Annotated in this window: 397 protein-coding genes, 6 tRNA genes, 1 other RNA gene and 3 pseudogenes (1 of these 407 cut by a window edge); 191 read left to right on the top strand and 216 right to left on the bottom strand. The window is 39.3% G+C overall.

Annotated features, from left to right (window positions below):
• Window positions 1–633 precede the first annotated feature (633 nt).
• Window positions 634–1,107: a DinB family protein gene (locus OLM45_RS11850; protein ID WP_264510414.1), complete on the top strand. Its 474-nt coding sequence runs from the start codon at window positions 634–636 to the stop codon at window positions 1,105–1,107.
• Window positions 1,108–1,192: 85 nt separating this feature from the next.
• Here the strand turns inward: OLM45_RS11850 and OLM45_RS11845 are convergent, their stop codons facing one another.
• Entirely contained in the window at window positions 1,193–1,990 is a 798-nt protein-coding gene (locus OLM45_RS11845; RefSeq protein ID WP_264512979.1) for a helix-turn-helix domain-containing protein, read from the bottom strand.
• Between the two features lie 202 nt (window positions 1,991–2,192).
• On the opposite strand from OLM45_RS11845, the gene OLM45_RS11840 reads away from it, so the two are divergent.
• From OLM45_RS11840 to OLM45_RS11825, 4 genes are all read left to right on the top strand, one after another.
• Window positions 2,193–2,744 (top strand): hypothetical protein, encoded by a 552-nt coding sequence (locus OLM45_RS11840; protein ID WP_264510412.1) that lies wholly within the window; start codon window positions 2,193–2,195, stop codon window positions 2,742–2,744.
• A 111-nt stretch (window positions 2,745–2,855) separates the two neighbouring features.
• On the top strand, window positions 2,856–3,272 hold the full coding sequence (locus OLM45_RS11835; RefSeq protein WP_264510410.1) for a VOC family protein: 417 nt from the start codon (window positions 2,856–2,858) through the stop codon (window positions 3,270–3,272).
• 74 nt (window positions 3,273–3,346) lie between these two features.
• The gene (locus OLM45_RS11830; protein ID WP_264510407.1) at window positions 3,347–3,844 is read left to right on the top strand and encodes a hypothetical protein; all 498 of its coding nucleotides are present in this window, start codon (window positions 3,347–3,349) and stop codon (window positions 3,842–3,844) included.
• Between the two features lie 40 nt (window positions 3,845–3,884).
• The gene (locus OLM45_RS11825; RefSeq protein WP_264510405.1) at window positions 3,885–4,451 is read left to right on the top strand and encodes a tetratricopeptide repeat protein; all 567 of its coding nucleotides are present in this window, start codon (window positions 3,885–3,887) and stop codon (window positions 4,449–4,451) included.
• 61 nt (window positions 4,452–4,512) lie between these two features.
• On the opposite strand, the gene OLM45_RS11820 is transcribed toward OLM45_RS11825, so the two are convergent.
• Window positions 4,513–6,267 (bottom strand): ABC transporter ATP-binding protein, encoded by a 1,755-nt coding sequence (locus tag OLM45_RS11820; RefSeq protein WP_264510403.1) that lies wholly within the window; start codon window positions 6,265–6,267, stop codon window positions 4,513–4,515.
• Entirely contained in the window at window positions 6,264–7,022 is a 759-nt protein-coding gene (gene truA / locus OLM45_RS11815) for a tRNA pseudouridine(38-40) synthase TruA (protein ID WP_264510401.1), read from the bottom strand. Before truA ends, OLM45_RS11820 begins: the two co-directional genes overlap by 4 nt.
• A 108-nt stretch (window positions 7,023–7,130) precedes the next feature.
• On the opposite strand from truA, the gene OLM45_RS11810 reads away from it, so the two are divergent.
• Window positions 7,131–7,640: a metallophosphoesterase family protein gene (locus OLM45_RS11810; RefSeq protein WP_264510399.1), complete on the top strand. Its 510-nt coding sequence runs from the start codon at window positions 7,131–7,133 to the stop codon at window positions 7,638–7,640.
• 126 nt (window positions 7,641–7,766) lie between these two features.
• On the opposite strand, the gene OLM45_RS11805 is transcribed toward OLM45_RS11810, so the two are convergent.
• Together OLM45_RS11805 and OLM45_RS11800 are read right to left on the bottom strand one after the other, a co-directional pair.
• Entirely contained in the window at window positions 7,767–8,318 is a 552-nt protein-coding gene (locus tag OLM45_RS11805; protein WP_129462323.1) for a porin family protein, read from the bottom strand.
• Window positions 8,319–8,451: 133 nt separating this feature from the next.
• Entirely contained in the window at window positions 8,452–8,865 is a 414-nt protein-coding gene (locus OLM45_RS11800; protein ID WP_129462324.1) for a DUF4293 domain-containing protein, read from the bottom strand.
• 191 nt (window positions 8,866–9,056) lie between these two features.
• Here OLM45_RS11800 and rho point away from each other — a divergent pair, with 191 nt between their 5' ends.
• The gene (gene rho / locus OLM45_RS11795; RefSeq protein ID WP_264510397.1) at window positions 9,057–10,922 is read left to right on the top strand and encodes a transcription termination factor Rho; all 1,866 of its coding nucleotides are present in this window, start codon (window positions 9,057–9,059) and stop codon (window positions 10,920–10,922) included.
• 273 nt (window positions 10,923–11,195) lie between these two features.
• Here rho and trxB read toward each other — a convergent pair whose 3' ends face one another.
• The 4 genes from trxB to OLM45_RS11775 form a co-directional block, all read right to left on the bottom strand.
• A complete protein-coding gene (gene trxB / locus OLM45_RS11790; protein ID WP_264510395.1) occupies window positions 11,196–12,143 on the bottom strand; it encodes a thioredoxin-disulfide reductase in 948 nt (315 codons plus the stop codon).
• A 652-nt stretch (window positions 12,144–12,795) separates the two neighbouring features.
• Window positions 12,796–12,870, bottom strand: a tRNA-Pro gene (locus OLM45_RS11785).
• A gap of 62 nt (window positions 12,871–12,932) precedes the next feature.
• Entirely contained in the window at window positions 12,933–13,766 is an 834-nt protein-coding gene (locus tag OLM45_RS11780; RefSeq protein WP_264510393.1) for a DUF2807 domain-containing protein, read from the bottom strand.
• A 33-nt stretch (window positions 13,767–13,799) separates the two neighbouring features.
• Window positions 13,800–14,264: a DUF4442 domain-containing protein gene (locus OLM45_RS11775; RefSeq protein ID WP_264510391.1), complete on the bottom strand. Its 465-nt coding sequence runs from the start codon at window positions 14,262–14,264 to the stop codon at window positions 13,800–13,802.
• 190 nt (window positions 14,265–14,454) lie between these two features.
• Here OLM45_RS11775 and OLM45_RS11770 point away from each other — a divergent pair, with 190 nt between their 5' ends.
• From OLM45_RS11770 to OLM45_RS11710, 13 genes are all read left to right on the top strand, one after another.
• Entirely contained in the window at window positions 14,455–14,976 is a 522-nt protein-coding gene (locus OLM45_RS11770) for a DUF4870 domain-containing protein (protein ID WP_264510390.1), read from the top strand.
• Window positions 14,977–15,033: 57 nt separating this feature from the next.
• Window positions 15,034–15,366: a PadR family transcriptional regulator gene (locus OLM45_RS11765; protein WP_129462331.1), complete on the top strand. Its 333-nt coding sequence runs from the start codon at window positions 15,034–15,036 to the stop codon at window positions 15,364–15,366.
• Window positions 15,367–15,368: 2 nt separating this feature from the next.
• A complete protein-coding gene (locus OLM45_RS11760) occupies window positions 15,369–17,117 on the top strand; it encodes a PspC domain-containing protein (protein ID WP_264510388.1) in 1,749 nt (582 codons plus the stop codon).
• A gap of 1 nt (window position 17,118) precedes the next feature.
• Complete coding sequence (locus OLM45_RS11755; protein ID WP_264510386.1) at window positions 17,119–17,856, top strand: head GIN domain-containing protein; 738 nt, start codon at window positions 17,119–17,121, stop codon at window positions 17,854–17,856.
• A 223-nt stretch (window positions 17,857–18,079) separates the two neighbouring features.
• Window positions 18,080–18,988, top strand: coding sequence for a TIGR01777 family oxidoreductase (locus OLM45_RS11750; RefSeq protein WP_264510384.1), 909 nt, complete (start codon window positions 18,080–18,082; stop codon window positions 18,986–18,988).
• Between the two features lie 245 nt (window positions 18,989–19,233).
• Window positions 19,234–19,824: a nucleotide exchange factor GrpE gene (locus OLM45_RS11745; RefSeq protein ID WP_264510382.1), complete on the top strand. Its 591-nt coding sequence runs from the start codon at window positions 19,234–19,236 to the stop codon at window positions 19,822–19,824.
• A gap of 9 nt (window positions 19,825–19,833) precedes the next feature.
• Window positions 19,834–20,952 (top strand): molecular chaperone DnaJ, encoded by a 1,119-nt coding sequence (gene dnaJ, locus OLM45_RS11740; protein ID WP_264510380.1) that lies wholly within the window; start codon window positions 19,834–19,836, stop codon window positions 20,950–20,952.
• 164 nt (window positions 20,953–21,116) lie between these two features.
• On the top strand, window positions 21,117–22,037 hold the full coding sequence (locus tag OLM45_RS11735) for an ABC transporter ATP-binding protein (RefSeq protein WP_264510378.1): 921 nt from the start codon (window positions 21,117–21,119) through the stop codon (window positions 22,035–22,037).
• Window positions 22,038–22,047: 10 nt separating this feature from the next.
• Complete coding sequence (locus OLM45_RS11730; protein WP_264510376.1) at window positions 22,048–23,349, top strand: ABC transporter permease; 1,302 nt, start codon at window positions 22,048–22,050, stop codon at window positions 23,347–23,349.
• Window positions 23,350–23,402: 53 nt separating this feature from the next.
• A complete protein-coding gene (locus OLM45_RS11725) occupies window positions 23,403–24,566 on the top strand; it encodes a sigma-54-dependent transcriptional regulator (RefSeq protein ID WP_264510374.1) in 1,164 nt (387 codons plus the stop codon).
• A 24-nt stretch (window positions 24,567–24,590) separates the two neighbouring features.
• Window positions 24,591–25,232, top strand: coding sequence for a DEAD/DEAH box helicase (locus OLM45_RS11720; protein ID WP_264510372.1), 642 nt, complete (start codon window positions 24,591–24,593; stop codon window positions 25,230–25,232).
• A 90-nt stretch (window positions 25,233–25,322) separates the two neighbouring features.
• Window positions 25,323–26,279 (top strand): Fic family protein, encoded by a 957-nt coding sequence (locus OLM45_RS11715; protein ID WP_264510369.1) that lies wholly within the window; start codon window positions 25,323–25,325, stop codon window positions 26,277–26,279.
• A gap of 119 nt (window positions 26,280–26,398) precedes the next feature.
• Window positions 26,399–27,115: an alpha/beta hydrolase gene (locus tag OLM45_RS11710; RefSeq protein ID WP_264510367.1), complete on the top strand. Its 717-nt coding sequence runs from the start codon at window positions 26,399–26,401 to the stop codon at window positions 27,113–27,115.
• Here OLM45_RS11710 and OLM45_RS11705 read toward each other — a convergent pair.
• On the bottom strand, window positions 27,105–28,295 hold the full coding sequence (locus OLM45_RS11705) for an MFS transporter (RefSeq protein ID WP_264510365.1): 1,191 nt from the start codon (window positions 28,293–28,295) through the stop codon (window positions 27,105–27,107). The two genes, OLM45_RS11710 and OLM45_RS11705, sit on opposite strands and share 11 nt — an antisense overlap.
• Window positions 28,296–28,414: 119 nt before the next feature.
• Between OLM45_RS11705 and OLM45_RS11700 the strand changes: the two genes are divergently transcribed.
• Window positions 28,415–30,046 carry an ABC-F family ATP-binding cassette domain-containing protein gene (locus tag OLM45_RS11700; RefSeq protein ID WP_264510362.1) on the top strand — a complete coding sequence of 544 codons (1,632 nt, stop codon included), beginning with the start codon at window positions 28,415–28,417 and terminating at the stop codon, window positions 30,044–30,046.
• Window positions 30,047–30,101: 55 nt separating this feature from the next.
• Here OLM45_RS11700 and OLM45_RS11695 read toward each other — a convergent pair whose 3' ends face one another.
• From OLM45_RS11695 to OLM45_RS11680, 4 genes are all read right to left on the bottom strand, one after another.
• Complete coding sequence (locus OLM45_RS11695) at window positions 30,102–32,015, bottom strand: vWA domain-containing protein (protein WP_264510360.1); 1,914 nt, start codon at window positions 32,013–32,015, stop codon at window positions 30,102–30,104.
• 38 nt (window positions 32,016–32,053) lie between these two features.
• The gene (locus tag OLM45_RS11690) at window positions 32,054–32,968 is read right to left on the bottom strand and encodes a hypothetical protein (protein WP_264510358.1); all 915 of its coding nucleotides are present in this window, start codon (window positions 32,966–32,968) and stop codon (window positions 32,054–32,056) included.
• 2 nt (window positions 32,969–32,970) lie between these two features.
• Window positions 32,971–33,471, bottom strand: a complete 501-nt coding sequence (locus OLM45_RS11685) for an RNA polymerase sigma factor (RefSeq protein ID WP_264510356.1) — start codon at window positions 33,469–33,471, stop codon at window positions 32,971–32,973.
• Between the two features lie 161 nt (window positions 33,472–33,632).
• A complete protein-coding gene (locus OLM45_RS11680) occupies window positions 33,633–34,649 on the bottom strand; it encodes a T9SS type A sorting domain-containing protein (RefSeq protein ID WP_264510354.1) in 1,017 nt (338 codons plus the stop codon).
• A 258-nt stretch (window positions 34,650–34,907) separates the two neighbouring features.
• Here OLM45_RS11680 and OLM45_RS11675 point away from each other — a divergent pair, with 258 nt between their 5' ends.
• Both OLM45_RS11675 and OLM45_RS11670 read left to right on the top strand, forming a co-directional pair.
• The gene (locus OLM45_RS11675; RefSeq protein ID WP_264510352.1) at window positions 34,908–36,284 is read left to right on the top strand and encodes an MATE family efflux transporter; all 1,377 of its coding nucleotides are present in this window, start codon (window positions 34,908–34,910) and stop codon (window positions 36,282–36,284) included.
• Window positions 36,285–36,335: 51 nt separating this feature from the next.
• Window positions 36,336–36,560: a hypothetical protein gene (locus OLM45_RS11670; RefSeq protein ID WP_129462349.1), complete on the top strand. Its 225-nt coding sequence runs from the start codon at window positions 36,336–36,338 to the stop codon at window positions 36,558–36,560.
• A gap of 2 nt (window positions 36,561–36,562) precedes the next feature.
• On the opposite strand, the gene meaB is transcribed toward OLM45_RS11670, so the two are convergent.
• A complete protein-coding gene (gene meaB, locus OLM45_RS11665; protein WP_264510350.1) occupies window positions 36,563–37,654 on the bottom strand; it encodes a methylmalonyl Co-A mutase-associated GTPase MeaB in 1,092 nt (363 codons plus the stop codon).
• Between the two features lie 121 nt (window positions 37,655–37,775).
• On the opposite strand from meaB, the gene OLM45_RS11660 reads away from it, so the two are divergent.
• The 5 genes from OLM45_RS11660 to priA all read left to right on the top strand — a co-directional run bounded on the left by OLM45_RS11660 (window position 37,776) and on the right by priA (window position 44,444).
• A complete protein-coding gene (locus OLM45_RS11660; RefSeq protein ID WP_264510348.1) occupies window positions 37,776–38,681 on the top strand; it encodes an AEC family transporter in 906 nt (301 codons plus the stop codon).
• A gap of 63 nt (window positions 38,682–38,744) precedes the next feature.
• Window positions 38,745–40,148: an FAD-binding oxidoreductase gene (locus tag OLM45_RS11655; protein WP_129462352.1), complete on the top strand. Its 1,404-nt coding sequence runs from the start codon at window positions 38,745–38,747 to the stop codon at window positions 40,146–40,148.
• 24 nt (window positions 40,149–40,172) lie between these two features.
• Window positions 40,173–41,030 (top strand): carboxylating nicotinate-nucleotide diphosphorylase, encoded by an 858-nt coding sequence (gene nadC, locus OLM45_RS11650; protein ID WP_264510346.1) that lies wholly within the window; start codon window positions 40,173–40,175, stop codon window positions 41,028–41,030.
• Window positions 41,031–41,990: a YihY/virulence factor BrkB family protein gene (locus tag OLM45_RS11645; RefSeq protein WP_264510344.1), complete on the top strand. Its 960-nt coding sequence runs from the start codon at window positions 41,031–41,033 to the stop codon at window positions 41,988–41,990. It abuts the gene before it with no gap.
• Between the two features lie 6 nt (window positions 41,991–41,996).
• Window positions 41,997–44,444 carry a primosomal protein N' gene (gene priA / locus OLM45_RS11640; RefSeq protein WP_264510342.1) on the top strand — a complete coding sequence of 816 codons (2,448 nt, stop codon included), beginning with the start codon at window positions 41,997–41,999 and terminating at the stop codon, window positions 44,442–44,444.
• Here priA and OLM45_RS11635 read toward each other — a convergent pair.
• Entirely contained in the window at window positions 44,441–45,136 is a 696-nt protein-coding gene (locus OLM45_RS11635) for a LytR/AlgR family response regulator transcription factor (protein ID WP_129462356.1), read from the bottom strand. The genes priA and OLM45_RS11635 overlap by 4 nt on opposite strands.
• Before the next feature lie 170 nt (window positions 45,137–45,306).
• Between OLM45_RS11635 and rpsF the strand changes: the two genes are divergently transcribed.
• From rpsF to OLM45_RS11595, 8 genes are all read left to right on the top strand, one after another.
• A complete protein-coding gene (gene rpsF / locus OLM45_RS11630; protein WP_129462357.1) occupies window positions 45,307–45,645 on the top strand; it encodes a 30S ribosomal protein S6 in 339 nt (112 codons plus the stop codon).
• A 6-nt stretch (window positions 45,646–45,651) separates the two neighbouring features.
• Complete coding sequence (gene rpsR, locus OLM45_RS11625; RefSeq protein ID WP_129462358.1) at window positions 45,652–45,948, top strand: 30S ribosomal protein S18; 297 nt, start codon at window positions 45,652–45,654, stop codon at window positions 45,946–45,948.
• A gap of 15 nt (window positions 45,949–45,963) precedes the next feature.
• Window positions 45,964–46,404, top strand: coding sequence for a 50S ribosomal protein L9 (gene rplI / locus OLM45_RS11620; protein ID WP_264510340.1), 441 nt, complete (start codon window positions 45,964–45,966; stop codon window positions 46,402–46,404).
• Window positions 46,405–46,467: 63 nt separating this feature from the next.
• Complete coding sequence (locus tag OLM45_RS11615) at window positions 46,468–46,947, top strand: DUF6495 family protein (RefSeq protein ID WP_264510338.1); 480 nt, start codon at window positions 46,468–46,470, stop codon at window positions 46,945–46,947.
• A 45-nt stretch (window positions 46,948–46,992) separates the two neighbouring features.
• Window positions 46,993–48,993, top strand: a complete 2,001-nt coding sequence (ligA, locus tag OLM45_RS11610) for an NAD-dependent DNA ligase LigA (protein ID WP_264510336.1) — start codon at window positions 46,993–46,995, stop codon at window positions 48,991–48,993.
• Window positions 48,980–49,669 (top strand): hypothetical protein, encoded by a 690-nt coding sequence (locus OLM45_RS11605; protein WP_264510335.1) that lies wholly within the window; start codon window positions 48,980–48,982, stop codon window positions 49,667–49,669. The genes ligA and OLM45_RS11605 overlap by 14 nt, the downstream gene beginning before the upstream one ends.
• Window positions 49,666–50,352, top strand: a complete 687-nt coding sequence (locus OLM45_RS11600; RefSeq protein ID WP_264510333.1) for a hypothetical protein — start codon at window positions 49,666–49,668, stop codon at window positions 50,350–50,352. Before OLM45_RS11605 ends, OLM45_RS11600 begins: the two co-directional genes overlap by 4 nt.
• A 44-nt stretch (window positions 50,353–50,396) precedes the next feature.
• Complete coding sequence (locus OLM45_RS11595) at window positions 50,397–51,107, top strand: lysoplasmalogenase family protein (protein WP_264510331.1); 711 nt, start codon at window positions 50,397–50,399, stop codon at window positions 51,105–51,107.
• On the opposite strand, the gene OLM45_RS11590 is transcribed toward OLM45_RS11595, so the two are convergent.
• Together OLM45_RS11590 and OLM45_RS11585 are read right to left on the bottom strand one after the other, a co-directional pair.
• Complete coding sequence (locus OLM45_RS11590; RefSeq protein WP_264510329.1) at window positions 51,066–51,980, bottom strand: bifunctional metallophosphatase/5'-nucleotidase; 915 nt, start codon at window positions 51,978–51,980, stop codon at window positions 51,066–51,068. The genes OLM45_RS11595 and OLM45_RS11590 overlap by 42 nt on opposite strands.
• Before the next feature lie 5 nt (window positions 51,981–51,985).
• Complete coding sequence (locus tag OLM45_RS11585) at window positions 51,986–52,618, bottom strand: 5'-nucleotidase (RefSeq protein ID WP_319799977.1); 633 nt, start codon at window positions 52,616–52,618, stop codon at window positions 51,986–51,988.
• Between the two features lie 189 nt (window positions 52,619–52,807).
• On the opposite strand from OLM45_RS11585, the gene OLM45_RS11580 reads away from it, so the two are divergent.
• The 13 genes and pseudogenes from OLM45_RS11580 to OLM45_RS11520 all read left to right on the top strand — a co-directional run bounded on the left by OLM45_RS11580 (window position 52,808) and on the right by OLM45_RS11520 (window position 68,716).
• On the top strand, window positions 52,808–53,326 hold the full coding sequence (locus tag OLM45_RS11580; RefSeq protein WP_413614182.1) for a DUF6913 domain-containing protein: 519 nt from the start codon (window positions 52,808–52,810) through the stop codon (window positions 53,324–53,326).
• A 2-nt stretch (window positions 53,327–53,328) separates the two neighbouring features.
• Window positions 53,329–54,216, top strand: a complete 888-nt coding sequence (dapA, locus tag OLM45_RS11575) for a 4-hydroxy-tetrahydrodipicolinate synthase (RefSeq protein WP_264510323.1) — start codon at window positions 53,329–53,331, stop codon at window positions 54,214–54,216.
• Between the two features lie 79 nt (window positions 54,217–54,295).
• Window positions 54,296–55,090, top strand: a complete 795-nt coding sequence (locus OLM45_RS11570) for an outer membrane protein assembly factor BamD (RefSeq protein WP_264510321.1) — start codon at window positions 54,296–54,298, stop codon at window positions 55,088–55,090.
• Window positions 55,091–55,098: 8 nt separating this feature from the next.
• Window positions 55,099–55,416, top strand: coding sequence for a DNA-directed RNA polymerase subunit omega (locus OLM45_RS11565; RefSeq protein ID WP_129462402.1), 318 nt, complete (start codon window positions 55,099–55,101; stop codon window positions 55,414–55,416).
• Window positions 55,417–55,423: 7 nt separating this feature from the next.
• Entirely contained in the window at window positions 55,424–56,632 is a 1,209-nt protein-coding gene (coaBC, locus tag OLM45_RS11560) for a bifunctional phosphopantothenoylcysteine decarboxylase/phosphopantothenate--cysteine ligase CoaBC (RefSeq protein ID WP_264510319.1), read from the top strand.
• On the top strand, window positions 56,622–57,515 hold the full coding sequence (locus OLM45_RS11555) for a DUF4835 family protein (RefSeq protein ID WP_264510317.1): 894 nt from the start codon (window positions 56,622–56,624) through the stop codon (window positions 57,513–57,515). The genes coaBC and OLM45_RS11555 overlap by 11 nt, the downstream gene beginning before the upstream one ends.
• 23 nt (window positions 57,516–57,538) lie before the next feature.
• Entirely contained in the window at window positions 57,539–59,191 is a 1,653-nt protein-coding gene (recN, locus tag OLM45_RS11550; RefSeq protein WP_264510315.1) for a DNA repair protein RecN, read from the top strand.
• 44 nt (window positions 59,192–59,235) lie between these two features.
• On the top strand, window positions 59,236–60,426 hold the full coding sequence (gene fabV / locus OLM45_RS11545) for an enoyl-ACP reductase FabV (protein ID WP_264510313.1): 1,191 nt from the start codon (window positions 59,236–59,238) through the stop codon (window positions 60,424–60,426).
• Between the two features lie 102 nt (window positions 60,427–60,528).
• On the top strand, window positions 60,529–64,548 hold the full coding sequence (locus OLM45_RS11540; RefSeq protein ID WP_264510311.1) for a GEVED domain-containing protein: 4,020 nt from the start codon (window positions 60,529–60,531) through the stop codon (window positions 64,546–64,548).
• An 88-nt stretch (window positions 64,549–64,636) separates the two neighbouring features.
• Window positions 64,637–65,626 (top strand): annotated as a pseudogene (locus tag OLM45_RS11535) (glycosyltransferase); the annotation flags it as partial.
• Between the two features lie 117 nt (window positions 65,627–65,743).
• Window positions 65,744–66,352, top strand: a complete 609-nt coding sequence (coaE, locus tag OLM45_RS11530) for a dephospho-CoA kinase (protein ID WP_264512977.1) — start codon at window positions 65,744–65,746, stop codon at window positions 66,350–66,352.
• Between the two features lie 69 nt (window positions 66,353–66,421).
• Window positions 66,422–68,005, top strand: a complete 1,584-nt coding sequence (locus tag OLM45_RS11525) for a sensor histidine kinase (protein WP_264510309.1) — start codon at window positions 66,422–66,424, stop codon at window positions 68,003–68,005.
• 6 nt (window positions 68,006–68,011) lie between these two features.
• Window positions 68,012–68,716 (top strand): response regulator transcription factor, encoded by a 705-nt coding sequence (locus OLM45_RS11520; RefSeq protein WP_264510307.1) that lies wholly within the window; start codon window positions 68,012–68,014, stop codon window positions 68,714–68,716.
• Window positions 68,717–68,905: 189 nt separating this feature from the next.
• Here OLM45_RS11520 and OLM45_RS11515 read toward each other — a convergent pair whose 3' ends face one another.
• The 10 genes from OLM45_RS11515 to OLM45_RS11470 all read right to left on the bottom strand — a co-directional run bounded on the left by OLM45_RS11515 (window position 68,906) and on the right by OLM45_RS11470 (window position 77,789).
• Complete coding sequence (locus OLM45_RS11515; RefSeq protein ID WP_264510306.1) at window positions 68,906–69,640, bottom strand: acyl-[acyl-carrier-protein] thioesterase; 735 nt, start codon at window positions 69,638–69,640, stop codon at window positions 68,906–68,908.
• Window position 69,641: 1 nt separating this feature from the next.
• Entirely contained in the window at window positions 69,642–70,232 is a 591-nt protein-coding gene (locus OLM45_RS11510) for a hypothetical protein (protein ID WP_264510303.1), read from the bottom strand.
• Between the two features lie 2 nt (window positions 70,233–70,234).
• A complete protein-coding gene (locus OLM45_RS11505; protein ID WP_264510301.1) occupies window positions 70,235–70,852 on the bottom strand; it encodes a hypothetical protein in 618 nt (205 codons plus the stop codon).
• A 4-nt stretch (window positions 70,853–70,856) separates the two neighbouring features.
• On the bottom strand, window positions 70,857–71,786 hold the full coding sequence (gene miaA, locus OLM45_RS11500) for a tRNA (adenosine(37)-N6)-dimethylallyltransferase MiaA (RefSeq protein ID WP_264510299.1): 930 nt from the start codon (window positions 71,784–71,786) through the stop codon (window positions 70,857–70,859).
• A 114-nt stretch (window positions 71,787–71,900) separates the two neighbouring features.
• Window positions 71,901–73,262 carry an exonuclease domain-containing protein gene (locus OLM45_RS11495; protein ID WP_264510297.1) on the bottom strand — a complete coding sequence of 454 codons (1,362 nt, stop codon included), beginning with the start codon at window positions 73,260–73,262 and terminating at the stop codon, window positions 71,901–71,903.
• Window positions 73,263–73,361: 99 nt separating this feature from the next.
• On the bottom strand, window positions 73,362–74,030 hold the full coding sequence (locus OLM45_RS11490) for a YggS family pyridoxal phosphate-dependent enzyme (protein WP_264510295.1): 669 nt from the start codon (window positions 74,028–74,030) through the stop codon (window positions 73,362–73,364).
• Between the two features lie 2 nt (window positions 74,031–74,032).
• The gene (locus OLM45_RS11485) at window positions 74,033–74,608 is read right to left on the bottom strand and encodes a hypothetical protein (RefSeq protein ID WP_264510293.1); all 576 of its coding nucleotides are present in this window, start codon (window positions 74,606–74,608) and stop codon (window positions 74,033–74,035) included.
• An 11-nt stretch (window positions 74,609–74,619) separates the two neighbouring features.
• The gene (locus tag OLM45_RS11480) at window positions 74,620–75,837 is read right to left on the bottom strand and encodes a DUF1015 domain-containing protein (RefSeq protein ID WP_264510291.1); all 1,218 of its coding nucleotides are present in this window, start codon (window positions 75,835–75,837) and stop codon (window positions 74,620–74,622) included.
• A gap of 50 nt (window positions 75,838–75,887) precedes the next feature.
• Window positions 75,888–76,778 (bottom strand): 3-hydroxyacyl-CoA dehydrogenase NAD-binding domain-containing protein, encoded by an 891-nt coding sequence (locus OLM45_RS11475; RefSeq protein WP_264510289.1) that lies wholly within the window; start codon window positions 76,776–76,778, stop codon window positions 75,888–75,890.
• A 45-nt stretch (window positions 76,779–76,823) separates the two neighbouring features.
• Complete coding sequence (locus OLM45_RS11470; protein ID WP_264510287.1) at window positions 76,824–77,789, bottom strand: Gfo/Idh/MocA family protein; 966 nt, start codon at window positions 77,787–77,789, stop codon at window positions 76,824–76,826.
• 158 nt (window positions 77,790–77,947) lie between these two features.
• Here OLM45_RS11470 and OLM45_RS11465 point away from each other — a divergent pair, with 158 nt between their 5' ends.
• Window positions 77,948–78,589 carry a protein-L-isoaspartate(D-aspartate) O-methyltransferase gene (locus tag OLM45_RS11465; protein WP_129462387.1) on the top strand — a complete coding sequence of 214 codons (642 nt, stop codon included), beginning with the start codon at window positions 77,948–77,950 and terminating at the stop codon, window positions 78,587–78,589.
• 55 nt (window positions 78,590–78,644) lie between these two features.
• Entirely contained in the window at window positions 78,645–82,391 is a 3,747-nt protein-coding gene (locus OLM45_RS11460) for a transglutaminase domain-containing protein (protein WP_264510285.1), read from the top strand.
• A 37-nt stretch (window positions 82,392–82,428) separates the two neighbouring features.
• On the opposite strand, the gene OLM45_RS11455 is transcribed toward OLM45_RS11460, so the two are convergent.
• Together OLM45_RS11455 and smpB are read right to left on the bottom strand one after the other, a co-directional pair.
• Window positions 82,429–82,794 (bottom strand): helix-turn-helix domain-containing protein, encoded by a 366-nt coding sequence (locus OLM45_RS11455; protein WP_129462388.1) that lies wholly within the window; start codon window positions 82,792–82,794, stop codon window positions 82,429–82,431.
• Window positions 82,794–83,246 (bottom strand): SsrA-binding protein SmpB, encoded by a 453-nt coding sequence (smpB, locus tag OLM45_RS11450; protein ID WP_129462389.1) that lies wholly within the window; start codon window positions 83,244–83,246, stop codon window positions 82,794–82,796. The genes OLM45_RS11455 and smpB overlap by 1 nt, the downstream gene beginning before the upstream one ends.
• Before the next feature lie 139 nt (window positions 83,247–83,385).
• Between smpB and OLM45_RS11445 the strand changes: the two genes are divergently transcribed.
• Both OLM45_RS11445 and OLM45_RS11440 read left to right on the top strand, forming a co-directional pair.
• Complete coding sequence (locus OLM45_RS11445) at window positions 83,386–84,003, top strand: outer membrane beta-barrel protein (RefSeq protein WP_264510283.1); 618 nt, start codon at window positions 83,386–83,388, stop codon at window positions 84,001–84,003.
• Window positions 84,004–84,132: 129 nt separating this feature from the next.
• Window positions 84,133–85,653 carry a S8 family peptidase gene (locus OLM45_RS11440; RefSeq protein WP_264510281.1) on the top strand — a complete coding sequence of 507 codons (1,521 nt, stop codon included), beginning with the start codon at window positions 84,133–84,135 and terminating at the stop codon, window positions 85,651–85,653.
• Between the two features lie 50 nt (window positions 85,654–85,703).
• On the opposite strand, the gene OLM45_RS11435 is transcribed toward OLM45_RS11440, so the two are convergent.
• From OLM45_RS11435 to OLM45_RS11425, 3 genes are read right to left on the bottom strand one after another with little or no spacing between them, the layout of a single operon-like run.
• The gene (locus OLM45_RS11435) at window positions 85,704–87,245 is read right to left on the bottom strand and encodes a hypothetical protein (RefSeq protein WP_264510279.1); all 1,542 of its coding nucleotides are present in this window, start codon (window positions 87,243–87,245) and stop codon (window positions 85,704–85,706) included.
• A gap of 11 nt (window positions 87,246–87,256) precedes the next feature.
• The gene (locus OLM45_RS11430) at window positions 87,257–88,417 is read right to left on the bottom strand and encodes an ATP-binding cassette domain-containing protein (RefSeq protein ID WP_264510277.1); all 1,161 of its coding nucleotides are present in this window, start codon (window positions 88,415–88,417) and stop codon (window positions 87,257–87,259) included.
• Window positions 88,410–88,976, bottom strand: coding sequence for a GNAT family N-acetyltransferase (locus OLM45_RS11425; protein WP_264510275.1), 567 nt, complete (start codon window positions 88,974–88,976; stop codon window positions 88,410–88,412). Before OLM45_RS11425 ends, OLM45_RS11430 begins: the two co-directional genes overlap by 8 nt.
• 90 nt (window positions 88,977–89,066) lie before the next feature.
• On the opposite strand from OLM45_RS11425, the gene OLM45_RS11420 reads away from it, so the two are divergent.
• Entirely contained in the window at window positions 89,067–91,310 is a 2,244-nt protein-coding gene (locus OLM45_RS11420; protein ID WP_264510273.1) for a M1 family metallopeptidase, read from the top strand.
• Between the two features lie 44 nt (window positions 91,311–91,354).
• Here the strand turns inward: OLM45_RS11420 and OLM45_RS11415 are convergent, their stop codons facing one another.
• The 3 genes from OLM45_RS11415 to OLM45_RS11405 are packed head-to-tail and all read right to left on the bottom strand — an operon-like array spanning window position 91,355 to window position 92,764.
• Window positions 91,355–91,870 carry a DUF4199 domain-containing protein gene (locus OLM45_RS11415; protein WP_264510271.1) on the bottom strand — a complete coding sequence of 172 codons (516 nt, stop codon included), beginning with the start codon at window positions 91,868–91,870 and terminating at the stop codon, window positions 91,355–91,357.
• 50 nt (window positions 91,871–91,920) lie between these two features.
• The gene (locus tag OLM45_RS11410; protein ID WP_264510269.1) at window positions 91,921–92,379 is read right to left on the bottom strand and encodes an RDD family protein; all 459 of its coding nucleotides are present in this window, start codon (window positions 92,377–92,379) and stop codon (window positions 91,921–91,923) included.
• Window positions 92,380–92,395: 16 nt separating this feature from the next.
• A complete protein-coding gene (locus OLM45_RS11405) occupies window positions 92,396–92,764 on the bottom strand; it encodes a winged helix-turn-helix transcriptional regulator (protein WP_264510267.1) in 369 nt (122 codons plus the stop codon).
• 107 nt (window positions 92,765–92,871) lie between these two features.
• Between OLM45_RS11405 and OLM45_RS11400 the strand changes: the two genes are divergently transcribed.
• Window positions 92,872–93,729, top strand: a complete 858-nt coding sequence (locus OLM45_RS11400) for an SDR family oxidoreductase (protein ID WP_264510265.1) — start codon at window positions 92,872–92,874, stop codon at window positions 93,727–93,729.
• A 22-nt stretch (window positions 93,730–93,751) separates the two neighbouring features.
• Here the strand turns inward: OLM45_RS11400 and OLM45_RS11395 are convergent, their stop codons facing one another.
• Window positions 93,752–94,300: a GNAT family N-acetyltransferase gene (locus tag OLM45_RS11395; RefSeq protein WP_264510262.1), complete on the bottom strand. Its 549-nt coding sequence runs from the start codon at window positions 94,298–94,300 to the stop codon at window positions 93,752–93,754.
• Between the two features lie 502 nt (window positions 94,301–94,802).
• Here OLM45_RS11395 and OLM45_RS11390 point away from each other — a divergent pair.
• Window positions 94,803–98,015 (top strand): T9SS type A sorting domain-containing protein, encoded by a 3,213-nt coding sequence (locus OLM45_RS11390; RefSeq protein WP_264510260.1) that lies wholly within the window; start codon window positions 94,803–94,805, stop codon window positions 98,013–98,015.
• A gap of 383 nt (window positions 98,016–98,398) precedes the next feature.
• Here OLM45_RS11390 and clpB read toward each other — a convergent pair whose 3' ends face one another.
• Window positions 98,399–100,987 carry an ATP-dependent chaperone ClpB gene (gene clpB / locus OLM45_RS11385; RefSeq protein WP_264510258.1) on the bottom strand — a complete coding sequence of 863 codons (2,589 nt, stop codon included), beginning with the start codon at window positions 100,985–100,987 and terminating at the stop codon, window positions 98,399–98,401.
• Between the two features lie 206 nt (window positions 100,988–101,193).
• On the opposite strand from clpB, the gene ytxJ reads away from it, so the two are divergent.
• Window positions 101,194–101,580 carry a bacillithiol system redox-active protein YtxJ gene (gene ytxJ / locus OLM45_RS11380; protein ID WP_264510256.1) on the top strand — a complete coding sequence of 129 codons (387 nt, stop codon included), beginning with the start codon at window positions 101,194–101,196 and terminating at the stop codon, window positions 101,578–101,580.
• 151 nt (window positions 101,581–101,731) lie between these two features.
• Here ytxJ and OLM45_RS11375 read toward each other — a convergent pair whose 3' ends face one another.
• From OLM45_RS11375 to fahA, 5 genes are all read right to left on the bottom strand, one after another.
• Entirely contained in the window at window positions 101,732–102,817 is a 1,086-nt protein-coding gene (locus OLM45_RS11375; RefSeq protein WP_264510254.1) for an agmatine/peptidylarginine deiminase, read from the bottom strand.
• Complete coding sequence (locus tag OLM45_RS11370; protein WP_264510252.1) at window positions 102,807–103,682, bottom strand: carbon-nitrogen hydrolase; 876 nt, start codon at window positions 103,680–103,682, stop codon at window positions 102,807–102,809. Before OLM45_RS11370 ends, OLM45_RS11375 begins: the two co-directional genes overlap by 11 nt.
• Window positions 103,683–103,762: 80 nt before the next feature.
• Window positions 103,763–104,029: a hypothetical protein gene (locus tag OLM45_RS11365; protein WP_264510250.1), complete on the bottom strand. Its 267-nt coding sequence runs from the start codon at window positions 104,027–104,029 to the stop codon at window positions 103,763–103,765.
• A gap of 98 nt (window positions 104,030–104,127) precedes the next feature.
• The gene (locus OLM45_RS11360; RefSeq protein ID WP_264510248.1) at window positions 104,128–105,312 is read right to left on the bottom strand and encodes a hypothetical protein; all 1,185 of its coding nucleotides are present in this window, start codon (window positions 105,310–105,312) and stop codon (window positions 104,128–104,130) included.
• A 6-nt stretch (window positions 105,313–105,318) separates the two neighbouring features.
• Window positions 105,319–106,605 carry a fumarylacetoacetase gene (fahA, locus tag OLM45_RS11355; RefSeq protein WP_264510246.1) on the bottom strand — a complete coding sequence of 429 codons (1,287 nt, stop codon included), beginning with the start codon at window positions 106,603–106,605 and terminating at the stop codon, window positions 105,319–105,321.
• Between the two features lie 112 nt (window positions 106,606–106,717).
• Between fahA and glyA the strand changes: the two genes are divergently transcribed.
• The 5 genes from glyA (at window position 106,718) to OLM45_RS11330 (ending at window position 122,003) form a co-directional block, all read left to right on the top strand.
• Window positions 106,718–107,992: a serine hydroxymethyltransferase gene (gene glyA, locus OLM45_RS11350; RefSeq protein ID WP_264510244.1), complete on the top strand. Its 1,275-nt coding sequence runs from the start codon at window positions 106,718–106,720 to the stop codon at window positions 107,990–107,992.
• A 150-nt stretch (window positions 107,993–108,142) separates the two neighbouring features.
• Window positions 108,143–110,746, top strand: a complete 2,604-nt coding sequence (locus OLM45_RS11345) for a muramidase family protein (protein WP_264510242.1) — start codon at window positions 108,143–108,145, stop codon at window positions 110,744–110,746.
• A gap of 98 nt (window positions 110,747–110,844) precedes the next feature.
• A complete protein-coding gene (locus tag OLM45_RS11340) occupies window positions 110,845–119,154 on the top strand; it encodes a gliding motility-associated C-terminal domain-containing protein (protein WP_264510240.1) in 8,310 nt (2,769 codons plus the stop codon).
• A 10-nt stretch (window positions 119,155–119,164) separates the two neighbouring features.
• The gene (locus tag OLM45_RS11335) at window positions 119,165–120,118 is read left to right on the top strand and encodes a type IX secretion system membrane protein PorP/SprF (RefSeq protein WP_264510238.1); all 954 of its coding nucleotides are present in this window, start codon (window positions 119,165–119,167) and stop codon (window positions 120,116–120,118) included.
• 10 nt (window positions 120,119–120,128) lie between these two features.
• Window positions 120,129–122,003 (top strand): OmpA family protein, encoded by a 1,875-nt coding sequence (locus OLM45_RS11330; RefSeq protein ID WP_264510236.1) that lies wholly within the window; start codon window positions 120,129–120,131, stop codon window positions 122,001–122,003.
• Between the two features lie 173 nt (window positions 122,004–122,176).
• On the opposite strand, the gene OLM45_RS11325 is transcribed toward OLM45_RS11330, so the two are convergent.
• The 7 genes from OLM45_RS11325 to OLM45_RS11295 form a co-directional block, all read right to left on the bottom strand.
• Complete coding sequence (locus OLM45_RS11325; protein WP_264510234.1) at window positions 122,177–122,908, bottom strand: helix-turn-helix transcriptional regulator; 732 nt, start codon at window positions 122,906–122,908, stop codon at window positions 122,177–122,179.
• Window positions 122,909–123,113: 205 nt separating this feature from the next.
• Window positions 123,114–125,516 (bottom strand): thiamine pyrophosphate-dependent enzyme, encoded by a 2,403-nt coding sequence (locus tag OLM45_RS11320; protein WP_264510233.1) that lies wholly within the window; start codon window positions 125,514–125,516, stop codon window positions 123,114–123,116.
• A 178-nt stretch (window positions 125,517–125,694) separates the two neighbouring features.
• On the bottom strand, window positions 125,695–128,502 hold the full coding sequence (locus tag OLM45_RS11315; protein WP_264510231.1) for an aminopeptidase: 2,808 nt from the start codon (window positions 128,500–128,502) through the stop codon (window positions 125,695–125,697).
• Window positions 128,492–129,391, bottom strand: coding sequence for a hypothetical protein (locus OLM45_RS11310; RefSeq protein ID WP_264510229.1), 900 nt, complete (start codon window positions 129,389–129,391; stop codon window positions 128,492–128,494). The genes OLM45_RS11315 and OLM45_RS11310 overlap by 11 nt, the downstream gene beginning before the upstream one ends.
• A complete protein-coding gene (locus OLM45_RS11305) occupies window positions 129,391–130,824 on the bottom strand; it encodes an MBOAT family O-acyltransferase (RefSeq protein ID WP_264510227.1) in 1,434 nt (477 codons plus the stop codon). Before OLM45_RS11305 ends, OLM45_RS11310 begins: the two co-directional genes overlap by 1 nt.
• A 256-nt stretch (window positions 130,825–131,080) precedes the next feature.
• Window positions 131,081–131,806: a TIGR00730 family Rossman fold protein gene (locus tag OLM45_RS11300; RefSeq protein WP_264510225.1), complete on the bottom strand. Its 726-nt coding sequence runs from the start codon at window positions 131,804–131,806 to the stop codon at window positions 131,081–131,083.
• A gap of 195 nt (window positions 131,807–132,001) precedes the next feature.
• Entirely contained in the window at window positions 132,002–132,502 is a 501-nt protein-coding gene (locus OLM45_RS11295; RefSeq protein ID WP_264510223.1) for a hypothetical protein, read from the bottom strand.
• A gap of 271 nt (window positions 132,503–132,773) precedes the next feature.
• Here OLM45_RS11295 and OLM45_RS11290 point away from each other — a divergent pair, with 271 nt between their 5' ends.
• Entirely contained in the window at window positions 132,774–133,154 is a 381-nt protein-coding gene (locus OLM45_RS11290; RefSeq protein ID WP_264510222.1) for a YegP family protein, read from the top strand.
• 22 nt (window positions 133,155–133,176) lie between these two features.
• On the opposite strand, the gene OLM45_RS11285 is transcribed toward OLM45_RS11290, so the two are convergent.
• From OLM45_RS11285 to OLM45_RS11245, 9 genes are all read right to left on the bottom strand, one after another.
• Window positions 133,177–133,533 carry a bleomycin resistance protein gene (locus OLM45_RS11285; protein ID WP_264510220.1) on the bottom strand — a complete coding sequence of 119 codons (357 nt, stop codon included), beginning with the start codon at window positions 133,531–133,533 and terminating at the stop codon, window positions 133,177–133,179.
• 3 nt (window positions 133,534–133,536) lie between these two features.
• The gene (locus tag OLM45_RS11280) at window positions 133,537–134,094 is read right to left on the bottom strand and encodes a hypothetical protein (protein WP_264510218.1); all 558 of its coding nucleotides are present in this window, start codon (window positions 134,092–134,094) and stop codon (window positions 133,537–133,539) included.
• Window positions 134,095–134,114: 20 nt separating this feature from the next.
• Window positions 134,115–134,627 carry a DUF2004 domain-containing protein gene (locus OLM45_RS11275; protein WP_264510216.1) on the bottom strand — a complete coding sequence of 171 codons (513 nt, stop codon included), beginning with the start codon at window positions 134,625–134,627 and terminating at the stop codon, window positions 134,115–134,117.
• A gap of 69 nt (window positions 134,628–134,696) precedes the next feature.
• Complete coding sequence (locus OLM45_RS11270) at window positions 134,697–135,092, bottom strand: hypothetical protein (RefSeq protein WP_264510214.1); 396 nt, start codon at window positions 135,090–135,092, stop codon at window positions 134,697–134,699.
• Between the two features lie 47 nt (window positions 135,093–135,139).
• A complete protein-coding gene (locus OLM45_RS11265) occupies window positions 135,140–135,640 on the bottom strand; it encodes a hypothetical protein (protein ID WP_264510212.1) in 501 nt (166 codons plus the stop codon).
• Window positions 135,641–135,656: 16 nt separating this feature from the next.
• A complete protein-coding gene (locus tag OLM45_RS11260; protein WP_264510210.1) occupies window positions 135,657–136,028 on the bottom strand; it encodes a hypothetical protein in 372 nt (123 codons plus the stop codon).
• A 152-nt stretch (window positions 136,029–136,180) separates the two neighbouring features.
• Window positions 136,181–137,101 carry an alpha/beta fold hydrolase gene (locus OLM45_RS11255; protein WP_264510208.1) on the bottom strand — a complete coding sequence of 307 codons (921 nt, stop codon included), beginning with the start codon at window positions 137,099–137,101 and terminating at the stop codon, window positions 136,181–136,183.
• 28 nt (window positions 137,102–137,129) lie between these two features.
• Window positions 137,130–137,864 (bottom strand): alpha/beta fold hydrolase, encoded by a 735-nt coding sequence (locus OLM45_RS11250; protein ID WP_264510206.1) that lies wholly within the window; start codon window positions 137,862–137,864, stop codon window positions 137,130–137,132.
• A 35-nt stretch (window positions 137,865–137,899) separates the two neighbouring features.
• Entirely contained in the window at window positions 137,900–138,574 is a 675-nt protein-coding gene (locus tag OLM45_RS11245) for a MarR family winged helix-turn-helix transcriptional regulator (RefSeq protein WP_264510204.1), read from the bottom strand.
• A 111-nt stretch (window positions 138,575–138,685) separates the two neighbouring features.
• On the opposite strand from OLM45_RS11245, the gene OLM45_RS11240 reads away from it, so the two are divergent.
• The gene (locus OLM45_RS11240; protein ID WP_264510202.1) at window positions 138,686–141,025 is read left to right on the top strand and encodes a TonB-dependent receptor; all 2,340 of its coding nucleotides are present in this window, start codon (window positions 138,686–138,688) and stop codon (window positions 141,023–141,025) included.
• 53 nt (window positions 141,026–141,078) lie between these two features.
• Here OLM45_RS11240 and OLM45_RS11235 read toward each other — a convergent pair whose 3' ends face one another.
• The gene (locus OLM45_RS11235; protein ID WP_264510200.1) at window positions 141,079–141,456 is read right to left on the bottom strand and encodes a nuclear transport factor 2 family protein; all 378 of its coding nucleotides are present in this window, start codon (window positions 141,454–141,456) and stop codon (window positions 141,079–141,081) included.
• Between the two features lie 7 nt (window positions 141,457–141,463).
• Window positions 141,464–144,295, bottom strand: a complete 2,832-nt coding sequence (uvrA, locus tag OLM45_RS11230) for an excinuclease ABC subunit UvrA (protein ID WP_264510198.1) — start codon at window positions 144,293–144,295, stop codon at window positions 141,464–141,466.
• 480 nt (window positions 144,296–144,775) lie between these two features.
• Between uvrA and OLM45_RS11225 the strand changes: the two genes are divergently transcribed.
• Window positions 144,776–145,297, top strand: coding sequence for a hypothetical protein (locus OLM45_RS11225; protein ID WP_264510196.1), 522 nt, complete (start codon window positions 144,776–144,778; stop codon window positions 145,295–145,297).
• 247 nt (window positions 145,298–145,544) lie between these two features.
• On the opposite strand, the gene OLM45_RS11220 is transcribed toward OLM45_RS11225, so the two are convergent.
• The 6 genes from OLM45_RS11220 to OLM45_RS11195 all read right to left on the bottom strand — a co-directional run bounded on the left by OLM45_RS11220 (window position 145,545) and on the right by OLM45_RS11195 (window position 153,696).
• On the bottom strand, window positions 145,545–146,132 hold the full coding sequence (locus OLM45_RS11220) for a hypothetical protein (RefSeq protein WP_264510194.1): 588 nt from the start codon (window positions 146,130–146,132) through the stop codon (window positions 145,545–145,547).
• A 548-nt stretch (window positions 146,133–146,680) separates the two neighbouring features.
• Window positions 146,681–148,981: a T9SS type A sorting domain-containing protein gene (locus OLM45_RS11215; RefSeq protein WP_264510192.1), complete on the bottom strand. Its 2,301-nt coding sequence runs from the start codon at window positions 148,979–148,981 to the stop codon at window positions 146,681–146,683.
• A 118-nt stretch (window positions 148,982–149,099) separates the two neighbouring features.
• Window positions 149,100–150,083 carry a tetratricopeptide repeat protein gene (locus tag OLM45_RS11210; protein ID WP_264510190.1) on the bottom strand — a complete coding sequence of 328 codons (984 nt, stop codon included), beginning with the start codon at window positions 150,081–150,083 and terminating at the stop codon, window positions 149,100–149,102.
• Window positions 150,084–150,260: 177 nt separating this feature from the next.
• Window positions 150,261–152,081, bottom strand: coding sequence for a chloride channel protein (locus OLM45_RS11205; RefSeq protein WP_264510188.1), 1,821 nt, complete (start codon window positions 152,079–152,081; stop codon window positions 150,261–150,263).
• Window positions 152,082–152,158: 77 nt separating this feature from the next.
• Window positions 152,159–152,668 carry a hypothetical protein gene (locus OLM45_RS11200; RefSeq protein WP_264510186.1) on the bottom strand — a complete coding sequence of 170 codons (510 nt, stop codon included), beginning with the start codon at window positions 152,666–152,668 and terminating at the stop codon, window positions 152,159–152,161.
• An 8-nt stretch (window positions 152,669–152,676) separates the two neighbouring features.
• The gene (locus OLM45_RS11195) at window positions 152,677–153,696 is read right to left on the bottom strand and encodes an SIMPL domain-containing protein (RefSeq protein WP_264510184.1); all 1,020 of its coding nucleotides are present in this window, start codon (window positions 153,694–153,696) and stop codon (window positions 152,677–152,679) included.
• 169 nt (window positions 153,697–153,865) lie between these two features.
• Here OLM45_RS11195 and OLM45_RS11190 point away from each other — a divergent pair, with 169 nt between their 5' ends.
• Together OLM45_RS11190 and OLM45_RS11185 are read left to right on the top strand one after the other, a co-directional pair.
• Window positions 153,866–154,795, top strand: coding sequence for a hypothetical protein (locus tag OLM45_RS11190; RefSeq protein ID WP_264510181.1), 930 nt, complete (start codon window positions 153,866–153,868; stop codon window positions 154,793–154,795).
• A 2-nt stretch (window positions 154,796–154,797) separates the two neighbouring features.
• A complete protein-coding gene (locus tag OLM45_RS11185; RefSeq protein ID WP_264510180.1) occupies window positions 154,798–155,355 on the top strand; it encodes a hypothetical protein in 558 nt (185 codons plus the stop codon).
• Here OLM45_RS11185 and OLM45_RS11180 read toward each other — a convergent pair.
• From OLM45_RS11180 to OLM45_RS11160, 5 genes are all read right to left on the bottom strand, one after another.
• Window positions 155,347–156,015, bottom strand: coding sequence for a DNA alkylation repair protein (locus OLM45_RS11180; protein ID WP_264510178.1), 669 nt, complete (start codon window positions 156,013–156,015; stop codon window positions 155,347–155,349). The genes OLM45_RS11185 and OLM45_RS11180 overlap by 9 nt on opposite strands.
• Window positions 156,016–156,612 (bottom strand): ACP phosphodiesterase, encoded by a 597-nt coding sequence (locus OLM45_RS11175; RefSeq protein WP_264510176.1) that lies wholly within the window; start codon window positions 156,610–156,612, stop codon window positions 156,016–156,018.
• Window positions 156,613–156,698: 86 nt separating this feature from the next.
• Window positions 156,699–157,634 (bottom strand): hypothetical protein, encoded by a 936-nt coding sequence (locus OLM45_RS11170; RefSeq protein WP_264510174.1) that lies wholly within the window; start codon window positions 157,632–157,634, stop codon window positions 156,699–156,701.
• A 184-nt stretch (window positions 157,635–157,818) separates the two neighbouring features.
• A complete protein-coding gene (locus tag OLM45_RS11165) occupies window positions 157,819–158,208 on the bottom strand; it encodes a hypothetical protein (protein WP_264510172.1) in 390 nt (129 codons plus the stop codon).
• Between the two features lies 1 nt (window position 158,209).
• Window positions 158,210–158,581 (bottom strand): response regulator transcription factor, encoded by a 372-nt coding sequence (locus OLM45_RS11160; protein WP_264510170.1) that lies wholly within the window; start codon window positions 158,579–158,581, stop codon window positions 158,210–158,212.
• Window positions 158,582–159,322: 741 nt separating this feature from the next.
• On the opposite strand from OLM45_RS11160, the gene glmM reads away from it, so the two are divergent.
• The gene (glmM, locus tag OLM45_RS11155; protein WP_264510168.1) at window positions 159,323–160,711 is read left to right on the top strand and encodes a phosphoglucosamine mutase; all 1,389 of its coding nucleotides are present in this window, start codon (window positions 159,323–159,325) and stop codon (window positions 160,709–160,711) included.
• 30 nt (window positions 160,712–160,741) lie between these two features.
• Here glmM and OLM45_RS11150 read toward each other — a convergent pair whose 3' ends face one another.
• Window positions 160,742–161,155 carry a DUF2809 domain-containing protein gene (locus tag OLM45_RS11150; protein ID WP_264510166.1) on the bottom strand — a complete coding sequence of 138 codons (414 nt, stop codon included), beginning with the start codon at window positions 161,153–161,155 and terminating at the stop codon, window positions 160,742–160,744.
• A gap of 66 nt (window positions 161,156–161,221) precedes the next feature.
• Between OLM45_RS11150 and OLM45_RS11145 the strand changes: the two genes are divergently transcribed.
• Window positions 161,222–162,814 carry a S41 family peptidase gene (locus OLM45_RS11145; RefSeq protein WP_264510164.1) on the top strand — a complete coding sequence of 531 codons (1,593 nt, stop codon included), beginning with the start codon at window positions 161,222–161,224 and terminating at the stop codon, window positions 162,812–162,814.
• Window positions 162,815–162,962: 148 nt separating this feature from the next.
• Here OLM45_RS11145 and OLM45_RS11140 read toward each other — a convergent pair whose 3' ends face one another.
• From OLM45_RS11140 to OLM45_RS11120, 5 genes are all read right to left on the bottom strand, one after another.
• Window positions 162,963–163,388 carry a VOC family protein gene (locus OLM45_RS11140; protein WP_129462077.1) on the bottom strand — a complete coding sequence of 142 codons (426 nt, stop codon included), beginning with the start codon at window positions 163,386–163,388 and terminating at the stop codon, window positions 162,963–162,965.
• 151 nt (window positions 163,389–163,539) lie between these two features.
• The gene (locus OLM45_RS11135) at window positions 163,540–164,376 is read right to left on the bottom strand and encodes an SRPBCC family protein (RefSeq protein ID WP_264510162.1); all 837 of its coding nucleotides are present in this window, start codon (window positions 164,374–164,376) and stop codon (window positions 163,540–163,542) included.
• A 1,327-nt stretch (window positions 164,377–165,703) separates the two neighbouring features.
• Complete coding sequence (locus tag OLM45_RS11130; RefSeq protein ID WP_264510160.1) at window positions 165,704–165,934, bottom strand: hypothetical protein; 231 nt, start codon at window positions 165,932–165,934, stop codon at window positions 165,704–165,706.
• A gap of 15 nt (window positions 165,935–165,949) precedes the next feature.
• Entirely contained in the window at window positions 165,950–167,071 is a 1,122-nt protein-coding gene (locus OLM45_RS11125; RefSeq protein ID WP_264510158.1) for a DEAD/DEAH box helicase, read from the bottom strand.
• Between the two features lie 172 nt (window positions 167,072–167,243).
• Complete coding sequence (locus OLM45_RS11120) at window positions 167,244–167,537, bottom strand: RNA recognition motif domain-containing protein (RefSeq protein WP_129462100.1); 294 nt, start codon at window positions 167,535–167,537, stop codon at window positions 167,244–167,246.
• 395 nt (window positions 167,538–167,932) lie between these two features.
• Between OLM45_RS11120 and OLM45_RS11115 the strand changes: the two genes are divergently transcribed.
• From OLM45_RS11115 to OLM45_RS11100, 4 genes are all read left to right on the top strand, one after another.
• Window positions 167,933–168,775 (top strand): helix-turn-helix domain-containing protein, encoded by an 843-nt coding sequence (locus OLM45_RS11115; protein ID WP_264510156.1) that lies wholly within the window; start codon window positions 167,933–167,935, stop codon window positions 168,773–168,775.
• 152 nt (window positions 168,776–168,927) lie between these two features.
• Window positions 168,928–169,785: a M50 family metallopeptidase gene (locus OLM45_RS11110; protein WP_264510155.1), complete on the top strand. Its 858-nt coding sequence runs from the start codon at window positions 168,928–168,930 to the stop codon at window positions 169,783–169,785.
• A gap of 146 nt (window positions 169,786–169,931) precedes the next feature.
• Window positions 169,932–170,993, top strand: coding sequence for a WD40/YVTN/BNR-like repeat-containing protein (locus tag OLM45_RS11105; protein ID WP_264510153.1), 1,062 nt, complete (start codon window positions 169,932–169,934; stop codon window positions 170,991–170,993).
• A 62-nt stretch (window positions 170,994–171,055) separates the two neighbouring features.
• Window positions 171,056–171,550: a hypothetical protein gene (locus tag OLM45_RS11100; RefSeq protein ID WP_264510151.1), complete on the top strand. Its 495-nt coding sequence runs from the start codon at window positions 171,056–171,058 to the stop codon at window positions 171,548–171,550.
• Here the strand turns inward: OLM45_RS11100 and OLM45_RS11095 are convergent.
• Window positions 171,547–172,386 (bottom strand): AraC family transcriptional regulator, encoded by an 840-nt coding sequence (locus OLM45_RS11095; RefSeq protein WP_264510149.1) that lies wholly within the window; start codon window positions 172,384–172,386, stop codon window positions 171,547–171,549. The genes OLM45_RS11100 and OLM45_RS11095 overlap by 4 nt on opposite strands.
• A 145-nt stretch (window positions 172,387–172,531) precedes the next feature.
• Between OLM45_RS11095 and OLM45_RS11090 the strand changes: the two genes are divergently transcribed.
• From OLM45_RS11090 to OLM45_RS11070, 5 genes are read left to right on the top strand one after another with little or no spacing between them, the layout of a single operon-like run.
• On the top strand, window positions 172,532–173,368 hold the full coding sequence (locus OLM45_RS11090) for a phytanoyl-CoA dioxygenase family protein (RefSeq protein ID WP_264510147.1): 837 nt from the start codon (window positions 172,532–172,534) through the stop codon (window positions 173,366–173,368).
• 1 nt (window position 173,369) lies between these two features.
• Window positions 173,370–174,200, top strand: a complete 831-nt coding sequence (locus OLM45_RS11085; protein ID WP_264510145.1) for a sugar phosphate isomerase/epimerase — start codon at window positions 173,370–173,372, stop codon at window positions 174,198–174,200.
• 2 nt (window positions 174,201–174,202) lie between these two features.
• The gene (locus OLM45_RS11080; protein WP_264510143.1) at window positions 174,203–175,567 is read left to right on the top strand and encodes a sugar porter family MFS transporter; all 1,365 of its coding nucleotides are present in this window, start codon (window positions 174,203–174,205) and stop codon (window positions 175,565–175,567) included.
• Window positions 175,558–177,726, top strand: a complete 2,169-nt coding sequence (locus OLM45_RS11075) for a GH92 family glycosyl hydrolase (RefSeq protein WP_264510141.1) — start codon at window positions 175,558–175,560, stop codon at window positions 177,724–177,726. The genes OLM45_RS11080 and OLM45_RS11075 overlap by 10 nt, the downstream gene beginning before the upstream one ends.
• Window positions 177,723–179,633, top strand: coding sequence for a glycoside hydrolase family 127 protein (locus OLM45_RS11070; RefSeq protein ID WP_264510139.1), 1,911 nt, complete (start codon window positions 177,723–177,725; stop codon window positions 179,631–179,633). The genes OLM45_RS11075 and OLM45_RS11070 overlap by 4 nt, the downstream gene beginning before the upstream one ends.
• Window positions 179,634–179,640: 7 nt before the next feature.
• Here the strand turns inward: OLM45_RS11070 and OLM45_RS11065 are convergent, their stop codons facing one another.
• On the bottom strand, window positions 179,641–181,209 hold the full coding sequence (locus OLM45_RS11065) for a protein adenylyltransferase SelO (protein WP_264510137.1): 1,569 nt from the start codon (window positions 181,207–181,209) through the stop codon (window positions 179,641–179,643).
• A gap of 145 nt (window positions 181,210–181,354) precedes the next feature.
• On the opposite strand from OLM45_RS11065, the gene OLM45_RS11060 reads away from it, so the two are divergent.
• Window positions 181,355–182,839 carry an aminotransferase class V-fold PLP-dependent enzyme gene (locus tag OLM45_RS11060; RefSeq protein WP_264510135.1) on the top strand — a complete coding sequence of 495 codons (1,485 nt, stop codon included), beginning with the start codon at window positions 181,355–181,357 and terminating at the stop codon, window positions 182,837–182,839.
• A gap of 71 nt (window positions 182,840–182,910) precedes the next feature.
• Here the strand turns inward: OLM45_RS11060 and OLM45_RS11055 are convergent, their stop codons facing one another.
• From OLM45_RS11055 to OLM45_RS11030, 6 genes are all read right to left on the bottom strand, one after another.
• Window positions 182,911–183,441 (bottom strand): hypothetical protein, encoded by a 531-nt coding sequence (locus OLM45_RS11055; RefSeq protein ID WP_264510133.1) that lies wholly within the window; start codon window positions 183,439–183,441, stop codon window positions 182,911–182,913.
• Window positions 183,442–183,477: 36 nt separating this feature from the next.
• Window positions 183,478–185,103 carry a DKNYY domain-containing protein gene (locus OLM45_RS11050; RefSeq protein WP_264510130.1) on the bottom strand — a complete coding sequence of 542 codons (1,626 nt, stop codon included), beginning with the start codon at window positions 185,101–185,103 and terminating at the stop codon, window positions 183,478–183,480.
• Between the two features lie 139 nt (window positions 185,104–185,242).
• Window positions 185,243–185,830 carry a hypothetical protein gene (locus tag OLM45_RS11045; protein WP_264510128.1) on the bottom strand — a complete coding sequence of 196 codons (588 nt, stop codon included), beginning with the start codon at window positions 185,828–185,830 and terminating at the stop codon, window positions 185,243–185,245.
• Window positions 185,831–185,839: 9 nt separating this feature from the next.
• Entirely contained in the window at window positions 185,840–186,466 is a 627-nt protein-coding gene (locus OLM45_RS11040; protein ID WP_264510126.1) for a hypothetical protein, read from the bottom strand.
• 40 nt (window positions 186,467–186,506) lie between these two features.
• On the bottom strand, window positions 186,507–186,968 hold the full coding sequence (locus tag OLM45_RS11035) for a hypothetical protein (protein ID WP_264510124.1): 462 nt from the start codon (window positions 186,966–186,968) through the stop codon (window positions 186,507–186,509).
• 231 nt (window positions 186,969–187,199) lie between these two features.
• Window positions 187,200–188,267, bottom strand: coding sequence for a branched-chain amino acid aminotransferase (locus OLM45_RS11030; RefSeq protein WP_264512975.1), 1,068 nt, complete (start codon window positions 188,265–188,267; stop codon window positions 187,200–187,202).
• A gap of 226 nt (window positions 188,268–188,493) precedes the next feature.
• Here OLM45_RS11030 and OLM45_RS11025 point away from each other — a divergent pair, with 226 nt between their 5' ends.
• From OLM45_RS11025 to OLM45_RS11010, 4 genes are all read left to right on the top strand, one after another.
• Window positions 188,494–189,009 carry a DUF4920 domain-containing protein gene (locus OLM45_RS11025; protein WP_264510122.1) on the top strand — a complete coding sequence of 172 codons (516 nt, stop codon included), beginning with the start codon at window positions 188,494–188,496 and terminating at the stop codon, window positions 189,007–189,009.
• A gap of 2 nt (window positions 189,010–189,011) precedes the next feature.
• Complete coding sequence (locus tag OLM45_RS11020; RefSeq protein WP_264510120.1) at window positions 189,012–189,482, top strand: hypothetical protein; 471 nt, start codon at window positions 189,012–189,014, stop codon at window positions 189,480–189,482.
• Window positions 189,482–190,144: a tRNA (5-methylaminomethyl-2-thiouridine)(34)-methyltransferase MnmD gene (gene mnmD / locus OLM45_RS11015; protein ID WP_264510118.1), complete on the top strand. Its 663-nt coding sequence runs from the start codon at window positions 189,482–189,484 to the stop codon at window positions 190,142–190,144. The genes OLM45_RS11020 and mnmD overlap by 1 nt, the downstream gene beginning before the upstream one ends.
• A 114-nt stretch (window positions 190,145–190,258) precedes the next feature.
• Window positions 190,259–190,456 (top strand): hypothetical protein, encoded by a 198-nt coding sequence (locus OLM45_RS11010; RefSeq protein ID WP_129462111.1) that lies wholly within the window; start codon window positions 190,259–190,261, stop codon window positions 190,454–190,456.
• 436 nt (window positions 190,457–190,892) lie between these two features.
• Here OLM45_RS11010 and OLM45_RS11000 read toward each other — a convergent pair whose 3' ends face one another.
• A complete protein-coding gene (locus OLM45_RS11000; protein WP_264510116.1) occupies window positions 190,893–191,834 on the bottom strand; it encodes a LysR substrate-binding domain-containing protein in 942 nt (313 codons plus the stop codon).
• Window positions 191,835–191,981: 147 nt separating this feature from the next.
• Here OLM45_RS11000 and OLM45_RS10995 point away from each other — a divergent pair, with 147 nt between their 5' ends.
• The 4 genes from OLM45_RS10995 to can all read left to right on the top strand — a co-directional run bounded on the left by OLM45_RS10995 (window position 191,982) and on the right by can (window position 195,254).
• Complete coding sequence (locus OLM45_RS10995) at window positions 191,982–192,461, top strand: Dps family protein (protein ID WP_264510115.1); 480 nt, start codon at window positions 191,982–191,984, stop codon at window positions 192,459–192,461.
• A 58-nt stretch (window positions 192,462–192,519) separates the two neighbouring features.
• Window positions 192,520–192,810 (top strand): hypothetical protein, encoded by a 291-nt coding sequence (locus tag OLM45_RS10990; RefSeq protein WP_264510113.1) that lies wholly within the window; start codon window positions 192,520–192,522, stop codon window positions 192,808–192,810.
• A gap of 56 nt (window positions 192,811–192,866) precedes the next feature.
• On the top strand, window positions 192,867–194,504 hold the full coding sequence (locus OLM45_RS10985) for a SulP family inorganic anion transporter (RefSeq protein WP_264510111.1): 1,638 nt from the start codon (window positions 192,867–192,869) through the stop codon (window positions 194,502–194,504).
• A 111-nt stretch (window positions 194,505–194,615) separates the two neighbouring features.
• On the top strand, window positions 194,616–195,254 hold the full coding sequence (gene can / locus OLM45_RS10980) for a carbonate dehydratase (protein WP_264510109.1): 639 nt from the start codon (window positions 194,616–194,618) through the stop codon (window positions 195,252–195,254).
• Here the strand turns inward: can and OLM45_RS10975 are convergent.
• The 8 genes from OLM45_RS10975 to OLM45_RS10940 all read right to left on the bottom strand — a co-directional run bounded on the left by OLM45_RS10975 (window position 195,251) and on the right by OLM45_RS10940 (window position 204,092).
• A complete protein-coding gene (locus OLM45_RS10975; RefSeq protein WP_264510107.1) occupies window positions 195,251–196,447 on the bottom strand; it encodes an LETM1-related biofilm-associated protein in 1,197 nt (398 codons plus the stop codon). The genes can and OLM45_RS10975 overlap by 4 nt on opposite strands.
• 47 nt (window positions 196,448–196,494) lie before the next feature.
• Entirely contained in the window at window positions 196,495–197,073 is a 579-nt protein-coding gene (locus tag OLM45_RS10970) for a YdeI/OmpD-associated family protein (protein WP_264510105.1), read from the bottom strand.
• Window positions 197,074–197,075: 2 nt separating this feature from the next.
• On the bottom strand, window positions 197,076–197,597 hold the full coding sequence (locus OLM45_RS10965; protein WP_264510103.1) for a superoxide dismutase family protein: 522 nt from the start codon (window positions 197,595–197,597) through the stop codon (window positions 197,076–197,078).
• A 117-nt stretch (window positions 197,598–197,714) separates the two neighbouring features.
• Window positions 197,715–199,505: an acyl-CoA dehydrogenase family protein gene (locus OLM45_RS10960; RefSeq protein WP_264510101.1), complete on the bottom strand. Its 1,791-nt coding sequence runs from the start codon at window positions 199,503–199,505 to the stop codon at window positions 197,715–197,717.
• 63 nt (window positions 199,506–199,568) lie between these two features.
• Window positions 199,569–199,922: a four helix bundle protein gene (locus tag OLM45_RS10955; protein WP_264510099.1), complete on the bottom strand. Its 354-nt coding sequence runs from the start codon at window positions 199,920–199,922 to the stop codon at window positions 199,569–199,571.
• 42 nt (window positions 199,923–199,964) lie between these two features.
• The gene (locus tag OLM45_RS10950) at window positions 199,965–201,146 is read right to left on the bottom strand and encodes an acetyl-CoA C-acyltransferase (protein WP_264510096.1); all 1,182 of its coding nucleotides are present in this window, start codon (window positions 201,144–201,146) and stop codon (window positions 199,965–199,967) included.
• 103 nt (window positions 201,147–201,249) lie between these two features.
• Window positions 201,250–203,640, bottom strand: a complete 2,391-nt coding sequence (locus tag OLM45_RS10945) for a 3-hydroxyacyl-CoA dehydrogenase/enoyl-CoA hydratase family protein (protein WP_264510094.1) — start codon at window positions 203,638–203,640, stop codon at window positions 201,250–201,252.
• Between the two features lie 20 nt (window positions 203,641–203,660).
• Entirely contained in the window at window positions 203,661–204,092 is a 432-nt protein-coding gene (locus tag OLM45_RS10940; RefSeq protein WP_129462127.1) for a MarR family winged helix-turn-helix transcriptional regulator, read from the bottom strand.
• Between the two features lie 331 nt (window positions 204,093–204,423).
• Between OLM45_RS10940 and OLM45_RS10935 the strand changes: the two genes are divergently transcribed.
• Complete coding sequence (locus OLM45_RS10935) at window positions 204,424–205,812, top strand: hypothetical protein (RefSeq protein WP_264510092.1); 1,389 nt, start codon at window positions 204,424–204,426, stop codon at window positions 205,810–205,812.
• Window positions 205,813–205,842: 30 nt separating this feature from the next.
• Window positions 205,843–206,379 (top strand): acyl-CoA thioesterase, encoded by a 537-nt coding sequence (locus tag OLM45_RS10930; RefSeq protein ID WP_319799987.1) that lies wholly within the window; start codon window positions 205,843–205,845, stop codon window positions 206,377–206,379.
• Window positions 206,380–206,412: 33 nt separating this feature from the next.
• On the opposite strand, the gene OLM45_RS10925 is transcribed toward OLM45_RS10930, so the two are convergent.
• From OLM45_RS10925 to OLM45_RS10910, 4 genes are all read right to left on the bottom strand, one after another.
• On the bottom strand, window positions 206,413–206,799 hold the full coding sequence (locus OLM45_RS10925) for a DoxX family protein (RefSeq protein WP_129462137.1): 387 nt from the start codon (window positions 206,797–206,799) through the stop codon (window positions 206,413–206,415).
• A gap of 75 nt (window positions 206,800–206,874) precedes the next feature.
• Entirely contained in the window at window positions 206,875–207,495 is a 621-nt protein-coding gene (locus OLM45_RS10920) for an SOS response-associated peptidase (RefSeq protein WP_264510090.1), read from the bottom strand.
• Between the two features lie 81 nt (window positions 207,496–207,576).
• Window positions 207,577–207,966 carry a hypothetical protein gene (locus OLM45_RS10915; RefSeq protein WP_264510088.1) on the bottom strand — a complete coding sequence of 130 codons (390 nt, stop codon included), beginning with the start codon at window positions 207,964–207,966 and terminating at the stop codon, window positions 207,577–207,579.
• Window positions 207,967–208,148: 182 nt separating this feature from the next.
• Window positions 208,149–209,930 (bottom strand): AMP-dependent synthetase/ligase, encoded by a 1,782-nt coding sequence (locus OLM45_RS10910; RefSeq protein ID WP_264510086.1) that lies wholly within the window; start codon window positions 209,928–209,930, stop codon window positions 208,149–208,151.
• A 117-nt stretch (window positions 209,931–210,047) separates the two neighbouring features.
• Between OLM45_RS10910 and OLM45_RS10905 the strand changes: the two genes are divergently transcribed.
• Both OLM45_RS10905 and OLM45_RS10900 read left to right on the top strand, forming a co-directional pair.
• Complete coding sequence (locus OLM45_RS10905; RefSeq protein WP_264510084.1) at window positions 210,048–211,973, top strand: LTA synthase family protein; 1,926 nt, start codon at window positions 210,048–210,050, stop codon at window positions 211,971–211,973.
• A gap of 3 nt (window positions 211,974–211,976) precedes the next feature.
• Window positions 211,977–212,558 carry a dual specificity protein phosphatase family protein gene (locus OLM45_RS10900; protein ID WP_264510082.1) on the top strand — a complete coding sequence of 194 codons (582 nt, stop codon included), beginning with the start codon at window positions 211,977–211,979 and terminating at the stop codon, window positions 212,556–212,558.
• A 162-nt stretch (window positions 212,559–212,720) separates the two neighbouring features.
• Here the strand turns inward: OLM45_RS10900 and OLM45_RS10895 are convergent, their stop codons facing one another.
• The 3 genes from OLM45_RS10895 to OLM45_RS10885 all read right to left on the bottom strand — a co-directional run bounded on the left by OLM45_RS10895 (window position 212,721) and on the right by OLM45_RS10885 (window position 218,645).
• A complete protein-coding gene (locus tag OLM45_RS10895) occupies window positions 212,721–213,170 on the bottom strand; it encodes a hypothetical protein (RefSeq protein ID WP_264510080.1) in 450 nt (149 codons plus the stop codon).
• An 82-nt stretch (window positions 213,171–213,252) separates the two neighbouring features.
• Complete coding sequence (gene purL, locus OLM45_RS10890) at window positions 213,253–216,906, bottom strand: phosphoribosylformylglycinamidine synthase (RefSeq protein ID WP_264510078.1); 3,654 nt, start codon at window positions 216,904–216,906, stop codon at window positions 213,253–213,255.
• A 119-nt stretch (window positions 216,907–217,025) separates the two neighbouring features.
• Window positions 217,026–218,645, bottom strand: a complete 1,620-nt coding sequence (locus OLM45_RS10885) for a hypothetical protein (protein ID WP_264510075.1) — start codon at window positions 218,643–218,645, stop codon at window positions 217,026–217,028.
• A gap of 152 nt (window positions 218,646–218,797) precedes the next feature.
• Between OLM45_RS10885 and OLM45_RS10880 the strand changes: the two genes are divergently transcribed.
• The 5 genes from OLM45_RS10880 (at window position 218,798) to OLM45_RS10860 (ending at window position 221,798) form a co-directional block, all read left to right on the top strand.
• Window positions 218,798–219,220, top strand: coding sequence for a PaaI family thioesterase (locus OLM45_RS10880; RefSeq protein ID WP_264510073.1), 423 nt, complete (start codon window positions 218,798–218,800; stop codon window positions 219,218–219,220).
• A 5-nt stretch (window positions 219,221–219,225) separates the two neighbouring features.
• Window positions 219,226–220,269 (top strand): chorismate-binding protein, encoded by a 1,044-nt coding sequence (locus OLM45_RS10875; protein WP_264510071.1) that lies wholly within the window; start codon window positions 219,226–219,228, stop codon window positions 220,267–220,269.
• A gap of 29 nt (window positions 220,270–220,298) precedes the next feature.
• Window positions 220,299–221,015: a bacillithiol biosynthesis deacetylase BshB1 gene (gene bshB1, locus OLM45_RS10870; protein WP_264510069.1), complete on the top strand. Its 717-nt coding sequence runs from the start codon at window positions 220,299–220,301 to the stop codon at window positions 221,013–221,015.
• Window positions 221,016–221,100: 85 nt separating this feature from the next.
• Window positions 221,101–221,176, top strand: a tRNA-His gene (locus OLM45_RS10865).
• 73 nt (window positions 221,177–221,249) lie between these two features.
• On the top strand, window positions 221,250–221,798 hold the full coding sequence (locus tag OLM45_RS10860; protein WP_264510067.1) for a hypothetical protein: 549 nt from the start codon (window positions 221,250–221,252) through the stop codon (window positions 221,796–221,798).
• A 29-nt stretch (window positions 221,799–221,827) separates the two neighbouring features.
• On the opposite strand, the gene OLM45_RS10855 is transcribed toward OLM45_RS10860, so the two are convergent.
• Together OLM45_RS10855 and OLM45_RS10850 are read right to left on the bottom strand one after the other, a co-directional pair.
• A complete protein-coding gene (locus OLM45_RS10855) occupies window positions 221,828–222,874 on the bottom strand; it encodes a M28 family metallopeptidase (RefSeq protein WP_264510065.1) in 1,047 nt (348 codons plus the stop codon).
• Window position 222,875: 1 nt separating this feature from the next.
• Window positions 222,876–223,961 (bottom strand): DUF3667 domain-containing protein, encoded by a 1,086-nt coding sequence (locus OLM45_RS10850; RefSeq protein WP_264510063.1) that lies wholly within the window; start codon window positions 223,959–223,961, stop codon window positions 222,876–222,878.
• A 78-nt stretch (window positions 223,962–224,039) separates the two neighbouring features.
• On the opposite strand from OLM45_RS10850, the gene OLM45_RS10845 reads away from it, so the two are divergent.
• From OLM45_RS10845 to OLM45_RS10770, 16 genes are all read left to right on the top strand, one after another.
• Entirely contained in the window at window positions 224,040–224,495 is a 456-nt protein-coding gene (locus tag OLM45_RS10845; RefSeq protein WP_264510061.1) for a DUF1801 domain-containing protein, read from the top strand.
• Entirely contained in the window at window positions 224,492–225,118 is a 627-nt protein-coding gene (locus OLM45_RS10840) for a Crp/Fnr family transcriptional regulator (RefSeq protein ID WP_264510059.1), read from the top strand. Before OLM45_RS10845 ends, OLM45_RS10840 begins: the two co-directional genes overlap by 4 nt.
• A 55-nt stretch (window positions 225,119–225,173) precedes the next feature.
• Window positions 225,174–225,965, top strand: coding sequence for a sulfite exporter TauE/SafE family protein (locus OLM45_RS10835; protein ID WP_319799976.1), 792 nt, complete (start codon window positions 225,174–225,176; stop codon window positions 225,963–225,965).
• A 65-nt stretch (window positions 225,966–226,030) separates the two neighbouring features.
• Entirely contained in the window at window positions 226,031–227,449 is a 1,419-nt protein-coding gene (locus OLM45_RS10830) for an MBL fold metallo-hydrolase (RefSeq protein ID WP_264510055.1), read from the top strand.
• Between the two features lie 136 nt (window positions 227,450–227,585).
• On the top strand, window positions 227,586–228,992 hold the full coding sequence (locus OLM45_RS10825) for an MBL fold metallo-hydrolase (RefSeq protein ID WP_264510053.1): 1,407 nt from the start codon (window positions 227,586–227,588) through the stop codon (window positions 228,990–228,992).
• Window positions 228,992–229,198, top strand: a complete 207-nt coding sequence (locus OLM45_RS10820) for a hypothetical protein (protein WP_129462158.1) — start codon at window positions 228,992–228,994, stop codon at window positions 229,196–229,198. The genes OLM45_RS10825 and OLM45_RS10820 overlap by 1 nt, the downstream gene beginning before the upstream one ends.
• Window positions 229,191–229,493: a thioredoxin gene (gene trxA, locus OLM45_RS10815; protein WP_264510051.1), complete on the top strand. Its 303-nt coding sequence runs from the start codon at window positions 229,191–229,193 to the stop codon at window positions 229,491–229,493. Before OLM45_RS10820 ends, trxA begins: the two co-directional genes overlap by 8 nt.
• On the top strand, window positions 229,493–229,684 hold the full coding sequence (locus OLM45_RS10810) for a DUF6132 family protein (RefSeq protein WP_264510049.1): 192 nt from the start codon (window positions 229,493–229,495) through the stop codon (window positions 229,682–229,684). The genes trxA and OLM45_RS10810 overlap by 1 nt, the downstream gene beginning before the upstream one ends.
• A 2-nt stretch (window positions 229,685–229,686) precedes the next feature.
• Window positions 229,687–230,298, top strand: a complete 612-nt coding sequence (locus tag OLM45_RS10805) for a class I SAM-dependent methyltransferase (RefSeq protein WP_264510047.1) — start codon at window positions 229,687–229,689, stop codon at window positions 230,296–230,298.
• 70 nt (window positions 230,299–230,368) lie between these two features.
• Window positions 230,369–230,563 (top strand): hypothetical protein, encoded by a 195-nt coding sequence (locus OLM45_RS10800; protein ID WP_129462162.1) that lies wholly within the window; start codon window positions 230,369–230,371, stop codon window positions 230,561–230,563.
• A 125-nt stretch (window positions 230,564–230,688) separates the two neighbouring features.
• Window positions 230,689–232,290 (top strand): hypothetical protein, encoded by a 1,602-nt coding sequence (locus OLM45_RS10795; RefSeq protein WP_264510045.1) that lies wholly within the window; start codon window positions 230,689–230,691, stop codon window positions 232,288–232,290.
• 225 nt (window positions 232,291–232,515) lie between these two features.
• On the top strand, window positions 232,516–233,817 hold the full coding sequence (locus tag OLM45_RS10790; protein ID WP_264510042.1) for a TolC family protein: 1,302 nt from the start codon (window positions 232,516–232,518) through the stop codon (window positions 233,815–233,817).
• Window positions 233,818–233,875: 58 nt separating this feature from the next.
• Window positions 233,876–234,958, top strand: a complete 1,083-nt coding sequence (locus tag OLM45_RS10785) for an efflux RND transporter periplasmic adaptor subunit (protein ID WP_264510040.1) — start codon at window positions 233,876–233,878, stop codon at window positions 234,956–234,958.
• An 11-nt stretch (window positions 234,959–234,969) separates the two neighbouring features.
• On the top strand, window positions 234,970–238,164 hold the full coding sequence (locus OLM45_RS10780) for an efflux RND transporter permease subunit (protein ID WP_264510038.1): 3,195 nt from the start codon (window positions 234,970–234,972) through the stop codon (window positions 238,162–238,164).
• 89 nt (window positions 238,165–238,253) lie between these two features.
• Complete coding sequence (locus tag OLM45_RS10775; RefSeq protein WP_264510036.1) at window positions 238,254–238,559, top strand: hypothetical protein; 306 nt, start codon at window positions 238,254–238,256, stop codon at window positions 238,557–238,559.
• A 9-nt stretch (window positions 238,560–238,568) separates the two neighbouring features.
• Window positions 238,569–238,754 carry a DUF2892 domain-containing protein gene (locus tag OLM45_RS10770; RefSeq protein ID WP_264510034.1) on the top strand — a complete coding sequence of 62 codons (186 nt, stop codon included), beginning with the start codon at window positions 238,569–238,571 and terminating at the stop codon, window positions 238,752–238,754.
• 528 nt (window positions 238,755–239,282) lie between these two features.
• On the opposite strand, the gene OLM45_RS10765 is transcribed toward OLM45_RS10770, so the two are convergent.
• Window positions 239,283–252,608 (bottom strand): T9SS type B sorting domain-containing protein, encoded by a 13,326-nt coding sequence (locus OLM45_RS10765; RefSeq protein WP_319799975.1) that lies wholly within the window; start codon window positions 252,606–252,608, stop codon window positions 239,283–239,285.
• An 11-nt stretch (window positions 252,609–252,619) separates the two neighbouring features.
• Window positions 252,620–253,054, bottom strand: a complete 435-nt coding sequence (locus tag OLM45_RS10755; protein ID WP_264510031.1) for a hypothetical protein — start codon at window positions 253,052–253,054, stop codon at window positions 252,620–252,622.
• A 327-nt stretch (window positions 253,055–253,381) separates the two neighbouring features.
• On the opposite strand from OLM45_RS10755, the gene OLM45_RS10750 reads away from it, so the two are divergent.
• Together OLM45_RS10750 and OLM45_RS10745 are read left to right on the top strand one after the other, a co-directional pair.
• Window positions 253,382–254,014, top strand: coding sequence for a response regulator transcription factor (locus OLM45_RS10750; protein WP_264510029.1), 633 nt, complete (start codon window positions 253,382–253,384; stop codon window positions 254,012–254,014).
• Between the two features lie 825 nt (window positions 254,015–254,839).
• A tRNA-Ser gene (locus OLM45_RS10745) sits at window positions 254,840–254,924 on the top strand.
• A 56-nt stretch (window positions 254,925–254,980) separates the two neighbouring features.
• Here the strand turns inward: OLM45_RS10745 and ribB are convergent.
• The 9 genes from ribB to OLM45_RS10700 form a co-directional block, all read right to left on the bottom strand.
• Window positions 254,981–256,111 carry a 3,4-dihydroxy-2-butanone-4-phosphate synthase gene (gene ribB, locus OLM45_RS10740; RefSeq protein ID WP_264510027.1) on the bottom strand — a complete coding sequence of 377 codons (1,131 nt, stop codon included), beginning with the start codon at window positions 256,109–256,111 and terminating at the stop codon, window positions 254,981–254,983.
• Window positions 256,112–256,113: 2 nt separating this feature from the next.
• Entirely contained in the window at window positions 256,114–258,018 is a 1,905-nt protein-coding gene (locus OLM45_RS10735; RefSeq protein WP_319799974.1) for an LptF/LptG family permease, read from the bottom strand.
• 5 nt (window positions 258,019–258,023) lie between these two features.
• Window positions 258,024–258,665 carry a LolA family protein gene (locus tag OLM45_RS10730; protein ID WP_129461037.1) on the bottom strand — a complete coding sequence of 214 codons (642 nt, stop codon included), beginning with the start codon at window positions 258,663–258,665 and terminating at the stop codon, window positions 258,024–258,026.
• 1 nt (window position 258,666) lies between these two features.
• Window positions 258,667–261,204: a DNA translocase FtsK gene (locus tag OLM45_RS10725; RefSeq protein WP_264510025.1), complete on the bottom strand. Its 2,538-nt coding sequence runs from the start codon at window positions 261,202–261,204 to the stop codon at window positions 258,667–258,669.
• Between the two features lie 36 nt (window positions 261,205–261,240).
• Window positions 261,241–261,615, bottom strand: a complete 375-nt coding sequence (locus tag OLM45_RS10720; protein ID WP_264510023.1) for a diacylglycerol kinase family protein — start codon at window positions 261,613–261,615, stop codon at window positions 261,241–261,243.
• Window positions 261,616–261,621: 6 nt separating this feature from the next.
• Window positions 261,622–262,122 (bottom strand): thiol peroxidase, encoded by a 501-nt coding sequence (gene tpx / locus OLM45_RS10715; protein ID WP_264510021.1) that lies wholly within the window; start codon window positions 262,120–262,122, stop codon window positions 261,622–261,624.
• Window positions 262,123–262,249: 127 nt separating this feature from the next.
• Window positions 262,250–262,507 carry a DUF6952 family protein gene (locus OLM45_RS10710; RefSeq protein WP_129461041.1) on the bottom strand — a complete coding sequence of 86 codons (258 nt, stop codon included), beginning with the start codon at window positions 262,505–262,507 and terminating at the stop codon, window positions 262,250–262,252.
• Between the two features lie 2 nt (window positions 262,508–262,509).
• Entirely contained in the window at window positions 262,510–262,818 is a 309-nt protein-coding gene (locus tag OLM45_RS10705; protein ID WP_264510019.1) for a thioredoxin family protein, read from the bottom strand.
• 56 nt (window positions 262,819–262,874) lie between these two features.
• Complete coding sequence (locus OLM45_RS10700; protein WP_129461043.1) at window positions 262,875–263,513, bottom strand: peroxiredoxin; 639 nt, start codon at window positions 263,511–263,513, stop codon at window positions 262,875–262,877.
• 200 nt (window positions 263,514–263,713) lie between these two features.
• On the opposite strand from OLM45_RS10700, the gene OLM45_RS10695 reads away from it, so the two are divergent.
• Entirely contained in the window at window positions 263,714–265,645 is a 1,932-nt protein-coding gene (locus tag OLM45_RS10695; RefSeq protein WP_264510017.1) for an amino acid permease, read from the top strand.
• A gap of 12 nt (window positions 265,646–265,657) precedes the next feature.
• Here the strand turns inward: OLM45_RS10695 and OLM45_RS10690 are convergent, their stop codons facing one another.
• On the bottom strand, window positions 265,658–266,713 hold the full coding sequence (locus OLM45_RS10690) for a T9SS type A sorting domain-containing protein (protein ID WP_264510015.1): 1,056 nt from the start codon (window positions 266,711–266,713) through the stop codon (window positions 265,658–265,660).
• Between the two features lie 101 nt (window positions 266,714–266,814).
• A complete protein-coding gene (locus tag OLM45_RS10685; protein WP_264510013.1) occupies window positions 266,815–268,026 on the bottom strand; it encodes an aminotransferase class I/II-fold pyridoxal phosphate-dependent enzyme in 1,212 nt (403 codons plus the stop codon).
• Between the two features lie 165 nt (window positions 268,027–268,191).
• On the opposite strand from OLM45_RS10685, the gene OLM45_RS10680 reads away from it, so the two are divergent.
• Window positions 268,192–268,644, top strand: coding sequence for an Lrp/AsnC family transcriptional regulator (locus OLM45_RS10680; protein WP_264510011.1), 453 nt, complete (start codon window positions 268,192–268,194; stop codon window positions 268,642–268,644).
• A gap of 69 nt (window positions 268,645–268,713) precedes the next feature.
• Here the strand turns inward: OLM45_RS10680 and OLM45_RS10675 are convergent, their stop codons facing one another.
• Both OLM45_RS10675 and pckA read right to left on the bottom strand, forming a co-directional pair.
• Complete coding sequence (locus OLM45_RS10675) at window positions 268,714–270,381, bottom strand: putative transporter (RefSeq protein ID WP_264510009.1); 1,668 nt, start codon at window positions 270,379–270,381, stop codon at window positions 268,714–268,716.
• Between the two features lie 29 nt (window positions 270,382–270,410).
• Window positions 270,411–272,030, bottom strand: coding sequence for a phosphoenolpyruvate carboxykinase (ATP) (gene pckA / locus OLM45_RS10670; RefSeq protein WP_264510007.1), 1,620 nt, complete (start codon window positions 272,028–272,030; stop codon window positions 270,411–270,413).
• 393 nt (window positions 272,031–272,423) lie between these two features.
• Between pckA and lpdA the strand changes: the two genes are divergently transcribed.
• On the top strand, window positions 272,424–273,827 hold the full coding sequence (lpdA, locus tag OLM45_RS10665; protein WP_264510005.1) for a dihydrolipoyl dehydrogenase: 1,404 nt from the start codon (window positions 272,424–272,426) through the stop codon (window positions 273,825–273,827).
• 163 nt (window positions 273,828–273,990) lie between these two features.
• Here the strand turns inward: lpdA and OLM45_RS10660 are convergent, their stop codons facing one another.
• The 6 genes from OLM45_RS10660 to OLM45_RS10635 all read right to left on the bottom strand — a co-directional run bounded on the left by OLM45_RS10660 (window position 273,991) and on the right by OLM45_RS10635 (window position 278,509).
• A complete protein-coding gene (locus OLM45_RS10660) occupies window positions 273,991–274,386 on the bottom strand; it encodes a response regulator (protein WP_264510003.1) in 396 nt (131 codons plus the stop codon).
• A gap of 1 nt (window position 274,387) precedes the next feature.
• Window positions 274,388–275,509 (bottom strand): ATP-binding protein, encoded by a 1,122-nt coding sequence (locus OLM45_RS10655; protein WP_264510001.1) that lies wholly within the window; start codon window positions 275,507–275,509, stop codon window positions 274,388–274,390.
• A 19-nt stretch (window positions 275,510–275,528) separates the two neighbouring features.
• Window positions 275,529–276,074 (bottom strand): heme NO-binding domain-containing protein, encoded by a 546-nt coding sequence (locus OLM45_RS10650; protein WP_264510000.1) that lies wholly within the window; start codon window positions 276,072–276,074, stop codon window positions 275,529–275,531.
• Between the two features lie 206 nt (window positions 276,075–276,280).
• The gene (locus OLM45_RS10645) at window positions 276,281–277,159 is read right to left on the bottom strand and encodes a tetratricopeptide repeat protein (RefSeq protein WP_264509998.1); all 879 of its coding nucleotides are present in this window, start codon (window positions 277,157–277,159) and stop codon (window positions 276,281–276,283) included.
• 2 nt (window positions 277,160–277,161) lie between these two features.
• On the bottom strand, window positions 277,162–277,536 hold the full coding sequence (locus OLM45_RS10640; RefSeq protein WP_264509996.1) for a DoxX family protein: 375 nt from the start codon (window positions 277,534–277,536) through the stop codon (window positions 277,162–277,164).
• Window positions 277,537–277,603: 67 nt separating this feature from the next.
• Window positions 277,604–278,509: a DUF4349 domain-containing protein gene (locus OLM45_RS10635; protein ID WP_264509994.1), complete on the bottom strand. Its 906-nt coding sequence runs from the start codon at window positions 278,507–278,509 to the stop codon at window positions 277,604–277,606.
• A gap of 186 nt (window positions 278,510–278,695) precedes the next feature.
• Here OLM45_RS10635 and pabB point away from each other — a divergent pair, with 186 nt between their 5' ends.
• The 3 genes from pabB to OLM45_RS10620 are packed head-to-tail and all read left to right on the top strand — an operon-like array spanning window position 278,696 to window position 283,309.
• Window positions 278,696–279,988 carry an aminodeoxychorismate synthase component I gene (gene pabB / locus OLM45_RS10630; protein WP_264509992.1) on the top strand — a complete coding sequence of 431 codons (1,293 nt, stop codon included), beginning with the start codon at window positions 278,696–278,698 and terminating at the stop codon, window positions 279,986–279,988.
• A 16-nt stretch (window positions 279,989–280,004) separates the two neighbouring features.
• Window positions 280,005–281,312: a tRNA lysidine(34) synthetase TilS gene (gene tilS, locus OLM45_RS10625; RefSeq protein ID WP_264512969.1), complete on the top strand. Its 1,308-nt coding sequence runs from the start codon at window positions 280,005–280,007 to the stop codon at window positions 281,310–281,312.
• Window positions 281,309–283,309: a protein-disulfide reductase DsbD family protein gene (locus tag OLM45_RS10620; protein WP_264509990.1), complete on the top strand. Its 2,001-nt coding sequence runs from the start codon at window positions 281,309–281,311 to the stop codon at window positions 283,307–283,309. The genes tilS and OLM45_RS10620 overlap by 4 nt, the downstream gene beginning before the upstream one ends.
• A gap of 40 nt (window positions 283,310–283,349) precedes the next feature.
• Here OLM45_RS10620 and OLM45_RS10615 read toward each other — a convergent pair whose 3' ends face one another.
• Together OLM45_RS10615 and OLM45_RS10610 are read right to left on the bottom strand one after the other, a co-directional pair.
• Window positions 283,350–283,550, bottom strand: a complete 201-nt coding sequence (locus OLM45_RS10615) for a helix-turn-helix transcriptional regulator (protein ID WP_129461063.1) — start codon at window positions 283,548–283,550, stop codon at window positions 283,350–283,352.
• Window positions 283,540–284,019: a hypothetical protein gene (locus OLM45_RS10610; protein WP_264509988.1), complete on the bottom strand. Its 480-nt coding sequence runs from the start codon at window positions 284,017–284,019 to the stop codon at window positions 283,540–283,542. Before OLM45_RS10610 ends, OLM45_RS10615 begins: the two co-directional genes overlap by 11 nt.
• 195 nt (window positions 284,020–284,214) lie before the next feature.
• Between OLM45_RS10610 and OLM45_RS10605 the strand changes: the two are divergent.
• Window positions 284,215–284,877 (top strand): annotated as a pseudogene (locus OLM45_RS10605) (magnesium chelatase domain-containing protein); the annotation flags it as partial.
• Window positions 284,878–285,553: 676 nt separating this feature from the next.
• Window positions 285,554–286,222, top strand: coding sequence for a hypothetical protein (locus tag OLM45_RS10600; protein WP_264509986.1), 669 nt, complete (start codon window positions 285,554–285,556; stop codon window positions 286,220–286,222).
• A 225-nt stretch (window positions 286,223–286,447) separates the two neighbouring features.
• Here the strand turns inward: OLM45_RS10600 and OLM45_RS10595 are convergent, their stop codons facing one another.
• Complete coding sequence (locus OLM45_RS10595; protein ID WP_264509984.1) at window positions 286,448–286,753, bottom strand: hypothetical protein; 306 nt, start codon at window positions 286,751–286,753, stop codon at window positions 286,448–286,450.
• A 455-nt stretch (window positions 286,754–287,208) separates the two neighbouring features.
• On the opposite strand from OLM45_RS10595, the gene OLM45_RS10590 reads away from it, so the two are divergent.
• Window positions 287,209–287,970 (top strand): hypothetical protein, encoded by a 762-nt coding sequence (locus OLM45_RS10590; protein WP_264509982.1) that lies wholly within the window; start codon window positions 287,209–287,211, stop codon window positions 287,968–287,970.
• A gap of 11 nt (window positions 287,971–287,981) precedes the next feature.
• A complete protein-coding gene (locus tag OLM45_RS10585; RefSeq protein WP_264509980.1) occupies window positions 287,982–289,250 on the top strand; it encodes a WG repeat-containing protein in 1,269 nt (422 codons plus the stop codon).
• 250 nt (window positions 289,251–289,500) lie between these two features.
• Here the strand turns inward: OLM45_RS10585 and OLM45_RS10580 are convergent, their stop codons facing one another.
• The 11 genes from OLM45_RS10580 to OLM45_RS10530 form a co-directional block, all read right to left on the bottom strand.
• Window positions 289,501–289,809: a hypothetical protein gene (locus tag OLM45_RS10580; RefSeq protein ID WP_264509978.1), complete on the bottom strand. Its 309-nt coding sequence runs from the start codon at window positions 289,807–289,809 to the stop codon at window positions 289,501–289,503.
• Window positions 289,806–290,453 (bottom strand): recombinase family protein, encoded by a 648-nt coding sequence (locus tag OLM45_RS10575; protein WP_264509976.1) that lies wholly within the window; start codon window positions 290,451–290,453, stop codon window positions 289,806–289,808. The genes OLM45_RS10580 and OLM45_RS10575 overlap by 4 nt, the downstream gene beginning before the upstream one ends.
• Before the next feature lie 244 nt (window positions 290,454–290,697).
• Window positions 290,698–291,258, bottom strand: coding sequence for a hypothetical protein (locus tag OLM45_RS10570; RefSeq protein ID WP_264509974.1), 561 nt, complete (start codon window positions 291,256–291,258; stop codon window positions 290,698–290,700).
• Between the two features lie 10 nt (window positions 291,259–291,268).
• A complete protein-coding gene (locus tag OLM45_RS10565; RefSeq protein WP_264509972.1) occupies window positions 291,269–291,679 on the bottom strand; it encodes a protein-export chaperone SecB in 411 nt (136 codons plus the stop codon).
• A 4-nt stretch (window positions 291,680–291,683) separates the two neighbouring features.
• Window positions 291,684–291,926: a hypothetical protein gene (locus OLM45_RS10560; protein WP_264509970.1), complete on the bottom strand. Its 243-nt coding sequence runs from the start codon at window positions 291,924–291,926 to the stop codon at window positions 291,684–291,686.
• 261 nt (window positions 291,927–292,187) lie between these two features.
• A complete protein-coding gene (locus OLM45_RS10555) occupies window positions 292,188–295,193 on the bottom strand; it encodes a type I restriction endonuclease subunit R (protein WP_264509968.1) in 3,006 nt (1,001 codons plus the stop codon).
• Between the two features lie 3 nt (window positions 295,194–295,196).
• The gene (locus OLM45_RS10550) at window positions 295,197–295,616 is read right to left on the bottom strand and encodes a hypothetical protein (protein ID WP_264509966.1); all 420 of its coding nucleotides are present in this window, start codon (window positions 295,614–295,616) and stop codon (window positions 295,197–295,199) included.
• The gene (locus OLM45_RS10545; protein WP_264509964.1) at window positions 295,609–296,589 is read right to left on the bottom strand and encodes a hypothetical protein; all 981 of its coding nucleotides are present in this window, start codon (window positions 296,587–296,589) and stop codon (window positions 295,609–295,611) included. Before OLM45_RS10545 ends, OLM45_RS10550 begins: the two co-directional genes overlap by 8 nt.
• Before the next feature lie 23 nt (window positions 296,590–296,612).
• Window positions 296,613–297,902 carry a restriction endonuclease subunit S gene (locus tag OLM45_RS10540; RefSeq protein ID WP_264509962.1) on the bottom strand — a complete coding sequence of 430 codons (1,290 nt, stop codon included), beginning with the start codon at window positions 297,900–297,902 and terminating at the stop codon, window positions 296,613–296,615.
• Complete coding sequence (locus tag OLM45_RS10535) at window positions 297,902–299,629, bottom strand: type I restriction-modification system subunit M (RefSeq protein WP_264509960.1); 1,728 nt, start codon at window positions 299,627–299,629, stop codon at window positions 297,902–297,904. The genes OLM45_RS10540 and OLM45_RS10535 overlap by 1 nt, the downstream gene beginning before the upstream one ends.
• A gap of 22 nt (window positions 299,630–299,651) precedes the next feature.
• Complete coding sequence (locus OLM45_RS10530; RefSeq protein ID WP_264509958.1) at window positions 299,652–299,834, bottom strand: helix-turn-helix domain-containing protein; 183 nt, start codon at window positions 299,832–299,834, stop codon at window positions 299,652–299,654.
• Between the two features lie 1,003 nt (window positions 299,835–300,837).
• On the opposite strand from OLM45_RS10530, the gene OLM45_RS10525 reads away from it, so the two are divergent.
• Entirely contained in the window at window positions 300,838–301,647 is an 810-nt protein-coding gene (locus OLM45_RS10525) for a helix-turn-helix domain-containing protein (RefSeq protein ID WP_264509956.1), read from the top strand.
• Window positions 301,648–301,815: 168 nt separating this feature from the next.
• Here the strand turns inward: OLM45_RS10525 and OLM45_RS10520 are convergent, their stop codons facing one another.
• The 3 genes from OLM45_RS10520 to OLM45_RS10510 all read right to left on the bottom strand — a co-directional run bounded on the left by OLM45_RS10520 (window position 301,816) and on the right by OLM45_RS10510 (window position 305,534).
• On the bottom strand, window positions 301,816–302,244 hold the full coding sequence (locus OLM45_RS10520; RefSeq protein ID WP_264509954.1) for a hypothetical protein: 429 nt from the start codon (window positions 302,242–302,244) through the stop codon (window positions 301,816–301,818).
• 197 nt (window positions 302,245–302,441) lie between these two features.
• Window positions 302,442–303,707, bottom strand: coding sequence for a Y-family DNA polymerase (locus OLM45_RS10515; RefSeq protein ID WP_264509952.1), 1,266 nt, complete (start codon window positions 303,705–303,707; stop codon window positions 302,442–302,444).
• Between the two features lie 15 nt (window positions 303,708–303,722).
• A complete protein-coding gene (locus tag OLM45_RS10510; protein ID WP_264509950.1) occupies window positions 303,723–305,534 on the bottom strand; it encodes a recombinase family protein in 1,812 nt (603 codons plus the stop codon).
• Between the two features lie 104 nt (window positions 305,535–305,638).
• Here OLM45_RS10510 and OLM45_RS10505 point away from each other — a divergent pair.
• Together OLM45_RS10505 and OLM45_RS10500 are read left to right on the top strand one after the other, a co-directional pair.
• Window positions 305,639–306,526 (top strand): annotated as a pseudogene (locus tag OLM45_RS10505) (YifB family Mg chelatase-like AAA ATPase); the annotation flags it as partial.
• 12 nt (window positions 306,527–306,538) lie between these two features.
• On the top strand, window positions 306,539–307,456 hold the full coding sequence (locus OLM45_RS10500) for an alpha/beta hydrolase (RefSeq protein WP_264509948.1): 918 nt from the start codon (window positions 306,539–306,541) through the stop codon (window positions 307,454–307,456).
• A 1-nt stretch (window position 307,457) separates the two neighbouring features.
• On the opposite strand, the gene OLM45_RS10495 is transcribed toward OLM45_RS10500, so the two are convergent.
• From OLM45_RS10495 to panB, 6 genes are all read right to left on the bottom strand, one after another.
• Window positions 307,458–308,789 (bottom strand): hydroxymethylglutaryl-CoA synthase family protein, encoded by a 1,332-nt coding sequence (locus OLM45_RS10495; protein WP_264509946.1) that lies wholly within the window; start codon window positions 308,787–308,789, stop codon window positions 307,458–307,460.
• A 148-nt stretch (window positions 308,790–308,937) separates the two neighbouring features.
• Window positions 308,938–312,948, bottom strand: a complete 4,011-nt coding sequence (locus tag OLM45_RS10490) for a PAS domain S-box protein (RefSeq protein WP_264509944.1) — start codon at window positions 312,946–312,948, stop codon at window positions 308,938–308,940.
• A gap of 46 nt (window positions 312,949–312,994) precedes the next feature.
• Window positions 312,995–314,323, bottom strand: a complete 1,329-nt coding sequence (locus OLM45_RS10485) for an aldehyde dehydrogenase (protein WP_264509942.1) — start codon at window positions 314,321–314,323, stop codon at window positions 312,995–312,997.
• 1 nt (window position 314,324) lies between these two features.
• Entirely contained in the window at window positions 314,325–315,689 is a 1,365-nt protein-coding gene (locus OLM45_RS10480) for a DUF5723 family protein (protein ID WP_264509940.1), read from the bottom strand.
• Between the two features lie 60 nt (window positions 315,690–315,749).
• Window positions 315,750–316,445, bottom strand: coding sequence for an RluA family pseudouridine synthase (locus tag OLM45_RS10475; RefSeq protein WP_264509938.1), 696 nt, complete (start codon window positions 316,443–316,445; stop codon window positions 315,750–315,752).
• 121 nt (window positions 316,446–316,566) lie between these two features.
• Window positions 316,567–317,385, bottom strand: coding sequence for a 3-methyl-2-oxobutanoate hydroxymethyltransferase (panB, locus tag OLM45_RS10470; protein ID WP_129461071.1), 819 nt, complete (start codon window positions 317,383–317,385; stop codon window positions 316,567–316,569).
• A 107-nt stretch (window positions 317,386–317,492) separates the two neighbouring features.
• On the opposite strand from panB, the gene OLM45_RS10465 reads away from it, so the two are divergent.
• Together OLM45_RS10465 and OLM45_RS10460 are read left to right on the top strand one after the other, a co-directional pair.
• Window positions 317,493–317,930 (top strand): nuclear transport factor 2 family protein, encoded by a 438-nt coding sequence (locus tag OLM45_RS10465; RefSeq protein ID WP_264509936.1) that lies wholly within the window; start codon window positions 317,493–317,495, stop codon window positions 317,928–317,930.
• Entirely contained in the window at window positions 317,927–318,955 is a 1,029-nt protein-coding gene (locus tag OLM45_RS10460; RefSeq protein WP_264509934.1) for a porin, read from the top strand. Before OLM45_RS10465 ends, OLM45_RS10460 begins: the two co-directional genes overlap by 4 nt.
• Here the strand turns inward: OLM45_RS10460 and OLM45_RS10455 are convergent.
• A complete protein-coding gene (locus OLM45_RS10455) occupies window positions 318,952–320,376 on the bottom strand; it encodes an L-serine ammonia-lyase (protein ID WP_264509932.1) in 1,425 nt (474 codons plus the stop codon). The two genes, OLM45_RS10460 and OLM45_RS10455, sit on opposite strands and share 4 nt — an antisense overlap.
• 209 nt (window positions 320,377–320,585) lie before the next feature.
• Between OLM45_RS10455 and OLM45_RS10450 the strand changes: the two genes are divergently transcribed.
• The 3 genes from OLM45_RS10450 to OLM45_RS10440 all read left to right on the top strand — a co-directional run bounded on the left by OLM45_RS10450 (window position 320,586) and on the right by OLM45_RS10440 (window position 327,932).
• A complete protein-coding gene (locus tag OLM45_RS10450; RefSeq protein WP_264509930.1) occupies window positions 320,586–321,479 on the top strand; it encodes an EamA family transporter in 894 nt (297 codons plus the stop codon).
• Window positions 321,480–322,680: 1,201 nt separating this feature from the next.
• Window positions 322,681–324,567: a molecular chaperone DnaK gene (dnaK, locus tag OLM45_RS10445; RefSeq protein WP_264509928.1), complete on the top strand. Its 1,887-nt coding sequence runs from the start codon at window positions 322,681–322,683 to the stop codon at window positions 324,565–324,567.
• A gap of 533 nt (window positions 324,568–325,100) precedes the next feature.
• Window positions 325,101–327,932: a T9SS type A sorting domain-containing protein gene (locus OLM45_RS10440; protein WP_264509926.1), complete on the top strand. Its 2,832-nt coding sequence runs from the start codon at window positions 325,101–325,103 to the stop codon at window positions 327,930–327,932.
• A 337-nt stretch (window positions 327,933–328,269) separates the two neighbouring features.
• Here OLM45_RS10440 and OLM45_RS10435 read toward each other — a convergent pair whose 3' ends face one another.
• On the bottom strand, window positions 328,270–329,175 hold the full coding sequence (locus OLM45_RS10435) for a Brp/Blh family beta-carotene 15,15'-dioxygenase (RefSeq protein ID WP_264509924.1): 906 nt from the start codon (window positions 329,173–329,175) through the stop codon (window positions 328,270–328,272).
• A gap of 124 nt (window positions 329,176–329,299) precedes the next feature.
• Here OLM45_RS10435 and OLM45_RS10430 point away from each other — a divergent pair, with 124 nt between their 5' ends.
• Window positions 329,300–330,025 (top strand): bacteriorhodopsin-like, encoded by a 726-nt coding sequence (locus tag OLM45_RS10430; protein ID WP_264509922.1) that lies wholly within the window; start codon window positions 329,300–329,302, stop codon window positions 330,023–330,025.
• A 333-nt stretch (window positions 330,026–330,358) separates the two neighbouring features.
• On the opposite strand, the gene OLM45_RS10425 is transcribed toward OLM45_RS10430, so the two are convergent.
• Window positions 330,359–330,592: a hypothetical protein gene (locus tag OLM45_RS10425; protein WP_264509920.1), complete on the bottom strand. Its 234-nt coding sequence runs from the start codon at window positions 330,590–330,592 to the stop codon at window positions 330,359–330,361.
• A complete protein-coding gene (locus OLM45_RS10420; protein ID WP_264509918.1) occupies window positions 330,593–331,636 on the bottom strand; it encodes a glutaminyl-peptide cyclotransferase in 1,044 nt (347 codons plus the stop codon).
• 87 nt (window positions 331,637–331,723) lie between these two features.
• Here OLM45_RS10420 and ffs point away from each other — a divergent pair.
• The 5 genes from ffs (at window position 331,724) to fsa (ending at window position 335,150) form a co-directional block, all read left to right on the top strand.
• Window positions 331,724–331,822, top strand: an RNA gene (gene ffs / locus OLM45_RS10415) — signal recognition particle sRNA small type.
• Between the two features lie 39 nt (window positions 331,823–331,861).
• Complete coding sequence (locus OLM45_RS10410) at window positions 331,862–332,860, top strand: enolase C-terminal domain-like protein (protein WP_264509916.1); 999 nt, start codon at window positions 331,862–331,864, stop codon at window positions 332,858–332,860.
• 26 nt (window positions 332,861–332,886) lie between these two features.
• A complete protein-coding gene (locus OLM45_RS10405; protein WP_235829036.1) occupies window positions 332,887–333,258 on the top strand; it encodes a VOC family protein in 372 nt (123 codons plus the stop codon).
• Between the two features lie 81 nt (window positions 333,259–333,339).
• Window positions 333,340–334,143: an SDR family oxidoreductase gene (locus tag OLM45_RS10400; protein WP_264509914.1), complete on the top strand. Its 804-nt coding sequence runs from the start codon at window positions 333,340–333,342 to the stop codon at window positions 334,141–334,143.
• 350 nt (window positions 334,144–334,493) lie between these two features.
• On the top strand, window positions 334,494–335,150 hold the full coding sequence (gene fsa, locus OLM45_RS10395; protein ID WP_129461084.1) for a fructose-6-phosphate aldolase: 657 nt from the start codon (window positions 334,494–334,496) through the stop codon (window positions 335,148–335,150).
• A gap of 38 nt (window positions 335,151–335,188) precedes the next feature.
• Here fsa and OLM45_RS10390 read toward each other — a convergent pair whose 3' ends face one another.
• On the bottom strand, window positions 335,189–336,601 hold the full coding sequence (locus tag OLM45_RS10390) for a TlpA family protein disulfide reductase (RefSeq protein ID WP_264509912.1): 1,413 nt from the start codon (window positions 336,599–336,601) through the stop codon (window positions 335,189–335,191).
• 144 nt (window positions 336,602–336,745) lie between these two features.
• Between OLM45_RS10390 and OLM45_RS10385 the strand changes: the two genes are divergently transcribed.
• Window positions 336,746–337,513, top strand: coding sequence for a TlpA family protein disulfide reductase (locus OLM45_RS10385; RefSeq protein ID WP_264509910.1), 768 nt, complete (start codon window positions 336,746–336,748; stop codon window positions 337,511–337,513).
• 75 nt (window positions 337,514–337,588) lie between these two features.
• Window positions 337,589–339,202, top strand: a complete 1,614-nt coding sequence (locus tag OLM45_RS10380) for an ABC-F family ATP-binding cassette domain-containing protein (RefSeq protein ID WP_129461087.1) — start codon at window positions 337,589–337,591, stop codon at window positions 339,200–339,202.
• A gap of 44 nt (window positions 339,203–339,246) precedes the next feature.
• Here the strand turns inward: OLM45_RS10380 and OLM45_RS10375 are convergent, their stop codons facing one another.
• Window positions 339,247–340,128, bottom strand: coding sequence for a lysophospholipid acyltransferase family protein (locus OLM45_RS10375; RefSeq protein ID WP_129461088.1), 882 nt, complete (start codon window positions 340,126–340,128; stop codon window positions 339,247–339,249).
• A 95-nt stretch (window positions 340,129–340,223) separates the two neighbouring features.
• Between OLM45_RS10375 and OLM45_RS10370 the strand changes: the two genes are divergently transcribed.
• Window positions 340,224–340,862, top strand: coding sequence for a rhomboid family intramembrane serine protease (locus tag OLM45_RS10370; RefSeq protein WP_264509908.1), 639 nt, complete (start codon window positions 340,224–340,226; stop codon window positions 340,860–340,862).
• A gap of 48 nt (window positions 340,863–340,910) precedes the next feature.
• Window positions 340,911–341,594 carry an SIMPL domain-containing protein gene (locus tag OLM45_RS10365; RefSeq protein WP_264509906.1) on the top strand — a complete coding sequence of 228 codons (684 nt, stop codon included), beginning with the start codon at window positions 340,911–340,913 and terminating at the stop codon, window positions 341,592–341,594.
• Window positions 341,595–341,617: 23 nt separating this feature from the next.
• Here OLM45_RS10365 and OLM45_RS10360 read toward each other — a convergent pair whose 3' ends face one another.
• From OLM45_RS10360 to thrA, 15 genes are all read right to left on the bottom strand, one after another.
• Window positions 341,618–342,178 (bottom strand): hypothetical protein, encoded by a 561-nt coding sequence (locus tag OLM45_RS10360; protein ID WP_264509904.1) that lies wholly within the window; start codon window positions 342,176–342,178, stop codon window positions 341,618–341,620.
• Window positions 342,171–342,677 (bottom strand): hypothetical protein, encoded by a 507-nt coding sequence (locus OLM45_RS10355; protein ID WP_264509902.1) that lies wholly within the window; start codon window positions 342,675–342,677, stop codon window positions 342,171–342,173. The genes OLM45_RS10360 and OLM45_RS10355 overlap by 8 nt, the downstream gene beginning before the upstream one ends.
• Before the next feature lie 14 nt (window positions 342,678–342,691).
• Window positions 342,692–343,063 carry a DUF2200 domain-containing protein gene (locus OLM45_RS10350; RefSeq protein ID WP_264509900.1) on the bottom strand — a complete coding sequence of 124 codons (372 nt, stop codon included), beginning with the start codon at window positions 343,061–343,063 and terminating at the stop codon, window positions 342,692–342,694.
• A gap of 51 nt (window positions 343,064–343,114) precedes the next feature.
• Complete coding sequence (locus OLM45_RS10345) at window positions 343,115–343,690, bottom strand: N-acetylmuramoyl-L-alanine amidase family protein (RefSeq protein WP_264509898.1); 576 nt, start codon at window positions 343,688–343,690, stop codon at window positions 343,115–343,117.
• A gap of 9 nt (window positions 343,691–343,699) precedes the next feature.
• Window positions 343,700–344,023 (bottom strand): hypothetical protein, encoded by a 324-nt coding sequence (locus OLM45_RS10340; RefSeq protein WP_264509896.1) that lies wholly within the window; start codon window positions 344,021–344,023, stop codon window positions 343,700–343,702.
• 419 nt (window positions 344,024–344,442) lie between these two features.
• Entirely contained in the window at window positions 344,443–344,826 is a 384-nt protein-coding gene (locus tag OLM45_RS10335; RefSeq protein ID WP_264509894.1) for a VOC family protein, read from the bottom strand.
• 62 nt (window positions 344,827–344,888) lie between these two features.
• On the bottom strand, window positions 344,889–345,596 hold the full coding sequence (locus OLM45_RS10330; protein ID WP_264509891.1) for a hypothetical protein: 708 nt from the start codon (window positions 345,594–345,596) through the stop codon (window positions 344,889–344,891).
• Window positions 345,597–345,633: 37 nt separating this feature from the next.
• Window positions 345,634–346,965, bottom strand: coding sequence for a porin (locus OLM45_RS10325; RefSeq protein WP_264509889.1), 1,332 nt, complete (start codon window positions 346,963–346,965; stop codon window positions 345,634–345,636).
• A 158-nt stretch (window positions 346,966–347,123) separates the two neighbouring features.
• Window positions 347,124–347,261: a hypothetical protein gene (locus tag OLM45_RS10320; protein WP_264509887.1), complete on the bottom strand. Its 138-nt coding sequence runs from the start codon at window positions 347,259–347,261 to the stop codon at window positions 347,124–347,126.
• On the bottom strand, window positions 347,248–349,224 hold the full coding sequence (locus tag OLM45_RS10315; protein ID WP_264509886.1) for a KUP/HAK/KT family potassium transporter: 1,977 nt from the start codon (window positions 349,222–349,224) through the stop codon (window positions 347,248–347,250). Before OLM45_RS10315 ends, OLM45_RS10320 begins: the two co-directional genes overlap by 14 nt.
• Window positions 349,225–349,384: 160 nt before the next feature.
• The gene (locus OLM45_RS10310) at window positions 349,385–350,062 is read right to left on the bottom strand and encodes a response regulator (RefSeq protein ID WP_264509884.1); all 678 of its coding nucleotides are present in this window, start codon (window positions 350,060–350,062) and stop codon (window positions 349,385–349,387) included.
• Window positions 350,055–351,113 carry a DUF4118 domain-containing protein gene (locus tag OLM45_RS10305; protein ID WP_264509881.1) on the bottom strand — a complete coding sequence of 353 codons (1,059 nt, stop codon included), beginning with the start codon at window positions 351,111–351,113 and terminating at the stop codon, window positions 350,055–350,057. Before OLM45_RS10305 ends, OLM45_RS10310 begins: the two co-directional genes overlap by 8 nt.
• Before the next feature lie 188 nt (window positions 351,114–351,301).
• Window positions 351,302–352,594, bottom strand: coding sequence for a threonine synthase (gene thrC, locus OLM45_RS10300; protein WP_264509879.1), 1,293 nt, complete (start codon window positions 352,592–352,594; stop codon window positions 351,302–351,304).
• Window positions 352,595–352,665: 71 nt separating this feature from the next.
• Complete coding sequence (locus OLM45_RS10295) at window positions 352,666–353,601, bottom strand: homoserine kinase (protein WP_264509877.1); 936 nt, start codon at window positions 353,599–353,601, stop codon at window positions 352,666–352,668.
• Between the two features lie 10 nt (window positions 353,602–353,611).
• Window positions 353,612–356,059, bottom strand: coding sequence for a bifunctional aspartate kinase/homoserine dehydrogenase I (thrA, locus tag OLM45_RS10290; protein WP_264509875.1), 2,448 nt, complete (start codon window positions 356,057–356,059; stop codon window positions 353,612–353,614).
• A 423-nt stretch (window positions 356,060–356,482) separates the two neighbouring features.
• Between thrA and hutH the strand changes: the two genes are divergently transcribed.
• Window positions 356,483–357,982: a histidine ammonia-lyase gene (gene hutH, locus OLM45_RS10285; RefSeq protein WP_264509873.1), complete on the top strand. Its 1,500-nt coding sequence runs from the start codon at window positions 356,483–356,485 to the stop codon at window positions 357,980–357,982.
• Window positions 357,983–358,034: 52 nt separating this feature from the next.
• On the opposite strand, the gene OLM45_RS10280 is transcribed toward hutH, so the two are convergent.
• From OLM45_RS10280 to OLM45_RS10240, 9 genes are all read right to left on the bottom strand, one after another.
• The gene (locus OLM45_RS10280) at window positions 358,035–359,240 is read right to left on the bottom strand and encodes an OmpA family protein (RefSeq protein ID WP_264509871.1); all 1,206 of its coding nucleotides are present in this window, start codon (window positions 359,238–359,240) and stop codon (window positions 358,035–358,037) included.
• Complete coding sequence (locus OLM45_RS10275; protein ID WP_264509869.1) at window positions 359,215–361,362, bottom strand: carboxypeptidase-like regulatory domain-containing protein; 2,148 nt, start codon at window positions 361,360–361,362, stop codon at window positions 359,215–359,217. The genes OLM45_RS10280 and OLM45_RS10275 overlap by 26 nt, the downstream gene beginning before the upstream one ends.
• Before the next feature lie 69 nt (window positions 361,363–361,431).
• Window positions 361,432–361,794 (bottom strand): DUF1304 domain-containing protein, encoded by a 363-nt coding sequence (locus tag OLM45_RS10270; RefSeq protein WP_264509868.1) that lies wholly within the window; start codon window positions 361,792–361,794, stop codon window positions 361,432–361,434.
• A gap of 6 nt (window positions 361,795–361,800) precedes the next feature.
• Entirely contained in the window at window positions 361,801–362,379 is a 579-nt protein-coding gene (locus tag OLM45_RS10265) for a TMEM175 family protein (protein ID WP_264509866.1), read from the bottom strand.
• Window positions 362,380–362,435: 56 nt separating this feature from the next.
• Window positions 362,436–362,945, bottom strand: a complete 510-nt coding sequence (locus tag OLM45_RS10260) for a DUF421 domain-containing protein (RefSeq protein ID WP_264509864.1) — start codon at window positions 362,943–362,945, stop codon at window positions 362,436–362,438.
• A gap of 10 nt (window positions 362,946–362,955) precedes the next feature.
• Entirely contained in the window at window positions 362,956–363,159 is a 204-nt protein-coding gene (locus tag OLM45_RS10255) for a hypothetical protein (protein ID WP_129461112.1), read from the bottom strand.
• A gap of 5 nt (window positions 363,160–363,164) precedes the next feature.
• On the bottom strand, window positions 363,165–363,545 hold the full coding sequence (locus OLM45_RS10250) for a hypothetical protein (RefSeq protein ID WP_264509862.1): 381 nt from the start codon (window positions 363,543–363,545) through the stop codon (window positions 363,165–363,167).
• Between the two features lie 63 nt (window positions 363,546–363,608).
• The gene (gene rimK, locus OLM45_RS10245) at window positions 363,609–364,973 is read right to left on the bottom strand and encodes a 30S ribosomal protein S6--L-glutamate ligase (RefSeq protein WP_264509860.1); all 1,365 of its coding nucleotides are present in this window, start codon (window positions 364,971–364,973) and stop codon (window positions 363,609–363,611) included.
• Between the two features lie 76 nt (window positions 364,974–365,049).
• Window positions 365,050–367,593: an ATP-dependent Clp protease ATP-binding subunit gene (locus OLM45_RS10240; RefSeq protein ID WP_264509858.1), complete on the bottom strand. Its 2,544-nt coding sequence runs from the start codon at window positions 367,591–367,593 to the stop codon at window positions 365,050–365,052.
• 262 nt (window positions 367,594–367,855) lie between these two features.
• On the opposite strand from OLM45_RS10240, the gene gyrA reads away from it, so the two are divergent.
• Both gyrA and OLM45_RS10230 read left to right on the top strand, forming a co-directional pair.
• Window positions 367,856–370,411, top strand: a complete 2,556-nt coding sequence (gene gyrA / locus OLM45_RS10235) for a DNA gyrase subunit A (protein ID WP_264509856.1) — start codon at window positions 367,856–367,858, stop codon at window positions 370,409–370,411.
• Between the two features lie 70 nt (window positions 370,412–370,481).
• Window positions 370,482–371,804: a tetratricopeptide repeat protein gene (locus tag OLM45_RS10230; RefSeq protein WP_264509854.1), complete on the top strand. Its 1,323-nt coding sequence runs from the start codon at window positions 370,482–370,484 to the stop codon at window positions 371,802–371,804.
• A gap of 36 nt (window positions 371,805–371,840) precedes the next feature.
• Here OLM45_RS10230 and OLM45_RS10225 read toward each other — a convergent pair whose 3' ends face one another.
• On the bottom strand, window positions 371,841–372,608 hold the full coding sequence (locus OLM45_RS10225) for a C40 family peptidase (RefSeq protein ID WP_264509853.1): 768 nt from the start codon (window positions 372,606–372,608) through the stop codon (window positions 371,841–371,843).
• A gap of 10 nt (window positions 372,609–372,618) precedes the next feature.
• The gene (locus tag OLM45_RS10220; protein ID WP_264509852.1) at window positions 372,619–373,797 is read right to left on the bottom strand and encodes an acetyl-CoA C-acyltransferase; all 1,179 of its coding nucleotides are present in this window, start codon (window positions 373,795–373,797) and stop codon (window positions 372,619–372,621) included.
• 247 nt (window positions 373,798–374,044) lie between these two features.
• Here OLM45_RS10220 and OLM45_RS10215 point away from each other — a divergent pair.
• The 3 genes from OLM45_RS10215 to OLM45_RS10205 all read left to right on the top strand — a co-directional run bounded on the left by OLM45_RS10215 (window position 374,045) and on the right by OLM45_RS10205 (window position 374,289).
• Window positions 374,045–374,128: transfer RNA gene (locus OLM45_RS10215), tRNA-Ser, on the top strand.
• Window positions 374,129–374,136: 8 nt separating this feature from the next.
• Window positions 374,137–374,211: transfer RNA gene (locus tag OLM45_RS10210), tRNA-Pro, on the top strand.
• A 4-nt stretch (window positions 374,212–374,215) separates the two neighbouring features.
• Window positions 374,216–374,289, top strand: a tRNA-Arg gene (locus tag OLM45_RS10205).
• 163 nt (window positions 374,290–374,452) lie between these two features.
• On the opposite strand, the gene OLM45_RS10200 is transcribed toward OLM45_RS10205, so the two are convergent.
• Window positions 374,453–374,896 (bottom strand): response regulator, encoded by a 444-nt coding sequence (locus OLM45_RS10200; protein WP_264509851.1) that lies wholly within the window; start codon window positions 374,894–374,896, stop codon window positions 374,453–374,455.
• Window positions 374,897–374,898: 2 nt separating this feature from the next.
• Entirely contained in the window at window positions 374,899–377,088 is a 2,190-nt protein-coding gene (locus OLM45_RS10195) for an ATP-binding protein (RefSeq protein ID WP_264509850.1), read from the bottom strand.
• A 369-nt stretch (window positions 377,089–377,457) separates the two neighbouring features.
• Here OLM45_RS10195 and OLM45_RS10190 point away from each other — a divergent pair, with 369 nt between their 5' ends.
• A complete protein-coding gene (locus OLM45_RS10190; protein ID WP_264509849.1) occupies window positions 377,458–378,027 on the top strand; it encodes a M15 family metallopeptidase in 570 nt (189 codons plus the stop codon).
• Here OLM45_RS10190 and OLM45_RS10185 read toward each other — a convergent pair.
• The 7 genes from OLM45_RS10185 to tsaD all read right to left on the bottom strand — a co-directional run bounded on the left by OLM45_RS10185 (window position 378,024) and on the right by tsaD (window position 384,972).
• Window positions 378,024–379,202: a THUMP-like domain-containing protein gene (locus OLM45_RS10185; protein WP_264509848.1), complete on the bottom strand. Its 1,179-nt coding sequence runs from the start codon at window positions 379,200–379,202 to the stop codon at window positions 378,024–378,026. The genes OLM45_RS10190 and OLM45_RS10185 overlap by 4 nt on opposite strands.
• Window positions 379,203–380,294 carry an AI-2E family transporter gene (locus OLM45_RS10180; protein WP_264509847.1) on the bottom strand — a complete coding sequence of 364 codons (1,092 nt, stop codon included), beginning with the start codon at window positions 380,292–380,294 and terminating at the stop codon, window positions 379,203–379,205. It lies immediately after the preceding gene.
• A gap of 79 nt (window positions 380,295–380,373) precedes the next feature.
• Window positions 380,374–381,336, bottom strand: coding sequence for a zinc metalloprotease (locus OLM45_RS10175; RefSeq protein WP_264509846.1), 963 nt, complete (start codon window positions 381,334–381,336; stop codon window positions 380,374–380,376).
• Between the two features lie 83 nt (window positions 381,337–381,419).
• Window positions 381,420–382,061, bottom strand: coding sequence for a DUF4159 domain-containing protein (locus OLM45_RS10170; protein ID WP_264509845.1), 642 nt, complete (start codon window positions 382,059–382,061; stop codon window positions 381,420–381,422).
• On the bottom strand, window positions 382,058–383,251 hold the full coding sequence (locus OLM45_RS10165) for a thioredoxin family protein (RefSeq protein ID WP_264509844.1): 1,194 nt from the start codon (window positions 383,249–383,251) through the stop codon (window positions 382,058–382,060). The genes OLM45_RS10170 and OLM45_RS10165 overlap by 4 nt, the downstream gene beginning before the upstream one ends.
• Window positions 383,244–383,948 (bottom strand): 16S rRNA (uracil(1498)-N(3))-methyltransferase, encoded by a 705-nt coding sequence (locus OLM45_RS10160; protein ID WP_264509843.1) that lies wholly within the window; start codon window positions 383,946–383,948, stop codon window positions 383,244–383,246. The genes OLM45_RS10165 and OLM45_RS10160 overlap by 8 nt, the downstream gene beginning before the upstream one ends.
• Before the next feature lies 1 nt (window position 383,949).
• Window positions 383,950–384,972 carry a tRNA (adenosine(37)-N6)-threonylcarbamoyltransferase complex transferase subunit TsaD gene (gene tsaD / locus OLM45_RS10155; RefSeq protein ID WP_264509842.1) on the bottom strand — a complete coding sequence of 341 codons (1,023 nt, stop codon included), beginning with the start codon at window positions 384,970–384,972 and terminating at the stop codon, window positions 383,950–383,952.
• Between the two features lie 199 nt (window positions 384,973–385,171).
• On the opposite strand from tsaD, the gene OLM45_RS10150 reads away from it, so the two are divergent.
• From OLM45_RS10150 to OLM45_RS10130, 5 genes are all read left to right on the top strand, one after another.
• Window positions 385,172–389,611, top strand: coding sequence for a translocation/assembly module TamB domain-containing protein (locus OLM45_RS10150; protein ID WP_264509841.1), 4,440 nt, complete (start codon window positions 385,172–385,174; stop codon window positions 389,609–389,611).
• Window positions 389,612–389,763: 152 nt separating this feature from the next.
• Window positions 389,764–390,750 carry a 6-phosphofructokinase gene (pfkA, locus tag OLM45_RS10145; protein WP_129461129.1) on the top strand — a complete coding sequence of 329 codons (987 nt, stop codon included), beginning with the start codon at window positions 389,764–389,766 and terminating at the stop codon, window positions 390,748–390,750.
• Window positions 390,751–390,780: 30 nt separating this feature from the next.
• On the top strand, window positions 390,781–391,782 hold the full coding sequence (gap, locus tag OLM45_RS10140; RefSeq protein WP_129461130.1) for a type I glyceraldehyde-3-phosphate dehydrogenase: 1,002 nt from the start codon (window positions 390,781–390,783) through the stop codon (window positions 391,780–391,782).
• 71 nt (window positions 391,783–391,853) lie between these two features.
• A complete protein-coding gene (locus OLM45_RS10135) occupies window positions 391,854–392,705 on the top strand; it encodes an N-acetylglucosamine kinase (RefSeq protein ID WP_264509840.1) in 852 nt (283 codons plus the stop codon).
• Window positions 392,706–392,784: 79 nt separating this feature from the next.
• Window positions 392,785–393,156 (top strand): methylglyoxal synthase, encoded by a 372-nt coding sequence (locus OLM45_RS10130; RefSeq protein ID WP_264509839.1) that lies wholly within the window; start codon window positions 392,785–392,787, stop codon window positions 393,154–393,156.
• Window position 393,157: 1 nt separating this feature from the next.
• Here the strand turns inward: OLM45_RS10130 and OLM45_RS10125 are convergent, their stop codons facing one another.
• Window positions 393,158–393,538: a RidA family protein gene (locus OLM45_RS10125; RefSeq protein ID WP_264509838.1), complete on the bottom strand. Its 381-nt coding sequence runs from the start codon at window positions 393,536–393,538 to the stop codon at window positions 393,158–393,160.
• Window position 393,539: 1 nt separating this feature from the next.
• Window positions 393,540–396,137 (bottom strand): putative LPS assembly protein LptD, encoded by a 2,598-nt coding sequence (locus OLM45_RS10120; protein WP_264509837.1) that lies wholly within the window; start codon window positions 396,135–396,137, stop codon window positions 393,540–393,542.
• Between the two features lie 132 nt (window positions 396,138–396,269).
• Here OLM45_RS10120 and OLM45_RS10115 point away from each other — a divergent pair, with 132 nt between their 5' ends.
• The 10 genes from OLM45_RS10115 to OLM45_RS10070 all read left to right on the top strand — a co-directional run bounded on the left by OLM45_RS10115 (window position 396,270) and on the right by OLM45_RS10070 (window position 406,950).
• Window positions 396,270–397,439: an N-acetylmuramoyl-L-alanine amidase family protein gene (locus tag OLM45_RS10115; protein ID WP_264509836.1), complete on the top strand. Its 1,170-nt coding sequence runs from the start codon at window positions 396,270–396,272 to the stop codon at window positions 397,437–397,439.
• 33 nt (window positions 397,440–397,472) lie between these two features.
• Entirely contained in the window at window positions 397,473–398,429 is a 957-nt protein-coding gene (locus OLM45_RS10110; protein WP_264509835.1) for an MlaD family protein, read from the top strand.
• Between the two features lie 5 nt (window positions 398,430–398,434).
• Window positions 398,435–399,760: a (Fe-S)-binding protein gene (locus tag OLM45_RS10105; RefSeq protein WP_264509834.1), complete on the top strand. Its 1,326-nt coding sequence runs from the start codon at window positions 398,435–398,437 to the stop codon at window positions 399,758–399,760.
• 98 nt (window positions 399,761–399,858) lie between these two features.
• A complete protein-coding gene (locus OLM45_RS10100; RefSeq protein ID WP_129461138.1) occupies window positions 399,859–400,305 on the top strand; it encodes a phosphoheptose isomerase in 447 nt (148 codons plus the stop codon).
• A gap of 22 nt (window positions 400,306–400,327) precedes the next feature.
• The gene (locus OLM45_RS10095; RefSeq protein WP_264509833.1) at window positions 400,328–401,119 is read left to right on the top strand and encodes a (Fe-S)-binding protein; all 792 of its coding nucleotides are present in this window, start codon (window positions 400,328–400,330) and stop codon (window positions 401,117–401,119) included.
• 1 nt (window position 401,120) lies between these two features.
• Window positions 401,121–401,732: a hypothetical protein gene (locus OLM45_RS10090; RefSeq protein WP_264509832.1), complete on the top strand. Its 612-nt coding sequence runs from the start codon at window positions 401,121–401,123 to the stop codon at window positions 401,730–401,732.
• A gap of 4 nt (window positions 401,733–401,736) precedes the next feature.
• Window positions 401,737–402,219 (top strand): ABC transporter ATPase, encoded by a 483-nt coding sequence (locus tag OLM45_RS10085; protein ID WP_129461141.1) that lies wholly within the window; start codon window positions 401,737–401,739, stop codon window positions 402,217–402,219.
• A gap of 9 nt (window positions 402,220–402,228) precedes the next feature.
• Window positions 402,229–405,240, top strand: coding sequence for a glycoside hydrolase family 3 N-terminal domain-containing protein (locus OLM45_RS10080; RefSeq protein ID WP_264509831.1), 3,012 nt, complete (start codon window positions 402,229–402,231; stop codon window positions 405,238–405,240).
• A 148-nt stretch (window positions 405,241–405,388) separates the two neighbouring features.
• Window positions 405,389–406,516 (top strand): N-acetyl-alpha-D-glucosaminyl L-malate synthase BshA, encoded by a 1,128-nt coding sequence (gene bshA / locus OLM45_RS10075; protein ID WP_264509830.1) that lies wholly within the window; start codon window positions 405,389–405,391, stop codon window positions 406,514–406,516.
• Between the two features lie 2 nt (window positions 406,517–406,518).
• Window positions 406,519–406,950, top strand: a complete 432-nt coding sequence (locus tag OLM45_RS10070; protein WP_264509829.1) for a protease complex subunit PrcB family protein — start codon at window positions 406,519–406,521, stop codon at window positions 406,948–406,950.
• A gap of 30 nt (window positions 406,951–406,980) precedes the next feature.
• Here OLM45_RS10070 and OLM45_RS10065 read toward each other — a convergent pair whose 3' ends face one another.
• Window positions 406,981–407,466, bottom strand: coding sequence for a porin family protein (locus tag OLM45_RS10065; protein WP_264509828.1), 486 nt, complete (start codon window positions 407,464–407,466; stop codon window positions 406,981–406,983).
• 166 nt (window positions 407,467–407,632) lie between these two features.
• Here OLM45_RS10065 and aroC point away from each other — a divergent pair, with 166 nt between their 5' ends.
• From aroC to OLM45_RS10050, 3 genes are all read left to right on the top strand, one after another.
• On the top strand, window positions 407,633–408,697 hold the full coding sequence (aroC, locus tag OLM45_RS10060) for a chorismate synthase (RefSeq protein ID WP_264509827.1): 1,065 nt from the start codon (window positions 407,633–407,635) through the stop codon (window positions 408,695–408,697).
• Between the two features lie 4 nt (window positions 408,698–408,701).
• Window positions 408,702–409,946, top strand: coding sequence for a dicarboxylate/amino acid:cation symporter (locus OLM45_RS10055; RefSeq protein WP_264509826.1), 1,245 nt, complete (start codon window positions 408,702–408,704; stop codon window positions 409,944–409,946).
• A 73-nt stretch (window positions 409,947–410,019) separates the two neighbouring features.
• Window positions 410,020–411,480 carry a T9SS-dependent choice-of-anchor J family protein gene (locus OLM45_RS10050; RefSeq protein WP_264509825.1) on the top strand — a complete coding sequence of 487 codons (1,461 nt, stop codon included), beginning with the start codon at window positions 410,020–410,022 and terminating at the stop codon, window positions 411,478–411,480.
• 46 nt (window positions 411,481–411,526) lie between these two features.
• Here OLM45_RS10050 and OLM45_RS10045 read toward each other — a convergent pair whose 3' ends face one another.
• The 3 genes from OLM45_RS10045 to OLM45_RS10035 all read right to left on the bottom strand — a co-directional run bounded on the left by OLM45_RS10045 (window position 411,527) and on the right by OLM45_RS10035 (window position 414,313).
• Window positions 411,527–411,667: a hypothetical protein gene (locus OLM45_RS10045; protein WP_264509824.1), complete on the bottom strand. Its 141-nt coding sequence runs from the start codon at window positions 411,665–411,667 to the stop codon at window positions 411,527–411,529.
• A gap of 64 nt (window positions 411,668–411,731) precedes the next feature.
• Window positions 411,732–412,142 carry a thiol-disulfide oxidoreductase DCC family protein gene (locus OLM45_RS10040; RefSeq protein WP_264509823.1) on the bottom strand — a complete coding sequence of 137 codons (411 nt, stop codon included), beginning with the start codon at window positions 412,140–412,142 and terminating at the stop codon, window positions 411,732–411,734.
• On the bottom strand, window positions 412,139–414,313 hold the full coding sequence (locus tag OLM45_RS10035) for an endonuclease MutS2 (protein WP_264509822.1): 2,175 nt from the start codon (window positions 414,311–414,313) through the stop codon (window positions 412,139–412,141). The genes OLM45_RS10040 and OLM45_RS10035 overlap by 4 nt, the downstream gene beginning before the upstream one ends.
• Window positions 414,314–414,394: 81 nt before the next feature.
• On the opposite strand from OLM45_RS10035, the gene ung reads away from it, so the two are divergent.
• Window positions 414,395–415,060 (top strand): uracil-DNA glycosylase, encoded by a 666-nt coding sequence (ung, locus tag OLM45_RS10030; RefSeq protein WP_264509821.1) that lies wholly within the window; start codon window positions 414,395–414,397, stop codon window positions 415,058–415,060.
• Here ung and OLM45_RS10025 read toward each other — a convergent pair whose 3' ends face one another.
• The 8 genes from OLM45_RS10025 to OLM45_RS09990 all read right to left on the bottom strand — a co-directional run bounded on the left by OLM45_RS10025 (window position 415,061) and on the right by OLM45_RS09990 (window position 421,092).
• Window positions 415,061–415,648, bottom strand: a complete 588-nt coding sequence (locus tag OLM45_RS10025; protein WP_264509820.1) for a hypothetical protein — start codon at window positions 415,646–415,648, stop codon at window positions 415,061–415,063.
• A gap of 13 nt (window positions 415,649–415,661) precedes the next feature.
• Window positions 415,662–416,240 (bottom strand): DUF3575 domain-containing protein, encoded by a 579-nt coding sequence (locus OLM45_RS10020; RefSeq protein WP_264509819.1) that lies wholly within the window; start codon window positions 416,238–416,240, stop codon window positions 415,662–415,664.
• 48 nt (window positions 416,241–416,288) lie between these two features.
• The gene (locus OLM45_RS10015; RefSeq protein WP_264509818.1) at window positions 416,289–417,221 is read right to left on the bottom strand and encodes a transglutaminase; all 933 of its coding nucleotides are present in this window, start codon (window positions 417,219–417,221) and stop codon (window positions 416,289–416,291) included.
• A 17-nt stretch (window positions 417,222–417,238) separates the two neighbouring features.
• Window positions 417,239–418,090, bottom strand: coding sequence for a substrate-binding domain-containing protein (locus tag OLM45_RS10010; protein ID WP_264509817.1), 852 nt, complete (start codon window positions 418,088–418,090; stop codon window positions 417,239–417,241).
• Window positions 418,087–418,626, bottom strand: a complete 540-nt coding sequence (locus OLM45_RS10005; RefSeq protein ID WP_264509816.1) for a GNAT family N-acetyltransferase — start codon at window positions 418,624–418,626, stop codon at window positions 418,087–418,089. The genes OLM45_RS10010 and OLM45_RS10005 overlap by 4 nt, the downstream gene beginning before the upstream one ends.
• 84 nt (window positions 418,627–418,710) lie before the next feature.
• Window positions 418,711–419,580: a nucleoside phosphorylase gene (locus tag OLM45_RS10000; RefSeq protein WP_264509815.1), complete on the bottom strand. Its 870-nt coding sequence runs from the start codon at window positions 419,578–419,580 to the stop codon at window positions 418,711–418,713.
• A 110-nt stretch (window positions 419,581–419,690) separates the two neighbouring features.
• Window positions 419,691–420,023, bottom strand: a complete 333-nt coding sequence (locus OLM45_RS09995; RefSeq protein WP_264509814.1) for a translation initiation factor — start codon at window positions 420,021–420,023, stop codon at window positions 419,691–419,693.
• A gap of 115 nt (window positions 420,024–420,138) precedes the next feature.
• Window positions 420,139–421,092, bottom strand: coding sequence for an isopenicillin N synthase family dioxygenase (locus OLM45_RS09990; protein ID WP_264509813.1), 954 nt, complete (start codon window positions 421,090–421,092; stop codon window positions 420,139–420,141).
• A gap of 183 nt (window positions 421,093–421,275) precedes the next feature.
• Here OLM45_RS09990 and OLM45_RS09985 point away from each other — a divergent pair, with 183 nt between their 5' ends.
• On the top strand, window positions 421,276–423,252 hold the full coding sequence (locus OLM45_RS09985) for a dehydrogenase E1 component subunit alpha/beta (protein ID WP_264509812.1): 1,977 nt from the start codon (window positions 421,276–421,278) through the stop codon (window positions 423,250–423,252).
• 134 nt (window positions 423,253–423,386) lie between these two features.
• Here the strand turns inward: OLM45_RS09985 and OLM45_RS09980 are convergent, their stop codons facing one another.
• Complete coding sequence (locus OLM45_RS09980) at window positions 423,387–423,812, bottom strand: SRPBCC family protein (protein WP_264509811.1); 426 nt, start codon at window positions 423,810–423,812, stop codon at window positions 423,387–423,389.
• Window positions 423,813–423,918: 106 nt separating this feature from the next.
• On the opposite strand from OLM45_RS09980, the gene OLM45_RS09975 reads away from it, so the two are divergent.
• From OLM45_RS09975 to sucD, 8 genes are all read left to right on the top strand, one after another.
• Window positions 423,919–425,151, top strand: a complete 1,233-nt coding sequence (locus OLM45_RS09975) for an HD domain-containing protein (RefSeq protein WP_264509810.1) — start codon at window positions 423,919–423,921, stop codon at window positions 425,149–425,151.
• Between the two features lie 35 nt (window positions 425,152–425,186).
• Window positions 425,187–426,203: a UDP-3-O-(3-hydroxymyristoyl)glucosamine N-acyltransferase gene (lpxD, locus tag OLM45_RS09970; RefSeq protein WP_129461163.1), complete on the top strand. Its 1,017-nt coding sequence runs from the start codon at window positions 425,187–425,189 to the stop codon at window positions 426,201–426,203.
• 23 nt (window positions 426,204–426,226) lie between these two features.
• Complete coding sequence (locus OLM45_RS09965) at window positions 426,227–427,615, top strand: bifunctional UDP-3-O-[3-hydroxymyristoyl] N-acetylglucosamine deacetylase/3-hydroxyacyl-ACP dehydratase (protein ID WP_264509809.1); 1,389 nt, start codon at window positions 426,227–426,229, stop codon at window positions 427,613–427,615.
• Window positions 427,616–427,617: 2 nt separating this feature from the next.
• Window positions 427,618–428,403 carry an acyl-ACP--UDP-N-acetylglucosamine O-acyltransferase gene (lpxA, locus tag OLM45_RS09960; protein WP_129461165.1) on the top strand — a complete coding sequence of 262 codons (786 nt, stop codon included), beginning with the start codon at window positions 427,618–427,620 and terminating at the stop codon, window positions 428,401–428,403.
• A gap of 19 nt (window positions 428,404–428,422) precedes the next feature.
• Entirely contained in the window at window positions 428,423–428,989 is a 567-nt protein-coding gene (efp, locus tag OLM45_RS09955; protein WP_129461166.1) for an elongation factor P, read from the top strand.
• A gap of 3 nt (window positions 428,990–428,992) precedes the next feature.
• Window positions 428,993–429,925, top strand: coding sequence for a UDP-3-O-(3-hydroxymyristoyl)glucosamine N-acyltransferase (locus OLM45_RS09950; protein ID WP_264509808.1), 933 nt, complete (start codon window positions 428,993–428,995; stop codon window positions 429,923–429,925).
• Window positions 429,925–430,284 carry a nuclear transport factor 2 family protein gene (locus OLM45_RS09945; protein ID WP_264509807.1) on the top strand — a complete coding sequence of 120 codons (360 nt, stop codon included), beginning with the start codon at window positions 429,925–429,927 and terminating at the stop codon, window positions 430,282–430,284. The genes OLM45_RS09950 and OLM45_RS09945 overlap by 1 nt, the downstream gene beginning before the upstream one ends.
• A 111-nt stretch (window positions 430,285–430,395) precedes the next feature.
• Complete coding sequence (sucD, locus tag OLM45_RS09940; protein WP_264509806.1) at window positions 430,396–431,268, top strand: succinate--CoA ligase subunit alpha; 873 nt, start codon at window positions 430,396–430,398, stop codon at window positions 431,266–431,268.
• A gap of 74 nt (window positions 431,269–431,342) precedes the next feature.
• Here the strand turns inward: sucD and OLM45_RS09935 are convergent, their stop codons facing one another.
• From OLM45_RS09935 to OLM45_RS09905, 7 genes are all read right to left on the bottom strand, one after another.
• The gene (locus OLM45_RS09935) at window positions 431,343–432,521 is read right to left on the bottom strand and encodes a cytochrome-c peroxidase (protein WP_264509805.1); all 1,179 of its coding nucleotides are present in this window, start codon (window positions 432,519–432,521) and stop codon (window positions 431,343–431,345) included.
• Window positions 432,522–432,542: 21 nt separating this feature from the next.
• A complete protein-coding gene (locus OLM45_RS09930) occupies window positions 432,543–433,877 on the bottom strand; it encodes a YHYH protein (protein ID WP_264509804.1) in 1,335 nt (444 codons plus the stop codon).
• A gap of 62 nt (window positions 433,878–433,939) precedes the next feature.
• Window positions 433,940–434,953: a cytochrome-c peroxidase gene (locus OLM45_RS09925; protein ID WP_264509803.1), complete on the bottom strand. Its 1,014-nt coding sequence runs from the start codon at window positions 434,951–434,953 to the stop codon at window positions 433,940–433,942.
• Window positions 434,950–435,552, bottom strand: coding sequence for an MbnP family protein (locus tag OLM45_RS09920; protein WP_264509802.1), 603 nt, complete (start codon window positions 435,550–435,552; stop codon window positions 434,950–434,952). Before OLM45_RS09920 ends, OLM45_RS09925 begins: the two co-directional genes overlap by 4 nt.
• 61 nt (window positions 435,553–435,613) lie before the next feature.
• The gene (locus tag OLM45_RS09915) at window positions 435,614–436,096 is read right to left on the bottom strand and encodes a Spy/CpxP family protein refolding chaperone (protein ID WP_264509801.1); all 483 of its coding nucleotides are present in this window, start codon (window positions 436,094–436,096) and stop codon (window positions 435,614–435,616) included.
• Entirely contained in the window at window positions 436,096–436,368 is a 273-nt protein-coding gene (locus OLM45_RS09910; RefSeq protein WP_264509800.1) for a hypothetical protein, read from the bottom strand. The genes OLM45_RS09915 and OLM45_RS09910 overlap by 1 nt, the downstream gene beginning before the upstream one ends.
• A 39-nt stretch (window positions 436,369–436,407) precedes the next feature.
• A complete protein-coding gene (locus OLM45_RS09905) occupies window positions 436,408–436,935 on the bottom strand; it encodes an RNA polymerase sigma factor (RefSeq protein ID WP_264509799.1) in 528 nt (175 codons plus the stop codon).
• A 127-nt stretch (window positions 436,936–437,062) separates the two neighbouring features.
• On the opposite strand from OLM45_RS09905, the gene fabG reads away from it, so the two are divergent.
• Complete coding sequence (fabG, locus tag OLM45_RS09900) at window positions 437,063–437,809, top strand: 3-oxoacyl-[acyl-carrier-protein] reductase (protein WP_129461177.1); 747 nt, start codon at window positions 437,063–437,065, stop codon at window positions 437,807–437,809.
• Window positions 437,810–437,822: 13 nt separating this feature from the next.
• On the top strand, window positions 437,823–439,859 hold the full coding sequence (locus OLM45_RS09895) for a hypothetical protein (RefSeq protein WP_264509798.1): 2,037 nt from the start codon (window positions 437,823–437,825) through the stop codon (window positions 439,857–439,859).
• A 2-nt stretch (window positions 439,860–439,861) separates the two neighbouring features.
• Here OLM45_RS09895 and OLM45_RS09890 read toward each other — a convergent pair whose 3' ends face one another.
• Window positions 439,862–441,955: an LTA synthase family protein gene (locus OLM45_RS09890; RefSeq protein WP_264509797.1), complete on the bottom strand. Its 2,094-nt coding sequence runs from the start codon at window positions 441,953–441,955 to the stop codon at window positions 439,862–439,864.
• A gap of 135 nt (window positions 441,956–442,090) precedes the next feature.
• Here OLM45_RS09890 and OLM45_RS09885 point away from each other — a divergent pair, with 135 nt between their 5' ends.
• The 7 genes from OLM45_RS09885 (at window position 442,091) to OLM45_RS09855 (ending at window position 452,173) form a co-directional block, all read left to right on the top strand.
• On the top strand, window positions 442,091–442,750 hold the full coding sequence (locus OLM45_RS09885; RefSeq protein WP_264509796.1) for a response regulator transcription factor: 660 nt from the start codon (window positions 442,091–442,093) through the stop codon (window positions 442,748–442,750).
• 1 nt (window position 442,751) lies between these two features.
• The gene (locus OLM45_RS09880; RefSeq protein ID WP_264509795.1) at window positions 442,752–443,639 is read left to right on the top strand and encodes a cation diffusion facilitator family transporter; all 888 of its coding nucleotides are present in this window, start codon (window positions 442,752–442,754) and stop codon (window positions 443,637–443,639) included.
• 85 nt (window positions 443,640–443,724) lie between these two features.
• Entirely contained in the window at window positions 443,725–445,023 is a 1,299-nt protein-coding gene (locus OLM45_RS09875; RefSeq protein WP_264509794.1) for a sensor histidine kinase, read from the top strand.
• A 59-nt stretch (window positions 445,024–445,082) separates the two neighbouring features.
• Complete coding sequence (locus OLM45_RS09870; RefSeq protein WP_264509793.1) at window positions 445,083–449,417, top strand: CusA/CzcA family heavy metal efflux RND transporter; 4,335 nt, start codon at window positions 445,083–445,085, stop codon at window positions 449,415–449,417.
• 1 nt (window position 449,418) lies between these two features.
• Window positions 449,419–450,537: an efflux RND transporter periplasmic adaptor subunit gene (locus OLM45_RS09865; protein WP_264509792.1), complete on the top strand. Its 1,119-nt coding sequence runs from the start codon at window positions 449,419–449,421 to the stop codon at window positions 450,535–450,537.
• 2 nt (window positions 450,538–450,539) lie between these two features.
• Window positions 450,540–451,658, top strand: a complete 1,119-nt coding sequence (locus tag OLM45_RS09860) for a VIT1/CCC1 transporter family protein (protein WP_264509791.1) — start codon at window positions 450,540–450,542, stop codon at window positions 451,656–451,658.
• Between the two features lie 23 nt (window positions 451,659–451,681).
• On the top strand, window positions 451,682–452,173 hold the full coding sequence (locus tag OLM45_RS09855; RefSeq protein ID WP_264509790.1) for a DUF2231 domain-containing protein: 492 nt from the start codon (window positions 451,682–451,684) through the stop codon (window positions 452,171–452,173).
• A 43-nt stretch (window positions 452,174–452,216) separates the two neighbouring features.
• Here OLM45_RS09855 and OLM45_RS09850 read toward each other — a convergent pair whose 3' ends face one another.
• Window positions 452,217–452,612: a glyoxalase gene (locus OLM45_RS09850; protein WP_264509789.1), complete on the bottom strand. Its 396-nt coding sequence runs from the start codon at window positions 452,610–452,612 to the stop codon at window positions 452,217–452,219.
• A 76-nt stretch (window positions 452,613–452,688) separates the two neighbouring features.
• On the bottom strand, window positions 452,689–454,005 hold the full coding sequence (locus tag OLM45_RS09845) for an OmpA family protein (RefSeq protein ID WP_264509788.1): 1,317 nt from the start codon (window positions 454,003–454,005) through the stop codon (window positions 452,689–452,691).
• A gap of 169 nt (window positions 454,006–454,174) precedes the next feature.
• On the opposite strand from OLM45_RS09845, the gene OLM45_RS09840 reads away from it, so the two are divergent.
• Window positions 454,175–454,570, top strand: a complete 396-nt coding sequence (locus OLM45_RS09840) for an acyl-CoA thioesterase (protein WP_264509787.1) — start codon at window positions 454,175–454,177, stop codon at window positions 454,568–454,570.
• Here the strand turns inward: OLM45_RS09840 and OLM45_RS09835 are convergent.
• On the bottom strand, window positions 454,567–455,823 hold the full coding sequence (locus OLM45_RS09835; protein ID WP_264509786.1) for a mechanosensitive ion channel family protein: 1,257 nt from the start codon (window positions 455,821–455,823) through the stop codon (window positions 454,567–454,569). The two genes, OLM45_RS09840 and OLM45_RS09835, sit on opposite strands and share 4 nt — an antisense overlap.
• Before the next feature lies 1 nt (window position 455,824).
• Window positions 455,825–456,100: a DUF3817 domain-containing protein gene (locus tag OLM45_RS09830; protein WP_264509785.1), complete on the bottom strand. Its 276-nt coding sequence runs from the start codon at window positions 456,098–456,100 to the stop codon at window positions 455,825–455,827.
• A gap of 149 nt (window positions 456,101–456,249) precedes the next feature.
• Between OLM45_RS09830 and OLM45_RS09825 the strand changes: the two genes are divergently transcribed.
• The 4 genes from OLM45_RS09825 to OLM45_RS09810 form a co-directional block, all read left to right on the top strand.
• Window positions 456,250–457,785: a DEAD/DEAH box helicase gene (locus tag OLM45_RS09825; protein ID WP_264509784.1), complete on the top strand. Its 1,536-nt coding sequence runs from the start codon at window positions 456,250–456,252 to the stop codon at window positions 457,783–457,785.
• A gap of 189 nt (window positions 457,786–457,974) precedes the next feature.
• The gene (locus OLM45_RS09820; RefSeq protein ID WP_264509783.1) at window positions 457,975–459,888 is read left to right on the top strand and encodes a DUF294 nucleotidyltransferase-like domain-containing protein; all 1,914 of its coding nucleotides are present in this window, start codon (window positions 457,975–457,977) and stop codon (window positions 459,886–459,888) included.
• Between the two features lies 1 nt (window position 459,889).
• Window positions 459,890–460,486: a PolC-type DNA polymerase III gene (locus tag OLM45_RS09815; protein WP_129461200.1), complete on the top strand. Its 597-nt coding sequence runs from the start codon at window positions 459,890–459,892 to the stop codon at window positions 460,484–460,486.
• A 45-nt stretch (window positions 460,487–460,531) separates the two neighbouring features.
• Window positions 460,532–461,373: the 5' portion of a glycoside hydrolase family 32 protein gene (locus OLM45_RS09810; RefSeq protein WP_264509782.1), read on the top strand. It continues 631 nt past the right edge of the window; only the first 842 of its 1,473 coding nucleotides appear in the window; its start codon is at window positions 460,532–460,534; its stop codon lies off the right edge, out of view.

Here is a 461,373-nt window from a genome sequence, read left to right as displayed (position 1 = left end):
CGAAGCAAAAAACATTTATCTTAGTAAGAAAAAATCGTTTCGCATTCACTGAAACAACAAGCCTGCAGAAACCTAAATTACTATGAAGACACAAATAAAAGTAGCTTATTTTTATTTTATTACGGGGCTATTACTTTGCTTTTATTCAATGATAAGTCCAATCAAACACAGTTGGAATATTCAGGACAGCTATTATGTAGTCGAAAATAAAGATTTTGCAATTGTAGTGCTTGTCATTTATTTCTTTTTGGGTAGCGTTTTTCACAGTATAGATAAGTATTTTGGTTTCCGTGTAAAGTTTGTGCAATTCTTACTGTTTACGCTTCCATTTGGATATGATATGTATGTCGATTCTACTAACCTTCACAATTCAGTAAATGATCTATCAAACCCTCAGTCCATTAAGTTGTTTGAATCGTACCTACCGGCAATTGCGTTTTTTACTTTTTTGCTGAGTATTTTATATCTACTAATTTTAATTGGAATTGTAGTTTGGAAAAAAATTAACCGACCTACCCAAAACAACCCATTTAACTCGTAAGTATCAGTTTTTTTAAAATACTTTTGAAAAGTGGGCCAAGCACTACTTTTACTTTAACTTAAGAATTGGATGAAAAATTTATCGAATCAATTATGAACCCTCAAAAAGAATTAGCCAACCGTTTTCGCGAAGTGATTCTTAACGGAACTTGGATCGCCAATACCAATTATAAAAATGAACTTACTACGGTAGATTGGGTCACTGCTACTACAACAATTCAAGGTTTGAATACGATTGCACTTTTGACCCAACATATTCATTATTACATCAAAGGAGTGAAGCAGGTGTTTTTGGGTGGAAAATTAGAGATTAGCGACCGATTCAGTTTTGATTTCCCAGCGGTTCAATCACAAGCGGAATGGGAACAGATTTTACAGCATTTTTTGGAAGATGCCGAAGCCTTTGCACAATGTATTGAGGAAATGGATGATGCCCAACTGCATGCGCCGTTTGTGGATGAAAAATACGGAACTTACCAACGCAATATCGACGGGATGATCGAACATGCCTATTACCATTTGGGACAAATTGTGTTGCTTAAAAAAATAGTACAATCCCCATTGTGATTCTGAAAGAGTCCTGTAAAATACAAATCAGTTGGAGAAGGTACCGATTTTCTCCTTTGGGTTAGAAAAAGCAAGTGCGCCTTTCTTATTGCGGGATTTCGAGACGGTATCCTTTGCTTCGAACAACTACAATGTTTGTTGCAGGATCGTTTTCGAGTTTTTTCCTCAATTTTGAAATAAACATATCCAAACTCCGACTCACAATTACACCTTCGTCTTCCCAAATTTCCTTTTGTAATACGCTTCGCGCTATGGTTTTATTGGGTGCAGCCGCAAACAGGCGAAGTAATCGTGTTTCGGTCCCCGTCAATTCAATGATGGATTCCTGAAAAAGCAATTGTTGTTCTGGTACTTTAAATTCGAATAAACCTAGTGTATAGGAATTACTATTTGAATTAGGGACTACTTGCTTTTGACGGTGTCGTTTTCGAATCATAACAAATAGTACGAGGCTTACGAAGAAACCGATACTTCCCCAAATGATGAATGAAGAATACGCTTTGTTTTCAGGTTTGAATTGCACATTTATCGTGTAACAGGCTTTGGGTTGTTTTCTGCCAAGGCAGGTGATGAGGTCGTTTTTATTTTTTTTCGAAATGGCAAAACTATACACAATGGAATTGGAGTCACAGCGGTACACTTTAATGATGCTTTCGGAGAAATTAGGATCTTTATTCAATAATCGTTGGGCAAGAGCTACCAAGGAATCCGAAGTGAAAGTCAGTTGATTTTCAAACTGAATTTGGTATTCATTTTCATGAATTGTTTGAATCGGCGCCACTCTTGAAATTGAATCACCTGAAAGTAATAACAATTCGTGGCCCATTCGACGCAATAGTACTTCTCGTTTGGCCTTTTCAAACGAAGAATCCTCTTGAGGCACAAATGCCAAGCAAATACATAGACAACTGACGAACAAGAGAAAGAGTACAGTTCTTTTAGTAATAGTAAAAAGCGCAAGGATTGAGTTATGATTCACTACGTAAATACAATTTTTACAAAGTTTACAATTTTATTTACAATTTCGTTGCGGTTCCTCTTAAATTAGCCGTGTAATTTCGCCCTGAACTTTAAAAATAAAAATGATGAAAAGAAGAACAAACAATGGAATAGTAGTGATGCTTGCCATCTTGAGTTTAGGGATTGTAGCTTGTAAAGAAAATCAATCCGAACGAAAATCGCCTACTAAAGTTGAGGGAATACAGCAAAAAGAAAGCGCGATGGCCCAACGCAAAAAATGGGAAGCGTCTCCAGAGGGTATCCAATACAAAAAATGGGAAGCCTCGCCAGAAGGAAAGAAAGTTCGCGCCTGTTTAACAAAAATTCAACCGCGTCTTAAAACTTTTGCTCCCTTAAAAGCCGTGGTTACTTCTCTAACATTTGAACGTGTAAAAGGACAAAAATCGGGTCCAAAATGGCTATTGGTTGCCATAGACGGTGAAACGTATATGTTGCAATTCAGTTTGAAAGATTTTCAGCGATTAAAAAGTTTGAACGTTCAAGATAGCCTGATCATCAAAAGTCGGTACGGCAGTTTTTCACCCAATCATCCCTATTTAATTTTATCCAGCGATTATATTGCCAAAGGCGATAAGGTGTTATACAAGCGCGATACATCAAAGGATAAAAAGTGTTAGTTGGCGGGTTTGATTTTGAGCATTCAGGAACTAATGCTTGTTGTACCAATTATTTCGTACTTTTAGGAAATCAGAACGATTCAACTTTAGAAACAAAATTAGCATAACGGTATGGCACAAATCAATCCGCATATCAATTTCAATGGCAACGCCGCTGAAGCCTTCGCTTTTTATCAATCGGTTTTTGGCGGTTCATTTTCTAAAATTGTGTATTTCAGAGAAATTGCAAGTGCCACTTTTCCTATTCCAGAATCGGAATTAGATAAAATAATGCACATCGCTCTTCCCATTGGGTCAACGGCATTGATGGGGAATGATGTGCCGGAGTTTATGGGAAAAGTAAACGAATTAGAACACCGTTCAAAAATTGTTGTACAAGCGGAAAGTAGGGAAGAGGCCATCCAACTTTACACGGGATTATCACAGGAAGGAACGATTGAAGTACCCATGGATATTCATGGGGAGGTAGTATTTGGAATGTTTCGCGACCGCTTTGGAATTGAATGGATCATTGAGGTGGTTTTATGATTTTTATTTTTTTAAAATAGTAAGCAATTCCAAATTTTCAAATTCAAAATTATAGTTAATATTAAATACATACCATGAGAACCATTCATTATCTTATTTTAGTACTTAGTTTTTCTTCCCTTTCTTGGTCACAGAGTCCGACGACTACTGCAGTGAATACAAAGAATGGTACTGTTGACATCCCGGGTAAGTGGACCGAATTTCATACAGAAGCGAGTTCGGGTCAGACCTATTTAAAAAACGATGAAGGTGTGATTATTGCTGTAGCTTACAATCTAAAAAAGGCGTATCCCTGTTACAAAAGTGGGGTTTCAGATTTTGAAAATGTACAATTGTTTCACCAATGGGATTCCGACTATTACAAGGAGAATAAATACGACACAGCTTTATTAAAAGTCAATGAAGCCAAAATTTCTATTATTTGGAAATTTAATGATAAAAGACGGGATAATGTATTTTTATTTGGTTCTAAGGAAAACTGTTTTCTCAATCTAATGGTTTACACGGACCTTTGGGAGGAATCAAAAAAAATAAGCTTTCTGGAGGAATGGTATGCCTTGAATACGAAATAAGTATTTTTGCTCAGTTGTTTGCCAAACCCATAAAATGGAAATGAATAAACTGCCTAAATATAAAATTTTCGGAATAGCTATAGTGGGCGCTTTTTTACCTTGTGTGCTGCTTGTACTTATTTCTATGATGTTTTATGGATCTCAATTTCCAATTGTTAAATACTACTATTTGCAGGCGAGTTTTGCGCATAAAACGGGTGATTTATCAGACGCTTTATACAATTATAATGAAGTAATTCGTCGCGATAAAAATTACATTAACGGTTACATTTCAAGAGGAAGTTTATTTTTGGATCAGAAAAAATATAAGCAAGCCATTGACGATTATTCGCATGCTTTACAATTGCAACCTCAAAATGAAGAAGCGTATGCCTACAGAGGTAGGGCTTTTTATGAAATAAAAAATAATAAAGCAGCCCTAGAGGATTATAATTTATCCCTTCAAATCAATCCAAATTTTGCGTATGCTTACACCCAACGGGCGTTATTAAAATATACGCAATTGCATGATTTTCAAGGTGCTTGTGAAGATTTGAATCGTGCCGCTGAATTGGGAGATTCAGATGCTAAAGCGCATCTTGAAAATAAAGTATGCGAATTTGATTAAATCGAAAAGGCAAAAGACCGTTTATAAACAAGAATCCCTTACGTGAAAGTAAGGGATTTTTTTATGCAGTTTCTGAAAATTGGGATTCGTAGAGTTTTTTATAATACCCGTTTTCCAATTGCAGTAAGGTGGCATGATTGCCCGACTCTACAATTTGTCCGCGCTCCATCACGATAATTTTGTCAGCATTTACGATAGTGGCCAAACGATGGGCAATCACAATGGAGGTTCGTCCTTCTGTTATCGTATCAGTTGCTTTTTGAATCAATTCCTCGGAATGGGTATCAATAGAAGAAGTTGCTTCATCTAGGATCAAAATACTCGGATTACTCACATACGCACGAAGAAAAGCAATCAATTGACGCTGACCCGATGACAACATCACACCGCGTTCTTTGACATCGTGATCGTAATTCCCGGGTAGCGACATGATGAATTCGTGAACACCAATTTTCTTGGCCGCAGCAATCACCGTTTCCCGACTGATTGCTGGATTCCCCAACGTAATGTTGTTGTAAATAGAATCAGCAAATAAGAACACATCTTGAAGTACGACCCCAATTTGGCGGCGCAAACTTTCTAAGGTAAACGCATCGATATTGGTGCCGTCAATGGTGATCGAACCGGAGTCGATTTCATAAAAACGATTCAATAAATTGATGATGGTCGATTTTCCAGCGCCTGTGGCACCTACAATGGCGATGGTCTGACCCGGTTGGACTTTTAAATCAATGCCTTTCAATACTTCTTCACCTGGAATATAACTGAATCGCACGGCTTTAAGTTCGATTTTTCCTTTAAAATGTTCGGCAACAACTGTCCCGTCCACTTGTTTTTCTTCTTGTAAATCCAAGACATCAAACACACGATTGGCAGAAATCATACCCATTTGCATCTCATTGAATTTATCGGCAATTTGGCGCAACGGATTGAAAAGCATTCCGATGAACATAGTGTAGGAAAACAAGTCCCCGAAGGTGGTGAACTTATCGCCGTCTAAAATACGTACACCTCCGTATAACACGACTAAGGCCAAACACAAGGATGAGATGATGTCTGCGATAGGGAAGAAGATGGAGTTGTATAAAATGGTCTTTATCCATGCTTTGTTGTGCTTTTCATTAATCTCTTTGAATTTTAGGTACTCAATATCCTCGCGATTAAACAACTGAACAATCTTCATCCCCGTCACGCGCTCTTGAACAAAAGTATTCATGTTGGCGACTTGGGTTCTAACTTCTTCGAAGGCTACCTGCATTTTGCGTTGAAAAACGCGGGTGACATAGACTAAGATAGGCATGGCGGCGACCACAATGAGTGTAAGGCGCCAATTCATGTAAAACATAAATCCGAGCACCACCACCATTTTCAACAAATCACTGATGATCATGAACAATCCTTGACTGAAGATACGGGCAATTTGTTCAATATCTGATACTGTTCGAGTCACCAATTGTCCCACAGGTGCCGTATCGAAATATTTCATTCGGAAGCGCAACAAATGGTGGAATAATTTTAGGCGGATATCCCGAATGATATTTTGGCCTAAAATATTGGCCCAATACACAAAATAGAATTGGAATAAACCTTCTAGGATTAAAACAACCCCCATTAAGCAAACGTACAAGAGTAAACCTTGTGCATCTTTGGGATCAATATATAAATCGACAGTTTTTTTTAATAAAAAGGGGCGGAGAGCCGTGACAATAGATAATAAAATCGCAGCCGCAATCACACCGCGAAATAACAGGCGATAGGGCTGAGTGAATTTCAAAATTCTCCGGAATAATTGGGAGTCAAAGGCTTTGGCTTTCATAGTTTTAATCGTTCCTGAAAAGGAATATAGGGATAATGAACTTCAGTAAGGTATAAACCGTGAGCAGGGACAGAAAATCCGGCTTTGCTACGGTTCTTACTCGCTACTATCACTTCTAAATCGGTTAGACTTATTTTGCCTAAACCCAAATCTATCAGAGTTCCCACGATGGCACGCACCATATTGCGCAAAAACCGATCCGCTGAAATGGTAAAAATAAGCTGATTGCCCTGTTGTTGCCATTCTGCATGTTCGATGACACAATTAAACGTTTTGACATCGGTATGCACTTTGGAGAAACATTCAAAGTCGGTATGGGTTTTCAATACCGCACAACCTTCATTCATGGCCTTCAAATTTAACGCGTGTGGATAGTACCAACTGTCTTCGCATTCAAAAGCGCTTTTGCGGGTATGGATATGGTATTCATAGGTGCGACGCGTAGCATCAAAACGGGCATGGGCATCGGAATGAACGGGATACAAATCGAATAAGGCAATATCTTTCGGGAGATACGCATTTAATTTTTTGAGTAGCACAGGAATATCCAATTCGCCCTCATAATCAAAATGCGCAAACATTTGCCGTGCGTGTACTCCGGTGTCGGTTCGACCTGCACCTGTAGCATCAATGGGAGTGCGCAAAAGAAGCGACAACGCCTTGTTCAAGGTTTCCTGAACAGATGCGGCATTGGGTTGGTATTGCCATCCGTGGTACGCCGTGCCTTTGTATGCAAATTCGATGAAATATCTCAAAATTCAACTTGGGTTTAACGGGAGCAAAGGTACGAAGATTTGTGTAGCTAAAAGTGAATCATTTCTTAAGAAAAGAATGTAAATTGCATCCTTTTTGAAATCTATCGTATGCGGAAAATTCTCTTATTATCGGATACCCACAGTCATATCGACGAGCGCATCATGAAGCATGTAATGTGGTCGGATGAAGTTTGGCATGCAGGCGATATTGGAGATTTAAAAGTTACAGATTCACTGAAGGCAGTTCGTCCCTTACGAGCGGTTTATGGAAATATTGACGACCATCAAGCCCGAGCTGAATTCCCGTTACACCATCGGTTTTGGTGTGAACAAGTTGCTGTTTGGATAACACATATTGGCGGCTATCCCGGTAAATATAATCCCGCGATTCGACAAGAAATTTTGACCAATCCACCCCAACTTTTTATTTGTGGGCATTCCCATATTTTGAAAGTACAATTTGATAAAACATTGAATTTACTTCATCTTAATCCAGGAGCTGCCGGTGTACATGGTTTTCATCAAGTACGCACGATGTTGCGTTTTGTGATTGACGGCGATAAAATCAAGGATATGGAGATTGTGGAGTTGGGGAAGCGGGGTGGCAGTGAACAGTAATCAGTAATCAGTGAACAGTAATTAGTAATCAGTGATCAGTATTCCGTGTTTTTAGTTAATTTAAAATTTATAATTTACAATTCATAATAATTAAACAAAACGCCTTTCCGGAGAAAGGCGTTTTGTTTAAAATAAATAACCGAGTGAAAATTGGACCACGGCATTTTTTACATCGGCATCGCGTTTGGGTTCGGTGAGTCCGGCCGCATAACGCCCGGATACGAAGAGGCCATTGGTGATTTTATAACTTAATCCACCCGCTACAGCAAAGTCAAACGTATTGGAGTCGCCGAGGCTTACATTGTTCCGTTGACTCACTAATACCGACGCTTGGGGTCCTAATTCGAGGCTTAGTCGATTTTTAGTCAAGTAAAATTTAGCCAACACAGGAACGGACAAATAGCCCAGTTCATTTTTGATTTGCGTGCCCAAGCCTTTGAGTTCAGATCCTTGTGTTGAGTACAGCAATTCGGGTTGGAACGATAAGTTTTCGAAAACTTTAATTTCAGTGACTAAACCGGCGTGGTAACTGGTCAACGTATTGAAATCCACATTTTGGATATTTCCGCCTTGATAATTGGCAAAATTGACACCGGCTTTGAGTCCGAACTTCACCACTTGCGCTTGTAAGGAACTCCCTCCTAAAGCGAATACGAGCATTACAATTATTTTTTTCATAGGTTTCATTTATGGAATTAAAACGATAACGGTCTAGAAATAATTGTGCCAAATATGGAATAGTAGAAATAAAAAAAATCCGTTTCGACAAGGAAACGGATTTTTAACGCACTAATAAACTAAGTTTACAGGTTTATCGGATACGGTCCACTGATTTTACGAGATCTTCATCCTTTTTGATGGCTTTATTCGCTAAAACCAGCATGACGATAGAAAAAATAGGAAGTAACATCCCAATACCCTTCTCAGAAACGGCAGGCGTTTCTCCGGATACGTTAAGCGAACGGTAAATCAATAATCCTAATAAAATTAAATTTAATATCATGGCCAGTCTGTTAAAAACAAACTGTTGTTTACGATTTTTAAAACTAATTAAACTCATGGCGACAACCGCAGTTGCTGCTCCTGATAAAGCTAAGTATTTGAAATCCATAGCGAAGTAGAACGGTTTGCCATTATCCAACGTCCATAGCGGGAATACATAACCTAGAAATCCGGTGAGGATAACCGACAATGACATGTAAACCGTTTGAATTCGTTGAAACATTTTTTAATTTTTAAGTGGTCCAAAAATAGTATTTCTTTTTTGAAAAAACTATTGCACGCTTAATTTTTATTCGTATTATTGCATTGCAATTCCGTAAATACTTCATGCTCACGGAATTTATTCTAACAAAAAACTCCACACCTTTATCTAACACCAGATAATCTACTAATTTAAATGCTTTGTAACTATTTATGTTTGACATTTCAAAGTTAAAAACCATGAAGCTTTCTGAGCTTCAGGAGATTGCCAAATTGGCCCAAACGATCAAATTCGCCGGAGTAAAAAAAGAAGAACTTATCGATCGAATTATAGCCCATCAAAACGCGAGTGAGTCCGGTGCTTCGCCTGTAGAAGATACTGAGAAAAGAGGTCGTCGACCGCGCATGCAGTCGGCAGAAATGCCCCAAGAAACGCCCCAAGATTTATTTACTGCTCCAGATAATGCAACTCCTGTTGTTGAAAGTGAAGGGAAAAAGCGTGGACGTAAGCCCAAAGCAGTTACTGAAACGCCAGCGGCTGAAACAAATAATGAAACCCAAGCTGTTGAAGAACCCAAAAAAGAAGGTCGTTTTCAACAGCGTGATCGCAATAACCGTCCCGATTTTAATCGGTCTAAAGAGCAACGACCCAATGCTCCAGTAGAGTACGAGCCGTTTATGCCTCCGCAAATCACCACGGAATCGCTTCCAACAGATTTTACTGACAATTCTCGCAATCCGCGACAAGAGAACCGAAAAGGGCCACAAGATAATGCACCACAGAAAGTCAGACCTCAGTTTGTGCCACCTGGACCCAGTGCTGATTTACCCCCGATCCAAGAGTCGGCAATGCCTCATGGCAATGGAAATGCTAATCAAAATGGAAATGGGAACAATCCCAATAACCAGAATCAAAATAATAAGTTTAAAAAGACACAAAACGTTCGCGATGCCGATTATGAATTTGATGGTATTATCGAATGTGAAGGCGTATTGGAAATGATGCCTGATGGCTATGGTTTCTTGCGCTCTTCGGATTATAACTATTTAGCCTCTCCCGATGATATTTATTTATCGACTTCCCAAATTCGTTTGTTTGGATTAAAAACAGGAGATACCGTAAAAGGAGTGGTGCGTCCACCGAAGGAAAGTGAAAAATTCTTCCCGTTGGTGAAAGTGTTGAAAATAAACGGACATGATCCACAAGTGGTGCGTGACCGTGTGTCGTTTGACCACTTGACACCGATTTTTCCACAAGAGAAATTCAAAATGGATGCAAAGCAAGCTTCGGTTTCAACACGCATTATTGATTTGTTTTCTCCAATTGGAAAAGGACAACGCGGGATGATTGTGGCCCAACCGAAAACGGGTAAAACGATGTTGTTGAAAGACATTGCTAATGCCATTGCTGCTAACCATCCCGAAGTGTATTTGTTGGTGTTGTTGATTGACGAACGTCCGGAAGAGGTAACCGATATGCAACGCAGTGTGCGCGGGGAAGTGATTGCTTCTACGTTTGACCGCGAACCCCAAGAGCACGTAAAAATTGCCAACATCGTTTTGGAAAAAGCGAAGCGTTTGGTAGAGTGTGGTCATGATGTGGTGATTCTTTTGGATTCGATTACGCGTTTAGCACGTGCATACAATACGGTGCAACCCGCTTCAGGAAAAGTCTTGAGTGGTGGGGTGGATGCCAATGCACTTCAAAAACCAAAACGTTTCTTTGGTGCGGCTCGTAATGTTGAAAATGGCGGATCGTTGAGTATCATTGCTACGGCATTGACAGAAACCGGTTCGAAAATGGATGAGGTAATCTTTGAAGAATTTAAGGGAACGGGTAATATGGAATTGCAGTTGGATCGTAAAATTGCCAACCGTCGTATATTCCCAGCGATTGACCTTACGTCTTCGAGTACGCGTCGTGACGACTTGTTATTGGATGAGAAAACGTTACAACGCATGTGGATCCTTCGCAAGTTCTTAGCGGATATGAATCCGGTGGAGGCGATGGATACCATCAATGATAAAATTAAAAAGACGCGTTCGAATGACGAGTTTTTAATCTCGATGAACGATTAATAGTTTCCGAGTGGATTCGGGTAAACCTAACAAGTTTTCAAACTTGTTAGGTTTTTTTTATGCAATTACGTGAGGTTTCACCGGACTTGCGATAGGGATTGAGGCCTTGTTGGAGCTCGCCGGAGGCACGAAGGCAGCGACGGCCGAAAGCCCGACCCGTAAGGGATCGCCTTGAGGAGTAAACAGTATACAGTATTCAGTAATCAGTGGGCACTGATCAGTGGCAAAAAAAAAGAGCCGCGGGTGCGACTCTCATTCTTATTTTTATGTTGATTATTCCATGGCAGCTAGGTAGCGCTCGGCGTCAAGTGCGGCCATACAGCCCGTTCCAGCAGCGGTAATCGCTTGACGGTACACGTGATCGGCAGCATCTCCAGCAACGAATACACCCGGGACATTGGTTTTTGATGTGCCTGGCGTATTTACGATATACCCTGTTTCATCCAAGGCGATATAGTCTTTGAAAATTTCGGTATTGGGTTGGTGACCGATGGCAACGAAGAATCCCGTAGCCGGAATTTCGCGTTCTTCCCCAGTAGTTCGGTTGGCTACTTTGACGGCATGCACCACTTGACCGTCACCTAATACTTCAACAGTTTCGGTATGCATTAAAATTTCGATATTCTCGGTTTTGCGTACGCGCTCTTCCATAATACGCGAGGCACGGAATTTCTCGCTACGCACCAACATGGTTACTTTTTTACACATTTTAGAAAGGTAGTGTGCTTCTTCACAAGCGGAGTCACCTGCTCCGACAATCACTACTTCTTGGTTGCGGTAAAAGAATCCGTCGCAAACGGCGCAAGCGGAAACACCACCACCCATTTGCAAATAGTGTTGTTCTGAAGGTAACCCTAAATATTTGGCTGAAGCACCAGTAGAGATGATTACCGTTTCACAATGAATTTCTTTGTTGTCGTGGATCCAAACTTTGTGTGTGGGTCCGCTGAAATCTACTTTTGTTACCCAGCCGTCACGGATATCGGCACCAAAACGTTTGGCTTGTTCTTGCAATTGTACCATCATTTCGGGTCCGGTCACTCCCTCAGGATAGCCGGGGAAATTCTCTACTTCGTTGGTTGTCGTCAGCTGACCACCGGGTTGTGTCCCTTGGTAAAGTACGGGATTCATATTGGCACGAGACGCGTAAATAGCTGCGGTATATCCCGCAGGTCCGGAGCCAATGATAAGGCATTTTACTTTTTCTATTGTATCTGACATGATTGAATTAATTTTAAGCGACACAAAGTTACTTTTTTAATGTTAGTTTTTATGTCGGCTCCAAATTATAATTAACAATTCAAAGATAGAAAGTGTTTATAGGTTGAAAATAAAGGGTTACTAAAGCAAAATTTGTGGTTTAATAATGAATTTTAAATTAGAACACAGATTAGTGCGTTTGAATAAAATGCAAATTATTTTTAGAGTACTAATTACTGAATACTGATTACTGAATATTGATCGCTGAAATTCCTTCACTCAAAAGTAAACTTTTGGCTGCTATGGCAGGATTAAAGATCCTGTAGGTGGTTTGTTACTCGAAGAAAAGTGCGACTACGTCTACACTTTTTTTTTACGTTTCACTTCGCTCAAAAGTAAGCTTTTGGCTGCGATGGCAGGATTAAAGATCCTGTAGGTGGTTTGTTGCTCGAAGAAAAACAGCTACTTCGTAGCAATTTTTTTGATTGTATTCTTCGCTACAAAGTGAACTTTTGGCTGCTATGGAAGGATTAAAGATCCTGTAGGTGGTTTGTTGCTCTAAGAAAAACAGCTACTTCGTAGCAATTTTTTTGTTTGTATTCTTCGCTACAAAGTGAACTTTGCGCTCAGTATACTAACAAAAAAAACCGGACATTGTCCGGTTTTTCTTCGGTCGGGGTGGCAGGATTCGAACCTGCGGCCTCCTGCTCCCAAAGCAGGCGCGATAACCGGGCTACGCTACACCCCGATGGCGTATTGCGGTGCAAATATAGACTTTTTTTTGAGATTGTCGTCAGGAAATGTCAGAAATTATTTCAAAGGTTTTTTGGATAATACCGCACTGTCTGTAAATACTTTTAAATCAATCTTTTGATCGCCATACAAATCCAAGTGCGATTTTCCTGCACAAGATAAGGTAAGTTCTTTGGAAACATGAACAGATGCTCTGGAATAGGATTCTGTGGTGATATCGGCTATTTTGGCTACCAAGTTTTTTCCGGTAAAATTGGCATTGTTGTCGATGCGTAATTTCATTTCTTCAATATCACCTTCTACCTCTGCGCTTGATTTTTGGTACAAGTCAAAAGTCAATTCATTGGACACAATCAATGCTTTGGAAGTTGCATTTTTGCTGAGATTGATACGCGTATTTTCGTTTTTAAGATTCAATTCCGATTTGGATTGATCGTTGGCTATCAAGTTGAATTTTTTGCATTTCGCATTGATATACAATTTCGAATCGTCAAAACTACTGAAGCTAATTTCATCCAAATTCATTTCGGCTAAAGCACTCACAGAAGCGTCATTCTTGGTCGCGACTTCTTTAAATTCATCGGTGTAAATCACGCGAATACTTAATTTTTTATACCCAAAAGCACTTTTTAGGGTTGATAGACGTAACTGACTCCCCACGACACTGATTCCGATGGCATCGTGTAAGTTATCGTCGGCTTCAATTTCTAAACCGCATTCGTTGCCTTTGATTAAGGTAACTTCTAAATTGTCGGAGACTTCAAGTGAAGTGAAGTTTTCAATTTTCTTTTGTTCGATTGTGACAATTTTCGAACCTTTTACTTTTTCCTTTTTTTGTGCGAATGTAGTTAAGGATATACTTAGAAATATAAAGAAGACTATGCGTTTCATGTTTGTTGATTTTGCTCCCAAAATTATAAAAACTTATGATTTTTTCGATTTTAATTTTAACGTCCATTCGAAGTCCATCACCGAGACTACATCGCCTTTTTCATCACACCCTGTCGATTGTAGCCAAATCGTTTGGCCTTCTCCTGTAGCAATTGTTCGGACAATCGCTTGTTCAATTTGGTCACCTTGATTACAAGTGAAGGTGATTTTTCCTGTCGCTTTTTTGGTGTACGTTGCTTTATTATTGAGAACCAACATCGAAATGGATTGACCGCTTTTTTTTATTTGAAGCATCACAAGTGCGCCAGTAGTCAGTTCAGCCGCCATGGCTTGCACAGCAAAATACATGGATTGAAATGGATTTTGAGAGATCCAACGGTGTCGCACAGTAGCCACACATTCCTTTTCATTAATAGCCGTAGTGCGCACCCCACATAAAAAGGCGGAGGGGAGTTTAAACGCTAAAAAGAGGTTTAGTTTTCGGGGTGTAAATTGCATAAAGCCTTTATTTTTCAGTAAATATAGCGATTATGAGAGGAATTATCACTTTTTGTTATTTGTTAATATTTTGTTAAATCTTAGTACTTTGCAATACATAATACTAGTTTTTGGTTGTATCTTTGCTAAAGAAAATAATAGCTTATCAAAAGTATTATAGAGTTTCAATCATCATCAAAAATCAAATCACATGACAACGAACGAACGTAACACCGCAACATTACTGCACTTGAGTGCTTTGACGCAGTATTTATTTCCCTTGGCTAATTATATAATTCCTACCGTTATTTGGTCATCTAAAAAAGAAAATTCGCCCTTTATCGATCAAACGGGTCGTCGCGTAATGAATTTTCAATTGAGCATTTTGGTCTACATGTTTCTTTTAGGAATCGTAGGTGTATTTTTAGTAGTGGGTGCATTAATTAACCACGGCGGAGAATTTACCATTGATAGTGACGAAATTCACATCGGGAATTTTATGGCCCAAGAATGGACAGCATGGTTTGTTACAGGTATTGTTTCCTTCGTGCTTTTGGGAATTCTGAAATTCGCTGAGTTCGTCTTAATCATCTATGGAGCCGTAAAAGCATCCAATGGTTTATTGTATTCATATCCACTTTCCATTCCATTTTTTAAAGTGGGTTCGATAAAAGAGGATGAGAAAATGGAATCCTCTGATGCATCCAATCTAGAAAATCATCATCAATCATAATCACAATCATCAATCAAAAAACGAACGCCCTATGGGTTTTAAAATTTAGTTTTCACTATGAACATCGAGAACACAAAAGCGCAAATGCGTAAAGGGGTTTTGGAGTTCTGCATTTTATCGGTTTTAAAAGATAAAGAAGCATACACCTCCGAAATTCTAGACACGTTAAAAGAAGCCAGATTACTGGTGGTAGAGGGGACAGTGTATCCGCTGTTGACCCGATTAAAAAACGACGGCTTACTCAACTACCGTTGGGAGGAATCTACTTCAGGGCCACCGCGTAAATATTACGAGCTGACCGAATTAGGAAAAACATTTTTAAACGAATTAAACGGTACCTGGACCGAATTGTCCGATGCTGTAAACATTATCACTAAACAAAACCAATAATCATGAACAAGACAGTAAATATCAATATAGGAGGGTTATTCTTCCACATCGATGAAGATGCGTATCAAAAGCTTTCACGCTATTTTGACGCCATCAAGAATTCGTTGACTGATGCTACCGGCAAAGATGAAATCATGAAAGATATTGAAATGCGTGTAGCTGAATTATTTGCCGAACGTCAACAATCAGATAAACATGTAATCAACTCAAAAGATGTTGATGAAGTGGTTAATGTGATGGGGCAACCCGAAGATTACCGTTTGGATAACGAAGAAAAAACCAAGTCGGAACCTGAATTTAAATATCCGTTACCTCCCAAACGTAAAAAATTATACCGGGATAAAGACCGCGGTTTATTGGGCGGTGTTTGTACCGGATTAGGACATTATTTTGGCGTAGATGCTGTTTGGTTTAAATTGTTTTTCTTAATCCTTGCCTTTGGATTTGGTACCGGTTTCTTGGCCTATATTATTCTTTGGATTGCGATGCCTAAAGCCGTTACTACTTCTGAAAAACTAGAAATGACGGGCGAACCGGTGACCATCACCAATATTGAAAAGAAAGTGCGTGAGGAGTTTGAGAGTGTTTCTCAAAAATTTCAAAACGCCGATTATAACGAATTGGGGCAAAAGGTAAAACACGGTGCCGAGGATATCGGGGATCGCTTGGGAAACGTATTTCAATCGTTTTTCAAAGTCTTCGCTAAAATCATAGGTGCTTTTATCTTGATTTTCTCTTCCTTGGCTTTCTTTGGTTTTTGTGTGGCTTCGGTTATCTTAATTTTTACTTCCCAATTGCCTCAAAATGCAGCCATTAATATGATCGTGACGCCGTTAGGTTTAGAAACGCCATTTTGGTTGCAAGGGATTTTATTGTTCTTGTGTTTTGGTATTCCATTTTTCTTCTTGATGATGTTGGGGATGAAGTTATTAGTAACCAATATGCGTCCGATGAATAACGGAATTAAGTATACTTTACTAGCGGTTTGGATTGTAGCCGTTGGGGTGTTGATCTCGATTATCATCAATGAAGTGACGCAAACAGCTTTTGAAGGAAAAGATGTGATTAAAGAACAAATCGCTTTACAACCCAACGATACATTAACCATCAAATTTGTGAACAACGAGTTTTATGACAAAGACGCGAGTCCGAGACACAATGACTTTTGTTTGTTGACCAATGAAAAGAACAAAGAAGTGATCTATTCCAACGAAATCCGTATGCATGTTATGGAAACTGACGAAGCCCAAGCGTATTTGCGCATCGAGAAATTGGCGGTAGGTAAATCGGCTGGTGAAGCCAACTCAAGAGCACACAAAATTGATTATGGGTATAAAATACAAGGGAATCAATTGTTGTTGGACAACTACTGGATCACCGAAATCAACAACAAATTCAGAAAGCAAAAAGTAGAAATTTACATCTATTTGCCCAAAGGAACCTTGTTTAAAGCCGACGGTACGGTGCGTCATTACGATTGGAGTGACGATGAGTATTTCAACTTGCATTACAGCTCTGACGATTATTTATACCGTGTGGACGAACATAAAATTCGTTGTGTGAATTGTCCCCCAGACGAAAATGAGTTTAATGATGTGATTGATACCGAAGAAGTTGAGCAAGTGAATGATTCTACGGATCGTGTCACAGTCAAAGTGAACGGGGTTGAAATTATTAAAGAACAAAAGTCAGGCGAAAAAGGAAGTTTGACCATCAATAAAGACGGAATAGTAATTAAAAAATCCAACTAATATGGTACGAGTTGTCGTGTATTGCACAAAATTTATCGTAGCCTTAATCACAGTTTTGTTGATGGCTTCTTGTAACTCTTCGTTTTTAAACGGAGTGCAAGGGAATGGAAATGTAACCACTGAAAAGCGGGATATCAAAGCAAAATTTACCGGAATTGAAGCGAGTACCGGACTAGAAGTCGAGGTTTCACAAGGCGATTCAATTAAAGTTGAAGTAGAAACTGATTCCAACTTGCAACAATATGTGGTAGCCAAAGTAGAAGGATCTGATTTAAAATTGTATGTGGATCATAGCATCAATAATGCAGAAATCTTAAAGGTATATGTCACTTTACCGGAATTAAAAAAAGTAAATTGTAGCAGTGGTTCCAATGTTCATTTTAATACAGTAATGAAAGGTTTGAATTTGCGATTGGATGCGAGTAGTGGTTCACATTTGGAAGGAAAAGTAGAGTACGATGCTGTCGATGCAGAAACGACCAGCGGGAGTTCGATGGACTTAAAAGGCATTGCCTTGAAACTGAACACATCGAGTTCGAGCGGCAGTACATTGGAAGCCAATAATTTGGTCGCGAATGAAGTTAGAGCCGACGCGTCGAGCGGCAGCAGTATTCGGGTGCAAGCGCGTTTGAAGTTGAATGCTTCCGCTTCTAGTGGTGCCTCGGTGAACTATACTGGAAAAGCGACTTCCATCACCAAAGACGAATCTTCGGGTGGAAGTGTTAGTAAAATCGAATAATTTGTTTTTTTGCGTAAAAGGTCCTGGCTTCGGCTGGGATTTTTTTTTGCACCAACTGCGATAGGGATTGAGGCCTTGTTGGAGCTCGCCTGAGGCACGAAGGCAGCGACGGCCGAAAGCCCGACCCGAAGGGGATCGCCCAAGCCTAAACATTCGTTAAACCTTTGGTAGGAAAGCGAGTGTTTTGGAATGGTTTCGATAATTTTGAAAAAAAATAAGAATCATGACCATTTTGATTACGGGCGGTACCGGACTCATAGGAAGCGAATTGACGCGGGTTTTACAGGCGAATGGGCATACTGTACATTGGTTGTCTACACGAAAAAGTAATTTGCCGCAATCGTCTACTTTGAAAGGATTTTATTGGAATCCCGCCGAAGGGAAAATTGATACGGCTTGTTTTGAAGGGGTAACGACTATTGTCCATTTGGCCGGAGCGAGCATTGCCAAACGCTGGACTGCCGCTTACAAACAAGAATTATTGGAAAGCAGAGTACTGAGTGCCAATCTGTTGTTTTCGGCATTAAAAAAATATCCAGAGCACCAAGTTCGGCATTATATTTCCGCTTCGGGCGTTGCGATTTATCCGGATTCCCCAACCGAGACCTACACCGAATCTTCGACGGCAATCGATCGCGGATTTTTGGGAACATTAGTCAGTCGATGGGAGGAAAGTGCCCATCAATTTGAAACGCTAGGACTATTAGTTTCCAAAGTGCGAACCGGAGTGGTTTACGCCAAAAAAGGAGGCGCATTGGAACCCATTGTTAAACCGATAAAATGGGGTTTGGGTTCTGACTTTGGTTCGGGGAAACAGCGCCAATCGTGGATTCATTTGACGGATATTGTTCGTTTATATACATGGATTATTGAGCATGCGCACACGGGAATTTTTAATGGCGTAGCTCCGGATACGGTAACCCAACATGAACAAACACGCTGTATTGCAAAGGTAGTGGGTAAACCTGTTTTTTTACCCGCTGTACCGCGTTTTGTGATGCGGATGGTGTTGGGAGAAATGCATGAATTGTTGTTTAACGATAAAGCGATTCAACCCGAGCGGGCCTTACAGATGGGATTTGCGTTTGACTTTCCCGACTTGCAAAGTGCGATGGAAGATTTATTAAAATAAAAAAAGCCCCACGAATTTGAAGTGGGGCTTTTTGTATGTGGTGAATTAATAATTAAAGATGATTTTTCGTGTTGTTGTATTCAAATGTACATTTTTCCCATTGGGTTCCCTCTTAAAAAAGTATTAAAATTTGAATACACGGTTTGAACCTATTGCAATACTTAAATTTTTATTGCGTGACAATTTGACATTTTTAAAGAAATGGCAGTACTTTTGCACGGCAATTTGCGAAGCAAACGCTTACCATGAAATTCAACAACCCATTTAAAGGAAAAAATACGATGAATACTGAAAATACCGGAAACCAAAATCCGGAATTGGAAAACGAACTTAATCCGGAAACCCCTACAACTGACACTCCTGAAGTGGAGGCTGCTGAAGAATTGACAGTGGAACAACAATTGGAAGAGCAATTGGCGCAAGAAAAAGATAAATTTTTGCGTTTGTTTGCCGAGTTTGAAAATTACAAAAAACGCACGACTAAAGAGCGTATAGATTTGTTTAAAACGGCCAATCAAGAAGTGTTGCAAGCGATGTTGCCCGTTTTGGACGATTTTGACCGAGCGATGCAACAAATCAGCAAATCGGAAGACGAAGCATTGGTAAAAGGTGTCGAATTGATTCATGAAAAATTGAAATCGACATTGGTGGCCAAAGGATTGGAACACGTTGAATTAAAAGCCGGCGATGAATTTAATGCTGATTTTGCAGAAGCAATTACGCAGATTCCTGCACCCTCTGCGGATTTGAAAGGGAAGATTGTCGATGTGATTGAAAAAGGCTATAAATTAGGCGATAAAATTATCCGATTCCCGAAAGTGGTGATTGGACAATAATAGAGAATTATGAGCAAAAAAGACTTTTACGAAATATTAGGCATCAGCAAAGGCGCTTCCGCGGAGGAAATTAAAAAGGCTTACCGTAAGAAAGCGATTGAATTTCACCCCGATAAAAATCCAGGAAATAAAGATGCTGAAGAAAACTTCAAATTAGCTGCTGAAGCCTATGAAGTATTGAGTGATCCCGATAAAAAGGCGCGTTATGATCAATACGGTCACGCCGCATTTGATGGTGCGGGCGGATTTGGTGGCGGTCATCACATGAACATGGATGATATCTTCAGTCAGTTTGGAGATATTTTCGGTGGGGCTTTTGGCGGTGGATTCGGCGGTGGATTCGGCGGTGGCGGAACCCGCAGAATGAAAGGAAGCAATTTACGTATCAAAGTAAAATTGACTTTGGACGAAATTGTGAACGGTGTAGAGAAAAAAGTAAAAGTAAAACGCAAAATTCAAGCGCCAGGCGTGCGTTATAAAACCTGTCCAACCTGTAATGGGGCGGGGCAAGTATTGAAAGTAACCAATACGATTTTAGGGCGCATGCAAACGGCAACCACCTGTCATGTATGCGGCGGTTCAGGGCAAACCATTGAAAGTAAGCCCACCAATGCCGATGCCCACGGAATGCTCATGGAAGACGAAACCGTATCGATCAAGATTCCAGCTGGTGTGGCTGATGGCATGCAATTGAAAGTTTCTGGCAAAGGAAACGATGCTCCAGGAAATGGTATTCCCGGAGATTTAATTGTGGTCATTGAAGAAGTGGAACACGAATTCTTGAAACGTGAGGGCGAAAACTTACATTACGATTTGTATATCAGCTTTGCGGAAGCGGCTTTAGGGGTTTCTAAAGAACTCGAAGCGGTGAATGGAAAGGTGCGTATCAAGTTGGACGAAGGCATCCAATCGGGTAAAATTTTGCGCTTAAAAGGAAAAGGGATTCCGAGCTTAAATAGTTATGGTAATGGCGATTTATTGGTGCATGTAAATGTCTGGACGCCAAAATCATTAACGAAAGAACAGCGTCAATTTTTTGAAAAATCATTAACCGACGAAAACTTCATTCCGAAGCCCGAAAAGAGTGAAAAATCTTTTTTTGAAAAAGTTAAAGATATGTTTTCGTAGTTAAAAAAATAATTTTACTTTTGAGGTATTACTTGGAAACAGGTAATTTCTTTTTCATAGCAATTTTTCCCATCCTTGTGTCACCATAAGGGTGGGTTTTTTCTTTTATAACTGCTGATTATTCGTGGAATTGCGTATTTTTACCCGAAGAATTTTTGAATCCTATGAGTTCGATTTTAGAAGTCCAAAATGTGGTCAAGCAATACGGCGATTATACCGCATTGAATTCCGTTTCACTCACCGTTCCGAAAGGAAGTATTTATGGTTTATTGGGTCCGAATGGTGCGGGTAAAACCTCGCTGATTCGTATCATCAATCAAATCACTATGCCCGATAGCGGCGTGGTTTTATTGGATGGTGAACCCTTAAAACCCGATCATGTGCATGTAATTGGTTACATGCCCGAAGAACGTGGTTTGTACAAAACCATGAAAGTAGGGGAGCAATGTTTGTATTTGGCCCAGTTAAAAGGCTTGTCCAAACAAGATGCCAAAGCACAATTGAAATATTGGTTTGAAAAGTTTGAAATCGAGGCGTGGTGGGATAAGAAGATTCAGGAGTTGTCCAAAGGGATGGCGCAAAAAGTACAGTTTATTGTCACGGTTTTGCACCAACCCAAGTTGTTGATTTTAGACGAACCTTTTTCTGGATTTGATCCCGTGAATGCCAATTTGATTAAGGATGAGATTATTGAATTGAATCGCAAAGGAACCTCTATAATTTTCTCGACGCACCGTATGGAAACGGTGGAGGAAATGTGTGATTATATCGCACTGATTCATAAATCAAATAAATTGATAGAAGGTAAATTGGCAGATGTCAAAAAAGAATACCGAACAAATGCCTACGATGTGGGAATCTTAACGAATAATGTAGAAGGATTGATGTATGATTTGTCGCAGAAGTTTACGATGCAACAAACCGATTTTAAATCGTTAAATGACGAGTTAAAGCTCCAAATTCATTTGGGGACGCATACGGCCAATGAATTGTTGCAAACGATTATGCAACGCGGGCAGGTTACGCATTTCGCAGAGAAAATTCCGAGTGTGAATGATATTTTTATTCAAACCGTAACGCAATAAATAAGCAATTATGAGTAAGCTACTTTTAATTATCAAACGTGAATTTATTGCCAAGGTCCGCAATAAATCTTTCATTGTCATGACGTTTTTGAGTCCGCTCCTTTTTGTCGGTATAGGTGTTTTTGTGGGGTATTTGAGTACGATGAAAGCCGAACTGAAAACCATTGCCATTCACGATGAAACGGGTCGGTTTGCCAAAGAATTTAGAAACGACGAGGAATACCATTATATGGATGTTTCGCAGTTGCCCATTTCGGTTTTAAAAGATAGTATCCAATCGGAACATTACGAAGGATTGTTATTGATTCCTAAAATTTCGGACAATAAACAATTGGAAAAGAAGATTGAATACGTTTCCAATGACAGTCCGGGCGTACTTTTTATTGAAGATTTGGAAGAAGTTATCGCCAAGAAAATGACGGCTGAAAACTTCAATGCCGTGGGATTGGATACCTTAAAAATCAATTCAGCAAAAGCGGATGTTTCCATTCATTTGGCCAAAGCTTCGGGAGAAGAATCGCTAAAAGGGTTGAATGAAATTAAAATTGCAATTGGCGGAGCTTTCGGGTATTTAATCATGATGTTTATTGTGATTTACGGCAATATGGTAATGCGCAGTGTGATTGAAGAAAAGACTTCGCGTATTATCGAAGTGATTATTTCGTCGGTGAAACCCTTTCAATTGATGATGGGGAAAATCATAGGAACTTCATTGGCCGGAATTCTCCAATTTTTGATTTGGGCGATTCTTGGTTTGGGTGCGATGTTTATTTTATCATCGGTATTTGGCGTTCAAGTGGGCGCCGCTGCGGGTCAGGCACAAGAATTGGCACAAACTGCTGGAAAAGATATGAGTAAAATTGCCTTGTATTTGAACGAATTATGGAATTTACCGATTGGAACGATTCTTTGTTCGTTTATCATTTATTTCATTGGGGGTTACTTTTTGTACAGTTCATTTTATGCTTCAATTGGTGCAGCTGTTGACAACGAAACCGACTCCCAACAATTCTTATTGCCAATCATCATGCCTTTAATTTTAGGTGTTTATATTGGGTTTTTCACGGTAATGAATGATCCACACGGAACTATTGCCACGACATTTTCGATGATTCCGTTGACTTCGCCAATTGTAATGATGATGCGAATTCCATTTGGAGTGCCATGGTGGCAAATAGTGATTTCCATGGTGTTATTGTTTGGAACATTCTTTTTGGTAGTTTGGTTTGCTTCTAAAATTTATCGTGTCGGAATTTTGATGTATGGAAAGCGTCCTACATGGAAAGAATTAGTACGTTGGATGAAATACTAAGAAGAACAACATAAATGGCATAGGGTTTGTACCCGTCGCAAAAAATAGATTTTATGGCCAAAATATTAATTATTGAAGACGAAGCCTCAATCCGTAGAGTATTGACTCGAATTTTATCTGAAGAAAGTGATGCTTATCAAGTGGAAGAAGCAGAGGATGGCGCTCAAGGTTTAGAAAAAATAAAAGCAACCGATTACGATTTGGTGCTTTGTGATATCAAAATGCCTAAAATGGACGGTGAAGAAGTCTTGGAAGCCGTCAAAAAAATAAAACCTGAAATTCCGATTGTAATGATTTCGGGTCATGGTGATATGGAAACCGCAATCAATACGATGCGTTTAGGTGCATTCGATTATATTTCAAAACCACCCGATTTGAACCGATTATTGAATACCGTTCGCAACGCTTTGGACCGCAAACAATTGGTTGTGGAAAATAAAATCTTGAAAAAGAAAGTTTCCAAAAACTATGAAATTGTAGGGGAAAGTGAACCCATCAATCAAATCAAAGAAATGATTGAAAAAGTCGCCAAAACCGATGCGAGAGTTTTGATTACGGGTCCGAATGGTACCGGAAAAGAATTGGTTGCCCATCAATTACACCAAAAAAGTGAACGTTCAGAAGCGCCCATCATCGAAGTCAATTGCGCAGCTATTCCAGCTGAATTGATTGAAAGTGAGTTATTTGGTCATGTCAAAGGCGCTTTTACTTCTGCTGTTAAAGATCGTGCGGGTAAATTTGAAGCCGCCGATGGAGGAACGATTTTCTTGGATGAAATTGGCGATATGAGTTTGGCGGCACAAGCCAAAGTATTGCGTGCTTTACAAGAAAATCTGATTCAACGTGTAGGTGCCGATAAGGATATCAAAGTGAATGTGCGTGTCATTGCTGCTACGAATAAAGATTTGAAAAAAGAAATCGCAGAAGGCCGTTTTCGGGAAGATTTATACCATCGTTTGGCGGTTATTTTGATTAAAGTTCCAGCCTTAAACGATCGTCGTGATGATATTCCTTTGTTGGTGGAACATTTTGCGACCAAGATCGCTGAAGAGCAAGGGAATGCAAGAAAATCATTTTCAAAATCAGCCATTCAATTATTGCAAGAATACGATTGGACGGGGAATATACGTGAATTACGCAATGTAGTGGAGCGATTAATCATTTTGGGGGGACAAGAGATTTCAGAAAGTGATGTGAAACTATTCGCGAGTAAATAAATTCGGCGAAAGCCAAAAAGAAAGATGCAATTAAAAAAAATAAATACAGCGTTACAACAAGCTCTAGTGGCACAAGGATTAACTGAAGCCAATGAATTGCAGCAAGAAACATTTTCGACGATTAAAAGTGGTGTTGATGCTGTCATTCAAAGTCCGGAAGGATCGGGTAAATCGACTACAATCGCATTAAACGTCATTCAGCGGTTGGACAAGCCGTTTCAATTGTCTCCAAGAGCTTTGATCATTTGTTTGGACAAAGCTAAGGTCTTGGAAATGGTTGAAATTTTCGATTCCTTAAATAAATTCAATCAATTGCGTGTGTATTATGTGCATGATAAAACGAATTTAGATGAAGATAAAAATCAAATTTCATTAGGAATTGATGTGTTGATTGGAACGCCTAACCAGCTTACTGCTATGTTTGGTTCAGCAGGTTTTGATGTCAATCAGTTGAAGTTATTTATTTTGGATGATGCAGATTTAATTTTCAAAAATCGGTACGAACCCAAAATACTTCGTTTATCGGAAAGTATAGAAAAAGTACAGCGCTTATTTTTCTGTTCTCAAATCACGGAACGAACAGAAATGATTGCCGAAAATATCATGATAGAGCCTTTGTTTTTTGAGATGGATGACGATGAAGAAACCTATTTTGAAGAAGAATAATTAAAGTCCCGATAGCCTCGGGATTTTTTTTTGGTGTTAAAATTAATATCGGATAGTGTGATTTTGAATATAAAACGATATTTTTGTGGGGTGTGGGAGATTGACAGAACATATTATGAAGAATTTGAGACAACCTTTCAGCGTTTGTTTGAAAAAAAGCAAGTGTTGGATAAGGGACGACCATTGCCGCAAAGTGCCCTTCACAAAATCAAAGAAGCCTTAACGATAGAATGGACCTACAACTCCAATAGCATTGAGGGCAATACTTTAAGTCTTCGAGAAACCCAAATGGTCATTCAAGAAGGAATCACGATCAAAGGCAAATCGTTACGGGAGCATTTTGAAGTTAAAAACCACGAAGTCGCCATCGATTATTTGTACTCGATTATTCATGAAAATTATCAACTGCAAAGTCGGGATATCTTAAATCTACATGGTTATGTATTACGTTCCATTGAAGAGGAGTTTGCGGGTCGTTTACGCAACGGCGGTGTACGTATTTCGGGAGCCAATTTTATTCCGCCCAATGCCCAGAAAGTTCCCGATTTGATTGATGAACTAATTGCCTTTGTTTTGAATAATCCTTTAGGGTTGAATACTATTGAGTTGGCAACGGTATTTCATCATAAATTCGTTTGGATTCATCCCTTTTTTGATGGCAATGGCAGAACCGTTCGTTTGGCGATGAATTTAATTTTGATGCAAGCGGGTTTTCCTCCGGCCATTATTTTAAAAAATGACCACAAAAAATATTATGAAGCCTTAAATCAGGCTAATAATGGCAATTATCAAAAATTACTGTTATTGATGTGTCAAGCGGTTGAGCGTTCTTTAAATATCTATTTGAATGCCTTGCCCGGTCAAGAATCCTATGAATCGATTGCAACTATTGTGAATGAGCCAGGCGTTAGTTATGGGCAAGAATATGTAAGTTTATTGGCGCGACAAGGCAAGATAGATGCCTACAAAGAAGGTAGAAATTGGTTCACCACTCGCAAAGCCATTGAAGATTATATTGAAAATAGACAACGGAAAAGACAACTTTAGGGTTGTCTTTTTTATATTTGACTATGCAAAAAGTTCGATTTGTGGTGGTTTCACTACTCAGCCTATTTCTTTTTATTTATCTTATTTATGTTGGATATCTTTATTTCAATCAAACTGAAATGGTCTTTCGTGCCTCAAAATTAACTTCAGAATATGAATTCCATTTTAGTGAACCTTTTGAAGAAATTACTACGGCCACACCTGATAATTTTCAATTGCATTCTATTCTTTTTAAAACCAAAAAATCCAATGGAGTATTGCTTTATTTCCATGGGAATGCGGGTAATTTATCCCAATGGGGAGAACAAGCGTCAATTTTTACGGGAATGGGATATGATATTTGGATGACGGATTACCGCGGATTTGGGAAAAGTACAGGTGAAGTAATTGATCAAGAACAAGTCTATTCCGATTTAGAGTTGATTTATTCTGAAGTTAGAAAACGGTATACAGCAGATAAAATTGTTATTTGTGGATATTCTATAGGAACAGGTTTAGCGGCATATTTGGCTTCAAAACATCAACCCAAAGCATTAATACTAGAGGCGCCGTATTATAATTTCACTAGTTTTACTGAGGGAGCTGCACCTTATTTTCCTAATTTTTTGAAGAAATTCTCTTTTCCAACAAATACCTATTTGCCCAAAATCAAAGCACCTATTGCTTTATTTCATGGCGATGAGGACCTTTTAATATCAATAGAAAATTCGAAGCAACTAAAACAATTTTTCAAACCAAATGATACTCTGATTGTTCTGCCCAATCAATCCCACGTAGGCATTAATCAAAATCCTGATTTTCAAGAGGGAATAAAGGATTTTCTTTCTAACCTTTAAAAAGAGATAATTTTTGAACTAAGCATACAATTATTAATCCAAAAACCCCAATTACAGCAAACGAATAGCGCAAATTAGTAAGTTCAGCGATGTAACCGATTATCGGTGGACCAATCAAAAAGCCCAAAAAACTGATACTGGTTACCACCGTTAACGCAATTCCTGTCGGGATTGTAGGGTGATTTCCAGCCGAATTAAAAATGATGGGGATCACATTTGAAACGCCAATTCCGACCAACATAAAGGCTATGGTTGAAGGGATAAGGTAAGGAAAAATAACCGCAGTATACAGTCCGATTGAGATAACAAAACCACTCAAAAGCAAGACTTTTCGATAACCGAGTTGGGCAACAAAGAGATCACTTAAAAAACGCCCTGCCGCCATACTTATCATAAATGTGGTATAGCCTAAAACGACTAATGCTCCTGGTACTTTTACAATTTCTTTGAAATAGACGCCACTCCAATCAAACATGATTCCTTCGCTGGCCATACCGCAAAAACAGATTATTCCTAACCAAAGCAGGGTTTTATCTGGATTTTTAAAAAAATTATACGATTGTTTTTCTTCGGGTTTTGACGCTTGGGTTTTGACTAAATATCTGGTGTTTGTTATAACTAGTACAGTTACAAAACCCAGCGCAATCAAGAAATGATGTAAAACACTCATTTGAAAAGAAAGCATCACTAAGCCCGTGAGTGCGCCTGCAAATCCAGCCAAACTCCACGAACCGTGAAACGATCCCATAATCGGTTTTTCAAAAAAACTCTGGGTATACACTCCTTGGGTGTTGACGGCTATGTTGCACAAATTCCCAAAAAAACCAAAACTGGTGAGCGCAATCGCCAGTTCCCATTTATTATGGGATAATCCGATAAAAGGCAAGCAACCCGCGTATAAGAGTAGTCCAAACGTACAAATCCATCGACTTCCATAATGGGTGACTAATTTTCCTGAAAATGTCATGGCCAATAATTGTCCCAAGGGCAACGCCAAAAGCAAGGTTCCTAGGTCGGCTTCGGTTAGCTGCAACTGACTTTTAATACTCGGAATCCGACTCGCCCAGGTGGCAAAACTAAATCCCATACCAAAAAAGAAGAGGGCAGTGGCAAGTCGGACGCGATTGCGGTACCGGCTGCGCAATTTTTGGAAAGATGGAGTTGAAACTGTCGATTGCATTATTTTCAAAATAGACCGTTGCAAAGGTATTTATTTTCTTCACAGGAATCCTTTAAAATCCTTGATGGCTTATGATTTTGAACTATATTTGCCGCTTCATTTTAAAATCGTTAGCTCACATGATTACCGTAAACGATATCGCTGTTGAATTTGGAGGAACCACCTTGTTCAGTGATGTGACTTTTGCCATCAACGAAACCGATAAAATTGCCTTAATGGGTAAGAATGGTGCCGGAAAATCGACCTTATTAAAGATTGTTGCCGGACAAAACAAACCTTCACGAGGTGCCGTTTCAGCACCTAAAGAAGCGGTAATTGCTTATTTGCCACAGCATTTGTTAACACAAGATGATGTGACCGTTTTTGAAGAAACGTCCAAAGCTTTTGCAGAAATTTTTCAAATGAAAGCCGAAATCGACGAAATCAACGAGCAGCTCACCGTTCGCACCGATTATGAAAGTGACGATTATATGAAATTGATCGAGCGCGTGTCGGAATTGAGTGAGAAGTTTTATTCCATTGAAGAAGTCAATTACGAAGCGGAAGTAGAGAAAGTCTTAAAAGGTCTCGGATTTGAACGCGAGGATTTTCACCGTTCGACTTCTGAATTTTCGGGAGGATGGCGTATGCGCATTGAGTTGGCAAAAATCTTATTGAAAAAACCCGATTTGATTTTGTTGGATGAGCCCACCAATCACTTGGATATGGACAGTATTCAGTGGTTGGAAGACTTTTTGTTAAATCAAGCGAAAGCTGTAATGGTGATTTCCCACGACCGTGCTTTTGTGGACAATATCACCAACCGTACGATAGAAGTGACGATGGGTCGCATTTATGATTACCGTGCCAAATATTCTCATTATTTGGAATTACGTAAAGACCGTCGTGCGCACCAACAAAAAGCCTATGATGAGCAACAAAAAATGATTGCAGAAACGACCGAGTTTATTGAGCGTTTTAAAGGAACTTACTCGAAAACCTTACAAGTGCAATCGCGGGTAAAAATGTTGGAAAAACTGGAGTTGGTCGAAGTGGATGAAGTGGATACTTCGGCATTACGCTTGAAATTCCCTCCGTCGCCGCGAAGTGGACAATATCCGGTAGTGGTCGAACATCTTTCCAAAAAATACGATGATCATGTCGTGTTTAATGATGCCAATATGGTAATTGAACGCGGACAAAAAGTGGCTTTTGTGGGTAAAAATGGGGAAGGAAAGTCCACCATGATCAAAGCCATTATGAAAGAAATTGATTTTGAAGGGAAATTAGAAATCGGTCACAACGTGCAAGTAGGTTATTTTGCCCAAAATCAAGCGGCTTTATTGGATGGTGAATTCACGGTTTTTGAAACCATTGACCGCATTGCTGTGGGAGAGATTCGAACCAAAATTAAAGATATCTTGGGTGCTTTTATGTTTGGAGGTGATGATGTACACAAAAAAGTAAAAGTATTGTCGGGTGGTGAACGTACGCGTTTAGCGATGATTAAGTTGTTGTTAGAACCCGTGAATGTCTTGATTCTGGATGAGCCTACCAATCACTTGGATATGAAAACCAAAGACATAATTAAAGATGCTTTAAAAGATTTTGATGGTACGTTGATCTTAGTATCTCACGACCGTGATTTCTTGGATGGATTAGTGACCAAAGTTTTCGAATTTGGAAACAAACGCGTTCGCGAACACTTTGAAGACATCAAAGGATTCTTAGCCTTTAAGAAAATGGAAAATTTGAAAGAAATTGAAAAATAAAAAAAGGCTGGAAGTATTGCTCCCGGCCTTTTTACTAACTAAAAATTAACCCTAACTAATTATTTTGTTGGCTTTCCATCAATCGGATAAATTCATAGCGATAGCCTTCTTTATCGGTTCCAATAGCATTATTGGCTAAGTCTAAAATATCGGCAACGGTGTTGTTTTGAATCAATTTTGAATCTCTCAAATACAATCCAAACCAAGCTACTGCAGTGGCAAAACGGAAGTCAGTAGATGAATTATATAAGTTGCCCGGATTGTTTTGAATCACCCTCGTCATTTCAATACTTTTCTCTTCTTCTGGTTTTTTATAGCGAAATTTTATTGTAGCCAATTCCTGATGCAATTGGGTATCTACTTCGACTTTTGAAGCATATTTCAACGGATCTGCTGCGGTGTAAAAGCTTGAGCTTATTCCAGTAGGGATGATTTCGTAAAAAGCAGTTACCGTGTGTCCACTGCCCAATTCACCTGCATCAATCGCATCATTTTTAAAATCCTCTGGGCGTAATTTTCGGTTTTCATAGCCTATTAAACGGTAGGCTTGCACCAAGGCGGGATTGAATTCGATTTGAATTTTCACATCTTTAGCAATCGCAAACAGGGATCCTTTGAATTCTTTGACCAAAAATCGATTGGCTTCTTGAGCTGTATCGATATACGCATAATTACCATTCCCTTTGTCGGCCAACGTTTCCAAAGTAGTGTCTTTATAATTCCCCATACCGTAGCCCAAACAAGTGAGAAATACTCCCGTTTTGCGTTTTTCTTCAATCAACTGTCCCAAGTCACTGGTTGAATTATAGCCCACATTAAAATCGCCATCGGTTGCGATAATGACACGGTTATTGCCCCCTTTGATAAAATTCTCTTGCGCTACTTTATACGCCAATTCAATTCCGGCACCTCCCGCCGTACTTCCCCCAGCGGAAAGTTGGTCCAATGCCTCAATGATTTTATTTTTCTCTTTTCCCGATGTTGGAGGCAAAACCAATCCGGCAGCTCCTGCATAAACCACGATGGCAATTTTATCATCGGCTCGTAATTGCGATGTCAAAGCTTTCAACGATTGTTTGACTAATGGCAATTTATTGGCATCATTCATCGAACCCGAGACATCCACTAAGAATACCAAATTGGAGGCGGGTAGGGACTGACTTTCAATCGTTTTTCCTTGTAAAGCAATACGCAACAATTTGGAGTTGGTATTCCAGGGACATGCACTGTATTCGGTATGAATTGAAAAAGGATGTACGCCTGTGGGTTGGTTGTAATTGTATTTAAAAAAGTTAACCATTTCTTCCACACGAACGGCATCTTTGGGTACTTTTTGTCCGTTGTTTATCAACCTGCGAATATTGGTGTACGAAGCATTATCCACATCAATGGAAAAAGTGGAAAGTGGGTTGGCTACCGGACTCTCAAATACATTTTCTATTAAAGCGCCATAGGATTCATCAGGGTTGGAGTTGATACCTTTTTTATCTTTTACATCCCTATTCGAATCAGTGGATTGAATAGAAACACCCGCAAGTTGGCCTTGTAAAGTGGTCATCACATTGGCATTGGGACGGTTTTCAATGATTTTACTCGTTACAACCCTACAAGATGCAGCAACCGATTGTTTCTTAGATACCGTTCGATACCCGTGCACCACGACTTCTTTCAATACATTTGCCTCTTCTTTTAATACGATTACATAATGATTGGCTTTTCCAATAGTCACTTCGTTGGACGTATAACCTTGAAATGAAGCAACTAGGGTAGCTCCTTCACTGACTTGAAGACTGAATTTTCCATCCAAGTCGGTTTGGGTCCCAACGCGGGTACCTTTAATTTTAATATTCGCCATTGGCAATGAATTTTTGCCATCGGTTACTACTCCAGTGATCGTTTTTAATTGCCCAACCGCTACGAAATTAATAAGCATAGCAAGGGCTAATGAAAAATGTTTTACATGTTTCATGGCGTTCGATTTTTTAGTTAAACAATTGGGAAATACGGCTATTTCTTGGGGTTCGGTTTCCCGTCTTTAGTAGTAATAATTACAACGCCGTTTTCTCCTTTTTTACCATACGTATCGACAGCTTTATCGGCCTGCAGCACCGTTACACTCTCAATTTCTTGATTTTTGATTGGGGCATATGGACAAGAGGGATTGGGACCAAAAACTTCTTGCTCAGTATATTCTGTACCGTTAATGATATAGAGCGGATTTTTTAAATACACAATGGATTCTGCATCTTCCGCATTGTAATCGGCAACTGCTTTTCCATCGACTACAACCAAAGGATCGTCTTTTTTGGATTTACCTTGAATAACAAATTTGGAATCCTGTTCTTTCAAACTGGCTACAAATTTCCGATCGTCTTTATATCCAAAATCAACACTACTCGCACTATTATAATACCCTTGATTGGCCAACGATTTTGCATTTTGAATTTCCAATTTCGGCGTAGTAGGTAGTTGAATAGTTTCATTAGAAACAGTGGGCGCACTCATTGCAGCAGCTGGTGATGCGCTTAAGGCCACAGATTCTGGATGACGCAATTGTTGATCTAAAACATTGTCTTTATCATTTGCAATGATTGAATTTTTATTATCTGACTCCCTTGTAGATTCAACATCCTGTTTTTCTTGATGCACTACCGTTTCATTTTCTGGCTGTAATGGTTGATTAGAAACCGGTTGTAATGATTTCGAGGATTGATTGTAGGTCAGAATCCCCAAGGAAACCACCAAAAGGACCGATGCCGCCACCGCAATTTTCTTCCATGTTTTATTTTCCTTGGTAAGCGCTTTTTGATCGAGTTTTGATTCGACACGATCCCAAATCGATTCCTTTCCTGGAAAAGAATTGTCTTCTGGAGTATCAGCTAGTGATTTATATTGTTCGAAAAATTTATCGTTATTCTCCATGGTTATTTTGCCTGTTGATAATAATGTAGGTTAACCAATTCCTTTAATTTGGATTTGGCGAAATTCAGTTGTGATTTTGAGGTTCCTTCGGATATTTTCAGCATTTCGGCAATTTCTTTGTGCCCGTAGCCTTCAATAACAAAAAGGTTAAAAATGGTCCGACTCCCTTCTGGCAGTAGTGCTAATAGTTTTAGCAAATCTTCTTCCAATAAAGCCTGTTCTTGTAAGGCTTCCACAGCAGGATGCTGAACACTATCTTCCAAGTATAAATTAAAATTAACGTTGCGTTTGAGTTGGTGCAAACATTCATTAACGGTTATGCGTTTGGCCCAACCTTCAAAAGCTTTATTTTCTTTTAACTGCTCTATTTTGGTGAAAATGATGTAAAAGGCATCGGCCAATACTTCTTCAATTTCCTCCTCTTTTTTGAGATAGCGTTTGCAAAGTCGATATAAGCGAGGCCCCAACAAATCATAGACTTGACGCTGGGCATCACGATGCATCTTTTTGCAACCTATTATTAATTTTTCTTCAATCACAAGGGTGTCTTTTTAAATAAAGAGGCAAATCCTTTTCAAAAGGTTGGAAACGATTTGATTTTTTTTCAAAAATATTTAAAATCAATCAGGTAGGCACAAAAAAAAACCTCCCGAAGGAGGTTTTTTTAATTAACCATCAATTTTTTAATTACTTTCTTTTTTTCTTTATTTATGATTTGAACAAGGTACATTCCAGTTGCTAACGAAGTATTAACATCGATGGGTGTTACACTTCCATTCGACAGTTCAACACTTGTAGTATATACTCGTTGACCTATGGAATTATAAAACTCCAATGAATACGTATCGCTTTCAGCACCATTTTGAATAGTTATGGTGTGATCAATCGGATTTTGATTGATAATAAATTGATTGGCAGTAAACGACTCATTTTCTAGCGCACTAAATTTCAATGTGGTCCAACTACGTGCCATACTGATTAAACCAATGCGTCCTGAAGGGGCGTTCGGACTCAATTGATTAATGATTAGATGATCAAAATGGGATGTTGCATCATCACCAATGTTTGTGATTGCATTGGGAAGTGAAGGTTCAGTATTGTTAATGTTTGGATTGGTATACATCAATAATAAGTCATCTGATGCACCACTCATAAATCCATATTTAAGAACGATAAGCTGGTTTGTGTTAAAATTATAATTGGTAGAGGACCAAACAATATTTCCTGCATTCTTTGAAATGCCTACATTATATTGTGTCGAAGATAGTTTTTTGACATATATTTTCATGGCAACAGTCTGCAAATTTCCACCACATAGCCGCATAAACTCATAATTGGTAGATGAACAATCGGTTAAGCGCAAGACGAATCCTAAATAAACATAGCCTGTTGACTGACTAGTAAATGGCATGCCGCAGCCATCACCGTTTGGAGTTAATACAACAGAACGGTTAGCTGTACCCCAATTTAAATAGCCAACCGTCTGTTGCACTACTGTTGAATTGGTACAACTGGTAGCTGTACACGATCCAAGTCCGTAAGTATCTTCTGAATTGGTCCAACCGCCTTGTCCTGATAAACTGACATTCGTGGTGTAGGTACCCATGTCCTCTCTAAAAATGTTCTGTGCTTGTACAAAATAAGCACAGCAAAAACTGATAAGTAAAGTAAATTTTCGCATAATTTTGATGATTTGGTACGACTAAATTACATCATGTCATAAATATAATCCTACAAATAATGTTGAAAATAGACGAATAACCCTACAAAATTGCATTTCGTCGAGTTTTAAATCCCTATATTGCTTAATTGTAAGAATAATATTACTTATTTTTAATTATATATTGCATTTGGTCGACTTTTTTACAAAGTGTTTTTTTAATATTCTATTTTTTCTCTTCCACAATCCAACGTACTTTTGCACTCATTACTGAGCAAAATGAGTTTACAAACGTTTACCAAAGAATTTAATTACAATATCCGACTAGCATTACCCGTAATCATGGGAATGGTGGGACATACGCTTATTGCCATTGTGGACAACATCATGGTGGGTCGTTTGGGAAGTACAGAATTAGCGGCCGTTTCTTTGGGTAATAGTTTGGTATTTATTGCCATGTCATTGGGTATCGGATTTTCTACTGCGCTTACGCCATTAATCGCTGAAGCAGATATTGAAAAAGATACCGATCATATTCGGTCGGTTTTTCATCATGGATTGGTATTGTGTACCGGAATTGGATGCACGCTTTTTGCATTGGTCGTTTTTTCACAACCGATTATGGAGCTTTTGGATCAACCCCGTGAAGTGATTGTCCTAGCTAAACCATTTCTTACGTGGGTCGCTTTTTCATTAGTTCCTTTAATTATTTATCAAGCGTACAAACAATTTGCGGACGGTTTATCCATGACCCAATACTCCATGTATGCCATCATTATGGCGAATGTTTTGCACGTCGGAATTAATTATGTACTCATTTATGGGTTTTGGATTTTTCCTAAATTAGGAATTCTTGGTGCCGCACTCGGGACCGTAATATCCCGTATTGCTATGGTGGTATTTATGCATTTCATTTTACTTCGTCAATCGCAATTGAAGGTTTATTTCCAAAAATTTTCACTGAAAAATTTAAAAAAAGAAATGTACTTGAAAATTGCCCAATTGGGAATTCCCTCGGCTTTGCAAATGCTCTTTGAAGTAGTACTCTTTACCGCTGCCATTTGGTTGTGCGGCAGTATCGGAAAAACAAGTCAGGCCGCCAATCAGATTGCTTTAAGTATGGCCTCTCTCACATTTATGTTCGCTATGGGGTTAAGCGTGGTTTCGATGATTCGTGTAGGCAATCAAAAAGGATTGCAGGATTATAAAGGGTTACTTTCCATCGCTCGATCCGTTTTTTTGCTTACGCTTTTGGTCGAAATGATCTTTGCTACTTTATTTGTCGTTTTTCACAATGTATTACCGCACTTATTCCTGAATTTAGAGAATGAAATGCAAATTCAAGATACGGTTGAAGTGATTAAAATTGCTTCCCAACTCTTATTGGTTGCCGCCGTTTTTCAAATTTCGGATGGGGTCCAAGTGGTGGTATTAGGTGCATTACGCGGATTGCAAGATGTGAAAATCCCCATGTACTTGACCTTTGTGGCCTATTGGGTTTTGGGGTTCCCGATTTCGTATTATTTAGGGAAATACACCGAACTCAAAGCGGTAGGGGTATGGATTGGTTTGTTGGCCGGTCTCACATTTGCAGCGCTTTTTTTGTATCTTCGCTTCGATTATTTAACCAAAAAACTGATTCGTGAAAACGAGTAAAAACGTCTTTACAACTCTTAATTCATAACTCATAATTTATAACTTTTCACCATGAATTTACCCAAATTTGTGCTCGCAGACAACTCCGAATTTCCAGATGATATTTTTGTAATTCACCTCGATTATCCCCGTTTTATCATTAATTTGACCAATGATGAGGTCGAAATTTTTGATGATGTTGATGATGAAGACGAAAGCGAATTGGAAGCTGAAATGGAAGATTTAATCCAACAAGCGGGCGAATTTTACGATCGCGAAATGGAAGAATTTGAATAGTATTATTTTTCTTTAAAATATTTTTTTAAAACAATAGAAGCGGCTGCAAAAGGGGATAACTCATGGTTTTGTACCGCTTTTTTGTTTTGTTCCAAAAGTGGAGCAATTTCCGGATGATGATAAAAACGCTGCATCAATTGTTCATTAATCGTTTCCATTAACCAGTACTGATTTTGTTCTTGTCTGCGCTGATCAAAATACTGATTGGATTGAACCAATGTCAAGTAATCGGAAATCAATTCCCAAATCGCATCAATCCCTGTTTTTTCAAATGCACTGCACGTTGTAACTTTTGGAGTCCAACCACTAGTTTTGGCCGGAAAAAGATGCAAAGCACGATTGAATTCGGTTTTGGCCAATTTCGCCTTCGCCACATTATCGCCATCGGCTTTATTAATCACTACTGCATCCGCCATTTCCATGATGCCGCGTTTGATGCCTTGTAATTCATCGCCAGCGCCCGCAATTTTTAACAATAAAAAGAAGTCGACCATACTGTGAACCGCAGTTTCGCTCTGACCCACACCCACCGTTTCGATAATGATTGTGTCAAATCCGGCCGCTTCACAAAGAATAATTGATTCCCTTGTTTTTCGGGCGACGCCACCCAAACTATCCCCTGAAGCACTGGGGCGGATGAATGCATTTTCATCTTTCACCAATTCCTCCATACGGGTTTTATCCCCCAAAATACTGCCGTGAGAAATGGAACTGCTGGGGTCAACTGCCAACACCGCCACCTTTTTACCTAATTGGGTTAAATACGTACCGAAAGCTTCAATAAACGTACTTTTTCCCACACCCGGCACACCTGTGATTCCGATGCGAACCGAACGATTAGCATGAGGCAAACAACCTTGGATTACTGTGTTGGCTTTGGTCAAATGGTCGGGGTTCGTACTTTCAATTAGAGTGATGGCCCGACTCAACGCCGTTTTATCATGAGCAAGAATTCCGGCTAACAGTTCGTCGGCACTGGGCTGCACCCGACGCTTTGCCATTGCCTTTTGTAAGGCGCTTTGGCTGATAAATTCCGGTTGGGGAATACCATCCACTTCCTGTAAAGCTGAAGTATGTTTCGACGATTTTGCCAAGGGGACTAACTTTTTCGTAAAGATACAAAAATCACTTTCGGGTTTGCAACGCGAATTTAGGATAGTTTTCACTACAATTCTATCCATTTTACCGTTACTTTGTCTTTCAAATGATTTGCAATTGGAAAATATTCTCCTCATTTTTATTTGCCTCGGTATTGGCATCGGATTACAGCGTGTACCCGCTTTTCCCAAAAACGGCTATATTGCTTTAAATCAGTATGTCATCTATGTTGCACTGCCAGCGATGACGCTGTTTTATATTCCTAAAATCGAACTCAATGCATCGTTATTGTATCCTGTTTTAGTGCCGTGGATTGGATTTTTGGTCGCTTTCCTTTTTTTCTATGGATTGGGAAAACTATTCCATTGGCCCAAAAAACTCATTGGCGCTTTGATTTTAACGGCAGGTTTAGGAAATACCTCTTTTGTCGGGTTTCCGTTGGTGAAAGCTTTTTTTGGCGAACCGGGTTTAAAAGCGGCGATTTTAGTTGACCAACCCGGAACTTTTGTGGTACTATCTACAGCGGGTGTTTTTACAGCCACTTTTTTTTCATCTGGGGCACCGAGTTTACGCAGTATTTTGCATAAAGTTGCCCTTTTCCCACCGTTCATCGCCTTTGTGATTGCCGTCGGATTATTAATTTTCCATGTTGATTTTCCGGATTCCTTTCAAGGCGTTTGCAAACAATTAGGGGCCACTGTTTCTGCTGTTGCATTATTGTCGGTGGGTTTGCAGTTGAAGTTGGGCGAACGCAGCAAACATCGGGGCTTTCTAACGCTGGGTTTGGTCTTTAAATTGGTATTGACACCGTTACTTTTTGTTTTTTTATACCGAATAGTGTTTCCGGGTACCGGTTTGCTCGTCGATGTTTCATTGCTAGAAGCGGCCATGCCTCCCATGATTTCTGGAGCTATTCTGGCTTCTAATTATGGACTCAAACCCAAATTGAGTAATTTGATGGTGGGAATTGGAATTCCAGTTTCGTTAATTACCGTTTATTTGTGGTATTTATTGCTGATTTAGTCCCCAAAAAGTACCTTTTTTACCAACAAAAATTTTATTTTTACACGAATAATTAGATTAAAAATGGCGCTATCATTAGAATTACTTTCCCGCTTAGAATCCATTGTGGGAAGTGCCTATATTTCGACCGATGTTGAGGTTTTAAAAGCCTATGGACATGATGAAACCGAAGATTATAGTTTTCCTCCCAATGTTGTTGTAAAACCGGCTAATGCCTTTGAGATTGCTGAAATTTTGAAAGCGGCCAATGATTATAAAATGCCCACCACACCCATTGGGGGCCGAACCGGTTTAAGCGGTGGTGCTTTGTGTATTTATGAAGGAATTGGATTGTCGACAGAACGTTTGAACCAGATTCTTGAAATCGACGAACAGAATTTACAAGTTACCGTTGAACCCGCCGTGATTACCCAAGTATTGCGTGAGGCTGTAGCTGAAAAAGGATTGTTCTATCCCGTAGATCCAAGCAGTATGGGCAGTTGTTTTATTGGCGGAAATATCGCTGAAAATTCTGGAGGCGCACGCGCTGTAAAATATGGCGTTACTAAAGATTATGTACTCAATTTGGAAGTGGTATTGCCTAACGGTGAAATCATTTGGACGGGTGCCAATACACTGAAAAACTCTACAGGTTACAACCTAACCCAATTAATGGTAGGAAGCGAAGGAACCTTGGGTGTGATTACCAAAATCGTTTTGAAATTATTGCCCAAAAACAGTCATAATGTACTCATGTTGGTGCCGTTTTTCAAAGCGGAAGAGGCCTGTGAAGCAGTTTCGGCAATTTTTAGAGCAGGGATTGTTCCGAGTGCTTTGGAATTTATGGAGCGCGATGCGATTGATTGGACCCTTCAGTTTGTTGAAGGCATCAATGTTCAAGTTCCCGAAAAAGTACAAGCGCATTTGTTGATTGAAGTTGACGGGAATTATCCCGAAATTCTCATGTTGGAAGCTGAAAAAATTCTGAGTGTAGTTGAACATTTTGAAATCGATGAAGTCCTTTTTGCAGATACCGAAGACCAAAAAAATGCGTTATGGAAAATGCGTCGTTCCGTAGCTGAAGCCGTCAAAGCCAATTCGGTGTATAAAGAAGAAGATACGGTTGTGCCCCGTTATATGTTGCCCGAACTTTTAACCGGAATCAAAAAAATTGGTGCCAAATACGGTTTTCAATCGGTTTGTTATGGACACGCTGGTGATGGTAATTTACATGTTAATATCATCAAAGGTGATTTGACGGATGAACAGTGGCAAATCGAGGTTCCAAAAGGTATTCGTGAGATTTTCGAATTAACCGTTCAGTTAAAAGGAACCCTTTCGGGCGAACATGGAATCGGATTTGTACAAAAGAATTTCATGGATATTGCGTTTTCCAAAACTCACCTTGAATTGATGGAGCGCATCAAGCATGTTTTTGATCCAAATAATATTTTAAATCCAGGGAAAATTTTTCCTGACAACTTATAAAATGGTCTCAAGACCTTTGCAATTATGATTTCAGAAGCGCAATTTGAAAATGAATTACAATTAATTATAGCCAATGCCATCCGCGAAGATGTTGGAGACGGCGATCACAGTTCGCTGGCCTGTATACCCGCTGATGCACAAGGTAAAGCTAAACTTTTGGTGAAAGATAAAGGCATCATTGCAGGAGTAGCCTTTGCCCAAAAAGTATTTCATTATGTCGATCCCGAAATGACCGTGGAGGTTTTTATTGAAGACGGTGCGCGGGTGAAGCATGGGGATATCGTTTTTCATGTTACAGGTCGGTCGCAATCCATTTTGAAAGCGGAACGTTTGGTATTGAATTCGATGCAACGAATGAGTGCTGTCGCTACCAAAACACGTCATTATGTGGATTTATTGGAAGGAACAAACACTAAGATTCTCGATACACGAAAAACAACGCCCGGCTTTCGCGCTTGTGAGAAATGGGCGGTGAAAATTGGAGGCGGCGAGAACCACCGTTTTGCGTTGTACGATATGATCATGTTGAAAGATAATCACAATGATTTTGCAGGCGGAATAACTGCAGCGATCCAAAAAACACAAGTCTATTTGCAAGAAACCGGCCGTGATTTAAAAATTATCGTCGAGGCACGAAATCTTGCAGAAATTGAAGAAATTCTTCAATCAGAAGGAATTCACCGTATTTTGATTGATAATTTCAATTTTGAAGACACTAAAAAAGCCGTGGCTTTGATTGGAACAAAATGCCAAACCGAATCATCCGGAAATATTAATGAAACGACCATTCGTCACTATGCGGAATGTGGGGTGAATTATATTTCTTCGGGCGCATTAACGCATTCTGTATATAACATGGATTTAAGTTTGAAAGCGATTTAAATGCAAGAAAGTATCGAACAAAAAATAAAGAAACTTCCCGGCATACGCCATCTCATCGCCTTGACTGATCGTATCAAGTTGCCTTGGTTACACGGTTTATCGCTGTATGAATTGGTGGATTTGTATGTGACTGGAATTGCAGAAAATGCCTTGTCTAATCGGGCGGCTTCAATTGCGTTCAGCTTTTTTATGGCTTTGTTCCCATTTGCACTTTTTATTTTAAATTTAATACCCTACATCCCCATCGAAGGTTTTCAAGATGATTTCATGGGATTTGTCCAACAAAGTGTGCCGCCCACAACATTTGATGCCATTTCAAAAATTGTCAATGATATTCTCCATAATTCCCATTCAGGTTTGATCTCGACGGGATTTTTTATGGCAGTTTTATTGATGACCAATGGGGTAAATGCAATACTCACCGGATTTGAAACCTCGCATCATGTGAGTGAAAAGCGAAAGTTTGTTCGTCAATACCTAGTTGCTTTGGGTATTTCAATTTTGCTTTCGATGATATTGATCGTCACGGTTGCGGCCATTGTGGTTTTTGAGGTTTTTATTCAAAAAATCAAAATTCAAGATGTACTCTCAGAAGACATTCCACTCATTCAAATGGGACGGTATGCGTTTGTTATCTTGATGATTTTAATGGCGACGTCGATTTTATTTAAATTCGGAATTAAACGCGATAAACGACGTTCGTTTATATCTATTGGTTCTGTTTTTACAACCTTATTAATTATTATTTCCTCGTATTTTTTCGGGATTTGGGTAGTGCGTTTTTCAAAATACAACGAACTCTATGGTTCGATAGGAACGCTGTTGGTTGTTATGTTTTACATTTGGATTAACAGCGCCATTTTGCTTTTAGGATTTGAATTGAATGGTACGATAAATACGCTCAAACGTCGCGAGGAGCAACGAAAATTGAAAGAAGAACAACAAGCCCAATCCTTATAATTTACCGTGTATTTTACAGAAGTTATTTTACCGTTGGCTTTGCCCCGAACCTTTACTTATCAGGTTACGGAGGAGGAATTTCATTTCCTGCAACCTGGAATGCGTGTGGTGGTGCCGTTTGGTAAAAGTAAAATGTATACGGCTTTGGTTTTGGATTTACATCAAAATCCACCTCAATTATATGAGGCCAAAGAAATTCATCAAATCTTGGATGATCAGCCTATTGTAAATGCTTTTCAACTCAAACATTGGCAGTGGATAGCCGACTATTATATGTGTTCATTGGGCGATGTCTATCGGGGTGCCCTGCCTTCCGCTTTTTTGTTGGAAAGTGAAACCATTTTAAATTTTAAAAAAGATACGGCTGTTGATACCTCCGAATTATCGGATGATGAATACTTGATTTATGAAGCCTTACAGCACCAAAGTTCGATAAAACTTCAAGAAGCTGCCGCCATTCTTAATAAAAAAAGAGTATTTCCGATTATTCAAAAGTTACTGCAAAAAGAAGTGCTGCATTTACACGAAGAAGTGCAGGAAATCTACAAGCCCAAGTTGGTTAAATACATACGATTAGCCGAGGAATATACCCAACAAGAGCAGTTAGTAGGGTTACTCGAACTGTTGAAAAGCAGCAAACAAAAGGATGCGGTGTTGATGTATTTTCAATTGCAGGCCCGAGATCGCAAGCCTATTTCGGTGAAGAGTTTAAAAGAAGCCTCAGGAGTTACGGATGCGGTTTTGAAGGCTTTGGTCGATAAAGCCATTTTTGAAACCTATTTGATTCAAGAAGATCGGGTGAATTTTGAATCCCAATTTGAAGAATATGAAATTGCCTTAAGTGAGACCCAGGAAGCCGCATTTACTACAATAAACCATGATTTTTCGAGTAAAGATGTCGTGTTATTGCACGGAATCACAGGTTCGGGGAAAACAGAAATTTATATTAAACTAATTGAAGATACAATTGCTAAAGGGAAGCAAGTTTTGTATTTGTTACCAGAAATTGCGTTAACTACCCAACTGGTGAGTCGATTGACAAAATATTTCGGCAATAAGGTTAGTGTTTTTCATTCCAAATATTCGAATAATGAAAGAGTAGAAGTTTGGCATCGGGTGTTGAAGCAATCTGAGGGAGCGCAAATTGTGATTGGTGCACGTTCAGCACTTTTTTTACCCTTTTCCAATTTAGGGTTGATTTTAGTTGACGAAGAACACGAACAAACCTTTAAGCAACACGATCCAGCACCGCGCTACCATGCCCGTGATGCCGCCATTGTGTTAGCGCATGCGCATCAAGCGAAAACGCTTTTGGGTTCGGCGACACCCAGTTTAGAAACCTATTTCAATGCCAAAAACGGGAAATATGGATTGGTTACTTTATCTGAACGATTTGGGAAAACGCCCTTGCCTACGGTTGAATTGGTGGATTTAAAAGAAGCGTATTTTAAAAAACGAATGAAAGGTCATTTCAGTTTGCATTTAATTGATGCCATATCTGAAGCCTTGGCCTTAAACGAACAGGTCATTTTATTTCAAAACCGCCGCGGCTTTGCCCCCGTAATGGAATGTATGACGTGCGGCCATATTCCCCAATGCACGAATTGTAATGTGAGTTTGACCTACCATAAATTCAAAAGTCAATTACGCTGTCATTATTGCGGCTATTCGATTGCGAAACCCAACAGTTGCCATGCCTGTTCGAGTACCAATTTATCCACCAAAGGTTTTGGAACCGAACAAATTGAATTGGAATTGGCCAGTTTATTTCCAGAGCGCAACATCAAGCGCATGGATCAGGATACCACGCGAGGGAAATACAGTTTTGAAAAATTGATCGACAGTTTTAAAAATCGAGAGATTGATATTTTGGTGGGTACCCAAATGTTGGCCAAAGGGTTGGATTTTGATAATGTTTCCTTGGTTGGAATTTTGAATGCCGATACCATGTTGTATCATCCTGATTTTAGAGCATTCGAACGCAGTTTCCAAATGATGACCCAAGTAGCGGGTAGAGCAGGACGGTCGGAGAAACAAGGAAAGGTGATTATACAAACGTACAATCCGATGCACAACACGATTCAGCAAGTTACGCACAATAGTTATACAGAAATGTTTAAGGAACAACTGTATGACCGACAGATTTACAAATATCCGCCGTATTTTCGATTGATACGTTTGACGTTAAAACACCGTGACTTTGGCAAATTAAAAGAAGGAAGCCTGTGGTTGTATCAAGTTTTGAAGCAACAAATCGCGAGTCCGGTACTCGGTCCAGAAGAGCCTGCGATTAATAAAATTCGCAACGAGTACATCCGCACAATTTTGATTAAAATTCCGGCACAACAGCCTTTGGCGGGCACAAAAAAAACTATCCAAAAAGTCTTGGATAGTTTTGATTCGGTTGCCCAATACCGTTCGGTAAAGGTTACAGTTAATGTTGATTTTTACTAAGCAATAGCCAAAGCTTTAATCAAATCGTCTTTCTTGTTACGACTTAACGGAATTTTAGTCACGCCAATTTCAGCATATTTACTGTTAAAGCGTTCTACTTTGTCTATATTAATAATATACGACTTGTGTACGCGAATGAATTTTTCTTTTGATAAATCTTTTTCAAAAGACTTCATTGTGGAAAGTACCAAGTTCGTGTCTTCTTCAGTTACCACTTTTACATAATCACCATAGGCCTCAATCCACTTGATTTTGTTCGTGTAAACCTTCAGTTTTTTGAGATTACTCTTAATAAAGATGTGTTCTCCTTCTTCTTCGTGGTTTTCACGGCGTAACATGTGTTGTTCCAGGGCACGTTTAACAGAAGCGTTAAAGCGCTCTAATACAATAGGCTTTTGTAGGTAATCTGTAGCGTCGTAATCGAAAGCTTTCAGCGCATACTCTGCTTTAGAAGTAATGAAAATTACCTGTGGCTTAACTTTTAAGCCGTCGATAAAATCAAAACCGCTGATAACAGGCATCTCAACATCCAGGAAGATCAAGTCCACTGTATGAACCGTCATACAGTTTTTTGCTTCGATAGCGTTAGAAAAATCTCCAACTAAGTGTAAATTTGGATGATTATTTACTAACTTTGCAATGACCATTCTTTGTAATGAACTGTCGTCAACAACTACACAATTTAACTTCATAATTTAGTGTTATTATAGATTTGGTAGTGCTAAAGTATAAGGTTAAAATCAAAAAACCTAATTTTTATCGGCTTTTTTTGCACTTAAGCGAATATTTTTACTTTTTGCTTGTTTATTAAATTTATTTCCTTACTTTTGCGCCCAATTTGAATTTTTTAATCATTTGTATTATGAAACATTATGAAACTGTTTTCATTTTAAATCCCGTTTTATCTGAAGTTCAGGTAAAGGAAACAGTAAGCAAGTTCGAGGATTTTCTTACTTCTAAGGGTTCTAAAATGGTATCAAAAGAGGATTGGGGCTTAAAAAAATTAGCTTACGAAATCCAACACAAGAAAAGTGGTTTTTACCATTTATTCGAATTCCAAGCTTCTCCAGAAGTATTGATTCAATTTGAAACTGAATTCCGTCGTGACGAGCGAGTGATGCGTTTCTTAACTGTAGCACTTGACAAGCATGCGGTATCTTGGGCAGAAAGAAGAAGAGAAAAATTAAAATCTAAAGCGTAAGGAATCATGTCGAACATCGAACAATCAGCAAAAGGAAAGAAAGACGGAGATATCAGATATCTTACGCCTTTAAACATTGAAACTAACAAAACGAAAAAGTATTGTCGTTTCAAAAAATCAGGTATCAAATACGTTGATTATAAAGATCCAGACTTCTTATTAAAGTTTGTGAACGAGCAAGGTAAAATTTTACCACGTCGTTTAACTGGAACTTCTTTGAAATACCAAAGAAAAGTTTCTGTAGCTATCAAAAGAGCACGTCATTTAGCATTAATGCCATACGTAGCTGATTTATTAAAATAATAAGGAGAAAAGATTATGGAAATTATTTTAAAACAAGACGTTCAGAATTTAGGTTTTAAAGATGATATCGTAAGCGTTAAACCAGGTTACGGTCGCAACTTCCTAATTCCTCAAGGTTTTGCTACTTTAGCAACGCCTTCAGCTAAAAAAGTTTTGGCTGAGAACTTAAAACAAAAAGCGCACAAAGAAGCTAAAATAGTAGCGGATGCTCAAGCTTTAGCTGAATCTTTAAAAGCGTTAGAAATTAAAATTTCTGCAAAAGCAGGTGGTGATAAATTGTTTGGTTCTGTAACCAATATCGATATCGCTGAAGCTTTAGAGAAAGCAGGTCATTCAATTGATCGTAAGTTCATCACTAGTGGAACTGTAAAACGTACTGGTAAATATACTGCTACCGTTCGTTTACACCGTTCAGTTATTGTTGAATTGGCTTACGAAATTGTAGCAGAACAATAATCGAATATTTTATATTATAAAATCCCGTCCTTTTAAGGTCGGGATTTTTTTTGACTACCATTTATGAAATACAAACGTTTAACCAAGGAACAATTCGAAGCCTTGCATCAAGAATTTGCTAATTTTTTAGCTTCCCAATCCATTGATAAAAGCGAATGGGACACACTAAAATCAGAAAAGCCTGAGGTGGCCGAACAAGAACTCGATGTGTTCTCGGATCTTATTTGGGAAGGCGTCTTGACCAATGCCAAATTCTTGGAGCATTTTTCACCACAACATATCTTTTTATTTCATTGCCAAGAAGCTTTTATGCAATCCATCATCATTAAATCCAACAACCCTTCTGTTGATTTGATGACCAAAGACGGATTGCGTTGGTTGTCGGAACATATTTTCACCCCAGAAGTAGACGTGCATACCGGTCGAAAAAACTACACTGAGGAGCGCAATACCGCTTTATTTGATTTAATTACACAAGGCGCTATTTTGAGCGATGGGCAGTTGTACATTCAAATGAATGAAATCTTAAATCAAGCCGAATAGAATTCCCAAATATTGGTTATTTTAGTGCCATAAATATAATTACTTATGGAGCTCCCAAAACGTATTCTGGAATTGCGTGAACTGTTGCATCAACATAATTATAACTATTATGTATTGGACAATCCAACCATTTCCGATTATGATTTTGACCAATTGTTGAAGGAATTGCAATCTTTGGAAATTCAGTATCCTGAGTTTGCTGATCCCAATTCGCCTACCCAACGTGTTGGCGGAATGATCACCAAAAATTTTGAAACGGTAGTACACGAATACCGCATGTATTCATTGGATAATTCCTATTCTCGTGACGATCTTTTGGATTGGGAAAATCGTATTCAAAAAATGTTGGGTGATGTTCCTGTGCAATATACCTGCGAATTAAAATACGACGGCGCTTCCATCAGTATTACCTATGAAAACGGAAAACTGCTTCGGGCCGTAACGCGCGGCGATGGCTTTCAAGGCGATGATGTGACCCAAAATATCAAAACGATTAAGTCGGTTCCCTTACAGTTAAAAGGGAATTTTCCACCCAAGTTTGCTATTCGTGGCGAAATTATTTTGCCAATCGATGGCTTTGAAAAAATGAATCAGGAGTTGATCGATATTGGGGAAACACCGTATTCCAATCCTAGAAATACCGCTTCGGGCAGTTTGAAGTTGCAAGACAGTAGCGAAGTGGCTCGACGACCATTAGATTGTCTTTTATATTCAATTACTGGAAATAATCTTCCCTTTCCTACCCAATTTGACGGATTGCAAGCTGCACGTGACTGGGGTTTCAAAGTTCCCAATCAGTCGAAGTTGGCGCAAAACATGCACGAAGTTTTCGAGTTTATCGATTATTGGGATGTACACCGCCATGATTTGCCGTATGAAACCGACGGTGTTGTAATTAAAGTCAATGATTTTCATCAACAACAGGAATTAGGATATACCGCCAAAGCGCCGCGATGGGCTATTGCCTATAAGTTTAAGGCGGAGCAAGTCACAACCACACTCAATTCGATAACTTATCAAGTGGGTCGAACCGGTGCGATTACGCCGGTGGCCAATCTCGAACCCGTGCAATTGGCGGGAACCATTGTAAAAAGAGCCTCATTGCACAACGCCGATCAAATTGAAAAGTTGGATTTGCGTATCGGTGATTCTGTTTATGTGGAAAAAGGCGGAGAAATTATCCCCAAAGTAATTGGCGTGGCACAACGCGGACCTGCTTTGGAGCCGGTTGTTTATATTACGCATTGTCCTGAATGTCAAACGGAGTTGATTCGGAAAGAAGGTGAAGCCCAGCATTATTGCCCGAATTATTACGGTTGTCCACCGCAAATTATAGGACGAATCGAGCATTATATTTCGCGTAAAGCTATGGATATTGAAGGGTTAGGCGGAGAGACGGTAGCTTTGCTGTATCATAACGGTTTGGTTCATGATTATTCTGATTTGTATGAATTGATCGTGGATCAAGTAATTCAATTGGATCGCATGGCGCAAAAGAGTTCGGAGAACCTGGTCAACGGTATCGAAAAATCCAAAGAAGTTCCTTTTGAACGGGTTCTATTTGCGTTAGGTATTCGCTATGTTGGGGAAACCGTAGCCAAGAAATTAGCCCGCCATTATAAATCGATTGAGGCTTTACAGGCTGCTTCTCTAATGGATTTGATTTTAGTGGATGAAATCGGAGAGCGGATTGCGCAAAGTGTGCTTGAGTTTTTTGAAAATGAAAATAACCAACGCATCATTACTCGCTTGAAGGCATTCGGAATTCAATTTGAAGTAGTAGAAAAGTTCAATCCCAATGCTACTAACAAGTTGCAAGGAAAGACGTTTGTAGTTTCAGGTGTTTTTGAAAAGTTCAATCGGGATGATTTAAAAATTTCAATTGAAGAGAACGGCGGGAAAGTAGGAAGTTCGATTTCGGCAAAAACCGACTATGTGATAGCGGGGGCTAATATGGGGCCTGCAAAATTAGAAAAAGCGACTAAGTTAGGTGTGCCTATAATAACTGAAGATGATTATATCCAACTCTTGAATGAAAATAACTAAGATTGCATTACTTCTTTTCTTTCTGTTTTCAATTGCAGCAACAGTTGCCAATTTTATGCATTGGGACGGATTGAAGTTATTTTCCTTTCCTTTAATTATTCCTTCGATTATTTTTTATTACTTGGGACATGTAAAAAAGGTTAGTCTTTTACTTGCATTTTTTTTGTTTTTCTGTTTTGTTGGTGATGCTGTTTCATTGATGGATTTTGATCAAGAACTTATTTATTTATTGGGGCCTTTTTTTATGGCTAATATTTTGATTTCGATAATGGCCTGGAAAGTCAGGGAACGGTTTCGATGGGATGTTTTTAATGTATTTTCATTAGCAATTATTGTAGCCTTCCTGTTGTATTTATGGAAAATGGTTGTCAGTTTTTTTGAAAATGATAAATCGAATATGCCAATTTATGTTGGGGTTTTTGGTGTAACATTGGTTGTAATGAATCTGCTTTCTTCTTTCAATATTATTTGGCGCATGCGAATGTCAAATTTGTACTTATTGTTAGCTACAATTACCATATTGGTTTCACAAGTATTTTATGTGATGTACAACTATGAGTTTAAACTTGTCGTGCTCGATATAATTCATTTTATTTGTCAAAATCTATCCTATTTATTTATAGTGTTGTTTGTGATTCATATCCCTGATGATAAAATAAGAATAGGTAAATTATGATTCGCTTTTATTCCGACAAAAAATCACTATTCGTTTTTCTGTATTTTCTAATTTCCATCCTTGAAATTAGTGCGGAATATTTTGAAAATAGTACCGTAATTTGGCTGACAAAGCCATTGATTTTACCCATTTTATTATTGTATTACCTTCAACGCACTTCTAATAGGGCTCTTTTTTACACATTGGCTTTAGGGGTGAATTGGTTGGCCAATATTGCATTTATCCTCAAATCAGAATGGACAACATTTTGCGCCTTACTTTTATTCGTTTTGCACCGTGTATTTGTCCTACTTCAAGTTGCCAAATTTGAGCGAAAACGAGGCAACGGTTTACTGCCAGTTTTGTTTGGTTCGGCTCCTTTTATGATTTTATTTCTCAGTGTAATTAATCTTTCTTTTGAGGCAATAGTGGTCCCCGATTTGTACATTCTTTTACTGCAAAGTATATTGATGTCCATTTTTGGGGGTTTCTCTTTTGCTTCCTTTTATATTGTGGGCGATAAGGCTAGTAAAATGCTTTTCATGAGTTCACTTTATTTTGCTTTAAACCTTTTTGTATTGGGGGTTAAAATGTATTATTTAGATGTACACATTATGAAGCCATTATCCATGTTATTGTTTGTTTTTGCTCATTTCTTCTTGGTGAAATACGTTCTTCTTATGGAGGAAGAATTTAAAAAATAAGAGTCTAATTAAGAAGTTGTATCAAAAAGTGTTAATTTTATGGAATGAATCAGGATTTTAGAAAATACATCTTGACATTCCTAATTGTTTTGTACTTCTTCAATGGGGGTATAGAAGTGGTTGCAGAGTATTTTCATTTGAATCAACTCATATACATGACCAAACCGTTGATTCCTCTACTATTAATGGTTTTGTATTATTTGAATTCTGCACGAAAAGATTCTTTGTTTTTCATTATTATGGGATTGTCGATGGTAACCAACCTGCTATTCATACCCGATAATCCACAAATTTTGTTTTATGGCGTAATTGCCTATAGTGTGCACCGCATTTTTTTATTGTTTTTTATTTTAAAAAAAATAAAAATTAAGCACTTTATCCCTTTAGTTGTTGCAACATTACCGTTGGGATTTATTTTTTTCTATTTATTTACAGCCAATGAATTACCTGATAATACGATGTATCTTATTCTGTTTCATAACATTCTCGCTGCCATTTTGGGGGGTATTGCAATTTCGTTGTATGTCATGGAAGACAATAAGGTCAATTCACTTTTGTTGATTAGTACTTTGTTGTTTCTCGGACTTCAATTGGTGATTTACATTGAAAAATATTACCTCACTGAAGTGCATTCTGAGTGGATGCGACCGCTAGCGATGACCATTAATATCCTTGCGTTTTATACTTTTTATAAATTTGTTTTGGCAGCAGAATCAACCCACAACGATGGCAGCGCCTTCCGAAGTAAGTTGTGAATCAGTTAGATAAAAGTCAATTCGACCCAAATTTAAACCGTAACATCCCACTTGGTTGATTAGTACTTTTTTTCCGACACTATTGGTTTCAATTACAGGTTTATCCAAAAAAGTATGGGTATGTCCCCCGATAATCAAGTCGATATCTTTAGTTTTTTGAGCTAATAAAACATCGCAAATTTTCTCTTTTTCATCCTTATAGCTATAACCTAAGTGGGAAAGACAAATCACCAAATCACATTTTTGATTATGACGAAGTTCATGCGCCATATCTGTGGCAATTTCGACTGGGTCAAGATAAACCGTTTCTTTGCAGTTTTTTTTATCAACCAAGCCTTGTAGTTCAACCCCAAGTCCGAAAATCCCAATTTTTACCCCGTCTACTTTTTTGATCGTATACGGTTTTACATGGCCGTGTAATGCGGTATTTCGCACATCATAATTGGCAGAAACCATTTCAAAATCGGCTGTTTTGAGTTGGGTTAACAATCCTTCAATACCATTGTCAAAATCATGATTACCGATAGTCGCCACATCATAGCCCATCATGTTCATGAGCTTGTATTCCAATTCGCCTCCATAATAATTGAAATAAGGCGTTCCTTGGAAAATATCACCCGCATCCAAAAGTAATACGTTCGGATTTTCTTTTCGAATCATGCTGATTAAAGCCGCACGTCGGGCTACGCCACCCATATTCGGGTTTTTGGGATGATCAGCAGGAAAAGGATCGATATAACTGTGCACATCATTGGTGTGAAGAATAGTGATGTGCTTGGTTTGTGCTGTGGTAAAACTGCTTAATCCCAATCCGGTCATTCCGACTAAAGCGGTACTCGCTGTGGTTTTTTTGATAAAATCTCTACGTTTCATGGGACTTATTCTTGGTTAATTCGAATATCGTTTTTCACGCGTACCGTATCGGTTTCTTTAAAATAATCGATAAGGATATTTCGTATTTTATAGTCGACGTCAATAGTTTCAATTCCTTTTTTGAAAAAACTCATGTTGTCACCACCATTCGATAGATAGTCTGAAGTAGCTACAAAATAGGTCATTTTTTCATCCAAAGGTTGGCCTTGAACTTTCAATTGAGTAGCCGCATTGTTTTGAATCGTAAAAGTCAGACCCGCTAAAGGATGTGGTTTTTTTTCACTGATGATATAATTGGCCATTTCTACAAGTTGGGTGCCTTTTAGGGCAATAACCACAGAACTGTTTTCAAAAGGCATGATTTCATAGGCTGAACGTGCAGTTACATTGCCTTTGGGAAGTATAGATCGAATACCACCATGGTTGAGAATGCAAACTTGTGCCAAGGGTAAGTTGCGAAGTTTTAACACTCTATTGGTGCGCTCCAAGGTGACATCAGCCATGAAATTCCCGATGTTGGTTTGCCATTTGCCTTTTGATTTGTCTAATGTTTCAGGGTTGTATGCCAAAACCTCACTCAGTTCTTTTTCAATGTGAGCACGATAAGGTTGGATAACTCGATCAACAGTTGAATCCATTTCCTGTGAAGCGGTTATCGGTATTTTTTTTCCTTCAATACGTGAAGGAGAAAAATGCTTTTGACAACTGGTAACGGCCGTAAATGTTAAGAATAAAACAAAATACTTCCGAACCAGGGGATACTTTTTTAGATTTACCATCGGATTAGCGTCCAATTTTGATTAAATTTGTGAACAAGTAAAAATACTATGTTTTTCCAAAGAATAAAGGACATATCGATTAAAAAAATCGTTAAGAAAAAATGGGCAGAAATGAAACATCTGACCTCTAACGATTTAATTCAGAAAGTAGGTATTATCCTGGACGAATCGTATTTTCACGAAAAAGAGGATTTAATTCGTGATTTAGTTAAACAAGGCATTAAAAAAGAGAATATTCGGATATTGGTTTTTAAAAACCATATTAAAAAAAATGAAAGCTTTGACTATCCTGTTTATTCCTATAAAGATTTTAAATGGAGTGGTAGTTTTGATAGCGAAACACTTCGTACATTTCTCAGTCAATATTACGATTTATTGATCAATTACTACGAAATGGATAAGGCGGTATTGCATCTCACTACCCAACTTTCCAAATGCGGTTTTAAAGTTGGATTTGCCTCTGTCGATAAAAAAGTTAATGATTTAATCATTCACACTTCTGCAGAAAACCATACCGAGTTTACTTCAGAAATGTTCAAATATTTGAAAATACTAAACAAAATATAATCATGCGTTCACTAATAGGAACCGGCGTCGCGCTCGTTACCCCTTTTAAAAAAGATTTTTCTGTCGATACGGAGGCTTTAACCCGCATTGTCAATTACCAAATTGAAAATGGGATTGAATATTTGGTGGTTCTTGGAACTACTGCAGAAAGTGCTACTTTAGCAGCAGAAGAAAAGGAATTGGTTATTCAAACCGTTATTGATGCTAACAAAGGGCGATTGCCTTTGGTTTTGGGTGTTGGAGGGAACAACACACACAAAGTGGTCGAAGAATTGAAAACAAGGGATTTGTCGGCTTTTGCTGCAGTGCTTTCTGTTTCGCCTTATTACAACAAACCTACACAAGAAGGAATTTACCAACATTTCAAAGCGGTTGCTACAGCATCACCTGTACCTGTGATTTTATACAATGTTCCGGGTCGAACGTCAAGCAATATGGCGCCAAGTACGGTAATTCGTTTGGCCAATGATTTTGATAATATTGTCGCAATTAAAGAAGCAGCAGGGGATATAGTGCAGGCGATGCAGTTGATCCAGCATAAACCGGAAGGATTTTTAGTGATTTCCGGTGACGACATGATCACCTTGCCCATGGTATTGGCCGGTGGAAGCGGAGTGATTTCGGTTATCGGAGAAGGATTCCCAAAAGAATTCTCCGAAATGGTGCGCTTGGGATTAAACCGCAAAGTCGATGAAGCGTATAAGTTGCATTACCGTTTGTCAGCTGCAATTGATATGATTTTTGAACAAGGCAATCCGGCCGGAATTAAAGAGGTTTTTGCGCACATGGGATTGTCAGAAAATACGGTGCGATTGCCCCTGGTTAATGTAAATGAAGACCTTTCATTGCGATTGAAAAAATTCATTGACACCTTCAATACGGAAGGCTAAAAAATTATTTTAAACATAACTAAATATTAACTACTTTTGCGGTTCGTTTTGGCACGAGCCATTCGAATATTGTTAGAAAATGAAAAAACTGTTGATTCTTATTGTTTTAGGGCTAACTTTGGGAAGCTGTAGCGAATACCAAAAAGCCTTCCGTTCTGAAGATACGGAAGTGCAAAAAGCAGCAGCTATCAAAATGTACGAAAAGCAGAAATATGGTAAAGCCATTCGTCTTTTTGAATTGATTGCGCCTGTATACAAAGGAAAAGCAGGGGAAGAGAATGTATCTTACATGTTCGGAATGGCCTATTACAACACCAAACAGTTTTATTTAGCGGCTTATCAGTTGGAGAGTTTTGCGAGTGCTTATCCTAGGGATCCTCGAAATGAAGAAGCTTCTTTTTTAGCCGCAAAATGTTTTGCCCGTTTATCACCCGTCTATAGTTTGGACCAGACCGATACGGAAAAAGCCATTTACAAAATGCAAGATTTTATCGATCGTTATCCCAATTCAACGTACATGGCTGAGGCCAATACGATAGCTAAAGAATTGCGTGTCAAGCTCGAGAAAAAAGCTTTTGAAGTAGCCAAACAATACAATACAATCGAAGATTATAAAGCGGCTCAAGTTGCTTTTGATTTGTTTTTGTCTGATTTTCCAGGGACAGTATACAAAGAAGAAGCCTTGTATTTAAAGTTAGATTCAGCCTACAAGCTTGCCGTGAATAGCGTTCCTTCCAAAATGCATGAACGGTTATTGAATGCTAAAGCAGCTTACCAAAGTTTGGTAAAATTCAAAGCCGATACCCAATACAAAACCAAAGCCGATGATATGTTGGCTACAATTGATAAAGAACTTCAACAATTTTCTAAGTAATGAGTAAAATGGATTTAAAAAAGACGACTGCACCTGTAAATACGATTACCTATAATCGTGCAGTTATCGAAGAGCAAACAGGAAATATCTACGAGGCGATTACCATTATGGCTAAACGTGCAACTCAAATCAACACAGAAATTAAAAAAGAGTTGATTGAGAAGTTGGAAGAATTTGCCACTTACAATGATAGTCTTGAGGAAATTTTTGAAAACAAAGAACAAATTGAAGTGTCTAAGTTTTATGAGAAATTACCAAAGCCACACGCATTAGCCGTACAAGAGTGGTCGGATGGTAAAATCTATCACAAAGACGTTTCTAAATAATACAGCCATGTCAGTTTTAAGCGGTAAAAAAATTTTACTGGGAGTCTCCGGAGGGATTGCCGCTTATAAAACAGCGACATTAGTGCGACTATTCATCAAAGCAGGTGCTCAGGTCCGTGTGGTCATGACACCTGCTTCTTTAGATTTTGTCACCCCCTTGACATTGTCAACTTTATCCAAAAACCCCGTGTATTCTTCGTTTTATAATGAAGAAGATACAGCGCAATGGAACAATCATGTCGAGTTAGGTTTATGGGCTGATTTTATGGTAATCGCGCCTGCAACGGCCAATACCATGTCCAAAATGGCGAATGGGAATTGCGATAACTTGTTAATTGCGACCTATCTTTCCGCCAAATGTCCAGTTTACTTTGCTCCTGCGATGGACTTGGATATGTACAAGCATCCGTCTACCTTACATTCTTTCCAGCAATTACAACATTTTGGCAACCGCATGATTCCTGCCGAAAGCGGCGAACTTGCCAGCGGATTATCCGGTGAAGGTCGGATGGCGGAACCCGAGAATATAGTGGCATTTATTGAAAAAGATATTGCATCACAATTGCCTTTACGCGGAAAAAAAATTCTCATTACTGCGGGACCCACATACGAACCAATCGATCCGGTGCGTTTTATAGGAAATCATTCTACCGGAAAAATGGGATTTGATATTGCCGATTATGCAGCTCAAATGGGAGCTGAGGTCACTGTTGTTGCGGGTCCTACCCATTTACAACCCAAACACAGCAATGTTCACGTTCAACGCGTAATGACGGCTGAAGAAATGTACGAAGCTTGTATGGAAATTTACCCCACTTGTGACGTAGCCATTTGTGCAGCCGCTGTTGCAGATTATCGTCCCAAGCAGCAAGCCAAAGAAAAAATTAAAAAAAAGGAGGACAATTTTACGATTGAACTCACAAAAAACAAAGATATATTAGCCACTTTAGGTGCTCAAAAAAAACAGCAAATGCTAATCGGTTTTGCTTTAGAAACGGAGAATGAAATTGCCAATGCGCAACTCAAAATTCAGAAAAAAAACTTAGATTTGATAGTTTTAAATTCCCTCAGGGATTCAGGGGCAGGTTTTGGAACTCCAACCAATAAAGTCACGTTTATCAATAAAGCCAATGCAATTGAGCCTGTGGAATTGAAATCAAAAGAGGCAGTAGCTCAAGATATTATAGATAAAGTTATTCAGTATTATGAAGTTTAAAATTGCGGTAGTATTCCTGGTTATCGGATCATTCTTTCGTGTTCATGCACAAGAATTAAATTGTAAAGTTGTCGTGAATTACGACAAAATCACCAATGCCAATACCCAGATTTTTAAATCGTTAGAGACTTCCTTGAATGACTTTATGAATAAATCGGTTTGGACGGATAAGTCGTTTGAAAATCAAGAGAAGATATCCTGCAGTATGTTCATTACGATTAACTCGTATGAAAACAACAATTTTGATACCACCATTCAGGTGCAGTCGTCTCGCCCTATTTACAATTCCAGTTACACTTCTACGGTACTGAATGTCAATGATAAAAGTCTACAATTTCAATATGTTGAATTTCAACAAATGTATTTTAATCCCAATAGTTTCGATTCGAATCTGCTATCAACGTTGGCTTATTATGCCTATATCATCTTAGGAATGGATGCAGAAACGTTCGAACTTGAAAGCGGGATGCCTTATTTTCAAAAAGCACAAGAAATTGTCAATTTGGCCATGCCTACAGGTGGAAATGGTTGGTCACAAACGGATAAAACCAACAACCGCTATTATTTGGTGAACGATTTAATGTCCAATACCTTCAAGCCCTATCGTGAAGCATTGAACCAATACATGTTCCAAGGTTTGGATGTCATGAATAAAGATATTAAAGCAGGTAAACAAGCCGTTTTAGCGGCGATTAATACCTTAGGTGAATTGCATAAAACGCGTCCTAATTCGTATTTAGCCCGTTTGTTTTTTGATGCCAAAGCCGACGAAATCGTTTCTATTTTTTCCGGTGGACCATCTATTCCTATTGACGGTCTTGTGGATACCTTATCCAAAATTTCTCCGATCAATAGTTCCAAATGGAATAAGATAAAATTATAACTTGCGAGAAAAATAATGCACCTATGATTACCTCGCTAACCATTGAAAATTATGCGTTAATCGAACGATTGTCGGTTTCTTTCTCCGATGGATTTTCGGTAATAACTGGAGAGACAGGAGCAGGGAAGTCGATACTTTTAGGTGCTTTGGGTTTGGTTCTAGGGAATCGAGCCGACTTATCTTCCTTAAAAAATAAAGCTGAAAAATGCGTCATTGAAGCCCATTTTGATCTGTCAAAACAGGATTTACAGTCGTTTTTTGATCAAATGGATTGGGATTTTGATGCGCATACTATTTTACGTCGCGAAATTTTACCTTCAGGCAAATCTCGTGCTTTTGTCAATGATACACCGGTAAATGTTTCCGATTTGCAAGAATTGGGCGAGCAGTTGATTGATATTCATTCCCAAAATGAAACCCAGGAATTGTACAGTGATGCTTTTCAATTTCAAATTCTTGATGCTGTTGCCAAAAACGAAGAATTGCTCTCCAATTATCAACTATTATTAAAAAAATACCGCACGGCGCAGACCGATTGCGACCAACTGAAACAGGATTTAGGCAATCGTTTAAAAGAACAAGATTACAATGCCTTTTTGTTGGAAGAATTAACGGCAGCTCAATTGCAAGTAGACGAGCAGGAAAACTTGGAAACTCAGTTAGAGAAATTGAGTAATGTGGAGCAAATTCAGTTGCAACTTGGAAAAGTGCTGCAATTAACCCAGTCGGATCAATTTGGCTTAATTATTCAATTGAAAGAAGCTAAATCAGCGCTTCAAAAAATTGCAAGTTTTTCAAGTGAGTACGAAAACCTTTTAGAGCGCATAACCAGTTTGTTGATTGAGATGGATGATGTAGAGAAGGAACTCGAAAGCATGGTGGATCATGTACAAGCTGACCCTGAAATGCTCGAGCAAATCAGTCAGAAGCTCCAATTGATATATGCCTTACAGAAAAAACATCAAGTGAGTTCTATCGCAGAACTATTAGCAATTCAAGAAAAATTGAGTTCACAGGCATTGTCTTTAACCACTCTAGAATCCCAAATTGCTAATTTGGAAGCGTGGATGGTGTTGGCTGAAAAAGAATTGAACGATTTTGCCGATTCATTACATCAAAATCGAATCAAAGCTATTCCAAAAGTCGCCGAAAAAATAGAAAGCATTATTTCCGATTTGGGCATGCCCAATGCGAAATTCACCATCGAAGTCAGTCCCCAAGAGCAATTTTTGACCAATGGTAAAGATAAAATTACGTTTTTGTTTGCAGCCAATAAGGGAACCGAATTCGGACTTTTAAAAAAGGTAGCTTCAGGTGGAGAAATGTCCCGTATCATGTTGGCTGTAAAAGCATTGATGGCAGAACATATGCAATTACCGACGTTAATTTTGGACGAAATCGATACAGGAGTTTCGGGAGAAATTGCGCACAAAATGGGCGAGATTATGAAAAATATGAGTCAGAACCGCCAACTATTTGCCATCACTCATTTGCCACAAATTGCGGGGAAAGGGAAAAGGCATTTTAGAGTGTATAAAACTATGGAAGGCGATACGACAGCAACCCAATTAAAAGAATTAAATACGGAGGAGCGCATCATTGAGATTGCTCAAATGCTCTCCGGAAATACGATAACCGAAGCAGCGATGGGGCAGGCACAAGCTTTGCTCAACTAAAAAATAGAAGTATCTTTGTACCACAATTTAGAAATTAGACCATTATGATTATAGAACCAAGAATGCGCGGATTTATTTGTTTAACAGCTCATCCTGATGGCTGTGCGCAAAATGTAAAAAATCAAATTGAATACGTAAAATCAAAAGGGAAAATCGAGGGCGCAAAACGCGTTTTAGTGATTGGAGCTTCTACCGGTTTTGGTTTGGCTTCACGTATTACCAGCGCATTTGGTTGTGATGCGGCAACAATTGGTGTATTTTTTGAAAAACCAGGGACAGAAGGCAAAACGGCTTCTCCAGGATGGTACAATTCAGCGGCTTTCGAAAAAGAAGCGCATGCGGCAGGTTTATATGCAAAAAGTATCAATGGCGATGCTTTTTCTAATGAAATTAAAGCCCAAACCATCGATTTAATAAAAGCGGATTTGGGTCAGGTAGATTTGGTAATTTACAGTTTGGCTTCTCCAGTACGTATGCATCCGACAACGGGTGTCTTACACCGTTCGGCTTTGAAACCTATTGGAGGAACATTCACGAATAAAACGGTTGATTTTCATACGGGTAATGTGACCCAAGTTTCTATTGAGCCTGCCCAACAAGAAGATATTGACAATACAGTTGTAGTTATGGGTGGAGAAGATTGGTCAATGTGGATGGATGCGATGAAGGCAGCTGGTGTTTTGGCGGAAGGCGCTATGACAGTGGCGTATTCGTACATCGGACCTGAAGTGACTAAAGCGGTTTACCGTAATGGAACTATTGGTCGCGCCAAAGATCATTTGGAAGCTACAGCGGCTGTAATTACAGAGTCCTTGTCAGATTTAGGAGGAAAAGCCTATGTTTCTGTGAATAAAGCTTTGGTTACACAGGCGAGTTCAGCCATTCCAGTAATTCCATTATACATTTCACTTTTATACAAAATCATGAAGCGCGAAGGCATTCACGAAGGTTGTATCGAACAAATGGAGCGTTTGTATAGCGATCGTTTGTATGGTAAATCTGATATTCCTGTAGATGCTGAAAATAGAATTCGCATTGACGATTGGGAAATGCGCGATGATGTGCAAGCAGAGGTAGCCCAATTATGGGAAGAAGCCACAACAGAAAGCTTGCCAGGAATCGGTGATTTAGCGGGTTATAAAAATGATTTCTTAAATTTATTTGGATTTGGATTTGAAGGGGTAGATTATCTAGCCGACACGAATGAAGTTGTTCCCGTTCCAAGTATTGGATAAATAAAAAACATTTAACATTTAAACAGCCTGAATTCGTTTCAGGCTGTTTTTTTTATTCCTATTTTTGAAATTATTTATAACCAATTTATATTCTTTGATTTTATGAAAAAAATTACGCTGAGTTTAGCTTTATTTTTTCTTGTACAAATTGGATATAGCCAAACACTAGACCAATATACTTTTGCACAAAGTAATGGGACATATTCGGCTATTTCTGGTGGGACAGTAGTAGGAAATACAGCAACCGATGATGAGCGTTTTGTGGATCCAGCTGTAAGTTTAGGTGGTGCTGCAACTACGGGGGTAGGTTTACCCATCGGATTTAATTTTGTTTTTAACGGTTACACATATGACCGTTTTGCTATTAATGCAAATGGATGGATTGCATTAGGGTCGTCAGCGCTAAGTCCGGCAGTTGATTTAACCACTTCATCATCATACAACCCATTGTCAACGATTACAACAGCAGTTTCCAATGTTAATGTTGCTCGTATTGCTGCATTTGCAAGAGATTTGCAAGCACAAGCGGGCTCTGAATTGCGTTACCAAGTAATTGGTTCAGCACCGAATCGCACATTGGTTGTGCAATGGAAAAATTATGCGAAATATTTGGCGTTAGGTGATTCCATGAATTTTCAAATTCGTTTAAACGAAACATCTAATTCAGTGCAATTTGTATATGGGACTATGACCAACAATACTACAGATACTGTTGTGGATTGTGGTTTACGTGCCGCTCCTAATAATCCAGCGACCAATTTTGCCAACAGAACTTCTACAACAAGTTGGATAACTACTTCAGCTGGAACAACCGCTGCAGATACCATGTTCATGTCGCAAACTATTGCGCCAGCAAGTGGGTTGACCTATACTTGGACAACACCACCGAGTTGTACAGGAACACCAACTCCAGGTGCTACTCTTTCAACAAGCGCTTCGGTTTGTGCATCAGTAAACTTTACGTTGTCTTTGCAAAATACCACATCAGGTTCTGGTGTTACGTATCAATGGATGACATCAACCGATGGTGTAAATTACAGTAATGCAGTAGGAATTGCTACACAAAGCACTTATGTGACCTCACAAACTGCAGCAACCTATTATAAATGTCTAGTTACTTGTACAGCTTCAGGAACTGCAGCTGAAAGTTCGCCCTTACAAATAGGAATGAATGCAGTGAACGCTTGTTATTGTACACCAACTTATACCACAGGAAAAACGGAAGGTGATTTGATTTCTAATATTGTAATTAATGGAACAACACTTTCGAATAATTCGGGGACTGCTCCTACGAACCCGGCTTACACTTATTTTACGGGTCAGCCCAATTACACCGCTAATTTACAAGCAGGAGGAACATATACAGTTACCGTAACTGTAGGTACTTTTGGAGGTCAAAATGTTTCCATGTGGATTGATTATAATGATAACGGATTTTTTGAAACCAATGAGCGAATTGGTTCTACAACCACAGCAATTGATGCCAATGGTACGGCCACCTTTACGATTTCTTTGGCATGTAATCCACCTTTAGGCACTCACAGAATGCGTGTGCGCGATGTTTGGAATCAAGTAGGGAATACCATCGATCCTTGTGCAAACTATGGATATGGAGAAGCAGAAGATTACGATATCGTAATTACTACACCGGTGGCTTGTCCACAGCCATCTAATGTTTTAGTAACAAATACAACGACCACTACTGCAACAGTAGCCTGGACGGCAGGATGTACAGAAACTGCATGGATGATTTATGTAGTTCCGGCAGGAAGTCCAGCTCCAACAGTGGGTTCGGGTACAGTAGTAATTGTAAATCCTTATGTGATTACAGGGTTAACACCCAATACGGATTATGATATTTATATCGCAGCCGATTGTACAACAAACGGGACTAGTTTACTCACAGGGCCTATCTTTTTTAGAACATTAATTCCGGCTCCAGGAAATGATGATTGTAGTAATGCTGTCGCCTTAACAGTTGGAGAGAATGTAACTTCGAATCCAGTAGTTGGTACCAATGTTTCAGCCACCAACTCAAATCCTCCAGCACCCGGTTGTGCTAGTTTTTTAGGTGGTGATGTTTGGTATACGGTAGTGGTTCCTGCCACTGGAAATGTAACTTTAGAAACCAGTGAAGTAACTGGAAGTGATGTAACCGATACAGGCTTAGCAGTTTATTCGGGTGATTGTAACGGGTTGAGTTTATTGGCTTGTGATGATGATTCCAGCACCAATGGGAACTATTCATTGATTTCGTTAAACGGACTTACTCCAGGGCAATTGCTTTATGTTAATGTTTGGGAATATGCTAACGATAGTTTTGGTGAATTCCAAATCTCAGCTTACGATTGTCCAACAGGTACGCCAGCTCCTACAGGTGATGCGGACCAATACTTCTGTAGTAATTCCTTAACATTTGATTCGTTACAAGTAACGGGTAGTGGCTTGTTATGGTATGCTGCACCAACAGGGGGAACACCTTTTAACGGTACAGATACCGTGACAGATGGTGTTACGTATTATGCGTCACAAACCATCAACTGTGAAAGTTATTCCCGTTTGGCAGTTACTGTTCATGTTGCCCCTCTACCCATGGTTTCAAATATTGATTTGTTAGCTTGTGAATCGGATGGTGATGGTATGGAAATTTTTGATTTAACTGCTTCGGAAAGTTCAATAACTTTTGATGGTGGTATGCAATTCAGTTATTATCTCGATTATTTTGATGCTGAGTCCATGACAAACCCAATTGCAAATGCTACTGCATTTATGGGTACAAATGGACAAGTAATTTATGTGCGTGTTGAAAATGCAAATGGTTGTTATTCCATAGCTGAAGTGTATCTAGTTGTGGCTATGACATCTGCAGCGCCAACAGGAAATCCAACACAGGATTATTGTACCACTGCAACGTTAAATGACTTGGTTGTTAATGGATCGAATGTACTTTGGTATGCTGCAGCAACAGGTGGTTCACCTTTAGATCCATTTACGGATTTAGTGGATGGAGCAACCTATTATGCTTCTCAAAATGAATTTGGTTGTGAAAGTACAACGCGATTTGCAGTTACTGTAAATGATACCTGTGCTAATGTAGGTTGTTTAATCGGTGATGAATATCCAACTGGTGCAGTGACCATCAATTGTTCGGGTACAGCACAAATTATTACTACTGCGGGTTGGGCAGGTGAATATTCAAGTGTAAATGTTACCGCAGGTGTTCAGTATACTTTTACTAGTTCAAACGCAACGGATTATATCACCATTGGTAATTCAGACGGTTCTATTGCTTTTACTTCGGGAACAACGCCATTAATTTGGACACCAACTACGACCGATACGGTTCGTTTTTATACGCATGCTGATGCCAATTGTACAGCAAACACCGATAATAGAACGCGTTCAGTAGCGTGTGGAACACCACCACCAACCCCTGCAAATGATACTTGTGCTACACCAACAGTACTTACAGTGGGCGGAGTATATACCGATGCGGATATCGATACTACTAGTTTAGGTGCCACTTTGAGTGCTGAAACTCCAGCACCTAGCTGTGGAGCTTTTGGTTTTGCTACTTCAGGAAAAGATGTTTGGTATAGTTTTACTGTACCAACTTCTGGGAATGCAACTGTAGAAACTGCAGGAACTTCAACTGGCGGACCTGGTATTGATACTGTGGTACAAGCGTATTCTGGAACTTGTGGTGCTTTAACTGCGGTTGGTTGTGATGATGATAGCGCTACTGAAGTAGTAGTAGGTCATTCGTTATTGTCTTTAACCGGACTCACGCCTGGAGCAACTATTTTAGTTCGTGTATTTGGTTACAATGGTGCGCAAGGGAACTTTAGTATCTCTGTTTATGATGCGTCTTTAGGCAATCAAGAAATAAGTGATGTTACTTTCAAAGCGTATCCAAATCCGGTGCAAAATGTATTGAATATCACATCTTCGGAAGTAATCGACTCACTACAAATTTATAATGTAGTAGGACAAGAAGTGTATAGTTCTAAAGTAAATGCTACAGAATCTACATTAGACTTAAGTAATTTACCTGCGGGCTCCTACATTGTACGCGCTATGGCCAATGGTCAAGTAAAAACAATTAAAGTGATTAAACAGTAATTCACTTGCTCATAAACTTGTTAAAAATGTCCCGATTTATCGGGACATTTTCTTTTTGTATGGAGTATATTTGCCAAAAATTTCAGCAATGCTGTTTTCTATCATAATCCCGGTTTATAATCGTCCCGACGAAATTGACGAATTGTTACAAAGCTTAACAACATCAACTAACACGAATTTCGAAGTAGTTATCGTTGAAGATGGCTCTTCTATAGATTGTAAAGAAGTGGTGTTACGTTATGCCAAACAATTGCAAATTTCCTATTATTTTAAAGCCAATTCGGGTCCCGGTGATTCCCGTAATTTTGGGATGAAGGTAGCCAAAGGCGATTATTTTATCATCTTTGATTCGGATTGTATCATTCCTTCACACTATATGAGTGAAGTAGTAAAAGAATTAAATACAGCCTATGTGGATTGTTTCGGAGGACCCGACAAAGCATTAAAATCGTTCTCTTACATCCAACGCGCCATTAATTTTACGATGACTTCGTTTTTGACCACTGGAGGAATCCGTGGTGGCTCAGAAAAAATCGATAAATTCCAACCCCGTAGTTTCAATATGGGGATTTCTAAAAAAGCCTTTGAAGCGTCCAAAGGGTTCGGAAACATTCATCCTGGAGAAGATCCCGATTTGTCCATCCGCTTATGGAAAATGGGATTTAAAACCCGCCTTTTTAAGGAGGCGTATGTCTATCACAAGCGTCGTATTGATTGGGATAAATTCAGTGTACAAGTTTCCAAATTCGGTAAAGCACGCCCTATCCTAAACCGATGGTATCCCGAATATGCCAAAATTACATTTTGGTTTCCAACACTGTTTTTAGTTGGCTTGGCGGCCTCCGTGATTGCTTTGGTGTTTTTGTTTGATTGGGGGCTAAAATTGTATTTCGTCTACTTTGCTCTAATCTTCCTGTTTTCCTCCATTCAAAACCGCAATCCCATTATTGGATTTCTCTCCATTATAGCGGTATGGAAACAATTTACAGGGTATGGAATGGGGTTTATTAAGTCGTATTATAAAGTTCATTTATTAAAACAACAACCGCAAGATGCTTTTCCAGAGTTGTTTTTTAAAAAACCATTGGAAGCCCAAATTACTGAAGAAATTCATATTGAAAAAGAAGCTGAAGAACCCATTCACAAGTCGGTTGAAAAAGCCTTAGACAAAATCATTGCACCCATTCAAAAAATAGTGGATACAGCACCAGTGAAAACGAAGATTATCGGACTCACGGGCGGAATTGGTAGTGGGAAAACAACCATAGCCAATTATCTCTCTGCAAAAGGGTATCCCGTTTACATCTCCGATTTAGAGGCAAAAAAAGTAATGGACTTCCCTGAAATTATTCAAAAAATTGCGGTACAGTTTGGTCCTGAAATAATGGATGCCAATCAACGGTTAAACCGAGAACAATTGGCAGCAATCGTTTTTAATAATCCAGAAAAATTAAAGCAACTCAATGCTATTGTGCATCCCGCCGTGAAAAATCATTTTGATCAATGGATTGTCGCACACAAGAAATTCCCGTTCGTGTTTAAAGAAGCAGCCATTCTATTTGAAAGTGGCAGTTATAAGGATTGTGACGCCGTAATAACAGTAACGGCTCCCTTAGAAATGCGAATTGCTCGCGTTTTAAAAAGAGATCAAACTACCCGTGAGAAAATTTTGCAACGGATTACCAATCAGCTTTCTGATGAAGAACGTGCCGCACGAAGTCAGTATGTCATTCAAAATGAGAATTTCGAATCTACCAAACGCCAAATCGAAGAAATCCTTATTTCCTTGAAAAATAAGCAATAAAAGTAGGCTGTGTTAATGTTTGGTTAATACATTAACAAAACAAATGTTAAAATCCCTAATTTTGAGGTGATGAATAAATTTGTTTTTCGCCTCTTGGTATTCTTGATGAGTGTTTCCCTTTTGGGAATCATTTTGGTGCAAGTTTACTGGTTTAATACTTCATTAGAAAAAAGCGAAGAACAATTTACTTTTCATGTTAAGCAAGTACTTGAAAATGTTGTTGAAAAGATTGAAAGACAGGAGAAATACAACTTTTTAAACCGTTACAATTTTCTTCGAGATAGTACGGGGAAACGACCCAAACGAGAAGATTTTTTAGAATACAAGTACGTACAGCGTAACCCGAAAACGAATCAAACCATCATTTATTCGAACAGTATAACGATGGAAGATTATGACATTCAACGCTCGTTCTTTGATAAAGATGATGATTCAACCAAAGTTAAAAATTATACTACAAAAAGAAAAACGGCGGTATTCAATGGAAAGCCTTTAGATGATGGCGGAATTCAGACACAAATAAAACCGGATATCACCATTGAACGCGAAGGAACCATCGATATCCTTCAAGATGCGCAATTTGATGCCGTCTACAAAGATATCGCCATCCAAAATCCCATTCAAGAACGGGTGAGTGCCGAAAACCTTTCCAAGTTACTCAAAGCCGAATTAAAAGGATACGGCATTAATACTCCTTTTGAATTCAATATTTACAGTAACGGATTGGCAACCAAAGTAAAGTCGGAACATTTCAATTACGACAAATATTCCACGTATACCACGCCCATTTTTATCGATAATGATGGCAACAACCGATACAATCTGTTGCTTAATTTTCCTCAAAAAAAGAAATTCCTTTTTGCAGAAATATTAGCTATTACGCTGCTTTCAATAATTTTTACACTGGTAATTATCATCGCCTATGCCAATGCTTTGCATCAATTGATGAAACAACGTCAGATTTCAGAAATCAAAACCGATTTCATCAACAACATGACCCACGAATTCAAAACGCCCATCGCTACTATAAATTTGGCGCTAGACGCTATTCGAAATCCCAAAGTCATTGATGATAAAGAAAAAGTATTTCGCTACTTGCAAATGATTCGCGACGAAAACAAACGAATGCATGCACAAGTAGAAAATGTTCTCCGAATTTCGAAATTGGAAAAGAAAGAACTCGACATTTCTAAAGAACCCCACGACGTTCATGAAATTATTGAAGATGCAATCGAACACGTGAATCTCATTGTCGAAGACCGTAATGGTAAGATTTCTAGTGATTTGGAAGCCACTCGAAGTACAGTCCTGTTGAACGATGTGCATTTCACTAATGTAATTGTTAATATTTTAGACAATGCGATAAAATATTCTAACGAGGAACCCGTTATTGAAATTAGCACTGAGAATATAAAGGATTTTATTTTAATAAAAGTTAAGGATAACGGGATAGGAATGAGCAAAACCGCTCAAAAAAGAATTTTTGAAAAATTCTACCGCGAACACACCGGAGACGTACACAACGTGAAAGGACACGGTCTCGGGTTGGCCTATGTGAAACGAATAGTGGACGATCACAACAGCCAAATTTTTGTGGAAAGCGAAAAAGGTAAAGGAAGTACATTCATTATTAAAGTCCCACTGATAAACTAAAATACAATGGAAAAAGAAACAAAAAAAATCCTACTCGTTGAAGATGACCAAAACTTCGGTGCTATCCTCAAAGACTATCTATCGTTAAATGATTTTGAAGTTACCCTAGCCAAAAACGGTATGGAAGGCTTCGAAAAATTTAAAAAAGACACTTACGATCTATGTATCTTAGACGTAATGATGCCCTACAAAGACGGGTATACTTTAGCCAAGGAAATCCGTGAAAAAAACAAAGAAATTCCATTGATTTTCTTAACCGCTAAAACCATGAAAGAAGATGTACTCAAAGGCTATAAAGTGGGCGCCGATGATTACCTCAATAAACCGTTTGACTCGGAAGTGTTGTTGATGAAAATCAAAGCCATCATGCAACGCAAATCCTCAGAAACCAAAGCGGAAAATACGCAATTCGAATTCCAAATCGGACAATTCCATTTGAATTCCAAATTACGTTTCTTAACTTTCCCCGGTGAAGAACCGATCAAATTGTCGCCCAAAGAAAACGAGTTGTTGAAATTACTCGCTTTGTATGTGGAAGATTTGATGCCACGTGAATTGGCGCTGACCAAAATCTGGAGAGACGATAATTACTTTACTTCCCGCAGTATGGACGTGTATATCGCCAAATTGCGCAAGTACCTGAAAGAAGATCCGAACGTTGAAATTCTCAACATCCACGGCGAAGGTTTCCGTCTAGTCGTGAAAAAATAAATGTAAAATCCCTGTTCCAACGGGGATTTTTTTTTGGAGCTATTCGGGCTATCCGTTGCAAGGAGGCTGTGGCACCGCAAGCAAAAAATACACCCCAAATCCGCGCTCCCAAGGTCGCAGGATTTGGGGTGTTTTGCTAAGCGCTGCCTTCGCCTCGCTTTCCACTACTATCCCGGCTAGGGCTGAGTGCTAGCTATTCGTTTTCCATTCCAATAGCAAAGCAAAACAGGTCTTACCTTGGTGCGTAATCACAAAAGTGTCGTCTTCCTGACCAATCACCGCTTCCTGACCTAAATTAAGTTCGCGCATAAAATTCATTTCAAATGCAACCAATTCCTGTCGCATCAACTTTTTTGCATCGCAATGATCCAAACACCATTCCAAGTATTTCACATTGTTAGCATGATTCACGATGTCCAAATCCGAGAGTTTAACCGTATAGGTTTCTAAAGTCGTGACCGATTCCTTTAATGTTATCTTGTGAAACGACTGCACTGTTGCGCGCTCCGGATTTTTAATAAAATGCTCGTGCGGCAATGCCAACGGGTCGGGGCGTCGGGTTTGGGTATTGATTACCGCCCAGTAGGTTTCACAACCGACCAACTTTTGATCGCCGCTCCATAATTCCAAACAACGAATTGAGCGGGAATTTTCCAGCGAATTGATCCAGGTTTTTACCGTCACCGTATCACGCCATTTCGGCAACGCATGGATCTCCACCCGCATCCGACTCAATACCCACGCTTGATGATGGGCTTGCATATCACTAAAACTTAAGCCGCCCAACTCTGCGTGGTAGCCCGCGGTGAGTTGGAGTATATTGCATAAATCCGTGTATTTTAAGAGTCCGTTGGGGTAACATTGCAAAAAGTTAATAGCCCACGGTTGTAATAAAGTTGATTGGAAATCAGGCGAAATAGGCATTTTAATTGATTTTTAAACCTAAGGTAAAGACTAAGGCTTGTGATTTTTTATATTTTGTCACGTAGTCGGAAACACCGTCTTGTAAATTGTAATTGGTAGTCGAAAACGACAATCCGGCGTAGGCTTTGAGGATAGCCGCCAATTTAAAATTAAGATAGCCACCCAATTGGACTTGCGTACCGTTTTGTATTGCTATCAGCGTCCCATTTTCTTGATGCCGCAATTGTTCGGCTCCCAAATTGACAAACGGGGTAACCGACCAATTTTTCTTTAAATCCACTTCATAAGCAAGCTGCATATAATACACCGATTGGGTCGAACGAGTATACGCTGTAAAGTCGGGAACGCCTACAAATCGATACGAAGCACCCGAATAGCCAATGTTGAACTCCCCTTTATACAACTTGAAAATGGAATAGTTAACGTCGATGCCGACCGGAGTGGTGTAAAAGTGATTTAAAGCGGTATTTCCAATTTGTGTGGGGACTGCAGCGCCTACTCGCAACGACGGATTAAATAAGAAAAATCCAAAATTTTGTGCATTCATTCCCATGGAAAATAGAAGCACTACTAGGTAAAATGACTTTTTCATGCTTACAGGTTTTGAATCACATAATTATCGCCCGTACCGATGTTAAAATCTTGACTCAGGGTTTGTCGTACTTTGGTTTGGGAATTATAAACGGTGTAATGGATGGTTATCGTTTGGTTTTTAGCAACATAAAAAGAATAGATAGCATCGTTGTTATTGGAATAATAGGGGTTGCCAATACCTTCCATAGTACATTTTTCAATACTTTTTTGGGACGAACTGAACATAAATTGAATTTGAAACTGCACGGTTTCACCGTTTTCTAAAAAATAGAATGATTGTGCATTGAAACTTGTAGGATCCAAATACTGTACTTCACTCTCAATCGGGCGATAATTCGCATAGCCTTCTGCGTAAACATAGAGTTGCTGATTGGGATAAAAAGTAGAAAATTTGATACGCCCAGCCGCATCGGTGGTATAACTAAATTCAGGGGAAACACCCGTGTCAGGAGTGGAGTAGCCCAAATAATAATCAATCTTTTTTCCCGCTACCGGTTGGCCTTGCGCATCAAAAAAACGATGGTTTAATTGCACAATACGCGATCCATCATACGGAATATCACAACTAAAACTGCAAAGCAAGAGCAAAGCACTGAGTAACACTAAAATTTTTTTCATACGTTTATTTTAATCTTAGATGCAATTGTTCCAAAAGGGTTGCAAAATCGGTTGAATAATTAAACCAATGGACCTCCGGTGTGCGTTTGAACCAAGTCATTTGACGTTTGGCAAATCGGCGGGTGTTCATTTTGATATTTTCGATGGCTTCCTCAAGGGAACATTTTTGATCTAAAAAATCAAACAACTCGCGGTAGCCCACGGTTTGTAGTGCGTTGTACGAACGGTAGGGGTAGAGATCGCTGACTTCCTTCAACAATCCCGCGGCCATCATCAAATCCACCCGATGGTTAATGCGCTGGTTTAATTCCTCTCGCTCGGCTTCGAGTCCGATGATGATCGATCGAAACGGACGGTTGGTTTCTTTTTTTCCTAAAAAGGAGGAGTAGGGCTGACCCGTACCCAAACAGACTTCCACAAAGCGTTTCATGCGTTGTGGATTTTGTAAGGTTTGCGGATTTTCGAGGAGTATTTTTTGGTAATACTGGGGATCCAACTCGTGTAAAGTCGCTTGTAAATAAGGAAGTCCGTCGATTGCATACCGGGCATTGATGGATTCCCGAATGCTCGGATCAATATCTGGAAAATTGTCCAAACCTTTACGTACGGCATCGACATAGAGTCCGGAGCCGCCCACCATAATTTGTACGGGATTTTCTTGAAACAGTTGGTCGAGTTGAGCCAAGGCCTCAGTTTCAAAGTCGCCCACACTGTACGCGTTATAAATGGAAATGTTTTGGATAAAATAGTGGGGTGCGGCTGCTAATTCTTCTGGGGAAGGCACGGCCGTACCGATGGTCATTTCTTTAAAAAACTGGCGGCTGTCGCACGAAATAATGGAACAGTTAAAATGATTCGCCAAACGAATCGCAAGTGCGGTTTTACCAATAGCGGTGGGTCCGATAACCGTGATTAAGACGGGTTGGTTTTGCATGGCGTAAAGGTAGCATTTTATGTGAAATGAGCAGTGGTTTTAGCCCGGATTGAAGCGGCATCCTCGTAGCGAAGCGGAGAGATACAGCGGAAAGCCGGAAATAGCTCCAAAAAATTAAAACTTTAAAACTTTCAAAACTTTGTTTTTCCGCAAATACCCTTGAATGATGGTGCGGGTGTCGCGGTTGTTTTGCATTGGGATAATCAAGTTTTTGAGGATATCGATGTTCATGATTTGGTAGTTCAAATCGTAGAAGCAATAGCCTTTGTATATCCCGTTTTCAATCAGCACCGCACTGCGTTCCTCGGTGCGACGGCCACGGTCAATAACCACCAAAGTTTGGTTGCCAAACTGCACTTCTTCCAAGTAGTCTTCCACGCGGGCATTATAGTCATCGGCGGATTCGGCTTGGATGCAAGCGCCGTTACACTCTTTGATTTTGTATTGAAAACAACTTTTTTGGGTGTCGTAGAGTCCGTTGATTTTCTGACACAGTTGGTATTTTTCCGTGATTTTAAAGAGGTAATTTTTCCCTTCTTGAATACTGGAAAACGACGTAATTTCCTTTTTTCTACCGTCGGCTTTTTGTAACTGCAGACTCAAATACCCATCGTCAGTTAGCACTTCATACAGCGCCCATTGGAAAATACTTTTGCGTTGGGCACGGTTATAAATGGGTTTATTGATTTTAATTTCTTCGCTTTCTTTCAATAAAGCGATGAGTTCGCTCCCCGTTTCTTCATAGGTCACTGCAAACACTTCGCGTTGGATTTTCTTGCTTTTGCTGGTGGTACCTGTGAAATGCTGGTTGACGCGTTTTTTGATGTTCTTGCTTTTACCGATGTAAATCAATTCTCCTTTTTCGTTGTGGATGTAATAAATCCCTGTTTTGGTGGGCAAGGCTTCGACAATGTCCAGGAGTTTGGGCGACATGCCCGATTTGATTTCGGTTTTAACCAAGCTTTTCAGAATTTCTTTTTCAGAGTCTTTGGAAAGCAAGAGTTTGAACAACTTCACGGTAGCCAAGGCATCGCCACTCGCGCGGTGACGGTCGGCCATCGGAATTCCGAGGGCGCGCACCAATTTCCCTAAACTGTACGATGGTTGGTCCGGAATGAGTTTTTTAGAGAGTTCGACTGTACAAAGCGTAGGTCGTTTGAATTCATAGCCCAACCGACTGAATTCTGTGCGCAGAATGCGGTAGTCAAACGAGGCGTTATGTGCCACAACGATACAGTCTTCGGTGATTTCGATGATGCGTTTGGCGACTTCAAAAAACTTGGGAGCGCTGCGCAGCATGGCATTGTTGATGCCTGTTAATTTCACCACAAACGGTTGAATCGGAATTTCGGGATTGACTAAACTAATGAATTGATCGACTACTTCGTGACCATCAAATTTATAGATAGCGATTTCAGTAATGCCTTCTTCATTGAATTGGCCTCCGGTGGTTTCTATGTCAAGAATGCAATACAAATTCGTTTACAGCTTCGCTTCGTTTTGAGTTAGTGAATGGCACAAAAGTACGTCTTTCTGAGTAAAGAAAAAATGGAGTTTGCTTTTAACCCCATGGTTTTATGAATAGTTACGAACACCAAAGATGCTACTTCCAATGCGCACCATGGTACTGCCACAAGCTATGGCCAGTTGATAATCGCCTGACATACCCATGGAAAGGGTTTGTAATTGGAAGTTGGGCCATTGAACCGATTGGTACTGGTCAAAAAGCGATTTTAAAAATTGGAATTCTTTTTGAATTTGTGCTTTATCCTCGGTAAACGTGGCCATGCCCATGAGTCCGATGACCTTTATATTTTTCAGGTTTTGAAAAGTAGCTGCGTTAAGAATCGCTTCGAGTTCGCCAGCATCAAAACCGAATTTAGTTTCTTCTTCAGCGATATGGATTTGGAGTAAACAGTCGATAATACGATTGTTTTTGGCAGCTTGTTTGTTGATTTCTTCCAATAATTTCAAGCTGTCCACGCCATGAATCAAAGCCACATAAGGCGCCATGAATTTCACCTTGTTGGTTTGTACATGACCAATCATGTGCCATTGAATATCTTTGGGCAGTTGTTCCCATTTTTCGGTCATTTCTTGGATTTTATTTTCTCCAAAAATGCGCTGACCGGCAGCATAGGCTTCTTGTAGGTCGGCTATAGGTTTGGTTTTTGAAACGGCAACCAAAGTCACGTGTTCGGGTAGTTGCGCTTTTATTTCCTGAAGATTTTCTGCAATAGTCATGATTATTTCTTAAACAAATTTAAGATTTCATCGTTTTTCTTGGCAATCCAATCGGCAATGGGCATGCCGTCCACTATATTTTCATCGAATTTACCCGCTTGGATGTCTTCACCAGGTAGGTGTAAAGTCGAACTGGATTGCTCTTTTCCGTTCTTTTTTTGAATGGACAATTCCAATTGAAGAATTGCCCCGTTTTGGTAATAAAAGGTGGCTGTTATTTTTTCAAAATTACCATTGGTAAAATGGACCACACTTTCCAATTGCCCTTTTAAAAGCGTTTTGTTTTTTATGTCTTTCCGTTTTTCAACTTCAACTGGTGGCGCTGCAATTTCCATGGATTCTTCCAACAAATTATACACCAACAGTTTAAAGCTTCCTTTTCCTTTGATGGTGTGTGAACCGGAGGCAGTTTGTTTATCGCTCAAGACTTTTTTGTCGCCATTAGCGACTAATATTTCCACATTCTTAGCGTTTTTTACGGCACAAATACTGTCGATTTGAAAACGGGTAAACATATGATTTTGGGCAAACCCCATCCAGCTCATGCCCAGTATAATTCCTAAAAATAACTTTTTCATAGTTTCAATTTTTAAAGTTCATAAACCATCAAGCCACTGCGAAATTTGGGTTCGATGTATGTACTCTTCGGCGGCATGATTAGTTGATTGTCGGCTAAGGCTTTAATCTCTGCTATTTCAGAGGGGAAAAGCATAAAGCCCACTTCAAATTCGCCTTCATCTACCAATTCTTTGATGGTTAATATCGATTGCTTTCCGGGAATGTATTCGATGCGTTCGTCGTTTCGCAAATCTTCAATGCCTAATATCGGATGCAAAACGGTGTCATAAAGAATTTGGGCATCCAGGTTTTCCAGCAATCCCGGATTCGGATTTTCTTGTTTGTAAAACAACGCATAAAATTCGCCATCCAAATACATCCCAAATTCAAATTTATCTTGGGGTTTCCATAGTTCTTGCAACTTGGATTTTACAATAAAATGTTCGTCCAACAAGGCCAAAAAATCATCTTTGGTATGGCCGTTTAAGTCCCGAACAATACGGTTGAATTCGTAGATTTTAACATTGCTTTCGGCAATTAAGAAACTCATAAAACCCTTCAAATTGGGGTTTCCCAAGTGGTTGTCTTCGTCAAAGAGCAACTCCGCCGAGGCAGAACGGTGGTGACCGTCAGCGATATACAATTCCGGAATACTTTCAAATTGGTTTTGAATCCACGCAATTTCAGAAGCTTCACCAACGCGCCAAAGTGTATGTTTTTCTTTGTTGGTTGTAGAAAAGTGGTACAACGGTTGTTCCTTTTTCTTTTTTACAATCCAATCATTAATTTCCGTTTTATCGGGATAGGTTATTAAAACCGGTTCGGTGTTAAAACCCGTTTGATGCAAATAATCTTTAAACAACTCCACGCGGTATTGCAAGGTATCTTCGTGCTTTTTGATCACATTGGCTTTGTACTCCTCAATCAAAGTGCCTGCTACAATCCCGGTAAATGTGTTGGTTTTGGTCTGAATTTCATACAAAAACATCACCGGCTCCTCTTCGCTGACAAACACTCCGTCATTTTTAAAATCTTGGTATTTGTGTGCCACGCCTTTAAACCGTTTGTCCAAGGTGATTTTTTGCGCATGAACGTAGGCTGGATTGATGACGTGCAAAAAGGAATACGGATTAAAATTCAGCCAAGCGGCAAGCTCAGCCGGACTGTAATCGTCGTAATTTCTGCACGTGACCAAAGCCACTTTATCGGCTACGGGACGCACTGCTTTAAAGGGGAGCAGGGTGGACATTTTGAATTTTGAATTATGAATTATGAATTATGAATTTGTTGTGCCAACGACTATTTTAAAAACTGTTTTGCGACTTTTTCCGCTTTCTTACTTTCGCTATAATCGTAGAAGCCTTCCCCGGATTTTACGCCCAATTTTCCGGCCATTACCATGTTCACTAATAAGGGACAAGGAGCGTATTTCGGATTTTTGAAACCATCATACATTACATTCAAAATGGACAAACAAACGTCCAATCCGATGAAGTCAGCCAATTGCAGCGGACCCATAGGATGTGCCATACCCAATTTCATCACCGTATCGATTTCGTATACACCACCCACACCGTTGTACAAGGTTTCAATGGCTTCGTTGATCATAGGCATTAAAATACGGTTGGCTACAAAGCCGGGATAATCGTTCACTTCTGTAGGCACTTTTCCCAATTGTACCGATAAATCCATGATGATTTTGGTTACTTCATCCGAGGTGTTGTACCCGCGAATGATTTCGACCAATTTCATAATCGGCACCGGATTCATGAAATGCATTCCAATTACACGCTCGGGGTGTACCACTTGCGCGGCGATTTGCGTAATAGAAATGGAAGAGGTATTGGTGGCTAAAATGACATTGTGCGCGCACAAATCGCTCAATTGTTTGAAAATATTCAATTTCAAGCCTACATTTTCAGTAGCGGCTTCGACCACCAAATCCACACCGACTACACCGTCTTTCATTTCGGTATAGGTGATTATATTACCAATAGTTTTGTGTTTATCTTCTTCGGTGATAGAACCTTTTGCGACCATTCGGTCCAAGTTGGTTGCAATCGTTTGCATCCCTTTTTCTAAGGATTTTTCAGAAATATCAATCAATTTTACGGTAAAACCGCATTGTGCAAAGGTGTGAGCAATTCCGTTACCCATCGTACCCGCACCAAGTACTGCTACTGTTTTCATTCGTATATTATCTTAGTTTGTTTTGTTCGTATTCATTCGAAACGGTTATCGTTTCATGGCCTCTATAATTCGGTACGCCACGCGTAAGGCTTCTGTACCGTCTTCCAAGGTAACCACTGGCGTAGTGTTGTTATTAATGGCATCGGCAAAAGCTTCCAATTCGTCCAAAATCGCATTATTGGGTTCGACACTCGGATTATTGAAATAGATCTGTTTGCGTTCACCTTCCGCATTTTGAAGAATCATATCGAAGTCGCCGGGTTGTTCGGGTGCATCTTTCATTTTCACCACTTCACAGGTTTTATCCAAATAATCCACCGAGATGTAGGCATCTTTTTGGAAAAAACGCGACTTGCGCATGTTTTTCATCGAAATACGGCTCGAGGTAATGTTGGCCACACAGCCGTTTTCAAATTCGAGACGCGCATTGGATATGTCAGGGGACTGACTCAACACCGAAACGCCGCTGGCATGTACATTCACCACTTTGGAACGCACCACACTTAGAATGGCGTCGATATCGTGAATCATTAAGTCTAACACCACAGGAACATCCGTGCCACGTGGATTAAATTCGGCCAATCGATGCGTTTCAATGAACATGGGTTGTTCAATTTGGTCGCGCACTGCTGTGAAAGCAGGGTTGAAACGTTCCACATGGCCTACCTGACCTTTGACATTGTATTCCTTGGCCAAAGCAATAATTTCTTCTGCTTCTTCAACGGTTGTTGCAATGGGTTTTTCGATAAACACATGCTTCCCTGATTTGATGGCTACTTTAGCACATTTATAATGCGAAAGGGTAGGCGTAACAATATCAATGACATCCACGGCATGGATCAATTTGGCTATGGTATCAAAACGCTTGTAACCAAATTCGGCAGCTATTTTCTCAGCATAGTCGGCATTTTCATCATAGAAACCAACCAATTCATAATGTTCTGATTGTTGTAAAAGTCGTAAGTGAATTTTCCCCAGGTGACCGGCACCTAGAACGCCAACTTTGAGCATAAAATGATATTTTTCTCAAAAGTAGCAATAAAAAGAAAAACTACCATTCGGAATTCACAGTTTTTGCGCATCTTTTTTTCGAGATTCGCAGGTCAAAATTGAATTTGCTTTTTGGTAGTTTTCCCCTTATTTTTACGAACCGTAAAACAACTGTTCCCGTGAAAGACACCCCAAAACATCAAGGATTACGCAATCAATTGGTTACACAATTAGAGGCCAAAGGCATTACGGATAAAAATGTCTTGGAAGCCATCCGTTTGATTCCGCGGCATTTGTTTTTGAATTCGTCGTTTGAGGATTTTGCGTACCAAGATAAGGCCTTTCCTATAGGAGCTGGTCAAACGATTTCACAACCTTATACGGTGGCTTTTCAATCCCAGTTATTACAAGTTAAAAAAGACGATAAAGTGTTGGAAATCGGTACAGGCAGTGGCTACCAAACGGCCGTTTTGTGCAAGATGGGAGCCAAAGTGTATTCGGTGGAACGCCAAAATGAACTCTTTAAATCAACTTCTTTATTGTTACCCAAATTAGGGATTCGCGCCAAGCATCTTTCGTTTGGTGACGGATATAAAGGGTTACCTGCACATGCCCCGTTTGACAGTATTATTGTGACGGCAGGTGCCCCGATTATTCCACAGCCGTTGATGGCCCAACTCAAAATTGGCGGTCGATTGGTGATTCCGGTCGGGGAGAAGGAGCAAATCATGACCTTATTAATCCGCAAAAACGAAACCCAATTTGAGAAACACGAGTTTGGGGATTTTAAGTTTGTGCCGCTTTTGGAGAATAAGAATTAGAAATACACAATTTTCTTTATATATTTAGCTCTGTATTTATATAGATTTAACGACAATGAAGAAAATTGCAATTATCTGCCTTCTATTGGCCAACACTCTTTTAGGTCAAAATTCCGAAAAAAAAGTTTGGGATTTACTATTAGCTAACAAGCGCGAAGACGCACGCAAATTATTTGACAAAGAACTAAAATCCAAGATGGAATCTCAAGTAGATTATTTATTATTGGATGCTATAATTAGTTATGAGTCGGGTAAAATTACTTTTGACGAATCTTTTCTAAAATCGTTTTTAACGACCTGTAAAGACCGGGCTTATTTGTATCCAATTTTTTACAGAGCATATGCAATTGATAACCCTAATGCTAATGGTTACGATGAAATTACGTATAAAAAAATTGATTTACTAGCGAATCACCCCGTATTTGGAAAAGATCCAATTGTGATTTATTTTAAAGCTTTAAGTGAGCGAAGAAGGAAAAATTTCACAGCCTATCAAACAGCAATAGCCCAATTAAAACCTATTGAAAATTGGCAATTCTGTGGTGTTTTTGAAAATTTAAATGATAGTGGCTTTGATACAGAGTATGAGCCTGAAATTTATGCCAAAAATGACAAGCAATTTGATGCAAACAGCAACGGATTTCTAGGATGGTACAATCCAATAGATGTCTCCAGTGAAGGGTATCATTTTTTTACTAATGAGACAGAATACGGTGATGGAATCATGTATTCGCAGGTTTTCATAGAAAACCCTGAAAAACAAGAGGTTTATCTCAATTTTGGTTCCAGTAATTCAATTAAAATATTTTTAAATGACACTGAAATTTATGCAAACAATACCATTGATGCTTCCGATATGAATGCATACCGTTTGCGAGTTTCATTGCCTAAAGGAGTCAATCGTTTGTTGGTTAAATTATCAACGGAAGGCAAAAATGATAATTTTTTACTTTCAATGGTGGACCAAAATGGAAATCTTCCAGTAGGAATTACAATTTCTCCCAATTACAAATTGTATCAGAAAACACCATTGGAACAGCTAAATCCAGAAGAATTAGATGCAGAATCCGAAGCTTACTTTAAAGCTAAAATCGCACAACAACCTGATAATGTATTGTACAAAATACTTTTGTTCCAAGCGTATAATAACAATCGTAAAAATGAATTAGCTACAGATGTAGTAGAAGAATTGGCCAAAATGTATCCAAAGTCTTCATTAATTCAAGTAATGCAAATTGATAATTATGCAGCAAAAGGAGAAGAGCAAAAAGTAGAAGAGTTGGAGAAAAATATTGAGATTAATGATGAATTTTATTTCTATAACGTTTTATTAAAAATTAAAGATAGTGATTGGATTAGTGCTGCAACTATGGTTGATTTGGAAAAATTCAAACCCAAAGTAGCTACCATTCAATCCCCAATTATTCCGGTTTTATTTGATTTTATTTTAGCTTCACGCAAATCGGACGTCAATCAAATGCTTGAAAAGTTAGATTACATTATCAATAATTCCAACTATAATGAATTTTATTTGACATCATTTATCAATCTATATGAGAAATTAAAAAATGATAAGAGTAAATCGATTGCTCTACTCGAAGAATTAGTAGAAAAGCGAGAAAACTTTTCTGCAATTTCAAAATTAAAAGCCTATTATAATCAAACAAATCGTAAGGATGAAGTGTTGAAAATTTCCAAAACACTTTCGGATAGGTATCCTTTTCACAATGGTTTACGGAAAGAATACATTGAATTGTTAATTAACGACAAACGCTATGATGAAGCGATGGTTGAAGTTGACAGAGCTTTGAAAAACTTTCCTTATTCCTTTCAATTAATGGAAATCAAAGGTTCAATTTACAACAGTCAAAATAAAATTAAAGAAGCAGAAGAAAATTTCAGAAAATCTCTAGTCCACAATTCTGGGAATAGTTCGCTTCGAAAAAAACTGTATGATATTACAAAAACCCCCGATGAAATAGAAGAAATAGCAACTCAAGACATTTATGAAGTTATAAAGAAACGAAGAAATACCAATTTAAAAGGTGATTTTGGAGTTACCGTTTTGTTGGATGAATATATTGTAAACATACTTCCAGAAGGGGGAAGAAAATCGAAAGTTACTTACCTGTATGAAATTACTTCAGAACACGGTATTGAAGAAATGAAGGAATACAATTTTCAAAGTTACAGTAATAATTTATTGAAATCTGAAATTGTAAAACAAGACGGTTCTTTAGTTCCTGCAGAGGAAGGAGACGGGACATTGGTATTTACAGATTTAAAAGTTGGGGATGTTATTTATATTCAATACGAACGTTATGAAAATGCATACGGTCGTTTTTATAAGGATTTTGATTTGTCCTGTTATTTTAACAGCTTTTATCCTGCTTTGGATGTCGTTTTTGGAATTATTTACCCCAATTCCGTTCAATTTAAAACCCATTTTACTAATGGAAATGTAACCCCAATTCAGAAAAAAATTAATACTAAAAATGCATTACTATTCAAGCGTGCCAATGTTCCTGCAATGGACTTACAAGAGCCTTATTCAGCGGAATTTGTGGATTTAAACAATATGGTTCGTGTCAGTACAATTAAGCATTGGAAAGACATTTCAAACTGGTATTCTGATTTAGTAAAAAAACAATTAAAGCAAGATAAAATTACACGTAAAACATTTTCAGATTTGTTTCCCAAAGGAGTAGCAGGTATGCAACAAGAGGAAATTGCGAAGACTATTTATACGTTTATAGAGCGAAATATTACCTATAGCTCTCAAGATTTCCGACAAAGTGGTTATGTACCTCAAAAACCTTCAAAAACGATAACCACAAAACTAGGAGATTGTAAAGATGTTTCAACATTGTTTGTAGCTTTAGCAGAGCAAGCGGGATTAAAAGCTAATTTAGTTTTAGTATCTACGAATGATAACGGATTTTCTTCTATGGCCTTGCCAACGAATGATTTCAATCATTGTATTGTGAAGGTAATGTTAGATGGCAAAGATTATTTTCTTGAATTAACGGATAAATATTTACCATTTAAAGCCTTACCAATGAGTCTTTACAAAGCCAATGCTTTGGTTATTTCATTTGATAAAGCAGAAAATGAAAACAGTTCGATCATTCAGATCCCGTTTACAAATGCAATAAAAAATATTTGTAAAACCAATACTGTAGTTTCTATTGAAGAAAATCAAAAATCATTTGTTACTACTTTTGTTGTCCAAGGAGCAAACAAATCCTATTACAATGAATTGTATGCCAATGCGACTACAGAAGACGTTCGGAAAAAACAAATTGAAGAAGATTACAACGCCAAATTAAAGAAAAACATCACCTATCAATCAGCTAAAGTAATTCAAAATGAAATGTTTGATAAGGATATTACTTTTGAAACGAAATTCACAGTTTCTGAACGTTTGCAGAGTGTTGGTAATTTGAAAATTACGGATATTCCATTTTTAGATAAAGTCTATACTAGAGATATTATTGCCAAAGACGAGCGTAAATACGACATTCAATATTTTAAATATGAGAATTCTAATGAATATCACTCGGAAGTAATATTAACCATCCCTGAAGGTAAAAAATTTATGGAAATTCCAGAGAGTAAAACCTTTAGTTACAAAGGCCACTCGTATTCTTTGTCGTTTGAAACTGTAGCTCCCAACAAATTAAAAGTTAAACGTACTGTTCTTTTGGATTGGAATGATGTACCCACTACAGCTTATCCTTCTTATAAAAAATATGTAGAAGATGTGATTGCTGCCGAAGAGCAAATCGTCGGATTTAAATAATAAAAAAGTGGAGTGTTTATTAACACTCCGCTTTTTTTTATAGCTGCTGCAACCGATTTTTCAATTGATCAATTTCTGAAAGTATCGAAGCAATTTGCGCTTCTTTTTCGGCGCTTTTCGCCAAATTCAATCCTTTCTCTTCTAAAATGCCCGTAACTGCCTCAATGGCCTCCGGATTGAAATCAATAATGTGTAATAGTTTAGCACGGTACCAAGCTACTTGGATGGGTTTTACATCAAGCCCTAAAAGTTCAGCAAGGAGTTCGGCTTGTCCTTTGGTCGGAATCCGTTTCCCATTTTCAAATTTACTGATGAGTGCTTGGTCAATAGCCGCTTTTTCTGCCAACACCCGAGTGGTGAGTCCGCTGCGTTCTCGTCCCGTTTTTAATAAATCGTGTAGCATTAAAAGGATTTTTTCAAACGATCAATATCACGTTGGGTATCACGGTCTTTTAAGGTTTCCCGTTTGTCGTAGTTCTTTTTCCCACGGCAGAGGCCAATTTCCAATTTAGCCAACCCTTTTTCATTGGTAAACAAACGAAGGGGAACTATGGTTAATCCTTTGGTTTCTACTTTGCGCGCTAGTGTTTTTAATTCTTTTTTGTTCAATAGTAATTTGCGTTCACTGCGCGATTTATGATTAAATGCGGTTCCAAAGGCATATTCTTCAATATAGGTGTTGATGGCAAACAATTCATGACCATGAAATTCACAGAAACTCTCGGCAATTTGCACTTTCCCTAAACGGATGGATTTGATTTCCGTTCCCGTTAAAACCATACCCGCCGAATACGATTCTAAAATTTCATAATCGAAGCGCGCACGTTTGTTTACAATGTTTATCTCCTTAATCATACTGCAAAGATAACACAAAACCTACGGATATAAGAGTGCTATTTTACATCGAAAAAAAAAGGCAAACTATGACTTATGTCAGGTTTTTCTTTACTACTTGGTTCTACATTTGTCCTGTAATATTTAAACAAAAAACAAAATGAAAAAATTATTTTTAGTTGCTGCTGCAGCATTGTTAGCGTTAAATGTGAATGCACAAGATAAAGCGAGTAAAGGTTTACAAGGAACTTGGTGGGCCGGTGGTCAGGTAGCTTTTGGAAAATCGGATAACGGTGTTTCTGAAACTAAAACCAACACTTTTGTGCCTATCGTAGGTTATTTTGTGGCTCCTGATGTTACTTTAGGTTTAGGAGTAGGTGTTATTGGTTCAAAAACGGATAATACAGTTACTTCTACAACTACAGCAGAATCTAGCACATTTATCGTGCAACCATTGGTTAGAAAATACTGGGGATTAGGAGGTAAATTCTTCTTCTTCGGTCAAGCTTCTTTGCCTATGACTTTTTCAAAAGACAAAATCTCTGACGACAAAACGACTTCTGTTGGTTTAGACGTTGCGCCAGGTTTTGACTTTATCGTAAGCAAATGGATGACGGTTGAAACTTCGTTCTCATTATTCAACGTAAATTCTACCACATACAAACCAAATGGAGGTGATAGCACCAGCAATTTCAATTTGAATTTCAATCCATTTGATGTAAACCCAGGTACAAGAAGCGTGGGTGGATTACGAGTAGGGGTTAAATTCCTATTCTAATTCCTTTATTATTTAGAGTTATTGGTTAGTTCCGTTTGTACGGACGAAAAGGTCACCTCTTTTTGGGGTGACTTTTTTTATTTCAAACTTTTTCTTAAATTCGTTGAAAACCAACAAAATAATAACTCTATGATTCGAAGAATACTACCGCTTGTGGTTGCAGGATTGCTTTTGTCGCTCACATCCTGTTCAGAAAACGAACAATCATTTGAAGCCATCTCGATTGCACAAGAACAACGCGAACTGTTAACGCCCCAGGAAATTAAAGCCAAAATCGACGCTTCTATCCAAAATGGAATGCATTTTACTTGGAAAGCAGTCACTACACAAACGGTTTGGAGTGCGATTGTACATGGAAATAGTCTGGCTACAGTTGGATTTGGTGCTGACGCCAATGATTTTGATCGCACAAAATCCAACAGTTCCGCTACCCAACAACAAGCGCTTCTCGAACGTATCGCCTATTACGAGCAAAAGGAAATTAAAGATATTTTAGTGAATGCCGATCCGTATTTGAATTTAATGGATGTGCGCATTGAAAAACAAGAAACGGTAGCCGCCCTTCGTAAATTGGGATTGGTTCGCTATGTTGAGCCTGCCGATTTCCGCTATTTTACTGTGGCCGAAATGAAACCGGGCAATGGAGGTGTTACAACACAAAGTGATTCGGGTTGTGGATTTGAATCAGCGACTTTAGCCACTTCAGATTACACCACAGTTACGCCCAATGCCAAAGTGCCATGGGCTTTTTACTCACACAATATTCCGAGTGCATGGTCGTTTGCCACAGGGCGCGGTATCACAATCGGAATTGTAGATACCGGTTTGTCTCCGAATCAGTCACTTTTAGGAACTAATTTCAATAATGGTGCTTCTACGGGTCGCACCGTGCAAAAGTTTGGGGTGTATGTAGATTCTATTTGGCCTTGGTCAACTACCACGGATGGACCCAACGACCAATGTGGTCATGGTACCAGTATGGCTTCTGTAGCTACCGCACCGCGTAATGATCGTGGATTGCCTGTTGGCGTGGCATATAATGCCAATTTAATTACGTACCGTGCCGCTTCCAATGTGGTTTTAGACGGATACCACGAACAAAATGGGGTAAAGAATGCATTTACCGCTTTGGCTAATACTGCCAATGTGAAGATCATTTCCATGTCGATGGGGCATGTTTTTTCAGTGAGTAAAATTGCAGACGGTGTTAAATATGCCTACAGCAAAGGAAAGTTGATTTTCTGTGCGGGCGGGACATCGACGAGTTTTACGAATTTCGTAGGGGTTATTTTCCCCGCTTGGATGCCTGAAGCTGTAGCGGTAACCGGAGTGAAAGAAGGAACCTCCAACCAAAAATGCGACGTTTGTCATAGCGGAAGCGAAATCCAATTTACTATACAAATGCAACGTGCGGCCTCAGGGAATACGATTCCAGTAGATAGTTATTATGATAATCAATCCGATTATGTGGGTGGTTCTTCTGTAGCAACTGCTACCACAGCGGGAATTGCGGCTTTGGTGTGGTCTAAGAATCCTACCTGGACACGCGACCAAGTACTGAACAAGTTGCGTCAATCGGCAACCTATTATCCGACCCGTAATAGCAATTACGGATACGGGAACATCAATGCCTTGTTAGCTGTTCAATAGTACACTATTTTCAAAAAAAAGAAACCCCATCATTTCGATGGGGTTTTTTATTATTCTTCAGCGATACCGCGCCATTTGCGAATGACTCGCGTAAAATAAGCCATTGCTACAATTACAAACAGAATGTTGAAATAGTTGATAGGTACGAGGTAATCTTTTAAAAATTGAATCGTGGGGTAATACGGTGTGTTTACGTATGTAGAATGATAATTATAGCTCAAATCTTTTAGGATCTCTAAAACGAGATAATAGACAAACATCCAAAACGAAGGGGTGACCCAAAGCAGAATATTGATCATTATACCCGATATTTTCTTGCTTTCTTTTTTGATTGTAGTTCGGATAAAATAGAAATACGCTGAAAATAATAGGAATAGTATTGCTATGGCATAACTATAATCACTGTTGATCAAGGCGGTAAAAATTCCGGATAAGATGTTGAAGATAATCACAACAACCAGCGCAATCAACCATTGTTTGCCTGAGGTAACACGGAAACTGAAGATTAACAACGACAAGCCCAAAGCAAAGTAGAGTGGAATTAAAAGTGAAGTAAGGTTCATGTCCGGACTCACATAAGCGTTAACCATGCGGTTGTAGTTGTAATCCAAATAATCATGCGGGACATAATGTCTATAATACTCTCGCGCTTCATTGTCGACATTGATTATGTACTTGTTGATGGAATCAAAACGGTTATTAAAATTGTATTCATTTTGAATATAGACACCATCATCTTGTTTAGGCCCAATAGTGTTTAAGGTCTCAAAATCGGGATTTTTTACCAATAAGGCATACCATTCTTCGGGTGTTACATTACCTTTTAGATTGTGCTCTTTGGCAATCGCTAAATAGGCTTTCATAACATTTATAACCGAATCTTTCTTTTGATCAATGAGCCAATTTTGAATCTTTAAACGGCGCAAGGAATCGGTAGGTTGGTCAAAAAAGGAGTAACTGTCAATGTTTTTATTGAGTAAGGAACCCGTGCTATACTTTTTGCCACGGAGATAAAAACAATGACAATCCTTTATAGAATCAGTAGTTTCAACGACTGCAGCAGATTCCACAGCTACAGCAGTTTCGGTGACGACATCCCCTTCGTAAGTTTCTATTGTATTGTGAAAACTATAGGAACCTTCAATGAAAAAGGAAGCTTCACTCAATATCGCCGCTCGTTTGCGTAATTCGTCTTCGGAATAATAGGAGCGAATTTTGACTTCTTTTCCATAAAAGAAAGCCGGAATGAATAAGCTCATCCCAAACAACATTCCAAAAAGCAATAGCCATTCTTTGTAAAGTTGCCCTGGTTTAACAGGGTAAAAGGCTTTGAACGCATTATTTTTGAAATAGTTCACTAACCATAGAATTAACAGCAATAAACTGATGGCAATAGCTAAAAAGATGAACGAAATATTGTTTTCGTAATGGTAGTTATTTTCATATTCTTTAAAATCAATAAATTCGGTGATAAAACCCAATCCAAAGGATAAAATATTCAAAATAACAAGAATAATTACCGCAGGAACCACCCGTAAATTCCATAGTACAGGGTGTTTTAATAACCTATTTTTTTGTATCGATTGAAACATAATGATCAAATTTAAGAAACGAAGAAACGACGCGTTGAATTGGAAATATTACGGAAATACGTCAGCGGAATTTGCCGGTCAATACTATGTTGTAAAAAGGCATACACCGTAATGTTTTCTGGGAATGTTGCAATGAACGTACCGCCGTTGAATTGCAAGGCAACCAATCCAAGCGGTTGAAATAATTCGCCCAATTCCCGTTGGGATAACAACGACTCAAACTCTATAATCAGTTCGTTCTGACTAATCGCAACGGTTTCTTCAGAAGATTCGTGTAAGTTTTTCTGCTTGCCGTGTTTCAAGAAAATCACTTGATCGGAGGTTTTTTCAACTTCATACAATTGCTGCGAACTCAACACAATCCCAATCGGACGAAACGGCGATTTGGCAATGGATTTAAAGTCTTCCAATACCGTTTGCTGGGCCAAAATATCCAAGTTGGCCAAAGGTTCGTCAATCAACAATAATTTGGGTTTTCGCAAAAGCATACGCGCCAATTCGAACCGCATTTTATACCCTGAAGACAAACTTTTCCAAGCATGGTGTTTGAATTTACGCAAGCCCAATCGGGTGATAATTAAATTGACCAAATGCTCGTTCTCCTCAGGGGCATAACCGTATATGGTGGCAGTAAATTGTAGATTTTCAAACATCGACCCGTACCAGGTATCCGTCCGCTGTGGGATGTACACCAATTGAGTGCGTAGTGCATATAAATCGGTATACGGGAAGTGATAGGTAATGCTCCCGCTGCTGGGATGCAATTCGCCACAAAGACTTCGCAATAAAGTCGTTTTTCCATTTCCATTTTCACCGACAAGACCTAAGATTTCACCTGCATGTAGCTTGAGTTGTATCGGACCCAATCCGAAGGCACCATGGCCATAATTTTTAACCAAATCGCTTGCACTCACCAATACTTCACGGGGAGCTAACGGTTTATCTTTTAAAAAGGCATGCAATTCAGCGAGAAGTTCCCGGTAGCGAGCAGTCTTTTCCTCAGCTGCATTTTCATTGTAATCCAACCAATCCAAAAACGCATTGGTTTTTTGATAAAATGAAAGATTTTCGGTGTCTAATGTCAAATCAACAATACGTTTGGTCAACAACGTATAGTCTTCAAACTTCAAGTAATCTTCGATTTCCTGAAATTGTTTTTCAAATTCATTCATATAGTGGCTTAAAATTTCGTTGTAACATTGAGTAAATTACAGTATCCCAAAAACGACCGTCAAAATATTCATTTTCAAGGATATGGGCTTCTTTGACAAAGCCAAGTTTTTGCAATACTTTTTCTGATGCCGCATTTTCAGGGTCAATAACCGCTTCCACAGAATGCAGCTGCATGTGCTCAAATCCGTATTTTAAAATAGCGGTCACGGCTTCGGGAACGATGCCTTGGCCATGGGCTTCGGGCAAAAGCATATAGCCAATTTCACTTCTAAAATTCTCGGGTTGGAGGCGGTAATGTCCCAAAACACCGAGTAATTTGTCTTCACCTTTTCTTGTAATAGCCCAATTAATGCCCAAGTTTTCTTCAATTTTGGAGTCAATCATGTTAAAATGTTCGATCGCTTCTTCTTTTGTAGTTACCAAAGGTCTCGGAATATAGAGCATCACGTTTTTATCCCCACGCAAGGCGAGTAATTCTGGCCAATCGGACTCCCGAACACGACGCAGAATAAGTCGGGAGGTGGTTAAAACAGGAAAAGGAGTGAAAGAATAGGCCATAAAATATAAATTGGATGAGGTGAATTTAGTTAAATAGGGTTGAATTTGCCGTATTTTTTTATTTATTTGTTTTTTCTAATTTGTATAAGCATGAAGCTAAATTTTAAAACTCCTTTAATGGTGGGTTTATTGTGGGTTACGGCAACTATGTCGGCTCAACAACAACGCCCAGAATCGGTGTACGATTACAACGAGGCCTTTGGTAACAATTTTTATACCAAAAACGGAACAGATACCCGTTCGGCGAGTGGTCAACCGGGGCCGAAGTATTGGCAAAACCGTGCCGATTATGTCATTACAGCATCATTAAATGCTGATAAAAAAGAAATTACCGGCTCTGAAGTGGTTACCTATACCAACAACAGTCCGGACAAACTGGGATTTCTTTGGTTGAATTTGGATCAGAATTTATTCAAAAAAGATTCCCGTGGGAATGCTGTAATTCCCTTGAAAGGAAGTCGGAACGGTGCTAAAGGGCAAGACTTTGACGGTGGTTTTACCATCAAGTCGGTTAAAGTGGTGACCACAGCAGGTGGGAAATCTTCTGAAAAAGAAGCAAAATTCACCATTACGGACACTCGCATGCAAGTACAATTGCCACAAGTGATGGCAGCGGCAGGTGCAGTGGTCAAATTAAAAATTGATTTTTCGTTTGTTTCTCCCGATTATGGTTCTGACCGTATGGGGGTTCTGGAAACCAAAAACGGCCGCATTTTCACTATGGCCCAATGGTATCCCCGCATGTGTGTGTATGACGATGTACGCGGATGGAATACCTTACCGTACCAAGGTGCCGGTGAGTTTTATTTAGAATATGGCGATTTTGACGTGACAATAACTACACCCGCTAACCATATTGTAGTAGGTTCGGGCGAGTTGCAGAATCCAGCTGAGGTATATACCGCAGAGCAGATGAAACGTTGGAATACTGCGAAAAATAGTGAATCTACCGTTATGATTCGCACCGCCGATGAGATCACAAGTGCGTCTTCTCGACCCGCAGGTAAATCCACGTTAACTTGGAAATTTAAAATTAAAAATTCCCGTGATTTCTCATGGGCTTCTTCGCCAGCCTTCATCATTGATGCCGCGCGTATCAATTTACCGAGCGGTAAAAAATCCTTGGCTATTTCGGCATATCCAGTGGAAAGTTCGGGGCAAGATGCTTGGGGCCGTTCTACAGAATATACCAAAGCTTCCATTGAAAATTACTCCAAACGTTGGTATGAATATCCCTATCCTGCGGCTACCAATGTAGCGGGTAATGAAGGCGGAATGGAATATCCCGGAATCGTTTTTTGTAGCTGGGAGTCCAAAGGTGCCGATCTATGGGGCGTGACGGATCACGAATTTGGGCACATTTGGTTCCCGATGATTGTGGGTTCGAATGAGCGTCTTTTCGCTTGGATGGATGAAGGGTTCAATACGTTTATCAATACCTTGAGTTCGCAAGATTTTAATAAAGGGGAATACCGCCAACCGAATGACGATATGCAGGCAGCGGCATCGATGTTGATGAATCCGGATATGGAACCGGTAATGGCAGCTCCGGATAATTTAGCCGAAGACAATTTAGGTATTTTAGCGTATTACAAGCCCGGTTCCGGACTTACGATGCTACGTCATATTTTAGGTGAGGAGCGCTTTGATTTTGCTTTCCGAACTTATATTGAACGTTGGGCTTTCAAACATCCCCAGCCGGATGATTTCTTCCGTACCATGGAAAATGTGAGTGGTGAAGATTTAGGTTGGTTATGGCGCGGTTGGTTCTACAACAATTGGATGGCCGATCAAGCGATTAAAAAAGTACGCTATGAGAAAAATAATCCTGCCAATGGAGCCATTGTTTCTATAGCCACTTTAGAAAAACTTCCAATGCCTGTAATTGTTGAATATACGACGGTTTCCGGGAAAAAAGGACGCATGAACTTGCCGGTTGAGATTTGGAAACGCAATACGAATTGGACCTTTAAATTGCCATCGACTGAGGAATTAGCGACTATAACTTTGGATCCCGATCATATTTTTCCAGATATAAATGGTGAAAATAATGTTTGGACGTTAAAAAAGGATGGCATTACGAAAACCAAAGATTACAGCGCCGTAACGGGGAATTATTCTAGCGAATTGATTCCGTTGAAAATCGTTTTAGGGGATGAAGATGGCAGTTTAACATTGAGTGCACAGGGGCAACCTACAATCCCGTTAGTGGATAAAGATAACGGGTTGTTTACCTTTGAGCAAGCGGAATTGTCCATTCAATTTACAGAAGACAAGCAAGGTTTTGTATTAACGGTAGGTAAGCAAAGTTTTGGCTATACCAAAGACAAATAAAAAAAGAAAGCCCTCTCTAATTGAGGGCTTTTTTTATGGGTAAATTAGTTGGCTTTTTTTCGAAGAATAATGGCAGCCAAAAGGGTGATGATAATTCCAATAGGCAGAATCTCCATCAAGGTCATGCCAAAGCGATAAAACGGATTTTTATAATTTTCGGCCATTTCCTGCATCTTTTTAATTTGTTCCGCTAATACAGCAGGATCTAGATTGGATGCGTTCAATTGCTCGATTTGTTTGGCTGCAAACTTGTCCATAAAATCAGGGAATACGAATTGATATTCGATCATCCATACGACAGTGTAACTTAAGGAACCAATCAAGGCAATAATCGCCCCGATTTTCAGTCCGTCTATGAAAGAAAGCACACCGCCATTTTCTTTTTTATATTTTTCCAAAGCCAAGAAAATGGTGGCAAATCCGACTAGCATACCCGCAAAACCAAGGGTTAGGGATAAAGGGTCGTTGTCCATTTTTATAAACAATACCGTGGAGGCAATCATAAAAAGAACAATAATTATAGCCGCTATTGTGCTATACTTGTAAATAATAGATTTCATAGTTTGTTTGTATTGGTTATCAAAGTGAAAGTACGAAAAAGGATGAAATATTAGCGGTTTTCTTCGCGCACTACTTTTGTTTTCGCTACAATATCATACCATCCCGAGCGGTTCCGATTAAAAACAATCCAGAAAAAACCAATTCCAAATAGGAGCATAGAAACAATTTTTATCCCGTTCCGTTGGAGACTTTGCAGCATAGTAATAGGTTCGCCATACCCATTGACAACTTTAATCCCCATGATTTTTTTCCCCCACGTGCCTTGCCAGTTCGAACATTCCAAAAGAAAAGAGACTAAAATCCACCCTCCAAATACGGTAAATCGCACGGTTTGTTGGATGGCATAATACTGTTCGGGATTGGATTTCATCAGGGAGACATCCAAAACCGAAATGTGCAGTATTTTTTTTGAAAATAAGACAACGATCAGGAGTAGGGGTACCACATCAAGAATATAGGCTACAAAACGACGCGGAATTGAAGCTGAAGAAAATAAGTTGTATTCCATTATTACTTAGTTGGTTTTACATTGTTTTTGCTAAGGAATCTATTCGATGTTGAACACCCCATTCCACCATAGTATCTAAAACACTACTCAATCGCAATGCAGATTCAGTTAATTCATACTCTACCACCACGGGGGTGCTGTCGATTACTTTACGTGTAACAATGCCATTTATCTCAAGTTCTTTCAATTCTTTGGATAACATTCGAGGAGTAATCTTTCCAATAGTTCGCTGGATTTCCCCAAATCGTTTTTTTTGGAACAATAAGGATCCAATTATAGGAAGTTTCCATTTTCCATTAATCGCATTTAAAGTGTCGTTGATTGCCAAGACATAATTGATAGGACAAGCTTTTATAGCGCCAAATCGGTGTTCTAATTCAGTCATAAAATAGTGCTTTGTATACTAAAGTATAGTACTATACAAAAAGATACTACTATATTTTGTATAGCAAAGGTAATTAATTTTGTATAAGAATTTAAAAATAACAACCTATGAAATTAATTACAGGCGCTACCGGACAGTTGGGTGGTGCAATTTTAAAAAACCTTTTGCAAACGGAAGAGGCTACTTCATTAGCAGCATTGGTTCGCGATACCTCTAAAGCAGAAGAATTGCGTCAAGCGGGTATTTCCATTCGTCAAGGCGATTATTTTGATGCCGCTAGTTTAGAAAAAGCATTTCATGGAATATCCCAATTGGTCTTGGTTTCTTCCAATGATTTTGAGGATCGTTTAGGGCAACACCAACGCGTGGTAGATGCAGCGGTCAAGGCAGGTGTACAACATATTTTGTACACTGGAGTTTCCTTAAAAAATATTGATATTTCTCCATTAAAGCCTTTATTGAATGACCATTATGCGACTGAAGCGTATATCCAAGCCAGTGGATTAAACTATACCTTTTTACAGCATACATTGTATGCAGAGGTTATTCCCCTGTTTTTAGGTCCACAAGTTTTTGAAACTGGCGTGTTTTTTCCTGTGGGTGACGGTAAAGTGCCGTTTGTAACACGCACAGATTTAGCCGCTGCTATTGCTCAACTTTTACGAACGAAGGGACACGAAAATAAAACCTATCGGATGACGAACAACCAGCTTTGGGGTTTTGCTGAAATTGCAAAATCAGTAAGTGATTTAGCAGGGAAAGAAATCCCATTTATCAGTCCTGAGGCTTCTGTTTATGAGGAAGTATTACGAAATGCGGCTTTGCCCGAAGAAATTATCCAGATGTCCTTGGGTTTTGCGGCTGCAATTGCGCACCATGATTTTGAAGAGGTATTTCCAGATTTGGAACAAATTTTAGGACGCGCTCCTGTTGATTTGAATTCGTATCTAAAATCTGTTTATTAAAAGCTAAGTTTAGAACCCCGATTTACTCGGGGTTTGTTTTTATAAATTCATGTTGTAATAAACCAAATACCAACGAATCTTCGTATTGGTTTTGGGTATAATAATGGGCCCGCAAACAACCTTCTTCCCGGAATCCCATTTTTTGAACCAACCGTTGCGAAGCGATATTGTCCCGACCTATAAAGGCTTCAACCCGTTGCAATTGTAAGCTAGTGAAACCAAAGTGCAACACAGCGGCCAGGGCTTCTGTCATGATTCCTTGTTGTTTGTAAGCATCGTCATATAATCCATAGCCGATCTCTGCACGTTGATGGTCCAAATACCAGGTATGAAAGCCACACCATCCGATGTAATTCGAACTGGTTTTTGAGCGTATTAGAAAAAGAAGTAACGATTTATTGGCCGTTTCGTAGCCTTTTTGCGCCCGAACTTTCTCTTTCTGAATCCGGTCAAAAGACAAATTCCATCGGGATCGTACTACTTCTACCGAGTCGTGAATGAACTGCTGTTGGTATTCCTCAGCCGTAACACTTTCCAATAGTAATCGTGATGTTTCTAATTGCTTATTCATTGAAATTTCAAAATATTCTTCTGTTCGAAGTTACAATTTTTTGGTACTATTGATTGAATTTGAGAAATGAAATCATGGTAAACTTCTTTCTAGGGGTTTTGTTTTGGTTTTGTTTTGGTTTTGTTCGGAACATAGTGCGATTAACCCAGTAGTTCCGTGGGTGGGTCCGAAGCGCTTCCGAACAAAACCCGAACAAAGGTGCAGCGAATTCGGAACCCACCCGTCAACAATGGTCAAAAGCCGTCAATTCCAGTCAATACTGTTCAAACTACTATTTGGATTAGTGAATATAACTTTTGAAAAGTAATTTAAGGAAAGAAAAGCCATTCAATAGATTTAGTAATAAGTGAAATAATTTCCATAATCCTAAAAATAAGCGACTCAAAAAATGAATTTATCAACACGAAATCGTTTTCGAAAATGACTTTTTTGGTTAGCAAAAGGGTTTCCAGTAATTTAGAAGTTAGAAATAGTTTTTCCCTAACTTGAAATCAAAACGACTATGAAAAAAAATTTACTTCAATTATGGCTATTATTGGTCTTTGTGATTACTGGTTATCAATCGGCATTTGCACAACCCAGTGGGTATGCTTGGGACCGATTGGGGCTGGGTAATGTAGTGTTGTCAAACAATACGCCAACGAGTGGAATTTTGTCCAATACGACGCAAGCCACTACGGCCAACAATTATTATCTTATCCAATGGGATAGTTATGCCAACAAATGGTACAATACATCTACGCCGTATAACCAAGAATTTACCTTAACATGGGGGGGTGGGAGTTTTAACGGACCCAATGCTGCCTTTGCTGTGGCACCCACACTGAATCGTTATTACACGATGCAAATTCGTGGTTTGGCCTATGCGAATCGTCAAGCTGTGGTGATGGAAACGACCAATGCACCTGTATCTTTCCATGCTACTGCATCAACTGCGGTAAGCAATCCAGGCACGGTTTGTTCGGGTACAGCCGCTACAATTACAGTGAATTTAGCAGGAGCAAAGTCGGCACAAGAACGCGTATTTATTCGTTACAGTAGTGCAGCTAATTTTTCAGGTTCCAAAGTTGTCGAAGCAACGGGTACAGGTTCCAATTGGTCGACTGCAACCGCAGTAATTCCGGGGAGTGATAATACCTCAGGAACAATTTACTATTATGCCTACACCACTACAGTAGCTGCCACCAATTCTTCAGATCATGATTTGATTACTTTGCGCTATGGAAATAATGGCGGATCGAATTATTCGTATTCCATTACACCCAATCCGGGTTTTGTGAATACTCAATTTCCAGGTTCGGTTACTGTGTGTCAAGGTTCAAATTTTGATGCCTATGGACAAATTTATGTGGCAGGATTGACAGAAGCTGCCGGACAAGGTTCGGGTATCGTGGCACAAATTGGCTACAATAGTTCTAATACAAATCCAAATACATGGACCAATTGGACAACAGCACCTTATTTTGGTCAGGCAGGTTCGGGAAATAATAACGACGAATACAAGGCCACATTCGGGAGTGCTTTGGCTCCTGGGACCTATTATTATGCCTTCCGATACAGTATCAATGGCTGCGCTTACTACTATGGTGGGTATAGCGCCACAGGTGGTGGGACGTGGAATGGGACATCCAATACGAGTGGAGTACTCACGGTTCAACCGAGCTTTACCTATTATCAAGATGCTGATAGTGACGGATTCGGAAATCCAGCTGTAAGTCAGGTAGCCTGTTCACAACCTGTAGGATATGTTACCAATTCATCAGATTGTAACGATGCACAACTGCAATATGTTGATAATGATGGCGACGGATTTGGTTCGACTACCCTTGCCGCTTGTGGAGTTTCAAATAATACGGATTGCAACGATAGTCAATTGCGTTATGCGGATGTAGATGGCGACGGATTTGGGTCGACGACTTTAGTAGCTTGTGGAGGTGTAACCAACAATTCGGATTGTAATGACAACCAATTACGTTATGCGGATCTAGATGGCGACGGATTCGGTTCGACAACCCTAGTGGCTTGTGGCGGTGTATTGAACAACACCGATTGTAATGATAACCAATTGCAATATGCCGATGTAGATGGTGACGGATTTGGTTCGACAACCCTAGTGGCTTGTGGCGGTGTATTGAATAATACCGATTGTAATGATAACCAATTGCGTTATGCGGATCTAGATGGTGACGGATTCGGTTCGACAACCCTAGTGGCTTGTAGCGGTGTATTGAATAATACCGATTGTAATGATAACCAATTGCGTTATGCGGATTTAGATGGTGACGGATTCGGTTCGACGACTCTTGTGGCTTGTGGCGGTGTATTGAACAACAACGATTGTAATGATAACCAATTGCGTTACACTGATGCAGATGGTGACGGTTATGGTACATTACCTTTAGTAGCTTGCGGCGGTTCAACATTTAATACGGATTGTAACGATGCAGTTGCCTCTACTAATCCAGGTGCTGTAGACGTTTGTTACGATGGTATTGACAACGACTGTAACGGTAACATCGATAACATCGGTTTACCAGGTGGTTGTACACCAATCTATTCGGTTCCAGCGGTTACTGTTCCTAACTCAACCATCAGTTATGGTGCATCTATCATTACGAGTTTAGTGGCGAATGCACAAGGATACCGTTATGTGGTTACCCGTGTGAATCCAGCCGATGATACGCCAATGTCTGCTCCAGTAACTGTGGATATGGGTATGCGTAACTTGTTCTTGTCTAACTTGTCTAACTACGCATATGGTGCGAAGTTTAAAATTGAAACTACGGTTCGTATCAATAACGTATGGCAACCGAATTACGCGCCAGCATTCTACGTATTTACGCCAACACCGTTAAGTACAGTGGCTGCTTGTGGTACTCAAATTTCGAATACGACTACGCAAGTTGCCAGTTCGGCTGTTGCTTTAGTATCGGTTTACCGTTATCAAGTACAACGTTTGGATGCAAGTAACAACGTATTGAGTACACAAGTAATTACAAGTGGATTACGTTACTTCTCATTCGAACAAGTAACCGATTTCCGTTACGATGCTAACTACAGCGTATCGTGTGCGATCCGCAACTTAGACGGTGTGTTTATGACTTACGGTCCTGCATGTACTGTTCAAGCACCTAAACATCCAACCAGTGAAGTTCGCGCTACACAATGTAACGATTATCAAGTGTTGAACAATAATGAATTTATCTATGCGAACTTAGTTCGTAATGCCGTTCAATACCGTTACCGTTTGTATAATATTGATCAGGGCTATGACTATAGTGTAGACAGAAATGCCAACTTCTTCCGTTTATCGGATTTCCCAGGTTTAGTTCCAGGAGAAACGTATTCTGTTCAAGTAGCAGTGAGCATGCCAGGTCAACCTGACTTTGGACCTTTCGGAAAAACGTGTACTATCATTGCTCCAACTGCAGCTCGTACCATCGAGGATACACAAGCAGCTGAAGTAATTAGCTTCGAAGCGACGGTTTATCCGAACCCATTTGCAGAGAACTTCTATTTCAAAGTTAACTCAGGGAGTACAGCAGATTATACAATTCAAGTGTATGATATGTTGGGTAAAATGGTGGAATCAAAAACCGTTTCATCCGATTCAGTGGAAAGCACAGAAGTAGGGGCTAACTTCCCAGGAGGGGTTTACAATGTAATCGTAACGCAAGGTGAGAATATCAAAACACTGCGTGTGATTAAGCGATAAATCATCTTTTATAAATTTAAAAAGGGAGTTCGAAAGGGCTCCCTTTTTTTAAATTATAAATTTTAAATTATAAATTTTGAATTATGAGTTTATGGAGTAAAGTCTTTCTTCTTTCAAAAGAGTAATCAAAGCATTACTATCCATTTTCTTATTAGGTTCATTTTTTTATTTAAAATAGTTCAATTAAGAATAATAAGTCGCGCGAGGGGTGGGAGTGGAAATCCTTGGTGGAGCGCAGCGGAGCCAAGATTGCAACAGACGACCCGACCCGTAGCAAGGGGTTGCTTTTTACTTCGCTCATCACGGGTCGCGCCATAAAAAAAACCTAACCCACACCGAAGTGCACGTTAGGTTTTCAAATCAACCAACCTTTTTATTTTTACTTATTGATTGCGGAAGACCAATTTACCATCGAAGCTATCCAGTAAAATGATGCTGTCGGTGGTGATAGTTCCGGCTAAAATTTCTTTGGACAATTGGTTCAAAACTTCGCGTTGGACCACTCGTTTTACAGGGCGTGCGCCAAACTCGGCATCGTAACCTTTGGTCGCCAAATAATCCACCGCCTCGGGTGTGGCATCCATGGTGATGTGTTGTTGCGCCAACATTTTGGTCACTTGTTTCAACTGTAAGTTGACAATTTGACGAATGTTGTCCTGGGTCAACGGCGTGAACATCACGATTTCATCAATGCGGTTCAAAAACTCGGGACGCACCGTTTGTTTGAGTAAGCCCAGCACTTCGACTTTGGCCAATTCAGCAGCCGTTTCTACACTTCCTTTGAGGTTTTCAAACTTCTCTTGGATGATCGTACTACCCATATTCGATGTCATGATGATGATCGTGTTTTTGAAGTCAGCCAAACGGCCCTTGTTGTCGGTTAAACGTCCTTCGTCCAAGACTTGCAACAAGATGTTGAAAGTATCGGGATGTGCTTTTTCAATTTCGTCCAACAACACTACACTGTACGGTTTTCTGCGCACGGCTTCGGTCAATTGGCCGCCTTCGTCATAACCTACATACCCGGGAGGCGCACCGACCAAACGGCTCACGCTATGGCGTTCTTGGTATTCGCTCATATCAATACGGGTGATGGCATTTTCATCGTCAAACAAGTATTCGGCGAGTGCTTTGGCCAATTCGGTTTTACCGACACCGGTAGTTCCTAAGAATAGGAAGGAACCAATCGGTTTTTTGGCGTCTTGTAATCCGGCCCGACTGCGACGCACCGCATCACTTATGGCGGCAATCGCTTCTTCTTGACCCACAACGCGTTTGTGGAGTTCGTCCTCCAATTTCAACAATTTCTCGCGTTCGCTTTGTAGCATTTTGGTCACGGGAATCCCGGTCCATTTGGCTACAACTTCCGCGATATCATCATGGGTAACCTCTTCTTTGATTAACGAATCGCCCTTTTGATTTTCTTGCAATTGGATTTGTAAGGCATTGAGTTGTTCTTGCGCTTCTTTGATTTTACCATAGCGCAATTCGGCCACCTTACCATAATCACCTTCTCGTTCGGCCCGCTCGGCTTCCAGCTTATAGTCCTCGATGCTTTGTTTTACATTTTGGATGTTTTCTACGACTTCTTTTTCCGACTTCCATTTGGCGAAAATCTCATTGCGCTCTTCTTTTAAGTTGGCCAAATCCAAGCCCAATGACTTTAATTTGGTTTCGTCTTGTTCGCGTTTAATAGCTTCAATTTCGATTTCCAACTGCATGATTTTACGATCCAACACATCCAATTCTTCGGGTTTGGAATTGATTTCCATACGAAGTTTGGAAGCCGCTTCGTCCATTAAGTCGATGGCTTTATCGGGTAAAAAGCGATTGGTAATGTAGCGCTGTGATAATTCCACCGCTGCAATAATCGCATCGTCTTTGATACGCACCTTATGATGCGTTTCGTATTTTTCTTTGATACCGCGCAAGATAGAGATGGCACTCTCCGTATCAGGTTCGTCCACATTGACCTTTTGAAAACGGCGTTCGAGTGCTTTATCTTTCTCAAAATACTTTTGGTATTCGTCCAAAGTGGTGGCACCAATGGCTCTTAATTCACCACGAGCTAATGCCGGTTTTAAAATATTGGCCGCATCCATTGCGCCTTCACCACCGCCTGCACCTACAAGGGTGTGGATTTCGTCAATAAAAAGAACGATATCGCCTTCGGCTGAAGTCACTTCTTTCACTACGGATTTGAGGCGTTCTTCGAATTCCCCTTTGTATTTCGCTCCCGCAATTAGGGCACCCATATCGAGGGAATAAACGATTTTATCTTTCAAGTTTTCAGGTACGTCACCATCGACAATACGGTGGGCGAGCCCTTCGGCGATTGCTGTTTTTCCTACCCCGGGTTCGCCAATCAACATCGGGTTGTTTTTGGTGCGGCGGGTGAGGATTTGCAAAACACGTCGAATCTCTTCGTCACGACCGATGACAGGGTCGAGTTTGCCGGTTCGGGCTAGTTCGTTGAGGTTTTTGGCGTATTTATTCAAGGCATTGTAGGTTTCTTCGGCTGAGGCAGAAGTCACGCGTTCGCCTTTGCGTAATTCAGCGATGGCAGCTTCAAGTCCTTTTTCGGTAACGCCTTGGTCTTTTAGGATTTGTGCGACTTTACTTTTGGTTTTGAAAATGGCCAAAACGAGGTGTTCGATGGAAATGTATTCATCGTTCATTTTTTTGGCGATAATTCCCGCTTCGGTCAGAGCCGTATTGGCGTCACGCGACAGCATGATTTCACCACCTGATACTTTGGGGAAGTTTTGTAGTGTACTGTCGAGGATGCGTTGGAACAACTCGACATTGACGTTGAGCTTTTTCAAGAGAAAAGGCGTAACATTTTCATCGACCTCCAGAATCCCTTTGAAAAGGTGTTCGTTTTCGAGTTGTTGGTGTCCAAAAGCTTGTGCAATTTGTTGGGCTTGTTGCAAAGCTTCTTGGGACTTGATGGTTAAGTTTTTTAAATTCATTGTTAAGTTCTCCTTTGTGTTGTGGAATAAACGTTTTGAAAACGTCAATACGTACTCGTCAATAAACGTTCCATTGGGTTTTGGCTGTCAAATTGGCTGAAAACCAGTTTTCTTTCAAATTTTTTTACTGTCTTTTTGACGTGAAACACAAGCCTTAATGTCTGCAACCTAATCCTCAATTTTTTGTAATTTTGAAAAAAAAGATTATGAGTTTATTTGGATCTTTATTTGGCGGCAATGCAGCTGAACCCTCTTCAAATATCAATTGGATTGCCTTAACGGATTTAAAGGATTTAGAGTCGATGATCCAAGAATCTTTCGAACATCCAGTAGTCGTTTTTAAGCACAGTACCCGTTGCAGTATCAGTCGGATGGCATTGCGCCAATTTGAAACCGATTGGAATTTGGACGGCAAAATCAAGCCTTATTTTTTAGACTTGTTGGAATACCGACCGATCTCCAATGCGATTGCCGAGCGTTTGGGCGTGGTGCATCAATCGCCGCAAGTGATTGTGATCAAAGGAGGGCAGGCGGTGTATGATGCTTCTCATGAAGGAATTAAAGTGGAAGCGTTGCAGGATTTTGTGTCATAGGATTCGAAGCACGGTTCGTGACATTTAGCCCCGATTGAAGTGGCATCCCCCGATTTATCGGGGATATAACGGAAAGCGGGTGAGACGCGAAAGAATGTCGGAATTTGTGCTACAAAACATAAAAAAAGCCCCAATTGAGGGGCTTTTATTGTTATAGGATAATCGATGGTTCTTGTTGGCTCAAACAATGGAAACTGCCGAGACCCCAAATGAGGTCGACGGAGTTGATGCCTACCACACGGCGGGTAGGGAAGCATTGTTGGATGATGTCCAATGCACGATCGTCGTTTTTCAAATCTTGGAACGTGGGAACAATAACCGTTTCATTGGAAATATAGAAATTGGCATACGAAGCGGGTAGGATTTGGTCCTCATAAATCACCGGTTTCGGCATGGGGAGTTCGACCACATTCAATTGCTTGCCGTTTTCCAAACGCATTTGGTGCAACAATTTCAAGTTCTCTTGAAGGATTTCGTAATTCTCATCGTTTTTATTTTCTTCCACTACGGTCAACACGGTATCTTCATTGACAAATCGGGTGATATCGTCAATATGGCCGTCGGTATCGTCACCGATGATGCCGTCACCAAGCCAGAGAATATGATCGACTCCATAATAATTGTGGAGGTATTCTTCAATTTGGGCTTGGTTCAAGTGCGGATTTCGGTTTTCGTTGAGTAAACAAGCGGTAGTGGTCATTAACGTGCCACGACCGTTGAATTCTACGCTGCCCCCTTCCATGACAATGCCGGGGTTGAATACAGGTAAGCCAAGTTTTTCACCGATTTTCGTCGGAATCACATCATCCAAATCGAATGGAGGGTATTTACCGCCCCACGCATTATAGCCCCAATCCACGATGGCTTTTTTGGCTTCTGTTTTGTGCAGAAGGAAAGCCGGACCGTGATCGCGGCACCAAGCGTCATTAGTGGGATGATGATAAAAGGTGATACGTGCCCAACGGCTGGCGAAATCGCTGATGGTTTGGGCGTATGCGGAAGTTTTAATTTTAGTTTCTGCGAACGATTGCATCGCAGCATCGGCTACGTTGATGCATACGCGTTGGTGCGAAGCCACTTGCAAAATGAACTCGGCATAGGGGTCAAAAATGGTATGAATTTTACCCGGCCACGATTCCTCTTTATGCGGCCACGAGAGCCAAAGTGCGTCCTGTGGTGCAAATTCGGCAGGGAAATAATAGCCTAAAGCTTGGGGAGTCGCCAAATTAGTCTTCATCAATAAAACGTTTGGTGATTGGAGCGTAGCTATCAATTCGGCGATCGCGTAAGAAAGGCCAGTGCATGCGGAAATAATCCGATTGGTTTAAATCGAGTGGCACGACTGTAGTTTCTTCCTGATCGTGGGTGCCCAAGTATAACAATTTACCTTGACCGTTGGCAACAAAACTACCGCCCCAGAATTTCATAGCACCGTTTTGTTCAAAGCCCACACGGTTCACGCTCACAACGGGAACACCGTTGGCCACGGCATGCGAGCGTTGGATGGTTTGCCATGCGTTGTATTGGTCTTGGTTGGTTTCTTCATCTTGATCGGTCGCCCAGCCGATAGCGGTAGGGTAGAACAAGATTTCGGCCCCCATCAAAGCCGTGATACGACTCGCTTCAGGGTACCATTGGTCCCAACAAATGAGGATCCCGATTTTGGCAAATTTGGTTTGGAAAACTTTATAGCCTAAATCACCGGGGGTAAAATAGAATTTTTCGTAAAAGGCCGGGTCATCCGGGATATGCATTTTTCGGTATTTTCCAAGGTACGATCCGTCGGCATCGAGAACCGCGGTAGTGTTGTGGTAAATTCCGTGAGTACGTTTTTCAAAAAGAGAAGCGATAATCACAACACCCAATTCCTTAGCAACTTCAGAAAGTGCATCGGTACTGGGTCCGGGAATGGCTTCTGCGAGTTGGAAGTTGTCGTAATCTTCCACATCACAAAAATATAAGGAAGTAAATAATTCCTGAAGACAAACTATTTGGGCACCTTTTTCGGCTGCCACACGCACTTCGCGAATCGCTTTTTCAAGGTTGGCTGCTTTGTCGTTTGAACACGTCATTTGCACCAAGCCTACATTTACTTTTGACATAGTGTTTGAAAAATTTTTGCAAAAATAGGGAAAAATAAACCAACAGAAAGGATTTTCTTTGGTTTAGCAATCGGGTAAGACTACTTGTATTTGGGATTGTTTCGTTGACGTTCGGGAAAAATTATGGTATAGACAAAACTCAAAATCGCGGTTACGATATAGTTGAAAAATGTAGGGTATACTTGATATCCATCAGCCGCTTCATCGGAGAAAAAGAGTTGGAAGAAAAATCCGCTATCATCATATTCACAGGTGGGACAGTAAATGATGGTACAAACTACAAAATTCACGAGATTTAAAAGCACCAAAACGGCAACGAAAATGATCAGTTTACGAATCGAAATCATAGTTTTTGTTTGAGAGTGTATTTCAAATATACAAGAAAATTGGAAGTTCATGAAACTTCGATAATAAAAAAGAAAACCCCGACGGAACGGGGCTTGTTTTATTTTCGAATTCGGTGTTGGGAAATGATTTCTTTGAGTTTGTTTTTGACACTTTGCCCAGAATCGGCTACCATTTGTTCGTTACTTGGAAAAGGAACAGCCACATTTTCAAAATAGGGCAGGTAATTGCTTTCACAGGCTTGTTTATTGCCTTTGTATTTGGCGTAAATATGTTCGAACACAAATTCGCTACTCAAAGGGAAAGTATCTAACAATTGGTTGTTTTTAAAGTCGATGTAATCAATTTTAGCAGTGACTTGTACGGATTTCAGTTGGCGAAACTCATAGATCGTTGCCGTTACGGTGCGCATATCATCCACCATAACAAAATTACCTTGTTGGTCTTTGATAGGATTGCCATTAGCATCTAATGCCTTTTTTTGTCCGACTTTAACTAGTTTTTCTTTGACAAATTCTTTTTCCTTCATTTGTTCGGGAGAAATGGCAATGTTGCGAAAGTTTACAATGATACCATAATCGTAGGTAACGCCTTTAATTCGGTTGCTGTGGTAAACCGTCCACGGATCATTTAGACCAAATGTACTAAAGTCCAATAAGTCATTTTCCAGACGAATCGGAATGACCATATTCGTTTCATTTTTAGTGTAGACACTTACATAATCTGTTCCCTTTTGACGCGCTTCTTCCATCAATTTATCGGCATCTTTGAAACCTGGTGATAATTGTTGCAAGTATTTCAAATCCTCATAAGCTCTGCGGAAATTCATTTTATCACGAGTTGCTAATAAGGCTTTGGAATTATCGTACAAACGCTTGGCTAATGCATTTTTACTGCTTACGATTTGATCGGAGTAATCTTCAAAGGCAAAATTGGCTTGACGGTTACCATTCAATACTTTTAGTGGGAGAATGGGTTTGATCAACTCTTGACGGTTGTGGAGTGCTAAATAGGTGTTATAAATCTTTTCAGCATTGGACGGATTGGCATCTTTGAACCAAAGGGAAATGTTTTGCAAGTCGCGTTCTTTGGCTTTGGCAAAGGCTTCCTCTAAAAATAGTACATAGTCTTGCTTTCCTTTGGCATCTTTACGATTCCGTAAATTTTCGACAGCAATTTGAATGGCTTCGTCATAGTTTCCAGAAGTTAGCGCATCCCTCGTTTGCTGCACGCCACAACTGAGAGTGATAAAAAGTAGACTAAGTAAAAGGGTTAGTTTTTTCATGGTCAATTACGATTTAAGCGGTAAAGCGGGTAACAGTTTGCTCGCACATTCGCCAAAACCAATGCGGATCGTATCGTTTTGGCAATAACCGCGAATGATCACTGTGTCGTTGTCGTTGATAAATTTTCGTTCTGAACCATCTTTCATAGTTAGTGGGTTTTTCCCACCCCAGGTGAGTTCGAGCATCGATCCGAAACTGTCGGGTGTTGGTCCCGATATTGTACCACTTCCCATCATGTCGCCAGCATTGATACGGCATCCGTTAATAGTGTGGTGGGCCAATTGTTGAGCCATCGTCCAGTACATGTATTTGAAGTTGGAACGCGACACTACAGTTTCCTCTAAATTTTCAGGTTGAATAGCTACTTCGAGTTGGATATCAAAGGCACGATTTCCCTTTTGTTGTAAGTAGGGAAGAGGTTCTGGTTTTTGTTCCGGACTCGCCACACGGAAGGGTTCGAGAGCATCCATCGTTACAATCCAAGGTGAAATAGACGATGCAAAGTTTTTAGCAAGAAAAGGTCCGAGTGGGACATATTCCCATTTTTGGATATCACGTGCACTCCAGTCATTAAACAATACCATTCCAAAAATATAGTCTTCCGCTTCGTTAACGGGAACATTTTCTCCCATGATATTCGCATCGGTGGTAATAAATGCCATCTCAAGTTCGAAGTCTACGAGTTTTGACGGACCAAATACGGGGGTGGTTGCATCAGCGGGTAATGTTTGTCCAAGTGGTCTGTGCACTGGAACTCCTGAAGGAACGATGGTCGAACTGCGACCGTGGTAGCCTACAGGGATGTGAAGCCAATTGGGTAAAAGAGCATTTGCGGGATCGCGGAACATCATGCCAACATTGGTGGCGTGCTCTTTACTACTGTAAAAGTCGGTATAATCACCAATTTGCACAGGTAAAAGCATTTCAATATCATCAATATGAAAAATGACTACTTTTTTGTGTTCAGCGTTGTCACGCAACTGACTATTGTTAATTTCAAAAATATCGGAAAGTCGGTTTCGAATTTGGCGCCAGGTTTTCTTTCCATAAGAAATAAAATCATTGAGCGTATCTTGAAGAAACATATCGTCGGGTAGGTCGATACCTTCAAAATACCCCAATTGTTGGAGCGCACCCATATCGATGGCAAAATCACCGATACGTGTACCAATGGTGATGACATCTTCTTTGGTTAAGAAGACACCGAAGGGAATATTTTGTATAGGGAAATCACTGTTTTCTGGTACAGAAAGCCAGGATTTGCGGGAAGGATCATTTGCATATTGTGGCATAACACGTTGTTGATTTGTTGTTGAAAAATTTACAACCAAATATAGACCTTACAATCTATTTGACAAACAGAATTTGTAATTTTGGGGTGCTTTAATGAAAAATCCTTAAAAAATGCAACGAGACGAACAAATCTTCGATTTAATTCTGGACGAACAGGACAGACAACAACATGGTATTGAATTGATTGCTTCCGAAAACTTCGTAAGTGATCAGGTAATGGAGGCTGCAGGCTCTTGTCTGACAAATAAATATGCGGAAGGATATCCGGGAAAACGCTACTATGGTGGTTGTGAAGTAGTCGATATCGTTGAGCAAATTGCTATTGATCGTGCCAAAGCGTTGTTTGGTGCCGAATATGTGAATGTACAACCCCACTCGGGTTCACAAGCGAATACAGCAGTATTTGCCGCTTGTTTAAAACCGGGTGATACGATTTTAGGATTTGATTTGTCGCATGGTGGTCACTTAACACACGGTTCGCCGGTTAACTTTTCAGGTAAATTATATCGCCCTGTATTTTATGGTGTCGAACAAGAAACAGGTGTGTTGAATTACGACAAAATACAGGAGATTGCAACCAAAGAGCAACCTAAAATGATTATTGCGGGAGCTTCTGCTTATTCAAGAGATATGGATTTTAAACGCTTTCGCGAAATTGCGGATAGTGTAGGTGCACTTTTGTTGGCGGATATTTCTCACCCGGCAGGTTTAATTGCAAAAGGATTGATGAATGACCCCATTCCGCATTGTCATATTGTAACCACAACTACCCACAAAACCTTGCGTGGCCCTCGTGGTGGTATGATTATGATGGGGAAAGATTTTGAAAATCCTTGGGGCTTAACCACTCCAAAAGGGGAAATCCGAATGATGTCGCACGTGTTGGATATGTCCGTTTTTCCAGGTAATCAAGGCGGACCGTTAATGCACATTATCGCAGCAAAAGCGGTAGCGTTTGGTGAAGCTTTGTCGGATGAGTTTTTTAGATATACCGTTCAAGTCCAAAAGAATGCGCAAGCGATGGCAGCTGCTTTTATCAAACGCGGTTATAACATCATTTCTGGAGGTACGGATAATCACATGATGTTGATTGATTTAAGAAACAAAGGAATTAGCGGTAAAGAAGCTGAAAATGCTTTAGTTAAAGCTGAAATCACAGTGAACAAAAACATGGTTCCTTTTGATGATAAATCACCTTTTGTGACTTCAGGAATTCGTGTGGGGACACCTGCTATTACTACCCGTGGTTTGGTTGAAGCCGATATGGAAACTATTGTTGATTTTATTGATCGTGTATTAATGAATCCGAACGATGAAGCGGTTATTGAACAAGTAGGCGATGAGGTGAGCGAAATGATGGGTGAGCGAGCCATGTTTGTATTCTAAATAGAGTTAATAACTTGAAATATGTTTTTGATAACTTGTTCATAACATATTGTTCAGTGTTAATAACATGTTAATAACTACCTCTGTTGACTCATATCAGCAGAGGTTTTTTGTTTACTTTTAGGGTGATTTTGTCTTATTATACAAAGCATGAACCCTAATTTTTCATCACAACAAATGTTGTTAATAACTCTGTTGTTAGCAGGTCAATTGACTTGGTCGCAGCAGCAGGCGAATACGCACGTAGTTACTGAGGGTGAGACACTTTCAAAGGTCGCGCAGAAGTATAAAGTGACGCCTTATGACATCATTAAACTCAATCCTAATGCTGTAAATGGGGTGAAGCCAAATGATGTTTTGGTGTTGCCAAAATCGTTGGTAATAACACCAAATAGCACAACTCCTGAGTCAAATTCCAGTAAGAATATACTTTCAGAAAATAAAACTACTCCTGTTGAAGTATCAAAACCGACTGTTAAAATTCAAGAGTCAGGTCCGCGTATTCATTTGGTGCAGCCGGGTGAGACAAAATGGGGGTTGTCGAAATCGTATGGTGTTACTGTTGCTGAATTAGAAGTTCAAAATCCACAAATTAAAAATGGACTGCAAGCGGGACATCGTTTAAAAATTACGGGGAGTACAACGGGGTATGTTCAAGATTTATCTGCAGTTCAGCAAAAAGTTTCGGCCGATCCTTCACAAGACTATACAGTTCTAAAAGGAGAAACGCTTTTTGGTTTGTCCAGACGTTTTGGGATTTCCTTGTCCGAATTAATGGCGATGAATACGGGGCGCATCAATGGAGTGTTAAAAGCGGGTCAGTTGCTTCGTGTGCCTGCCAACGGGAATGTGTCTTCAGCTGCTCTCGCATCTCAAGAAAATAAATTTACTTCAGGGGATTCAAATGATTTGCGCTTTCATGATGTAGTCGCTGGCGAAACAAAATTTGGATTGTCCAAACGGTATGGCGTAACTATAGCTGAATTAGAGTCGGAAAATCCGCAAATTGTGAAAATGCTGCAGGTGGGTCAACGCGTAAAGTTGCCCAAAAATACCCTTGATAATCCAATTGTTGAAAAAACTCCTTTTGCAAAAGCTGCTGTTACTAATGAAAATAAATTATTGCCAACTGAGACAAAACCTGTTGCTGAAGTTAAAGTGGCGCAACCCGTAAATTCAGGAGCCATTAAAACTGAAAATAAAGAAACAGCACCTGTAGCGGAAGCTCTTCCAAAAAAAGAAAACAAAGAAGAAGTTGTGGAGACCAAAGCCCGAATTAATTCGGATGACTTGGTAAATTATACCATACAGCCCAAAGAGACCTTGTTTGGATTGTCCAAAAGAGCCAACATGAAAATTATGGAGTTTTTGGAATTGAATCCGAAATTATCCAAAGGCGTTCAGATTGGCATGGTCATTAAAATGCCAAAAGATGCACAGCCTGCCCCAGAAATTGTAGCGCCTGCAGTAGTTGAAAGCAAAGCGCCGTTAGCAACAACAAAAGGGGAACCAGCAGCACCAAAATCAGATGTACCAGTGGCAACAGCTGAAAAGACGGACACTTCTGTAATGAAAACAGATAATGGCGATGTGGTCAAAACGACATCTCCAGTAAAAAGCGATGTCATTGTGCCCAATACGTTGGCTACACCTACTCTGGAGAATGCTCCTGTTGTAGTCTTCAAAGATTTAGTGAAGACGGCCGACTTAACAGAAGTGAAACGATTTGCTTTTATGGTGTCGTTTAAAGAAGAGGATTGGAATCGGGTGCAACAAACATTTCCCGATATCCAAATCTCTGAAGAAAGTTCGCGCCTCGAATTGATTTATCATATGGGTGCAAAACGCGCAATCGACTCTTTGAATAGTTTGGGATTGAATATTTCCACCAAAATGATTTACGCGAAAGGGGATAAAAAGTCATTTGATTTAAATCGTCTCACTGCTGATCGCGAATGGAAAGGAATGGACGCTGCCTTTTTAAGCGGACATTGTTCGATTGAGAAAACGGCTTTCTTGCCGATTCCATTGGTGACTGAAGTAGAAGTGGAAGGGTTGAAGTCCAAAAAACTTGTAGCCTTAAAACCTGAGATGCAAATTCGAGATGAAGTTTTGGATGTGTTGTCACCCTTGAATGCAAACATTATTGTGGTAAGTAGTTTCCCTGAAGAAGCGAAGAAACAACAAATTCTTAAAAAATTTCCACAAGCCCAATTTGCCTTAGTTTCTGATAGAAACGGATTGGATACCGAAAACTTAAAAAGTCTTTTAAATAAAGCGAAGTTAAATGTAATCATACTAGAAACCAGTAAAAACAGTATGATTATCAGTTCGACAAACACGTTGTTAAATGCGGTTACGGATTATAATATCCAAGTAGCCTTATTGGAACCTAAATTGATTGATTATTATAAAAATATTTCACCGTTGCGCATGAACATCTTGCGTACAGTATATCCAACGTATTCCGGACTTGTGAAAGACCAATTGTATGAGTCTTTTGTGGCGAATTATCGTCATACCTACAAGGAAGATCCGGATACCGTATATATGCAAGGATTCGATGTAGTTTTTGATACTGCATTGCGCATGGTGCAAGAAAGTGGATTGAGTCATTCCATTCAAAACGATAAAACCAAACAAGCCCTACTTCAATTTGAATACCGTCCTCATGGATTAGATAACTATGAGAATGTAAAGTATTTCATACTTCAAAGAGAAATAAATGGAGAAATTAAAGTCCTAAAGCAGTAAAAGCTACTACTTAAGCGTTTTTTTTCTACATTTGGTTTCGACTTGGATATGGAAAATCAAAAAGAAGTGTGAATACATTCTAAAATTTGATTTTGCTTATGAATAAGTCATTACGCAAACTGTACACGACCGGAAAAAGAATTTTAATTGTACTCTTTTTGATGTACAATCAAGTTATTTCGGCCCAATGTCCAACAGTAACCAACTCCAATCAGTCTTTTTGTAATACGGAGTCGCCCACAATTGCCAATTTAGTCGCAACGAATAATGGGGGTGGTGTCGCATGGTTCAGTTCGACAACTTCAACAACACCTTTAACTTTATCTACAGGTCTAGTGAATGGTGCTACCTATTATGCTGATAACTCGGCTGGAAATTGTGGTAGTCGCCAACCTGTTACAGTCACTATTTTTTCAGCACCTACGGGTCAGAATTTCCAGGGTGTTTGTGTAGATGATCCATCTCAAGCAACTATCGCTAATTTAATAGCTATTGGAAATAATATTCAATGGTATGCAAGTTCCTCTGGTGGGGCACCACTACCTACGACAACTGTTCTCGTTGACAATACAATTTATTATGCGAGTCAGACCAATCCGAATACCGGTTGTGAAACATCACGTCTTTCTGTTTTCGTAACTGTTGGGGTTGTTCCTGTTCCAATAGGGCCAGCGCTCCAATCTTTTTGTTTGAATGGCAATACACCAACAATTGCTAATTTACAAGCGAGTGGAACCAATAATTGGTATTCAACGATTTCTTCTTCGGTGATTTTAGATCCCAATACACCTTTAGTGGATGGTGAAAATTATTTTGCAACAACTATTGATCCACCTTGTGAAAGTGTGAATCGCTTAGAAGTAACCGTTCAATTATTACAACCCAATAATGCAGGTACTGATGGCGCTTTTGCTGTTTGTTCCAATGATTTAGCAACTAATCCAATTCGAAATTTATTTAGTTTCTTGGGGGGTACTCCGCAAAATGGAGGAACATGGACGGGTCCGTTACCAACAACTAATGGAGATCAAGGTACGGTTAATATTTCCACATTAACGGCTGCGGGAAGTCCGTATGTTTTCACCTATTCAATTTCCAATGCAGCTTGTCCAACGGATACTGCAACAGTTACCATTACGATTTCTAATCCGGTAAATGCGGGTAATGATGCATCTACTACGGTTTGTTCAAACAATGCACCGTTTAATTTATTTACACTATTGGGCTCAGGAGCACAGTCAGGTGGTACATGGTCTCCTGCATTAGCTAGTGGAACCAATACTTTCAATCCTGCAGTTGATGCCTCGGGGACGTATACCTACACCGTTTTGGGTACACCCGGATGTCCAAACGATACCGCTACAGTGACAGTAACAGTCAATTCAGCAACCAATTCCGGAACAAATGGCAATGTTGCGGTTTGTGCTGTCGGACCTTCAGTGAATTTATTCAATAGTTTAGGGGGAACACCTCAAGCAGGGGGAACCTGGTCACCCGCATTAGCGAGCGGAACAGGGGTTTTTAATCCTTTAGTAGATGCACCGGGAACATACACGTATACTGTGACAGGGATAGCTCCTTGTGCCAATTCTAGTTCGACTGTAACAGTAACGATTACTCCAGCTACCACACCTACGTTTACGCAAGTGGCGCCTATCTGTCAAGGCGGAACGTTAGCGGCTTTGCCAACGACTTCGAACAACGGAATCACAGGAACCTGGTCGCCGGCATTAAACAACAATGCCACAACCACCTATACGTTTACACCTTCAGCGGGTCAGTGTGCGACAACGGCAACAATGACCATCACGGTGAATCCGAATGTGACACCTACGTTTACCCAAGTAGCGCCGATATGTCAAGGCGGAACGTTAGCGGCTTTGCCAACGACTTCGAATAATGGAATCACAGGAACCTGGTCACCCGCATTGAATAACAATGCCACTACAACCTATACGTTTACACCAACTGCAGGTCAGTGTGCGACAACGGCTACGATGACCATCACGGTGAACCCGAATGTGACACCTACGTTTACCCAAGTAGCGCCGATTTGTCAAGGGGGAACGTTAGCGGCTTTACCAACAACATCGAACAACGGAATCACAGGAACGTGGTCGCCGGCATTAAACAACAATACCACAACCACCTATACGTTTACACCTTCAGCGGGTCAGTGTGCAACAACAGCTACGATGACCATCACGGTGAACCCGAATGTGACGCCAACGTTTACCCAAGTAGCTCCGATTTGTCAAGGCGGAACGTTAGCGGCTTTGCCAACGACTTCGAACAACGGAATAACAGGAACGTGGTCGCCTGCATTGAATAACAATGCCACAACAACCTACACCTTTACACCAACTGCAGGTCAATGTGCGACTACCGCTACCATGACCATCACGGTGAATCCAAATGTAACACCTACGTTTACCCAAGTAGCGCCAATTTGTCAAGGGGGTACGTTAGCGGCATTACCAACAACATCCAACAATGGAATAACAGGAACTTGGTCTCCAGCATTAAACAATAATGCGACGACAACGTATACGTTTACACCAACAGCAGGTCAGTGTGCCACTACGGCTACCATGACCATCACGGTGAATCCGAATGTAACACCTACGTTTACGCAAGTGGCTCCGATTTGTCAAGGGGGAACGTTAGCGGCTTTGCCTACGACTTCGAACAACGGAATCACAGGAACGTGGTCACCGACATTGAATAACAATACCACAACCACCTATACGTTTACACCTTCAGCGGGTCAGTGTGCGACAACGGCTACGATGACCATTACGGTAAATCCAAATGTGACACCTACGTTTACCCAAGTAGCTCCGATTTGTCAAGGCGGAACGTTAGCGGTTTTGCCAACGACTTCGAACAACGGAATCACAGGAACGTGGTCGCCGGCATTAAACAACAATACCACAACCACCTATACGTTTACACCAACTGCAGGTCAGTGTGCGACAACGGCTACGATGACCATCACGGTGAATCCGAATGTAACGCCAACGTTTACACAAGTGGCTCCGATTTGTCAAGGGGGAACGTTAGCGGCTTTACCAACAACTTCGAATAACGGAATCACAGGTACATGGTCACCCGCATTAAACAACAATACCACAACCACCTATACGTTTACACCAACTGCAGGTCAATGTGCGACAACCGCTACCATGACCATCACGGTGAATCCGAATGTGACACCTACGTTTAGCCAAGTAGCGCCGATATGTCAAGGCGGAACGTTAGCGGCTTTGCCAACGACTTCGAATAATGGAATCACAGGAACCTGGTCACCCGCATTGAATAACAATGCCACTACAACCTATACGTTTACACCAACTGCAGGTCAGTGTGCGACAACGGCTACGATGACCATCACGGTGAACCCGAATGTGACACCTACGTTTACCCAAGTAGCTCCGATTTGTCAAGGGGGAACGTTAGCGGCTTTGCCAACGACTTCGAACAACGGAATCACAGGAACGTGGTCGCCTGCATTGAATAACAATACCACAACAACCTATACGTTTACACCAACTGCAGGTCAGTGTGCGACAACGGCTACCATGACCATCACGGTGAACCCGAATGTGACACCTACGTTTACCCAAGTAGCGCCGATTTGTCAAGGCGGAACGTTAGCGGCTTTACCAACAACATCGAACAACGGAATCACAGGAACGTGGTCGCCGGCATTAAACAACAATACCACAACCACCTATACGTTTACACCTTCAGCGGGTCAGTGTGCAACAACAGCTACGATGACCATCACGGTGAACCCGAATGTGACACCTACGTTTACCCAAGTAGCTCCGATTTGTCAAGATGGAACGTTAGCGGCTTTGCCTACGACTTCGAACAACGGAATAACCGGAACGTGGTCGCCGGCATTAAACAACAATGCCACAACCACCTATACGTTTACACCAACTGCAGGTCAGTGTGCGACAACGGCTACGATGACCATCACGGTGAACCCGAATGTAACGCCAACGTTTACCCAAGTAGCTCCGATTTGTCAAGGCGGAACGTTAGCGGCTTTGCCTACGACTTCGAATAACGGAATCACAGGAACGTGGTCGCCTGCATTGAATAACAATACCACAACAACCTATACGTTTACACCAACTGCAGGTCAGTGTGCGACTACTGCTACGATGACCATCACAGTTAATCCGAATGTAACGCCAACGTTTACACAAGTGGCTCCGATTTGTCAAGGCGGAACGTTAGCGGCTTTACCAACAACTTCGAATAATGGAATTTCGGGGACTTGGTCGCCCGCATTGAATAACAATGCAACTACAACCTATACCTTTACACCCAACTCAACAGCAAATTGTGAAGTGACGACTACGATGACTATCACAATTAATCCTTTACCTAATGCTGGAAATGATGGAACGATTACATTATGTTCCAATAATGCTTCTGTGGATTTATTTACACTTTTAGGTGGAACTCCCCAAACAGGAGGGACTTGGTCGCCAGCTCTAGCAAGTGGAACAGGAGTATTCAATCCAAGTGTAGATACTTCGGGAACTTATACTTACACGGTCAATGGAATTGCACCCTGTGGTTCAGATACTGCTACAGTAACTGTCACTGTAGTTCCAGCCCCTAATGCAGGAGTTGATGGGACAGCCACATTCTGTGCGGATAGTGCTCCTGCGGATTTGTTTACTTTCTTAGGGGGTACGCCTCAAACGGGAGGGACTTGGTCACCGGCTCTAGTAAGTGGAACTGGTGTTTATGATCCTTTAGTAGATACAGCAGGTGTTTATACCTATACTGTAACTGGAAGCGCACCTTGTGCAGCTGCCTTTGCAACTGCTTCCGTAACTGTAAATCCAATTCCTTTTGCAGGAAATGATGCAACTTTAGAAGTTTGTTCCAACTCAGGAATTGTCGATTTATATTTTGTTCTTGGAGGCACACCCGATGCAAATGGAACATGGTCACCAGCTTTAGCGAGTGGAACTAGCGAATTTGATCCTGCAGTTGATGCTGCTGGGACTTATACTTATACTGTAATCGGCGATGCCCCTTGTGGATCCGATAGTGCGACCTTAGTCATTACAGTTATTCAAGCTCCCAATGCCGGAACAGATGGCACTGCTAATTTCTGTGCCGATAGTGCTCCCGCGGATTTATTTACTTTCTTAGGAGGTACTCCACAAACCGGAGGAACCTGGTCACCAACATTAGCTAGTGGAACGGGCGTATTTGACCCCGCAATAGACACTGCAGGATCGTATACCTATACCGTAACAGGCACGGCACCTTGTGCAGATGCGACTGCTTCCGCAACAGTAATTGTTAATCCTATCCCTAATGCCGGTACTGACGGAACGATAACATTATGTTCCAATGCAACACCAGTTGATTTATATGCTAGTCTTGGCGGTAGTCCGATGACAGGAGGAACCTGGTCACCCGCTTTGGCCAGTGGTACAGGAATTTTTGATCCATCGGTCGATACAGCAGGAACGTATACTTATACCGTTACAGGTATCGCTCCATGTGGAAATGATACCGCTACAGTTACCATTACCATTATCACGGCACCCAATGCGGGTACAGACGGAACGGCTAATTTTTGTGCTGATAGTACTCCCGCGGATTTGTTTACTTTCTTAGGAGGTACTCCACAAACCGGTGGTACCTGGTCACCGGCATTAGCCAGTGGAACGGGCGTATTTGATCCCGCTATAGATACTGCAGGTTCGTATACTTATACAGTTACGGGTACTGCACCTTGTTCAGATGCTTCAGCTTCCGCTACTGTAATTGTTAATCCAATTCCGAATGCCGGAACAGATGGAACGATAACATTATGTTCCAATGCTACACCAGTAGATTTATTTGCAAGTCTTGGTGGTAGTCCGATGACAGGTGGAACCTGGTCTCCAGCTTTAGCTAGTGGAACAGGAACCTTTGATCCCGCTGTGGATACAGCAGGAACTTACACCTATACCGTTACGGGAATTGCTCCCTGTGGGAATGATACTGCTACGGTAACGGTAACTATTGTAACCGCACCTAATGCGGGTACAGATGGAACGGCTAATTTCTGTGCCGATAGTCCATCAGCCGATTTATTTGCCTTCTTAGGAGGTACACCTCAGTCGGGAGGAACTTGGTCTCCAGCCTTAGCCAGTGGAACAGGTGTTTTTGATCCAGCAATTGATACTGCAGGAACTTATACTTATACGGTAACTGGAACTGCACCTTGTACTGTTAATTCGGCTACAGTTACAGTGATTATCAATCCAATACCTAATGCCGGAAATGACGGAACACTTTCCCTTTGTTCAGATGCTGCCCCTGTTGATTTATTCAATAGTTTGACTGGAACTCCGATGACAGGTGGAACTTGGACTCCAGCGTTGGCAAGTGGTACGGGAATCTTTAATCCCGCTGTGGATACGGCAGGAACCTATACCTATACAGTTACAGGAATCGCTCCCTGTGGCAATGATACAGCTACTGTTATTGTAACCATCATCACGGCACCCAATGCAGGTACAGACGGTACGGCTAATTTCTGTGCCGACAGTGCGCCAGCTGATTTATTTACCTTCTTAGGAGGTACGCCTCAAACCGGTGGTGTTTGGTCACCCGCCTTGGCCAGTGGAACCGGTGTTTTTGATCCCGCGTTGGACACTGCAGGGGCTTATACCTATACGGTAAACGGAATTGCTCCATGTTTTACAGGTTCGGCTAGTGCCACAGTAACGGTGAACCCAATTGCCAATGCCGGACAAGATGGCACATTGACACTTTGTGCGAATGCTACTCCAGTTGATTTGTTTACGAGTTTAGGTGGAACACCTCAAACAGGTGGTACATGGACTCCTGCTTTGGCTAGTGGAACTGGAATCTTTAATCCAGCAGTGGATGCCGCTGGAACGTATACCTATACTATTACAGGAATTGCTCCGTGTGGAAATGATACGGCTACAGTTAATGTGACGCTAACACCAGGACCAAATGCTGGTTCAGACGCCACAGTAACTTTGTGTGCCAATGCATCTCCATCGGATTTATTTTCTGCACTTGGTACAACAGCACAAACAGGAGGGACATGGTCGCCAGCGTTGGCGAGTGGAACTGGTGTATTTAATCCAGGATTGGATCCTGCCGGACAGTATACCTATACCGTAGCAGGTACAGGCACATGTAACCCGGATACTGCTGTAATTACAGTTAATCTAACTCCACCACCAAGTTTTGGTCCGGGTACAATTACAGCGGTGAATAGTTGTCAAAATGCTGCTGTTGTGGTTTCAATTGCTGGAACTACTTTGGTTGACGGTTCGTACACTTTCAATTATAGTGTTACCAATGCAATACCCCCAACAGGAACATCAACTACTGTTGTTATTACATCAGGAAACGGACAATTCACCATTCCGGGATCGTATTTCCAAACTCCGGGATCTGTGACTATAACCTTTGATGCAGTGACAGCTATCAATGGAAATTGTACAACTTCCAATATTGGCGCAACAACTACAATTACAATTTTGCCATTACCCACACTATCTAGTGCTTCGGTAACGGTAAATTCAATTTGTTTGGGCAGTGATGCCACGGTAACCATTGCTGGTGCAACATCATTGGCGAATGGAAACTATACATTAACCTACCAACTTTCAGGTGCGAATACATCTACGACAAATGTGAATGTATTAGTTAATAATGGAGGCGGAAGTTTTACAATTCCTGCCACAGCATTAACCGCTTCAGGAACGAATCAATTGACCATTACAGATATTATTTCACAAGTTACAACGTGTGGAAACAGTACGTTGAATTTTACAGCAGTTAGTTTTACCGTTGAAAATTCTGCTGAGCCTACCTTAACTGGAAGTGCTACTTTCTGTAATGACGCCAATGCTACAATAGCTGAATTAACTGCTCAAGTTTCAGGAAATGGAACGATTGTTTGGTACAACACCTCAAGTGGTGGAACGGCTTTAAATACAACTGATTTATTACAAGACGGAATTACGTATTATGCAGCAGTAGTATCGGCTTTAGGTTGTGAAAGTACACGATTAGCGGTTACCGTTATTTTGGAACAATGTTTACCAGATGCTATTATTATTCCGGATGGATTTTCACCCAATAACGATGGTGTCAATGACGAGTTTGTGATTAAAAATATCATTGAGAATTACCCTAATTTCTCTATCGAGATATTTAACCGATACGGTAATGTATTGTTTAATGGAAACCGAAACAATCCAAATTGGAATGGTAAGTCTTCCGAAGGAGCCAACATGGGCAATGGTTACGCTCCAGCCGGTGTATATTTTTACATATTGAATTTTAACGATGGTTCACGAGCTCCTATTCAAGGCCGTCTTTATTTAAGTAGATAATTGGATACGTATGAAAAGAAATGTTTTAAAATATATTATTCTCGCAGGTATACTGCTTTGTGCTCGTAAATCTCAGGCACAACAAGATCCACAGTATACGCAGTATATGTATAACATGAGTGTGCTCAATCCCGCTTATGCTACGGATGATGAAGATCTAATTAATTTAGGAGGATTGTACCGCGCACAATGGGTAGGATCTGTGGGCGGACCTACCACAGGGACATTTTTCGCACATGTTCCCTTGAAAAAACGAATGGAAGCGGGGATGTCCGTTATCCACGATCAAATTGGAGATGTAGTGAAAGAAAGCAATGTGTATGCTGACTTTGCGTATGTATTACCCGTAAGTGAAACGCATAAATTGTCTTTTGGTTTAAAGGCGGGTGCGACCTTTTTTAGTACCAATTTTAATGGATTTGTTTATTCTGATCCTTTACCCGATCAAGCTTTTGCCAATAATTTGAGTCGCACCTATCCCAATATTGGTGTGGGAACCTTTTATTTTGGAGATAAATACTATGTAGGTTTATCAGCGCCTAATTTACTTCGAACCAAACATTTGGAATCCAAAGACGGATTGACACGCACTGGAGTTGAGGAGGTACACTATTTCTTAACTGGTGGTTATGTGTTTGAAATTAATGACCGTTTCAAATTCAAACCGGCTTTTATGGCAAAAGGAGTTTCTGGAACCCCATTATCGTTGGATGTAACGGCCAATGTTTTGTACAACAATATGTTGGAAATGGGTGTGGGTTACCGCGTAGGCGATGCCTTAAGTGGATTGGTTAATTTTAGAATTACCCAAAATCTTCGCATCGGGTATGCTTATGATTATACCCTCAGTAATTTGGGCCGATTCAATTCGGGTTCCCATGAAATTATGGTTTTGTTTAACCTGAGTAAATCCGGTAGCAACAGTGCCGGTAATGGATATGATAAATCACCACGTTTCTTCTAATCGGATCACTATGAAAAAATTATATGTATTTGTAGCCTTGTGCTCCGTTATGGTTGCTTCTGCTCAGAAAAAACCTTCTGTTAAGTTTGCGAATAAATTGTTTGCCAATAAATCCTATGTTCAGGCGGCTGAGATGTACAGTACCTTAAAGCCTAACCGTATGATATTGCAAAACATGGGGGATTGCTATTTTTACAATGCTCAAATGGATGCCGCTGTTAAAAATTACGGTCAGCTCTTTTTTCAATACAAAGATTCGGTTACCCCTGAATATTATTTTCGTTATGCGCATGCATTAAAAGCAATTAAAGATTACGAAAAGGCAGATAAAATCATGGGGGAATACTTAAAATACGAAGTGAATACCCAGTTGTTTATTGAAAACCTTCGCAATATCGTTCCCTTTGATTATGAGTTGCAACTCATGACCAAAACTAATGATACAGGGGATTTCGGACTTTCTTTTTACAAAGAAGGTAAAGTTGTTTTTGCTTCGTTGCGTTCCGCGGAATCGTCTATGTACGGTTGGAATAACAAACCCTATTTGGACTTGTTTGAAGCTACGGTGAACAAAGATAATCAATTGGAAAACATCGTGCCTTTTCCCAAATCAATCAATACGAAAACCCACGAAAGTAATGCTGTATTTTCTGCCGATGGAAAAATTATGTATTTCAGTCGGACCAATGATAAACGAGTAAAAGTGGGTGATGAAAAATTTGCTTCTGTAAAAATTTTCAAAGCAGAATGGATCGATAATGATTGGAAAAATGTCACCGAATTGCCTTTTTGTAGTGCCGAATTTTCAACACAACATCCATATTTGACTCCTGATGGCAAAAAGTTATTCTTTTCCAGTGACCGTCCTGGTGGGTTAGGGTCGTTCGACTTATATTATGTGGATGTAAAAGAAGACGGGACATATAGTGAACCCGTCAATTTAGGTGAAGTTATCAATACACCCCACTTGGAACAGTTTCCTTTTGTAACGACTGATGGTACGTTATATTTTGCTTCCAACGGACATGAAGGCATGGGAGGTTTAGACATTTACATGACCAAAATGGCAGATGGAAAATGGATGAAACCGTTGGATTTAGGGGAAACCATCAATAGTGGTTATGATGATTTTGGTTATGTTCTAAATGAAAAAACACAAGAAGGCTATTTGTCATCGAATCGTAAAGGGTATGATAACTTATACAGTTTCAAACGTAAAGATAACGAGCGTCGCTATATTGTTGAAGGTGATGTGAAAGATAAAGTAACCAAACAGTTGTTGCCTGGAACGCAAATCAGTCTGTATGATGAAAACGACGTTTTGGTCGGACAAATGGTTGTGGGTTCCAATGCGGAATATTTTTTCAATACCAAACCCAACAAAAAATACCGAATCGAAGCCATTCGTGATTTGTATATTCCCCACAGCGAATTTTTCATGACCGATCAAGAAGGGAATGTTCGTTTTGAAATTGAATTGATTGTAGAATCCTATGATGATGCTGAAGATATCGTTGTAACCAAAACCGATGGTTACGTATACATTGAATTGGAGAATATTTATTTTGATTTGAACAAATGGGATATCAAACCCGATGCCGCTAAAATATTAGATGTACTCGTTGGATTAATGAAAAAATACCCCCGTATGGAAATTCAAATTGGAGCCCATACCGATTCCCGTGCTACAGAAACCTACAATTTAATGTTGTCGAATAATCGTGCCGCTTCAACGCTTGAATATATTGTGAGCCAAGGAGTAGATAGAAATCGTTTACGCCATAAAGGATTTGGTGAAAGTATGCCTTTGGTAAAATGTGGTGATAATTGTACCGAAGCCGAACACTCCATCAATAGACGATGCGAATTTAGAATCTTGAAATAATTAAAATAAAAAAGCCGGAAGTATACCTCCGGCTTTTTTGTAAAATTAGAGTGTGAAACCCATAGACTAGCCGTAAATGATTAGCGCTATGGTTGTGTAATAAAACCCCTCAAATTTAAGCGTATTCTTACCAATTAAATTATTTTAAAAGTTCAAAAAATGTAGCTAAAAGTTCAATTTTTGTCCAATTGAAATTGTTTGCGCGTGATGCCGTATTTCTGTTTGAACGATTGGGTAAAACTGGATAAACTTTCATATCCCACTTTAGGGTAAATATCACTTGGGCGTTCTTTTTCCCGAACCAACAATTCACGCGAGCGCTCCAAGCGTTTTTCTTGGATCCAACGGCTAGGTGAAGTATTGAAGATACGTTGGAACTCCCGTTTAAAAGTCGATAAACTCATGTGACAGAGAAAAGCCAATTCTTCTAAGGATAATCGGGCATACACATGTTTCTCAACGATGTTCCGTAAACGGCGTTCGGCATCTAGTTTTTTTGAAGTACTGCTTTTGTAAATCGATAAAGCTTTTGGACCGTATTTTTGAGCGATATACAACAACAATTCTTCTAATTTATGTTCGATAAAGTCAGGACCAATCGCATTCCCCGTTTCATTAAGCAAACTCATCGACGTGCTGTAACTCTCAATAAATTCATCGGTTTTGAGCACCATTACGGATTTGTCAGGAACTTGTCCGTCAAAAAATTGGGGATATTTCATCTCAAATCGGTGGAGAAACTTGTCGTTAAAGAACAACAATACACTGCGAAACTGATGCTCCTTAGATAAATGTTCCGACATCAAACAGTTCCCATTTTTGACCAAAATAAAATGTTTCGCATCCATAATTTGCGTGGTATTGTTATGGGCTAATTCCTTTTCACCTTCCAATATCAAACTCACTACATTGTGATGTAAGGTGATTTTAGTTTTGGTATGCGCTTCTTGTACTTTCTAATTTAAACTGACAAAATCCGGCACCGAAAGGTCTGGATTGATGAATAAGTGAGGCAGTTCAAGCCGGTTCATGGATTTTATTTTTTAGCAATATAAATAATAATGCTTTTTAAAGTCCAAAAAAAAATCCCGAAAAACTCGGGATTTTGTATTATTTCAATTTTGCAAAGGTATTGGGTTTGGCTTCGTGCATAATTTCGTACACCTTTTCAAAGATATCTTCAACTGAAGGTTTTGAAAAATAATCCCCATCTGTGCCATAGGCAGGTCGGTGGGCTTTGGCAGCCAACGTTTGTGGCGCACTATCCAAATACTGATAGCCTTTTTGAACTTCAAGTATCTCTTGTAAAATATAGGCACTCGCTCCGCCTGGTACATCTTCATCAATTACCAAAAGGCGATTGGTTTTGGCCAAACTCTTCACGATGTCGTGATTCAAGTCAAAAGGCAATAACGATTGAATGTCAATAATTTCACAGCTAATTCCCACCGCTTCCAATTCATTAGCCGCTTGCTCTACCAAACGCAATGTGGACCCGTAAGAAACCAAGGTGATGTCGGTTCCCGTTTTTAGGGTTTCAACAACTCCAATTGGTGTTTTGAATTCACCTAAGTTCGTTGGCATTTTTTCCTTCAAACGATACCCATTCAAACATTCCACAATCAATGCGGGTTCGTCTTTTTCCATTAATAAATTATAAAAACCGGCGGCTTTGGTCATGTTTCTGGGAACCAAGACATGGATACCACGAATGGCATTGATGATCATTCCCATGGGCGAACCCGAATGCCAGATTCCCTCGAGTCGGTGACCGCGGGTACGGATAATTAACGGTGCTTTTTGACGCCCTTTTGTACGGTATTGTAGCGTGGCTAAATCGTCACTCATGATTTGAATGGCGTACAGCAAGTAATCCAAGTACTGAATTTCAGCAATCGGACGAAGTCCGCGCATCGCCATCCCGATTCCTTGCCCTAAGATGGTTGCCTCACGAATACCCACATCGGCTACTCGTAATTCACCATATTTTTGTTGCATCCCTTCCAACCCTTGGTTCACATCACCAATGTTTCCTGAATCTTCCCCAAAAATCAAGGCTTCTGGATATTTGGCAAACAAGGCATCAAAATTATCGCGCAAAACCAAACGGGCATCGACTTCTTCAGCTGTGGCATCATAGGTTGCCGCTACAGCAGTGCCTGACAAAGCATTGTTTGAAGATGCTGAAAATAAATGCGAACTGTATTTGGGTTGGATTTTTTCAGTGTAAGAAGCAATCCAATTATTTAAAATTGTTTGTCCGTTTTCGCCAATTACCATACGCACAACTTTTCGCGCGGTGGTAATGATGTCTTTACGAATGGGTTCTTTGATCGAAGCCAAGTCGTTGGCCATTTTTTCAATAAAAACGTGGTTAGCGCTTCCTGAAGCTACTGTTGCTAGCAATTCGCAAAGTTCTTTTTGCTCGGCTTTAATCGGATTGATAAACGCAGACCAAGCCGCTTTTTTACCTTCTAAAACCTCTTTTTTAGCTTGTTCATCGATAGCATCCAATTCTTCCGCTGTCGCTAAATTGCTTTCAATCATCCATTGGCGCATCTGATTCAAACAATCAAATTCACTTTCCCACGCCAAACGATCAGCATTTTTGTAACGTTCGTGACTACCGGATGTTGAGTGACCTTGCGGTTGGGTCAATTCTTGTACATGGATTAACACCGGAACATGTTCGGTGCGTGCAATAGCAGCTGCTTTTTGATAGGTTTCTACTAAAGCGGGGTAATCCCAACCTTTAACAGTAAACAATTCATACCCCGAACCGTTTTCTTCACGTTGAAATCCTTTTAATATTTCAGAGATACTTTCTTTGGTAGTTTGGTAACGGGCATGCACAGAAATCCCGTATTCATCATCCCAAACACTCATGACCATAGGCACTTGTAATACACCTGCCGCATTGATGGTTTCAAAGAATAAACCTTCAGAAGTCGAGGCATTTCCAATGGTTCCCCAAGCGACTTCGTTTCCATTCACCGAAAATTTATCTTGTTGAATGCCTTCTACGTGACGGTAGATTTTTGACGCTTGCGCCAAACCTAACAAACGGGGCATCTGACCCGCCGTTGGCGATATATCGGAACTTGAGTTTTTTTGTTGGGTCAAATTTTTCCATTGCCCGTTTTCATCTAAAGAATGTGTGGCAAAGTGACCGCCCATCTGGCGACCTGCACTCATGGGATCAAAATCCAAATCGGTATGACCGTACAATCCGGCAAAAAACTGTTCAATGTTCAAAGCCCCAATAGCCATCATAAAAGTTTGGTCCCGGTAATACCCCGAACGGAAATCGCCGTTTTGAAAGGCTTTGGCAAGAGCCAACTGCGGCACTTCTTTACCGTCACCAAAAATTCCGAATTTTGCTTTTCCGGTTAAGACCTCTTTTCGTCCTAGTAAACTGCATTCACGGCTTACTCGGGCTAGGGTATAATCTTGAATCACTTCCGATTTAAAATCTTCAAAAGTAATTTCCACTTTAGGTTGTGTTTCTGTCATAGAATTTGATCAATACTGTGCAAGTAACAAATTTATATAATTTCTACATAGCTTGGTTCGTCTGTTGATAATTATTTTTTAAACTATCCTCAAAATAACCGTTGTATTTTAAGTTTTTATTTTGTTTTATCTAAAAAAAATAACGAAACGATGCGATATGTAAATTTATTTCGTCGATTTAGAACCATTTTCGAGTAAATAGTCCCAATAATGATTTAGGATTAATAGTAATCACAAATCGGATGCGTTCCCCGTAATTTTTTTGTCCAATATCCCAACCATTGCTTGAATATACCGGGAAATAGAGTTCGAAATAATCGGTTACTAAATTCAAACGAATTCCGCTATCCATTTTAAACTCCGGATTTTCGCCCTTGTCTTTTAGCATTCCAAAATCGGCATAGGCTTCAATCCAATTCCAAATACTCCCGCTGATATTGGTTGAAACCAACCAATGATTGGCCAATTGTTCGGTAAATCGCGATTTAAATCCACCTTCGGCAGTAATGTATTGTTGTCTAAAAAATCCGGTATTTTCTGAACGTCCCAAAAAAGAATAATCAAACATATAATCTGTGGGGCGTTCTAACGCAAAGCTGTAATAGTCGCGGGTGTCTTTATTGTTCAAAAAAACGCCACCGTAAAATCGAATGTTCAATTGGCGGTTGTTTTGAAACAATTGACGGTAGACTAATTCCCCAGAAGTTTTGATAAACTGGGACGAAAATTGCCAATCAGAGCTGTAGGTGAATGTTTTGGTAATCGTCGAATTGGCATCGGTAAATCGTAAATTGAATACCGAATAATTATTGGCACCCGTAGTCACCACATAATTACTGGGTTGGCGGTTCACATACACTTGACGGGCATTCAAGTACATCATATGATTCTCTCGGAAATTTTTTTCCCGAATTCGAATGTTCACAAACGGGGTTAATTTTTCATACGTAGCATCCGGAGCATATCGAAAATGACTGCCCCCAATTCCGTAGCGCAAGGAATACAAGCGGCCTTCACGAATGTAATTGTTAAACATCACATTAAAACTACCCGACAAAGAGGACGATGTTGTCGAATAAGAGGGAATAGCCTCAATGATAAACGGTTTGTCCAAAACAGTTTTGTTATTCAAACTCATTCCTAAAATTACCCCATCGTAATAATTATACCCAAAAACAGGCATGTACATAATTTGATTGAAATACGGATCTTCCAAATCACGGAACAAGCGTAACTTGATGGGACGATTCGAAATGATAAAGGGTTTTAAGGATTTCCAGTTGTTACGTTGGTTGTATTCAGGAACTAAATTTTCATAGTTTAAAACAATTTTATCGGCGTCTTTTCGAGGCAACGTATACAAACTATCTTTTCCCTTGGGCGTTATCCATTGCTTGAAAACCACTTCTTTTTTCTTGATTCCATAAACCGGAATCGGAACCGATACCTGGGTGCGATTCATGAGTCGGAACGACACACTGTCTTTGGTTTTTTGAACATCTTCAAACTTGTAATCGATGATGTCACGCGACTGGATAATCGTTTTGAAAAACCAATCCAAAGGTTGCCCAACATTACGTTCTAAGATATGTTGAAAGTCCGATGCCGTTACCGGTCGTTGTTGTGCTTCTATCACAAAAGCGGCAATACTTTGGTCCAAACTACTTTTTCTTAAATATTCTGCCAAATACTTGAAACTGAGTCCAGCACGGTATTTCGAAGCAATTTTTTCATTGAACTTCAACAATTTATCTTTGGAATCACCCAAGGGTTGGTCCAAATTCTTCCGAGCCATCAGCATGTAGAAATAACTGTATTGCTCGTTAAAATCCAAAGAAAGAATTTTGTACCCTTTTAGTAATTTAATTTTTCCCAGCGCTCCCATCATTTTGGCATCGGGATAATGCTCATCGATGTATTCCATCATCAAATACACTTGAATGGCATCAAACAACCAATTGTCTTTTCGAGGATCCAGTTGTAAGTTGGTTTTCAAACGATTGTACAAATACGTTTTTAGAAATTTCAATTCGTACACAAAATCATCTGGAAAAGGGCGGATGAAATTGGGCAACTGATTCAGGCCATAAAACGGATTGACTTCATAATCACTTTGGGTTACCGTGATTTTTCCAATGGGTGATTCGCCTAAATGTGCGGTGACAAAATTTTGAATTTTTTCTACCAATAATGCTTTTTGAATGTCGTTGATGCGACGGTCATTTAGGTTTGTAGTAATTTCTAATTTCTCAGTATTGAAACTCAGGTATTCCCGCTCTTTGGTCAAATACAAGTGAACTTGTAGTCGGTTTTTACCCCTAAATTCATATTCCGTATCCGAATAGGAAAGCTGCTCCAAGTCGCTGATAGCGGTATAACCCTGCGGACGAATGCGCAAATCAACGGTCATTGGAGCATTGGCGGCATCGTCAATATTTAAATTGCTATAGAGCAGAAAAGTACCGTTTTGCTGCATAACAGGATGCAATAGCCATTGTTTCAAAAACAGTTCACCCGCGTCATTGTAGCCGTAGCCTGTAAATTTTTTATCGGGTAATTTTAAAAAATACGATAAATCCAAGTGAACACTAGCGCCAGCCGCCAAAGATTCGGATAATGTTATGGCCACAATATCGGGATGATTGGCCGGTCGGTTCCAATCCAACAAAGATTTTTTTTCATCAATAACCGTTAGCGTATGGGTTTGGCCCCGTTCTTTATCGGTAGCCACGTGAAAACTGCGCACAAATTCATCCGCAAATCGGTCGGCAAGCGGCGTCGATCGGTCCGAATAGGCATTGTTCCAATCGTTTAAGTAAATAGTGGTAAGCGGTTGTTTTGTAGTGTTGACAAAAGTAAGTTCCTGGTACACATTCAAAGTTTGTTTTTCAGGGACATAGTCTACCGTAAGTTTGGAGTAATGCTGCGCACTGAGCCAAAGCGGCAACCACAAGAGTAGAGCGGTGAAATTTAACTTACTTTTCAAGTTTCGATTGGGGTTTAAAAAGGCTGTCCAAAACCACTTGCGTGAATTTGTATGCCCCGTCTTTATTCATATGTCCGCAGGTCGAAAAATACTTGTCTTCGGTTACGGCATTTTCAAAGTTAAGAATTTCGGGGTAAACCTTTTTAATCTGTTCGAAATATTCTCGGTTAATTGTTTCAGTACAAATGGGAGTAGTCATAGCAATGAGTCGAATCCCATGTTTGGCACAAAGGCGTTTTATTTTTTCGTAGGCAATGTTGCGCTTCGGACTGTATTTTTTTAAATCGGCGGGAACCAAAGGATGTTGGTTTTGAAACAAGGGATAAAATCCGTCGTTGTCCAATTGATTCGTGGGTTCTTGCTTCAATGTTTTCCACATTTCCCGAAAACCCGTGCGGGCATCATAATGCATGTAGCGGTAAAAGGGAATATACAGCAAATAGGGATATTCCTCAATAGATCGGTAGTAATTTCGAATGGTCTCCGATTGGTGTAAATAGGGCATGAATAAGGAACGAATCGCTTCCGAATGGTCGTTGGTATTGATGTTCAAATCCACTTGCAGAATCAAGGTTTTGATTTTATAATGGCGCTCAATCATGAGTTCCAACATCAAGGCCGATTCCTCCAAACGCGAGCGGGTGAGTCCGAAATTGTAGGATTTTAATCCCGCTTTGTTAAAGACTTCAGGCACAAAATGATTGTTGACCCTTGACGAACCTAAGAAAACGACATCGTAATCCAAGTCTTTGGAGTCATAGAGGTAACTGATTTTGTTTCGTTTTACTGAACTGTGCGTGTACACCGAAGTATATAAGGCATCCAGGGCAATTAAGGTGATGATTCCCAATACGATGATTTTCAATAAAAAAAGGACAAATTTTTTCATTAGAATTGGAAATAAATAAAGTTCTTATAATCGGAATAAACACCTAATGCCAATAATGTTGCCAAACAAAGACTTAATTTGACCCAACTCCAGCGGCCAGAAATCGGTTCGATACGGTACCGGTGTACCCATTCAAATCCGACAAAAGCGACCAATAACGCCAATAGTTCATAATTGTACCGCTCGATGGCAAAATATTGAACTTGGAATTGGCCGTTGGTAAATAAACGTTTGAGGTATTCCAAGGCTTTGGAAAGGGATTCGGCGCGAAAGAAAACCCAAGCCAAACAACTCAACGCAAATGTTATCAAGATGTTGAAAACAGTTTGCACCGATTCCCAATCGGGTCGGAGTACGATTTCATCCACATTTCTGCGGTTGCGGTTGAGTAAGAGTAAGGGTAAAAAATACAACGCATTGATCAACCCCCAAATGACAAAAGTCCAATTGGCTCCATGCCAAAATCCGCTGACCAGAAAGATGATAAACGTATTGCGAATGCGCATGGTTTTGCCTCCCGAATTCCCGCCCAACGGAATGTATAAATAATCCCGAAACCACGAGGATAAGGATATATGCCAACGGCGCCAAAACTCGGCAATGTCTCTAGAAAAATAAGGGTAATTGAAGTTTTTCAACAAATCGATGCCAAACAATTTCGATGTCCCCAACGCGATATCGGAATAACCGGAAAAGTCGCCATAAATTTGAAACGCAAAATAAACAGCACCTAAAATCAGTGAAAGAGAGTTCATCGACCCCGAATGATTGAAGATTTCATTGGCATAATTGGCACACGAATCGGCGATGACAATCTTTTTTACCAATCCCCAAATGATTTGAAATACGCCTTCTTTGGCTTTTTCAAAGTTAAAATCGCGTCTGACTTTTAATTGCGGGAGTAGGTGGGTGGCGCGCTCGATCGGCCCTGCAACTAATAGCGGAAAATAACTCACAAACAAGGAATAATCCACAAAATTACGCTCGGCTTTAATCCGTCCGTAATAAATATCGATGATGTACGAAAGTCCGTGAAACGTATAAAATGAAATCCCTACCGGCAATATAACATCCAAAACATAGGGATGGACTTGAAACCCAAAACCAGATAGTAACGCTGCAAAAGAAGTGGCAAAGAAGTTATAGTATTTGAAAATACCCAAGAATCCCACGTTGATGCCCACGCACAACCATAACCAACGCAACCTGCCCGCACGGGTTTCTTGTTTCTCAATAAACAACGCACAACTGTAATCCAATAAAGTCGAGAAAATTAATAGAAACAAAAACTTCCAATCCCAACAAGCATAAAAGTAATAACTCGCCAAAATCAAGAGCAGATTCTGTCCCTCACGACGTCGACCGCCAATTATCCAATACAAGATAAAGACGATTGGTAAAAAAGCCGCAAAATGAAACGAGTTGAAATACATTTTAGTAATTAGTTTTCAGTCATCAGTCATCAGTCATCAGTCAACAGTCAACAGTAATCAGCTTTCAGTCATCAGTCTACAAAATTGGAGATTTCCCACTGCCCACTGATTACTGAGCTCTGTATACTTTATACTGTACACTGAACTCTGCCCCCTGAAACCGCGTGCAAAAGTACGCTATTTGTTCACTTCGACCAACGACAATAAAAAAAATCCAACAGCGGGGCTATTGGATTTTTATGTCTAAAAAGTTTTTTTAGAAGTTCGGACTCAAATTGTACTTCTTGTAGAAGTTGTCGAGGGCTTCCACCACTTCGTCTTCGGTGTCCACCACTTTGATTAAGTTCATGTCTTCGGGATTGGCATTGTGGTATTTCTCAATGATGACCGATTTAATCCAGTCGAGTAGTCCGGACCAGAATTCGGTACCCACCAAAATAATCGGGAACTTTCCAATTTTTTTCGTTTGAATCAAGGTAATCGCTTCAAATAATTCGTCCAACGTTCCGAATCCTCCGGGCATCACCACAAATCCTTGCGAATATTTGACAAACATCACTTTTCGTACAAAGAAATAATCAAAATTCAAGTTTTTATCCTTGTCGATATACGGATTGAAATGTTGCTCAAACGGCAATTCGATGTTTAAACCTACCGAAGTTCCGCCGCCACTATGCGCTCCTTTATTTCCCGCTTCCATAATACCGGGTCCGCCACCTGTAATCACACCGTAACCGGCTTTACTGATTTTGTAAGCAATGCGTTCGGCCAATAAATAGTACTGGTGATCCGGTTTGGTTCGCGCCGATCCAAAAATCGATACACAAGGACCAATGCGGGCCATGGTTTCGTAACCGTTTACGAATTCGGACATAATTTTGAAAATCGCCCAAGAATCGTTGGTGCGAATTTCGTTCCAGGTTTTTTGTTTTAGCTTATCCTGAATGCGTTCATCTTCATTTTTGTAATCGTCAAATGCCATATTGCTGAATGGGTTTTTATTTTATTCTTTTGGAGCTATTTCCGGTCTTCGCCAGTCGCTTCCCTTCGGGCGAGCTCCAACAATGGCTCAACCCGGGCTAAAAAAAAGCGTGCTAAGATACGACTTTATTTTGTTTAAGGAAGTGAAAATTTTAGACCTAAAAAAACCGGCCTTGCGACCGGTTCCCCTCTTTAACTATGGATTTACTAAAATCGCATAAATTTTCTTTCGAATTTGGTACTCATCCATCTCGTCGACTTGTGCGACTTGACGCTGTAAGGTTTGGAAAATTTCTTTGTACTGCTCGAGGTTGTCTAAATACAACCCTTCGTTTAGCGTAAAATCCAATTGCCAACCTAAAAATTCTAATAGCAATTGGCTGCTTCCATGTTGTTCCATCGCTTCAGAAATGGCATGAAAGATGTCTAAAAAATGCACAGCATCGCATTCCTCAAAAGGATCCAAAACGATGAACAACACATAGCCACATAGGTTTTTGTACTGCCCTTGTTTCAAGTCTTGTAAAATAGCCTTGAAATACGTTGTTTTGATCTTTTCCCGATGTTGACTGAACATATTGTACAGATGAACATTCATTTCAGGAAAAGGCGTGTAGTGCACGGGGTCCATTTTCTCCAGGAAATCCTGGGCCTTAACAATGAAATTGTGGTTAATTTCAAAATCCTTGTACGTCATAGTTTCTAAATTGGGGGCTTAGTAGAACAAACTTAAGAAAAGTTCTACAGTTTTGTAATACGACATTCTACGTATTTGTCCTATTTAACATTTGTTTTTTCACCCTATTTCAATAGGAAAAATACTATTTGGTTGTAAATCATTGGATTTGTTGACTTGGTTACTCAATATTTATTGTTGATAAAATATCTTAATAACTTTTATACGGCTTGGGTTAAACAAAATAGGGGACTTCTATTTTTGTAACCAACCAATAACTAACCAGCCAAATATGGGTGCTTTTGTCATCAGTAAACGACTTAATGGAGATTATAAATTCATATTTGCCTCACGCAGAGGGAAAACCGTGTTTACGAGTATCGCTTGTAAACATAAAGCGGATTGCGAAAGAATGATTGCCGGTATCAAAGAAAATACCGATTGGTTTACGTTTACTAAAATAAAAGCGAGTGGAGGAAAGTTGTTTTTTCGTTTGTCCAAAGACGGATTGGTATTGGCAACGAGCCGCAAGTTTACAACCGAACGCTTACTTCAAAAAGGGATTGATGAAATCGTGCGAAGTGTAGCTACCGCCGAAGTGTTGGATTTTTCTGAATTAGAAACGGTTTTTCCTACTGAAGAAGAAGTGTTTGGAATGCCTGAAGCGTCTTGATAACTTACTTCAAATAGGCAGGTCAAATCGACTGCCCAAACGTTAGAAGGTTGTGATCCGGATCCAATAACGAAAATTCCCGCTGTCCCCACGCTTTTGTTTCCAAAACACCATTCGGATGAATCGGCGTGTTTTTGGATAAGAATTCGTTGTATAACGCATCTATTGCTGTTGTACGAAGGTACAATTGGCCGTCATTTTCTTTGGGATTTAACGTCTCATGAAGAAAAAAATGGAGTTCATGGCCGTCGCGTTCCAGCATTAAATAATAGGGGTAAAAAGCATTTCCCAACTCCCGAAACCCCAACAATTGGGTATAAAAATCCAAGGTGACTTGGCGGTTTCGCATCGGGAGTTTGGAAATAACAGCTGTAATCATAATTTATGCATTTTCTTCGGTTTCCACTACTCGGAACGAAAATTTGAATCCTTCGTACATGGCGATTCCATAGAAAAGAAGATCAATCGGACTAAAGGCCTCCATCATCGCGTCGGGGATTAATCCAAAGTCAATAAAACTTAAGGCATCAAAATAGCCAACGCCTAATTCTTGAGCTACAAATCCGATTAAACTGAAAACATTCCCCAAAACACATCCTACTAAGGCGAGTAAAGCTCCCGTAATCCCGAATTTTAATTCCATCCCTTTTCCTAAAAAGCGATTCGCAAATCCGACCATGAGTCCGATCGCTAACGCCATATACCCAATTTGATGTTCGGTAGCTACAGTAACCACAGCCCATAAAATAGCGCCTACTAATGCGGCACCCAAAGCCCCTAAGGTTCCCATCAAATAATTTTGCTCTTGTTGTAAGGCTTCTAGATCAATTGTAGTTACCGCAGAAGTTTCTTGAGTTTCTTCAACGGATTGTATTTCTGTTACTTGACCTTGTAATTCATTTCCATTGTCAACAGTTTGTTCGTTTTGGTTTTCTTCCATGATTATAGTTTGATTATTGGTTAGCTTTCTATAGTTATACTGAGTATTTTTCCATTCTTGTCTACGGTAATGACCAATAGATAATCGGTTTGCTCGGGGTCTAAGGAATAATCAAAAACCGCATAATATTCCGGTGAATTGGGAAAAATACCGATGCGTTTTAAACGGGTCATTTTTAGAAATTGATCCGATTTCCCGTTCACGAGTTCGCTGTGAAATTCGAAATAATCCCTAATCATATTTTTGGTTCCCGATTGAATGTCCGTTTTGAATTGTTGACAAAATTGGTTGTCCCAAGTGTCTATTTGTGCGATAAAGGCGTTGATTTGCTGTAATTCTTCGGCATTGGTTTGGGGATTGTCAAAATAAATATCCAATACAATGGAGCGTTGATTGATAACCCAACTTCTTTGGTATTCCTGTTGATCCGGATGGGTGAAGTCTGCTTTTTCAAATCCTTTTACCAAAGGCAGTCCCGATTGCGCTTGTACTTGAAGTAGTAGCCAAAAAAAGAGAAAAGTCGTTTTGTGCATAGCCGCTGAATGGCGTTTAAATTATTTTCAATAAATATAAAAAAAAGGAATCAAAAACGATTCCTTGGTTTAAATTTTTATCAACTTCCCTTTTAGTATAGGGATCGAGTCACCGGGCAATTCCATTTGATAATACCAAAATGCATCTTGTTTTTTTACCAGTCGGATAAAGGGTTTGGGTTCTTTAAGTACATTTTCAGGCACATTTTCGGACGAGATAGGGAACGTATAACCCGGGATTCTGAAACAATGATCAGGGAGCCACTCTACGGTAGTTACTAGCGGACTACCGCCGTTGTAAAAGGTACATTTTTCGCCTGAAATCACTATTTTCAATTCGGGATTAATTTCATCGGCAGGTCCGTCATCGACGATTTGATAGGTGCCATTTTCAAGCCAAGCTGTTTGGGCAAATAGGATTCCCTGTGTGAAGAGCATATATAGAAGGGTAATTCGGAAAGTCATACGTTTTATATTATGAAAATATAACGCAAAATCCCAACGTAAATTGCTTAAGGAACAAACCGACCTACGGTGCGTTGACAATTCGTTTCGTTAGAAAAGTAGTTGGATTTTTGACAGGACAGTTCATACGAAGTGCCGTCGTATAATAGTTCGGGCGCGCAATTAGACACTCCCTCGCAAATAATAAAATTCGTTAATGCTTGGTAGGTAAAGTCATCGGAACTTCCCAACAAGATTTGATTTCCTTTTTGTACCAACCATTTGTAAAAGATGCGTTGTCCCTTTTCGGATTTCAATTCCAAAAACAAAAGCGATTCTTGAGACCGAGCATTTTTTTCTTCGGCTAAGGCAATTTGAGTGAAGGGAGACGAACTGGGTCCAACAAGAGTATTGATTTGTTCCCTCAAATCCGATTTGTTGACTTCCCAAATGAAATGTTGGTTTTCATCGAAATGACCGAGGACTAAAGGTTTTGATAAATCCAAAGTATTTTGTCCAGCGACCAACAAAGTGGCATGAATGAATAAAAGTAGGCACCATTTACGCATAGCCGTATGGGTTAAGTTAATTTCGTTCCACTTGCATCCATTCGTAAACTCCTAAAAGAAAAAGCCATATTGCCAATAGGAAAGCAACAAATCCATTGCGTGTGATGTTCAGTACAATCAACGCAATAATAGCCATGCCAATAATAACAGAAATGGTACCCGTCAAGGTGCGAATGTTAGGATTGGGTTTGAGACTGCGAATGTCTGAATATCCGCTGTATCCCAACAGCATGCAATACAGGAGGATAACTAAATTGGCAATAAATTCAAAGCTTAGTATTCCAGTTTCTAACGTAAATAGGCTATACATGCTTCCAAGTCCGGCAATTGCTAGAAGGAATTTTGTGATGATCCAAAACAAAAAAGTCTGATGATAAAAATGCTTCATGGCTTTTAACCGTACAATCGGAATTGTTCATTTTTGTAACTGCAAAATTAAACTTTTTTTAATGTAATCGGAATGGAATTGCGTATTTCCTAGATGTCATTTCGCATTTTTAAACTTGTTGTTAAAAAATTTGAATCGATTTTTAATTTTTGTTAAAGGATTGCTTTTAAAGTCGCTATAAAATTGGATTGCTGGTCAATAAAAACACTATGCGAACATTGTGACCAATAATACAGCTGTTTCTCAGGTAAGAGTTGTTCCAGTTTTTTAATTTGTGCCGCTGAATACAACCCGTCTTCTTGTCCATAAAATCCGTAAACAGGCATTTTTTTCTCCACCAATTGCTTGATGTTTTCTGTTAAATCAAAGGTTGTATACTGATCATTTTTAGCAAATCCTAAAGGCGCCTCTTGGGTCATTTGTCCGCCCCATTTCACCAATTCCGGTTGCGTTTTCATTTTGGCATACAGCGCCTTTGCTTCGTCGGTGGGTTGTTTCGGACTGTAGAATCCGTTCCTCATGGCATGCATAAAACAGTAGGAGGCATACATCATGGAGGTTTTGTCCATTTCTTGTAAAAGTCCCAAGTACTTTAAATTGGATAGATCATTCTTGGTTTCATAAATGATTTTGCAACGCGCAATAATTTGGGTAAACGATTCTTGCAAGGATATAGGCGCTCCAATTAATACCACCGAATGCACCAATTCGGGATGAATACGCGCAAATTTGACGGCAAGAATTCCCCCAAAACTATGCCCGAGTAAATGGACTTTTGAAACCTTGTATTGCTCCATGATTGTTTGAATGTCAGCACCCGCTTCGGCTAACGAATACTCGGCATTGGAATCGGTACTACGCCCTTCGCCCCGCCGGTCATAGACAATCACATAAAACCCTTGGTCGGCTAAACGTTGGGCAGTAGTAAATTCAAAACTCGCACTGTTGTATCCGGGACCGCCGTGCAAAAACAACAACGGTTTATCTTGTGGATTGCCAAAGGCTTTGGAATAGAGGCTTTGGGCGTTTACATTGAGTAAGCCTAAAATAAAGCAAAAAAAGAATGATTTCATTAGGTTGATTTTATAACGAATATACGTTTTAAATATCATTTATAAAACCTTTTACACGACTGATCACTTCCTCCGGCACTTCTTTATGCGGATTGTGTTGCACCCTCGGAATCAGCCACGCTTGGGCAGGTCCCGAACAGCAAATGACAATCGTTTCGACTTGTTTTGGGGTGCCAAATTCATCGTCTTCCCCTTGTATAATGAGTGCGGGACAAGTGATTTGGGGTAAAAAGTCCGTGATGTCCCAATCCCGAAAGGTAGGTGCTAACCAGGTTTCAGTCCACGCTTTTACCATGGCATCGGTATTTGGTCCGTGGTATTTGGCCAAGCGCTGGGGCAAGTCGGTAGTGCTATAGGCTTCTTTTGCAGCCCGAATGCCGGCTAAGGTAACTTCTTCTACAAATACATGCGCTCCTTCAGTAATGATGGCTTGTATGCGTTCGGGAAATAAGGCTGCTGTTAGCAAAGCAATGGAGCCCCCATCACTGTGTCCAAAGAGTATCGCTTTCTCGATGTTGTGTTGGATTAATAGGTCGTTTAACACCGCCGCTTCGGGTTCTAAATACTGTTTGTCCCGCACTGGATTGGCAAACGGTCCTGATTTCCCATAACCCAAACGGTCGTATAACAAATAATTGCATTGGGTCGCCGCCGCCAATCGCTCTGGAAAATCCCGCCACAATTCGACACATCCCAACGAATCGTGCAAAAACACGAGGGTAGGACGGTTGGGGAAGGGGGAGTGGATGCGGTAGTTTAACAAATTTTGAATTATGAGTTTTGAATGATGAAATAGTGCTAGGATATAACTTTTTGATGGATTTGCTCTAAGTTGTCATCTCGATCGTCCAAATAAATTGAATTGTGCGTTTTTTCTAGCTTTGTAAGGACTTGATGCATGAATTTTAATTCAAATTCAGATAAAGTTCCTGATACAATTTCAGTCACCAATTGCATATTTGGCATGACTTGTAATAATTCAGACTTTCCAAGAGGGGTAAGTCGTAAATAGACATTTTTTTTGTTGATTTCATTTTTATATTCTTCCACTAATCCTCGCTCACGTAATCGTTTTATTATTTCAGTACCACTCGTTTTTTCAGTAATTGTCTTTGCAAACAATGCCGATTTGGTGAGGTCAGGTGTCATGATTAGGGTGATTAGAAATGCAAACTCATCAACCGTTTGGATTTTGGAGTGAACTAACGCCTTTTTGATGTATAATCGCGCATACTTGTAAAGGTATGTTAGAAGAATGAGCAAATCTCTTTTATCTTTATTTTCATTTTCCATTACCAAATCCGGTTGTTCAAAATCACTTTGCATCAACGGGCCAATCGGTTGAGACTCCCTATACTTAATTTGAAGAAATGCGGCAAATGCCTCCGGTGTAAAGGTTGTTATACCTGAATCGCCTTGAGTAAATTCAAAAAAATCATCCAATAAATGGTGAAGTAATTCGGGTGCTTTCATACTAACAAAGATAGTTTTTATACGTAAACAAACAAAAAATAACGTTAAAATAATTTAATAAGACGTAAATGTACTATATTTGTCAAAAAATAATTCAAAAACATACAATTTATGCGATTACTTATTTACTTATTCATGTTCTTATTAGGTAGTCAATGGCTACTAGCGCAAGAGACGGGAGTACTTTCGGGTAAAGTTACTGGTCCAGTAGGTGAGCCTTTGGCTGGAGTTACCATAGTTTTGGATAACACCTCTTTTCAGGTTTTAACCGATGCCGAAGGAAATTTTCAATTAAAAGCAATTCCCCCTGGAACTTATAATTTGACGGCTACTTTAAACGGGTATGAAGCACAAACTCTTTTTCGCATCATTATTCAAACCTTTGGTAATCCGGAACTTTCCATTAGTTTGCAACGGGTAGCGGTTCAGTTGGAGCAGGTAGTTATTTCTAGTTCTAAACTCAAGCGTACCAAGGAGACACCTATATCAATTCAATCCTTGTCGGGAGTTGAAATTGCAAATTACCCAGGTTCTAACAATGATGTTGTTCGTGTAGCACAATCTTTACCAGGCGTTTCTCCCTCTCCGGGTGGTTTTCGCAATGATTTAATTTTGCGTGGGGGTGCACCCAATGAATCTGTTTATTATTTGGACGGTATGGAAATCCCAAATATTAATCACTTCAGCACACAAGGAAGTGCAGGAGGTCCGGTAGGAATTCTCAATGTTTCTTTTATTGATGATGTTTCACTATCTACATCCGCTTTTGGCGCACAATACGATAATCCACTTTCTGGAGTTTTACAGTTCAAACAACGCAATGGTAATGCTTCACAATTGAAGACCAATATTCGAGTGAGTGCTTCCGAAACTGCGCTTACCATGGAGGGGCCTTTATGGAAAAGAGACAAAGAGAAAAGCAATACTACTTTTTTAGCCTCGGTACGCCGAAGTTATCTCCAATTTTTATTTGAAGCTATTGGATTGCCCATTCGCCCCAATTACTGGGATTATCAATACAAAGTGACTCACAAGCTTAATGATTACAATGAATTATCGGTTTCAGGGGTGGGTTCAATTGATTCCTTTTCTTTGGAAGCCGATGGTGACTTAAGTCCGAGTGAGCAAGCTATATTTGATCAATCGCCCTTTATCAATCAGCGAACCAATACAATGGGAATTTCATGGAAACGCCGATTTGCCGAAAAGAAAGGGTTCTCTTTGACGACCTTGTCGCAAAATTATTTCAAAAATGGATTTGTAATTTATGAAAATACGGCCACAAAAACAGGAATTATTTTGGATAATCAAGCCACTGAAAAAGAACTAAAGTTACGCCATGAGACTACTTTTTACTGGAATAATTGGAAGTTGAATACAGGTTTCAATATACAGCGTTCTGATTATACAAACTCAACTTTTGACCGTAATCAAGGCCAATATTCAACAGCGATTGATTTTTACAAGTATGGTGTGTTTGGGAATGCTAGTACCACTTTGGCGAGTGGTGTCTGGGATGTTTCATTGGGATTTCGTCTCGATGATGATACTTTTTTGTCGTCTGAATTATGGGAAACTTTTTCGCCACGAATCGCTACGTCTGTTCGTTTAGGGAGCGGATGGCGTTTTAATGCAACATGGGGGAATTATTTTAAAATTTTACCCTACACCGTATTAGGGTATCGAGATACAAATGGAGCTTTAACCAATGCTAATGGTCGTTATACCCAGAGTATGCATTGGGTAACGGGTCTTGAAAAATCATTGGGAAAAGCGGCCAAAGTAAGTCTAGAAGCATTTTATAAACGCTACAAAGATTATCCAATATCGCTTACCGATGGCGTGTCATTAGCGAATAAAGGCGGCGGATTTGAAGTATTGGGAAATGAGGCAATTTCCACCACAGGAACAGGTCGTTCGTACGGGGTTGAGTTACTTTTTCAACAAAAATTTGAGAAAAACTTCTTCGCTATCGCATCCTATACATTTTTTTATAGCGAGTTTACAGGTTTAACGGATACCTATTTGCCCTCAGTTTGGGATAGTCGTCATTTATTCTCGTTAACTTCGGGTTATAAATTTAAACGCAATTGGGAAGTGAGTATGCGAAATCGTTTTGCTGGACGTACTCCTTTTGTACCCGTTAATCGCCAAGAAACCCTTGCTGCATATCCTGAAATTATTTTGGATTACAATCGATTGGGTACCGAAAAATTAGCTGTATTTAATCAACTAGATATTCGAATTGATAAAAAATGGAGTTTTAAATCGTTTGCTTTGAATGTTTTTATTGATATCGAAAATGTTCTCGGTCAACGAATTCCACAAGTTCCGCAATTTGGACTGGAACGTAACGCAGATTCCTCTATTGTTGAACCCCGAAATCTATTACAAATAGATAACTCCAACCGAAATATTATTCCTACGCTTGGACTTGTCGCTAATTTTTAATCAAAAAAAAAGTAATGAATATGCCCTAAAGTTAGCCGTGCTTTAGGGCGTATTTATTTCATAAAGGTCACAGCAACAATCTTCCCGTCTTTGACTTCATAAATGGCAACGCCGCTAAAGGTTGTTGTGTTGTATTGCACGGATTCTTCATCGATAATGCGATTGCCGCTTACAATTCGTTTAACCACAGTACAATGCAAGGTTTTAGCGTTGTTGAAAAACTGGGCATACTGCTCCCGCATTTTAGCTTTGCCTTCCACATCCAAGGTGTGGGGGAAGGTGTATATTTTAACATCATCACTGTAACAATCCATGAATGCATCGAGGTTCTTTTGGTTGTAGGCTTCGACTTGTTTTTGAACGATTTGCTCTGCCGTTTGTGCACTACCTAGGGCACTTACGAATAAGCATAACAGGAATAGTTTTTTCATCGGTTTGTTATTTTAGTTCTTTTGCTAAAAAGCGTGCGGTATGACTTTTTTTGTTTTTACTGACTTCTTCAGGAGTACCGACACACAAGATTTGACCGCCGCCTTTCCCGCCTTCGGGTCCGACGTCGATGATGTGATCGGCCAATTTGATGACATCCAAATTATGTTCGATAATCAACACCGTATTGCCTTTGTCGACCAACTTCTGAATGACTTCCATCAACACACGAATGTCTTCAAAGTGCAAGCCTGTGGTGGGTTCGTCCATGATATAGAATGTATTGCCCGTATCTTTTTTGGACAATTCGGTTGCCAATTTGATGCGTTGGGCTTCGCCACCCGAAAGGGTCGTACTTTGTTGTCCTAAAGTGATGTACCCCAATCCCACGTCTTGAATCGTTTTGATTTTTCGGTAGATTTTCGGAATGTTTTCAAAGAAATCCACCGCTTCATCGACCGTCATATTCAATACATCGGAAATGGATTTTCCTTTGTAGCGAATTTCCAAGGTTTCCCGATTAAAGCGTTTGCCTTGGCAGGTTTCGCATTCGACATAGACATCGGGTAGGAAACTCATTTCGATGGTGCGTACTCCCGATCCTTCGCAGGTTTCACAACGACCTCCGGATACGTTGAAACTGAAACGGCCAGCTTTATAACCGCGAATCATCGCTTCGGGGGTTTGGGTGAACAGGGAACGTATTTCTGAAAACACGTCGGTGTAGGTCGCAGGATTGGAGCGTGGGGTGCGGCCAATCGGACTTTGATCTATGTCGATGACTTTGTCTACCTGTTCGAGCCCTTCAATTTTTTTGTAGGGCATCGGACGCTTCACGCCATCGTAAATATGGGCATTGAGAATAGGGTAGAGCGTTTCGTTGATTAAAGTTGATTTTCCACTGCCTGAAACTCCGGTCACGCAAATCAGTTTCCCTAACGGAAATTCAGCGGTCACGTTTTTCAAATTGTTGCCTGTAGCGCCTACCAATTTAATCGTTTTACCACTGCCTTCCCGACGTTTTTTGGGCACTTCGATGGCCATTTTTCCGTTTAAGTACTGTGCGGTAATGGTGGTTTCGTTCAACAATTCGTTGGGTGAACCTTTGCTGATGATTTGTCCCCCAAAACGTCCGGCCTTGGGTCCGATGTCAATCACATAATCGGCTTCCACAATCATGTCTTTGTCGTGTTCGACCACCAAAACGGAATTCCCGATATCGCGCAAGCTTTTCAAGGAATTGATCAAACGTTCGTTATCGCGTTGGTGGAGTCCAATACTGGGTTCGTCCAAGATATACAACACGCCCACCAATTGCGAACCGATTTGGGTCGCCAAGCGAATACGTTGTGCTTCACCGCCGGAGAGCGATTTCGAACTGCGGTGTAAGGATAGATAATTGAGTCCGACGTCCATTAAGAATTTCAAGCGATCGTTGATTTCTTTCAGGATTTCGGTGGCGATGGTTTTTTGTTTGTTCGAAAGGGTTTCTGGTAAATCGAGAAACCAAGTTGTGAGGTCGGCGACATCCATGGTGGATAAGTCGGCGATATTTTTCTCGTTGATTTTGAAATAGAGCGCTTCTTTTTTCAAGCGCGCACCTTGACACTCCGGACAGGAAATTTCGTCCATAAAATCTTTGGCCCAACGTTTTAGCGAGGTCGATTGCGCATCGTCGTGTTGGTTTTTGATGAATGCCGCGATGCCTTCAAACTCGATTTTGTATTCTTTGGTGACACCTGCTGCTTTGGCATTTACGGTAAACCGTTCGTTGCCGCCATTGAGGATCATGTCCATGGCTTCTTCGGAAATCTTTTCGATGGGGTCGGTGAGTTTGAATCCAAATTTTTCACCGATGGCTTCCAGTTGTTTGAACATCCACGACGATTTGTATTCGCCTAGTGGTGCTAAACCGCCTTTGGCAATTGATAGTCGCGCATCGGGGATGATTTTTCTAAGGTTGATTTCGTTGACCGTCCCGAGTCCGTTGCAATGCGGACAAGCGCCTTTGGGCGAGTTGAACGAAAACAGATTGGGTTCGGGGTTTTGGTAGGAGATGCCTGTGGTGGGACACATGAGGGTGCGGCTAAAAAAGCGCACTTCGTTTTCGTCTTGCTCGATGACCATCATTACGTCTTCGCCGTGGTACATGGCGGTTTTGATGCTTTCGGTGAGGCGTTTGTGGGTATCGTCGTCGTTGGCGGGCACCATGCGGTCGATGACGATTTCGATATCGTGGGTTTTGTAGCGGTCGAGTTTCATCCCGGGGGTAATGTCTTTGATTTCCCCGTTGACGCGAACTTTTACAAAGCCTTGTTTGGCGATTTGTTGGAACAGTTCGGCATAATGTCCTTTACGCGCCCGAATGACCGGCGCGAGGATGTTGATGCGTTTTCCTAGAAACTGTTCGATGATGAGGTTTTTGATTTGCTCGTCGGAATAGGACACCATTTTTTCACCCGTATTATAACTGTAGGCTTCTCCCGCACGGGCAAAGAGCAGGCGGAGGAAGTCGTAGATTTCGGTGATGGTCCCCACGGTGGAGCGGGGCGATTTGCTCGTCGTTTTTTGTTCGATGGCGATGACAGGAGAGAGTCCGTCGATTTTATCCACATCGGGACGCTCGAGTCCGCCCAAGAACTGCCGAGCATAAGCCGAAAAAGTTTCGATATAGCGGCGTTGGCCTTCGGCGTAAATGGTGTCAAAGGCGAGGGATGATTTCCCCGAGCCGGAGAGTCCGGTAATGACCACGAGTTGTTCGCGTGGAATGGTGATGTCGATGTTTTTGAGGTTGTGCGCGCGGGCGCCTATGACTTCGATAAATTCGAGTTGTTCGCTCATGATTTTTTGGGAAAAAGCAAAGGTAAGGAATTTGGTTGAGGGTTGAAAGTTGCTGGTTGTCGGTTGTCGGTTGTCGGTTCTGTTGATGGTTGTCGGTCTTGAAACTTCGGGAAAGGTTTGGAATTTGGGATTTGGAATTTGAGATTTGGTCCCGATACTTCGGGAGGGATTTGAAATTTGAAATTTGAAATTTGAGATTTGGAATTTGAGATTTGGAATTTGAGATTTGGTCCCGTTACTTCGGGAGGGATTTGAAATTTGAGATTTGGAATTTGGAATTTGGAATTTTGAACCCTAGTTGATTTTTAGCCCCGATAGAGGCATTGTTGGAGCTCTTGGAGCGCAGCGGAAAAGCGACTGCCGAAAGCGGGAAGAGGGTTGATAGCAATTGCAAACGTTTGCTCCAAAAAAAGAAATAGGAGCGAGTTATAAAATGCGGTTTTTACTATATTTGGCTTTTACTTTTTAACTAGAAACACCATGAAATTATTAGGTATCGGTTCACGAATTAAGCACGCGGCGCACGGTTTGGGCGTAGTGACAAATGTAACGTCAAAGCATTATTGGGTAACGTTTATGGACAGTGGTCTAGAAACCATTGACTTGGATGAGTCCGTTGAAGTGATTGAAGCGGTTGATGGCGAAGTGGATACGGTGAGTTTTTATGAGGTGGAAAAAGTGATGAAGAATTTGTTGCAACGTTGGAGCGACTTGACGCCGGCTGTTGCGATTGCCGATAAATGGAAAGGCGGGAAGTTGGTGATGGAACCGGGCACACCAACCCAAAGTAAGGAAGTGCCGATTGATACGTTTTTTCACAAGATTGTGATGGTGCGCGACCGTCTGCGGGTTATGGAGCAAAAAATCAACGCGAGTAACCTTGACGACGCCGAGAAAGTGGAATTACAGCAATACATCACCCGTATTTACGGCAGTTTGACCACGTTTAATGTGCTGTTTAAGAGTCAGAGCGATTATTTTGTAGGGGAGAAGACGAAGTAGCAATGATCAGTAATCAGTAATCAGTGTTGAGTGATCAGTAATTAGTGATTAGTGATTAGTGATCAGTAATCAGAATTCAGTGAGTGGTAACGTTTTGCAGCTTGTGTAGTTGGCGATAATGCGAAACGATTATTTCCTTTTAAGATTAACGTTTTTGCTACGCACGGTTTGTTTCATTCGGGGCGTGTAAACTTAACTTCAACTTTGCACACTCGAGCCATAGCGGCTTTAGACTTTTTGCTCAGTTTTATAGTAATGTTGCAAAATTAAATTTATTGTAGTCTATCAAATCTTTTAAGATATCTCCTCGTGCTGAAATGATTGTATTACCCTTCTGTAAATAGGTTCCAATTATGCCGTGCTTCTCTGTGGCCAATACAATCAAATCTAATTCTTTACCTCCAAAAGGATCACTGAGCTCGATTATTTTTTCTATTCTAAATATTTTGACATTGATGTTACTATTGACGTGTATAGTATTCTCAAGAATACATTTGAAATTTTTAGTAAAATCTTTACTTTTAATAATTATCGTCCTGAATTCATTCTTTTTACATTTAAAATCCAAGAAAACAAATTCCTGAGCATTTACATCTAAAAACTTTAGGTAAAATTGATGATTATCAATTCTCGCTATTTGTTTTACAGATTCAATTTTTGAGGATATTCTAAACTGAAAACCGAAACCAAATGAACCATCAGCAAATATAGTGTCAGGATGAAATGGGTTTTCTTTTTCATAACCTCGAGGCCAGTTTTCGATACGATCATTTTTCTTTGAACAGCTAGCGATTACTACTACGAAAATGAAAATTGAAAAAACCTTTAATTTCATGGATTAAAAATTTGAAATGGGTAGGGGTGAACGTCTCGCGGCTTTGCGCTGTAACTGATTTTCAAGCTAAATGTAATTAGAAATTTTGATGATCGGAGTATTTTCCGAGAAAGATGCACGAGCTATAGCGCAAAACTGATGTTAGTAGAGGTTTTATTGTTTCATAAACTTAATGTGATTTGGAAATAATCTAGCCGTTTTATTAAATCGCAATTTTTGGTCTTCAATATCCCAAATTAATTCATTGTTATTATAAGTTAAATCAACATTGCAGACATTTCCACAACTCCAAATTTCTGTTATTTCTGAAAAAAAACACTGTAGTTCTATTAAGGTTGTTTTATTTATTTAATTCTTACAGATAGGATTGGCTGAAAAGGTTATTGCTTTATAAGACAAAATTTAAAAAAATATTACAGTAGTTATAATTGCAACTCATTTTTTTATTTGTGCTTAATTTCGCAGTCTAGCGAATGGTTAGATTTAGAGCAATAATCATTCATTTTATACTAAAAAAGGTATTGAGTATAATTTCTCTTATTAAGCCACTAATCTTTTACAATCTTTGTTCTGACTATTTCTTTGTCGGTGTAAACTTTGAGAATATAATTACCAGACCTTAATTGACTTAAATCAACTTTGTTTTCATGAACTGAATTAGAACTTAGTATTCTACCTGTAGTATCATAAATCTCAACTTTTAATATACGATTTGATGTTTTAAAGCTTAGTATATCTTTAACGGGGTTTGGATAAGTTATTATTTCATTATTATTATCGATTTCATGAACCCCTAATGTGTTTTGAATTGTAGTTATGTAATTGTTGGTAATTATAGGGAAATTGTAGTCAAAATAGATATTCGCTGAATTACTAAAAGTGTCACCAACTACTAAATTTGAATTTGTTTTAATTTTGAAAGAAACATATCCATCATTATTTGCGTCATCAAATGGTAGATTTATATTCTGGAAAATAAATTCTACATTATTTGTATTTGATATTTTAGTTTCAAAATTATGACTGCCACTTATTGGAATAAGAGAATTGATGTCAAATTTATTCAAGTTTATTATATCTTTTACAACAATATTTTGAGCATTTGCTGTTCCATTGTTTTCAAATCGGATCAAATAATGAACATATTCACCAATTTTATTTGTAGTAATCGATGTTCCCTCTAAACAAGTTTTATCATTCGGGTCGTATGAATTCACAACCGTTTGGTTCAAAACTATATTGTTATCATTCGGAAATTCATCTGTTTGCCCATTAATGGAAGCAGCATAATTTAAAACGTTACCACTCAATAATGGAGGTGTTTCGGTAGGTGAATTTAAGTTAAATGTAATATTAATCTCTCTACTTTCAAATGGTGAAAGGTTTGTAAAGGTCCAATTTAAATTACCTGTTGATTGACTTGAAATAGAATATTGACTTGAAACGAAATCCAATACATCATCATTAAATGTTAGATTGATTGTACCTGATTGAATTGTATTTCCTTTGTTTTTATAGATTAATTTAAAAATGGCGTCAAAACCAGGTCTCGCTTGATTAATTGGAAGAAATACAATTTCTAAATCGTTGTGATTTCCATTTGCTGCAATACAAAAATCTTGATTATAAGGACTTACAGCAGTTGGAAAACTTACATTAAAAGAGTTGGGTTGGACTGTAAAATAAGTTGGGTTTTCTAAAACTGGGGTAATTGTGTGAGTCCCAGCTTGAACAGGTAAATTAAATAATCCTAAACTATTTGTTATAAAACTACCAGTGATAGTGCCATTCGTAATTGTACATTTGAAATTTGGATAAATGATATCATTATTGTCACAGCCATTATTGTTACTGTCAAATTTGCTATCACCTTGTATTGTGTAAAATACTCCACCCGGTGTAAATGAACAATAGGAGTTTACTTGACAATTATTAATATTATAATCATTATTTAGACTGTTTATCAAGCTTATTTCATTTTCATCCGCACATATATATGATAAATTAGGGTTGTTTGAGTAATTGAAAAATACACTATTGTTAATTACACTACCATTTTTTACGTTCAAATTTATCAAATTATTTCCTGTACAAAATAATTGTTGTAAGTTATGGCAATCGGATACATCAAGTTCACTTAATAGGTTGTTCAACAATCCAATAATTGTCAAATTGATACAGTTATCTAAATTGATACTTGTTAATAAATTAGAATTGCTTCTCAAAAGGTCTAAGTTACTTAAATTACTCAAATCTAAACTTGAAATTTGATTATTATCACAATCAATTTCTTTTAAATTAATGCAATTTGAAACATTCAAACTTGTTAACTGGTTGTTGTAACAGTATAGCTTTTCTAAACTTATACAGCCTGTTAAGTTTATATTGGTTAATGAACTATTAACACAACTTAAGTATTTTAAATTTGATAGACCGCTTAGATTTAATGATGAGGCTTGATTTGATGAAATTTCTAGCTTTATTAGATTTTGTAAACTAGTAAGATTATGATTTGTGATAGGATTATTATTACAAGTTAAAACTTTTAAATTACTGAAATATTCTATACCTGAGAGATTAGTAATATTAGAATAATAAATATTTAAAAATTGAATATTTAATGCTTCTGTGATTTGAATTTCACCATCGTCATTTACATCAATTTTGCAATAACCATTTGGATTTAAAGTTGATAGGTTTGAATTGACTTGAGTATTATTTGAGGCTATGTTTGTGTTGCTATTTGCGGCTAATAATTTTGCTTTGAAATTAGCATCTGGAAAATTGATAATTTGAGCATAACTTAACCCTGAAAAAGCAAGAAGTATAAAAAAGATTTTTGATTTCATTTTGCTTGGAATTATTTTTTGAAAGTTTAAGTGGTGATGTTAGATAATTGAAGTGTAAGTGAAGAGCACTTAAACTTGATTTTTATTTAGATATGCAACGATAGAATGATTTTCTGCTTTACTCATTCACCCCAATTTTGTGTTTTTTCAGTATCGAATTAAACAGTTCCAATTGATTGGCTTCTTTCATGGCTTTATAAATCATACTGATGACGCGTTCGGCATCGGTACGGTAGGCTGAGTTTTGTTCTGAATAGAGAACAAGGGCCTGACACATATTGTCTAACGCTTTTTCTTGATCGTTTAAATTACTGTGGTAAATTAATCCAATGCCATAAAACACTTCGGGGTTGTTGGGGGTGATTTTGGACAATCGTTCATAGGCTTTTATGGCTTTTTTGTATTCTCCTTTATAACCATAAGCGATTGCAATGTTTTGAAGAGGCATTGTACCGTTGGGGTCAATTTTTAAAGATTTTTCATAGGCCTCAATGGCTTCGTTGTATTTGTTTAATCGGCGGTAACAAATTCCCATATTGTCATAAGCAAAGGCAAACTTGGGATCAAAAACCACTGCTTTTTCATAATTTACAATTGCTGCTTGAAAGTCGCCTTTTTGGGTTTCCTCCAATCCTTTTCGGTAGAATTTCATGGCTTCCTCATTACGCGATAATGAATATTCACTCAAGCGGTCATTGATAGCCAGTTTGGTTTTTAATGCAGGACAATGGTCCATTAAATACTCTTGTAATTCATAATAATACTTCTTGTAAGTCTCCGAATTGGTATTGGTGTTAATCTCAACATTCGTTGATTTCTCACCCGACTTTTCCGCTTGTTTTTGAGCATCTGATAGTTTGACGATCATTTGATAAGCCATTACTTTGTCGTCAATACAGGCTTTGATTTCAGCGTTTATACTGTCCCTGGATTTGCTGCCTGTTTGAATACTGTCAATGCATTTACAAATTCCATCCCCCGTACTTTTTTTGAAGTCGATATTCAAGTCGGATAGCTTAACTTCTTTACTTTTTTCATCTTGCGCAAAGGCCGCAATAGTAGTCAATAACACTAAGGTAAGTGTGTAAATAAGGCGTAACATAGGCGAATAATTTTGGTGAATATACGAATTTTTTGGAAAAAGGGGGTGAGTGTGAAGAGTGTAAAAGTGTATAAGTGTAAAGAGTGAAAAGGGTGTATGTGTGTAGCGCGTGTAAAAGTTGAAAACGATTTTGTTTTACGCACCCCTAATTCATAATTCAAAACTCATAATTCCTAATTACTCTATCACCATTCCTTTTAATGTCAGTCGGTAGGTTTCCAGCAAATCGCATTTGTTTACGATACCGTAGTATTTTCCGGATTTAAGAACAATTAGGGTGTTTTGTTGGGCGGCATCAAATTTATCCATAATCAATTCCATACCGTCGTCGTGATTTAACACCGTTTCCACCGGTTGCATCCATTCTTCGATGGAGCCAAATTTTACCCGGTAGGCATTGAAAATAAAGGATTTTAAGTGGTTGATATCCAAGACGCCGATGACTTTGTTTTTGTCGTCCAACACCGGGAACAGGGGTTGTTGGGTGGATTGTAAGGCTTGAATAACATCCTCCACGGAATCGGTCAGTTGGAAGGTTTTGGATTCTAACTGTACATGGGATAAAAAATCTATACTCAACAAGACATTTTTATCTTTATCCCCCGTAAACACTTCGCCTTTGTCGGCCAAGGCTTTCACGTCCATGGAATGTTTTTCAAATTTTCGGGAAACGGCAAAACTGATGGAAGAAACCATCATCAGCGGGACCATCAAGTCGTAACCGCCTGTGATTTCTCCAATCAAGAAAATCGAGGTAAGCGGCGCATGAAACAATCCACTTAAAATACCCGCCATACCCACCATGGTGAAGTTGGCCACAGGTAAATGGGAATTGATACCCGTGAGGTCCATGATTTTCACCACCACAAATCCCAAATACGATCCCACAAAAAGGGAAGGCGCAAAATTTCCGCCATTTCCTCCGGAGCCCAGTGTGAGTCCGGTAGCCAACGACTTTAGAAAAACGATGATACCCACAAACCCGAGCAATACCCATTCTTTGGATTTGAAGGGTTCGAGTAAAGTGTTGTCCAACAAACTTTCTGGATGTGCGGTTGATAGGGTTTTGATGCTTTCGTATCCTTCTCCAAATAGAGTGGGAAAGAAGAAAATGAGTAGGGCTAAGAGTAGTGCCCCGACAAAAGCACGGCGGTAGGAATTGAGTCTGTAACGGGTGAAAAAATGTTCGACCCGTCTAAAGTTCCGCGCGTGATACACCGAAACCAATCCTGAGGCTAACCCCAAAAGAATGTAATACGGTATATTGTGGTAATCAAACGGCTTGATGTCTTTAAAACTCAGTAAGATGTCCTGACTCAACAAAATATTCGACACCAAAGCGCCCGTGGCTGCAGAGATCATAATCGGGATAAAGGCCGAAATACTCACGTCGGTTAACACTACCTCAATGGCAAACAAAACGCCGGCAATGGGTGCGTTGAAGGCAGCGCCAATTCCGGCCGCAACACCACAAGCCAACAATAGAATACGGTCTTTTTGGGACAAGCGGTATTTCTGGGCGTAGTTTGAACCAAAAGCAGCTCCGGTAATGGTAATCGGACTCTCCAACCCTGCAGAGCCCCCGAGTCCGACGGTGAGCGAACTCGTAACGATTTGCGCATACATTTGTTTGCGGGGCATAATCCCGCCTTTTTTGGCAACTGCATAAAGGATGCGCGAACTTCCTTTTTCGATGGATCCGTCTAAGAATTTACGAATGACAATGACCGTAAGTAGGATTCCGATAATTGGGAAAATACTATTGGCATACGGCAATTTGAGGTATTGATTAACGTAATTGGCAAAGAGAAAAACGTTGTGGGCGAAGTTTTTCAGGATGATTACTGCCAAAGCGCAGGAAACCGCTACGGCTACACTGGAAAGGTAGATGAAATTACGTTCCGAAAGGACGGCTTTCGCCATGAAGAACACGGTCTCCAAGCGTCGCATACCTTTGCGTAAGCCCACTAAAACTGTTGCCGTTTTCCGGTTGCCCATACCTTATATTTGAATGGCAAAGGTACTCTTTTTCTTTGGGAACAAAAAAGGGAACCGAAGCTCCCTTTTGATTCTTTTTATTTCAATCGAAGTGTGGTATTGGTAAAAGGAATTCGGTTCTTTGGCGTAAAAATTAACTCAGGATAAGTGTTAATGACTATATCATAGCTCCCTTCTTTTTGTATTCTTTTAATTTCGATGACCCCCACATCCTCCGTAAATACAAAGGGTTTGTCTGTTGCAACCGATTGAAGTCCGTTAGTGATCAAGTAAAACAACTTGTTTTTTTCAATCGGGGTGTTGTCGATGTACACAAAGTCCTCGTAACTGCAAACGAGTGTGGGAAAATTTACCCCTGTGATGTAATAAATACTTCCACGAATCGTGATTGAGTTGGTGGAATGATCGGTTGTACAATTTATTTTTTCAAGATAATTTCCTTTTTTTTCAAAGGAATAGATTTTGATTTTTTCGACCGGAAATTTCCAATCGAATTGGAGAGTGAGGTTCAGTTCACTCGAACCCGAGGCTTGTCCATAACCTAGCGAGCATAGGAAAAGCAACATTAATAGCGCCTGTTTTTTCATGCTTTTCATTATAAATTCAACAATTTAATGTCACCCGCAGGGGTCACGATATAATAGCGGTTGTTGCGAATGATGGTGTTTTTCGGCAATTGGTCTTCTTTTAATTTAATGCGAATGGTTAAGTCGTAAAACGCTTGAATCGAAGGTTCGGCCACGTCGCCATTGATCACAAAATTGTGGTCTTTCATTAAGGCCGGATTGTAATATTCGGTGGTGTTTTTCTTGATGTCGTTCACTTGACTCTTCGGATCAAAGTTGGAAGAAGCTTGAGAATAGGCCGTGTAATTGCGGTAACTTTCCATGGGGTAGGTCACGTTGAATCCTTCTTGAATGGTTTTCTCTTTTTTGGTGAGGTCCATATTCATGAGGGAGGAATAATTCGCGGTCATTTCTTTGAATTGTTCCAAGGCTTTGCGCTGCATTTGGGTGCGAATTTGGTCAAAATTAACCGTCACATAATCCACTTTGGCCAAGTCATAGATTTCATTTTTTCCACAAATGGACATAATTTTATCCATGTCGCGACTGGTTCGAAAACGGATAATGAGGTTCTTTTTTAATTCAAATCCGGCCGGTTTTTCATTGTAGGTTTTTGGATTAAAGATTTTCTTTTCTACGGCATATTCATAGGTGGGGACAAACGAAATCATGTCGGTCATCACCACTATGTCTTTGCTGTAGGCGTCCAATTCTTTGATCACATTGTTGATGCGCTCGTCCATGAGGTTGGTGGCTTCTTCGGCTGATTTTCCCAGTTGTAATACGCTGAAGGTGGCAACTTGTGTCGTGGCTTTTTCATTGTAAATGCCTTTGATAACAATTACCATTTCGTTTTCACTACTCGAAGTGGTTTGAAGTGTGTTCACCCGATTCACAGTATAATTGTTGTTGTGGTAGTTGGCATTGCCTTTTTGAAGTTCGTAGTTGGCATTGCCCGAAGATTCGGTATAGTTGGCATTTCCTGAATGTTGTGCCGAAAGCATAAATGTTGTGCCTAATGCAGCGGCTAAAATTACTTTTGTGTTCATAGGATATTGATTTTTAAAATTTGATGAACCAAAATTAGTCATGGGTGTTTCCAACCTTTGGCAAATCAACTTTCTCTTTACTGTAAAGTAATTTGGTTATTTTTACAGTGAATTTGCAGTGGATTTTCTGCGAAATTTGACCCATCGCTCCTTAATTTTGAACGTCGGAATGAACGAAATGCAAGCTTTTCAGGAATTGAAAACACGAGTGCTCGAGCGCTACCGTGAGCATTATCCGTATTTTCAGGGGACATGGAAAACGTTTTCTTCTCAAGATATTCTGAATTTGATTGCGTTATTGGAATCGGAATGCAAAGAAACGGTGAGTGAAAAATGGATTTACACCCATTTGAAACCCGAGTCCAATGACAAGTTGCCGCGCAAGTCGATGCTTAATGTATTGTGCCGTTTTGTGGGAGTAGCGAGTTGGGATGCCTTTAGTTTTGTTCCTTCTACAGCTTCGGAAATTGCTACAGAAAAGGAGCTAAATATTCCATCGTTTGGTCGCAGTTGGAAATTACTCCTTGGGGTGTTAGTGCTGGTGGTAATTGGTGTAATGCTTAATCATCGATTTTCGCAATCGGAACCAAAAGAAGTTCCTGTTCGTTTACAAAACCAATATACGAAAGAGCCCATTGATAGTGCCGAAGTTCAGGTGTATGAAGTGACCGATTCGGCCCAACAACAACCGATGACGAAGCAGGAATTGCAAAAGAAAATCGCAACCCAACCCGTGAAAGTTTTGGTGAAGAGTCCGTTTTATAAAGATACTATCGTGCAATTACCGCCATCGGATGCCCAACAAAATGCGCCCGTGGTACAATTGCAACCCGATGATTATGCGATGATGGTGAAAGCTTTTTTGAAGGCGGATATTCAAGATTGGCAAAAGCGAAAGCAGCAATTGCAAAAGATTTTATCTCCCGATTTGGAGGTGTTGGTGATGTTGAAAGGCGGATTGGGAACGGAGTATTATAACAAAACGGAATTTGTGCGCAAACTCACGATTCCGACACCCGTACTCAAACGCTGGGAAATTGTTACCTTGGAAAATGAACCGGATGGTACGATCCGAAAACTACGAATTAAACAAGAATAAGCATGTATAGGCTACTTCTTTTAGGGATTATTTTGAGCGGGGGCTCCTTGTGGAGTCAAGCGGCTACGGAGTCTGTGAAAACCAGTGAGCATAAAAGTTTACAGCAGGTTTTTGCAGTCCCTGTTTTTGCTGCTTATCAAGAAAATTCGGATCTTAAAATTCAGGAGTTGTTTTTTTACTTGCAGCAATTGTCTCAAACCTCGCTAGAAGCGTCCCTTCGCAACGAAATGGAAATCGCTTGTTTGGCTTTGTTTGTGAATGATTCCACACTTGTGGTTGATGTTACTTCAACTACGCCTACATTGATTCCCATAAAAACCTTATTTCAAAAATTGGCACAAACGGCACCTTTGCAACTCACGGTTTCCGAACGGGTGAACTACAATTCGGTGACCTACCAAAGTTGGAAAAATGGTTACACTGTTCGTTGTATTCAAAATGAAGCGACACGGGATTATACGGTTGCTCAAACCGTCTTTTTCCAATTGCAACCCCAACAGTTTGGGTCGCATGAACAGCAAACCTATCAATACCGTTTGGGCAATATGGAATTACGGTAAGTTACGCAAGGCTTCCCGTTTGCTCAAAGGTTTTAAATCGGTGTTTTCTACAAAGGTTCGCACCCCTTCGGGATTAAACCGACTGTAGTCGCGGAGTGCCCACCCGATGGCTTTTTGGATAAAAAATTCTTTGGAATCTTTGTGTTTGTAACATTCGGCTTTGAGTAAATCAAAATCGGTGTTGGCTTTGTAACTCAATTGAAAAATTATGGCGCTGCGGTTAAGCCATAAATTATCCGATGCAGAAAAGTGTTCGATTACTGTCGGAATTTCCTCGGGAAAGGCTTGTAAATAGCCCCCCAAAAGGTATTTGGCTACAACGTCAACAGTATCCCACCAGGATTGATTGATTAAGAAAAATTCGATAAGATGGATATCTTCTTTTCGGTAGTTTTTTTTGATGGCTTTGATCAATACTTCCATGCCGCAATAGTGGAATTCCCGGTAAGGCATTTCGAAAAGCTGTTGGGCTATTGATCTAAAATCCGCTTTTATTTCTTGTTCATGTTTTTTATACCATTCGGTAAAAAGTCCGCGCCGACTGTCGGTTTTTAACCCTAAAAATTGGAAATTATTTTTCATATAATTTTCCATGGCTTCCACTTGTTCGGGTTTGCGGTGTTGTCTAAAAAGTTCCTGTAATTCTTCGATTGCGGTCATTTAGGAAAGGGTATTGAGTTCGATTAATTTTTGCTGACAGCCCTCTTCTAATTCCTTAAAAAAATGGAAAAACTCATTTTCAAATTCGGAGTAATAGGTTTGGAGTTCGACCATCGCTTCATGCATGCTCACCCGTTGTTGGGTACGGCGGTCCATTTGAAACAGAATCTTTTCCAAACCGTCAAGACTGGCATAACTCACCAGCCAATTACGGGCAATCATGAAGGGAACCATGTGTTGGGCCCGTTCAGTGAGCCAACTGTGTTTTTCTTTGAGAAGGGTATAGAATGTTTCGGCATAGGTTTCTAAGGGTGTCGTGTGGTATTTGCTCCAATTTTTAGCCAGAAAATGATCATAAAAAATATCCATGATGACGCCCGAATAGTGGCCGTATTTTTCGTGCAAGCGGTGTTTGCTTTGGCGGTAAATGGGATGGGCATCGGTGAAACTATCAATGAAGCGGTGGAGTAATATGCCTTTTTGAATCGCTTCGGGATAACTTTTGTATTGCGACCCCCGCACACTATCGGCCATGAAATTGCCAATTTTTAGCAATTCTTGGTCGCCCGAAAGGTAAATATGTGCTAGGAAATTCATAAAAAAAGTTGCGGTTCTTGGGTAAAGATAGCAACTTTTTGAGAAGGTTATCCCAATCCTGTGTTAAGGAAAGTGCGAAAAAACAGTTAACCTATAGCCAAATTGGAATTGGAATTGGGAGTCGTTTCTTCCTTTTTATGTTGTAAAATAGTCGTTTTACGGAAATTTTGTAGGGACTCAGTAGCTTTGTTTTGGTGCAAGTACCCGTCTAAAATTTCCATAGCAAGTGCCCCTAATTTTTTGTCTTGGTGAAAACTTAAAAATTGAAGCGTACGCGAATCAACAGTTAGTTGGTATTCTTTGGCCAATAACAAACAAAACTTCACCAATTGCGGTTGGGAAGCAATTAACCACGTATTTAATTGATCGTGAAGTAAATTTACTTTATCCGAATACAAACCAACTAAATGGTGTAATTCGTTGTCGTTCAGTTGAAACGGTAAATTTTTAATCGCTGTAGGTTGGAACTCATTTAATTGGATTAAAGCACTTAGCGATTCCAAGCGAGCATCACCCATTTGAAGTTGTGCTGCTTTTTCAATAAAAGGAAGCGCAGAACGGTTGTTAGCCCGAATTGCCCATTGAATGGCTTGTCGCTGTTGCTCGGAATTCCCCGTAGCGATTTCACGATTTACAAAGGCATTGATTTCTAATTCTTGCAATAGAATTTCTAACTTTTCTCGATTGTTTGACAAGGCATACGGCGAAGCAGAAGAAAGAATTTTTGTGGTGAATTCACGCAATCGCGGCATATTGTTTTGAAGCACTTTATTTTTAAAATACTCCAATTCAATACGGGTTTCTATGGCATCCCATTCCCCGGAGAAAAAAGAGGAAAGAAACGAATTAATCACTTCTTCTTCATCAGGCGTATCAAGAACAATTTTGGGTTGTTGTGACTTTTGGAAAAGCGTGTAAACGATATAGACCACCGTAATTCCGGCCACCACTGGCAACACCACGCTTCCTAGAGAAGTGGCGGTGATTTGTTGCAATAGCGCAAAGAAATTAAATGCGATCATTAGTACTGTATTTACCTTTTGTAATTTGCAAAATGCAAAATAAACGGGTTCATTTCAATTTGAAAAAATAAATCGGTATACGGGTAAAAAACTCGATATAACTACTTTATAAAACGAATTTACAAGGGGTGTTCTTGTGTATTTTCGTAAAATCTTACGAACAGGTTTTCAACAACCTCATATTTTAGCGAAGTGGGATGTAGGCGAGTGACTGACTTATGGCGTTAAATAATTCAGGCTTATATACCAACCAGCTTAATGAAGCGATACAACTTAAGGTCAAGAAAATCCATAATCCTTTGTGTATGGGCGAACTGATTTCTTGGGTTTGGAATAACAACCGGGTTGTATACTTGGTTAAAAAAACAATGGAAAGAGCAATGATTAATGTCAGAATTATAAGTCCGGTAAAACGGTAATTGGCACTCCAATGATGTTGCGTAGCCCATTGATTGAGCCATTGAACAGGGCCAATAGTTAACGAGACAATAGTTATGGGAAACAACCAGCACAAGCCTACAAATAAATAGGTTTGATAGTTGTTTCGATTAAGACTAATCATGGATGTTTGCATATTAAACCGCTTCTAATAAAAATGCAGATCTAAGTTTTTCTAAGATGTCTTCGGGGTTAAAAGGTTTTGAAAGTACTTCATTAGCTCCTTGTTCAATGGCTTGCTCTAATGTAACCGATTCATTGCCTAAAGCAGACACAACGAATACGGGTCGGTTAGGATTCAATTTTTTGCTCAAAGAAACAATCTCAATTCCGGAACGATATGGTAACATCACATCAGTAATCACGGCATCAGGATTGAAAGAACGTAATTTTTCCATTCCTTCTTTACCTTCTACAGCGAAATCAGTTTGATACCCTTCACGATTTAACAAAAACTGTAAAATCGTTTTGATCATTTTATCGTCCTCGATAATCAATACTTTCTTCATAGAATCTAGTATAAGCCAACCGAAGTTGTGGTTATAATTTGGGGTTTAACAAATACAAAATTAGTAGGCATCTCCTTCGTACTCAAATAAAATCGCTCTGTGCACTAAAAACTCGATTAACGTTTCATTTTGTGAAATTCAATGTAAATGGGCGGTAAAATAGGTTGTTGACCGATAAATTAAAATAAGTTAGATGACTTATAATCAAGGGGTTTTATAAGAAAAAAGCCAATTTCTGTAAAGAAATTGGCTTTCGAAAGTAATTATAGTTTGTTTTTGAGATTTCACTTCCAGCGGACTCCTTTTTCACTAGTTAAGTAAAAGGATTGAAGTCCTTAATTCGAAATCAAAAATACAAGGGTAAAGTAAGTTAACCGCATAAAATCGGTATACGGATAAAAAACTCGATGAATGAAAAAAGAGCAAATTTTCGTGTTATTCATCGGATAAAATGGTGATTTTAACCCATAAAAAAACCGAACTGCTACCCACTACTACGCTTAAAAGTAGTTGGCAGTGTTCGGTCCTCACAAAAACCTATCTTTAATATTGTATTTAGGGAGTCCTATCTTTACTGTACAATTCTTTAAAGCGCTTGGCTGTTGAATTGTCGGAAAAGAAAGCGTGAATCACTAAGGGTTTACGGTATGGTTTTAACTTTTTTAATTTTTTTTTAACAGCATCCTCCTTTTTTTTGAGAACCGCTATCTTTGTCACTTACGAATGTAAATGCAATAACACATGACCCTAATTAAATCCATCTCCGGAATCCGTGGAACCATTGGCGGAAAAGTGGGTGACAATCTCACGCCAGTTGATGCCGTAAAGTTTGCTTCTGCCTACGGAACTTTTCTTAAACAACAAATTCAAAAAGATAAACTCAAAGTAGTGATTGGTCGCGATGCCCGAATCTCGGGTCCGATGATTCATAACTTAGTCGTGAATACCTTAATAGGTTTAGGGATTGATGTGGTCGATCTCGGACTCTCGACAACGCCCACTGTGGAAGTGGCTGTTCCCCTTGAGCAAGCTGATGGCGGTATCATCTTGACGGCCTCACACAATCCCAAACAATGGAATGCGTTGAAGTTATTGAATGCGAAAGGCGAATTTTTAAGCGGTGCCGATGGTGCCAAAATCCTAGAAATTGCCGAAGCCGAAGCCTTTGATTTTTCAGAAGTGGATGATTTGGGCGAAATCACCGTGAATGACGCCTATATGGATATTCATATTGATGAAGTATTGGAATTGCCTTTGGTGGATGCGGATGCCGTGGCCCAGCGCAAATTCAAAGTAGTGGTGGATGGCGTGAATTCTTCGGGCGGAATTATCATTCCGAAGTTGTTGGAACAAATGGGTGTTGAGGTGGTCAAATTATACTGTACCCCCGATGGCCATTTCCCGCATAATCCCGAACCGTTGAAAGAACATTTGGGCGACATTTGTAAGTTGGTTGTAGAAGAACAAGCCGATTTTGGCATCGTAGTTGACCCGGATGTTGACCGTTTGGCCTTTATTTCCAATGACGGTGAAATGTTTGGTGAAGAATATACCTTGGTAGCCGTAGCCGATTATGTATTGAGTAAAACGCCCGGTAATACGGTGTCCAATATGAGTTCGTCCCGTGCTTTGCGCGACATTACCGAAAAGCACAAGGGTTCGTATGAAGCCAGTGCGGTAGGAGAAGTGAATGTGGTAGAGAAGATGAAAGCAACCAACGCTATCATCGGTGGTGAAGGAAACGGCGGTATCATTTATCCTGAATTGCACTACGGACGCGATTCACTTGTAGGTGTGGCCTTATTCTTGACGCATTTGGCAGGGATGGATTGTACGGTTGCCGAATTGCGGGCGAGTTATCCGCAGTATTTTATGAGTAAGAATAAAATCGAATTGACCCCACAAATCGATGTGGACGGAGTGATGGCTACGATTGCTAAACAATACGCCGCTGAGAACATATCGACGATTGATGGGGTGAAGATTGATTTCCCCACCGAATGGGTACACTTACGTAAATCCAATACCGAGCCGATCATTCGTATTTATACCGAAGCACCTACACAAGCCGAAGCCGATGCCTTGGCCGTGCGCTTTGTCAACGAATTAAAAACCGTTGCTGGAATATAAGCAGCAGACTATAGTACTAAAAAAGCCACTTCACACGGAGTGGCTTTTTTTATTTCGGTAGTTTTCTAAAGGGAAAATCAAAAGGAATCCGGCGACATAACAACCGATGTCTTCCCAAGCAAACGAAGCTCCCAAAACCGTGTGTGCGATTTTATTTTTTTCTAAACCTAAAAGAGAAATGCAATTCATGTATTGCAAATATTCAATGAGAAATGCAAAAAGTAGGGTAGCGGTTGCCACTACAGCTGTAGGCAAGGGCAAAAAACTTTTGACAAAATAATAAATCAATAGGATTACCAAGACATCGCCTAAATAGGGACGAATGAAGGCATCGCGCACCCACAAAGCAATAGCGGTTTCCGTGAGAAACAACAAAATAAAAATGAGAAATGCGAAGCGGTTGAATTGCATGGGATAAAAGTAGTCATTTTTCCAAACGCGCAAGAGTTTGTTAAATCGTTTTGAACCATTGCAGTGAAATGCGTATCATTGCTAAAACTTAAAAACACAATGACCCGTACACTCCGATTCCTTTTCCTCATCAGTCTCGTATTCATCACCGCTTGTACTTCGGTTGAAAAATACAATACCCAACTGGCTGCGCCTATTCCAGTAGTTAAATTACACAAGGATATCGATTACATACAGCACAAATTGGATCGGTTGTATCCGCATTTGGATGGCTATCTTTCGAAAGCACAGCTCAAGGCTAAATTTGATAGTATTCGGCAAGTAGTCAACCGACCCATGACAACCAAGGAGTTTTATTTTGTCATCGCACCCGTGATTGCCTCGGTGCGTCAAGGGCACATGAGTACGGGTTTGCCCCAACCTTTGTTGACCAAAGCCCAACGTAAACATTTAAAGCAAATGGGCGAGGGACCGCTCTCGCAATTCACATCGGAATGGTTGGACCAAAAAATGATTGTATTGAAAAATAAGTCGGATCGAAAATACCTCAAACCCGGTGCGGAGATTGTTTCGATCAATGGGATTACACCCCAGCAATTGTATGCGCAATACCGACCGGTGTTAACCTCTGACGGATTTAATGAAACGTACATTCGTAAAGGATTTGGCCGTCGTTTGCCTGCTTATTTTACAGGTGAATTGGGCGTGCAAGACAGTTTGCTGTACGTTTTTAAACAAAAAGATTCTACCTATACCGAATGGATTAAACGCAAAATCAAAGAGAAGAAAGTAGCGCCACCAAAAGCAGTAAAAGGTGAGGTGAAGGATACCGTGAAACCCAAGACGGAAGCCGTTGCCAAGGTGAAGAAAGAACGCCAACTTACCCGTAAAGAGAAGCGTATTTTTGGCTATGATCCTACGACCAAGGAGTGTGCGGTGAGTTTGAAACGCTCCGAGTTGGATTCCACCTTGTATGTGCTTCGCGTCAAAAACTTTTCTTCCAGCAAATACCGCAAAGCGTATACGCTACTCTTTGACTCGATTCAACACATGGGATTAAAAACACTTGTGCTTGACTTACGAGACAATCCAGGAGGACGTGTCGCCGATGCCGTGAATTTATACCGTCATTTTACCGACCAACCCTTTACGATGTTGCAACCCTCGGAAGTGACGTCCAAAACCAGTTTGTGGAAGATTGGTGTTTTGGATAATATTTCCCCAATCGGGTATCCTTTTTTCTTTATTGGGTATCCTGTTTACATGACGTTTAGTTATTTCCGAACCACCAAGCGCCCCGAAGGTGGCTACCAATACAAATTGGTAGGAAGTCGCCCCGTGGATCCTGCACCCAATGCCTATACCGAAAAATTGTATGTATTAATTAACGGTGGTAGTTTTTCAGCGGCTTGTATCGAGTCGGTGGCCTTAAAACAACGTCCCAACACTTATTTTGTGGGCGAAGAAACGGGAGGCGCTTATAACGGAACCGTGGCGGGTATCATGCCCATCGTGCGCTTGCCGCATTCTAAAATCAGTGTGCGCCTCGGACTCATGCACGTGCAGCCCGTCGCGCAAACGGACAAAGAGGGACGTGGCATTTTCCCCGATATCGAAATCATTCCTACGACCGAAGACCGCGTAAAAGCAAGAGACCCGGAGATGGAGTATGTAGTCAAGTTGCGGAGGTAGCGGTTAGATTGGTTTCAAGTTTCAGGTTTCAAGTTTCAGGTTTCAAGTTTCAGGTTTCAGGTTGGATTCTAGTATATACACGTCAGGTATTACTCAGAAGCTCAGAAGCTCAGCGGCTCAGAATCTCAGCTTCTTAGCAGCTCAAAAATTACTCATCAAAATTCACCATCCAATGTACCCCAAACGCATCGATGCACATCCCGAAGTAAGCACCCCAGAAGGTTTTGGTCATGGCCATGATTACGGTACCGCCTTCTGCGAGTCCGGTGAATAGGCGATCGGCTTCTTCTTGACTTTCGGTGTTGATGGAGATTTGAACGTTATCCCCCATTTTTGCGGGTCCGCTCTGACTCGTACTATCGCTGCCCATTAATACCGTTTCAGCACTGATGGGGAGGGTAACATGCATGACGCGGTTGCCTTCTTCTTCCGATAGAGGATCGCATCCTTCGGCAGGAGGCATGTCTTTAAATTTGCCCATATAGGGGAATTCACCACCAAATACTTTTTGGTAATGTAAAAAGGCCGCTTCACACGTGCCGTTGAAAATGAGGTAGGGGTTTACGGTTGGCATCTTTAGTAAATTATGAATTATGAATTATAAATTTTAAATTAATTGTGGGTTTAAAAGTTTACAGGTTTAAAAGTGTAGCGGGATAGTGTATCATATCGACACATTTGCTCATTAATAGGTTTCAAGCTCAGCATCTCAGCAGCTTAGTGGCTCAGGAGCTCAAATACCCTTTCAACGCCTCCAAAATACATTGCCAGCCCATTTTTTGCAGGTTGTGCGGGTGGATGTTTTCGGGTTGGAAGGTTTGGGTCACGTAGACGGTATCACCCATGACATCAAAACTGACTGTGATTTGACGGTGGTCTTCAAAGTGGTAGCGTAAGAACTGCATCGGTTCGATTTCGTCATAAATGCCCACCAAGTCAAACGCTACACTACCGTCTTTGGCGGCCATGGTGTAGGTGAATTTTTGGCCCACTTCTAACACGCCTTCCGCTTTGGGGCAATGCCAGTCGGGGGAGGCTTGATTCCAATGGACGACATGCTCGGGTTGGGTAAAGGCGTTCCAGACTTTCTCCAAGGGCGCTGGAATAGCTGTGGTCACCGTCAAGGTCTTTTCCGGTTGTTCGGCAATATGTTGTACAATAGCGAAGGCTTTTGGGAAGACTTCTCTAAAGTAATCGGCATAATGATCGAGGGTTTCCAACGTCATGTGGAGATGTGTACCCGTTTCAGTTTCGGTAAGCGTATAAATTTCTTTGTAGCCGTTCCAGGTCGGACCCGTAGTCACGATTTCACCTTTTTTGAGTTGGTGCAAATGGTGAAAAGCGATGCGTTGGTTGGGGATGATTTCCCCAATTTCCGATTCCATCCCGTCGCCTTCGGTGGTGATGAAATAGACTTTACTGCCCAACTGCCAGTCGGTTAATGCTCGCGATTGCACAGAAAACGCTTCCATCCATTGTTGGTAATTGGCATCATCCCATAAGGCATTCCATACGCGTTCGGGAGTGGCTTTGAAGTGGTGTTCAAAAGATAAAGTAATCATGGTTTTGGTTGTTTGGGTAAAGATAGGGATTTAGGTCTATCGATGAGTTTAAAGTTTCAGGTTTCAGGTTTCAAGTTGGGTTCTAGTACACTCCTGTTTGGAATTGCTCAGAAGCTTAGTAGCTCAGCTTCTCAGGGGCTATAAAAAGGTTTCAAGTTTCAGGTTTCAAGTTTGTATCGTTGAAAAGTGGTGTTTCGTTTGAAATTGTTGGGTTTAGAAGTGTATGGGGTTTAAAAGTGGAATTGGAGCACAAGGTTACACAAGGTTGGGCACAAAGTTTCACAAGGATGGATTACCCATTATTCTAAGTGGAACAATTAATTTTTTTTAAACATTAAGGTATTAAGAGTTGTGTTAAGAACCTTAAAATCTTAAATTTCTTAATGGTTAAAATTTAGTTTTTTTTTACCGCAAAGAGGCTAAGAATTCGCAAAGTTCGCGAAGTTTTAAGGGTATTAAGGCGCTGCGCTTGGGTAAGGTTAATGTTTCAAGTTTCAGGTTGGGTTTTAGTACACTCATGTTTGGAATTTCTCAGAAGCTTAGTTGCTCAGCTACTCAGGGGCTATAAAAAGGTTTCAGGTTTAAGGTTGTGTTCCAGTACACTCCTGTTAGAAATTACTCAGTAGCTCAGCAGCTCAGCTTCTCAGCGGCTTCCTCCCAATTTGAAGCAATTCATGTTACCTTTTACCTATCGTTTAGTGGCACAACTGTGGCACAACCGTGGCAGAATACCGAAGTAAACCGCAAGATGACTGGGAGAAGACTGGGAGAAGTTATGAATTATGAGTTATGAATTATGAATTATGAGTTATGCGTTATGTGTGGGTTGACCTACGACCTACGACTTATGACTTACGACTTATAACTTACGCCTTTTCTTTCCTCTAAATTCATATTTACAAGCGTCCCTAATTCATAATTCCTAATTCCTAACTCATAATTTTAAAAACCTTTAGAACGGGTTAGGGTAAAGGTATCCTAAAGGTAACCTAAAGGATACCATTAGTTAACCACGGGGTTACCACGGGGTTACTACGGGGTTAGTCCGAGGTTAGTCCGAAGTATGACTCGTCCTGACTCGTCCTAAAATAACTATACAGGTTATTAAATAAATCCTTTACTAGCTATACAAATATAATTTTTAAACCCGATCGCGCGGATTTGCAACCCGATCGCGCGGATTTGCAATCCGTGCTCTACATCCCCGCTCTACGATTCCTCACTTCCTAGCTTCGGGGCTATTGTGTGGTTGCGTGGACGTTTAGGTATAGCTGTTCCAAAATTCGTATAAAAAAACTCCCAACAGAAATCCATTGGGAGGGTATACTTAATTTTGTTTTTTGAAGTAACGGGGTGCTGAACGCACGACTGGGGTTTCCAGTTTGGGTTCGGGCTTGGTATCCGTAAAGTGGCCATTTTCGTCCACATAGACAATCATGCTGTCAAACCCTTTTCCTTTGTTGTTGTGGAGTTTGCGGTCGGCTTTTTTCTTGTCTTTTTCTTTTTGTTTGAGGGCTTTGTTTTTAATACTTTGTTTTTTTGCGAACGAGTCTGCCATAAATAAAAATACGATTTAGTGAATTAATTCCGTGATGGGTCGGCCATTTTGCTTGACAATTTGACGCCAAAGCGGTTGTTCGCTTTGGGTGCAAAAGCTAATGGCTTGACCGGTTTGACCCGCACGCCCTGTTCGTCCGATGCGGTGGACATAGGTTTCTACCTCGTTGGGTAAATCAAAATTGATCACCAACGGCAGTTCTTTAATATCGATTCCGCGCGCCGCGATATCGGTGGCCACCATGACCTGAATGGCATGGGATTTAAAATCGGCCAAGGCTCGTTGTCGCGCTGATTGGGATTTGTTGCCGTGTATGGCAGCGGCAGTAACGCCTTGTTTTTCCAGCTTTTGAACCAATTTATTCGCGCCGTGTTTGGTGCGGGTAAACAGCAAACACTGATTCCCGCTATGGTTGCGCAATACATTTAGCAGTACCGTCACTTTTTCTAAGGGTTCGACCACATACACCGACTGATCGATGGCGGTTTTGATGGAAGAAACCGGATTGGCATCCACTTGTACGGGTTGGTGTAAAAACAACGGCAACAGTTTTTGGATGGAATCGGGGAGGGTGGCGGTAAAGAAAAGCGTTTGGCGTTTTTTGGGGATAAATTTTAAGACCGCTTTCATGTCGTGAATAAAGCCCATATCGAGCATACGGTCGGCTTCATCCAACACTAATACTTCAATTGCTTGGAGATTGATTTTTTGTTGGCGCACCAAGTCGAGTAAACGACCGGGAGTGGCGACAATTATTTCGGGTCGTTGTTTGAGGTCGCGAATTTGGTTGACTTCCGACACGCCTCCAAAAATGACTTGCGAGCGGTGTTGGGTATGTTTGCCCAAGGTTTGAAACGTTTGTTCGACCTGTAACGCCAGTTCCCGTGTAGGGGTAAGCACTAATACGCGAACGTTTCCGTGTTGTTGAGGGGTATGTTGGGCAAGATGTTGCAAAATTGGGAGGACAAAGGCAGCGGTTTTACCTGTGCCGGTTTGGGCACAGCCGATGACATCGTGTCCTTTAAGAATCACCGGAATGGCTTTTTCTTGAATGGGGGATGGGGTGGAATACCCCGCTTCGGTTATCGCTTGTTGTAACGATGGAAGCAATGAAAATTGTTGAAAATGCATACGCATACGAATTAAGGATTAGGGATACCTAACCTTGATGTATTCGATTTAGATGTAGAAAGGGAGACGAAGGGAAAGAAACAATAAGGCGGTATCGATTATGGGACGAGTCACACCTTATTGAATTCCAATACTAAGGCACTCTTATACGAGTGAAAACAAATACAAACAGGTGTATTTAGTATCGTTTATAGCTGTTGAATGAATTACGAGAATTCGTGTTACGGTCTTCACGTGGACGTGCTTCCGCTACCGAAATGGTAAAACCATTCAATTCGCTTTCATTTAAATTGGAGATGGCACGAATACCTTCTTCTTTTTGAGCCATTTCTACAAAGGCAAAACCACGCGGACGACCGGTTTCACGATCACTGATGATTTTGGTAGAAGTTACTTCGCCATAGGCGCTAAACGCTTGGTTTAATTCAGATTCTGAGGTGTTATAACTCAGATTGGAAACATAAATGTTCATGATACTAAAATTGTTTTAAATTAAAATAGGCAGTACTGAAACGCCAAAACTGAAGAGAAAAAAGAGATACTTAAAACAAATTTTAAAATTCAGAACGAGCATTGGCAGAGAACCAATCGGGACAAAGGTAGGGCGTTAATTTGGATAATCGGGATTAAAAGTGATTTATTTTCAGAAAGTTAGCTTTTTGTCTTTGGATAAATTGCCCGCAAAAAAAGGTAATTGGTTATGAAATAGGGTCGTTAACAATGATTTTGCTTTCGAATAACGGTGCTTATAATTCAGTTGAAAAAAGTTGTGATGGGCAAGATATTTTTTCTATTTTTTTGGGTTGAAATAAAATAATGCCTTCAATGATGTAACAAATGGAATGGTTTGTCATCTAAAAAAGTAGGATGAATAAAACGGTTTTACATACGGCAGAAGGAGGTGCTATTCGTGTATCAAGCGTACAGGAATTTGATGCAGTAGTCGATTTTACCGCTTTCTCGGCAAAGTATGTCGTGAAAGGCTGCGAACATTACCGCATTCAAAACCGCACATATCCGGTTCATTCAGGGGAATACATTACGGGGAATTCCACGACGAATACAAAAATCACCATTGATAGTCCGCAACCCGTTTTGGGCATTTGTATCGATGTCAATCCCCTCAAACTCCAAGAAATCATCACCTTTGAATACGGACAGGAGAGTCCGCTCCAAGATTTTTTATTTACACAAGAACGCATGGTGAATCGGTACAATGCCCAACATACGCATTTGGGGTATGCCATTCGACAAATCGAACACTATTATGAAGCGCTTCGCACGGATACGCATCAACTGCACCCGGAAATATTTTATTCGTTGGGGGAGTGTATCGTAAAGGATCATGCGCAATTGATGCAGCAATTCCAACGGTTGGAGGTGGTTAAGCGGGAAACGTCACAACGCTTATTTGATTTTATCAATGATGCCCGTATATATATCGATCGTCATTTTTTAGAAGATATTTCTTTGATGAAAATGGCCGCTGTGGCAAACCTCTCCGAATACCATTTTATTCGACTTTTTAAAAAAGCCTTTCAACAAACGCCCTACCAGTATGTCTTGCATTTGCGTTTGATGCATGCGCATCAGATGATAAAAGACCAATTTAAAATTGCGGATGTGGCGATGCAAACCGGATTTACCGATACCGCCGCTTTCAGCAAAGCATTTAAAAAGAAATTTGGAATAGTACCCTCCCTGCTTTAATTCGCAATTTTTTACAACTTATTCCGATAGAACCCGATTACTTTTGAATTGTAAAACGTGGCTACACAGTTACGTGATTCATCGATGTATACATTGGTTAGTTTCAAAATTATAAACGAAAATTTAAAATCAATGGTTAAAATAATTCAAAAATGGCTTTCAATAAAAAAATTATAAAGGATAGTATTTTAGGGCTTTTATTAGGAGGGAGTATCGTTTATTTGTCTTATATCTGCATGTCAAAAACTATTCTAATGAAGATTCTTCCAAATGATAGTCTTACAGAGAATGTGATTTTTTTTACTTCCATCATGTTTGCACCTTTCGTTGCAATTATTCTTCACGAGTTAGGACATTTATTGGCAGGACTTTATCAAGGATTTAGATTGGAGTTATTTGTTGTAGGATTTTTGGGAATAAAACGAGAAAATGAAAAGGTTAAGGTATATTTTAATACCAATATTCAATATTTTGGTGGTGTTGCGGCAACCTCGCCAATAAAAATTATGACCGATGAAGTACTCATAAGAAAATATAGGATCATATTGTTAAGTGGTCCTTCATTGTCTTTTGTTTTTGGTTTAATCGCATTATTGATTTTATACTATTTCGATTCCGCACTAAACCCTTTTTTTGGTTTATTATCTATTACTTCTTTTGGTATTTTTTTAGCAACAACAATTCCGAATAAATCAGGAATATTTTTCACGGATAGAAAACGCTACCAAAGACTTATGGATAAGGGAGAAATTGGAAAAATTGAATTAGCATTTTTACAAATAGTGAATCAATCACTAACTGAAAATACTTATAAAAATCTACCGATTGAAAGGATACAAAAACTAAAAACTGACCAAGATAAAATAATTCAATTTTGGGGATATTATTTTGAATACCAGTATTTTATTGATAATAATAACATTCCTCTTGCGGAAACAGTAAAACAAACTCTTTTAAATTACAAGATTATAATACCAAGTGCTATTTGGAAAAGCTTACTTATTGACTAAAGAAATACTGTGACTCCCGCTATGATTGTTAGGAATATATTTGGAGAAAGATTAATTTAATTATAATCGTTTTATATTGATTATCGTAGTTGGTTTGTGACGACACATTTTGTTTCCATTTTTTAAACCTTAATAAACAGAAAACTATGCATCGATTAATTATTGTTTTTGTGATGATGGCCACTTCGTTGCTTTCAAAAGCACAAACAGCAAGTTGGCAAAAGTTAGTGACCGAATCCTATGCGGGCAAACAAGATGACATTACGTTTGTAGACCGCAATACGGGTTGGTACGTGAATGGCTATGGGCGCATTTACCATACCACAGATGGAGGTAAATCGTGGACCAAACAACTTGAGCAAAAAGGCTCTTTTTTTCGCACAGTTGTTTTTTTGGACGAGAAAGTGGGATTTGTGGGAACAGTAGGTACAGATTATTTTCCTAATGTGACCGATACCATTCCGTTGTATGGCACGCAAGACGGCGGGAAAACCTGGAAGCCCGTTGCGTATAAAGGACCCTATGTGAAAGGATTGTGTGCCTTTGATGTGGTCAAGGAACAGTACATCAATCACGGAAAAATAGATTACAAAACCCATATTTACGGCGTAGGCCGCGTGGGGAGTCCGGCAAATATCATGATTTCACATGATGGCGGAACAACTTGGACCTCCCGCAGCATGCAAGCCGATTGTAAAATGTTATTTGATATTAAAATGTTAGATAAAAACACGGGATTTGCCTGTGCCGCCACGAGTGAAGATATCACCCAATCCCATGCCTTAATTTTAAAAACTACCGATGGAGGGACAACCTGGAAAAAGGTCTATACATCCAATCGGCCGTATGAAACGACTTGGAAGGTGGCATTTCCCTCAGAGAAAGTCGGTTATGTGACTATTCAATCGTACAATCCGGATCCCAATGTCAAGCAACAGCGCATTGCCAAAACGGTGGATGGTGGCGAAACGTGGACGGAAATGAACTTGGTAGAAGATGCGGGTGCCCGTGAATTTGGTATCGGATTTATCGATGAGAACCATGGTTTTGTAGGTACAATGTCGAGTGGTTTTGAAACTTTAGACGGTGGTCAAACATGGCAAAAGATCGATATGGGTCGGGCGTGTAATAAAATTAGAATCTACAGAGATGCGGATAAGAAAGTATACGGTTACGCTATTGGGGTGAATGTGTTCAAGTGGGAGTAAAGCCTGCTGGAATTATAAATTTCAAATTAGCTATTATAAATTAAAGTCCTTTAATAAAGCCCATGGAAACACCAATTCAATGGAAGTCAATCGCGACCAACCAATATGCTTTGCTTTATGTCGATCAACCGAATTTGAAGGCGGTACTCACCTGTGATTTGACTAAGCATTCATTTACTTTGGAGGTGAATGGTAAAATCTACCGACTGCTTCGAAAAGGCTTTTGGAGTCAGACGATACAATGGGTGGATGATTTGGATTTTGTGGTTGTCGAATTAAAACAAGAAAACACCTTTGTGGGAAAATATTCCTTGCAATATGCCGATGAGTTTTATCAATTGGAGTTCGCCAATTTACCTTTAGTCACCCTACAACTCTACCAATCGGATACATTGCTGGCCGCTTATGGATTGGGCGTTGAAGACCAACGCGTTCAATTTGTGATGCGCAGTTCGGGAACAACTGCACCACTCTTGGAAGCGACATTATTTGCGTTGATATATCCGTATGCGCTGGAAAATATCGGATTTCAGGCTATGAACGTAATTGGTATTTAGTAGCTGCTATTTCGGTACTGTTTTGGGCTACATTTTTTCTTGGCTAAAAATACCCGATTGAAATAACTCAAGGTTTCAAAACCGCATTCTTGTGCCAAGTTGCTTATTTTTATTTCACTCTCACGCAGGAGTTGACAGGCGGCTTGTATGCGCATTTCATTGACATAGTCGGAGAAGGTTTTTCCAGTTGCTTTTTTAAAAAATTTGCAAAAGTTACTTTCGGTCATAAACACCAAATCGGCTACTTTCGACAGGGGAATCGGCTCTTTATAGTGCTCACTAATATATTGGCAAACGGTATTGATGCGGAGTTCTTGTTTGGGTGACACAATGGTGTGGTGGTTGTTGGGACAAATGGAACGATACCTCGCTTTAGAAATTGCGTGAAGTAGTGCAAGCAATCCCACCACGCGATCAAATCCTTCTGTTTGTGTTAGGGCTATTAACTTGCTTTCCCACGGTTTGGAATCTTGCAAATGCAAGCCACGAGAGGCTTGACTTAATAAAGATTGTACCGATTCACTTTCGGGCATGGCCAATACCGATTCTAAGGATGCTGTTCCAAATTGGATGACGATGGCTTCCACCGGTTCATTGTCTTGTGCTTTACTGCACCAAGTATGCGGAACGTTCTTACCTATCAAGACAAAATCACCCGCATTAAAATCTTCCAACGTATTGCCAATTAAACGGTATCCACTTCCTTTTACAATATACGTTAGCTCCCATTCAGGATGATAATGCCATTTGAATTCGAAGTAAGGAACTTCAAAACGGTAGGCATGTACACTAGAATTTCCTTTGTCTAAGGGAATGTTTTCAAATAGTGCTTTCATAGTGTATATTGTATAGAATATGATATAAAAGTAAAAAATAATTCATTATAGTGTTAGTTTTTGCCAAAATAGCTTTAAAACATACAACATTAAACGTCTAATTTTGATTGCACTAAACCTATTTCTTATAAAAATACATGATTGAATGAACTCGATACATCAATTGCCGGACTCCATTGCCACTTTTTTGGCAACTCCATACAATCTAACGTCTGATGATATTGCTTTTTATAATCAATACCGGTACATCAAATTAAAGTCGGTCTTGAACCATGAAACCGTAGATTTTTTTAATGCTAAAATTACAGCACAAGTTGACAGCATGAATCAAGAAAATCGTGCACTTGAAGATCGTTCGACTTATGGGAAGGCGTTTTTACAACTTTTCAATTTATGGTTAGAAAATCCTTTAATTAAAGAGCTTATCTTTAGTACACGCTTGGCTAAAATTGCTTCCGACTTGATGCAGGTCAACGGTGTTCGATTGTATCATGACCAAGCTTTATTTAAAGAGGCGGGTGGTGGTATAACTCCATGGCATGCCGATCAATATTACTGGCCTTTGGAGACCGATAAAACAGTTACCGTTTGGATACCCTTGCAACCAACACCTTTAGAAATGGGACCTTTAGAATTTAGTGCGGGTAGCCACACGATTGTTGAAGGCCGAGAGTTGGCCATCAGTGATGAAAGTGAGGAAGTAATACAAAAAAAGTTACGAGTAACTGATTTTAAACATGTGATTGAGCCTTTTGATTTGGGAGAAGTAAGTTTCCATTCGGGTTGGGTGTTCCATCGTGCAGGTGCCAACACTACTTCCTCAATGCGTAAAGTGATGACAGTCATATACATGGATAAGAATATGTTATTGAAAAATCCTGATAATCGGAATCAAATTCACGATTGGGAGACCTGGTGTCCCGGTGCCAAAATTGGCGAAATTATCGATACGCCGCTTAATCCTGTATTATACTCCCGATAATATGAAGATACACTATCTGTGCACCTATTGGGGGTGTGAGTCGCTAAAAGCGCGAGATTTTTTGAAAAAAGTGACCGATCATGGTTATGATGGAGTGGAAATTAATCTACCAAATGATCCTGATTTTGTTTTAGAATTTTGTGATGAATTAGCAACACTTCGAGCTACAACGCATCCCGGTTTTTACTTTATCGCACAACAAGTAGCCACCCACCGAACGGAAAGTGTTGCAGAGTATTCCCAACGAATGCTTGACCGTTTGGAATACCTGACTACTTTACAACCCAATGCAATTAATTCCCATACGGGTAAGGATTATTATAGTTTTACTGAGAATTGTAAACTATTAGAGCAGACCGAACAATTAACTAAAGCTTCTGGAATTCCCATTTGGCATGAAATTCATCGGGGTCGATTTTCATTTCATTTAAAGTCGTTAGTGGATTATTTTGAGGTATTTCCTCAATTAAAGTTGGTTGCTGATTTTTCCCATTTCAGTGTAGTGTCCGAAAGTAATTTAGCAGACCAACACGAATTATTACAAAAGGTATTTCCCCATATTCAACATATTCATGCTCGAATTGGATTTGAGCAGGCCGCTCAAGTTAATCACCCCTTTGCACCAGAGTGGTCCGGTTATCTCGAACTTTACTTGAGTTGGTGGAAAACCATTTTAGGGTACCATCAAAAGCGTGGACTTGAATCGTTTACCATTACACCCGAGTTTGGTCCTTATCCTTACATGCCCTTGAAGCCCTTTACTCGCGAGCCACTTGCTTCACAATGGGATATTAATATTTCCATGAAACAATTTTTGCAAAATAACATTTAACGATGAATAACAACCATTCAATGCCTTTACGATTTATTGCTTTCAGCGCAGCACTGGGAGGATTACTTTTTGGATATGATACCGCTGTAATTTCTGGTGCAATTGGAGATTTAACGCGCTATTTTCAACTTTCTACAATAGAAACCGGATGGGCTATTTCTAGTGCGCTAATAGGTTGTCTATTGGGTGCTCTAGTATCGAACTATTGTAGTTCACAATGGGGACGTAAGAAAACCATGTTGTTGGCCGCTTTTCTTTTTATTCTTAATTCTATTGGAACCGCAGTACCGGATACTTTTATTGTCTTTGTCATTTTTAGGATACTAGGAGGTGTTGGGGTCGGACTTGCATCAATGGTTGTGCCCATGTATTTGGCTGAGATTGCTCCCGCGGATCGGCGAGGCGCATTGGTTGGTTATTACCAATTGGCCATTGTTATTGGGATTGTAATGGTTTATTTCGTGAATTATTTTATAGCCCTTCAAGGTGATGCTTTTTGGAACTTGACGCAAGGTTGGCGTTGGATGTTTGGTTCGGAATTATTTCCGTCGCTCATCTTTTTAGGCTTTATTTTTCTTTTGCCCGAAAGTCCTCGTTGGTTATTAATGAAAGGAAGAACTAACGAAGCAAAACTAGTACTATTTTCCATAAATTCGAAAGAGGAATCTCAACGGGAACTTCTAGAAATAGAACAATCATTGCAGTCAGATAATCAATATGCTTGGCAAAGTATTCGTCAACCCATATACCGAAAAGCATTGTGGGTAGGGATCGGACTTTCCATTTTACAACAGCTTACAGGAATTAATGCTATTCTTTATTATGCTCCTGAAATCTTCAAAAGTTTAGGGAGCTCAACAGAGGCTTCCTTATTGGAAACCACCACTTTGGGTGTTGTTAATTTAATTTTTACACTACTAGCCATTCGTTGGGTAGATCGGAGGGGGCGAAAACCGTTGCTTTATCTCGGTTCTGCAGGAATGACCCTTGCCTTAATGGGTGTGGGGCTGTTGATTTATTTTCAAGTTGAACGTACTATTGTTTTGCCTTTCCTATTGCTTTTCATGGCCTCATTTAGTGTTTCATGGGGACCGGTAGTATGGGTATTATTATCTGAAATATTTCCCAATTCCATACGAAGTCTGGCATTAGCAATTAGTGTTTTTATACAATGGATTACTAATTTTTTGGTGACTCAGTTTTTTCCAATGTTAGTCAATAATACTTGGGTGCCAATTTCTCTAAGGGCCGCTTTTCCCTTTTTTGTGTTTGCGGTACTTTGTTTTATTTCTTTGCTTTTTGTTTGGAAAAAAGTACCCGAAACCAAAAATACTTCACTAGAACAAATGGATGAATTATGGAAATAAAATCAATTTTACGATTTCTGTTTTTATGTTGCATTTGTCACAACACGGTTGCACAATCGTTAGTGGATGAGGTCAATGTATTTATCGGAACAGACGGAACGGGTCATACGTTTCCTGGTCCATCCATGCCTTTTGGAATGGTTCAACCTGGACCCGACACCCGTGATTATGGGTGGAATCACACGAGTGGATATCAATATAAAGATACTGTTGTTTTGGGTTTTTCTCAAACACGTTTCAGTGGAACCGGCATTAATGAGATGGGGGATGTTTTGCTTCAGCCCATTCATCCCAAGAAAAAAAATGTTGCCCACATTCTTAATAAAAAAACCGAACAGGGAAAAGTAGGCTATTACCAAGTGACTAAAAAAGATGGCGTAAAAGTTGAACTCACCTGCTCGGAACGAGTTGCCTTCCATCGGTATACATTTCCAGAGCAAGAGGGTCAAGTTATCGTCGATTTTCAACACGGATTGCGGTTTGTTTTTGATGAAAAAAATCCCAAAAAGTACGTAGTCGATAGTGCGGTAAAAATTGAAAATTCTACGACAATTTCAGGGTATTGTACCACAGAAAATTGGGTTAATCGTACCTATTATTTTACACTTACGTTTGATCAACCTTTTAGCACATCTACAAAACTTGAAGCCAACCCTAATGCTAATGCCCCAAAGTATTTACTTGATTTTAAATTGCCAAAGAATCAAGTGTTGCAAGTGAAAATAGCACTTTCAACTGTGGCAATAGATGGTGCTCAAGCCAATGTACAAACTGAAATTCCACATTGGGATTTTGAACAAGTAATGCAATACAATCAACAAACTTGGCTTAGGTATTTAAAACGAATTACGATCGAGGCACCTTCAAAACAGCGTGAGATTTTTTATACTTCATTGTATCATTTTTTATTACAACCTTCAAACATAGCTGATGTAGATGGGCGTTATCGGGGGGTGGACGGAAAAGTTCAATACGCTCCGCAAAACGAATATTACAGTACTCTTTCTATTTGGGATATTTACCGTGGAGCTTTTCCATTGTTGCAAATTCTAGTTCCAGAGAGAGTTGATGGCATTATTAATACTCTTTTACGGCATCACAAAGCCAAAGGTTTTTTACCGATATGGACTGCTTGGGGGCAGGATAACTATTGCATGATTGGCAACCATGCTATTCCGATGATACTATCGGCTTACACCAATGGTTTTCGCAATTATAATGCAGAAGAAGCATTACAAGCTATGGTTGAAACGTCTACTCAATCACATATTAATTCCGATTGGGAATTGTACAACCGTTATGGTTATTATCCGTTTGATAAATTAGACAATGAATCGGTTTCCCGAACTTTAGAAAGTGGATATGACGATTGGTGTGTAGCTACAATGGCGAAGTATTTGGGAAATGAGTCCATCAAGACTACATTTATGAAACGTGCCAATTACTATAAAAATTTATTTGATACGTCCACTACTTTTTTTCGAGGAAAAGATTCCAATGGGAAGTGGCGAACACCCTTTGATCCACTAATGGCAACCTCGCCACTTAATAATCCAGGTGACTATACAGAAGCTAATGCTTGGCAGTATTTCTGGACACCTGCCCAATATGATGTAGAAGGAATTATAAAATTGTTAGGTGGACGAAAATCATTTACAAAAAAACTGGATGCTTTTTTTTCTACAACGGCAATCGCTCCCAATAAGTTCCTTGGTCAAGAAGCTATGATTGGACAATATGCGCATGGGAACGAACCCAGTCATCACATTATTTATCTCTACGCTTGGACTGACACTCCCCATAAGGGACAAATGTATCTGAATAAAGTTATAAGTGATTTTCACAATAATACTCCTGATGGTATGATTGGTAATGAAGATTGTGGACAAATGAGTGCTTGGTATATTTTCACCACGCTTGGATTTTATCCTGTTAATCCTGCAGATGGTACGTTTGTTATGGGAACACCCCAAGTAAAGAAAGCTGTGATTCATTTGCCAAATGAAAAAGAATTTAAAATTGAAGCCCTTAATTTTTCAGCAAAAAACCGATACACTTCCGTACAATATTTAAATGGAATCCCTTTGAAAAAACCAAAGCTCAATTTTAAAGAAATCAGTAACGGAGGCTGCTTACAATTTGAAATGTCTAGACCATGAAACTAAATGTGTTTTACCTTTTATTACTCTCAACCAGTGGTATTTTTGCCCAACAAGAATCAGAACAATTCCAATCCCTACCCTTTGGAAGTATCCAACCGCGGGGCTGGATTCAAGTACAAATGCAAAATGATTTGAATGGGTTTGTGGGCCATTTGGACGAATTGGTTCCGGATTTAATAAATGATCCGATTTATGGTTCGGGACGGTTACAGCTCCATTCCAAAGCCAAAGATTTGGGCAATTTGAAATCGGGCGATGCGGCAGGGGACGACCAATACAAATGGTGGAACAGTGAAACGCAGTCCAATTGGTGGGATGGTTATATTCGCCACGTCCTCTTACTTCAGGATGCCAAAGGGTTGGCCAAAGTGAACGACTACGTAAATCGCATACTCGCGACCCAAGATGCCGATGGCTATTTGGGAATTTATGATCCCGAACTTCGGTACCGTTTTCAGTCGGAGAATGGCGAGTTGTGGGCGAAAGCAACCTTGTACCGCGGCTTATTGGCGTATTACGAGTATACACATGATATAAAAGTTTTGGAAGCAGTGACCCGTGCGGTTCAAAATGTAATGGACCATTATCCTATCCATCAATCGAGTCCGTTCAGTTCGGGGAATTCGTTCAACGGCGGGGTTTCCCATGGTTTGACGTTCACCGATGTGTTGGAACGATTATATTTCTACACACACAATCCAAAATACCGGGACTATGCTGTATTTCTCTATGAAGATTTTTCAGCTACCCATCAATCCGAAACGGATGCACAATTGGAAAGCATTCGCAATCCGAAGTATCGGTTAAAGTCGCATGGTGTGCATACTTATGAGCATTTACGGGCGTTGATTATTGCGCGCTATAGTGGAGCAAATCCTATTTATGTCCAGGCTTTATCAACCTATTTGCATCGCATCCAAGAGGCAACAACAGCGAGTGGCGGACCCATTGGCGATGAATGGATTGCTGAACGAATAGCCGATGCCACACATACAGGTTACGAATATTGCTCCCTCCATGAATTGTTGGACAGTTACGGTTTGTTGTACCAAAAAGAAGGAAAATCCCAATGGGGTGATCGCATCGAACATTTGTTTTATAATGCGGCGCTAGGGGCAAGACATCCTGAAAAGTCGTGCATTGCGTATTTAAAAACTGATAATTCCTATGAAATGATGGGGACAAAGAATGGGGAAATCGAACCCGATCGCAAGCAAACGCGCTATAAATATTCCCCTGCACACCAAGATGTCGCCGTTTGTTGCAGTCCGAATGCCGGGAGAATTACCCCATACTTTATTCAAAATGCTTGGATGAAAGAAAATGAGTCGGCTTTGGTGGCCACATTATTATTGCCTTGTATGGTGCAAACGACATTACATGGAAGAAGTGTGCAAATTGAAAACACCACAGCCTATCCGTTTGATGATACCCTGCAATTCACCATCTCACAGTCGGAAGCGGGTATGTTGACCCTAAAAATTCGGAGACCGCATTGGGCTAGTTCATTTGAAACGAATGAGAAATACGCTATGGAAGACGATTTTATTGTCATCCAACGGCATTTTGCTGTGAAAGACAGTTTTCAAATTCGATGGAATACCACTGTTCAAATGGAAACGACAGCACAAGGTGAAGTCTTTTATCGACGGGGTGCATTGTTGTATGCTTTACCCATTCCAGCTCGGGAACATCAGGAGCGAACTTATAAACCGGGGTTTACGGATTTTACCTATAACGCAATGCATTTTCAGCCGTATCGTTATGTGCCCAATGCACAGCCAATTTGGAAAGCTAATTCTATCCAAACCCAATTGTTCAATTCCCAAACGCAGCAATTGGAAACCGTTACTTTAATTCCTTTTGGGAAAACAATTTTACGGCAACTGACTTTTTTGAAGTAAATAACTATTACGAACTACACGACAACATCGAACATCCCACTTTGGTACGCGCCCAGTCGGGTCGTTTGGCAAACCATTTCTCGTGTTCGGGTTGTTCATCGTAAGGCTTTTTAAGGAGTTCGTGCAATTCGTGAATCAAACTAAAATCGTCTTGATTGGCTGCATCAATGGCCAATTGCGCCATGTAATTCCGCAACACATATTTGGGATTTACTCGGTTCATGGCTGCTGCCCGTTCGGCATCCGATTGGGGTTCCAATTCAAGTCGGTCAAGGTAACTTTGGAATGCATCCAACCATGCCGTTGCTACCTCACCCGCACATTGACTCGGCGTATAAAAGGCATCGTTTACTCGTGCCAATGCGGCTTCCGGACTGTCTGTTTTTTGTACGGTAGCCAATAAACGGAAGAAGATGGTATAATCGGTTTCTATTTTTTCTAAACAAGTTAAAAAAGCACCCACCACTTTTTCGTCTGATTCGAGCACAGTGGCGAGTCCGAGTTTATCGCGGTTCATTTGCAAAAAAGCGGCATCAAATTGGCGTCCGTAGGCATTTAAGACCGCTTCCAAGGTTTCGGCGGCACCAATCAACGGATACAACGCATTGGCCAATTGGATGAGGTTCCACAGCGCTACATCGGGTTGGTTGCCATAGGCATAGCGGTGGTGCTGACTGTCGGTGGTGTTGGGTGTCCAGTTGAGGTTGTAGTCTTCCAGCCAACCGTAGGGTCCGTAGTCAATGGTAATTCCGTGCACGGACATGTTGTCGGTATTCATCACGCCGTGTACAAATCCGACGCGTTGCCATTCCACCATCAATTGTAGGGTTTTCTCACTAACGTTTTTAAAAAAGGCGGTATATTTTTCGGGGCCTTCACTCGTAATTTCGGGATGGTACTCGCGAATTACGAAGTCGGCCAACTGTTGGAGTTGTTCCTGTTCTTGGCGCGCGGCGTGGACTTCAAAGCTCCCAAAGCGGAGGAAAGTTGGGGCAACTCGGCACACGACAGCACCTTTTTCATAGTCGGCATTGCCATCATACAGCATGTCGCGAAGCACTTCATCACCGGTTCCGATTAGGGATAAGGAGCGAGAAGTGGGTACGCCCAAATGGTACATCGCTTCGGCACACAAGTATTCCCGAATGGAGGAACGCAATACAGCCAAGCCATCCCCGCGACGGGAATAGGGTGTTTTACCCGCGCCCTTGAGTTGGAGTGTCCACAATTGGTTGTGGTGTTCCACTTCGCCCAAAACAATCGCCCGACCGTCACCCAATTGTCCGGCCCAATTCCCAAACTGATGTCCGGCATAATTCATGGCAAAAGGACGGGTATCGGGATAGACTTCTTTTCCGGAGAAATAGTGTAAAAAGTCAGTGCTTTTGGTGTCGGCTTCTTCCAAACCAATGCTTTCCGCTACTTCGGCAACCGCATGAATAAGATACGGTTTACTGGGTATGCGAGGCGTCACATACGAATAATCCGCTAAGGGTACTTGGCGCACAAAATTCGCGGTTTCCGGGTCGGGGGTGAGTGCCTGTTGAAAGCGTGGGATGAAGTGGAACTTTTTCATGATACAAAGATAGGTTTTTTTGGGCTGCTAAGAATCTGAGCTGCTGAGCTACTGAGCTTTTGGGAGTTTGCAAAAATCAAGCTTTATTCTTTGAATTGTTCAGTCGTTATTTTAATTATCTTTGTGCCACAAACAAACCCAACCCATGATTACCACGGCATTAAAAACCGAATTGGAACACTATTTTGAGTTCTTTCGCAACGGCATTATTGGCATTGACCAAGAATTTGAAACGCCTTTTGGAACCAAACCCTTAATCTATACCGACTGGACGGCGAGTGGCCGATTGTACCGACCCATTGAAGAAAAGTTGATGAATGTGTTCGGACCCTTTGTGGCCAATACCCATACGGAAACGACGGTTTCGGGAACAGCGATGACTTTGGCCTATCATGAAGCCAAGCAAATCATTAAACGTCATGTGAATGCCAATGAAAATGATGTGTTGATCAATACGGGAACAGGGATGACGGGTGTGGTGAACAAGTTCCAACGCATCTTGGGTTTGAAAGTCCCCGAAAACTTAAAAGATTATCTCAATTTACCTACCGAATTAAAACCGGTGGTGTTTGTGTCTCACATGGAGCACCATTCCAATCAAACGTCGTGGATTGAGACCATTGCGGATGTGGTGATTATTCCGGCGAATGAAGACGGTTTGTTTTGTTTGGAACAATTCAAAAAAGTAGTGGCCCAATACGCCGACCGCAGTTTCAAAATTGCTTCGATAACTTCGTGTTCCAATGTTACAGGCATTCGCACGCCCTATCATGAAGTGGCGAAAATCATGCACCAAAACAACGGCGTTTGCTTTGTGGATTTTGCCTGTTCGGGACCCTATGTGCCGATAGATATGCATCCTACCGATCCGGAAGCGTATTTGGATGCGATTTTCTTTTCGCCGCATAAATTCTTGGGCGGACCCGGGACTTCGGGCGTGCTGATTTTCAATCAAAATTTATACAAAAATAATGTACCCGATTGTCCGGGTGGCGGAACCGTGAGTTGGACCAACCCGTGGGGCGAACATAAGTACATTGACAATATTGAAGACCGTGAAGATGGCGGAACGCCGGGCTTTTTACAAGTGATCAAAACCGCTTTGGCGATTCAATTGAAGGAAGAAATGGGCGTGGAGAATATTTTGAAGCGCGAACATGAATTGGTCGACTATATTTTTGAACAATTATCACCCATTGAAAATATTACCTTGTTAGCGGGCCAACACCAAGACCGTTTGGGGGTGATTTCGTTTTATATTCACGATTTGCATTATAATTTGGGGGTAAAAATCTTGAATGATCGCTTCGGCATTCAAACCCGTGGCGGCTGCAGTTGTGCGGGAACCTACGGGCATTATTTATTGCATGTGGATCAAGAAACCTCCCATCATTTGACATGCTCCATTGACGAAGGTGATTTAACCCAAAAACCGGGATGGATTCGCATGTCGATTCACCCCACTACGACTACGGCTGAAATCGAGTATGTCTGTTCGAGCATCATTGAATTGGCAGCTCATCACCAGGAATGGGCAGCGGATTATGTGTACAATCCCAAGAAAAACGACTTTACGCATAAAAATGCTGTTGCGGTAGAGAAGGCGATGGTGCGCAATTGGTTTATTTGAAATTGAAAATTTGAATAGGAAAACTCAGAAGCTCAGTAGCTCAGAAGCTCAGCAACTCAGCCTCTCAGCAGCTACTTCAATAACTTCTTCAACGCTTCATATTCACCCGACTGTCCAAAATCGGCGTCGTTATAGCGTTCGCCAATCATTTGGTGGCGTTGGCAATCGAAACTAATTTTCGCAGAACCGATAAACTTTCCTTTTTCACGGAAGACCAATACATCGGTATACCCTGATTGGCAGGTGGGTTGGATGGGTTTTGAGGGATCGCGTTTGGAGAATAAATGTTCGATTTCTGGGTATAATTTAGGGTCTAAAATTTCCTTTTGGTATCCTAAGATTTCCATGTTTTTGATGAATAAGGTATCCTTAGTTGACACGGGGATATTTCCGGTGACAATTTGCAACAAACCTTGTTCCATTCGGGTTTTGTCTTCTTTGCCAATGATACTGTCTAAAGCCGCTTTGGTGTAGGGAACAGTATAATGTTCGACCTGATCAAATTTAAAAAAAGGTAAATCACCCGTAGGTTCAGTAGTCGCTGATTTTTTACACGAAGTGGCAATCAAAAGGGTGAATAGGGCAAGGACAATTCGTTTCATTGTAAGGATTTTTTATTCGGGTGAAGTTACGAATAATTACGGTTTATCCGAAGTACGAACCGGAAGTGTTTTTCCAATAAAATTATAGGTAACGGTCTGCGAAACTTGAATACACCAAAACCCTTCTTTGTTTTCAAAAAGATAAAAATCGGACGACGGATGTTTATCCAAGCCACAACCGGGTCGATAGCCTTCATAGATAGCATGTAAAACGACACCTTCTTTTTTGATGGTACGGGTGTTGTTGAGGTACACATATTCGTTATCGGTGGCGTAAGGTTGGTACTTTTCGTAAACGAGTTGCGGTACATTTTCAACTACTTGTAATCCATGGTTGCGGTTGTACACATAGGTATGTGTTTTATCAGAGCAATAAGGATAGCCCATCCGAAAAGTGGTGGCATCGGCTTGTGTAATATGGTCGCCCCAATAGATAGCCCCCATGGCTTCCACCAATTTGTAATCATAGATTTTGCAGGGATATAATTTTCCATTAATTGGAGCGATGTGTTGGGTACCGTTTTTAACAAGCGCAAGTTGATTAGGAGCTACATTCGTGTACACTTTATTTTCAAGAATATCATAAACTTGATTACTGTAAGCCAAAAAGCGAGAGGCATAAGCCAAAGCCACCGTTTTATCATTAACCGAAATCGAATAATGAAAAGGAATTTTGCATTGGATTACTTTTTGAAGCTCTTCATCCCATTTACGGTAATAAATCCCTTTTTTATCGTAATAATAATCAGAATGGGGAATTGTGCCAAAGCTTGCTGCATCGAGAGAAAATTCACAAAGTAAGCCCCCTAAATATATTTTTGTTCCCACTTTAATCCAATGATAATTACCGGTTTCCCATATTTTGATGTTCTTACGTGCGGTGTGGGGTATGTTGATTTTGGTAAGGCCGTAGTAAATGTTTTTATGGTCCATTGCATACGATTTTGAAAGGGATTGTAAGGAAGCGGCATCCATCGCAGGAATGGGTTGGAGAGTTTGAAGGTTAAGGACAACCGACTTTGTTTTACCGAGATAATTGTTCACATAGGTTATTGTTTCCCCTTTGTAGCGCAACGGTTCTCCCATTTCATAAATGATTTTCCCGTCGGAAATCCGTGCCTCATTAAGGTAAATAACCGATGCAGGTGCTACATTCGGTAGTTTTTTTCCAAGATAAAACACCTGATTTTTATCTAAAGTATACCGGTCAGCACTGGAATACAACATTTTAAAACTGGCCACATCGATATCTGTAATTTCTTGAGTGTCTAAAAACAAGTGATCGCGGGTCTTCCAATAGTATTTAGTGGGTGCTTTGTATTCGGGATCGCGGCGTTCACCAATTACCTGAAATCCTGTGGTGTCCACGGGAACGAATTGGCCGTCAAAGTAAACGCCTTGGTCATCTAAACCAAATCGGCGCGTGTAATCTTTGGTCGAAAGGCGAAATGTTTTCGGATTGGCGGTTAACACTAGGGATGTTGCAGCATCTTTTTGATAGACTACACGATTGGGTTGGATAATAAATCGCGGACTCACCAAGCCCCGACCAGAAAAAGCAGTGAGTGTGGTGTCTTGCCTAGCGATTTGGAGGGTATCCCCAGTTTGTGCCTTTGCCCAACTTCCCATCAAGAAAACGAATACTAAAAATAAGGATCTCATACAATGAAAGAGGACAAAAGTGAGGAAAAGGTTGGATTACTACTTAATAATTCTTTCTAAAATTTTTAGATTAAACTCTAAACTCTAAACTCTAAACTCTAAACTCTAAACTCTAAATTCTAAAATCTAAATTTAGTTGTTACCAAAACTTCCACCAAGGTTTAATTTCGGGTTCGAGGTAGCCCATCGGATTTTCTACTTTATCAGGAGCATATCCTTTGTGGTACTTCAGAATGGTCAAGAAAAGTGAGAAATATTCTTGGGTTTTGGGGAAGGTTTCATGGAGGTAAAAAGCTGTCAAATTGAGTTGGTCACTGGAAAAAGTCGTGTACCATTCCACCACAAAATCGATGATATGTGGACGTAATTCTTCGTTGTAAGCCCCCAAGCGCAAATAATAATCCAAGGCATGGTTACCGCGTGGAGTTTTTTCAGTGCGAATGATTTTTTCGAGGAATTCGAGCTGCTCTTTTTGGTATTTCGAACCGATAATGGCAGTGATGGCATGCAATAGGGTGTCGCGTAACGGTTTCTCCTCGGTAGCCGCATTTTCTGCCATAAAAATCAAACTGATGGTATTGAAATGTTCTTGTTGTTCTGCATATTTACCATAAATCTCCAGTCCTTCAATGATACTACCGTCTTTGGTTTGTTCATGTTGAAGAAAGGCTTTGGCACCGGTTCTGAGTTCGTGGTAAATTTCCAGGTATTCGGTTGTATTTTCCATACGCTTCAATTAGGGGAGTTGCGGAATTTCTCGGGGATCATTTTTATAAATCTGCTGAAAACCGGCTTGTTCGGTTGGTGTCAACAAGAAAACCGACAAATCATTGGTACCTTCATACAGGAGGTAAAACTGCTCGTTGCAATTTTTAGCTTTCAAAAGAGCATTGATTTTTTTGAAAAAAGTTTTAGGGCCAGTGGTCCAATACGTGCCGTCTTTCAACTCTTCTGATGTATATAATGGGATTTTTTCATTTTGAATTAAAACAGAAAAACTTTTCTCAGCGTCGGGTGCAGGGGCCACTGAAATTTGGATATTTCGTTTGGCCAGCATGCGTTTAATTTGGGTATTGAAAAATTTAAAATCAAATTCGGTCAACGCTTCAGCATCGACGAACGCATATTTGTTGGTATTCTCGTCGTAAATATTGAGTTCGCTCTCCTTTACAGGTTTTTTGGTTTCCGCATAGTTTAAGAAACCGCCCGATAGGAGTTGCTTGTTGAAAGCTTCAGGAGAAAGCGCAGGTTGATTCGCTAATGAATCGCTAACCGAAGTCGTTGCTTCTGTAACGGATTCTTGGGTTTTGGATTGGCAACTCAAGAGCACACTTAGTGTTGCTAGGAGGACTGTTTTTTTCAAAAGAAAAGGATTATTGGACGCGTAAAAATACGAATTCTCGCTAATCAAAACTTTTTAATTCATTCATAAAGGCTCTTAAATTGTCTTCTTTGGAATTGTACGTGATGGGAATACTAAGTTTGTCCAATTGTATAGCTTTTAAATCTTTGGTTAAAAGTAGTTTTTGTAAATCGGGTGTGATTTTAATTTCTAAGGCGTATTGTTGGCTGTCATTGATGGTTTCTTCCAGGTGAATAAAATTCCATGCAGTTAATTTCACTACCGATTTATCCTCAAAAAGCAATTGGATTTGTGTCACTTTTGTATTTTTTAAAAAAGTCACCAGCACCATTTTCTTTTCAATAATCTTGGCTTTATTCATTTCAAAACGCAGTTCGAGTTGGGTATTCGGGTGCGTTAATTCCATCACCATATCGATGCGGTCTCCGGGTTCGCGGATATCGGCTTGACTAAAAAGAAGTTGGGTCAACAGGAAAGTAAAAACAAATACAAAAGTGCGCATAACGGTTGGTTTTTTGGTATAACGCATTTTTTGTACGAAAAGTATGTAGAAGCTGCTAAGAGACTGAGCCGCTATGCCACTGAGTAAAATAGTGATCAGTTTTTAGTAATCAGTGATCAATGATCAGTTTTGTGTGTATAAACTGCGCAGCAATCTTCAATTGGAAGTAGATCCTCATTTGATAGAAATGCCACAATGCTCCATAAAAAAAGCAGCCGAAGCTGCTTGTGATTATACGTGAACGGTCCATCCAAACGGGTCGTCTTCGAGTTTGTATTGGATGTTGGTTAATTTTTCTTTTAAGAACAACGCCATAGGTTGGTCCTGTGGAGTCAATTCATAATAATGCTCTTGGTATTGGAAGCCTTTGATCGGACTCACGACTGCGGCTGTACCGGCACCAAACATTTCTTTTAAACTACCGTCTTGCGCCGCTTTCACGAGTTCGTCAACGGTTAGCGAACGCACGTCCACTTGAATTCCCTCTTTTTGTGCGATATCCAATAGCGATTTACGGGTTACACCGTCTAGAATTCGTTCACTGGTTGGAGCTGTAATGAGTGTATCGTTGATACGGAAAAACACATTCATGGTGCCCGCTTCTTCCAATTTAGTGTGCGTGGCATCATCGGTCCAAATGATTTGTTGGAACCCTTGTTCGTTGGCCAATTTGGTTGGGTAAAACTGAGCAGAATAGTTTCCGGCTGCTTTGGCCGCACCAATACCGCCGTTGGCTGCCCGACTGTAATGTTCGGCGATGATTACTTTGACTTCTCCCGAATAATACGATTTCGCAGGCGAAAGAATAATCATAAAACGGTATTGTGTGGAAGGTTGCGCAATTACTCCAGATCCAACAGCAATCATAAACGGACGGATGTACAAAGAATTTCCATTACCGCCTTTTACCCACTGTTCTTCCATGGCCACTAATTGTTTAAGTCCGCCAATAAAAATATCCTCAGGTACCTCAGGCATGGCCAATCGGGTAGCCGATTTATTAAAGCGATCCATATTTTGATCGGGACGGAACAACCATACTTGATTGTTGGCATCACGATAGGCTTTCATTCCTTCAAAAATGGCTTGTCCGTAATGGAAAACCTTGGCAGAGGGATCAATTAGAAAGGGTTCGTAGGGTTTAATTACAGGTTTTTGCCATTGCCCTTCTTTGAAATCACAAACCAACATGTGATCGGTGAAAGTATTTCCAAAAGTAAGATTGTCAAAATCTACTTGGGCAATTTTTGAGTGGGACGCTTTTATAATGTCAATCTCGGGTGTGTTTTCTGTATTCATCGTAATCATTTGGCCCCGTTTTAAAGGGGATAATAAGCAGTTCGTGTGTTGTTTTGGTTTTCGGCTAAGCTAGTAAAAAAAAGGATAAGTTGGCATAGCCTACACGGAATATGTTGCGGATTGCGACTATAATTTTGATTCTGTTTAAATTAATCAAAAAAAAGGGCAGAAATAGAGCCTATTTTCGATAAGATGATAACTTTGTATCCAATTAAACATTTTAACCATGAAAAAAATAGGAATTCTGTTGGTAGCAGCCTTGTTGATTGTAGGTGTTTCCATTTCAGCACAAGAAAAACAAAAGAAAACAAAAAAGGCGCAATCGGCCTATAATGCGGAAGATTATAAGCTGTTCGGTGATAAATTTGAAATGAAAAATGTGTTGAGCGAAAAGCAAATGTTGAAAAAATACAAAGGATTGAAAAAAGGCGATACGTTAACTGTTGTTTTCAAATCGAAAATCAATTCTGTTTGTAAAAAGAAAGGCTGTTGGATGCGTTTGGATTTGGGAGGAAAAGAAGAATCGTTTGTACGTTTTCAAGACTACGGATTTTTTGTACCCTTAAATGCCGATAATTCAGAAGCCATTGTAAAAGGGAAAGCTTTTGTGGATGTGGTTTCCGTTGAAGAACAAAAGCATTATGCAAAAGACGGAGGCAAATCCAAAGAAGAAATTGCTAAAATCACCAAGCCTGAAATTACCTATGCCTTCACTGCTACGGGTGTTTATTTGAAAAAATAAGGATGAAATTACGTTTATTAGTTTTTATCACTATAAGTACTCTTTTTTCTTGTCAAAAGAAAGAGGAAACCGTTAAAAAGGAAGCTCCCAAAAAAGAAGCATGCGCAAAACCTAAAGTGACCAAAGATGCTGACGGTTTTGAAATGTATGAGATGACCGAAATGGCAGCGTTAATGGAGCAAATGTATGTGGATAACAAACGGTTACGCGAGCGAATTATCAAAGGCGAAACGGTGGGAAGTTTTCCCGACCATTATTTGAAAATCCATACGGCTGAGATGACCGATCCTTCAGAGAATGATGCGTTTTTTAAAGCAAGAGCCAAAGCGTATATTGAGGCCCAGCAGCTTTTATACAAGGATTCCAAAAATGCGAAGGAACATTTTAATGCGGGCATCGATGCCTGTGTACAATGCCATGAACAGAAGTGTGGCGGACCTTTAGTTCGGATTAAAAAATTATATATCAAATAGTGAAACGCGAAATTGTACAAACCGGTGACGGTTCGACCACCATTCATTTACCCGAATGGGAAGAGAGTTACCATTCCAAACACGGTGCCGTACAAGAAGCCTATCACGTTTTTGTACACAGCGGACTTTCGTTATTTGACGGGAAGTCCGTTGCTGTTTTAGAGATTGGCTTTGGCACCGGACTCAATACTTTCATCACGTGGATCGAACACCAAAAGCGCCAACAAACGATTGATTATGTGGGAGTAGAAGCCTATCCCGTACTGCCTGAAGAAGCGGCTTTAATGAATTATCCTTCGGCGTTGCAAGCATTGGAACAGCAGTTTATTTTTGAACAAATGCATGCGATGGAGTGGGAGAAAGCGGGTAAAGTCTCGGAACAATTTACGTTAACCAAGCGCCAACAATTTTTTCAAGATATTGCTGATGTCGACCGTTTTGATTTGGTGTATTTTGATGCCTTTGGTTTTCGGGTCCAACCTGAATTGTGGGATGTGGCTATTTTTCAAAAAATGTTTACCGCATTGCGAAAAGGTGGCGTTTTGGTAACGTATGCGTGTCGGACCTCCATTAAAAAGGCCATGTTGGAAGTAGGCTTTGAAGTCGAAAAATTACCGGGCGCTCCTGGAAAGCGCGAAATGTTAAGAGCATTTAAAAAATAAGTTAAATCGATAAACGGTAATAAAAAAATACTATTTTTGATATACGATTAATTCTAACCGTGACGTTCTTATCCCAAAACTACTTGAAGTCTAACCACAAAAACTTGTAAGACTATGCCAAGAGCTATTTACGAATTTACCAAATCGGTATTGGAGCGCGTAAGTTTTGATGCCGTTCTTTTTTGTAAAGAATTGGAAAAAGCGGTTCGGGTACTTTTACCTTACGAAGTGGAAGAACTCACCCAATGGGTCCTTCAATTTACGGAAGAAAAACCGGAACTAAGACATTGTGTACGGAGTATTAATACATAAAACTAAAGGGAGCTTAAACGGCTCCCTTTTTTTATTCAAGAATTACATTTTGTAGGAAAAAAGCCCTTAATTTCAAGTAACAATGCATTTCATCGATTATATATACTTTTAAACGGTATTTTTTTTAAAAAACATTTGGTAGTTTAAAACTAACCACTTACATTTACATCACCCAATCTATCATAAACTTAACCTTAAATCTAAATGCTATGCCCAGATTGATTTACGATTACACGAAATCAGAATTGGAGCGTGTAAGCCTCAGCCCTGATCGTTTCAGAAGAAAGTTGAAAAAGGCGGTGAGTAACCTCTTGCCTTATGAAATGGAATTATTACAAAAGTGGTTGGTATTCTATACCGACAACCGACCGGAATTGAGGCAATGCATATCAGAATTACAAAGTGATCATAAGGGAGTCTGTTAGGACTCCTTTTTTTATTTTACCGGTTTCGGACTCACAATTTGTACGTTTTGAAAAACGATGGCTCCTTTTACCACGCCTGCAATCGTACTGCGTAAGGCATCAATGATATGAATTTTCAATTCGTTTTTTGGATAAATCAAACTCACTTCGCGTGCCGGTTTGGGTTCGTTGAAATGACGCAATTTAACTTTATCGGATTCTTTTAAATCAAGAGTATGCAAGTAGGGAAGGAGTGTAGTGCCTAATCCTTCATCCGCAAGTTTGATTAAAGTTTCAAAACTGCCACTTTCCAATTGAAAGCGTGCAGCTTCTGCATTATCCGAACGTTTGCATAAATTCAACACATTGTCCCGGAAACAATGTCCGTCCTGCAACAAAAGTATTTCGTCTAAATTAAGGTCACTGATTTCAATTTCTTTTTTGTTGAAATGGTTGTGCCCTTCGGGAATGTAAGCCACAAAAGGTTCGAAATACAACACAATTTCCTTGATTTTTTCTTCGTTCAATGGCGTAGCAGCAATGGCGGCATCCAAATGACCGTTATTCAATTTGAAGATGATATCTTCCGTATTGAGTTCTTCAATCACCAATTTGACTTTCGGATATTTTTTGATGAAATTGTTCAAAAACATCGGAAGCAGCGTAGGCATGATGGTGGGGATAATCCCTAATCGAAATTCGCCACCTACAAACCCTTTTTGTTGATCGACAATGTCCTGAATGCGATCGGCCTCATTGACAATATTTTTGGCTTGATTGACAATTTTTTGCCCGATTTCCGTGAGTTGGATGGGTTTTTTACTGCGATCAAAAATGAGAATACCCAATTCGTCTTCAATTTTTTGAATTTGCATGCTCAACGTAGGTTGGGTCACAAAACATTTTTCAGCCGCTAATGTGAAGTTTTTATGTTCGGCAACAGCGAGTACATATTGTAATTGGGTAATGGTCATCTGAATAGTAAATTTTGATGCAAATATAAAAACTATCAATTTATTTTATAGTTATTTCCTTTCTTTTTTAAGATAATTTTGGCCTAGACAAAGAAGTTTAAAAGCTACCTTTAGGAATAGTATTACTTATCATTAAATAACAACAACATGAAATTAAATAGTTTGGGTTTACCCAAAAAAGAAACCGAAATTTTAGTAGCCGAATTGAATATTTTATTGGCGAATTTTCAAGTGTATTATCAAAATTTACGCGGTTTGCATTGGAATATTCGCGGCAAACGTTTTTTTGATTTGCATCTAAAATTTGAAGAGTTATACAATGATAGTCAGTTGAAAGTTGACATGATTGCAGAGCGTATTTTAACTTTAGGAGGAACACCCTTGCACACTTTTGAAGCGTATGTGAAAAATAATCGCTTGCCGGTAGGACATGAAGTTTCCAAAGACGAACAAGCCATACATTTGATTTTGGAATGTTTGCCTCTTTTGTTAAAAATTGAACGAGTCATTTTAAAACAAGCGGCGGATATTGAAGATGAAGGTACCAACAGTATGATGAGTGATTTCATTGCCGAGCAAGAAAAAACGATTTGGATGTTAAGTGCTTGGGCCGAACAAGAAATATAAATCGCATTAAATACAAAATAGCCTTTCTTATGTCAAAAGATTGGCTATTTTTGTTTTTGTGAAACGTTTAACGCTACTTTTAGTATTTCTTTTTGTTGCCTTTCTTTCAACTCCTACTGTGGTGAAGTTGATTGAAAAGAAAGCAGACGTTTCCCAATTTTATAATTTTTCGGAAGAAGAAGATGATGTGATTTGTTTTACTGTTTTTTCTTTGGATGTAAAAGAAAGCAATTTGTCTCAATTCGAATTTACCATTGAAGAAAAGGCACTACTACTTTTAGTTGAAAATCAACAGCGGCATGATAATGTCGCGGATGAAATCTTTTTGCCACCTCCCGAAATGGTCTAATACACCCATGGAATTTTTTCCAAACCAACCTGTATTAACCATTTTTTTATTGAGGTATGTCAAAAACATCCACCATTTTATCCCATCTAAAAACTGATTTTTCATCAGGATTAGTTGTATTTCTTGTCGCACTTCCTTTGTGTTTAGGAATTGCATTAGCCAGTGGCGCTCCATTATTCTCCGGTATAATTTCTGGAGTTATAGGGGGAATTGTTGTGGGTTTATTAAGTAATTCACATTTGAGCGTTTCGGGACCGGCAGCCGGTCTAACAGCCATTGTCCTTTCAGCAATATCAGAGTTAGGAACCTTTGAACTATTTCTTACTACGGTAGTTTTGGCAGGCTGTATACAATTGGTATTGGGATTTATTAAGGCAGGAACGATTTCGAATTATTTTCCCAACAATGTCATCGAAGGTATGCTGGCGGGAATTGGTGTGATTATATTTTTGAAACAAATACCTCACGCAGTTGGTTATGATCCTGATTTTGAAGGGGATGAAGCGTTTTTTCAGAGTGATGGACAAAATACATTAAGTGAATTATTTGCGGTATTCAATCACGTGCATTTTGGTGCAATAGCTATAGCGCTAATTTCATTGCTTCTTCTTACGCTTTGGCCTAAAATTAAACCACTACAAAAATTTAAATTTATCCCACCCGCTTTAGTTGCTGTGCTCTTTGGAATAGTTATTAATGTTTTTTGGACACAAGATGGGTCTAGTTTGGCAATTTCAGGCGATCATTTAGTACAATTACCTGTACCTGATTCTATAGAAGCGTGGAAAACGACCTTTAAAACCCCCGATTTTAGTCAGTTAGGGAATTCTAAATTATGGGTAATAGCATTCACGATAGCTGTTGTAGCTTCAATAGAGACGTTGTTGTGTATTGAAGCTGCCGATCGGATGGATATTTATAAGCGATACACCAACACCAATTTAGAATTAAAAGCACAAGGCATTGGAAATATCTTGAGTGGATTGATCGGAGGATTGCCAATGACATCGGTAGTAGTGCGCACTTCAGCTAATGCGGCTTCAGGAGCCAGAACTAAAATGTCGGCCATCATTCATGGGATTTTATTATTATTATGTGCGGTTATCATTCCAAAATACCTTAACATGATTCCCAAAGCCACTTTGGCTGCGGTACTATTATTAGTTGGCTATAAATTGGCCAATCCCAAAATGTTTTGGCATTTCTATAAGCGCGGTATTTTTCAATATATTCCTTTTGTAGCGACATTTTTAGGCGTAGTTTTTACCGATTTATTGAAAGGTGTAGCCTTGGGTTTGATCATCAATATTCTCTTTATTCTTTGGGGAAATATGAAACAAGCTTACGTATTTCGTGCAGTTAATTATAAAGAAGGCGATATAATACATATTGACTTGGCACAAGAAGTTTCTTTTTTAAATAAAATGGCCATCAAAAATACGTTGAATAACTTGCCCAAAGGTTCACAAGTCGTAATTGATGCTTCAAATACCGTTTATATCGCGCATGATGTGCAAGATTTAATCCGTGAATTTTATGAAATTAAGTCGGTTGAAAAAGGAATAAGTGTCCAACTTATCGGATTCAAAGATGCATATGATTTGGAAAACACACAGACAACTTCAGTAAAAATTGAGCAGAAATACAATGTTCAACGCCGACGCATGGAACCCATCACAAAACAGGAAGAGTAGCAGCTTGTTTTATATCATTCCTAAATTATTTTCATTTATTCGATTGGTGAATACCATAAAGTGAAACGCTACATTTACATACACACTTAACACTCTCTAAAAATTGACAACATGAGCGACGATTTTTACAAAAAAATTTTAGACAACAACAAAAAATGGGTCGAGGACCAATTAGCAATCGATCAAGATTATTTTAAAGATTTATCCAAAGGACAACAACCTCCATTATTATGGATTGGATGTTCGGATAGCCGTGTACCTGCCAACGAAATTATCGGTGCCAAGCCCGGCGAAGTATTCGTTCACCGTAACATTGCCAATATGGTAATCCATAGTGACATGAACATGCTTAGCGTGTTGGATTATGCTGTTAACGTATTGAAAGTGAAGCATGTTATTGTCTGTGGTCACTACGGTTGTGGCGGTGTTTTGGCATCTATGGGTAATCAATCAATTGGTTTGATTGATAACTGGATTCGCCATATCAAAGATGTTTACCGTTTGCACGAGGACTATTTAAATAGTATTGAAGATCACGAAGAGCGTTTCAATAAATTTGTGGAAATCAATGTGCAAGAACAAGTGTTTGATTTGGCCAAAACATCAATCGTACAAGGGGCTTGGCGAAATGGTCAAAACTTAACCCTACACGGATGGGTCTATGGATTGAATTCAGGCTATGTAACTGATTTGGATGTCAACCTAACGTCAAATGCAGACTTGGATGAAGTCTACCGCTTAAAATTCTAATCATCTAGGTTTTCATTGAAAGCCGATGGCAATAACTGGGGAATAAATTTAATTAGGATTGGTAATAGTAAACTTCCCCCTGGAAGTAGAAAAATGGTGAGCGACGGAACGCTTTTGCAGATGTCTAGTAACTGTTTTTTTACTTTCTTTTTTTCTTCCGCATCCAAATCCCTTTGGGTAGATTTCGCCAACAATTGCATCAATTCTTTACTTTCTCGAATTTCCTGCGTCAGTCGTTTTTTATTTCTTTTGATAAGGAAAATAACACTTTGCGTCGTTTGGTCGTAAAAATGTTTGACGGGATGGGAGTAGTTAAAGTAGTGAATGTCCTTTTTATGGGTACTGATAAACGCATCTGTGAAGTCAATTGCTTTTTCTGTAACCGTTTCAGCAATACCCAAATATTCGCCCAAAGCAAATAAAAAATAGCGTTCTTCATTGTCCATTTGACCGTCACTCCATAACGAAAGTGTGGCAATATCCAATAAATACAACGCTTCCATGGGTTGGGTAAACGCTTCCAACGCCAATTGGTCCAAGGACGTTATTTTTACCTTTGAAAATTGGGTATAGCGCACCGAGGCTTCAAACAATTTAATCAATAAATCATCGTGAGCTGATTTTTGGGTTTTGACTTGTAAAACCAACGAAACCAGACCCATTAAGGTTTCTTCAAACCGTTTTAAGTACTTTTCAGGAAGTTTTCCTTTTTGTAAATAATGTTCAAAGGCCAAGACATCGATAAAAAGTAACGCATTGGTGATGATGTGGGAAAAGTTCTTCCGTAATATGTCTTTGTTGGTTTGCACGCGCCCGTCAATATAATCTTCAAGTTTCTGACTGGCGTTTGCGGGCAGTATTTTTTGCAATAAATCCCCAAAACCACTCGGTGACATTTCTTTGTAAAATCCGAGTGCTTTTTGAGTAAAATCAGTCGTGTCAGGATTATTTACAGTTGAAAAGTAGAGCTCATACAATGCATTGAGTAAGGCGACCTTCGAGATTTCTTCAGAATCCCATTGACTCAATTCTTCGGTATTTATACCTGAAATTTGGATACAATGTCCATAAATAAACCCACTGGAACGAAGATTTTCATACCACGAAATAGGGTCAAAAGAACCTATCGCACTGGTCTTTGTGCGTTCAATGAGAAATTTATCAATCCAGCCGTGCGCAGACGGGTTTATCATGGTGCCATTATTGAATACTGTAAAAGTACAGTTTTCCGCGAGTAAATTTAGAAGTTGCCCCGTGATTTAATGTTCTGTTCACACAAACGCACGATTTCTGCAATGCGGTTTTCTCGGGTTTCTGGTCGTTTGGCCTGATTGAGCCAGTACAAATAGCTTTTGCGGTAGGTTTTACTGAATTGCGTAAAATGCGAATGTGCTTTCTCATTTGCGTCAAAAGCGGCTTTTAAATCAGCAGGAATTTCTAAATTTTCCACCGCATCCAAGGATTCCCAACTGCCGTTTTCTTTGGCTAAAGCAATTATTTTTTTACCACTTTCATGCAGTAGATCTTTTGCCTCTAATTCTTCGATGTACGATTTGTTTACCTTACTCCACACACTTTTGGCTTTGCGTGGAGTAAACAATTGGCGACGGCGTTCCTCGTCCATTTTCTTTACCGTTGAATCAATCCAACCATAACAAATGGCCACTTTCACGGCTTCTTCCCATCGCATACTGGGTTGGGTACTACTGACTTTGTAGAAAATGAGATAGGCCCGATTTTCCTTGTTGTGATTTTTTTCGAGCCAATCGCGCCATGCTTCTGCTGTTGCAAAATAATAGTGGTCTTTTTCTAAAGTCATTCTTACTTTATAATTCCGGCACAAGCCACGCGACCGCCTGCATTTCCTGTGGGTTGGGTTACAAAATCATCGGCTTTGTCGTGTACAATCAAACCTTTGTTCAAAATATCTTTATTGGGATCACCACAGCCGATGCACCACTGATCCGTAGAAAAAGTCACGGTTGCTTCTCCTTGATTATTAGCAGTAAAATTGCCAATATCGCCTTTATGGTGTTCGGCATCGCCCCATTTTCCATGTTTCACATGCGTCGGATTCCAATGACCACCCGCTGATGTCGCATCACCCGCAGAACAATCAGCTTTTTCATGAATATGAATCGCATGCACACCCGGTTTGAGTCCGGTGATTTTCGCTTCCAAAGTAACTACTCCTTTTTTCTCCGTAAACGTAGCGGTACCGTTCACCTGACTGTTACTCTTGGGTTCGAGGGCAATTTTTACACTGTTTTCGGGGGTGTTGGCTGACTTACAAGCTACGATAATTGCGGTTAGTAGCGCTGCGGTAAGAATTACTTTTTTCATACGAATCATTTTTACCAAAGATACAGTTTTCTAATTTTTCCTATTCTAAAAATTCGGTTAAAAAGAAAACCGTCCTCCTAAGAAGACGGTTTTCAAACAATTAAACGTAACTAATAATTAGAAACAATAGCCATTTTCTGCAATGAGTTTTTCCGCAATAGTTTCGCGTAAAGCCACTACATTAGGCATATTGGTATATTTGGTAAAACGGCGTAAGCCCATTAACATCATGCGTTGTTCATCGCCTTCAGCAAATGAAATAATGCCTTCTTTTCCTTTGGTGTACACTGTGTCAACGGCATTGTATAAATACAATTGGGCCATAGCAATTTGCTCTTTACAACTTTCCGCACCATTTTTCTTTGCCATTTTTTCTACACGTAAAACAGTACTTTCCGACATATAAATTTCGATTAACATATCCGAAGCGGCCATCAACAATTGTTGGTGTTTTTCTAAATCGGGACCGTATTTTTGAACAGCCGCACCTGCCACCATCAAAAAGGCTTTTTTCAATTTGCCAATGATTTCCTTTTCTTCACTAAACAATTCTGAATAATCAGGGGTGTCAAACGATGGAATGCCCATTAATTCTTCTTGCACTTTCATGGCAGGCGTAATCAAATCCACATGCCCTTTCATGGCTTTTTTGATCAACATGCCCACTGAAAGCATGCGGTTGATTTCATTGGTTCCCTCGTAAATACGGGCAATACGAGCATCACGCCAAGCACTTTCCATCGGTGTATCTTCTGAGAAACCCATACCGCCATAGACTTGGATACCTTCGTCAGCACAGTTTTGGGCATCTTCAGAAACGGCTACTTTAAGAATCGAACATTCAATTGCAAATTCTTCAACCCCTTTTAATTCGGCTTCTTGATGGGATGATCCTTCGCTTTCGCGAATGGCAATACGGTTTTGGATGTCATGCGCTGCGCGATAGGTCGCACTTTCTCCGGCAAACGCAGAAGTCGCCATGTTGGCTAATTTTTGACGAATCGCTCCAAAAGAAGCAATCGGAACATTGAACTGGAAACGCTCATTCGCATAACCAACAGCATTATTAGCCAAACGACGTTGTGCATCCAAACAAGCCGCTGCTAATTTGATGCGACCCACATTCAAGGCATTCATGGCGATTTTGAATCCTTCGCCACGACCGGCCAACATGTTTTCAACGGGCACTAAGGTTTCGTTGAAAAATACCTGACGGGTAGAGGAGGAGCGAATCCCTAATTTGTGTTCTTCTTCTCCTAACGAAATTCCGTTATTCGGGTCATTTTCTACAATAAATCCGGTAATGTTTTTATCGTCTTCAATGCGTGCAAACACAATGAAAAGGGAACAAAATCCGGCATTGGAAATCCACATTTTTTGACCTGTAATTTTATAATGTTTGCCATCTGCCGTTAATTCCGCTTTGGTTTTTCCAGAATTCGCATCGGAACCAGCACCCGGTTCGGTCAAGCAATACGCACCAAACCATTCGCCAGAAGCCAACTTAGGAACGTATTTTTTCTTTTGCTCATCAGTTCCATACAAGGTAATCGGCATCGTACCAATTCCGGTATGCGCACCAAAAGCAGTAGAAAACGAACCGGTCGCTCCTGAGATGTAGTCACATACCAAACAGGTATCAACAAATCCCATTCCGAGACCGCCGTATTCCGCTGGAACCGCCACACTCAAAAAGCCCATTTCTCCCGCTTTGCGCATCACTTCTTCGGTGAAAGCATAGTCTTTTTGTTCGAAGCGAACTTTATTCGCCCAAATTTCTTTGTCTACGAATTCTTTTACAGAATCACGCATCATTACTTGTTCATCTGAAAAATCTTCCGGCGTAAAGATGTTTTCACAAAGGGTTTCTTTTACGAGGAATTGGCCGCCTCTTGTAATATCTGCCATGATAGGATATTTTAAATTTTAAATTTTATTTTAGAAAAAAGAAGAAAGAAGCAAGAGAAAAGACTAAGAACTAAGCTTAGTAATAAGACCACTAATCATTTTTTGTAATTCGATGATTTTGTTTTCTATTTCAATTGTTTTTTCTTCGGTTAAATATTTTTTTTGATTTGCTATTAATAATTGCGTTTGTAATTCAAATGAAGACCCCAAACTAATATTCAAAAAATGAACAAAATGGTGGTCACCACGATTAGAGCCTTCGGCAATGTTTGAAGGAATTGATACAGCAGCACGATTCATTTGACTGGCCAAACCATAATTTTCAAACTTTGGAAATTCTAAACAAATCGAGTGAATATCAAAAGTGATTTCCATCGAAAGTGTCCAAATTTTCAAGTTTTTAAAATTATGTTTCATACATTTTTGATACTCTTTCTTCTTGCTTCTTTGCTCTTTCTTCTACAATAACTCATAAATTCCCGCTGCGCCTTGTCCCGTTCCTACACACATCGAAACAATACCGTATTTGCTGCCGCGTTGTTTCATTTCGTCAAAGAGTTGGACCGAAAGTTTGGCGCCAGTACAACCCAGTGGGTGACCCAAAGCAATCGCACCACCATTGACATTCACGATTTCTGGATTGATGTCCAATTCGCGGATTACAGCCAACGACTGGGAAGCAAAAGCTTCGTTCAATTCAATCAGGTCGATGTCTTTCAATTGCAATCCCGCTTGCTGTAAAGCTTTCGGAATTGCTTTCACCGGACCGATACCCATAATTCGGGGTTCGACACCCGCTGCGGCATAACTCACCATACGAGCGATGGGCTCGAGGTTGAGTTCTTTCACCAAGGCTTCACTCATAATCATCACAAAAGCTGCACCGTCACTCATTTGCGAAGCATTACCTGCGGTTACACTTCCGTCAGCGGCAAATACGGGACGTAATTTGGCCAATGCTTCAAGATTGGTATCGGCTCTCGGACCCTCATCTTGAGTTACCGTATAATTTTTGGTTTCTTTTTTACCCGCTTCATTGATGAAAGTATGTTCAACAGTAATGGGCACAATTTGATTGGCAAAACGACCTTCTTGTTGGGCTTTGATCGCTTTTTGGTGGGATGCATAAGCAAAAACATCTTGATCTTCGCGGGAAACATTGAACTGCTTCGCAACCGCTTCAGCGGTGAGTCCCATGCCCCAGTAATAATCTTCATGTCCAGCGGCTGCCACTTTGTAATCGGGAGTAGGTTTGTACCCGCCCATCGGAATGTAGCTCATGCTTTCAGCACCACCCGCGATGATACAATCGGCCATGCCACTCTGAATTTTCGCCACTGCCATACTGATAGTTTCCACACCCGAGGCGCAATAACGGTTCACGGTTACCCCAGGAACATCGGTCACTTTTAATCCCATTAAGGAAATTAATCGCCCCATGTTGAGACCTTGTTCCGCTTCGGGCATGGCATTACCTACCATCACATCATCGATGCGGGAACGGTCAAAATCGGGTAATTGTTGCATTAAATATTCTATGGTTTCCGCTGCCAATTCATCCGGACGTTTGAATCGGAATAGACCTTTCGGGGCTTTCCCTACTGCGGTGCGGTATCCTTTAACGATATAAGCTGTCTTCATTATTAGTAAGAATTTTATTGAGAAGAAAGATCATTTGCATTGCAAGAAAAAAGACCGTTTCACTGAAAGAGACATCTTTTTTCTTTCTTCTTTCCTCTATTATCTAATTACGTAGTGGTTTTCCTTTGGTCAACATAAACTGAATACGTTCTAACGTCTTGCGTTCGGTACACAAACTCAAGAACGCTTCTCGTTCGATATCCAATAAATACTGTTCAGAAACCAAAGTTGGTTCCGATAAGTCCCCACCAGCCATTACGTAGGCCAGTTTATTCGCAATTTTGCGGTCGTGTTCCGAAATGTACTGACCGGCCACCATTTGATCGGTGCCCACCAAGAACATCCCAAGCGCTTGTTTTCCGAGTACTTTTATGTCTTTGCGTTCGACCGGTTGGGTATAGCCTTGCTCGGCCATTTGCAACGCAATTTGTTTCGCCGTAGCAATTTGTCGATCGCGGTTCACTACCACGATATCTTTTCCTTTTTGTAAAATACCAAGGTCAAAAGCTTCGTAGGCAGAAGTCGCCACTTTTGCCATCCCAATGGTTAAGAAATACTCTTGTAACACATTCAATTCCACATCGTTTTTACGGAATAGGTCGGCAGCACGCAAGGTCATTTCTTTGGATCCACCACCACCTGGGATTACCCCAACACCAAATTCTACCAATCCGATATAGGTTTCTGCAGCAGCGACGACGCGGTCAGCGTGTAAAGTCATTTCACATCCACCACCTAAAGTCATACCGTGTGGCGCCACAACTACAGGAATCGAAGAATAGCGGCAACGCATCATTGTATTTTGGAACAGTTTGATGGCCCTATTCAATTCGTCGTATTCTTGTTCGACCGCCATCATGAAAATCATCCCGATGTTGGCACCCACGGAAAAATTAGCCCCTTGATTACCAATGACTAATCCGTGGTATTCTTTTTCGGCCAAATCAATGGCTTTGTTGATTCCGGTTAAAACGCCACCGCCAATAGTATTCATTTTGGAGTGGAATTCTAAGTTCAAAATCCCGTCACCCAAATGGAAGAGCGTGCAATCGCTGTTGCCCCATACTTTTTGGGTGTCGCGAATATTATCGAGGATGATAAAGCTTTCTTGGCCTGGTTTTTTGATGTATGCTTTAGAAGCACTATCATAGAAATAGGTTGCTCCATTTTTTACGGTGTAAAATGAAGTCGAACCCGAAGCGATCATTTCGTTGACCCAAGCGGCGGGTTGGTAGCCTTCGTTTTGCATGATTTCAATCGCCTTCGCTACTCCGATGGCATCCCAAATTTCGAACGGACCATTTTCCCAACCGAAACCGGCTTTCATGGCATCGTCAATTTTGTATAACTCGTCAGAGATTTCGGGAATACGGTTGGATACATAAGCAAACATGGCGGCAAAATTCTTACGGTAGAAATCACCTGCTTTGTCTTTTCCTTTTACTAAAACTTTGAAACGATCAATTGGTTTATCAATGGTTTTGGTGAGTTCCAACGTGGCAAACGATGCTTTTTTATTGGGACGGTATTCCAAGGTATCCAAATCCAACGAAAGAATATCTTTGCCTTCTTTTTTATAAAACCCTTGCTTAGTTTTGCTGCCCAACCACTGGTTTTCCATCATTTTCTGAATGAACTCGGGCAATTGGAACAAATCGTGTGCTTCATCGTTCGGACAGTTGTCGTATAACCCATTGGCCACATGCACTAAGGTGTCAAGACCCACAACATCGACGGTACGGAAAGTAGCCGATTTCGGGCGACCAATCACGGGACCAGTTAATTTGTCCACTTCTTCGATGGTCAAGCCTAATTCTTTGACTTGGTGGAACAAACTCATGATGCCGAATATTCCGATACGATTCCCGATGAAGGCAGGCGTATCTTTAGCGATGACGGATGTTTTTCCAAGGAATTTAGAACCGTATTCAAATAAGAAGTCAATCACCTCCGGACTCGTTTGCGGTCCGGGAATAACTTCAAATAATTTTAAGTAGCGCGCGGGGTTGAAAAAGTGCGTCCCACAGAAATGCGCTTGGAAGTCGGAACTACGTCCTTCACTCATAAAGTGAATCGGAATCCCTGACGTGTTTGAAGTTACCAAAGTACCCGGTTTACGGTACTTGTCGATTTGCTCGAACACCAATTTTTTGATATCCAATCGTTCTACTACCACTTCAATCACCCAATCACAAGTAGCGATTTTGGCCATGTCGTCGGTCGTATTTCCCGTTGTGATGCGGGAAGCAAACTTCTGACTGTAAATCGGGGAGGGGTTGGATTTCAAGGCATTCGCCAAGTGGTCGTTGACAATACGGTTACGAACTGCTTTGTGTTCAAGTGTTAATCCTTTTTTCTCTTCCATCGGCGTGAGTGCATTGGGCGCAATATCCAAGAGCAAAACTTCAAGTCCGATGTTCGCAAAATGGCAGGCAATGCCCGACCCCATAATTCCGGATCCCACGACAGCCACTTTTTTAATAATACGTTTCATAGAGGTGCTATGTTGTTTGTTTAAAAAATCTTTTTTTCGGCAATCAAATCATTAATGATATCGGTCACTTCCATGAAGTGTTTGAGTTGTTCATCCGAAATATGTTTTCGAATACTTTCATTAAAGCGCAACACGGTATTTTTCGATAATTCCCGTTTTTCTTTTCCTTCTTCGGTCAAAAAAATCAAAACTCCCCGTCCATCATCAGGATTTTTCTCTCTGTAAATCAATCCACGATCTTCCAATGTTTTTAGGGTTCGTGTCAAACTCGTGGGTTCCATCCCCATACGGTTACTAATGTAGGAGGAAGGCGTTCCTTCTTCTTTATCGATACTGAGTAGTGCAAAACCTACTGCCATCGAGGCATCATATTTAGATGCTTCTTCATTATACATTCGTGCAACGGCTTGCCAAGTAGCGCGTAATGCATAGTCTATTGTTTTTTCTTTCATAAAGGTTAGGTTACGAAATCGATTTCAAAAATACATAAAAAATGTTATGCACGCATAATAAAATCAAAAAAATATGCGCGCATAGTAAAAAAATGTGCAGTATTTATGTTTTTAGTATTATTTTCAACAAAATAATTATAATGTTAAGGATACTATTGTTCCTTCTTGTGTTTTGTTAGCATATTCTTAGGGCGTGCCCCTGCGGGTCGCGTTTTACACTGTATCTTTTGTTCCGTTGCACTTCACAAAAGGATGCCGCTTCAACCGCTCACGCAATTCCTGCTTCATAGATGTTCCGATTTAAATCGTACCTTTCCCCTTTGAAATTGCTATGTCATTTATTTATTGCTATTATTTCGCTCAAACCTATTCCACCGAACCGCCCTCGCAATGGCAGTCGTCGGATATTCAGCGTTTTGAGAAAATGCTAAAACTCGAAACTTCTTTCCGAGGAGTACAATTACAACGCAATAGCAAAGAACAATTTCTTGCTGCCTTAAAGGAAAAAAGTGAATTGTTGCGTTTTTTGGATGGTTTTCCCGAGTTTGCCCAGCTCTTTCAATCCAAAACGGATTTGTTGAAAGACTATCCGGAATGTACTTATGAAGGATTCTCATTTGCTCAATTAGCTACGGAAGTCGAACAATTCCTCAGTGACGATTGGATCGTTTTCCTTGTTGAAGAATTGGATCAAAATCGGTTCTACTATTTGAAATTCATGTTGCGTTACAAGGCTATTCTTCCAGAACGGGTCGCACAAACCCTGAAAAACAAGTTGGAAGCCCGATTACTCCAATTTGATGCCGATCTTGAAATCGCCGATTCCAAGGTCGATTGGTCGTTGTTTAAAAATTACACGGATTTTATCCAACTTTTGAACGATAAAAAATTGGCACAACTCATTTTTTCCATCGAAAACAAACGCCGAAGACTGCTCAATCAGACCATAGAAATCATCAATAAACCCGGAATCATTCATTTTTTTGAAACGATGTTTGGCGGGGTGTATTACCTTTTCCATCATCCCGAAGGTGCCGAAGGTAAACGCGAACGCCAGCGCGTGATGGGTGATTTTAAATTTATGGGGAGTATATTGTTGGGGATTATTATTCTTTTTATCATTGGGGCCTATTACGGACAACACCGCAAAGCCGAACGAAAACAGCAAATCGAAGCCGCAAAAGTCGGGTATTATCCGTCGTTTTTTTACTATCCAGAAAATAAAATTACATTGGATTCTAAAGTTTTGGATACCGTAAAAACGGGATTTGATTTTTACCAAATGAAGTATACTACGCCCGATTCCAGCGGACTCACCTTTATCAATGCAACGCCATTTGAAGTGATTCTTTTTTCAGATGAACAAGCGGTTGATGCTTTTTTCAAAGAACCACAAAAAAGAAAAGAAGCCCTGCAGTATTTGTATATCCAACCCAAAGATACTTTGCGATTTTCAACGCATGGCATGCCTTTTCATTTGTATGTGGGAAAACAATTGTCCAATGTGCAAGCGGCAAAATCCAATACAGCTAACTTTCCCCGGTTTCAACAACCCTTTCAAGGTGCTGAAAAGTATTTGCCGAATACGATCGAAATTCAAGGTGGTTTTATGGAATTGAAAGGATCTAACTACGAGCTGTATCTTCATGCGGATAGGAGTTTCTATATAAATGGTCAATCGAAAGTGGGGGATACGGTGTTTTCACTTTTTAAAAATTAGAAGAATTATGCAACTCGTCCTCTACAAAATCTGGATTTTTATGCGCAGTTTGTTCCGTCCCGTATTCATTCGTTTGGGGAGCGCATCACCCATCAGTATCGGGTTTCTCTTTTTGATTTGGATGAATATTTCCACATGAACAATGCGCGGTACCTGACATACATGGAGTTGGGTCGGTTTGATTTGGTGATTCGTTCAGGGTTTTTTCGTTATGCACTAAAAAACAAAATCATGGCACCTGTTGTCAATACCACCATTATCTATCGCCGTTCCCTACAACCGTTTCAAAAGTTTTCCGTTTCCAATCAATTGGTTTATTGGGATGAAACGAGTATGTATGTCGAGTCGGTTGTGATGCGTCGGGGAAAATTGTACACCTTGGCTATTAAAGAAATCCGTGTGGTTCAAAATGGAAATGCAGTTCCGTTAAATAGCATCACCCAAGGTATGGGGATTGATTTACCCGAACTGCATTACCCAGTAATCCTTATTCAAGACAAAAAGAAATTGGTTAAAGATTTATTGCAATACGCTGAAACAAAATATTCCAACGGCAATAATCCATAACTCATAATTCATAACTCATAATTCATAACTTTATTAATCCCATTTACTATTCACCGAAACCGCAAATGCGCCTCCGCCAGAGAAGAATAAACTCACCGCTCCTACAATGTAAAGCATAAGTAATTCCAGAGCGTAGCCGCCATATTCGTTTAAACGTAATACTTCAGTGGAGTGAGCGATAGCTATTGCTGCGATACAGTTGATGGCAAAAATCAAAGCGGCCAATCGGGTGCGATATCCCAATACAATCGCTAAGGGTGCTAATAATTCGCCAAAATAAACGCCATAGGCGAGGGGACCAACGGCTTCTTTGATAAAATCAATGCCGTGTTCAACTTTGGCAATTCCGTGAAACAACATAAGTCCGCCCACAAAAAGGCGCAAAATGAGTAAGCCGAGGTGGTGATTTCTTTCTAACATAGTTTTTTGGTTATTGGTTTATTGTTCTAATTTACAAAATAGTCTTCAGGAAATCAGAAAATTAACATTTAAAGGTTATCCTGGAAATGCCAATAAAGGCACTTCATACGGGAATGCCAATTGCGAAGGATCCAAATCATGGTGCAACCAGCGTTGTTCATCTTCTTTCTTTAAAATGATAGGCATCCTCTTTTTAGAATTATGAATGAAGCTCATGGTGGCATTGGCTGTTGTGGTTAATACGGCATAGGTACCCATTTGTGAGCCGGTTTCAGGATGTGTCCAATAACTGTACAAACCGGCAAATGCAAAGAGTTCGTCAGGGCCATAAATGATATACCGTTGTTTGTTTTTTCCTTTTTCATCCAACCAATGCCAATCGTAAAAAGCATTAGCAGGGATAATACACCTATTTTGAATGACCTCACGGAATGAGGGTTTTTCAGCCAATGTTTCAATTCGCGCATTTAAGGTGTTTTTACGAAATTGGGTGTCTTTGGCCCAATGCGGCAACAATCCCCAACTGAAGTCGCATTGAATAGTGTCAGGTGCTTGGTCCGTGATTAATCCAATGTTAGGGTGCTCAAAACCATTAAAGATATCGGATTGTGGCAGTTCCATTTGAGGAGCAACTTTCGCTTTAAAACGATCTTCCAGTTTGACCTTGGGGTCTTTCATTTGCATGTAAAAACACATAGTATAATTGTTCGCTTAAAAGTAAAGATAAAAAAAACACGAATGTTTCCACTCGTGTTTCTTAATCCCAATTACTTCAATTTATGATAGCTTACCGTTGACTACAGCAACGATAGCGCCCACTAGTGCAGAAATCCCAATCATAGCAAGGGTGTCAACCACCATTAATTTCATATCAAAACTGGTTTCGTACATGTGCATAAAATAGGTCATGTGTAAGGCGGCAAACAATCCGATACCCATACCGGCTTTGATTCCGGGTACGCATTTGCCAATGCCCTCATTCAGTTGGAACACCCAACCCATAAGGAAGCCATAACTCATCGAACCGATAAAAATGTGTGTCAAGTTCTCTTCACCTGGAGGTTGTGGAAAGAAGTCATGCAATAACATGCCGTACACAACCCATCCCAATAAGAAGTAAGCAATGCCGCCAACGATACCGCCAGCAATTAATTTTTTTGCATTCATAATCGTTTAGTTTATTGGTTATCAGTACTAAAATTAGTTACAATCGATTAAAATTTAACAATTGTTCCTAGAAGTTATTAACTGTTGAAATTTATAAATTGTTGATAATGAGTGCTTCGTTAGGTTTTAATAGGCTTGCGAGAATAGTAATACAAAAAAAAACACCCCGAAGGGTGTCGCTTTTATTCGTCATCACGATATATTTTATCGTACAGGTGTTTGTATTTTTCCTTAATAATTTTACGTTTGAGTTTGAGGGTCGGTGTTAATTCACCGCCATCGATGCTCCAAACGGTAGGGGTGAGCTCAAACTTTTTAATTTTTTCCCAATTCCCAAATCGCTCATTGATTTTATCCACTTCTTCTTGAATTCGCGCAATCACATGCGGGTTGGAAGCAATTTCTTCATAAGAAGTTCCAATTGAATCGTGGTGCCTTTTGGCCCATTCTTTCACAAATTCAAAACTAGGTTGTATAAAGGCTGCCGGCATTTTCTCACCGTCGCCAATCACCATGATTTGCTCAATGAAGAAGGACTGTTTCATCGCATTTTCAATCATTTGCGGGGCAATGTATTTTCCACCCGATGTTTTGAACATTTCTTTCTTACGATCGGTAATTTTTAAGAAACCATTGGCGTCGACTTCTCCAATGTCCCCCGTATGGAAATAGCCGTCTTTAATGGCTTCATTGGTCAAAGTTTCATCTTTGTAGTAGCCCATCATGACGTTCGGACCCTTGCACAAGATTTCGCCATCTTCTGCAATTTTGAGTTCGACATTATCAATCACACGACCAACAGTCCCTACTTTAAAACCTCCATTTTTTTGATCGTTTACGGCAATAACGGGTGATGTTTCGGTTAAACCATAGCCTTCCATAACCGGCATTCCTGCTGCGGCAAAAACGCGAATGAGTCGGTGTTGCAACGCCGCACTCCCAGAAACCATAACGGTTAATTCACCGCCCAAGGCTTCTTGCCATTTACTAAAGATTAGTTTACGAGCAATTTTTAATTGGAATTCATACCACCAACCGTTGGCACCATAGGGTTCGTATTTTAAACCTAGTTCTAAAGCCCAAAAGAAAATTTTACGTTTCAATCCTGTGAGTTCGGCACCTTTTTGATAGATTTTGTCGTATACTTTTTCCAACAATCGCGGAACGACAGAAAAAACATTGGGATGAACTTCTTTGATGTTGTCGGATAATTTATCGATGCTTTCAGCAAAATATATAGAAACCGAATAATACTGATAGATATATAATATCATTCTTTCAAAGATGTGGCAAACAGGAAGGAAGCTCAACGCTTTGGATTTGCCTTCTTCAAAAGGAATGCGTGGTGCACTGTCCAAAACATTGGAAACAATATTCTGATGGGACAACATTACCCCTTTTGGTTTACCAGTTGTTCCTGAGGTATAAATAATTGTGGCTAGATCTGTGGTTAGTACCCCGTCTTTTCGTACTTCCACTTCATTTTGATTGGACGTGTCTGCACCAAGTTCGAGTAAAGATTTCCAATTTAAACAGTCAGCGAGTTCATTGAATGCATAAATTTCCTTTAAACTCGGGACATTGTGGCGAACCGATTTTAATTTGGCAAAAACTTCGCTATCAGAAACAATACAATAGGATGACTCAGAATGATTCAAAATGTATTCGTAATCCTCTGCAGCAATGGTGGGATAAATCGGCACCGTTTGAGCGCCCGTTTGTAGTATTCCAATATCACAGATATTCCATTCCGTTCGGTTGGTGCTGGATATAATCGCTATTTTGTCATTTTTCTGGACGCCCAAACGAAGTAAAGCACGTGATATAGCGTTGGCTTGATCAATGTATTCTTGCGTCGAGGTTTTTACCCATTCCTCGCCATATTTGGTTACCAAACAGTCCGCTTTGTTGTTTTTGGACAATTGGTGGTAGGGGAAATCAAACAGCCTGCTGATGGATTGCATAGTCAATTTTTTTTGCCAAATTAACGAAAACAGCGGGCTTTCACAATATTAATTTAAAATTTAGACGCAATAAAATCGTAATTTGTAGCTTTGTGTCCGATTTGAATCAATTCCATAATGCGTCATTTTCCACGTTTAAACGAATATAAAGTATTGGCATACAGGCTTTTTTTAGCCTATATGTTTTACATGATTGCTCGATTTCTATTTTATTTTTACAATTCGAATCTAATCAAAGTGGATTCGTGGACCGACTTATTTCCGTTGGCCTATCATGGGTTAGCTTTTGATACCACAACGATTCTTTATGTCAATTCGTTGTTTATTTTACTCTCCATTCTTCCTTTTACTATAAATCAACGAAAAGGGTATCAGGTCGGACTCAAAATTCTATATTTCACCACAAATTTAATTGCTTTTTCACTCAACTTCATTGACTTCATTTATTACCGGTATTCGTTCAATCGAAGCACCCGAGCTTCTATGGATATTGTCGAAAATGAAACCAATAAGGCAGCATTGTTTGGAAGTTTTTTGATTCACTATTGGCATGTATTTGTATTGTTTGTCGGCTTTTCTTTACTTTGGATGTATTTGTATGGAAAACAAAAAGTTAAATCCGACAAGCAAAAGTTATCATTAAAGTATTTTTTCGCTTCTACAGTATCCTTATTATTGATTGTTGCATTGTGTATTGGAGGGATTCGAGGCGACTTTAGAAAGAGTACCCGACCCATCAATGTGGTAGATGCGAGCCGTTTTGTAACCGATGCTTCACAATCGGATTTTGTGTTGAATACGCCGTTTGCAGTGATCCGCACATGGAATACGAATACCTTTCAAAAAGTGCAATTGGTGGATCAATCCACGGTAGATTCACTTTTGGTGCCCATCAAACACTATAAAAACAATCCCAAAACCAAGCCCAATGTGGTGATTTTTATCTTGGAAAGTTTTGGAAAAGAATACATCAGTTCGTTTAATAAAGACGAGCAAATCAAAGGCTACAAAGGCTATGCGCCGTTTGTGGATTCTTTGGCACAACACAGTTTGATTTTTACCAAAGCCTACGCGAACGGTTATAAATCCATTCATGGAATGTCATCGGTGCTTTCTGGAATCCCCTCCTTTAAAGATGCCTTTACTTCCTCACCGTATCCGAAACAGAAAATTGAATCCTTGGTTTCAGTATTGAAAAGTGAAGGCTACGATACTTCGTTTTTTCATGGTGCGCCCAATGGTTCGATGGGATTTTTAGGTTTTAGTAATATTTTAGGTATTGATCATTATTACGGTAAAAATGAGTACAATAACGACCAAGATTTTGATGGATATTGGGGAATTTGGGACGAACCGTTTTTTCAGTATTTCAACAAAACCATTTCGGCCAAAAAACAACCGTTTATGGCTACTTTGTTCTCGGTATCTTCCCACGAACCGTATATCGTTCCGGATCAATACAAAGGGAAATTCCCAAAAGGAACCAACCCCATGCACCAATGTGTAGGCTACACGGATTTTGCACTCAAACAGTTCTTCAAAGCGGCCTCCAAAGAGCCGTGGTTCAACAATACCATTTTTGTTTTGGTTGCCGACCATGATAATTTGATTTATTACGACAAGTATTATAACGATCAGTACGCACATACTGTCCCCATTTTATTTTATTCGCCCAAGTTTAACTATAAGGGCGTGAATAACGAATGGGCGCAGCAAATCGATATTTATCCAACAATCTTGGATATGATGGGCTATGAAAAGCCGTTTCGCAGTTGGGGAAGAAGCTTGATCAGCGATACAAAAGTGCCGCCATTTGTGATGCGTTATTCTTCTGATTTGTACCAAATGATGAGTGGGAATTATATTTGTACTTTTGATGGACAAAAAGCAGTGGGGTTTTACAAGCGAAATGATTATGCGTTAAAACACAATTTAATTGCCCATCGCAATGCAGAAATGAATCTTTTAGAAAAACGCTGTAAAGCTTTTTTACAAGATTATATGGAACGAATTATTGATAAAAAATTGACTTCTAAACCTTAAGAAATGCGTTTACGAAATAAAATACTCTTAGCTGTTTTTACTATAGTTTTAATTGCTGGAGGTAAGTATGTTTACGACCGACATATTAACCATAACTTCATGACAATTACCGAGGGGAAAGTGTACAAAAGTGGTGTCATTCCTCCCGATGAAATCAAAGAATATGTGGACAAATACCACATCAAATCCATTGTCGATTTGCGGTTTCCAGGTACGGGTGACGATGTCAATAATCCGGAAGTTCCTGCCGAATTAAAAGCGGAAAAAGAAGCCGTTGCCAAAATTCCAGGTGTGAATTATTACAATAATGGTTCCGATCAAGTGCCCAATCAAAAGAACTTGGATTATTTTTATGAAATTATGGATAATCCAAAGAATTATCCCGTTTTAATCCACTGTTATCATGGAATAGGTCGGGCACAAATCTACTCTGCCATTTACCGTATTGAATACGAAGGCATGTCCAATGAAGAAGCCCGTCAAAAAGCCGCTTTTCCGGTCATGTTCAGTTCGTTTGATGATGGAAAACCCAAAGGAGAATTTTTGAAAAACTACAAAACCCGCAAGCAGAAAGGGGAGAAGTAATGGGGCAATGAGTCAATGTGTCGATGTGGCAATTTGAAGATTTGAGAATTTGAAAATTAGTTGTCCAAATTCACGAATATTTTAACTTCCAACGTATTCTTCTTTTCCTTACAACTACTGAAAACTGCGACTGCGACTGTAAACTAATAATCGTCATTTTAATTATTTCTTTTTCTCCTCCTTCGCTGAAAACAACTTCATACGTTCGCCGTTGATGAAGATTTTACCCGAATTTAAATGCACGGTCATTTCAATACGCATCCAGGATTCTTCAGGTTCACCCGCAACAGGTGTGGTGTATTTGTAGTATAAAATATACTTGACATTATCGTAGCCCTTTGTAGCCTTCAATTCACCGCTTTCCGAACATTCCAATCCCCAAATCATCGGTCGTTTCAAGGCATCGTGTTGTTGGTATTGCCCAGTGCCACCGGAATTGAGTTCGATGATAGGTTCGGCACCTTTGAATTGATACGTTCCATAAATAGGGTATTCACAGGTTGTGGTAATAAAATGTTTGCCGTCTTCAGTTTCGATTTCTGTCACTTTTTGACCAAATGAAAAAGAAGTAACAACCATAAAAGCGATCAATAAAAAGGAGCGTAATTGCATAAAATTCTAATTTGAAGTACAAGATATAAATAAAAAAGAAACCTAACCCAATTTTAGTAAAGGTTAGGTTTTTTATAACAAATTATTTTGTTTTATCGATCCATTTGCGCGCATTGACAAAAGCTTCTAGCCACGGACTCACTTCGTCTTTCACGCCACGATCGGTATAATAGGCCCAGTTCCAAGGGAAAATGGAGCGTTCAATATGCGGCATCATCACCAAATGTCTACCTGTTGTATCGCACAACATGGCCGTATTGTAATCCGATCCATTCGGGTTAGAGGGATAGTCCTCGTAAGCATACTTTGCGACAATATGATACTGATTTTCAGCTTCTGGCAAATGGAATTTTCCTTCACCATGCGACACCCAAACGCCTAAGGTGCTGCCTTCCAATGTAGAAAGCATTACCGAATTGTTTTTTTGAACCGTTACAGAAGTAAATATACTTTCGTGTTTTTGACTGTCGTTATGGTGCATTTTTCCATGAACAGCATGCTCGGGATGAATAAGTTCCAATTCCATAAATAATTGACAGCCGTTACAAATGCCGACAGAAAGTGTGTCTTGGCGTGCAAAAAAATTCTTTAAAGCCGTATTCGCTTTTTCATTGTATAAAAAGGCTCCGGCCCATCCTTTAGCACTTCCCAATACATCTGAGTTGGAGAAACCTCCCACAGCACCGATGAATTGGACATCTTCCAAGTTTTCACGACCGCTAATTAAATCGGTCATGTGAATGTCTTTTACATCAAATCCGGCCAAATACATCGCATGAGCCATTTCCCGTTCCGAATTACTTCCTTTTTCACGAATAATCGCAGCTTTGGGTCGGGTTGTCGGCGTAGACTCAATTTTTCCCGTAAAATGGGCTGGGAAAGTATAAGTAAGTGGTTGTTCAAAAATATGGGTAAAACGCTCGTGTGCTTTGTTATTTTGAGTTTGTTTTTGGTCTAATAAATACGAAGTTTCAAACCAAATTTTACGCAATTCTGGAATATCAAATTCAAATGAATCAATATTTAGTGTATTGCCTTCGCAAATCGTTCCTAAAGCAATTATTTCTACATTTTCTTTCGCGAAAGCGGCTTCAAATTCAGTGTCGTTTTGCGCTTGAAGTACGATGCCAATATTTTCTGCAAAAAGGATTTTTACAGCATCTTTTTCACTAAATCCTGCCAAACTTAATTGAGCACCCAATCCTACTTCTGCAAAACACATTTCCAAAAGTGTCGTAATCAAACCGCCACTTCCCACATCGTGACCTGCCGCAATTTGACGGTTCTTTATCAGGTTTTGGATGGTATTAAAAGCTCTCTTGAAATAGTCAGCATCTTGAATCGATGGTGTTTCGTTACCAATTTTGTTAAGTATTTGGGCTAGCGAACTTCCTCCCAATTTGAATCCGTCTTGAGAAAGTGGAATGTAATACAACGAACCGGCATTGCGTTGGGCTACGGGTTCGATTACTTTTGTAATATTCGAACAATTTCCAATAGCCGAAATAATCACTGTTCCTGGCGCAATCACATCGCCATTTGGATATTTTTGTTTCATGGAAAGCGAATCTTTCCCTGTTGGTATGTTGATTCCCAATTCGATAGCAAAATTAGAACACCCTTCCACAGCGGCATATAATCGGGCATCTTCGCCTTCATTTTTACACGCCCACATCCAGTTCGCTGACAAAGAAACGCTTTGTAATCCATCTTTTAAGGGAGCAAAAACAAGGTTGGATAAGGCTTCACCAATCGCATTGCGACTTCCCGCTTGGGGATCAATTAAGGCCGCAATTGGTGCATGACCAATACTGGTCGCTACACCTTCTTTTCCGTTAAAGTCCAAAGCCATAACCCCCACATTGTTTAAGGGCAATTGCAACGGACCCGCACACTGTTGTTTGGCAACGCGACCACCTACACAACGGTCTACTTTATTGGTTAGCCAATCTTTACAAGCTACGGCTTCTAAGCGTAAAACTTGATTTAAATAGGTGTGTAGTTGGTCAGTAGTATAGGTTATCGAATCATATTTTCGTTCGATAGTTGCATCATTCATGATGGTTTTGGGCGAACTCCCAAACATGTCACTTAAGGCGAGATCCATGGGTTTGGCACCCGACTTAGAACCTGCAATGGTGAATTTATGATCGTTGGTGATAGCACCCACTGTATACATGGGAGAACGTTCGCGTTCAGCAATTCGTTCTAGTGTTTCCAAATCTTTGGATCCAATAACCAATCCCATGCGTTCTTGGGATTCGTTGCCAATGATTTCTTTGGCAGAAAGGGTAGGGTCTCCTACAGGAAGTTTGTCTAGGTCAATGGCTCCTCCAGTAGCTTCTACCAATTCTGAAAGACAATTTAAATGGCCACCTGCGCCATGATCGTGAATGGAAACAATCGGGTTATGGTCGCTTTCAACCAAACCACGAATGGCATTGGCTGCGCGTTTTTGCATTTCAGGATTGGAACGTTGGATAGCATTCAATTCGATTCCCGAACCAAAAGCTCCTGTATCAGCAGATGAAACAGCGGCTCCACCCATTCCGATGCGGTAGTTTTCTCCGCCCAAAATCACAATTTGGTCACCCAATTGCGGTTCGTGTTTTTGCGCTTGTTCGGCTTTGCCATAACCAATTCCGCCGGCTTGCATGATCACTTTATCATAACCTAATTTACGGTTGTCTTCTTCGTGTTCGAACGTAAGCACCGAACCCGTGATTAAGGGTTGGCCAAACTTATTCCCAAAATCGGAGGCCCCGTTGGATGCTTTGATTAAAATATCCATTGGAGTTTGGTACAACCAGGGACGTTCTTCAACGCCTTTTTCCCAGGGACGATCTTGTGCTAATCGCGAATAGGCCGTCATGTAAACGGCCGTTCCAGCAAGTGGGAGCGAACCCTGACCACCGGCTAAACGATCGCGAATTTCACCACCCGAACCTGTTGCCGCACCGTTGAAAGGTTCGACCGTAGTCGGGAAATTATGCGTTTCTGCCTTTAGTGAAAGCACCGATTCAAAAGGTTTTTTGGTATAAAAGTCGGCCACATCTGCGCGTTGCGGTGCAAATTGTTCCACCACCGGCCCTTTGATAAAAGCCACATTATCTTTATACGCCGAAACGATATCGTTGGGATGTTCGGCGGACGTTTTTTTAATTAATTTGAATAAAGATGTTTCTTTTTCAACACCGTCAATCACAAAAGTACCGTTGAATATTTTGTGGCGGCAGTGTTCCGAATTGACTTGGGAAAAACCAAAAACTTCAGAATCGGTTAATTTTCGTCCTAATTTTTCGGCCAATTGATTCAAGTAGGCCACTTCTTCATCGCTCAAAGCCAAACCTTCTTGTTGGTTGTAGGCGGCAATATCTTCAATCTCTAAAATCGGTTCGGGTTGGAGCTGAATCGTGAAAAGCTCTTGATGCAAACGCTCAAATTGTTGCGAAAGCATGGGATCAAAATCGGTTACAGCCTCTTTTACCGCATGAAATTCTTCGATGCGTACAATGCCTGAAATTCCCATGTTTTGGGTGATTTCAACCGCATTGGTGCTCCAAGGAGTTACCATGGTAGCGCGGGGTCCGATAAAAGTACCTATGATTTCTGTTTGGTCGATTTTTTGGGTATTTCCAAACAACCAATTGAGTTTTTGTAGCGTTTCTTCAGAAAATGGAGTAGTAGACTGAACTGCATAAACAGTTCCGGTTTCGTTACCGAAAAAATGAATCATTGTTGTGTTGTTGTAAGTTGTGGCACAAAGGTAAGGGAATCTCAAAAGGGAAGCAAACCGAAATGCAATAGTTTTTCACAGGTTTTTGACAAAAAAAAACCTCCCGAAGGAGGCTATATTTAGTTAGAAATAAATTGATAGGCACCAATGTTGGTATTGGTTGTTCGGGATTTATTCAAAATATCTTCCGTAACTGCGGTAATCGCTGCAGGCATGGAAGTCGATAAATCCTCGGTAGGCCACAATTTATTTTCCGTTATTTTTTTAAATTTTGGATTAAAGGTTTGCGAATTTGTCGCATTGTAACAATTGGTAAAATTCGTGGTATTGGTTGGTAAATACAACGGATTTGCACTACTGTTGTTCAGTTTGATCAAACTGTTTGTAAACTGATAGGCAAAACTCGCATCGGGAGAAGTGGAGTTGGGTGGCGTGAATTTGTCCAATTTCAATGCATTTTGATTGCTGCTATACAGGATGCAATTGGTGAAATTGGCCGCTGTTAAATCACTAATGTATGTTGTATTGTCAACTTCTAAATAATTACCAACCACTACAGCAAATTGTTTCGAACTGTTCCAATTGTTGTTAAATGTACAATGGGTGAAATTATACACTCCGCCAAGGGTTGCCGCCAATGAAGCTTGTCCACAATAATTGATGACGAGGTTCGAACCCGTTATTTGGGCGTCCCGACCCAGAATTCCTACATTGGCACAATTGTAAATTTGAACATTGGAAAGATTCAATTTGGGTTGGTGGGTGTCGTCTTCTCCGAGTGCTAATCGTTTTTGAACCAACAATCCAACCGTTGCATTTTTAATAGTTAAATGATTGATGGAATTGGTATTCAATTCAGATAACATCATAATGGCACCCCATTGACCCGGAACATCATTGTACAAGGGTTCGAGTCGGTCACCTTCAAATACCACTTCATTGGTCAAGTTGGCGGGATCGTTACCAGGTGGATTGCCTCCGTTGATTTGAATTGAGGCGGTCTGACTCACAATTAAGCCTGAATTGGCGTGAAAATGGACACGTGCCCCTGCATCCACAACTAAATTTTTCCCATTAGGAACCATAGCATATCCGTAAACTACATAGGGTTTTTGGTTGGTCCAATGCAATTCATCGCCGTTTACAGGATCATTTTCACTCAGATTGCTGCCTACAAATTCGATGGGATCATTGTTTTCATCCAATCCTAATGAGATGGTTTCATAAACATTTTGACTATCTCTTTGCGGATAAATAAAAATGGCATCTTGAATTAAGGTGACTAAATCAACATCTTGTACAACATTATTAGCATGGCGAAATTCAATTTTATCGGTATACAAATAATCGGTTGGATTGGCATCGGCTACATCCGAAGTTACTTCAATAAAAATAAACATACTGTCTTTTGCCAATAACTCCACATTTCGGAAGATTTTTCCATCCCCAATTCCGCTATTGTCGGCATCTTCGCCCGTCATTCCATCCACCATTATACGGTAATTGGAATTGGTACCTTTACCCAACTGAACGGTAGGAATCGAAATGTCTTTGTCGGAATCATTATAGACTTTCAAACGGTAAGTACTTGAACCAATGTTGGTGAAAACCGTATCCAAATACACAGTGTCTTTGGAAAAGCGAAGTTGCACCGTACTGGGTTCGAATTGGAAATCATCGCGACAAGACGTCAGTAAAATACCTGAAATTAGGGCTAAAAAAAGAAGTAGTTTGCGCATTATAATCTTCTGAGAATTTTGGTAAAAATAACGATTTTGATTGTTTTTTGGGTCAAACAACAGAAGGATAACGTAAATTTTTAAAGTTTATTCTGTGTTAATGCCGTTGTGGATTCATTTGAAATGGGCTAATTTTACCCAAATTTAAAAAAATGCAATTCGATAAAGAGAAAATGCTTCGTTTGTGTAATGAATGGAGTAAAAACACTTTGATGGAAACCCTTGAAATTGAGTATGTTGATGCTGGAGAAGATTTTTTAGTAGCAACCATGCCTGTGAATTCGAGGGTACACCAACCCATGGGACTTTTGCACGGTGGTGCTTCGGTGGCTTTAGCAGAAAGTGTGGGTAGTGCGGCTTCCATTATGTTTGTGAATCCTGAAAAACAGGAAGTGCGAGGTATCGAAATTTCGGCCAATCACTTAAAAGCCAAACGCGAAGGTAAAGTAACGGCAACAGCCAAAATTATACACAAAGGGGCTAGTATTCATTTGTGGGAAATTCGAATTGTAGATGAAACCGATAAATTAGTGTCTTTGTGTAAGTTAACCAACATGATTTTACCCAAACGGTAATGGATTTGATTCGTTCTAAAATTGAGGAAAACTTAGCACAAAAAATCCCTTTTGTGTGTTATGCTAAACCCGATTCGAATCAGGTGATCGGACTCTTTCAGCGATCGAACCAAAATCATAATTTTGATCCCACCGCTGCGGGTTTTTGCATGGTTTCCTTTGAGGGTAATACCCAACTTTTTATTCCTGAATCCGATGCTGATTGTTATTTTGAAACATTTTCGGCTAAAGATTTTTTATGGACCGAAATAAAACCCGAATTTGAATCGGACGCCAAAGTGCATTTTGAATCGATAGTGGCCAAAGCAGTAAACGCGATAGAAGCCGGTGAGTTGCAAAAAGTAGTTTTGTCACGAAAAGAAAAGCATGCGGTGGATTCCAGTCAACTGTATGCAACGTTTGAGCGATTACTTGCCTTATATCCTTCTGCATTCCGCTATTTTTGGTACCATCCTGATTCAGGTGTTTGGATGGGCGCAACTCCGGAGCAATTAGCAAAAAAAGTCGGTACTACCGTCAAAACGGTAGCCCTGGCGGGGACACAAGTAGGTTCGTTGGAGTCGCAACCCCAATGGGGTGAAAAGGAAATTCGCGAACAACAATTGGTTACCGATTATATTGTTAGTTCACTTACCCCTGTAACTGATTCCATTACAATTTCTGAACCCTATACCCATCAAGCCGGTTCTTTACTGCACATCAAAACGGATATTGAAGCTGAATTGAATTCCAATTGGGAAGCTGTGGTAAAAACCTTGCATCCTACGCCTGCGGTAGGAGGTTTTCCAAAAAGTGCAGCGCTTCAGTTTATTGCTAAAAATGAAGGATATGATCGCCGTTTTTACGCAGGGTATTTGGGCGAATGGAATAAGAATTTTGGTACATTCAAATTGGGTGACTCGGATTTGTATGTGAATTTACGCTGTATGCAATGGGAAAACGACAGCCTTTCCATATATGTAGGATGCGGCATTAATGCTGGAAGTATCCCTGAAAAGGAGTTTATGGAAACGGTTCACAAAGCGGCTACTGTAAAACGTGCTTTATAAATATTCGTTACTTTTGAAAAAAATAAACCATGAAATTAGATATACTCGCTTTTGGAGCCCATCCTGATGATGTTGAATTGGGATGCAGTGGCACCTTAGCCAAAGAAGTAAGTTTAGGCAAGAAAGTTGGCATCGTGGATCTAACGCGTGGCGAACTAGGTACGCGTGGTTCGGTCGAAATTCGCAACAGTGAATCAGGAAAAGCTTCTGAAATACTGGGTATTCATGTTCGCGAAAACCTTGACATGCGCGATGGTTTTTTTGTAAATGATGAAGCCCACCAGTTAAAAATCATTCAAATGATTCGCAAATACCAACCGGATGTGGTGATTTGCAATGCCATAGATGACCGTCATATCGATCATGGAAAAAGCAGTAAATTGGTTTCCGATGCTTGTTTTCTATCAGGATTACGAAAAATTGAAACCGAATGGGAGGGAAGTTCGCAGCAAGCTTGGCGCCCCAAAGCGGTGTACCATTACATTCAGTGGAAAAATATCGAACCCGATTTCGTTGTGGATATCTCAGGTTTTATGGACGTGAAAATGGAATCGATTCTTGCCTATGGATCCCAATTTTATAATCCAAATTCAGAAGAACCCATCACGCCCATTGCGACTAAAAACTTTTTGGATAGTGTAAAATACCGTGCACAGGATTTAGGAAGAATCGTTGGCGTTGAATTTGCGGAAGGATATACCGTGGAAAGGTATTTGGCCGTCAATAGCTTAGGGGATTTGATATAATTTTATTAAAAAAAGCTTTGCAAAAGAAAAAGTTTGCAATATATTTGCCACCGCAAAAGAGGGTTCCTCTCTAGCGACTACAAACGGTGATTGTAGCTCAGTTGGTTAGAGCGTCGGATTGTGGTTCCGAAGGTCGGGGGTTCGAGACCCCTCATTCACCCAAAAGCCCTGAATTTTCAGGGCTTTTTTTTATTTCTATACGTTTCTTTTTTATTTTTGATAAAAATCTCCGTCATGAAAAACGTCATTTTGATTGTGCTGTTATTGCCCTTACTGGGATTGGGTCAGACGAAAAAGAAAAAAGCGGCCCCAAAAAAAGCCACTTCAGAAGCCCATCACGGAGGTATGCAAGGGTTACCTCCCGAAATTGAACGCACTTTAAAAATTAAATTGGCCGTAATTCAGCATTTTGTTTCCCAACCTGGTGATAAAGGCGAAGAGCTATTTTGGCAAACCAAAGGGAAATTGACGTATGGGATTGTTAATTATACCGAAGAACAAAATCCGAAGTTTAAAGAATTGTTCATTGCCCAATACAAAACCATGTACCAAGAATACATCTTAATGTTATCGCAAGGGGATGTCAAAGCGACGAATCGTTTTATGCAACTTTTAATTAAGCAAGAACTAGAATACAGGAATCTCTTAACTCCCGAGCAATTAAAAAAATACCAAGAGGCATTCGTTACGATGGAAGCCACTAATAAGCAAATGTATGATTCCTATTTGGGCTTGTTTTTTTCCGATACTTTATTAGCTGAATATCAAAAAGGTTTTCGATAAAAGAAAAGGGCTGCAACTGCAGCCCTTTTTTATTTTTTACTCTCTGGATCCGATTTGTCGACAATTAATCGAGCATCGCGATTGGCAATTTCCCAAACTATGGTAAAAGCATATTGGGCACGTTTGGTTAACAAATCAAACTCGATTTTATCCACTTCATCAGTTGCTTTGTGGTAGTCGGCATGCACACCGCTGAATAGGAATACGGAGGGAATGTTATTTTTTGCAAAATTATAATGGTCCGAACGGTAGTAAAAACGGTTTGGGTCTTTACGATCGTTGTATTTATAATCCAAATCCAAATGCGTGTATTTGCTGTTCACATTTTCACAAATGGTATACAAATCACTGGATAAATAGTCGGATCCAATTACATAAATATAATTGCCATTATCAGCATGTTTGGCATCCCGACGTCCAATCATATCAATATTGACATCGGCTACCGTATTGGCTAGAGGAAATAATGGATTTTCTGAATAGTAGCGCGAACCGTGAAGGCCGTGTTCTTCGCCCGTTACATGAAGAAAAAGCAACGAGCGTTTGGGGCCGTGTCCTTCTTTTTTGGCTTTTTGAAAAGCTTGTGCAATTTCTAAAAGGGCTACTGTTCCCGAACCATCATCGTCGGCACCGTTATACACTTCGCCATTTTTGATGCCCACATGGTCGTAATGGGCTGAAATCACCACAATTTCATTCGGTTTTTCTGAACCTTCGATAAAGGCCCAAATGTTTTCTGAATCGTTCAATCCCTCATTTCGCTTGGCATTTAAGTAAGCTGCGGGTACCGGTTGGTAATAGCTATCGGCACCTTTGGGAAACGGAATCCCATTTTTTTTGTATTGTTCGATTAAATAATTCCCCGCTCTTTTTTGTCCCGGACTCCCCGTTTCGCGCCCTTCCATTTCGTCAGAGGCCACTACAGTGAGGTAGGTTTTGAGTTCGTTTGCCGTAATGGATTCCATATAGGCAATAGGTGTTACCGGTCCGTTGGCAGAGGGTTTCGTAGCTGACGATTGTGAGCCTGAGCAAGCCGCAAGACTTATGGCAACAAGGAGTAACGTTATTTTTTTCATATTAATGAAGGTTTACAAAGGAATAAATAATTAAGGCTAAAAGTAAAAAGGAAAGAAGGATAACATTAATGATTAATATCCCCAAACTTTTCACAAGTGAGAGTCCCCGACTTTCCCCATAAAAACGATGGTGCGCAGGAAAGAAATAATAGAACATCCAAAGTAAAGTAGCCGTGCGCAGTATCATTTGAATTAGGGTAAAAATCACATTATCACCCATTAAATCAATACAATATTCGGCTAACAGAACAATTAGATTCAATAATAATAAAAAGGAAAAATAATGCAAGGTAAAGATACCATGATCGAAATAGTACCATTTCTTTTTATCGTGGAATAGCCATAATATCAATGCAAAAAGGGGCATATAAATGAACAAGGCTTTGGGGAAATTATGAATAAAGGATTCCAAAAATTTTTGTCCCAATTGTTCATGGGGAACACGGTATTTCGCTTCAATACTTTTTTTGTTAATCCAATACTCAAAAGCACCAATTTTATTCGGGTCTTTGGCACGAATGGAATCCATTTCACGGATGGAATTATAGCCAAAATTCAAAAATGCCTCTCGGTTGATTTTTTCTTCTTCCCGTTTATCAACAAGAAATTTAAGGGAATCAATGATGGGACGGGCCGAACTGTCTTGCTTTGCAATATGATTCAGCCATTGGGTTTCTTTGGGGAGATTCGCCGTCTTTTCTTTGATAATGCGTTGCGCCTTTTGATCAGTTACGTTTATGGCTGTTTCTTCTTTCTCAATATCCTCTGAACTCGTTAAAACATTGATAAATAGAAAGGTAACAAAGCTGATGAAGATGTAAAGACGAACGGGTGCAAGATAGGACAAGCGTTTTCCCGACAAATACTCTTTAGTTAGTGCCGCCGGTTTAAACAATAAATTACGGATGGTTTTCCAAAAGGCATTTTCATAATGCGTTAAATCCTCAAAAAAATGGACGAATAAATGGTAGAAGGTTTTCCGGGTATCCGTGTTTTCCTGTCCACAATTCGGGCAAAATCGTTCGGCAACCACATGATTGCAATTCAGACACGTTTTGTCCTTTCGTATAGGGCTTTTATGCGACATGAAATTTTTGTTTTAGCAGATGTAAAACTAGGAAAAAAAATACATTTATATTTGTGAAACTAACTTAAATCAAAGCGAATGCAATCGGAAGCAAAATCACCTGAAGCGTACATGAAAGAAATTCCAGCCGATCGTGTCGAAGTCATGAATCAACTTCGCACCATCATCATGGAAAATTTGCCCAAAGGATTTAAAGAAGGCATGAGTTATGGGATGCTGACCTATGTGGTGCCTTTTGAATTGTATCCCGCAGGTTACCATTGTGCCAAAGATCAGGAACTCCCTTTTTTATCTTTAGCTTCTCAAAAAAATTCGATCAATCTCTATCACATGGGAATTTATGCGGATGAAAATTTGCTAAATTGGTTTGTGGCCGAATATCCCAAACACTGCAAAACCAAGTTGGATATGGGCAAAAGTTGTATTCGTTTTAAAAAACCCGCTGATATCCCTATGGCGTTAATTGCCGAGTTATGTCAAAAAATGACTCCGGAACAATGGATTGCTATTTATGAAAAGAACTACAAGCGATGATTGAATTATTACAACTTCATTATGGTGCTATTTTTGAAGAGAAATTACTTCAAGAAATTGCCCATGTATCTGTACTTCGTGAATTTCAAGAAGGTGATGTGTTAATTGATTTTGGAGATTATATCCGAAAAATGCCCTTATTGTTGAATGGCGCTATCAAAATACTTCGAGAAGATTTTGACGAAGGTGAGTTGTTACTTTATTTTATCGAAAAAGGCGATACCTGTGCGATGACTATGGCCTGTTGTTTGGGTAACACCAAAAGTGAAATTCGGGCCGTTGCAGAGACCAATGGGTTATTGATTATGGTGCCTGTTGAATACATGGAAGAGTGGCTGGGTAAATATAAATCGTGGCGTAATTTCGTTTTCAATAGTTATAACAGTCGTTTAAAAGAAATGCTCTCTACCATTGACAGCTTGGCTTTTATGAATATGGACGAACGAATAATCAGTTACTTAATTGATAAATCTAAAATCGCAAAATCCAAAGAAATTCAAGTCACGCACCAAGATATTGCCTATGATTTGCATACTTCTCGTGTGGTGGTTTCTCGTTTATTGAAAGCATTAGAAAATAAAGGGCGCATCCGATTACATCGCGCTTCTATAGAATTATTATAATGTAACTAATGTTACGCATCCCCATATCAAATTCAATGAAATTTGCTCCATGGAAATGAACAACGGAATCGGATACGGTTTAGCCGTTTTAGTAGGAATCTCTCTCGGACTTATCGGCAGTGGCGGATCGATTTTATCCGTTCCTATTTTTGTGTATGTCATGGGGATTCAACCTGTTTTGGCTGCCGCTTACTCGTTGTTTGTGGTGGGTGTATCCGCTTTAGTCAGTGGATTGCAAAAAGCCAATGACGGATTGGTGGACTTTAAAAAAGTTTTGGCTTTCGGCATTCCGACAATAATGGCCGTCTTTTTTACCCGTAAACTTATTGTGCCAGCAATTCCTGAATCCATGGTCATTACCGATCATTTTTCACTATCTAAACGCTTACTCATCATGGCTGTTTTTGCAGTTGTGATGATGCTGGCTTCCTGGAAAATGATTCGTCCCGTTCAGGAATCCACAGTTCAATCAAGTGTAAGTCCGCTGAAAATTAGTTTGGCCGGACTTGCCATCGGACTCGTAGCGGGTTTCGTAGGAGCGGGTGGCGGATTTCTCATTGTGCCTGCTTTGTTGTTTTTAGCGCAAACTCCTATAAAAAAAGCCATTGGAACATCATTGTTTATCGTTGCTCTTCAATCGTTAATAGGGTTTTTGGGCGATGTTGGACAACAAGACATCAATTATACAATCCTGCTCACTTTTACCGCTTGTTCACTTTTGGGTGTGTTCATCGGAAATCGATTATCCAAAGTCATTTCGGGCGAAAAAATGAAAACCATTTTTGGCTACTTCGTTTTGTGTATGGGGATTTATATTTTAATCAAAGAAATTTGGTTTTCTGCCTAATCAACTGATATTTATCATTTTTTCGGGGATTGAGTGGCGCTAACTTTGGCCTAAATTCAAGAAGAATGAAATTAGAACAAATCTATACCGGTTGTTTAGCCCATGCGGCGTACTATTTGGAGAGTGAGGGAGAAGCGGCTATTTTCGACCCGTTGCGCGAAGTTTTTCCTTATATCGAGCGCGCAGAAAAATCGGGAGCAACCATCAAGTATGTTTTTGAAACTCATTTCCACGCCGATTTTGTGTCAGGTCATTTGGACTTGGCAGCAAAAACAGGAGCGAAAATCGTATACGGTCCCACAGCTAAACCCGGATTTGAAGCACTAGTTGCCGAAGACGGTCAGTATTTTCAAGTCGGAGCTGTAAAAATAAAAGTGATCCACACCCCTGGGCACACACTTGAAAGTACCTGCTACCTTATCTTTGATAAAGAAGGTAAGGAGCACGGTATTATTTCAGGAGATACACTGTTTATTGGTGATGTTGGCCGTCCCGATTTGGCACAACATGTCATCGCTGATTTGACAGAAGATAAATTAGCACGAATGTTGTACCATTCCTTACACGAAAAAATTATGCCATTAGGGGATGATTTAATTGTGTATCCCAATCATGGTGCGGGAAGCGCTTGTGGAAAAAAAATGAGTAAAGAAACTACGGATACGCTAGGCAATCAAAAAGCGACCAATTATGCGTTAAATCCTGATTTGTCGGAAGATGAATTCGTAGTCCAATTGTTAACCGGTTTGACCACACCGCCCAAATATTTCCCTGAAAATGTTTTAATGAATATCAAAGGCTATCAAAGCTTGGATACTATTTTGCACCAAGGTCAAAAAGCCTATGATGCTAAAACCTTTGAATTAATTGCCAACGAAACCAAAGCCGTAATCATCGATTCACGTTCAGCAGCTGAGTTTGCAAAAGGTTTTATTCCCAATAGTATTAACATCGGTTTGGATGGTAGTTTTGGAACTTGGGTGGGCGAACTCATTCCTAATATTCAACAACCCATTTTAATTGTGGCCGAAAATGAAGAGAAAGTAAAAGAAACGATTATTCGACTTTCACGTGTCGGTTTTGATCACAGCATGGGGTATTTACAAGGCGGTTTCAAAAGTTGGGTACTTGCAGGGAAAGATTTTGATCATGTTGAACGTATTGCAGGAGCAGACTTGGATTCGTATGTAATGAACCAACAGCCCATTTTAATTGATGTTCGACGTAAAAGCGAATACGATTCAGAACATCTTATGAATTCACTGAATATACCTTTAAATGAAATAGATTCACATCTCGCTGAATTTCCTAAAGAACTGCCTTTTGTACTATTTTGTGCTGGTGGGTACCGAAGTATGATTGCTGCTTCTATTTTGAAAAAACGCGGATATGAAAATTTTGTCGATATCATCGAAGGGTTTGGTGGCTTGAAAAATAGCACCTTACCCAAGTCCGATTACAAGTGTCCTACCACTTTGTTGTAGGGAGTGTTTTTTTTGTTTTTAGTTTTAAGAAGCACCGTTTGTCCGACGGTGCTTCTTTATTTGTTAAATTTGTAACAAGGGTTACATCTTGAATCCATCAATGTTATTAGTTTTACAAAAAAAAATTCTCCTTTTTATGAAGATTGAACAAATATATACGGGATGTTTAGCGCAAGGTGCCTATTATATTGAAAGTAATGGTGAGGTTGCGATTATTGACCCACTACGCGAAGTGCAACCCTATATCGACCGTGCTTTTAATGACGGGGCAACCATCAAATACATTTTTGAAACCCATTTCCATGCGGATTTTGTGAGTGGACACGTGACACTTTCCGAAAAAACGGGAGCTCCAATTATTTATGGACCTAATGCGAATCCGACATTCAATGCGCACAGTGCACAAGACGGTGAAGTTTTCCAATTGGGAAATATTACGTTAACGGTTTTGCATACACCTGGACATACTATGGAAAGTACCTGTTATCTCTTAAAAGATGAAAACGGGAAAGATCATGCACTTTTTAGTGGTGATACCTTGTTTTTAGGGGATGTGGGCCGACCCGATTTAGCGCAAAAAGCCGCGGATATGACTCAAGAACAATTGGCAGGAATACTTTTTGAAAGTCTTCGAACCAAAATTATGACGCTCGCAGATGACGTGATTGTCTATCCAGCCCATGGAGCAGGAAGTGCTTGCGGTAAAAATTTGAGTAAAGAAACGGTAGGGTCAATAGGCGAGCAAAAAGCAACCAATTATGCTTTACGTGCCGATATGACCAAAGAGGAGTTCATCAAAGAAGTAACCGATGGCTTGTTACCACCGCCTGCATATTTCCCGATGAATGTGAAATTAAATAAAGAAGGTTACGAAAACGTTGAAAAAATTATAGCCGAGGCGCAAGCCTTGGATGCCAACGTTTTTGAAGCAGCAGCCAATGAAACCGATGCCTTAATTTTGGATGTGCGTCACCAAGATGATTTTTCTAAAGGACATATTCCTGGTTCTATATTTATTGGTATCGACGGCCAATTTGCCCCATGGGTGGGTGCGTTGATATTGGATAATAAGCAACCGATTTTGTTGGTTACTCCTGAAGGTCGTGAAAAAGAAACGATTACTCGTCTTGCTCGTGTGGGTTATGATCAAACCTTAGGCTATTTAAACGGAGGTTTTGATGCTTGGAAAAATGCTGGAAAAGAATACGACACTTTAAATTCAGTTACGGCGGTTCAATTAGAAACCTTAATTGCTGAAGGTGTGCCTGTTTTTGATGTGCGTAAACCTGGGGAATATTCTTCGGAACATATCGAAAATGTACCTTCTACGCCTTTGGATTTTTTAAACGAACATTTGGCTGAATTTCCAAAACACGATGCGTTTTACATCCATTGTGCGGGGGGCTATCGTTCTGTAATTGCAGCCTCCATTTTGAAAGCGCGTGGTTATCACAACGTAATTGATGTTAAAGGCGGTTTTGTAGCGATTCGTCAAACAGGAATTAAAACGACGGCTTATGTTTGTCCGTCAACTTTGAAATAATGAAAACGAGATTGTTAACGAATTGGCATGTAATGCGTTGGGTGCGTTTGGCTTTTGCCGGATTTTTATTCGCCAATGCCTATGAAACACGCCAATGGATTTTTGTACCCATGGGACTATTTTTCCTTCTACAAGCCGTGTTCAATTGGGGATGCGGATTGCAAGGGAATTGTTCCGTAAATTATAAAAAAGAATCCCATGAATAGTAGTTTTGCCGAACTGATTAACTCAGAAAAGCCCGTTTTAATTGACTTTTATGCGACTTGGTGCGGACCCTGCCAAATGTTGGCTCCCATTTTAAAAGAGGTGAAAGACAGCTTGGGGGATTCCGTATCGATTCTAAAAGTAGATGTAGATAAAAACCAAGAATTGGCAGCCATGCAGCAAGTTCGTGGCGTACCCACGATGATATTGTACCAAAAAGGACAATTGTTGTGGAGACAATCGGGTGTGGTTTCAAAAGAGGAAATTATACAAACCATTCAATCCAAAAAAAGGTAATGAAAAAGTGGATCATCGGACCCATCGCCATTGCCCTCATAGGAGGAATTGCAGGCTATGCCTATTATTACTATGTGGGTTGTGCTTCGGGAACGTGTAGGATTACATCCAAACCATTCAATAGTACACTGTATGGTGTTGTTATGGGCGGATTGTTGGGGTCTCTTTTTTTTCCAAAACCAAAAGTATAATTATGGATGCTAATTTTTGGGATAATCGATATAATGAAGAAGGTTTCGCTTATGGGAAGTCACCCAATGCGTGGTTTGAATCCAATATTTCGTATCTGAAACCCAATTCCAAACTATTGTTTCCAGCAGAAGGTGAGGGGCGAAATGCCGTTTTTGCCGCCCAACAAGGATTTGAATGTTGTGCATTTGACGTCAGTGCTGCCGGAAAAGAGAAAGCTTTACTTTGGGCCAAAGAACTTAATGTTCAATTGGATTATCAAGTTGGCGCACTGGAAGAATTGGAATTTGAATTGGATAGTTTTGATGGTATTGTACTTTCGTATGTGCATTTACCGTATCCCGATAGAATCGTTTTTCATAAAAAGCTTTTATCCCTTTTAAAAATTGATGGAATTGTCATTTTCGAAGCTTTTGCAAAAGAACAACTTGACTACCAATCGGGTGGCCCCAAAGTCGAAACCATGTTGTTTTCTTTGGAGGAAGTAATGGAAGAATTTGAAGGATTGCAATTCACTATTATCCAACACGCAATTGTAAAATTGGGAGAAGGAAAATACCATCAAGGCGAAGGAGCCGTGATCCGATTTGTGGGTCAAAAATTAAGGAACTATTAAGAGAAATACATTGTTTATCCAAAAGGTAAACCGTAAATTTGAAATAAATAACCATTAAAAAACATCACTCATGAAAAAAATTGTTTCCGCTTTAGCTATCGCAGTATTGTTTTCTGTAAACGGAATGGCTCAAGAACAAGCTAAAAAAGATAAAAAGAAAGCAAAAACTGAAAAATCATGTTCTTCAGAAGAGAAAAAATCGTGTGGTTCTGGAGAGAAAAAAGGCGGTTGTTGCGCAGGTAAAAAAGAAGAAAAGAAATCATAATTTTTTGTTTTTCATTGTCAGAAAGCGTTCCTTAGGGAGCGCTTTTTTTTGGAATACAGCTGCGTAACAAGGGTTACATTTTAGTTTGTTGATCAACCGTAAATTTGGCAAAAACAAACCTTATCATGCGATTTAAAATTTTATTTTTCACCCTACTTTCAAGTTTAACTTCAGTATTTTCTCAATCGGATTTTAATTATCAAATTCAACTCACACCCATTACTATTCCTGGGTTTGGCGGAATTCAATCGTATGCCCGAGCGCAATATCAAGGCAAATGGATTTTCGTGGGTGGACGTTTAGACGGACTCCATGCGCGCCAACCGTTTAATGCTTTTCCATCGAATGCAAATAATACTGCTATACGTGTGGTGGATCCTGTAACTTTGCAGCAATGGACTGCTCCTTTGTCATCTTTGGCAACCGATTTACAAGAGCAATTACAAGCTACGAATCTTAATTTTCACCAAGACGGCGATTACTTAATCGTTATTGGTGGTTATGCCTTTTCGGCTACTGCAAATGATCATATCACTTTTAATAAAATCACCATCATTAATATTCCACTGTTGGTTCAATACGTGCAAGCGGGAACGTTACAGTCGGATGCCTTTTATCAAATTACAGACAACCGATTTACGGTAACTGGAGGACAATTGGCTAAAATTGATGATACTTATTATCTTGTTGGTGGACAGCGATTTGATGGGCGTTATAATCCAATGAACAATCCCACGTTTACACAAACCTACACAGATAGTTACAAGAAATTTAAATTGGTCAACACCAATAATCAATGGCAAATTACCGATTATGAAGAGGTAATTGACGCTGTGCATTTGCACCGTAGAGATTACAATTTAGTACCCCAAATTTTTCCTGATGGAAGCCAAGGCTACATGATTTCTTCGGGTGTTTTTCAAATCAATGTAAATCTTCCATTTTTATATCCTGTAGACATTAAAAGTTCGGGCTATGAACCTCAAACCAATTTTAACCAACTTTTGAGTAATTACCACGGTGCACATGCAGAAATGTACAGTGCAACGGATCAAAAAATGCATGCGTTATTTTTTGGCGGAATGAGCCAATATTATTACACAGGCGCTACCTTAATACAAGATACCAATGTCCCCTTTGTGAAAACCATCAGTCGGGTCACACGCAATGCTGCCAACGAATTAGTAGAAACTCGCCAGCCCGAAGAAATGCCCATTTATATTGGGGCAGGGTCGGAGTTTATTCCCAATCACGCGTTACCTCATTTTGATAACGAAGTAATTAAGTTGGACGAAATAACTACCAATGAGTTTGTTATCGGACACATTGTGGGCGGAATTGCTAGTTCGTCCCAAAACCCTTTTACCAATAACCAAACCGCACAAACCAGTCCGTCTTCTGTAATTTATGAAGTAAAACTGATTAACCAACCGGTTTTAAATGCACAGACCGTTATCCAACATAATCCGTTTTCTTTTAAAGTATACCCGAATCCAACCCATAACCAAAAAGTCAAATTGAGTTATGAGTTTCCGTATGAAGCTCCCTTGGAATATTTAGTAACCGATGCATCCGGTAAAATGTTGATGGAAGGCGATATTCTAAAATCTAAAATTGGAGCCAATACAATGGATTTTGAGTTGGATCCCACCGAATCACAAGTGCTTCAAATCACTTTGATTTTTGATCGCAAATTTTATCAAACCCAAAAAATTATAATGAAGTAGTAATTTTCAACGCCTTTCGGGGCGTTTTTTTATGCTTTTTAGTTTCGGAAGTAGATTTGAAAATCTAAAGTTAACCGAAAGCAATAGGAGTTTGAACTAATGTATTGAAAAGCAGGCTTGTACTTCGTGTCTGTATGTCTTTTGTAACACAAGTTACACAGTAACAATTGTAACTGTACACCCCAAATCCCCGTTCTATTTTTGCTTCATCATAACCGATATACGATGAAAAAAGTACTAATAATTACAACTATGGTTTTGGGAAATGTCTTCGGACTCCAAGCTCAAGATACGGTATCCATTTCCAAAAGTTCGTTACTCGAAAAAGTAACCCAAAACCTTCAATTAAAAATAGCCAATCAAAATTATCAATCGGCGAAAGCGGATTACAAGCAAACCCGCGCGCTCTTTTTGCCCAACATCTCAGCCTCACAAACGGCGATGGTCACAACCAATCCGTTGATGGCTTTTGGATCGAAATTGAATCAGGAAATTTTAACCCCGATGGATTTTGACCCCAATCTTTTGAACAATCCCAAACGAACCCAGAATTTCGCTACACAAATTGAATTTCAACAACCTTTAATTAATCTGGACGGTTGGATGGGACGAAAAGCCGCCAAAGCCAAAATGGATGCTTATGGATTGCAAACCCAACGTACGCAAGAATACTTACAATTAGAAGTTCAAAAAGCTTACATGCTTTTGCAATTGGCTTATAAAGCGGTAGGTGTGATGCAAAAAGCCGAAGGTACCGCTCAAGCCAATTTGAAATTGGTCGAAAATTATTTTAAAAATGGCATGCTCCAAAAAACCGATGTTTTAAATGTACAAGTGCGTGTCAACGAAATCAAAAATCAATTGGCTGCCGCACGTTCCAATGTACAAAATGCTTCCGATTACCTCGCATTTCTTTTGAACGAAGACGTAAAAGGAATATATAAGCCTTCTGAAACTTTAGAAGCTAATTTTTCTGCTTCGGAAATTGCTAAGGTGCTTAACGAGAACAGAACGGATATTCAAGCTTACCAAAAAACAACAGAAGCCTATAAGAATATGCTTAAAATGCAACAAATGAGCTTACTTCCGCGCTTGAATGCTTTTGGAAATTACCAACTCTACGATCGTACGATTATGGGTTTTCAAGCCAATGGCTATCTATTGGGAGCACAATTGTCTTGGAATCTTTTTGACGGCATGAAATCCTATGGAAAAATCGATAAAGCCAAAGCCGATTTTCAAAAAGCCGAAACCGAAGCCGATCAATACAAAAAACAAAGTCAGCTCGAACTCCAAAAAGCGGTTCGTCAATTTCAAGATGCCAAAAACAAATTGACCAATGCACAGTTAGCATGGGAACAATCCAAAGAAGCCTACCGCATTCGTCAAAATCGATTTGCACAAGGATTGGAAAAAACAACGGATGTCCTTCAATCCGAAACTTTGATGTACCAAAAAGAACTTGAATACCAACAAACCGTTTTCGAAGTACAATTTACCCAACTGTATCTTCAATTTTTAAATTAACTACTAGCTAAAAATTTGAAAGACAATGGAAAAGAATCATACACTAAAACCAAAACTCATGAAAAAAATACAAATTATAACCGTGATGTCCGGACTCTTATTCTTGGCATCTTGTGGTAAAGAAACCAAAAAAATCAATACTGAAGCTGCTATTCCAGTAACCTTATCAGGAGAATTAACAACTTCCAATTCTGATTTTGTGACGGCAAGTGGAAAAATTGAAGCCGTAAGTAGTGCCAATGTCAGTACCCGAATGATGGGCTATGTGACCAAAGTTCATGTGAAAATGGGCCAACGAGTTGCCGCAGGTCAGTTGCTCGTGAGCATTAACAACACCGATTTACAAGCCAAAAAGGCTCAAGTCGATGCCGCTATTCTTCAAGCCAATACCGCTTACCAAAACGCAAAAAAGGATTATGAACGGTTTCAAAATTTGTTCCAACAACAATCCGCTTCCCAAAAGGAATTGGACGATATGACATCGCGTTATGAAATGGCTAAAGCCGGACTCGAGGGCGCGAAACAAATGCGTAACGAAGTGATGGCACAGTTTAGTTATGCCAACATTACCGCTCCATTCGCTGGAGAAGTAACAGGAACGTTTGTGAAAGAAGGCGATATGGCCAATCCTGGTATGCCTTTAGTAAGTGTGGAAGGAGGCAAAGCCTTGCAAGTGACCGCTATGGTGGCTGAAAATGCAATTGCCAACATCCACAACGGAATGCAAGCAACTATCCAAGTGAAATCCATCAACAAAACAGTAAAGGGAACCGTAACCGAAGTTTCCGCTTCAGCCAAAAATACAGGCGGTCAATATTTGGTGAAAATCAACCTTACTACAACCGACACGTCAATTAAATCGGGCATGTTCACTCATGTACAATTTCCAACCGCAAAAGCAGCGCGAGTTGAAACAAAAGCAGCAACGGTAACTGTTACCGAATCGGCTTTAGTTCGACAAGGACAATTGATCGGAATTTACACCGTAAGCGCGCAAAAACGGGCCGTATTGCGTTGGATTCGCATAGGAAAAACCTTTGGAAATCAAGTAGAAGTATTGTCCGGACTTTCAAGTGACGAACCCTATATTGTTTCGGCTCAAGGACGATTGTATAACGGCGTACCCGTATCGGTACAATAAACGGAGAAATCATGAAAGAAGGAATTTCAGGTAAAATCGCCCACTTTTTTATCCATTCAAAGTTGACCGTACTCTTGATGGTGGCTTTGATGATTATTGGAGTGTACAGTTCGTTTCTTATTCCGCGCGAAGAAGAACCACAAATCAATGTGCCCATGGCCGATGTCATGGTAGGTTATCCCGGAGCCAGTTCCGCCGAAGTGGAAAGTCGGGTCATCAAACCTTTAGAAAAAATTATTGGGAATATTAAAGGGGTCGAACATATTCACAGTATGGCGATGAACGGCCAAGGAATGATCATTGTGCAGTTTTATGTGGGACAAGATATCGAACGTTCCTATGTGAAATTGTATGACGAATTGATGAAACACGAACTTGAGTTTCCACAAGGCGTCTATAAACCTATTGTAAAAACCCGATCCATTGATGATGTACCGATGCTCGGACTCACGCTTTGGAGTGAAAAATACAACGATTTTGAATTGCGTCAAATTGCCGAGGAACTGACTTCCGAAATCGAGAAAGTTAAAGACGTTGCCATCACCAAAGAAATCGGTGGTCGTAATCGGGAAGTGAAAGTTATTTTGGACAAAGATAAAATGGCCGAAACCGGGGTTGACCCGTTGAACATCATGCAAATGATACAGGCCAACAACGGCAGTTCACAATCGGGAGCTGTGGTGCATGGTGATCAAGAATATTTAGTAACTACGGGCCAATTTTTACAAACGGCTGAAGATATTGAAGATTTAGTTGTTGGGGTACACCAAAATATGCCCGTGTATTTAAAACAAGTGGCAACGGTGGAGGACGGCCCTTCAACACCACGCAGTTATGTTTCTTTTGGTTATGGCAAAGCCAATGAAAAAGTAAAAGCCAATCCCTCGGATTATCCGGCAGTTACCCTTTCTGTTGCTAAAGTGAAAGGTGCCGATGCGATGAAAATTTCAGAGAAAATCATTGCCAAAGTCGATGCCCTCAAAAAGACAATTATTCCCAACGATGTCCATGTAGAAGTGACCCGTAATTACGGAGAAACAGCATCCCACAAAGTAGGGGAGTTGCTCATGCACTTGGGAATTGCCATTATCGCAGTAACGGTTTTAGTCATGTTGGCCATGGGATGGCGCGGTGGTTTGGTGGTGTTCTTATCGGTGCCGTTAACGTTTGCCCTTACCTTATTCAGCTACTATTTGTTAGGATACACACTAAATAGAATCACCTTATTTGCTTTGGTTTTTGTGGTCGGAATTGTAGTGGATGACAGTATTATCATAGCCGAAAACATGCACCGCCATTTCAAAATGAAGCGATTACCGTTCAAACAAGCCGCCATTTTCGCGATTAACGAAGTCGGTAACCCAACGATTTTAGCGACATTCACCGTAATTGCAGCCATTTTACCGATGGCCTTCGTGTCCGGAATGATGGGGCCTTATATGAGTCCGATGCCCATAGGCGCCTCTATCGCGATGCTTCTTTCATTATTTGTCGCCCTAACTATCACACCGTATTTAGGGTATCATTTTCTCCAAGAAAAAGAGGAAAATGATCACAAAGCCGAGGAAGGATTAGAAACCTCATGGATATATAAAGTCTACAATAAATTCGAGCGTCCATTCTTGGAAAGTTCGAAAAAACGCCGCTGGATGTTAGGCATCACCGTACTCTTGTTGTTGGGTTCCGTTACGATGTTTTTTACCAAAAGTGTCGCCGTAAAAATGTTGCCTTTTGATAATAAAAATGAATTCCAAGTGGTCATCGATATGCCCGAAGGAACTACATTGGAACGTACCGCAGCAGTGACCCAAGAAATCGCACAATACTTGTCCACAGTTCCCGAAGTCGTGAATTACCAAAACTATATTGGTACTTCGGCACCGATTACCTTCAATGGATTGGTGCGCCATTACGATATGCGTGGAGGAAGCAATATGGCCGATATTCAGGTGAATTTACTTCACAAAGAAGACCGCGACCCACAAAGTCACGATATCGCCAAACGTGTTCGTCCCGAAATACTCAAAATCGCCAAGCGTTTTGGAGCCAATGTGAAAGTCATCGAAGTGCCACCCGGACCACCCGTATTATCGACTTTAGTGGCCGAAATCTATGGTCCCGATTACAAAGAACAAATCAAAGTGGCCAACCAAGTAAAAACCATTCTTCACCAAACACCCGATATTGTTGATATCGATTGGATGGTAGAAGAACCCCAAACGGAGTATCATTTGGAAGTAGACAAAGAAAAAGCCATGCTAAACGGCATTGCTCCCCAACAAATTGTGGGGAATCTCACCTATCTTTTAAAAGAATATCCTATTTCCAATTTGTATGATGAAACGTCCAATGATAATGTTGGGATTGTGCTGGCTTTAGACGATAAAGACAAAACATCTTTGGAGGATATTGACGCTTTAAAAATCAAAGGCAGTCGCGGCAATGTGGTACCTGTTAGCGATTTGATTCAAATTAAAAAGGACACCCTTCAGAAAACGATTTACCGCAAAGACCAAAAACGCGTGGTGTATGTTACTGCCGACATGGCGGGTGCTCTTGAGAGTCCGGTTTACGCGATTTTAGGCATGAACGAAAAACTCCAAAAAATCAAATTACCTGCGGGTTATGCGGTATCCGACTTGTACATGGGCCAACCCGAAGACGAGAGTAATTTCACCGTGAAATGGGACGGGGAGTGGCAAATCACGCTCGAAGTTTTCCGTGATCTTGGGGCTGCGTTCTTAGTCGTAATTATTATCATCTACATGTTGATTGTGGGTTGGTTCCAAAATTTCAAAACCCCAATCGTGATGATGTTGGCCATTCCACTTTCCTTAGTCGGAATCGTTTTAGGGCATTGGTTGCTGGGAGCATTTTTTACTGCTACGTCATTTATTGGTATGATTGCTTTGGCGGGTGTCATGGTTAGAAATTCGGTCTTACTCATCGACTTTATTGAAATTCGTCTCAATGAAGGAATTCCGCTGAAACAAGCGATTATCGATGCAGGAGCCGTGCGTACAACGCCTATACTGTTAACCACAGGAGCGGTTGTCATCGGTGCTTCGATTATCTTGTTCGACCCGATTTTCCAAGGTCTCGCCATTTCATTGGTAGCGGGAGCCATTGTATCTACGTTACTGACTTTGATCGTCGTACCGTTGATTTATTACATCACCGAACGTAAAAAATGGGAAACTAAGTAATACAAAAGTGTCCGTAGTCGACCAACGACTTTACTGCATACAAAACGAATTGCGAGGGCTGCGGACCTTTTTTTAAACATTTTAAAATTATGAAACTGATTCTTATTACCGCAATATCCGATTATCAAAAAGCGATACAAGATGTATTGAAAAAAATAGGAGTGAAGCACTATTCCTTCCATGAAGTTCATGGCTATACACAACCCGCAAAAGAAGGATTAGAGAGCAATTGGTTTGGCAGCGAAAGCGCAACGACCGATTCCGTTTTGTTCCATATTTTTCTGGAAGATGCACAATGTGATGCGCTCACGGAAGCCGTTCAAACCCTCAATGCCACATTGGATTCAGTATCCAAAGTCCATGTAATTTCTTTAAAAATAGAAAATCACGTTTAATAAATAAGTATGAAAAATAGAATCATTCGCGCCATCGCAGGCAGCTTTATCTTAATCAGTGTGACATTGGGTCTTTTTGTACATCACTATTGGTTTGGGTTCACCGCCTTTGTGGGCGCCAACTTACTCCAATCCTCCATCACCAAATGGTGTCTTATGGAAGATATCCTTACCAAACTTGGGGTGAAAGACTAAATCACTTGAGAGTGGAAAAGTGGAAGAAGTTTAAATAGTGTAGTTAGTAACACCTAAATACAATGAAATCTATTTAAAACAACTTGACAATTTTCAAATTCATTCATTTTCAAATTTTCAAATGATTTGGGCGCTCCCCCTCGCTCACATCCCTGCAAAGAAGTCAGAAACTGCCTCGGGGTCGGGTCGTCCGTTGCAATCTTGCCTCCGCTTCGCTCCGTCAAGGATTTCCACTTCCACCCCTAGCGCGAAAGGAATTATGATTTTTTTAGAAGAAAGAAGAAAGAAGCAAGAAGAAAGAGGGGGTGCCAGTTCATGACTACACCTTGTGAAACATCGTGTAAACCTTGTGTTACCTTGTGCTCCAAAACCAATAATTTATAATTTAAATTATAAAATTTATAATAATAAAAAAAGCCGCCCTTTTACGAGCAGCTTCTATATCTAAAGTCTAACGTCTAACGTCTAAAGTCTAACGTCTAACGTCTAACGTCTAACGTCTAATGTCCAACGTTTAAAGTCTAAAGTCTATCTTTTCAACGAGAAGTGCGCTTTAAACTCCTTCATCACTCCGCCTTCATCATACTCCACCTTGAACCAGTAGTCGGTTGATGGGGCTAAATAGCCGTTGTAGGTACCGTCCCAACCCGGTGAAGACGGACTAATTTGTTTGATGAGTTTGCCGTAGCGGTCAAAGATGTAAATCTTCGCTGTGGTGTTTTGCAACCCAACAATATTCCACGTATCATGAATACCGTCTCCATTCGGAGTGAAGTAATGCGGATAATCGATAATCGAAACACCACTAATCACTAAAGGATCACAACTGTTGTCCATGCCTCCTTCGGTATCCCAAACCGTGATGGTGTGTTCACCTAGTGGTACGTTTTCAAAGACATTCGAGGTTTGTCTCGGACCGTCGTCTAAGCTGTACGCATACGTTCCATGACCGTCTACATTCACCGTGATGGTTTGTAAGTCGGAGAAGGCATTGGTCACCACATAACCTACCGTACCTGCTGGTACCACAGCTTGACCCGATTGTATCACATCAAAACTCGCCGAAGCTTGGTTACAAGGTAGCGTAGGATTCGTGCTGGTCATCACTACCGTGTAAGTGCGTGTAGCTCCACCCGTAACCGCAGTGTCTACCAAATAGGTCGATCCCGTTCCAATGACAGTAGTCGGGTTGGACGCCTCATACCACTCGTAGGTAAACGTTCCTGGGATTAGGTTGCTCGCGGTCAACAACAACGGACGCACCACTTGATCCGTAAGGAAGTCCACACAAATCACATGGGAGTTATTCGCTGTTTCAATCACAGGCTCGGGTAACGGCGCAACGGTTGCATTAAAGGAAACCAAACGCGCACAACCCGTCAAGTTGTCCTCTACCCGAATCCAAATAGCATGGGTATAGGCCATATAATTCACTAAATCAGCAATGGCATTGGTCTCATTCTCTGCATCCAATTGGGTGTTGTAGAAAGTTACTGTAAAGTCGGTTGCCGACTGTCCCGTTAAAATCGTCGTTACATACTGACTCAAATCCAAGCTGAATTGTCCATCATTGGTTCCGTCGGTATCGCACGTGTCGAATGGACCCGGTGCTGTAGCCAATGGTTTTGGATTCACCAAAATGTTGAATGTACCCACTACCGAGCGACAACCTGTAGTCGTGTTGGTAGCAATCACCCACAATTGCTGTGGCGAACTGGTATTTAAATAATTACCTGGATTCGGAATCAATACCGTATGTGCCGCATCTTCGTAGAAACTCAAGCTGTAGTTGCTCAGCGGAAGGGGATTCCCTGTAAGCAAGTTGGCCTGACCCCATGCCGTTAAGTTAAACGCCGTGATGTTATCGGTATCGTCGTCACATTCTTGGTAATCGGCCACAGGCTGTACCAAGGTCGGCAACGGATTCACCGTTAAGGCTTGTTCAACCAGTATATAACAGTGTTCGTTGAACGAGTCAATGTTCAAGTTGCTCTCTACACGAATCCATACATTCTGATTCACGTTGGCCGCTGTTGGGGTAAGAATCTCATTGGTATTTGCCACCGCATCGTTATAACTCGGGTAATAATGCAAACTCACATTGGCTTGCCCGTTTAAGATATACCCCGCATTCACCGTCAAGTCAAAAATCTCATACCCATCGCCAGGGTTGGTATCGTCACACTTCGCTGCCAAAGCGGGTGGGTTGGTGCGCGGTGTAGGAACTGGCAATACACGTACGGTTAAAGTACGGTAGCTTTTACAACCTGTCGTATTATCCGTAGCCACCACGAAAATCGTCTGGTTAGCCGCTACTGTGTTGACAAACGCACTTGGGTTATTGATCGGTTGGGTATGGGCAGCATTCAAATAGAATGCAAGGGTATGCCCGGGAACCGTACCCACGAAGCTGACCAAATCAAACGTAGTAAACTGGTTGTTCGGCTGCGCATCATCATCACACAGCGCATACAGCGTAGGCGTGGTCAACACCAAAGAAGTGTTCACTTGCAAGTCAAACGAACCCACTGCAAAACAATGCGAGGATTTGTGCTCCACACGCACCCAAATGGTCGTCGTACCACAAGCGGTATAGTTGGTCGTATTCACAATCGGGTTGATACCCGCTGGTGAAGCTGACGCATCGGCTTGTGAAGTGTAATAGGTTACGGTATAATTGTTAGCTGCTGTAGTTTGTTGGGCCAAGACCGCAGGGGTTTGTGCTGCCAAATTGAACGTTGTACAACCGTCTTGTGGGTTACTATCCACATCACAGTTATTTATCGTCGGTAAGTTAAACGGCTCGATAGGTGCAATGTTTACTTGTAACGTAATAGGCACGATAGTCACACAACCCGTAGTCGGGTCTTCTGCTCGAACCCAAATGATTTGCGTAAACGGATCGTTGTTCACAAAAGGAACCGACACATTGATTGGGTTCAACGGCGTCTGTGCATCAATCTGCGTTACGTGGTACGTGATGGTATAGAGTGTAGGCGCTCCCGAAAGCAATTGTGGGGTTAACGTACTCAAATCAAACTGACCCACACCGTCTTGGTTGTCGTCACACACGGTATACGGTGCAGTCGGTACCAAAATACTTGGCTTGGGATTCACAACCAAGTCCATAGTCGTTACTACAAAACATCCCGTCGTAGTGTTGGTTAAACGAATACCAAGGGTTTGATTGTATTGCACTCCGTTTTGGTAGGCTGCCGGATTTGCAATCGCATTCGTATCGGCATTGGCATTGGCCAAGGTCGGATAAAACTTCACTTGAATGCCCGTTTGCCCGTTTAATATAGTCGGTAATTGCGAATTCAAATTAAAGATTTCAAAACCTACTGGAGCCGTAGTCTCACACAATTCATATTGCGGGAAGTACCCTGCTGCAGGTAACAGCGGTAGTGGGTCAACCACCAAGTTCACCGATACCACATCAAAACAGCCTGTGGTATTGTTCTGCACCCGAATCCACAAAGTCGTCGAGGCCGAGGCATATGCATTCGTACCTGTTAAGGCATTTTGAGGAACCAAGGCATCAGCTTGTGAAGTATAATAAGTCACGGTATGCTGTGAAGCCGATAAACTACCCAATACTTGTGGGTTCACCACCGTATTCAAATTGAATACCGCAATACCGTCTGTATTATCGTCACATTTATGGTAATCCGCGGAAGGCGTCGCTACCGGTTTTTTATTCACGATTAACAATAGGGTAGTAAAGGACGGACAGTTCGGAGCTGCCGGGTCAAACACACGGATATAAATCGTCTGTTGGTCGTAATCGTTATTACAGAACAATTGCGTGAGCGGAATCGGATTCGAACCCGTTTGTGCATCGGTTGTCGTTAAGTGGAACGTCACTTGAACATTCGGATCGGTTGTGATTTCAGGAATCTTTGTTATCAAATCAAACGTACACGCCACGCCGTCGTTGTTGTCGTCACAGACTATGTAGGGGGTGGGTAGGTTCACTATCGGACTAACAATTACATTGATAGTTCCTGTTAGTGAAGGCGCTCCACAACCACCTGTTGTATTAACTGTATAATTAAAGGTTTGATTGGATGTAATTTGCGGAATACCACTAATCTGTAAACTTGATCCATTAATTGAGAAAGTAACACCATTTGGTAAACCAGTTACGTTGGCTCCTGCAGCTCCTCCTCCAAAAAGATATGTTATAGCTTGAATTGCTGTTCCATTACACAAAGTTTGATTGGTTGTAGGAACTGATGAAGTAAGTTGTAAAGTGGCAAAAGGTCGAATAGTTAAAGTTCCTGTAAGCGATTGCGTACCACAGCCGCCAGATGACGTAATGGTATAGTTAAAAGGCGAACCTGTAGTTGTGGTGGGCGAACCCGAAATCGTCACGGTCGATCCTGAAACAGAGGCCGTCACACCAGCAGGTAATCCGGTTACGGTGGCACCTGTAGCACCATTTCCTAAAGTATAAACAATAGTAGTTATTGGTGTATTAATACAAACGGTCTGCGCAGTTGTCGCTGCCGCTGATGTCAAACTTAACGTTACGTTTGGATTAACCGTAATCGTTCCGGATAAAGATTGTGAAGAACAACCGCCCGTTGTGGTTACAGTATAAGCGAATGGCGATCCGGTTACTGTTGTGGGCGAACCCGAAATAGTCACGGTCGATCCTGAAACAGTAGCCGTCACACCGGCTGGTAATCCGGTTACAGTTGCACCTGTAGCACCATTTCCTAAAGTATAAACAATAGTAGTTATTGGTGTATTAATACAAACGGTCTGCGCAGTTGTCGCAACCGCTGAAGTTAAACTCAACGTCACATTCGGATTAACTGTAATCGTTCCAGACAAAGATTGTGAAGAACAACCGCCCGTTGTGGTTACAGTATAAGCGAATGGCGATCCGGTTACTGTTGTGGGCGAACCCGAAATAGTCACGGTCGATCCTGAAACAGTAGCCGTCACACCTGCAGGTAATCCGGTTACAGTTGCACCAGTAGCACCATTTCCTAAAGTATAAACAATAGTAGTTATTGGTGTATTAATACAAACGGTCTGCGAAGTTGTCGCAACCGCTGAAGTCAAACTCAACGTCACATTCGGATTAACCGTAATCGTTCCAGACAAAGATTGTGAAGAACAACCACCCGTTGTGGTTACAGTATAACTAAAAGGCGAACCAGTAGTTGTGGTGGGCGAACCCGAAATCGTCACGGTCGAACCTGAAACAGTAGCCGTCACACCGGCTGGTAATCCGGTTACAGTTGCACCAGTAGCACCATTTCCTAAAGTATAAACAATAGTAGTTATTGGTGTATTAATACAAACGGTCTGCGCAGTTGTCGCAGCGGCTGATGTCAAACTTAACGTCACATTCGGATTAACCGTAATCGTTCCAGACAAAGATTGTGAAGAACAACCTCCCGTAGTGGTTACAGTATAACTAAAAGGCGAACCCGTAGTTGTTGAGGGCGAACCCGAAATCGTCACGGTCGAACCTGAAACAGTAGCCGTCACACCAGCAGGTAATCCCGTTACAGTGGCACCCGTGGCTCCGCCGCCAAAGGTGTATGTGATGTTAGTAATCGCCGTATTCACACAAACGGTCTGCGCAGTTGTCGCAACCGCTGAAGTTAAACTCAACGTCACATTCGGATTAACTGTAATCGTTCCAGACAAAGATTGTGAAGAACAACCGCCCGTTGTGGTTACAGTATAAGCGAATGGCGATCCGGTTACTGTTGTGGGCGAACCCGAAATAGTCACGGTCGATCCTGAAACAGTAGCCGTCACACCTGCAGGTAATCCGGTTACAGTTGCACCAGTAGCACCATTTCCTAAAGTATAAACAATAGTAGTTATTGGTGTATTAATACAAACGGTCTGCGCAGTTGTCGCTGCCGCTGATGTCAAACTTAACGTCACATTCGGATTAACCGTAATCGTTCCAGACAAAGATTGTGAAGAACAACCACCCGTTGTGGTTACAGTATAAGCGAATGGCGATCCGGTTACTGTTGTGGGCGAACCCGTAATCGTCACGGTCGATCCTGAAACAGTAGCCGTCACACCGGCTGGTAATCCGGTTACAGTTGCAACTGTAGCACCATTTCCTAAAGTATAAACAATAGTAGTTATTGGTGTATTAATACAAACGGTCTGCGAAGTTGTCGCAACCGCTGAAGTCAAACTCAACGTCACATTCGGATTAACCGTAATCGTTCCAGACAAAGATTGTGAAGAACAACCGCCCGTTGTGGTTACAGTATAAGCGAATGGCGATCCGGTTACTGTTGTGGGCGAACCCGAAATCGACACCGTCGATCCTGAAACAGTAGCCGTCACACCAGCAGGTAATCCCGTTACAGTGGCACCCGTGGCTCCGCCGCCAAAGGTGTATGTGATGTTAGTAATCGCCGTATTCACACAAACGGTCTGCGCAGTTGTCGCAACCGCTGAAGTTAAACTCAACGTCACATTCGGATTAACTGTAATCGTTCCAGACAAAGATTGTGAAGAACAACCGCCCGTTGTGGTTACAGTATAAGCGAATGGCGATCCGGTTACTGTTGTGGGCGAACCCGAAATCGTCACGGTCGATCCTGAAACAGTAGCCGTCACACCTGCAGGTAATCCGGTTACAGTTGCACCAGTAGCACCATTTCCTAAAGTATAAACAATAGTAGTTATTGGTGTATTAATACAAACGGTCTGCGCAGTTGTCGCAACCGCTGAAGTCAAACTCAACGTCACATTCGGATTAACCGTAATCGTTCCAGACAAAGATTGTGAAGAACAACCACCCGTTGTGGTTACAGTATAACTAAAAGGCGAACCAGTAGTTGTGGTGGGCGAACCCGAAATCGTCACGGTCGAACCTGAAACAGTAGCCGTCACACCGGCTGGTAATCCGGTTACAGTTGCACCTGTAGCACCATTTCCTAAAGTATAAACAATAGTAGTTATTGGTGTATTAATACAAACGGTCTGCGCAGTTGTCGCAACCGCTGAAGTCAAACTCAACGTCACATTCGGATTAACCGTAATCGTTCCAGACAAAGATTGTGAAGAACAACCTCCCGTAGTGGTTACAGTATAACTAAAAGGCGAACCCGTAGTTGTTGAGGGCGAACCCGAAATCGACACCGTCGATCCTGAAACAGTAGCCGTCACACCGGCTGGTAATCCCGTTACGGTGGCACCAGTAGCACCATTTCCTATAGTATAAACAATAGTAGTTATTGGTGTATTAATACAAACGGTCTGCGCAGTTGTCGCAACCGCTGAAGTTAAACTCAACGTCACATTCGGATTAACCGTAATCGTTCCAGACAAAGAAACCACTCCACAGCCACCTGTTGTGGTTACAGTATAAGAGAAAGGCGAACCCGTAGTTGTTGTGGGCGAACCTGAAATCGTCACGGTCGATCCTGAGACTGAAGCGGTCACTCCCGCAGGCAAACCAGATACAGTAACTCCAGTAGCCCCACCGCCGAAATTGTATGTAGTATTTGAAATCGGTGTATTAATACATACGGTTTGATTTGTAGTTGATGATCCTGAGGTTAATGTTAAAGTTACTCCTGGATTCACGGTAATCGTTCCTGATAAGGATTGTGAACTACATCCGCCCGAAGTTGTAACAGTATAGGAAAAAGGCGAACCTAAAGTTGTGGTGGGCGAACCCGAAATCGTCACTGTTGAACCTGAAACAGATGCTGTTACTCCAGGAGGCAGCCCTAGAACTGTCGCTCCAGTGGAACTTCCACCCAAAGTATATGTAATGGTAGAAATTGGTAAATTAGTACATAATGTCTGCGCAGTTGTCGCTGCCGCTGAAGTTAGTGTCAACGTCACACTTGGATTCACGGTAATCGAACCTGTAAGCGATTGCGTTCCACAACCGCCAGTGGTTGTAATAGTGTAAGAGAAAGGCGAACCCGTAGTTGTCGTGGGCGAACCTGAAATAGTCACGGTCGAACCTGAAACAGTAGCCGTTACACCGGCTGGTAATCCTATTACGGTGGCACCCGTGGCTCCGCCGCCAAAGGTGTACGTGATGTTAGTAATCGCCGTATTCACACAAACGGTCTGCGCAGTTGTCGCTGCCGCTGAAGTTAGTGTCAACGTCACACTTGGATTCACAGTAATCGAACCTGTAAGTGATTGCGTTCCACAGCCGCCAGTAGTTGTAATAGTGTAAGAGAAAGGCGAACCAGTAGTAGTGGTGGGCGAACCTGAAATCGTCACGGTCGAACCTGAAACAGTAGCCGTTACACCGGCAGGTAATCCCGTTACAGTGGCACCCGTGGCTCCACCGCCAAAGGTGTATGTGATGTTAGTAATCGCCGTATTCACACAAACGGTCTGCGCAGTTGTCGCTGCCGCTGAAGTTAGTGTCAACGTCACACTTGGATTCACAGTAATCGAACCTGTAAGAGATTGCGTTCCACAGCCGCCAGTGGTTGTAATAGTGTAAGAGAAAGGCGAACCAGTAGTAGTGGTGGGCGAACCCGAAATCGTCACGGTCGAACCTGAAACAGTAGCCGTCACACCGGCTGGTAATCCCGTTACAGTGGCACCCGTGGCTCCACCGCCAAAGGTGTATGTGATGTTAGTAATCGCCGTATTCACACAAACGGTCTGCGCAGTTGTCGCTGCTGCTGAAGTTAGTGTCAACGTCACACTTGGATTCACAGTAATCGAACCTGTAAGTGATTGCGTTCCACAACCGCCAGTGGTTGTAATAGTATAGGAGAAAGGCGAACCGGTAGTTGTGGTGGGCGAACCCGTAATCGTTACGGTCGAACCCGAAACAGTAGCCGTTACACCGGCTGGTAATCCCGTTACAGTGGCACCCGTGGCTCCACCGCCAAAGGTGTACGTGATGTCAGTAATCGCCGTATTCACACAAACGGTCTGCGCAGTTGTCGCTGCCGCTGAAGTTAGTGTCAACGTCACACTTGGATTCACAGTAATCGAACCTGTAAGAGATTGCGTTCCACAGCCGCCAGTGGTTGTAATAGTGTAAGAGAAAGGCGAACCAGTAGTAGTGGTGGGCGAACCCGTAATCGTCACGGTCGAACCTGAAACAGTAGCCGTTACACCGGCTGGTAATCCCGTTACAGTGGCACCCGTGGCTCCACCGCCAAAGGTGTACGTGATGTTAGTAATCGCCGTATTCACACAAACGGTCTGCGCAGTTGTCGCTGCCGCTGAAGTTAGTGTCAACGTCACACTTGGATTCACAGTAATCGAACCTGTAAGAGATTGCGTTCCACAGCCGCCAGTAGTTGTAATAGTGTAAGAGAAAGGCGAACCAGTAGTAGTGGTGGGCGAACCTGAAATCGTCACGGTCGAACCTGAAACAGTAGCCGTTACACCGGCAGGTAATCCCGTTACAGTGGCACCCGTGGCTCCGCCGCCAAAGGTGTATGTGATGTTAGTAATCGCCGTATTCACACAAACGGTCTGCGCAGTTGTCGCTGCTGCTGAAGTTAGTGTCAACGTCACACTTGGATTCACAGTAATCGAACCTGTAAGTGATTGCGTTCCACAGCCGCCAGTGGTTGTAATAGTGTAAGAGAAAGGCGAACCAGTAGTAGTGGTGGGCGAACCCGAAATCGTCACGGTCGAACCTGAAACAGTAGCCGTCACACCGGCTGGTAATCCCGTTACAGTGGCACCCGTGGCTCCACCGCCAAAGGTGTATGTGATGTTAGTAATCGCCGTATTCACACAAACGGTCTGCGCAGTTGTCGCTGCTGCTGAAGTTAGTGTCAACGTCACACTTGGATTCACAGTAATCGAACCTGTAAGTGATTGCGTTCCACAACCGCCAGTGGTTGTAATAGTATAGGAGAAAGGCGAACCGGTAGTTGTGGTGGGCGAACCCGTAATCGTTACGGTCGAACCCGAAACAGTAGCCGTTACACCGGCTGGTAATCCCGTTACAGTGGCACCCGTGGCTCCACCGCCAAAGGTGTATGTGATGTTAGTAATCGCCGTATTCACACAAACGGTCTGCGCAGTTGTCGCTGCTGCTGAAGTTAGTGTCAACGTCACACTTGGATTCACAGTAATCGAACCTGTAAGTGATTGCGTTCCACAACCGCCAGTGGTTGTAATAGTATAGGAGAAAGGCGAACCGGTAGTTGTGGTGGGCGAACCCGTAATCGTTACGGTCGAACCCGAAACAGTAGCCGTTACACCGGCTGGTAATCCCGTTACAGTGGCACCCGTGGCTCCACCGCCAAAGGTGTACGTGATGTCAGTAATCGCCGTATTCACACAAACGGTCTGCGCAGTTGTCGCTGCCGCTGAAGTTAGTGTCAACGTCACACTTGGATTCACAGTAATCGAACCTGTAAGAGATTGCGTTCCACAGCCGCCAGTGGTTGTAATAGTGTAAGAGAAAGGCGAACCAGTAGTAGTGGTGGGCGAACCCGTAATCGTCACGGTCGAACCTGAAACAGTAGCCGTTACACCGGCTGGTAATCCCGTTACAGTGGCACCCGTGGCTCCACCGCCAAAGGTGTACGTGATGTTAGTAATCGCCGTATTCACACAAACGGTCTGCGCAGTTGTCGCTGCCGCTGAAGTTAGTGTCAACGTCACACTTGGATTCACAGTAATCGAACCTGTAAGAGATTGCGTTCCACAGCCGCCAGTAGTTGTAATAGTGTAAGAGAAAGGCGAACCAGTAGTAGTGGTGGGCGAACCTGAAATCGTCACGGTCGAACCTGAAACAGTAGCCGTTACACCGGCAGGTAATCCCGTTACAGTGGCACCCGTGGCTCCACCGCCAAAGGTGTATGTGATGTTAGTAATCGCCGTATTCACACAAACGGTCTGCGCAGTTGTCGCTGCCGCTGAAGTTAGTGTCAACGTCACACTTGGATTCACAGTAATCGAACCTGTAAGAGATTGCGTTCCACAGCCGCCAGTGGTTGTAATAGTGTAAGAGAAAGGCGAACCAGTAGTAGTGGTGGGCGAACCCGAAATCGTCACGGTCGAACCTGAAACAGTAGCCGTCACACCGGCTGGTAATCCCGTTACAGTGGCACCCGTGGCTCCACCGCCAAAGGTGTATGTGATGTTAGTAATCGCCGTATTCACACAAACGGTCTGCGCAGTTGTCGCTGCTGCTGAAGTTAGTGTCAACGTCACACTTGGATTCACAGTAATCGAACCTGTAAGTGATTGCGTTCCACAACCGCCAGTGGTTGTAATAGTATAGGAGAAAGGCGAACCGGTAGTTGTGGTGGGCGAACCCGTAATCGTTACGGTCGAACCCGAAACAGTAGCCGTTACACCGGCTGGTAATCCCGTTACAGTGGCACCCGTGGCTCCACCGCCAAAGGTGTACGTGATGTCAGTAATCGCCGTATTCACACAAACGGTTTGCGCAGTTGTCGCTGCCGCTGAAGTTAGTGTCAACGTCACACTTGGATTCACAGTAATCGAACCTGTAAGAGATTGCGTTCCACAGCCGCCAGTGGTTGTAATAGTGTAAGAGAAAGGCGAACCAGTAGTAGTGGTGGGCGAACCCGTAATCGTCACGGTCGAACCTGAAACAGTAGCCGTTACACCGGCAGGTAATCCCGTTACAGTGGCACCCGTGGCTCCACCGCCAAAGGTGTATGTGATGTTAGTAATCGCCGTATTCACACAAACGGTCTGCGCAGTTGTCGCTGCCGCTGAAGTTAGTGTCAACGTCACACTTGGATTCACAGTAATCGAACCTGTAAGAGATTGCGTTCCACAGCCGCCAGTGGTTGTAATAGTGTAAGAGAAAGGCGAACCAGTAGTAGTGGTGGGCGAACCCGAAATCGTCACGGTCGAACCTGAAACAGTAGCCGTCACACCGGCTGGTAATCCCGTTACAGTGGCACCCGTGGCTCCACCGCCAAAGGTGTATGTGATGTTAGTAATCGCCGTATTCACACAAACGGTCTGCGCAGTTGTCGCTGCTGCAGAGGTTAGTGTTAAAGTATTTGAATTATTTACGGTTATGGTAACGGTATCTGTAACAATACAACTTGCTCCATTATTTGCAGATAATGTGTATGTTGTTGTGGTGGTTGGACAAACAGTAGGCGTTAAGGTATTCGCATTTGTCATTCCAGTTGTCGGTGACCAAGTGAACGTAGGGAGTGTATTTTGAAAAGTAATACTCCAATTATTGAGTGTACCTACATCTCCACCTGCATCATCCTGAACTATAAGTTGCCAATTTCCATTTATTACACTACCGTTCAAAAGGGAAAAGGCTTGTTCTGGAATGAAATTACCTGTAAAAGGTGCAGTACCTGCAGTGATTAAGGCGGTAGCAGACATTGAAAAGCAGGTGTTGGTGTAATTATTATCCAAGCTACCATTGTCGGTTGACAATTCGATTCGGGTCCCATTAGGTGCTTGTAAATAAATATCTAAATCACTATCCCATGTATGTGTGATATCCAAACAAACCGAAACGATACTTGTTGCACTTACAACATTAGGGGTGACACCAGTTACAGCAATCGTTGAAACAGCTCCTGTAACAGTATCTGAATCTGGAATAGCAACAGCAGTATTGTTTGTAAAATTAACGGGACCAGTGGCTCCTCCTACAGCATTGGTAGACCCAGATAAAGTAACACAAGCACCAGAACAAATTGTTGTCGGATTTCCAGCATCGACAGTGGGTTGTGGATTTACAGTAACGGGTAAGGTGATCTGATTTTGACAACCACCGGGAACTGCAGTGAGCAATAAACTAACGTTGTAAGTGCCTGCAGTGGCATAAGTATGGGATGGGTTTTCTAAAGTAGAAGTAGTACCGTCACCAAAATTCCAACTGTAGGTAAAATTACCGTTGGTTGTATTTGTAAATTGAGTCGGATTTCCTAAACAAACAGTAGTCGCTGTAAAAGTAGGGTTTGGACTTGAAAAATTTGCTGTAGTTCCTGCGAAGTCCAATGTAAATCCTGAGGATGAAGTCGAGGTAAAACGGTCAACTAAAATAGTGTAGGTATGACCCGCAATCAAATTAATGGTTGTATTACATTGCGCGCCTGCACAACCTAGACCTGTCGTTCCTAATGCTCCTGTAGATGGACTCCAATTACAAGAGAGTTCAGTACCCGGACACGAGGTTGTTGTATCATATACTGCAAAATCGTAATCAATTACCGAGTTGGGAGTAATGGTAAAGGCTAAAACGCCGTTAGTTGCCGCTGTAAATGTATACCAGTTGGAGGATCGTTCACCAGGAGCACCAAAACAACTGGGTGCTTCAGTAGATGTTCCCACACCACCTGGTCCGTCAGGAACAATGATATTGCTTATGCCGCATAAGGTTTGAGCCGTCACACAATCTTGTACAGGTAATGTTGGACCAACAGGTTGCGCTTGTTGCGCACAAATTCCAAAAGTTCCTATGGAAGTTCCATTACCATCAACAGCAACGTAATAGGTGTTTCCAATTGTAAGACCGTGTAAAATAACATTGGTGTGCAATAATCCTCCGGCAGTATTGATGTCTTCTTGACAAGCTAGTAGGGTAAGTGTGCCGCAACTCCCGCTGTATACTGCAATTTGAGTATTGGCTAATGTTCCTCCAAAGTTGGTTGATAGTTCAATATCAGCAGTGGGTGCTACGAATGAAAACCAAACGGTGGTACTCATGGTGTTAGGTGTCCAACAGGCAGGAGTACTTGGATTTCCCGTGGTTGTGCCTCCAGTTAAATCATATAAAATGGAGTTACATATACCATTGCCGACGGTAATTGGTATGGCCGTTCCGCACGTGTCATTGGCTGGTTGGGCATAACTTGTAATACCCAAAAAAATGAAAAGAAGTAAGAGAATATTTTTCATTATTTGACGTATTAAAGTTTAGATTTTGCTTTCAAATATTCTTCCCGACTAACCGGTTTGTCATTGAGTATATAAAATTCTTCTGCTGTAGCTTTAACATTGGTGGGAATTTCTTTTTTAGAAAGTACTACATCTGAATAAAAAATTATTTTTATGCCTTCAGGTTTCTGAATTAGAATTGTACCGTCTGCACTAATTTCTGGATAGTTTCCACAATCAATGTATACTGTATCCCCTTTTTTTGCGTTTTCAAAAATGAAGGTAAGTGAGTTGGTTGGAGTGGCACTTGATTTCCCAGAGTGATGTGGAGCGCCAACTGTACTAGAAAATACATCCCCTTTTTGATTTTCATCATTGAGATACCAATTTTGCGAAAATAAAGTAGTTGGGATCAATAAAATGAAGAGCCAAATGTACTTGCTATTAATTAATGCAGAATTTTCCATTTTAATAAATTTATACGCCAATTCAAATATAAATAACCTGATTTATTTATTAAAACAATGTTAATAATATTCAGTTTTTTTCGATGTAATAATAGTTGGCTAAATAATGAAAATTTGTATTGTTAATTTTTTGAATTATCTCTAATTAAATGATATGTAATTTTTTATTAAGTCAGATTAAGTAAGACATTAGATGAAAAATGTAAAATTACCGAGTAGTTCATCGACTTTTTTTTCGACGAAAGGAATTGTAAACTGTATAAAAATCCATTTATTTTGCACTGCACTCTAAAGTAAAGCGATGACTAGGACATCGTGGATATACGTATGGAAAGAAAAATAATAATTTATGATTCTGTTCCTTTAATGCATTATGCTTACAACGCATTATTTGGAAAAGATTTGAAATGTGAACTTCAATTTGCAGAAAGTGAATTCGACTTAGAAAACAAAGTAAGTTCAGAAAACTTTCATTTGGCAATAATTGATGTATTTCAAAAAGATCGAATCAACCTTTCAATCATCAAAAGGATTTCAAAACTCAATAAAAAATTAAACATTGCCGTTTATTCTTCTTTGTTTGATGACGAATTAAAGGCAAAAGCATTAATGTATGGTGCCTCAGTCGTTATTGAAAAAACAGAAAGTGCTGAAAGCATCATAAAAACAGTTCTTTTATTATCTGATGGCTCGCGTTATTTTGATAAAAAGATGAAGCTCAATGCCAAATTGAAATTGGTTAAGAAAAAGAATAGCAGTCCGCTGGTTAAATTATCTTCTCGAGAATTACAAATTGCCGAATTATTGGTTTCCGGTGTTTCAAATAATACAGTAACGCAGCAATTAAAACTTGCAGCAACTACTATAAGTACCTATAAAAAAAGGATATTTATTAAAACACAAACCCAAAATATCATCGAATTATCAGAACTTTTCAAGCAATACAATAAAACTAAATAGGAAAAATCCTTAAAAAAAATAGTGTTTTTCGTATTGTTTTTAAAAATTCATTCGTTTACTTTTGAATAAAAGTTTTGTCGTAAACTCAAAAAAGCAAGAATTTTAAATAGCATTTAAAAGATATTATAGTCAAATACATTCAATTTAAGTTATTGTTGTAAAAATTCTACAAATTGAAACTTAAACTTGAATCTATAAATTCTTTTTATGATAGGGTAAATTATTGAAATTTATGATATTAAGTGCTAAATTTAAAACTATGTATCAAATTTTTTTTATTTTGAGTAACATAAAAGTAAATTCGTTTACTTATTGTATAGATATCATTTAAAATTATAACCTGAGCGCATTCCAGAGGGCACGTTCTTTCTTTCGATTACTGTTTTAGAGTGCAGAAATCCTATTGTTTGGGTTAATCCATTTCCCGCCAATGGTTTGCATGCATCTGTGATAAGTTGACTGCAGTAAATCAATTAAGTTTTGCTTACATTTGATCAGTTGGAATAAACATGAAAAAAATCCAAATCTGCATACACACTCTAGAGTGATTTATTTCAGATGCACTCAGGTTTTATTTTTTATTTGCATAAATAGTATAAGTGAATTTTAAACGAATATTGTTATTTTTCCTTATTTTATTATTTAATTAAAACAGTAAACCCCATTTTTTTTATTTGGGGTTTTTAATTTCTAATACAGGGTTTTGATAATGAACGACTTATTTAACTCTGAAAAAAAACTTTTCAAATTCCTTGAATTTCTATTTGCAAAACAGAAAAAGCTTATTATATTTGCAACCGCATTGCAGCAGTGATGTGACATAATGGAGAAATGGCAGAGTGGTCGATTGCGGCAGTCTTGAAAACTGTTGACTGTAACAGGTCCGGGGGTTCGAATCCCTCTTTCTCCGCAAAAAAAAAACCGATTAGATTTCTAATCGGTTTTTTTATTTATACTATTTTTAGTTTAGTACGTAACATATTCCGTTATCTCCAATCCATAACCAATCATCCCCACACGTTTGGCTTGAAAACTATTCGTAATTAAGCGAATTTTAGAAATGTCGATGTCGTGTAAAATTTGGGCGCCAATACCAAAATCCTTGGTATCCATTTTCATTTGAGGGGCTTCCATTTTACCCTCTGACTGTAGTTGTTTTAATTCTGAAATACGCGTCAACAACTCAGATGGATCTCTTTCACTATTGATAAAAATAACCGCTCCTTTTTCTTCTTTATTAATCAATTGAAACACATCATCCATTTTTTTATCCATACAGCTCGTGAGTGCATTTAAAACATCGCTGTTGGCCGGACTTGAAATAATACGTGTCAACACCGAATCACCACTATTCCAACTTCCTTTGGTTAAAGTAATATGAATTTGTTTATTGGTAATCTGTTGATAGGCACGTAAACGGAACGAACCGTATTTGGTTTGTACTTGAAAATCTTCTTTTTTCTGAATCAAACTGTCGTGTTGCATACGATAGGCAACAAGGGCTTCAATTGAAACTAATTTTAAATCAAATCGTTTGGCTACTTCCACTAATTGCGGTAAACGCGCCATGGTGCCGTCTTCATTCATGATTTCAACTATCACACCCGCCGGTTTGAATCCGGCTAAACGGGCAAAGTCAATAGCCGCTTCAGTATGGCCTGTGCGACGTAATACACCACCTTGTTTTGCCGTTAACGGGAAAATATGTCCGGGACGCGCCAAATCAAAAGGCTTAGTGTCTTCATTAACCAATGCCAAAATGGTTTTGGCTCGATCCGCCGCTGAAATACCAGTCGTTACGCCATGGCCTTTTAAATCTACAGAAACAGTAAAAGCCGTCTCCATGTGATCCGTATTATTTTTTACCATGGAATGCAATTCCAATTCGGCACATCGTTTTTCAGTAAGCGGCGCACAAATCAATCCTCTTCCATGGGTAGCCATAAAGTTAATCATTTCGGGAGTAACCGTTTCTGCAGCGGCTAAGAAGTCGCCTTCATTTTCACGATCTTCATCATCGACAACAATGATGACTTTACCTTGACGGATATCTTCAATGGCTTCTTCTATTGTATTTAGTTGTATTGTAGCACTCATAATTAAGAGTTGGGCAAAAGTTTAGAATTGAGTTGTTTTTTTAAAAAATAAAACTGAATTGGATAAAAAGGAAAAGCCGTCAAAAGACTAATCACTAATCCGGGTTCCATTTCAGGCGCATTTTTCATTAAATGCAGCTGAATTTTAGTTACATAAAAGTATAGAACAAGTAAAAGGAGCAAAGCCCCACCCCAAACTAAGAAATGGGATGTAAAAAATAACACAGTGCAGAGTAATACCATTCCGAAGTAAACGCTGAGCGCCATTTTATTGTACTTTACAATTAAATCGTAGTTCAAATTTCCTAAGGATGCTTCAACGATTTCAGAAATGTCTTCACTAACAGGACTTTGTTCTACTACATCTGCAGTCGCTTTATTTTCAACCTGTTTTAGTTCTGAAACAGATAATTCTTCATCAATTAGTTCGGTTTCTGTTTCAAAAGATTCTTCATGCGATAGTGTTGAAACCGTTGTTAAATCTTCAATTTTTGAGCGCTTAAAGAATTTTAGAATCGGTTCCGTAATCACATCAAAAGTTACCATACCACCGATATCATTGATGGCACGATAGGTGAGGGTAATGGCTAGCGGAATTAGGATGAATGTCGAAAGCCAAACTCCTAAAAAGGGTGAAATTCCGTTTTCTTGTGCCAATCGTTTCCCAAACGTATTGACAAAGTGGAAAATGATAAAGATAATCACTGAAAACACAATAGGTAATCCAATACCGCCTTTCCGAATGATCGAACCCAAGGGCGCACCAATAAAAAACATTAGTATGCAAGAGAATGCAATCATGAATTTATCATAAATGGCAATCCAATGCTTATTAATGTTTTTCGTTTTTGCTTCCATTTCAAATAGCGAACTGTCAATTGTAAATCCGATATTCTCAACATTACTGTAGGCATATCGGTACACATCCACCTTTTGATTTTGCGATAAATAGGCTAAAATATCTTGCGAAGGCATTTTTTTGGTAAAATTCGACATACCCGCAGTATTGGAAACTATCCCAGATCGTGCTGCTAAGTTTTCTCCATACGATTGCGCTTCTTTTTTGTAATTGGCATTTAAAGAATCTAAAGTATACCGCAACTCAGAAATATTTAACATCGTAAAGGTGTTGCTTAAATCCAACCCATTCTGACTTTCTTGATTCAATTTGGATAAGTCAATGTTGAATACATCCCGTTTAAAAGTACCTTTGGCAAAGGGAATATTGTTGCGGGTTTCGTAATTGGTAGCGACATCTTCATAATAGGTACCGTCGTGTAAAACCAATTTCAAGGTATTGGAATCTTCGCTACTGACCAATTCCCCCGATTTAGCTTTGATTACGGTGGTAGTGCCCCCGCCATTCGGAATAGTGCGGTGAATGGTAATCCCTTCCAAAAGATTTCCTTTTTCACCTCGTTTTTTCATCACTTTGATGCTGTAATTGCCGATCTCACTAAATTGCCCTTCTGCAATTGCTAGAGCTGGTTTTAACTGTGCAATATTTCGTCTAAAATTGATGAATTTATATTCAGCGTAGGGAATAACATTATTCGCAAAGAAAAACGAAACAACCGAAAGGACTAAAATAAAATAAGTAAGGTATTTTAACGAGCGCTGAAAAGAAATACCTGAAGATTTCATGGCGGCAAACTCATAATTTTCAGCCAAACTTCCAAAGGTCATAATCGAAGCCAAAAGCACCGAAAGCGGCAATACCATGGGCACAATTCGCGGCATAGCAAACAATAAAAATTTGATGACCATTAAGGTATCCAAATCTTTACCGGCTAATTCAGAAATGAACAACCAGACAGTTTGTAATATGAAAATAAAAAATAGGATTACAAAAACCGAAGTAAATGTAATCCAGAAAGATTTTAATAAATACCGATCTATGATTTTCACCGAAACTAATCTAATTTATTGATCATGTATTTGGGGTACTTGCTCGCCACAAAAGTAAATTGATTTTTTGAAAGCGGTTGATTGGTTTTAAAAGAATTAACAGTTAATGTGGTACGTGTTCCGTTTTTCCCAATCTCAATTAAATTATAGATGGTTTTGGTTTGTGTGTCGATGCCTAATAGAATTTCTTTACGTTGGTCCTTGGCATTATTAGGGACCAATTTGATAATCTGAATTTTTCGCCCGTTAATGTTTTGCTGTATATCCCAGGTATACTTATAACCACTGTTGAAAAACGTCAACATCTTATTGGGAGTAATCGCTTTATCATCACTTTCGTTGACGCTAGAAATGGTGATTTCCTCGTCTTCGGGAACAATAGTGTAGGTTTTTTTACCGTCAAAAATTTTCGTCACTCCCATAAAATTTAAAACATATTTATTGCCTTGTAGGGTAACATTTCCTTTACTTTCTTGATTGATGTTTTCTTTGGCGTTTGTTAGGGTGTATTTAAAATCAATGACAATGTTGTCAAAACTCTTAATTTTTGCCGTAACCTGATCCAATAACGCTTTGGCCTTTTTATCCTGTGCTTGTACAGAAAACCCCAACGTAACCACCAGCACTACTGCTAAAAACTTTTTCATTTTATTCTTCGTTTTGTTCGTTATTAAAAAAATGTTCAAGGGCAACCAAGTCGGGAATATTCACCGAACGTGCTTTGCTTCCTTCAAACGGCCCCACAATTCCAGCAGCTTCTAATTGGTCTATTAATCGACCGGCACGGTTGTAGCCCAGTTTCAATTTGCGCTGCAATAATGATGCCGAACCTTGTTGAGCGGTTACAATAATTTCAGCGGCTTCACGGAACATAGAATCCCGTTCTGAGATGTCAAATTCGAGATTGACATTAGAACCTTCTTCGCCCACATATTCTGGGAGTAAATAAGCGGTTGCATAGGCTTTTTGCGAACCGATAAAATCGACTATCTTGTCTACTTCAGGTGTATCGACAAAGGCACACTGCACCCGTACTAAATCATTACCATTGGTATATAATAAATCTCCTCGACCTATTAATTGATCGGCACCTTGGGTGTCTAAAATCGTTCTTGAATCAATTTTAGAAGTTACCCGAAACGCAATACGTGCCGGGAAGTTGGCTTTAATAATCCCTGTAATAACATTCACCGACGGACGTTGTGTGGCAATTATCAAATGGATTCCAATTGCACGCGCCAATTGGGCCAAACGCGCAATCGGGGTTTCTACTTCTTTACCCGCTGTCATAATTAAATCGGCAAACTCGTCAACTACCAAAACAATGTAGGGTAGGAAGCGGTGGCCGTTTTCTGGATTTAATTTTCGGGCTTTGAATTTTTCATTATATTCTTTAATGTTTCGAACCATTGCATCTTTGAGTAAAGAGTAACGGTTGTCCATTTCAATACACAACGAATTCAGTGTATTAATTACTTTGGTGTTGTCAGTAATAATGGCATCTTCGGTATCGGGAAGTTTGGCCAAATAATGACGTTCAATTTTATTGAATAAAGTCAATTCTACCTTTTTGGGGTCAACCAACACAAATTTCACCTCTGCTGGGTGTTTTTTGTACAACAAAGAAGTGAGTACAGCATTCAATCCCACCGATTTTCCTTGACCTGTGGCTCCTGCCATCAACAAGTGGGGCATTTTTGCCAAGTCAACTACAAAGGTTTCATTGGAAATGGTTTTTCCTAGAGCAATAGGCAATTCCATTTCGGCTTCTTGAAAACGCGAAGCTGAAATTACCGTTTTCATCGGAACCATGGTTGGGTTTTTATTCGGAACTTCAATACCAATGGTTCCTTTTCCTGGGATAGGAGCAATGATACGAATTCCAAGCGCCGACAGTGATAAGGCAATATCGTCTTCTAAACTTTTGATTTTTGAAATACGAATACCGGCTTCGGGAACAATTTCGTATAACGTTACCGAAGGTCCAACAGTGGCCTTGATTTGTGCGATATCAATTTTATAATTGCGTAAGGTATCGACAATTCGGTTTTTATTTTCTTCTAATTCTTCTTGATTAATTGTGATTCCAACACTTGCATATTCTTTGAGCAAATCAATCGTCGGAAATTTATAATTAGAAAGTTCGAGCGTTGGATCAAACAAACCAAAATTCTCTACTAATTTTGCAGCAAGGTTTTCTACAATAACGTCTTCATCTTGTGCTTTTTCTATAACAAAAGCATCATCATTGGTTTTAATGATTTCTTTCTGAACTGGCGTTGGAGGAGGAGCAACGGGTGGAACAATAGGCTCGTTTGGCGTCAACAGCACAGGTTCGATATCCGGTTCATGAATGGGGTCTATACCTGTTTTGTTCGGATTCAAATCTATTCCCGAATAACTGGATATTGTAGGTTTTAAGGCTTCTTTATTAATTTCAAATTGTGATTTGGGTTGCACAATTTCTTCAATCGTATAATCGGGTTGGGGTTCGTTCTCTTCATCGTTAATCGCATACTCTTCAAGGTTATAAGCGGTGTCAGCCGATTCAGAAGTTGCAGGATTAATGGTTTCAAGATCCGCTTGCATGTCCGCTTTTTTCTTTTCATAAAACGCTTTTACACCATCGGGAGAAAGTCGAATTTTGAAAATCAAATAGATAAGTACACTGAAAATTAAGACCAACAAAGTCCCCGTTTTTCCGATATAATCTTGAATAAATGTATTGGTTTCATAGCCAATAGTTCCGCCCAATTCGGGTATGGAATTGGCAAAAAAGCCCAAAATCATAGAAACTACAATTAGCGCAAAAAGATCCCAAAACCAAGTCGATTTTAATTTTCGTAAGGGAATGTCTAGAATTAGAAAAGAACCTGTAGTGAAGAATAACTTTACAAATAGAAAAGAGGCTGCGCCAAATCCTTTGTAAATAAACGCATCAGCTAACCAAGCACCAAATTTTCCCAACCAATTTTGGGCTTCTTTGCTACGATCAATAAATGCATTGGCTACACTTTGGTCTTCTTGTCCATTAACAAAATACGAAATAAATGCTACCAATAAGGCAACTGAAAAAAGCACCAAAAGGCAACCCAAAATAAATTTGTATTGCCTTTTCATTTTAAATTTTTTCAATGTATCCGCACCATTTTCTGGCTGCGTTTCTTTACTTGATTTCTTGGCCATTATTACGCTAAATTTCTATAAAAGTAGCAAAAAAAATTAAAGGAATTTTGGAACATAAATCATTGCACCAATAGCAACGCCTGTAAGTGCTGCAAACATAACTGCTCCTGCCGCAATATCTTTGATAAATCCAATTTTCTCATGGTATTCGGGATGAATAAAGTCGGCTATTTTTTCAGCGGCTGTATTCAATCCTTCAACAGCCACAATTAAACCGATGGCAAAGGTTTGAAACATCCATTCGGTCATGGATATTTTGAAGTAAAACCCTGCAGCAGTCATCATTGCTCCAATGCTTAACTGTACCATCACACTGTGTTCTGTGGTGGCGAGTTTCCAAGCCCCATTGAAAGCAAATTTGAAACTTTTTAACCGACCAGAGACAAAGGATTTATCGCGTTGAAATTCCATGTGTAATTATTTTAAAGCTTCTAAAGCCGCTTCATAATTGGGTTCGTTTGCAATTTCACCCACTTGTTCCGCATGTTTTACAACACCGTTTTCATCCAATACGACAACGACACGTGAATGTAAGCCGGCTAAAACGCTATCGGTAATTTCTAATCCGTAGTCCTTTCCAAAAGCACCCGTTTTGAAATCGGATAAGTTGATGACATTTTCTAACCCTTCCGCTCCACAAAAACGTTTTTGAGCAAAAGGTAAATCACGGGAAATACATAATACTTTTGTATTTTCAAGTGCTGATGCCTTAGCATTGAATGTGCGAACAGAAGTTGCACATGTGGAAGTATCGATACTTGGAAAGATATTAAGAACCACTTTACTTCCAGCAAAATCAGCTAGATGTACCGTAGATAAATCGTCTTTTACTAATTCAAATGCTGGAGCTTTTGATCCCACTTCGGGTAAATTGCCTGAGGTATGTACGGGATTCCCGCCTAATGTAATTTGTGCCATTTTCTTGAATGTTTTTAGAGTTGCAAAAATATAATTTTTAAATCGAATATAACTACGTGTTTGATTGAATTTCAGATTTTATATCGAAGTAGATGCATTAAAAAAGCCCTCCGGAGAGGGCTTCAATTTATTTGTCTATCGAACCGAGTACGCGTTTCATGAAATCATTTAAGGCAGTTTTTTTGTCCTTACCTTCTTTGATCATTTTGTGGACTTCTAAGGCACCGTACATATTGGAAATCAATTCGCCAATTACATCCAGTTCCTCATCCTTAAGCGACTCCAATTCGGTTAAATGTTCCAAAACTTCAATCGTTTCCACGATATAATCTTGATCATTGTCCTCAATGAATTGCGTTAATTGTTTGATTACAGGTAGTTTCATACTTACACAACTTCTTGAACTAACTCCGCTAAAACTTCAGCTTTGTTAGTTTGGGTTTGGTTGACTAAAGCGCCATTTTTAAAAGTAGCAAATGTGGGTAGATTGTCCACTTTTGCCAATTGGCGCGAGTTTGGAAACTGTTCGGCATCCACAACCACAAAGGGAATGGATTCGTTCTGACTGGCCAACATTTTGAATTTGGGCTTCATAATGCGGCAATTTCCACACCAAGACGCTGCATATTGTACAACGACGGTTTCATTATTGGCAACAATTTCGGCTAAATTATCTTGATCTAATTCTTGAAACATGGTTTTCTCTTTTTAGCGTTAGGAATATGTATGAAAAACGGAAATCCTAACTAATATTAATGATTCGATAAATACGAAGCAGTACTGTTACGATCCGCATTCATGGCATCTTTTCCTTTTTCCCAGTTGGCTGGACAAACTTCTCCTTTGGTTTGAACATGCGTATAAGCATCAATCAAACGTAAATATTCGTGAACATTACGTCCTAATGGCATATCGTTTACACTTTCATGGAAAATTTTACCGGTTTCATCTACTAAATAGGTAGCACGGTAAGTAACATTTGAACCTTCTAACAAGATTGAATCGGTATCTTCGTTGTATTCACCCGCTTCAATATCTAAAATCCCTAAAGTAGAAGATAAGTTACGAGTAGTATCGGCTAATAAAGGATACGTTACACCTTCGATACCGCCATTGTTTTTGGCGGTGTTTAACCAAGCAAAGTGTACTTCATTCGTATCACAAGAAGCTCCAATTACCATTGTATTACGAGCTTCAAATTCTTCTAAAGCCGCTTGAAAAGCATGTAATTCTGTTGGACAAACAAAGGTGAAATCTTTTGGGTACCAGAAAAGCAATACTTTTTTATTGTTTTTTACCGCTTCGTCTAAAACGTTGATGCGTAAATTATCGCCCATGAAAGAGATGGCGTCTACTGTAATGTTTGGGAATTTTTTTCCAACTAATGACATGTGTATTGTGTATTAAATTAGTAATTGATTTTTTTTAACACTGCAAAAATACAGACAACTTAAGCGTGATTCTATTAATTTTTATTATTAGTTTTTATTACAGAATAGTTTTTGACTATTCAATAACCGTTTGTCGGTACTTCAAATCATTCAAATAAAAGTTTATATTTGTTTTTCTCAATTATAATGCAGTAAAGCGTATGAAATTTTCCAATTTATTTCGAAAGAAATCGGTACATGATATTTTAAAGCAAGTCGCAAAAAATGAAGCCGACGGACATCATGCCTTGGGAAAACATCTTACCGCCAGAGATTTAACCGCTTTTGGAATTGCAGCCATTATTGGAGCTGGAATCTTCAGTACCATTGGAAAAGCGAGTGCTGACGGTGGCCCTGCCGTCATCTTTTTATTTCTATTTACTGCGGTTGCTTGTAGCTTTGCCGCCTTTGCCTATGCAGAATTTGCTTCTATGGTTCCCGTTTCAGGGAGTGCTTATACCTATTCCTATGTGGCTTTTGGTGAAATCGTAGCCTGGATTATCGGTTGGGCTTTAATCATGGAATATGCCATTGGTAACATCACGGTAGCCATTTCATGGAGTGACTATTTTACCGGACTCCTAGAGAGCGGCGGCATTCACCTTCCCCAATGGATTCAAATGGATTATTTGACAGCCTCTAAAGGATTTGATGAAGCTACTGCGCTCATGCATAGTGGTAAAACCTTTGAGAATTTAAGCGAAAGCGTACAAGCGGCCTATACCGCATGGACAACAGCTCCCACATTGGGTGGATTTCATTTGGTGGCCGATTTACCAGCACTTCTCATTATCATTATCATTACCTTTTTGGTGTACCGTGGCATGAAAGAATCCCGAAATGCCAGTAATTTAATGGTGGTCGTGAAATTGTGTATAATCTTATTGGTGATTGCAGTGGGTGTGTTTTATGTAGATACCGATAATTGGAGTCCGTTTGCACCCAATGGAGTCACCGGAATTTTAAAAGGCGTATCAGCCGTTTTCTTTGCGTATATCGGATTTGATGCGATTTCAACCACCGCAGAAGAATGTAAAGATCCACAGCGCGATTTACCCAAAGGGATGATGTGGGCTATCATTATTTGTACTTTACTTTATATCATCATCGCTCTTGTTTTAACGGGTATGGTATCGTATGAAAGTTTGAATGTTGGTGATCCTTTAGCTTTTGTGTTTGATAAATTGGATCTAAAATGGATGTCGGGAATTATCGCGGTAAGTGCCGTGGTTGCGATGGCCAGTGTGTTATTGGTTTTTCAAATGGGACAACCCCGAATATGGATGAGTATGAGTCGGGACGGACTTTTACCAAAACGCTATTCCAAAGTTCATCCTAAATATAAAACGCCTTCGTATGCGACTATAGTCACCGGATTTGTAGTCGCTATTCCAGCACTTTTCCTTAATTTAACGATGGTGACGGATTTATGTAGTATTGGTACGTTATTCGCATTTGTTTTGGTGTGTGCCGGAGTCTTGGTTTTGCAAAATAAACCCGATGTGCCGCGCGGAAAATTTAAAACACCTTATGTTAATGCCAAATATATTTTCCCAGTAGTATTGCTAATTGGGATGGTTTGTGCCTTGAAATTTTTCCCTCAAAATGTGGCCGATTTTGTAACCAATAAACCCAAATTAAATGATGCGGCTACCTTGGTTACTTCTTTGAGTAAAGAGGAAGCCAAAGCGGTAACTAACTATCTTTATGATTTGAAAATGATCAAAGACACTAAGGTTGATTTGGAAGCTACATTAAGTGAATACCAAAAAGACCCAAAAGCCTATCATTCTTTAGTTGATGAACTACCTATTGATCAAAGTTTGAAATACGAAGCCGGATTTGCATTATTCCAACACAAAATCCCGATGTGGATTTTCATCGTGACTTTATTTGGATTAGCGGCTTGGGCTTACCAAAAGAATTTGTCGTTGATTCCGTTACTCGGGTTGGTGAGTTGCTTGTACATGATGGCGGAACTCAGTGTATGGAACTGGATCTATTTCACAATTTGGTTGTTGGTAGGCTTAACGATTTACTTTGGCTTTAGTTATAAAAACAGTAAGTTAAACGAAAACACTCCGTTGAGTTAGGGTATCTAAATCCTATTTCTTCAAGATTTTTTTAGTGTAAACACTCCCGTCGTTGCATTCAATTTTAAGTAGATAAAGTCCGGAAAAGAGTGAACTCATATCTATCTCTTGAGCAATGTTGCTTTGTTGGTATACGACTTTCCCATCGAGAGCGAATACGGTTAGCTGATCAATATTTTTATTGAACGTATTGCCTAGAGTCATCGTAGTTTCCACAGGATTGGGATACGTTGTGAAATAATCAAAAGAAGGAGTTGTTAACGCATTGGCGCAGGTTACACTGGTGTCACAAGGTGTTACGTTGGTGTCTAATTGATATGAATTATATATTAATCCTGAATTTATTTCAGAAATTTCACCAGCATCTACATAAATTGTGAGTTGATTTGTGGAAACACAATTAATCATAATAGCAGGTAGGGGTATTAAGGGCGGTATTGAAACAACAGTGTTACGGTATGTTACACTAGTTATATACTGGGGAGTTAGATGATTGTTTTTTAAATTAATAGTTGTAAGGTTAGGGGCAGTACTTATAATTAATGCTTTTACAGCAGTATTGCATAAATTTAAGTCAGCAAATGGATAATTTTGAAGTGAAATGCTTTTTAATTGTGTTAATGAATTGGGACAAAACTGATTAATCGTAGTATCAAAATCAACCCTTAAAAAAGTTACATTTTGAGGAATAACACTACTGTCAATCATTGTCCAGCCGTTTGAGCCCAACCAAACTTCTTTGATTTGAGTGAGTGCCATCAAGCTGTTGGTTGGAATAGGATTACCATGAGTTTCTATATTTTTCAAATTGGGGAAATACTCCAATCCCTCTAAAGAGCTAATATTACTGTTTGCTATATTGATTCTTTCAGCTAACAATGTTTCACTAACTTCAATTTCGCCATCTCCATTACTATCTAAGTTAATACTGGTGTAGTTTGGATTATAATAACTAGCGGTGTTTGGACTTAATAATTTCGCTTTTAAATTGGCATCTGGAAAATTGATAATTTGACCGAATGAAAAAAGGCTTATAAATAAGGCGGATAGGAGTAATTTTTGTTTCATAATCAAGCTTTTAGGAGTATAAAAGTAGTATATTTTTGCAAACAAAAAAAATCCATACACTTTCGAGCATGGATTTTCAACTAAAAACTTAAAAATAAAAACTAAAGTATACCGAGTTGACGCATACAATCGGTCATTTTTTCGTAGGTACGTTCTATATCATTATCCAAACCAATTGAAAAACGAATTAAGCCATCGGTCAATCCCATTTCTTGTTGTTCGTCCATCGGAATTTCACTCGAAGTCGAGGTTCCCGGCGCACTAAATAAGGTTTTGTAAAAACCAAGACTTACCGCCAAATAGCCTAAATTATTGTGTTGCATTAATTCCATTAAGGCATTAGCACGGTCCAGCGAACCCACATCCAAAGTCATCATGCCGCCATAACCGTATTCGTGATTCATTTGGCGGGATAAAATCGTATGACTGGGATGACTTTCCAATCCTGGGTAGACCACTTTTAAGCCGTCTTTTTCAAAACGAGACGCCAAATAGGCCGCATTGTAACTGTGTTGTTTCATGCGGATATGTAACGTACGTAGGTTTTTTAAAATGGATGCCGAACGGAAACTATCCATCGTCGGACCTAGTAACATACAAGCTCCATCATTAACATTGCGCAAATCATCAATGAATTGTTGGGTACCACAAATCACACCACCTACCGTGTCTGAACTTCCGTTTATGAATTTTGTCAAACTGTGGATCACGACATCAGCGCCCAATTTTACGGGTGCAACTTGTAAAGGTGAAAAGGTATTGTCTACCACCAATTTTAGGTTGTATTTTTTGGCTAATTGTGCCAAACCTTGAATGTCCGCTACCTCCAATAACGGATTGCTCACCGTTTCACAATACAATACTTTTGTATTGGGAGTAATCGCAGCTTCAACAACTTCCAATTTGGTAATGTCTACAAAGCGAGTGGCGATTTTCCATTTTGGCAACATGTTTTTCATGAACGCATAGGTACCGCCATAAATAGTCCGACTCGACACAATCTCATCGCCACTGGCACACAATTGCATCAATACCGAAGTAATCGCTCCCATACCCGAAGCTGTGACATTGGCCGCTTCGGTTCCTTCAAGAGCGGCAAGGGCCTGACCCAAATAGAGGTTCATGGGGGAGGAGTGACGCGAATACAAATAACAGCCTTCGGCATTGCCTTCAAAGGTATCAAACATTGTTTTTGCCGATAAAAAAGTATAGGTGGATGAATCTGAAATGGAAGGGTTTACTCCGCCAAATTCGCCAAAATATTGTAAATCTTGAATTTGATCCGCCGGTTTAAAATCAAAAGGATTTTGCATAGGGATAGTAAAATTGAATTTGTTTGTTTCTTCAAAATTCAACTATTGCATTTTATTTTTCAAGTATTATTTTTATTTTTAGAAAATAAATCTATAAAAACTAAATAATATAGATTATAAGTCTAAATTTGTTACAATTACAATCTTTTCTTAGAAAAACCTCCCATGGATACAATTGATAAAAAACTGTTAGGGTTAGTGCAAAATGATGCCCGAATGACCAATAAAGAATTGGCACTGAAACTTCAAATGTCCGTTACCGCGGTCTATGAACGCATCCGAAAATTGGAACGGGAAGGGGTGATCAAAAACTATGTGGCTTTGATTGATCGCAATAAAATTGAAAAAGCGTTTATCGTGTTTTGTCACATCAAATTGGTCCAACACACCAAAGATTACTTGGTGCGGTTTGAAGCCGAAGTCATTAAATTACCCGAAGTGTTGGAATGTTTTCACGTGAGCGGCGATTACGACTATATTCTGAAAATAGCTGTAAAAGATATGGAAGCGTACCGCGATTTTATGGTGACCAAACTCACGGGATTACAGCATATCGGTAGTACCCACAGTTCGTTTATGATTGGGGAAATAAAAAACAGTACGGCGTATGAAATGTAACGCCTTAGTAAATCAAATTTTAATTGATTGTTATGAATTCTTCACTTTACATTTTATAGAGTATTTAAACTATGAAAAAAACAAAATCAACAATTGCGCTCCAATAATTCGTAAAATCATAGTTAAGGGATATACCGTGGCATACGTTGCAGAAGGCGTATCGTTTCCTGCAATTTTCAAAGCAAAAGCCAATGCCGGTGGGTCAGTGGAAGCGCCTGCCATCAAGCCCATGACTTCGAAAAAGTTTTTCTTGAATACTTTTTTAGCCAACCAACCCGTAATTAATAGCGGAATTAAGGTGATAACAAGTCCCATTCCAATCCAATAAAATCCGGTACTTCCCGTAAATGCAGTGGCCAATTGCGCTCCACTACCTAATCCGACACTGGCCAAGAAAAAGGAAATCCCCAATTCCCGCAGCATCAAATTGGCACTGTGCGTGGTGTAATTGTTCAAATACATTTGATTTCCAAACCGACTCAATAAAAGAGCTACAAGTAAAGGTCCGCCTGCAAGACCTATTTTTACGGGAACAGGGATACTCGGAATTTGAAGCGGAATACTACCCACAATGAGTCCGAGCACGATACCAATGAATATAGGAGCCAAGTCGGGCACTTCCAAACGTTTGACAGAATTTCCCAAAATTTTGGTTGCTTGTTCCAATCCCTCGGCTGTCCCCACCACTTTTAGGGTATCGCCCAATTGTAGAACGATATTTCCATTGGGAACCAATTGTGTACCGGCGCGATTCAAGCGTGTAAACGTAAAATCATGTTGGTGTAATTCCGCAATATCACCCAATCGATGGTGGGTAATCGCCTTATTAGTTACCACAAAATGTTGGCTGATTAAGTTGCTGTCAATTGCAGTTTTAAGGTTCATCGAACTTTCAGCACCAATCAATAAATGCAATTGGTCAAATGTCGTTTTGGGAGCAACAATCAACAGTACATCGCCATTGGCCAAAACCGTTTTCGGAGTAGGAGTGATGATTTCTCCATGATGAAACATGCGGGAAACCACTATTGGAGTTTTGATTATCTCAAAAATTTGCGACAAGGTTTTACCAATCAATTGTTGGTTGTCCAACTGCAGGTGTTTGGAAATGACACGGTTTTCCCGTAATTGTTGCAACTTGTTTTGCAATTCAGTTTCTTTTTCAATGTTAACTTTGAATAGTTTCTTTAGCACCAACATGGCTGCAATAATACCAAATACGCCAAAGGGATAGGCCACAGCATAGGCCAGTGTTACCGTTGAATTGTCGGCTGTGCCGCCATGGATATTGCTCAGCGTGGTTTGTGCTGCGGCTAATCCCGGCGTATTAGTAACTGCTCCACTCATCACGCCACTCATCTCACCAATAGAGTAGGTGGTAGTGAAATAAAACAATAGCGTAATGACCAAACCCAAACTCACCATTAGGGCCGCCAAAACATTATTGGTCAATGCATTTCGATTCAAAGAGGCAAAGAAACCCGGTCCGACTTGTAGTCCTAGGGTGTAAACAAAAAGGACGAGTCCGAAGTCTTTCAAGAATTCCCGAATTTCATTTTCTACGACGACACCCGCGAAAGAAAACGCCAATCCGATGAATAATACCCATGTCACACCGAGCGAAATACCGAAGAATTTGACTTTGCCCAAACTAATGCCGAGGGCGATAACCAAACCGAAAAGGATTAAGGTGTTGGCAAATGAAGGTTGGGTCAGTAAGGTGGTTATCCAGTCCATGGCTCGGTGTGTAAAGGGTTGTTTTTGGTTTAAACTTCAACTTGTGCCAACTGTGGTCCGGCGGCAACAAGGCGCGCACCTTCCACAGTATCGGTATATTGTGCAAAGTTTTTAATATACAATTCACTTAATTTTTTGGCTTTCTCTTCCCAATTCGCAACCTCAGCATAGGTTGCTCTCGGATCCAAAATAGCATCTTCAACCTGATTCAATTGGGTTGGAATCGTGAGGTTAAGATACGGAATTTTTGTAGTTGGTACCGTGTCAATGCTTCCATCGATTATTGCATCAATGATGGCACGGGTGTTTTTCAATGAAATGCGTTTACCTGTACCGTTCCAACCGGTATTTACCAAATAGGCTTTGGCACCGTGTTCTTTCATTTTCGCTACCAAGGTTTTAGAATACATGGTAGGGTGTAAAGTTAAAAACGCTTCGCCAAAAGCGGGAGAGAAAGAAGGTTGGGGTTCGGTAATTCCGCGTTCTGTTCCGGCCAATTTTGATGTGTACCCACACAAGAAATGGTATTGGGCTTGGTCTTCATCTAAGATGGAAACAGGAGGCAAAACTCCAAAGGCATCGGCACTGAGGTAAATGATTTTTTTGGCATGACCCGCTTTTGAGGGCAATACAATTTTATTGATGTGATAAATGGGATAAGAAACCCGAGAATTTTCTGTGATGCTATGGTCGTAATAATCCACTTCACCATATTCATTGACTACAACATTTTCCAATAAGGCATCTCGTTTGATGGCACGCCAAATGTCAGGTTCATTTTCTTCACTTAAATCAATTACTTTGGCATAACATCCGCCTTCATAATTAAACACGCCACGGTCGTCCCATCCGTGTTCATCATCCCCAATTAAATAGCGTTTCGGGTCGGCAGATAAAGTGGTTTTTCCCGTACCAGAAAGGCCAAAGAAAATGGCCACATCGCCGTCTTCTCCGACATTGGCAGAACAGTGCATAGAAGCCATTCCTTTTAAGGGAAGGTAATAATTCATCATGGCAAACATGCCTTTTTTCATTTCACCACCGTACCATGTGCCGCCAATAATTTGCATTTTTTCAGTTAAATTGAAAAGAATAAAATTTTCGGAATTTAACCCCATTTCTTCCCAATTCGGGTTGGTGGTTTTTGAACCATTTAATACAACAAAATCAGGTTCGCCAAAATGTTGTAATTCATGAAGCGTTGGGCGAATGAACATATTGGTTACAAAATGCGCTTGCCATGCGACTTCCATGACGAATCGAACTTTTAAACGGGTATCGGGATTGGTGCCACAAAAAGCATCGACTACGTATAATTTACGTGAAGTTGACAGTTGTTTGAGGACCAATTTTTTCAATTCACTCCAAATGGGTTGGGTGGTTGGGAAATTCACTTTGCCATCCCAACAAATGGTGTCTTTGGTTACTTCATCTTTGACAATATAACGGTCTTTGGGTGAACGACCGGTGAAGATGCCTGTTTTTACGGCTACTGCGCCACTTTCAGTAACTGCTCCTTTTTCATATCCGCGGCAGTGGTGAGAAAGTTCGGCCTCATATAATTCTTGATAACTGGGATTATACACTACTTCATGGTAGCCGGTAATTCCCATTTCATGTAACTCTTGGATTAATTTGATATTTTTCATGGTCTTTAATTTTTAAGCGAAAGCTGCGTTAATACGTTGAACAATTTTACTACTTCAAAGTTCGATACACCCCACGCCAAAAAGCCTGATATTTATCATAATTTCCAAAAATCTACGAAAACGATTTCTTTGTAAGTGCTTGGTTTATAAAGGGTAGCAGTAAAGTGTTGCTTCGTTTTCTGGGTATTGAATAATCGCTTTGGACTAAATGCTTCACACTCAATTGTCCACCTTTTGATGTAATCCTAAATTTTAATTCCCATCAGCAAATAACACATAATTCATAACTCCTAATTTCTAACAAACATTATTTCCCAATCTTGAACACTAACCCAAAAAACATTTGTAATTTTGTGCCACGATCAATAAAATACACAACAAAATAAGAACGATATGAGTCAGTTTGATGTTACCGTGATTGGATCAGGCCCTGGAGGATATGTGGCAGCGATCCGTTGCGCCCAATTAGGTTTTAAAACCGCCATTATTGAAAAATACAGTACATTAGGAGGAACTTGTTTGAATGTAGGATGTATTCCATCCAAAGCATTATTGGCTTCTTCGCACCATTATGAAGAATTACAACACTTTGCCGACCACGGTATAGAAGTAAGTGGAAAGGTAAAAGTGAATCTCGCCAAAATGATTGAACGCAAACAACAAGTGGTGGATCAAACCTGTGGAGGGATTAAGTTCTTAATGGATAAAAATAAAATTACCGTTTTTGAAGGTGTAGGTTCATTTGTGGACGCTACGCATATCAATGTGGCAAAGAATGACGGTACGAATGAAGTGGTAGAGTCAAAATATACGATTATTGCAACGGGTTCAAAACCTTCTTCATTGCCTTTTATTACAGTAGATAAAGAACGCATTATTACTTCTACAGAAGCTTTAAAAATGACCGAAGTTCCCAAGCATTTGGTAATTATCGGTGGTGGTGTAATCGGAATCGAATTAGGACAAGTATACTTGCGTTTAGGAGCACAAGTTTCTGTTGTAGAATACTTAGACCGTATTATCCCCGGAATGGATGCTGGTTTATCGAAGGAGTTAACTAAAGTCTTGAAAAAACAAGGCATGAAGTTTTATACTTCCCATAAAGTAAAAGAAGTGACACGCAAAGGGAAAGCCGTTACAGTAAAAGCTGATGATGCCAAAGGCAACGAATTGGTGTTAGAAGGCGATTACTGTTTGGTAGCTGTTGGTCGTCGTCCGTATACCGACGGATTGAATGCAGAAGCGGCTGGCGTAAAAATTACCGAGCGCGGTCAAGTGGAAGTGAATGATCATTTGCAAACCACAGCTGCCAATATTTATGCGATTGGTGATGTAGTACGTGGTGCGATGTTGGCCCATAAAGCGGAAGAAGAAGGCGTAATGGTAGCAGAATATTTGGCTGGACAACGTCCGCACATTGATTATAATTTAATTCCTGGAGTTGTTTACACTTGGCCAGAAGTGGCGGGTGTAGGGAAAACGGAAGAGCAATTGAAAGAAGCCGGAATTGCTTATAAAGCCGGAAGTTTCCCGTTCAAAGCCTTAGGTAGAGCGCGTGCAAGTGCCGATCTTGATGGTTTTGTAAAAGTATTGGCCGATGCGAAAACGGATGAAATTTTAGGAATGCACATGATAGGCGCCCGTTGTGCCGACCTAATCGCGGAAGCTGTAGTAGCAATGGAATTCCGTGCTTCAGCTGAAGATTTGACGCGAATGTCACATGCGCACCCTACATTTGCAGAAGCAATAAAAGAAGCGGCATTAGCAGCAACCGATAATCGCGCGTTGCATGTTTAAAAATTAGAGTAAAATCTCGTAACTGAGGGGAATATTGCCAATAAAGAAAAAGTCCTGCTTGTGATATAGCAGGACTTTTTTTATGGGATGTTATGGAGGCTATTATCGAGTTATTGATCTGTAAATAAGGGCTATTAAAGAGGACTGGATTAACATATAGGGGTTAAATTTCATTCGCACAAATTCCGTCAACTATTTCTTTTGTAATGGGTTTGTTTAAATATTTTCGGACAATTTCATATTTTTTTGCTTTTTCAATGTCTTCATAATTAATAGATGAAGTCATGATATAGATGCATAATTTTTCACTTTTTGAATTTGGGAGCAGTTCAATTTTGTCTAAGAATTCAAAACCATTTAAAATGGGCATGTTTAAATCGAGGAATACTACAATTTTTTTATCGATGTGTTCAAGCATTCCAGAGATGATATCTAGCGCTACACTAGCATCATTATATAAGGTAACTGAAGAAGTACAATTGCCTAATTCTAAATACATTTTACCTAGTTTCAAAAAAATGTCGTCGTCGTCAATAATAATAAAATTTGTTTTTTTCATGTTATAATAGATTAGCGTTAGGTATTGATACTGTAAATGTGGTTCCTTCTCCTTTTATTGATTCAACTGAAATTGTGCCGTTTAAAAACCTTACCATTTCTTTGATAACATATAATCCAATACCACTTCCTTGTGATTTTACGGAAGCCCTAAAGAAGAGTTTGAAAATGTTTTTCAAATTTTGTTCATCTATTCCCTCTCCATTGTCTATGATATGTATGATGAGATTTTCTTTTGTTACACTAATTTTAATGGCTATGTATGCATTTTCTTGAGGTTTTGAATATTTAATGGCATTAGAAATTAAATTGTTAAGAATGGTACGTATTCTAAAAGTATCGGAATACAATTTGTATTCTGACTCTATGGTAAGGGTTAAGGGAATTTTACTTTGATAAATAATTTGATAATTATAGTAAATTTCTTGAATTATAGATTGTATATCGATTTCTGTTATTTTGAGTTCGACTTTATCATTTTTTGCCAATTCATTCAAATGTATGATCGTACGGTCCAGTTTTTTTAATGTGTTAAGCACGTCTGGGAGGTTGGTTGTAATCATTGATTCGGGTAATTGAAGTAATCCAATACTGGCTAACAGTGGTGCCCTAAAATCATGTGTAATGGCATATATTATGGAATCTAAACGATCGTTTGTTTTAACTAAAGTCTCGTTTTTTTGACGTAAGTTTTCAATCATTTTATTGCTATCTTCCAAAGTGAGCAGATTTTGATTCATCATCAAAATAGTGTCAATGGCTGAATCATGTAGCGCAAAATCGGTAACTACTAAATCAAAATCTTGCATAGCCTCCATGGACATTAACCATGGAGAACCGCAAAACAATAATTCGTCAGCTAATTCATGATGAATAATGAATTGACCTTTAAGCCGAATGGGATTGTTTGGAAGTTTTAATTCTAAAATGAATACTTGGTTACTAAAATCAACAATTGAATTAAAAGTGTATTCAATTTCAAAATTTGGCCGTAGAAACCGAAAGAGATCTTTAAAATTACCGACTTCTGGGAGTATTTTATCCATACTTGGTCCTCGTTCAATAATTTGTAAGGAACGATCCAATCGCAAATAAAAAGGGAATAATTTTCTTAGTGTTTGCATAGGTAGAGAGGGGCTTCAATTAAAATACAATTTCAAAAAGGGACTTATGGTATTCCGATTCGCTTCCAGATTCTATATGTGTTATTATACATGTTGATTCAAAAAACACCTTCAATCCTTCTAAAATTCCTGCAACAAAAGGTTGAAGACCTGGGCGTTTAGAGTAATAAAAAAGATGAATTTTATGATCATCAATGGCTGTAACTTTAAACTCAGGAGGAATAATGTTAGGATAATAAAGCATTACCCGACTATGAAAATTAGGTAATTGTATCAAAAATTCATTTAAATTATTTCCAACTGATCGCAGTAATACACTGTATTTTTCTTGAGCAATGGTTAATACCCAATATTTCCCAAATTCAAATAACAAGTCATTAAGTTCGATATTTAATATTTTGGAAGCATTAATAGCTAATGCATAAGTAACACTATCAGAATAATTTTGGTTATTGTAAAAAGTAGTGTCTTGACAATCTGAAGCTATACGGATTTCATCCCAAGCTTCATTGCCATATTTTTCTAGGATTAACCCTTCGATTGCTTGATTGACTACGCCGTGCATATGTGTTTTGTTTTCCTTAAAAATAATAAATAAAAACTTACAATTCAAGATAAAAATGAGATTTTTCTTAAATAATTAATTTTTCATAAAACACTTTGTAGTTTTTTTGTTAAAAAAATGAGATAAAAGATGTGATTAACAATGAATTATTTGAAATAAACAAGTATTAATAAAACCATTGAGGGAAAATATTATTTTCAATCGAATTATAATTTTCGCACTTCATTTAATGGTCTATTGTTCCAATTCTGCTGTAATTGTTGTAGTAAAAGGAGGTATTGGGAACCCGGTTCAGCATTGTCAGTGATTATTTTACTCCATTCCTTGAATTTGTCTTCTTTTTTTTGAAGATAAAAGAAATAGGCCATGCTCGAACCGATTTCGCTTTTCAAGGATTTGTCATTGGTTTTATTCAAGCATTGCTGGTACGTTTTTTCAGCCATAGCTGTCATTCCCGAATTCAAAAAGGCAAATGCCAATTCTTTATAAAATAGAGGTTCGTTGGGGTTATTCTCCATCGCCTTTGGCAAAAGGGCAATGGTAAGGTCATAGCGACGTTGCCCGTTATAACAGTACGCCAATTGCAATTCCAAGTCGGGGTAATGGGGTTGTTGACTGTACAATCGCTCTAAATAAACTTGAGCCCGTTCAAATTCCCTATCGTCGTTGAGGTATTTCCCGCTGAGGTACTCTTGCTGTTCGGTAGTAAATTGATAATATGCAGCTCCATCGGGGTGACTTGGAATTTTAAGTAAGGCACAATGTTCACTTGATAATGCGGCTAATTTAAAATTATAGGCTCTACCCAAACGCAATCGAAACAACTCGTTTTTATCAATCCCATCAGCAATTAATTCGTTTTCCGGGCCAAAATGAAAACTGAGTTGGTATTGCACAAATACACCTTCTTTCGCATCCAAATAAACATAACCGGCAATAATACTTCCTTGGTTTTTTAGGGAAGGAAAAGCAACCCAGCGGTTGATGACATCGCCATAATGTTTGTCAAAAACAAGTGGTTCCGTTGTTTGCGCTGCTAAACCTTGAAAAAACGAAAGTAAGAAAAAGACAATTCTATGCTTCATGCTTATAATTTGAACAATTCGCGATAATGTGCGCGTTGCTGAAATAGTAAAAATAAGTTAGCTCCCAAAACAAAAAATGCAATCGCTAAATTTTGCCGATCCAAACAAAAGTGAATTAAAAAAATATTAATAGAAATCGGGAATAATACAAGAGGGATTAATCGAGGAAGTTTGTTGGTAACTAATGCCAATCCACAAATTAATTCAATACTTTTTACTAAAGGAAAGAGATAACCGGTTGCTGCAAAACCGGCATTCATTGTAGCTATGGCACCCACAGGAGGTTCCGCCTTTATCAAATCAAAAAAATAGGCAATCGACGCAAAAAGCATGAGTCCGCCAAGTAGGATACGAATAACAATTCCAGTGATTTTCATTGGGCTGTGGTTTTATTATATCCAAAAATACAAAAAAAACCACCGGAAACTTCCGATGGTTTGAGGATTATTTCTGGGCTAGTTTTTTGTAACCAATATAACCCAGTCCGCCCAAGAGTCCGACAGGCCAAAACAACAACAAAAACGAAAGGGTACTTTCCAGCGCAAACCATCCGGTTTTTACATTTTGCCATGCCCGAAATCCGAAAGAAGGTCGGAGTCGCTCGCTGATTTCCATTCGGGCCAAGCGTTCTTGTTTAATCGCGCTGTTTTGATACAATTTTAAAGCTAGTGTTGCATAACTTGCTTTGTCGTTAAGTTGTATGTTTTCAATAATTTTAGTGTCCTTTTCTGAAGCTTTTACTTCACGTGCATTTTCGGCTTCTACGACTTGGTTTAATTTGGCGGAACGTTGGTCAATTCCTTTTTGTAAACGGGTCGAACTTTCTTTTTTGCGCTGTTGTTCGAGTTCGTTGGCTAAAAATTGAGCCGTCACATTTTCAGCATCAATGGTGCGGTAGTCAACATATTCAACTTCTTTTGAAATCGACTGCAATACGGTGTTCAATTGCGCATTGGGAACTCTCAAAATCATTTCATTTTCCGTATGGTATTGTTGGGTAACCAATACGCTGTCCTGACTAATTACCGTTTCTTTTCGATCGTCTACAACCGATTCCATTTTGGTGTGCGTAATCATTCCGCCCGCCGAACTTACTGCATTTTCAATACGTTGAGTAGATTGAACAACGTCTTTTACACGAATGCGAACGTCGCCGGTTCGGACAAATTTTTGCGTACTGTTTTTGGGTTCGACCGCCGCTGCTGTGGTCAACGTGTTGGAAGAAACAGAATCTGTTGCCACTGCGGTTTCCGATTCTTGCTTTTGTTTAACTGCATTTTCATGCTGTTTGCAACTTAGGGTTGTCAACCAAATGAACAACCCAACTAAGGGAATGGTTCTTTTTTTCATACATTGAAATGTTTAAAGTGATATAAAAAGTGATTAAGAATACTTAATTGTAAATGAGTAGTTTTTTATTTCAATTGGTAAGAAAAAATTAAAGGTTAGAATGGAATAAATAACTTGCTTCTAAAAACCGTGCCAAAATCGAAACCCCACTTTTATACCCCAAAAAAAGAATGTATTTTTGACCCTATGCGAACAGAACTAAAACGAATTCTTGAAAATCCCAAACAAGCCAAAAACCAATTGTTGCAATGGGCGCAATCGTTTCGTGAAGTTGTATTTTTAGATTCGAACCAATACCATCAAAACCACAGTTCGTTCGATTGGCTTTTAGCGGTTGATGCTTTTACGTCGTTAAAAACCGATTTTTACCAAGCATTTGAAGATTTACACCAGTACCAATCCCAGGCCAAAGATTGGATGGTGGGCTATTTGTCCTATGATTTAAAGAATGCCACTGAAAAGTTGGTTTCCGAAAATGGGGACGGACTCGCATTTCCCGATTTGTTTTTTTTTCAGCCCAAAAAAATATTCTATTGTAAGGATAATGTGCTGACAGTTGCCTATTTGTATTGCTGTGATGACGAAATGGAATCCGATTGGGCTGAAATTAGGCAAATACATCCAACAGAATACAGTTCGAAACCTGCATTAACCATTCAACAACGCATCTCGGAAAAAGAATATGCCGAGCGTTTTGAAAAAATGTTGGCACACATTCAGCGCGGCGATATTTATGAAGCTAATTTTTGCATGGAATTTTTTGCTGAAAACGCTGAAATTCATCCGCTTTCCGTCTTTCAGCAATTGAATGTGATATCTGAACCGCCATTTGCCACGTTTTTTAAAAACAACCATCATTATTTGCTATCGGCTTCACCCGAACGGTATTTGCGAAAGGAGGGAAGTACCGTCATTTCTCAACCCATTAAAGGTACGGCGAAGCGAAGTGAGGATATGGAGGAAGATGAACGGTTGAAAATCGAATTAGCGCGCAATGAAAAAGAGCGATCGGAAAATATTATGATTGTCGATTTGGTTCGAAATGACTTATCGCGAACGGCATCAATCAATTCGGTTCAGGTGGAAGAATTGTGTCAGGTGTATTCCTTTAAGCAAGTGCACCAAATGATTTCTACCATCACTGCTGAAGTTTCGGAGGCTATACCACCTGTGGAACTACTTCGCACAACCTTTCCGATGGGCAGTATGACCGGCGCACCCAAGATTTCGGCCATGCAAATCATAGAAGAATTGGAAGTGACACGAAGAGGTTTGTACAGTGGCGCCGTGGGTTATTTTACCCCTCAAGGCGATTTTGATTTTAATGTGGTCATTCGAAGTATTCTTTACAACGCACAAAATCACTACCTTTCGTTTTCTGTGGGTAGCGCGGTAACGGCCAAAGCGAAAGCCGCCGATGAATATGCCGAATGTCTATTAAAGGCAAAAGCCATGCGCCAGGTGTTGGGAGACAAATAATTCCGTATATTTGAATATGATCAACGCTTTTCAAAACCATATCAGCCAACAACTTCCGTTTTTACAAACGAAAAAACTGATTGTTGCCGTCAGTGGCGGAATTGACAGTATGGTATTGTTGGAATTGTGCCAACAATTGGATTGGTCCATCGCTGTAGCCCATTGTAATTTTAGTCTTCGTGGTTTAGAAAGTGATGAAGACGAAATTTTTGTTCGGGATTATTGTCAAGAACGTAAGATTCCTTTTTACTTAAATCGGTTCAATACGGCTGAATTTGCAGAACAAATTGGCATGTCGATTCAAATGACAGCTCGTCAATTGCGTTACGATTGGTTTGAAACCTTACGCGTTCGGGAAGGCTATGATTACATACTCACTGCGCATCAAGCGGATGATGTAGCAGAAACATTTTTGATCAATTTGACCCGCGGAACGGGTTGGGACGGACTCACCGGAATTCCCCAACAGAACGGTGTCGTGGTTCGTCCGTTATTGCCTTTTTCTCGAAAAGAAATCGAAAACTATGCTGCAGAATATTTAATTTCTTGGCGCGAAGATTCGAGCAATGCGGAGAATTATTACCAACGCAATGCCTTGCGTCATGAAGTATTACCCGTGTTGAAAGACATGAATCCGGCTTTTTTAGCCAATTTCCAAAAAACAATACTGTATCTTCAAGAAACCAAAAATTTAGCGGATTGGGCTGTGGCTCAATTTCTGGAGAAAGCTTTGCGCCAACATGGAAATGAATTTCATTTGGATTTATATCAATTGAATGCCATGCCAGCACCGCGCGCTATTTTGTATTATTGGTTAAAAAGTTACGGATTTACCGCTTGGGACGATATCTATCATTTACCGGAAGCCGAATCGGGAAAACAGATTTTTGCCCCTGACTTTGTCTTACTTAAAAACCGTACACATTTAATTTTATATGCCCGACATGAAGTTCGACAAGAAGTGTTTACCATCGAGAAAACGAATCTAAGCGTTAATTTTCCCATAAAATTGGAGTTTTGTAGCACAAGTGACATTTCTTCTGACGATGCAAATACTATCTTTGTCGACGCAGATTTGTTGGATTATCCATTAACGTTACGAACCTGGCAAGAAGGCGATCAGTTTCATCCCTTTGGTATGAACGGTTCAAAAAAACTGAGTAAATTCTTTAAAGATGAAAAATACAGCTTAACGGCCAAAGAACGCCAATGGCTGTTATGCTCAGGAAATAAAATTGTATGGGTGATTGGCAAACGTGCCGATGACCGATTTAAAATAACAAACAACACAAAAACTAAACTCAAAATTACTTTTTCAGAATGAGAACTTATTGCCTCGCAATTCTAACTTTATTACTTTCTTTTACCACTTTTGGACAAATAAAAAATCCGGTAAAGTGGACTTCCAAAACAGAGAAATTATCAGAAACCGAATTCAATTTAATAGTTACAGGAACTATCGAAGAAGGATGGCACGTCTATTCCCAATTCACTCCCGATGGTGGTTCTTTGCCCATGGTACTCACGTTTAAAGACCAAAAAGGAAATTTTGAATTACTTGGCAAAGCCAAAGAAAGTCCGTACAAAAAAGTCTACAGCGATATTTTTGGAGTCGATGAATACCTGTTTGAGCACAAGGTAGTTGTCACCCAAAAAGTAAAAATTACCAACCCCAAGCTGAAATCCATCTCCATGAATTTGGATTTTCAGGTGTGTAAAGAGCAGTGTATTAATGACACTAAAGTTTTTACATTCACATTACCAGAGTTAAATACGACTACCGTTGTAGAAACGGCTTCAACTCCAGATACTACAACCACTGCAATAGATACCACAAAAACTTCCACACAAGAAATTGTCAAGGAAGCGGTTGCAGAAGTACAACAATCTAAAGATAAAGAAGCGGATAAAAGCATTTGGTCCATTTTCTTTTTGTCATTTCTCGGAGGTTTAGCCGCATTGTTTACGCCTTGTGTATTCCCCATGGTGCCCATGACCGTAAGTTTCTTTACAAAACAAAGTAAGACGCCAGCCCAAGGGAAACGCAATGCTATTTTTTACGGTGCCTCAATTATCATCATTTACATTCTTTTAGGTTCGATTGTGACAGCTATTTTTGGCGCTGATGCCTTGAATTCATTGTCAACCAATGTTTGGTTTAATCTTGTCTTTTTTGCCTTGTTGGTGTTCTTTGCCGCATCGTTTTTGGGAGCTTTTGAAATTGTATTACCCAATTCGTGGGCTAATAAAGTAGACCGTCAAGCCGATCGTGGTGGATTTGTAGGTATTTTATTTATGGCCTTAGCCTTAGCGATTGTTTCGTTTTCGTGTACGGGTCCGATTGTCGGGAACTTACTTGTGATCTCAGCCTCTAAAGGCGGATTTGCACCTTTAATCGGGATGTTCGGATTCTCATTAGCCTTGGCATTACCGTTCATGTTATTCGCCTTATTCCCGAGCTGGATGAATACCTTACCAAAATCCGGTGGATGGTTGAATACCGTGAAAGTGTCACTCGGATTCTTAGAATTGGCTTTGGCGTTTAAATTCTTATCCAATGCCGACTTAGTATTGCAAAAACATTATTTCGAACGCGAATTATTCCTAGCCGTTTGGATTATCATCTTTGGTGCTTGGGCCGTGTATTTGTTTGGAAAACTTACTTTACCACACGATAGTCCGGTGACAAATTTGTCGGTGGGACGCCTTTTCATGGCCTTATTTGTTTCCATATTTACGTTATATTTAATTCCAGGTTTATGGGGTGCACCATTGAAATTAATCTCTGGATTTCCCCCGCCAATGCATTACAGCGAGAGTCCGAATGGTCTATCAGGAGGAGGTCATGCCGCAACAACTGCGAGTTTACCCGAAGGAGCGCATGTAGGCCCACACGGAATCATTGCCTTTGATGATTATGAAAAAGGCTTGGCGTATGCAAAAACGGTCAATAAACCGGTTTTTGTTGACTTTACAGGTGATGCTTGTGTGAATTGCCGTAAAATGGAAGAGAATGTGTGGCCATCGAATGCCATTTTACCTACATTAAAAGAAAAGGTTGTCTTGATTTCATTAGTATGTGATCGTAAAATCGAATTGCCGAAATCGGAACAATATGTTTCAAAAGCAACAGGAAAAGAAATTGTGACCATCGGTAACAAATGGAGTGATTTTCAAATTACCCGCTATCAAAACAATGCCCAACCGTTGTATGTGTTGCAAACTCCAGACGGAAAGGATTTGAGCAAACCGATTGGATACACACCGGATGTAAAAGAGTATAAGGAATGGTTAGAATCCGGACTTAAAAACTTTAAATAATACAAAAAAAAATCCCAAGCACAACACTTGGGATTTTTTTTTAATCGTTTGCTTCCAATTCAAAAATTTCCTCCACGGGTTTTTCAAAATAGCGACTTAATTTCAACGCCAAAACGGTAGAAGGAACATACTTTCCCTTTTCCATGGCATTGATGGTTTGGCGACTGACTTCTATTTGCTTTGCCAATTCTTCTTGTGAGATGTTTTTAATCGCACGCAATATTTTCAAATTATTCTTCATCGTCGCCCGCTTTTGAAAGTTTGTAAATGCGGTAATGGAATCGCAAGATAAAAAAGAAAAGTAAGGTAAAAAGGTTGTGAATTAAGACATTCATGTAGGCAATTCCATAGATGAAAAGTGTCGTAAATAAAATAATGCCATAATTGAGATAGGTGGCCCACACCAAACTTTCATACCGAATATTGGAAATCATCTCATCTTCATTTTTCATTTTTGAAAAACCGACCAAGATACCGCCACCAATAACCATAATCGTAAGTAATTCATCCGCAATGGCATTCGTAATGATTTGAAACCATCCGGATTTTCCTAAAATCTCATCACTGTAAAGGGCAAAGACTTTTATAGGTAAGTAATTATCAATACTAACGTTGAAGAATGAACCCATTATTACTAATAAAATACCGGGAAGGAATAAAATCCAACCTACCTTTTTCCACGAATGGGGAAATAAAAATTGTGTTTTCATATATAAAAGTGATTAAAAAGAATACTTCAAATGTAAAGTATGTTTTACATATAGACAAATAATATTTACATTTAGTAAAAAATAATTGACTTTTTGAATTTTGAATATTCTTTTAAAACCCCGAATTGCTCATCTTTTTAAAAAAATAATTACCTTCGTTACACTTTAGTTATAAGCCTTTAAAACGTATAAGCCATGTTAGTAAAAGTTTTTGGAAGCGCCGTCTTTGGCGTGGAAGCCACTACGATTACCGTAGAAGTCAATGTCGACAAAGGAGTCGGTTACCATCTCGTCGGATTGCCCGACAATGCCATCAAAGAAAGTAGTTACCGCATTGCTGCCGCCTTAAAAAATAACGGCTATGAATTGCCCGTTAAAAAAATTACCATCAATATGGCGCCAGCCGATTTACGGAAAGAAGGCTCGGCCTACGATCTAACTCTAGCCTTGGGAATTTTAGTCGCCAGTGGCCAATTGCCCGCCGATGAATTGGATCGCTACATCATTATGGGCGAATTGTCCTTAGACGGAAGTCTCCAACCCATTCGCGGTGCTTTACCCATTGCCATCAAAGCCCGTGAAGAGGGATTTAAGGGTATTATGCTGCCGCTACAAAATGCGCAAGAAGCTGCCATTGTTGATGATTTAGCAGTTTATGGTATTGAAAATGTGATGCAAGTCATCGACTTCTTTTCAGGAAATTTAGAATTGCAACCTACCGTTGTCAATACCCGCGACGAATTTTTTAAATCCCAAGACTTTCCCGAATTTGATTTTGCCGATGTGAAAGGGCAGGAGTCTATCAAACGGTGTATGGAAATTGCGGCAGCTGGCGGACATAATATTATAAAAATAGGTAACGATTAGAAGTTATCAACATAATAAAATTTAAATAGAATTTTGCAAATAAAATTCATGTAATTGACATCGTTTTTGGTCACTATAATTGTATATGCAAATTACTTGTAAAACTTGCATCAATTTCAATAAAAGACTTTGAACCAATCCTAACTAAAACAGAAAAGGTTACAATTTAATCCCTTTTAGCTTTTTAAATACGTAACAATAAATCACATTTTTTCAACTATTAACTGTATAAATTTCATCATTAATACATTTTTAGTTCAAATAATTGTAAGAAATAGATTTCAAAATTAAAAAATCTACAATAACAGATTAAATTTTTTTTTCGACAATATAAATTGATAATTTGATAAAATTTTCAATTAAATATTCAAAATCCATATCATAAATTGATGTGGATATTTTTTATTTTATTATCATATTACAACAATTAAAAATTCGTATATATAACTGAAATACAATAATTTAAACTCGAATTGGATGTAACGTAATGAGGTTATTAAATTTATTAAATACTTTGCATTATTATCAGCATTCATTATATTTTATTACATTATAATTATAATATAACGTAATAATTAATATATATCGTAACGAAATATATTTTTTTTTACAAATAACTTGGTTGATACTTTTTTTTGATTTTACCTTTGCAGAAAAATTATAAAACATGAGAAAATTAAATTCACAAAAAGAAACAGAAATGGTTTTTACCTACATTGAAAAAATTGATTTTATTGCGATAATTAATTCTTGTGAAGGTATTGATACCATTAACAACAAACTATGGATTTTATATTCAGAACTTGAAAATAATATGGTAGTTTATGAAATTTACTATAATACTGATTTGATACATTTTGATTACAGACAAAAGCATCAAAGTGATGATGAATCCATATTTCTTGATGCAGAGTGTTGGATAGATTTGAATATTGGAAGAATTATTGAAAGTGAATTTACTTTTGAAATTGATTCTTTTTTCAACTCAATAAATGTTGTGCCAATGTTTCTCGGTTTATTTTACATGGATAATTCAGTTGACTTATTTAAGAAAGTAAAAAATATTTATTCTAAATGTTTTTTTGAATCAAATGATTATTATGAAATTTTGGATTTAATATATTCATTTCAAGAAATCTATAATCAGTATCAATTAACATTAGGTAACTTAATAAAATTTGAAAAATCCAATACTTTCAAAGGAATTCTCTTAAATGAAACAATTGATTCCTATAAATTGAAATTATATATACTAAAAATATCAATCTCAAATGGAAAAATTGTTTTATCAAAACATCACACTTTAGAAAACATGATTAAATCTAAGTGTAGTTAGATGGAAAAATAAAATCGTATTTTCACAAATCAGAAATAATGTGAATCAAAATATTGGTAGGATAATTATTGTTCAAGAAACATTTCTTGAACAACAATAGGGAAAAACAATTAGTTTACATTCTAATTGATTTTATACTTAAAGGGTATCAATTGATACCCTTTTTTTATTTGGTGTAATTACGGAATTAAATACGTTACATATTAGTTTACTCTCATCTAATAGTTAAAGATTACCAAAACATTCCGTAATATCAAACCAAAAGTCATAATAACTGATAGAGCCATCATCAACCAAACCAATCACACCAATCTTATCATATTTTTTATTGTTGGCAAAAATGAGCGATTGTTCTGCTTTTGTCCAATGCTTATCATCCATCAAATGATGAATAATGCTGGATTCAATTGGGATAATTTGATTAAAATGAACTCCAGAAATTTCAATTGCCGTTTCCATTGACTCCCCACATGTTTCTTTTAAAGGGATGGTTATGGTTAGTTTTTCTGGGGTGGTTTTTGGTGTTTCCATGATAGATATGTTTTATAATAAATATCTGGATTGTATGTAAAGGGTCTAAAATTTTAGATGAAAAATTCTGGAAAAAATTTTCTCGAATGGCATTATGAGTGTTGGTTAGGGTTGATAAGAAGCAGGGAGGCGGGAGGTCGGTAACGGAGGGAGGGCTGTGTTTTGATTTTCATAATCAATTATCTACATTTGTTAAAATAATAACATTCAAATATTTGAATTGAAATAGAATAAAATACATATAACTAATAGCGTAGCTATTAATCTAGTGACACAAAATCGCCAATTTTAAAACACTGCAATGATTAATAAGCGAACGCTCACGCCACTGGCGTGGGCTTCTCTTGTTTTGTAGTGTGGGTGTTTGGCGATACCTGTGTCACAGACTTGAGCTTGTCCCACGCCTTTAGTTTTTACTAAACAATAAACTCTTTGGGGCGAGAGTAATAAGTAATATGAAGAAAAATATTTTAAAATCAATATTATTTTGTTGGATTACATTTATTGCATTTTCATGTAATAAAAAAGAAAGTAATTTAAAAGAAAACAAAAATTCTAGTGAAACTTCAAATGAATCATTTCAATTAAGCAATCAAAAAAAAGTTCTTTACTTCGATAATGAAGACCCATCTCTAAAAGGTTTAAAATTTTCATTTTCTAAAAATGATGTTGAATGGAATTATGAAAATTCAGAAATTATTAATCAAGCTTATTTAGAAAATGGTGAAATTAAGACTAACAATAATAGTTCTGTTTTTATTATTCAAGGAAATAACTTAACAGTAATTGACGGTAGTGGTGTGGAAATGCGTTATTTATTTAATAGGAAAAAATCTAGCAATAAACTAAACGAAGTTCTTTTCCATGAATCTGAAAGTAATTTAACTAATACAAATGGCAAACCAAGTTTTGCGGAACTCAGAGGAACTATAATTCAAGGTTCTGAAAAAACTGTAAAAAACTACATTGGTGAACCTGATTTTGAAATGAATGGAGTTGAATATTCTGAAGATGTTTTAAAATATAAATTAGGTGTTGGTATGTTTGATAAAGTTTCAGATTATTTGATTTGGAGTTATAATTCAGCTGATAATTCTGGTAAAGAAATTTTAGTGATTTTTAAAGGTAAAATAGGATTCGGTGACCATTATGGCACTAAGGTTGAAAAAGTTATTTATTCTGATGAAGTTAATCACCCAAGCGACATTTTTAACTAAACTAATATTTTATGAAATATACTAAATACATTGTTTTAATTTTATCAATAACAATTTCAACTAAACTAATTTCGCAGAATCTAAAAACCAATTTAATAAATATAGCTATACCGTGTAAATATGATTCTGTAAGGGATTTTAAAAATGGTTTTGCAAGAGTTAAATTAAATGGTAAATGGGGATTTATTGATAAAAATGGAAATCAAATTACAAAATTCAATTTTGACAATTATCCAACCAATTTTAGTGATGACCTTTGCAGAATATATGAAAATAATAACTATAATATAGTATATTTTATAAACAACAAGGGAGAAAAAGTAAGTCCAAATTACAGTTATGCTTCAGATTATCATAAAGGATTTGCTTGTGTAGAATATGGTAATTGGAGAGGATTAATTGATGTGTTTGGAAATAAAAAAGTAGCTTGTAATTGCAAAAATGCAGTTTTTAATAATGGCTTGATGAATATAAAAGAATTAACAAATAAAATTCGAAAATATAAATCATACTTTATTGATATATCTGGAAAAGTAGTTTTGAATTTAAACGATTCTGATTTTGCATTAACAGAGTATTTTGAAAATGGTTTTGCAATTGTTAGTGAAAATTATTTTTATGGAATTATTGACACAAGTGGAAGGGAAATATTGTCTAAAAAATATATGAGAATAACCCCAAGTAAATCAGGAATGTATTTACTTTTTGATGATGAGACTAATTTCAGTTATTTTAATATTGAAGAAAAAAAACTATTAAATCCAAAATTTGATTATGCTTATGATTTTTATGACGGTCTAGCATTAGTAGGAATTAAAGATAAATTCGGTTATATAGATAAATATGGTAATTTTATTATTAATGCACAATATAGTAAAGCAGGTTTTTTTTCTGAGGGTTTAGCTCCTGTTAAGATAAACGGAAAATGGGGTTTTATAGATAAAAAAGGTCAGGTAGTAATTAAACCAATTTATAGTAATACAGACATAGGATGGGATGAAGAACCAATGCCATTTAATGAAGGATTAGCAAGGGTAGCCATAAATGGCAAATGGGGATTTATTAATAAAAATGGAAAAAATATAACTCCATTAAAATATGACTGGGTATCAATTTTTTCAAATGGATATGCTGTAGTATCAATAAATGGAAAATGTGGGTATGTAGATTCTAGTGGTGTTGAAATTATTCCATGTACTTATGATATGGCTTACAAATTTGTTGATGGCATGGCAAGAATTAATTCAAATGGAAAGGAAGGGTTTTTAGCTATAAAATAATGAAATATGAATTTTTAAGAGGACACTCACTCATAAAGTATGTAATAAAAAAAGGGTTTGACTTTTTAATTAAAGTTGAATCCTTTTTCATTTGTATAACCTCCCACTCACAAATACCATTTCAACACTCATTACCTTTTTTATCCTATTAACTTCTGAGCTGGTCAAATTATCAGGATTAACCACCATAAAGTGATGCATTGTCTTTTCAATTTGATGGGTAATTGTAATTCTAGTCTTTTTCATAATTTTAGTTCTGGCTAAATTCAAAACCATAATCCTTATACAGTGGCTTATCATACATTATGACATAGATTTGAATCTTGTTTTCTTCTTGGATAATATTTAAGTTAAAATGAACCCCAAAAATGTATCGCCTTAATTTTCTCAGCAGAATTATATAGTCAATTTCAATTGTTGGGTCAAAATCAAATATCAACTTCATACTGTAGGGGTTTATAAAATTTTTATCCTCCACATTTGTTTCCATGGTCATGTGTCGGCTACCATAGTAGCGAGTTAGTATTCTGTGGATACCAGTAATATCTGCTTTTCTCATACCTCAAGCATTTTGCGGTTAACCATTACCTTCTTTACTTTGCATATAGTAGCACTGGAAGCCCCTGTAATCTCCGAAATGTCTCTAATGCTGATTCCCTTCTGCAACTTCTTCACAATGCTCTGGTGGCGTTGCAATAGCTTTTCGTCGGTTTGTGTTGCACCCACCTTTCTGCCTTGATATTTGCCAAGAGCTTGTGCTACTTTGATACCCTCCATAGCCCTTTGCTTAATCTGATTCCGATTCATTTCAGCGATTGACCCCATACAGCTAATGACAAGCTGAGCCATCGGATTAACATCACCGTTATCCAATAGTGTGGTGAAGCCTTCTTTGATGGATTTTAAGTTTATTTTGTTTTTGGTGAACAGGTCAATGGTATGCAAGATGTCCAGAAGATTTCTTCCAAGGCGGTCTATGCTGTCCACCACAACTGTGCATCGTTCAGATTGGTTGGTTAGTTCATCAAACATTCTAACCGCCTCTGGGCGTTCCATAAATGGAATATTGCCTTGGATGCGTTCAACGAATAATCGGGATGGTTCAAAGCCTTCATGAGTTTTAAAGGTTTCGATTTGTCTGGCTGAGTTTTGAAGAACGGTTGATGTTCTGGAATAGAAATAGAATACCATAGACTTTTGCATTTAAGAGGTTAAAACGTTTTAAATTTAGGTTCCGAATTATTTTAAAGTTTATTGACCATTTTATTGAGGTCTTCACTTTAGTTTTAACTTTAAAATGGAACTATAATCTAAATCTAAAACTTGATGCAAAGGTCAAGAAAAGAAAAAACCAGGACAAGTTTTTAGTTAAGAACCTGGTTTTCATAACATTATATAAAGTTAATATTTTATATTTCTAATTGACTATGAATAATATTATAACTATTTAAGCGGTTAAATATTTGTCAGGATATATTATTTCATATTCCCTAAAGTTCATTATCTCTTTTTCGTATAAACATATTTGAATAGCTGGACGATAGTCTAAAAAATGTTTCTGACCTACTTCAAATATCATTCTAAATGTATAATGACTATATGTTTTTGGTGAAATTGACAAAACACCAATTACTCGACACGCTTTCCAATGAAATATTCCTAGTTTATTTTTTAAATGATATAGTACTTCTGATACTGTCGTTTCATCATTTATTAAACCTTCTTTTTCCATTACTTCTACTAACGAACCAAATAAATCCATGTGCTCTGGTTCACCAACTAAATCAAAACAAATACTAGATGAAAAGTCACATTTTGCTTTACAAACAATATAAGAATTATTTAGTTTTGCCTCTCCCCACCAATGAGGTAAATATTCGAACGTATCCCAAAAATAATAACCATGTCCCAACCAAGCTTCATCGGTTGTACATAGAAAAGGCCCCTCATTGATTATAAATTCAGGGTTGCCTTTATCTTTTAATGCTTGATAAAGTTTTTTAGCCAAAATAATCTTATTAGTTAGTTGTTGTGTTTTCCCTTAATGGTTTTTCTAACTGAGATAGATTATAAGTAGGCAAAACTAATGGAGGAATATTTGCTTGTAAAGTAAGAACACTAATAAACGCTCTTAAATATGGGAATAATAATGCCATGGCATTACGATAAAAATATTCGGGAATTTCATTAATTGTTTTTATATTTTGAAATACAAAAGAACCAATGCAATTTATTTTTATAAAAGGTTTTTCTCTGTCAATTCCAAACGCTACAAATTCAAATGTTAAATCAAACAAGCTGTTATCAACATTGAAAACACCACTAGGGACTATGTCTATATTAATATCTTTTGGGAGTTCTTTTTCAAATCTTAATAATATATTGTTGAATATATAATCATCAAGTTGAAATGATGCTGGGTTATTCATAATTTTAAATTTTGGAAAAAAAAGAACCCGAAGGATACTTCGGGTTTACTAAATTAGTATTTTTTTCTTTAATGACAAAAAATTCTTCTTTTTTACTTCGATAATAGATTTTGGATGCTTCTAAGTATTTTCGAAGTGTAGGCCCTCCTTTTGGGGCTTCGTTCTTAGTTTCCGACCAATCCTTCATGACTTTTTCACGAGGAGTATCACGGAAATACTTCTTTAAATCCTCTAAAATGTTGTTCATGATTTTTAAATTTAATTGTTTGACGAAACTTAATTTACCGAATAAACATGTTTTTTAGTAACATAATTTGGTAGTACTAATCAAATATAAGACTTATTTTCTAATCAAATGTCTTTTTTTGATTTTTTTAATTCTTGCGCAAAAGTACAAAATCATTTTTATTTTAAAAACAATATTTGTGCCAAAACGATAATTTAAGGTTCAACGAAAACAGGCAAGCTTAAAACTTTAGTAAATTTAAAGGTATGAACAAGATTAGATTTATCTACTCAACCTCTCATAAACCTTCTTCAACATATAGCCCTTAACCACATCGCCAAATTCCTTATCATCCATCATTTTGGTGAAAATATCTTGGTTCTGCTCCATGCGTGCAATTAGTTTGTCTAAGAAAAGTTCCTCGAATCCAAACTTGAAGTTCTCGATTGGATTGTTCTGCGCCTGTTCTTTTAGTCCTCCATGAACCACCAACTCTTCCTCAATCTGGTCAAAGAATAATTTATCAGCGGTGTTGAATTCGGTTTGGAACTTCTTGTTCAATACTTCAATGATTTCAGATAAATTGGCTTCTTCTTCCTTGGTCAATCGGATACCAGCTTGACCGCCACCCTCCAATTCGTAAACACCTCGGCTTTCCATCACAATGTTATGCTCCGCTATCTTTTGCAAACGGTAATACTCCAATGAAACTTCGTCACCCAACTTAAACTTATCGTTTTGACTTGTTCTTGGTAATTTCTTCAACAAGAATCGTCCGTATGTGAATAGCTTCTCCAAATCCACATCTGAGAAAGGCATGATTTGGGTCAAAAACGAATAGGTTCTACAAAAAGTCTGCAACGTGTTTTTGAAATCGTCTTGATTGGTCACCGTACCCATCACATCATCTGTTTCAGTTGGTAACGCTTTGAATCGTTCCACAGCTGGGTCAATGTAAGCATTCAACTTGCCTTGGTCACTTGTGCTGAGGCTTTTACTTGATTTGAAGAATAGGTTGCAAAAATTGTTCACCTCCGATTCCCATATCACATTTGCTTTTTCCAGCTCCGCTTTCAAGTCATACAGGTGATTTGGGTCTGAGTTCTCGGTTATCGATGTCAGCTCGTAATACGGTTGAAACGAATCCAAAATATCTTGGGTTTCATTTGCAAAGTCCAACACAAATGTGTCCTCTTTTCCAGCGCACATTCTATTCAATCTGGAAAGTGTTTGTACTGCTTTAACACCCGATAATTTCTTGTCTACATACATGGTATGCAACAACGGTTGGTCGAATCCTGTTTGGTACTTGTCTGCTACCAACAACAATTGGTACTCATCCGATGCAAACTTTCTTGGCAATTCCTTTTCAGCAAATCCATTCAGTTCCACCTCAGTCACACCTTCTGGAGCGTTACCATAAATTACTTTTCCCGAAAAAGCGACTATTGTCTTCACATCATTGTATTCTTTTTCTTTGATGTATTTATCGAATTCTTCTTTGTATCGAACTGCATGTAGCCTTGAACTGGTTACGACCATTGCTTTGGCTTTTCCACCGATTTTCTTTGAAACCACTTGTCGGAAATGTTCCACCATCACTTCGGTTTTCTGTGCCAAATTGTGTGGGTGCAATGACATGAATCGTCCGATGGCTCTGGAGGCTTTCTTTTTATTCACCTTCGGGTCATCCTCAATTTCTTTGGATAGTTTGAAGTATGTTTTGTAGGTAGTGTAGTTCTTTAACACATCTAGAATGAATCCTTCTTCAATAGCTTGCTTCATTGAATACAGGTGAAACGGTTCTGGCTTGCCATTAGCGCCCATTGTTCCAAATACTTCAACTGTTTTTGGCTTAGGTGTTGCAGTAAAAGCAAAGAAACTAAGATTGTTCTGTTTGCCTCTAGCTAACATTGACTTTCTGATTTCGTCTTCAGCATCTTCTTCTAGTCCTGTGTATGCTTCATCCTTTTCAGCATCTTCTAGTGATTTCGCTGATAATACCTCTTTCATTTTTTTGGTTGCTTCACCACCTTGAGAACTGTGCGCTTCATCAATTATTACTGCATACTTTCTAGCTGGGATTTCCCCAATTTTATCTAGTATAAATGGAAATTTTTGAAGCGTTGTTATAATGATATGTGAACCAGCAGTAATTGCATTTGCCAATTGGGTTGAATCCTTGTCGATTTTCTGAACCACACCATCTTTGTGTTCGAATTGGTAGATTGTGTTTTGTAACTGCGAATCCAATACTTTTCGGTCGGTAATCACAATCACTGAATCAAAAACTCGGTTGTTCTGGTCATCGTGCAAGCTAGAAAGTCGGTAGGATAACCAAGCGATTGAATTGGATTTTCCCGAACCAGCACTGTGTTGAATCAAGTAGTTTTTTCCAGCACCTTGAACACGTGCATCAGCTGTTACAGTTCTAACCACTTGCATCTGGTGGAAACGTGGGAAAATGATAGTTTCCTTTTTCTTTTTGACACCATTCAGCTCAAATTCTTCCACGCTTAAGTGAAGGAACTTACCGATAATGTCCATGAAACTGTCCTTTGTCCAAACCTGTTCCCACAAATAAGCGGTGCGGTATCCGTTGGGGTTAGGTGGGTTTCCAGCACCGTTATTGTATCCTAAATTGAACGGCAAATAGCGCGTGTTCTTGCCATCTAGTTTGGTTGTCATATAGGCTTCATCTGTATCCACAGCAAAGTGAACCAATGCTCTTTTCTTGAATTGGAATATCGGTTCGTTTGGTTCTCGGTCATACACATACTGCTTCTTGGCGTTCTCTACCGACTGACCCGAAAACTGATTTTTAAGCTCAATGGTAGCAATAGGTAAACCATTCAAAGAAAGCACCATGTCCAATGAGTTTTTGCCTACACGCTCGTAATAGAGCTGTCTGGTCACCGACAAATGATTGGTTTGATACAATTCGTCTGCTTCTGGATTTAGGGAGCTTTCTGGCTTAAAAAATGCCATCTGAAACTTCACACCATAGTCCGTGAATCCTTTGCGAAGCACATCCAATGCTCCACGTAAATCAATCTCTTTTACCAAGCGTTGAATGACCTTTTGCTCGACCTCATCTTTGTGAATATTGGCAATTTTATCCCATGATGTTGGTTGAGAAAACTTCAGAAAATTAATAATGTATTTAGGGAACAATCCTAATTGTGTATCAAAATCTTCTGAAAAACCTTTAGTGAATCCACCAAACTCCAAAAGTGATGCTTCAATTGCAGTTTCAAAGGTTAGTTCTGTATGTATACCGTTTGCCATGCTTTATATTTTTGTTGACTTTGAATAATATCTTATAATTTTATAAATTAATAATGCGAACAAAATAATTTCCATAAAAATAATTCCATACAAAAGCAATAATAAATATTCATTTAGAATTTTATTAAAATTTAAATTAGAAATTATAAATGAAAACACAAAAAAGGTAAAGGTTGAAATAACAATTTTTAATGTATAAAAATTAACTGATTTTAAATTTTTCAAATTGGTTAAAACAAATGTTCTTCGTTGCTTTAAACTTGGTGAATTATCACCCTTTTCAATTTGAAAATTCATTAATTTAATTTCATCCCTTTTATTTAGTATAAAAGCAAACAAAACAGTAAATACGGTAATCGATATACCAAAAAATGCTAGTTGGATATTATAAAAATTAACTGCAAAATCATTTATACTAGTCATTTGGAAATGAATTCAAATAGTTTTCCATTACAGGTTGTATTTTTTTTAAAATATACTCTGTTTTATATATCTCTTCTGTTTCAACATCTATTGAACTTACTTCGCTCGTATAATTGAATAATTCTTCCGCTGTTTCTTTAAATTTTGAGTCTGCTTCATCACTATATTCTTGTTCCAATTTCAACTCATGCTTACCACTGACAATTTTTAAAATTCGCCTGTGAAACTTTGAAACAAAAGATTTATCCTCAACGATTTCATTAATTTTGGATATCGGAACCCCTTTATATGAACTCTCATTTATTTTGGTTAATTTGGTCTGAACCTCATAACCATTTATATTATAATCTACTTCATTATCCTCAAAATTAACAGTTATAAACTTCATTGATAATTCAACTGAATCTTTTAAATTTTTTACTCTGCTTATAAAATCAGGCAGTTTTATATTAACGGAAACAATATTTAAAACATTTTTAAGAACAATTTTTACAGACGATACAATTTCACTGTTTTCCTTATTTGGGTCTTCATAAACAAAAACAATCCATTTATATTCTCGTTTTTCTATTCCAAAAATATGTGGGTAAATGATTGCGTAATAATGTTCACTTCCTATTTTATCATTCTTATCAAGTTTGATTCTAGTATCTTTTTCTATGAAACCGTCAAATAGATTTGAACTAAATGAAGTTATTTTCAGCAATAAAGCAAGGTCATTTCCAAAATTTACTTTTTCGTATTTTACTTCATCAATATTTCGAGTTGTAGTTTTATTTCTTTTACCTGTTGTTAAAACAACATTTTTTTCTTTGTGTTGTTCTATTTTGGAAATTAAATTTTGAACTAACAAATCTTGACTTAAAACCAATTCTTCAAATGGTACATCATGATTTTCATCAATTTTAGAATCCGAAATATAAATTGGAATTTTAATTTGATAGAACTTTTCTTTTTCCTTTATATTCTTCATATTGTAGTTGTCTATTTATTTTCCTAATTTAAAACTTCTTCTCTAACATCAACCTTACCAGTAACCACTTCACTGATTAATGCCGTTTTGTATTCTTTTAATAACTCAATTTCTTGTTGAGTTTTTTCTATTATTGTTTGGATTCTATATTCTTCTTTCTCAATTGTATGAATGATTTCATTTTGTTCCTCAATTGTGCCAAAACAAACTAAAAAATTTTGAAACATAGGTCGTCTTAATGAATCCACTGTCGATTTTGCGGAGAGCTTCATAACCTCTTTGCCGAAATTTTCTTTCAAATAGTAAAATAAATATTTGCCTAATACTCCTCTGAAATTGCTGAGCATATAAACCCTTTGGTGAAAATCAAATTTTTCATTTACATAATGCCAGACTTTGCAAACACCTACACCGTCACCAGCGGTTAAAATAGCTTCTCCATCGAAAGAATAAGTAGAAATTCGTTCAACTGTTTGTGAACGTACATAAAAAGGATATATCCCATCATCCTCTCTATTTTCTGTGTCCTTTCCTCCAGTTGTTATATCTGAGAGGTATCTCATCCTTTTCACCTCCCAATGCGCTGGAATTTCTCCCAGCCACTCAATACCAGAATCCTTCATCGGAACCGTTGTATCAAGACCTTTGGTCACTGCTTGGTTGATAATGGCGGTGCGCTCTTCTTCTAGCAACTGAATCAAACGCTCCTTTTTGGCAATCAAGTCATCAATTTGAGTGGTTTTGTGGTCGAGGTAGTTGGCTATGGTGATTTGTTCGTCTTTATCTGGAAAAAAAACAGGCAAATTTTGGACCCCCTCCATTCTTAAGTTTATTCTTGTGAATCCTCTACCTTCTATACTAACTAGTTGACTTAGAGTGGAAGAATTCAAAAGGTAATTTAAGAAATTTGGATAAATATCTAGATTTGAAATTCTCAAACCTTTACAAAAACTGTTTAAATACAATTCTCCGAAATCGTTATTCAAAAGAGCAGATTTCCCAACTTCTTCTTGGTTTTCAGAACTCATCAAAAAGAGCAAATCTCCTTTTTGAACTTGGTTTTGATTTTCGTTATCAGTCATTATTACATGACCAAAATTATCTGAAACTATGTATTTATTGTTTGCTACATTTGTAAAGTTGATGAATGGTTTTGTGCTAGAACTTGCTTCTGAGCTGAAATCTGCACCACTTTTACCAGATAATCCACTATAAAGATTACCGATAAATTTGAGCCTCTTTGTATTCCAATGACTTGGAATCACACCAATCCATTCAATACCCGAATCTTTGTAGCTATCGTACTTTTTCATTATCCGATAACATTTTTAAGTAAACCATCTGTTTCTTGTTCCAATGTCATAATATCCTTTCTGATATCCTCCAATGAACGCAATGGCTTGAATTGGTAGAAATACTTGGTAAAGTTGATTTCGTAACCCACGTTGGTTTTGGTATGGTCAATCCACGCATCTGGTACATGTGGTAATACTTCTTTTTCCATGTATTCCTTTACATCCATTAGCAATGGAATGTTTTCTGTGTCTCGCAAAGAAGAATCGGGTTTTGGGTTTCCTTTTTTGTCGGTCACCACTTGACCCTTGGCATTGCGTTCTGGTCGTTCAACGGTTACTTTAGCATATCCAAAAGCCTTGTTTTCAAATATCTTTGAGTAAGCACCTTCTTTGAACTCACCATATATCTTGGTAATTTCTGCAATGTGGTCATCAGATAGTTCGTTTCGTTTATCACCCAAAGACTTGCTCATTTTCTTGAAGAAATCAACTCCGTTTATCAATTGTACTTTGTCTCTTCGGTTGGCTGGTTTGTGATTCGATATCACCCAGATATAGGTTGAAATACCTGTGTTATAGAATAGCTGGTTTGGTAACGCAATTACAGCCTCTAGGAAGTCGTTTTCAATTATCCACTGACGAATACTGCTCTCGTTCTTTGTTTTGCTTGGAGAACCCGAAAAAAGCGGTGACCCGTTGAACACAATAGCCAATCTTGAACCACCTTGGTCAGCTGGTTTCATTTTGCTCATTAGGTGCATCAAAAACAGGAACGAACCATCACTCACCGATGGCAAACCAGCTCCAAATCGTCCACCGTGACCCAATTGCTCATGCTCCTCTTTTACCTTTTTGGCGAATTTTTCCCATTTCACCCCGAACGGTGGATTCGTAATCAAATAATCAAATTTTTCGTTGGATAACTGGTCTTCTGAAATACTGTTTCCTTTTTTGATGTTGGAAGCATTTTGACCCTTAATCATCAAATCAGATTTACAAATGGCATAGGATTCTGGGTTAAGCTCCTGTCCGAATACCTCCAATCGAGCATCTGAGTTGAGTTCGTGCAAGTATTCTTCGGCTACTGATAGCATCCCTCCAGTTCCAGCGCAACAATCGAATATGGTTTTGGTGATACCTTTTTTGGTCAGTATTTCACGGTCATTCAAGAATAGAATGTTCACCATCAACTTGATAACCTCTCTCGGTGTAAAGTGCTCCCCAGCGGTTTCGTTGGATATCTCAGCAAATTTTCGAATCAGTTCTTCAAACATGTATCCCATTTCCATGCTCGAAATGCGGTCTGGGTGTAAGTCGATTTCTTGGAAACGCTTCACCACCATAAACAGCAAGTTGGCATCGTCCATCTTGTTGATTTGATTCTCGAACTCAAATTGCTCAATTACCTCTCTGGCATCCTCTGAGAATCCGTTGATGTAGTTGCGCAGATTCGAAGCAATGTTATTCGGGTCAGCTATCAGTTTGTTGAAGTCGAATGGACTTCGATTGTGAAAGTTGTAACCAGCCACCTTGTTCAAAATCGGGTCGAGATTCTGAATGTTGGTCGATTTCATCTGGTCATATTTTTTCAGCACTTCTGCTTTTGTGTTTTCCAGCACACAATCTAGTCTTCTCAGTACGGTTAACGGAAGGATAACCTTGCCGTAGTCACTTTGTTTGTAATCTCCTCGAAGTAGGTCAGCAATTGACCAAATGAAGTTGGCTGATTCTTTAACGTTTTTCATTTAAGGCTTTGGTTTGTATCTGTTAATTAAGTAATTCTTTGGCATCAACTTGAAGCAATTTGGCGATTTCATAAAGCACTTCAATACTTGGTTGTCGCTTGTTGGTGACGTATCCGTTAACAACATTATAAGACTTTCCAAGCTTGTTAGCAAGCCATGTTTGTTTTATTCCCTTGTCATTTAAGACCTCTTTAATCCGATTCATGGTATTTGGAATTTGGTACAATATAGGGAAAAATACATTAAAATTTAGGGTATTTATATTTTTAAGAATAATATTTCAAAAATTTAACTACTAAATCAAAGAATCCCTTTGAGATAAAGGCCTCATTCTATATTCTTTAACCGAATTCACTGTGAAGAGTTACATAGCTGGTACAGGTTCGTTGGGGTTAATTTAGACTTGTTTACAGTTGGTTTTATCCATCTAATTTTCTTTGTAAACAATGTATAGACGAATTTTTTTTAAGTCGCTGAATGTCAAAATAAAGGGCGCGGGCTGGGCCTATTCCCGAAGGGTATTGAGGGTTACTTCAATATTAAATGGCCCTTGTTGTTCCCGTAGGGAATTGATATGGTGTGCTTCGCTATGCTATTATATTATAATAAATCAAGACCCGTATGGGTCGCTACGCTCCCAATATGATTGATGTGAGTTATCTCCACTTTGGGGTTTTCCAAATGCTTTCGCATTTTCCCAAACCCTTTCTTTTTCTATTGATGTTTACTTAAAATTATTCATCATTATTTTGGTAATAAATGTGTTTGGGATGTATCGAAGCCATAGCGTAGATACTCCCAATAACACATTTTTATTCTTGTCAATCACACACTCTAAAGAGTGTGATTATTATATTACTCTTATAGTACATGGTGTAGAAAGTATACCAATTCATGGTGTAGAAAGTATACCAATTCATGGTGTAGAAAGTATACCTCAACTGCTATTTTATGGTGTAAAAAGTATACCAATAGATGGAATAAATTACATCATCAACCTCAACGAACAAATGGAGTTGTTTTTAAATAAACACAAATATTTTTATCGAAATCTATTGACTTATTCCTTGGCATTGAGTATAATTAATCAAAAAGAAAAATACAGTCCTCAACAGGACAAATCGGGGTGCTGATGGAGTTCATGACCATCAGCTTCTCTCACCCGAAATGAGAGAAATAAAATAACGAGGGAATAAAAATACTGACCCATGAAAAACAAAACTGTAATCCGTAAAAAATTGGAAAATGGAAAATTTACAACCATTCACAACTCAATCTTGTTTGACACAAGACTAACACCAAATGCATTTAGGCTTATTACAGCCATCTTGTCGGATTCCGATACAAATTTTGACTTGTCACAAACACTTTACTGTGATAGGCTCAAAATAACCAAAAAAACATTTTTCAGAGCAATTGACAATCTTATTGAATGTGGTTATTTGAAAAAAACAGAAGTTGATAAAGGTGTTTCAATACCAAATATCAAAAAGGCAAATTCAGATAAGAAAGTTTACCATTATACCATATCAGAATATGGTAATTTAAAACCAGAATTGGAAATTCAACCAGAAAATGATACTAAAAGCGTTGAATTAACAGATGATGAATTACAAATAGAAAAGTGTAAAGATTTTTTACGAACAAATAGAAAAATCTTGGTTGACAATGATTTTGTTTACCCTCTAACTATAGAAGCTTTTGAAAATGGCAATTATGATATAGCTTTTTATCAAACTTTTATAGATGACGAAAAAGAAATTGAAAAATTATTAAAACAATATTACAAAGATGTTCTTGGTTGGATTCAAGATATTATTAAGCCAGACAGGCCTAAGGCTCTAATTGACTTCCAAGACTGGCTAAAAGATGAAGTTTTTAACAAACGAAATACAAATTTGGAAAGGGTTTCAGTTAGAAGCAAATATTCAAAACTTTCATTAATAAAGCATGGGAAAAAATATAAAACTGATTATGAAACAGAAATGGGTGATTATTATGAGAATCCCAGAGACTAAAACAAACTAAGCCAATCCGATTAAGATTGGCTTTTTTATTAAAATAAAAATTTTGTGCCAAAAATTGCCAATTAGCTATCTAGTTTTGCACAATAATACGCTTAGCATAAATTAATAATATCCTTTCTATATCAATCTATTATTCACTATCCAAAAGATTTTAATCAATTAGTGAATATGATTTACAGATTGTAATTCTGTACTCATCAAACATTGTCTAATGTTGTTAATTATCAAAGGCAAAATTGGACGGATATCAATATTATATTTAACCTTTGGTTGATATTTATCAACATTAATAATGCTTGAAACTACAGCTTTTGATTTAAAAGATATAGAAACAGATAGCAAATCATTTTTAACTTCATGAGGAACCAAAACTTTGTTATTGATTTTGTTTTTCGTCCAAACTAAATCGATGGATTTTGATTTTAAAAAATCATCAATTAATTGAGTTACTCTGGAAATAATTTCAATAGCTTGATTAAAACTAATTGAATCATTCTTAAAATTATATTCATCAAAAAATCTTTGACAAATAACATGGTCGTTGATAAATAATGAGAAATCAAACGGATAATCACTTTTTGTTTTCATTGTAATAAAATTTAGTTATTAATTAATTTTAAAACCAAATAAAAACAAAATCATATTTATATGTTTTTATTGTAAAACACACTATCTGAGGCATTTGGTGCCCTCGTAAAGTATAGCTCTGAAAAGTATTGATAACATTGGCTTGAAGCGATATGAGAAAGAGCCTCTTTGGGCTTGAGCCATGAAAAAACACATACCTATTGCATTTTGATAGTTAGTATATCACTTATCCTTGTGGTGTAGCATTGGGACAAGTGTTCTTGACGCATCTTCCAGCGTTTTCCTAAAGCATTGTTGCCAAACCTAATTACATTACCACCAATCTTTTTATTGGTCTTATCAATGGCTTTCATTAGGTCAATATGCTTCGGATTCTCACCACCAAAAAACTTCAACTGAAATTCTTCAGCTGGTGTTATAGCTGATACAATCACCCCAGCTTTCTTGTATTTAATACCATCCTTATAAATCGATTTTAAGGCGGTTTGAGCTAGCCTATTTATCTCAAGGGTGCTATTGGTCGGAAAGTCGGTTTTGATGTTTATAAAGGCTCTGTGTTGCTCCAAGTCCTTTCTATGATAGTTGCTTAAAACAAACACGCTAATCATATTGCAATGACTGTTTTGTTTTCTTAGTTTCTCACCAAGATTGGCTGAGAATGTGGCAACACGTTCTGAGACATCCGAGAACCTATCCAGCATGTTTTCAAAACTTCTGGTGCATGCAATATTCTTTTTATCCTTGACATCTTCCATTTGGATGCTAGGAACTCCCTTCAAGTCTTTTTTTAGTCTGAGTCCTTGGATGGTCATATTCTTTCTGACCCATTCATCACCTAGCATTGTAAAATCATAAGCGTTATTTACACCCAAAGCTTTAAGCCGTTTGGTATGTTGTCTACCGATGCCCCAAACGTCACCAATTTTAGTCCACTTCAGTGCTTTGAGTCTTTTTTCTTCAGTATCAATAATATGAACTCCCTCAGTTTGTTCGGGGAACTTCTTTGCAATCTTATTGGCAACTTTGGCAAGAGCCTTAGTGGGTGCATAACCAACACTTATTGGAATGCCAACCCATTGTTGAACCCTTGATTTCATATCCAATCCCATCGTTTTATAATCAAAATATTTCTCATAGCCATCGAACTTTAAGAAGCATTCATCAATGGAATAAACTTCAGCTAATGGCGAATAAGACGAAAGGATTTTCATTACTCGGTTGGACAAGTCACCATATAATTCATAGTTTGAACTGAAGACGTTTACTTGATGCTGTTCAACAAGTTCTTTGATTTGGAATATTGGAACGCCCATTGCGATGCCAAGCTTTTTTGCTTCGTTTGAACGTGCCACAATACAACCATCATTGTTTGATAAAACCACAACTGGTTTACCATTCAAATGGGGTTTAAAAAGCCTTTCACAACTTGCATAAAAGTTGTTGCAATCGATTAAAGCATACATAATAAAAAGAGGGGGTTAATACACCCCCAATTTAGAAAATTCCACTCGCTTAACTTCTTTCAAGATAGGAAATTTATTCACATTCTGTATTTCCTTTATCATCTCTGGGATGGGAAATGAAAACCTTCCAATTCGCATTGAATTATCACCAGTTGGAACAAATCTTTTAGTTGATTTATACATTTTGATTGACAGCGTTTGACTTTTATCCAACAGAATTGAATTCAGTTCTTCAAGTTCGGCATCATTAATTTGAATATAGTCATTAGATTTTTTGAAATAGTATCGTTCAACTTTGCTATAATTTTTTAACACCACATTCAAAATGGTATACTTGTTATTATGTAATTCGATTCTAATTAAATCAACAAACAAATTGATATAGTCTTTTAAGAGTTCCTTTGATGATTCAATTCTATCAAGATTCTTATTAATAACATTAACAAAATCATTGTTTTTGCTTTGCTTAACATTCAAAAGCATTTTAATCTTTGAAATTTCTTTATCAATTTTACCAAGTTCCTTATCAATCCTAGTTGAGTTTTGTTCAAACCTTAAAAGAAAATCATCAATGTTAGCATTCTTAGATTTCTTAATGATTTCAAGACTTTTTAATTCGTTATCAAATTCTTTTTGTAGTTCAAACTTTTTATTTATCAACGCTTCAAGATATTTTTTATAATTGGTTCCTGCGGTTTCTGGGTCGTTGATTTTTATTTGTTCTGCTAAAAGTTCTAAATCAGTTTTAATTAAATTCCAAATTGCTGAATCAATCATTGCCATTGATATTGTTTGTGTATTACCACAAGGCTTTGCACTTGAATGTGAACTGCATCTGTAGGTTGATTTATTTTGACCATTTACAATTCGATAATTTGCATTGAAATGACTACCACAATAGTTACATTTAATCATCTTTGCTAACAAGGTTGTGTGTTTGGAACTTTTTTCAACATTGGTATTATTTGATAGAAGCTTTTGTTGAACCAAATCAAATGTATCTCTATCAATTATCTGCGGATATTTAATCTTGAAATTGGTTGTAATGTACTTTTCTTCATTCTTTTCACCAGAATAATTTGGATTTTTACGCTTGTTATTAGTGATTTTAAAACCAGTATAACCCTCTTCTTTAAGTAGTTTATTTACATTGCGTTTTGAATGTGTGTATACTGGAAAACCACGTTTTATACATTCAAGTGTAATGGTTTTAATTGATGGGTTCTTAATCTTATACTCAATTCCATTCAAATACCAATTGTAAATGGTTTTGACAATATCTGCGTTTATATCATCTTCTACAAGTGTATTTTTTTTGAGTTCACCCATGACTTTTTTATATCCAAAAAGTGTTTTGCCAGCAATTGAATAACCTTGCTCCATAAGTAGTTCTTTGGAACGCTTAAATCGGGTTTTCTTTTGTGCCATTTCTTGTTCTGCAAAGAAGCCATATAAAGTAAACATAATATCGCCAGCTGGCGATACATTTCCATTATCATCAAACAATGAATAATTGGTATCTTTCAAATAAAATTGAACTTTTTTCTTTATAAACCATTCTTTAATTTGATGCAATACAGACTGTCTTCTTGATATCCTTGATAGTTCTGTAGCGAAAACTGTTTTATAGTCTGGGTTTTCTTCATGAAATTTGAACATTTCATTTGTACCCTCTTTGACTTCAAGATTTGCAAACCCTGTTTCTTTGGTTTCAATTATTTTAAATTCTTCATATCCTTTTGATTTAGCATATTGAATCAAATCATGAGTTTGAGCCTCATAGTTTTGAATCTTAGTACTTACACGCACCAATAATATTGCTTTCATAGTTTCCTTTTTCATTGAGGACAAAATTATTTTACTTATTAATAAAGTTGGTTAAATAATGTTTAACAGTTAATATAAGTGGGTAAATATAGTCTAGACCTATACTTATTCTCATCGGGCCACCGGGCGCAGGGAAAACCATGTTGGCCAAACGATTGCCGAGTATCTTACCACCCATGACCTTGCGCGAAGCCTTGGAAACTACCAAAATTCATAGTGTGGCAGGGAAGGTGAAGGAGGTCGGACTCATCAGCCAGCGGCCGTTTCGGAATCCGCACCATACCGCCTCCAGTGTTTCTCTTGTGGGTGGAGGAAGTTATCCACAACCGGGAGAAATTTCGTTGGCACATAATGGCGTATTGTTTTTGGATGAACTCCCCGAATTTAAAAGGGAAGTGTTGGAAGTGATGCGCCAACCTCTGGAAGATCGGGAAGTCACCATTTCGCGGGCCAAATTCACCATTACCTATCCGTCATCTTTCATGTTGGTCGCCAGCATGAATCCTAGTCCGGGCGGCTATTTCAACGATCCCGATGCGCCCGTTACCACCTCACCCGCGGAAATGCAACGGTACCTGAGTAAGATTTCCGGTCCTCTTTTGGATCGAATAGATATTCATATCGAAGTCACCCCTGTGCCTTTTGACAAATTAGCCGACCGGCAACGTTCTGAAAGCAGTTCGATTATTCGCGAACGCGTCATTGCCGCGCGAGAAATTCAAACCCAACGCTTTTCGGAATTGAATCATATTCATTACAATGCCCAAATGAATACACAATTGATTCGAACCTATTGCGAATTGGATGCAACCTCACTAACTTTGTTGAAAAGCGCTATGGAACGATTGAATTTGTCGGCCCGTGCGTATGATCGAATTTTAAAAGTAGCCCGAACCATTGCCGATTTAGAAGCGGCGCCCACAGTACAGTCGGCACATATCGCTGAAGCGATTCAATACCGCAGTTTGGACCGTGACGGATGGTTGGGATAAATGTATAGAAAAATGAAAAAGTTATTCATTGCATTTTGTATTGCATTTAATCTTAATGCACAAGAGGTTCCAAAAGTTGTAGCAGGAACTATTCAACGTTTACCCGATTTTAAATCGGAATATGTCACATCGCGTAATATCGATATTTGGTTGCCCAAGGACTATTCCACTGCCAAGAAATACAGTGTGTTGTACATGCATGACGGTCAGATGTTGTTTGATGCCACTACCACATGGAACAAACAAGCGTGGGAGGTGGATGATGTGATGACCCAACTTTTTCAATCGGGAGCGATTCAAGATTGTATTGTAGTAGGCGTATGGAACGGCGGAGCTACCCGTCATGCGGATTATTTTCCACAAAAACCCTTTGAACAACTCACCCAAAAACAAAAGGATTCTCTTTATCAAGTCAACCGACCCAATGGGAATTCGGTTTTTCAGCAGTATGAAGTGCATTCTGACAATTATTTAAAGTTTTTGGTTCGGGAAGTGAAACCCTATATTGATAGTCATTTTTCAGTCTATACGGATGCGGCACATACTTTTGTGGCAGGCAGTAGTATGGGCGGCTTGATTTCGATGTATGCGATTTGCGAATACCCCAAGGTTTTTGGAGGTGCCGCTTGTTTGTCGACTCATTGGCCGGGTGTTTTTTCGGTTGAAAACAATCCCATTCCAGCGCAATTTATTCGTTATTTGAAAAAACATTTGCCCCAAGCCAATTCCCATAAAATTTATTTTGATTTTGGAACGGCTACATTAGATGCGTTATACGAACCTTTTCAAAAACAAGCAGATGCAGTGATGATCGCCAAAGGGTGGGATAGTGCCCATTGGATCACCCGAAAATTTGAAGGCGAAGACCATAGCGAACAAGCTTGGCACAAACGCTTGGCGATTCCGCTAACGTTTTTGTTGGGGAATTAAATTAGTTCTGGTAACGGTAATAGCGGGCACCAATCAAAACCGGATTTTCTTTTTCAATAGAATCTAAAATAAAACCTTGCGGTTTTCCCACAGCCGTACTCAATTCCTTTTTATGTAATTGCTCGTAGGTTTCGAAATCAATTTCTTTACGGTTTTCAAGAAAAGTGAACAGATTAACCTTTGTGATTTGTGATTTCCAATCGGATTGAAGAATTCCCTCAAAAACTTTGGATTTGGAACCACTTCCATAAGCAATAAAACCTATTTTTTCGTTTACTAAATCCGCTTCTTGGGTGGCCAATATGCTTAATCCAGATAGCATCCCCAAGAAAATAGAACCCGTGTATAAATTGCCAACCTGACCCGAAGCGGCTTCGCTGGGTTGAATTTTTTCTTGAACCCATTGTAGGTACTCTTCGCTCTTGGCCAATGCTTTTACTTCTTCAGCGGGAAGGTTGGGGTGCAATTCGTTTTTATAAATTTCTATAAATGTACGGCGCGCTTGAAAACAGTAGGGCAGGTGCATAAAGATTTGTTTCCAATCTTGGAATACTATACCCGGCTGATTTGTTTGTTTTTTAAAATGGTTGTAAGCTTCTGTAATGCGGTTAATGTAGCATTGGTTGGAATATTGACCATCAAAAACGGGTTGTTCCTTGTAAATTTGAATGTCATTTTCCAAAACGCCCAACCAATCGGGATTGTCTGATTTTCCAGTTACTTCTAGTTTTGAAAAAGTACGACGGGGCTTGAAGAAATCAAAAACCCCTTCAGTGGCAACTCCCGTTTTTTGCCCCAAAGCGATAATGCGCGGATTTGCCGTAATCAATAAAGCCAAAGCCCCAGCACCTTGGGTATATTCTCCTGTTGAGGCCAAGTCGTATTTGGCATTGTCGGTGGTGATTACGATTACTTTTTCGGTCGGATTCAACCGAACGTAATCCATACCACTTTGTAATGCATCCACGCCGCCAATACACGCAAAAGTAAAATCTACCGTATCGCAATGGGCGAAGGAACGCGCACCTAACTGACTCTCCAACAAAGAAATTACATAGGAACCAATTGGTTTGGAACTGTCAATACCACTTTCCGTTGCAACAAGAATCTTGGAGATTGCTGAGGGGTGTAGGTTTTCAAGATGAAGTAATTGAAGGGCTGCATTGGCGGCAAATGTTACCACATCTTGTCCCACATCGGGAAAAGCCATTTTGTGTAAGCCCAATCCTTTAATCAATTTGTCAGCTTCAATTTGACGCTGTTCAGCAAGGGTTTTAATGGGTAAATACAACTGGGGTAAATCCAATGCGATACTGTCAATTCCTACGTTCATTTTCTTGAATTTTTGGCAAAATTAAAAATACTCAAGCCTTATAAACGTTGGACAAGCCCTAAATTATCTCCCTAGCAATACGATTTATGAATTTGTTAAAAAAGCGGGAGTAAAATTTTACTATTTTCGATTTCATGCCCGTTTTTGTTTAGTTTTTCAACCACTTAGCGATAAGGTTTTCCAAGACTTCTTTGATAATGGGTTTCGAAGCATAATCATCCATACCCATTTCCAAACATTTTTCTTTTTCTCCTACAACAGTACCCGCAGTTAACGCAATAATAGGAATATGTTTTCCTTTATCGGATTTACGAATTTCTTGGGTGGCTTCGTAACCGTTCATTACAGGCATTTGAACATCCATTAAAACAATGTCTGGTTGAAGTACATTGTACTTAGTTACCCCTTCTTCGCCGTTGTTAGCCTCGTATATTGTGCCGTGAGGAATGATTTGTTTGACTAAGGTTTTGGCTAACAACATATTGATTTTGTTGTCTTCGACAATCAGTACCTTAAAGTTTTCATGGCCATAATTGGGTTTCTCCGTTTCTGCTACTGCCACTTCGATATTATTGATCTCTTCGATAGTCTTGGTATTGTTGGCTTTCACGACCACATCAAAATAGAATTCTGAACCTTTGTTTACTTCGCTGTTGACTTTTAGACGACTTTGCATTAAGCCCAGAAGTTGGTTGGAAATTGATAAGCCCAAACCTGTACCGCCAAATTTTCGTGTTGTGGAGTTATCACCCTGCGAAAAAGCATTGAATATTTGTTCTTGGAATTCTTTACTAATCCCAATCCCGGTGTCTTTTACCATAAAGCGCAAACGGCATTGAGTGTCGCCTATAAATTCGAGATTGGTTACTGATAGGTTTATTTTTCCTTTTTCGGTGAATTTTACGGCATTACCCAGTAAGTTGATTAGAATTTGTTTTAAACGAATGATATCCGTCCAAACATATTTGGGAACCTCTTTGTTGATGGTGAGTTCCAATTGCAGGTTTTTACGGTTAGTGTCGTATTTCACCAATTCTACCACTTGACTCAAAATCTCTTTTAAATCATAGCGACGGATATCCAATTCGAGTTTCCCTGATTCAATTTTAGAAAAGTCCAAAATGTCGTTGACAATATCCAATAAAGATTGAGCCGACTCGTTAATGGTATTCATGTAACTGCGTTGGATTTGCTCCAAATTGGTGTTTTTTAAAAGGTCGGTGAATCCTATGATACCGTTTAATGGTGTTCGAATTTCATGGCTCATGTTCGCTAAGAACTCCGATTTAGCTTTACTGGCTGCCTCTGCATATTCTTTGGCTTTGATGGCTTCTTCGGCTTCTTTTTGACGGGTAATGTCAATGAGGATTCCTTCAATATATTTCGAATCTTCAATCCGTATAATATCTCCAAACTCTTCCACCCATTTTATGTTATTTTCATTATCTAAAACACGATAAGTGGTATGAATTTTCTTTTTTGATGCAAGGGCTTTTTTATACGTATCAAACACCCGTTCTCTGTCTTCGGAATGGATTATTGCACCAAAAGAGTTTTTATGATTTTTGAAATTCTCTTTAGCAACTCCGGTTAATTTTTGGATTTCATCATTAAGATAAATGTAGCTGTAATCATCATCGATCGAACACAAATACACTGTACCCGGGATGTTATTCGCCAGCAATCGGAATCGCTCTTCGTTTTCACGAATGGTACTTTCATTGATGTTGCGTTCTAGAGTAGAAGAAACAATTCGAGCTAATGTATTGAGAATAGAAATTTCTTCGGGTTGCCATTTTCTTTCTATATACATCTCGTCCAAAATAATAAACCCTTCCAGCTGATTGTTCACAGTAATCGGTAAAATTAAAATGGATGTACAATGAATTTTATCCAAAAATTCACGAGTTATAGGCGTTTTAATGTCTTTGACTAAACCGGAATATACCTTGTCTTGTTGCAATACTTGGAATATTTCTTCAAAATCGTAGTAGCGTAAATTTTGTAGGTTTGGATTTAAATCAATAATGTTTTTGTATTCTTTGTGCCAACGGTTGCGCTGACTGAAAGTCATTTTTTCATAATCAAATTCAAAATAGGACATACGGTCAACACCAATGACATTTCCTAGCGACAACAATACTTCATTAAATAATTCTTGTTTGTTTTTAATGGCAATAAAACGGTTGGTAAATTTGGTTATCTCGGTTAAAATTTGGTTTTTGTATTCCAATTTCCCTTCTGCTTCTAAACGTTGATGGGTTTCGATGGCTGCTGCTAAATAGTCACTGATTGAACGGGAAAATATAATATCCTCGTTATCCCATTCTTTGATTTTTGTATCGGATTCAATACAAAGTACACCATACAACAACCCGTTGATATAGATGGGAGTATCCAGCATAGATTTCGTAGCAAATTCATTGAAATAGGATGAAGTAAATTCTGTAGTGAACGGATTTTCCAATACATTGGAAGCTACAATTTGCAATTCGTTTTCAATCGCATTAAAATAGAGTGGATAATCCTTTTTCTCGACAACAAATCCCGATTTGAATTCGTCTTTATTCTTAATAAAGGTTCGTTCACATTGTATACGGTCTTCAAAGTACCGCCAAAATCCAACCCGATTCACATCTATTTTTTTGGCAATAATTTTTAGTACAGCCTCCAGAAATTCAGCAAAATTATCCCCATTAGGTTGGTGTTTAAGCGTTAAATTTTTAATCGCTTCATTGTAGCGTTTTAATTTTTTCTCTTTACGAACATTCTCGATTTCCAACTGTCGTTGTAGCGTAACATCCCTTGCAATGACAGTATATCCTGATATTTTACCTACCTCATTTCTTTTGATGGTTACATTTTGGGATAGCCAAAGGGTCTCTCCATTTTTGGCCGTAACAGGAACAACAAGAGTGGGGAATTCATTGAACTCCATCTCTGTTCGCTTGTAAAATTCGCGAATGCGGCGTTGGTGGTCTTTTCGAACTAAATTAAAGAAAGGTGTATTTAAAAATTCTTCTTGCGTATAGCCCGTTAAAGCCATGCCATGTTTATTGATAAAAGTGAATTTTCCTTCCGTGTTAATTTCATAAATAATATCATTAGCATTCTCAATTAAATTTTGATATTGATTTTGAATGTTCATTTGTTCAGTAACATCTTGCCCAATACCAATAATCAAGTCGTCTGAAAACTTTTTATCCTTCCATTGGATGTACTTGAATTCTCCGTTTTTGGCTTTTAAACGGCGAATGTGCATGCGGTTATCAATAAAATCATCATGATACGCTTCGCCGATAAATTCGGGATCTTCAGTTAATATCCAAAATTGCATTCCCATAACTTCTTCAGGTTCATAACCTAAAAAGTCGCGTATCTGTTCGCTACAATAGGAGAGTTCTCCTTTTTTGTTGGTGGCTATGGTAAGGATATTTCCTTTGGAAAGAATTTCATTAGCAAATAAAAATTTGCTCTTTGTCGTTGCAGTAGCCAAATGTATAGCGGCATGAATGGTAACTATAAGTAGTGAACACGTGATTAATATAATTACATCTTTCGGCGGTAAAGCTTGTTGTTGGTGAAGGCTAATAAGAAATAAGAAATAAATAACCACAAAGGTCCAATACTGGACCATGTTTTTAAAAATATAATACGAAAGAAAAAAATTGATGAGTAACGTACAAAATATCATATAGTCATAAGGCAATACGATTAGATTGTAAACGTTCAACATGAAGTCTAAAACATAAACACTTATGAAAATAAGTATAAAATATTTTTTAATCCAATGGGTTCGTGTATTGATAATGTAAATCCCAACAAGGAAAAGGCCAACAGTAAGTTTGAGACGAAATAAACTGGTTGGACGAACATAAAAAATTTCAATGATTACTTCTGAAAGTGGTAATGCGATGCCCAGCATCAATAAGAACATATTATACAGTTCTTCTTTAGGAGCAAATTCAGAATAGGTATTGATAAAACTGTTTTTCTTAGATTTATAATCGAAAACAGCATAGGTAAGATACAATACCAAAAACAATACAGCCATTACAACAAACCATTTTTCAAAGTGAAATTCCTTCACGATTATGGGTGTAGTTTGTAAAAAGGGTGCCTGTAATCCGGTCAATAGAACATTCAATAAATGTATCATGAAGGATTTCTAGTTTGGTTTGACTTCATAGCAATTTACAAATAAATCAAAACAATTTCATGATTTTTTTAACAAATTTTATCTTGTTTAAATACGGAGCATAACGCAAAGGGACATCACCCCAAAACGGTTTGTAAACAATCGCTTTTCGATGCGAAAAGGTTTCAAATCCCCATTGACCATGATAGGCTCCCATACCGCTGTGTCCAATACCTCCAAAGGGCAATCGCTTGTTGTTAAAATGAAGGATAGTATCGTTAATGCAGCCTCCGCCAAATCCGTGTTGGTCCATCAATTGTTTGGCCCAACGGATGTTTTTTGTGAAAATATAAAAGGCCAGCGGCTTTTCATAGCGCTGTATCCATTTTGTTATTACTTTTTCTTCTGTAAAAGGTACTAAGGGAAGAATCGGCCCGAATAGTTCTTCTTGCATTAATGCACTGTTCTGGTCGGGCGCAATCAAGGTTGGTGCCCAATACCGTTGATCCCGCTGACCCGTTCCGCCATAAAGGACTGTCCCTTGCTGACTCATGGCTTCTAAGCGTACCCAATGTTTATCCGAGATAATTCTAGCATAGTCGGGTGACTGTTCCGGATCTTTGCCGTAAGCCGCTTCAATTTCGACTTTCAAAGCACTGACTAGTGGTTCATAAATAGATGCGTGAACCAATATATAATCGGGAGCAATACAGGTCTGACCCGCATTTAAAAATTTACCCCAAACAATCCGCTTGGCAGTCAGTTTAATGTCGGTGTCAGCTGCAACAATACAAGGATTTTTACCTCCCAATTCAAGGGTTACGGGTGTCAAATGTTTGGCTGCAGCTGCGGCTACAATTTTGCCCACTGCCACACTACCCGTAAAGAAAATATAATCCCAACGCTCTTGCAATAACTCTTGCGCAATCTCGGGTCCACCTTCTTGTACAAGAACCTCCTCTTGTGTAAAAACAGCTGAAATTAGTTCGCTCAAAACAGCCGAAACCGATGGGGTTAATTCGGAAGGTTTCAGTACCACCGTATTTCCCGCCGCAATGGCTGCTGTGAGCGGGGCTAGGGCCAATTGGAAAGGATAATTCCAAGGCGCTATGATCAAAACCTTACCATACGGTTCATAGTGTATGGATTCCACTGCTGGAAAATTGAGAAGTGAGGGCCACACGCTTTTGGGTCGGGACCAACTTTTCAATTGCCGTATTGTATTTTTTATGTCAGATAAAACATAGGCCGTTTCAGTCGCAATCGACTCAAAACGCGGTTTCTTGAAATCGGTGTATAGCGCAGCGACAATGGCTTCTTCACGCACTTCAATGGCATTGTAAAGTGCTTTGAGTCGCTCCAAGCGGTAGTTGATATCGTCACGTATTCTACTCATTTTAGAATATTCCAAAGCGCCATCCCAAATAAATATCGGCTTGTTTGGCATTGTTCATTAATGCGGTAACACCCGAACCAGAACCGATGTAGAATCCTCCGGCACGAATGCCCAATCCAGTATTGAACCCCGAAATTTCATTTTGTGTAAAGGGTAAAAAGAACTCGAAGAAACCTAAATTCAAATGCGGCGTAATCGTAAAATTGTTTTGTGTAGCAATCTGATCGTTTACATCAATGGACTTGACACGTTGTTGTAAATAACCTGAAATGAAAAGCTTAGAAATCACTTTTACATCGGCATATAAAACAAAAGTAGTGGGCAAACTTACTTTGAAATCTTTATTGGAAGTAGTCTTGGTTAAATAACCGCTATTCAATAAAATAGTTTCTATGTCTTGAATACTTTCAACATTTTCAAATTGGTTCAAATTCAAACTTTGCGTCCCTTGAATGGATAAGGTATAATTGGTGCTTTTGTTGTTGGGATCTTTGAAGGTCATCGAACCCACATTGCGAATCGCCATGCCCAAATTCAATTTGTAGCGGTTCTGATTTTTCTTCGGATTATCGGAGACTTTATCACGCCATTGGTAGTTAACTCCTAAGTCGAACCCGACACCGCCAACCGAACCTATAGCTGACTTACTGTAGTTGTCAAATTGGGTAAAACTGTTGGCCAATTCTCCTGAATACGCAAAATTAACCGAAGCTTGAGTATTGGTTAAATAGGCCACGCCACCTACACGGGAAATGGTTCCCGTAAATTTGTCCATTCCCATATTGGCAAAGGAACCCGGCAGTAATAACTTCCCGGTAAAACCCACATTGAATTTGTGTTTTTCCTTGTTGATCAAACTAAAAGCAACGGTTCCTGCCACTTCGCCCCAAGCCGTACCGTTGACGCGTTGGTTGTAATTGTTTGAAACCGTCGTAGCACCAAAAATGGAATTGATGCCTGCATTGACAAATGCATCTCCCAATCGCGGATCGACGTCAATAATGTCCATATTTCCGTAGATTTTGGTACTTAAACCTAAAGCAAATCGTTTGAATTTGATGCCCATACCAAAGCCGCTTACTTGTACATCGGCTCTTAAATTAACGGGATCGGTACCTCGAAAAAGGACGTTGTCCAAATTGTCGTTGTTCACCAAATCATTTACCGTGAGTTTGTTGTTGGAAACATTGGCACTAATTCCAAATAAATTAATATCAAATTTATCGGACATGTTATTCAACTCTGCTGGATTGAATTGGGTGTTCAAAACACCAACCCGACTCGAGAGTCCGATTCCTGCAAAATGTTCCTGAGCTTGCGCATATAGCCCAACGAAGGCCATCGCAATAAGGTGTCGTTTTTTCATGTAATCTTGGGGTTTTGTGCTAAAGTTAGCTATTTTTTTATAAACGAAGAAAAATTGAATTTAGTTTTCAATCGATTGCCATAGCACTTCTTGTGGAACTGGCGCTATTAATGTTAATGGTAATTTCGTCACAGGATGCACAAAATGCAACGAACGCGCATGCAAATGTATCCCGCCGTCCGGATTACTGCGGTCAAATCCGTACTTTAAATCGCCTTTGATGGGACAACCGATGGCAGCCAATTGGGCGCGAATTTGATGGTGTCTTCCCGTATGTAAGGCAATTTCCAACGCCAAATAACGGTCCAGTTTTTTGATAATGGAATAGGATAAACTCGCCCGTTTGCTGTCCGGGACTTCTTTACTATGGGCCTTGGAAGTGTTGTTCTTCGGATTGCGTTTGAGGTAATGGATTAGGGTGTCTTCTGACTTTGGTGGCACATTTTTAACCACAGCCCAATAGGTTTTTTGGGTTTCTCGGTTGCTGAACAAGGCGTTCATGCGTTCCAATGCTTTGGATGTTCGCGCAAATACCACCAAACCTGTTGTGGGTCGGTCCAAACGATGCACAACTCCCAAAAACACTTCACCCGGTTTGTCGTATTTCTTTTTTAAATAGGCTTTAACAATGTCTGAAAGCGGTGTATCACCCGTTTTGTCGCCTTGTACTAAATCGCCCACCCGTTTGTTCACCACAATCAAATGGTTGTCTTCATACAATACGTCCAGATTATCGGGTGTACTGATTAGCTTCATGGAAATAGGTGATTTTTGAGTAGTTGAAAAGTTGAAAGGGTTTAAAAGTGTAATGGGTTTAAAAGTGGATTAGATGCAGTGAACCATCATTTTCAAATCATCAAATCTTTAAATTTTCAAATTAATACTGCTCATTCGCATTCGGGAAATCTACAGCCTTCACATCACTCACATATTGCCCAATTGCTTTGGTCATGTCTTCGTAGAGATTCATATACCGGCGAAGGAAGCGCGGACTGAATTCGTGGGTCATCCCAATCATGTCATGGAGCACCAAAACCTGACCGTCAACGCCACTACCGGCGCCAATTCCGATGACAGGAATATGAATGCTTTCCGCGACGCGTTGTGCTAATTTGGCGGGAATCTTTTCCAAAACCAAAGCAAAACAACCCAATCGCTCCAATAACTTGGCGTCTTCAATCAGTTTTTCGGCTTCGGCTTCTTCTTTGGCACGAACGGTATACGTCCCGAATTTATAGATGGATTGCGGGGTTAGACCCAAATGACCCATCACGGGAATTCCCGCATTTAATATCTTTTTAATCGAATCTTTAATCTCCGAACCGCCTTCGAGTTTTACCGCATGTCCGCCACTTTCTTTCATAATGCGAATGGACGAACGTAAGGCTTCTTTCGGATCGGATTGATAAGTTCCAAACGGCAAATCCACCACCACCAGCGCACGGTCTACAGCGCGAACTACTGAGGAAGCGTGGTAAATCATTTGGTCTAAAGTTATCGGTAAGGTCGTTTCATGTCCGGCCATCACATTACTCGCTGAATCGCCCACTAAAATCACATCGACACCTGCAGAATCCACAATTTTGGCCATGGTATAATCATAAGCGGTAAGCATAGAAATTTTTTCTCCATTGGCTTTCATATCCACAAGGGATTTGGTGGTGATTTTTTTGTAATCTTTTTTAGCGACAGACATGTTTTTCGGATTTTTAGTGTTGTTGTGCGCTGTAAAAATACTAAAATGGATTAGTTTTGTTACGAAAACAACGGATTTTCTAGTCATCCACCCATTAATAAGCAATCATGAAAACCAGACTCATCCTGCTATTTTGCTTCTTTGGAAGTTTTGTGTTCGCACAAGAAGCCGAAGTAAAACAAACTGTCCAACAATTTTTTGAAGGCTTTCATCAAAAAGATTCTTTGAAAATGAAACAAGTGTGCAGTCCGACCCTTCGCTTGGAATCCATTACCGAGTCCAAAACCAAAGGCAATCAATTCACTGTTGAAACGCCTGCTGAATTTTACAAAGCCATTGTTTCTCTTCCTGCCGAATTGCGATTTGAAGAACGCTTGTTGCGCTATTCCATTCAAGTAGATGGAACAATGGCTGTGGCATGGACGCCCTATGAATTTTATATTAACGGCAAACTCAGCCACTCGGGGGTCAATGTATTTACTTTGTTTAAAAACAACGGAATATGGACGATTATTTCAATTATTGATACCCGTCGCCGACCATGAGAAAATTAGTCGTTTTACTTTTGTTACCCCTGTTCGTTTGGAGTCAGAACGACTCGATAAAAATTGAATGGGGCGGATTCCTAGACACCTATTATTCCTATGACTTGGATGCTCCCAAAGGCGAACAAAAGTTACCTTTTTTGTACAACTATAACCGCCATAACGAGTTTGCCGTTAATCTTGCTTTGCTGAAAGCCAAAGTGACCTACGACAATTTCTATGCTTCAGTGGCACTGCAAGCGGGTACCTATGTGGAAGACAATTATGCCAATGAATCGGTAAAATATTTGAATGAGGCCTATGTGGGGATTTATTTAGATGCCAAGCAAAAACACAGTGTAGAAATGGGAATTCTCCCAAGTTATATCGGCTTGGAGTCGGCAACTACCTTCAACAACTTGACACTCACAAGATCTATATTAGCTGATAATTCGCCGTATTTTATGACCGGATTATGGTACCATTACAATCCGAATGCTCGTTGGAGTTTTGGTGCTTTGGTGACCAACGGTTGGCAGCGCATTCACAAAGCCGATCGGTCGGTCGAACCCGCTCTTGGTACTCAAATTACCTACAAACCGAATACAAAACACACGTTTAATTGGAGCAGTTACAGCGGAAAGGAAGATTATGCGACGTACACCGGAATGCGTTGGTTTGAGAATTTGTATTGGGATGCCCAATGGAACTCCAAATGGCATACGGTAGTAGGGTATGATATCGGTTGGCAACAAACACCCAACGGTTACAAAACGTGGTGGGCACCTTTATTCATCGCCCAATATTCCTGGAATACCCATTGGCAAACTGCCCTTCGAGGGGAATATTATCACGATAAGTCGAATGTGATGATTGACCAACCATTTTCTTTTAAAACCTGGGGAACATCTGTAAACACGGATTACATCGTGAATAAATACTGCAAGTTCCGTATGGAAGTCCGGTATTTATCCGCCACTGAAAATGTCTTGAACAGTCAATCTAACAATTTGTTTTTGACCAGTAGTTTGGTGATGGGGTTTTAACAATCCGACAAGCCCACCGTAATCGCCAAACCGCCTTCGGAGGTTTCTTTGTACTTGTGGTTCATGTCTTTAGCGGTTTCCCACATGGTATTGATGACTTTGTCTAAAGGAACTTTTGCATTTCGCGCATCGGTTTCCAAAGCTAATTCGGCGGCATTGATGGCCTTGATTGCGCCCATGGTATTGCGTTCGATACACGGAATTTGCACCAATCCACCAATTGGGTCACAAGTCAATCCGAGGTGATGTTCCATAGCAATCTCGGCCGCCATCTGTACTTGAGCAGGCGTACCGCCCATGAGTTCGCACAACGCTCCTGCAGCCATTGCCGAGGAAACCCCGATTTCAGCTTGACAGCCTCCCATGGCTGCCGAGATGGTCGATCCTTTTTTGAAGATGGAACCAATTTCGCCCGCTACCATCAAAAATTGTTTGATTTCTTTATCTGTAGCTTGGTGGTTTTCAATCACCATATAATACATCAAAACCGCAGGGATAACACCCGCGCTGCCATTGGTAGGCGCCGTAACCACACGCCCTAAAGCGGCATTCACTTCATTGACCGCTAAGGCAAAACAGCTAACCCATTTTAGGATTTGGCGAAACTTAACTTCGGTTTTCCGAATCACTTCCAACCATTCCTGTGGGGAATTGTAGGGAAGTTCGCCAATTAAATTTTGATGCATGTCATAAGCCCGGCGTCGCACATTGAGTCCACCCGGCAGTGTGCCTTCTGTATGGCATCCAATATACATGCATTCGAGCATGGTGTTCCAAATGCGCATCAATTCGTGGTGAATTTCGTCCTCACTACGCATGGATTTTTCATTCTCATAGACTATTTCAGAGATGGAGCGGTTTTGCTCGTGGCAGTAGTTTAATAATTCCGCTGCCGTTTGAATCGGGTAGGGGAAAGCACATTTGATGGCACTTTTCTTTTTGGCATTAATGCGTTCTTCTTTGACCACAAAACCTCCACCAATGGAATAATACGTTTCTTCCACAGTGGCCAAGCCCGCATAGGCCGTAAACCGAATACCGTTGGAATGAAAGGGAAGAAAATTACGGTTGAACCGAATATCTGTTTCGGGAGCAAAGGGAACCGTTAATTCGTTCCCCAATTGTAGCACCTGGTGATTGCGAATGTTGGCAATAATCGAATCAATTTGATCCACCGGAATGTATTCAGGGTCCTGACCGCTGAGTCCGAGCATCACGGCTAAATCCGTAGCATGCCCTTTACCCGTAAGGGATAACGAACCGTAGAGGTCGACTTGTACACGTTCGACTTTCTCAAACAAGTTTTGTGCGCGCAATTCACTCAAAAAGCGTTCTGCGGCTCGCCAGGGTCCGAGGGTATGCGAACTAGAGGGTCCGACCCCAATTTTAAGCATGTCAAAAACCGAAATGCATTCTTCCATGGATAAGTTTCGTTTATTGGTTACACAAATATAGGATAAAGTCGTGCGAAATTTTCAAGAAAAATCGTTTTCGCTAGGAATTTATCAATTGAAAGTCGCTCTTTTTGATAATGTCTAAATTCAAGTAGTATTCTAGCGTACTGACAGCCATTTGATTAGTGAGTGGCCCTCTTAAGGAAATGTTAGTTTCTCGTGTCCAACTTCTTCAAATGTGTACTTTTGCACAAATTTTTGACGTGCGCTTAAACAAATACTATCTAGCAGCTTTCTCTGCCTTTGTGATTTGGGGTTTCTTCAGTTTGGCCCTCAAACCCTTACACGATTATCCGTCGTTGGATATTTTGTTTTACCGGGTGTTTTATGCCACAGGGTTATTGGTATTTCTCAATTTTATATTCCGCAATCGGTTGGTACGTGCGAACATCCAGGTGTTTCGCGCACTTTCGATAACCGATAAAACGCGGTTTCTCACGTTGACGATTTTGGGTGGGTTCTTACTCGTGTTCAATTGGTTTTTGTTCATGTACGCCGTGAACCATGTCAGTTTGCAATCGGCTTCCTTTGCCTATTTGATTTGCCCGATCATCACCACCGTTTTGGCCTTTTTTATATTGAAAGAACGCTTGGGTTGGTGGCAATGGACGGCGGTCGGACTCTGTATTTTGAGTTGTGGCATCCTTTCCTATGGCGATTTACACGGATTGGTGTACAGTTTGGTGATTGCCGTTTCTTTTGCTTTGTATTTGATTAGCCAACGCAAAAACGACCGTTTTGACAAGTTCATCGTATTGATGGTACAAATGGTGATTGCTTCGTTGGTGTTGCTGCCGTTTTTTCCAACCTATAGCGGACCCACACCCACGGCTTCGTTGTTCTATATTTTGATGGGGGTAATTGTGGTGGTATTTACCATCGTACCTTTATTTCTCAATCTGTATGCATTAAAAGGGATGAACTCTTCAGCCGTCGGGATTTTGATGTATACGAATCCGCTGATTCATTTCTTTCTAGCGTTATTTTATTTCCACGAATCCATCAACCTCGCACAAATCGTGTCCTACGGGTTGATTGCGGTGTCGATTGGGGTGTTTAATAAGGGGTAGACTTTAGGAGGTTTCAGGTTTCAGGTTTAAAGTTTCAGGTTGGTTTCGTTGAAAAGTGGCGTTTCGTTTAAAAAGTGTTGGGTTTAGAAGTGTAAATAAGTTTAAAAGTGTAATTAAGTTTAGAAGTGTAATTGGAATTGGTACAACTCATTGACTAATAGTAACACAATGTTTCACTATGTAAAGCACAAAGTTTCACAGGGTTGAACACCATAAAGTGTTAACTATGAGTACTTTGTTGCTTTGAGGTGTGTGTTTTTTTACCATATTGGTACTTAGTATGACATACTATATCGCTATTCTTGATGGTTTAATGAAAACATGATTGAACATCCATTTTCAAATTTTCAAATCATCCCATTTTCAAATCTCCTTTTGGTTTCCTTCGGATTTCCTCCCAATTTGAAGCAATTCATGATGCCTTTTACCTATCGTTTAGTGGCACAACTGTGGCACAACCGTGGCAGAATACCGAAGTAAACCGCAAGATGACTGGGAGAAGACTGGGAGAAGTTATGAATTATGAGTTATGAATTATGAGTTATGCGTTATGAGTTATGCGTTATGTGTTTGTTGACCTACGACCTACGACTTATGACTTACGACTTATAACTTACTCCTTTTCTTTCCTCTAACTTCACATCTACAAGCCTCCCTAATTCCTAATTCCTAATTCCTAACTCATAATTTCAGTAACCTTTAGAACGGGTTATGGTAAAGGTATCCTAAAGGTAACCTAAAGGATACCATTAGTTAACCACGGGGTTAGTACGAAGTTAGTCCGAGGTTAGTCCGAGGTTAGTCCGAAGTAGTAGGAAGGATGTCTTGTCCTAAAATAGCTATACAGGTAATTAAAATTTCAATAGTAAAATTCCAATAGTAAAATTCCAAATTCCAAAATCCAAAATCCAAAACTCAAATCCCAAATCCCAAATCTTCAAATCCCAAATTTCAAATTTCTCCCGAAATTTCGGGATCAAATCTTCAAATCATTTATCCTGTCAGCAACTCCGCTCAGCATCTCAGCGTCTCAGCATCTCAGCAGCTTGAAAATGCCATCTTGTCAGTTGTTTTTGAATAAAAACTGCCAAAAAGGAGTGGCAGACGGAATGGCATAATAGTTGACTAGTTGCTGTCGTGCGCAAGCACTGCCCACTCCTAGAGGGGCAATCCAACAGAATTAATAAAGGAGATTATAACCATGGGAAAAATTATTGGTATCGACTTAGGTACAACAAATTCATGTGTGGCAGTAATGGAGGGTGGCGAACCCGTAGTTATTGCGAATGCTGAAGGGAAAAGAACCACACCTTCCGTGATTGCTTTCGTTGAAGGGGGTGAGATTAAAGTTGGGGATCCTGCAAAACGTCAGGCCGTAACCAACCCAACCAAAACCATTGCGTCTATCAAACGCTTTATGGGGAACAAGTACACAGAAAGCGCTAAAGAAGCGTCTACTGTAGCGTACAAAGTAGTAAAAGGGGACAACGACACACCTCGTGTAGACATCGACGGTCGTTTGTACACGCCACAAGAATTGTCGGCGATGACCCTTCAAAAAATGAAAAAAACAGCGGAAGACTATTTGGGTCAATCCGTTACAGAGGCCGTAATTACGGTTCCCGCGTACTTCAATGATGCACAACGTCAAGCAACGAAAGAAGCGGGCGAAATTGCAGGATTGAAAGTGATGCGTATTATCAACGAACCGACAGCGGCAGCTTTAGCCTACGGTTTGGATAAAGCGGGTAAAGACCAAAAAATTGCGGTATACGACTTAGGAGGGGGAACCTTCGATATTTCCATCCTTGAATTGGGTGACGGCGTGTTTGAAGTATTATCTACCAATGGGGATACTCACTTGGGTGGTGACGACTTCGACCAAGTAATCATCGACTGGATGGCCAACGAATTCATGAGTGAAGAAAGCGTTGACTTGCGCAAAGACCCAATGGCTTTACAGCGTTTGAAAGAAGCGGCTGAAAAAGCAAAAATCGAGTTGTCTTCGTCTTCACAAACGGAAATCAACTTACCGTACATCACGGCTACAGCAAGCGGACCCAAACACATGGTGAAAACGTTGACCCGTGCGAAATTCGAACAATTGGCAGATACGTTAGTAAAACGTTCGATGGAGCCCGTAGCGAAAGCCTTGAAAGATGCTGGATTATCGACTTCGGATATTGATGAAGTGATCCTAGTTGGGGGTTCGACACGTATCCCAGTGATCCAAGAACAAGTAGAAAAATTCTTCGGTAAAAAACCATCCAAAGGCGTAAATCCGGATGAAGTGGTTGCGATTGGTGCAGCGATTCAAGGAGGGGTTTTAACAGGAGATGTAAAAGATGTCTTGTTGTTGGACGTAACGCCACTTTCTTTGGGTATCGAAACGATGGGGAATGTGATGACGAAATTGATCGAAGCCAATACGACGATTCCGACGAAAAAATCACAAGTATTCTCTACGGCTGCCGATAACCAACCGAGTGTAGAAATCCACGTGTTGCAAGGAGAACGTACGATGGCAGCGGACAACAAAACGATTGGTCGTTTCCACCTAGACGGGATTCCACCAGCGCCACGCGGGGTTCCACAAATTGAAGTAACGTTTGACATCGATGCCAACGGTATCATCAAAGTATCGGCAACTGATAAAGGAACCGGTAAATCGCACGACATTCGTATCGAAGCCTCTTCGGGATTAACCCCAGAAGAAATCGAGCGCATGAAGAAAGAAGCAGAGATGAATGCAGATGCTGACCGTCAAGCGAAAGAAAAAGCGGATAAATTGAACGAAGCCGACAGCATGATTTTCCAAACGGAAAAACAATTGAGCGAGTACGGTGACAAATTATCAGAAGGCAACAAATCGACGATTACAGCGGCTTTAGAAGAATTGAAAAAAGCCTATGAAACCAAAGATTTGGCAACCATCCAACCCGCTTTAGACGCAATCAACGAAGCCTGGAAAAATGCTTCAGAAGAATTGTACAAAGCCCAAGCGGAAGGACAAACGCACGAAGCGCAACCCCAACAAGAAGCTACGGGTGACCAAACCCAAGATGTGGATTTTGAGGAAGTGAAATAAGACCGCTTTGCTGAAAGAAGTAAGACCGCTTCGCTGAAAGAAGCAAGACCGCTTCGCTGAAAGAAGCAAGACCACTTCGTTGCAAGAAGCAAGACCGCTTCGCTGAAAGAAGCAAGACCACTTCGTTGAAAGAAGCAAGAAGCGTGGGTGAGATAGGACTTACGACTTATGACTCAAATCACTTACGACTAAAGACTAACGTCTAATGTCTAATGTCTAAATTACAAATGAAGGCCAAGCGGAAGTTTGGTCTTTTTTTTTGAAACATTAAGGGCTTAAGGAAAATTTAGAGTTAAGTCCCGATAAATCGGGAAGAGTTAAGTCTACAAAAGTGAATATAGAATAACACTTACGACTCAAACCCTTGTGAAACATTGTGCCCAACCTTGTGAAACTTTGTGCTACAAGAAGCAAGAATCGTGAGTGAGATCGGACTAACGTCTAAAGTCTAACGACTTTTTTTAAAAAAAACTCCCCATTCTATTGCCCAGTCTGTTTTTTTTTTTTTTTGTAAAAATTTAAAAACCAATACGATGAGAAACTTCTACGCCCTTTGCTTTGCCTTGTTTGCGTTTACAGCCACTGCTCAAATTATTAACTTCCCGGATGCTAATTTTAAAGCGAAGTTGTTAGCTGCTACTCCAACAATGAGTATCGCACAAAACAGTTCAAATGCATTTTTTAAAATTGATACTAACAACGATGGGGAAATTCAACAGAGTGAAGCCTTGAACGTTTGGGCATTAACCTTAACCAATTCAGGGATTACCAATCTTGCGGGATTGGAATATTTTACAAATTTACGTAAGTTATATTTGTTTCAAAATGCCATTTCCAATTATAATTTTCCACAACTCACTAATCTTACTACCTTAAATATTTCGGGGTCGGTTTTCCAGAATATAACGAATCCCAATTTAGTTATTCCTACTAATATTCAAACTTTGGGTTTGGAGGGTTTTAATTTTACCCAAGAACCTAATTTAACAGGTTTTACTCAATTGACAGCACTTGAAATTACCAATTCTGGTTTAACTTCGTTTACTTCGACAAATTATCCTGCACTTCAAAATTTAACTATAAAAAATGAATCATTAAATATCATTGATTTATCAAATCAAAATCTGAATAATGTTGAATTTGAGAATCTGCCAAACTTGATTAGTGTGAATTTATCCAATTCAAACACTATACAAGTTATTAGTATTCGGGAATGTCCTTTGTTGAATACTTTAACCATGCCTCAAACCAATTCTAATTTATATTCCCTAGTGTTATTTAATGTTGCTTTGCCAACAGTGAATACTTCGGGTTACCCTAGTCTTAATATTTTTAGATTCAAAGCGTATACACTTACTACACCTTTAAACTTTTCTAATAATTTAAGTTTAAACGTATTTACTTATCGTGGACTTCCCAATATGTATTATTTTAACAATACCAATCTACCAAATTATCATAATTTAACTGAATTTGCTATTGTTGATACACCAATTAATGGCCCGGTTAATTTTACCTTCAATGGCCAATCAAGTGTAAATGTTTTTTTAGATAATTGTGGAATAACATCGGCAAATATCCAAAATTTGAACCCAAGTACTAATCAGTATGATTATTTTAATCTAACATTGAGGAACAATGTTAACCTAGCATCTTTTGATGCTACTAATGTTGCAGGTTTAACACTTTTAAATTTAGATGGAACACCTATCAGTAATTTAGATATTACCAATTGTCAAAAATTAGGTATTTTAGGTTTAAGTAATTCTCTTTTAACTTCGCTTGATCTAAGTACAACTTCAGTATATCGATTAGGAATATACAATAGTCCTAACATCACAACAGTTAATTTAAAAAATGGTATTATTACAACATCTAATAACATTTTTTTTGATTTATGCCCCAACCTTCAATCCATTTGCGGGGATGAGAATGAAATTGCAGCCATTCAATCTAAAATTACACAATACGGGTACACGAACTGTTTTACCAATTCGTATTGTACGTTTACTACAGGAGGAACGGCTTATCAAACCAATGGTACGCTACGTTTCGATCAAAATACCAACGGTTGTGCGGCAAATGATGTCTTGGCATCGAATGTTCGTGTCAATGTATCGAACGGGACCACCACCGAAACAGGTTTTACGAATGGAGTAGGTGCTTATGGTTTTTCGTCCAATGCGGGTAGTTATACCATCACGCCTGTATTGGAAAATCCCACTTACTTTAATTTGAGTCCGGCGACGGGTTCGGTGAATTTCCCGACTACGGCGAGTCCGGCCACTCGTGATTTTTGTATGACGGCCAATGGAGTGAAAAACGACTTGGAGATAACGTTACTGCCGTTGAATCCCGCCCGACCTGGTTTTAACGCGAAGTACATGTTGGTCTACAAAAACAAAGGGAATACCACACAATCGGGTACGGCGAGTTTGACCTTCCCCAATACCGTGGCGAGTTTGGTGACGGCCATTCCTGCGGTGAGTTCGCAAACGGCATCCACACTCAACTGGGCGTTTACCAATTTACTACCATTTGAAACCCGTACCATCCAATTGAATTTCCTATTGAATACGCCAACGGCTACGCCTGCATTAAATGGCGGAGATGTGTTGCCGTATGTTGCTACCGTAACAGGTGCCTCCGATCAAACACCTGCTGACAATACCTTAAACTTCAATCAAAATGTAGTGAATGCCTATGACCCGAACGATAAAACCTGTTTGGAAGGCGCTGTTGTGGGGACAGACAAAATAGGGCAGTACGTACATTATGTCATTCGTTTTGAAAATACAGGAAACTTTGCCGCGCAAAACATCATCGTAACCGATGTGATAGATACCAACAAATACGATGTAACGACTTTAATTCCGCAATTGGGCAGTCATCCCTTCCGTACGCGTATATTGCAAAACAACCGCGTGGAGTTTGTGTTTGAAAACATCAATTTACCGTTTGACGACGCCAATAATGATGGGTATGTTGCCTTTAAAATCAAAACGAAGAGTACGTTGGTCTCCGGCGATACCTTCAGCAACTCGGCCAATATTTTCTTTGATTACAACTATCCGATTTTGACCAATACAGCCACAACGCTTATTCAAAGTTTAGGCTTACAAGAAACGCTTAACAGTGCTTTTGCTATAGCACAAAACCCAGTAGACACGCAGTTGGTTTTTGCCAATGCGCAAGATATCACCATCCAATCGGTTTCGATTTACAGCATCCAAGGACAATTGGTGCAAGTGAACATGCATCCCGCAGCTTCAGGCATTGACGTGAGTGCGTTATCACCAGGAACCTATTTGGTGAAAGTAACGACAGAGCAGGGAAGTGAAGTGGTTAAGATGGTAAAAAAGTAGTTTCTGAGTTTCTGAGAAGCTGAGAGGCTGAGTTTTAGTGGAAAAACAGATGAAAGAAGAAAGAGGCAAGACCACTTCGTTGCAAGAATAAAGAAGAAAGAAGCGTGGGTGAGATAGGACTTACGACTTATGACTCAAATCACTTACGACTTTTCGACTTACGACTTTTCGACTTATGACTTTTTTGACTTACGACTAAAGTTTACACTATAATTGAAGACCAAGTAGATGTTTGGTCTTTTTTTTTTTGAAACATTAAGGGGTTAAGGAAAATTTAGAGTTAAGTCCCGATAAATCGGGAAGAGTTAAGTCTACAAAAGTGTAAATAGAATAAGACTTACGACTTATGACTTTTATTATGGATTGCATTTTGCATCCAAGTAATAATTAAGGTATGTGGAAATGTAATGGCAGCTATTAAGGAAAAGAAAACGGCTTTGAAAACTGTATCATTGGAAATTCCAAAATAAATGACAACACTACCCAATACAGCAATGCCCCAATAAAAACTGCTGGATTGAATGTATTTTTTCCAATTTTTCCGATTTTCATCTTGGTATAAAAACTGAATTTGATCTTGTATTGAAGGTAAGCTATGCCATAATATAAAATACATGGTAAATCCCCAAATAAGTCCGGATTGAAAAAAGATGATTGTAAAAAGGATTAAATAGCCTACATTTTTGGCCAACTGTTTTCGGAAAGTAAAGATGTGGTAAGCCAAAATACTACCGACAAGAAGTAAGGCTATCCCTGTATAAATTGTGATTTGCAGCATGGGGATGTTTTGTAGGTATACATGGGTAATTGTTTCGATGATACGAGTAACCTCTTTTTCATGAAATAAAAAAAGGATGCAAAGAATCAGTAAACCATATAGTGTTTGAAATAAGCCGTTAAGAAGCGGACTTCGGGATTCATTTTTTAAGGGCCAGTGCTGATTTCCAAAGTGATATCCACTGGTGACTATAAAAAGAGTGAGTCCCCAAGTCGGGAAAAAGAACATTACGGCCATTCCTACAAACACCCAAAAAACATAAGAAAGCAATTCTCGTCTTGTATTTTCATCATTTTTTGGGGCATTAATTTTTTTCAAAATAGCTAAATCATTTGCGCCATGCATTAATCCTAATACGAAAATTCCTACATATCCAATAAGTTCTTGATTTTCAATGGATAAAAAATGGGCTAACCACAACATGAAAAAAGTGAGTAATATTCGGAGTTGAAGTGTGATTTGCATAGTTTTTAACATAAATTGTTTAATAAATATAATAAAAAAGTTAAACAAAATAGTATAATTCTTGTTTAATGTTTTGTAATTTTATTTAAACAAAAAAACAAATTAACTATTAACAAATCTTTTTATGACAAATTTAAGTTACTCAATTAGTTTGGTATCCAAGATGTTACCGACTGATTACATCGGATTTACCTTTTTCATTGGGTGTATGGCCATGATGGCAGCCTCAGCATTTTTCTTTTTATCCTTAAATCAATTTGACAAGAAATGGCGCACTTCGGTTTTGGTTTCGGGATTGATTACGTTTATTGCTGCGGTACATTATTTCTACATGCGTGATTATTGGAGTGCTTTTGGCGAATCACCTACATTTTTCCGCTATGTTGACTGGGTGTTAACTGTGCCCTTAATGTGTTTGGAATTCTATCTAATCCTCAAAGTAGCAGGTGCAAAGACCTCGTTGTTGTGGAAAATGATTGCGTATTCTTTAATCATGTTGGTTACCGGATATTTTGGAGAGGCTGTATTCCCTGACAATGCGGGATTATGGGGCTTGATTTCGGGTATCGCTTACTTCTTCATCGTGTATGAAATCTGGTTAGGCGAAGCCGCTAAATTGGCTAAATCAGCGGGCGGTTCTGTACTTGAAGCACACAAAATCTTATGTTGGTTTGTATTGGTTGGCTGGGCAATCTATCCTTTAGGTTACATGTTGGGTACTGAAGGTTGGTACACTGCAATGTTAGGCAAAGGAAATGTAGATGTGGCTTACAACATTGCCGATGCTATCAACAAAATTGGATTTGGCTTAGTAATTTATAATCTTGCTGTGAAATCTAGTAAAGACTAATTTTTTTGCGCTTGTTGTTTTAAAAGGCGAACTTCTAAAGAGGTTCGCTTTTTTTTTTGAAAAGAAAGAGGCAAGACCGCTGCACTGCAAGAGGCAAGACCGCTACGCTGCAAGAGGCAAGACCGCTACGCTGAAAGAGGAAAGACCGCTACGCTGAAAGAGGAAAGACCACTTCGTTGCAAGAGGCAAGACCGCTGCGCTGCAAGAGGCAAGACCGCTACGCTGAAAGAAGAAAGAAGCAAGACCACTTCGTTGCAAGAAGCAAGAAAGTGTGGGTGATAGGACTGAAGACTAACGTCTAACGTCCAATGTCTAAAGTCTAACATCTAAAGTCTAACGTCTCTTTTTCACCAATCGTTTCACGAAAGCAAAAACACCTTTTGAAACTGGGGTTTGATCTTGAAATCGGGCACAATGGGCATTGAAGGCTTCAATTTCTTCTGGGGTGGGGTTGTGGTCGTCAAAGACGTTTTGTTGGCAGAGGGTACAAAACCGTGCCCGTTCCTCCGGATTGAGTTCGAGCCAATTCTCGCGGCACGATTTCGGCATGTGTTGGGAGGTGGGCATTTACTCGGTGATTTTGATTTCGAATAGTTTGTCCCAGTTTTTCCCCGTTACAAAAAAGGTTTTGGTCGCGGGATTGTAGGCGATACCGTTAAGTACGTCTGTGTCGGGTAATTTGGTGATTTTGGCTTCCAAACCGGACAAGTCCAACACACCTTCTACCGCTCCCGTTTTGGGATCAATAACTACAATGGCTTTTTGTTGGTAAACGTTGCTGTAGATTTTTCCGTCAACCCACTCCAATTCGTTCAACTCTTTTACTTTGGAATCTAAGGAATAAACATTGATGCTTCCTGTGATTTTTAAGGTTTCAGGGTCAAGGGTATAGATTTTTTCTGAACCGTCGGATTGGTAGAGGTTTGTACCGTCGTTGGTTAATCCCCAACCTTCGATTTGTTTGTCGTATTGGAATTCTTTTAACTTTTTAAAGTTGGTCACGTCATATACAAATCCGGTGGTTTCTTGCCAAGTGAGTTGGTACACTTTGCCGTTTAAAACGGTAATCCCTTCTCCAAAATACTTCGGATCGAGGTTGACATTTAAGTCGGCTTTCCCGGTTTTGAAATCGGTGCGTAACAACTTGGATTCGCCATACTGACCGGTACCTTCATACAATACGCCGTTGTAAAACTGTAGGCCTTGGGTGTAAGAGGTAATATCGTGGGGATAGGTGTTGACGATGGTGTATTTTAAAAACTTGGGTTGGATTTTTGAGACCAATTCCAAACGGGTAGTGTCGGCTGTGGGTTTGCCCTCGCTGTATACGGTAGCGATTAATTCTTGGTAACCTAATTTTTCTTCGTTTAACGGGAAGGAAAAGGCGGCATTTCCTTTTGTCGAACCGAGGCGTTTGTTGTTTAGGGCAAAAGCGACACTGTCAATTTTCAGGTTATTCGGGTTCGCAATCGCTGGGTTTACGGTCTCTCCTTGGGTGTAAGTGGCTTTGATTTTGGTTTCGTCGATTTGGAATCCGGTTTCGGTTGGGGCACAACTGGTCACGGTGATTCCTGCTAATAAAATGACTGTGAAGTATTTAAATGCTTTCATGCTAAAATTTGTCGTAATCGTGTTTACAAATGTATTATTTATGGTGTTAAGATGTTGCAAAAAAATAAAAAGAATGTATCTTTGCAGCGGCAAGTCCTACACGACCAGCTCCTGCAAAATCCTCCAGGATGGGAACATAGCAAAGGTATGCGGTTGTAGCGGTGCGATGTAGGTCGCTTGCCATTTTTTTTTGAAATTTCCTTTCTTCAATTCCCTTACAATTTTATGGTTCTTCAATGGCATATCCTAAAACTGCCCCTCAAGGAAACCTTTTCCATCAGTTACGGGAATTACCAATATAGAGAAGCATTACTCGTCCAACTCTCGCATGCCGGTTCAACAGGCTATGGCGAATGTACGGCGATAACCTATTATCAAATCGACCTATTGCAATTTGATCAATTGCTTCACTACCATCAAAAAGCCCTAGAGGGTTTTGGCATCCACCATCCGTGTGAATTTTATACGTTTTTAACGCAATTGCAGTTGCCTGATTTTCTCAAGTCGGCACTCGACTGCGCCTATTGGGATTTGTTTGGAAAATTGGAACAACGGTCGTTTATCGAAATGAATGCGATACCGACAACCACCCTTCCGGTGTCGAGTTGGACGATATCCGTAGCACCAGTGGCCACCCAATTGGAAAAGATGCGGGCATCGGCCTGGCCCAAGTTTAAAGTAAAATGCAACGGCTTGGATGTGTCGGCAATTAAGCAACTACTGGCTTCCGATTTTACGTTTTCTTTGGATTCCAATGCGAGTTATACGCCTGCGGATTGTGCGGTTTTGGCCGATATTCAGGGTATCGAACGAATACTGTATGCGGAACAACCTATGGCGGTGGGCTATGAAAATTATAAGCATTTGAAGGCGACCGACGCGATTCGTTGGATGGCAGATGAAGATGCACAGCATTTGAGTGATTTAGTCGCTCTACAACCGCATTACCCAAGTGTCAATGTTAAAGTGATGAAGTGTGGCGGACTCACACCCGCGCTCGAAATGGTGCGTACCGCCAAAGCGATGGGCTTCACGGTAATGTTGGGGTGTATGACCGAATCGACAGTAGGGATTTCAGCGGGTGCGGTATTGGCGCCGTTGTGTGATTTTGCCGATTTGGATGGCTCCAATTTGATTGCCAATGACATTGCCACGGGTACGGCTATTGTCAACGGAAAGATCGAATTGGCGACAACTCCGGGTCTCGGAATTCAGTTAAAATAAATATCTTTAGCAAAAAATACGATTCTATGAAATTTCAACCCATTGTCCCCATGATTTGGACGCGCGAATTGGAAGCTACGGTTTCTTTTTACTGCGAAATCTTAGGATTCCATTTGGGCAATTACAGTGAAGAATGGGGTTGGGCTGCCATCAGTAAGGACGAATGCGAAATCATGATTGCGCGTCCGAATGAGAGTACGCCTTTTGAACGCCCTTATTTTTCTGGCACTTTTTACATTAAAACCGATGATGTGGAAACCCTTTGGCACCAAATCAAAGACAAGGTGAAAGTCGCCTACGATATGGAAGACTTTGACTGGGGCATGCGGGAGTTTGCGATTTATGATAACAACAGTTATATGTTGCAGTTTGGGCAGGACATCACCGGGACGGTGTAAGTCGCAGTCACAGTCGCAGTCACAGTCGCAGTATTTCTAAACTCTAAAATCTGAATTCTAAAATCTAAACTCTATTCATCAATGAACAAAATAGTTTTCATCACGGGAGGGTCATCGGGCATTGGTCGGGCGATCGGGGAGTTTTTACAGGAACAAGGCTGTACGGTTTACGGTACGAGTCGGAACCCCGAGCGTGTCACCGACACCAAAATCAAATTATTGGCCTTGGATGTTCGCCACCCCGAAAGCATACAAGTGGCAGTACGCCAATTGGTTGCCGAAGCGGGTCGCATTGATGTGTTGATCAACAACGCGGGTGTAGGCATTACCGGTCCGATAGAAGAAATTCCCGCCGATGAAATCAAAAACAATTTTGAGACCAATGTATTCGGTCCGATTGAAGTGATGAAAGCAGTGTTGCCCCACATGCGGGCACAGCGTTCGGGTTTGATTATCAATATTACTTCTATTGCGGGCTACATGGGATTGCCGTACCGCGGCGTGTATTCAGCGTCCAAAGGGGCGTTGGAATTAATCACCGAAGCGGTGAGCATGGAAGTCAAAGGATTTGGGATTCAGGTTACCAATGTGGCTCCTGGTGATTTTGCGACCAATATTGCCGCAGGAAGGTATCATGCGCCTGTGGTTGCGGGTTCGGCCTATGAAGCGACCTATGGTAAAACCTTGGCAGCGATGAACGAACATGTGGATTCGGGCAGTAATCCGCTGGAAATGGCGCAAGCGATATATACGATTATGCAGGCCAAACAGCCTAAATTGCATTATAAGATTGGTGCCTTTATGCAACGCTTCTCGATTGTCTTGAAACGGGTTTTACCGGATCGGGTGTATGAGCGGATGTTGATGAAGCATTATGAAATGTGAGTGAACAGTCGCAGTCGCAGTCGCAGTCGCAGTCTCAGTCGCAGTCTCAGTCGCAGTCACAGTCGCAGTATTTCTTAAGTCATAAGTCGTAAGTCATAAGTCATTAGTTGCAGTTATTCTAAAATCTAAATTCTAAACTCTAAACTCTAAAATCTAAATTCCAATAATATTTCCTCAATCAAAACGGGTGTTGTATTTTTGCACGCGGTTGCGCTAGGGATGGAGGGATTGTTGGAGCTCACCCGAAGGATGAGGGTAGCGACTCCCGACAGCCCGACCCTGGAAGTATGGAGGGGTAGCGCCCCAAAAATTATTGTTCAACGAAACACAACGATTATAACTATATTTTTATGAAATTTTTTATTGACACGGCGAATTTGAATGACATTCGCGAGGCACAAGGATTAGGGATTTTGGATGGCGTAACGACCAATCCTTCGTTAATGGCGAAAGAGGGGATTACGGGAACGGACAATATTTTGAAGCATTACGTGGACATTTGCAACATTGTTGAAGGTGATGTGAGTGCCGAAGTGAATGCGACCGACTATGAAGGTATGGTGCGTGAAGGCGAACAATTGGCCGATCTACATCCTCAGATTGTAGTGAAATTGCCGATGACGAAAGACGGCGTGCGCGCGTGTAAATATTTCTCAGACAAAGGGATCAAAACAAACGTGACCTTGGTGTTTTCTGCAGGTCAGGCGATTTTGGCTGCCAAAGCTGGTGCCACTTATGTGTCGCCATTCGTGGGTCGCTTGGATGATATTTCGACCGACGGGTTGAACTTGATTCAAGAGATTCGTGAGATCTACGATAACTACGGGTATGAAACGGAAATCTTAGCAGCCTCGGTGCGTCATACGATGCATATTGTGAACTGCGCGAAGATCGGTGCAGATGTCATGACGGGTCCGTTGTCAGCCATCTTAGGCTTGTTGAAACACCCGTTGACCGATATTGGTTTGGCTCAGTTTATTGCCGACTATCAAAAAGGAAATCAATAATTGTGATACGAAAAAGCCCCGAGAACATCGGGGCTTTTTTATTTTAGGTCTTCTTCAAAACGGATGTCAAACATATTGGTAAATCCGTTTTTGATAGTTTTGTCTTTGTTGATGATTAAAGTGCGGTGGACTTTGGTAATCGCCCATTTGCTTTTGATGTCTTCGAAATTACTACAGTGGTACTGACGAATGGGTCCGAAGTCATATTTCTCCAACGCTTTTTTCCAAGTATCGTAATCGCGGTCTAGATTAATCGCTACAAACTCATAATTCGGGTATTTCTTTTGGAGTTCGATCGCCTTTTTGTGTGCAGCCAACAAATGCGAACTCAATTTGTCACTCCAGAAAAAGAGAATGGTATTTTTTTGAATAAGGTCAGACGACGAAATGGATTTACCTTCTAGGTTTTGTACGCGAACTTCGGGTAACGGTTTTCCATCGGTGAGTAAGCTAATGGCTTTCCCCAGTTTTAAGATTTCATTCTTTTTACTCTTGTCGGTTGAAATTTTGTAGTAGTGTTTTAAAAATTCCTGGTTGTTGACCATATTTTGGTCTTCCAACAAGTATTGAAAGGCAATACTATTGACTACAATATTTTTGACCTTTTCGTTTTTAATGAGTGTATCGGCAATTTTGAGTTTGTTGATGTTGGTTTTTAAGGCCAAATCCACTTCGGTAAAGTGGTTGTGGTAATGAATAGAACCCACATTGTTGAGCATCAAATTGAGGTACATGACAAACGGGTTGAAGTCGGTTAACTTCTCATTGCTAAAATCAATGGTTTTTCGGAAGTCGTAATAGTCTTTCGGAAGTTGGTCGCTTACATCATTCCCCGTCCGCATTTTGTGAATCATAGGATAGATTTCTTTGCGGGTATAATGCGGGTAGAGGTACATTCCTTTGGCATACACATCAAAATCGTCACTCCAATTGATTTCTTCTTTTTTAGAAGTATAGAATTTTTGGTTGTCTGAGTTGACTTTTTGGATGTAAGCATTGTATTTCTTTACATCATAATCAAACGTTTCAAACATGTGGTCTTTTTCCTTTTCATTGCGTAAAAACATTTCCATTAAGAAATTGTTTTTTTGATCGCCACGACCACAGAATACGATGGATTGGTCAAAATCTTTGGAATCGATATGTACACGAAGGGAATCGTTTTTATCGAAATAGACGTATTGGTATTCGGGTTCGTGTTTGAACGAATACAGTCCGGGAGCTAAAGAATCAAACTTTTTGAAAAAGGTATTGTCTTTGTTCAATGGGATGGTATCAATCACCTGATTGTTTTGACAGAACAATACATAGCGGTTTTGCGGATTCTCTACTTCGCCACCAAAATAGGCAGTGTAGTTATCTGCAGCAAATTCACTTTTTTTACAGGAAGTAAACAGCGCAAACAAGGCTGTTGTCAAGCATAAATATGTTGAGGCAATTTTACAATTCATTTACTATCCCTATTGTTATCAACAAAAGTATTTAGTAATGGTATATTATTCTGTTAACCATTAGTTAAACTTAGTTTTAATCCTATTCCGATTGCGATACTACAAAATTTGATTTACATTTGAAAATTGAGCGATTAATTTAGAATGAAGCTACGAATAACCATTGTATTGTTCTTACTGATGTTGGGTGTGCAAGCCCAAACCGACTTGGTGTATAAGGATTTGAACATAAGTGCGTTGTGTCGCAATTTTGTGCAATGGCAGCAGTACCAAGACACCCAAATGGCGTTGTATTCCAATTTTGAGGCTTTGGATGAAAATGGGATTTCCATTTCACGCTTGGCATTTATGCAAAAATTAGAAACGGGAACCTTTGTTTGTATTGCCGATCCCGGGCAACCGCAGCAGTACCGACTTTTCCCGATGCCCAAAGATGCCAATCCGGGTGTGGGAGCGATATTGAGTGAATTGGGGTTCAACGGCATTCGGCAAGTGCAAATGGAAGGACAGGATTTTCCTCTTTTGGATGCTGTAGATTTGACGGGAAAACGGATTACCAATGCGAACTTGAAAGGCAATTATGTGGTGATCAAATGTTGGTACATTCATTGTCCGGTTTGTGTGAAAGAATTTCCGGAAGTAAATGCTTTGGTTCAAGAGTATTCCAATTTGCGCAAGGATGTAGTTTTCCTCAGTTTGGCCGAAGACAGTCCGGAACAACTCAAGGTATTTTTAGCCAAAAAGAAATTGGATTACTTAGTAATTCCAAATACAAAAGACTTCATGAATATCACCTTAGGTTTAAATGCTTTTCCGACGCATTTTCTCTTGGATAAAGAAGGAAAAATCATCAAGGTTGTGGGTTCCGTTGACGCCTTGAAATGGGTGTTGCAAACCTATTTGCGCTCGTAAAAAAACAACCAAAAAAGAGGGGTTAAGTCGGGGCATTTGCTTACTTTTGCACCGAATTTAATAAAACCTCGATACATGTTAACAGTATCCAATTTATCGGTACAGTTTGGAAAACGCGTTTTGTTTGACGAAGTGAATACTTCATTCACGCAAGGCAACTGCTACGGAATCATCGGCGCCAATGGAGCCGGAAAATCTACATTTCTTAAAATCTTAGCAGGCGATATGGACCCTACTTCGGGTCGTGTCATCCTAGAACCGGGTAAGCGTATGTCGGTTTTGAATCAGAACCACAATATGTTTGACGATCATACGGTTTTGGAAACGGTATTGATGGGAAATAAAGTCTTGCATGCTATTAAATCAGAAATGGATGCGTTGTATGCCGATTATTCGGATGAAAATGCGGATCGTATTGGCGAATTGCAGATTCAGTTTGACGAAATGAACGGATGGAACGCCGACAGTGATGCGGCAGCCTTGTTGTCCAACTTAGGAATCAGTGCGGATTTCCATTATACGTTAATGGCGGAAATGGAAGGGAAGTTAAAAGTGCGTGTGCTTTTGGCACAGGCGTTATTTGGCAACCCGGATGTATTGATCATGGACGAGCCGACCAACGACTTGGATTTTGAAACCATCGGTTGGTTGGAGAATTTCTTAGCGAATTATGAAAACACGGTAATTGTGGTTTCCCACGACCGTCACTTTTTGGATGCGGTATGTACGCACATTTCCGATATTGATTTTAGTAAAATTACCCACTATTCGGGGAACTATACCTTTTGGTACGAGTCAAGTCAGTTAGCCGCAAAACAACGCGCGCAGCAAAACAAAAAAGCCGAGGAGAAGAAACAAGAGTTGGAAGAGTTCATTCGTCGTTTTAGTGCGAATGTGGCAAAATCAAAACAAGCGACTTCCCGTAAGAAGATGTTGGAGAAATTGAACTTGGACGAAATCAAACCGTCGAGTCGTCGTTATCCAGCCATTATTTTTGACCAAGAGCGTGAGGCGGGTGACCAAATCTTAAACATTCAAAACTTGGCCGCATCGATTGATGGCGAAGTGTTGTTTAAGAATGTGGATTTGAACATGGCCAAAGGTGATAAAGTTGTGGTGTTTTCAAAAGATTCCCGTGCAACCACTGCTTTTTATGAAATATTAAACGGTCATTTGACTGCTGATGCAGGAACGTATGAGTGGGGAGTGACTACGATTCAGTCGTATTTGCCGAATGACAATCACGAGTTTTTCCAATCGGATATCAACTTAGTAGATTGGTTACGCCAATGGGCCAAAACCGAAGAAGAGCGCGATGAAGTTTACGTTCGAGGCTTTTTAGGGAAAATGATTTTCTCGGGAGAAGAAGCTTTGAAAAAATGTAATGTATTGTCAGGAGGAGAGAAAGTTCGTTGTATGTTGTCTCGCATGATGATGTTGCGTGCCAATGTATTGATGTTGGACGAACCCACCAACCACTTGGACTTGGAATCGATTACAGCATTTAACAACTCGTTGAAAAACTTCAAAGGTTCGGTGTTGTTTACGACACATGACCACGAGTTTGCGCAAACAGTAGCGACACGCGTATTGGAATTAACGCCAAATGGTGCGATCGATCGTTACATGACCTTCGATGATTATTTGGATGATCCGAAAGTAAAAGAACTACGTGCAAAAATGTACTAGAATATAAAAAATCCCGAGGTTGCGACTTCGGGATTTTTGTTTTTTTATTCTTTTCTACGTTTGTGTTTCCAGCGTTTGTGGGTCCACATATAATATTCGGGTTGTTCGCGTATTTGCTCTTCGACTTTTGCCATAAATCGTTCCGAGATTTTATAATCGGGTTCGCTGTGCACATCTTCCGAAAGTACTTCAAACGTTCCTTGGTAATAGCCTCGTTTTAATTTCTTTACCCGAAGATAAATCATGTTCATATCAAATTGCTTGGCTAAGGATTCGGCTCCATAATGAATAGGCGTTTCAATGCCCATAAAGTGGTGCCAATAAAGATTGGTTTCACTCCAACGCGGCGTTTGGTCACTGGCAAAACCATACAAGCTGAGTACGCCATTTTTGGCATTGGCTTCGATGGTGGGTTTGGTTTCTTTGGTCGTAATCAAATACGCTTTGAAACGCGAGCGAATATTTTTTACCAAGCGATCAAAATACGGATTGTTGATGCGCTTGTAGATGGCAAATCCTTTGAATTGGATGTGGTGATTCATGGAAATAACCCATTCGTAACTGGCGTAGTGCGCACACAGTAAGGCAATACTTTTTCCTTTTTTTTCTAAATCGGTGTACACTTCCAAATTGGTGTAGGTAAACCGTTTCTCGATTTCCTTTTGTGAAATGGATAGGGTTTTGATCATTTCGAGAAACATATCGCACAAATGGCGGTAGGATTTCTTTTCAATAATTAATCGTTCGGAATCAGACAATGTTGGAAATGCCAACTGAATATTTTTGCGTACCGCTTTTTTACGGTATCCAATAATGCGATACATAAGAATGTAAATACCATCGGAAAACACATACAGCAATCGAAAAGGCAATTGTGCGATGAGCCAAATGATGGGATAAACGAGAAGGTAAGCCAGTAATTGCATGCAAAAAATTTGTGCAAATATACACGGAATCGCGTATCTTTCGCGTTGATTTAACAAATCATATACACGCTTCGTTTCATTTTATTCTAAGGATTATGTGGGTTTTGTATGTACTCATTGCGCTGAATGTCATCATGAGTTATCGGGGTTTTCAAGACCGCCTCTTTTTTCATCAGTATCTTTTTCATGTAGGAAGTATTCGTGCCGGCGATCAGGTGCGCATGTTTTCCTCTGCCTTTTTGCATGCAGACATTCCGCATTTAGCGTTTAATATGATTGCCTTGTACAGTTTTGCTCCGGTGGTTGTTCTTAAATTCGGGACACTTACTTTTTTATTAATTTATGTAGCGAGTTTGGTATTTGGCAATATGTTGAGTTTGTATATGCACCGTGACCATCCCAGTTACACGGCAGTGGGCGCATCGGGTGCGGTATCCGGAATTATGTATGCATCGATTTTAATAGAACCTGAGGGAGGCATTTATTTGTTTTTTATTCCATTAGCAATTCCTGCCTACCTATTTGGTTTTGGGTATTTGCTGTTTACGATTTATGGGATGCGGGCCAAATCCGACAATATTGGCCATGATGCCCATTTTGGTGGAGCCATTGGCGGTTTGGCATTTACGTTAATGAAAGCCCCTGAATTGTTTCTGCTCAACCCGTTGTTGGTCATTGGTTTACTTGTTCCCATTGCGATTATGTTCGTTTTACTGCGAATGGGGAAGCTGTAATGGCACAACTTTTGGTCAGCGTTCATAAAACCTTTAAATAAAACAACCATGAAAAAGTTAGTTTTCGCCTTATGTGTGGCAACGGTTAGTTTGCTCCAGGCACAAGAATCAAAAATAGAACCGCAAATCACGGTTTCGGGTCAAGGTAAAGTAAAAGTTGCACCCGATTATGCCGTAATCACTTTTGGTGTAGAAAATACCGGTAAAGATGTGGCGGAAGTGAAAAAGTCTAACGATGAAGCGGTGGATAAAGTCATCAAGTTTTTAAAGAAATTCGGTATCGCTGGAACGGAATACCAAACCTCTGATGTTTCATTGGGACGCAATTACGACGAATCCAAAAAAAAATATGCCTATCAAGCGAGTCAGACACTCACCGTTACCTTACGGGATTTGAGCAAATACGACGAATTGACAATGGGATTGCTGGATAACGGTATCAATTCGATTTCTGGTGTCGAATTCAAATCTACTAAAATTGAAGAATTGCGTTCACAAGCCCGAAAATTAGCTACCCAAGATGCCTTGAAACGCGCCCAAGATTATGTGGCACCCTTAAATCAAAAAGTGGGTAAAGCGATTACGATTAATGAAACGGGAGGCGAGTTTTTCCCGATGTTGAAAACAACAAATGGATTTGCCAATTTTTCAGCTGATGCACCACAGGAAACTTTAGCCATAGGTTTAATTGAAGTCAGTTCTTCCATTACCATCAGTTTCCGATTAGAATAAACAAAAGCCTCGTAAGAGGCTTTTTATTTATTGGGGATTTTCAGTTTTTTCTTTTGTTTGGCTTGGTCGCCGTTTTTTATGATATCTTCCTCAACCGTGAGGTAATCCTTAGTACGTTTAACTATACAATTAGCATAGGGTTCTTCTTCACAGATATAACGGTTGGCCCGACCAAATTCGTTCCATTGCGTATCTTTTTCAGTGTAAAATCGGTATTGGCCCCAGCAGCCAATTATCCAACCGGGTACGACAATTATTTCTTGAAATCCATCGTGATTGACATCGCCAATGGCTTCTACACCGGCGTCAACCGCATTGGATAATTGAATTTTTGCAGGCGTATAGGAAAATGAAATTTCGATTTCACAACCACCGTTTTTACAATCGCCCCAGGTTTCTTCATTAGTATAATGCGGCATTTTGACAAAGGCCGTGTCAATGATGGCATCCCCATTCATGTCGCCAAGCACCATTTTTTTAATATCAAATTGGAGGGCAAGCGATGTGGTGTCGGTCGAATTTTTGTTTTGTGCGGCACTCCAAAATCCAAAACTAAGGAAGAATAAAAGTAGGGATTTAGTCATAAGCAGCATTGCTTTGATTGATGCGGTCTTCGTCTCGAAATACGTCGAGCGAACCTTTTTGCGTGTTGCGTTTTCCTTTGATATCTGTGATTGCTTGTGTGGCAAGATTCATCACCCTAACGCCAATGGAGTGTGAATTGTCTTCTTCAAAATAAATAGCATACACAATGTATTTGAATCCTTCGTTTTCAAAGGTTAGGTATTTTAAATCGAGTGCTGATTTTGTATTGCCGCTTCCTCGGATCCAATTGGAATACGTGAATTTTTTGAAACTGGTACTGTCTTTTTGTTGGGGAAATTCGAAGTCAATTTTTTTATCATCTCCAAATCGATACACTAGAAAAGAATCATCTTTGGCTTTATTGACTGACACTTTTTTGCCTGATGCCGTCTGAAAACTAAAGAGGGTTACTTCATTGGAAGGTGTTTTTAATTGGGCTTGACAATTGTATGCGAATGCAAAACAAAAAATGAATACTAACGGAATTGCTTTTTTCATAGTGAAAGACTGATTTATATTGGGTGACGCAATATTTGTTCCATTTTTTTGCCCTTGGCCAATTCATCCACTAGTTTGTCCAAATAGCGTACTTTTTGGGTCAACGGATTTTCAATTTCTTCCACACGGTAGCCACAAATCACGCCTTTTATTAAATGGGCATTGGGATGCAATTGCGCTTGATTAAAAAAGGTTTCAAAATTGATTTTTTCGGAAATGGCTTGTGAAATGGCTTCGTCGGTATATCCTGTAAGCCAGGAGATAACAGTGCGCAATTCCGTTTCTGTACGTCCTTTTTTGATGACTTTGGCTACATAATGGGGATAGACAGAAGCAAATTGCATGGCGGCAATTTTTGCATCATGATGTTCAGTTGAAGTGGACATAGCTACTAAATTTCGTTCTAAAATACACTTTTTGAAGCGAAATAATAGATTTTAAAACTTAAATTGGTTATGTATAGTTGGTTGGGATATTGGTTGTGTTTGAAATATTCGATCTAAAAATTTATTCCACGACATGGGGTCTATTAACATTTTTGGGCATTCATTTCGAGTGATATCGTAATGACGAAGAATATGTGTTCGATCAATAGGGTATTTATGAGCTAAATAACGAGTGAGTTGGATGGTTTGTTCAAGTGTGATGTCAAAATTTCCATCGCGATTTACACACATTTCAATACCAATCGTTACATTATTTGCTGATTTTTGATTGCCCATCAATTTTCGGGCAAGCGGCGTATAGTTATAAAAGGCAGTTCCTACATGAAATCCTGCTTCATCCTCGGGTAGACATTGAATAATTTGTTTGTCATCAACTAGAAAATGTGGAGAAGCATACATAAGTTGTCTATCAATATAGTGCTTCTCATTGTAATAATTCCGCATGGCTAACGCATCTGCTCCCTCTCGTTCTTTCGCTGTGCAGTGTAAGATTAGGGCTTTGTGTTCGCTTAATTTTCTTCCTGGGCGATTGTGGTTGGTCAAAAAAAGAGGTGAAATTGGAAACATAGCTTGACGTTAAGAAAATTTTACATTGGTTTTATTTCGTTTTCTTTTCAATAACCGTAAAATAAGTAGGAGAGGAATTGGAGAAAAATAGCCGCTCAGTAGAACAATAGCCAAAGTATAAGTTACATCTTGGTATTCTTTTAAAATATACATGGCACCATAACCCGCTAAAAAACTAAGTACTAAACAACTGATGGGATTACATTTTGTCCAAAAGTAATTTTCATCTTTTCGAACCATTACCCAGCGATAATGAATGTAAGCAAGTCGTAAACCTTGTCCTAACATACCCAATATACCGCCGTTAATCAATACACATAAATCTCCTGACATATCGATGAATAATTCTATTAGTTAAGGAAAAAAGCAGGTAATTTTGGGTGGGGCATTTTTTTTAAAGTGGTACAGCCTAAGGGTCCGGAGACCCTTTTGACTGCACTAAAGGCGTATAAATCGAATTTGGCTTACGTATGAATAATGGAATTGTCTTTCATGTTTGTCATTGCCGTTACAAGATTACAACGAATGAAAAATTTAATCACTAGGGTTTTTCCTATTTTTCAAAAGTATTTTTCCTATCTAAGTGTTTGAAAAAATCCTATTTCTGCATTTAGATGATTGATATTCAGTGTTTTAAATCAATTTCGTCTCAATAATAACATCTATACAAATAGGAGGTAAAATCCTATTTTACATCCGATCAGAAGTATAAAAGGGTTACTAACGAAAATTATCCTACAAAAAAAGTTCTATTAAATGCTGTAAAGCTCTAAAGGCAATCCGTCGGGATCAAAAAAGAAGGTAAATTTTTTACCCGTGTATTCGTCGACGTGAATGGGTTCGACTTCTACTTGAAACAGTTGCAATCGATCTATTGCTGCTTCAATATCTTCAACGGCAAAAGCCAAATGACGTAATCCTAACGCTTCGGGCCGACTCGCACGCGGTTTGAAATCGGGAAATGAAAAAAGTTCGATACTATACACACCATTCAATGCCAAATCCAATTTATACGATTGACGCTCTTCGCGATACACTTCTTGGATAATTTCTAAACCCAAAACTTCCGTGTAGAAGGCTTTGGATTTTTCGTAATCAGAAACAATTAGGGCAATGTGGTGAATGGATGAAAACATGAATTAATTTTTAGGTCAAATAAAAGAAGAGCAAAGTTCTATATTTATGAATAAATAGGCATTTATTTTAACCAAAGTTTGATAAAATCAGGATTGCCCGAAAGTGGATAAACATAAAAAGTGGTACAAACATTCCATAAGGGCGAGTTTTCAATCGGATCGAACACTACCCCAACGTTATTTTTATAATAGGAATGAATGAAGGCCATTTGGTCTCCCTTTCGATACAAAAAGCCCACATGAATGGAGCCAAATCCTATAAAATGGATGCCTTCGGGAATTTTTGATAGCAATTGATTGATACCGTCTTCTTTAGCAGAAAATGTTATAGTAATGACAGGTTGGCCACCACTTAAAAGCTGAGCTTCTTCCATCGGACCCATTTGCGCCATCTTATAGCGATTGATAGGAACACCAACATCACGAAGGGTTGTGGAAACAAAATAACTGCACGCTACAGGTTGGTTGCCGGGTAACTCAGGATGACCATCAAACGACCATGGTGTTCCCAACCAATGGGGAATGAGTTTTTGATAGAGCAGTTCGGTAAAGGCATCCGACTGTTTGGTAAAATCCGTTTCCTTTCGTGCCTTAGCTTTAATTGCAGTCGTTTCTTTTTTTAGTTGGTCATAGGTAACCTTTGGCTTTGTCGGGGCTTGAAGTGGAGAAGTACTTTTTGTTGATTCATTCGAATCTACAGTTTGGGTAGCATTGTTTTGGCAACTTACCCATAACGGAAAGCATAAAAGTAAAAGTCGGAATTGCATCATTGTTTTTTAATACAACTCCGACTTTTTCATTTTAGTATTACAAACGGAAGTTCATCGCCAAGATCACCCGATGTTCTTGTTTACGCAAATCGGCTTTCCAGTCGGTTGGAATTGGGTCTGTAGAAAATCCTGTGGGTGAAGTTGTACCGCCACGACCTGCAAAATAGGGCACATTGGACTGACGGTAGTCGTATTCCAATCGGAAAGTCACAAAATCGGAAGGCATCCAATCCAAGGTCGCACTGGTTTGAAACATCCGTAATTTTTCGCCATTGGCCATCGCTAACTCATAACCATTGGGCATTGTACTGTTGGTTTGTGCGGGAGTAAAGGCCAAATAACTTCCAGGGTTGGTGACATAATCCGCTCGAGTGGTTAATGCCAAGCGGTTATTGTTCCACCAAATGCGGTGGGCTAGTGAACTTCCCGTCATGAAATTGGATTTGCCAGAAACACCGGGACCATTTTGAAAGCCGTAGTGATTGTTCATGCTAAAGGCGGCTTGGGTAATTCCGTGTTTTTTGTTTTCAGGATGGTAATAGCGGTACACGATACTGTTGTCATGATGAAATCGCACCACATCCGATAAACTGCCATCGGGATTGCGACTGTCGCGACCCAAATAGAAATTGGCGACTAACTGAATGTTCTCGTTAGGTCGGTAGTAATTCGAACTTCCTATGCCCGGACTTTTGCTCCAACTGTTGTAGGATTGCCATCCGTTGAGGAGCCACAATTCAGTGCGGTAATTTTTGGTTGGAAAATATTGCACACGAGCCCCTTGAAAATAAAACGGCGTAAAGTCGCACACCATACTGCGTTGGTAGCTCCAATTTTCTTGGGTAATGTAACTTTCCAATCCGATATAGCTCATAAAAATCCCCATTTCAACATTCAAGCCATAATTCACATCAAAGTGATAGCCAGCTGCGGCTTCGCGAATAAATTTTAAATTTCCAGTTCCTGTATTGCGTCCACGAGTAATTGAGCCATCCGTTTCTTGAATGATATGCAACATACTTCCCGTTTGTAACCACAATCGGCCAATGGCGTTTTTATAATTGGTTTCCAATCCAATACTTGCAAGTGCAATGCTAAATTCGTTGGCCCGACTCGTAACCGCAGAAATCGTTTGGGTATTGTCTTTAGGGCGGTTGAAATTGTAATTGAAATAGCCATCCAAATACACGACACCTGTAACTACGGTTTCTCCGTTTTTGTCTTTTAATTGTAAAGGAAAGTCTTGCTGGCGATTTTGACCGTTGATCCAACGGAGGTTGTAATTTTCAAAAGGAACTTTGGTAGAATCCGTTTGTGCTTGGATGGATAATGTCAACAATAAACTCCCTAGAATGTGCTTTATCTTCATAAATGATAAATTGAATTATAAATAGATATGTGTTTGATTTTCAAATAAAAAAACTGAATATAAATCTTCATGTTTTAGTGTAATACCTTCCGATTGCGCAAGGGATAAAACGGAAGGCGTGGGTTGTAATGGATCCACTTCATGAAAGTCCCAACGCTCTACAAAATGCCGTGTTCCGTGATAAAAACCGGTGAAAACGCCGCATAATTTTTCCCCGATTGCAATTCGATTTGGACTTTTAAATCCGTTAACTGATCCAGTTGATCGTACAAGACTCTTGATTTATCCGTTTCCATGCTTTTCACGATTAAGTTCAAACGGTGCCGCAGGTTGGTAGACAAGTGGCACATCTTCTACAATCACATCACTTTTATCCAATCCAAAAGCCTTTTCATCGCTAATACCCATGTGTTTTAGGTAATAATAGCTATTCAATAAAATGCTGTCACGAATTTTGAATTCGTTTTCCACAGATAAATATTTCTCAATGACAATAAATTTAAAATCAGGTTCGCTGTTGTATTTGGTCGAACCGTCTGGTCGAACGTGCAGGTTGAGTTCTTGACATTGCACCAAATCCTGCACAATTTTTTTGAAGAGCAATTCGGTTTTAGGTTGGATACGGAAACCAATATTCAAATTCACTTTAATCACTTTATCATCCACCAATTCGGTCACATTGTACGTCATCGTATACGGATCATTGGTTCGGTTGATATGTAAAAACCAATACACATCGGCGCGTTTGGGTTTTTTACCAAATAAAGATTTGATGATTTTATCTTCAATTTGGTGACGACGGTCGGCTTTGGTAAGGTAAATCAAATGCGTAGCCGTTTTCGGAATACTATCGTCTTCGGATAATTCAGAAAGCAGCTTACTGTATTGACCCAATTCAGAGAAACGGGTATACCGGTTGTGAATTTTTCGGGCTTCATACCATATGTACATCACGGCGAAAATGCCCAATTCGAAGAATAAAAACATCCAACGTTCTTTAATTTTCGCCACATTGGCAATAAAGAAGGACGTTTCCACAATACTGAATAAGGTCAAAATTCCGATCACTTGCCAACGTTGCCATTTCAATCGGTAATACAAGAAATAACCAAGTAAAACCGTAGTCATCATCATCGTAATAGTTATCGAGAATCCGTATGCTGCTTCCATGTGTTCAGACGAACGGAAGTACAAGATCATCAAGACACAACCAAACCACAAGACAGTATTCACAGACGGAATATAAATTTGTCCTTTCATTTCAGAAGGTTGACGCACCGCCACTCGAGGCCAGAAATTCAAGTTCATGGCTTCATTAATGAGGGTATAACTTCCGCTGATTAAAGCTTGAGAGGCAATGACGGTAGCCATAGTAGCAATGATAATCGACGGCACCAAGAACCAATCGGGGACAATTTCATAAAACGGATTTTTTCCTTCCAAGAAATCACTTTTTTGATGCATCATCCAAGCAGCTTGACCGAGATAATTCACTACCAAACTGATTTTAACAAAAACCCAACTGATGCGAATATTTTTCAACCCACAATGGCCCAAATCGGAATACAAGGCTTCGGCTCCTGTAGTACAAAGGAAAACTGAACCCAACAACCAGAACCCCGCGGGATACTGACTCAACATTTCATAGGCATAGTAGGGGTTTAACGCTTTTAAAATTTCAGGATGATACGTGATTTGGTGTACACCCAACAGAAACAGCATACTAAACCAAACCAACATCACAGGGCCAAACGAGCGTCCGATAATGTGTGTCCCAAATCGTTGGAAGAAAAAGAGCAATGAGAGAATTACGATAACAATTCCAATGGTCAAGGAATTACCAGCGACAATTGTATTTTCCAAGCCTTTCACCATACCCAATCCTTCTACAGCAGATGCAACAGAGATGGGTGGCGTGATAATTCCGTCCGCCAGTAATGTTGTTGCGCCTAAAATAGCAGGAATAACGAGTTTTTTGCCATAGCGACGAACCAAGGCATAAAGAGAGAAAATCCCGCCTTCTCCATTATTGTCTGCTTTTAAAGTTAGCCAAATGTACTTGATAGAGGTTTGGAGTGTAAGGGTCCAAAAGATGGCTGAAACGCCACCGTAAACGAGTATTTCTTCGATTTTTCGATTGCCCATAACTGCGCGAAGGGCGTAGAGTGGACTCGTTCCGATGTCTCCATAAATGATTCCGAGCGCCACTAAAACCGAGGCCAAGGTAACTTTTTGCGTAAGCGAATGCTTTGAATTCATAATAGTAAACTTTGATGAGGCAAAGTTCGCACGCTATCTATCGGTAAAATCTAAAGAAAGGAGGGATGGGTGTAAAGATTTTATAAAGAAAAGAGAATTATGAATTATGAATTATGAATTATGAATTATGAATTAACTTATAACTCATAACTCATAATTATTAAACAAACCGGTAGCCCACACCACTTTCCGTCAATATATGTTCGGGTTGGTTCGGGTTGGTTTCAATTTTTTTGCGAAGGGTTCCAATAAAAACGCGTAAATACTGGGTTTCCGTTTGGGCACCTACGCCCCAAATTTCTTTCAAAATGTATTGGTGGGTGAGTACCCGACCTTCGTTTTTTAGCAACAACACTAATAAAGAAAACTCAGTGGCGGTGAGTTTGATTCCTTCGCCCGACTTTTTAACGGTATGCGCAGTGAGATCAACTTCTAAGTCGCCCGAGGTGAATACAGTCGTACCATTGTCGGTATGCTGACTGCGTAAAGCCGACCGAATTCGAGCTTGCAACTCGGCCGTGCGAAAGGGTTTGGTCAAGTAATCGTTGGCACCATTATCCAACGCCTTCACAATATCCGCTTCTTGATCCAACGCCGAAAGGATAAAAATGGGTTTGTTGTACCAAAGTCGGAGCTCCTTCAAAACCTCATGGCCATTCATATCCGGCAAACCCAAATCCAATAAAATCAAATCGGGCGTATGATTCGCTGCCAGGAGAATCCCTTGCTTGCCATTTTCTGCCAAAATTACCTTGTAACCACTATTCTCTAAAGTGATTTCCAAAAGGCGCCGAATCTGGGGTTCGTCATCAATGATTACGATACGGGCGTTATTCATTTTTCAATTGATTCAAATAATTGGTTTTTACAGGGATTTGCATCAATAGCTGTAATCCCGAACGGTCACTGCGGTTCTGGGCTTTTACCGAACCTTGTAATGCTTCGATATAGCCTTTGACAATCGATAATCCCAATCCTGTTCCTCCCGTTTGGGTCTGCGGTAAACGGTAAAACTTTTCAAATAAGGTTTCCAATTGTGCATCGGGAACACCCGGACCTTCATCGGTAATGCTGATTTCTAAAAGGTCATCTGAAATGGCAACTTCAATGTAAACGTTACCTTGTGTATAGTGTAACGCATTTTTCACAACGTTCAACACAATTTGATCCCACAATCCCGCATCCGTTTGGCACAATGGCAACTGTTCGTTCGGAGTGAAATGTATTCTTTTTTGATCGGGAAAATGATGCTGCAACGTTCCGTGTATGATATCGTTGATGTCGCACCATTCCATTTTTGGCGCAAGCAAACCCGATTCAAGGCGGCTCACATTCAAAATATTATTTACTTGCAAATGTAATTGAAGTCCGGCCGACTCAATCTGCTGCAATAAATCGGTTTGTTCTTGGGGAGCCAACTTTTCTTTCAATTGTTGCAAGGTTTCTGCCGAACCGATTATCGTGGCTATCGGTGTGCGCAACTCGTGCGAAAGTGAATTGAAGAAAGTGGAGTACAAGGTTAAGGTGCGTTCTTTTTCAGCTTGTTCCTGATTTTTTTGCTCCATTTTCCGAATGCGTCGCATGAACACCACATTGACCATCGCGATGACAAAATACATGGAAAAGAGTAAAATGTCTTCCGGACTGGAAATGTGAAATGTAAATAGGGGCGGAATGAAAAAGAAATTCCAAACCAACGCACTCAAGGCCGCCAAAATCAAAATGGGTAAGATTTCAAAGGTCATGGCCATAATCGAAACCGTCATCAGCAAAAGCAAGGCGACCACACGATAGCCCAAAACGTCCCGAAAAATAAAGCACGGCAAACAAACCAACAGTAGTATGACTACGCCAGTACCCAATTGTTTAATCCATGGTTTGGTTTGCATTCCACAAAGGTACGGACTTGGATATAAAGAAAAAGTAAATTTTAAGGCACGATTAATGAATATTTTTTAGGCAGCACAAGCCTAGTTTTCAAAGGCACAATGGTCCCGCTTTCGCCTTTATCTCTCCGCTACGCTTCGAGGATATCGGCTCTATCGGGGCTGTATCGACGTTTTGTGTATTTAAGAAATTATCTATTTAATAAAAAGGATTTCAATTCTGCATACGTTGCTATTCGTGTTTTTACCTTTTCCAAGGGTAAGAGCTGGGCAATAGCTTCGGGCAATGGCAATTCAATCGATAACGTTTTTTCTACTTCTTCTAAAAACTTAACAGGATGCGCAGTTTCCAAAAACAAACCTATCGCGTTGGGATGATTTTTTAAGGCTTCCTGCAATCCCAAATAACCCACCGCGCCATGCGGTTCGGCAATGTACCCGGTTTGGGAATAGATGGTTTGCATTACAGCACGTGTTTGTTCGTCGGTATAGGAGTAGGAGGAAAAGTCGTTCAATAAAGCTTCTAGACTGTGATCATACATGGCTTGAATCCGTACAAAATTACTCGGATTCCCAACGTCCATGGCATTGGAAATGGTCGGTTTTGAAGGTTTTGGAATATAATTTCCGGTTTGTAAAAATTCGGGAACGGTATCATTTACATTGGTGGCAGCTACAAAGTGGGCAATCGGCAATCCCATTTTTTTAGCCAATAAACCAGCACAAATATTCCCAAAATTACCACTCGGACACGATACGATGAATTCTCTATGGTGCTTTTTCAATTGTTGCCACGCAAAGAAATAATACAACATTTGTGGCAACCATCGCGCCACATTAATGGAATTGGCTGAGGTGAGTCCGCAACCCTTTAAATCCGCATCCAAAAAAGCGGTTTTCACCATGTCTTGGCAATTGTCAAAAACGCCATCCACTTCAAGTGCATGAATGTTTTGTCCTAACGTAGTCAATTGCCGTTCTTGAATATCACTCACTTTTCCTGAAGGGTAGAGAATAACGACATCGACGCCTTTTACGCCCAAAAATCCGCTGGCCACAGCTCCACCGGTATCACCTGAAGTGGCCACCAAAACCGTTACTTTTTCCTCAGAATTTCGGTTGAAATAGCCCAAACAACGCGACATGAATCGGGCGCCCACGTCTTTGAAGGCGAGGGTCGGGCCGTGGTACAGTTCTAGACTATAAGTATTTTCATGTACTGCCACACACGGGAAATCAAAGCACAGTGTTTCTGCTATAATTTGCCGTAATTCCGCTTCTGGAATACTTTTACCCACAAAAGGTGCCATCACTTGAAAGGCTACTTCCTCTCGGGAATACTGCTCTAAGTTGGCTATAAATTCGGGAGATAAAGTTGGAATCTGTTCGGGATAATAGAGTCCGCGATCGGGAGCAATACCCGCAATGACGGCTTCTTTAAACGATACTTTATGGTTGGGGTTGTTGAGACTGTAGTAGTTCATGGTGGAAGTTTCAGGTTTCAGGTTTCAGGTTTCAAGTTTCAGGTTTCAAGTTTCAAGTTTCAGGTTTCAAGTTAAGCGATAGATTCTAAAATACGAACCCCTTCGGTATCAATGGCTGAAATGTGGATGTCAAAGGCAATACCGGTTTCCAAATAGGCCTGACTCATGGCAAAGGCCGTTTTTTCCGCTTGGGAAATGCCTTTGCATAAAGCAAAAACGGAAGGTCCGGCTCCCGAGATTCCCGCACCCAGAGCGCCGCTGTGTTGTGCGGCCGACTTGAGTTCGTCAAAAAACGGAATGAGTCCCTTTCGCAAAGGTTCGATGACCACATCTTGCAACGAACGTCCAATCAACGCATAATCTTGGGTACATAGTCCGGCAACAAGTCCGCCCACATTGCCCCATTGGGTAATCGCCGATTTTAAAGAAATAGTGGGTTCCAAAACGGCTCGTGCATCGGCAGTTTTTAACTCAATTTGCGGGTGGAGTACAACGGCAAATAGTTCGCTCGGTGCTTGAATTTCGACCACATCCAACGGACCGTAACCGCGAATTAAGGTGAAGTTGCCCAACATACAAGGGGCAACATTATCCGCATGTTCACATCCGCTTGCAATGGCTTCGCCTTTCATCGCTGCATTAAGCAATTCTTTTTTGGAAAGCGGATACCCCAAAAGGGCATTGATTCCAAACGCAGCTCCTGAAGCACTTGCCGACGAACTTCCAATGCCACTTCCGGCTCGTATTTTTTTGTGGATTTCGATTTCAATTCCAAAATCGGGTTCGCCCACTTGATCCAATACGGCCTGTGCGGCTACTCCGGCAACGTTTTTATCGATTTCGAAAGGCAAAGTAGCGCCTGTGATTTTGGTTATTCGCAATCCTTTTTCAGTTACTTTTCGAAAGATCATTTCATCACCAATAGCTTGCAAGCAAACACCAATGACGTCAAAGCCACAATTCAAATTGGCAATCGAAGCCGGAGCAAAGAGTTTTAGTTCGGTCATCACTTTTTATTTAAAAATTACCAATTCGGATTACATCGGCAAAAATTCCAGAAGCCGTAACCGCAGCTCCAGCGCCCGCACCTTTAATCAACAAGGGTTGGTCGACATAACGGTCGGTGTAAAATAAGACAATATTATCTTTTCCTTCCAAATTATAAAACGGATGCTCTTTGGGAATAAACTGCAATCCGACCGAAGCTTTTCCTTGATCAAATTCGGCGACAAACTTGATACGACAGTCTTTGACTTTGGCTTCATCCAATAACGCATTGAAATGCGCTTCATGTTGGATCAATGAGGCAAAGAAATCGGGGTTGTTGGTGGTTTGCATACAGGCTTCCGGTAAGAAACAACGGTTGTCAATGGCTTCCATATTCATTTGATACCCACTTTCCCGAATGAGAATAAGTATTTTTCGAGCTACATCCACACCACTTAAATCGATTTTTGGATCGGGTTCGGTAAATCCTTGAACACCCGCTTCTTTTACCACATCATGGAAACTGTAGGTCGAACTGAAATTATTGAAGATAAAATTCAAACTCCCCGATAAAACAGCCTGAATTTTATGTACTTTATCTCCGGAGGCGATGAGGTGTTTTAAGGTGTCAATAATGGGTAATCCGGCACCTACGTTGGTTTCAAACAAAAAGGGGGCATTGTATTGACGGGACAAGTCTTTGAGTTTGCGATAATGCGGATAATCCGACGAACAAGCAATTTTATTACAGGTTACAACAGCTACGGATTCTTTTAGAAAATGTTCGTACAACATCGCTACCGATTCATTGGCGGTATTGTCCACAAAAATACTGTTACGCAGGTTAAGTGATTTTACCTTAGCGATAAATTGTTGTGCATCTGCAGGTACTCCCTGTTCGAGTGCAGCTTTCCAATCTTTTAAAGCAATTCCTTCTTCTTCAAAAACCATTTTCTTGGAATTGGCTAAAGCGACCACGCGTACATTCAGTTTCAAATTTTCTTTTAAAAACTTTTTCTGTTGGTGAATTTGATCCAAAAACTTTTCCCCCACGTTTCCAACGCCCATCACAAATAAATTCAACTGTTTCAGATTGTCTTCAAAAAAGCGTTCGTGCAATGTATTCAATGCTTTTTTGACATCTTTTTCATTGATAACCACCGAAATGTTTCGTTCAGAAGCACCTTGGGCAATGGCGCGAATGTTGACATTGTTTTTCCCTAAGGTGCTAAACATTTTCCCTGAAATTCCCTGATGGTTTTTCATGTTTTCACCCACTAAAGCGACAATGCAAAGTTCAGTTTCCACTTGGCAAGTATCGATTTTACCTTGCGTAATTTCTAGCGCAAATTCAGTGTTAATTGCAGCTTGTGCTTTGGAGGCATCTTGCGCTTGAATCCCCACACAAATCGAATGTTCCGATGAAGCTTGGGTGATGAAAATCACATTGATTTGTTCGCGTGATAACACTTCAAACAAACGTTTGGACGAACCTGCAACGCCAATCATTCCGGAGCCTTCCAAGGTTACCAAAGCAATTTTATCGATATGAGAAATGCCTTTAATAGGGTTGGTTACACCTTCAGGATGGGCGCAAATGAAAGTGCCTTCTGCATTGGGTTCGAAGGTATTTTTGATCCAAATCGGTATTTGGGATTTCAATACAGGTTGAATCGTAGGCGGGTAGAGTACTTTGGCACCAAAATGCGACAATTCCATCGCTTCTTGATAGGAGATGGTTGCGATGGGTTGGGCTTGTTTGACCAATTTTGGATTGGCGGTAAACATCCCGTTGACATCGGTCCAAATTTCCAAATCATTGGCTTGAACTCCGTTGGCAATAATGGCTGCGGTATAGTCGGAGCCGCCACGGCCTAATGTTGTGGTATTGTTGTTTTTGTCGCGCGCAATGAATCCTGGTAATAGTGTAACTTTTTGATTGGATGATGAAAAGTAATCCTGAATTAAAGTATTGGTTATTTCAAAATCCACTTGGGCTTTGCCGTAATTGGCATCAGTGACGATCAACTCCCGGCTGTCTTTGAAGCTACTTTCAGGCAATTGGAGTTGCAGCGCTTTGGCTATAATTTGTGCGGAAAGGAGTTCGCCCATCCCTGCAATGGCATCAGCGGTTCTCGGACTTCTTTCACCCAACAAATAACAGCCGTCCAATAAGGTTTTTAGCTGTTGCAATTCCGATTGTACAGCCCCAATAATTTCTACTTGTTCCACTACCGGAATTAGTTCGTCAATAGCCGTTTTGTGTTTGCCTTCAATTTCTTGAAACAGTAAGCGGTAACCCGTGTCTTTTGCAGCTGCTTTTTCTGAAGCTTGCAGTAGTAAGTCGGTTACTCCACTAAAAGCAGAAACAACCACAGCTAAACGATCGTGTTTGGCTTTTTCTAAAATAATCGAAAGGCATTTTTGTATGTTGGCGGCGTTGGCTACTGAGGTTCCGCCGAATTTAAGGGTTTTCATGTTGTGGTTTCAAGTTTAAGTATCAAGTTTTTAGGGGAACTGATAATAATGAAATAAGTTTTGAATACAAGTGTTGGCATGCTTTTATAAAGCATCCGCGAAAGGACGATATGTGTACAATGAACCCCTTATGGGGTCGTGGTGGTTGTGCCATAGAAAACAACAGCCGGAGTTGTGGCTGAAAAAGTATAAAACGTTGTTTTCGATGTTAATTTCATAAAGACAAAGTTAAAACATTGCATTTAATATCAAAGTTTGCTCGATACTTTTACGAATATGATAGAGTTACATCGTTATCGAAAACTGATTTTTCAAGATTTGATTTTTAAAACTGCAGAATTTAAGGATATGCTAAAAAAATGTCGGGTATTTAGTTGCATATTCTCTTGGGTTTGTTGAATTTTGGGCACAAATCAAGCAATTATGGACACTATTCATTACATCAGTTCGGAAGTTTTAACGTTAGAACAACTTCATGAAATCGTTTATCAAGGAAAAACCTTAGCGTTATCTGAAGATGCCAAAGTGAGTATTATCAAGTGTCGGGAGTATTTGGATGCCAAGATGGCGGCACAAAGCGAACCCATTTACGGAATCAATACCGGTTTTGGTTCGTTGTGCAATGTGAAAATTTCAAATGAAAACCTATCCCAATTGCAGGTGAATTTGATGAAGTCGCATGCGTGTGGAACCGGCCCCGAAGTACCACATGAGATTGTCAAATTGATGCTTTTATTGAAAGTACAATCGTTGAGTTATGGACACTCTGGTGTGCAATTGGCCACGGTGGAGCGCTTGATTGACTTTTATAATAACGATATCCTTCCCATTGTTTATGAACAAGGTTCGTTGGGCGCCAGTGGTGATTTAGCACCCTTAGCCCATTTGTGTTTGCCCTTGATTGGTGAAGGCGAAGTGTATGTAGATGGTTTCCGCCAACCTGCGGCTAAAGTGTTGCAAAACAGAGGGTGGGAACCCATTGTTCTTCAATCTAAAGAAGGATTAGCGTTGTTAAACGGTACCCAATTTATGAGCGCTTACGGTTGTTATGTACTTCTAAAAGCTTTAAAATATACTTATTTGGCAGACGTTGTAGCGGCTATTTCCTTAGAGGGTTTTGACGGTCGTATCGAACCATTTGATGATTTGATTCATTACGTTCGTCCGCACAAAGGGCAGGTGACCACGGCAGAACGCATGCGCGATTTGTTGGAAGGCAGCGAAATCATTGGGCAACCCAAACAACACGTACAAGATCCGTATTCGTTCCGTTGTATTCCACAAGTGCATGGGGCGAGTAAAGATGCCTTGGATTATGTGAAAAAAGTGTTTAAAACGGAAATCAATTCGGTGACCGATAACCCGAATATATTCCGCGAAAGCGATAAAATTATTTCTGGAGGTAATTTCCACGGTCAACCCTTGGCCTTGGCCTTGGATTTTATGGGAATAGCTTTGGCCGAAATCGGAAACATCTCAGAACGCCGTACCTACCAATTGATCTCCGGTTTACGTGGATTGCCCGCTTTCTTGGTGAATGATCCCGGACTCAATTCGGGGTTCATGATTCCGCAATACACGGCAGCGAGCATTGTGAGTCAGAACAAACAACTGGCGACACCAGCTTCGGTTGATAGTATTGTTTCCAGCAACGGACAAGAAGATCACGTAAGTATGGGATCCAATGCCGCCACTAAAGCCTTACGCATTGTGGACAATTTGGAGCGAATTTTAGCCATCGAGTTGATGAATGCTTCGCAGGCGATTGAATTCAGAAGACCACTTCGCAGCAGTGAATTTTTAGAAAGTTTCTTGAAATCGTACCGTGAAGAAGTGCCGCTGGTTGAAGTGGACCGCATTTTACATTACGATATTGAAAAATCGGTGGCGTTTTTAAGAAGTTTTGTCATTGATTTAGAATAAAACCAAAGATTTCAGGTTTCTTCCATTTTTTACGGAAGAAACCTGATTCCTTTTACAACGGTTCTTCTTTTTTCCGAAACCAATCTCCAATGCGTTGCCAAAGATTTCGCGGACCGTTGAACTCTTTTCCATCCACCCAAAAATGGCTTTTTTCGGAGAGATAATAGGCTTTTCTTCCGTCGGGATATTCTGTTTTGGTACAACTCGTTAGCGGAAAACTCAATTCATGTTCAAGGCCATTTTTTCTAAATTTCCCTTTGAAATAACCCGTTTCTTGCGTTGTCAACCCAATAAATTGATAAATTTTATGGTTCCTGTTCTCATCCACAGCTGAAAAATCAGCATCTGTGAGTTCGACATCCAAACATGCTACATTTTTATAAAACGAAATTTCAATTTCCATTTCGGAAATAGGTCGGTTTTTATCAATGTTTAACCCGCGTTCTCCGGGCAAATAAATGCAATTCATACCGACTTCATAGCAATTGGAATCCGGATTAAAGCGCACTGGAACCGTTGTTTCTTCCCAACGTTTTTCGCCTTTTTCATTGATAACCAAACGCCAAACTTTCATATCGGGATCAAATTTCTTGCCTTTTGCCAAAGGAAAACAAAAGCGGACGACAGTGTTGGGCGCTAAATTTTTAAATTGTTCCTCGTTGGGTTCGAACAAATACATTCCTGCCGTTTTGATTAAATTTTCGTTGGTATCGATGGCAAAAACCCGATCGCGAATCATGCTTTTGGTATCAAAATAGGCCGCAATGTTTTTGAAATAGGGTGGAGCAAAAGCAATCGTATCCATCCTTTCTTCCATCAAACCACAACCCCGAATGCGTCTATGTTCGACCATAACCCTGCGTTGTCGCGCATTGTTTTCTTCTTCCGAATAAATACCATTTCCATTCACAAAGCATTGAAAATCGGCTTGACTTCCTTTGGTTTCCAAATAGTCCGACACCGCACACGCCCGTTGTTCTGAAAGCCATTCGTTGTAGGATAGCGGACCTGTTTCGTCGGTGTAGCCTGTAACAAGAAATTCATGTTTTAATCCTGTACCTTTTTCAAATGGAAAAAGCGAATCCAATTGTTGCCGATGTTCATTCGTTAACCGAAATTGGTTGGTGTCAAAGTAGACAATCATTGCTGATTGCTGGGTGTTTTTTTGAGCCCAAGCTTGAAAAAGTAAACTAGGGAATAAGCAGAAAAATAGATATTTCATGGGATGTAGCTTAACTTCGTTTAATAATTTTTCCATAGAAGATTTTTTCTTCAGTGGCAACTTTCAAATAATAAACCGCATTAGGTAATCCGGTAAGATCAAGTGTGTATTCTGTTGCTTTATCGGTTTTGTAAAAAATCAATTTTCCTGTAGTGTCAAATAAAAAGACCTCATGGGCAGGAACGTCAATGCGAATAGTCACTAAATCAGTTGTTGGGTTGGGCGCATAGGTAAACGTAATGGGTTTGTCTTTGGCGCTTTGTTCGTTCAGGATTGAATTTTGTGCAAAATCCTCTTCTTTTTGATCACAACGATTGACTGCACCAAATTGCTGAATAATTCGCAACAGTAATTCGTTGAGCATTTCCACTTTGGTACTTTCCGCGGAAGGCGCAATGTGGTTATCTCCGATACCGCTATGGTTGGTTAATGTGAGGTAGGTTCCATTGGTTTCCAAGGCCAAAGCTCGCATTAGATACTCGGTGGATTTGTCGATTCCACTGGCCGCGAGCGGAATTATGCGAATCCCTTTTTCAGCGGCTTGACGGCACAATTCATGTAATTTTTTCACATTGGCTTCTGAATAATGGGGTGGCGCATCCAAAACCACAAAAAGTAATTTTGAGGTCGCCTCGTCTTCCCAGCTCATTTGATGGATGGCATTGTCTAAACCTTCAATTACGGCCTCGGGATAATCGCCACCGCCGCCCGCATTTTGTTTTTTGATAAAATCAATCACATTCGGAATATTGGCTGTAAAATCAAAGTTTTTTACCACATAATCGTCGCTGGTATCCCGATAGAATAAACTGCTCATTTTCACTTCCGACTCGGGTAAATGTTGTTTGGTTTTTTCGATCACATCATATAATTCCGATTGCAAATAGCTGATTTCGTCACCCATTGAACCCGTGGCGTCGATCATGAATCCGATATTGATTTTCACTTTTGAAGTACAATCTGTAGCGTAGGTGTAGGAGTTGATGCCTTCGTGAAATTCTTTGGCAGTAGCAGCTAATACAGTACCTTTTTCATCTGTAATTTGGAGTCCGCTTCCTGCATTAATACTCGTAGTTTCAGGAGTATTCCACAATTCAGCACGACCAGTATTGTCGGTTCGACCTACCCAAAGTGTTGTTTCACCTGATTTTAGGAAAACTTTTTTATTTACAATAGGAAAGCCTTTTTCATTTTTTATAACCAAAGAATACCGCTGCGTGGGACAGATTTTCCAGTAGTTTTTCCATTGATTCAGTTCGCTTTCGGTGAGTCCTTGCCAATAGGTATAATGACTGAAATCATTAACTTCAGTAGCGGTTAGTTGGCCAGCCTTGGGAGCTGTGGAACTTGAACCCGAAGTAGAAAGGGCAGCAGCGCTGAGTATTTCTTTATCACTTGCAACAGACTCACTAACGCTTACACGTTCGACACTACTGGTCATTTTTGCTTTATGTTTGGTTGTGTAACCCGTTACTACAACTTCAGATAATGTCATTGTATTTTCTTGTAAAACGACATTCATAATAGGATGCGTTACTTTGATTTCACTAGTTTCATAACCAATATATTGAATTATCAAAATATCGCCAATTTTCGCATCGATTCCGAAATATCCATCAATATCGGTTTGAACGGCAATGGTTTTTCCTTTGATTTGCACAGTGGCTAAGGGAAGTGAGGCATATTTATCTGAGATACGTCCGATGACACTATTTTTATAGGGGTTTTTATAGCGCTCATGGTCGTTGGAAATTAATGCAAGCGGTTTTTTATTGTAATGTTTGTATTTACGATTGGCGCGTTTATTTTTTTGTGCTGCTTTTTTTTCACTTTTGAGGGCAGCTTGTTCGCGTTCCTTAACTAATTTGTCAATTTTGATGCTACAAAAATGGGTGTTCGAAACATTCACAATGTATTTTTCGCCTTCATAATAGAATTGAAGGGAATTACCTAAATCTCCTTTTATTTCAAAAGTGCCTTCTTTTGAAGTGAGTGTTGCATGATTATTAGTTAAATTGTGAATTTCTAGGGAAGCTGTGGCTTCGGGATTCGAACTCAAGATTTTACCACGAATGGTTTGTCCGATTGCGATTTGGCATAAAACAATTGCAAGGCAAACGTAGAATTTAGCCGAAGAAAGGGTAGGGAATGGTTTCATAATGTCTCTTTTTAATAAAAGAGGCCATTAGTATTGAAAAGGTTGGAAAAGGTAAAAAAATAGATAAACTTAAATTAAAATGATGCTTAGTATTCCAAGAATTGCGGGTACACTTTGCACATAAAAAATGCGTTTTGAAGCGGTTGCTGCGCCATATATTCCTGCGACAAATACACAAATTAGGAAAAATAAAGCCACATTTTTGGACCAAATTGGATCGGAAATGGCTAACGACCACAAAAGTCCGGCCGCTAAAAAACCGTTATATAAGCCTTGATTAGCAGCTAAAACTTTTGTTTTTTCAAACAATTCTTCAGGAATCGTTTTGAATACTTTCTTTGCTCGGGTCGTCCAAGCAAACATTTCCAACCATAAAATGTACGCATGTAATAGCGCGATTACAACGAGGATTATTTTTGTGAGTATTGGCATAATAAATTAATTTTCTAGGATACGTTCAATACGTTTGTCGGGGACCAACCAGATTAAGGCAACGATTATATAAATTGTTCCAGCAATCCAAGCATAGGAATTGGCAAATAATATGGCGCAGGCATAAAGTATGACCGAACCTTTTCCTTTCCAATCTTTGCCTATAGCTTTGGCTAAAGCGGCTTCTTCTTTGCCATGATGGTGAATAATAACATTTTGTAAAATGAAGTAGGCAATGGCATTACAAAGTAAAATGATACCATACAGCATCATCGGGAAGGCGGCAAAATTGTTGTCTCCCGCCCAAGCCGTTACAAAAGGAATTAACGAAAGCCAAAACAACAAATGCAAGTTGGCCCACAGAATACTACCCGTTACTCGTTTTACCGTATGCAACATGTGGTGGTGGTTGTTCCAATAGATTCCCACATAAATAAAACTCAAAATGTAGGCAAAAAACTTAGGAAGCAGCGGTTGAATAGCGTCACAATCAATGCCTTCGGGAACTTTCAATTCCAGAACCATGATTGTTATAATGATGGCTAAAACGCCGTCACTAAAGGCTTCTAATCGGTTTTTGTTCATCTTATTTTAGAATTTAGAATTTAGAATGACAGTTCACTGATTACTGTTCACTGTCACTACACATTCCCCAAAGTCTTATGAATTCTCCTTTTGTGTTTGGTTTGTTTTAATTGCGCATCACCTGATATCACGCTAATATTCCCATCGATTTCCAACATGGCTAAACGCACTTCCTGGTAGTGTTCGATTCCGTGCTCACGGATGGCTTCCATGAGTTCGTCGTGGGTTATCCCTAATTTCGCCAACGTTTTGAATTCTACAGTTCCATTATGCACCAAAATCTCGGGTTTGTCTTGGACTAATTTTTTCAAAGCGGGAATGTAGAACATTAGTTTTTTGAAAAAAAAGTTGATGATAAATAAGGCTAAGGCTGCAACTAATCCGCCAATCAAACCGGTATTACTGCCTACCATGGCATTTTGAACGGCATTACTAATCAATAAAATCAAAATGACATCTGCCGTATTGAGTTGTGATAATTCTTTTTTGCCAAAGAGCCGAATGGCGGCAATCATGAAAAGATAGACACAAACACTTCTAAAGATGATGTCAAAATACGCATTCATTGAACTTTAATTAGAAAATGGACGTTTCCTTGCCGTCTTTGTTTAAAGAATTCATGATAAAAAACACAATCAAAGCGACACAGTACAAAAAACCAGCAATTCCGAACATAATCATGGATTCCGGTTGATTGGTGAAATTGAAAACGATGCCCAAAAATAGAATCAATGTGGCTTTAGATGAAATAATTAACGAGGGAATGTATTTTTTCTTCATAATGATTATTCGATGATTTGTACTTTCATTTCAATTTCAGAATTGGGAACATCTTTCATGTAGGTTACCAGTACCAATTCTTTTGAATTAATACCAATAATTTTTGTGTAAACAACTAAATCTGATTTTAGAATTTCCTGTGTTTTTGGAGTGGGTGTCAAACTGTAGGTGCAATCATCAATCCAATTCACAATAAAATCCAATTTATCAGAGGTACCCACAATTGATTCGGTTTGAAGTTTGCCTTTTCGCTCAATAAGGTAAGTCGTTTTTGATGCGGCATCCACTAATTTGAATTTACCATTACGATAAGCATTGCAATCTTTTTGCGCCATTAAAGAACTGCTTAACAAAATAAAGAAAAAAGAAAAGAGTAGACTTCGCATGATTAAAGAGGGAATAATGTTTAAAATTAGGGAATTAAATTGAAAACAATGAAATTCAAAGGCTTATTTCCATTTAATACTTTTCTCAATGGATTTAATCATCTCACCAGCGATGTCTTTGTTGGTAGCACCTTCAATTCCTTCTAGTCCGGGGGACGAATTTACTTCAAGCAACAACGGACCTTTCGACGAACGAATAATATCAACCCCGGCTACTTTTAAATCCATGGCTTTGGCCGCTTTAATGGCGATACGTTTTTCATCGGGGGTAACTTTCACGACAGAAGCAGTTCCGCCCATGTGAATGTTGGCTCTAAATTCACCAGGAGCGGCTTCACGTTGCATGGCCGCTACCACTTTTCCATCCACAACAAACAAACGCAAATCTTTTCCATCCGCTTCTTTAATGAATTCTTGTACCAAAATATTCGCATTCAAACTTTTAAATGCGTTAATTACGGATTCAGCTGCTTTTTTGGTTTCTGCCAAAACCACACCTTTACCTTGAGTGCCTTCTAATAATTTTACAATCAAGGGGGTTCCGCCCACCATTTTAATCAAGTCGTCGGTATCCAAAGGCGAATTGGCAAAACCTGTCGTGGGAATATCAATACCATGATGTAACAATAATTGCAGGGAATACAGTTTGTCACGCGATTGCGTAATGGCTTTGGCCGAATTCAAACAATACACTTTCATGGCTTCAAATTGACGGGTTAACGCACAGCCATAAAAAGTGATACTCGGACGAATACGCGGAATGATGGCGTCAAAATTATCGAGTATTTTACCGCCACGGTAATGAATTTCGGGTTTGTCCGCATCCAATTTCATATAACATTCTTTGATGTTCAAAAAATGCATTTCATGACCGCGTGCTTCTCCCGCTTCAATAATACGGCGGTTGCTGTACAATTCGGGATTGCTGGCTAGGAGTCCGATGCGTAAGCCCGTTTTTTGGGCAACCGATTTCTGGTAAATTTCTTTTAAATATTCGGGAGTAGGTTCGCCCAACAAATACTTTTGCTCTGGATCGACTAAGATTCGCCCACTCATTGCTTCACGGCCCAATAACATACGGAATCCCATGGAATCACGATTGGTTAACGTTACTTCCGCTGTCCATGATTCCTCGCCAATTTTTAGTTCGGTTTGAATTACATAACGTTGTTCCCGGTAGCCGCTCGAACTTTTAACAATGCGTTTGTCGATCAATTTGGCTTCACAATGTATGATGGTTTTTTGGTTTTTTTGAATGGGATTGATGTCAAATTTTACCCATGTTTCGCCATCCTTTTGAAAAGGGGCAATGTTCAACGCATGCAGCGCGGACGTTTTTGCTCCAGAGTCGACACGGGCTTTAATGGATGGTAATCCTAATTCAGGAAATCCACACCATTCTTCAGAACCTAAGATGAGTTTTTGCATAATAAAAAGAAACCACGAATAAACGAAATAAATAGATTTCGGTCAATCGTGGTTTGTATTTTAGGTTATAAAATTATTAATTCGTTGGTTCTTCTGTTTTTTGAACCGTAACCGTTAGTTCATCTGAGCCGTCTTCAATATCCATGAAGATTTCATCACCCGAATTAATTTTGGAAGTGATAATTTCTTCTGCTAAAGTATCTTCAACATATTTTTGAATCGCTCTTTTCAATGGACGTGCTCCAAATTGTTTGTCAAAACCTTTGTCAGCAATAAACGCTTTGGCTTTGTCTGATAATTTCAATTTGTAGCCTAAATCAGCGATGCGAACATACAATTTGGCCAATTCAATTTCGATGATTTTATCGATATCTTCTTTTTCTAACGCATTAAACACAATTACATCGTCAATACGGTTTAGGAATTCAGGTGCAAATGTTTTCTTTAATGCATTTTCAATGATGCCTTTTGAATGATCATCGGCTTGTGCTACTTTAGCTGCGGTACCAAATCCGACACCTTGGCCAAAGTCTTTCAACTGACGCGCGCCCACATTGGAAGTCATAATGATGATGGTGTTTTTGAAATCAATTTTTCGACCTAAACTATCGGTCAAATAACCGTCATCCAAAACCTGAAGCATCATGTTGAATACATCGGGATGCGCTTTTTCAATTTCGTCCAAAAGCACCACACAATAAGGTTTGCGACGCACTTTTTCAGTCAATTGACCGCCTTCTTCGTATCCCACGTATCCCGGAGGTGCTCCGATTAAACGAGAAATGGCAAATTTCTCCATGTATTCACTCATATCAATACGTACCAAAGCATCTTCTGAATCGAATAGTTCTTTGGCTAATACTTTCGCCAATTGCGTTTTTCCAACTCCGGTCGATCCCAAGAAGATGAACGAGCCAATAGGACGATTCGGGTCTTTTAGTCCGGCACGATTACGTTGGATCGAACGCGCAATTTTAAGTACGGCGTCATTTTGACCAATTACCTTACCTTGAAGGAGTTCAGGTAAACTCGCTAATTTATTACTTTCAGTTTGCGCAATGCGGTTCACCGGAATTCCGGTCATCATAGAAACCACATCGGCTACGTTATCTTCCGTTACTTGAACACGGTTGTTTTTAGAATCTTCTTCCCACTGTTCTTGAGCAATAGCTAATTCTTTTTCCAACTTTTTCTCATCGTCACGAAGTTTGGCAGCCTCTTCGTATTTCTGGCGTTTTACTACCGAATTTTTCAAATCGCGAACTTCTTCCAATTGACGTTCCAAATCCAAAATTTGTTTAGGCACATCAATATTGGTAATGTGTACGCGCGAACCCGCTTCATCCAAAGCATCGATAGCCTTGTCCGGAAGAAAACGTTCCGACATATAACGATCGGTCAACTTCACACACGCTTCAATAGCTTCTGGAGTATAGGTCACATTATGGTGATCTTCGTATTTGTTTTTGATGTTATTCAAAATGGTAATCGTTTCAGGAACCGAAGTAGGTTCTACAATTACTTTTTGAAAACGACGCTCCAAGGCACCGTCTTTTTCAATATACTGACGGTATTCATCAAGCGTTGTGGCACCAATACATTGGATTTCGCCTCGTGCTAAGGCCGGTTTGAACATATTGGAAGCATCCAAAGAACCCGTTGCGCCACCAGCACCTACAATAGTATGAATTTCGTCAATGAAAAGAATGATGTCGTCATTTTTCTCTAACTCATTCATGACAGCTTTCATACGCTCTTCAAATTGACCGCGGTATTTGGTTCCCGCTACTAAAGAAGCCAAGTCCAAAGTAACCACCCGTTTATTAAAAAGGATACGCGATACTTTCTTTTGAATGATACGCAAGGCCAATCCTTCTGCAATAGCCGATTTACCCACACCAGGCTCACCAATTAACAGGGGATTATTTTTCTTACGACGGCTCAAAATTTGAGAAACACGCTCGATTTCTTTTTCGCGTCCTACTACAGGATCTAATTTTCCTTCTTCGGCCAATTCGGTCAGGTCGCGACCAAAATTATCTAAGACAGGAGTTTTTGATTTTTTATTGGATTTATTGGTAGGGTTATTAAAGCTTTCGCCTTTCATACCCTCATCTTGGCCGGAATCGTCATTGAACGATTCGTTTTTCGGCAAGTTTTCCATGAAATCTTCGTCTTTTGGAGTCATTTGCAAATATTGTTCTTTAGCTATTTCATAGTCGATTTTCAACTTATTCAATAACTTGGTTGTCGGATCATTTTCGTTTCTTAATATGCACAATAATAGGTGTGCAGTACTGATGGACGTACTTTGAAAAACTTTCGCTTCTAAGAAAGTAGTTTTCAAAGCGCGTTCGGCTTGTCGAGTCAAATGCAGATTTTTCTTTTCAATGCTATGGTCTGCGGCAGGATTGGGCGGACTTAATACTTCGACTTTTCTACGCAAGTGGTCAAGATCTACGGAGAGATTATTGAGTATAGTGATGGCCTTTCCATTTCCGTCGCGTAAAATACCGAGCATGAGATGTTCAGTACCTATAAAGTCGTGGCCTAAACGCAAGGCTTCCTCTTTACTGTACGTGATTACATCTTTGACGCGGGGTGAAAAATTATCATCCATAGGAATTCAATTATGGGTTTAGTAAAACTACTGATTTTTGTTGGGTTTTGCAAAAATCATTCCGTGGCAGTGCCTGTCAGTAAAATGACAAAAAAATGCGCAATATTAAAAAGGAATTAACGTCGATTTATTAACTGTTTCAACCCTCGATTTTGTTAATAAAAAGTCGAAATAAGCAAGGTGTATTTCTTTAGAAAAAGGTAAAAAGATGTATATTGCGTGTTTGAATATTTGAACCAAAAACTATTAAAAATTTTAGTATATGTCTGACGGAGAGAAGTTAATTCCTATCAACATTGAAGACGAAATGAAGAGTGCCTACATCGATTATTCGATGTCGGTAATCGTTTCCCGCGCACTTCCGGATGTTCGTGACGGTTTAAAACCGGTACACCGACGTGTGTTGTACGGAATGTATGACTTGGGCGTTTTTTCAAACAGAGCACACAAAAAATCAGCGAGAATCGTTGGGGAGGTCCTTGGTAAGTACCACCCGCACGGTGATAGCTCAGTATATGATGCCATGGTGCGTATGGCGCAGGAGTGGAGTTTACGCTACCTTTTGGTAGACGGTCAAGGGAACTTTGGTTCGATTGACGGTGACAGTCCGGCGGCCATGCGTTATACGGAAGCCCGTATGAAAAAGATGTCAGAAGACATTATGGCAGATATTGACAAAGAGACGGTGGATTTCCAGTTGAACTTTGACGATACCTTATATGAGCCCAAAGTGATGCCTACGCGTATTCCTAACCTGTTAATTAATGGTGCATCAGGGATTGCAGTTGGTATGGCTACTAATATGCCACCGCACAATTTAACTGAGGTTGTGGATGGAACTTTAGCTTACATTGACAATAACGACATCGAAATCGATGAATTAATGCAGCACATCAAAGCCCCTGATTTTCCAACAGGTGGGGTGATTTACGGTTATGAAGGGGTTCGTGAGGCTTTCAAAACAGGCCGTGGACGTGTTGTTATTCGCGGTAAAGTTAACTTTGAAGAAGTAAACGGCAAAGAAGCTATTATTGTCACAGAGATTCCTTATCAAGTGAATAAAGCCGAAATGATTAAGAAGACGGCCGACTTGATCAATGATAAAAAAATTGAAGGGATTTCAAATATCCGTGATGAATCGGATCGTACGGGTATGCGTATTGTATACGAATTGAAACGCGATGCGGTTCCGAATGTGGTTTTGAACACCTTATTTAAATATACCCAATTACAATCGTCCTTCAGTGTCAACAATATTGCCTTAGTGAATGGTCGTCCCGAAATGTTGAATTTAAAAGATTTGATTCACCATTTTGTAGAACACCGACATGATGTAGTGGTTCGCCGTACGCAATTTGAATTGCGCAAAGCGGAAGAACGTGCGCACATCTTAGAAGGTTTGATTATTGCTTCTGACAATATTGACGAAGTAATTGCCATTATTCGTGGTTCGAAAGACGGTGATGAAGCCCGAACTCGCTTGATGGAGCGTTTCAGTTTGTCGGATATTCAGTCGCGTGCCATTGTTGAAATGCGTTTACGTCAGTTAACTGGATTGGAGCAAGACAAATTGCGTGCAGAATATGATGATATCATGAAATTGATTCAACGTTTGAAAGACTTGTTGGCAAGCAAAGAATTGCGTATGGAGTTAATCAAAGAGGAATTGATTGAAGTTCGTGATAAATACGGTGATGCCCGTCGTTCAGAAATTGTGTATGCTGGTGGTGATGTGAGTATTGAGGATTTAATTGCCGATGAAAATGTGGTAATTACCATTTCACATGCCGGATATATTAAACGTACGTCATTATCGGAATACAAAACTCAAAATAGAGGAGGAGTTGGACAAAAATCAGCAGCAACGCGTGACCAAGATTTCTTGGAACATTTGTTTGTCGCGACCAACCACCAATACTTATTGTTCTTCACTCAAAAAGGGAAATGTTTCTGGATGCGTGTTTACGAAATTCCAGAAGGATCGAAAGCGAGTAAAGGACGCGCTATTCAGAACTTAATCAATATTGAGAGTGATGATAAGGTAAAAGCGTTCATTTGTACCAAAGACTTAAAAGACGAAGAATACATCAATAATCATTTTGTGATTATGGCGACCAAACAAGGTCAGGTGAAGAAAACGCCATTGGAACAATATTCTCGTCCGCGTCAAAATGGTATTAATGCGATTACCATTCGTGAAGATGACGAATTATTAGAAGCAAAATTGACCACTGGAAACAGTCAAGTTTTGGTTGCAGTCAAGTCGGGTAAATTGGTTCGTTTTGAAGAAAGCAAAACCCGTCCTATGGGTCGTACAGCTTCGGGTGTTCGCGGTATTACTTTAGCGAGTGAAACGGATGAAGTTATCGGAATGGTGGCCATCGACGAGAAAGAAGTGAACGAAAAACAAATTCTGGTGGTTACTGAAAACGGTTATGGAAAACGTACCAAATTGGTAGATGACGATGGAGAAGATGTGTATCGTATCACAAACCGTGGCGGTAAAGGGGTGAAAACCTTAAACATTACCGAAAAAACGGGTCAGTTGATTTCCATTTGTGATGTAACCGATGAAGATGATTTGATGATCATTAACAAATCAGGGTTGACTATCCGCATGATGGTTTCTGATTTACGTGTGATGGGACGTGCCACTCAGGGTGTTCGTTTGATTAATATTAAAAACAATGATTCTATTGCAGCGGTTACCAAAGTAATGCGAGAAGAAGAGGAAGAAGGAATTGAAGATTTGGAAGGAACCGATTTCATTGAAGGGGAAATTTCAAATGATGAAATCACTTCTGAAACGGAAGAATAAATAATTATAACACTGTAAAAGCCATGAAATCTCTCGAGTGAACATGGCTTTTTATTTTAAACTAAAATTTATGAAAATCAAAAATGTAATTTTAGGCGGAACACTTTTGATCGGACTTGTTTCGTTTGCACAAAAAGACGAGTTGAAATCGTTGAAAAAATTATATACAAAAGATCAATTAAAAACAGAAGATGTTGCCGAATTTAAAAGCTTATCGACTAAATTAGACGGTTTAGCTACTGAGGAAAATGATAAAAAGTACGCTGCTTTTTACAAGAGTCAATTTCCATACGTTGAAGCATTGACTATTAATCCAGCAACCACTCCTGAGTCATTGCAAAATCAATTATCAAAGATTTTCACCCCGCAAAGTGTTTTGAATATGGTGGAAGGAATTACTTCAATGATGGCTTATGAAAAGACATCAGGTAAAAAAGTATTGACCTCTGATTTAGAACGTATTTCCGGAACATTAAAGCAGAATTTAATTAATGCTGCCGTTGCTCTTGGTAACGCAAAGAAATATGGGCCTTCAGCACAAATTTTGTACGCAGTATATAAATTAGATACAGCTGAACCAGACAATTTATATTATGCAGCTAATTATGCGGTTGAAGGAAAAGACTATGAAAGTGCATTAAAATATTATAAAGAACTGATTGCTATTAATTATTCTGGAGAAGCATTACTGTACACTGCAGTGAATAAAGTAGGAGGTAAAGTAGAATCTTTTAAAGATAAAGCTACACGTGATAAATTAGTTGAAATTGGTTCATATTCTAATCCTGGTGTAGAGAAAATACCTTCTCGTAAAGGGGAAATCATGCGAAATGTAGCTTTAATTCTCATTGAAACGGGCAAAATTGAAGAAGCAAAAACGGCTATTTCTGAAGCTAGAAAAGAAAATCCGACAGATGATGGCTTAATCGTTTCTGAAGCGGATATTTATTTAAAATTGAATGATATTCCAACGTATCAACGATTAATTAAAGAAGCTTTAGATAAAAATCCAAATGATGCCGTTTTGATATTTAATTTAGGTGTGACCAGTGCCAATAATAAACAGTACGATGAAGCTGAAAAGTATTACAAACGAGTAATTGAAATTGATCCAAAATATGTGGATGCGTATTTGAATTTATCGGATGCGATGCTTAAACCCGATCAAAAAATGGTCGATGAAATGGCAAAATTAGGCTATACCGAAAAAGATCAAAAGCGATTTGATGTCTTAAAAGTAGAGCGCCAAAAGTTATTCAATAAAGTTTTGCCCTATTTGGAAAAAGCACATGAACTAAAACCGGATAATAAAGAAGTGATCAACGGATTAATTACGGTATACAAGTTCCTTGAGCGAATGGATAAAGTAAAAGAAATGAAAGCTAAGTTATAATATAAAAAAAGCGTCCTAAATTTTAGGACGCTTTTTTTATATTATCTTCTTAATTACTCGAAGTCGATGGGTATGGCGATTTTGTTCTGCATTATAAATACCCAAATGATCCAAACGATCGATGCGAACTTTTCCACTGGCATGGATGATGTAATTGTTTTCTAACATAATGCCCACATGGATGATTTTCCCTTCCTCATTATCAAAGAAAGCTAAATCACCCGGTTCACTTTCTTCAATAAAACTAAGCACTTCGCCTTGTGTGGCTTGTTGAGAAGCATCGCGTAAAAGTGAATGCCCATTTAATTTATACACCATTTGTGTAAATCCGGAACAATCAATACCAAAAGGCGTTTTTCCACCCCATAAATACGGTGCATTTAAATACATGTAAGCCGTGGCAATCAATTCATTTTTAGGTTTTATCCCACTGACTTTCAATCCTTCAAAATTGTAATTGGCACTATTTATTTCAGGATGATGCAAAAATGATAAAGACGCACCCAAAGTCAGCGGAGTAAGATGGTTCTCTGGAGTAATCGCATATTCCACCAAATCCGCATTCAGAATTACTGCATCATTGGATAGTTTATCATAATTCTCTTTTGAAATTTCTTGGTATTGCTTGCTGTCGACCCAACCTTCGTATTGATCAAACTGCAAACGAATTTTGGACCATTGACGGTCCTTTTCAAGAATCTCAAAATGTTCGCCAAATAAAACTTGCGAGACAATTTCACTGCGATCACTGGCTTCAGCGCGCAATGGAATGACGGAAAGATTACAAATGGCAAACTTGTTCATTTGACTTGGATTACAATCGTTCGATGACTAATGCTGAAGCACCACCACCACCATTACAAATAGCAGCAGCACCAATTTTTGCATTATTTTGGGCTAAAACATTGATCAAAGTGACAACAATTCGTGCACCTGAACATCCTAGTGGGTGTCCCAATGAAACGGCACCACCGTTTACATTCACTTTGTCATTATCCAAATTTAAAATTTTGGCATTGGCCAATCCAACGACAGAAAATGCTTCGTTGAATTCGAAATAATCAACTTCATCCAATGCAATTCCGGCTTTTGACAAAGCTTTGGGTAATGCTTTTGCCGGAGCAGTGGTAAACCATTTTGGTTCTTGAGCCGCATCAGCGTAGCCACGAATCACTGCTAAAGGTGTTAAGCCCATCGCTTTTGCTTTTTCTTCACTCATTAAAACTACAGCTGCAGCTCCATCATTGATGGTTGAAGCATTAGCAGCCGTTACGGTTCCTTCTTTGGTGAAAACCGGACTTAATGTTGGAATTTTATCTAAACGTACATTGGTGTATTCTTCATCTTTAGTTACCATAATTGGATCACCTTTGCGTTGGGGAACCGCTACAGGAACCACTTCGGTATCAAATTTTCCAGCTTCCCATGCTTGTGCAGAACGTTGGTACGATTGGATGGCAAAATTGTCTTGTTCTTCACGAGAAATAGTATATTCTGTAGCACATAAATCGGCACAAACTCCCATAGCATTATTGTCGTAAGCATCGGTTAAGCCGTCTTTTTGCATTCCGTCGAGCATGGAAGTAGGTCCAAATTTGACACCATTTCGCAAATGAACATAATGCGGAATCAAACTCATGTTTTCCATTCCACCAGCAACCACAATTTCAGCATCACCCGCCATGATGGCTTGCGCACCTTGCATAATGGCTTTCATACCCGAAGCGCAAACTTTATTTACAGTAGTACAGGCAACTTCTTCAGATAATCCAGCATACAAGGCCGCTTGACGCGCTGGAGCTTGTCCCACACCCGCTTGAACGACATTTCCCATAATGACTTCATCGACCAATTTAGGGTCTAAATTGATTTTGTCTAAAGCACCTTTAATGGCTGCTGCACCAAGGCGAGGGGCTGTTACAGTTGATAAAGCTCCCATGAAACTTCCTATAGGAGTTCGAGCTGCTGCTACGATAACCACTTTTTTACTCATGATTCACTAAAATTAGATTGGTTTGTTTGTTGTGCAAATCTACTATTTTTTGCCAAATATGCCCGAAAATTGGGTTGTTTTTACGTGTAAAGTCGTTTTTTTATAGGCTATACTGTTGATAACGAATTGCTTCGAAGAAGCTCGTAAATTAATTCATAAAAAATCGACCTAAATTGTTGTATTTTTTAGAATGTTACTTTACATTTGCAACCGCTTTAGAGCGAAAGTTCTTTACTTTTAAGAATTAGGAGAGGTGCCGGAGTGGTAACGGAGCAGATTGCTAATCTGTCGACGGGTAACCGTCGCCAGGGTTCGAGTCCCTGTCTCTCCGCTTCTTTTCGGGGTGTAGCGTAGCCCGGTTATCGCGCCTGCTTTGGGAGCAGGAGGCCGCAGGTTCGAATCCTGCCACCCCGACTTAGGTCCAGTAGCTCAGCTGGATAGAGCAACTGCCTTCTAAGCAGTAGGTCTCAGGTTCGAATCCTGACTGGATCACATGAAAGCCTCTGTTTTAGAGGCTTTTTTTGTTTAAAAAAATAGAGTCTCAGGTTTAATCGAAATTTCGGGATTGAAATGATTACTCGATAGCTTCTGATTTAAAAGTAATTTTCTTAGCTTAAATTATAATTTCAGATTTTTTCTACGCTTGTAATTGATTTTAGGAATCTGTTTTAAAGACAACATTTTCTATTGCTAAATGTTTCATTTTGAGAAATGTATTGACCGTTTCCAAGGTTAGGGGTTTTTTTAAGTAGCCTTTTACCAATTTATTATTTTCAGCCATTTGAATGTCGTCAGGATTTATTGATGAACTCAATATATATATAGCTGTTTGATATTTTAATTCATGTTGAAGTGTCTTGAACTCTTCCAAAAATTGCCAGCCATTGAGAACTGGCATATTAAGGTCTAATAAGATTAAAACAGAATCTTTTTCTTCCATAATGTTGTTAAAAGTAAAGAGTTGGTCAATCGCTTCTTGTCCATTAAAAACAGTGATTATGGGGTCGTTAATCCCAGCCTTCTTTAAAATTTTTTTATGCAAATAATCGATGATTGTATCATCATCCACCAGGAGTACATATTTTTTTTCAAGAGCCATATTTAAATTTTTTTTGATATTGAGAAGTAAAAAGTACTTCCATCAGTTCCGTTTGATTCTACCCAAATTTCACCATTATGAATATTCACTATTTTTTTGCAATGCGCTAAACCGATACCGTTACCTTCATAAACGTGTTGATTATGCAGTCTTTTAAAAATTTGAAAGATATCATCAAATTTTGAAGGGTCAATGCCAATTCCATTATCTTCAATTTTAAAAATCCAATGCGTAGCGTTTGAGTCAGATGAAATAACCACTATAGGTTGAACAGACGCTTGGGTATATTTTAAAGCGTTAACAATTATGTTTTGAAATAAAACGCGTGTAAAAGTAGGATAACAAGTAATGGTTGGTAGTTGGTTGGCTTTTATGATGGCATTTGTTTTTTTTATTTTTGAAGATAAATCTACTTTTATTTCATGAATCAAATTGTTTATATCAACAGCTATTAGATTTTCTTTATTTTCAATTCTGCTGTATTCCATAAGCGCATTAATTAAAGTTCGCATACGAGTAGCAGAACGATGAATAAAGTCAATACTCATTTGAATTTCTTCATCCATTTCTTCATTATGATATTCTTTTAAAATTTCAGAATAGCCGATGATAGAAATTAATGGTTCTTGTAAATCATGAGAAGCGATATAAGCAAATCGTTCCAGTTCTTTGTTTTTCTCTTTTAAAATAGCATTTTGATGATTTAATAAGTTTTGTGATTGTTTTAATTCTGTGACATCAATTCCATATCCTATCATACTGTTGAATTCTTGATCAACAAAAACGGGATAAAATCTGCGGTAAATGTATTTAATTGTTCCATTACGCTTAATTTCATCAACCCAATCAACTTGTTGTTTTGTGTTTTTTGCACGAATAAAATATTCTCGTCTTTCTTGAGCTAATGAATTGTCTAAGCCTTTCAATGCACAATAGTCGAAATCACTTTTATTGATGAGCCAATTCCTTAATTCATCATCTTCAATTCCTCGTTTATTGACGAATTTATAGTTATGATTTTCATCAAAAACAGCTATATCAGCAGGAATATTATCTAGTACGATATTATTAAATTTCCCTTTTTTAACAATTTCGTCTTCTATTTTTTTATTTTCAGATATATTCTTCAAGACACCATTTAAAATATAGCGATTGTTATTTTTATAAACGTTTGAAGTAATCTCAAACCAAATTGTTTCTTGATTCACATAAAATCGTCCAATAAAATTGAAATGATCTTCATCCGATGATAATCGGGTAATTTTATCTAATAATAATTGAAAATCTTGGGGGTTAAATTGGATGTATTCGTGCCAATTTTTATTATTCACAGCGATGTCAATTGGGAAAATTCGTTTGAAAGACTCACTTAAATAAGAGAAATAATTGTTTGTAAAATCTTCCACAACAAATTCAAAAATCGATACGGGTAAATTGCGATAGATAATATTTAATTCATATTCTTTTTTCTGGATTTCTTCAGCCTGTAATTTATTCTCAGTGATATCATGAATAATCACTAAATAATTGGTGTCCGAAAAAAAAGTGCGCTGTGATATGGTTACTGAAAATGTTTTTATGATTTGGCCATGGCTCACTTGAGTAAAAAATTGCATTTCACTTTGACCCTCAATAGCTTTTTTTTCTAGGTCCCAATTCAATTTTGAAACAAAATTTTGAAACAATTCCCAAATAAAATAGTTTTTGTTTGTTTTTTGTAATTGAAAATATTCTCTCGATTTTTTGTTTGCAAAAATTAGTTGTCCATTGTCGTTAAATACAAATATCCCTTCTTTTATTGTATCAAGAAATTGATTATAAACATTTAGTTGATATTCTAGTAAGCTAAATCGTTTGGAATTAGTGTTAATTTGTACAACTTTATCGATATTGATATATATAATACTAAAAGTAGAATGAGCGGGTATTTTGGCGCATTGAAACGATAAATTGTAGTTTCTATTACTTTTAGAATAGAAATAGCCTTCAATTTTAGAGTTTTTTGTTAAGGCATCAATATCCAAATGAATAAAAATTTTTTGTATACTTTTATCAATAAATTGCTCGATGTCGATTGAAAATAAATCCGCACAATTTGGATTTATATGAACAATTTTAAAATCAGAATTTACCACAATAGCAGCTATCGGTAGACTGTTAATCAAGGCGATAGTTTCTAAAGCTTTAACCATTGTTTCAATTGTTTTTTTAAAATGTATTAGCTAAAATACGTTATTTTTTAAAAAAAAACTTACAAAAGTTGTGTTTTGTTTATTTGTTTTTTAATTATATTAAACAAATACTACATTTTTAAACGTGAATAGTATGTATATTTTCTATTTATAAAGGCAAAAAATGGAGTGGTTGTTTTATATTGCAATTGTATTTGTCGAATCTAAATGGGATAAAATTATATGGATTTGGATTGTTTTTTTACTAAAAACTTTTATCGATGTGTTTCTATAGCTTTGCTAGGCATACTTATTAATTCGTGTAGTGTTAAATCACCTATAATTTCCAACAAAGATTTTATTAAAAACAATTACATTAATTCCAAATCCTTGGCCATCTACGAAGGGATTCACGACACTGCTTTCGTTCGTTTACGCAATTATGAAGGCGTATTCCTGTTTGATATGAAATATGCTTCGAAGGATAATTTTTTGAAAACGCAAGTGTATGACTGTGCTGAATGTTATTTGCGAATGAAAACCGTTCGCAATTTAATTGAAGCCAACAATGAATTTTTACAGTTAGGCTATCGTATAAAAATTTTTGATTGCTACCGTCCACTGGATATCCAAAAGAAGATGTGGAATATCATGCCCGATGCCGATTATGTCGCCGATCCTAAACGCGGTTCCATTCATAATCGAGGAGGAGCCGTTGATATTACATTAGTAGATTTGAATGGTGCCGAATTGGAAATGGGAACTTCTTTTGATCATTTCGGACCCGAAGCAGCCCATGCCTACAAGAAACTTTCCAGCAAAGTGAGAGCCAATAGAGCGCTATTGAAAGAAATTATGTTGCGCCACAATTTTCGCGCTTTCAAATCGGAGTGGTGGCATTATAACTTGGCCGAATCCATCAAAGATCCGTTGGCTAATTTTAAATGGGATTGTCCTTAAATTTTTTGGGTAAAAAGAACTGCTTTTTTCTGATCCCTAAGGGTGACAAAAAACACATAATCATCACCACCGTCTTTTATCTTCCCTTTTTTCCGAATTTCTTCCACAGTCTCTGGAAAGTTACGTGTCGCTACATTGAATTTTTTACCGCTCATACTTTTTAATATTGCTTTGGAATACTCTTCCATTCGAGTTATTTGAAAGCGACGACCCGGAAAATCTATTAATTCGGAACTTGTGAATAAATGCGTATGCGGATGGAGTTTCTTTAATTGATGCAATTTTGCTAGTCCGTTTTGAATCCCTGACTTTAATACAGCTGCGTTGGGTTCGTACAAGTAAGTAAGCGGTAATTCACAATCCATAGCTACGTTTTCTCCAAAAATAGTGGAAAACGTTTCCACCTGTTGATCTTTTGCGATGGAATCCGCATGGATGGTTATCGGACCCGTCCAATCTTTTTCCAAAAAAAACAACAATTCTTTCACTTCATTAAGATAAGCAACTACGCGAACTTCTTTGACAAATTCAAGTTCGCGAATCGCGGAAGTGATGTCAAGAATGGGGGCGACTTTAATTAAAATTTGGTTTGTAAATTTCCAATAGTCGGTTACTAATTCAGGTACATTGGGTTCGCAATCAGCCAATAGAAAAACTTTGCCTTTTACCTCATGTCTTCGGGATGGATCGATGTAAATCCAATCTACAGTTTTGTTATTCTTTTGAAGCCAATCCAAACCATCTCTGTTCACGCAAGTGATGTTGTTCACGCCCAATTGCGAAAAGTTGTGCTCCACAATTTCGCTGAGTACGGCTTGGTGTTCACAATGATAAACGGTTGCTATTTTTTTTGAAAAATAAAAACTATCCACACCAAAACCTCCCGTTAAATCTACTAATGTTTCTCCTGAAACAAAGTTGGATTTGAATGCTGCTGTAACTTCTGAAGAAGTTTGTTCAATCGAAACTTTGGAAGGATAAAGAATGTTTTCGGATTCAAACCAAGTCGGTAGTTTGTTTTCCGCTTTATTTTTAGCTTCAATTTGATTTAAAATCAATTTATAATCTATTGATGGAAATGGATTCTTTTTTAAAGCCAATTCATTGATTGCACCTTTTAAATGGGATTGAATAAAGGCTTGGATTTCAGGTTGTAATAATGATTTCAAAAGCATTTAAATGTTTTTAGTAAACAACTGAATCCAAGTTGTGTCTGGGAAAAATTCTTTAGCGATCACTTTTAAAATTGTAAACACGGGTACAGCAATAATCATCCCTGGAATACCAAACAACATTCCAGCAATCAATACCACCAAAAAGATTTCTAATGGATGGGAATTCACACTTTTCGAGAAAATGATCGGTGAGGTAATGTTGTTGTCAATAAATTGCACCAACGTAAATCCAATCAGGACATATAAGGTTGTGGGCAAAGTAACGGCTGAAAAATCGGAGTTAATAAAAGAAAGCATGGTTAATATACCCGCAACGGCTGTTCCAATCAAAGGTCCCACATAAGGGATAATGTTTAATAAAGCACACAAAAACGCAATAATAAAAGCATTGTCTACACCAAAAATGAGAAGTACAACCAGATATAACACACAAACAACGCTGAGTTGGATAATTAATCCAATAAAATAGCGACTTAATAATTCGCGAATTTTATCGACTGAATTTAATATTTGATCTTCATGCGAATCGGGTAAAATACGTTTTGCGATTAGTATAAATTGCACTTTGTCTTTGAGAAAAAAGAACGTGATAAAGAACACCGAGACGATTCCAATTCCGATACTGCTTATGGTATTTATTAAAGAGTTTAAAAAATCGGTGATGGAATTAAACTTAATTTTTGAAGTGAGATCGGTTTCTTTAAGAATGCGATCCATGTCCATGTTATGGGAATTCAAATAAACATCCAATTGGCGGTACAACTCTAATGATCGGGTTTCAATGGCATTAGCATTCAAAAGCGATAATTTATTTCCCTGATCAATGATTAACGGTACAAAAAGGGAGGCTAATCCTATCAAAAGCATGATAAATAGCGTTAACGTAAAAGCAACAGCCAGAGTATTTTTAAATTTTAATTTTCGTTTTAAAAATTCGACAATAGGATTGGCAATTAAAGCGAGTACTAAGGAAATGAGTAAGTAAACGATTACCGTCTGAATTTGATAGATGAAATAGACGCCTAAAACTAAAAGTAGAAGCACGCCTATTGCGCGTAATATTCCATGGGCAATCATTTTGGACGTAATCATAACTCAAAATTTAAAGTGTAAAAATAAAAAAACCTGACTGAAATAATTCAATCAGGTTTTGGAAATAATATTTTAAATATTATGGCTGAGCAAAAGAGTTACGTGCACCACCTGCAGCAAAAATGGCGTCCATTCTTGCTTTTTGACCTGCTGTAAACATATACATTCCACGGTCATCAGTATAATCCATGTAGTTCATGGTCATTTCAATTGGTGTACCTGTACATGTGCTGTAATGTGGATAAGTTGGAACACCATAATTCGCAGTGTTGTGTTGTGGTGTATCAGCCACTAAATCAGATCCACAAGTAGCATCACCCCAAATGTGACGTAAATTCATCCAGTGACCTACTTCGTGAGTCGCTGTACGGCCTAAGTTGTACGGATAATTGGCAGTGCCAGAAAGTCCGAAATATTTTGAATCAATTACAACACCATCTGTTGCAGACGAACCGCCAGGGAATTGCGCATATCCTAAAATTCCACCTCCAATTGTACAAACCCACATGTTTAATTTAGTAGTAGGTGAAGTTGGAGCTAAACCTCCTTGATTCGCTTTTTTCATAGCATCACGGGTTCCCCAAGAAGTTTTTGTCGTTGATTTACGAATGACTTGATCTAAAACAAATGAGATTCCAACATTGGCTTTTACCCCAGAGAAAATTGCAGGAACTTGGTTGTAATCACTGTTGGTTGCATTGTAATCTTGATTCAAGACATTAATTTGTGATTGAATTTGAGTAAGTGAAATATTTTCCGCAGTTGTTCTGTACAACACATTTACAACAACTGGAATTTCAATTTTACCATTTACTAAACGAAAAGCAGATGGATTTTTTTGATATTCATCTGTGAATCGTTCGATATCTTCCATTCGTTGTAAAAGTGAAGGATCTTCAGCAATTTGACGCATTAAAACATCATTGGAAGCACAAGAACGCTTAGCATTTTGAGTGTTTGAAACACCCGAGTTGTTTTGTTCTTCACTTTGACAAGAGAATAAAGCAAGCGCTGTAGCTACGCAAACAATCAATTTTTTCATAAGTTTTACAATTTGTTTGGTTATTTGCGCAAATTATAAAATTATGTGTATTGTGCGGAAGATTTCCTTGTTTTTTTTACAATTTAATTGTTAAAAATGTAGTTGATAATGTTTGCGCCCATTTTTAATGCTTTTTCTCGAACCTCTTTAGGGTCGTTATGGACATCGGCATCTTCCCAACCATCGCCCAAATCGCATTCAAAAGTATATAACAAGACCAATCTATTATTTTCAAAAATTCCAAATGCCTGTGGTCGCTTGGCATCGTGTTCATGAATTTTGGGTAATCCATTAGGGAAAGAATTGGGCCCAGTAAAAATAGGGTGATTCGCAGGAATTTCTTGTAGTGCTTTGTCGGGAAAAATGCGTTTGATTTCTCTTCGAATGTACTCATCCATGCCGTAATTATCGTCAATATGTAAAAAACCTCCGGATAACATATAGTTTCTTAAGTTAGTGATATCGGCCGGACTAAATACGACATTGCCATGTCCTGTCATGTGCACAAAGGGATAGGAAAATAAATCCGGACTCGAAGGTTCGACCGTCACGGGTTTATTCTTGATATGTGTGTTGATAGAAGCATTGCAATATTTGATCAAATTAGGTAATGATGTAGGATTGGCATACCAATCGCCACCACCGTTGTATTTCAAAAGTCCAATTTCTTGAGCCTGAATTCCGAAGCTGAGTAATCCAACTAAAACAATCGCTATTCGTTTCATTTCGTGGCTTTGATTTCTTGAATTATTTTATCACTTTCCAAGGTGCTCCAGCCCATATTGGCCGACCATTTTTTTGCTTTTTCCGCTTCTTCAAGGGCTTTTGCTTTATTTTTCACTTTGAGATACAATTTTGCCGCAACCAAATGTTTTTCAGCATTCTCTGAAATCTCGATCGCTTTTTGAATCCATGTAATTGCTTTTTCTAGAGCAATCGGATCTTTTATATAATTCAAATACACGGAGGCTATTTCAACAAGTTGGTTGCTATCTTTTGCTGCAAAATCGTCTGTTTTTGCTTGGGTAACGGCAACATATTTCTTCCAATCTTGGGTATTGGCATAAATCTGAGTGTCGTATTTAAACAACATCGAATCTGTTTTGCGCAAGTGAATTTTTTCAGCGTAAGGTCTGCGTTTGTTGTAAGTCAAAGTGTCTGAAGCATCCACATACGCTCGCAAATTATCTTGCACCATAAAAAGTATTTTTTTCTCTACTCGCGACGGACTAGCGGCTTTTCCAAATTCGGTTTGATGATCTAAAATGAACTGAAATTCAGGGGCTTCAATAGTGTTAATGCCATTGGCCATCACCCGCCAATTAAGTTCGGTAAATAAATTTTCTTTGGCTTGGGTTGCCAAGTATTTTTGGGTAACTTCAGTCGCATCAAAACCGGCTTTTCGCACGGCAGTGATGAATTTTAAACACTTATCGGCATTAGAAGGTTCGGCATTGAATACGGCTTTTAGCGTTTCATATTGATTGTCATTTTGAAGGAGTTTATTGCCTTCCTCCAAAAAACTTTCTTTTTTCATTTCACCCGAAAACCCGCCTAAATACACTTCTTTGTTAGACAAAAAAGCGAAAGTAGGATAGGAGCGAACTTTAAAAAGTTTATTGAATTTATTTTTTAAGGCATTTCCCGCTTCCGATTCGGCATCAATGGCTACGGTTATATAATTGGAGCCGTAAAACAAAACAACATCTGTATCTACAAGTACCGAACTTTTCATTTTTTTGCAATGTTCACACCAATTCGCATAAAACATAACCACTAAAGGTTTGTTTTTTTCTTTAGCTTCATTTTGAGCTTCAAAATAATTTCGGTCTTTAAAAATCATATTGGATTGGGCAAAACCACTGAATCCAAACAATAGAAAGAAAAATAGCAACTGTTTTTTCATCTTATTCATTATTGAAAACCACACTATGACAAGCGACCACCGCCGCTGTTTCTGTTCGTAATCGGGTGGCACCCAAAGTTACCGGAATGAAATTGTTTGACAAAGCCATTTCAATTTCTTTAACAGAAAAATCGCCCTCGGGTCCGATTAACACCAAAACATTTTGATTTTTTACCAACGCTTCTTTCAAGGATTTTTTATTGGTTTCCTCACAATGGGCAATGAATTTTTGTCCCGAATACGCTTGGTCTATGAACTTTTGAAAGCGAATGGGTTCGTTCAATTTAGGTAAAAAATATTGATTGGACTGTTTCATGGCCGAAACCAAGATTTTCTCCATTCGGTCAACTTTCACAACAGTTCGCTCCGAATTGTCGCAAAGAATAGGTGTTATTTCAGAAATTCCAATTTCGGTAGCTTTTTCCAAAAACCATTCGTACCGTTCGTTCATTTTGGTAGGCGCTACAGCCAAATGTAAATGCGTTTTATTAGGTGCTGTTGTATGAACTTTTTGAATGGATACCGTACATTTTGAGTCAGAAGCAATGGTGATTACTGTTTCAAACAAATTCCCTAAACCGTTTGTAACGTGAATACTATCGCCTTCTTTTTTACGAAGGACTTTAATAATGTGTTTGCTTTCTTCGCGATCAAAGGTGAATGAAGTAGCCTCGGGCGTAAGTGTCGGAGTGTAAAATAATTGCATCTTAAAATTCAATTCGTGCTTTGGCAACCACATCAGTTGCCGTGAAACGTTCTTCCAAATAACGGTGGTATCCTACAATTCCAATCATCGCTGCATTATCTGTAGTGTATTCAAATTTAGGAATAAATGTTTTCCAGCCGTATTTAGATTGAGCGTCAACTAAAGTTTGACGAATTCCCGAGTTGGCCGAAACACCACCGCCAATAGCAATTTGGTTAATTCCTGTAGTTGCCACCGCCAACTTCAGTTTTTCCATTAATATTTCAATGATGATGTGTTGAATTGAGGCACAAATATCGGCTTTGTTTTCTTCAATAAAATTTGGATTTGCCGCTTGATTTTTTTGAATGAAATATAAAATTTGTGTTTTTAGGCCCGAAAAACTGAAGTCCAAACCGTCCACTTTGGGTCGAGTAAACGGAAAACGCATCGGATTTCCTTCCTTAGCCAATTGATCAATCAACGGTCCGCCAGGATACGGTAACCCTAATATTTTTGCCGATTTATCAAATGCTTCTCCAACGGCATCGTCAGTCGTTTCACCGATGATTTCTAAATCAAAAAAACTGCTAACTTTCACAATTTGAGTATGTCCACCAGAAATGGTTAACGCCAAAAAAGGAAACTCAGGCATCGCAAAACCTTCTTCTTTGATAAAGTGGGCCAAAATGTGCGCATGCATGTGGTTCACCGCAATTAAGGGAATGTTTAATGCCATGGCCAATGACTTCGCAAATGAAGTTCCAACCAATAGGGAACCCATTAATCCTGGGCCTTGAGTAAATGCCACAGCACTTAATTGATCCCTTGTTATACCCGCTTTTTTCAAAGCAACATCAACCACAGGAACAATATTTTGTTGGTGCGCTCTTGAAGCCAATTCCGGGACAACACCACCGTATTCTTCATGAATATGTTGCCGCGCTACCACATTGGAAAGTACCACATTGTCTTTCAAAATTGCGGCCGCTGTGTCGTCGCACGAACTTTCAATGGCTAAAATATAAATTGGAGGAGTACTCATTAGGCACAATTTTTGTTTAAATTTGGTTTAAACCGCGTAAAACCTGTATTTTTACATCGATTACAAAAGTACATTATTTCAGGTTTTCATCGCCCGTACAAAATTAAATTTGAAAGAGAAAAAACCAAATATACGTTTACAGAAGATTAGAAAAATAACAATCAGGGTACTTTTATCCGTGTTGATTTTGCTAATTCTTTTGGCTATTGCACTTTCTCTTCCCTTTGTACAAACCAAAATCGCCCAGCATTTTACCGAACAATTAAACCGCGATTATCATGTCGATATTCATGTGAGTCGGGTCGAAATCAATCTTTTTGGCGGTGTTCAACTCAAAGAAGTTCTCGTAAAAGATGCTTCCAAAGACACTTTAATTTTTGCCAATCGCATTGGTACTTCCATCACCGATGCCAAATCGTTATTGGACGGGAATTTGTATTTCGGTAAAATGAAGGTGGATGAATTGTTGCTGGATGTAAAAACCTTGAAAGGCGAACGCGACACGAACCTAGATAAATTTGTGGCAGCCTTTGACGACGGAAAAAAAGCTTCGGGTAAATTTAGAATGGTTTCCAAAGAAATTACGTTGGTAAATAGTACGTTTCGTCTAACTGATTATAACCGGAAAGTGCCTAAAGACGCTGATTTCACCAAAATTAACGCCGTAATTTCCGATTTTAAAATCAAGGGTCCGAATGTGTATACCCACATCGATTCCATGTCGTTTTTGGACCATCGCGGACTTTTTATTACCAATCTTTCATCTCAATTTACGTACACCAAGCAAAACATTCGTTTAGAAAAAACCGATTTAAAAACGGAGGAATCCCATTTCAAAGGCGATGTGATTTTGCGCTACGAACGCAAAGATTTCGCCGATTTCAATAATAAAGTTCGCTTCGATGTCAACACTGAATTAGCCTCCATTTCAACCAATGATATTCGTTGTTTTTATAAAGAAATGGGTAAAAACAACCGCATCACGTTTTCGGGTAAATTGGATGGCACACTCAATAATTTCACCGCAAAACGATTGTATCTAAAAGACCGATTAAATTCTGAAATTGCCGGAAATGTCAACTTTAGAAATTTATTTGCAACACGTGGAGAAGGAGATTTTTATATGAAAGGCCGCTTCAAAAAAGTGTCCTCCAATTACGAAGATTTAACGGCTTTGTTACCCAATGTTTTAGGAAAAAAACTACCTTCTTCATTAGCCAAATTAGGGCAATTCCAACTTTCGGGTGATGCCGAAATTACGCCCAAATCAATAGACTCTAATTTTGAACTTTCTACTTTACTAGGTCAATTAAGTGCCGATATGGTGATGACCAATATTGATAATATTGATAATGCTTCCTACTCGGGCGTTTTAGTCATGAACCAATTTGATGTGGGAACATTTTTAGGCCGGAACGATCTCGGAAAAGTGAGTTTAAATGTAGCGGTAGACGGTAAAGGATTTGTTGAAAAATACTTGGATGTTCAGTTTTCAGGTGGCGTGCAAAGTATCAACTATAATGGCTATACCTATCAAAATATTCTTGCTGACGGTAGTTTTAAAAAGCCAATCTTCAAAGGAAAAGTTAATATAAATGATCCCAATTTATTCTTTGACTTCGATGGAATCGTTGATTTAAGTAAAAAGGAAAACCGTTATGATTTTCATGCGCGTGTGGATTATGCCAACTTGAAAACACTCCGCTTCTTATCCGATGATGTGGCCGTTTTTCGCGGCGATATCGTCATGAAAATGAATGGAAATTCGTTGAATAATATGAAAGGGGATGTGGTGTTTACCAATGCCTCTTACATCAACAAGAAAAACCAATACTTTTTCGATTATTTGTCGTTGAATTCGAGTTTTAATGCAAGTGGCGAACATGAAGTGACGCTGTATTCTCCTGATGAAGTGAGCGGTAAAATTCAAGGTAAATTCGAGTTTGAACAAATTTCCAAAATGGTGGAAAACTCCTTGGGAAGTTTGTATACCAATTACCGTCCCAACAAAGTGAAATCGGGGCAATATGTGAAATTTGAATTCAAAGAATTTCACAATATCATTGAAATCATCAATCCAAAAGTGACCTTCAGTGAAGATGCTGAATTGAGTGGCATCATTCGCAGTGATCAAAATGATTTTAAAATGGATTTAAAGTCCAAATCGGTTGATGTTTACGGAAATCATTTGGACAATGTGTTGGTAGACATTGACAATAAAAATCCGTTGTACAACACTTATGTACAAATGGATAGCATCAAAACAAAGTACTATAAAATCCGCGATTTTTCGTTAATCAACGCCACTTCAAAGGATACGCTTTCATTCCGTACCGAATTCAAAGGTGGGGAAAAAGGCAACGACTTTTACAATTTGAACTTGTACCATACCATCGATGCCAACAAACAAAACGTGGTGGGATTCCGAAAATCAGAGGTGATGTTCAAAGATTTCTTGTGGTACATCAATGAAAAAGAATACGAGAAGCACCGCATTGTTTTTGATAAAAAATTAAGCAATTTTAAATTTGATGAGTTGGTGATTTCCCATGAGGACCAATTCATGAAATTGAATGGCGGTATCAGCAGTCAGGGCGGTTCCAAAGATTTACAGCTCACATTCCATGATGTCAATTTGAACAAAATCACCCCCGATGTCAAACAATTTACCTTTGAAGGGAAAGTAAATGGGGAAGTGAACATCAAGCAAAATAATTCAGTTTACCAACCCACAGCTCAGCTGCAAATAGAAGATTTGTTGGTGAATGATAACGAATTAGGGAATCTGGATTTACAGATAAAAGGAAATGATGATTTTTCCAAATTTGATATTCACTCCACCATTGAAAATAAATTGTTACGTTCGTTTACCGCAGAAGGGAATTTACGTACCCAAAGCGGTGAAACCTTTTTGGATTTGGATCTAAATTTCCAACGTTTCAATCTAGGCGTATTGGATCATTTGGGAGGAGAAGTGTTATCGAATATTCGCGGATTTGTTTCGGGGAATGCCCGTTTGGACGGCAATATCAACAATATCGATTACAACGGTCGGTTGTTTGTAGACGATGCTGGAGTGACAGTTCCGTATTTGAATGTGGATTATAAAATTCAGCCCAATTCCATTGTAGATGTGACGCAAGACCGCTTCATTATTCAAAAAGCCCGAATTTTTGATTCCAAATACAATACTGAAGGAACGCTACAAGGCTTTGTTAAACACAAACAATTCGGCAATTGGGAATTGGATTTAAATATTGCCTCTGATAAAATTTTAGCCTTAGATACGAAAGATAGCGAGGATGCGGCTTATTTCGGAACCGCTTTTATTGACGGTTTTGCTACAATTAAAGGTCCGACCGAAAATTTGGAAATCAATATGGTGGCCACTTCGGTGAAAGGAACCGACATCAAAATCCCAATTAACGATGCCGATGCCGTGGCTGAAAATAATTACATCCATTTTGTAACACCTTTAGAGAAGAAAGGGCAAACGACCAAGGATGTTGAATTTATTCGCAATTACAACGGATTGCAAATGAATTTCGAATTTAATATTACCCCTGTGGCCAATATTGAAGTGATATTAAACCGTGAATCCAAGCACGGTATGCGCGGTACAGGAGTAGGAACTTTATTCATGAATATTAATACCTTGGGTAAGTTTGAAATGAACGGTGACTTCCAGGTTTGGGATGGTTATTATAACTTCAAATACGGCGGATTAATCGATAAAAAATTCAAAGTAAAACGCTACGGTTCGATTGTTTGGGACGGAAATCCGTATCGCGCCCAATTGAATTTAGAAGCGGTTTCTCAAAACATTACGGCAAACCCTGCAGTACTTATCGAAAATGCCTCGTTTAATCGCAAAATTCCGGTAGAAGTAGTGATTTCTTTAAAAGGAACTGTATTAACACCAGAACCTGATTTTGCCATCAATTTCCCCAATGTGAGTTCGGTTATTCGCTCTGAAATAGAAACGAAGTTAAGTGATAAAGATACACGCCAAACCCAAGCGCTTTATTTACTATCTACAGGCGGTTTCTTGAGTCCAGAAGGTTTGAGTCAGTCGCAAATCACCAACAGTTTCTACGAAAAAGCTGGCGCTCTTTTTGGCGATTTGTTCAATGATAAAGAGGGTAAGTTTATTGTTGATGTTACTTACAGTCAGGCTGATCGGACTTCTTTAAATCCTACAGATGGCCGTTTGGTAGCCAATATTACTACACAAATTAACGATCGTATTACCATCAATGGTAAAGTCGGGGTGCCTACAGGCGGTGTTTCTCAAACTGCCATTGTCGGCAACTTTGAAGCCTTGTACCGCGTAAATGAAGACGGGACATTGAATTTGCGTTTGTTCAATCGTGAAAACGACATCAATTATATCGGTCAAGGAGTAGGGTATACGCAAGGTGCCGGTATTTCGTATGAAGTCGACTTTGATACGTTTAACGAATTGATTAAGAAAATCTTCGGCAAAAAAGCAGTTCAAGTTTCTACTGCAGGCCATGATGTTCCCGCAGATTCGGGCTATTTCCCGGATTATATCGATATGAATACAAAGCCGGAAAATAAAAAACCGGAAGAAACTACCCCTAAGCCTAATCAAGAGGCTGTTCCTCAAGACGATTAAGTCTCATTTTGAGAATTTCGCTTTTTTTTCTGTAAATAACTAGAAACTTATCAACGAAAACGTTTGAATTTTACCGATTTTTTCAAATTGGTAAAAAGTCAGTATTCTATATGGGTTTGGTTTGCTAATTTTACAATACAAAAGTGAGGATTATGTCAAAAAGAATAAAAAAGATTGGTGTACTAACTTCGGGTGGTGATTCACCTGGGATGAATGCCGCCATTCGTTCAGTAGTACGCGCCTGCGCCTATTACAATGTAGATTGTATGGGTATTTACAGAGGATATCAAGGAATGATTGAAGGTGACTTCAAAGAAATGGGGCCCCGTTCTGTACATAACATTGTCAATAAAGGAGGAACCATTTTAAAATCTGCCCGTTCCAAAGAATTCATGACGCCCGAGGGAAGAGCCAAAGCGTTTGAGAATTTAAAAGAAGCAGGAATTGAAGCCTTAGTGGTTATTGGTGGAGACGGTTCTTTTACAGGAGCTGAAATTTTCAACCGCGAATACCATGTTCCCGTAATCGGAATTCCAGGTACCATTGACAATGATATTTACGGTACGAGCCATACCTTAGGTTACGATACCGCTCTAAATACCGTGGTTGAAGTGATTGACAAAATTCGTGATACTGCGAGTTCCCATAACCGTTTGTTCTTTGTGGAAGTGATGGGCCGTGATGCCGGTCATATCGCTTTGAATACGGGAATTGGTGCGGGAGCAGAAGAAATTTTAATTCCTGAAGAAGATTTGGGATTGGAACGTTTATTAGAATCGTTACGCCGCAGTAAACTTTCAGGAAAATCTTCCAGTATTGTTGTCGTTGCAGAAGGCGATAAAATTGGTAAAAATGTATTTGAATTGAAAGATTACGTTGAACAAAATTTACCCGAATACGATGTTCGCGTATCCGTTTTAGGACACATGCAACGCGGGGGCTCTCCTTCTTGTTTTGACCGTGTTTTGGCTTCTCGTTTAGGGGTTAAAGCCGTGGAATCTTTATTAGAAGGAAAATCCAATTATATGGTCGGTTTAATGAATGATAAAGTAAACCTGACGCCATTAGAACAAGCAATTAAAGGTCATACTGAAATCGATTTGGAATTACTTCGCGTTTCAGATATCATGACTACTTAATAAATTATAAACTAAAAAAATCTAGAAAAAATGTCTAAAGTAAAATTAGGAATTAACGGTTTTGGTCGTATTGGTAGAATCGTTTTCAGAGAAACCTATAATAGAGACAACGTAGAAGTAGTAGCCATCAACGACTTGTTGGATGTGGATCATTTGGCCTACTTATTAAAATATGATTCGGTTCACGGACGTTTCAACGGAAAAGTAGAAGTGAAAGAAGGTAAATTGTATGTAAATGACAAACACATTCGTGTGACTGCTGAAAAAGATCCAGCTGTTATTCAATGGGATGCAGTAGGAGTTGATGTTGTTGCAGAATGTACCGGTATTTTCACCACTGTTGATTCGGCTCAAGCACATATTAAAGGGGGGGCTAAAAAAGTAATCATTTCTGCACCTTCAGCCGATGCACCAATGTTCGTAATGGGTGTAAACCATAATGAAGTTAAACCTACCGACTTGATTGTGTCGAATGCTTCATGTACAACCAACTGTTTAGCACCATTAGCCAAAGTAATCAATGATCATTTTGGAATTGTGGAAGGATTAATGACAACCGTTCATGCTTCTACTTCAACACAAATGGTAGCCGACGGACCTTCACGTAAAGATTGGCGTGGTGGTCGTGCAGCTAGCGTAAACATTATCCCATCTTCAACTGGTGCGGCTAAAGCAGTAGGAAAAGTAATTCCTTCTTTAAATGGAAAATTAACAGGAATGTCTTTCCGTGTGCCAACAGTAGATGTATCAGTAGTGGATTTGACTGTGAAATTGGCAAAAGAAACAACCTATGAAGAAATCATGGCTGTTTTGAAAAATGCTTCAGAAAATGAAATGAAAGGTATTCTTGGCTTTACTGAAGACGATGTAGTTTCACAAGATTTCGTGGGTGATTCTCGCACATCAATTGTAGATGCTAAAGCAGGTATCGGATTAACATCGACTTTCTTCAAATTAGTTTCTTGGTATGATAATGAATACGGCTATTCTAGCAAATTAATTGACTTGTCTGTTCATATTGCCAATTTATAAAACCTATTAAAAAATCCCGTGTTGAGACAAATCAATGCGGGATTTTTTGTTCGCTAACCAAACCAAATTGTATGAAATTATTAGTAGATAGTGGGTCAACCAAAGCCGATTGGATTGCTATTGATGAGAATGGAAAAGTACTTTTCACCACGCAATCGTTAGGTTTAAATCCGGAAGTGCTCGATAAAGAAGAAATTATCGCACGTTTGGATGATAAATTTGATATTTCCCACAATAAAGATAAAGCAACGCATTTGTTCTTTTATGGCGCCGGTTGTGGAACCGACCGTATGAAAAATTTCTTAACCGAAGTGTTTGAAAATTATTTTTCTAAAGCCGCTGTTGTTGTTCATGAAGATACCTACGCCGCAGTGTATGCTACTACACCCAAAGATGAAGAAGCTATCGTTTGTATTTTAGGAACAGGTTCTAATTGCAGTTATTTTGACGGAAAAGTGTTGCATCAAAAAGTGCAATCACTCGGCTACATCGCCATGGATGATTGTTCGGGTAACCGTTTTGGACGTCATTTGATTCGCGGGTATTATTTCAATAAAATGCCGAAAGATTTGGCTTTAGAATTTGAAGAAGAATACAATGTAGACCCCGATTACATCAAGCATAATTTGTATAAAGAACCCAATCCGAATGCGTATTTGGCCACATTCGCTAAATTTTTAATCAAGCACAAGGACACGGAATTCTGCAAACAATATATCGAAATGGAAATGGTGGATTTTGTAGAAAATTACATCATGCAGTTCGAAAATTATAAAGAAATCCCCGTACATTTTGTAGGTTCGATTGCTTTTTATTTAAAAGATGAATTGACCACAATATTAAATCGTTATGGCATTACAATAGGCAATGTATTGCGTCGACCTATCGACGGTTTGATTGCCTACCATGTTTTAAACAAATAATTAAACCGACAACACAACAACGTACAACCCCGAGATATCGGGGTTTTTTTATTGTAAATTTGTAAAAAAATACAATTCAATGGAAATTGCAATTATTGCGCACGACGGAAAGAAAGCGGACATGGTTCAGTTTTTAAATAAAAACAAAGCAACCTTAAGTCAGGACGAAATTAAAATTATCGCTACGGGAACAACTGGAGGAAAAGCAGAAGCTGCGGGGTTTAAGGTTAAACGATACCTTTCAGGTCCGTTGGGGGGCGATGCACAAATTGCCGCTCGAGTTGCTGAAGGGAAAACCAAAATGGTTTTGTTTTTTAAAGACCCAGGTTCGAGTCATCCCCATGATGCCGATATCAATATGTTAATCCGAATTTGTGATGTGCACAATGTACCGTTGGCGACCAACGAAGCCACGGCTCAATTGTTATTGGATGCCATAAAAAAACCGTGAATTACTTCACGGCGATCATCGAAATTTCGACATTGACATTTTTAGGCAGGCAAGCCACTTGAACCGTTTCACGAGCTGGAGCGGTTTTTTCGTCAAAATAACTACCGTAAACAGTGTTTATTCGGGCAAAATCACCCATATTCATGATGAAAATGGTGGTTTTAACGACATGTTCATATCCCATTCCAGCCGCTTCCAAAACTGCTTTCATGTTTTCCATGACTTGTTTCGTTTCGGTTTCAATATCATTAAGTACCAATTCGCCACTTTCAGGATGCAACGCAATTTGACCCGAAGTGTATAAGGTATTCCCAATTAACACGGCTTGATTATAAGGTCCGATTGGCGCAGGCGCTTTTTTTGTAAAAATAATTTGTTTCATATTAACGTAAAGTTCGGTCAGGTTGTGAATTTTTATCCCATTTAATATCGCTCAACATTCCAGATTTGATTCCAATAAAGAATCCCCAATACGGATTTAAGCCAAACGGGCTCCAATTGAAATTCATGCTCCAACTGTCCAAATCACGGTTGATGCGCAATTGGGTAAATGTGACACCTTTGTTTTGGAAATCGTAGCCTGTTGAAGCTCCTAAAGTCCATTTGGATGTCAGCGTTGTATTGGCAGAAATCATCAATGAATTTCCGGTTATTTTATTTTCACCCAAAGCATTAGAATAGGTGAGGGCATAGGCTAAATTGATGTCCCATGGTATAATAGCGTTATAAAATCCGGCAAACGTATCTTTTTCTTCTTCGTTTTCATCCGTTCGATTCGGTTCTTTATTAGAACCGAAAAGGTCATCATTGCGACCGCCGTTGCGTAAACCTTGGGTATTTTCTTTCTGACTGCCATCACCGGCACTATTAAACGAATAATTGATGGTAATGTTGGCACTGGTCATGCGAAGAAAACCGCCATCATTCCATACATATTTATCAACACGAACTTTTTCATCGTTTAAGACATAAGGGTCAAAAACCGCTGCAAAATTGACATTCATTTTTTGTTTGAACAATGCGGTACCTCCCGTCATTCGGAAGGCATCCAACTTAAATCCATCGGCGGCAAAGTTGTAGCGTGTGCCAAAGGTTAAATTGTTCAATAAAAAGATTTTTTTCAATTCAGTTTTCGTCGAGTCTTTGTCCTTTACTTTGGCTTCTAAAACATTCACTAATGAAAAATCCAAAGCGTTTGCCAAAGCACTTGTTGGGGCACCATAAATGCCACTTTCAAATCGGGTATAGCGCAATACAGTCCCCGCGGCATCCGAAGTGTAATTTTGGAAATATTGATTAAATCCTGGAGTGTAATTGTGGGTTAATGTAGGTCGCATGGTATGACGAATGGACTGCAAACGCCCTTTTCCTTTAAATTTAAAGGTTCCGTAAATAGAGGTTCCCACCGAATTACTGATGGAATAAGTGCGGAAAGCATCAAAGCCATTGACCGTTGTTGAAACTACCGCACTGGCTGCAGCATCATAATCTTTGCGAATGGTTTTATTCACCCATACTTCGTTATAATTCAACGAACTGGTAAAACTAAAATATTGGAATACTTTAAAGTTGGTTGACAAGGGAAGGGTATGCTGCATTCCCATTTGCCCGTTTTTAAACATTTCTGATTTAAAAAAGATGTCTTCTTTTACATTGTATTGGTTTCTACCATTGACATTGTATTGGAAGTTAATGTTTTGAATGAACCCTTTTTTAATGCCACTTTTCGGTGCAAACGGATATACACGGTCCATACTCGCTTGTAAAGTAGGTAGGGTCAAACTGATCATTTGACTCTGGTTGTTTTGTGTATGGTTGGCCGAAGTGGTAAAATTAATTTGCGGTACCGTTTTAAATGTCTTGGAAAAGGTTACCGACGAACTCAAGGTATTGTTTAACTGGGATCCTAAGTTAGCTAAGTTTAAAGATTGTTGGAAATACTTACTACTTCCTAAATTCACAGAAGCCGAGAATCGTGAATTGGGATTGGATTTAGGATCTTTGGAATGATTCCATTGAATATTGTAAATATTTTGCTTGGCATAACCTGGAAATCCGCGTTCGCCTGTAATTTGATTTTCAAAACGAAGACTGAAAGCGCCGGTAAAATGGTAGCGACTGCCGTAATTGGTTTCTGCGCGCAAGGCATAACTACCATTCGTATAATAATCGCCTAATAGCGCCAAATCGTAATGATCACTTAATGCAAAATAATAGCCCCCGTTTTGTAAAAAGAACCCCCGAGAATTACTTTGTCCGTAGGCCGGAATGATGATTCCTGATCGCGCTTTTGTGGTGATGGGGAAAAAAGCAAACGGAACCGCAATGGGTGTTGGTACATTGTAGATGTACATGTTGGTGAATCCGGCTACGACTTTTTTACCGGGAACAAATTTCATTTTTCGAACCAAAAAATAGTATTCCGGATCTTCTAAGTTCGCAGAAGTTGTAACCCGAGCCCCTTTCATGTAATAGGTGGAGTCGTTTTCTTTTTTGGTTTTTTCCGCTTTAATATACATCTCCTGTTGTTTAGTGCGGGAATTCCAAACTAGGGCTTTTTTGGTTTTAAAATTGAAACGAATGGAATCCGGTTCGATCACATTGCCGCCTTGTTTGAAAACGGGATATTGAATGAAATTTCCAGCAGTATCCTTTAAACGTCCGGCGTAGACTTCATTTTTTTTATAATCAAAAACAATGATTCCGGCTTTTAATTCATAATCTTGGTATTTCAACACCGCCTCATCCATCAAGGTGATGATTTGCTTTTTTTGATCAAATTTCGCGTAAGATTTCCCGAAATATTCGACTTTGCTTTCAAGATATTTCTTCTTTTTTAAAATCGTATCGGTTGAAATAACTGTGGCATTTTTTACGTTAGAAGTAGGTGCGGTATTCGTTTCCTTTTGACCATAAAGTACTGCGTTTCCTTTTGTTAGAAACACTATGGATAAAACGATATAAAATAACTTTGTGCGCAAACGGATTAATACTATTTTTGTAAAAATATGGCCTGATTTTTGACGGGCAAACTTACATATAATTTCGTCAAAAATAGAGAATAATTAATTTTATACTCGTTGGGTTTTAATTAAAATTAACGTTTAAATACCATGAATCAACGCATTAGCACGATAATCACCTGTTTTTTTGTTCTACTATTTTCATTGTCAGCGGCTTGGAGTCAAAATGGAAAATTTAAAGTCGCACTCGATGCCGGACATGGCGATCACGACTTTGGAGCGGTTTACAACGGACATATTGAAAAAAACATCAATTTGGCCATTGTTTTGAAAGTGGGTAAATTGTTGGAAAAGCACAATAACATTGATGTGATTTACACCCGTAAAACCGATGTTTTCGTGGATTTGATCGAAAGAGCCAACATTGCCAATCGTGCGGATGCCAATATTTTCGTGTCTGTGCATTGCAATGCAAACAAAAATACGGCTGCGGATGGTACTGAAACCTATGTGATGGGTATGTCGAAAAACGCTTCTAATCTTGAAGCGGCCAAACGAGAAAATGCCGTAATCACGATGGAGAAAGATTACAAGCAAAAATACGAAGGCTTTGATCCTAAAAAGCCAGAATCCATGTTGGGAATGACCATTATGCAAGAAGAATTCTTAGAGAATAGCATTGCATTAGCCGCTAAAATTCAAGATAATTTTGTCAAATTACTCGGCAAGAAAAGTCGTGGTGGCGGTGTAAAACAAGCACCATATATGGTTTTGCATAAAGCCTATATGCCTAGGGTATTGATTGAAACTGGATTTGTTTCCAATCCAGTAGAAGGGGCGCGTTTGGATTCAGAAGAAGGACAAAGTGAAATTGCTGAAGCGATTTACAAAGCGATTTTGAGTTATAAAAAAGATAATTTTGACGGGGAAGATGCCGCTTCAGACAATGTAAAACCTTCTCAACGAGTAGAAGAAGTAATTGTGAGTACACCCGTGAAAAAGGATTCAGTCGTTAAGAAAACAGAGCCCAAAAACGTTCCTGTGGAAAATGAAAAACCTACCAAAGGGGTGGTTTTCAAAATTCAAATTTCGGCGAGTGCCAAAAAATTAGAAACCACGCCGTCTAATTTCAAAGGGCTAAAATCCATTTCCATGACGCAAACGCCTGCGGGACTTTATAAATATATGTACGGTGAAACGGCCAATTATGAAGAAGCGAAACGATTGTTGACAGAAGCCAAAAGCAAAGGATACAACCAGGCTTTTATAATTGCTTTTAAAGACGGAAAGAGTGTTTCGGTTCAAGAAGCTTTAAAATAAAAAGTGTAACTTTGCCATCAAAAATTGTTTGTTTTGAAACTAACCCGCGAATTAAAATCAGCCGTACTTGTTATTGCCTCTATAGCCTTATTTATCTGGGGGTATAGTTTTCTTAAAGGCAGCGACTTATTAAGTAACCACAAAACCGTTTATGTGGTGTACAACAATGTGGAAGGACTTGAAAAATCTGCACCTGTAACCATTAATGGACTCACTGTTGGTAAAGTAAGTGCCATTACTATTGATAATGAAACGGCAAAAATTCGAGTGGAACTACAATTGACTACTGATTTTCCAATAAAGTCTTCCAGCAAAGCTGAAATTTATGCACCGAGTCCGATTGGAGGTAAACAAATTGCTATTTTACCTGGAACTACCGGTCAAGAAGTGGAAGATGGTGCGACCTTAACTGCTTCAGAAAAATTAGGATTGACCGATGAATTAGCCCGTCAAATCGAACCGTTAAAAGATAAGATTGTTAAGTTGTTAGACAATGCCAATACGATGTTGGAAAACTTCAATCAGGTATTGGATGCTAACAGCAAAGCGCACTTGCGAAACAGTTTGGCGAATTTAGATGCGACGATTGCTACATTTAAAGAAACGGGCGAACAAGCCAATACACTTTTAGCTGATAATCAGAAGAAGATTGGAAATACCCTTACCAATGCTGAAAAAACATCGGCCAATTTTGCAAAAATTTCCAATGATTTGGCACAGTCCAATTTGAAGGAAACCGTTGCAACGCTTGATCAAACATTAATTAGTGTTCAAAAAATTATGAGTGACCTAGAATCAGGCAAAGGTTCGATGGGTAAACTCATGAAAGACGATCAATTATATACTAATTTTACTAAAACCTCCAAAGAACTCGAACTGTTGTTGCAGGATTTGCGATTGAATCCGACACGCTATGTGAATGTTTCTTTGTTTGGTAAAAAAAATAAGCCCTATGTGGCTCCCGTAAACGATTCGAATAATAAAAAGTAAGTGAGATGAGCTTTTTAGTCAATATTTTCTTCGCGATTATACTAACCCTTGGATTTGGTTATTTTGCAATCAATGTAAAAAAGTTAGTGCGTAATATCAACATGGGACGCGATGTAAATCGTTCCGATAATTCAAGTGCCCGCTGGAACAATATGTTGATGGTGGCCTTAGGACAATCCAAAATGGTGAAGCGTCCTGTGGCCGGATTCATGCATATTTTAATCTATGTGGGTTTTGTGATTATCAATTTAGAATTGCTTGAAATCATTATTGACGGATTGTTTGGTACCCATCGTGTATTTGCATTCTTGGGCGGATTCTATAGTTTCTTGATTGGTTCTTTCGAAATTTTAGCGGTTTTAGTTCTTGTAGCGGTTGTGGTCTTTTGGGCACGCCGTAATGTGTTGAAATTGGGTCGTTTTGCTAATCCTGATTTAAATGGCAAACCCCGCAAAGACGCCAATTATATTTTGTATTTCGAGATTGTTTTGATGTCGTTGTTCTTGTTGATGAATGCCGCTGATTTTTGGTTGCAACAAGCCGGTGTAGAACATTATATTCAAGCGGGTTCTTTCCCAATCAGTCATTTTATTAGTCCGGTTTTCAATGGTTTGAATGAAGGAACGGTGGTGATGTTGGAGCGCACCTTTTGGTGGATGCATATTGTTGGGATTTTGATTTTCTTGAACTATTTATATTATTCCAAACATTTGCATATTCTATTGGCGTTTCCAAATACCTATTATGCAGATTTGAATGCTAAAGGGAAAATTGACAATTTGGAAAGTGTAACCAAAGAAGTCCAATTGATGATGGATCCCAATGCCGATCCCTTTGCGGCTCCTGCACCAGGTGCTGATGAAGCGCCGGCTAAATTTGGAGCAAGTGATGTTATGGATTTGAATTGGGTTCAATTATTGAATGCTTACACCTGCACCGAATGTGGGCGTTGTACATCCTCTTGTCCGGCAAATCAAACGGGTAAAAAATTATCTCCCCGAAAAATCATGATGGATACACGTGATCGATTGGAAGAAGTGGGAAGAAACTTAGATGCCAACAAAGGTGTTTTTGTGCCTGATAATAAAAGTTTGTTGAACGATTACATTACACAAGAAGAGTTGTGGGCCTGTACTTCTTGCAACGCTTGTGTGGAAGAGTGTCCGGTAAATATCAGTCCGTTGTCCATTATTATGGATATGCGCCGTTATTTAGTTATGGAACAAAGTGCGGCACCGCAATCGTTGAATGCCATGATGACCAATATTGAAAATAACGGTGCGCCTTGGCAATACAGTCAGATGGATCGTTTAAACTGGAAAAGTGAGTAAGTCGATGCATTGCATCAAAAAATAATGATAATTTCCATTATGTGAGGGCTTGGGAATTGTCAAATGAAAGTGAAATTTTTAACGCAAAAATTAAAAAAATGAAAGCGGAAGACATTGAAAAGTCTTTGCAGTCCATTACAGAAAACGGACAGCATTTAAGCCCTATTTTACCGGAAGGTATAAAGAATTATTTAATTGATATCGACGGAACCATTTGCGACGATATCCCGAATGAAGAGCCGGAGCGTATGCTAACCGCAGAAGTTTATCCGGATGCTTTGATCACATTGAACAAATGGTATGAAGAAGGTCATGTGATTTTTTTCTTTACCTCGCGTACCGAAGCACATCGTGAGTATACGGAAACTTGGTTGAAAAAACACGGTTTCAAATACCACGGAATTTTGTTTGGCAAACCGCGTGGAGGAAATTACCACTGGATTGACAACCACTTGGTAAAAGCGACACGTTACCGTGGAAAATTTACCGATTTAATTGAAAAAGAAGTGACCATCCAAGTTTTTGACGATGGGAAACACGAATAATTAAGACATAAAACAAGGTGATATGGCAGAAAATTTAATTGTGCCTACAATGGCTGAAATGTTGGCGCAAGGTCAACAGCCTGAAGTATTGTTCTGGGTAGGTTGTGCAGGAAGTTTTGACGACCGTGCCAAACGCATTACAAAAGCATTTGTCAAGATTTTGAACAATGCTAAGGTGTCGTTTGCGGTATTAGGAACTGAAGAATCGTGTACAGGTGATCCCGCAAAACGTGCAGGGAATGAATTTTTGTTTCAAATGCAAGCCATGATGAACATACAGGTTTTGAATGCCTACGAAGCAAAAAAAATCGTAACAGCCTGTCCCCATTGTTTTAATACGCTTAAAAATGAATATCCTGAATTGGGCGGTCACTATGAAGTAGTGCACCATACCCAGTTTTTAAAGGAATTGTTGGATAACGGCCGCCTAAAAATTGAAGGCGGTAATTACAAAGGAAAACGCATCACTTTCCACGATCCTTGTTATTTAGGTCGGGCCAATTCTGTTTACGAAGCCCCTCGTGATTTGATTCAAAAATTGGATGCTGAATTGGTAGAAATGAAACGCTCCAAGGCGAACGGTTTATGTTGTGGAGCAGGTGGTGCACAAATGTTTAAAGAACCGGAAGCGGGGAATAAAGACATTAATATAGAGCGCACCGATGATGCTTTGGAAACAAAACCCGAAGTCATTGCCGCTGGTTGTCCCTTCTGTAACACCATGTTAACTGATGGAGTAAAACACAACCACAAAGAAGCCGATATCAAAGTTTTAGATATCGCCGAATTAATTGCTAACGCACAAGATTTATAACATGAAAAAAACAATTACACTATTATTTTTAGGGGCCGGTTTATGGTCCAATGCACAAACATCTCCGATGGATCTTGTAGCGAAAGAAACTTGTGAATGTGTTACTCAGAAAAAAGCCGAGGGTAAAATCGCAAAAGAAGAACTTACTTTAACAGTAGGCTTGTGTTTATTATCGAGTTATGAGAAATACAAAGATAAATTCCCGAAGGAGGAACAAATCAGCATGACAGATGAAAATGCAGCTGAAAAATTAGGAGAAAAAGTAGCGATGAAAATGGTGACTTATTGTCCTGAAACCATTTTGGAAATTGGAATGATGAGTCGTGAGGAAGAAAATGCAGATGCTGAAGCGGAACCTGAATATGAAACTATTGAAGGTACAATTACGGCTATTGAAGTGAAACAATTTGTGACCATTAAAATGAAAGATAAAAATGGGAAACAAGTTCAGTTTTTATTGTTGGATTATTTTGAAACCGCAAGTGTATACACCGATGGTAAACTAAAGGTGAATGATAAAGTAGCAATCAGTTATGGTGATGTCGAGTTGTATGATCCTGTTCAAAAAGAATTTAGAACTTATAAAGTCATTACCGCTTTAAAGAAAAACTAATACCATGTTTGTACCTTTTGATACCCTTCCTGAAGATTCTCGTATTTGGATTTATCAATCCAATCGCAAACTATCGGATGAGGAAGTTGCTGATATAGAAACCGCAACGCAAGCTTTTTTAATGAATTGGGCCGCTCACGGAACTCCACTAGAAGCCTCTTTTTTAGTGATGTACAATCGATTCATTATTTTGGCGGTTAATCAAGAAGTACAAGCGGTTACGGGTTGTTCCATCGATGCTTCTGTTGTTTTTATACAACAATTGGAACAACAATATAATATTGATTTATTGGATAAAATGAACGTGACTTTCCGTCAAGGTGATTTCATTACCCATAAAACGTTGTTGGATTTTAAAAAAATGGTGAAAGAAAAATCGGTTTCTTCCAATACTATTGTTTTTAATAATCTCGTTAATACCATTGAAGAATGGAAAGAATCTTGGGAAGTTCCTGCCGCTGATAGTTGGCATTCTCGTTTCTTTTAAAATTTAAAAATGGTAAAATACATAAAATATAGTGCATTTTTAGGAGTGGTTTTGTTTGCAGTCAATTGTAGTACTGTGCACAAAATCACGACGAATTCCTCGTCAAAATCGATTCAAAAGCCAAAAGTGTTGGGTGACGATGATGATGTATACCTTCCTGTCGCAAAGTCGGATCGTAAAACCTTTTTCAAGAACACCGACAAAGAGGCGCATTGGGTGGATAGTGTGTACAATCAAATGACACTCAAAGAAAAAATTGGGCAATTGTTTATGGTCGCTGCCTATTCCAACAAAGACAGTGCGCACATTGCTTCCATTGACAAACTCATCAAAGAAGAACAAATTGGTGGATTGATCTTTTTTCAAGGCGGACCCAACCGACAAGTTCGATTAACCAATCGTTTTCAATCGCTTTCCAAATTACCGTTGTTTATCGGAATTGATGCCGAATGGGGGTTGAATATGCGTTTGGATTCTACCTATAAATACCCTTGGAATTCGACACTTGGCGCAGTCAAAGATTTGAAACTAATCGAAGAAGTGGGCAAGCAAATGGCACTAGAAACCAAACGTATAGGTTGTCATTTTAATTTTGTTCCCGTTTTAGATATTAATACCAATCCCAAGAACCCGATTATTGGTCATCGTTCGTTTGGGGAAGAAAAACATAACGTTACCGATCATGCTATTGCCTTGATGAAAGGCGTACAAAGTAATGGCGTATTTTGTACTGGGAAACATTTTCCCGGTCATGGCGACACCTCCACGGATTCTCATTATGCCTTGCCGCAATTGCTTTTTGATAAAGAACGCCTAGAAAAAGTAGAGTTGTATCCTTACAAACGCATGTTTGATGAAGGATTAGTTTCTGTAATGGTAGCGCATTTGAATATTCCAAGTCTCGAACACCGCGAAGGTTGGCCCACATCCGTTTCACACAGTGTAGTGACCAATTTGCTTCAAGAAGAATTGGGTTTTGACGGACTCATTTTTACCGATGCTTTAAATATGAAAGGGGCCAGTAAGTTTATGGCTCCGGGAGAATTAGATTTAGAGGCCTTTTTGGCGGGAAATGACATTTTATTATTCCCTGAAAATGTGCCTTTGGCGAGTGAAAAAATAAGTACAGCTTATGCAAATGGATTGATTACTGAAGATCGATTGGCCCATTCGGTAAAAAAAATATTGCAGTACAAATACAAAGTAGGATTGCATCAGTACCGTCCCGTAGATGAAAAAAACATCTCAGGTGCAATGTTTACTACGTTTAAAGATGCTTTGCACTATCAAGTTTATGAGAACGCTATCACCTTAGTTAAAAACAATGATGAAATCTTGCCAATCAAAGATTTACGTCAAAAAATTGCCTATGTAAAAATAGGTGATGATGTGAATTCTAGTTTTGTTTCTACATTAAAAAAATACACAGAGATTACAGAAGTAAACGAATCGAATTTGGATTCTTTGGATGTTTGTTTAAAGAACTATGATCTCGTCATTTTAGGATACCACAAATCCGATCGTGCTTGGAAAAAACATGATTTGTCGGACAATGAATTGGCGTTAATTGCAAAAATTGCTAAAAACCATAAAGTGATTTTGGATGGTTTTGTGAAACCGTATGCGCTTTCGGTGATTCCTTCTTTTGAAGATATTGAAGCGGTTTTGGTTTCGTATCAAAACAGTGATATTGCGCAAATTGTCTCTGCTGAGATTCTTTTTGGTGCGGTCGAACCCAAAGGCAAATTGCCGGTTACCATCAACGAAGAATTTCATGAAGGTCACGGATTTAATTTTGAAAAATTGAACCGACTCGGATTCACGGCTCCAGAGAATGTAGGGATGAGCCCGAAAACCTTAAGTCGGATTGACCAAATTGCCCAAAAAGCGATTGATGGAGGAATGACACCCGGAATTCAAGTTTTGGTGGCCCGTCGTGGAAAAGTGATTTATCAAAAATCATTTGGGTTCCAAACTTATGAGAAGCAGGCAAAAATTCAAAATACTGATTTGTATGATGTGGCTTCGGTGACCAAAATGATCGGCACTTTGCCCGTTGTCATGCAAGATTTTGATCAAGGAAATGTCAATTTGGATTCAAAATTAGGGGAGATGTTGCCTGTATTTAAAGGAACCGACAAGCAAGATATTACGTTTAAAGAATTGTTGTCGCATTACGCACGACTCCAAGCCTGGATTCCTTTTTACAAAAAAACAGTGGACGCTTCCAACTGTCCCAAACCGGAATATTACAGTTGGGGACAAAAGTCGGGCTTTACCACACAAGTGGCCGAAAATTTATACCTGCGCGATGATTATAAAGATTCTATTTTTAGTCAGATCGTCAACAGTAAATTATTGGATAAAAAAGAATACAAATACAGCGATTTTACCTTTATTATTTTAAAAGAATATCTCGAGAAAAAATTGGGTAAGCCGTTGGATGAGTTGGTCAACCAACGTTTTTATCAATCGATGGGGATGAACAATACTTCCTTTCATCCGTTGAAATTCAGAGAGGCATCTACAGTTGTTCCTACCGAAATCGATTCGTACTTTAGAAATGTTTGGATTCGTGGATATGTACACGATATGGCCGCAGCGATGATGGGTGGCGTGGGTGGACATGCCGGAATTTTCTCCAATAGCATGGATGTCGCGAAAATGATGCAACTATTTTTGCAAAAAGGAAACTATGGCGGCATTCAGTATTTCAAACCCGAGACGTTTACCGCATTTAATACGTGTTATTATTGTGGCGAAGGAAATCGCAGAGGCCTTGGTTTTGATAAGCCACAATTAGGCAAAGAAGGTCCCACTTGTGGTTGCGTTTCCATGAGTAGTTTTGGGCATACCGGATTTACCGGTACGATGGCATGGGCTGATCCAGAGACTGAAATTGTATATGTTTTTCTTTCGAACCGAACCTTCCCTGATTCAAATTTGCCCAATAAATTGTCCAAAGAAAACATCCGTGAAGACATCCAAAAGGTGATACAAGAAGCCATTTTGGACCGATAGTTATTTTTTTGTTAAGATAAAATACAACTGCATTTTTCCGTAAATTCGTTAACTCATACTTGAAAAATTTCAATTTCAGCAATGATTTGTCTTTCAATTGGTTGTTGGATTTAACCCTTGAAAATTGAAGTGTGTTTCGAAAAAAACTATGAAAATAGCAATTGTTTGTTATCCCACATTTGGTGGAAGCGGTGTTGTCGCAACAGAATTGGGGTTAGAATTAGCCCATCGCGGACATGAAGTTCACTTTATAACGTACCGTCAACCTGTTCGTTTGGCACTTTTGAATTCCAATGTGCATTACCATGAAGTGAACGTACCCGAATATCCTCTTTTTCATTACCAACCCTATGAATTGGCATTGTCGAGTAAATTAGTCGATATGGTCAAACTCTATAAAATTGAGGTATTGCATGTGCATTATGCCATTCCTCATGCGTATGCGGGTTATATGGCTAAACAAATGTTGAAAGAGCAAGGAATCGATATTCCAATGGTCACGACTTTGCACGGGACCGATATCACTTTGGTGGGCAATCATCCCAATTATAAAACTGCGGTGAGTTTTAGCATCAATCATTCCGATGTGGTTACTGCAGTTTCACAAGATTTGAAAGAGGAAACCTACCGACTTTTTGATATCAACAAAGAAATTCATGTTATTCCCAATTTCATCGAATTGGAAAAAAGTCGGAATGAATCCCATATCGATTGCCAACGTTCGGTAATGGCACAAAAGGAAGAGCGAATAATCACTCACATTAGTAATTTTAGAAAGGTAAAGCGAATTCCAGATGTCGTGAAAATCTTTTATAAGATTCAACAAAAAATCCCCGCCAAGTTAATGATGGTTGGCGACGGCCCTGAACGCGTAAAAGCCGAGTATTTGTGTGAAGAATTAGGAATTTCCGATAAAGTGATTTTCTTTGGAAACAGTAATGAGATAGATAGTATATTGGCCTATTCCGATTTGTTTTTATTGCCTTCAGAAACAGAGAGTTTTGGTTTGGCTGCCTTGGAAGCTATGGCTTGGAGTGTTCCTGTGATTTCTAGTAATTCTGGGGGGTTACCTGAAGTAAATGAAGAAGGTGTTTCGGGATATTTGGCCAATGTCGGGGATATTGATACGATGGCGAATCGAGCGATCTCAATTTTAGACAATAATGAAACTTTAGCTGCGTTTAAGGAAAATGCGTTGACGGTGGCTAAGAAATTTGACATTGCACAAATTCTACCCCAATACGAAAGTTTATACCAAAATGCTTTAATATCCTAACCATGAAAAAAGTAGTATTCAGTTGTTTTTCCTTTTTGTTGCTCGCATGTTCGTCCGTAAAGCCACCCGAGTCGAGTTATACGTCTTATGATGTACTATTTAGTAGAGAACAAGATGGCGGAAGGTTTCAATTTTATGAAATCATCACCGAGGAAAGTGAATACAAAATGCTGTTGAATGATCCTATTATTAGTCCGTATTTGAAAAAGGACGATATTCAAACCTGCAATTTTATATTAGTCAATTTAGGCGAAAAACCAACTGGAGGTTGGACGATTAAAGTCGAACGTGTTAAAGTACTCAAAGATAAAGTAGAGGTTGTGATTAAAGAAATTCCGCCCAAGGGAATGGCAACTACCGCTATGACAACACCTAATTTTGTAATCAAAATAAAAAGTAAGAAACCTATTGAAATAATAAATCCCGGTAGTTAGCCGGGATTTTTTATTGTATTCATTCAAAATTTAGAATCGGTAACGAATTCCGAGAGCTAGATCAGGACCAAAACCATTGTCTCTGAAGCTGTCTGAATTGGAATAAATTTCAGGACGGAAATCTAAAGAGAGTTGTAGGGGAATATCAAAATTGTATTCAATCCCAATGTCTCCCGCGGCAAAAACAAAAGTTCCGTTGTCAGAAACTCCATTTTTACTGTAGCTCCAGCTACCTAAACCACCACCGACACCGGCATACCAATTGAATCCGCCATCAATATTCCATACCCATTGGTATAAACCAGCCAATTTAAATGCATCGATATCATTGCTGTTGCGCCATCCCAAATCGAATTCTAAACGATTGGATTTTGATAAGCCACGTTGGTACGAGATTTCGCCACCGAAACCATCATTATCGCCTATACGTAGTCCAAGGGCATTTTTAGAAATGTCTTGTGCTTGTGCAAAAAAAGCACATCCTAAAAACGATAGTGTTACAATTAGGTTTTTCATACGAATTAATTTAAGGTTTAAAGATTTTCAAGTTTATTTACTTTACAAAGGTAGAACGATTCAAAAATGGAATTGTTATATAATTTTACCATTGAATTATAATATTTACAGTTGGCATCGTTCGGAACCCCAAAATTAAATTTTATATTTGTTGAAACTACATAGTATGGCGGGAAATAGTTTCGGAACGCTTTTTAAATTAACCACTTTTGGTGAATCACACGGTCCAGCTCTTGGAGGAATTATCGATGGATGTCCGGCAGGACTTATACTTGATATTGAAGCTATTCAGTTGGAATTGCAACGCAGAAAGCCGGGTCAATCAGCTATAGTAACCCAACGAAAAGAAGCGGATGAAGTCCAGTTTTTATCGGGAATATTTGAGGGAAAAACAACGGGAACTCCAATCGGATTTGTAATTCAAAATACTAATCAGAAGTCGGAGGATTACAACGCTATTCAAAATTCCTACCGACCCAGTCATGCTGATTTTGTTTATGAAAAAAAATACGGCATACGCGATTATCGGGGAGGTGGACGGAGTTCGGCACGTGAAACTGCTTCACGTGTAGTGGCAGGAGCTATTGCAAAACAACTCTTGTCCAATGTCAAAATAAATGCTTTTGTATCTTCAGTAGGAGAAATTTTTGTTGAGAAACCGTATCAGGCACTAGATTTTAATTTAATTGAATCTAATCCGGTACGTTGTCCCGATTCCGAAACTGCCGAACGAATGGAAGCATACATAAGGGCTGTTCGTAAAGAAGGCGATACGGTTGGTGGAACCATTACTTGTGTCATTCAAAATGTGCCAATTGGTTGGGGCGAACCCGTTTTTGACAAATTGCATGCGCAATTGGGAAAAGCAATGTTGTCGATCAATGCTGTGAAAGGATTTGAATACGGTAGCGGATTTTGTGGTGCCCGAATGAAAGGAAGCGAACATAATGATTTATACAATGAAGATGGTACCACACGAACCAATCTTTCGGGAGGAATTCAAGGCGGAATTTCAAATGGTATGGATATTTATTTCCGAGTTGCCTTCAAACCGGTAGCCACTTTAATACAAGAACAAGAAGTTCTCACCAATGACGGACGAATTGAAGTTCAACAAGGTAAAGGACGTCATGACCCGTGTGTAGTTCCCAGAGCAGTTCCTATTGTAGAAGCTATGGCAGCCTTGGTTTTAGCCGATTTTTATTTATTAGAAAAAACAAACAAATTATAATTTCATGGATTTTAGTAAAAAAGCATTAGCTTCTAATTTAACCGTTCAAATATTTATTGCACTTCTTTTAGGCTTGGGAATAGGGGTTTATATTCATGAATCGACAACCAAAGAATTTGCTACTGAATTTAGTACCTACAGTAAATTATTAGCAACCCTCTTCATTCGATTGGTTCAAATGATCATTGCTCCTTTGGTTTTTACTACTTTGGTGGTGGGGATTGCCAAATTAGGTGATATAAAATCAGTAGGGCGTATAGGAGGGAGAGCTTTGGGATGGTTTTTTACCGCTTCATTTGTTTCGCTTTTGATCGGACTTTTTTGGGTGAATTTTTTCGAACCGGGTGTTGGCATTCAGTTGATTGATATTGATCCTTCCACAGCGCAAGAAGTGACGGAGAAAACCCAAGATTTTTCGGCCCAACATTTTGTTGAGCACATTATACCTAAAAGTATTTTTGAAGCTATGGCTACAAATGAAATCCTTCAAATTGTAGTGTTTTCCATATTTTTTGGATTAGCAGCCGCTTCCATGGGATCGTATGCAGATCCAGTAATTAAAGTCCTGGACAAGATTTCACACATCATATTAAAAATGGTGAATTATGTGATGAAGTTTGCGCCGTATGGTGTTTTTGGTGCCATTGTAGCTGTTTTTGCTACCAAAGATTTGAATGTATTATTACTTACGTATACTAAATTCTTAGGCGCTTTTTTGGTCGGAATTGGATCACTTTGGTTAGTATTGTTAGTGGTTGGTTATTTGTTTTTGAAATCCCGATTAAAAGAATTGTTACAACGCATACTTTCTCCATTAGCCATTGCCTTTGGTACCACAAGTAGTGAAGCGGTTTTTCCAAAATTAACCGAAGAGTTGGAACGATTTGGCATTAAAGACCGAATTGTATCTTTCATGTTACCATTAGGTTATTCATTCAATTTAGATGGAAGTATGATGTATATGACGTTTGCCAGTATTTTTATTGCACAAGCTTCGGGACATCATTTGGATATTCCTACTCAGATGACCATGTTGTTGGTGTTAATGCTTACTAGTAAAGGAATTGCAGGTGTACCTCGTGCCAGTTTAGTTGTGGTTGCAGCAACATGCGGCATGTTTAAAATTCCTGTTGAGGGGATTGCACTCATTTTACCCATTGATCATTTTTGTGATATGTTTCGTAGTGCCACGAATGTATTGGGTAATGCTTTGGCTACAAGTGTGGTAGGGAAATGGGAAAAAGAGTAAAATTTAAAAGTAATTTATGTTATATCGTAAATTATTTCTAAATTTGAAATCGACAAAATTTTAATTATTTCATATGAAAAAACTATTACTTTCAATTTTTGCTTTAGGAGGAATGGTTGCTAATGCACAATTAACTTGTGCTACTGCATTACCTGTTACTGCTGGATCAACGACAACTTGTCCTCAAATTACAGGAACTTACTTAGGGAACTGTACTGGTGGAACAGCTGCAACAACTCCAAATGCTATTTGGTATGTATATACCGCTACGGCTAATGGTGAATTAACCATCACCTCTGATTTACCTCAAAATGATGGTGTAACCAATAGTGATGACACCCGTGTTTCTGTGATTACAGGTACTTGTACAGCACTTGCTTGTTATTCTGGTAATGATGATGTTGATGATGTAAATTATTTATCGACATTAACAATTCCAGTTACTGCAGGAACAACGTATTATATTGTATGGGATGATCGTTGGTCTGACTTACAATTTGATTTTGATGTAACTTTTGAAGCAGTTTCTTGTATCCGTTTGAATGCTACAAATGTAAATGCTGCTACTGATTTAACCGTAGACAGTGCAACATTATCTTGGTCAGCTTCTTTGAGTGCTCCTAATCAATATGATGTAGAATACGGAATCTCTGGTTTTACTCAAGGTACTGGAACTACCGCAGTTGCTAATGGTACTTCAATTGGATTGACAGGATTAACACCTGCTTCTGGTGATTTAAATTACTATGTTAGAGCAAATTGTGGGGCTACGCAAAGTGCTTGGGTAGGTCCATTTTCATTGTATTTAGCTGCAACTTGTCCTTACACAAACAATTTTGATGATACTACAGATTATACAGATGGTTTTTCTAGTTCTACTTGGGGGCTAGGTAATACAGCTGGTGCAGCTCAAAGTGGGACAATTTACTATTTCGTGAATTCAAGTACTACTGCAGCTACCAATGCTACTTTATACACTAGAGCTATCGCTTTACAAGCTAATGAACAAGTTACGTTAACTTATTATACTCGTTTAGGTTCTGCTGCAGGCTCTGCACAAACCTTGAAAGTATATGTAAACACGTCAAGATCATTAACTGGAGCTACTCAATTAGGTGGTAATATTTCTGTTTCTGGTATAGCCTATGTGATGCAAACAGCTACTTTTACAGCTACTGCAGCAGGTACCTATTATTTTGCATTCAACAATGCAACTCCAATTGTTACTACTGCAACTTCTTTACGTTTAGATACAGTTAGTATGACTTCAGTATTGGCGAACAATGATTTTGTTGATGCTAGTTTTACAGTTTCTCCAAACCCTGCAGTTGACGTGATTGCTGTACAATCTGCTTCTAATACTTCATTCAGCGCTGTTGAAATGTATGATTTGAACGGAAGAATTGTTAAAAATATCGCATACACAAGTGCAACTGATGCAACTATCAATGTAGCTGATCTTGCTCCTGGAATGTATACAGTGAAAGTAGTTTCTGAAAACGGAACTGCTGTTCGTAAAGTAATCAAGCAATAATTTATTAATTACCTATTGCCTTTAATGAAAAAGACTAAGCGAAAGCTTAGTCTTTTTTATTTCTTTTATCTCCTGAAGCCATCAAATAAATAGCTCCTACAAGTCCGACGATAACCAGTCCGAAAACAATTATCATTACAAAGGCACCATTATTCCAAGAATATAATGGTAAAATACGATTTATCATAGTTGTTGGTTTAAAGTTGTATTCCAAAAGTAAGTGGAACTTTAAACACTGCTAATGATAATTGTCATAAAAATCGGTGTTTAATTTCGGGGGTAGGAAGTAAGCAGGTTGAAGATTTTCCAAACCAAAAATACCGTTTGCGGGCGATATAATCATAGAAACGATCACAAAGAGAGGTAGGGAATAATCTGAAAAAATGAATCCATAGAAAACGTTTTGGTAATTGAGCAGCGATTGCAAATACTGCCGCTGATTTTTCCAATTTTTTTCCAGTTGGTGAAATAAGTATAATACTTTCAAGTGTATTTTTTACCCCATGCGATTGACAGACAATTTGTCCCTTTTCAGAATTTTGAGCCAAAAAGCGAAAAACATCTTTGTTATCATAAACGATTATTTTTTGGACAACGCTATGGCATAAATTGCATTCCCCATCGTAAAGTATCAAATATTTATCTCGAGATAATTCCATCATTTTTTTGGACGTTCTACAAATTCCAATTGATCTAAACTAACTTTCGAAGTAAATAAACCGTAATTGACTACAGCTTTATTTTTCTCAATAGTATCCAAAGTACCAACCGCTTTGCCGTCAATCATCCGCACCCGATCACCCAACTTTAATTCCATTTTGGGTTTTTCTAATTCCAGTTGTAATGCCTTTACTTTCTTCTCTTTTTTAACTTTACGAATTTCTTCAACCTTAACTTTGACTTCTTCAACGACTTGCTTTTGGACTACTTCTTGTTGTTTTTTCTCTTTGGCCGATAATTTTCTTCGTTTCGAATTTTCTATCTCAATCATTTTTAAAAATTCGCCAATGAGAACCTTTTTGTCTTTGTTATTGAAATACTTTTCAGCAATGTCGTCAATTTTTTGACCCATGTAAATAAGACGTTGATTAGCATCATATAACTCTTGATAACGCTCGAGCTTATCTTGGATTTTTGCATTGATGCTTTCCATTTTCTTACTTTCTTCGCGGGCTCTCACTTCTTCCTCCTTCAAAATTTCAGACGTTTTTTCCAATTTGGAACGTTCTTTTTGAAGTTTAGCAATTGTTTTGTCAAAGCGCACTTTCTCACCTTCAACTTTTTTCTTTGCACGATTAATCAAGCCGTAAGGAATGCCATTTTTTTGGGCTACTTCAAATGTAAACGAACTACCGGCCTGACCCAGATGTAATTTAAACATGGGTTCTAATGATTTTTCATCAAATAACATGTTGGCGTTATTGGCGTGCGGCAACTCATTCGCCAAAATTTTTAAATTGGTATAATGCGTAGTAATGATGCCAAAAGCTTCACGGTGGTAAAACTCTTCTAAAAAGACTTCTGCCAATGCACCTCCCAAATCAGGATCGGAACCGGTTCCAAATTCGTCGATCAAAAACAAGGTTTTTGCGTTGCATTTCTTTAGGAAATAATTCATGTTTTTTAATCGGTAGCTGTAGGTGCTCAAGTGATTCTCTATCGACTGATTATCACCGATATCGGTTAAAATTCGATCAAATAAAAAGGTTTCACTGCGTTCATGAACCGGAATTAATATCCCCGATTGCAACATCAATTGCAACAACCCCACTGTTTTTAGGGAAATTGTCTTTCCACCAGCATTGGGTCCCGAAATCACAATGATGCGATTATCTTGTTTTAATTCAATGGTTTGCGGATAGGTGACTTGATTTTTTTGTTTATTAGTTAACAGAAGAATAGGATGGTAGGCTTCCCGCAAAAACATTCTTTTCTCCGTAGTGATTTTAGGTAAAATCCCATTTATAGCTAATGCATAGCGTGCTTTTGCATGGATAACATCGATGTCACTTAAATACTCTTGATAATCCGACAACAAGGAATGAAAGGGGCGGATGTCATTCGTTAACCGACGTAAAATTCGAATAATTTCTTCCCGTTCTTCGTATTCATAATGCTGTAATTCGCGACTGTATTTTAACGCTGCTTCAGGTTCGATATACGCAATGCTTCCCGTTTTGGAATTGCCCAAAATCGAACCTTTAACCTTTCTACGGTACATGGCCAATACCGCCAAAACTCTGCGGTTTTCTATCACGGATTCCCGAATATCGTCCAAATAACCCAAACTGTTGTAGTGGGTGAGGGCCTGACCAAAACTTTGGTTGACTTTCCCGCGTACCATGTTGATATTTCTGCGAATTTCAATTAAGTCAGGTGACGCATTGTCTTTAATAACGCCATGTTTATCAATAACTTCTTCAATTTTCTGAATGATCACTTTCGTGAATTCGATAGTAGCCGATTTCAAATACAATTCAGGATAATACTCTTTAAACTTTTTAAAATAAAGAAGCTGAGTATTAACGGTGTCTGAAATCGCGGCAAATTTTCGAAATGCCGTTACTTCTAAAAAACTATCTTCTAAATGAAGTAATTTAAGATCGTGCGTTATCGTTTCAAATCCATGATTGGGAATGGCATTGTTGTTCGTATAGGAAGCAAGGTATTCAAACGTTTGTTGCAAGGAAGGGAGTAAGGTTTCCTTGTCTTTAAAAGGACCTATCGCCATTGCCTTATCGTGACCTATTTCAGTGACGCAGTTTGCTGCAATGGTCTCCAAAACGGTCCTGAATTCTAAGTCTTTTAATGTTTTATCGGTGATTGAAATCATAACTTAAGTCTACACTTCAAAGTTACAAAGCAATTTGGGCTTCGTACTATTCGTTTTTATATTTTTGAAAAAAATTAAGAGATGTTAAGGATTAACGAACCCACATGGCAAGTTGCATTAGAAAGTGAATGGAATCAACCGTATTTCCAATCCTTATCCCAATTTGTCATTGAGGCCTACCAAACTTCACGCTGTTTTCCTTCACAGGATCTCATTTTTAATGCTTTTCATCACTGTTCGTTTGATCAGGTTAAAGTGGTCATCATTGGACAAGATCCCTATCACGGATTTGGTCAAGCCAACGGATTAGCATTCTCGGTCAATGACGGGGTTGCTTTTCCACCTTCTTTAATCAATATTTTTAAAGAATTGGAGCAAGATTGTGACATCCCAATTGCTATCTCTGGAAATCTCGAACGTTGGGCGGAACAAGGTGTTTTGTTGTTAAATGCTACCTTGACGGTTCAAGAAAATCAGGCAGGAAGCCATCAAAAGAAAGGGTGGGAGCAATTTACCGATGCTGTAATTGCCACAATATCGGATCAAAAATCCGACCTTGTTTTTCTATTATGGGGTGCATTTGCCCAAAAGAAAGGAGCTAAAATTGATCGAAAAAAACATCTAGTTTTGGAATCAGGACATCCTTCGCCACTGAGTGCCAATCGAGGTTTATGGTTTGGAAATCGACATTTTTCACAAACCAACGCTTTTTTAATTGACCGTCAAAAGGAGCCGATTGCTTGGTAACTAATTGACCGTAAAAATGTAGTTTCCTTCCGAATTAACTGCATTGGATGTAGTATAAATCATCAGTGTAATATCAGACGAACGGCTGTTAGAACGTAATTCGACTACATCGGTGGCCGAACTGTTGTATCCGTACGATAATTTATAGGTACCAGCACTTAATAATGGTAAGCCTGCACGGAATTGATACGAATCGGTTAGTGCGTTATAATTAGCGGTAGCCATATAAAATCCAATGCTCTCAATAGCACCAGCTGTAAGGTCGATTTGTGCATTGGGAATAGTAACTGTGGCCCATTCTGTCGGACTCGTTTGCTTTTCCAATACATACGAAAAACTCAAAGAAGGTGCATTATTTGTAGTTTTTCGAATGTCTAAAGGAGTGGTTTGTCCCACTTCAGTCACTAAACGATTGGCATTGCAATTAATATAGAGTTTATCACCAACTTGATAGTTGGATTGCGTTTCTACATTGATAAGGCCATTTACACGAACATATTCTGTATTGTAAAAATCATCATCGTTGGTATCACAACCGATAAATGGAGTGGTAACTGCTAAAACAAAAAGTGCGATTATTTTTTTCATGGTCATTCAAATATTAAAAACGGTACCCTAGATTTAGTCCGACGCGCGAAATCACATCCGGACTTTTTTCTTTATTGGTTAAATTCGATCCAAATCCGACTAAAAACTCAATGGCTAATGCATTTTTGATATACATTTTGTACCCCAAACTTCCACCAAGGGCATAATCTGAGTATTTACTTTGTTTGATGGTATAATAACCTACACCACCTTCGGACTCACGAATGATTTCTTTGTAATCACCACCATTAGCAGATCCAAAAATTTCCGCGAAATAATAGCGTGCTTTACTCTTTGAAAGCGCATATCGAACATAAGGATTGAACTCGTAGCGCGGAATATTGTTTCGGAAACCATTATTAAAATCCTCTTCAAATTTGGAGCTATTTGAAAAATTAGCGTTTATTCCGACAGAAAAACTACCTTCAAAAAAGCGTTCATAGCTCAAGCCAATTTTACCATAGGCTAAGGCTTGTAAAACATCGACACGCAATTCATTCTTCTTGGATTCCAATCCGCTTGGGGCATTTTGCTGAGCGGCCATCTCAAATGTGAGAAGCAATGTGCAACAAAGCAATAGTATTTTTTTCATGGTGATTCAATTAGCTTGGCTAATATAGTAATTTATTTAAACGGGATTTCAATTTAACGTCAAAGCACTTAAAATTTCTTCTTTCATAAAAGGTCCACCGGGGTATTTGGCAGTGTAATCCAAATTCAACCAAATATTTCCGCGTTCATCAATGTGGTAATGCACGGATTTGTGTTGACTCTCTTTTGGAAACAATACTTTTTTGATTAAAAAATTCACCTTCTCCATGTCTTTATATGTACCTACATACAATTCTGGATAAATATGACCTTGGGTGTGGATGAGTCTCGGAATTCCACCGATAGATTTTACTGCCGCTGCCATTAAAATGGAGTGATCATCACAATCGCCTGATAAATAATTTAACGATTCATCGGCTGTGGCAATGTATTCATGCCCTACAGGATCTTTGACATAATACCAACGGGAATTGATTTCTTTGAAAACGGCAAAGTACTGAATTAAGTAGGTGTATTCGGGGTATTGTTTTATGTTTTTAAAATGTTTATTGGCAGCCATAATAGCAAAATTCCTGACTTTGGCATGATCAAATGTAATGGCTTTGGTGATTTTTGTTTTGTTGGGAAAAGGAAGTAATTTATCCACGACAATATCCTGTGGATAGGGATTGTCTTGCATGGTATAAATCATGGATTCATAATCGGAGTAGACTTCGCCAAATCCATAATCACCAATCAATGTTCCCCACAGTAAAAACACTATATATAAGGCAATGCTCACAAAGGTGATTCGTCGCAAGGCCACTAAAAGAAGTTGCAATACCACCAAGAGCAAAAGAAATAATCCGATTTTATCCAAAGCATACGGCCAGTTCAGTGGCGTTATGTTTTGATGGATAATGATAAAAAGAGGAACAGTTATCAGTAGATTCAACGCCAAAATGATAATCTTATCCCAAGGTTTTGGAATACGAAGTCGGTCTTGTAAAAGCTGCAATGAATTTTTAGCAGAAGCTACCATTCGGCTGGGAGGTTGAACTATATAACGGAAACAATAGTGTCAAAATTACTTTTTTTATCGATTAATTGAAGTTCAAGAAGTTGATTTTGGATGTTAATCAATTGTTCAGCCGTTAATGCTGCTTGACTCCATTCGGTAAACGAGAGCCATTGCTGAATATCTTCTGTTTTTTGACGAAAACGTTGGGCTAAAAGAGAAGCTATATTCGGTTGATTTTTAAAACCAATTGTAACGGAATTGATTATTGCTAACAGTTTTTGTAGCGTTTCTTTTTCTGAAAGTAAAAATTCATTTCGAACGGCTATTACAAAACAGGGCCAAGGTGTTGGGCATTCACCAATACGTCGAAAGACACCTCGATCTACCAAAGGTTGTGTCATGAATCGCTCCCACATAAAATAATCGGATGTGCCACGTTCTAAGGATTCAACGGCTCCATCTATCGTGTTTACAATATGGAATTGTAACAATTTTGTGTCCCAACCTTTTTGTTGTGCATGGACATACGCCATCAAATGGGAACCCGAACCTATTCGGGAAATAGCCGCTTTGGTGTGTTGTATGTCGGCTACCGTTTCATACAACGAATTGGCGGCGACATGAATACCCCAAATCAAAGGCGTTTTTACATACACTTGCACAATTGAAGACGGATTGCCTGCTTCAATATCCCTAACGATTCCCTCTGTAAGTAGTATGGCAATATCGGTTTCCCCTTCGCGAAGCATTTGACACATTTTACCGGTGCCTTCGGGAACATCGGTCCATTGCAAATCGATTCCTGCTGCCTCAAAGCGTTTGTTTTCAATAGCTTGGTACCAAGGCAAGTTAAAGTGCTCGGGTACCCCAACAATTTTTATCGTTTTCATAGCTGTAAATTTGGGTTTTCTAACGCATACCAATTCCAAGACACACCGTCTTTGTCGGGATAGGTTTCTTTAAATTCCAGTCCTATTTTCTGCAAAATACGATTCGATGCACCATTTTCTTTGTGTGCGTAGGCATTCATTACCGGAATTTTGAGAGTTTCAAATCCGTACTGTAGCCATGCAATAGAGGCTTCTGTCGCATAGCCTTTTCCCCAATGCTTTTCTACAAGTCGGTACCCATAATCAAAGAAGTTGGTGTTCCCATTTTCCACATGGTCATCGATGTATTTGATCCCTGTCCAACCTATGAATTCATTCGTTTCCTTCAAAAAAGTAGCAAAACGCCCAATTTGATTTCGTTCGTATTGTCCTAGAATGTACTCGATAATTTTTACTGATTCTTCCAGTTCGAGCGTAGGTTGTTGCCATAAGTATTTGTGCACATTGGGATTGGCATCCATGGCAAACAGTTCGGCTGCATCCGAAATTTTAAAGGGACGCATATACAGTCTTTCGGTTTCTAAACGTTGAATCATCACGGTTTGTTTTAGCCCCGATAGAGCCGATATCCTCGTAGCTTTAGCGGAGAGATAAAGGCGAAAGCGGGAAATAGCTCCATATTATGATTGTGCTAATTTATCCAACGTATAGGCTATCAAGGCGTCTACGGCTTTGTATGGATCGGCACTAAAGGTACCATTGGATCGGTTAGCAATAATGGCATTCAGTGATAAACATTCATGGCCCAGTAATTTCCCCAAGCCATAAATTGCACCGGTTTCCATTTCGAGATTGGTCATTTTTATTCCGTTAAATTCAAAACGGTCCATCTTTGCATTTAAGTCTGGATCTTGAATCGGTAAACGTAATACTCTTCCTTGTGGACCATAAAATCCGCCCGCCGTACCTGTAAATCCTTTGTACATTTGGTCGCTTTCTATTCTTTTTTCTAAAGTTTCCGAACCTTTGATTACATAAGGACGTCCTTTGCGCAAGTCCCAATTGGTTTGTTGAATAAAGGCTTCTTCTATTTCTTTTTCGGAAATGGCATCAATTAAATAGGAGCGAAGCATGTTGTCCAAACCCAATCCGTATTGGCTCATGACAAAACTATCGACGGGAATGTCGGCTTGCAACGAACCTGAAGTTCCAATTCGGATAATATTCAACGACGTTAATTCGTCTTTAACGGTTCGCGTCGCCAGATCAATATTGACCAAGGCATCCAACTCGTTCATGACAATATCAATGTTGTCCGGACCGATACCCGTGGACATTACCGTCATGCGTTTGCCTTTGAAATAGCCCGTTTGAGTTTTAAATTCGCGTTTTTGTTGTGAAAATTCAATACGGTCAAAATGTTGGGTAATTTTTTCCACACGATTTTGGTCTCCCACAAAAATAATGTCGTGGGCAATATGTTCGGGAAGTAAGTTCAAATGGTAAACACTTCCATCAGGATTTAATATTAATTCAGATGAAGCAATCATCGGTGATAGAGATTAGTGATTAGTAATTAGTAATTAGTGATTAGTAATTAGTGACTGGTTTTTGATTAGAAAGACAATTTATAATTCATAATTTATAATTTCTAATTTTCTTAACCTCCCACGCGTTTCACTTTAAAGCCTTTGTCTTTTAACAAATTCATGATTTTATCGCGGTAGTCGCCTTGAATGATAATTGCACCGTCTTTGAAGCTGCCTCCCACACTCAATTTGGTTTTGATTTCTTTAGCTAAAATTTTGAAATCTTCGTCTTCGCCTTCATACCCTTCTATGATGGTAGTGGCTTTGCCTTTGCGCTTTTCATACTTGCAAATCATCGGTTCTTTTTGAACAAACAATTCGTGTTCTTGCGGAGCTTCGGGTTCGGGTTCCGTTGGAATATGATCAGGGAATAGTTTCTTCAGTTGTTCTTCTAAGTTACTCATGGGAGTCTCTTTTTTTAGGTTTTATATTTCCGAATAATCAAGGGGTAAAAAACCAAATTCCAAATCCCAATAGTATATCGGAATTTGGAATTTCAGTTTGGGAAATTATATTTCCTTATTTTTTAATCAATCCTAATTCCACCAAACGTTCGTTTAAGAAATCGCCCGCTGTAATGTCTTCATACAATTTCGGATTGTTCTCATCGATACATTGCGGCAAACAATCCAATTTCATATCACTTACCGGATGCATGAAAAAAGGGATCGAGAAACGCGAAGTTCCCCATAATTCACGCGGCGGATTAACTACTTGGTGAATGGTTGATTTTAATTTATTGTTGGTATGTCTGGACAACATGTCGCCTACATTAATCATCAATTCATCGTCTTGTGCTATGGCATCAATCCATTGGCCTTCGTGGTTTTGCACTTGTAAACCTTTTCCTTGTGCACCCATTAATAGCGTAATCAAATTGATATCACCATGAGCAGCCGCACGAACGGCTCCGTCTTTCGGTTCATCCGTTATAGGCGGGTAGTGGATCGGACGTAAAATGCTGTTCCCGTCTTTGATGTAATTGTCAAAATAAAACTCGTCTAAACCAATGTGTAAAGCCAAAGCGCGTAATACATACACACCCGTTTTTTCCAACATTTGGTAGGCTTGCTTTCCAACGGCATTAAATTTTGGTAATTCATCAACCGTCACGTTATCGGGATATTCGCCTTCCCATTTGGAGCCTTCGCTCACGTATTGGCCAAAATGCCAAAATTCTTTTAAGTCACCAGTTGAACGACCCTTGGCATGTTCTTTTCCAAAAGAAACATAACCGCGTTGTCCTCCAATGCCAGGAATCTCATATTTTGCTTTGGTTTCCAATGGAAGATTGAAGAAGTTACGCACTTCGTCATACAATTCTCCCACCAATTGATCATCAAGAAAATGACCTTTTAATGCTACGAATCCGATTTCTTCGTAGGCTTTGCCGATTTCATTTACAAATTTTTGTTTACGTGCCGGATCATCCGACAGGAAATCACGTAAGTCAACACTTGGAATTTGTTGCATACTAAACATTTTTTGTTAATAACTTAAACGCTGTGAAATCAAAGCGCAACTACAAATGTAAGACATTTAAAGGATTTCAAGCTAAAAGTTATCAACATTAACCAATTTTAATCTTTGCTTTTTTTAAAAGTGTAAGTAGATAGAATTTACTACTTTTGGCACCACAAACCACAAACGAAACAAATGGACTTTAACCGTCAAAATTTAACCAATGAGCAATTGTTGGATTTATACAAACGATTACTTAAACCCCGCTTGATTGAGGAGAAAATGCTCATTTTATTGCGTCAAGGAAAAGTATCTAAATGGTTCTCTGGTATCGGACAAGAAGCGATCTCAGTCGGAATCACCGCAGCATTAGACAAAGACGAATACATTCTTCCGATGCACCGCAATTTGGGCGTTTTCACCGGTCGTGATATTCCGTTGCACAAGTTGTTCTCGCAATGGCAAGGAAAAAAATCTGGATTCACCAAAGGCCGTGATCGCAGTTTCCATTTCGGAACGCAAGAATACAAAATCATCGGAATGATTTCGCATTTAGGTCCGCAAATGGGCGTAGCCGACGGAATCGCTTTAGCCAATAAATTAAAGAAAAACGGGAAAGTAACCGCAGTATTTACTGGAGAAGGTGCCACTTCTGAGGGCGATTTTCACGAAGCCTTAAATATTGCAGCCGTTTGGGACTTACCCGTACTTTTCGTTATTGAAAACAACGGCTACGGTTTGTCTACACCCACTAACGAACAGTACCGTTGTGAAAACCTAGCCGACAAAGGCATCGGTTACGGCATGGAAAGTCATATTCTCGACGGGAATAATATCTTGGAGGTGTACACCAAGATTGCCGAATTGAAAGCATCATTAGCTGAAAATCCACGTCCCGTTTTATTAGAATTCAAAACCTTCCGCATGCGCGGTCATGAAGAGGCGAGTGGTACCAAATATGTACCCCAAGAACTAATGGACATGTGGGCGATTAAAGATCCGATTGCCAACTATCAATCCTTTTTAAAACAAGAAGGTGTTCTCACCGATGAACAAGACGAAGCTTTCCGTGCGGCCATCAAACAAGAGATCGATAGTCATTGGGCCATTACGCAGGCCGAACCGGACTTTGTAGCCAATTTAGAAGAAGAGTTAGGTGACATGTACGAACCTTTTGAATATCAAGAAGTAAGTCCGTCAACTGAAATAGAAAATATACGCGTAATTGATGCCATTTCAGGCGCTTTGCGTGAATCCATGGAACGCCACTCCAATTTGGTCATCATGGGCCAAGATATCGCCGAATACGGTGGCGCTTTTAAAATCACAGATGGATTTGTCGCACAGTTTGGGAAAGACCGCGTTCGCAACACGCCCATCTGTGAAAGTGCTGTCGTTTCAGCCGCCAACGGTTTGTCCATCAACGGATTTAAAGCGGTGGTCGAAATGCAGTTTGCCGATTTCGTGTCTACGGGATTCAATCCTATTGTGAATCTTTTGGCCAAACAACATTACCGCTGGGGTGAAAAATCGGATGTTGTGGTGCGTATGCCCTGTGGCGGCGGAACGCAGGCTGGACCTTTTCACTCACAAACCAATGAGGCCTGGTTTACCAAAACACCGGGTTTAAAAGTGGTTTATCCCGCATTTCCCTATGATGCCAAAGGATTGTTGAATACGGCCATTAATGATCCAAATCCGGTATTGTATTTCGAACATAAATTGTTGTACCGCAGTATTTACCAAGATGTGCCAAAAGACTATTTTACCTTACCTTTTGGGAAAGCATCGTTGTTGCGCGAAGGTTCGCAAGTGACCATCATTACCTTTGGCGCCGGCGTACATTGGGCTATCGAGTTGTTGGATAAACATCCTGAGATTAGTGCTGACTTGATCGATTTACGTTCGCTTCAGCCGCTCGACACCGAAGCTATTTTGAACTCGGTGAAGAAAACCAATCGCGCGATAATTTTACAAGAAGATACCTTGTTTGGCGGAATTGCTAGCGATATTTCGGCCTTGATTATGGAGCAAGCTTTCGAGTATTTGGATGCGCCCGTGCAACGGGTTGGAAGTCTTGAAACCGCCATTCCGTTTATGAAAACTTTGGAAGATCAATACTTACCTAAAGCCCGCTTCGAAACGGCATTAAAGGAATTGATTGCCTATTAATTTTTTGGAGCTATTTCCTGCTGTCCGCTGTATCTCACTCCGTAAACTCCGTGAGGATGCCGCTTCCATCAGGGCTAAATCGTGCAAAAATTCAAGAATAGTGAACCTAACTGCCCCGAGTAGTTAGGTTTTTTTTATGCAGTCAAATATTGTTTTAAACTGATGCGTAAAATATAATTCCAGCCTGCTTGAAATTCACTGCAGTCGAAATCTTTATTCTCTTGTTCAAACGAGGAAATGCCGCTGTGTGTAAGTTGTAATAACGTACCTTGTGCTGTTGCAGTCAATTCAAAACTGACCTTAGAAATCCCTTTGAATCCCACATACAACCAACTGTAAGTAAGTAGTTTGTTCGGAATTACTTCAAGTACAGTACAACGGTGTAAATACTGCATATTTTCATCTTTCCCGCCGTAAAATTCGAAAGTAAATCCGGGTTCAGCACGAAATTCTTTTAGATTGAAATACCAAAATTTCATGCAATGAACATCCGTAAGTGCTTGCCAAACTTCAGCAGGAGGGACGGGGTAGATTTCTGAAACACGAATTGTGGAAGCCATTTCGTTGCGATTTTACTCTTTAAAATTAATCAAATTTTTAGTACAAAACCAATTGACATTGTGCTTTTTCGCTTTTCACCTATATTTGTGCTCTAATTCTGTTTTTGTGAATTCGACCAATAAACTCAAAATATTCAACGATCCGATTTACGGTTTCATTTCGATTCCTAATTCCCTGGTTTTTGATCTTATCCAACACCCTTATTTTCAACGTTTACGCCGTATCTCGCAAATGGGTTTATCCTATTTGGTCTATCCCGGTGCGCATCATACCCGTTTTCATCATGCGTTGGGATGTATGCACATTATGCAAAAAGCCGTGGAAACGCTTAAATACAAAGGTGTCGAAATTTCAGACGAAGAAGAAACTGCCTTGTATATTGCCATTTTGCTTCACGATATCGGTCACGGCCCCTTTTCACATGCCATGGAACACAGCATTGTGGAAGACATTCACCATGAAGAAATTTCCTTACGATTTATGGACGCCTTAAACCTTCAATTTGAGGGTAAATTAAGTTTGGCGATTCAAATTTTCAAAGGCGAATACCACCGTAAATTCATGTTGCAATTGATTTCAAGTCAATTGGATATGGACCGCATGGATTATTTAAAACGCGATAGTTTTTACAGTGGCATAGCCGAAGGAAACATCAACAGCGATCGGTTGATTCAAATGATGAATGTGGCCGACGACAATTTGGTGATAGAAGACAAAGCGATTTATTCAGTAGAGAAATTTTTAATGGCGCGCCGCCTCATGTATTGGCAAGCGTATTTGCACAAAACATCGGTGGTTGCCGAATTAATTTTAACCAAAATACTAAAACGCGCCAAAGAATTAACCCAAAAAGGAGTTGTTTTATCGTGTAGCGAACCCTTGCAGTTTTTTTTGCAACATAAAATAACTCAAGATTCCTTTGAAGCGGCTACTTTGGAAAAGTTTGCATTATTGGACGATTACGATGTAATGGGTGCTATTAAATCGTGGCAGTTTGCAGAAGATTTTGTGTTATCCAGTTTGTGTAAAATGATTATCAATCGGGATTTGCTTAAAATTGAAATGACGGAAGGAAAACCCCAATCCGAGCAATTGCAACAGTTGAAAACTCAGTTACTTCAAAAATATCCCATTACTGATAAAGAAGCGGATTATTTTGTGTTTAAAGGGAAATTGAAAAATATAGCGTATAACAAAGAAAGTGTGCCCATTCGTATTTTGAAAAAAGACCGCACGGTGGAAGTCTTGGAAGAAACTTCGGAGCAATCGCAGGTGAAAGCCATGTCCAAAGCCGTCACCAAGTATTTCCTCTGTTATCCAAAAGTATTACTCGGGTAACGGCTTATTCTATTAAATTTTATATTTTTGTCGGAATGAAATTTACAGCGGAACAAATAGCAGGTATTTTAGGCGGAGAAGTCGTGGGAAATCCACAGGTTGAAGTCTATAAATTAGCCAAAATCGAAGAAGGAACGGAAGGTTCGCTTTCGTTTTTAGCCAATCCAAAATACCAAAACTACATCTACACCACTCAAGCCTCCATCACCATTGTCAATCAAACGTTTGAGCCGGAACAACCCATCACAACCACTTTGATCAAAGTGGAAGATGCGTACAAGTCCTTTTCAAAACTTTTAGAATACTACAATCAAGTCAAATTGATGAAATCAGGTATCGAGCAACCCTCGGTGATTTCTGAAAATGTGACGTATGGTGAGCATTTGTATTTGGGCAGTTTTTCTTATATCGGTAAAAACGTAACCATTGGAAACAATGTGAAAATATACCCCAATTCGTTCATTGGCGACAATGTAACGATTGGTGACAATTGCGTTTTATTCGCAGGTGTTCGTATTTATTCCGAATCGGAAATTGGAAACAATTGCACCATACACTCAGGTGTAATTATCGGTTCCGATGGTTTCGGATTTGCACCTTCTGAAGATGGAACCTACAGTAAAATTCCACAAATTGGCAATGTTATTTTAGAGGATAATGTTGAAGTAGGCGCGTGTACAACTATTGACCGTGCTACGTTGGGTTCGACCATCATTCGCAAAGGCGTAAAACTGGACAATCAAATCCAAATTGCACACAATGTTGAAATTGGTGAAAATACAGTCATCGCTTCTCAATCCGGAATTGCGGGTTCGACCAAAATCGGTAAAAACTGCATGATTGGTGGGCAAGTAGGTATTGTAGGTCATATCACCATTGGTAACAACGTACGCATTCAAGCTCAATCCGGTATTGGCAAAAGCATTGCTGATGGCGAGACCATTCAAGGAAGTCCGGCCTTCAACTACGGCGATTGGAACAAATCCTATGTTCATTTCCGTAATTTACCTAAAATTGTAGCCGACTTAAACGAATTAAAAAAGAAACAATAAGCTAAACTGAAAATAAACAAACCATGGTTAAACAAAAAACCATTCAATCAGAGATTACCCTAACCGGAGTGGGTTTACATACCGGAAAAGAAGTGACAATGACTTTAAAACCGGCACCAGTGAACAATGGATTTACCTTTGTACGTGTCGATTTAGAAGGTTGTCCAGTTATTGAAGCCGATGCCAATTATGTAGTGAATACGCAACGCGGTACTAATTTGGAAAAGTTAGGCGTAAAAATCCAAACCTCAGAACATGTTTTAGCGGCGTGTATTGGTTGTGATTTGGATAATGTGATTATTGAATTGAACGAGTCGGAGCCCCCAATTATGGATGGTTCTTCGAAATATTTTGTAGAAGCCATTGAAAAGGCTGGAATTGTTGAACAAGAGGCGGAACGCTACTATTATGTAGTGAAAGAAGTCATTTCTTATGTAGATGAAAATACGGGAAGTGAAATTATTGTGATGCCATCAGATGAGTATCAGGTGACAACTATGGTGGATTTTGGTACTAAAGTGTTGGGTACACAAAATGCCACGTTAAAACATATGAGCGAATTCAAAACAGAAATCGCAGACGCCCGTACCTTTTCATTTTTGCACGAATTAGAAACCCTTTTGGACCATGGTTTAATTAAAGGAGGCGATCTCAACAATGCCATTGTGTATGTGGACAAAGAGATTTCTGAAAAAACCATGGAAAACTTGAAGAAAGCGTTTGGGAAAGACAATATTTCTGTGAAACCCAACGGTATTTTGGATAATTTGACCTTGCATTATCCCAATGAAGCAGCACGCCATAAATTATTGGACGTGATTGGTGATTTGGCTTTAATCGGTTGCCGTATTAAAGGAAAAGTTATTGCCAACAAACCCGGACATTTTGTAAACACGCAGTTTGCCAAAAAAATGTCCAAGATTATCAAAATAGAGCAACGCAATCATGTGCCTACCTACGACTTGAATAAAGAGCCGTTGATGGATGTAACGAAAATCATGAAAATGCTGCCGCATCGTCCGCCGTTCCTTTTGGTGGATCGCATTATTGAAATGTCGGATTCCCATGTGGTTGGATTGAAAAATGTGACCATGAATGAAGACTTTTTCGTAGGTCACTTTCCTGGAGCTCCCGTAATGCCAGGCGTTTTAATCGTGGAAGCCATGGCCCAAACGGGTGGAATTTTAATTTTGAGTTCGGTGCCCGATCCTGAAAATTACCTGACCTATTTTATGAAAATCGACAATGTAAAATTCAAGCACAAAGTGTTGCCTGGAGATACATTAATTTTTAAATGTGATTTGATTTCTCCGATTCGTCGCGGAATTTGCCACATGCAAGCCAATGCCTATGCCAACGGGCGATTAGTAGCAGAAGCAGAATTAATGGCACAAATCGCTAAAAACCAATAAGTATGAATCAACCGTTAGCTTACGTACATCCGGGTGCGAAGATTGCCAAAAATGTGGTAATCGAACCCTTTACAACCATACATAATAATGTAGAAATCGGGGAGGGAACTTGGATTGGATCCAATGTGACCATCATGGAAGGGGCACGAATTGGTAAAAATTGTAACATTTTTCCAGGTGCTGTTATCGCCGCCGTTCCGCAAGATTTAAAGTTTGGTGGAGAAGATTCTTTGGCCATTATTGGCGACAATACTACGGTGCGCGAATTCGTAACCATCAATCGCGGTACCATCGCTTCGGGTCAGACGAAAATTGGAAGCAACTGTTTGATTATGGCTACGGCCCACGTTGCACACGATTGCCATATTGGTGATAATGTGATTATTGTGAATGGTGTTGCGTTGGCGGGTCACGTGGTGGTGGGTAATTTTGCCATCATTGGAGGTTTAGCGGCGATTCACCAATTCATTCATATTGGCGAACATGCGATGATTTCAGGAGGATCCTTAGTGCGTAAAGATGTACCGCCCTATACCAAAGCCGCAAAAGAACCGCTTTCTTATGTGGGAATCAACTCGGTAGGATTGCGACGTCGCGGATTTTCAACAGAGAAAATTCGTGAGATTCAAGACATCTACCGTATTTTATACCAAAAAAATTACAATACTTCGCAAGCCGTTGGTATCATTGAAGCCGAAATGGCTGCTTCTCCAGAGCGCGATGAAATTTTGGATTTTATCCGAAACTCTTCACGAGGTATTATGAAAGGATATACAGGAACTTATTAAAAAATAAATCAATAAAACAATGGCATCTACTGCAGACATTAGAAACGGACTTTGTATTAAATTTAATCACGATATCTATAAAATCGTAGAATTCTTACACGTTAAACCAGGAAAAGGACCTGCATTTGTTCGTACGAAATTAAAATCATTAACCAATGGAAAAGTATTGGATAATACGTTTTCTGCTGGACATAAAATTGATGTAGTTCGTGTAGAAACACACACCTTTCAATATTTATACAATGAAGGCAATGATTTTCATTTTATGAATACAGAAACCTATGAGCAAATTACATTAAACAAAGATGTGTTGGATGCTCCTCAATTGTTGAAAGAAGGAACGAATGTAATGGTACAAATCAATACAGAAACCGATATGCCTTTGTCAGTGGATATGCCTGCTTCTATTATTTTAGAGGTGACCTATGCTGAGCCAGGTGTAAAAGGAAATACGGCTACGAATGCTACCAAGCCTGCAACTGTGGAAACTGGAGCTAACGTGAATGTGCCTTTGTTTATTAATGAAGGAGACAAAATTAAAATTGATACAGCTACGGGAGCCTATATTGAAAGGGTAAAAGAATAATTCATGAAGTTTCCGTACACCCATACGCTGAAAGAAATTGCAGAAATCATCGGTACCTCTTATGTAGGTTCCGATGATTTTCCTGTTGAAGGGATGAATGAAATCCATGTGGTTACTCCTGGAGATATCGTATTTGTTGACCATCCCAAATATTACGACAAAGCATTACAATCTGCCGCGACAATTGTACTTATCAATAAAGAAGTAGCATGTCCGGATGGAAAAGCATTGTTAGTTTCGGATGATCCTTTTCGTGATTTCAATAAATTGACACGTCATTTTCGCCCTTTTGTTGCTGCACAAGCTTCGGTCTCACTTTCAGCGGAAATAGGAGAAGGTACGGTAATTCAACCGAATTGCTTCATTGGAAATCAAGTGAAAATTGGTAAAAATTGCCAGATTCACGCCAATGTGGCCATTTATGATCACACTATCATTGGTGATAACGTGATTATTCACGCGGGTACGGTCTTAGGTGCCGATGCTTTTTATTACAAAAAACGACCTGAAGGATTTGATCAACTCTTGTCAGGAGGTCGTGTAATCATTGAAGACAATGCCGGAATTGGAGCATTGTGTACCATCGATCGCGGCGTTACTGGGGATACAACCATTGGCGCAGGGACTAAAATTGACAATCAAGTCCATGTTGGTCACGATACGATTATAGGAAAAAAATGTTTAATTGCCTCCCAAACCGGTATTGCCGGTTGTGTAGTCATTGAAGATGAAGTTACCTTATGGGGTCAAGTAGGGACAACAAGCGGGATAACTATTGGAGCAAAAGCCGTAGTTCTTGGCCAAACCGGTGTGACCAAATCAATTGAAGGTGGAAAAAGTTATTTTGGCACACCAGTCGAAGAATCCCGAGAAAAATTAAAACAACTGGCGAATGTCAAACGCATTCCCGAATTGCTAAACAAAAATAAAGAATAATGCAGGCGAAAGAATTAGTCTTGGACTTTTATAAATCGGATGTATTGCTACGCCGTGACGAAGTAAAAGAGTTTTTGCATCCCGAATTAAAAATCGAATGGAACAGCACCAAAGGATTTGTCGAATTGGATTTTGAAGATGTCTTAAATTTGACCGATGAATTGAGTCGGGCGTATGTACGTTCTAAAATTCGAATTAGTCATCTATTACAAGATGGAAATATGGTATCTGTTCGGTATTCCCATTTTGTAAAAACCATTGAAAATCCTAGAGAGGAAATGTTGTTGGCCAACTTTTTTGTGATTTGGGAAGTCAAAGACAATAAACTGTACCGCGGGTATCAGATGAGTCAATTTTAAAATGTATAGAAACTTAGCAAATTGGTAAAAAATAGTTCGAAATGAAATGGATTTACTAATTTCAATTTCCTATTTTTGTCACACCTTTTAACAAACTTATAAATAGCTGTCATGAGTGTTTTAGTAAATAAAAATTCAAAAATAATTATACAAGGTTTTACAGGAAGCGAAGGAACTTTCCACGCTTCTCAAATGATTGAGTACGGAACGAATGTTGTTGGTGGTGTAACTCCAGGAAAAGGAGGAACCTCCCACTTAGACCGTCCTGTTTTCAATACAGTAAAAGATGCTGTAGACCAAGCCGGTGCTGATACTTCTATCATTTTTGTTCCACCCGCTTTTGCTGCGGATGCAATTATGGAAGCGGCTGATGCAGGCATCAAAGTAATCATTGCCATTACTGAAGGTATTCCTGTAGCCGATATGATGAAAGCCTACGATTATATCAAAAATAGAGATTGTCGTTTAATCGGACCTAACTGTCCCGGTGTAATTACACCAGAAGAAGCCAAAGTAGGTATCATGCCTGGTTTCGTTTTCAAAAAAGGAAAAGTAGGTATCGTTTCAAAATCGGGTACATTAACCTATGAAGCCGCTGACCAAGTTGTGCGTCAAGGTTTCGGTATTACAACAGCTATCGGAATTGGTGGTGATCCAATCATTGGAACAACAACTAAAGAAGCTGTTGAATTGTTGATGAACGACCCTGAAACTGAATGTATTATCATGATTGGTGAAATCGGTGGTCAATTAGAAGGTGACGCAGCTCGTTGGATCAAAGCAGACGGAAATCGTAAACCAGTTGTTGGTTTCATCGCTGGTGAAACAGCTCCAAAAGGCCGTACTATGGGTCACGCAGGTGCTATCGTTGGTGGTTCTGATGATACAGCTGCAGCCAAAAAAGCAATCATGAGAGAATGTGGTATCCACGTTGTTGATTCTCCTGCTGAAATCGGTAAAAAAGTAAAAGAAGTATTAGGTTAATCCTTAATTCATTAATAAAAAAAGTCCCAAGATTACTTGGGACTTTTTTGTTATAACTTATTTTGATGTTCCAATTAATTGGGAAATGGATTGGACCATTTTACATCGGTATATACATTGTTGCCGCTGAGTGTTTTCAAAAAGGCAATCATTGCATTGACTTCTTGGGCATTCAAATGCAATTGTTGTCCAAAGCCGTTGGGCGTTAGTTTTGGATCTAAATTGGTGTTGCCCGGCGCAATATTAATTGTGCCGTAATGACCAATCGCAGCTTGCAATGAAGTAATCACTCCGGTATGCATCATCGGACCGTTGGTCGTTCCGTCGGGTTTTACCAAATCGCGAAGGGTGGGAGCGCGGGTAACCGTCACATCAATTCCGGTTCCTGAAATTTTACCAATGATTCCATTGTTGCCACTAATGGGATTGATGTCAAATTCAGGAGCACCATGACAACCCACACAACCCAATCCGCCACCTGTACGGTTTCCAGTTGCATCAAAAACAGGCGGAGTCAAGAATAAATTTTTACCTTGATTTTCTTGTACAGAAAAATTAGAAAAAGGTCCGTTGTCACTACCCGCAAGAGCTCTTCCGGTGTCGTATTTAGAATCAAACGATTGAATACTTCGAATAAATTGCGCTAAGGCATTCTGAATTTTGGCTTCCGTTACTTCTGATGAACCATAGACATACTGAAACAATTCTTTGTAATAATCAACTGCATTCAATTTGGTGAGTAAAGCTGAAAAATCTTCATCCCCATTGGTGCCACTATAGCCCATTTCCCCATGATTGCGAATTGGCATGGTAGTTTGTGCTTCTAAAGAGGCCGCACGTTCATCCCAGAAAAATTTAGATTCTATAGAAAAGCGCGAGTTAACCAATCGCATCGCATGGCGTTCTGTCGAACCGTTAACGCCTAAACTCGCTACATTGGTGTCACTAAAAGCATGGGCTTGAATATGACAACTGGCACATGAAATGGCATTGTTGGAAGATAGTTTTTTATCATAAAATAAAACTCGGCCTAGTGTAGCACCTTTATCCGTGATGGGGTTGTTGGCTCCATTGAATTTAGTAATATAAGCCGGAACGGGTTGATTGGCATAATTGGCCAAGTTGTTCATGTCGAGATTGGAACCAAAAGTTGCTTTCACTGCAGCAAAAGGATCTACCGCAACATAGTCTTCGTTCTTGTGACAAGAAGTCAAAAGTAGACTCGATAGAACAATATAAAGTAGTTTTCTCATACGTTCAATTTTACAAGAATTTTATTTCTCGATAATAATTTTAAATGTTTTTGCCAAAGTCCCCGAACCCACTTTCACAAAATAAACGCCGTTGTAAAGTCCGTCGGTTTCCATAATTGCCAGCGTACTCCCTTGAACTAATTGGGTACGTTTTACGGTTTTCCCCAATACATCGATAAGCACTACATCAAAATCACGGTCGGTGATTGTTGTTTGTATGGCAATAAAATCTTGAGCCGGATTGGGCGCAACCACAAGATGCATTTTTTCTAATGAAAATTCACCTGTAGCTAATGGTGCTGTATACGTTGTAGTGGTTTCTGTAATGGATGTCACTTTGACACCTGACTTCACACCATAGAAGGTCGGACCCACAACATACGGATAAGCCGAATTGTGATTGGCATCGACCGTAGCAAAATAGCAGTAAATTCCGTTGGGATATTCTGGTGTAATGCAAAAACGACCATTGTGTTCATCCAAATACGAAGGGTCATTGGGATGGGCAATGTATTCGTAATCTTCTCTAAAATATCCATTAAAATACGTTGCATTAACCGCAGGTCCATTGGTGCGTGTGGTTTGATTTTTTAACTGATAGCTCGATTTCATGCGAGAAATGCCACCCGTTCCATCCGTATTGGTATACGCATAAGCACCATAAATAGGGAAGCCGTCGTAAGCAAAACCAATAAGCGGTGAATGTACATTTGGATTGATGACATATAAACCATCTGCGGGATAGGTAGCACAAATGGTTGAAATCACTTGCAAGTCCAAGTTGAACGCACTCGGGTTTTGGTGATGGTGGTAGTTGCCCATGGCAGGATGTGCTTTGTTGCAATCAAAACCTCCTTTTTCTGCTGGAATCGCGTCACGGTTCCAAGCTTGCGTTGCATTGGGTCCACCCGGACAAGGCGGATTTCCGGGTCCTCCACACAAGGCTTGTGTCGAATTGTTCCAAGCCACACCATCGCGATAATCAAACAACGAAATACCATTGATAAATATTCCGATGTTGCCACCTGTTGTTGCAGTTGGAGTTCCTGTATTTTGTACCGGATTCAAAGGTAATTTGTATATGGCATTTTGATCAGTTGCCAAGGATGGATTGCCGTCCAAAAACGGACCGGTTATATAGGCTGGAATACCATGTGTAGTGACATATACCGAATTAGCCGAATATTGTACAGTTTGCACATTAGCCAAAACATTGTCGTTTATCGGAGTGGAATTACCCGAAACATAATGCCTTCCCATGATATTGGTTGTGTTTTGCAACCATTTTGTAATAGCTGGATTGGTTTGCGCTTGTAAAAAGCATCCTCCGCATAAAATAAAGAGTAGTTTCTTCATAAGTTAGGTTTAGTTAATTGCTTAGACGAACTTACCTGTTCGATTCTTGCAGGAAATGGAATTTATTTTGGATAGCTATAGTTTGTATTGTATAAAAATGAAGGATCTGACAATGTTCGTAAAAAAGATTCCAAATCCACACGGTCATTATCTGAGAGATGCATTGGTTTTTCTAAGGGTTTGGACAGAGTTTTATGAGGCACAATTCCTGAATTATAATGACGAATCACTTGGTTTAAATTTTGAAATCGTCCATCATGCATATAGGGAAATGTAAATTGAATATTGCGCAAAGTGGGAACTCTAAATTGCAAAGAGTCTTTGGGATCCTGTGTGATTTTCATGCGACCTATATCCTTTAAATCAGGGTCTGCAGGTAAGCCATTATTTTCATAGGTTGTGCTACTAAATAACGGTTCGCGATGGCAACTTCCGCAATGTTGTTGAAATAATTGATAGCCCTTAGATTCACTAGCCGTGAATTGGTATTCACCTCTTTTTTGTTGGTCGTATTTGGAATTGGCACTGACCAAAGTCACCATGAACTGACTTAAGGCTTTGAATAGGAGCGGACTCGTTATGGGCTTTTCGGGAAAAGCTTTTTGAAACAAATTAGAATACTTTTCACTTTGTTGTAGTCTTTTTACAATTACTTCCAAATCGGCATCCATTTCTGCTGGATGTGTAATAGGAGCTAAACTTTGAACATCCAAATGATTAATACCACCGTCCCACATAAACGATTCATTCCACGCTAAATTGATTAATGCCATGGCATTTCGTGTTCCCATACGGTTATCAATTCCGTGACTGAGTTCATGATCGACATGTGCAAAACCAGTAGCTTGTAAATGACAACTGGCGCAGGATATAGTGGAATCACGCGATAAAATGGGATCATAAAACAATTGTCTCCCTAATTGAATACCTTCTTGTGTCAGCGGATTTCCTTTAAAATTATAATGCGGTTTTGGCCATCCTTTAGGAATAGTAAAATACTCGTTTTCTTCAGAATACCGAAAAGCACTTAAACCAATAAGTAAGAAGCTAAAAAAAAGGAGCAGTAAACTTTTCATGGTATACGAAAACAAGAATTGAAGGTTTGCGATAATGTTACCGCTTGACTTCCTGGAACCATTACCGTAGGTGTTGTCTGTAATTGTAGTGCATTAAAAAATGGCGCTAAATCGACTTTAAGAGATTTGGATTGCACATGAATCGGGAGTTTTACTTGGGTTAAGGCATTCATTGCTCCAGCATATCCACCCAAATGAAATTGAAATTTATTTTTTAAAGTGGGAGCACTCGGTGAATGACCTTCCATTTTAATAAAAATATAACCACTTTGCCACGCCCAATACATGCCCAAAACGGGGTCGAGATCACCGTCAAATGCGCCATTCGTATTGTATTCTAAAGGCACACCCAAAGTGAATTGGAGCCAACCCTCTTCAACAGCAACCGAATTAAAATCTAGTTTTAACGATTCGGGTTTGTCCCAATCGATCAGTTGGGGGTAGTCGTGAATTGTAGTTGAATTGCCTTTCGTGTCAATAAATTCTACATTTGAAATGTAAAATTTTACTTTGTCAAAAGTGAGTGTGTCACCACTTTGTGTAAAGTATAATCTTTCTTTTTCTAAAGTGTTGTTTTGAAATAAAATTTGAATAGACAATCCGTTATTTGAAGATTGCCCCCAAATTAGTTGTGAAAAAAAGAAAAGAATAATTAGCCCTCTACGGTTCATGACGAGGGTGGGGAGGTCTTCCAAAAAGGTGGTGTAATTCCTCGGTTAACACTTCAAATTTTTCCTTTTGTTCGGGTTTGCATAGTTTTTTTATGCCTAAAAAATGCTGGTAGTGCGTCAATTCAATTTGTTTTTGAGCTGCATTAATCTTAGCAATCAAGGCCGTATCAACAGCATCGCCTGAGTCATTGGCTAAATTTTGATACAAAGCATCTTTGGATTCACGAATGATGCGGTCTAAACTATCCACACTTTGGCGGTGTTCCTTAATCAATCCTTCATAAACTTTGATTTGCGATGCATCCAAACCCAATTGTTCGATTATAATTTCATTGGGTTTTGGTCGACCCATTCCTTCAGGGCCCATTCCAGGTCCGGGGTGCGGTTTCCCCAAAAACAAAAAGACAAGTGTTCCAACATTTAAGAGTAACAATGCAACCACCGCAAGGGTTAATAATTTTGATTTTTCCATTAGTAATACAATTGATTCGATTGATTTAAATTGGTTTCTACAAGCGTCAACTTCGTTTCTGAAGCTGTTGCTGTTTTGTGTTGTAGCATTAAAAAGTTAACTGCAACAAGAGCAATAAGAGAAGCAGCAACCAACCATACAGTAAGATGTGATACTTTTTCATGCGAAGGAATGGCATTTTGAATTCGTTTAAATAGTTCGGGGTTCGGACTCACTTTACGCACCTGCGCTAAGGATTGTTCCCAAGGTTCTGATGTAAAATTTGTTTCCATACTCGTTTAGACGAAAGTCAATTTAAATTCTTGCACGAATCAATTATTTTTATTTAATTTTTGTTTTAAAGTAGCTTTTGCTCGAAACACTAAAGATTCAACGGCACTAATTGAAGTCTCCATTACCGACGCAATTTCGGGATTGGATAGTCCGTCTAACTTAGCCAATAAAAAAGCGGTTTTTTGATTTTCGGGAAGGGAATTGATCACTTCAAAAATTTGTTTTACAGCTTCTTCTTGTTCCAATAAAACTCCCGGATGATTGAAGTCGGACACCTTTGCAAACACCGCTTCATTATTCGATTTTGCCCCAAAAATAAACCCGCGTTTTTTACTGTTTTTATATTTAATAAAATCCAACGATTTATTGATTGCAATACGATATATCCAAGTTTTATGGGAAGATTGTTCCTGAAAATTTTTCAGATTATCGAAGACCGCTAGAAAAACATCTTGGGTGATTTCTTCCGCATCTTCTACATTTTGCACATAATTCAATGCTAAATTATAGACCATAGTTCCATAGTGGCCATATAATTCTTCAAGAAGCATTGAATTCGATTTCATGCAGTTCACTTTTTTGGTTCGACTAATTTAACTCAAAAAGGTTTAGACGTCGTTAAAGATTTTTTCCAGCGCTAAATATTTCCCTATATTTGGGACTTCGTAAAAAGTACAACTAAATTCACCAAATATGAAATTATTAGAAGGTAAAGTTGCAATCATCACCGGTGCCAGTCGTGGGATTGGAAGTGGGATTGCAAAAGTTTTTGCCCAACACGGGGCTCAAGTAGCATTTACATACAGTTCTTCCGCTGAATCTGCTTTGGTTTTAGAAAATGAATTGACAGCATTAGGCGTAAAAGCCAAAGGATACCAATCCAATGCGGGGAATTTTGACGAAGCTCAAAAATTGGTGGATGATGTAATTGCTGAGTTTGGCACCGTGGATATTTTAATTAATAATGCCGGAATTACGAAAGATAATTTGTTAATGCGCATGAGCGAAGAAGATTTTGATAAAGTAATCGAAATCAACTTGAAGTCGGTGTTTAACATGACCAAAGCCGTTCAAAAAATCATGTTGAAAAACCGTAAAGGTTCGATTGTAAACATGAGTAGTGTGGTTGGTGTGAAAGGAAATGCTGGTCAAGCCAACTATGCGGCTTCAAAAGCGGGTATGATTGGTTTTACTAAATCAGTTGCATTAGAATTGGGTTCGCGAAACATCCGTTGTAATGCGATTGCTCCTGGTTTTATTGAAACAGAAATGACTGCCAAATTAAACGAAGACGTGGTGCAAGGGTGGAGAGATTCTATTCCGTTGAAACGCGGTGGAACTCCAGAAGATGTGGCGAATGCCTGTTTGTTTTTGGCTTCAGACATGAGTGCTTATGTTACCGGTCAAGTAATGAATGTTGACGGTGGAATGTTAACCTAATACTTTATAATTTATGACGATAAACACGGTTTTACTCCTTATTCTTGCCTTAACAGTTGCAAGTGGTTTATCGTTTTTTCACTATTATTACAAAGCCAGAACAACGGGTAAAATTACGCATGTTCTGGCTTTTTTGCGCTTACTTTCGATTTTTGGGATATTGGTACTACTCATCAATCCAATTGTGAGTCGGAGCACCTACGAAACCAACAAACCGCCACTGGCCCTAGTCGTTGATAACTCAGCTTCCATAGCTGATTTGAAAGCGGATAAATCGGCAAAAGAAATTTATGAGAAGTTAATTGAAAATGATCAACTTCAAGAGAAATTTGATGTACAATCCTATGTTTTTGACGCCGACTTTCGTCCGATTTCAAGTAGTAACGATTTGAATTTTAAAGGAAAAGCTTCGCAATTGGATAAAGTGGGTTCCAATGTCAATGCGATTCATAAAAATTTGCCGTACGCTACCGTTTTGCTCAGCGATGGGAACCAAACTTCGGGTTCCGACTTTGTTTTTGGTTTTCAAGCGGATCACAAAGTTTTTCCTTTAATTGTAGGCGATACGACGCAGTACATGGATTTGCGTATTGCGCAAGTGAATGTCAACAAATATGCGTTTCACAAAAACCAATTTCCCGTTGAAGTTTTCCTAAATTATACGGGAACCCAACCCATGAATGCTGTTTTTTCCATTCAATCGGGTAATTCCATTTTAGTCAAAGAAAATGTACAGTTTTCAGCTGACAAACGGGCACAGATTGTGAATGCGCTGTTGCCTGCCAATGCAGTGGGCTTGCAAATTTATACCGCTACAATTTCCTCCAAAAGTTCGGAAAAGAATACTTACAATAATTCCAAAAAATTTGCTGTAGAAATTATCGATCAAAAGACGGAAGTGGCTTTGATTTCCGATATGCCGCATCCGGATTTGGGGGCAATAAAACGAAGTATTGAATCGAACGCACAGCGTAAAGTAACCGTACTTAAACCAAATCAAATTAGTGATTTAGGAAAATACAATGTGTTGATTTTATACCAACCGAATGCTCGTTTCAAGTCGGTTTTTGAAACCAATAAAAATTTAGGATTAAATACCTTTATCATCACCGGAAATGCCACCGATTTTGGTTTGTTAAATCAATACCAAACCCTGGTTGATTGCAATATGTCCAATCAAAAGGAAAATTATTTGGCACAATTCAATTCCGATTTCAATGTGTTTGCCGTAGAAAATATCGGGTTTGAAAATTTCCCGCCTTTGGAAAATCCTTTTGGCAATGTTACTTTAAAAGATGGAACTTCGGTTTTGTTAGAATCCCGAGTTCAAGGCATAGAAACAGGTGAGCCACTTTGGGTCTTTTCAGATCAAAAAGGAAAACGTGGCGCACTTTTGCTGGGAGAAAATATTTGGAAATGGCGTGCGCATTCGTATGTCGAACAAAAATCATTTGAAAAGTTTGACCAATTTTTAGACAAAACCATCCAATTTTTAGCGTCTAATGATGGCAGAAAATCGCTTATTGTCAACCACGAACGGTTTTACAATTCAGGCGACAACATCGAAATTACAGCGCAATATTTCAACAAGAATTACGAGTTGGATGAAAAAGCACGTTTGACGATTTCCTTAACCAATACCCAAACGAAACAACACAAACAATACGATTTGGTGCGGAGTTCGAACAGTTTTAAAGTCAATTTAGACGGACTCACTCCGGGGAAATATGCCTTTAATGTGAAGGAACTCAATTCCAATTCCACGTATTCGGGTAGTTTTGAAGTATTGGATTTTGATATTGAAAAGCAATTTGTCAATGCTGATGTAACGAAATTAAAACAATTGGCCAACCATACGCAAGGTACAGCTTATGTTCCCAATCAAGTTGACGAATTGATTAAAAAGTTAGTTGCAGACCCAGCCTACAAAACCATTCAAAAAGAAGTGGTGAAAAAATCTGCATTAATCGATTGGAAACTTTTATTGCTAGTAATCACCGGATTATTTGCTGCTGAATGGTTTATTCGCAAATACAACGGCATGTTGTAATCCTATTTTTTTTGGTATTGTTTTTTGTGTAAGATATCGGTAGTAAGCTGATAGTAAGCAATGGTTTCTTTTACCAATTTTTCATCCACTTTTTGCACGGGAACTTCTTCGTAATTCAATTGAAATTCAGGGGCAACACCTTCCACAGGTTGTAATTTTAAATCAAATTGTTTCACCTTTTGTTTGGGTGAAATTATGGTTAAACGATTGTTCTTTATTAAGCCCAAATCTTGATAAGTTGCAATTAAAGCGCGCTCTTTATAATTGGGAGCAAAAACGTCTTGTCCGATAAATTTGCTAGGATATTTGAAATGAAGAAGTCCCAAAACAGTTGGCATTAAATCGATTTGAGAAATCAATTTGGTAACTTTTTGAGGCTGAATAAACCCAGGCGCATAGACCATAGCCGGAATACGGTATTTGTTTAAAGGCAGTTCTGTCTTACCCGAACTTGATGCACAATGGTCAGCGACAATCACAAAAACGGTATTGTTAAACCACGGTTGTTTTTCTGCCATTTTAAAAAATTGATGCAACGCATAATCGGTATATTTTACGCCGCCTTCACGGGATTTGGAATGACTGTCGATGTCGATTTTTCCTTCGGGATACGTAAACGGTCGGTGGTTGCTTACGGTCATCCAATGGTTGAAAAACGGTTTGCCCGATTTCGCTTCTTGGTTCATCGTAGCAATTGCTTTTTTGGCCATGTCTTCATCGCATACGCCCCAAATATTAGAAAACGTGATTTCTTCGGGGGTAAAAGCCTTTTTATCAATGATACCATAGCCATTTCCGCCAAAGAAATCCTGCATATTGTCAAAATACGCATCACCGCCGTATAAATAGTTGACGTTATAGCCTTTAGAATTAAAAATACTTCCCGTGCTGAATTTGTTTTTGTTGTCTTTTCGTTTCACCACACTTTCTCCAGGGGAAGGTGGTAGGCATAAAGTTACCGATTCCAAGCCGCGAACGGTTCGGTTACCCACTGCATACAAATTGGTAAAAAACATTGATTTCTCACTCAATTCGTCTAAAAAAGGAGTAATGTTTTGTGTATTGCCATAGTGTTGCATAAAGTCAGCACTAAAACTTTCAATGGTGATTAAAACAACATTTTTTTTCAATTCTGTGGAGTCTGAAGCCACATTTCTGAAAACGCCAGGTTCCAAATTCTCGATTTGTTGTTGCATCAATGCTAACGCTTCTTGATCGGGTAAAGTTTGGTAGAACTTTTTGAAATCCAATTCACTATTCATAAAAGCACCATAAAACTTATAGAGTCCGTTGGCTTGCAATTCATTCGTAAACACATTGTCAGAGTTCTCTAATTTGGCCAAACGGGGAATCGTAAATAAGGACACTCCAAAAAGTGCCAAATACAATCCGCCGGAAACCAATTGTGTTTTGGTATCGGGTAATTTTTCCAAATAGCCTTTGGATTGTTTTACCACATAATAAGTCGCTAAAAAAGCAAGAATTCCGACACCTGAAAACAATGGAATTACGGGGTAGGATTCCATAATATTACCGATGACTTCATTGGTGTACACCAAATAATCTACAGCAATAAAGTTGTACCGTACGCCAAATTCATTCCAGAAAAAGAATTCACTGATGGCATTTTGAATGATCAACAATACAAATAGGAATAGGGTGAAAGCATACAGTGCCAATCGGATTTTTTTTCGGTATTGGGGTAAAAATAATAAAAGCGCAAAAAGAACGGTTTTTAATCCTACAAAAGCCAATCCGATTTCAGGTAAAGAACCGCCGTACTCGGATAAAATTGATTTTCCAGAAGCTACATAAATAAGCAAAGCAAGCCAAAATCCTAAAATCAGATACCCTTTCGGCTTGTCAAATTTTTGATTGGATAGGGTCAGTAAATACAGCCATAAAAATCCTGAAGCCACTGCAAAAACCAGTGCATCCGAGCAAAATCCTAAGAAGAAAATCTTTAAATAATCGGTAAAACTAAAATGCGATTGGGTTATAGGATGCAAAAGCAACACGATTCGCAATACAATGCTAACAACTAAGAACAAACGAAGTAAGGAATAGAACGGTGCTTTTTTGCTAAAAAAATTCATACAGTTATGGTTTACTGCAAATTTAACAAAACCATAGGGTACAATTAGCATTCAAGATTAATATTTACTTAATTCATATGGACAATTTCGCATGGATATAAAAGGATATGTACCTTTGTTTAAAATAAGTGTGGTATGCGCATTTTAATTGTTGAAGACGAAATCGGAATTGCTTCTTTTTTGCAACAAGGTTTAGAAGAAGAGGGGTTTGCCGTTGTTCATGCACAAAACGGACAACTCGGATTGGAGAAAGCACTTTCTGAAAAATTTGATTTGATTCTTTTGGATTGGATGTTGCCCAAATTGTCGGGTATAGAAGTCTGTAAAGCTATTCGCGAAAAAGGAAGTCTTACCCCAATTTTATTTTTGACAGCTAAAGATACACTGCAAGAAACTTTAGAAGGATTCCAAGCGGGTGCCAATGATTATATCAAAAAACCATTCAGCTTTGAAGAATTACTAGAACGTATCAAAGTCCATTTTCGCAATTCTCAACAACAGACGGTTTTAGAATTAGGCTCCATTCGTATTGAACCCGAACGCTATAAAGTTTTTCAAGAAGGCGAAGAGATTGCATTAACCCAACGTGAATTTGAATTACTTCATTTTTTAGTTAAAAATAAAGGTAAAGTGTGTTCGCGCAACCAAATCATCGAAGAAGTTTGGAATATTCATTTTGAATACGATACCGGAGTCATTGACGTTTTTATGAATGCACTTCGAAAAAAGCTACATTTGTCGAAAGATAACGAATCCATCAAAACCGTTCGTGGTGTTGGATACATGGCCGAATAATATGAATCAACATACCGAAACTGCCGTAAAAACCACCTATTTCAGCATTGCTGGCAATACTACGTTGGCTTTAATCAAAGGCTTGGCCGGAATTTTCGGGAATTCATACGCCTTAATAGCAGATGCTATAGAATCCACTACGGATATTTTTGCATCGTTGCTGGTGTTGCTCGGACTCAAGTACGCGAGTCGGCCCGCCGATGAAAATCATCCTTACGGTCATGGACGAATCGAACCCTTGGTTACGTTTATTGTAGTGGCTTTTTTGGTGATATCAGCGTCCATTATTGCTTATGAAAGCATTGATAATATTAGTACTCCCCATGCTTTACCCAAGCCTTTTACCTTGTTTATACTTGGAGCAATCATCATTTGGAAAGAAATTTCGTTCCGTATTGTTTTAAAGAAAAGCAAAGAAACCCACAGTTCGTCTTTAAAGGCTGATGCTTGGCACCATCGAAGTGATGCCATTACTTCTGTAGCCGCGTTTATTGGGATAAGTATTGCGCTTTACATGGGTCCAGGTTATGAAGCTGCCGACGATTGGGCGGCATTGTTTGCTTCGGGTTTTATCTTATACAACAGTTATTTGATTTTCCGTCCCGCTTTGGGCGAAATCATGGACGAACATTTTTACGATGATTTGGTGGAAGAAATTCGCATTGAATCACAAAAAGTTCCCGGAATTTTAGATACAGAAAAATGTTTTATTCGCAAAGCCGGAATGAAATACCATGTGGATTTACACGCTATTGTGAATGGGGATTTAACGGTGAAACAAGGCCATGACATTGCCCATTTATTGAAAGATACTTTGCGAAATGAAATTCCGCAACTCGGTCATGTGTTAATTCATATCGAACCCCACAACGACGACCACCATGTTTAACCGTCCGATAAAAAACAGGATTGCCTTATACTATATTCTCACCACGGGAATACTGGTATTTGTGGCTTTTTTTGTGATTTATAACATGGTCAAATTTAGTGTTTACCAACACGTCGATACCGATATTGATTCGGAAGTACAAAAGCACATGACTGAAATTTCGGTTCATTACGGCGAAATAAAAATTGTACACGAAGAAGAATGGAGGGAACGGGAGCACAATACCTTGGATGTAAATCCGGTATTTGTTCAATTTACCGATGTCAACGGGAGAATATTCGAGAAATCACCCAACCTAAAAAACCACACCATCACACTGAATAAAAATGTCGAAGACCGCGTGTTGTTTGACAGTCAGTTGGACCATCACAAAATTCGACAAATCCAAATGCCTATTTTTGAAAATGATGATAAAATTGGATATCTCATTGTGGCCATGTCGCTTGAAGACGCCATGTTGGTGATGAATAATTTGCTTTTTGTTCTTGAAATTGCTTATCCCACGATTCTTTTATTGTTATTTCTTATTGCTCGTTATATCGCTGGTCGCAGCATTCGTCCCATTCAAAATGTTATTGCTACATCGGATACCATTTCAAAAGATAATTTGAATGCCCGTATTCAATTGCCGCAGAATAAGGATGAGATTTATATTCTGACCCAAACCATCAATAATTTGTTGGATCGAATAGAAAATGCGGTGGAGCGGGAAAAGCAGTTTACATCGGATGCTTCGCATGAATTACGAACACCTTTAGCGGTGATTAAAGGAACTTTGGAAGTTTTATCCCGAAAACCCCGAACGGTTGACGAATACAATCAGAAAATTGCCTATTGTATTCAAGAAGTGGATCGCATCAATAAAATGGTGGATCAATTGTTGTTGTTGGCCCGATTGGAAAATCAAAAGCAATCCTTGAATCTTCAGAAAATAAGTTTGAATAACGCCATAAGTGAGTGTTTGTCACGCTTTGACGAACGGATTTTGTCTCGAAAAATTCAAATCAAAGAACATTACTCCCAAAATATTGAAGTCGTTTCCGATTTTTATTTTCTGTCTATCATTTTGAATAATATTATTTCGAATGCCTTGAAATACACGCCAGAAGGAGGAGAAGTTTCGTTTTATATGCAAACCCAACCCCAAGAAATTCATCTCATAATTCAAGATAATGGAATGGGCATTGCCGCCGACGAACTGCAGAAAATTTTCAATTCGTTTTACCGAACAAAATCGACCTTGGATTTAATTGAAATTAAGGGCAACGGTCTGGGGTTATCCATTGTAAAACGATTGTCTGATGTGTTGGGGATTCAAGTAATTGTGGATTCTACAGTGAACCAAGGTACTCGATTTTGCTTGGTTTTTCCTGTCGAAAATTAAGCCTATCTTAAACAAATCCAAAAATTGCTTTCCTACTTTTGTAGTATAAAATAGTAGCCATGCTCCAAAAGATTATTGCCTTTAGCTTAAAAAACAAGTTAATCGTTTTGTTGTTCACCGCCTTAGTACTAGGCTTCGGAATATTCTCTGTTTTTCAAATTTCAATCGGTGCGGTTCCTGATGTAACCAACAACCAAGTCCAAGTAATTACCACTTCACGTAATCTTTCAACCCAAGATATCGAGCAGTTTATAACGTATCCCGTCGAAATAGAAATGGCGAATTTACCAGGAGTGAAGGAAATTCGTTCCGTTTCAAAATTCGGTCTTTCTGTGGTAACCATCGTTTTTGAAGATGATTTGGGGACCTATTTACCGCGTCAATTGATCGCTGAAAAAATCAAAGCCGCTTCTGAAAACATACCACCCGGATTTGGAACTCCACAAATGGGTCCGATTACGACAGGTTTGGGAGAGATTTACCAATATACATTAGAAGTTAAACCGGCTTATCAAGACTTGTATGATGCCACCGATTTACGAACCCTTCAAGATTGGACGGTTAAACGCCAACTTTCGGGAATTAAAGGCGTAGTTGAAATCAATACCTGGGGCGGTTATTTGAAACAATATGAAGTCGCCATCAATACATCCAAGTTGAAAGCCATGAACATTTCCACTGCAGAGGTTTTTATGGCAATGGAAAAAAACAACAGTATTGCGGGTGGTTCCTATATTGAAAAAGTAAACCAAAGTTATTTTATTCGTGGCGAAGGGAAAGTGAGTTCGCTTGAAGATATTGGAAATATTGTGGTAGCCAACAAAAACGGATTGCCCATCTATGTTAATGATGTAGCGCAAGTTCGTTTTGGTAGTGCCAATCGTTTTGGTGCCATTACAGGTAATGGTCAAGGTGAAAAAGTGATGGGACAAATCATGATGTTAAAAGGAGGAAACTCCAAACAAGTGATCCATGATGTTAAAACCCGAGTGGCCGAAATTCAAAAAACCTTACCGAAAGGCGTCTATATCAATCCGGTTTTGGAACGTTCCGAATTGGTGGGAAAAACAACCTTTACAGTAGCTGAAAACCTCATTTTAGGTTGTTTGATTGTCATCTTTGTAGTGGTTTTATTGCTTGGCAATTGGCGTTCGGGATTGGTGGTCGCTTCGGTGATTCCACTTTGTTTGTTGTTTGCCATTTCGTTCATGAATATTTTTAACATCGATGCCAACTTGATGAGTTTGGGTGCTATTGACTTCGGAATTATCATTGACGGAGCCGTAATTATCGTGGAATTTATTGCTTTCCAAATTGCGCACAAAGCCAAACATTTAAATCATTTATCAAAATCAGAACGCCAAATTCAGATAGACGAAATCACGTTCAAAAGTGCTTCAAAGATGATGAATTCAGCCGTATTCGGTCAGTTAATCATCTTGATTGTTTTTATTCCGATTTTATCCTTATCGGGTGTTGAAGGGAAAATGTTCAAACCAATGGCGATGACGTTTAGTTTTGCCTTAGTGGGCGCTATGCTGTTTTGTTTTACGTATGTTCCTGTGGTTTCTTCCTTATTTTTAAAAGCAAAAGAAGAACGTACGGATACTTTTTCAGTGCGCTTGATCAACAAATTAAATGCCCTATACCGCCCAATTATCGAATGGGCTTTGAAGAATACCCGAAAAGTAATGTACAGTGCTGGGGCTTTGTTAGTGCTTGCTATTGCATTATTTACAACCATGGGTGGGGAATTTATTCCGACCCTAGATGAAGGCGATTTCGTGATTCAGCCTGTATTAAAAACCGGAACGTCGTTATCCAAAACCATAAAAATTACCACCCAAATTGAGAATACAATTTTGAAAAATTTTCCAGAAGTGCAACAAGTGGTGAGTCGGATTGGTGCTGCAGAGGTGCCCACCGACCCGATGAGTATGGAGGAAAGTGACATTATTGTCAAATTAAAACCAAAAGGGGAGTGGACCTCTGCATCGACAAAAGATGAATTGGCCGATAAAATCAAAGAAGCTGTCGAAAAGCAAATACCGAATATTGAAATTGAATTTACTCAACCCATCGAAATGCGTTTCAACGAATTGATTTCGGGAACGCGAAGTGATGTAGCGATTAAGATTTTCGGGGAAGATTTGAATGTTTTGGCAAAAAGAGCTGCACAAATTAAGAATGCTATTAAAGATGTCGAAGGCGCTTCGGATATTATCGTTGAAAAAACAGAAGGATTGCCACAAATGTCGGTGCAGTTTGATCGCACAAAAATTGCACGTTATGGTTTAAATACAGCCGATTTGAATGAGATGATTGCCCTCGGATTTGCGGGTGCAACTGTGGGAACCGTATTCGAAGGCGAAAAACGATTTGATATGGTTATCCGTTTGGACAAAGACAAACGTCAGAATATTGATGATTTGCGAAATCTATATGTAACCACTCCGCGTGGTGAGCCAATTCCTTTGTATCAATTGGCAAAAATTGAATATACCGAAGGTCCGGCAAAAATCTCAAGAGACAATACCCACCGACGAATTGTGGTGGGAATCAATGTTAGAAACCGCGACATGCAAAGTGTGGTGGATGATGTGCAAAAGATTATCAACGAAAAAATCAAGTTACCCCAAGGGTATTATATTACGTATGGCGGCCAGTTTGAAAACTTGCAAAGTGCCAAAGCCCGCTTGATGATTGCTGTGCCTATCGCTTTATTCCTCATTTTTGTCTTATTGTATTTTGCTTTTCAATCCGTAAAAGAAGCATTAATGGTGTATTCAGCTATTCCATTATCAGCCGTAGGAGGAATATTATTTTTATGGTTACGGGATTTACCGTTTAGTATTTCGGCAGGAGTAGGGTTTATTGCTTTGTTCGGAATTGCGGTATTAAATGGAATTGTGTTGATTGAACATTTTAAAGAATTAAAACACGAAGGCATGACCGATATCGATGAATTAATCAAAAAAGGAACTACTGACCGTTTACGTCCTGTGTTGTTAACGGCATCAGCGGCCGCATTAGGGTTTTTGCCTATGGCGATTTCCGGTTCGGCAGGAGCAGAGGTGCAACGTCCGTTGGCAACCGTAGTGATTGGTGGTTTGTTTACGGCAACACTGTTAACGATGATTGTTTTACCAGTGTTGTATAAACTTTTGGATTCCAAAGAAGGGAAAAAAGCCAAATTTAAAATCAATGCAACAGTTGTTGTTTTCGGTTTCTTATTCAGTAGCTTGGGAACTTTTGCCCAACAAAAAAATACGGAATTGGAAAGTTTAATTCAAAAAGCAACCGAAAATAATCTGGGAATTAAAGCGGCCAATACCGGAATTGAAAAGGCGAAAGCTGCTCAAGGAACGGCCTATTCCATAGATAAAACCAGTATTTACTATGGCTATGATCAGAATAATTTGGCTTTGAATAATTTGCCACTAAAAGTAGTGGGTGTCCAACAGAAATTTAGTTTTCCAACGGTATACAGCGCTCAAAAGAAATTGCTTCGTGCTGAATATGAGCGAGAAAAAGCAGGATTGGAGTTGCAAAAGTTGCAGCTATCTCAAGAAGTCGCCCAATTATACAATACGATTGTATATTTGAACCATCAAAAACAAATGTATCGTTATCTCGATAGTTTGTACCAAAATTTTTCCAAAGCCAGTGGTAGAAAGTTTGAATTGGGAGAAAGCAATTATTTGGAAAAAATTACGGCCCAGAGTAAGTTTCGCCAAATTCATACCCAACTCGAGCAATTGGATTTGGATTTGGAAGCCGCTTATGCTCGTTTAGCTGCCTTCATTCAGGATAAAGAAAAACCTATTCTTCAAACCCAAAAATTAGAACCGGTAATTGCCTTAGATTATAGTTCAAACAAACAAGCCTATGAGTCTTATTTTCAGTCCATAAGTAAAGTAAACGACCAAAATGTGTATTTGCAAAAGCAAGGTTGGTTACCCGATATCAATTTGGAATATTTTCAAGGAAAAAATAACGGTTTATCGACTTCACTTTATGGTTTTCAAGTCGGATTAGGAGTTCCTTTGTTTTATGGTTCGTTTCAAGCCAAGAATAAAGTGGCAAAATTGGAGCAACAACGTTGGGAATCCCAGAAGCAGAATGAACTCAAACGATTAGAACAATCGATTATCGCTCGAAAAAAAGAATTAGATAAATATCAAAAAACCATGCAGTATTACCAGGAAACGGGTAATCAATTGGCCAACGAAATTATCAAAGTGGCCGAGATGAGTTATAAGCATGGTGAAATTGATTTTTTTCAATACATTCTCAGTTTAGAAAATGCCACAGGAATCCGGGCTGAATACCTAAATGCTGTTTACCAATACAATGCCCTTCACTATCAATTAATTTATTTGACACTTCAATAAGATGAAAAAATATATTGCATTATCGTTAAGTTTACTTGTTTTAAGTTGTAAAAATGAACCCGCAACCGCACCAGAATCTTCGGCTGATACTGGATATGTAACGGTTACCAAAGCCCAATTTGAAAATATGGGAATGGCAATGGGAACGCCTGTTGCGATGGACTTTGATGTGGCTGTAAAAGCCTCAGGACGCATTGATGTTCCACCTAAAAATAGAGCCAAAATCACCACGTTCATCTCGGGTTTTGTAAAGAGTTCGAACCTACTCATCGGTGATAAAGTGGCAAAAGGACAAGCACTACTTACCATTGAAAGTCCGGAAGTCGTGGATATGCAAAAAGACTATTTGACCATTGCCCGTCAATTGGAATATTTAAAATCGGAATATACACGTCAAAAGACCTTGTATGACGAGAAAATCACGTCGCAAAAGAATTATTTAAAGGCGGACAGTGATTATAAAACCGCATTAGGTCAATACCAATCGTTACGTCAAAAGTTATTGATGTTGACTATTAATCCAGGTCAAGTTGAAAAGGGAAAAATTGCGTCAACAATTACGTTATATGCGCCTATTTCTGGGGATATCACTACTGTCAATGCCGCTGTGGGTATGGCTGTAAATCCCTCAGAAATGTTAATGGAAATTGTGGATAATAAAGAATTACACATCGAGTTAAGTGTTTTTGAAAAAGACATTTTAAAAGTAAAAGAAAATCAATTGATCAAATTTACAGTACCCGAAGCTTCTAAAGAAGTTTTTGAAGGCGAGGTGCATTTGATTGGTAAGTCTATTGAAGGAACCGACCGTACCACCAATGTTCATGGGCATTTGGATGAAAAAGTAAAGCAAAAATTATTGACCGGAATGTTTATTGAAGCCAATATTGTGGTGGATCGAAAAAAAGGGTATGCGGTACCAAAAGATGCTTTAGGTAAAGAAAATGATAAATATTTCGTACTTTTATTTCACCATGAAGATGGTAAAGGAATTCATTTTACTAAAGTTCCTGTTGTTGTTGGCGCTTCTTCCGATGATTTTGAAGAGATTGCTGTGGATGGAAAAATTAAACCCGATTCCAAAGTATTGCTCAAAGGAGTATTTGATTTAATCAATTAGTTATGGATATTTCCCGATTACAAGCACAATTACAAGTCGAAGTCGATACGGCTTTTTTATACCACAGTATAGCCGCTATTCAAGAAGATCAAAGTTTGTTTCGGGTTTTAGAAGCATTAGCAAAAATTGAAGAAGGACATGCGCAACACATGTTGGGTGAACTACAAAAAGTGAGTCCGAACTACAAAATGCCCAATCCGTCCCGAAGAGCCAAATTGCAATTGCGGTTGGGAAAATTTTTTGGGTACAGTTCGATTATCAGTAGTTTGGCAAGTGTTGAAAAACAATTTGCAGTCAATACGATTCGTAACAAACGAAAACAAGGTGAGGAAATATCGGGATTTGAACACAATCACTTAAAAATTATAGAGGCTGTAAATTCGAACCAAGCCTTAAATGTTTCGGGCGGATTTTTATCCAAGTTTGAGAGTCGACACAAATCAGTAGGAGGAAATGCTTTGCGTGCTGCGGTTTTGGGAGCGAATGATGGTTTGGTGTCCAATATGAGTTTGGTAATGGGAGTCGCTGGTGCAGCCGCACAAAACAATACTATTTTGTTAACTGGTACGGCCGGACTATTGGCGGGTGCGATTTCAATGGCTTTGGGCGAATGGTTGTCCGTGCAGAGTTCGCGTGAATTACATCAACGTCAAATCGATTTGGAAATGGCGGAATTGGAAGCGTCTCCAGAAGAAGAGAAAAAAGAACTCATATTATTATACCAAGCCAAAGGATTGTCAGAGAGTGAAGCTAAAAATTTGGCGGATAAAGCCTTTGAATCTAAAGAATCAGCTATCGATACTTTAATTGTAGAAGAATTGGGAATTGATAAAGAGGAATTAGGAGGTTCCGCTTGGGAAGCTGCCATTACATCCTTTTTATTGTTTTCTATCGGAGCGATTATTCCCCTTTTTCCATTTTTCTTTTTATCGGGGTTTCCTGCAATTTTGGTAAGTTTGGCGGCTAGTGTATTCGGCTTGTTTACGATTGGCGCATCCATCACTTTATTTACAGGGAAGTCCATTTGGTATTCCGGTTTTCGACAAATTGGATTTGGATTGGCTGCCGCTGCCGTAACCTATGGCATTGGTTCGCTGATTGGTGTACAATTAGAAAGTTAATAATTAATAAACAAACAAAGCGTATGAATGATGCACATTTACACATGGTGGTAAATCATTTTCCCATCATCGGAATTATTTTAGGATTTATTGTTTTGGTTGGCGGAATTGTTTTAAAAAATAAGACGATACAGAATACAGCCTACTTTTTATTCATTATTGGAGCAATTGCAACTTTAGCCAGTATGGCTACAGGAGAAGGTGCTGAAGAAATGGTTGAGGAATTACCTGGTATTGGACATGAAATCATCCACGAGCATGAGGAAATTGCAGAAAAACTAGCTTTGGTTTTATATGCCCTTGGTTTGGTCTCCATTGTAGGATGGTATTTGAATGTGAAAGAAAATACTAAAGCAAAATGGGTAACCATTGCGGCTTTGGTAGTATCGATAGCAGGAGTTCTTTTAGGAAAAGCTACAGGAACAAGTGGGGGAGAAATTCGCCACACTGAAATTCGAAATGAAGGCAATACAGCTTCGCCTACTTCAGTGGAAAAACATGATGATGAAGACTAGATAAAAAATAAATAAAAAACCGGAGCATTGTACTCCGGTTTTTTTATGGGTTTTCAAAAAGTTGGACCTGACTTTTCAAGCGTTCAATTAACATATTCATCATACGTTTGTTCAGGTTGGAGGAATTAAGGATGTACTCTTGGTATTCTTGTACTGTAAATAATCCAATTACCATTCCTTTCAGTGAATTACGGAATTTTATATCCCTTTGTATCACATTTTCGATATAGGCCATTTTCTTGTCGGGGCCTAATGTAAAGAAAACGCTTTTCTGTTTGACAGCATAATTCCGAAACACTTCAATGAACAAATCGTTTTGCAATTTCAGAATAGGGCGGAGGGTTTGATTTTGAAAAACTTCCTCGGAAGAAGAATTAGGGTTGATGGTGCCAATAGCATTGCCTCGCAATTCCATTAGACTGGGGTCTCTCGGTTCCATTTTTCTTTTAAAGGTATAAAAAAAGCCCCTGCAAATTGCAGAGGCTTTGTTATAGTTATGAATACTTCGTTGTTAATTATTTAACACGGAAAGTAACACGTCTTACTAATTTTCTAGCACCATCAGAGTTTGGATCTACCGAAGTGTCTTCACCTTGAGTGACAACAGTCATACGGTCTGCAGCGATTCCCGCTTTCACTAAGATAGCTTTCACTGCTTCTGCTCGTTTGTTGGCTAAGTTATTGTTGAATGCACTTGAACCAACTTCATCAGCATGTCCGATAATTTCAATTTTAGTATTCGGGAAATTTCTCAAATAGGTCAACATAAAGTCGATGCCTTCTGTAGAAACATTGGTTGGTGTCGATTTATTAGTATCGAAATAAGTAGTTACATAACCTTCATTGATTAATTTCGTAACCATATCTTCATTAGACTGTTGTTTAACTTCTTTAGTAGTTTTATCGACATAACGTTCTAACTCATCTGGCACACCGTTACGATTGATATCAACCATTTTACCTCTTGTATCAACAGCAACACCCGCAACTGAATTGTTTTCTTGATCTAGATAATCTGGAACTCCGTCTTTGTCGGTATCGTTCATTAAAGTTTCCATATCGTCGATACGTTTGCCCAATGCTTCGATTTCATCCGATTTTTTGTCGCGAATTACAGCCCAGTCACCATGTATGTCATTTGGTCCAAAAGAATACGATAGACCTAATGAACCTGTGATTAATTGACCGTTTAAGTTGTTGGTAATTTCAGAATACGACCCATCCCAATTGAAGTGTTGACGGTAATTGTTTTGAACGGAAACATCTAACATTACAGCTAATTTTTGGGTAATTCTAAATTGTGGTGTAACACCAATTACTAAACCACCATTCCATTCCGTAACACCATTGTTATGATCATTTTCAAAAACATTCGCTGTTTTTGAAGTCATTGCATCAATTTTAATACCTCCATGAGCCAATAAACCAAAACGGTTTAAGTTCTCTTGAATTCCTAATAATCGAGATAAATTAACAACACCTTCTAAACCTACACCAAATTGTTGCATTTCAAAAGGTTTACTTCCGTTGTCTTTAATGTTTTTTAAATTGTCATAATGTAAAGAACCTCTAAATCCAAAATTAGGACTTAACATATAACGACCTGACAATGAAAAACTATTGGCTTGTGGTTTGCCCAAAAAAGCACCTGGATCGCTCGAAAAATATCCAACTGCATAAGGTTTAACACCCTTGGCTTGACCAACGGTTGCCTCAATAGTCCACTTGTTAAATTCAGATGTTGCGGTTGTGTCTTTTACTTCTTCTTTTTTCTGAGCCTGAAGTGCTACAGATGAAGCCATTAAAAGCGACAACAAAGTAATTTTCTTCATATTAGAATTTAGTTAAATTTATACTTTGTGTTGCAAATATAATTGTTTGCAGGTTATTAGCAAGTAAATGTGTTAAAAGATTCTTTATTTTTACAAACAATTTCATTAACAAAAATAAGTTTTTTCTTACTTTGTGTTTTTGATTGCTCCTAATTTAAAAATATACTACATGCGTTTTCATACTAGAAAATGGGTTAAACCCGAAGATTTAAATCCGAACAGCACATTGTTTGGGGGACGTTTATTGGCTTGGATAGATGAAGAAGTGGCTCTGTATGCCATTATTCAATTGGAAACACCTCGAGTAGTGACAAAACACATGTCGGAAATTAATTTCAGAAGTTCGGCCAAACAAGGAGATATAATAGAAATTGGTATCGATGTAGTGAAATTCGGTACAACTTCCCTTACGTTAATGTGTGAAGTGCGCAATATGATGACCCGTGAAACGATAATCTCCATTGATGTGATTACCATGGTAGGCGTGGATGAAAATGGAAAGCCCAAAGCCCACGGTAAAACCAAAATTGAGTATGTTAGTGATCGATTAAATAAAAAAGATTAAATTTCTGATTTAGTATCGGTTGCTAATTCAAAAATCTCTAAATCAAAGTAGGGTACAGCCGCCAATATATGATCAAAAATATCCGCCATTATGTATTCATACTGTTCAAAACGTTGGTCTTTTGAAAAGGCATAAATTTCCAAGGGCATACCATGTGGAGTGGGTTGCAATTGGCGGCATAACAAAATCATGTCTTTGTTTATTCCTGGGTGTTGTTCCAAATAGCCTGTAATATATTTTCTAAACAATCCGAAATTGGTCAAATTTCGACCGTTCACCAAAAGTGACTTGTCTATACTGTGCAATTGATTGTATTCCGAAACCTCTTGTTGTCGTTGGTCGATATAGTTCGAAATAAGCTGAATACGTTTGAGTTTATACAATTCGTCATCGTTTAGAAAACGTATGCTTTTGGACTTGATAAGTATAGAGCGCTTAATACGTCGGCCATCAGAATCCAGCATTCCGCGCCAATTGCGGAAAGAATCGGAAATTAAACTGTAGGTAGGAATTGTAGTAGTGGTATTATCAAAATTTCTCACTTTTACTGTGGCCAAATTGATTTCAATTACATCCCCGTCAGCACCAAATTTGTCAAAAGTAATCCAGTCTCCAATGCGGACCATATCGTTCAAAGCCACTTGAACACTGGCTACAAAACCCAAAATGGTATCTCTAAAAATCAAAATTACAAAAGCCGAAACGGCTCCTAGTGTTCCTAATAAGGCATTAGTGGAAATGTCGAATATTTTTGAAATGATAATTCCAATCCCAAAAATCCACAACATAATCATGATGACTTGGATAAAGCTATCGATAGGTTTGTCACTATACTTGGGTTTTTCCTTCATGTAATCCCTTATGGATTTTAATATACTTCGAATAATCCACAAAGTGAGTACAACAATGTATATACCAACTACTTTACCGAAAAAAGCTTCCCAATAGACATAATTTTCTAATATGACAGGAACCGATTTGTAAATAAATAAGAACGGAATGAGGTAAGAAATGTATTTAGCCGTTTTATTACTGACCAATAAGTCATCGAAATTGGTTCGGGTTTTCTTAGCAATGACTGCCATAAACGTCACTAAAACCAGTCGAAACAGCATATAAATTAGGTAGGCTAAAACAATCATTTGAATCATATTGACCAATAAACTGGAATATGACGCAACTGTATCTCCTAATCCAATTTTACGGAGCAGGGGGTATAGCCAACCAAATAAACTTTCTAGTTTTTGATGCATATTAGAAATATTTTTTTTCCATGACAAAGGTTCCAAAGGGGAGCAATGACGCTATTTGAATCCAACCCAAATCACGCCATGTCCATTGTTGTTGAGTTTTAATTGCAAAGGCTAAGTATACATAGGCAATGAACAAAAGCCCGTGTGTCATACCAATGGGAAAAAGTAGGGTCTTATATAGCGTTAAATCATTTGGTTTTACAATGAGCATGTTGGCAAATAAAACCAAATAGGAAATGCCTTCTAAAAAAGCAATGGATCGAAAAAGTCGGGTCATCTGTTTTGGGTTTATGCAAAATTAGGAATCACGATTTAGATTTAACCTAAAATAACTTTAAAATTGTTTACAAATTCAGGATATATTTTTTGTTAAAAATTAGGTTGCCACTCTTTTTTAAACTTATTTTTGCAAAATTTCATTTTTGAATGTTGGATCAACAATTATTTGACGAATTAGAGGATCGAAAGGAACTTTACGATTACCAATTACGGGACATCGATAAAATTTTCGAGCGATTGGATAACGCGCCTTCAAATTATCATTTGTTGTATCAATTGCCTACAGGTGGCGGAAAAACGGTAATCTTTTCTGAAATCACCCGTCGCTATCTTGAAAAACATCAGAAAAAAGTGGTGGTGCTAACCCATCGCATCGAATTGTGCAAGCAAACTTCAAAAATGCTGAATACATTTCGAGTTAAAAACAAAGTCATCAATAGCGATATCAAAGAATTGCCTGATCAAGAAGAGTATTCTTGTTTTGTGGCCATGGTTGAGACCTTAAAAAATCGCTTAAACGATAAAAAATTAGCCATTCACGATGTGGGTTTAGTGATTGTCGATGAAGCGCATTTTAATTCCTTTCGCAAATTATTCAGTGCATTTAAAGATACCTTTATTTTAGGAGTTACCGCAACACCTTTGAGTTCGAATGTAAAATTACCCATGTATCAAAATTACAATGAATTGATCGTAGGGGATACCATTCAAAATTTAATAGATCAAAAATACTTAGCCAAAGCGACAACCTATAGTTACAATGTGGGGCTGACTTCTTTGAAAGTGGGAATCAATGGCGACTATACCGTAAAGTCATCCGATGAATTGTATTCCAACTTGATGATGCAGGAGAAATTGTTGCATGCCTACATGGAAAAATCAATGGGTAAAAAAACATTGATTTTCAATAACGGTATCAGCACCTCATTGTATGTGTATGAAACGTTTAAAAAGGCAGGATTGAACATCCGCCATTTGGACAATACAACACCCAATGACGAACGGAAAGAAATTCTGAAATGGTTCAAAAAAACACCGGATGCAATTGTGACTTCGGTAAGTATTTTAACGACAGGATTTGACGAACCCACAGTTGAAAGCATCATTTTGAATCGAGCAACAAAGTCCATCACACTTTATTTTCAAATGATTGGTCGGGGTTCTCGACGTTTGCCCAATAAAGAAGAATTTACGATTATTGATTTGGGAAATAATGCCTTACGTTTTGGCTTGTGGAATAATCCTGTAGATTGGCAACATATATTTAAAGCTCCTGAATTTTATTTGGCTAGTCTCCGCGATGATGCCGAGATAGAAAGCAATTTTAAGTACGAGATGCCGCCTGAATTGCGTAAAAAGTTCAGTAAATCGGTTGACTTTGAATTTGATCTCCATGAAGAATTTAAATTCACCGTAAAAAATAATTTGAAAGCCAAAACGGTCATTGACAAATCGATTGACCAACATGCGCGTATTTGCGTTGAAAATGCAGAGGATCAAATCTCGGCTAAATTTTTAACTAAAGAATTGGCGGATGATATTGAATACCGTGTTCGCCAATATTGTGTTCTATTAGGAAATACTACAAAAAATTATCGCTTGTGGTTAATTGAAGACTACAAAGAAAAGCTAGTTTTAGCTACTTCAAAAAAAATGCGTGAAAAATTGATGGCTGAAGAATAATCTTAAACTACAATTAAAACTAAGATTAAATAAATATATATGATTTATAATTTATATTATGTAAAATAGAAAATAAACAAATCATAACCGTATATTTGAATATTGGCAACCCATACTAATTATACCTAAAAATACCCACTCCCAACATATAGTTTCTTAACTTTGTGTCGTTATTGTTTGAAAACTACTATGAGTAATGCTATTGCACAGCGAATTGCTGATTTTTTAAAGGATTATGAACCGTTCAATTTTTTAGCCTATGATGATTTGGTAAAAATCGCCATGACTGTTCGCGTTCATAATTTAGATAAAAACAAAACGCTATTTCAAATCAATGATGCATTACATGATTCGTTTTATGTGGTAGCGTCAGGAATTATAAATTTAATGGTGGTTTCTGATGCCGATGAAATGCTACTCAATAAATGCCATTCGGGTGATATTTTTGGTTTGCGTCCTTTTTTTGCAAAGAATAATTACCAAATGACCGCCAAAGCCAAAGACGATTGTATTGTGTATGCCATTCCAATTGCAACATTCAAACCGTATGTTTCTCAAAATCAAGAAGTCTTAGATTTTTTACTGGAAAGTTTCGCCACCAATTCCAAAAACCAAGCTGATAAACAAGCCAAAGGTCTTTTGTCAGATACCGTAGCATTCAATGAGAATCAATCAGATATGTTGTATTTTCAAACCTTGAGTTACAATCGTAATCCGTTGAAAGTGAGCGCTACGACTACCATCCGCGATGTCGCGCAATTGATGACTGATAATTTATTGGATAGCGCCTTAATTATCGATCAAGCCTGTCCCATTGGCATTGTTACCGATAAAGATTTTCGCGCCAAAGTAGCTACAGGTCGTATTCCTGTTCTGTCGCTAATTCCCACATTAATGAATGCGCCAGTTATTACGGTTAATGAAAATATCTCCGTGGCAGAAGCCCAATTGGTGATGTTAAAACACGGCGTCACCCATTTGTGTGTAACCTTGGATGGAACCGACAAATCGGAAGTCAAAGGAATCATTTCCGAGCACGATTTGGTGGTTGCGCAAGCCAATAACCCGGGCGTTCTATTGAAAGAAATTAAGAAATCTAATTCGGCTAAAGAACTCAAAATTGTTCGGGATAAATTATACGAAATCATTCAATCGTCTTTAAATAGAACGATTCCGTTGACTCACATTAACAGCATTGCCGGTGAAATTACGTTAGCTATAGTAAAAAGAGCGGTCGAACTTGCAATTTTGGACCTTGGGTCCCCTCCTGCTCGTTATGCTTGGTTGTGCATTGGCAGTCAGGGTCGAAAAGAACAATTGTTGTTAACCGATCAAGATAGTATTCTAATCTTTGAAGATGTCCCAGCGGATAAGTATAGAAACACCAAAGATTACTTTATTCGATTGGCCAAAAAAACCACCGGGACTTTAGAAAAAGTGGGGTATAAAATGTGTTCTCAAAATCATATGGCAAGTAATATGCTTTGGTGTAAGTCGTTGACAGATTGGGTGAAACAGTACAACAACTGGATGAATACTCCAGGTGAAAAATCCAACGAAATCAGTAGCGTATTTTTTGATTACGAAATGGCTATTGGCGAACAAAAATTAGAAGATGCTTTGACGGATGTGATTTTCAAAAATGCCAAAAACAATGTCTTGTTTTTTGATTATTTAGGGAATGATGCTCTTCGTAAACCACCCGCACTAACGTTCTTTAAAAAGTTCAATGTGGAAGAAGAAGGCACGTTTAAAGGAAAATTTGACATTAAAAACCGTGGAATTCTTCCTTTAGTAGATGCTGCTCGATTATTGGTGATTAGCAATTCCATTAAAGGCATAAATAGTACCTATCATCGTTACAAACATCTCGCAATTATTGATCCAAAACATGCTGAAATTTATGTAAACTGTGCCGAAGCCTTTCTAGAGTTGTCCAAATTTAGAACCCTAGAAGGTTTGAAAAATGACGACGATGGACAGTATATTGATTTGGAAGAAATGAGCAAAGTCGACAAAGAAAAATTAAAACACGCGTTACAACCCATGCGTGAATTGGAAGAACTGATTAAAGACAATTATCAACTCACACAATTCTCCTAATATGCTGGATTGGTTAAAAAACATAAACAAAGATTATCCGGAATTTTGGAAAGACTATTTGTCAAAATTTGATAAAAAGTCCAATCGCTATGTCGCCTTTTCATTAGAAACTACCGGACTCAATCCGCGAAAAGATGTAGTGCTTTCCATTGGAGCTATCGGTATCATTAACGATCAAGTGATTGTGGGTGATGTTTTTGAAATTGCGATTCCGCAATATAAATATTTGCATGATAATGGCCTTAATCATGACTTTGGAATGGAAAGTTTGCAGCCCAAGCTCGCCGAACCTGCGGCTATCGAGAATTTTATCAAATTTATCGATAATGCCGTATTAGTTGGACACCGCACTTATTTTGATGTCGAAATGTTGAATGAACTATTAGAAAAATTAGGTTGTGGTCGCTTGCGAAATGAAGCATTGGATATTGAAATCATGTACAAAAAACTGCACGATATTTCGGATAAAAATTTCGCATTAGACGAATTGGCAGCCCATTACAAACTTCCCACGACAGAGCATGTTTCCACAACTGACGATGCCTATAACATCGCCCTCATGTTTCTCAAATTAAAATCAAAATTAGGTTTGCGATAAGTGTTAAAGAATTGATTTTTTGTTATTTTTAGCAAAATTTAATTCATGAAATCGCTATTTGCTGCACTATTCTTTACTGGAATTACAATTTATGCGCAAAATTACGACGAAATTTATCGTCCGCAATTTCACTTCACTCCGTCTGCACATTGGATGAATGACCCCAATGGCTTGGTATATTTTAACGGTAAATTCCACTTATTCTATCAATATTATCCTGAAGCTACAGTTTGGGGTCCGATGCATTGGGGCCATGCTGTGAGTTACGATTTAATGCATTGGGAGCAGCTACCAATCGCTTTATATCCCGATGCTTTGGGTTGGATTTTTTCAGGAAGTGCCGTTATTGATACTCAAAATACCGCTGGATTTGGAAAAAACGCCATGATTGCTATTTTCACGTACCACAACGATGAAATTTGGAAATCAGGTAAAAAAAATACCGAATCGCAAGGAATTGCATACAGTTTGGATGAAGGAAAAACCTGGGTGAAATATGATAAAAATCCGGTACTCAACAATACTGGGGAACAAGATTTTCGGGATCCAAAAGTTTTCTGGAACCTTTCAACACAGCTTTGGAATATGGTATTGGCGGTTGGTGATCATATACGAATTTTTTCGTCCCCCAATTTAAAAGAATGGAAAAAAGAAAGTGATTTTAAACCCGATAATGATCTGCAAAATCTCGGTGTTTGGGAATGTCCCGATTTGTTTCCTATGACAACTTCGGAGGGTATCACAAAATGGGTAATGATCGTTAATCACGGTGATAAATGTCCGAATGGCGGTTCGGGAACACGCTATTTTGTAGGTGATTTCGATGGAAAAACCTTCACTCCTAGTCAGTCTTCTCTTTGGATGGATCACGGCACTGATTTTTATGC

The organism is Flavobacterium sp. N1719, assembly GCF_025947045.1.
GTDB lineage: Bacteria > Bacteroidota > Bacteroidia > Flavobacteriales > Flavobacteriaceae > Flavobacterium > Flavobacterium stagni.
Note: the sequence above shows the minus strand (reverse complement) of the source record. Positions and strands in the feature narration are given on the sequence as shown.

Bases quoted from the DNA above. Each gene is read 5' to 3' on its own strand.
- OLM45_RS10785 (WP_264510040.1), top strand. From the start codon at position 233,876: ATGAAAAAAATACAAATTATAACCGTGATGTCCGGACTCTTATTCTTG.
- OLM45_RS09945 (WP_264509807.1), top strand. From the start codon at position 429,925: ATGCAGGCGAAAGAATTAGTCTTGGACTTTTATAAATCGGATGTATTG.
- OLM45_RS10000 (WP_264509815.1), bottom strand. From the start codon at position 419,580: ATGATTGCTTCATCTGAATTAATATTAAATCCTGATGGAAGTGTTTAC.
- rpsR (WP_129462358.1), top strand. From the start codon at position 45,652: ATGTCGAACATCGAACAATCAGCAAAAGGAAAGAAAGACGGAGATATC.
- OLM45_RS10510 (WP_264509950.1), bottom strand. From the start codon at position 305,534: ATGAAAGCAATATTATTGGTGCGTGTAAGTACTAAGATTCAAAACTAT.
- OLM45_RS10860 (WP_264510067.1), top strand. From the start codon at position 221,250: ATGAAAAACGTCATTTTGATTGTGCTGTTATTGCCCTTACTGGGATTG.
- OLM45_RS11145 (WP_264510164.1), top strand. From the start codon at position 161,222: ATGACCCGTACACTCCGATTCCTTTTCCTCATCAGTCTCGTATTCATC.
- OLM45_RS10680 (WP_264510011.1), top strand. From the start codon at position 268,192: ATGGATACAATTGATAAAAAACTGTTAGGGTTAGTGCAAAATGATGCC.
- OLM45_RS11125 (WP_264510158.1), bottom strand. From the start codon at position 167,071: ATGCGTATGCATTTTCAACAATTTTCATTGCTTCCATCGTTACAACAA.
- OLM45_RS11685 (WP_264510356.1), bottom strand. From the start codon at position 33,471: ATGCATCGTGATGCCCAGCGTCAAGTCTATGATTTGTTGGGGCCTCGC.
- OLM45_RS11615 (WP_264510338.1), top strand. From the start codon at position 46,468: ATGAAATACAAACGTTTAACCAAGGAACAATTCGAAGCCTTGCATCAA.
- OLM45_RS11210 (WP_264510190.1), bottom strand. From the start codon at position 150,083: ATGTTACGCCTTATTTACACACTTACCTTAGTGTTATTGACTACTATT.
- OLM45_RS10340 (WP_264509896.1), bottom strand. From the start codon at position 344,023: ATGTCAGGAGATTTATGTGTATTGATTAACGGCGGTATATTGGGTATG.
- OLM45_RS10970 (WP_264510105.1), bottom strand. From the start codon at position 197,073: ATGACTTTAGAAAAAGACCACTATTATTTTGCAACAGCAGAAGCATGG.
- OLM45_RS10985 (WP_264510111.1), top strand. From the start codon at position 192,867: ATGTCAAAAACATCCACCATTTTATCCCATCTAAAAACTGATTTTTCA.
- OLM45_RS10925 (WP_129462137.1), bottom strand. From the start codon at position 206,799: ATGTTAGAAAGAAATCACCACCTCGGCTTACTCATTTTGCGCCTTTTT.
- OLM45_RS10275 (WP_264509869.1), bottom strand. From the start codon at position 361,362: ATGAAACCATTCCCTACCCTTTCTTCGGCTAAATTCTACGTTTGCCTT.
- OLM45_RS11185 (WP_264510180.1), top strand. From the start codon at position 154,798: ATGTATAGGCTACTTCTTTTAGGGATTATTTTGAGCGGGGGCTCCTTG.
- OLM45_RS11460 (WP_264510285.1), top strand. From the start codon at position 78,645: ATGAAGAAAATTGCAATTATCTGCCTTCTATTGGCCAACACTCTTTTA.
- OLM45_RS09855 (WP_264509790.1), top strand. From the start codon at position 451,682: ATGAATGATGCACATTTACACATGGTGGTAAATCATTTTCCCATCATC.
- pabB (WP_264509992.1), top strand. From the start codon at position 278,696: ATGCGAACAGAACTAAAACGAATTCTTGAAAATCCCAAACAAGCCAAA.
- OLM45_RS11310 (WP_264510229.1), bottom strand. From the start codon at position 129,391: ATGAAAAAATTTGTCCTTTTTTTATTGAAAATCATCGTATTGGGAATC.
- OLM45_RS10845 (WP_264510061.1), top strand. From the start codon at position 224,040: ATGCAATCGGAAGCAAAATCACCTGAAGCGTACATGAAAGAAATTCCA.
- OLM45_RS10530 (WP_264509958.1), bottom strand. From the start codon at position 299,834: ATGAATCGGATTAAAGAGGTCTTAAATGACAAGGGAATAAAACAAACA.
- OLM45_RS10710 (WP_129461041.1), bottom strand. From the start codon at position 262,507: ATGAAACTACCTGTAATCAAACAATTAACGCAATTCATTGAGGACAAT.
- OLM45_RS11330 (WP_264510236.1), top strand. From the start codon at position 120,129: ATGAAAAAATTATATGTATTTGTAGCCTTGTGCTCCGTTATGGTTGCT.
- thrC (WP_264509879.1), bottom strand. From the start codon at position 352,594: ATGAACTACTACAGTCTCAACAACCCCAACCATAAAGTATCGTTTAAA.
- aroC (WP_264509827.1), top strand. From the start codon at position 407,633: ATGGCGGGAAATAGTTTCGGAACGCTTTTTAAATTAACCACTTTTGGT.
- OLM45_RS11180 (WP_264510178.1), bottom strand. From the start codon at position 156,015: ATGACCGCAATCGAAGAATTACAGGAACTTTTTAGACAACACCGCAAA.
- OLM45_RS10640 (WP_264509996.1), bottom strand. From the start codon at position 277,536: ATGAAAATCACTGGAATTGTTATTCGTATCCTACTTGGCGGACTCATG.
- OLM45_RS11585 (WP_319799977.1), bottom strand. From the start codon at position 52,618: ATGGATTCAACTGTTGATCGAGTTATCCAACCTTATCGTGCTCACATT.
- OLM45_RS11445 (WP_264510283.1), top strand. From the start codon at position 83,386: ATGAAAAAATTATTTTTAGTTGCTGCTGCAGCATTGTTAGCGTTAAAT.
- OLM45_RS10070 (WP_264509829.1), top strand. From the start codon at position 406,519: ATGAAAAAAGTAGTATTCAGTTGTTTTTCCTTTTTGTTGCTCGCATGT.
- fabV (WP_264510313.1), top strand. From the start codon at position 59,236: ATGATTATAGAACCAAGAATGCGCGGATTTATTTGTTTAACAGCTCAT.
- OLM45_RS11255 (WP_264510208.1), bottom strand. From the start codon at position 137,101: ATGAAATCATTCTTTTTTTGCTTTATTTTAGGCTTACTCAATGTAAAC.
- OLM45_RS11110 (WP_264510155.1), top strand. From the start codon at position 168,928: ATGGCTTTCAATAAAAAAATTATAAAGGATAGTATTTTAGGGCTTTTA.
- OLM45_RS11170 (WP_264510174.1), bottom strand. From the start codon at position 157,634: ATGATCGCATTTAATTTCTTTGCGCTATTGCAACAAATCACCGCCACT.
- sucD (WP_264509806.1), top strand. From the start codon at position 430,396: ATGAGTGTTTTAGTAAATAAAAATTCAAAAATAATTATACAAGGTTTT.
- rpsF (WP_129462357.1), top strand. From the start codon at position 45,307: ATGAAACATTATGAAACTGTTTTCATTTTAAATCCCGTTTTATCTGAA.
- OLM45_RS11690 (WP_264510358.1), bottom strand. From the start codon at position 32,968: ATGGAGAATAACGATAAATTTTTCGAACAATATAAATCACTAGCTGAT.
- OLM45_RS11160 (WP_264510170.1), bottom strand. From the start codon at position 158,581: ATGAAGAAAGTATTGATTATCGAGGACGATAAAATGATCAAAACGATT.
- OLM45_RS11175 (WP_264510176.1), bottom strand. From the start codon at position 156,612: ATGAATTTCCTAGCACATATTTACCTTTCGGGCGACCAAGAATTGCTA.
- OLM45_RS11200 (WP_264510186.1), bottom strand. From the start codon at position 152,668: ATGAAAAAACAGGCGCTATTAATGTTGCTTTTCCTATGCTCGCTAGGT.
- OLM45_RS11600 (WP_264510333.1), top strand. From the start codon at position 49,666: ATGATTCGCTTTTATTCCGACAAAAAATCACTATTCGTTTTTCTGTAT.
- OLM45_RS10270 (WP_264509868.1), bottom strand. From the start codon at position 361,794: ATGCCAATACTCACAAAAATAATCCTCGTTGTAATCGCGCTATTACAT.
- gap (WP_129461130.1), top strand. From the start codon at position 390,781: ATGTCTAAAGTAAAATTAGGAATTAACGGTTTTGGTCGTATTGGTAGA.
- OLM45_RS10535 (WP_264509960.1), bottom strand. From the start codon at position 299,629: ATGAAAAACGTTAAAGAATCAGCCAACTTCATTTGGTCAATTGCTGAC.
- OLM45_RS10595 (WP_264509984.1), bottom strand. From the start codon at position 286,753: ATGGAAACACCAAAAACCACCCCAGAAAAACTAACCATAACCATCCCT.
- OLM45_RS10775 (WP_264510036.1), top strand. From the start codon at position 238,254: ATGAAACTGATTCTTATTACCGCAATATCCGATTATCAAAAAGCGATA.
- OLM45_RS10790 (WP_264510042.1), top strand. From the start codon at position 232,516: ATGAAAAAAGTACTAATAATTACAACTATGGTTTTGGGAAATGTCTTC.
- OLM45_RS10840 (WP_264510059.1), top strand. From the start codon at position 224,492: ATGATTGAATTATTACAACTTCATTATGGTGCTATTTTTGAAGAGAAA.
- OLM45_RS11605 (WP_264510335.1), top strand. From the start codon at position 48,980: ATGAAAATAACTAAGATTGCATTACTTCTTTTCTTTCTGTTTTCAATT.
- OLM45_RS10480 (WP_264509940.1), bottom strand. From the start codon at position 315,689: ATGAAAAAACGACACCTTATTGCGATGGCCTTCGTTGGGCTATATGCG.
- OLM45_RS10185 (WP_264509848.1), bottom strand. From the start codon at position 379,202: ATGCTTTTGAAATCATTATTACAACCTGAAATCCAAGCCTTTATTCAA.
- OLM45_RS10905 (WP_264510084.1), top strand. From the start codon at position 210,048: ATGCGTCATTTTCCACGTTTAAACGAATATAAAGTATTGGCATACAGG.
- OLM45_RS10705 (WP_264510019.1), bottom strand. From the start codon at position 262,818: ATGTTTCAAGAATTAGATCAAGATAATTTAGCCGAAATTGTTGCCAAT.
- OLM45_RS10895 (WP_264510080.1), bottom strand. From the start codon at position 213,170: ATGCAATTACGCTCCTTTTTATTGATCGCTTTTATGGTTGTTACTTCT.
- miaA (WP_264510299.1), bottom strand. From the start codon at position 71,786: ATGCAAAACCAACCCGTCTTAATCACGGTTATCGGACCCACCGCTATT.
- OLM45_RS11750 (WP_264510384.1), top strand. From the start codon at position 18,080: ATGACCATTTTGATTACGGGCGGTACCGGACTCATAGGAAGCGAATTG.
- OLM45_RS10475 (WP_264509938.1), bottom strand. From the start codon at position 316,445: ATGAAGCTAATCAGTACACCCGATAATCTGGACGTATTGTATGAAGAC.
- OLM45_RS11295 (WP_264510223.1), bottom strand. From the start codon at position 132,502: ATGACGTACAAGGATTTTGAAATTAACCACAATTTCATTGTTAAGGCC.
- OLM45_RS11000 (WP_264510116.1), bottom strand. From the start codon at position 191,834: ATGACCATTACCCAATTACAATATGTACTCGCTGTTGCCGAACATAAA.
- recN (WP_264510315.1), top strand. From the start codon at position 57,539: ATGATTACCTCGCTAACCATTGAAAATTATGCGTTAATCGAACGATTG.
- OLM45_RS09815 (WP_129461200.1), top strand. From the start codon at position 459,890: ATGCTGGATTGGTTAAAAAACATAAACAAAGATTATCCGGAATTTTGG.
- OLM45_RS11395 (WP_264510262.1), bottom strand. From the start codon at position 94,300: ATGAATAAGCAATTAGAAACATCACGATTACTATTGGAAAGTGTTACG.
- OLM45_RS10850 (WP_264510063.1), bottom strand. From the start codon at position 223,961: ATGTCGCATAAAAGCCCTATACGAAAGGACAAAACGTGTCTGAATTGC.
- OLM45_RS11755 (WP_264510386.1), top strand. From the start codon at position 17,119: ATGGTACGAGTTGTCGTGTATTGCACAAAATTTATCGTAGCCTTAATC.
- OLM45_RS11305 (WP_264510227.1), bottom strand. From the start codon at position 130,824: ATGTATTTCAACTCGTTTCATTTTGCGGCTTTTTTACCAATCGTCTTT.
- tsaD (WP_264509842.1), bottom strand. From the start codon at position 384,972: ATGAGTACTCCTCCAATTTATATTTTAGCCATTGAAAGTTCGTGCGAC.
- OLM45_RS11525 (WP_264510309.1), top strand. From the start codon at position 66,422: ATGAATAAATTTGTTTTTCGCCTCTTGGTATTCTTGATGAGTGTTTCC.
- OLM45_RS10380 (WP_129461087.1), top strand. From the start codon at position 337,589: ATGTTAACAGTATCCAATTTATCGGTACAGTTTGGAAAACGCGTTTTG.
- OLM45_RS11050 (WP_264510130.1), bottom strand. From the start codon at position 185,103: ATGAGATCCTTATTTTTAGTATTCGTTTTCTTGATGGGAAGTTGGGCA.
- OLM45_RS11375 (WP_264510254.1), bottom strand. From the start codon at position 102,817: ATGAAGACTAATTTGGCGACTCCCCAAGCTTTAGGCTATTATTTCCCT.
- OLM45_RS10385 (WP_264509910.1), top strand. From the start codon at position 336,746: ATGAAGCTACGAATAACCATTGTATTGTTCTTACTGATGTTGGGTGTG.
- OLM45_RS11085 (WP_264510145.1), top strand. From the start codon at position 173,370: ATGAAGATACACTATCTGTGCACCTATTGGGGGTGTGAGTCGCTAAAA.
- OLM45_RS10765 (WP_319799975.1), bottom strand. From the start codon at position 252,608: ATGAAAAATATTCTCTTACTTCTTTTCATTTTTTTGGGTATTACAAGT.
- OLM45_RS11735 (WP_264510378.1), top strand. From the start codon at position 21,117: ATGAGTTCGATTTTAGAAGTCCAAAATGTGGTCAAGCAATACGGCGAT.
- pfkA (WP_129461129.1), top strand. From the start codon at position 389,764: ATGTCAAAAAGAATAAAAAAGATTGGTGTACTAACTTCGGGTGGTGAT.
- OLM45_RS10255 (WP_129461112.1), bottom strand. From the start codon at position 363,159: ATGAAGAAAAAATACATTCCCTCGTTAATTATTTCATCTAAAGCCACA.
- OLM45_RS11165 (WP_264510172.1), bottom strand. From the start codon at position 158,208: ATGCAAACATCCATGATTAGTCTTAATCGAAACAACTATCAAACCTAT.
- OLM45_RS10250 (WP_264509862.1), bottom strand. From the start codon at position 363,545: ATGCGAAGTCTACTCTTTTCTTTTTTCTTTATTTTGTTAAGCAGTTCT.
- OLM45_RS10025 (WP_264509820.1), bottom strand. From the start codon at position 415,648: ATGAAAAAAATAATCGCACTTTTTGTTTTAGCAGTTACCACTCCATTT.
- OLM45_RS11480 (WP_264510291.1), bottom strand. From the start codon at position 75,837: ATGTCCACCCTGCTCCCCTTTAAAGCAGTGCGTCCCGTAGCCGATAAA.
- OLM45_RS09980 (WP_264509811.1), bottom strand. From the start codon at position 423,812: ATGGCTTCCACAATTCGTGTTTCAGAAATCTACCCCGTCCCTCCTGCT.
- OLM45_RS10995 (WP_264510115.1), top strand. From the start codon at position 191,982: ATGAAATTAAATAGTTTGGGTTTACCCAAAAAAGAAACCGAAATTTTA.
- OLM45_RS10020 (WP_264509819.1), bottom strand. From the start codon at position 416,240: ATGAAAAAAATACTATTGCTTTGTTGCACATTGCTTCTCACATTTGAG.
- OLM45_RS10495 (WP_264509946.1), bottom strand. From the start codon at position 308,789: ATGAACGTAGGAATTGACAGTATCGCATTGGATTTACCCCAGTTGTAT.
- OLM45_RS11425 (WP_264510275.1), bottom strand. From the start codon at position 88,976: ATGGCCTATTCTTTCACTCCTTTTCCTGTTTTAACCACCTCCCGACTT.
- OLM45_RS10590 (WP_264509982.1), top strand. From the start codon at position 287,209: ATGAAGAAAAATATTTTAAAATCAATATTATTTTGTTGGATTACATTT.
- tpx (WP_264510021.1), bottom strand. From the start codon at position 262,122: ATGGCACAAATTACATTAGGCGGGAATCCCGTACATACCTCAGGCAAT.
- OLM45_RS10830 (WP_264510055.1), top strand. From the start codon at position 226,031: ATGAAATTAGAACAAATCTATACCGGTTGTTTAGCCCATGCGGCGTAC.
- OLM45_RS10310 (WP_264509884.1), bottom strand. From the start codon at position 350,062: ATGAATAACGCCCGTATCGTAATCATTGATGACGAACCCCAGATTCGG.
- OLM45_RS10945 (WP_264510094.1), bottom strand. From the start codon at position 203,640: ATGAAACGTATTATTAAAAAAGTGGCTGTCGTGGGATCCGGAATTATG.
- OLM45_RS11270 (WP_264510214.1), bottom strand. From the start codon at position 135,092: ATGACTTTCCGAATTACCCTTCTATATATGCTCTTCACACAGGGAATC.
- OLM45_RS10805 (WP_264510047.1), top strand. From the start codon at position 229,687: ATGGATGCTAATTTTTGGGATAATCGATATAATGAAGAAGGTTTCGCT.
- OLM45_RS10700 (WP_129461043.1), bottom strand. From the start codon at position 263,513: ATGTCATTAGTTGGAAAAAAATTCCCAAACATTACAGTAGACGCCATC.
- OLM45_RS10320 (WP_264509887.1), bottom strand. From the start codon at position 347,261: ATGGAAACGGATAAATCAAGAGTCTTGTACGATCAACTGGATCAGTTA.
- OLM45_RS10195 (WP_264509850.1), bottom strand. From the start codon at position 377,088: ATGGTTAAAGCTTTAGAAACTATCGCCTTGATTAACAGTCTACCGATA.
- OLM45_RS10685 (WP_264510013.1), bottom strand. From the start codon at position 268,026: ATGCAAAATCCTTTTGATTTTAAACCGGCGGATCAAATTCAAGATTTA.
- OLM45_RS11420 (WP_264510273.1), top strand. From the start codon at position 89,067: ATGAAGCTAAATTTTAAAACTCCTTTAATGGTGGGTTTATTGTGGGTT.
- bshB1 (WP_264510069.1), top strand. From the start codon at position 220,299: ATGAAATTAGATATACTCGCTTTTGGAGCCCATCCTGATGATGTTGAA.
- OLM45_RS11730 (WP_264510376.1), top strand. From the start codon at position 22,048: ATGAGTAAGCTACTTTTAATTATCAAACGTGAATTTATTGCCAAGGTC.
- OLM45_RS10165 (WP_264509844.1), bottom strand. From the start codon at position 383,251: ATGAATAAGATGAAAAAACAGTTGCTATTTTTCTTTCTATTGTTTGGA.
- OLM45_RS11580 (WP_413614182.1), top strand. From the start codon at position 52,808: ATGTTTTTCCAAAGAATAAAGGACATATCGATTAAAAAAATCGTTAAG.
- OLM45_RS09820 (WP_264509783.1), top strand. From the start codon at position 457,975: ATGAGTAATGCTATTGCACAGCGAATTGCTGATTTTTTAAAGGATTAT.
- ung (WP_264509821.1), top strand. From the start codon at position 414,395: ATGTTAAGGATTAACGAACCCACATGGCAAGTTGCATTAGAAAGTGAA.
- OLM45_RS10265 (WP_264509866.1), bottom strand. From the start codon at position 362,379: ATGAACAAAAACCGATTAGAAGCCTTTAGTGACGGCGTTTTAGCCATC.
- hutH (WP_264509873.1), top strand. From the start codon at position 356,483: ATGGACACTATTCATTACATCAGTTCGGAAGTTTTAACGTTAGAACAA.
- OLM45_RS11260 (WP_264510210.1), bottom strand. From the start codon at position 136,028: ATGAAGCATTTTTATCATCAGACTTTTTTGTTTTGGATCATCACAAAA.
- OLM45_RS10460 (WP_264509934.1), top strand. From the start codon at position 317,927: ATGAGAAAATTAGTCGTTTTACTTTTGTTACCCCTGTTCGTTTGGAGT.
- glyA (WP_264510244.1), top strand. From the start codon at position 106,718: ATGCAACGAGACGAACAAATCTTCGATTTAATTCTGGACGAACAGGAC.
- OLM45_RS09870 (WP_264509793.1), top strand. From the start codon at position 445,083: ATGCTCCAAAAGATTATTGCCTTTAGCTTAAAAAACAAGTTAATCGTT.
- OLM45_RS11195 (WP_264510184.1), bottom strand. From the start codon at position 153,696: ATGAACACAAAAGTAATTTTAGCCGCTGCATTAGGCACAACATTTATG.
- OLM45_RS11680 (WP_264510354.1), bottom strand. From the start codon at position 34,649: ATGCGAAAATTTACTTTACTTATCAGTTTTTGCTGTGCTTATTTTGTA.
- OLM45_RS11345 (WP_264510242.1), top strand. From the start codon at position 108,143: ATGAACCCTAATTTTTCATCACAACAAATGTTGTTAATAACTCTGTTG.
- OLM45_RS10560 (WP_264509970.1), bottom strand. From the start codon at position 291,926: ATGAACAACATTTTAGAGGATTTAAAGAAGTATTTCCGTGATACTCCT.
- OLM45_RS11065 (WP_264510137.1), bottom strand. From the start codon at position 181,209: ATGAAAAAGTTCCACTTCATCCCACGCTTTCAACAGGCACTCACCCCC.
- OLM45_RS09915 (WP_264509801.1), bottom strand. From the start codon at position 436,096: ATGGAAAAATCAAAATTATTAACCCTTGCGGTGGTTGCATTGTTACTC.
- OLM45_RS10540 (WP_264509962.1), bottom strand. From the start codon at position 297,902: ATGAAAAAGTACGATAGCTACAAAGATTCGGGTATTGAATGGATTGGT.
- OLM45_RS09830 (WP_264509785.1), bottom strand. From the start codon at position 456,100: ATGACCCGACTTTTTCGATCCATTGCTTTTTTAGAAGGCATTTCCTAT.
- OLM45_RS09835 (WP_264509786.1), bottom strand. From the start codon at position 455,823: ATGCATCAAAAACTAGAAAGTTTATTTGGTTGGCTATACCCCCTGCTC.
- OLM45_RS10040 (WP_264509823.1), bottom strand. From the start codon at position 412,142: ATGATGGAATTATCTCGAGATAAATATTTGATACTTTACGATGGGGAA.
- OLM45_RS11130 (WP_264510160.1), bottom strand. From the start codon at position 165,934: ATGGCAGACTCGTTCGCAAAAAAACAAAGTATTAAAAACAAAGCCCTC.
- OLM45_RS10240 (WP_264509858.1), bottom strand. From the start codon at position 367,593: ATGGATGATAATTTTTCACCCCGCGTCAAAGATGTAATCACGTACAGT.
- OLM45_RS11705 (WP_264510365.1), bottom strand. From the start codon at position 28,295: ATGCAATCGACAGTTTCAACTCCATCTTTCCAAAAATTGCGCAGCCGG.
- OLM45_RS11020 (WP_264510120.1), top strand. From the start codon at position 189,012: ATGAAATTACGTTTATTAGTTTTTATCACTATAAGTACTCTTTTTTCT.
- OLM45_RS10225 (WP_264509853.1), bottom strand. From the start codon at position 372,608: ATGAACAAGTTTGCCATTTGTAATCTTTCCGTCATTCCATTGCGCGCT.
- fsa (WP_129461084.1), top strand. From the start codon at position 334,494: ATGAAATTTTTTATTGACACGGCGAATTTGAATGACATTCGCGAGGCA.
- OLM45_RS10620 (WP_264509990.1), top strand. From the start codon at position 281,309: ATGAGAACTTATTGCCTCGCAATTCTAACTTTATTACTTTCTTTTACC.
- OLM45_RS11555 (WP_264510317.1), top strand. From the start codon at position 56,622: ATGAAGTTTAAAATTGCGGTAGTATTCCTGGTTATCGGATCATTCTTT.
- OLM45_RS10400 (WP_264509914.1), top strand. From the start codon at position 333,340: ATGAACAAAATAGTTTTCATCACGGGAGGGTCATCGGGCATTGGTCGG.
- clpB (WP_264510258.1), bottom strand. From the start codon at position 100,987: ATGAATTTAAAAAACTTAACCATCAAGTCCCAAGAAGCTTTGCAACAA.
- OLM45_RS11365 (WP_264510250.1), bottom strand. From the start codon at position 104,029: ATGATTTCGATTCGTAAACTGATCATTTTCGTTGCCGTTTTGGTGCTT.
- ligA (WP_264510336.1), top strand. From the start codon at position 46,993: ATGGAGCTCCCAAAACGTATTCTGGAATTGCGTGAACTGTTGCATCAA.
- OLM45_RS10220 (WP_264509852.1), bottom strand. From the start codon at position 373,797: ATGAGTAAAAAAGTGGTTATCGTAGCAGCAGCTCGAACTCCTATAGGA.
- OLM45_RS11320 (WP_264510233.1), bottom strand. From the start codon at position 125,516: ATGACAGAAACACAACCTAAAGTGGAAATTACTTTTGAAGATTTTAAA.
- OLM45_RS10490 (WP_264509944.1), bottom strand. From the start codon at position 312,948: ATGATACATTTATTGAATGTTCTATTGACCGGATTACAGGCACCCTTT.
- OLM45_RS11215 (WP_264510192.1), bottom strand. From the start codon at position 148,981: ATGAAATCAAAAATCTTTTTTATACTTCTTGCTTTTTCAGGGTTAAGT.
- OLM45_RS10575 (WP_264509976.1), bottom strand. From the start codon at position 290,453: ATGCAAAAGTCTATGGTATTCTATTTCTATTCCAGAACATCAACCGTT.
- OLM45_RS10005 (WP_264509816.1), bottom strand. From the start codon at position 418,626: ATGATTCAACGTTTAGAAACCGAAAGACTGTATATGCGTCCCTTTAAA.
- OLM45_RS10755 (WP_264510031.1), bottom strand. From the start codon at position 253,054: ATGGAAAATTCTGCATTAATTAATAGCAAGTACATTTGGCTCTTCATT.
- OLM45_RS10965 (WP_264510103.1), bottom strand. From the start codon at position 197,597: ATGAAAAAAGTAATTCTTACCGCAGCGCTACTAACCGCAATTATCGTA.
- OLM45_RS10940 (WP_129462127.1), bottom strand. From the start codon at position 204,092: ATGAAAGAAAAAACAATAGACTATGCATTACGCGCTACTTGGCAAGCC.
- OLM45_RS11695 (WP_264510360.1), bottom strand. From the start codon at position 32,015: ATGAAACATGTAAAACATTTTTCATTAGCCCTTGCTATGCTTATTAAT.
- OLM45_RS09925 (WP_264509803.1), bottom strand. From the start codon at position 434,953: ATGAAAAGTTTACTGCTCCTTTTTTTTAGCTTCTTACTTATTGGTTTA.
- purL (WP_264510078.1), bottom strand. From the start codon at position 216,906: ATGATTCATTTTTTCGGTAACGAAACCGGAACTGTTTATGCAGTTCAG.
- OLM45_RS11370 (WP_264510252.1), bottom strand. From the start codon at position 103,682: ATGTCAAAAGTAAATGTAGGCTTGGTGCAAATGACGTGTTCAAACGAC.
- trxA (WP_264510051.1), top strand. From the start codon at position 229,191: ATGAATAGTAGTTTTGCCGAACTGATTAACTCAGAAAAGCCCGTTTTA.
- OLM45_RS11515 (WP_264510306.1), bottom strand. From the start codon at position 69,640: ATGCCTATTTCGCCTGATTTCCAATCAACTTTATTACAACCGTGGGCT.
- OLM45_RS10355 (WP_264509902.1), bottom strand. From the start codon at position 342,677: ATGAAAAAAGCAATTCCGTTAGTATTCATTTTTTGTTTTGCATTCGCA.
- OLM45_RS10345 (WP_264509898.1), bottom strand. From the start codon at position 343,690: ATGTTTCCAATTTCACCTCTTTTTTTGACCAACCACAATCGCCCAGGA.
- nadC (WP_264510346.1), top strand. From the start codon at position 40,173: ATGATTTCAGAAGCGCAATTTGAAAATGAATTACAATTAATTATAGCC.
- dnaK (WP_264509928.1), top strand. From the start codon at position 322,681: ATGGGAAAAATTATTGGTATCGACTTAGGTACAACAAATTCATGTGTG.
- OLM45_RS09950 (WP_264509808.1), top strand. From the start codon at position 428,993: ATGAAGTTTCCGTACACCCATACGCTGAAAGAAATTGCAGAAATCATC.
- OLM45_RS10565 (WP_264509972.1), bottom strand. From the start codon at position 291,679: ATGAATAACCCAGCATCATTTCAACTTGATGATTATATATTCAACAAT.
- OLM45_RS11335 (WP_264510238.1), top strand. From the start codon at position 119,165: ATGAAAAGAAATGTTTTAAAATATATTATTCTCGCAGGTATACTGCTT.
- OLM45_RS09880 (WP_264509795.1), top strand. From the start codon at position 442,752: ATGAATCAACATACCGAAACTGCCGTAAAAACCACCTATTTCAGCATT.
- OLM45_RS11800 (WP_129462324.1), bottom strand. From the start codon at position 8,865: ATGTTTCAACGAATTCAAACGGTTTACATGTCATTGTCGGTTATCCTC.
- OLM45_RS10230 (WP_264509854.1), top strand. From the start codon at position 370,482: ATGAAAATCAAAAATGTAATTTTAGGCGGAACACTTTTGATCGGACTT.
- OLM45_RS10435 (WP_264509924.1), bottom strand. From the start codon at position 329,175: ATGCAAATCACACTTCAACTCCGAATATTACTCACTTTTTTCATGTTG.
- OLM45_RS10095 (WP_264509833.1), top strand. From the start codon at position 400,328: ATGGCAGAAAATTTAATTGTGCCTACAATGGCTGAAATGTTGGCGCAA.
- OLM45_RS10390 (WP_264509912.1), bottom strand. From the start codon at position 336,601: ATGAATTGTAAAATTGCCTCAACATATTTATGCTTGACAACAGCCTTG.
- OLM45_RS09935 (WP_264509805.1), bottom strand. From the start codon at position 432,521: ATGAGAAAACTACTTTATATTGTTCTATCGAGTCTACTTTTGACTTCT.
- OLM45_RS10125 (WP_264509838.1), bottom strand. From the start codon at position 393,538: ATGAAACAAATTATTTTTACAAAAAAAGCGCCTGCGCCAATCGGACCT.
- OLM45_RS10910 (WP_264510086.1), bottom strand. From the start codon at position 209,930: ATGCAATCCATCAGCAGGCTGTTTGATTTCCCCTACCACCAATTGTCC.
- OLM45_RS09965 (WP_264509809.1), top strand. From the start codon at position 426,227: ATGGTTAAACAAAAAACCATTCAATCAGAGATTACCCTAACCGGAGTG.
- coaBC (WP_264510319.1), top strand. From the start codon at position 55,424: ATGTCAGTTTTAAGCGGTAAAAAAATTTTACTGGGAGTCTCCGGAGGG.
- OLM45_RS10090 (WP_264509832.1), top strand. From the start codon at position 401,121: ATGAAAAAAACAATTACACTATTATTTTTAGGGGCCGGTTTATGGTCC.
- OLM45_RS11055 (WP_264510133.1), bottom strand. From the start codon at position 183,441: ATGAAACGAATTGTCCTTGCCCTATTCACCCTTTTGATTGCCACTTCG.
- OLM45_RS11235 (WP_264510200.1), bottom strand. From the start codon at position 141,456: ATGAAAAAACTATTCCTGTTATGCTTATTCGTAAGTGCCCTAGGTAGT.
- OLM45_RS11840 (WP_264510412.1), top strand. From the start codon at position 2,193: ATGAAAAGAAGAACAAACAATGGAATAGTAGTGATGCTTGCCATCTTG.
- OLM45_RS10180 (WP_264509847.1), bottom strand. From the start codon at position 380,294: ATGATTACGTCCAAAATGATTGCCCATGGAATATTACGCGCAATAGGC.
- OLM45_RS11240 (WP_264510202.1), top strand. From the start codon at position 138,686: ATGCGATTACTTATTTACTTATTCATGTTCTTATTAGGTAGTCAATGG.
- OLM45_RS11430 (WP_264510277.1), bottom strand. From the start codon at position 88,417: ATGAATGAATTTGAAAAACAATTTCAGGAAATCGAAGATTACTTGAAG.
- OLM45_RS09875 (WP_264509794.1), top strand. From the start codon at position 443,725: ATGGTCAAATTTAGTGTTTACCAACACGTCGATACCGATATTGATTCG.
- OLM45_RS10465 (WP_264509936.1), top strand. From the start codon at position 317,493: ATGAAAACCAGACTCATCCTGCTATTTTGCTTCTTTGGAAGTTTTGTG.
- OLM45_RS09995 (WP_264509814.1), bottom strand. From the start codon at position 420,023: ATGAGTAACTTAGAAGAACAACTGAAGAAACTATTCCCTGATCATATT.
- lpxD (WP_129461163.1), top strand. From the start codon at position 425,187: ATGAAATTTACAGCGGAACAAATAGCAGGTATTTTAGGCGGAGAAGTC.
- ribB (WP_264510027.1), bottom strand. From the start codon at position 256,111: ATGAGTGCTACAATACAACTAAATACAATAGAAGAAGCCATTGAAGAT.
- OLM45_RS11135 (WP_264510162.1), bottom strand. From the start codon at position 164,376: ATGATTACTTTATCTTTTGAACACCACTTCAAAGCCACTCCCGAACGC.
- OLM45_RS10295 (WP_264509877.1), bottom strand. From the start codon at position 353,601: ATGACCGAACTAAAACTCTTTGCTCCGGCTTCGATTGCCAATTTGAAT.
- OLM45_RS11810 (WP_264510399.1), top strand. From the start codon at position 7,131: ATGCGGAAAATTCTCTTATTATCGGATACCCACAGTCATATCGACGAG.
- OLM45_RS10065 (WP_264509828.1), bottom strand. From the start codon at position 407,466: ATGAAAAACCTAATTGTAACACTATCGTTTTTAGGATGTGCTTTTTTT.
- OLM45_RS11485 (WP_264510293.1), bottom strand. From the start codon at position 74,608: ATGAAAAAGTTATTTTTAGGAATTATACTGGGCATGAGCTGGATGGGG.
- lpxA (WP_129461165.1), top strand. From the start codon at position 427,618: ATGAATCAACCGTTAGCTTACGTACATCCGGGTGCGAAGATTGCCAAA.
- OLM45_RS11850 (WP_264510414.1), top strand. From the start codon at position 634: ATGAACCCTCAAAAAGAATTAGCCAACCGTTTTCGCGAAGTGATTCTT.
- OLM45_RS11655 (WP_129462352.1), top strand. From the start codon at position 38,745: ATGGCGCTATCATTAGAATTACTTTCCCGCTTAGAATCCATTGTGGGA.
- trxB (WP_264510395.1), bottom strand. From the start codon at position 12,143: ATGTCAGATACAATAGAAAAAGTAAAATGCCTTATCATTGGCTCCGGA.
- OLM45_RS10695 (WP_264510017.1), top strand. From the start codon at position 263,714: ATGAAATTTTCCAATTTATTTCGAAAGAAATCGGTACATGATATTTTA.
- OLM45_RS10350 (WP_264509900.1), bottom strand. From the start codon at position 343,063: ATGTCCACTTCAACTGAACATCATGATGCAAAAATTGCCGCCATGCAA.
- tilS (WP_264512969.1), top strand. From the start codon at position 280,005: ATGATCAACGCTTTTCAAAACCATATCAGCCAACAACTTCCGTTTTTA.
- OLM45_RS11475 (WP_264510289.1), bottom strand. From the start codon at position 76,778: ATGAAAACAGTAGCAGTACTTGGTGCGGGTACGATGGGTAACGGAATT.
- OLM45_RS10325 (WP_264509889.1), bottom strand. From the start codon at position 346,965: ATGAAGATAAAGCACATTCTAGGGAGTTTATTGTTGACATTATCCATC.
- OLM45_RS11400 (WP_264510265.1), top strand. From the start codon at position 92,872: ATGAAATTAATTACAGGCGCTACCGGACAGTTGGGTGGTGCAATTTTA.
- panB (WP_129461071.1), bottom strand. From the start codon at position 317,385: ATGTCTGTCGCTAAAAAAGATTACAAAAAAATCACCACCAAATCCCTT.
- thrA (WP_264509875.1), bottom strand. From the start codon at position 356,059: ATGAAAACCCTTAAATTCGGCGGAACCTCAGTAGCCAACGCCGCCAAC.
- OLM45_RS10725 (WP_264510025.1), bottom strand. From the start codon at position 261,204: ATGGCCAAGAAATCAAGTAAAGAAACGCAGCCAGAAAATGGTGCGGAT.
- OLM45_RS10690 (WP_264510015.1), bottom strand. From the start codon at position 266,713: ATGAAACAAAAATTACTCCTATCCGCCTTATTTATAAGCCTTTTTTCA.
- OLM45_RS10050 (WP_264509825.1), top strand. From the start codon at position 410,020: ATGAAAAAACTATTACTTTCAATTTTTGCTTTAGGAGGAATGGTTGCT.
- OLM45_RS11120 (WP_129462100.1), bottom strand. From the start codon at position 167,537: ATGAACATTTATGTTTCCAATCTGAGTTATAACACCTCAGAATCTGAA.
- OLM45_RS11505 (WP_264510301.1), bottom strand. From the start codon at position 70,852: ATGAAAAAAATTTTAGTGTTACTCAGTGCTTTGCTCTTGCTTTGCAGT.
- OLM45_RS10920 (WP_264510090.1), bottom strand. From the start codon at position 207,495: ATGTGTTTTTACATGCAAATGAAAGACCCCAAGGTCAAACTGGAAGAT.
- OLM45_RS10585 (WP_264509980.1), top strand. From the start codon at position 287,982: ATGAAATATACTAAATACATTGTTTTAATTTTATCAATAACAATTTCA.
- dapA (WP_264510323.1), top strand. From the start codon at position 53,329: ATGCGTTCACTAATAGGAACCGGCGTCGCGCTCGTTACCCCTTTTAAA.
- OLM45_RS10520 (WP_264509954.1), bottom strand. From the start codon at position 302,244: ATGAAAACAAAAAGTGATTATCCGTTTGATTTCTCATTATTTATCAAC.
- OLM45_RS11700 (WP_264510362.1), top strand. From the start codon at position 28,415: ATGATTACCGTAAACGATATCGCTGTTGAATTTGGAGGAACCACCTTG.
- OLM45_RS09890 (WP_264509797.1), bottom strand. From the start codon at position 441,955: ATGAATTTTTTTAGCAAAAAAGCACCGTTCTATTCCTTACTTCGTTTG.
- fabG (WP_129461177.1), top strand. From the start codon at position 437,063: ATGAAATTATTAGAAGGTAAAGTTGCAATCATCACCGGTGCCAGTCGT.
- uvrA (WP_264510198.1), bottom strand. From the start codon at position 144,295: ATGAGCGAACAACTCGAATTTATCGAAGTCATAGGCGCCCGCGCGCAC.
- ytxJ (WP_264510256.1), top strand. From the start codon at position 101,194: ATGAGTTTATTTGGATCTTTATTTGGCGGCAATGCAGCTGAACCCTCT.
- OLM45_RS10365 (WP_264509906.1), top strand. From the start codon at position 340,911: ATGAAAAAGTTAGTTTTCGCCTTATGTGTGGCAACGGTTAGTTTGCTC.
- OLM45_RS10410 (WP_264509916.1), top strand. From the start codon at position 331,862: ATGGTTCTTCAATGGCATATCCTAAAACTGCCCCTCAAGGAAACCTTT.
- OLM45_RS10610 (WP_264509988.1), bottom strand. From the start codon at position 284,019: ATGAAAACACAATTTTTATTTCCCCATTCGTGGAAAAAGGTAGGTTGG.
- OLM45_RS10800 (WP_129462162.1), top strand. From the start codon at position 230,369: ATGAAAAAAATTGTTTCCGCTTTAGCTATCGCAGTATTGTTTTCTGTA.
- OLM45_RS09825 (WP_264509784.1), top strand. From the start codon at position 456,250: ATGTTGGATCAACAATTATTTGACGAATTAGAGGATCGAAAGGAACTT.
- OLM45_RS10835 (WP_319799976.1), top strand. From the start codon at position 225,174: ATGAACAACGGAATCGGATACGGTTTAGCCGTTTTAGTAGGAATCTCT.
- rplI (WP_264510340.1), top strand. From the start codon at position 45,964: ATGGAAATTATTTTAAAACAAGACGTTCAGAATTTAGGTTTTAAAGAT.
- OLM45_RS10950 (WP_264510096.1), bottom strand. From the start codon at position 201,146: ATGAAGACAGCTTATATCGTTAAAGGATACCGCACCGCAGTAGGGAAA.
- OLM45_RS10500 (WP_264509948.1), top strand. From the start codon at position 306,539: ATGAAAAAGTTATTCATTGCATTTTGTATTGCATTTAATCTTAATGCA.
- OLM45_RS10035 (WP_264509822.1), bottom strand. From the start codon at position 414,313: ATGATTTCAATCACCGATAAAACATTAAAAGACTTAGAATTCAGGACC.
- OLM45_RS11455 (WP_129462388.1), bottom strand. From the start codon at position 82,794: ATGCTACACGATTTATTAAAAACGGGACGAGAACGCAGCGGACTCACC.
- OLM45_RS10770 (WP_264510034.1), top strand. From the start codon at position 238,569: ATGAAAAATAGAATCATTCGCGCCATCGCAGGCAGCTTTATCTTAATC.
- OLM45_RS11415 (WP_264510271.1), bottom strand. From the start codon at position 91,870: ATGAAATCTATTATTTACAAGTATAGCACAATAGCGGCTATAATTATT.
- OLM45_RS11440 (WP_264510281.1), top strand. From the start codon at position 84,133: ATGATTCGAAGAATACTACCGCTTGTGGTTGCAGGATTGCTTTTGTCG.
- OLM45_RS10055 (WP_264509826.1), top strand. From the start codon at position 408,702: ATGGATTTTAGTAAAAAAGCATTAGCTTCTAATTTAACCGTTCAAATA.
- OLM45_RS10315 (WP_264509886.1), bottom strand. From the start codon at position 349,224: ATGAATTCAAAGCATTCGCTTACGCAAAAAGTTACCTTGGCCTCGGTT.
- OLM45_RS10820 (WP_129462158.1), top strand. From the start codon at position 228,992: ATGAAAACGAGATTGTTAACGAATTGGCATGTAATGCGTTGGGTGCGT.
- OLM45_RS10545 (WP_264509964.1), bottom strand. From the start codon at position 296,589: ATGAAGAATATAAAGGAAAAAGAAAAGTTCTATCAAATTAAAATTCCA.
- OLM45_RS10105 (WP_264509834.1), top strand. From the start codon at position 398,435: ATGAGCTTTTTAGTCAATATTTTCTTCGCGATTATACTAACCCTTGGA.
- OLM45_RS09910 (WP_264509800.1), bottom strand. From the start codon at position 436,368: ATGGAAACAAATTTTACATCAGAACCTTGGGAACAATCCTTAGCGCAG.
- OLM45_RS10335 (WP_264509894.1), bottom strand. From the start codon at position 344,826: ATGTTTTCATCCATTCACCACATTGCCCTAATTGTTTCTGATTACGAA.
- OLM45_RS10675 (WP_264510009.1), bottom strand. From the start codon at position 270,381: ATGGACTGGATAACCACCTTACTGACCCAACCTTCATTTGCCAACACC.
- OLM45_RS11070 (WP_264510139.1), top strand. From the start codon at position 177,723: ATGAAACTAAATGTGTTTTACCTTTTATTACTCTCAACCAGTGGTATT.
- OLM45_RS11590 (WP_264510329.1), bottom strand. From the start codon at position 51,980: ATGAAACGTAGAGATTTTATCAAAAAAACCACAGCGAGTACCGCTTTA.
- rimK (WP_264509860.1), bottom strand. From the start codon at position 364,973: ATGCAAAAACTCATCTTAGGTTCTGAAGAATGGTGTGGATTTCCTGAA.
- OLM45_RS11770 (WP_264510390.1), top strand. From the start codon at position 14,455: ATGACAACGAACGAACGTAACACCGCAACATTACTGCACTTGAGTGCT.
- OLM45_RS10330 (WP_264509891.1), bottom strand. From the start codon at position 345,596: ATGATGCAATTCCGACTTTTACTTTTATGCTTTCCGTTATGGGTAAGT.
- OLM45_RS10425 (WP_264509920.1), bottom strand. From the start codon at position 330,592: ATGCCCACCTCCCAACACATGCCGAAATCGTGCCGCGAGAATTGGCTC.
- OLM45_RS11030 (WP_264512975.1), bottom strand. From the start codon at position 188,267: ATGAATACAGAAAACACACCCGAGATTGACATTATAAAAGCGTCCCAC.
- OLM45_RS11080 (WP_264510143.1), top strand. From the start codon at position 174,203: ATGAATAACAACCATTCAATGCCTTTACGATTTATTGCTTTCAGCGCA.
- OLM45_RS11205 (WP_264510188.1), bottom strand. From the start codon at position 152,081: ATGGGCAACCGGAAAACGGCAACAGTTTTAGTGGGCTTACGCAAAGGT.
- OLM45_RS11510 (WP_264510303.1), bottom strand. From the start codon at position 70,232: ATGAAAAAGTCATTTTACCTAGTAGTGCTTCTATTTTCCATGGGAATG.
- OLM45_RS11820 (WP_264510403.1), bottom strand. From the start codon at position 6,267: ATGAAAGCCAAAGCCTTTGACTCCCAATTATTCCGGAGAATTTTGAAA.
- OLM45_RS11075 (WP_264510141.1), top strand. From the start codon at position 175,558: ATGGAAATAAAATCAATTTTACGATTTCTGTTTTTATGTTGCATTTGT.
- OLM45_RS11300 (WP_264510225.1), bottom strand. From the start codon at position 131,806: ATGGCATTTGACGATTACAAAAATGAAGATGAACGCATTCAGGATAAG.
- OLM45_RS10440 (WP_264509926.1), top strand. From the start codon at position 325,101: ATGAGAAACTTCTACGCCCTTTGCTTTGCCTTGTTTGCGTTTACAGCC.
- OLM45_RS11470 (WP_264510287.1), bottom strand. From the start codon at position 77,789: ATGCTCAAAGTTGGCGTTCTAGGTGCCGGTCACCTGGGGAAAATTCAC.
- OLM45_RS10555 (WP_264509968.1), bottom strand. From the start codon at position 295,193: ATGGCAAACGGTATACATACAGAACTAACCTTTGAAACTGCAATTGAA.
- OLM45_RS11520 (WP_264510307.1), top strand. From the start codon at position 68,012: ATGGAAAAAGAAACAAAAAAAATCCTACTCGTTGAAGATGACCAAAAC.
- OLM45_RS09985 (WP_264509812.1), top strand. From the start codon at position 421,276: ATGGACTTTAACCGTCAAAATTTAACCAATGAGCAATTGTTGGATTTA.
- OLM45_RS11745 (WP_264510382.1), top strand. From the start codon at position 19,234: ATGAAATTCAACAACCCATTTAAAGGAAAAAATACGATGAATACTGAA.
- OLM45_RS11830 (WP_264510407.1), top strand. From the start codon at position 3,347: ATGAGAACCATTCATTATCTTATTTTAGTACTTAGTTTTTCTTCCCTT.
- dnaJ (WP_264510380.1), top strand. From the start codon at position 19,834: ATGAGCAAAAAAGACTTTTACGAAATATTAGGCATCAGCAAAGGCGCT.
- OLM45_RS10645 (WP_264509998.1), bottom strand. From the start codon at position 277,159: ATGAAGCATAGAATTGTCTTTTTCTTACTTTCGTTTTTTCAAGGTTTA.
- OLM45_RS10825 (WP_264510053.1), top strand. From the start codon at position 227,586: ATGAAGATTGAACAAATATATACGGGATGTTTAGCGCAAGGTGCCTAT.
- OLM45_RS09860 (WP_264509791.1), top strand. From the start codon at position 450,540: ATGGATATTTCCCGATTACAAGCACAATTACAAGTCGAAGTCGATACG.
- OLM45_RS11490 (WP_264510295.1), bottom strand. From the start codon at position 74,030: ATGACTATTGCAGAAAATCTTCAGGAAATAAAAGCGCAACTACCCGAA.
- OLM45_RS11635 (WP_129462356.1), bottom strand. From the start codon at position 45,136: ATGAAGTTAAATTGTGTAGTTGTTGACGACAGTTCATTACAAAGAATG.
- OLM45_RS11405 (WP_264510267.1), bottom strand. From the start codon at position 92,764: ATGACTGAATTAGAACACCGATTTGGCGCTATAAAAGCTTGTCCTATC.
- OLM45_RS11670 (WP_129462349.1), top strand. From the start codon at position 36,336: ATGAATTTACCCAAATTTGTGCTCGCAGACAACTCCGAATTTCCAGAT.
- OLM45_RS11090 (WP_264510147.1), top strand. From the start codon at position 172,532: ATGAACTCGATACATCAATTGCCGGACTCCATTGCCACTTTTTTGGCA.
- OLM45_RS11115 (WP_264510156.1), top strand. From the start codon at position 167,933: ATGAATAAAACGGTTTTACATACGGCAGAAGGAGGTGCTATTCGTGTA.
- OLM45_RS10370 (WP_264509908.1), top strand. From the start codon at position 340,224: ATGTGGGTTTTGTATGTACTCATTGCGCTGAATGTCATCATGAGTTAT.
- OLM45_RS11565 (WP_129462402.1), top strand. From the start codon at position 55,099: ATGGATTTAAAAAAGACGACTGCACCTGTAAATACGATTACCTATAAT.
- OLM45_RS10730 (WP_129461037.1), bottom strand. From the start codon at position 258,665: ATGAAAAAGTTTTTAGCAGTAGTGCTGGTGGTTACGTTGGGGTTTTCT.
- OLM45_RS11190 (WP_264510181.1), top strand. From the start codon at position 153,866: ATGAACGAAATGCAAGCTTTTCAGGAATTGAAAACACGAGTGCTCGAG.
- OLM45_RS11290 (WP_264510222.1), top strand. From the start codon at position 132,774: ATGGGTGCTTTTGTCATCAGTAAACGACTTAATGGAGATTATAAATTC.
- OLM45_RS11835 (WP_264510410.1), top strand. From the start codon at position 2,856: ATGGCACAAATCAATCCGCATATCAATTTCAATGGCAACGCCGCTGAA.
- OLM45_RS10515 (WP_264509952.1), bottom strand. From the start codon at position 303,707: ATGTATGCTTTAATCGATTGCAACAACTTTTATGCAAGTTGTGAAAGG.
- OLM45_RS10115 (WP_264509836.1), top strand. From the start codon at position 396,270: ATGAATCAACGCATTAGCACGATAATCACCTGTTTTTTTGTTCTACTA.
- glmM (WP_264510168.1), top strand. From the start codon at position 159,323: ATGACCCTAATTAAATCCATCTCCGGAATCCGTGGAACCATTGGCGGA.
- OLM45_RS10455 (WP_264509932.1), bottom strand. From the start codon at position 320,376: ATGGAAGAATGCATTTCGGTTTTTGACATGCTTAAAATTGGGGTCGGA.
- OLM45_RS11025 (WP_264510122.1), top strand. From the start codon at position 188,494: ATGAAAAAAATAGGAATTCTGTTGGTAGCAGCCTTGTTGATTGTAGGT.
- OLM45_RS10450 (WP_264509930.1), top strand. From the start codon at position 320,586: ATGTGTACTTTTGCACAAATTTTTGACGTGCGCTTAAACAAATACTAT.
- OLM45_RS11060 (WP_264510135.1), top strand. From the start codon at position 181,355: ATGATTACCACGGCATTAAAAACCGAATTGGAACACTATTTTGAGTTC.
- OLM45_RS10880 (WP_264510073.1), top strand. From the start codon at position 218,798: ATGCAATTCGATAAAGAGAAAATGCTTCGTTTGTGTAATGAATGGAGT.
- OLM45_RS11435 (WP_264510279.1), bottom strand. From the start codon at position 87,245: ATGTTTCAATCGATACAAAAAAATAGGTTATTAAAACACCCTGTACTA.
- OLM45_RS11360 (WP_264510248.1), bottom strand. From the start codon at position 105,312: ATGAAAAAACTAACCCTTTTACTTAGTCTACTTTTTATCACTCTCAGT.
- OLM45_RS10360 (WP_264509904.1), bottom strand. From the start codon at position 342,178: ATGACTAAATCCCTACTTTTATTCTTCCTTAGTTTTGGATTTTGGAGT.
- OLM45_RS10135 (WP_264509840.1), top strand. From the start codon at position 391,854: ATGAAATTATTAGTAGATAGTGGGTCAACCAAAGCCGATTGGATTGCT.
- OLM45_RS10855 (WP_264510065.1), bottom strand. From the start codon at position 222,874: ATGAAAAAAATAACGTTACTCCTTGTTGCCATAAGTCTTGCGGCTTGC.
- OLM45_RS11410 (WP_264510269.1), bottom strand. From the start codon at position 92,379: ATGGAATACAACTTATTTTCTTCAGCTTCAATTCCGCGTCGTTTTGTA.
- smpB (WP_129462389.1), bottom strand. From the start codon at position 83,246: ATGATTAAGGAGATAAACATTGTAAACAAACGTGCGCGCTTCGATTAT.
- OLM45_RS11390 (WP_264510260.1), top strand. From the start codon at position 94,803: ATGAAAAAAAATTTACTTCAATTATGGCTATTATTGGTCTTTGTGATT.
- OLM45_RS11760 (WP_264510388.1), top strand. From the start codon at position 15,369: ATGAACAAGACAGTAAATATCAATATAGGAGGGTTATTCTTCCACATC.
- can (WP_264510109.1), top strand. From the start codon at position 194,616: ATGAGCGACGATTTTTACAAAAAAATTTTAGACAACAACAAAAAATGG.
- OLM45_RS11265 (WP_264510212.1), bottom strand. From the start codon at position 135,640: ATGCGTAAATGGTGCCTACTTTTATTCATTCATGCCACTTTGTTGGTC.
- OLM45_RS10955 (WP_264510099.1), bottom strand. From the start codon at position 199,922: ATGAAACATAATTTTAAAAACTTGAAAATTTGGACACTTTCGATGGAA.
- OLM45_RS11595 (WP_264510331.1), top strand. From the start codon at position 50,397: ATGAATCAGGATTTTAGAAAATACATCTTGACATTCCTAATTGTTTTG.
- OLM45_RS10420 (WP_264509918.1), bottom strand. From the start codon at position 331,636: ATGAAAGCATTTAAATACTTCACAGTCATTTTATTAGCAGGAATCACC.
- OLM45_RS10175 (WP_264509846.1), bottom strand. From the start codon at position 381,336: ATGAAAAAATTGATTGTTTGCGTAGCTACAGCGCTTGCTTTATTCTCT.
- OLM45_RS11675 (WP_264510352.1), top strand. From the start codon at position 34,908: ATGAGTTTACAAACGTTTACCAAAGAATTTAATTACAATATCCGACTA.
- OLM45_RS09930 (WP_264509804.1), bottom strand. From the start codon at position 433,877: ATGAAGAAACTACTCTTTATTTTATGCGGAGGATGCTTTTTACAAGCG.
- OLM45_RS10200 (WP_264509851.1), bottom strand. From the start codon at position 374,896: ATGGCTCTTGAAAAAAAATATGTACTCCTGGTGGATGATGATACAATC.
- OLM45_RS11045 (WP_264510128.1), bottom strand. From the start codon at position 185,830: ATGGAAAATACAACCGAATACCTGGAAATTTACCACGAACTCAGAACC.
- OLM45_RS09845 (WP_264509788.1), bottom strand. From the start codon at position 454,005: ATGAAGAAAATTACTTTGTTGTCGCTTTTAATGGCTTCATCTGTAGCA.
- OLM45_RS10580 (WP_264509978.1), bottom strand. From the start codon at position 289,809: ATGAGAAAAGCAGATATTACTGGTATCCACAGAATACTAACTCGCTAC.
- OLM45_RS11725 (WP_264510374.1), top strand. From the start codon at position 23,403: ATGGCCAAAATATTAATTATTGAAGACGAAGCCTCAATCCGTAGAGTA.
- OLM45_RS10375 (WP_129461088.1), bottom strand. From the start codon at position 340,128: ATGCAATTACTGGCTTACCTTCTCGTTTATCCCATCATTTGGCTCATC.
- OLM45_RS11825 (WP_264510405.1), top strand. From the start codon at position 3,885: ATGAATAAACTGCCTAAATATAAAATTTTCGGAATAGCTATAGTGGGC.
- OLM45_RS10485 (WP_264509942.1), bottom strand. From the start codon at position 314,323: ATGAGTAGAATACGTGACGATATCAACTACCGCTTGGAGCGACTCAAA.
- OLM45_RS10660 (WP_264510003.1), bottom strand. From the start codon at position 274,386: ATGAAAAAAACAAATTTTATTATTATTGACGACGACGACATTTTTTTG.
- OLM45_RS11010 (WP_129462111.1), top strand. From the start codon at position 190,259: ATGCCAAGAGCTATTTACGAATTTACCAAATCGGTATTGGAGCGCGTA.
- OLM45_RS10080 (WP_264509831.1), top strand. From the start codon at position 402,229: ATGGTAAAATACATAAAATATAGTGCATTTTTAGGAGTGGTTTTGTTT.
- OLM45_RS10550 (WP_264509966.1), bottom strand. From the start codon at position 295,616: ATGACTAGTATAAATGATTTTGCAGTTAATTTTTATAATATCCAACTA.
- OLM45_RS10100 (WP_129461138.1), top strand. From the start codon at position 399,859: ATGAAAGCGGAAGACATTGAAAAGTCTTTGCAGTCCATTACAGAAAAC.
- OLM45_RS10720 (WP_264510023.1), bottom strand. From the start codon at position 261,615: ATGGAATTTCAACGCGATAAATCCTTTGTCTCTGGTCGGTTAAAAAGT.
- OLM45_RS11780 (WP_264510393.1), bottom strand. From the start codon at position 13,766: ATGAAACGCATAGTCTTCTTTATATTTCTAAGTATATCCTTAACTACA.
- OLM45_RS11105 (WP_264510153.1), top strand. From the start codon at position 169,932: ATGCATCGATTAATTATTGTTTTTGTGATGATGGCCACTTCGTTGCTT.
- OLM45_RS09840 (WP_264509787.1), top strand. From the start codon at position 454,175: ATGCGTTTTCATACTAGAAAATGGGTTAAACCCGAAGATTTAAATCCG.
- OLM45_RS10655 (WP_264510001.1), bottom strand. From the start codon at position 275,509: ATGCAAACACTAAGAAAATTATTCCCTTTTTATTTGCGATTGGATCGT.
- OLM45_RS10600 (WP_264509986.1), top strand. From the start codon at position 285,554: ATGAGAAAATTAAATTCACAAAAAGAAACAGAAATGGTTTTTACCTAC.
- OLM45_RS10015 (WP_264509818.1), bottom strand. From the start codon at position 417,221: ATGGTAGCTTCTGCTAAAAATTCATTGCAGCTTTTACAAGACCGACTT.
- OLM45_RS10615 (WP_129461063.1), bottom strand. From the start codon at position 283,550: ATGAAGAATAATTTGAAAATATTGCGTGCGATTAAAAACATCTCACAA.
- OLM45_RS10525 (WP_264509956.1), top strand. From the start codon at position 300,838: ATGAAAAACAAAACTGTAATCCGTAAAAAATTGGAAAATGGAAAATTT.
- OLM45_RS10810 (WP_264510049.1), top strand. From the start codon at position 229,493: ATGAAAAAGTGGATCATCGGACCCATCGCCATTGCCCTCATAGGAGGA.
- gyrA (WP_264509856.1), top strand. From the start codon at position 367,856: ATGTCTGACGGAGAGAAGTTAATTCCTATCAACATTGAAGACGAAATG.
- OLM45_RS11245 (WP_264510204.1), bottom strand. From the start codon at position 138,574: ATGAAAGCACCCGAATTACTTCACCATTTATTGGATGATTTTTTTGAA.
- OLM45_RS10305 (WP_264509881.1), bottom strand. From the start codon at position 351,113: ATGCAAACCAAACCATGGATTAAACAATTGGGTACTGGCGTAGTCATA.
- OLM45_RS11765 (WP_129462331.1), top strand. From the start codon at position 15,034: ATGAACATCGAGAACACAAAAGCGCAAATGCGTAAAGGGGTTTTGGAG.
- efp (WP_129461166.1), top strand. From the start codon at position 428,423: ATGGCATCTACTGCAGACATTAGAAACGGACTTTGTATTAAATTTAAT.
- OLM45_RS09895 (WP_264509798.1), top strand. From the start codon at position 437,823: ATGACGATAAACACGGTTTTACTCCTTATTCTTGCCTTAACAGTTGCA.
- OLM45_RS11280 (WP_264510218.1), bottom strand. From the start codon at position 134,094: ATGGAAGAAAACCAAAACGAACAAACTGTTGACAATGGAAATGAATTA.
- OLM45_RS11540 (WP_264510311.1), top strand. From the start codon at position 60,529: ATGAAAAAAATTACGCTGAGTTTAGCTTTATTTTTTCTTGTACAAATT.
- OLM45_RS09850 (WP_264509789.1), bottom strand. From the start codon at position 452,612: ATGGAACCGAGAGACCCCAGTCTAATGGAATTGCGAGGCAATGCTATT.
- OLM45_RS10430 (WP_264509922.1), top strand. From the start codon at position 329,300: ATGACAAATTTAAGTTACTCAATTAGTTTGGTATCCAAGATGTTACCG.
- OLM45_RS11285 (WP_264510220.1), bottom strand. From the start codon at position 133,533: ATGATTACAGCTGTTATTTCCAAACTCCCGATGCGAAACCGCCAAGTC.
- pckA (WP_264510007.1), bottom strand. From the start codon at position 272,030: ATGAAAAATATCAAATTAATCCAAGAGTTACATGAAATGGGAATTACC.
- OLM45_RS10935 (WP_264510092.1), top strand. From the start codon at position 204,424: ATGTCATTTATTTATTGCTATTATTTCGCTCAAACCTATTCCACCGAA.
- OLM45_RS11645 (WP_264510344.1), top strand. From the start codon at position 41,031: ATGCAAGAAAGTATCGAACAAAAAATAAAGAAACTTCCCGGCATACGC.
- OLM45_RS10130 (WP_264509839.1), top strand. From the start codon at position 392,785: ATGGAAATTGCAATTATTGCGCACGACGGAAAGAAAGCGGACATGGTT.
- OLM45_RS10900 (WP_264510082.1), top strand. From the start codon at position 211,977: ATGCGTTTACGAAATAAAATACTCTTAGCTGTTTTTACTATAGTTTTA.
- OLM45_RS10960 (WP_264510101.1), bottom strand. From the start codon at position 199,505: ATGGCAGATATTACAAGAGGCGGCCAATTCCTCGTAAAAGAAACCCTT.
- OLM45_RS11570 (WP_264510321.1), top strand. From the start codon at position 54,296: ATGAAAAAACTGTTGATTCTTATTGTTTTAGGGCTAACTTTGGGAAGC.
- OLM45_RS10750 (WP_264510029.1), top strand. From the start codon at position 253,382: ATGGAAAGAAAAATAATAATTTATGATTCTGTTCCTTTAATGCATTAT.
- OLM45_RS10650 (WP_264510000.1), bottom strand. From the start codon at position 276,074: ATGCACGGCGTAGTCAATCAAGCAATCGAAGGGTTAATCCTAGAAAAA.
- OLM45_RS10405 (WP_235829036.1), top strand. From the start codon at position 332,887: ATGAAATTTCAACCCATTGTCCCCATGATTTGGACGCGCGAATTGGAA.
- OLM45_RS11710 (WP_264510367.1), top strand. From the start codon at position 26,399: ATGGTCTTTCGTGCCTCAAAATTAACTTCAGAATATGAATTCCATTTT.
- OLM45_RS10780 (WP_264510038.1), top strand. From the start codon at position 234,970: ATGAAAGAAGGAATTTCAGGTAAAATCGCCCACTTTTTTATCCATTCA.
- OLM45_RS10160 (WP_264509843.1), bottom strand. From the start codon at position 383,948: ATGCAATTATTTTACACTCCGACACTTACGCCCGAGGCTACTTCATTC.
- OLM45_RS10045 (WP_264509824.1), bottom strand. From the start codon at position 411,667: ATGATAAATCGTATTTTACCATTATATTCTTGGAATAATGGTGCCTTT.
- OLM45_RS09905 (WP_264509799.1), bottom strand. From the start codon at position 436,935: ATGAAATCGAATTCAATGCTTCTTGAAGAATTATATGGCCACTATGGA.
- rho (WP_264510397.1), top strand. From the start codon at position 9,057: ATGTTTGACATTTCAAAGTTAAAAACCATGAAGCTTTCTGAGCTTCAG.
- fahA (WP_264510246.1), bottom strand. From the start codon at position 106,605: ATGCCACAATATGCAAATGATCCTTCCCGCAAATCCTGGCTTTCTGTA.
- OLM45_RS10260 (WP_264509864.1), bottom strand. From the start codon at position 362,945: ATGAATGCGTATTTTGACATCATCTTTAGAAGTGTTTGTGTCTATCTT.
- OLM45_RS10085 (WP_129461141.1), top strand. From the start codon at position 401,737: ATGTTTGTACCTTTTGATACCCTTCCTGAAGATTCTCGTATTTGGATT.
- OLM45_RS11140 (WP_129462077.1), bottom strand. From the start codon at position 163,388: ATGCCAACCGTAAACCCCTACCTCATTTTCAACGGCACGTGTGAAGCG.
- OLM45_RS11225 (WP_264510196.1), top strand. From the start codon at position 144,776: ATGAAATTATTAGGTATCGGTTCACGAATTAAGCACGCGGCGCACGGT.
- OLM45_RS11220 (WP_264510194.1), bottom strand. From the start codon at position 146,132: ATGAAATTAAAGGTTTTTTCAATTTTCATTTTCGTAGTAGTAATCGCT.
- OLM45_RS11775 (WP_264510391.1), bottom strand. From the start codon at position 14,264: ATGCAATTTACACCCCGAAAACTAAACCTCTTTTTAGCGTTTAAACTC.
- OLM45_RS11805 (WP_129462323.1), bottom strand. From the start codon at position 8,318: ATGAAAAAAATAATTGTAATGCTCGTATTCGCTTTAGGAGGGAGTTCC.
- OLM45_RS11095 (WP_264510149.1), bottom strand. From the start codon at position 172,386: ATGAAAGCACTATTTGAAAACATTCCCTTAGACAAAGGAAATTCTAGT.
- OLM45_RS10280 (WP_264509871.1), bottom strand. From the start codon at position 359,240: ATGGAAAAATTATTAAACGAAGTTAAGCTACATCCCATGAAATATCTA.
- OLM45_RS10975 (WP_264510107.1), bottom strand. From the start codon at position 196,447: ATGATAAACCCGTCTGCGCACGGCTGGATTGATAAATTTCTCATTGAA.
- OLM45_RS10915 (WP_264510088.1), bottom strand. From the start codon at position 207,966: ATGAATGCAAAAAAATTAATTGCTGGCGGTATCGTTGGCGGCATTGCT.
- OLM45_RS11035 (WP_264510124.1), bottom strand. From the start codon at position 186,968: ATGCGCACTTTTGTATTTGTTTTTACTTTCCTGTTGACCCAACTTCTT.
- OLM45_RS11720 (WP_264510372.1), top strand. From the start codon at position 24,591: ATGCAATTAAAAAAAATAAATACAGCGTTACAACAAGCTCTAGTGGCA.
- OLM45_RS09990 (WP_264509813.1), bottom strand. From the start codon at position 421,092: ATGCAACAAATTCCAAGTGTTGACTTACGTGATTTCCTGTCGGATGAT.
- OLM45_RS10885 (WP_264510075.1), bottom strand. From the start codon at position 218,645: ATGCGCAAACTACTTCTTTTTTTAGCCCTAATTTCAGGTATTTTACTG.
- OLM45_RS09885 (WP_264509796.1), top strand. From the start codon at position 442,091: ATGCGCATTTTAATTGTTGAAGACGAAATCGGAATTGCTTCTTTTTTG.
- bshA (WP_264509830.1), top strand. From the start codon at position 405,389: ATGAAAATAGCAATTGTTTGTTATCCCACATTTGGTGGAAGCGGTGTT.
- OLM45_RS11340 (WP_264510240.1), top strand. From the start codon at position 110,845: ATGAATAAGTCATTACGCAAACTGTACACGACCGGAAAAAGAATTTTA.
- OLM45_RS11275 (WP_264510216.1), bottom strand. From the start codon at position 134,627: ATGCACAAAACGACTTTTCTCTTTTTTTGGCTACTACTTCAAGTACAA.
- OLM45_RS11100 (WP_264510151.1), top strand. From the start codon at position 171,056: ATGGAAACACCAATTCAATGGAAGTCAATCGCGACCAACCAATATGCT.
- lpdA (WP_264510005.1), top strand. From the start codon at position 272,424: ATGAGTCAGTTTGATGTTACCGTGATTGGATCAGGCCCTGGAGGATAT.
- OLM45_RS10635 (WP_264509994.1), bottom strand. From the start codon at position 278,509: ATGAAAAAAAGAACCATTCCCTTAGTTGGGTTGTTCATTTGGTTGACA.
- OLM45_RS10170 (WP_264509845.1), bottom strand. From the start codon at position 382,061: ATGAAACGAATAGCGATTGTTTTAGTTGGATTACTCAGCTTCGGAATT.
- OLM45_RS10010 (WP_264509817.1), bottom strand. From the start codon at position 418,090: ATGAAAACGATAAAAATTGTTGGGGTACCCGAGCACTTTAACTTGCCT.
- OLM45_RS09865 (WP_264509792.1), top strand. From the start codon at position 449,419: ATGAAAAAATATATTGCATTATCGTTAAGTTTACTTGTTTTAAGTTGT.
- OLM45_RS10795 (WP_264510045.1), top strand. From the start codon at position 230,689: ATGCGATTTAAAATTTTATTTTTCACCCTACTTTCAAGTTTAACTTCA.